We start from the raw sequence: 461,373 nt of genomic DNA, 5'->3' as shown, positions 1-461,373 counted from the left end.
CGAATACGCACGCGAGCAGCGTGCGCGCCGGCCGCGGATCCAGGAGCCGCCGATTCCCGAAGAGGTCACCGGTAAGGAGCTCGACAAAGAGCTGCTGGGGCAGTTGCGTTCCCTTGACAAAGAGAACGCAGCAGCAGTTGCCAAGCACCTCGTCTCCGCAGGAGGGTTCCTGGATGTCGATCCGGAACGCGCCTACGAACACGCGAAGGCGGCCATGGCCCGTGCGGGTCGCGTCGGCCTGGTCCGAGAAGCCCTCGGCATTGCCGCTTATCACGTGGAGAAGTACGACGAGGCAGTTCGCGAACTGCGCACGCACCGACGCATCTCCGGTTCGAACGACAATATTGCGCTCATCGCCGATGCAGAACGCGGTCGTGACAAGCCTAAGAAGGCCATCGAACTGTTTGAGTCCGCCGGTGAGCTCGAACTCGACAACGATGCTCGCACCGAACTCGTCATTGTTGCTGCCGGAGCGAAATCGGACCTCGGTGACCTCAAGGGCGCACGAGCTCTGATCGAAGCCGAAGACTTCACCCAGAAGCCAAGCGGTGCACTGGTGCGACTGATGGCCGCGTATTCCGACTTGCTGCGCCTGCACGGTGAAACCGAGATGGCCGACAAGTACGAAGAACTGTCACGTCGCACTGCCAAGGCCACGGGAACCCTCTTCGGAGACGAGGAACCGGACCCCAACCTCGGCGTGGAGATCGAGACTGTCGAAGAAGTCCCCGATGAGGAGCTCATTGAGCCAGGGGATGACGCTGCCGATGCCACCGACGAGACCGATGCTGCCGATGAAGATCAGGCGGTTGACGAGTCCGATGCTGAGGCAGCAGACGCCGAGGTTGACGACACCGGCACGGATAGTGTGGTTGCAGACGACTCCGTTGCGGACGATGTCGCAGACGATGCTGGAGACGATCAGATTCCGGCGAAGTCGAAGACACATGTCTCGGAGAAGGAACTGAAGAAGGTCAAGGTCTCCGATGAGGAGATCGAAGCCGAACTCGACGAACTGCTCGAGGACGCTGAGGAAGTCGAGGCCTCCGATGAGGAGACTTCCGAAGCCTCCGAAGAAGCTCACGCGGAACCCGAAGAATCGGACACGAGCCTCAAGGCTCCTGACAACGCGAAGCCAGAGGAGTCGAACGTCTCCTATCGGCTGAACGGTCATCAGTGACGCCAGTCGCGAACGCAGCATCCCCGGTCGATCGACGTGCGCCTGAGGAATCGGGCGCACCGATCGACTGTGTGCTGTTCGATCTCGACGGTGTCGTCTACCACGGTCCGGACCCGATCTCCGGAGCAGTGGAGGGCATCAATGTCCTCCACGAGCAGTCCATTCCCGTCAACTATGTGACGAACAACGCCACCCGCACCGCCGAGGTGGTCGCCGAGCACATCTCCACACTGGGAATCAGCACAACAGCCGCCGAGGTGACCACCTCGGCGCAGGTGCTGGCGGGACAGCTTGCCGCACAATTTCCAACCGGGGCACCCATCTACCTGGTGGGCACAACAGGTCTGGCCGCAGCGCTGGAATCCGAGGGCCTGAGCGTCACGCGCAGCTTAGACGACGACCCCGTCGCCATCGCCCAGGGCCTCGACCCGGACATCACCTACCAGAGCATCGTGCGCGCCTGTGAGGCGATCACATCAGGCATCGAATGGTGGGCGACGAACCCCGACTTTTCGATGGTCGGGCCCAGAAGCCGGGTCCCGGGCAATGGGGCTTTCATCGACATGCTCTCCCGACTCACAGGTGCCCAGCCGACCGTCGTCGGCAAACCCTCTCCACACATGATGGAGTTCGCGGCACACAGGATCGGAGCCAAACGACCCCTCATGGTCGGAGACCGCCTCGACACGGATATCGAAGGCGGCAACTCGGCGGGTTTCGAAACCGCTCTCGTCCTTACCGGCGTCCACGACATTCATGACGCCTTGCAAGCACGTCCTGGTCTGCGCCCCACCTACATCCTGCCCAGCCTGCGCGGCCTGCCGAGACTCATCGCCGACAGCGCCCAGTCGAGCCCCCGGCCTACTGCTCAGGGGACACACGGAGCCGGGGACTGGCGAATCGGCGATGGCGAACTGCGCCTGGACGAATCGGCCCACCTTGGGGCCTCCGTCGTCCAGGACGCACTCCGATTAGCATGGGAGGCGATGGACCGCGGCGACGACGTGGCTCCAGGGAATCTGCCACGGAGGATCCATGACTGAACCGATGCACGAACCACAGCAGACCGTCGGACCGAACCAGGCCGCTGCACCCACACCGGGCTCCGTCAATGGTGATGTGCCGGTCGAAACCTGGCGCCGCAAACTTGTGCAGATCAGTGAAGCCCCAGGCGCCGAACGACACGGACTCCTGTCTGTACTCCTCGACGACCTCGACTCGCAGGTGAGTTCATTGTGAGCCGACTCGATCGCGAACTGGTCGAACGGGAACTGATCGCCACACGCTCCCGTGCGGCACGGGAGATCGCTGCCGGACGGGTCAGCGTCAACGGCAGAGCAGCCGTGAAGCCCTCTCTGGACGTGACCGACGCCGACGAGCTCACGGTCACGGAACCCGACCCCTGGGTGGCGCGCAGCGCACACAAACTCCTCGGTGCCCTCGACTCCTTCTCCATCGCCGACTTCGCAGGCAGTACCGCGCTCGACGCCGGTGCCTCCACCGGCGGCTTCACCCAGGTCCTCCTGCACCGGGGAGCGAAAGAGGTGTGGGCCGTCGATGTCGGGCACGATCAATTCGACTCAGGACTCCGCCGGGACCCTCGAGTCCGTGTCCGGGAGGGCCTCAACCTACGCGAACTGGGCAGTTCCGACGTGCCACAGGTCGATGTGGTCGTCGCCGACGTGTCATTCATCTCCCTGCGCCTGCTGCTGGCTCCGCTGCTGGCACACACTCTGCCCAGCGGCGAACTCCTGCTCATGGTCAAACCCCAGTTCGAACTCGCCCGGGGCGCACTGGACAAGCACGGCGTCGTGTCGACCGTGGGCAGCCGCCGTCGGGCCCTTGACTCCGTCCTCGCCGGCATTGCCGAACATGAGGCTCGCGTGATCGACATCGCGGCCTCCGTGCTCCCCGGGCCCAGCGGAAACCGGGAGTACTTCCTGCGTGTTCAACCAGGGAAAACACGAACCGAGTCCGATAGGCTCAATGAGGCAGACATCGCAGCCCATCTGGACCAGATCATGAGAGGAGAGCCGTGAGCCGACACATCATGGTGCTGCTGCACCCTCAGCGCGAGGAATCAGCAGTGGCAGCAGTGAGCGTGTGGAAGGCGCTCCTCGATGACGGGATCATCCCGGTCGTCCTCGACGAAGAGGTCCTCGACTTCGCCGCGCGCAGTTCCCACGCCGACGTCCAGAGGGATCTCCTCAGCCGCTGTGAGGTCATCGGCCCAGCCGAGCTCGCGATCTGGAAGACCAGATGCGAACTCGTCATCGTCCTCGGCGGTGACGGCACTATCCTGCGGGCAGCCGAACGCTTCCATGGTTCCGGGGTCCCGCTGATGGGCGTCAATCTCGGACATGTGGGTTTCCTTGCCGAGAGCGAACGAGAAGACCTCGCCGAGGCGGTCCATCGCGCCTCCCAGCGTGACTACCTGGTCGAGGAGCGCCTCGCCCTGGACGTGACCGTCTGGCATGAAGGGGAGGCGATCTACAACGCCTGGGCCCTCAACGAGGCCACAATCGAGAAGACGTCCAAGGCACGCATGATCGACGTCGTCCTCGGCGTCGACGCTCGACCGGTGTCGTCGTTCGGCTGCGACGGGGTCATCCTGGCCACACCCACAGGTTCGACCGCGTATGCGTTCTCCGCCGGCGGCCCCATCGTCTGGCCCGAGGTCGAAGCACTGCTGCTCATCCCCATCTCAGCCCACGCACTGTTCACCGAACCGCTTGTCGTCAACCCCGACTCCCGCCTCGGCGTCGAAATCTCTCCTGGCAATCCTGATTTCGCCGCAGTCCTGTGGTGCGATGGCCGGAGGGCTTTGGAGCTGCCCGCCGGGGCACGGATCGAAGCCAAGCGTTCACGGTCGCCGATCAAGCTGGCCCGACTTCACAAGGGTCCCTTCACCGATCGATTGGTGGCGAAGTTCCGACTGCCCGTCTCCGGTTGGCGGGGACCGATCGAGGAGGCGTAGATGATTTCCGAACTGAGGATCTCCCACCTCGGCGTGATCGCCGAAGCAGAGGTCGAACTCTCCACGGGCTTCACCGTCGTGACCGGTGAGACCGGTGCCGGTAAGACGATGTTCGTCTCCGCGCTGAGCCTGCTCATGGGCCGCAAGGTCGGTGCCGGTGTGGTTCGCAAAGGTGCTGAGAAGGCCGAGGTCGAAGGCATCTTCTCCGCCGTCACCGACTCAGTGCGCTCGCGCATCGAAGAGGCCGGCGGCAGCGCCGAGGGCGAGGCGATCATCTCCCGGACCGTGGCACAGAAGGGCCGCGCCCGCGCCACCGCCGGTGGACGCACCGTCCCCATCTCGGTGCTGACCGAGATCTCCGATGAGCTCATCACCCTCCACGGACAATCCGAACAGCTGCGACTCAAGGGCCCCGCCCAGCAGCGGCAGCTGCTCGACGCAGCCGGAGGACCCGAACTCGCTGTAGTTGCCGACTCCTACCACGCAGCATTTGAGAACTGGCGTGAGACTCAGGCCCGAGTCGCGCGGATCAAGGACAGCACCGCGGCCAGACGGGAACGGATCCTGTGGCTGAACGGGTGTCTGGAAGCCATCGACAAGGTCCGCCCGATCCCAGGTGAAGACGAGGCCCTGACCGCACAGGCCGCGAAACTCGGTGCCGCGGCTGAGATCACGCAGGCCGTCGGCAGTGCCCACGACCTCCTCCTCGGCAGCGAACTCGACGATGCCGGCGCCGCAGTCGACCACGTCCACCAGGCGATCAGCGCCTTGTCCGACGTGGAATCTGCGGACCCGGAACTGGCTCGCATCAAAGCCGCCCTCAACGACGCGGTCCTGCGCCTCTCCGATTCAGCCGCGGAGCTCAGCTCCTACCTCACCGGATTCGACGAGCTGGGGGAGACCTCACTCGAAGACACCGAAGCTCGCAGAGCCGAACTTGGTTCACTGGCAGCCTACGGGCAGGACGTGGCCGAAGTCCTCGACTTCGAAACACGCTCGGCTCAGGAGCTGGCTGAGCTCGAAGCCGATGACCGCGACCTCGGGCGCCTCGACGCCGAACTGGACGAGGCACGCAACGCCATGGAAGCTGCCGGCAGCGCCCTGACCGAGATCAGAACCGCGACTGCCACATCCTTCTCCCGCGCCGTGAGCGCAGAGCTTGCGGCCCTGTCGATGCCGAAGGCCCAGGTGACCTTCGAACTCACCGAACGGGAACCCACGTCCCACGGCTGCGACGATGTGCGCCTCACCTTCGCCCCTCACGATTCTTCAGTCGGTGACGATATCGGCAAGGTCGCCAGCGGTGGTGAGCTCTCACGAGTGATGCTCGCCATCGAAGTCGTCCGCGCGGCGGGGGAGGCCATCCCCACCTACGTCTTCGACGAAGTCGACGCCGGTGTCGGGGGAAAGGCCGCCATCGAGATCGGTCGCCGCCTCGCGAAACTGGCTGAGAACGCGCAGGTCATCGTCGTCACCCATCTGCCTCAGGTCGCAGCCTGGGCCGACACCCACGTCACCATCGTCAAGGACGACGACGCCGAGACCGTGAAGTCCGGGGTCAGGAAACTCAGCGAAGACGAACGGGTCATCGAACTCTCGCGGATGCTCGCCGGAATGGAGGACTCCTCCTCGGCGAAGGCCCATGCAGCCGAACTCCTCGACTCAGCACGGCAGGTCAAGACCGGCTCGGTGGCGCTGACATGAGAGAATGGGCAAACCATGAAAGCGCGTAGAACCCGGGAGAAGCCCACAGTCCCGACCAGGTCAGGCCCGGCTCCAGCCAGGCTCGATCGCCGGACGAAAGACCTCACCAAGCGTTTGAGCGCAGGCGATATCGCGGTCATCAAACACGCCGACATCGACCGGATCTCCGCCGAAGCACTCGTTGGCTGCAAACCCGCCGCAGTCATCAACGCGGACAAGTCGATCTCCGGCCGGTACCCCAACCTGGGACCGGGAATCATCATCGACGCCGGAATCCCTCTCATCGACGCCACCGGTCCGGAGATCTTCGACTTAGTCGAGGAGAACTCCCAGATCAGCATTGCCGACGACACGGTCTTCCTCGACGAGACAGAGATCGCCACCGGCATCGTCCAGACCTCGGAGACGATCGCGGAGGACATGCACGAAGCCGAAGCCGGAATGAACTCCGTGCTCGTGGACTTCGTCGACAACACGATCGAATACATCCGCAAAGACTCAGACCTGCTCTCGGCCGAACTCGTCGTCCCCGAGGTAGCCACGAAGTTCGAGGACCGACACGTCCTCATCGTCGTCCGCGGCTACCACTACAAAGAGGACCTCGCGATCCTCGGCTCCTACATTCGAGAATATCGCCCGCTCCTCGTCGGCGTCGACGGTGGAGCCGACGCCATCATCGAAGCCGGATACAAACCCGACATGATCGTCGGGGACATGGACTCGGTCTCCGACACCGCGCTGACCTCCGGCGCGGAGATCGTCGTCCACGCCTACCGGGACGGAAACGCGCCCGGAACTGAGCGCGTCCATTCCCTGGGCGTCGACTGTGTGGCCTTCGCGGCCTCGGGCACCAGTGAGGACATCGCGATGCTCCTCGCCGACGATAAGGGTGCCAGCCTGATCGTGGCCGTGGGCACACACGACACCGTCATGGAGTTCCTCGACAAGGGCCGCAAGGGCATGGCCTCGACATTCATCACGCGATTGCGGGTGGGCTCGAAGCTCATCGACGCCAAAGGCGTCTCGCTGCTGTACCGACAGAGGATCTCCAGCCTGCAGCTGAGCGTCCTGATCATCGCAGGTCTCGTCGCACTCGGCGTGGCCCTGTTTGCGACCGCGGCCGGACAGACCCTCATCGGGCTCATCGGAGCCCAACTCGACGGAGTCTTCGGATGGTTCGGCTCCCTGTTCGGCGGCGACCCTGCTGCATCGTTAGAATCCGCCAGCATCTTTCAAGGACTGACCAGTGATTGATTTTCGTTACCATCTTGTCTCTCTCGTCTCGGTGTTTCTCGCCCTGGCCGTGGGAATCGTGCTGGGCGCTGGACCCCTGAAGGAGCCGATCGGAGAGTCGCTGCAGAGCCAGGTCGACTCACTGCGTGCAGACCGCGACGATCTGCGCGCGAAGATCGAGGCAGCCAACGGCAATATCGACAAGCAGAACGACTTCGTGACCTCCGCGGCCCCCGAGCTCATCGGCGACACGTTGAAGGGCAAGGACGTCAGCATCATCAGCGCCCCGAAGGCCGACTCCGAACAGGTTGAAGAGATCACCAACCGAATCAAGGAAGCCGGCGGGACGATCGGCGGCGACGTCTCCTTCGTGGACAACACTCTGTCACTGGCCGACTCCACAGCCTTCCTCACGACCCTGCGAGACCTTGTGCCGAGCCTGCCCAAAGACGATTCCACAGCGATGCGATCCGCGCTCGTCATCGCACTGACCGGCAACGCCTCGATGCTCGAAAAGGGCAAGGATCGCGTCGCGGCAGAGAAGAAATCCTCCGCACTCTTCGACGCCTTCGTCGATGCGGGTCGCCTGCGCACCGACACCGACCACAAGCCGACCCCGCTCTTCGTCGTCATCGACGACCAGAACTCGACGCTCGCCGACGACACAAAGCCCAGCCCTGAGGCCACCGACGACAAAGCCACACGCATCCTCATCACCGACTTCATCAATTCGCTGACATCGGAGTCGACGTCCGTGGTCGTGGCAGGAGACGCCGGCTCGGCCCAGAACGGGCTCGTCTCGGTCCTCCGGACCGAGAAATCGCGGGCCAGCACCGTCGACGGACTCGGACTGGGGGCAGGTGCGGTCATCACCGTCCGGGCGCTTGCCGCAGGCGAGGCCGGGACCCACGGCCACTACGGCTTCTCCGATGATGCCGAAGAGATCATGCCAGGGAAGGACTGAGATGATCCGCTCACTCGTCAGCTCCGCCGTCGCCGGCCTCCTCGGGTACACGGCGACCAGGGCAATCCTGACCTCGAAGCTGCGCACACACGAGAGGGTCGTGCGCACGAACCATGCCGGCCATGACGTCTCGCTCGTCGAAGGACCCGCGGTCACCGCGGGACTGGTCGCAGGCAGCCTCCTCATCGAAGCACCACGACAACGCGCTGCGACCCTGCTGGTGACCACCGTCGCCGGCGGTCTGGGCGCGGTTGATGACTTCCTCGAATCCGGGGGCTCGAAGGGTCTGCGCGGCCACCTCAGCGCCCTGGCCCATGGTCAGATCACGACCGGCGGGATCAAGGTCATCGGAATTCCCCTGGCCTCGATCGCCGCCGCGACGATTCTGCGGACCGGCAGAAGCAGCCACGGGCTGTTCTCGTCGAGGGCAACGACCGCGGGCCAGACCTGGTTGGGGTCCACGGTCGACGTCGTCGTCACCGGGGGAGTCATCGCCGGCACAGCGAACCTGTTCAATCTGCTCGACCTGCGCCCCGGACGCGCACTCAAAGCGGGCCTGCTGACGCTGGCCTTCATGCCACACAAGCACGGCCTGACCTGGGCGCCCAGCGCGGCCATCGCCGGGTCCAGTGCGGCGGCGTGGCCAGACGATCTCGACGGTGCGGCGATGCTCGGTGACACCGGTGCCAACGCCCTCGGAGCCGCATTGGGCACGATCGTCGCTGAGAATTCGACGGCCACGCAGCGTCGCCTGCTGCTGTCCGGCCTGGTCGGTCTCACCCTGCTGAGTGAGAAGGTCTCGTTCACCTCGATCATCGAATCCACCCCCGGACTGCGTGAGATCGACGCCTTCGGACGCGAGACCGTGTGAGTAAGCTGGTTCGAGTCTTCGCCTCTGCGGCGCTGCTCGTCTCGGTCGTCACTCTTGCCACCCGACTCGTCGGCTTCCTCCGGTGGCTGGTGTTCTCTCCCACGGTGGGAGCCGGCACCGTCGGCACCGCTTATCAATCGGCGAACCAGGTGCCGAACATCCTCTTCGAGGTTGTCGCCGGCGGTGCCCTGGCCGGTGCCATCATTCCGCTGTTGGCGATACCGCTGGCCAGGTCGGACAAGGAGACGGCCGGCAAGATCGCCTCGGCGCTTCTGACCTGGGCCGTGTCCGTGACTCTGCCGATCAGTATCGTTCTGGCCGTCTTCGCCGACCCGATCGCCCATCTGCTCATCAAAGACGGTGCGGAGGAACAGGCGGCGACAGCGATCTTCCTGCTGATGTTCGCGCCCCAACTCGTCCTCTACGGCATCGGCGCCGTCCTCACCGGTGTGCTCCAGGCACATCGGAAGTTCCTCTGGCCGGCCTTCGCGCCGTTGCTCTCCAGCCTCGTCGTCATCGGCTGCTACATCGCCTACGAGACGATCGGCGGCACCGATGAGACGTGGCGGTCCCATATCGGCTGGCTCGGTTGGGGCACCACCATCGGTGTTGCGGCCCTCGCACTGCCGCTGGCCCTGCCGATGCGTTCGACCGGTCTGAAGATCTCACCCACCTGGACCTTCCCACACGGAGTCGCACACCGGGCACTGCGCCTGGCCGGTGCGGGCATGGCGGCTCTGCTGGCCCAGCAGGGCGCCGTGCTGGTGACCCTGATGCTGTCGAACCAGTCCGGCGGCAAGGGCACCTTCGTCCTCTTCAGCTACGTCAACGCGGTCTATCTCCTGCCCTATGCGGTCCTTGCGGTGACTGTGGCAACGGTGATGTTCCCCGCGCTGTCCGGGTGGGTGGGGAGAACCACCGACCCCGAATCGAGTCCCGAGGATCGCGAAGCGGCACAGGTCCGACTCCACCAGCTGACCTCGACCACCTCGGCCGTGATCATCAGCATCGGGCTGCTGGGCACGGTGATCCTGATGAGCGCCGCAGCCTCACTGGAGACCTTCTTCACCGCCATCGATGCAGCCGGAGACCACACGGACGTGCCCTTTGCTTCGATGAGTCAGGCCATCATGGTCATAGCCCTCGCCGTTCCCGGCTGGTCCTTCGTCGCCTGGGGCACACGCGTCTTCTACGCCATGGAACGCTCCCGATACTCGGCAGCGGCGACAACGGCGGGGTGGCTCCTCGTCATCGTTGGAATGGTGCTTGCGATCCTGGTCACCGACGCCGCCGGAGATCCGGGGCGGACCCTGGTGGCGATCTGCATCGGCTATGTCCTCGGCATGAGCGTGGCGGGTCTGTCGCTGCTCATCTCGATGCGTCGAGTGCTGGGAGCCGCAGGTCTGCAGAGAATTCTGCGCCGTAGCCTGCTGTCTCTGCTGGCTGCGACGGTGGCCTCCACCGCAGGCATCGTCGTCACGCAGTGGTTGGCCGGCTTCTTCGGCACCGACGCATGGCCCTCGGTGGCCAACGGCGTGATCTCCGCGCTCGTCGGGTGTGCGATATTCATCGCCATCATCGCATTCGACCGCAGCTACCTCACCGAGGTTCGCAGTCTGCTGTCGAACCGCCGAGGTGGTCCCGATCAGAGACCCACAGCAGATCCGCCCGCCGGGCCGACCCCTGCGAGAAAGAATGAGGATGAGAGATGAGAATCGTCTACGTGCTCGGAACATCGACAGGGGGAGTCGGCACACATGTGCGGGCCCTGGCTCGGGACGTGGCCGCCGCCGGCCATGAAATCGGGGTCATCGGACCGGCCCAGACCGACGAGCACTTCGGCTTCTCCTCGCTGCCCGGCGTCCGGTTCGCCGCACTCGACATGGGAACCGGGATCGGTGCCCAGGATGCGGCCCTGATCATCCGCCTCCGACGTGCGATCCGCAGCTTCGGACCCGATATCGTCCACGCTCACGGCTTCCGCGCTGGCTTCATCGCTCTCCTCGCCTCGCGCACCCTGCGCCCCCGGCACCGCCCCAGCTCCATCATCAGCCTGCACAACCGGGCCAGTGGCCAAGGACTGCGCGGCACAGTCGAAACCGGCATCGAGACTCTGCTGGCCAAGGGAGCGGACCTGACACTGGGGGCCAGCACCGACCTCGTGATCCGGGCCCATGACCTCGGCGCCCGCGACGCCCGGTTCCTGCCCGCCGCAGCACCGGAGGTCCACGAGATCCCCGCCGAGGCGGCCGTTGCCACCCGTGCGGCACTGACCGAGGAGTTCGGGTTCGAAGAGGATGCCGTGATCGTGCTGTCCGTCGGTCGTATCGCACCGCAGAAGAACTATCCGATGCTCGTCCGGGCGTTGGGCCACCTCGGCGCGACCGCGTCATCTGAGCCTCAGGCACCCGAACTCGTCTTCCTCATTGCGGGAGCCGCAGACCAGAGCGTCCTCGACGAAGTCCGTTCTCAGTACGAGGACCTCGCCGCCACCTCGGCGGTGCCTGCTCTGCATTTCCTCGGTCCTCGAGACGATATCGCCGCGCTCAACTCGGCGGCCGATCTCTACGTCCTCACCAGCGTGTGGGAAGCCCGTGCACTGGTGCTGCAGGAGGCACTGATCTCCGGGCAGGCCATCATCGCCACCAACACCGGTGGGAGCGCCGAACTCGTCGGTGATGCGGGTATTCTCATCGACGACGATGACGATACGGCCCTTGCCGCAGCCATCGGTGAACTGGCCGCTGATCCCGCTCGCAGGGCCGATCTGGCCGCGCGCGCCCAGGCCCGCGGATCACAACTTCCCGATGAGAGGGACGTGGCCAAAGAACTGGTGAGCATATACACGGAACTCATGCCCTCCCAGGTAGGGTAGAAGCAGCGTCGATCTAATGAAAAGGATGAGGAAATGAGCGAATCCGGCGAGGTCCACCCACTCAGCGAAGACACGAGGATTCTGCATGTACTCGCCGAAACCACGGGTCCCGTCGTCGAGGTGGCGAAACTCGCGGTGCTCGGGCATCTGCGCGCCGGCTTCAAAGTTGCGGTCGCCGCCCACCGTTCGCTGCTGGGCACGTTCGGCGTTCCCGAGGAACTGGCGGACAATTTCCGCGAGATCGAGCTGGCAGCCCGACGACGCTTTTCCTTGGCAGATCCCAATACCGCGTTCACTCTGCACAAGCACTACCAGCACGTGGACATCGTCCACGCTCACGGCCTGCATGCTGCGACTCTCGCCGGGCTCGCCTTCACCGGCCTCCCGGCCAGACTGCATCCGAAGATCGTTGCGACGATCGAGTCCTTCGACGCGGCCGGCGTCATCGAGAAGACCGGTGCGGAGATCGTAGGCCGCACCGCGACCGCAATTCTGGGCACCACGGAACCGGTCGTCGACTACTTCGGTGAGAAGGTCCCCATCGTCGAACGCGCGGAGCTCGTCCACCCGGACATCGACGTCGACCTCACCATCAGGACACCGCGGGCACAGGTGCGCCGGGAACTCGGCGTGCAAGAGGGCACATGGATGGTCGCCAGCCCCATTGCCCTGCGTGACCACACAGCTTTGGCCACGGTCCTCGATGCTGCGGACCAGATCAACACGAAGCGGCCCGGCCGTCCCGTCGTCACGGTGCTCACAGGCACCGGCAAAGACCGGAGCACGATTGAGTCCGCGTTCTCTGATCGCGGAGTCATCGTCGCCCCGGCCGGAGACCTCGTCGACGTGGCAGCCGCCGCGGACGTCGTCATCGCCAGCGAGACCATGACCGGACTTAGCCATGAAGACCTCATGCAGCTGTCGAAGCCGGCGGTCTTCATCGGCAACCCGAGACGCGCAGGCATTTGGGGTGCCGCGGCAAGGACCGTCGCAGCCGACGACACGGACGCACTTCTGAGTGAGATCAATCATCTTCTCGACGACCCTGCCGGACGCGGAACACAGGCTGTAGCCGCGAAGAAGCGCGTCATCGACGTGAACAACGGGGCCGCGATCTCTGAGACGCTGCTTGATCTCTACGCCGAAGTCGCCGAATCGTCGGATTCCTGAGCCCGACTTTGATAGGATCAAATCCCGTGGTGAATCGAACTGGCCCAGGCGGCACAAATACGGCAAAACACATCTTCGTCACGGGAGGCGTTGCCTCTTCGTTGGGCAAGGGACTGACGGCTTCAAGCCTCGGTCATCTGCTCACTCAGCGCGGACTCTCGGTAGCAATGCAGAAGCTGGATCCCTACCTCAATGTGGATCCGGGAACAATGAATCCCTTCCAGCACGGTGAGGTCTTCGTCACCGAAGACGGTGCTGAGACCGACCTCGACATCGGCCATTACGAACGTTTCCTCGACGTCGATCTTGACGGCGCGGCCAATGTGACGACCGGGCAGGTCTACTCCTCGGTCATCGCCAAGGAACGTCGCGGGGCCTACCTCGGCGACACCGTTCAGGTCATCCCGCACATCACCGACGAGATCAAGTCGCGGATGCGGGCTCAGGCTGAACGTCCCGTCGACGAGCGTCCCGATGTGATCATCACCGAGATCGGCGGAACCGTCGGTGACATTGAGTCCCAGCCGTTCCTCGAGGCCGCGCGTCAGGTCCGGCACGACATCGGCCGAGACAACGTGTTCTTCATCCACGTGTCCCTCGTGCCCTACCTCGGGCCCTCCGGCGAGCTGAAGACGAAGCCGACCCAGCACTCGGTGGCGGCACTGCGGTCGATCGGCATCCAGCCCGACGCGATCGTGCTCCGCTCCGACCGTGCACTGCCCGATTCGATCCGCACGAAGATCGCCTCCTCATGCGACGTTGAGTCCGATGCCGTCGTGTCCTGCGTGGACGCACCCAGCATCTACAACATTCCGAAGGTCCTCTACGACGGGGGCCTCGACGTCTACGTGATCCGTCGCCTCAACCTTCCCTTCCGCGACGTCGACTGGACGAAGTGGGACTGGGTACTCGAACGCGTCCACCACCCCGAACACCATGTGCGCATCGGCATCGTCGGCAAGTACATCGACCTCCCCGATGCCTACCTGTCGGTCACCGAGGCGCTGCGTCACGGCGGTTTCGCCAACAACGCCAAGGTCAAGGTGGAGTGGATCCAGTCCGATGACTGCGACACCGAAGAAGGGGCACGGGAGCGTCTGTCCGGCCTCGACGCGATCTGCGTGCCCGGCGGCTTCGGCATCCGCGGCATCGACGGCAAACTCGGCGCCCTCGAATACGCCCGGACGAATGGCATTCCGACCCTCGGCCTGTGCCTGGGACTGCAGTGCATGGTCATCGAGTACGCCCGCAATGTGGCCGGAATCGACGAGGCCTCATCCTCCGAGTTCGACCCCGATACGAAGGTCCCCGTGATTGCGACGATGGCCGAACAGCTGTCCATCGTCGAAGGCGAAGGCGACCTGGGCGGGACCATGCGCTTGGGCACCTATGAAGCGAAACTGGACGAGGGCAGCGTCGTGGCAGGAGTCTACGGCTCGACCCTCATCACCGAACGCCACCGCCACCGCTACGAGGTCAACAACATCTACCGGGAAGAGCTGGCCAAGGCTGGTCTGCGCTTCTCGGGCACCTCACCCAGCGGAGAGCTCGTGGAATTCGTGGAGCTGCCGGAATCCGAGCACCCCTTCTACGTCGCAACCCAGGCTCACCCCGAGCTCAAGTCGCGCCCGACCAGGCCTCACCCGCTCTTCGCGGGACTCGTGGCAGCGGCGCTGAAGGCCCAGAAGTAGGCAAGGCACGCATGAGCGATCTGCATGACGAGGCCTATACGCCGACCATCACCGCATCCGAGGTCGTCTACCACGGAGCGGTCTGGAACATTCGGCGAGAGACCTTCGACCTGCCTGAGGCAACTGGGCTGGTTCGAGACATGATGGCTCACACGGGTGCTGTGGCCATAGCGTGCGTGGATGAGCAGGGCAGGATCCTGCTCATCCAGCAGTACCGTCATCCCGTTCGGGCCAGGCTCTGGGAAGTCCCAGCCGGTCTTCTCGATGTGCCCGGCGAAGATCCCTTCGCCGCCGCCCAGCGTGAACTGGCAGAGGAGGCTGATCTCCGGGCGGCACGCTGGGAAGTCCTCACCGACTCCTGCCTGACCCCCGGCGGCAGCAGCGAATCGATCCGGCTGTATCTGGCCAGGGACTTTGAGCTCATCGCCGACGAGGATCGACACGAACGCAGCGAAGAGGAAGCGGGCTTCACCTTCAGGTGGGCCAGCCTCGATGAGGCGCTCGACGCGGTGAGTGCGGGCGAGATCACAAACTCGATCGCGCAGCTGGCGATCCTGCAGGTGGACCGCATCCTGCGTGCTGAAGCCGCCGGGAATCCCACCCGGACCCGCAGCGTCGATGCGCCCCGTCGTCTCATCGACGGCCGTGGAGATGAAGCCGCCGGTGCAACCGCAGATCCAGCTGCCGCCGGCGCCTCAGACCGACCGCGAGCCTGAGGTCTGAGCCATGGCCCGGCATGGTGCCGAACTGCTCCCGGAGCTGCCGCAGTCTCTGGCCCGCGGCTTCGAAACGTACTTGAATTCGCTGCGATTCGAGCGCGGACTGTCGCGGAACTCCATCGATGCCTACTCCCGCGACCTGGCCAGGTACGGAACCTGGCTCAACGGGCAGGGGATCGACCGCCTCGGCGAGGTCGACCGGACGCATGTCGAAGCCTTCGCTCTGCATCTGCTCGATGAGAGCCTGGCCCCGCGGACCCGTGCGCGAGCACTCGTCGCGGTGCGCCGTTTCCACGGCTTCGCCCTCGGCGAGGGACTGGCGGGTACGGATCCGGCCTCCGAGGTCAGCCCGCCACAGGAGGGGCTGCGTCTGCCCAAGGCGCTGTCCCTAGACGATGTCGAAGCGATGTTGTCCACGAGCGCCGGCGAGGAGCCTGCGCAGATCCGTGCGGCCGCACTTCTGGAGCTGCTCTACGCAACAGGCGCACGGATCTCCGAGGCGGTAGGTGTCGACCTCGACGACCTCGATCTCGAGACCAGCCTTGTGCGCCTCTATGGCAAAGGCGGCAAGGAACGGATCGTGCCCTTCGGCTCCCACGCCTCCAGGGCACTCGGTGCCTGGGTGTCGCGGACTCGCCCGAGCATGGCGGCGAAGGCACGGACAGCAGCCCCGGCCGGTGCTCTGTTCCTCAATGCGCGGGGGACCCGTCTGTCACGCCAGAGCGCGTGGCAGATCGTCAAGGACGCGGGGGAGCACGCGGGGCTTGACGCCGAGGTGTCTCCGCACACGTTCCGACACTCGTTCGCGACACACCTGCTCGAAGGCGGCGCCGATATCCGAGTCGTCCAAGAACTGCTTGGACACGCGTCAGTCACGACCACACAGATCTATACCAAGGTGTCAGAGGAAACATTGCGGGAAGTGTACGCGACCTCGCACCCCCGGGCGCGGTAGGGTTATCTGCAGAGAGCAACGAAAGGTGGCCATCCGAGTGATGAATACGCAACAGGCGTTGGATATTCCCAAGTCGAAATCCACTGCCCCAGAGCAGCAGGACTTCGACGAACCAGCACCGCTGGACACTCATGGGCCCGCCCGCATCATCGCGATGGTCAACCAGAAGGGCGGCGTCGGCAAGACGACATCGTCGATCAACCTCGGCGCTTCTCTGGCCGCCTACGGACGCAAGATGCTGCTCGTCGACTTCGATCCACAGGGCGCACTGTCGGTCGGTCTGGGAGTGAACCCCTACGACCTGGACATCAGCGTCTACAACCTGTTGATGAATTCGCGTCTGGATCCTCATGAGGTCATCGTCGGCACCGACTTCGAGAACATCGACATCCTCCCGGCCAACATCGACCTCTCCGCAGCCGAAGTCCAGCTCGTGGGCGAAGTGGCCCGAGAGCAGATCCTGTCGCGGGTGCTGTCGAAGGTCGCCGACGAATACGATGTCATCCTCATCGACTGCCAGCCCTCCCTGGGCCTGCTCACCGTCAACGCACTGACCGCAGCCCACGGCGTGATCATTCCGCTCGAAACCGAGTTCTTCGCATTGCGCGGCGTCGCCCTGCTGGTGGAGACCATCGAGAAGATTCAGGACAGGCTCAATCCCTCCCTCGTCGTCGACGGGATCCTGGCCACGATGTTCGACTCGCGCACGCTCCACTCGAAAGAGGTCATGTCACGTGTGACAGAGGCCTTCGACGACAAGGTCTTCGACACGGTCATCAACCGCACCGTGAAATTCCCGGATGCCTCGGTCGCGGCCGAACCGATCACGAGCTTCGCCCCCAAGCATGCAGGCTCGGAAGCCTACCGTCGCCTGGCCAGGGAGCTCATCGCCCGCGGAGGCGCACCCTGAGCGAGACCGTCAGTGAAGGGTTCCAGGTTGAACTGGAGAACTTCTCCGGTCCCTTCGACCTGCTCCTCGGTCTGATCTCCAAACGTCGTCTCGACGTCACGGAGATCGCCCTCGCCGAGGTGACCGATGAGTTCATCGCCTACACGACCGGTCTGAGACAACGAGCCGGTGCCAAAGCCGGTTCCAGCCTTGCCGAGATCTCTCAGTTCCTGCTGGTGGCTGCCACTCTGCTTGACCTCAAGACGGCACGCCTGCTGCCCAATGAGGACGGGGAAGAGGAACTCGACCTCGAACTGCTCGAGGCCCGCGACCTTCTGTTCGCCCGCCTCCTGCAGTACCGGGCCTATAAGTCCGTGAGCCGATTCTTCGCCGACGCCATGGCCGCGGGATCGATCAGGGTACCGCGCAGCGTCGGACTCGAAGCCGAGTTCCAGGACGTCCTGCCCCCGCTTGAGATCCACATCGGCCCCGGCGAGCTGGCCGGACTCTATGCGACCGTGCTCCAACGCGACCACACACCCCCGAGCGTCGCGGTCGACCACATCCACCTGCCCCTCGTCAGCGTCTCCGAACAACGTGGCCACATCCTCAGCCTGCTGCGGTCCGGGGACCTCGACTTCCAGAGACTCCTCGACACCTCCGACAACACGTTGGTCGTCGTGGCCCGATTCCTGGCACTGCTGGAACTGTTCAAGGTCGGCCTCTGCGACTTCTCGCAGGAGGAGCCGCTCGGGCCACTGTTCATCTCCCGTACCGAGTCCACCGACGACGGTGTGGACCTGCGCACAGAGGGGGAGTGGGACGGTGATGCGACAGCCGACCAAGGCCACAATGACGAACGCTCAGAAGACGAAGGAGGATCGCCATGATCGACGATGAAATTCTGGCCGGGATCGAAGCGGTCCTCATGATCAGTGACTCCGCGGTGTCGGCGAATGAGCTGGCCACTGCCCTCGGGCTCGATGAGGACACCATCACTGATGCCATCGCCGAACTCAAAGCCGACTACGACGGTGAACACGGCGGCAGGCAGCGCGGGTTCGAGATCCGACTGGTCGCCGGAGGCTTCCGAATCTTCTCCCGCGGTGACTATCACGAGATCGTCAAGGACTTCCTCACCTCGGGTCAGAGCGCGAAACTGTCCCAGGCCGCACTCGAGACCCTCGCCGTCATCGCCTACCGGCAGCCGATCTCACGGCCGCGCATCGCCGCTGTCCGCGGGGTCAGCGTCGACGGTGTCATTCGCACCCTGCTTCTGCGTGGACTCATCGTCGAAGCGGGGAAGGAAGCGACCACCTCGGCGCTGCTCTACACCACCACGCACCAGTTCCTCGACGCGCTGGGAATGAACAGCATCGACGACCTGCCGGAGATCGCTCCGTACCTTCCCGAGGACGCCGACCTCGCCGAACTGGGTGCCGACAACTCCGAGGTTCTGGCCTCCGCGGAGTCAGAGTTGGGCGATCTTGACGAGGAGATGTCACGAGTTGACGATTGATTTGAGAGAATGGAGATTATGAGTCCATACCGTGATCCCCGAGCGCCAGGCGGGCGCAACAATCGTCCGACCCGAAAACAGCGATCCAACACCTCTGCAAAGGCCTCCCAGCGTTCGCCGTCAGGCACGGGCGAGAAGTCGGATGCCCATGTCAGCGGGGGTGTGAGACTCCAAAAGATCCTCGCCGAGGCGGGCCTGGGCTCACGTCGTGCATGTGAGCAGCTGATCCTCGACGGACGGGTTGAAGTGGATGGTTCCATGGTGACCGAGCTGGGCACCCGAATCGACCCTGAGACCCAGTCCGTGTACGTGGACACAGTGAGAATTTCGACACAGACTGCGAAGGTCTACCTGGTGCTGAATAAGCCTGCAGGTGTCGTGTCGACGATGAGTGACCCGGATGGTCGACCCTGCCTAGCGGACTACGTCAACAACCGCGTCGAACGACTCTTCCACGTCGGACGACTCGACACCGAGACCGAAGGCCTGATCCTCCTGACCAACGACGGGGAGCTGAGCAACCGACTGGCTCACCCACGCTACGAGATCCCGAAGACCTACCTTGCCCAGGTCAAAGGACAGCTGGCCAAGGACGTCAGCTCCCGCCTCAAGGCCGGCATCGACCTCGACGACGGCTTCGTCAAGGTTGACGCGTTCAAGCTCGTGGATTCGACGCCGGGTCGGTCCGTGGTCGAACTGACTCTGCATTCGGGTCGCAACCGGATCGTGCGCCGACTGCTCAAGGAGGTCGGCAACCCGGTCGAGCGTCTGGTGCGCACGAAATTCGGTCCGATCACATTGGACGAACAGAGGCAGGGCAAGATCCGCCCACTGCGGTCAGACGAAATCGGCGAGCTCTTCGAGGCCGTCGGCTTGTGAGAATCCACATCATCGGCACCGGTCTGCTGGGCGCAAGCCTCGGACTGGCGCTGAGCGCACAGAAGTATCAGGTCAGCCTCGAGGACACCTCACCGACGGCTCAGCAGTTGGCGGCCGATCTGGGTGCAGGAACGGTCCTGGCCGAAGGCAGCAATGTCGAGGATCCGCAGATCGTCGTCGTCGCCACCCCACCCGATGTTGCGGCCCAGACCATCGCAACGGCTCTGGCGAACTACCCGCATGCGACGGTCACGGACGTCGCAAGCGTCAAGACACGACTGCTCGAATCGGTGCGTGAACGTGTCGACGGCAGCGAACTTGACCGTTACATCGGGTGTCACCCGATGGCGGGTCGGGAGAAGTCGGGAGCGATCGCTGCCCGGTCGGACCTGTTCACGGCCCGACCATGGGTGATCTGCTCGGACGAGGACACACCACGCAACCGCCTCGGCGAGGTCGTGGCCATGGCAGAAGCCACCGGTGCCTCTGTCATCCACCTTGATCCACGCATCCACGATGCCGCGGTTGCGAAGGTCTCACACGTGCCGCAGGTCATCTCCTCGCTGGTCGCCTCTCAGCTGCGGCATGCGCCGCTGGAGGAGGTCGCACTGGCAGGTCAGGGACTGCGGGATGTGACTCGGATCGCCGCCTCCGATCCTCGTCTGTGGACGCAGATCCTGGCCGGCAACTCCGAGGAGGTCCGCTCCGTCCTGCAGGATCTGCGGACCGAGCTCGATGAGGTCATCACCGCTTTGGAACTGGGCCCGGGATCGACGGGTGCGCTGGCCAAGGCGATTGCGTTGGGCAACGAAGGTCACGATCGGATCCCGGGCAAGCACGGGCAGGCTCCGACCACATATGCTGTGGTCACGATCCTGATTCCCGACACTCCGGGAACCCTGGCCACATTGTTCAAGGACATCGGCGACCTGAACATCAACGTCGAGGACTTCCGGATGGACCACGCTCCGGGTCAGAAGCTGGGAATCGTCGATGTCTCGGTGGTGCCGGCCACCCAGCAGGAACTTGAAATCGGTTTGTTGTCGAAGGGATGGCAGATTCCCGAATCCGCCATCGAGAAAGAGGGAATTGCATGAGCGTCGTCGCCATTGACGGACCCAGCGGGGTCGGCAAGTCGAGCACCGCGAAGGAAACGGCCCGCCGATTGGGCTACCGCTACCTCGACACGGGGGCCATGTATCGTGCGATGGCTTGGCTGTGCCTGAACCGGGGCGTGAACGACCCGGTCGACGTCCTCGAACAGGTGCGCGGGGTCGATCTGGAGATCTCGACCGATCCGGACGAGTTCTTCGTCTCCGTCGACGGAATCGATGTCAGTCAGGAGATCCGTGAACCCGAGGTGTCGGAGAACGTGCAGACCGTGTCTGCCGTCGTCGATGCCCGCGAAGAGCTCATCGACATGCAGCGGACCATCATCGCCGCCGCACCTGAGGGCATTGTCGTCGAGGGTCGTGACATCACGACCGTCGTGGCCCCGGATGCCGAGGTCCGCATCCTGATGACCGCTCGTGACGAGGTGCGCGTGGCCCGACGGGCCAAGGAGCTCCACGGAAGCGCCGACGCCGAGGCTCTCGCCGCCACCCAATCCCAGGTCACCGGCCGTGACGCCAAGGACTCAGCGACAACAAGCTTCCTCGAAGCCTCCGCAGGCGTCTACACACTCGATACCAGTGACATCGATTTCGACCAGGTGGTCGAGACGGTGCTGAAACTGGTGAAGGAATCACAATGACTGAATCAGAATTCAACGAGAACCCCGATGACCATCTGGCCGAACGTCTCGAGAGCATCAGCGACGAGGAGGCCGAGAAGAGGGCGACAGCTCTCGAAGCCGGGCTCGAAGGCTATGACCTCGAAGACGAGGACCGGGCTCTGCTCGACGCCTACGGCTTCGAATACGAAACCGAGGAAACCCGCGGGGCCGATCCTGTCCTGGCTGTCGTCGGTCGACCCAATGTGGGCAAATCGACCCTGGTCAACAGGATTCTCGGCCGCCGCGAAGCCGTGGTCGAAGACGTTCCCGGAGTCACCCGTGACCGGGTGAGCTACCGGGCGGAATGGAACACGAAGGATTTCACCCTCGTCGACACCGGCGGATGGGACTCGGATTCCAAGGGCATGGCCTCTCGCATCGCGATCCAGTCCGAAGTCGCAGTCGACATGGCCGACGCTGTGGTCCTCGTCGTGGATGCGACGACCGGACCGACCGCGACCGATGAGCTGATCGTGAAGATGCTGCGAAAGAAGAAGAAGCCTGTCATCCTCGCAGCGAACAAGGTCGATGACGAACGCGGCGAGCTCATGGCCGCCGAACTCTGGGGCCTGGGCCTGGGACAGCCGTGGACGGTGTCCGGACTCCACGGACGCGGGGTCGCTGACCTCCTCGACGAGGTGCTGAACATCCTGCCCGAGGTCTCCGCCGTCGAAACCCGGATCGACGAGGGTGGGCCTCGGAGGATCGCACTGGTGGGCCGACCCAATGTCGGCAAATCATCGCTGCTCAACCAGCTCATCGGCTCCGACCGTGTGCTCGTCGACAATGTCGCCGGCACCACCCGCGACCCGGTCGACGAACTCATCGAACTCGGCGACAAGCAGTGGAGATTCGTCGACACCGCAGGCATCCGCCGTCGTGCACATCAGGCCAGCGGTGCCGACTTCTATGCGGCACTGCGCACGCAGACGGCATTGGAGCGCGCCGAGTTGGCCCTCGTCCTCCTCGAGGTCCAGGAACCGCTGAGTGAGCAGGACGTCCGCATCGTCACGACGGCCGCCGAGGCTGGCCGTGCCGTGGTGCTGGCGTTCAACAAATGGGATCTGCTTGACGACGAACGTCGCTACTACCTCGAACGTGAGATCGAACGGGACCTGGCGCACGTGTCTTGGGCCCCGCGGGTGAACATCTCCGCGAAGACCGGACGCCATGCCGAAAAGCTCGTCCCGGCCATGGAGACCGCCCTGGAGGGGTGGGATATGCGCATCCCGACCGGACGGCTCAACGCATTCCTCGGGGAACTCGTCGCCGCGAACCCCCACCCGGTGCGTGGAGGCAAGCAGCCGAGGATCCTGTTCGGGACCCAGGCACAGTCTCGGCCGCCGAAATTCGTGCTCTTCACCTCCGGCTTCCTCGATCCGGGGTATCGTCGTTTCATCATCAGGCGTCTGCGCGAGACGTTCGGGTTCAAGGGAACCCCCATCGAGGTGTCGATGCGGATCAGGGAGAAGCGGAAAGGGCGCTGAGTGAGCGATGACCCTCAGTTCCGGCAGCATCAGTCGGAGCTGACTCGCGAGCAGCGGCCCTGGCATGCGAGCCAGCCTGCCAGGGTGCTGGTAATCGCCCTGACGATTGCCGGTCTTGCCTATGCTCTGATGTTCTTCAAAGGACTTCAGGACATCGTCGCCCCAGTGTTTCTGGCACTCAACTTCTACATCGTCGTCTATCCGCTGCAGAGGTACCTGACCAGGCTGAAGGTCCCACGTGCAATCGGTGCCTGTGTCTCGGTGATCCTCGTGCTGGTGATGATCTTCGGCTTCTTCGGGCTGACGGCATGGTCAGTTGCCGAACTGGTGATCCTCATCCCCAGCTACGGCCAACAGCTCATCGCGACCTATCAGAATGCTCTGGTGTTCCTGTCCGACATCGGCGTCACCTCCACTGTGCTCGAACAGCAGTTCAATCAGTTCGACGTCAGATCTCTCATCGATGCCGTCTATCCGCTGTTGACCAATGTGTCGATGGTTGCAGGCCTGCTCACCACTGTCGTGATGGCGGTCTTCTTCGTGGCCATGGACTCCATGGGCATCGACAGACGCATGCTGATGCTCCTTGACGTCAAACCCTCGCTGTCGGCTTCACTGGGAAGCTTCGCCAGCGGTGTGCGACGCTATTGGATCGTGGCAACGATCTTCGGCCTCATCGTCGCTTTGCTCGACGTCATTGCCTTGGCGATCATCGATGTGCCGCTGATCTGGGTGTGGGGTGTGCTCGCGTTCCTGACGAACTACATTCCGAACATCGGTTTCGTCATCGGCCTCGTCCCTCCAGCACTGCTCGCGCTCGTCGACGGAGGGTGGCAGTCGGCACTGTGGGTCGTCATCGCCTACAGCGTGCTCAACTTCGTCATCCAATCGATCATCCAACCGAAGTTCACAGGAGAGTCGGTCGGAGTCACGCCGTTGGTGTCCTTCCTGTCGCTGCTGTTCTGGGTGTGGGTGCTGGGATGGCTCGGTGCACTCCTGGCACTGCCTGCGACCCTGCTGTTGAAGGCGCTGCTCGTTGACGCGGATCCGAAGGCGAAATGGGTGAACATCCTTCTCGCCTCGGATCCGAAGACCGCGAATACGTCGGCGGCAGGAGAAGACATTACCGTGTCAGTTGCGGGGGAGACGGCGGGGGAAGAACCTCCCGCGTCGGCGACGGGGGAGGAGACTCCCGCGTCGACTGGCGACAGTTCTCTGATGCCGAGGGCGGACGAGTCGCCGACGAACTGACCTGGTGGGTCGGCAGCAGAGGACTCAGACTGGTCAGGTCTCAGGTGCGTGGGCGAATAATTGTCGGATCGATTACGCAACGCCTCTCGCCTCGTGCGCTGTGAGTGGTTAGCATGAGGTATGGCGACACTACTGAATATGCATCCTGAGAACCCACAGAACCGAATGATCGAGAAGGCCGTGCAGACTCTGCGGAACGGCGGACTGATCGCCTACCCCACGGACTCGTGCTATGCGTTGGGCTGCGCCTTGGACAACAAGGCCGGGATCGAGCGGATCACCCGCATCAGACAGTTGGACTCGAAACATCACTTCACTCTGATGTGCCACGACTTCGCGCAGTTGGGACAGTTCGTCATCGTCGACAACTCTGACTTCAGGGTCATCAAGTCGATGACCCCGGGGCCCTACACGTTCATCATGAAGGCGACGAAGGAAGTCCCACGTCGCATGATGCACGCCAAAAAGCACTCGGTCGGTGCGCGGATCCCACAGAATGTGACAGCTCTGGCGCTCGTTGAAGCAATGGGCGAACCCATCCTGTCATCGACCCTGCTGCTGCCCGGCGCCGAGGACCCGCTGACCCAGGCTGATGATGTCGTCGAGCAGATCGGCAACGATGTGGATGTGGTCATCGAGTCCGGAGTGCCGGGAACCGTCCCCACCTCCGTCATCGACTTCACCGGTCGAGAGCCAGAGGTCGCACGCGTCGGGGCCGGAGACGTCTCACGCTTCGAATGAGCATCAGCGGTTCTTCGACCTGTGGTGCCTCGTCACCATAGCGAGGCACCACAGGCGGAGGAGCACACGGGCTATTCGCGCATTAGACGCTCACAGTCCCAGGTAGGCTGCCTGCACCTGGGGGTTGTCGAGCAGATTGTCGGCATCATCGGCGAGCACCACACGACCTTCTGCCAGCACATATCCGCGGTGAGCGATGGCCAGCGAAGCCTTCGCATTCTGCTCACTGAGCAGCACGCCGATTCCGTTCCGGTTGATCTGTGCAATCGACTCGAGCACCTGTTCGACAACCAGGGGAGCCAGTCCCATAGATGGTTCGTCCAAGATCAGCAGGCTGGGGTCTGACATCAGTGCACGGCCGATTGCCACCATCTGCTGCTGTCCGCCTGAGAGTGAGCCTGCTGGCTGCGCCGATTTCTCCTTCAGGATGGGAAACAGCTCGAGTACTTCGCTCAGGATCTCCTCGGTGCGGGTGCGGTCCCTGTGCGGGTACGTGCCCAGCCGGAGATTCTTCTCCACCGACATCTTCCCGAACAGATGCCGTCCCTCTGGGCAATGTGCGATGCCGCGCTTGACGATGGCATTTGGGCGCGTTCGTTGGATCGCCTGCCCGTTGTATTCGATCGTTCCCGTACGAGTTCGCAGAAGTCCGCTGATGGTTTTGAACAACGTGGTCTTTCCAGAGCCGTTCGCTCCGAGGATCACTGTCAGCTCACCGGGCTGGGCAGTGATGCTCACCCCGTGAAGCACGTCAGTCGCGTCATAGCCGACGCTTATGTTCTCCAGAGAAAGCATCAGCTCTCCTCATCCTTGGTCGATCCCAGGTAGGCACGAATCACGTCCGGGTTGCTTTGAATCTCCGCGGGGGAGCCGATCGCCAGCTTCTGACCGTGATCGAGGACGAGGATCGTGTCCGCCAGGTCCATGATCATCGACATCTTGTGTTCAACCAGCAGCACCGACACCCCGCGATTGGGCAGAGAACGAATGAGGTTGCCGAAGTCCGTTGTCTCTTCCTCGGGAATGCCTCCAGCCGGTTCATCGAGGAGTATCAGCTCTGGTTGGGTCGCCAACGCCATGGCGACAGCCGTGCGCTTCTGCACTTCTTGAGGCACATTGGACGCGAGATCGTGACGGAATTCGCCGACACCGCAGAATTCGAGCGCCTCAAGCGCCTTGTCGTGGTTGAGCGCGGATTCGCGTCGATGCCGTGGAGTGTGGAAGATCGCATCGAACACATTGGACTTGGAACGCACGATCCGGCCGGCCAACACGTTCTCCAACAGTGTGGAATCGTCGAAGAGATGAGTCGTCTGGAAAGTTCGCGCGATTCCTCCTTTGACCGAGTTGTGCGGAGACGACTGGGTGATATCACGACCGTTGAAGGACACGGTCCCAGCTGTGGGGCGATAGAACCCATGGATGAGGTTGAACAGCGTTGACTTGCCGGCACCGTTCGGGCCGATCACAGCGGTGACCTGTCCTTCCTGCACATCGAGATCGACGTTCTTCACAGCATCGAGCCCGCCGAAGCGCTTCCCGAGCCCTCGAATTTCGAGCAGCATCACTTATTCTCCTCGGTGGTGGTGATGTCGGCAGTACCTTCCCTGCGATCAGCGTTGTCAGCGCGAACAGAGTCGTCTGCCCAGGCAGAGTCGTCGGTCCGGGCAGGCCCATCCTTGCGGGCGGAGCCGATTCGTCGCTTTCGAGCTCGCTTGTCGATGAACTCTCCCAGATACCCCACGATTCCGCGGGGTGCGAAGATCACCAGAGCAATGATGATGGGGCCGAGCACGATGAACCGGTAAGCCTGGAAGTCCTGGAAGAACTCGAACAGGAAGGTCACAATCATGGTGCCCACCAGCGGCCCAGCGACAGTGCCCATCCCTCCGACCAGGATGAACATCAGGAACTCGAAGGTCTTGTCCACGGTTGCCGCATCGGGGCCGATGAAGCCGACCACTGAGGCATAGAGGCCACCGCCGATGCCGCCGAAGAATGCTGATGCGGCGAAGGCGAGTTGCTTGCTCAGCCCGACATTGACACCGATCGCATCGGCAAGGTCTTCGCTGGTTCGAATCGTCAGCAGAGTGCGCCCAACGCTTGAGCGACGAATCGCGTAGGTGATGTAGACGCAGATCAGCAGGATGACGAAGACGAGATAGAACATCGCCGTCGGATTGCTGAAGTCCACGATGTCTCCCGCCTCGGGGAACTTCACATTGTTCACCCCGGAATGGGCGTGCGTCACTGCCTCCCAACGGCTGATGGTCAGGTAGATGATGAAGCCGATGGCCATCGTGAAGATGGCGAAGTACTCGTCCTTCGTGCGCAGGGCGATCAGTCCGGACAGATAGCCGATGGCAGAAGTGCCGACCACACCGACGAGGAAAGCCTGCCAGAACGACCAGTCGAAATCGGTCGTCAGCAAGCCGACTGCGTATGCTCCGATGCCGAAGAAGCCGCCCTGGGCCAGAGACAGCTGCCCTGTGAAGCCGAGGATGATGTTCATCCCGTAGACCGCGATCGCCGAGCACAGACCGACGGTGATCACTCGCATGATGTAGTTCTCATCGCCGAATGCCACCGGTGTCAGGGCAATGACGAGAAGCACGGCCAAAGTTCCGAGGATCCGAGGATTCTTCAGTGCACTCATCGCTGCACCGCCTTTGCAAACAGGCCTGTGGGTCTGATCGCCAGCACCGCCACCAGAACGACGAAGGCCACGGCCTCGCCGACGGCCGAGGAGATGTACGTCGATGTCATCGTCTCTGCGATCGCAAGCGCGAAGCTGCCGACGATGGCACCTGGCAGTGAACCGAGTCCGCCGAGGATGATGATCGCGAACACCTTGAGGTTGAGCGAGTCGCCCATGGTGGGGGAGAGGAGGTTGATGGGAGACACGAGGCCGGCTGCGATTGTGACCAGAAGCGCCGACAGTCCCAAGGTGAGCATCGAGACCATAGCCGGGTTGATTCCGACCAGAGCCGATCCGGTCCGATCCTGCTCGATGGCTTCGATCGTCTGACCATGGATGGAGCGCTTGATGAACCATGTCAGCAGGACGAGCACAACGACTGCAGTCACGATGATCACGATGCGCTGCGCGGAGATCTGTGCGCCCAGAATATGTAGGCTTCCGGAGATCGGTGTCTCCATCCGCCTGAAGTCAGCACCCCAGATTGCCTGTGCGACGGCCTGGAAGAAGAACATGGCGCCGATGGCTGCAATCATGTGGTGAGTGTGGGGTGAGTTGCGCAGAGGGTGGAAGACCAAGCGTTCGAGTAGCACGCCGAGGACGAACAGGACGAGCGCTGCAAGGCCGATGGCAGCCACATAGGGCACGCCGACCGTGGTCAGAAAGAAGTAGGTGACATAGGCGCCGAGCATGTACAGCGCGCCGTGCGCGAGGTTGGGGATGCGCAGAACGCCGAAGACCAAGGTCAGACCGATGGCGGCAAGGCAGTACACACCGCCGAGTGCAACGCCGTTGAAGAGCTGTTGGATGAAAAGTGTCATGAAGTGATTCCTCACAGGACGTCAGACGGCGCGACAGCGGGGCATGAAGCTCATACCCCGCTGTGGGAAGCGCCGACGATGGTGACTATTTGGCGTCGGATACCTGTTCGATGGGTACCTTCGTGTACTTCTCGTCCTTGTCCAAGTAGGTGGCCTCCAAATCAGGATTCATCAGATGTCCCTGATCTGTGATTTCGGTCGGGAAGCCGTTGACCTTGTACTTGTCGTCGACCTTGCTCAGTGCGTCGGGCACGGCAGCACGGATCTTCTCGGGATCACTGGTAGTCCCCGCGACTTCCATTGCCTTGGCGATGATAGCGATACCCTGATAATTCAGCGCAGTCTCGCTGGTCGCCACCTTCTTATCGCCGGCAACTTCCGCGAAACTCTTCATGAAGTCCTTGTTGCCGGGGTCGTCGTATTCCTTGACAGGAAGAACGCCGACGGAGTTCGTCAGGTTCTTGATCTTGGTCACGGTTGCCATCTCGTCGAGTTTCGCCTGGTCCATCACGAGGAAGCTGCCCTCGAAGCCCTGCTTCTTCGCCTCTTCCATGATCAGCGCGGTCGGCTGGGAAGGGCCACCGACGAAGATGCTGTCGGGCTTCTCAGACAGGGCCTTCGAGACTGGCCCAGCGAAGTCCGACACAGTGGCGTAGTCAACGCTGTTGTCTGCGCCGATTTTGCCGTCAGCCTTCTTCCACTCGTCCGTGATCGCCTTCGTCCACTGCTGACCGTACTCACTCTGCGTGCCGAGCAGCGCGAGCTTCTTGCCCCCGTGCTTCATTCCCTGTTCGGTGAACGGCTTGGCATAGGACTCGAAGTTCGGCGGAATCATCATCGTCAGCGGGTTATCGGACTGTACGATCGCAGGATCCGAGGTGTACGCGGAGATCATGAATTTGGACCGACCGTCGTTGATCTGCTGGATCGCTTTGATCGCGCCGGCGTTGGGGGAGACGACAACGGGTGCTTTGTCCTGGTCAGCCAGTCGCTGGGCATTGCTGGCTGCGGTGGACGGCGCGTACTTGTCATCGAGGGACTTGAGCTCGATGGTGACCTTCTTCCCGTCGACCTCGAGTCCATCCTCGTTGAGATCATCGACTGCCATCTGGAGGCCCGTCTGGACATTCTCCCCGTAGGACGCGCCACCGCCGCTCAGGGGGCCGGTATAGCCGATGACGACCGAGCCGTCGCCGCCGGAGTCACCGCTTTCACCACCTCCACCGCAGGCGCCGAGAGCCAGTGCGAATGTGCTGATGACGGCGGTGGCAAGCACGGGACGGCTCGCCCTTCGGGGGATTGAGGTCATCTTTTCTCCTTTGAAAAGTGAAGCTGAGCAGCAGCGTTGCTCAAGGTTGTCGGGATGCCTGAGCAGAACCCCGAAGCCAATCTGAACGAATATTCGATTGAGGCTTAGAGAGGAACTTATCCATCATCAAATGTGATGTCAATCTCAGTGTCGATATCTCTGGCAATTCTCTTTCCCGTCGTCGATGTTTGGTCTGGACTTAGTCTCCGTTCGGTCTGGTGTACCCCGTGTGGCGGCATCTGGCGAAGTCGGCCGGGATTCAAGATCCCAATTTCTGAGCAAACAATCGTTCAGTTACTTTTGTGGTCTATGGTGGAAGCTGCGGGAGGTGAGATCCAGGTCACTCTCGTCGCAGCCCAATCACGAACCATCACCTCGGAGGAAAATCGTCATGACTCGGACAGCAATCGTCACTGGTGGCGGCCGCGGCATCGGAGCCGCCATCGCCCAGCGCCTGGCATCGGACGGAATGAACGTCGCGATCCTCGACATGGGCCCCACCGAAGACTCGGTCAGGGCTGTCGAATCTGCAGGTATGAAAGGGCTGGGGGTCGAGACTGATGTCTCTGACGAGGCTTCTGTCGAATCCGCCGTGAAGACTGTCGCAGAGACTCTCGGTGCTCCGACTGTCCTTGTCAACAACGCCGGCATTCTCCGGGACAATCTGCTGTTCAAGATGACCCATGAGGAATTCCAGAAGGTCCTCTCTGTTCACCTCGGCGGAGCATTCCTGATGACAAAGGCCGTTCAGTCATACATGGTCGAAGCGAAATTCGGCCGCATCGTGTCGATGTCGTCGACATCCGCACAGGGCAACCGTGGTCAGACGAACTACTCTGCGGCCAAGGCAGGGATCCAGGGAATGACGAAGACGTGGTCGATCGAGCTCGGCAAGTTCGGTGTCACGGCCAATGCGATTGCACCCGGTCTCATCGAAACCGACATGACCAAAGCCACCGCTGAGCGGATGGGTGTGAATTATGAGGACTTCATCGCAGCAGGAGTCGGACAGATTCCTGTGGCGCGTACGGGAAAACCCGAAGACATTGCACACACAGCCTCATTCCTCGCGTCCGAGGGGGCCGGCTTCGTCTCCGGGCAGGTCATCTACGTGGCCGGCGGACCGAAGGACTGACCAGCAGCGAATTCTGGTTCCATCATCATCGCGGCGAACTCAGGTCCGGCGCATCTCACTGAAGAAAGGCACGTCATGCGCGAAGCAGTCATCGTCTCCACCGCCAGAACTCCGATCGGAAAGGCGTACAAAGGGGCGTTCAACAACACTCAGGCCCAAGAGCTGGCGGGCCACGCCATTTCCCACGCGGTCTCACGGGCTGGTCTGGAAGGCGGCGAGGTCGACGACGTCGTCCTCGGTGCAGCTCTCCAGCAGGGCAGTCAGTCCACCAATATCGCCCGCCAGGCGGCACTCCGAGCGGGACTTCCCACAACCGTTCCCGGCATGACGATCGATCGTCAGTGTTCCTCAGGACTGATGGGAATCGCGACCGCAGCGAAGCAGATCCTCTTCGACGGTCAGGAGATTGCAGTCGGCGGCGGCGTCGAGTCGGTGTCGCTGGTGCAGAACGACAAGATGAACATGTACCGGGCGCAGGACCCGTGGCTGGTCGAACATGTTCCCGGAATCTACTACCCGATGCTCGCCACCGCCGAGGTGGTTGCCGAGCGGTATGGCATCAGTCGTGAAGCGCAGGACGAATACTCGCTGTCCTCGCAGCAGAGGACCGCAGCTGCTCAGGAGGCCGGCCGGTTCGACGATGAGATCGTGGCCTTGCCGACGACGAAGATCGTCGTCGACAAGGAGACGAAGGAATCGTCGACCCAGCAGGTGACTCTTGACCGCGACGAGGGGAACCGCCCATCGACGACTGTGGAGAGTTTGGCGGGTTTGAACCCTGTGCTCAAGCCCGGCGATGCATCGAAGGTTCCGAGCATCACCGCGGGCAACGCCTCACAACTGTCTGACGGTGCTTCTGCGTCGGTGCTGATGTCGGGTGATGAGGCGAGTCGGCGCGGTCTGGAACCGCTGGGCATCTATCGGGGAATGGCCGTGGCCGGCTGTGATCCTGACGAAATGGGGATCGGGCCCGTCTTTGCGATTCCGAAGCTGCTCAAGGCGCAGGGACTCTCGATCGATGACATCGGGCTGTGGGAGCTCAACGAAGCATTCGCTGTGCAGGCTCTCTACTGCCGTGAGCGTTTGGGGATTGATCCTGAGAAGTACAACGTCGACGGTGGAGGCATTTCGGTCGGTCACCCGTACGGAATGACCGGTGCTCGTCTGGTCGGCCATGCCCTCATCGAGGGGCGTCGCCGCGGAGTCAAGTATGTAGTCGTCACTATGTGTATTGGCGGCGGTCAGGGCGCCGCAGGACTCTTCGAGATCTGCTGAGCCAGTATCGCTGGCTGAAACTTCTGAGGCTGTTGTCACAACAGAGTCGGCTGCGCCATCAGAAGGGTGGCTGTTCACCCGAGTCCCAGAACCACAGTTTCGCGTTCTGCTCGGGTTGGCGAGAGAAGGGGTCGACGTATTCGACCCATCCGGGGCACTGATTGCCTCCGGCGGGATCAGTCGTCGACTGTGCAGTTTCTGACTGTACGGTCGACGGCTTTTCTTCTGCCTTCGCCTGTTTCCTCTGTCGTTCCTTCTTACTCGGGACCGCCTCCGTGCCAGAAGGGACAGCCTCCGTGCCAGAAGGGGCAGCTCCCGCCGGGGACGGTGCAGTCGGGGGCACAACCGTCGGTGGTGCAGTCGGCGGTTCAGTCGGTGGTGCAGTCGGCGGTTCAGTCGGTGGGGGAGCTGTCGGTGGGGGAGCAGTCGGTTGGGGCGGTGGTGTAGCGAAATACTTGAGGAAGAGTTTGGCGTGCTCGACGTTGATCGGGTTGTCGGGTGGCATGACCTCGGTGGTGATTCCGTGTTTGAAGGTGTATTCGAGTCGCCCAGGTTCGGTCATTCTGACTGAGAACTTCCGGTCTGTCTTCGCCTGGTGATGTTGCTTGCAGAGATGATGAAGGTTTCCGAATCGAGTGGCCCCGCCGCTTTCTGGGCTGTCGTGGTCGAAGGGAATGATGTGATCGACCTCGGTAGCCTCGGCACGACGGATGCATCCGGGCATGGTGCAGTTCATCCACTGGGCTGAGAGGGGCTGGCGAATGCTGTTGGGGATCGTGTAGCTGGTTGCCTTCGCATCGAGGGGAGTGCCGGTCGCTGGATCCGTGAGGATTCTTGTCCAGGTCGATGCATATCCGGCAAGCCTGCGCGCCATGTCGGCTGGAAGAGGGGAGCCGTCCGGAAGCATTCCGGCCAAATCGCACACATCTGCGTCGGCCCACTGCTTGTCAGCCGTGTTTGCTGATGATGCCGTTGTCCACGCCGCCGCCTCCGCCTTTCCGTTTGTCCCTGTTTCTTCTTCAGCCTCTGCCGTTGGGCCTTCTGAGTGCGTTTCTGTCTCGGGTGCCCGGACAGCTGCTGTGCTCGCATCGTCACCTGAGGTGCGGAGGAATTGGCTGAGCAGCGTGAACATAGGGACGGTGATCGTCGTCCGAGCCTGATGGGAGAGCCAATATTCATGGGTGGGCATGTCGAGGAGGACCTCGTAGCTGACTGCGCACGATGACCCGTCATCCGGGGGCGAAGAACCAGTGCCGAATGGTGCATGGGGGTCCGACCCCGGCGGTCGGGAGGCTGTACCGGGAGCTGGTCGGCTGTTCTTCAGCGCTTCGAAGAACCGTGGGTCGCGCAACCAGTAGTCGGGCGCAGCCTGCCCCTGCCCTTCTGCGTCGGCCGCTGCTGAAGCCTCGTCGCCCATTTGGCCGAAGGTTCGTTCGATGTAATCGAGCAGAGATTCCTCGGGAGACATGGGGACACCGTCAGGTCCCGCGAACAGACCATCGATTGAGAAGTCGGTGCTCGACGTGTCGCCCGTTGTGGTGTTGTTGCTGGTGATCCGAAGTTTCAGCTGTGGTCGGGTGCGAGTGAATATGTCGAGCATGAGCGCATCGATGCCGCGATCGTCGTCGAATGACTCCCCGGGCATGAGCTGGTCGCCGAATGCAGCAGTGTTTCCCTTGTAGACGGCTCGAGCGAATGCTTCGACCCTTCTATAGCAGGCGTGGAGTTCTGGGGCCGGACCGGTGAGGGTGAGGTAAGCGGTCCCGTCGTCACCCGTGCTGATGTCGACCCGGCGGCGGACTGCGACCTTCTCAAGCGTCTCCTCTGCTGGTTGGGTCGCTGCGATCTTCAGCGTCAGAGAGCGTTTGAACGTTTCGATTGTGATGTCTGCACGCCTGTCGGCCAAATAGTCATCAATGCTCGGTAGGTATCTGAACGCGACGTCCCTGCAGCGACGGGTCACGAATGCCACATGTTCAATGGTGAAGTCGCCGTCGCTGCACCGCTGGTGGAACTTCGGAAGCCCGTGTACCAGTGTCATCGCAGAGGTGATGTGCTTATAGGCTCCAGACGTGGTGGCACCGAGAAGCGCCGAGTACTCGCTGATGTCTTCAGCCCAAGCGTATTGATGTGTCCAACCGTTGAACGTCGACGTGGGGCTGAATGCAGGGAAGTCCGGCAGCTGCTCGGGGTGTTCTCGAGCCTCCCGCTGTTCACGGCGCATCCTTCGCCCCGCTCCGCGGTCCTTCTTGCGGCTCGAGGTGGGAGTGTGCCCGCCTATGGGCGCAGCAGTCTCGTGATCGGCGTTCTCACCGTAACCAGCGCTGTCGCTGGTACTCGTGGCCGAAGTGCCGTTGCGTCGTTTGCGGCCGCTGCGTCGGCGCACGGTCTCCGCAAGTGGTGCGAAGTCGTATGGAATCGTCAGGTCAGGTCCGGCAAGGCCGAGGTAATGCGCAACCTCTCGGACGAAGATGCCGCTGGTTGCGTCCAGAGCCGCAAACTGTGCCTGGTCGCTGCACGCGTAGACAGCTGACAGATCGTTGAATGGCGAATCTTCGTCGATATCGAGGCAACGGCCGCTGAAGGCTGACGAGCGCGAGCCGTCCGAGCGCACACGGTAGTGCGAACTGTCGTCGTTCATGTGCTTCATCGCGTTGCCTCCTCTCCACCGCTTCGTGGAGTCTGTTTGATGGCGCGAGCAACTATTCAAAGTATAACTAAGAATAGAACTGAAGGCTATAGATATTCGAATAACAGAGGGAAATCGATGATTTTATAATAGATCAGAGGAATATTTCGATCATCAGGACACAGGATGGAAGTCCATGTAGCCTCTAGCGTGATCAAATATCGTCTTTGTTGTCATATGATCTCATCCGCCACTGACATGAGGAGGAGAGCCAGCGATTCGTTAGACTCGATCCGTGGCAGCGATCGACAAAGACATTCTCCGTTTGGCACTTCCGGCCCTCGGAGCGCTGATTGCCGAACCCATATTCCTGCTCTCCGACACGGCCATGGTCGGCCATCTTGGTGCTGGTGCTCTGGGATCGTTGGCGATCGCGTCGACAATTCTGCAGACCGTCCTCGGACTGATGATCTTCCTCGCCTACGCCACCACGCCAAGGGTCGCCAGGCGCATGGGTGCGGGAGACCGCCCCGGCGCCATTAACGCGGGCTTCGACGGGATCTGGCTCGCTCTGTGCACCTCGGTCGTGCTGCTGGCCATCGGACTGCCTCTGCTCAAGCAGCTGATCGCCGCTTTCGGGCCCGGTGCCGACATCGCTGCGGGTGCGCACTCCTATCTCGCCATTTCCTGGTGGGGCCTGCCCTTCATGCTCGTCGTCATCGCCGCCACCGGGCTCCTGCGCGGGCTTCAGGACACGCGCACACCTCTCTTGGTGGCGGCAATCGGATGCATCGCCAACATCGGACTGAATGCGTTCTTCATCTACGGCCTCGATATGGGGGTCGCAGGCTCGGCTCTGGGAACAGTCATCGCCCAAGCGGGGATGTGCTCCGTCTACGTAGCGATCTCGATCAGGGCGGCACGACGATTCCACGCCACATTCCGGCCAGACTGGGCGGGGGTGCTCTCCTCGGCGAAGACCTCCGGGTGGCTGTTGGTGCGCAATGCCTCCCTGCGCGCGGCTCTGATCATCCTCGTCTTCCTCGCCACGGCTATGGGAACGGCCGAACTCGCCGCGATCCAAGTCGCACAGAGCATCTTCTTCTCCCTCGCGCTCGCCCTCGACTCACTGGCCATTGCCGGTCAGGCCTTGATCGGACTGCAGTTGGGCGCGCGCAAGGTCGAGGCAGTGGCCGCGATCAACCGCAGGCTGTGTCTGTGGGGCATCGTCTTCGGGATCGTCGTCGGTCTCATCCTCCTAGCTGGTGCCGGAATCATCCCCCGCGGCTTCTCTTCGGACCCGGAGGTCGTCGCACTGATGACGAGTCTGCTGCCCGTGCTCGCCCTGAGCATGCCCATCGCCGGCTATGTCTTCGTCCTCGACGGAGTCCTCATGGGCGCCGAGGACGCCAGGTATCTTGCTCTGGCACAATTGGCTGCTGTGAGCGGATATGCGATTCTGCTGATTCCGGTTGTCCTCTATTGGCCCGGTGCTCTGGGGCTATGGGCCGCGTTCTGCATCGGCTTCGTCGGTCTCCGGGCCCTGACATTGGGATGGCGCGTGCGCAACCGCAGATGGATCGCTCGTGCGGTCGAGAAAGGAACCTCATGAACGAACGTCAGAACCAGGATTCCGCCGAGGTGGGTCGACGGGCCGAACTCAGATCACGGATCCGCCCGCTGAGTGACGAGACCCCGGACGAGGTGTTCCTGCCCTTCCTCGAGCTGTGCTTCAACTGGTCGATGGACAAGCCTCGAGTCGAGCTCGACGAGCTCCTCAAGCGCGACGATGCCGCCTTCTACTTCAAGGACTGGGGCCGTAGCGGCGACATCGCAGTGGCAGCACATGCCGTGGAACCCGATGCCGAAGACAGCAGCGATGCGGCGACAGCTGCAAAAGACGCATTCGGCGACAGCTCACGCGTCGAGAAGGCCTCCTCCGCCGAAGATTCGGCCCCGGACATCGTCGGTCTCGCGTGGCTGCGTCTGGCTGCGGTCGATGCCGTGGTCACAAGCTCGAGTCACGACACTGCACCTGGTGACGTCGCTGCGGTAGGCGAGCCCACCACCGCAGGCGAGCCCACCACCGCAGGCGAGAAGCCCACAGCGGAGGGGTCCCAGTTCGCCGGGTATGGCTGGGTGGCGGCAGGCATTCCCGAGCTGTCGTTGGCTGTCCTGCCCGACCATCAGTCTCAGGGCATCGGCGGCATGCTCCTCGACGCAGTGTGCACATTGGCCAGGATGAGCGGGTTTCCCGCCGTCAGCCTCTCGGTCGAGGACGGAAACGGGGCAGCACGCCTCTACCAGGACCGAGGCTTCGCTGCTGTCGGACGCAGTGGGGACTCCGACATCCTCGTCAAGTCGCTCAAATAGCTGAGGGGGCTCGCGCAGCGCTTCTTCGTGCAGCTATCGGCCGATAGCCACGCTGAGATCACGGCGTTCATCAGCTCGGGCACTCGCGTGAAGTCCTCATCTCGGACCGTGAACGGCTTCACTGTCAGGCCAGTGCTTCACTATTCTGGATCAGAGCATGACGAGACGCAGATGACCGTGATAGAGCTGAACCACGGGCATGAAGCACGTCACCCGCACGATTTTCAATGATGAGGAGAACGCCAATGGTCACAGTCTTCAAGAATGCCAAGGTCTTCGACGGAACCAGGTTCCTGGCGGGGCTGCGAGATATCGTCGTCGACGGGGGAGTGATCTCCGCGGTCACCGAGGGCGGACAGGGCTCACACGATGCCGGCGACACCTACATCGACTGTGCGGACAAGACGATCATTCCCGGCGTCATCGACTGCCACGTGCATCTGATGAGCACGGGGGCCGGCAACACCTCGTCGTTCCATGATCCGTTCTCGCTGCAGTTCTACAACTCCGTCGACAATATGGCGAAGACACTCAAGGGCGGTGTGACCACCGTGCGCGATGCCGGTGGCACCGACCTCGGCGCGAAGGTTGCCATCGAGACGGGAATCGTCCGTGGGCCTCGTCTGTCGATTGCGGTGAACATCATGTCCCAGACGGGCGGGCATGGCGACTTCCACCTGGTTTCGGGTGCCGAATCACCGTTCCTCGCCCCGCATCCGGGCCGGCCCTCAGGTGTTGCCGACGGGCTCGAGGGCGTGCAGCGCAAGACCCGTGAACTGTTGCGAGCCGGAGCCGATCACATCAAGATCTGCTCGACAGGTGGAGTGCTCTCGCCGCGTGACGATCCCCGGCACTCTCAGTTCACCGAGGCGGAGATCGCCGTCATCGTCGCCGAGGCGGCCGCCCAAGGCGCGCACGTCATGTCCCATGCGCAGGGCGCACCTGGAATCAAGAACGCGGTACGTGCAGGAGTGCGTTCCATCGAACACGGCATCTACCTCGACGACGAAGCCATCGACCTGATGCTCGACAACGGCACCTTCCTCGTCCCGACCCTGCAGGCGCCGCAGGCAGTGATCAAGGCCGCCGAGGCAGGTTCGGCTCTGCCCCAGGCCGTGGTCGACAAGGCACACTCGGTGGTCGAGGCGCACTATGCGTCGATCGCGAAGGCCTATGAGGCGGGGGTGCGAATCGCGATGGGCACCGATGCTGGTGTCGGCCCCCACGGTGAGAACCTGGAAGAGATCAGCCTCCTCGCCGGGGTCGGCCTCTCCACCACCGAAGCACTGGCAGCCGGGACGTCCGTCGCGGCGGAACTGCTGGGCCACGATAACGTCGGCCGGATCGATGAGGGGGCGCTCGCCGACCTCGTGGTCATCGACGGTGACCTCAGCACCGAAGACGTCAGAGGGATCGAGTCCCGAGTAAGTTCAGTGCACCTGGGCGGCGAACTCGTCTGAAGAGACCGGCCGGACGCCTGTGGATGAGAGCGTGAGAGGACGCCAGGTGAGGGCAGACTAACCTCACCTGGCGTACAATCATGGCGTGAGCAATCGAAACCTTCCGTGCAGTGCCAGTGCCAACAGCAGAGGCATAGCCAGAGGCAGGGGCGATGATTCGCGATGAACCCCTTGAACTGGTCGTTTCCCATTGCCGTCACGTGGCTCATTCTGTTCGGCATCATTCTGGCCCGCGCGGGCGGAACCTTCCTCCTGGGGCGATTGGCGCGCAGGGGCATTCGAAGGATCGAACGCATCAACACGATCATGTCCGGCCCGAAGTACCGGAAGGCTGAGGCGATGATCGAGCGTTTCGGCGCACCAGTGATCGCCGTGAGCTTCCTCATGATCGGGGTGCAGACCGTGCTCAACCTGGCTGCTGGAACCAGCGGCATGAGCTACCGTCGCTATCTTCCGGCTCTATTTGTCGGCGGGTCGCTGTGGGCCCTGATCTATTCGACGGTCGGACTCATCGGTTTCAAGGCCCTGACAACCGCCTACCAAGTCGAGCCTGGACTGACGATCGGACTGGGCGCCTGTTTCGTCTTTGCCATCGCCGGGCTGTTCATCGGGTTGAAGAAGAAGGACGAGCGGACCGAGCCCGCAGCCCACGGCACGGCGTGACCTGTCCTGTTATGGACAACCTCGGCGTGATCGACTGCGCCCGGGACAGCCTCGGCGTGATCGACTGCGCCCGGGACAGCCTCAGCGGAGTCAGTCGCGTGGACGCGCGGTGAGATCTTCCGTCATGTCTTCCAGCTCGATTCCCTTCGTCTCGGGCACCTTCCACCAGACGAAGAAGAACGAGAGTATCGCGAAGAAGGCGTAGAAGCCGTAGGCGAAGGTCAGGCTGATATCGGAGAAGATCGGGAACGTCGTCGAGATGGCGAAGTTCGCGATCCACTGGGCCGCGGCAGCCACAGCCAGGGCACCGGCACGGATCCGGTTGGGGAACATCTCGCCCAGCAGCACCCACACCAGAGGGCCCCATGTGGTGCCGAACCCGACGACGAACACATTCGCTGAGATCAGCGCGATGATCGACCACGGCGCATCCAACTGGGCACTGGTGGTGCCATCGGAAGCGGTGGCGAGTTCCGCGAACGAGAATGACACCGCCATCATCGCCAGTGAGATTCCCATCAGGAATGAACCGGCCAGCAGCATCTTCCGACGCCCAACCTTGTCGACGAGAAGAATCGCCACGATCGTCACGACGATGTTCGTCACAGAAGTGATGACCGAGGTGAGAAGGGCACTTGATTCGTCGAATCCGACCGACTTCCACAACGTCGTCGAATAGTAGAAGATGACGTTGATGCCGACGAACTGCTGGAAGACAGACAGCAGGGCTCCGATCCACACGATCGGCTTAAGGCCGAACCGTTTGCCGATGAGGTCTCTGAATGACTCTTTGTCTTCCCGCCGGATCGAGTCGCGGATCCGTTCGATGAGGGAATCGGTGTCGGTGACCCCGGTGAAGTCACGCAGGACTCGCGTGGCTTCACCCTCTCTGCCGCGGGCCACCAGGAACCGTGGGGATTCCGGAAGCCCGAGCGCCATGAGTCCGTAGACCAGAGCGGGCAGCGTTTCGATCATGAACATCCAGCGCCAGGTCTCGATTCCGAACCACAGCACATCGGCGGCCCCACCGGACAGCGACGCCAAAAGCGCATTCGACAGCAGTGCTGCAAAGATTCCGGTCACGATCGCCAACTGCTGCAGTGACCCGAGGCGACCGCGCACCCGGGCGGGCGACACCTCGGCGATGTAGGCAGGAGCGATGACGGAAGCGGCACCTACGCCGAGTCCGCCGACCATGCGCCAGATGATGAGATCCGTGACGCCGAAGGCCAGGCCCGAACCGATGGCAGAGACGAAGAACAGAACCGCGGCGACGACCATGACGGGGAGTCTGCCGTAGCGATTGGCCAGAGTGCCGGCGAACCAGGCTCCGAGTGCGCACGCCAGCAGCGCCGAGGAGACTGCGAAGCCCTTCAGCCCAGCACTGAGGGCGAACTCCTCTGCCAGGGCGTCGACGGCGCCGTTGATGACAGCCGTGTCGAAGCCGAAGAGGAACCCGCCCAGCGCGGCGGCCAGTGAGATTCCGACGATACGGGAGTTCACCCGTTCTCGACCGTGCAGTCTGCCATCGGGGGATGGGTCGTTCTGAGGCACGTGGGTCTCCTCCTGAGGATGTCATTGGGCACACGGTGCGAATGTGATGTCGATGAACGCCACCCCAGGGTATTCCACTGACAAGCTGCTGCGCACGCGACTGTGCGAGAAATGGGCCGGGCCACCGCAGGAGGGATTGGACCGAATGTCAGTAGAGTAGGGCCACGCCGTCGTCGACGAGCTGGGTGGAACTCGTCGTCACCATCATGAGAAAGGGACCGCCGGATGGCTGTTGCCTGGTGGAGTATCCTCCCGTTCGTTCTGCTCTTGGCCTGCATAGCGGTCTTACCGCTCATTCCGGCCACTGAGAAGATCTGGGACCGCAACCTCGTCAAGCTCACCGTGGCCCTCGTGCTCGGTGTTCCCATCGCCGTGTGGTTCGTCCTCGGCGGAGCCGGTTCCGCTGTCTCCCATGCCTTGGTGGAATACTTCCAGTTCATCGTCCTGGTCGGCAGCCTGTTCGTCGCCTCGGGTGGAATCTTCCTCGTCGGCGATATCAAAGCAACGCCGAAGAACAACACGATCTTTTTAGCGATCGGTGCAGCGCTGGCATCGTTCATAGGCACTACCGGAGCGGCGATGCTCCTCATCCGGCCGATCCTCAACACCAACCAGGACCGCAGGCATCGGACCCACACCGTCATCTACACGATCTTCATTGTGGCCAACTGCGGTGGGCTCTTGACTCCGCTGGGCGATCCGCCGCTGTTCCTCGGAATGCTGCGCGGGGTCCCCTTCGAATGGACCTTCGGACTGTGGCCCTACTGGCTGTTCGTCAATACACTGCTCCTGATCAGCTTCTATGGACTGGATCGCAAGATGTACGCGAAGGAGCCCGCCGAGGCGCTGGCGACCGATGCGAAGCACGTCATAAAACTAGGGCTGCGCGGGGCGAGTGGACTCGCCTTCCTCGTCGTCATCATCATCGCCGTCGCGTTCATCCCCTCGATCGACATGCATGCAGTCGAATCCGGGCATGCGAGCCTGCCCCAGTACGTTCCCTGGCGTGAGGTCGTGATGCTCACCGCAGCACTCGCATCGTTCCTCTTCGGAGATCAGGGTGCCCGCTTCAACCTCAACAGATTCACGTGGACCCCGATTCTGGAAGTTGGAGCACTGTTCATCGGTATCTTCCTCACGATGATGCCCGCACTGGCCTACCTCGGTCAGATCGCGCATCGGATACCGCTCAATGAGATCTATCTGTTCGTATTCACCGGTGGCCTCTCCTCGGTGCTCGACAATGCTCCGACATATGTGACCTTCTTCGAAATGGCTGCTCAGGTGCCGGGGGAGCCACGGGTTGCCGGGGTGGCAGAGACTCTGTTGATCGCGCTGTCCCTGGGCGCGGTCATGGGTGGGGCGATCACCTACATCGGCAATGGGCCGAATTTCATGGTGAAGGCCGTTGCGGACTCGGCGGACGTGGAGATGCCCAGTTTCGGTGGCTACGTCGGCTGGTCGATGACTCACCTTCTCCCGGCCCTGGCTGCCATGGTGCTGCTGTTCATGGCGGATGGCGTCTGGTGGAAGCTGCTCGGCGTGCTGCTGACTCTCCTCGTGCTCGGCCGAGCCGGACTGAATATGCGTGCAGGCAGACTTGAGGCGGAGAAGAGGGCAGGCTCGATCGACCGCACGAACGAGCCTGGCGAATGAGTCATCGGCTTCTTCGATGCCGTTGTGGATGTGGCACAGAACGGCGTGGACATGAGGACCCAAATGGCCCTGATTGCGGTGGTGTCTTTCAGCGTGATCGTGTCAGCCCGCTGGCTGATCGGAGACGCGGCCCCGCGCAACAACTGCCTGGGAACGGGCACTGAAGATGACGCCGTGGATGGCGTCAGCGAGCCTTCAGTCGCGGCGCGAATCGGTGTAAAACGTCCGATCCTGTTTGCAACGCTGCCTTTGGTCGTCGCAATCTGCGGAACGGCAGTCGAGGACATCGCAAGCAAACTGGTCGGCGACCCTGGTTCCAGGGGCACTCGGAGCCGCTGCCCATATTCCGGCTGTGTGGAGGGCCGCAGGCGTGACACTGGTCGGAATCATCGCCAGCTTCGGCACTTTGCGCTGAGGGCCTGGCACCGCGGGCCACTGCAGGACGGTGAAAAACAGGGAATCAACGATGTCGACAGACATGAGAGGAACGATGACGCAAGACACCAACGTAAAAACCGGAACGATGTCGTGCGACAGTCTCGGGCCAGAAATGAGAAATGTGCCGCGACATCGAGTGAACGATGTCGCGACACATCACACGGTCGGGCTAGCGGGATTTGAACCCACGACCTCTTCACCCCCAGTGAAGCGCGCTACCAAGCTGCGCTATAGCCCGTTTCCGTGCTGCTTCGGAAAGCAACGAGACCCAGCCTATAACGATCCTTCGCGAAGTGCCAAAATTGCGTTTCGTGACCTTGAAAAAACGGGTATCATCCCAGGTAGTCACGTGAGAGGCGGGTGCGAGCCTGGGCCGGTCCCGAGGATCGGTAACATTTCTGTTTCGTGATTGTTATGAAACCACCTCAGGCGGCTATGCTTGGAGGACCAACAAGCTAAGAGGAGTCGACATGGCGAACCTGGATTATCCAGTGTCCTTGCGATACTCGCGCGACCATGAATGGGTCGAGACCACGGACAATAATGCAGTTGTCCGTGTGGGTATCACTGATTTTGCCCAGGAACAGCTGGGTGACGTCGTTTATGTCGATCTTCCTGATGTCGGCGATAAGACCACTGCTGGAGAATCCTGTGGCGAGGTTGAGAGCACGAAGAGCGTGTCCGATCTCATTGCGCCCGTGTCCGGTTCGATCACGGAAGTCAACGAGGGACTCGATGACGCTCCTGAGGCCGTGAATACCTCCCCGTTCCAGGACGGATGGATGTATCTCGTCGAACTCAGTGATCCAGAGCAAGTTGATGCGCTGTTGGACAGCGAACAGTACCAAGAGTTCATTCGGAGCGAGGAGGCGTAATGTCGCAGAATAACGATCCAGGTCGTCCGAATCCCTCGCAGTCCTGGTATGACAATGGTCAGGTGCCGCAGTCGAAGAAGTTTCCGTTCGGTGCCGGCAATGGTGACGAGGGCACGGGCCCGGAGACACGCCACAACCCGCAGGTTGACCCTGACGGTCAGACCGGCGGAGGCAGCCAAGGCAACGGCCAGCAGAGCTATGCGCCGCCGCAGCCACAGGGCGGACCAGTTCCGCAGGTGACACCTCCCCACGGCCAGCAGCCGGTGAACGACGGGCCGCAGGCGCCGCAGTACGGCAGTGCCCCGCAGCAGAACAGCGCTCAGCAGTCCGGAGAGGGCCAATACTCTGCCCCGCAGAACCAGGGGCAAGACGGCCAGTACGACAACGGTCAGCAGGACCAGTTGCCTCAGTATCAGCAGGATCAGGGCCAGTACCCGCCTCAGGGGAATCAGCCGCAGTACGGCAATCAGAGTCAGGATCCGCACAGTGGCAATAGTCAGGGACAGCAGTACCGCAACGACGGGCCGGTCTCCAGCGATTCCGGCAGCCAGCAGTTCCAAGGGATTCTGGATCCGCATACCGGCGAGATCCACCCAGTGCCTGATCTTGAAGGTCTGCAGGAGACGGATGCGCTTCTCGTTGTCGTTTCGGGCCCGGATTCTGGTTCGCAGATTCTGCTCGACACCGATGTGGTGACCGTGGGGCGCAGCCCGAACGCTGACATCTTCCTTGACGATGTCACAGTGTCGCGTAAGCACGCCGAATTCATTCGCACTCCGAGCGGATTCACGCTTCGCGACACAGGTTCGCTCAACGGAACCTATGTAGGCCGTCAGCTGATCGATTCCATTGAACTGCAGAACGGAGCCGATGTGCAGATCGGCAAGTTCCGGATGATTTTCCAGCAGCGTCCGCGCTCCTGACCGGGGGATAATGTCAAACGTCGAAGTTGAGGTTGTTGGTGTTCGCATCGAAATGCCGGCCAACCAGCCGATCCTTTTGCTCAAAGCAACTGAGCCTGCCTACTATCTGCCCATCTGGGTGGGCGCCATCGAGGCGAATGCGCTCTCGATTGCGCAACGGGGCCTGACCCCGCCGCGACCGATGGCTCACGCGCTGCTGCTCGACACCCTCGAAGCATATGAAGCGTCATTGGCCGATGTCACGATCACCGGCCGCGATGGGCAGGTATTCCTGGCCGAACTTCATACGAACGATGGAAAGTCGATCTCGGCGCGCCCCTCCGACGCGGTGACCCTTGCCCTCACGGCCCAGTGCCCCGTATACGTCGACTCCGAACTTCTCGAAGACGCCGGAATCGAAGCACCCGCGGCTGACGAAGAGGAAGTGGCCCAGTTCCGGGACTTCCTCGACAACGTCTCCGCCGAGGACTTCGAAACCGGCACCGAAACATCATGAAAGAACGATTGTGAGCTTCCATATCGATCCGGTATTCGCCAACAGGAACAGCGCCCCAGCTGGCACGAACGATCTCAGCGGTCTTGACGATTGGCGTGAGATGGATCCGCAGCAGCAGCCGACCTATCTTGACGGGCCGGCGCTCGATGATGCTCTGACCAGCCTGAGCAGCTCTCCGCCACTGATCTTCGCGGGCGAGGCCGACGTGCTCAAGCAGCGCATTGCGGCCGCCTCCCGCGGCGAGGCCTTCGTCCTTGCCGGTGGTGACTGCGCCGAGTCCTTCGCTGGGGCTCAGGCCGATAAGATCCGGGCCAGAGTTCAGACCGTGCTGCAGATGGCGGCGGTGCTCACCTACGGTGGTTCGATGCCGGTCGTCAAGATCGGTCGCATGGCGGGCCAGTTCGCCAAGCCCCGTTCCGCCGATATGGAGACGCGGGATGGTGTCACGCTTCCCTCGTACCGAGGCGACATCGTCAACGGCTATGAATTCACCGAGGAGTCACGCCGTCACGATCCTGCTCGACTGTTGCAGGGATACCATGTCTCCGCTTCCACACTCAACCTCATTCGTGCCTTCACTCAGGGCGGTTTCGCGGACCTGCGACTCGTCCACGAGTGGAATCGCGGGTTCCTGACGTCGAACCCCGGCTACCAGCGTTACGAACAGACTGCGCGCGAGATCGATCGGGCAATCCGTTTCATGGACGCGTGTGGAGCCGACTTCGATGCGTTGAAGACCACTGAGTTCTACGCCGCCCACGAGGCGCTGCTGCTCGAATACGAGCGCGCTCTGACCCGGATCGATTCGCGCACGGGCCAGGCATACGATGTGTCCGGACATTTCTTGTGGATCGGCGAACGCACTCGTGACATCGACGGAGCCCACGTAGACTTCCTGTCGAAGGTCCGCAATCCGATCGGCGTCAAACTCGGTCCGACGGCTACGGCCGATGACGCTCTGGCGCTGGCTGAGAAGCTAGACCCTGAGGCCGAGCCTGGCCGACTGACTTTCGTAACTCGCATGGGTGCGGGGAAGATCACCGAGGCGCTGCCGAAGCTGCTTGCCGGAATCGGCGACCGTCTGCCCCACGTCACCTGGGTCTGCGACCCGATGCACGGCAACACCATCACCTCGAATACCGGGTACAAGACCCGCCGGTTCGAAGACGTCATGGCCGAGGTGGAAGGCTTCTTCACCGCGCATCAGGATGCCGGGACCATTCCGGGCGGACTGCACATCGAGCTCACCGGTGACGACGTCACAGAGATCATGGGCGGAGCGACCGAGATCGACGACGAGGGCCTGCGCCGTCGCTATGAGACGCTCGTCGATCCACGCCTCAATCACGACCAGTCACTGGAGATGGCATTCCAGGTCGCGGAGTACCTCACTCGTCGCAACTGATGTGAGAGTCAGTCGGCAGACCTCGACTCGTCTTCTGTAGACAGCAATGACACCGGTGGCCGTGCGATCAGATCGCACGGCCACCGGTGTCATTCAGATTCAGGAAAAGACCCGCACCAGGGTCGGACTCTGACCGACCGGATCAGTCGCCCTTCTTCGTATCCTTGTCCTTTTTGCTGTCCTTGGACTCGTCCTTCTTCTTCTCGTCCTTCTTGTCGTCCTTGGACTCGTCTTTCTTCTCCTTGCCTTTGGAGATGCGGACGATGATGAGAGAGTCATAGGGCTTCGCTTCGGAGCTCTTTGGCCACTGTGAGACGACCTTTCCCTTGGGAACGTCGTCGGAGAAGACTTCGTCCTTGCCCACACGGAATCCGCGTTTGGCCAAGGTGGCATATGCGGCGTCGAATGTCAGGCCCTCAACATTGGGCACGGGGGTCGGTTTGACGCCCTTGGACACCACCAGGTCCACCTTGGTGTCCTTGGACAGCTCCTCGCCCGACTTCTTCGATGCTGAGATGACGTCGTCCTTGTCCACGGCGTCGCTGTATTCCTTGTCGACCTTGCCAAGTTTCAGGTCTGCCTTCTTCAGCGCGGCCTCAGCGTCATCGGCGCTGAGACCCTCGAGCTTGGGAACTGCGAACATCTCTTCGCCCTTGGACACGACCACAGTGACGGTCGAGTCGGGGGCAAGTTCGGCTCCACCGACCGGGTCGGTTCCGATGACGACACCAGCCGGGACGCTGTCGTCGAAGACTTCCTTCGGCTGCGCATCGAGACCTTTGTCCTCAATCTGCGAGGTCACCTTGTCAAGGTCTTTGCCTGCCAGCTGAGCAGGAACGATAGAGGTAGGCGCGGGCAGGTTCACGATGACCAGCCAGGCCACAAGGGCGAGAACGAGCAACGCGGCTCCGATGGTCGTAGCCAGCCGTCGTCTGCGTCGACGGTTCGGTGCCGCAGTCGCCGAGGCAGTCCCTGCAGCGGCCGCAGCTGCGGCCTTGTCATCGGAGTCGTCTTCGTCGTGGCCGGCTCCGTCTTCGACGCTGTGAGCGATGTTCTCCTGGGACGCACCATCGTTAGGATGCCCGGCATCGTCTGCCTGCACAACAGCAGCAGCGCCGCCCGCACCGACGCCTGCGGCCCCACCCGCAGCGATGGTCCCCACTGCGGCAGACTCCTGGTCGGGATCGGTATGGGAGCTGTTCGCCTCGGCGTCCTCGCTGTCCTCGTCTTCGTCGTTCTCCAGGTAGGGAATCTCATCGGTGCGCGATCGCTTCTCCTTCGGGGCTTCAGCTCCGAGATCGATGCTCGCTGTCAGCTCGGAGGAGTGCTCACCCGGTATGACATTGGGGTCGCCGAGGTCGAGTTCGCTTTCGCTCATCTCGGATCGAGCCTCGGCGAGGGCATGGCGGAATTCCGCGGCATCGTCGGGACGATCGTCGGGATCTTTGGACGTCGCCCACAGCACCAGTGCGTCGAGGCGGGGGCTGAGGCCGGTGATCTGGTGAGACGGGGGTGGTACGGAATCGTGTACGTGGCGGTAGGCGACCTGGATCGGGACTTCGTCCGTATATGGCTGCATCCCGGTGAGCATCTCGTAGAACATGATGCCGACCGTGTAGAGGTCGGTGCGGATATCCGCTCCCGCACGTGTGACGAGCTCGGGGGCCACATATCCGACGGTGCCGATCAGTGTCTTTGTCGTGGTCGCGGTGGTGACAGCGCGTGCCAGGCCGAAGTCCGCGAGCTTGACCTGTCCGTCGGTGCCGAGGAGAACATTGTCGGGTTTGAGATCGCGATGGATGATTCCCGTGGAATGGACTGCTTCGAGTGCGGCGAGGATCGCATCCAGGACGACGATCGCCTGACGAGGAGTGAAGGTGCCCCGGTGCTTGAGTTCACGGCGCAAGGTCACCGACGGCAGGTACTCCATGACGAGATAGACGGTGTCACCGTCGCGGGCCTGGTCATGTATGGCCACAAGATTCGGGTGGGTCAGTCGCCCGGCGTTGATGGCCTCGCGCCGGAATCGTTCGACGAAGGTCTCGTCGCTGATGAGGTGTTCATGCATGACCTTGATCGCGATCTCACGGTCGAGACGCAGATCCGTGCCGCGATAAACCATGGCCATTCCACCGCGTGCGATCTTCCCATCGATGCGATACCGATCATTGAGAACAGTGCCGATGAGCGGATCCGTGCGGGCACTCATAGCGCCTCCTGCATTCGCTGTCGCTGCATTTGAACGCTGCGGACGAATGCCTTCGTCTCAGGCAGCAGTCCCTCGGATCTCACGGAGCGCAGGTCCTGGTAGTAGCCTGCCAGCGCGTCGTTCTCTGACTCTGCAGTTTCGACCAGCCACCCCAAGATGACAGTTCCCGCAACGATGTTATCGGCGATGTCGAGCAGATCGAGGTTGCGTCCGACGATGTCGCTGGCCCATCTGCCCGAGCGAGGGGTGACCTGCATGATGCCGATGGCATTCCCAGCCGAGACCGTGGTGTGCTGGAAACCTGATTCCTGTGCGGCAACAGCCTGCATGAGTGCCGGGTCGGCACCGAGTTCCTCGGCGATTGACGCAACGATGATTCGGGCCTGGGCCGGTGCTGGGTGAGTTCGTTGCAGAAGAGTGAACTTGTTGAGACGGGCGGCTGCAAGCACATTGGGCCGAATGCCCTCGACCTGTGCGCTCGTCGCGACCCGCGGAATGTCGGTCGGAGGCACGGGCGGCGTGCGATGGCGTCGAGCCGTCGAATCTCTGAGCAGCAGCAGTTCACCCACCTGGAGGAAGGAATCCCCACCCATCGAATTTGCGCGACGCAGCGCTCCGAGAGACATCTGGTGTCTGGCGGCGATACCGGGCAGCGTTTCGCCCGGCGCGACGACATGTGAAGGGTCGGTATCGGGCAGGTCGTTCTTCTCGGGCAGGGACAGCACCTGACCCTGATGGAGATTCTGGCGCGGCGAAATGCGATTGAGCTCAGCCAGAGCAGGCACGGAAACGCCGTGTTTGCTGGCGACTCCGTATAGAGTGTCGCCTTCTTTGGTCTTGTAGGTTCGACCGCCGTGAGTCACCGGAATCGTTTCGCCGTTGGTTCCAGACGTCCATTGCGGTCCCGGTGCAGTCACCGTCGACGGTGGGCAGTCGGTGAGTGTGCTGGGGGAGTTCTCATGCTCGTCGGCAAGGGGGGACTCGTCGGCACGGGGAGAGGATGGTGCCTCGGCGAAGTCGATGTCAGCGTTGTCACGATCTGTGGGAATGGGGTCGGTGATGCCCGGAATGGGGCCGGTGGAATTCACCTTCGAAGCAGCCCGGATGTCAGGAGCGGCGGTAACGGGCACCTGAGGATTCCGTTGCATGCGTCTCATCTGTCACCTGCTGACTTCATATCGGATGGGGAAGTTTCACTCTCCAGACTATCGAGTGCCCGGCTCGCACCCGAGCATTCGACTCCGCATGGCGGGGTGTTTCTCTCAAATATTGCTAGGCTTGAGGATGTGAATACGGAAGAACTCGTCCAGGATTGGGCCACATTGCCAGATATCGCCGAGTCGACGGGCCTTGACATCATGCAGGTGCGCAGGCTCATGGAGGACGGTGCTATCTGCGGCTACAAGCACGGGAAGCCCAAAGTGATGAGGGTGCCGACAGCATTCCTCATCGACGGCTCGGTGCTCACCCCGCTGAAAGGCACCCTGAGCACTTTGCGGGATGCGGGCTTCGATGATCAAGAGGCCATCGACTGGCTCTTCACCCCAGATGACTCTCTGCCCGGTCGTCCCATCGATCTGCTGCGGGCCGGTAACCGCAAAGAGGTCAGGCGACGGGCACAGGCCCTGGCCTTCTAGCTCTTCAGCGGGGCACTCAGCTCGTCCGGTAGCTGAGAGCCTCTGCGAACCTCTCGAGCTGGTCGAGAGCCGTCGGGCCGATCTTCGTCCGGGTGGTGTCAGAGTGGGGGCCTGCAGTCGCCCATTGTCGGACCACAGACAGAGCTTCTTCATATTTGGTCCGGATGAAGGACTCGACTGCATCGAGTCCCCCGGACTCAGTGAGCATCGCCACGCATTCTCCCACCTCGGCATCAGAGAGGTTCGGGTCTCCGAGACGCTCGGCCATGATCTGAACCTGCTTCGGGTTGAGGTTCTTCAAGCTCTCCGCAATGAGAACTGTGCGCTTGCCCTCACGGATGTCATCGCCAGCAGGTTTACCCGTGGCTACAGGGTCGCCGAAGACGCCGAGAACATCGTCGCGGAGTTGGAACGCCTGGCCCAGCGGGAGCCCGAACCTGGAGATTTCCGCAAGCTGCTCCTCGTCGGCGCCTCCCAGCGCAGCGCCGAGCAGGAGGGGCTGTTCGACCGAGTACTTCGCGGACTTGTAGCTGAGAACTTCCCACGCCCGTTCGCCGATGCGTTCGTCCTCAAGCGGGACCACCTCGGCGAGGACATCCAGGTACTGCCCGACCATCACATCGCGTCGGAGCGTGGCCCGCAGATCTCGCGCCAAGGACGTGATGCCCAGGACTGTCTGGGACTTCTCGAAGAGCTCTTCGCTGAGTGCGAGGCAGATGTCTCCGATGACGATGGCGGCCGCGACACCGAAGGGTTCGGCTCCGCCTTGGTAGCGGCGTTCACAGTGGCGGGACTCGAATCGGCGATGCAGCGCCGGCTTGCCGCGACGTGTATCGGAATGATCGATGACGTCGTCATGGATGAGGGCGGCCGCGTGGAGAAGCTCGAGCGATCCCGCGGCTTCGGCGACACCGCCGGCGAGACGATCCCGGGACTGATCATCGCCGACTGCCAGCTGGAAACCCCACCACAGCAGGACCGGACGGATCATCTTCCCGCCCCGAGTGAAGTCGAGGAGAGCTCGCCCGATGTCGTGGGCATCAGGTGAGATCGCGAGGAACTCGGCCGCCTTCGATTCGAGGAAATCTTCGATCCCCGTCGATACCTCGGCCGCAATGGACTCCGGCGAATCAAGAGCGTCGATGGTGCTGTTCTGGTGAGAACTCTCTGCTGTCTCCGCAGCTCCCGCGCCAACCGTGGACGGGGCATCGGCACCCATCATGGCACGATGTTCCCGCCGACCGTCACGATCGAATTCGCCTTCTCCGACGGATCCTGTGCGATCGTGACGACGAGCAGACCGTCATTGTCTTTGTGTCGGAAGTTCACGACTTGGGCACTCTTCGTCTTGATCTCTTCGCCGTAGGATTCGAAACCGGCCTTCTTCAGTGCCTTGGAGTAGAACGCGAAGATGTCCTTCGGCTTGGCCTTGGCGCTCATGACCAGGCTGACCTGTTCGAGTTTCCCTGAATCGGCTCCGGTTTCGGCTTTCGCGCGGGCGCTCGACAACACGGTCGAGTCCGGGTAGGGCTTGAGATAACCCGGAAGGTCTTCGACGTCGGTGGAGGCAGGCTCCGAATTCTTGCTCGGCTGTTCGCTGCTCGCGGCCTCCGAACCCTCAGGCGGTGAGGCGACGGGCGAAGACTGTGTCTCTTCGGCAGTGGGCGATCCTTCTGCCGCCTCGTTGGCCGGGCCCGAGCATCCGGCGAGGACGAGAGCGGCGACGATGGGCAATGTCATGACAGTGGCGCGCGATACCATGGCTACAGACTACCCGGACTGAGGGACGGGAGCCGAAAGGAGCCAACGCAAACACATGGGTGCGCGATGAGCCGTAAGCAGCTGGCACGTTCCGGTGGCGACCTGAGTCGTCTCGGGACGGATGACACCGGTGCCACGATGCTCCACCTCGACATGGATTCTTTCTTCGTGTCGGTGGAGCTTCTGAGCCGTCCGGAGTTTCTCGGTCGTCCCGTCATCGTCGGGGGTCGCAGCGGGCGCGGTGTCGTGGTGTCGGCCAGCTATGAGGCTCGTGAGTTCGGTGTCCATGCCGCCATGCCCATGGGTCGGGCGATGAGTCTCTGCCCCTTCGCCGAGGTGATCCCTCCTTCTCACGGCCTGTACTCCTCGTATTCCCAGAAGGTCTTCGACTTGGTGGGCGAGGTGACTCCTGATTTTCAACAGGTCAGTGTCGACGAAGCCTATATCGACGTGTCCGCGGCGGTGCGCAGATTGGGGCCTCCGGTACTGATCACGTCCAAGCTGCGAACCGAGATCGAAGCACAGACGGGACTGAGTGCATCTGTGGGGATCGCCGGCAGCCGTGTCGTGGCGAAGCTCGCGTCCACCCGCGCCAAGCCACACGGACAGCTGCTCGTCCCGCTGTCTGCTACTCAGGAATTCCTCGATCCGATGCCGATTGAAGCGCTTCCGGGAGTGGGGGAGAAGACGAAGGAAGGGTTCTTCAGGTACGGAATACGCTTGATCGGGGATTTGGCGGCCGTCGACGAAGCTTGGGCGGGTCGGGTCTTCGGTGCCCATGGCCATCATCTGTGGCGCAGCGCCCACGGACTGGACTCACATGGGATGGACAGGCAGGTGAAAGACCGGTCGATCAGTGCTGAGCACACCTTCAATGACGATGTCTGGGATCTGAGCCAGCTGGAGCACGAGCTGCTGCGCTTGGCGGACAAAGTTGCGCACAGGGTTCGAGCCGATGGCAAGGTCGCCACCACTTTGGGACTGAAATATCGTCTTGCGGATTTCACGACACTGTCACGATCGATCACTCTCGATGCTCCGACCGACCTCGCCCGCGAGATCTATGAGGCCCTGCGACCGGCAATGAGGAACCTGCGGGAGCAGAAATCCAAGGGGGTGCGTCTGCTGGGTATCCGCGCAGCCGGTCTGATGGATTTCGCGGTCAGCGGCAGGCAGGCGCGATTGGACGAGGCAGAGCACTCGGGCAGGGAGGCAGAAGTTGCTCTCGACGATGTGCGGAAGAAATTTGGGACTGCCTCGATCTCCCAGGCGTCTCTGCTCAGAAAGCGTCATGACCACGAAAATACGGGTCCAGACCACGTTTAGGCGGTGAGGCGCACCATAGTCTGAGGACGCAGTGGGAATCCGGGGCATGCAACGGTCCCCAAGGTGTTTTTTCGGTGTTCAGAGACTATGATTGTGTCATCAGGCCAGAGTAAGGAAACGGGGGTTCGAGATGCCACTCTCCGATCACGAACAGCAGCTGCTCGATCAGTTGGAGAAGCAGTTGCGCAGTGAAGACCCACGTTTCGCACGCAATATTTCAGAAACCCAGGCCGCAGCCAACGGGCCGGGGTTCTCTGCAAAGCGATTCGTGCTGGGTATTCTGCTCACCCTGGTAGGGCTCGCTGCAGCGATTTTCGCCATTTCCATGGTGACGAACAGCGCATGGTGGATTATCCTCGGCGTTGTCGGATTCGGTCTTATGGTTGCCGGCATGTACTGGGCTTTCAGCCGCCCGCGTCAGATCGGCGACAAGACGAAGCGAGCTCAGCCTTCGAACGGTCCTCAGTCTGAGGCGAAGGGACCGACCGGTTTCATGAACCGGATCGAAGACCGGTGGGAGAAGCGCCAGCGCGGCGAGTGACTCTCGCGCTACTCAGATGTGCCGGTGAGAGTGATTCACAGCCGGATGATCTGAAGCCCGATCGTCATTGCGTGCGGATTGCCTCCGACGAACTCTTTGCACACAACTACGCACCAGCGAAGCGTCCTCTCCACAGAGGGCGCTTTTTCGTGCTCGCTATCGGGCCTACGGAGGCATCGGCGCCTGCCGATACCGCACACGCACTGGCCAAGCCCACGTCCGTTGAGGGGGCCCACTCCAGTTGAGGGAGCCTACACCCACTGAGGGGCTGCAGCGGTGGCGCTTGAATGGGTGCTGCCCCGGACACGAAGGGCATCGGGAGCAGCGACAGGCAATCGCAATCAGCGCGGTGGATTGAAGATGCTGGCCGGCCAGATTCTGGCGGTGATCCTGTTTCCGGGAGACGCGTTGTCCGCGAGGTCTGTCCGGACTTCATCGATGAGGGCACTGACCTCAGCTGACGAGATGCTCTTCTCACTCGCGCCGTATCGTTGGGCCTCAAGAGCGTCAACGAAGGCCGACAAGGCACTGTCATCGACGGCCCGGTGTGCCCCTGCAGGCGGGGCCGGGCTGCGCAACGCGGTGAATCCATCACCGGAATCGCCTCGTGACGCAGATGACGAAGAACCAGCTTCCGCGGTGGAATCGCCAGATTCGTCAGTCCCGCCGCCGTTTCTGCTGGCCAGTACGAGTTCGTTGAATCGCAGTGTTCGGCTGGGGTCGAGGCTCTGGCCGTAGTCGGTCGACAGTGCCCTTACCTCCGTCCAGACCTTTTCGAGCTGTCCGGGGTCCCGTGTGCGTCGATGGCGCAGGATGAGTCTCCACAGAGCGGGAATCGCTGCGAGCAGCAGGAGCACAAGCACGATGAGGCCCGCCCACAGGTACGTACCGAGATTCGCACCAGCTGGTTCTCCAGCCGCTGACGTCTCAGTACTGGGGCTCTCGGACTCCGCTGCTGCGGACTCCTTGGAGCCGTCTGTGGGCTCCTCTGACGGTGACGAGGTCTCTTCGGAATCCTTTTCGGAGTTCTCTGTGGTGCTGCCGCTGGCCACCGTCCATTTGGGCGGGTCGCCGGCGGGACCGCCTGGAGTGGGCTCGAAGCGGACCCATCCGGCTCCCTCGAAGTACAATTCCGGCCACGCATGCGAATCCTGCATGCTGACCTCGAAGCCCCCACCGGCCTTGGTGCCTTCGCCGAAGCCGACACCGATGCGTGCCGGAATTCCCATCGTTCGGGCCATGATGGTCATCGCCGATGAGAACTGAACGCAGTATCCCTTCTTGTCGACGAGGAAGTCGGAGATCGCATCTCCGCTGGCTCTTTCGGGAGCATCCAGCGAATATTCGAAGTCGCCTCCGCGGAAATAGGCCTGGAGCAGGACGGCGGCTTCCCATTGGTTGTCTGCGTCCGCTGTGATCTTCTCAGCGGTCTCCTTCACGGTGCCCGGCAGGCTGTCCGGGACTTCGAGTTCCGTCTCGAAATCGCTGGAGTTCACGGGTATTGCGCTCTGCAGATCGTTGACGTCAGGGTTGATGGAGAGATAATCCATCGAGTAGTCCTGCCCACCGGACTTCTCACCATTGCCGACGACTGTCAGCGATTTCTCGTCATAGATCCAGCGCCGGTCCAAACCGGTCGGCTGCTGTGGGGCGTACGGGGTGGGAAGATACTGCTGATCGAATTCGTCAGTGATTGTGACGTCGATGCGCTCTTCACTGTAGTTCTTCTCCCGTGGGAGTCCCTCTGGCCAGGGCAAGCCCTCGTTTGCGATGGCGAAGGGATCGAGGGGGAAGGGGGTCGGTGCCCAGGACTGGCCGTCAAAGGAGTTGATCGAGGTCAGCCTGATCGGCTGTCCTTTGGACTCTGTCGTGGTGTAGTCGAAGATGGTCGAATCGTCACGGTCACCGAGGTCCGCACGCAGGTCGAGGAACGGGTTCGTCACCGTGAGGTCGCCCTTGTCGCCTGACGCCCGATCAGGCAGGGTCGGAACTTCCGGCAGCAGCACGGGAACTCCGATGCCGATTGCGACGGCCACAGCTCCGGCCACGGTTGCGGTCAGACCGCCGCGCCACTTCGCTGCGGGGAAGTATGGGCTGAGCATGAGTAGGAGGAAGGCCGCCAAGATGGAGACGACGTGCCACCACTGGACTTGGGTGGGGGCGAAGAAGACCGGGATCATCCACAGCACCAGGAGCAGAACACCACTGACTTTGGGGGCTCTTATGTCGGAGACGAGTCCGTCGATGAGGATGGTGATCAGGGTGAACGCGATCGTCAGCATCGTGGTGAAGCCAGGAGTGCTGGCTGCTGGGGGAGTGGTGGCGTACAGATCGCTGACTCCCGAGGACAGCAGGTCGATCACGGTGGTGAATGAACTGCCGGTGGGCACGACACCGAGAGCAAGCGTGTTCGGTGCGCACAGTACGAGGACCGTGATCAGGCCCACGACGCATTGTGCGATGACAGCAGCGCCGGTGGCTCGAAGGACCGGGACGCTGCGGAAGATTGCGCCGACGACGACGATCAGGAGGATCGAGATGAGGACAGAGGGAAGCCATGCGAAGTCGGAGAACACGGCGGAGAGCCCGATTGCGGCCAAAATCATGGCCACGAACACGGCACAGGCCTCGAGCCAAGCCGAGGGATGCCTGTCGGGGCTCTCAGTTGTGTCGGGGCTCATCGCTTCACCCGCTTCGAATCGAATGCGGTCCATGATTCGGGCAGATCCTCGCTCAGTCCCACCATCGTCAGATCGTTGATGTCGTCGAGGCTGCGCACGGTGACCGGAACGCGCCGGGAGAATTGTGCTGCCAGCTCCTGTCCTCGACCGTTATCAACGGCGCAGATAACTATGTGGTTGGGGTTGTCATGGGAAGGCAGTTGCACTTTGCCGGCCTCGACGAGGGCGGTGAGCAATCGCAGTCTGTCGATATCGCGCTGTCCTTTGAACCTGATCTGATGGCCGGGGGCGACGACGAAGACCTCATAGTCTGCACGCAGAAAAGCCGTCCCGGCGGCAGCCGCTGCGGCCAGGAGGAATTCGATTTCGAGGGAATCCGGGTGGCCGTCCTCTCCCTTGAGATCGACGACGATGAGTGCGTAGAGCGTCTCCTCGTCAGCTTCGTGACGGACCATGAGCTCACCGGACTTCGCGGTGCTCGGCCAGTGGACGTGTCTGAGATCGTCTCCCGGCACGTACTCGCGCGTGTGGAAGTCCCGAGCAGTGTGGCCGGCGCGCACCTTGCCGTCATCCAGACGGGCCGGTCTGATCGCCGAGTCGGAGGGAATCCGTGCGGGAAGGATCGGCACTGAGACAGCCACAGGATATCCGGCGACGACCTTCTTCTTCCTCGTCACCAGGCCGAAGGGGCCCGAAACAGTGATCAGCACGGTTTCAACCCCGCTGAGACCACGACGATTGGGTGTAAAGGATGTCAAGACGGTCTGAGAGGCACCGTGAGTCAGGGGAGGAACTTGCCCGACCGTGGAATCGCCGAAGCCCTCAGCTGCCACGAAGCTGATGGTCGAGGACGGGAGGGCCAGACGCCCGGTGTTAGTCACCAGGGCCTCGACCTGGACCTCTTTTCCCTCGTGCGCCAGCGGGTAGCGGTCTCTGGACTGAGGCAGTGCCACCGTGGGCAGTCCTGTCCGCAGCGTGATCGAAACACGGCGGGTGCCCCAGGTGATCAGCAGCGCCGAGAGGAGGACCAGCGCCAGAAGCAGAATCCCAGCAGGCAGCAGCCCGGGGAGCGCGAACCGATACGCGGTGATGATCAGTGCGACTCCGGCGAGGATGAAGATGATTCCCGAGGTGCTCAGACGCATGTGGTCACTGAACCGTCGAAATGGGCACTCGGGCCAGGAGCCGGCCGATCAGCTCGGCTGCCAGCTCGGAATCGTCGCCATCGCGCGGGATGATCCGGTGAGCCAGGATGTAGGGGGCCAGCGCCTGAATGTCGTCCGGTGTCACAAAGGTCCGGCCCGAGAGAGCAGCGCGAGCCTTAGCCGCTCGGAGAAGGTGAACACCACCTCTGGGCGAGCATCCGAGAAGGATGGCCTCGTCATTGCGGCTGGCGTGGAGGATGGAGACGATGTATTCGCGCAGCTGCCTGGTTGCGCTGACATGTCGGATGATTCCCCGGGCCTGGTTGATCTGCTCGAGGCTGGTCACCGGAGTCGCGCTGGAGAGCGGATCGTGCTCGATCTGGTTGTCGAGGAGGTCGATCTCGTCAGCAGTGTTGGGGTAGCCCAGGGAGATGCGAGTCATGAAGCGGTCCCGCTGCGCTTCGGGAAGTGCGTAAGTGCCTTCCATGTCGATCGGGTTCTGAGTGGCGACGACGATGAAAGGCGAGGGCATCTGGTAGGTCTCGCCGTCAATGGTAGCCTGCCCTTCGGCCATGCACTCAAGCATTGCGGACTGAGTTTTGGGGGAGGCGCGGTTGATCTCGTCGGCGATGACGATATTGGCGAATACGGGGCCTTGCCGGAACTCGAAGTGTCGGGTCTCCTGATTGAACAGGTTCACACCGACAACGTCGGTCGGCAGCAGGTCGGGAGTGAACTGGATGCGCCTGACTGAACCATCGACGACCTTCCCCATGGCTCGTGCCAACAGAGTCTTCCCGACTCCGGGCACGTCCTCGAGGAGGACATGGCCTCCGCCCAGGAGTGCTACCAAGGACAGTCCGACAGCTTCGTCCTTGCCTTCGAGGACGGCGTTCATCGCCGTGCGTGCCCGTGAGGTCAGTTGCTGCACCCATTCGATGTGCTCGGCACCGATCACGGAATTGGTCTGAGTACCTTCTTGGCTGATCGACATGATCCCATTGTCCCCTATCCCGTCTCCTGCATCCACATGGACGCCGCTCGGCCTTTCGAACAGTCACCGTCCGATCTCTCTGGTGATGCTTTAGCCGGCGACTGAGCCTGGTGTTTCTGCCACGGTGCCGGTGGCTGCGGGGCTACGCAGCTGTCTCCCTGCCCGGCTGAATTGGGCGCCTCCACATCGTTCCCCACTTTCCTCCCCACTTTGCTCCACCCGAGGCCCCCACTTTCCTCCCCGAGCGGCCACAAGCATCGGTGTGACCCGGAAATTCAAGGATCTGGGCCTTTAGCTGGCTCCGCGTCGAGACGGCAGCGTCGGTCGGGAAGCGCTGGAAAAGGGGCTCAGTGCACCACCTGCGACTCGCCGATCACAAATTTTCCCCACTTTCCTCCACCTATCTGACCTGCGGTTTTATAGGTCGAATGGGTCTTAAGGTAGTGCGCGACTAGATTGGGTGGAGGGAAGTGGAGTACTGTGGTTGCTATCGGAGCCAATTGGGTTTCGAAAGGGGTGAGACGACATGTTCTTGGGCACTCATTTGCAGAAGCTCGACGACAAAGGTCGGCTCATCCTGCCCGCAAAGTTCCGGGAGGAGCTTTCGCCCGGTCTCGTATTGACCCGTGGACAGGAGAACTGCCTCACCCTGTTCCCCACCACGGAATTCGAAGCCGAGCACGAGCGAATCCAGAACGCGCCGAAGACGAATAAGGAAGCTCGCGATTACCAGCGTGTGTTCCTGTCGGCGGCCTTTGCAGATCAGCCGGACAAACAGGGACGCATCACGGTCCCGAACATATTGCGGCAGTACGCATCACTGACACGGGAAGTTGCAGTGATCGGCATGGGCAACCGTGTCGAGATCTGGGATTCACCGACATGGGATAACTACCTGGTCGGCGCTCAGCAGACATTCGCTGAACGTGAGAACGAGGTGATCCCTGGAGTGATCTGATTCTGCTCGGGTTTGATCCTTGCCCGCCGTGTTCGAGTTTCGGGGAACTTCCCCGTTTCCGAAGCTCGGCAGTCCTGACACACTTCCCCGGTGCCAGGGCGGCGGCGGACAAGGTTCTGGCTCCAGCAGTTCACCCCCACGACCACCATCCACGAAGGACTCACCTATGAACGATCAGCATGTACCGGTGCTCCTGGAGCGCGTGGTCGAGCTCATCGGGGTCGGGGTCCAAGCTGCCAGAGACAATGGTCACTCACCGATCGTCGTGGACGGAACCCTGGGGATGGGCGGGCACTCGGAAGCCATCCTCACAGCCTTCCCTGATGTCCACCTCATCGGAGTCGATCGCGATACCCAGGCCATCGACATCGCTGCGAAGCGACTCGCGCCCTTCTCTGACCGCATCGACATCGTCCATGCCGTCGACGACGAGATCCCAGAGATCCTTGATGACCTCGGCGTCGATGACATCAGTGCCGTTCTCCTCGACCTCGGGGTATCGTCCCTGCAGCTCGACGAGGACGAACGAGGATTCTCCTACTCCCGTGAGGCGCCCCTGGACATGAGGATGGACCGAACCCAGTCCCTGACCGCCGCCGAGGTGTTGGCCACCTATCCCGAAGCTGAGCTTCGCCGCATCCTCCGTGAGTATGGCGAAGAGAAGATGGCGGGCCGAATCGCGAAGATCATCGTCACCGACCGTGAGACTGCGCCCTGGGAGACTTCGCAGCAGCTCGCAGCGATGCTGGGACGGGTTCTCCCTCAGACGAAGAAGAAGTCTCATCCCGCGAAGCGAACGTTCCAAGCCCTGCGCATCGAAGTCAATGACGAACTCGGTGTGCTGCGGACTGCTCTCCCGGAGGCGTTGAAGGCACTGCATATCGGGGGAGTTGCGGTCATCGAGTCGTACCAGTCCCTCGAGGACACGATCGTGAAGAAGATCTTCCGCTCCGCGACCACCACCTCGGCGCCGCCGGACATGCCGGTCGTTCCCGAAGAGCTCCAACCATGGTTGTCGGAAATCATTCGGGGTGCGGAACTGGCCGACGGCGACGAAGCAGACAGGAACCCTCGCGCCAAGAGCGTGCGATTGCGTGCAGTACAGAAGATCAGGGAGGCAAAATCGTGAGGAACGCGCAAGCGGCCGTCCGCCAATCCCGCGTCACTGAACGGACGCGGCGCCTCGAAGAGCACGTCAACCGGCCAACACCGCCGCGGCTCACGCTCCTCAAATTCGAGCTGCCGAAAGCCAGGGTCCCGTTCTCGATGCTGTGCGTGGCGATCCTCGTCGCCACTTTAGTCGCAGTCCTGCTGCTCAACATCTTCATCTCCCACACCTCGTATCAGATCGACCAGCTGAATTCTGAGAAGGAACAGCTGGCCGAGCAGAAGGATCGACTGGTCGAAGACAATTCTTACCGCGAATCTCCGCAGAACATCTCGATAGCGGCCGAAGAGCTCGGACTGGTCCGCGACTCCTCGCCCGAATTCCTCGATGCGAAGACCGGGAAGATCATCGATGCGCCGCCGATCGACGTCAGCGGAGAAAAGAAGCCGACAGTTGTCCCCGGCCCGCGTGCCAATACCCGCGAAGACCTCCGCCCCAATCTACGATCGGATGAGAAGCTGCCTGTAGTCGGTGGCAGTCCCAGCAAGGACATCGCGTCACCGGCTCAGGACGCTCCGAAATAGGGCGAGTCCGACAGCCATTCGCCGACAAGCAAGGACCAAGGACAGTGCAATGGGCCCACGAGCCACTCGGGTGAAGAAAAAAAGCGGACGAGGCAAACCCAACCTTCGTCTGCGGATGGGACTGATTGCGGCTCTGTCCATCCTGGTTCTTCTCGTCACCTCCGGGCGCCTGGTCTCAATCCAGGGAATGGATTCGATGAAACTGGCCGAGAAGGCACTGTCCAACCGGCTCGTCACCAAGACCCTACCGGCCGCGCGAGGTCAGATCCTGGCCTCCGACGGCACGGTCCTCGCCGACAGCGTCTCCCGATACCAGGTCGTCGTGGACCAGCAGAACGTGGCCCAGTACAAGATCGACGGAGAACTTGTCGGGGCCTGGGGAGCTGCAGAAGCCCTGGCCGAACCTCTCGATACCGACCCCGGACTGCTGTATCCGAAACTTGTCGGCGACAAACGCTGGAACCCCGTTGCCAAGGGACTGACCTCCGAGACCTGGCGTGCGGTAAAGGAACTCAACATCCTCGGCGTCTCCGCTGAGGAATATGCAGTGCGCTCCTATCCCTCAGGTGCAGTGGCCGGGAACCTCGTGGGGTTCCTCAGCTCCGACGGCCAACCTCAGGCCGGCCTGGAACTGGCCTACAACGAGCAGCTGAGTGGGCGCGACGGTCAACAGCAGTACGAACGCGGTGCTCGCGGCGAGATCATCCCGCTCGGCGACAACAACACGAGAAATGCGGTCGATGGCAAAGGGCTGCAGACGACGATCGACCCGGCACTGCAGTACTACGCCCAGCAGGCGATCGAGGAACAGCGGAAGAAGCATGAGGCCGAATCAGCCTCCATCGTCATCAAAGACATCAAGACCGGTGAGATCCTCACCGCAGCAGATGTACCCAGCGTCGATCCCAACTCGCCAGGCAAGGTCGACGGACCTGACCGTGGATCGCGCATCTTCACCGACGTCTTCGAACCCGGCTCGACCGCCAAGATGGTCACGGCCGCAGCTCTGCTCGACCAGGGTCTCGTCACCCCTGAACAGGAGTTCACCGTCCCGGACAAGTGGAAGGCTCCCAATGAAGAGGAGTTCCGGGACTCGCACCCGCACCCTGATGAGAAACTCACCTTCGCTGGAATCCTTGCCGAATCGTCGAACACCGGAACCATCCTGGCCGGAAACGCGCTCAGCGAAGCACAGCGCTACGGCTACATGAAGAAGTTCGGCTTCGGATCGACAACGGGCATCGGATTCCCTGCCGAGACCGCTGGCATCCTCCACCCTTACAAGGAGTGGGACGGCCGGACCAAGTACACGGTGATGTTCGGTCAGGGAGTGGCCGCGAACGCCCTCCAGACCACCGATGTCATCGCAACCATCGCCAATGGCGGAGTGCATGTCCCCTCGAAACTCATCGATGGAACCGTCTCGCCGTCGGGGAAGACGATCCCGAACCCGGCAGGGGAGACCGAGCGGGTCATCAGCAAGAAGGCCGCCGACCAGACCCTGGCCATGCTCGAAGGCGTCGTCGCGGAGGGCACCGGCAAGTCGGCGCAAGTCTCCGGCTACAGGGTGGCTGGAAAGACGGGAACCGCGCAGGCGCCGGCGGCAGAAGGCGGCGGCTACGACGGCTACACCGCCTCATTCGTCGGTGTCCTTCCCGCCGAGGATCCACAGATCGCGATCTCTGTGACGTTGCAGCGGCCCCGAAACGGCTATTACGGTGGAAGCGCCGCCGCCCCGGTATTCTCCGATGTCGCCGGTTTCGCCATGCGCCACCTCAAGATCCCACCGTCGACCGCGGATCCCCAGCTACCTGCTCGAGAATGGAAATAATGCGTATCTCACAGCTGCTGCCGGCAGCCCCTGGAACCATTCATGGAGATCCCGACCGCGAGGTCGGGGGAGTCTCCCACGATTCACGCACGGTATCGCCGGGTCAGCTCTATGCCGCGCTACCGGGTGCAAACGTGCATGGAGCGAAGTTCGCGCCGGAACTCATCGGGCGCGGGGTCACCGCGATCCTCACCGACGCGACCGGTTGGGCCATGATCGCCGAGAGTGTCGACCCGCAGGCCCTCTCCGAGGTGACCGGGCTGATCGTAGAGCACCCGCGGTCCGTTCTGGGCTACGTCTCGGCCGCTGTGTACGGCACCTCGGGGTGCCCCCAGCTGATCGGTGTGACCGGAACCAACGGGAAGACGACGACTACCTATCTGGTCGACGGAATGCTTGAGGCCCTCGGGCATCGCACCGGTGTCATCGGGACAGTGGCGACGCTCATCGCCGGTGTGACCGAGCCGAGCGTGCGCACGACTCCAGAAGCTCCCGAGCTGCATGCCCTGTTCGCGAAGATGCGCGCCGCTGAGGTCGACACCTGCGCCATGGAAGTGTCCTCACATGCGCTGAGTCAGCACCGTGTCGACGGCGCCCACTTCGCTGTCTCAGGTTTCACGAACCTGTCTCAGGACCATCTCGACTTCCACAACTCCATGGAAGAGTACTTCGGAGTCAAAGCCGAGCTGTTCACCCGCGCCTTCTCGGATACTGCCGTCATCGTCGTTGAGGACATGTGGGGCGAGAAGATGGTCGAGGCCGCTCAGGTGCCTGTGCGCACGCTGGGACGTGACGATCGCAGCGACTGGCGGATCGAGCACACTCCAGGAGAGTCCGACTTCATCCTCCACCTCGACGAATCCGACGGTGAAGGCATCGCACTGCGATCTCCGCTGCCGGGCGATTTCAATGTCACAAACACTGCGCTGGCCGCAGCCATGCTGCTGGAAGCCGGAATCGCGGCCACAGACCTCAATGCAATCGGTCGAACCTTCACGGCCTCGGTGCCCGGGCGGATGGAGATCATCGACGTCAGCGGCCCGCGAGCCGAGAGCCAGTCGCATCCGGAACGCCTCCCTCGTGCGATCGTCGACTACTCACACACACCCGATGCGATCGAGAAGGCACTGGAGTCACTCCACGCTGACAGTGAGGAACTGGTCATCGTCTTCGGTGCCGGTGGCGACCGTGACAAGGGTAAGCGATTCGGCATGGGCCAGGCCGCCGCTCGGGGGGCAGACGTGGTCGTCCTCACCGACGACAATCCACGCACCGAGGACCCGGGGTCGATCCGGGCCGCCATCAAAGAGGGCATCGATGCTGAGGTCTCAACCGGAGGTGCACGTGTGAAGAAAGTCATTGAAGTGGCAGAACGAGGGGCCGCCATCGACGAGGCGATCGCTGCCGCCGGGGCCTTTGCAACCGTACTCATTGCTGGGAAGGGGCACGAAACCGGACAGTCCGCCGCCGGGGTGGTGACCGACTTCGACGACCGGTCGAGGACACGCTCAGCGCTGCGCACGCGACTTAGCGGCGCACAAACAGGTAAAGTTCACAGTTGATATGAAGCGACTGAGTGCAGCCGAAATAGCAACCGCCGTCTCCGGCGAGTTGTACGGCGTAGACCCCGAGACCAAATTGTCCGCTGGAGTTGTCACCGATTCGAGAGAAGTCGGCCCCGGCGATATCTACGTTGCCCGCCGAGGTGAGTCCTTTGACGGCATCGAATTCGCGGCAGCAGCCGTGGAGGCCGGTGCAGCGCTGATCATCGGTGAATCTGTTCCCACCCTCGACGATGAGACCCTGCCGACCCTCCTCGTCTCCGATGCCACTGAGGCACTGGGCCAGTTGGCCAAGTGCAACATCGAGGCACTGCGTGAGGTCGGTGGGATCACGGTCATCGCGATCACCGGCTCGGTCGGCAAAACCACCGTGAAGGATCTTGCAGCCGATCTGCTCGCCGGCGAGGCCGAGACAGTGTGGCCGCCCAACTCCTACAACAATGAGGTCGGAGTGCCGCTGACGGCTCTGCAGGCAGGGGAGACCACGCGTTTCCTGGTCCTTGAGATGGGTGCTCGTTCCATCGGCAACCTTGCCTACCTCACCAGCCTGGTCCGTCCTGACATTGCTGTCGAACTCGCTGTCGGCACCGCCCATTCAGGCGTGTTCGGTTCGATTGAGAACACCGCCCGTGCCAAGGCCGAACTCGTCGAGTCTCTCACCGCTGGGTCCGTTGCGATTCTCAACGCCGACGACCCTCGAGTGGCCGGGATGCGTGAGGTGCTCTCACCCGAGGTCGACACATTGTGGTTCTCGCAACGGGAATCGCTTCCCGATTGGGTCGCGGGCGAGGACTCCGTTGTCCGCGGCACTGGTGTCTCGACTGACGCCTCCGGGCACGCAGCCTTCTCACTGATCTTGCCGGGAGAAGAGCCTCAGGACGTCCGTCTGGCTCTGATCGGTGAACATCACGTCGGCAACGCCTTGGCCTCCGCGGCCATTGCCCATGCCTGTGGGGTGGGAGTGAAGTCCATCGTGACCACACTCGCAACGTCCTCTGCCGCGAGCCGTTGGCGGATGGAGCTCATCGACTCCCCGTCGGGCGTGACCGTGCTCAATGACGCCTACAACGCGAACCCGGAATCAATGCGCGCCTCCTTGAAGACGCTGGCATCGATGGGCCGCGGCGACGAGGACAGTCGGCCACGCCGGACCTTCGCTGTCCTCGGCGAAATGCTGGAGCTCGGCGACGAATCGATCTCAGCCCACTCCGATATCGGCGAGCTCGTCGTGCGACTGAACATCACCCGCACCATCGTCGTCGGTGACGGAGCAAAACCTATCTTCAACGCTGCGAACCTCGAAGGTTCCTGGGGCAACGAAGCGGCGTGGGTCGCAACCGCTGCCGAAGCGAAGGACCTGTTGAGTGCGGAATTGGCTCCCGGGGATATCGTCCTGTTCAAATCCTCCAGAGATGCCGGCCTGCGCTATCTCGGAGATGAAATCGCCGGTGTATCGGGGGCCCAATGATCGCCGTACTGCTCGCCGCCTGCCTGGCACTGATCCTGGCGATGGTCGGCACACCGCTGTTCATCCGCGTCCTCGTCAAACGAAGCTACGGCCAGTTCGTCCGTGATGACGGTCCGACCTCTCACGCCACGAAGCGCGGGACTCCGACCATGGGCGGCGTCGTCATCATCGGTGCCGCCATCCTGGCCTACCTGCTCGGTCACCTGTTCACAGGGTCCGTCCCCACCGCTTCAGGACTTCTCGTCCTATGGCTGGCCGCGGGACTCGGCGTGGTCGGCTTCCTCGACGATTTCATCAAGATCAAGAAGCAGCGCTCTCTTGGACTGCGACCATTGCCCAAGCTCCTTGGTCAGGCCTTCGTCGGGATCTCATTCGCGGTGATGGCACTGCAGTTCCCGAACTCATTCGGAGAGACCCCGGCGTCGACGAAGGTGTCGTTCATTCGCGACACCAATCTCGACCTGGCCTTCGGATCCGCAGTGCTCGGTCTCATCCTGTTCGTCATCTGGGCCAACCTCATCGTCACCGCAGTATCCAATGCGGTGAACTTGACTGACGGCCTCGACGGATTGGCCGCGGGCGCTTCGGTGGTCGTATTCGCCGCCTACGTCGTCATCGGCACATGGCAGTCGACGCAGAACTGCAATCTGATGACAGACGCCACGAGCGCCTGCTATTACATGCGCGATCCGCGTGACCTCGCAATGGTCGCGGGCGCCATGGCTGCAGCATGTTTCGGTTTCCTGTGGTTCAACACGTCGCCCGCGAAGATCTTCATGGGCGACACGGGGTCGCTGGCCATCGGCGGCGCAATCGCTGGCCTCGCGATCATGTCGCGGACCGAGCTTCTGCTCGTCGCTCTCGGCGGACTCTTCGTCATCATCACCCTGTCCGTGATCATCCAGGTCATCTCGTTCAAGACCACCGGAAAACGCGTCTTCCGAATGGCGCCGCTCCAACATCATTTCGAACTCAAGGGCTGGGCAGAAGTCACGATCGTGGTGCGCTTCTGGATCATCGCCGCACTCTTCGTCATCGCCGGAATCTGTCTCTTCTACGCCGAATGGGTGTCTCGCCTTGGCTGAGAATCCCCTGACTGATTATCCGAACGCCGAGGCGATCCCGGCCGCACTCGTGGGGCCCAGCTCGTCATTGGACGGGCTGCGGATCCTCGTCACCGGTCTCGGCGTGACTGGGTTTCCCGCAGCTGTCCACCTCGGCGAACGCGGTGCCGACGTGATCGTCGTCGACGGCGATGATCAGGCGGATGTCAGCGAGAAGGCACAGATCCTCGAGGTCTTCGACGTCGATATACGCCGCGGCGCCGATCATGTCTCGACACTGCCCGAGGAACCGCTCGATCTGGTCGTGACATCACCTGGTTGGCGTCCCGACCACCCGCTGCTCCTGGCCGCCGCCGAGGCGGGCGTTCCCGTCATCGGCGAGGTCGAGTTGGCATGGCGGATCCGTGGCACCAACGATGCCAAGTGGCTGGCCATCACCGGCACCAACGGCAAGACGACGACTACGACCATGCTCGAATCCATGCTCCTGGCCGACGGTCTGAAGGCCAAGGCCTGCGGCAACATCGGTGCACCGCTTCTGGAAGCGGTACTCGAACCCGGACTCGAGGTGCTGGCGATCGAACTCTCAAGTTTCCAGCTCCACTGGCAGTATTCGCTGAGTGCTGATGCTGCCACTGTGCTCAACATCGCCCCTGATCATCTGGATTGGCACGGCAGCGCAGATGCCTATGAGGCCGATAAGGCCAAAATCTATCACCAGGCCAAGACCGCGTGCATCTACAACGTCGGTGACGAGGTGACGCTGCGCATGGTCGAAGACGCCGACGTTGTCGAGGGTGCCAAAGCCATCGGCTTCACCACGGGCATCCCACGACCGGGAGAGTTGGGCGTCGTCGAGGACATGCTGGTTGACCGCGCCTTCATCCCACAGCGCTACTCTTCGGCCGCGGAGCTCGCTTCCATGAATGACGTGGCCATAGCGACAGGAGTTCCCGGCCGAGAGCCGGCAGACCACCAAGTCTCAAATGCTCTCGCCGCTGCCGCTCTGGCCCGCAGCATCGGAGTTCCCGGTCAGGCGATCTCCGAAGGCCTGAGGAATCACTCGCTCGGTGCGCACCGCATGGTCACTGTCGCTGAAGGCAACGGTGTCAGCTGGGTTGACGATTCGAAGGCGACGAACACCCACGCGGCCAACGCTTCGCTCAGCAGCTTCGACTCGATCGTCTGGATCGCCGGGGGACTGCCCAAGGGCGCGGATTTCACGTCACTGTTCACCGACCACGGCCATCGTCTTCGAGCACTCGTGCTCATCGGAGCCGATGATGCTGCCTTCCGCGAGGCTATCGCTGCGAGCATTCCAGACCTTAACGTGATCCGGATCGAACCCGCGCTCGGTGTGGACTCGGGAGTTCCCCGTCGCCGGGGTGAAGCCGTGGTCGCTGCCGCAGTGGAAGCTGCCGCAGGCATTGCCCACGCCGGCGATACCGTGCTGCTGGCTCCCGCGGCAGCCAGCATGGACCAATTCCTCAACTACAACACTCGGGGTGAACTCTTCACTCAGGCTGTCCACGCTCACCTGGGGAGCTGACATGGGACGGCAGACAACCGCGAAATCTCAGTCACGCCGTCTTCGATCGACCATGTCGGCCGAACCGGCCGTAGGCCGCGCTGGAGACACGAAGGCCGCAGCGAAGAAGGCCGCAGCGAAGCCGAGCGCGAAGTCGCCGACCACGAAGAAGGCTGCGAGCGCGAGGTCGTCGACCGCGAAGAGGCCGGCCACGCCGCACAAGGCCGGTGCGGAGAGTGCTGCTTCGACACAGGCCGGCGCGAAGACAACCGCTGCGAAGAAGACCGGCGCGAAGAAGACCGGCGCGAAGAAAACCGTTGCGAAGAAGACCAGGGCCACGAGCTCGGCTCGCAGCGGCAGACAGTCAGCGAGCGTCCACAGCGCCCAAACGACCCACGCTCAGAATCAGCCTCGGACAGGAGCTGCGCGGGCAGTGCTGGCCACTGTGCGGCGTGAATTCGCCCGAGTCTCTGCCTACCCGCTGACGACCTACTACCTGATTCTGGTTTCGGTCCTCGCCCTGACGTCACTCGGACTCGTCATGGTCCTCTCAGCGTCCTCGATCACCTCCTACGACGGAGGAGCGGGATCATCCTTCGCCTACTTCAACAAGCAGGCAGGCTTCGTCGCGATGGGCATCGCCCTCATGGTCGCGGCCACGTTCGTCCCGCTGAACTGGTGGCTCAAGCTGGCCTGGCCCGCGCTGCTGCTCGGCGTCTTCATGCAGGCGGCTGTCTTCCTCCCGGGTGTCGGCAAGTCAACGAAGGGCAACGCGAACTGGATCCAGTTCGGAGGGTTCCAACTCCAGCCCTCAGAGTTCCTCAAGGTTGCCCTGGCTGTGTGGTTGGGTGCCATCCTGGCCCGCAAATACGGAAAGATGACAACCTTCAGCCACGCCATGATCCCCGTCGTCCCGGGCATCATCCTCGCTGTCGGTCTCGTCGTCGGCGGCAATGACCTCGGCACGGGTCTGGTACTCATGGCCATGGCCCTCGTCTGTCTGTTCATCGGCTTCTTCCCGTGGAAGTACTTCCTGCTGCTCTTCGGCTCCCTGGGAGCCGTCGCCGCATTCTTCGTCTTCAGCTCGCAGAACCGGCTCCAACGCATCACCGCCGCGCTCACCGGCCACGCCGACCAGACAGCGTCCGACGTCACCGGTCAGGCCTGGCAGTCCAACCACGGTCTGTTCTCCTTGGCCTCCGGAGGCTGGTTGGGTGTGGGCCTCGGCGCCAGTCGAGAGAAATGGTCCTGGCTGCCCGAAGCCCACAATGACTTCATCTTCGCCATCATCGGAGAGGAGCTCGGCCTGCTCGGGTCGCTGGCGGTGATACTGATGTTCGTGGCGTTGGCCTGCGGCATGGTCCGGGTGATCCTGCGTTCGAAATCCAGGTTCGTCCAGGTCGCTACGGCCGGCCTCTTCGCTTGGCTGATCGGCCAGGCCGCAATCAACATCTGTGTTGTGACCGGACTCCTGCCGGTCATCGGGCTGCCCCTGCCCTTCGTGTCCTACGGCGGATCCTCGATAGTCGCGTCTCTGCTGGCGGTCGGGGTGATTCTGTCCTTTGCCCGAACAGAGGAAGGAGCTCCCGCCGCGATCAAATTGCACAAAGACCGCGTGAGATCGTCGTTCGCAGTATTGGCCAGAAAGAGAAAGAAGTGAGATGACGAGCATTCTCCTTGCCGGTGGAGGCACCACCGGCCATATATCGCCCATGTTGGCGATCGGCCGTGAGCTGCGCGAGATCCATCCCGATTGGGACGTCTTCGCACTCGGCACCGCAGATGGGCTCGAAGCAGATATCGTTCCGAAAGCCGGCTTCGAACTCCTCACCATCGACAAGGTGCCCATGCCACGTTCGATCAGCCCCGCCGCGTTGAAATTTCCGAAACGCTTCGCCGCCAACGTCTCGCGCGTCAAACAGATCATCGCCGAGCGAGATGTCAAAGCCGTCGTCGGCGTCGGCGGCTATGTCTGCCCACCCGCCTTCATCGCAGCCAAACAGGCGAACATCCCTCTGCTCGTCCACGAAGCCAACGCCAAGCCCGGAATGGCCAACCGCCTCGGCGCCGTCCTGACGAAACGGGGAATGGTCGGAGTCACCTTCCCCGATACGAAGCTGCGCAATTCGGAATTGGTCGGCATGCCGATGCCGACCGAGATCTCCGCACTCGACCGCAGCGACTTCGCCCAGCGACAGGAATGGCGAGAAGACCTCGGCCTGAGCGACGACAAACCCGTGCTCGTGGTGACCGGTGGGTCCTCTGGGGCGCAGCGCATCAACGACGCATTCCTCGCAGCGGCGCCGCTGTGCCAGGAGAACGGGGTACAGGTCCTGCACATCACCGGTGCCGGCAAGGATGAGGCCCTGCGGGAAGCTGCGGCAGAGTTGTCCGACTACCACGTCGTCGATTACGTGAACGGAATGCACAGGGCCTACGCGGTCGCTGATCTGCTCGTGGCACGTTCCGGTGCAGCGACCGTTTCCGAGGCCACCGTCGTCGGGGTTCCGGCGCTCTACGTACCATTGGCCATCGGCAACGGTGAACAGCGTCTCAACGCGGCCGGCAGCGTCAGAGCCGGAGCCTCGCTGCTCGTCGACAACGCGGACTTCACCCCGTCGACCGTGATCGATCAGATCCTGCCCCTGGTCAGGGACCAAGCCCGCTTGGATGCCATGAGCGAGGCGGCCCTCGAGCTGCACTATCCGACCAATGCCGCCGCCACCATGGCCACTATCGTCACTCGCGCTCTGAGAGGTTGAACATGAGCACAGCTGAAATCGTCCCAGCCACAGAACTGGGCGCCGTCCACTTCATCGGAATCGGCGGTTCGGGCATGTCCGGGATCGCACGGATCATGGTCATGAACGGTGTCACCGTCTCAGGCTCAGATGCGAAGGAATCAGCAGTCGTCGACGTCCTGCGGACACTGGGTGCCAGAGTTGAGATCGGGCACTCGGCGGACAACCTCGGCGAGACGGACTCACTGGTCATCTCCTCAGCCATTCGCAAGGACAATCCCGAACTCGTCGAAGCCGAACGCAAGGGCCTGCGGATTCTCCACCGGTCAGGTGCACTGGCCTCGCTGATGGCCGACAAGCGAGCCGTGGCGGTGGCCGGCACTCATGGCAAGACCACCACGACCTCCATGACGACAGTGGCGCTGCAAGCCTGTGGGCTCGACCCCTCATTCGTCATCGGGGGAGTCCTGTCCACCACGGGCACCAACGCCCATCTGGGCACCGGAGACGTCTTCGTCGCAGAAGCCGACGAATCCGACGGTTCGTTCCTGCTCTACGAACCCGCGATCGGCATCCTCACCAACGTCGAAGCGGATCACCTGGACTACTACGGGACACCGGAGAAGGTGAGGGAAGCCTTCGTCGAATTCTGTGCCGGCATCGGCGCCGACGGCGGTACCGTCATCGCCTGCGCTGATGATCCAGGTTCACTCGACGTCGCCGAGCAGGCCCGGGCGCAGGGAACCTCCGTCATCCTCTACGGAGCCTCCGAATCCGCCGATGTCCGCCTGCGCGAACTCCGTTCGGGTCTGGTCTCGGAGTTCGTTCTCGATGTACCGGGACGGACGGAGCCGCTGCCGGTGACACTGCGGCAACCGGGCACCCACAACGCACTCAACGCGACGGCGGCGATCGCCGTCGCCCACAGCCTCGGCGCCGATGTTGCCAAGGCGGCCAGTGGTCTCGGGAGCTACGGAGGCACTCGGCGTCGTTTCGAGGAACGGGGAATCGCCGCCGGTGTCCGTGTCATCGACGATTACGCTCACCACCCGACGGAGCTGCGAGCGGTTCTCAGCGCGGCTCGCGGTGTCGTCACCGAAGAGGGCCGGGTGTGGGCGATCTTCCAACCGCATCTGTATTCGCGGACGATGGAGTTCCGAGCCGAGTTCGGTGAGGCGCTGGGACTGGCCGACGAGGTCGTCGTCCTCGATGTGTTCCCAGCCAGGGAGGATCCGGTACCGGGTGTCACCGGTGCGCTGATCGCCGATCGTGTCCCACACAAAAATGTGGCCTTCGTCGAATCATTCAACGAAGCGGTGCCGTATGTTGCAGCGCGTGTGCGCCCCGGCGACCTTGTGCTCACCCTTGGCGCCGGGGATGTGACGATCCTCGGCCCTGAACTGCTCACCGCTCTGGAGGCCTGAACACAGTGGTGCCCCTTCCCGAACCGCGCACCGACGACAACTCGACTGCGGACCTCACCGGCGTCATCCGGGCACGCCGGAAACAGGTGTGGCGCCAGCGCCTCATGCTCATCGGTGCAATCGCGGCCGTCCTCGTCATCGCTGCCGTGCTCTGGTTCTCACCGCTGTTGGCTCTCGACAAGGTCAGCGTCAAAGGCAGCGAGCTGATCGACCATGAACAGGTTTCGGATTCGGTGCTCAGCGCCGACGGCGGCAAACCGCTGCCCCGGGTGCGCCCAGGGACGGTGGAGAAGAACGTACTCGAGGAGTTTCCCCGCGCGAAAGAAGCCTCGGTACACTATTCGGGACCGCGCAGCCTGAGCATCGTCATCACCGACAGGGACCCGGTTCTGGCGATCACAACGGCGGCTGGGTTCAAACTCTTCGACGATGAAGCCGTCAACTTGGGCACCGTTGAGAAAGCACCCAAGGGCGTGACCGTGCTCAAAGACTCCGGCGGTGCACCAGACCAGAAGACCGTGGCCGCAGTGATCCGCTTCATGGCGGAACTTCGACCAGGGCTGCGTTCCGATTTGGCCTCGATTCATGCCAAGGACGAAAACAACCTCGCAGGGGTCATCGACACGGGAAAGTCGCAGGCGAAAGTCGTCTTCGGTGACAGCACAAACGCAAGCCTGAAGATGCGCACCGCACTGCAGCTGGCGGCTGATGGCCGCACCGATATCGACGTCTCCGTCCCCTCGGTGCCCGTGACGAACTGAAAACCCGCGAAACCGGGTGAGTTGGCTGTCATTGCCGCCGACACACCGGGGCTGAAGTTTGGCCGATGTCCGACACTCCGGGGAGAATGGTTGCAGTGGTGTTGCCCCGGACAATAGCCTCAGGGCAAAGAAGACTTTTCGAATTTGCACGCAGATGATGCGTGGACGATGCGCCGAAAGAGGAACCGACTTGGCTGAATTCCCACAATCCGGAGCGGATATCAAAGTTGCCGGTACCGGCGGCGGCGGTGTCAACGCTGTTCAGAGGATGATCGACGTCGGACTGCGCGGCGTGGAGTTCATCGCGATCAACACCGATGCCCAGGCCCTCGTGCTTTCGGACGCAGATGTGAAGCTGGAGATCGGCCGCGACCAGACTCGCGGACTCGGCGCCGGTGCTGACCCGGAGATCGGCCGCAAGGCTGCAGACTCCAGCGAAGAAGCCATCCGCGACGCCCTCGAGGGTGCCGACATGGTCTTCGTCACCGCCGGTGAAGGCGGAGGAACGGGCACAGGTGCGGCCCCGGTCGTCGCCCGTGTCGCACGTTCCCTGGGAGCACTGACGATCGGCGTCGTCACACGCCCATTCACGTTCGAGGGGCGCCGCCGTTCCGCGCAGGCCGAGGCTGGCATCGCCGCGCTTCGCGAAGAGGTCGACACCCTCATCGTCATCCCGAACGACCGACTGCTCTCCATCTCAGACCGCAGCGTGTCCGTCGTCGACGCGTTCCGCTCGGCCGATGAGGTTCTGCGCTCCGGCGTCCAGGGCATCACCGACCTCATCTCCGTCCCGGGACTGATCAACCTCGACTTCGCCGACGTGAAGTCCGTGATGCAGGATGCCGGCACCGCCCTGATGGGCATCGGAGCGGCCACCGGTGATGACCGCGCCGTACAGGCAGCCGAGTCCGCCATCGCCTCACCGCTGCTCGAGGCCAGCATCGACGGTGCCCACGGCGTACTGTTCTGCATCCAGGGCGGTGCAGACCTCGGCCTGTTCGAAGTCAACGAAGCAGCCCGACTGGTGCAGGAAGCGGCACACCCCGAAGCCAACATCATCTTCGGTGCAGTCATCGACGACAACATCGGCGACGAATGCCGAGTCACCGTGATCGCAGCAGGGTTCGACAACACGGTCGCCGGCCAGGATTCAGCCCCAGCTGAAGCTGCCCCCGCCTCGATTCCGATGGCGACGAACCCGGCAGATGTCGAATCAGCGCCAGCGGAACAGGCAGAGACAGCAGGAGACGGCGAGCCCGAATCTCGCCGCGACGAGCATCAGATCCCGACCTCCCTGCCCAGCGAGCGCAGCAACTCGAGCCTCGACAACGATCTCGATATCCCGGATTTCCTGAAGTAAGATGCTGCACTCGAGATTCGTCGTTCCCGGAAGGCTGAACGCACATGTGGCGTTCACCGACCGGCACGGCGGCTACTCGAGGGGTGACCTGTCATCGTTCAACCTCGCCCGACACGTCGGGGATGACAATGAGCTCGTCGCCGCAAACCGCGCCGCTCTGGCCCAGGTTCTCGGGCTGAGCGGTGAGCGACTGAGCTTCGTTTCCCAGGTCCACGGAACCGATGTGGCCATCATCGATTCGCCAGAGCAGCTGCGGGACGATCCTGTGACGGCAGACGCGCAGGTCACGACACGCGCCGGTATCGGATTGGCGATCATGGTGGCAGACTGCACACCGATCATGCTCGCGGACCCGGAGGCTGGTGTCATCGGCGCGATTCACGCCGGACGCCCCGGCATGGCAGCAGGGGTCGTGCCGGAGACGATCGCTGAAATGCAACACCTGGGCGCGACTGACATTCATGCGATCATCGGGCCGTCAGTGTGCCCGCGCTGCTACGAAGTTCCCGCCGCGCTGCGGGAAGAAGTTGCCGCGATCGAGCCTGTGGCCGCCTCGGTGTCCGTGACCGGGACCCCAGCGATCGACGTCGCGGGGGCAGTGGCCGAACAGCTGCGACGCGCAGGTGCGTGCATCGACCATTTCTCCCGTACCTGCACACGGGAATCCGAGGATCTGTTCTCCTACCGGAGACAACGCAGCACCGGCCGATTCGCAGGCGTGGTCTGGCTGCAGGAAGAAAACCCCACGACACACCCATGAGACTCACCAGCCAAGCTGGTCAGTTGAGATAGTTTGGCGGCAGGCGAGGAAGTGCCGAAGGCCGAGGAGTGGAAAAATGTCAGCAATAAAGAAGACGCTGGAATACCTGGGTTTCGTCGAAGAAGAGGACGAGCCCATGGAACGTCGTGACCGTGAGATCATCGACACCTACGAAGAGCCCGTCGACGACCATGTCGAGGACGAGGAACGGCCCCCTGCCCAAGTGACGCCGATCCATCCGTCACCGATTCGCCCAGTTGACTCTCCCGCGCCAGGAATCTCCATGAACCGCATCAAGACAATCCACCCCCGCAGCTACAATGACGCAATGGTGATCGGTGCCGCGTTCCGCGAGGGAACACCGGTGATCATGAATCTCTCCGAGATGGACGAGAACAACTCGAAGCGACTCGTTGACTTCTCTGCCGGTCTGATCTTCGGCCTGCACGGTTCCATCGAGCGCGTGACCAACAAGGTGTTTCTCCTCACCCCCGAGAACATCGAGGTCAGCGGAGAGAACGAGTCGGATCCGGACACCCAGGCGAGCTTCTTCAACCAGAGCTGAGTGCTCCGACCTTCAATTGAGGTCGTTCTTATCTCATCCTCAGCTCGGACGTATACGCTGGGTATCGACAGCTAAGCACCAAAGAAAGGCACGAGGAAACACGTGGCCATCATCTTCTACATCCTCGGCACAGCACTCAGTCTTTACGTCTATGTTCTCCTGGCACGGGTGGTCCTCGACCTCGTGCAGGTTTTCTCGCGCGAATGGAAGCCCGCCGGCTTCTTCCTCGTGCTGGCCGAGATCGTGTACACACTGACCGATCCGCCACTGCGTCTGCTGCGCAAGGTGATTCCACCCTTGCGGTTGGGACAGATCTCACTGGATCTGGGCTTCATCGTGCTGCTGATCGGTATTCAGATTCTCGCATCGGTGCTGTTCAACTTCTCGAGGGTGACGGCCTGAATCTGGGCGTAGGAATCTGACAGCCTGAAACAGTGAGTCCGGATCACCTCCGGCCCCTGCTCTCACTCCGTTCTGGGCCTATTGCCGACATGGCAGTCACCTACTGGATCTGAGTCTCAGTTGGCCGAATGGTTCCAGGTGTTGTTAGGCTCGATGCGGGAAATTTTGTCAATGAATACGTGACACGGCATTTCTGCAGGACAAAACTGCAGGTGTTACGCTAATGTGACGTTGAAGCCGTCTTGATGGCGGCAGCGTAATGAATGTAGATCGACCAAAGGTGACCTCATGGCGCTCACGCCTGAAGACGTAGTAAACAAGCGGTTCCAGCATGTGAAGTTCCGCGACGGGTACGACCAGGATGAAGTCGACGATTTCCTCGATGAGGTTGTCGTAGAGATTCGCCGCCTTTACCAGGAGAACGACGAACTTCGTCAGAAGCTGTCCACCGCGGAACAGCGCGTCAAGGAACTCGACGCTGGCGGGGCATCTCCTGCCGCACCTGCTGAGGATACCGACGCCACCCAGGCAATGCCTGCAGCGGTGCCGGCTCCCTCTTCGCCGAAGGAGACCGAGGCGCCGGAGCAGGAGAAGGCTCCCGCAGCTCCTGCTGTGTCGGAAGCGACCGAGCAGCCATCAGCACCTGCAGTCAAGGAAGCAGCTCCCGCTGCGCAGGCGCCAGCTTCGAAGGAATCTGCTCCAGCCATGGACAGTGCTGCACCTGCAGCAACAGGCAGTGCCGCTGGACTCGGGCTCGGATCGACCTTGGGCAGTGGAGACGGCGACGCCCACGGGCTCATCGCTCTTGCTCAGCGCGTCCACGACGAGCACGTGGCAGAGGGCGAACGCCGTCGCGACGAGCTCATCAAGAGCGCTGAAACCGAAGCCAAGGACATCGTCGGCAAGGCCGAGACGAAGCGCGATGAGATCCTGTCGACTCTGGAAACGCAGAAGTCGACTCTCGAGCGTTCCATCGACCAGCTGTCGAACTTCGAGCGTCAGTACCGGACGCGTCTGAAGAGCTACCTCAACGATCAGCTGCGCGACCTCGAAAACTCAACGAGTCTGGCACCGGAGACCCTGGACGGGAGCACCTTCGGTTCGTCGTCGAATCACAAACTCTGATTCGTCACAGCAGACACGCAAGGTCCGGGAACTCTATGGAGATCCCGGGCCTTGTTCGTGCTCCCGTGCGTCGGAGCAGAGCTTCGCAGCCAGCGCCTTCGTGTCCTGAGACAGTAAGTTAGAATGAGCCAAATGAACGATGATGCCACTGACACGAGACCCCGGCGGCGCAGAATGCTCGGGGCGTTGTTCGGCATAGCCGTGATCGTCCTCGTGGTGGATCAGTTCACCAAGTTCCTCGCGGTCAGGTTCCTCGAAGGGCAGGAGCCGATCTCAGTCATCGGTGCTCTGGCGGGCTTCAACTTCTATCGGAATCCCGGAGCGGCGCTGGGCCTCGGGTCTGGTGTGACCTGGATCTTCCCCCTCATCGCGATCGCTGTGTTCGCAGCGATCATCATGCTGTCGAGGAAGTTGGGTTCTGTGGCGTGGGCCATCGGACTCGGACTGCTGTTGGGCGGACTGTTCGGCAATCTCGTGGATCGGCTGTTCCGGCAGCCTGGTTTCCTCCACGGCGCCGTCGTCGATTTCATCGACCTATCGTTTTTCATCTGCAATGTCGCCGACATTGCGATATCCGCAGCGGCGGTCACCCTCGTGGTGGCAAGCCTCAAAGGCATTGAACTGGACGGATCGGACTCGAAGCACGCGAGCACGGTCGGAGAGGACACACATGGCTGAACGCTCAATCCTGGTACCCGAGGGCCTCGACGGCCAGCGGGTGGACTCGGCGCTGTCGAAGCTGTTGGGACTCTCCCGTACAGCAGCTGCCGACATCTGCGCAGAAGGGGGCGTGCAGCTGTCCGGACACGTCGTGGCGAAATCAGACCGCGTCGAAGCCGGTGCACGCTTGGACATCATGATGCCTGAGCCTCCGCGCCCCTTGGAAGTCGTTGCCGATCCGGTGCCGGGGATGAAGATCGTCCATGACGAAGATTCCTTCGTCGTGGTCGACAAGCCCGTTGGCGTGGCCGCACATCCGGCACTGGGGTGGAAGGGAAGGACCGTCGTGGGTGGACTCGCCGCCGCCGGTTTCAGGATCGCCACTTCGGGTGCGCCTGAACGTCAGGGGATCGTACAGCGCCTGGATGTGGGCACCTCGGGCCTGATGGTTATCGCGAAGAGCGAGTACGCCTACAGCGTGCTCAAACGTGCGTTCAAGGAACGCACCGTTGAGAAGACCTATCACGCGGTGGTCCAAGGACTGCCGGATCCCGTCCTCGGTACAATTGACGCGCCCATCGCTCGCAACCCGCGACATGACGGCCTCTATGCGGTCCACAGCGGAGGGAAGAACGCGATCACCCACTATGAGGTGCTCGAAGCGCACCGCCGAGCCTCCCTGGTCGAAGTTCATCTCGAAACCGGGCGGACCCACCAGATTCGAGTTCATTTCTCCGCGCTCAAACGCCCCTGCGTCGGTGATCTTCCCTACGGGGCTGATCCGGTCCTGGCTAAGGATCTTGGTCTGGAACGTCAGTGGCTGCACGCTGTCAAACTCGGGTTCCATCATCCCAACTCGAACGAGTGGGTCGAATTCGAGAGCGGGTACCCCGACGATCTGCAGTACGCGATCGACCGCATCCGCACACCCTGAGCCCAGGCGCCAGTGAGCACCCAGAAGGCCGCATCATGACCTCGACGACTTCCCGTTTGTCGGCCGCCGAGGCTCCGCTGGGCGAGCCTTCGATGGTCTAAGCTGGGTGTCGCAACAACGGTCATATCTGAGGGAAGGCTGCCAGTGCCGAAAGACGATTTCGTCCATCTTCACGTCCACACCGAATACTCGATGTTGGACGGAGCAGCCCGACTCACGGACTTGATGGCCGCGACCAAAGCCTCCGGAATGTCGGCCATCGCGACCACAGATCACGGCTACCTGTTCGGAGCCTTCGACTTCTGGTCACAGGCGACTGCCGCCGGCATCAAGCCCATCATCGGTGTTGAAGCCTATGTCACCCCGGGCACGGATCGCCGTGACAAGACGAGGGTGAAATGGCGCACGGACGAGTCGCAGAAACGCGACGACCTGTCCGGCGGTGGTGCCTACACCCACATGACGCTGCTCTCTCGCAACAATACGGGCATGCGCAATCTGTTCAAGGCCTCGTCCTACGCCTCCCTCGATTCGGTGTTCAGCAAATGGCCGCGCATCGACCAAGACCTGCTTGAAACCTATTCTGACGGGCTGATCGCGACCACAGGCTGTCCATCGGGGGAGATCCAGGTGCGGTTGCGCTTGGGACAGTACGAAGAGGCCAAGGCTGCGGCCGGTAAGTACCGTGAGATATTCGGCAAAGACAACTACTACGTCGAACTCATGGATCATGGGCTCTCCATCGAGAAACGAGTGACCAAGGATCTGATCCGTCTGTCAAAGGAGATGGACATCCCGCTGGTTGCGACCAACGACCTGCACTACACACATGAGTCAGATGCGAAGGCGCACGAGGCGCTGCTGGCCATCCAATCCGGGTCGAAGCTGATCGAACCCACCTATGACCAAGGCGGCTCGCGCTTCGCCTTCTCCGGATCCGGCTACTATCTCAAATCACCCGCGGAGATGCGGGCGCTGTTCTCCGAGTTCCCGGAAGCCTGCGACAACACGCTCGAGATCGCTGAGAAGTGCGAAGTCTCCTTCGACACGTCTGCGAACTATATGCCGAAGTTCCCCTGCCCGCCCGGAGAGGACGAAACCTCTTGGCTGGTCAAAGAGGTCCAGACCGGGCTCGAGTATCGGTATCCGGGAGGAATTCCCGACGATGTGCGCAAGCAGGCCGACTACGAACTCGACGTCATCATCTCAATGGGCTTCCCCGGCTATTTCCTCGTCGTCGCCGACTTCATCAACTGGTCCAAGGACAACGGCATCCGTGTGGGTCCGGGGCGCGGTTCGGGTGCCGGTTCCATGGTCGCCTACGCGATGCGCATCACCGATCTCGATCCGCTCAAGCACGGACTGTTCTTTGAGCGCTTCCTCAACCCTGACCGTGTCTCCATGCCCGACTTCGACGTCGACTTCGATGATCGCCGCCGCGGCGAAGTCATCGACTATGTGACACGGAAATACGGCGACGAACGGGTTGCGATGATCGTCACCTATGGCACGATCAAGACGAAGATGGCGCTCAAGGACTCCGCACGAGTCCTCGGCAAACCGTTCTCCATGGGGGAGCGCCTGACGAAGGCGCTGCCACCAGCCGAGATGGCCAAGGACATTCCGCTGGCCGATATCGAGAACACCGAATCCAAGCGCCACAACGAGGCAGGGGAGTTCAGAGCATTCGTCGACTCGGACACGGATGCCCGTGAGACCTTCGAGACCGCAAAGGGCATCGAGGGTCTGAAACGGCAGTGGGGAGTCCACGCAGCCGGAGTCATCATGTCCTCGGATCCGATCATCGACGTGATCCCGATCATGCGCCGGTTCCAAGACGGCCAGGTCATCACCCAGTTCGACTACCCCACCTCCGAGGGCCTCGGACTGATCAAGATGGACTTCCTGGGGCTGCGAAACCTCACGATCATCTCCGACGCTGTGGAGAACATCAAGGCAAACCGCGATGACGATCTCGACTTGGAACACCTCGACCTCGACGATCGAGGCGCCTATGATCTGCTCTCTCGCGGTGACACCCTCGGTGTATTCCAGCTCGACGGTGGCGGACTGCGTGCCCTGCTGCGGCTGATGAAGCCGGACAACTTCGAAGACATCTCCGCGACGATTGCGCTCTACCGTCCGGGCCCGATGGGAGCCGACTCCCACACGAACTTCGCACTGCGCAAGAACGGACTGCAGGACGTCACGCCGATCCACCCGGAGCTCGAAGAGCCGCTCGAGGACATCCTCGGCACCACCTACGGACTCATCATCTACCAGGAGCAGGTGATGGCGATCGCGCAGAAGGTCGCCGGGTATTCGCTGGGTCAAGCAGACATTCTTCGTCGTGCGATGGGCAAGAAGAAGAAGTCCGAGCTGGACAAACAGCAGGTGGGCTTCTTCGGAGGAATGAAGGAACGCGGCTTCTCCGAGGCAGCGGCTCAGGCACTATGGGACATTCTGCTGCCCTTCTCTGACTATGCGTTCAACAAGGCCCACTCGGCCGCCTACGGTCTCGTGTCCTACTGGACCGCGTTCCTCAAGGCTCACTACACGGCGGAGTACATGGCAGCCTTGCTCACCTCGGTGGGCGACAACAAGGACAAACTTGCCATTTACCTCAACGAGTGCCGTCGGCTGGGCATCACAGTGCTGCCACCAGATGTCAACGATTCGGCTCTGCACTTCACACCAGTCGGTGAGGATATTCGCTTCGGCATGGGTGCTGTGCGCAACGTTGGTGCCAACGTCGTTGACGGCATTGTCGAAGCACGTGAAGAGAAGGGGGCATTCACCTCATTCACGGATTTCCTCGACAAGGTGCCCAGCCACGTATGCAACAAGCGCACGATCGAATCGCTCATCAAGGCCGGCGGCTTCGACTCATTGGGACAGACCCGGCGATCACTCGTCGAAGTGCACGAAGAAGCAGTGGATTCCGTCATCGGCGTCAAGCGTCAAGAAGCCAATGGACAGTTTGACCTGTTCGCCGGGCTCGGCGGCGACGATGACGAACCGAGCTTCTCCGTGGCGATTCCCGATCGACCCGAATGGGAGAAGAAGGAGAAGCTGGCATTCGAGCGCGACATGATCGGCCTCTATGTCTCCGACCACCCCCTCAACGGCCTTGAGGGCGTCCTCGCCGCCGAATCGGAGGCCTCCATCGCCGATGTGGTGGATCCGGAGACCCATCGCCACGACGGTTCTCAGGTGAAGATCTGCGGCATGATCACCCAGGTTGCGCGCAAGGTCTCGAAGAACTCGGGCAAACCGTATGCGATTGTGACTGTGGAGGACCTCGAAGCCGAGATAGAGGTCATGTTCTTCGGCGACACCTACGAACCAGTGGCGAGCCTGCTGGCCACCGATCTCGTCATCAGCCTGACCGGACGCATCCGCCTCTCCGATGATCGGCCGACCTCGATGATGGCGATGTCGATGACGATCCCTGACGTCACCGATCCGAAGGACCGGCCCCTCAACCTGATGCTGCCGATGGAGAAGGCGACGGAGGAGATGGCATCCAAGCTGCTCCGGGTCCTCGAATCACACAAGGGGCAGACCGATGTGCACCTGGTCCTCTCGCAGCCCGGCAGACACACGGTGATGCGACTCGACCGCGCTATCCGCGTCGACCCCAACCCGAGCCTCTACGGTGATCTCAAGGCACTGTTGGGGTCTCGCTGCCTGAGCGCCTGAGGCACTGCCTGGTCGCCCGAAACGGAAGCAGAGGCAATCGGTGAAGGGAAGGGGCCTAGAATGGTGCGAGTGAACATACTGGACTTCCGCGGTGAGAAACTGAGCAAGAGATTCCTCAAGCAGCGGCTGCCCCGTGCCGCCGACACGCATGCCGGTATCGAACGACGGGTGGCCGAGTTGCTGAGCCAGGTGCAGGCCGGGGGCAGTCGTGCCGTGAAGGAATTCACTGCGAGATTCGACTCGGTCGAACTCGAGTCTCTGCGTGTGTCCGTCTCCGAGCTGAAGCGCGCCGAAGATGAATTGGATCCTTCCGTCAAAGCGGCCCTGGTCGAATCGATCTCGCGGGCCAGGAAGGTCGCCGACGACCAGCGCCCCAATGACGTCCGCACAGAGCTGTCCTCCGGAGCGCACGTGACCACACGGCACCTGCCGATTGAACGAGTCGGCCTCTATGTGCCCGGCGGACTTGCCGTGTATCCATCGACCGTCGTGATGAACGTCGTGCCGGCACAGGCGGCAGGGTCTGCCTCACTGGCCATTGCCAGCCCGCCCCAGAGCAATGGACTGCCCCACCCCACGGTGCTCGCCACAGCCCATATCCTCGGCGTCGATGAAGTCTGGGCCATGGGCGGTGCCCAAGCAATCGGTGCTCTCGCCTACGGCCTTGACGATGAGGAGCAGCTGGAACCCGTTGACCTCATCACCGGCCCAGGCAATGCCTACGTCGCCGCCGCGAAATCTCTCATGCGAACACAGGTGGGCATCGACGCGGTAGCCGGACCCACCGAGATCATCGTGCTCGCCGATTCGACAGCAGATCCAGCGTTCGTTGCCGCCGATCTCATCAGTCAGGCCGAACACGACGAACTGGCTGCCTCCGTCCTCGTCACCGATTCGACTGAGTTGGTTGAGCGAGTACAGGCAGAACTCGCAGCCCAGGTCCCCGCCGCAGCCCATGAGGCGCGGATCGGCATCGCCCTGGCGGGGAAGCAGTCCGCCATCGTCCTCGTCGATGATCTGGACGCGGGCATCAACGTCGTCAACGGGTACGCCGGAGAACATGTCGAGGTCCACACCGCCGACGCTCCTTCTGTTGCCGCACGGATCACCAACGGGGGAGCGGTGTTCGTCGGAGACTGGGCGCCGGTGTCCCTGGGCGACTACTGCGCAGGATCGAATCATGTCCTGCCCACGATGGGAACGGCCGCCCACGGATCTGGGCTGGGTGTGCACTCATTCATCAAGGTCAGCCAGGTCATCGACTATGACCGTTCGGCCCTCGCCGAGGTTGCCGAACACATCGAGGTGCTGGCGGACAGCGAACAGCTCCCTGCCCACGGTCGGGCCGTCAGCATCAGGTTCGAGGAGTAGATATGCGGTGTCCCTTCTGTCGTGAATCAGATTCCAGAGTCGTCGATTCGCGGACCAGCGAAGATGGTGCCGCGATCCGTCGCAGGCGTCAGTGCCGTCATTGCGGGCGCCGCTTCACCACCATGGAAGCGACCAGCCTGTCGGTGATCAAACGCTCCGGCGTGACCGAAGAGTTCTCCCGTCAGAAGATCATGTCGGGTGTGCGCAAGGCCTGCCAGGGACGGCCCGTCAACGACGACGACCTGGCGAAGCTGGCACAGAAGGTCGAAGAGGACATCCGCTCCAAGGGAATTGCTGAGATCGACGCCGACGAGGTGGGTCTGAGTATCCTCGAGCCCCTGCGGGAGCTCGACCAGGTCGCCTACCTGCGATTCGCCAGCGTCTACCAGGGCTTTGATTCCCTCGAAGACTTTGAGACGGCGATCGACTCACTGCGTGCGGATGCGGCACTGAAGTCGGGTGACGCCAGGCAGGCGACCCCCGAAGATTTCCAACCCTAGGAAAATCACCTCAGAATTCTGTGAGCGGAGTAGTCCAGCGCACCGATTCTTGTGTAACATTGACAGTGCGCGCTTCTGGCGCGCGGCCGCTTGCGGTTCGGAGGGGAAGCCGAACCGTTAAGCGGCCCTTTACTTTTCCGCGAGGACCCAAAAGCCTGATCATCGGCCAGAAGTCTGCGCGGAGTGCAACAGAGGGCGCATCGGAGATGATTCCGATGCGCCCTCTGTCTGCCTCCGATCAGGTCCGGTGGACGTGAGGGAGACTGCGCTGACTCAGTCGGCGATGAGCTCGCTCAGTTCGGTCGATGCAGCGGCAAGGATCCGCAGCCGATCTGTGGTGCGCGTCAGCGACACATAGAGTGCGCCGACCCCATCCTCATGACCGGCGGGGGCGATCAGCCCCGGTTCGACGATGACGACGGAATCGAACTCCAGACCCTTCGCCTGCTGTGCAGTGATGACCGCGATCTGATGGTCGAGGCCGGTGACCGAACGGCCGATGTCGAAGCCGGTGAGCACCTCGGCGACGGAATCGATGAGATCGACAGGTGCGATCACAGCGATCTTGCCGCTTTCCACCGATTCGACCTCGTCTCTGACAGTAGGAACGAGAGCATTGACCACTTCCTGAGACGAAGCGAACGATTCCATCCGGGGGTCGGGGCCGCCCTGTCGGACGGACTCGACGAGTTCGAGCTGAGGGAAATGACGGTGCAGGTATCGGTTGGCCAGGTCCATCACCGACTGAGGTGTCCGATAGGACACGGTGAGCACCTGCAGAGCGTAGCGGTCCCCGACGAACTCGGACAGGATGGAATTCCATGTCCGGGTGTTGTCCACGTGTGAGGACTGTGCCAGGTCACCCACCACAGTCGCGGATTTTGACGGAACTCGCCGGAAGAGCACCCGCCACTGCATGGGTGAAAGCTCCTGAGCCTCGTCGACGACGAGGTGGCCGTAGGTCCATTCGCGATCGTCGAGCGCCCGCTCGGCCAGGGTGACCGTCGGGCCCTCTTCCTCCCACCTGGCGGCGAGCGTCTCGGCATCGATGAGGGCCGAGGTGTCCGTCATATCGAGGACCGCTTCGGCATACTCACGAGCGGACTCGTCACGAGCCGCGGTCTGCTGTGGACTGCTGCCCAGCAGCTCGGCGAGCTCATCAAGGAGGGGAACGTCTTCAACGGTGAGTTCGGCATTGGCCGGGCGGATCAGCGTCTTCTGATCCTCTGGCGAGAGCAGGTGTCTGGCAGCGGCCTGCAACTTGTGTGGTTTGGACAGCAGTGCACGCAGCGCCGCAGCGGGACTGATCGGGAACCAGGCGAGATTGAGTGCTCGGCGCACGTCCACGCTCGAACGCAGCTCGTCCATCAGCTCCGGCAGTCTCTCACCGGCACCGTCGAGCCCCATCTGCCGTGCCAAATCCTCTGCGAGGGTCTTGAGCAGACCGGAGACGAAGCCGTTCCGGGCGGCGTTGTGAGCATCCCCGCTCCGGCGGGCTCGATCGCGGGCACCGCGCACGTCGCGGCGGCGCAGCCAGATGGTGTGTGAGCCGACGCGCAGCTCTTCGTTCTGGTCGGGGATCCGCTCGTAGTTTGCGATGTGATTCTTCAGCACCGCAGCCATCTCGGACCGGCCCTTGATCACTGCCACATTCGTGTCGTCGGTCAGCTCGGTCTCGAGACCTGGGTACAGCTGGCCCGGTGTGAGCAGAAGCGCACCCGTCTCACCGAGGCTGGGCAGGACCTTCTCGATGTACTTGAGGAACACTGCGGAGGGTCCGACCAGGAGCACACCTGATTTGGCGATGCGCTCCCGATGCCGATAGAGGAGGAAGGCCGCGCGATGGAGTGCCACCGCCGTCTTTCCTGTACCGGGGCCGCCCTGTACCACGAGCACACCTTGGAGCGGTTGGCGGATGATGGCATCCTGTTCTGCCTGAATGGTCGCGACGATATCGCCCATTCGACCGGTCCGGTGATTAGTCAGTGCCGCGATCAGCGCGCCCTCGCCCTGCAGGTTCGATCGTTGCGCATCGTCGAGAGCCTCGATGTCGAGCACATCGTCCTCGAGATCTGTGACCGTGCGGTTCTTCGTCACCAGATGGCGTCGACGGACGACTCCCGCCGGGTTGGCGGCAGTCGACTGGTAGAAGCGCTCCGATGCCGGTGCACGCCAGTCGATGAGAATCTGCTGTCGGTTGGCATCGGTGAGCCCGATCCGTCCGATGTAGCTGGGCTCGGCGTCTGATTGCAGATCCAGACGACCGAAGCACAGGCCGTCCTCGGCGCTGTTGAGCCGGATCAGCTGGTCCTCATACAGGGTGGCGAACGCATCCCGTTCACTCCGGTGCTGATGATTGCCGCCGACTTCGGAGATCCTCACAGTACCCAGTCGGGCCGTTGCCTCATCCCGCAATTCGTCGAGTCGTGCATAGAGCTCGTCAAGCTTGATCTGCTCGACGCGTATTTCTGAAGTCTCGGTCATCTCACCTTCCCAATCGGCATTCCATTATGCCGAACTTTTCTCACCGGGAGTAGTTGGAAGCAAAGATTCACTGCTGGTGTGTTCCGTCACAGTCCCAGTCTCGACATCAGGCCTTGCCCCGTCAGGAATGTCGCCATTGTCGCCGCAGTGCGCAGACTTCTATCGAGGTCGGGCGCGAGCAGTGGGGAGTTCGAGGCGATGACGACCACGTTCCCGCGTCTGCGACCTTTGAGAATTCCGGGCTCGGCAGCCGCCGCGACATGTTCGAAAGCAGGTTTCAGCAGCTCAAGCTCGGCTCTGAGGACGCGGTGGTTGCCAGAATCGGGGACGTTGGCGATATAGATGCCTGAGTCTTTGAGGATCCGCGCGCAGGTGGTGAAGAACTCCGAGGTCTGGAGGGTTGGCGGCACGGAGTCATGGTCGAAGGCGTCACGGATGAGCACGTCAAGAGTGTCGGGACGGAACTTCTCCGCTTCGACAGCGCCGTCTCCGGCACGCAGAGCCAGCCCAGGGGCTCGCGGAAGATCGAACCAGGTGCGAGAGTAGTCGAGGAGAGCTGAGTCGATGTCGATCGCTGTCTGCTTCGAACCCGGTCGCTGGGCATGGAGGGCACGGGCGAGTGCGCATCCGGCAGCACCGATGTGGACTGCTCGCAGCGGGCCGGCCGCAAACTGGACATCGATGATCCGCGACATCCAATCCAGATATTCAAAGTCCAGACGAGTCGGCTCGCTCAGAGTGATCGACGAGGACGGCACGCCATTGACATGGAGGACATAGCTGTCGGCCTCCCCGTCGACCTTCTCCAGGCGCGCGGTGCCGGTCGAGATTTCGACGACTTGTGAGCCAGGTGCTGTGTATATCCGTCGTTTTGCCACCCCTCACTTGTATGCCAGTTGAGCCGTGGTGGCAATTCTGCGCGACATTGCGTGGGGATATCGGCCCACACTTGAGTGCGTTTGGGCTGTGGACACCTCAGGTGTTTCCACATGCGCTCAGCTCACTCTGGCCAATCCGGCAGTTCCGGAGCTGAAGTGATGCCATGGAGACCACAGCGAAGACAGCAGAAGACATCATCGGAATCGTGCCCCACACTCTTGGCTACATTCCACGGGAGAGCCTCGTGGCTGTCATCGTGGGACCCGACGAACGCGGCACCCAGACATGTGCGACGACGTTGCGCATCGACTTCGACTTGGAGACTGCCGCCCATCTCGTGGCCGAGGGCGGGCAGTGGTACAGCGATCTCATCACTGGAGCGTGCACTGCAACGGGGGTGTTCCTCGTTCTCTACGACTCGGACTACCAGTGCGGCACGCCAGAGGCGATTCGCGCGGGAGTCGGGGCACTCGGTGATGAGTACCCGCGCGTCCATCGAGATCTCATCCGGGCGGCCATCGATGAGATTGCGCTGTCGCTGGAAGAGCGAGGCATCGACACGCTGAGCGCATGGTGGGTCAGCGAGGAGCGATTTGGCCGCATCGACGGCGATGCGCAGATCAGCACACTGCTTGAAGCCGCCTCGACATCGGCCTGTGCAACCGAACTCGTCGCGGCGGGTTCCTCTCCTGCAGCATCACCGCAGGAACTCGTCGTCAGGCCCGTGTCGAGAGCAGAATTCACTGTGAGTCGCAACGGTCACTGCGACACCTGGCTGACCATCGCCGATGGCTTCGACGTCCTTTCCAACCTGTACCCGCGGCTGGCCCGCCTAAGGGAAGGGGAGGACACCATCGACCGGGCTGCCGTGGCAGAGTTGATGACGCTGCAGACGATCAAGTCAGTCGACGCGATCCTCAGCGAAAAATGGTCTCGGGACGCACTCGAAATGATCCTCAGCTTTGATCACCCGAATTTCGCGCCGGCTGACATTGAGACGTGCGGTCCGGGTCAGCTCCACCTTCGCGCGCAGAGATATGCGTTGTCTCCGCAGGCTGCACAGCACATGGTGGGGCTCTCTCCGCGTGCTCCTCTCCCTCGCGATGTTCAGCTGGGCATCGAGTTCCTCAGGGCCTACATACCCCTGGGTCATCCCGACGTCCGCGCCACCGCATATGCTGTGATCGCATGGTTCGAATGGTCGTTGGGAGGCTCGACGATGGCAGAGCAGTACGCCCAGGCAGGACTCGAACTCGACGCTGACCACGCGATGGCCACCCTGATCCTGGACGCGGTTGAACAGGGGTATCTCCCACGCTGGCTGATGTCAGCACGACGCGGCCCCGGATGAGCTCTACGATGCGGTGTCGGCTCTCAGGGAAGACCTCGGCGCGCGGGCCGGAGCCAGCGTCAAGGGCTCAATTCGCCAAGCCGGGAATATCGTGCGAAAATTGGGTGTTGACCCTGTCATAGCATCATGGGCGAACTCTGTGTTCCCCCCGGGCCCGATACCTGGACCTCTTGACATGGGTCTTAGTAATGTCCTGGTGCATTCGAGAAGTTTCAACGCTCGCGAAAGGTGAACACGTGCCGAGAGTCGACAAGGAATCCACGACGGTGACGGAAAAGTCGGAGGGAACGGCCGCCAAGACCTCCACCGCTGGATCCAAGACCACTGCGGCGTCGAAGGGAGCCACGAAGACGACGAAGACATCGGCTTCAGCGACCGCTGCGGAAACCGGGACCAAGCAGACCACCGCGGCCCGAAAGACGGCGACCGCCAAAACTGCCGCGACGAAACCGACCGCCGCAAAGGTGGCGAAGACCACCGGTGCCAAAAAGACGGCTGCGAAGCCCACTAAGGCCGCGGGGGCGAAGAAGAAGTCCGATGACGCGCTCGAAGCGGGCGAGGCAGTCGAGCCGGCAACCGACACTCTCGGGACTGAGCAGAGCCCAGCTGAGGCGACCGAGACGAAGAACTCCGAAGAGAAAGAGAAGAACGCCGCTGTTACAGAAGCTGGCGGCTTCATCGTCTCCGACGCCGACGAAGAAGATGCTCCTGCACAGCAGGTCGTCTCGGCGGGAGCCACCGCCGATCCGGTCAAGGACTACCTCAAGCAGATTGGCAAGGTCGCACTGCTCAATGCGGCCGAAGAGGTCGATCTGGCCAAGCGCATCGAAGCCGGAATGTACGCCGAGCATCTTCTCGATGCCGGTGGCATCACCGAACCGCGTGAGTCTATGGACTACAAGTGGATTATCCACGACGGTCGCATTGCGAAGAACCACCTCCTCGAGGCGAACCTGCGTCTCGTCGTCTCGTTGGCTAAGCGCTACACCGGTCGTGGAATGCTCTTCCTCGACCTGATTCAGGAGGGCAACCTGGGCCTCATCCGTGCAGTCGAGAAGTTCGACTACACGAAGGGCTTCAAGTTCTCGACATACGCCACGTGGTGGATCCGTCAGGCTATCACCCGTGCCATGGCCGATCAGGCTCGCACCATTCGCATTCCCGTGCACATGGTCGAGGTCATCAACAAGCTTGCTCGTGTCCAGCGTCAGATGCTGCAGGATCTCGGACGTGAGCCGAGCCCGGAGGAACTCGCCAAGGAACTCGACATGACACCTGAACGTGTCGTTGAGGTTCAGAAGTACGGCCGCGAGCCCATCTCGCTGCACACGCCGCTCGGTGAAGATGGTGACTCGGAGTTCGGTGACCTCATCGAGGACTCCGAAGCGGTCGTACCGTCAGACTCGGTCAGCTTCACCCTGCTGCAGGAACAGCTGCACTCGGTTCTCGACACCTTGTCGGAACGTGAAGCCGGTGTCGTGTCGATGCGCTTCGGCCTCAACGACGGCCAGCCGAAGACTCTGGATGAGATCGGGAAGGTCTACGGAGTCACGCGTGAGCGTATCCGCCAGATAGAGTCCAAGACCATGGCGAAGCTGCGACACCCTTCGCGCTCACAGGTTCTGCGGGACTACCTCGACTGAGACAACTGTCTCCTGCCATGGCTGCGGCCTCAGGGCATGAGCCCGGTGACCATGATCGCCTGCGGACGCGAACTGTCGCGACCGCAGGCGATTTGGCTATTGCATGACCTGTGCAGCCCGACGCGTTCAGGTTCGCTCGACGCAAACTCAGGACCACTCGAGGACCGTTCAGTACCAGTCGACGATGCCCTGCATCAGCGCTTCAGCGTACTTCTGCTGACCGGATTTCGATTCCATCGTCTTGGCTTCGTCGGGATTGCGCATCTCACCACATTCGACGATGACGGCAGGAACAGAGGCGTTGTTGAGTCCCGCCAAGTCGGGGCGCCGGCTGATTGCGTTCTTCCCATATGCGGTGTTGGGGGTGAACGGGTCAGCCATGGCCTTGCTCATGGCATCGGCGAGGCGGTTCGAGTCGTCTTCGACTGTTTCGGACCTGCCCGGCTGCGCGACGATGACATGGAAGCCCTTGGCCTTCGTCGATTCGCTTCCGTTGGCGTGGATGCTGATCATGAGGTCGGCGTCATCGGCGAATGTACCGCGTTCGTCGACGCAGGGGCCTACACTGTCGTTGTCATCGCGACTCATGACAACCTCGGCGCCGGCATCTTCTAGGTCGTGCTTCAGTTTCTGACCGACGCCCCAGGTGAAGTCGGATTCAGGGTAGTCGGAGTCGGTTGCCGTTCCCGTGGTGTTGCACGCCTTGGTCCCGCCTCGTCCATCGGGCACCGGGCGAGTGATCGTGTTCGGGTGCGAGGCGTTGCCGCCGTTGTGGCCGGGGTCGATGGCGACGGTGCGACCGCTGAGATCGGTTCCGGGCTGTGTCGTCGGGGCGTCCCGGGCTTCAGAGCCCTTGGGGTCAGACATCCCTTCGGGCGCCACCGGAGTGGATGAGTCGGGTGGAGGCGGGTTCGAACCGCACCCGGCCAGCCCCTGCAGTGCGAGAATGGCGCACAGGACGGGGATCAGAGCGCGGCGAGGTGGAGACATGGTGCCATTGTTCCAGCAAATATGCCGCCAACGGTGGCATTCGGCGCAATCGGAGCGAGACACGGCTCGCAATGGCATCGACAGATCGGGTTGAGCGATTAGAATTTAATCGAACGAGAGGAAGCGTGTGGAAGAGGAAAGTTACGGCGCCAGGCATCTGTCGGTGTTGTCGGGCCTCGAGGCAGTTCGCAAACGCCCGGGCATGTACATCGGGACCACGGATTCCCGAGGGCTGATGCACTGCCTGTGGGAGATCATCGACAATGCCGTCGATGAGGCTCTGGGCGGCTTCGGCAAGTCGATCCTCATCGAACTCGAACCTGATGGTTCGGTGGCGGTCACGGACAGCGGACGGGGCATCCCCGTGGACATCGAGCCCAAGACCGGGTTGACCGGCGTCGAGGTGGTCCTGACCAAACTCCATGCCGGAGGCAAGTTCGGTGGCAGTTCTTATGCCGCGTCCGGTGGTCTCCATGGCGTCGGTGCCTCCGTCGTCAACGCACTCTCCGCCCGGCTCGATGTCGAAGTCACACGCGGATCGAAGGTTCACAAGATGTCCTTCCATCGAGGTGTGCCGGGACGTTTCGACGATTCCTCCGGCCAGCCCGGCCCCGACAACCCGTTCGAAGAATTTCAGGAGCCGACCGGACTCGACGTCGTCCGGAAGGCGAAGAGGGGAGTCACGGGCACCCGCGTTCAGTATTGGGCTGACCCGCAGATCTTCCTGTCCAAAGCCCAGTTCGACTACCAGCACCTCGTCGAGCGTGCACGCCAGACGGCGTTCCTCGTACCTGGGCTCGAGCTGCGGATCGAAGACCGTCGTGGAGTCGCTCGTGACGAGACTGGCGAGGTTATCGCCGAACGCCTCGAGGTTTTCCGCTTCGACGGCGGCATCACCGAATTCGTCGACCATCTCTCGATTGACCCTCCGATTACTGACACTTGGCGTCTGCAGGACACTGGAAAGTTCAGCGAGACAGTACCGGTGCTCGACTCCTCGGGTCACCTGGTTTCGAAAGAGGTCGAGCGCGAAGTCGGCGTTGACATCGCCCTGCGGTGGGGGACGGGCTATGACACGAAGGTCAAGTCCTTCGTCAACGTCGTGTCCACTCCCCACGGCGGAACCCACTTGGCAGGCTTCGAACAGGCCAGCCTCAAGGCCATGCGCAAGGCCGTCGAGGCCAACGCCCGCAAACTCAAGCTGGGCAAGGACAAGCTCGAGAAAGACGACGTCCTGGCCGGTCTGACCGCTGTGATCACGGTGCAGTTGGCCGAGCCTCAGTTCGAAGGGCAGACCAAGGAAGTCCTGGGTACGGCTGCGGTCAAACAGATCGTGGCAAAAACGGTTGAGAAGCAGCTGGGCGAAATCCTGTCTTCGACCAAGCGCGCAGAGAAGCAACAGGCTGCCGTCCTCATGGAGAAGGTGGTTGCAGAGCTCAAGTCGCGCATCTCGGCCCGCACACACAAAGAGAACCAGCGTCGCAAAACTGCGCTTGAAGCGTCGTCTCTGCCAGCCAAACTCTACGACTGCCGTGACAACGGGGTGGAGAACACGGAGTTGTTCATCGTCGAGGGTGACTCCGCGATGGGAACCGCGAAAGCTGCTCGCAACTCCGACCATCAGGCACTGTTTCCGATCCGCGGCAAGATCCTCAACGTGCAGAAGGCGTCGTTGTCGGACATGTTGGCCAACGTCGAATGTGCTGCTCTGATCCAGGTCATCGGGGCCGGGTCCGGCCGCAGCTTCGACATTGATGTGGCCCGCTACGGACGTGTCATCATCATGACCGATGCTGACGTCGACGGCGCTCACATCCGCACCCTGCTGCTGACCCTGTTCTTCCGTTATATGAAGCCACTGGTCGAACAGGGACGAGTGTTCGCGGCTGTGCCGCCCCTGCACCGTGTGGAGGTGGTCACGAAGCGGGGCACGCGCAACGACGTCATCTACACGTACAGCGAGGCAGAACTCCATGCACTGCTGAAGAAGCTGGAGAAGTCGAAGAAGACGTACAAGGAACCCATCCAGCGCTACAAGGGACTTGGCGAGATGGATGCCGACCAGTTGGCGGAGACCACGATGGACCCGAGCATGCGCACACTGCGTCGGGTCACAATGGCCGACGCCGAGGCGGCAGAGAACACCTTCGAGCTTCTGATGGGCTCGTCTGTCGGCCCGCGAAAAGACTTCATCGTCTCGGGAGCCGCTGTTCTCGACGCCGAACGCATCGATAGCTGAGTCAAGCATGTGAGCCCTCCGGGAGTCGAACCGGTGGGCTCCGGAGGGTCCACCGGAGTGGCGCGGCGAGTCAGAATCCGGGAGCGATGGGGACGAAGAGCAACAGGCTGGGGGCGAGCAGCAAGCCCAATGCTACGAGGGTCGACGTCACGCGCACCGGCACCCGCGCAGGGTCCAGGGGCCGTGAGAGACGGTCGATCCGCTGGTCCGAGAGATCGCTGCGATGTTCGGGGCTGATGCGTGCCGCTTCACGCACTGCCAGCGACAGAATCGCCGGATCGACATCTTCGCGCGCTTGGTCATCGGCCATGAGTTCAATCAGGCCATTGACGGAGTTGAGGCCGATCGCGGTGGCCGAGAAGAACGGCAAAGCACGGTGCCACGCGGCGAAGGGAATCACGAGCACGTCGTGGCGGAAGTCCAGATGAGCTCTCTCATGGGCGATGACGGCCGTGCGCTCGTCCTCGCTGAGGACTTCGAGCAACCCGGTTGAGAGCACCGTAGTGCCTTTGCGCGGACCCTGGGGCAGGCAATAGGCGACAGCCTCATCGGTCGTGATGATCCGCGTATCCGAGTACGTCGCGGACGGTTCGCTGAGCAGATGCAGGATCTCATCATGGCGAATTCGAGTCTTGCGCGCGGAGTAGAACGTCAGGGCGAGGCATCCCAACAGTCGTCCGATGAGTGCCACCGCGATGATGAGGAAAATCCAGGCGAAGACAGTGAGATGAGCGTGCGACTGTCCTCTGGCAAGCTGCCAAAGCCCCTCAGGCAGGCTGCGCGAGGCGGGGGCAACAGCGAAAGCCAGCGCTGTTCCGATGAGTGAGAGGCCACCGGAAAGGCCGACGGCCTGCCACAAGATGACCTTCGAAATAGGGTCTCCCCGAAAACGGGAGAGCGCGGCCGGAACCGGCCACGCTAAGAGAAATGCAAGTACCGCGAGGACGGATCCCACGATGCTCATGCTCGAAAACGACCTGCTTCAGGAGTTGGTCGAGTGATTGCGTCCCAGCAAATTGCGCAGAGCCTTCGTATCGGCCTCCGACACGGTGCCGAGGAATCGGGCAAGAACGGCCTGGCGATCCGGAGCCTGTGACAGGACTTCGGTCATCAGCTCTGCGACATGGTCTTCGCGCGTCGAAACCGCGAGGTAGCGATGTGGGCGGATGCTGCGGTCGCGAGTGACGAAGCCCTTCTTCTCCAGCCGGGTGAGGACGGTGTGGACGGTGGTCAGTGCGAGGTCGCGTGCTGCCAGCACATCGCGGAGTTCGGCCGCGCTCAATCCATCATCATGTACCCAGATGGCGTCCATGACGCTGCGTTCGAGTTCGCCCAGTGTTCCCACGGTGTCCTTGTCCTTCGAAGAGATGGCTCTTCTTGCCAGTTCAGTCTATCTCTACTGGCTGTCGAATTCCATGTGAAACCGCCCGTGATCCGCTTCGTGGCCGCTGGTGTAGCACCTTTTGGTCACACCGGGGATGTGCACGCCACGTGGAAGTGGAGTGAACGCTAGCGGGCACTGACGCGGAATCTGGGACGGCAGATCTCAGCCGGCAGAATATTGCCGCAAATGTTTCTACGCGATGTAGAATTCTACGCGTTGTAGAAAATTGGTCTTCCACGAACGGAGTACCCATGGACCTGGATCCGGTTCTCATCGGGCGCTGGCAATTCGGCATCACCACCGTCTATCACTTCTGGATGGTCCCGCTCACCCTCGGTCTCGGCATGCTGGTCGCGATACTGCAGACCATGTACCACCGCACGGGCAACGAGATGTACCTGCGCAGCACCAAGTTCTTCGGGAAGCTCTTCCTCATCAACTTCATCATGGGCGTGGCGACGGGTCTGGTCCAAGAGTTTCAATTCGGTATGGCCTGGAGCGAATACTCTCGGTTCGTGGGGGACGTATTCGGTGCGCCGCTGGCGCTGGAGGCGCTGCTCGCGTTCTTCCTGGAGTCCACATTCCTCGGACTCTGGATCTTCGGCTGGGGCAGGCTCCCGCGTGCGGTTCACTTGGGCAGCCTCTGGTGCGCCGTGATCGGATCATGGATCTCCGCCTACTTCATCATCGTTGCGAACTCCTGGATGCAGCACCCGGTCGGGGTCGAATTGGTTGACGGCCAAGCAGTGATGACCGACGTCTGGGCGGTGATGACGAACAACACGGCGATTGCTGCCTACACTCACACGCTGTGCGGTGCACTCGCGGTCGGCGGCAGCTTCCTGCTCGGAATTTCCTGGTATCACCTGTATCGCCGACGCAAGGACGGCATTGACGCGATCGGGCCCGACGGGAAGGTCCTCGTCGGCTCCGCCCCCGATGTGCCCGGAAGAGATGCCATTGACCACCAGGTGTGGATCCGGTCCCTGCGCATCGGTGCGGTAGTCGGCATCGTCGCATTCCTCGGACTGGCGATCACCGGCGACATCCAGTCGAAGCTCATGTTCGAACAGCAGCCCATGAAGATGGCCTCAGCCGAGGCTGCTTGCCACGATGGGACAGAGTTCTCGGTGCTCACGATCGGAGATCCCTCCTCCAACGACTGCGATGGAGTTGAGAACGTGTTCGAGATCCCCGGCCTGCTGTCCTTCCTCGCCAAGGGCGACTTCAACACTCCGGTCCACGGAGTGACGACACTGCTTCCTGACTATCAGGATAAGTACGGTACCCACCTGCCCGAGGACGAACGCTACGGGCAGCACTCCGGCGAGAAGATCGACTACCAGCCAATCATGATCGTCACCTACTGGGGATTCAGGATGATGATCGGGTTCGGCATGATCGCCGCCGGAGTCAGCGCTCTGGGGCTGTGGCTGACCCGCAAGGGCACCGTTCCTGCCTCGCCCTGGCTGATGCGCGGTGCGCTCCTGTCCGTGACTGCACCATTCATCGCGAACTCCGCCGGCTGGATCTTCACCGAGATGGGGCGCCAGCCGTTCGTGGTCGCGCCGAATCCTGCTCAACTCGACGGTGTGTACATGTTCACCCAGGCAGCACTGTCGCCCCAACTCACGCCAGCAATGCTGCTGTTCTCGCTGATCAGCCTCAGCCTCGTCTACGGCATTCTCATGGTCGTCGAACTGCGGCTGCTCATCGTCTACATCAGGGGAGGAGTCGCCTCGGCGATGCCCGAGGTCACGAAGACCAACCACACCCCGCGGATCACGAACGACGAAGACGACGTCCTGTCGTTCGCGTACTGAGGAGAAGACACGATGGAAATTCTTGCCACGATCTGGTTCGTCCTCATCATCGTGCTGTGGATGGGGTACCTGTTCCTCGACGGCTTCGACCTCGGAGTCGGAATGCTGATGCCGGTGCTGAGCCGGACCGAACGGCAGAAGCGGGTGCTGCTCAACACGATCGGGCCGACCTGGGACGGCAACGAGGTATGGCTGATCACCGCGGCCGGGGCGACCTTCGCCGCCTTCCCACACTGGTATGCCTCCCTGTTCAGCGCCCTCTACATACCGCTGACACTGTGTCTGCTGGCATTGATCTTCCGCGCCGTCGCCATCGAATACCGCGGCAAGGGACACAGCCAGGCGTGGAAGTCCTTCTGGACCTGGGCGATGGCAGCCGGATCGGCTGGAATCGCGTTCTTCATCGGTGCCATGCTCGCCATCACCTCCAGCGGACTGCCGCTGAATAGCAACGGGGACATCGTGGGTGGGGCCTTCGCCTGGATGGGGTGGCCTGCAGTCTTCGGTGGTCTGGGAGGGGTCGGCTTCGCCCTCGTCCACGGCCTCATCTTCCTGGGTCTGAAGACGCAGGGTGACATACGAGAGAAGGCGCAGCGCTGGGCCCGGAGGCTGCTGTTGCCCGCCTCGATCGGCTTCCTCGTCTGGTTCGGCCTCTCCATCGCCCAGCGCCCGTGGCTTGTCGCCGTGGTCGTTGCAGCGGTGATCGCTCTGGGGGCGGCGTACTTTGCTGTGCGTTCCGGGGCGGAGAAGGCAGCCTTCGTGCTGCACGGGATCTACCTGGTGTCCGGGCTCTTCGCTGTGTTCGCCGGAGCCTATCCCAACGTGCTGCCGTCAACTCTGGACTCGGCGAACTCGCTGACCATCGCCTCGGCGTCCTCGTCGGATTACACCCTCACCGTGATGCTGGTGGTGACCGCGATCTGCCTGCCGATCATCATCGGCTACCAGATTTTCAGCTATCGCATGTTCCTGGGCAGGATTGCCGAGACGCACATCCCCGAGGCACACCGTGTGCCGGTGGCGATCAGATCATGAAGTCCCCGCTGCGGATTCTGCTCGAACTGCCGGGTGGCCAGCGCGGGTTTTGTCTCTCTCTGTTCAGCGCTCTGTCGCGCGCAGTCGGCATCGTACTCATCGCCGAGGCTCTGGTGCGATTGATCGTCGGCTCCAGCCCCGTCGCGGTCTGGGCGGTGCTGGGGCTTCTGGGAGCGGCACTGCGGGGGGCGAGCCTCTGGACGGACCACAGTCTGGGGACATCCCTGGCCGCCGCGCACAAACAGCGGCTGAGGTTTTCGATTCTGAGGTCGCTGCTCACCGGGCCCGGCCAGCCGCGAATGAACACCGCAGTCACCGTCACACGCGGCATCGACGACCTCGACGACTACTTCACGACCGTGGTGCCGGCGCTGAGTGCCGCAGCGGTGGTTCCCCTGACACTGCTGATACGAATCCTCTTCACCGATGTCCTCTCCGCGATCATCATCGCGCTGTGCCTGCCGATGGTGCCGGTCTTCATGATTCTCATCGGCCGATTCACCGAGGCTTCAACGGCCGCCAGCACCACAGCTCTCGAGCGTCTGTCCGATCACCTCGCCGAGCTGGCAGAAGGACTACCCGTGCTCATCGGGCTCGGGCGTTCCAAAGACCACGCACGTGCCCTGCGCACCTTGGGAGAGAAATACCACAGCGCCAACCTCGCCACGCTGCGCATCGCATTCCTCTCGAGCCTCGCCCTCGAACTCATCGCCACGATTTCCGTGGCCCTGGTCGCCGTCGTCATCGGGCTGCGACTCGTCTCCGGAACCATGGACTTGAGTTCCGGGCTCTTCGTCCTGCTTCTGGCTCCTGAGTGCTTCACTCCGCTGCGTGAACTCGGGGCTGGCTACCATGCCAGCGAGAACGGTCGTGAGGCACGCGATCGTGCCCATGCGCTGATCGCAGGCACAGACAGTGCGTCACGGAAAGGGTTCGACTGCGACGATGCGGCTCGTGACGATGCCGCAGGCGCCCAGCACCGCGTCATCTACCCGAACGGAACGACGATCGAGTGGAACGGTGACTTCCCGACCGCTCCCGGCATCACGGCAGTTCGGGGTGCCTCGGGCGCAGGAAAATCGACGATTCTGGCAGCGCTGACCGGGCAGCTGCCCGACCGGGCCACAACCACAACGACACCGCACCGGGTCGCATTCGTCCCTCAGAGTCCACGTATCTTCGGTGCGACGATCGGCGCTGAGCTCGACGCCTACGGTCTCCCGCACTCACAGCAGGGGACTGCTCTGCGCGGAGCCCGTCTGCCCGAGGACTCGATGCTGTCGACGTCTGCGCTGAGTCCCGGCCAGCTTCGTCGACTCGCATTCGTCCGGGTGGTGCACCTGGTTGAGGGCGAGGCCGAGGCACTCGTCCTCGACGAACCGACCGCTCACCTCGATGATGACAACGCTGCGATCATCATCGACATGATCGTCGAGGCGGCAGCACGTGTGCGTGTCGTCCTAGCCAGCCATGATGACCGGGTAGTCGCACTGGCTGAGGACGAGATCGTCCCCAGAAAGACCAGTGTGAGCACGCACGCAGCAGCGTCAGTGCAGGAGCGTGGCCAGGACGCAGCTTCGGACGCGGATCTGCGGAATCGTGCTGCGGCAGCGACGCTCGCCGACCCAGCGACACACGCCGACCCAGCGACACACGCCGACCCCGCTGTGGGCACCGTGCCGGCGGTACCCTCGGGCCTTGTCCCGACGGGCAGATCACAGAGCGCGGACATGGTGAGCGAGGACCACAGTTCGTCAATAAAGGTACAGATCGCGACGCTACGTCGCCGATGGTCGCTCCTGCGGTCGAGCATGCCACTTGTGACCCCGAACATGATGATTGCTCTGCTCGCGTCCTGCGCCTCCAGCCTGGCTGCGATCGCGCTGACCGCAGTCTCCGCGTGGCTCATCGTCGAAGCTTCCTACCAGCCTCCCATCATGATTCTCATGGTTGCCATCGTCGGTGTGCGGTTCTTCGGGCTGAGCCGATCAGTGCTGCTCTACCTCAGTCGCCTCAAACTGCACTCGGCGATCTTCGCATCGTTGGGCCGACTGCGCTCTCGTCTCTGGGAGCACTTCGCAGCGGTCGGTATGGGGGATCGGAAGCTGCTGACCTCGGATGCCGCACTGCGCACCATGGTCTCCGATGCTGATGACGTTCGGGATCTGATTCCGCGGACTCTGTTCGCTCCTGTCGCCTCATGCCTGGTTTTCCTTGCCGTGCTCATCGCCGCCTGGGCCCTCGATCCTACGACGCTGCCGGTGTTTCTGGGCCTCGGCGCTCTCAACCTGGTTCTGCTGCCAGCGGCAGTGATCAGGAGTGAAAGCGGCCTCGCCCGCCGCGTCCGAACTGTCCGCAACCGGATACTCTCTGTCCTGGCACGCGCGTTGAATGCCAAAACAGACCTGCGGGCGAATCGAGCAGACGGCACGGTGCTCACGGTGCTCAGTCGCGAAGAGCAGGAGCTGCAGCGTGCTCAACGTCGCTCCTCACACCACTTGGGCTTCGCGCAGCTCTGGCTGCAGCTGAGCACGGTGGGCGCTGCAATGCTCATTGCGATGACATCGTCGGCGCCGACCGAGATCCGGGCCGTCGTCGTTCTCATCGCACTGGGCTCTGCAGATGTCTTCTCACAGTCTCTGCTTGCATTTCGTGCGCTGCCGACCCTCGGTGCTGTCCTCGATCGCATCCCCGCTTTGTCACCCGCCCCGTCGGGTCCTCCGGCCGGCGATCACAGTGGCAAACATCCCGACGCGACGGCGCTTACTGGCCTCGAGCTCGAAGGCATCACTGTCGGGTGGGAGGCCAGTCCAGTCGTCGAGCATGTGGATCTGCGAGCTCAGAGAGGTCGATGGACCGTCCTGCATGGCGACAGCGGCACCGGAAAATCGACGATGCTGAGCGTGCTGCTGCGCTTCCTGGACCCGTGGTCAGGCTCCTACCGAGCCGAAGACGAGGCAGGCCACGAGACGGACGTGCTCGGTCTGACACCAGCGGACCTTGCCGGCAGAATCGCCTGGTGCCCGCAGGAGGCACATATCTTCCGGTCGACGGTGAGGGGCAATCTGGCGATCGCGCGCAGAGAGGCGCCCACCAGCGAGGAGATGTGCGCGGCGTTGACCAGCGCGGGCTTGGGCGAATGGGCTGATCAAGCCGGCCTCGACCTCTGGGTCGGCGATCACGGAGCAGAGGTCTCCGGAGGGCAGCGTCAGCGTCTGGCCGTGGCCAGGACGCTGCTGAGCGGAGCTGAAGTGCTCGTGCTCGATGAACCGACGGCGCACCTCGACGATGAGATGGCACACCGGTTGGTGAATGATCTGCGGAAGAGCCTGGGCTCACACGCCGTTGTGATGGTCACTCATGATCGCAGTCTGATCGCAGACGACGATCGACTGGTCGAGTTGGGTGGCGAACTCAGTCGCGCTTCGAGCCGAACATGATCTCGTCCCAGCTGGGGATCGATGCGCGACTGTTCTTCTTCGACTTCGCTTTCGACTCCGTGTCCTTGAACTGATTCGATTCTTCACTGACACCAGGTTCATTGAGCAGGGACAGCTGATTCTCATCGTCGAATCTGCCGACCTCTTGTGTCGGCTCCTGAGGTTCTTCCGGGTCGACAGATGCCGGGTCCTCGAATGCGAAGACCTCGTCATCGGTGGCCTCTTCGGGCCGTCCTGGCGCGGTGTGGGCGCCCTGAGGGTGAGTCTCCGGGTCCTCGGTGACAGCGCGGAGCCTGCCACGGGGCTCGTCGTCGTCTTCATGACGACGACGTTTGCGCAGATTCTCCAAGATCCGCCCGGTCTCTGCCTGGTGGTCCCGGGCAGCGGGAGACGTTTCGGTCTGAGTTGGAGGCGCGGTCGGGGCGTCGATCTCCTCGGTGTTCTTCTGGCGTTGCGCACCGGTTCCGTAGTTCGGGATGGGTCCGGTGTCGGTAGGTCCCGAATCGGCTAGCCATTTCGCCTCGTCGTCGATGGGAGTCAACGACCGGCGGTAGTAGTTCCATCCAGCCGTGCGAGTCCGATCCGCGGCGGTGAAGCTGAGCTGGATGTACCAGTTGCCGTCCTGCTGCTTCCACGCATCCCAGTCCATCGTTTCGATGTCGACGTCGCGCATCGCCAGACGAGTCTGGCACAGTTCCACCAGAGGAGTCGGGTCGCCATTGGGGTCATGGTCGGAATAGATCGGATGCTGACTGGCTGTGTACGCCGTGTGTGCGCGTTCGGCCAGAGCAGGTCGCTCATAGGTGCGGACCTGTTCGATATCGGCGCCCGTGGAGGAGATGACCTCCTCTGCACTCATCCCGCCACGGATCATCGCCTGGATGTCGCGAGGGCGTACGGGGGTCTCGGGCTTGACTGTGGTGCGGTCCTTGCGGACAGCGGCGTACAGAGCTTCGTCGAGAGCCAATCGATACTGCAGCCCGTTTTCGTCGTTCAGCAGCAGATGAGTGCCGTCGGCGTCGACTCCGTTCAAGATCAGTTCACGCATGCCTTAAGCTCCTTTATCGCGTCTCCCTGCATCGTGTCACGTCCGGCGCCGCGCGCAGGGCAGATTTGCGCGCGAGTCGTGAAATGACCGCTCTCATGGGTGCGTGGCCGGTCTGTTCGATGGATGGCCGCTCTCAACGGTGAGTGGAACTGGCTCAGTGTGCGGACAACGGGCGCAGACTCTCTGCAAGCTGTAAAATCAGGAACTGTGAATAAAACTGCACCCATTGACGCTCTCGTCCTCATGTCATTCGGGGGACCGGAGGCTCCAGAAGAAGTTGTCCCTTTCCTCAAGAACGTCACCGCCGGCCGCGGAATACCGGAGGAGCGACTCGAAGAAGTCGGTGAACATTACTACGGATTCGGCGGGAAGTCGCCCATCAACGATCAGAACAAGGCCCTCCTGCAGGCCTTGCGCGAAGAGCTCGACCATCGTGAGATCGAGACTCCGATCATCTGGGGCAATCGCAACTGGGAACCGTATCTGACCGACGAATTGCGTGCCGAGGCGCAGTCCGGGCGGACTCGTTTCCTGTCCATCGACACCTCGGCGTACTCGTCCTATTCATCCTGCCGCCAATATCGTGAGGACTTCGCCAAGACGATTGGCGCACTGTCAGCCGAGGGCATGACCGTCACGATCGACAAGATCCGGCAGTTCTACAACCACCCCGGCTATGCCGAGGCGTGTGCTCTCCTCCTGAGAGAGGGGGTCGCCGATTTCACGAAGCAGGTCGGTGCCCTTGATGCGGAGAAGCATCGGATCCTCTTCGTCACACATTCGATCCCCAACGTCATGCAGGACGCTTCCGCTGTGGAGACCAGCGGCTATCGCGCACAGCACGAAGAGCTCATGACCCACCTGTTGAATGGGTTGCCTGCGTCCGAGGCGCTTCCGGCAGAGCTGGTGTACTGCTCCCGTTCGGGGTCGCCAGAGGTTCCATGGCTCGAACCGGATGTCAACGATCGGATGACAGAACTTGCCGCAGATGGGGTCAGCGGTGTGATCCTCGTTCCGATCGGATTCATCTCCGATCACATGGAGGTCGCTTTCGACCTCGATACCGAGGCGAAGGAGACGGCTGCCGAACTCGGCTTCGCCTTCACCCGCGTTGCAACTGTCGGGACGCACCCACTGTTCGTATCGGGACTCGTTGACCTGGTCGAAGAGAGAATCGCACAGCTTCGCGGCGATGAGACGACTGCTCCGACTATTCCCGGCTCCACTGCGCTGGTTCCCGGCAGCGGTGCGTGCAGCATCGAGTGCTGTCGCGGACGCATCGAGCGGACTACCGAACCCAATTGGCCAGCCTGAACGAGGCGTCCCCGAACATTCCTCAGGAAGCAGGAATCCCTCCTCTGCCGGTTGCGTAGGGGAGGGATTCTCGGTATCGATCTTCCTGAGGAGTCAGGACTCTTCCGGGGCGGGAATGACCGGAATCGCTCCGGTCTCTGCTGTGATGACTGCAACGATCGGACCGGTGTCGACATCGTTGCGATCGGCAAGTTCCAAGAGATTCTGCAGTTCGTCGATCAGGGTCTCGACGAGGTAGTCGTCCCCATCGGACCGGGCTTCATGAATGCGATGACGGACATCGTCGATCCTGTTATCGAGTTGATTTGCGAATTCACTCATCGTGTATCCGTCCTTCCTCGGGTCGTGTCCCACGAAGGGGGCGATGCCCGTTTCATTCACCGACAAAATGCTATCGGCGCTATTCGACTCATGTATTCTCGCAGAGCTTTTCGAGAGTCGTATGTGCGAACCGTCACGCAGCGACACATGAGTGACGAGAATCACTGCGAACATGGACGATCTGATCTTGCCAACCGCAACCATACAGTGCACAATGCTGGGGACACGTTTGGCGAGAGGGGTTGAAAATCCTCTTCAGCACACCCGACAGAGAGCGATGAGCCATATGGCAACGGATTACGACGCACCTCGTAAGCAAGACGATGAAATCAAAAGCGATTCGATTGAACAGCTGAAGGCTTCACGCTCGCAGGCGCAGGCTAGCAAGATTGACGAAGATGAGACCGCGGTTGCGGAAGGGTTCGAACTGCCCGGTGCGGACTTGTCGAACGAAGAGCTCTCCGTTCGAGTGCTGCCCAAGCAGAATGACGAGTTCACCTGCATGGAATGCTTCCTGGTTCGCCATCGCTCGCAGTTGGCCAGTGAAGAGGGTGGAGTCCCCATCTGCACGGACTGTGCTGGCTGAAGCTGCTGTCGAACGATACAAGAACGCGCCCTTGTCGGGGCGCGTTTCTGTGTCTCGGCTGGTTCGGTTCCGGGCTCAGCTTCATGGAGGCAATTGCTCAGGGCGGCAGCCTCAGGTCCTGAGTGCCTCGGCGAGCTCCATTGGCCGCTTGCTCGAAACCAGCCAGTAGGGGGTTGGGTCAGACTCATCGTGGATGTCGATCCGCACCGCGCACTTGGCCCAGGGGCGCAGCATGAGAAAGGCCCGAGCGTCTAGACCCGGCCCGCGGGCGGCCCGTGCATCTTCGGCGTCGTAGCCGGTGGCATCGGTGACGTACCGGCGATCGATATGTGCGTCACCGACGTAGAGCTGTCGTTCGGTGACGATGATTGAGATCCCGAGCGAACGCAGCCACCAGGCCAGGAGCACGAAGCTGACCACCGGAAGGATGATGGCGCCTGCCGTCCACACCGGGAAGACCATGAGAGCGGTAGAAGCCGCGGCGATCACAATGAGGATCCACATGCCGATGGATGGGCCGAGTTTTTCCGTGTAGACCACGCGTGTTTCGGGTTGAGTCGTTGCCATAGGGCCATTCTCCCATAGCGGACTTTTTGGAAGCGCTCAGGCTTCGGCACTAGAGTGCTTCTTTGTGGTAGAAACCCTGAAGATTGATCTCAAACTGCTCGACGCAGGCATGACTCCTCCCTCGTACGCACACGCGACCGATGCGGGTGCCGACCTGTGCTCGGCGATCGACTTCGTCCTCGAGCCATTCGAGCGGAAGGTCGTGCCCACCGGCATCGCGATCGCCCTGCCGGTCGGCTCCGCCGGATTCGTCCATCCTCGATCGGGACTCTCGAGCAAACACGGAGTCACTGTCATCAATGCTCCGGGCACGATCGACGCCGGTTATCGAGGCGAGATCAAGGTGCCGCTTATCAACCTCGATGCGCACACCCCTCTGCGCGTCTCGCGTGGAGACCGCATCGCCCAGCTCGTCATCCAAAAAATCAAACAAGCAGACTTCACCCTGGTCGACTCGCTGGACGACAGCGATCGCGGTGCAGGGGGCTTCGGCTCCACCGGTGGAGTACAAGCAGGCCTGACCGAGAAAGAGGTGTGAACGACCATGGGACTGTTCTCCCGATTCTCCAAGAAATCTTCCGATGAGAAGATCGACGACACCGTCGATGAGGAGCGCGGCGTCGATGACGCTGTGACAAATGACACCGACGCCGAAGACTCGACCGAAGCTGACACGGACGAGACCGACTCGAGCGAGTCTGCGGACTCGGCTGACGACCAAGACGTCGACGAGCTCGACGAGGAGGCCGTGCTCGAGAAGTCCGCTCCCTACGACCGTTCTGAGAAGGGCCCGTTCGACGCTGGCGAAGATTTCCCCGAGCTCAACAGGCTCGACCTGGGCGCTCTCAAGGTGCCCGTCGTCGACGGCATGCAGGTGCGCCTGGACACGGACGACGACTCGCAGCGGGTGCTGGCGGTGACACTCATCCATGAAGGCGGCGGAATCCAGCTGCAGGCCTTCGCGACACCACGGTCAGAAGGACTGTGGAACACCGTTCGCAATCAGTTGGCGACCGGAGTCGCATCACAAGGCGGCGAAGCTGCAGAGCTGCATACCTCGCTGGGCAGAGAACTGGCTGTCGAGGTTCCAGCCAAGACCGAGGACGGCCGACCAGGGAAGCGTGCCATGCGCTTCGCAGGAGTCGATGGGCCACGCTGGTTCGTCCGTGCGGTGTTCTCCGGCAAGGCCGTCACCGACGAAGAGATCCGGTCCGAACTCAGCGCACTCTTTCGTGGCATCATCGTCGACAGAGGACAAGAGGCGATGGCTCCGCGTGAGCTCATCGTGCTCACTGCCCCTCAGGTCGACGCAGATTCTGAGACTGAGGATGGGGACAAGGACGAGCTCAACCCGTTCGAACGCGGTCCGGAAATCACCGAGGTCCGCTGAGTTCCATGCTGGATCTCATCACACGCCTCGTGCGTGACTTCGGGTCGAGGGACGCCGAGGCGCGGGCCGATCTGAGACTGCTGTCCCAGATCCCCGGCGTCGTCAGCGTGCAGGACCTCGCCCCACGACAGATGTCGAGGATCGCTGGTGTCGTCAGTGCGGTGACGCAGTCATGCAGCGGTGACAGCCCCCGTCTGCACATCACCGTTGCCGATGGGACCGGGGAGGTCCACGCACAGTTCCTGGGCCGCCGAGAGATCAGCGGAATCAGGCCGGGAGCACTGATCGTCCTCGAAGGGCGCTTCTGCGCTCACGACGGGGCGCTGAAGGCCCACAATCCGGTCTACGAGCTGATCCACACCCGGGACGACCAGGAGTGAGCAGAGCTGACCACACGTGAGCAGAGTCCCGAGAGCAGAGTCCCGAGAGCAGAGTTCGAGGACATTGGGTCAAGCGTGAACTCATTGAGTGGGAGACTGCAGCAGTTCGAGCAGGGCACCCTGCTGATCCGGTGAGGAGAGGAAGAACAGTTCGTCTCCGGCCTCGATCACGTCATCGGAACTGGGCGCGAATGCCCGCGAGTTGCGAATGACCGCGACGAGCACGGTGTCGAGCGGGAACGCGATGTCACCGATTCGGGAGGCGACGAGCCCAGACGACTCGTGGACTGTGAACTCCATCAGACCCGCCTGACCGCGTTCGAAGCTCATCAGATGCACAAGGCCGCCCACCTCGACGGCCTCCTCGACCAATGCGGTCATCAGACGTGGAGTCGACACTGCCACATCGACGCCCCAATTCTCGTCGAAGAGCCATTCGTTCTTCGGGTTGTTGACTCGTGAAACGGTGCGCGGAACACCGAATTCCGTCTTCGCCAGCAGAGACAGAACGAGATTGGTCTTGTCGTCACCAGTCGCGGCGACGACAACATCGGCCTCCTCGAGTTTGGCCTCACCCAATCCCGCCAGCTCGCACGCATCCGAGAGCAGCCATTCGGCTCCTGGTATCCGCTCATGGTCCAGCGCCTCCTTGCTCTGATCGATGAGCAGGACCTCGTGCTTCTTGTCGATGAGCTCCCGGGCCACTGAACGACCGACGGACCCGGCCCCTGCGATGACGACTCTCATTTCTCCTCCATTGCTCGCACCGGCTGGTCCAGTATCTTCTCGATCTCGCCGAGGCCGTCCACCGGACACATCAGATGGACCAGGTCCCCGTCTTGGAGGAGCAGATCCTCGTGAGCGAGGATGCCCTCGGACAGTCGGGTGACGTAGGCGACCCGCGCCTTGGTCCTGGTCTCGATCTCCCTGATCGGCCTGGCCACCCAGCCGGGATCCAGATGGACTTCGGCGAGCACGAGTCTGCCTGAGGGTTCGCGGAATTCGGTGATGGATCCCTGCGGAACGAGTTTGCGCATCACTTGGTCGGCCGTCCACCTCACTGTGGGAACTGTCGGAATGCCCAGACGTTCAAACACTTGAGCACGGTTAGGATCGTAGATTCTGGCCGCGACGTTGACCACACCGAAGGTCTCCCTGGCGACACGCGCGGCGAGGATATTGGAATTGTCGCCGCTGGACACGGCGGCGAAGGCGTAGGCATCCGAAGTCTTCGCCTGGGAGAGAGTCTCGCGGTCGAACCCGATGCCCGTGATTGTGGAGCCGCTGAATTCCCTGCCGAGCTTGAGGAACGCATCGGGGTTGCGGTCGACGACTGCCACCGAGTGCCCATTGGCATCGAGCGCTTTGGCCAAGGACGCTCCGACTCGGCCGCAGCCCATAATCACGAAGTGCATGGGTAATCCTCTCCATATTGATCTACCATTGGTGCCCGTGGCCAGCAGTTTTTCTGATGCCGTCAAAAGACTACTCGTTGGACGGCCCTTCCGCAGTGAGGACAAGCGTACGCCTGCGCTGAAGAAGCGCATCGCAATGCCTGTCTTCGCCTCCGACATGCTCTCGTCCGTGGCCTATGCCCCCGACGAGATCCTGCTGGCACTGTCTCTGACATCTCTCGTCGCTCTCACCGTGGCGCCCTGGATCGGCGTGGCCGTCGGCGCGGTGATCCTGGTGATCGTCGCCTGCTACCGCATCAACGTCAAGGCCTACCCGTCCGGAGGCGGTGACTATGAGGTCGCTTCGAAGAACCTCGGGCCCCGTGCCGGTCTGGTCGTCGCTGCGGCACTGTTGGTTGACTATGTGCTGACCCTGGCCGTGTCGATGACGGTCTTCGCGGCTTACATTACGACGGCCTTTCCGCTTCTGGCTCCATACCGCGTCCCGGTGGCGATTATCGGGATCCTGCTCATCACCCTGGCCGGACTGCGCGGTTCACGTGCCACGCCGGTGCTGCTTGCGGTCCCCGCCTATCTGTTCTTGGGTGCTGTCTTCCTCACTATGTGCGTGGGCCTGTTGCGGGTCGGCGCCGGAGACCTCCCGCAAGCTGAGACGGCCGACTACACCATTGTCCACGGCGGAATCAACGACGAAGCCACGCTCGGTCTGGCGACGGTCCTCATCGTCCTGCGCGCGTTCTCCTCGGGCTCAGTGGCATTGGCCGGTGTGCAGACGGTGGCCACGGCGGTGCCCGCGTTCAAGAAGCCACGCGGCAAGAACGCCGGCAACACCCTGCTGCTCTCGGGTCTGCTGGCGGCCCTGATGCTCACAGGTCTGACATATCTGGCCTCGGTGACCGGGGTCAAATACGTCGACGATCCGCACCTCTACCTGGTGCGACCCGATGGCAGCGCGGTCAGTGCCGAATACGAACAGGAGCCGGTGCTGGCGCAGCTGGCCCATGCCATCTTCGACAATGCACCGGCGATGTTCTATCTCGTGGTGCTCGTCGCGGCTCTTGTGCTCCTCGTGGCCGCGAACACCGCGGTCGAAGGATTCCCCGGCCTCGCCTCTCGGTTGGCGCGCGACGGCTTCCTGCCCAGGCAGCTGGCGACGAAGGGCGACCGGCTGACGTTTTCGAACGGCATCCTGCTCTTGGCCTTCGCTGCGATCCTGCTCGTCATCGCAACGCGAGCCTCGGCGACGACGCTGATTCAGCTCTACCTCGTCGGTGTCTTCGCCAGCTTCGTCGTCGGCCAAGCAGGCATGGTCCTGCACTGGAACAAGCGCCTGCGGCTGGTCATCGACTCGAAGGCGCGGGCGCGCATGCACCTCAACCGACTCGTCAACGGAGCCGGCTGCATCATCGCTTCGGGTGTGCTGCTCGTCGTCATCGTCTCCAAATTCCTCGCCGGTGCCTGGCTCGCGGTCGTGGCGATGGCCGGGCTGTTCCTGGTCATGGGTGCGATTCATCGTCATTACTCTCGCGTCGCCCGGGAACTGGCACCGGAGGCGGGCGGCGGCTCCCACACCATCCCGTCGAACACCCACGCAATCGTCGTCGTCAACGAGATCAACAAGCCGACACTGCGGGCCCTGTCCTATGCCCGGGTGACACGCTCCAGCCAGCTCGAGGCCATCACCGTGGCCGTAGACGAGGAATCTGCCTCCGCACTGCAGCGGCAGTGGAACGAGATGGCGCTGCCAGTGCCGCTGACGGTCCTCGACTCGCCCTATCGGGAGCTGGTCCGGCCGCTGCTGGCACATGTGCTCGCGATCCGCCGCAGATCCCCGCGTGACCTCGTCATCGTCTATATTCCCCAGTACATCGTGGGACGTTGGTGGGAACACCTCCTGCACAACCAAGTAGCCTTGAAGCTGCGCACTCGTCTGCTGCTGGTCCCCAACGTCGTCGTGGTCTCCGTGCCCTGGCGATTGCGGTCCTTCTCCCGGCAGTACGGCGGCGACGGACCCGACAACGACAATCCACTGTACAGACAGGCTTGAGCACAGATGAGCGCACCTTCTGCCGAAGAGATCCCGGCCATGGATCTGACCCTGCACGTTGAGAGCCCTGCCGCCGGCGGCAGCAGCATTGCTCGCTACGAGGGACAGGTCGTCTTCGTCACCGGGGCGATTCCGGGCGAGACCGTGCGTGCTCGCACCGAAGCGGGACCGGCTGCTAAGTTCCTGCGCGCTGACGTCACCGAGGTCCTCGAGGCCTCGGAATTCCGTGTTGGAGACCGACGCCGGCAGTTCCTCACCGAGGATGTCAGAGGCTCGCATCTCTTCGGTGGGATGGAGTTCGCCCATGTCGATCTCGCCCACAGTCGTGAGCTCAAGGCCGAAGTCCTGCGCGATCAGCTCTCCCGCATCGGCCATATCGACCGCGGCGTCGACGTCGCGGCCGCACCGGGGGAGACCACCGGACTGAACTGGCGGACCCGGGTCCAGCTGGCCGTCGATGGCAGCGGCCGCCTGGGCATGCTGGCACCGCGTTCACACGATGTCGTGCCTCTGGCCTCGGCTCCGCTGGCGACATCTGCCATCGCCGAGGTTGCCTTGTCCTCGCTGCGTCTGCCGGGTGCTGATCGACTCGAGTTCGCCTGGTCAGGGGAGCGGGGCGCAGCCATCGTGCGCGGTGCCTGTGATCCCGCGGCGCTCACCGACCTCGTCCAGGCTCTGCCTGCGCAGTGGTCGGTGCTCGCAGATACGCGAAACGGAACTGCTCGCAAGAGAGTCGGCACCAAAGGCGGACACAGCAAGCTGTCCGTGGTCAGGGGAGAGGACCACCTGATCGAAACGGTCTCCGGACGTGACTACCGGGTCGCGGCCGATGGTTTCTGGCAGGTCCACGAACAGGCTCCGCAGCTGCTGAGCGCGCAGGTCAACGATGCGCTGAGTGAAAAGACGCAGATGATCACGGATCTCTACTGCGGTGTGGGGCTGTTGGGAATCAGCGCTGGCAGAGCCATCGGTGCCCGACTCTACGGGGTCGAGGGCGCGAAGCCAGCGATCGAGAACGCGAAGGTGAACGCAAAGGGCCTCAAGGCAGAATTCGACGCGTCACGGGCAGATCGCGTGACGATTCCGAACTCGGATGTCATCATCCTCGATCCTCCGCGTTCCGGCGCTGGCAAGGCAGTCACCCGAGCGCTGCTCGAATCGAATGCGAAGACGATCGTCTATGTCTCCTGCGACGCGGCCACCCTGGCTCGGGACTTAGCGGTCCTGGTCGACGGGGGATTCGCCATCGAAAGCCTGCGCGGCTACGACCTGTTCCCACTGACTGCCCACTTGGAAACGGTCACCGTCCTCAGGCGATGACCGGATCGGGACTTCGGGCCGCCTCGGCGAGGGACAGAGCTGAACTCGTGTCCACCTCGGCGGTAGGCGGTGTCAGACTCGCCCCCTCTGGGGGAGGAGGACGAGGACGATGAGAGCGATGAATGTGGTGAGGAAGCCCCATAGGCCCCACCATCCTGAGGAGCGGCCCTTCTCATCGGCCAACGTTCGACAGAGGACGGCGAATATGATGCCGACGAGGAGTGCACCGAATCCGAATCCGGCTCCGAGGGTGAACGGGTCCATGAAAGCTCCTTGTTCGCAGCTGCTGATGTGACTCCAGATTAGGGTCTCGACACGCCGATCCGCGCTGGAGTTGTCCGGACCGTCATCTGGGGAAAACCCGATTCTCAGTTCGCCGACAGACCACTGTCCGAAGGTGGTCAAGGGCGAGCAAATAAGATAGAATTTATCTTGACGTCAAGATACTTTTGGAAACATTTGTGTCGCGTAAATCGGTGCGCGGCTCACGGGCTGGCCCGGTTTCTTGGATGAGTGTCGGATGAAACAGGAGAATCACGATGAGCAACGTCGATACGTTCAAATCGAAGAGCACCCTGACCGTAGGCGAAACGGATTATGAGATCTATCGCCTGGATCAGGTCCCAGGGTCCCAGAAGCTTCCATTCAGCCTCAAGGTGCTGATGGAGAATCTGCTGCGCACTGAAGACGGTGCGAATATCACTTCGGAGCATATCGAAGCCCTCGGCAACTGGGATCCCAGTGCCGAACCGGCTACGGAAATTCAGTTCACTCCCGCCCGTGTGGTCATGCAGGATTTCACCGGCGTGCCCTGCATCGTCGACCTCGCGACAATGCGCGAGAAGGTCGTCGAACTCGGTGGCTCACCGGACCAGGTCAATCCGCTGGCTCCGGCCGAGCTGGTCATCGACCACTCGGTTCAGATCGATCACTTCGGCACCGCCGACGCGATCGAACTCAACATGGACATGGAGTACAAGCGCAATGGTGAGCGCTACCAGTTCCTGCGCTGGGGCCAGACGGCCTTCGACGACTTCAAGGTCGTTCCTCCAGGCATGGGCATCGTCCACCAGGTCAATATCGAACACCTCGCACGCGTCGTCATGCCGCGTGAGGTCGACGGTGTGCTCCGCGCCTACCCGGACACCCTGGTCGGCACCGACTCCCACACCACCATGGTCAACGGCCTCGGTGTGCTCGGCTGGGGCGTCGGCGGCATCGAGGCCGAGGCAGCCATGCTCGGTCAGCCCGTCTCGATGCTCATCCCTCGCGTTGTCGGCTTCAAGCTGACCGGCGAAATCCCTTCCGGTGTGACCGCAACGGACGTCGTGCTCACGATCACCGATATGCTCCGTCAGCACGGCGCGGTCGGAAAGTTCGTCGAGTTCTACGGCCAGGGTGTCGCTTCGGTGCCGTTGGCCAACCGCGCCACGATCGGCAACATGAGCCCCGAATTCGGTTCGACCGCTGCGATCTTCCCGATCGACGAGGTCACCATCGACTACCTGAAGCTCACCGGCCGTTCGGCCGAGCAGATTCAGCTGGTTGAGGACTATGCCAAGGCTCAGGGCCTGTGGCACGACCCCGACAACGAGGTCGAGTACTCGGAATACATCGAGCTCGATCTGTCCACGGTCGTGCCTTCGATCTCGGGGCCGAAGCGTCCGCAGGACCGCATCGAACTCACCGATGCCAAGAACCAGTTCGCCAAGGACATCCACAACTACGCGAAGCCCGGCGAAGAGAACAAGTCGGCTCCGGTCACCACAGGCGACGGAGCCAACTTCGAACTGGCCAACGGTGCTGTGGCGATCGCTTCGATCACTTCGTGCACAAATACGTCGAATCCTTCGGTGATGATGGCCGCGGGCCTGCTTGCTCGCAACGCCCGCAAGCGTGGACTCAACTCCAAGCCCTGGGTCAAGACATCGATCGCTCCAGGGTCCAAGGTTGTCACCGAGTACTACGAGAAGGCGAACCTGATCGAGGACCTCGAAGCGCTCAACTTCTTCGTTGTCGGCTACGGCTGCACCACCTGCATCGGCAACTCCGGACCACTCGATTCCGACATCTCGGAAAGCATTCAGGACAACGACCTGGCAGTCACCGCGGTCCTCTCCGGTAACCGCAACTTCGAGGGCCGCATCAGCCCCGATGTGAAGATGAACTACCTCGCCTCGCCTCCGCTTGTCATCGCCTATGCTCTGGCGGGAACCATGGACTTCGATTTCGAGAACCAGCCCCTGGGCCAGGACTCGGATGGCGTGGACGTCTACCTCAAGGATCTGTGGCCATCGCCGGAAGAGGTCGAGTCGGTCATTGCCTCTTCGATTTCGACCGATATGTTCGACACCGAATACGGTCGGATCTTCGAAGGCGACGATCGTTGGAAGGCACTGCAGACACCGGAAGGTGCGATCTTCGAGTGGGACGATGAGTCGACCTACGTGCGCAAGCCCACCTTCTTCGACGGCATGGGTCTCGAGGCCGAACCTGTCGAAGACATCAAGGGTGCACGCGTGCTGGCGAAGCTCGGCGATTCGGTCACGACCGACCACATCTCACCTGCAGGCTCCTTCAAGGCCGACACCCCGGCCGGTAGGTACCTCATCGAGCATGGCGTCGAGCGCAAGGACTTCAACTCCTTCGGTTCGCGTCGTGGCAACCACGAGGTGATGATCCGCGGTACGTTCGCGAACATCCGCCTGCAGAACCAGCTCCTTGACGGAGTCCAGGGTGGCTTCACCCGCGACTTCACTCAAGAGGGCGGTCCGCAGACTTCGATCTACGACGCATCAGTGAACTACGCCAAGGACGAGACTCCTCTGGTCATCCTCGGCGGCAAGGAATACGGATCGGGATCCTCGCGTGACTGGGCGGCCAAGGGCACCAAGCTGCTCGGCGTCGAAGCCGTCATCACCGAGAGCTTCGAGCGCATCCACCGTTCGAACCTCATCGGCATGGGCGTCCTGCCTCTGCAGTTCCCCGTCGGCGAATCGGCTGATTCGCTGGGACTCGACGGCACCGAAACCTTCGCGGTCTCCGGTATCACCGAGCTCAACGAAGGACAGGTCCCGAAGACCGTCAAGGTCTCTGCGGCGAAGGAAGACGGCACCACCGTCGACTTCGATGCAGTGGTCCGCATCGACACCCCGGGTGAAGCCGATTACTACCGCAACGGCGGCATCTTGCAGTACGTACTACGCCAACTTGCCGGTAGTTGAGAAGGCCCCTGGTAGGGATTGGTTTCGAGGCCGGCACGACTAGATGCTGCGGAGTCGGAACAGTCTAGAGGATCGCCCCACTCAGCGTTGCTGGGTGGGGCGATCTGGTGTTCAAGGGGATGGCCGACGGGTGGAAGGTGAGGGGCGGTTGTAGTCAGTCCTTCGCCCGGTCGCCAACACTCGATTGTCAACCTCGCGGACTCACACTCAGACTGTCACCTGTTCGTGCTGCGGTCTCGTGCGTGTGTCGCCCGGCAAGGCAGCACTTCATCTGGGATCATTGGGGGATTATGTTGTTTCCGAATAGTTAGACGGTGAGCTTGGGCTCCTGTCGGTCAGGGACCTCGATGAAGATGTGCCGCTTGCAATTCCGACGACCTGTCCTGTTCGTGCGCGCCGACGCGTCACGGGTCCTTTCGTGATGCGGAGGATTCGCAAGGTCAGCGGTGCCCGAGGCGCAGGCATCCTGGACGGGTGGTCTATGTCTGAGTGGACCGACGACTTTGCTCGTGTCAACGTCATTTACGGGGGCAACGGAAGCGGTAAGAGCACGCTTGCGCGCGTGTTCGCCCAGATGTCTGGACGGGACCTCACTGACCTAGAGGTCCAGTTGGATGAGTCCGGACCGGACAGGACGACGCGTCGCGTCATAGATCGCGCGGACAGTTTCTGGTCGCGTGTGAGGGTGTTCAACAAGGATTTCGTGAGCCGGAATTTGTTGTTCGACGTCGAAGGCCGTAGTGACGTGCTTCCACTCCTGGTCTTGGGCGAGCCGAACGTGGAGCGGGACAAACGGTTGGCCGAGATCAACCCACGTCTGGAGGCGATCCCCGGTGAGTTATCCGGGGCCCAGAAGGCTTCGACGGAAGCGACGAGAGCCGCGAACAAGCTCGCCACGGACACGGCCAGAACCATTAGCCAGGAGCTGCAGCCAGCCGGCGGTCGATACGAATCGCGTAAGTACGACGCACGACGGCTAAAGGAAGCTCTTCTCTCGATCGATCCAGAGGCTGACAGCCGATCCGACTCCGAGATGGCTGCCGATTTACGCGTCGTCCAGGGCCAGCGCATGGAGCCCGTAGGATTGATTCAGCCGGTTAGGTTCGACCTGAGGGGTCTCGAAGAGCAGGTCTCTGAGGTTTTAGGGCAAACGATCACGAGCACCGCGCTCGACGAGCTTGTGGGAGACGCGAGCGCGGAACGTTGGGTCCAGCGAGGGCTGCAGCTCCACGAGCATCGCGATGAATGCCTTTTCTGCGCCAGCCCGGTCACTCCCGAACGTCGCCGTGCGCTCGAGAAGCACTTCGATGAGAGTTTCAAACGCCTTCAGGACCGAGTAAGTGCTCTCGACCGCAGCCTCGAGTCCGAACATGCCGCGGTCGCCGAGCCGCTTACCTCCGCGCCGGACCGCGGCCGCCTCTACTCAGACCTTCATGAGAACCACGACAAGGGGATGCGGCTCCAGGAAGAAGCTATCGTCGAGTACCAAAGGCGCGTCGTTTCCCTGAGATCCGCCCTCGCGGAAAAGCAAGCGTCGCCCTTCAGCGTCGTCCGTCTAAGTGCGCTTCCCGGCCGGGCGGAGCTATCCTTCGAGCAGGTTAATGAACTGCTAAGTCAGCACAACGCGCGTTCTGCTGACTACCAGAAAGTCGTCGCGGCTGCGGCCCGGCGGGTCGAATCTGGGCGACTCGCAGCCATCGCGGACACTTACCGAGAATCTCAGAAGCGAGCGCAGACCAACTCAGAGCTGGCAGAGATGCTTCAGGGTGAGCAGGAGCGTCTCGAGCAGGAACGCACGAGTCTGAACGTGACGGAGCTGGACGCATCGCCGCTTGCAGAAGAGCTGACCCGGGACGTCGCCGGTCTCCTCGGGCGCGACGAGCTCGTTTTCGCGAACCAGGATGGGAAATACTCGATCGAGCGCCATGGGGAGCCGGCGACTGCACTGAGCGAAGGCGAGCGGACAGCGATTTCGCTGCTGTACTTCCTCTGCAGCCTCCGAGATGAGCGAACCAAGGACCTCGATGCGACAGTAATCATCGACGATCCCGTGTCCAGCCTGGATCAGGAGATTCTGGTCGGGGCGTCGAGCCACCTGTGGGGCGCTCTCGTCGGCAACGGCGCGAAACACCAGGTGCTCCTCCTTACACACAGTTTCGAGCTGTTCCGCATGTGGAGCAACCAGCTGGATCGACTTCCGCCGCAATTGAAGAAATTGTGCCCGTACTCCATCTATGAGCTTCGAGCTCGCTATAAAGAGGTCCTCGACGGGAGCGCCCGCCGGTCACCGGTGCTCCTCTCGTGGACGGATAAGAAACTTCGCACGAAGCTGAGGTCGCAGTACCACTACCTCTTCTGGAGAATCGCTGACGTCCTTCGAGAAGAAGATTCGGACGGCGACCTCGCCAAAGAGATGGAGGCAACTGCTGTCATTCCGAACGCTGCCCGACAGATGCTCGAAGCGTTCCTCGCGTTCAAGTACCCAAGCAAACTCGGAGATTTCGAGGGATCAATGCGTCGAGCATTCCAGGATCAGAGCGTATCCGATCCGATTCGACAACGGATCACTCGCTTCGTGCACCGCCAGTCGCATAACGAAGAAGCTAACATCGACAGGCCAGTCGGCATAGGCGAATCGGTTACTGTCCTCAGATCAGTGTTCGAGCTCATCGAAGCCGTCGACGCAGACCACTTCAACGAGATGTGCGCAGCTCTCGAACTCTCACCTTCGGTCGTGCTCTCGCGAGCGCCGGTTCCCGCTGGCCAAAACTGACGACGGTCGGCCACTAGAACACGATCCGATTCTTCATTTCTCTTCAGTCTGGAATTCTGGAGGAAGGGCAGGCTCCATTCGTCTTCCTCGATGAGGTCGATGGAACTTGTTCTGGCTGCGATTCTCGTGCGCAGCGTCATGTTCGGGTGAAGAATCAGCTCCTCTGACGGTCTTATTGCGGAATCGCGATCTTCGCCGGATGGTTCCTGGCAGCGTTTACGCATCTGTCGGGCGTTCTATAGATTTTGGAAGCGCGGTACGCTCGGCAAGGACGGGCTAAGCGTCCTTCGCGTGACCTTGGCGACATTGTCGTGATCAGGCTGCTCGGAGCGGCCCTCGTGAGCGCGGTCATGGCCGCGATCCTCGTCGTCGATACGAGCGTGGCTTAGGTTGACCAGGACATAGGGGCGGGCGTATGTGCGGCCGCGACAGGGGCGGGGTTGGCCTATCCTGGTCACATGTCAAAAGAGAGTGTTCGAGCGTCGCGTCCAGTATGGGCGTTGAATGAAAACACCAAGGAGTTGCAGGTAGCGCCGGAACGAAACCCTCGCGTCAAGGTAATAGCGGGAGACACATTGGTGGCAGCGGCCAAGGAGCTAGCAACGCTCCCTGATGCGCCGAACCTGAAGGTCAAATCGGGGGAGCACCTGGCTGGGATTGTTTTGGGAGCGTACGGCAGTACGATAAATGTTCTGGATACCGACGGAGGCTTCGATTTCGAGCTGTCCGACGATGCAGACCGCCTTTTCGATGGGAAGAGATATGCAATTGTCGAGGTAAAGTCGGCAGGCGGTGATTGGCGCGAATTCCACAGCAAAGGTGGGCCCGAAGATGTGCATAGTGTTCAAATCGAGCGCTACCAGGATGCGCTGATAAAGCTGGAGGAAGCAGTACTGAAGGCGGAAACACAGCTCAATTCAAAACATGCGGTCGGGCATCGGTCCCGCGAAGTCTTCTTGACTATCCATCCGTTAGATCTCGCAACCGATATAGGGCTTTCAGCGAATCCGCGCGTTGCGCTGCATGCAGGGCTTCCGGCCGTCAATCAAACTCTCGAAATCGAGGGGCTGTGGCTAATGTTTTACCCCGGTTTGATCGCGCGTTGGTCACAACGGCACAGATGCTGGGTGCGGTACCTCGTCGCGGCAAGTTCGGAGCATTCGACGTCCGACTCTGGGTTTGCCGAGGCGGAATCAGCGTATCTTAAGGAGCTGGCTGAGAAGCACGGTAACGAACCGGGATTTGCCTGGTCCGATGGTCTAGTATATAGCCGAGACTGACGGCAAGAGCTCATGGCTAAGGAACACCTCATCGGAGTACAACGGCTGATTCGACGGTGTTCGGGAGGTCGACCGGGAGAACGGTTCCCAGTCCAAGTTCAAATCCGTGGCGATTTCGATAGTTGATCACCAACTAGGACACATTGATGTGGCCATGCCCTCCACGGGAGCGCCTCAGTAGCATCATCCGGCGGTGGCATTCGGCTTCTCCCCGCTGAGCCACTCACGGAGGCTTGGGCTGTGAGTGCGGTAGGGAAGAATGATCTTCACCCCAATGCCCTCAGCTTCTTCGCTGTGTCCGAGAGTCAAGTTGCCGTTTCTGTACTTGGTGCGGAGGGGCAACACCCAGAGCCCTACGTGCCAACTCAGCCATTCCTCGTGCGCTTTAAGGTTGGGTGTGAACACTTGACCGAGCATATGGAGAGAGCCGGACACGCAACGCCGACAGCCACGCTATGGCCCGCCAGGCGGGTGCATCTCGTCAGCCACTGGGCGATCCCTATCGGCGGTAAAAGGACCAGAAACTCGCTCAGTCCTACTTCGCGACTCCGAAGGCTCGATCGACTTCCTGGCAACAGAACTTGTAGCGTCGGGTGCTTCCGCATGGGCAGGGCTGATATGGTCGTTCGCGGTAGCCATCGACACCGTCGTCTACTGTGGCGAGAGGAAACGGTGGGAACCAACTGGCGTGAATCGTACCTCTGGTCACTAGGACGGAGTTCGTCGGTTCGCGCGGAATGCCCCACGGATGGTCATCGTCTGCCCGTGCAGGTGAATCGAATGTGCCTACGCATCTCTCTGCGGCTGGCATTTCCTCTTCTAGGGAAGCGGAATGGCTGACGAGTGCAGTCCACGAAGTGCGGTTGCGCCGATTTCGCGCCCCACTCGTGAAATGATCCGCTGCTGCGGCTAGACCTGTAATTACTGGTGGAACCATGCTACCCGTGGCCGCGCCGATTCCAAGTCCGGCGAGAATCTGAAACGAGTTCTGGCGAAGAGAGAGCCCCATCTTAGAGAGGAGACCGCGATCGGCTTCCTTTCTAGTGTCTTCCAGAATCGGCCGGAGCATAACCTGCTCCTGCTCGTGGAGGTATGCTTCGAACTCTTCTTTGGTCGCCTCTACGGGAGCTTCGGAATAGATTTCGAAGAGTTGCCGCCTGAACTCGCCGAAGCTGTCATCGTTGTGAACTCGGCTCAATTTCTCCGAGGTTAGTCCCGAGAACACCGGTAGCTCGGACCGTATGAGGCATTCTCGAACGAGATCGGATTTTGAGGTCCTGGCTCCCATTCCCTCGCGGCACACGAATCGTTCGTACTCGAACGGAGCGCAGTAGGTACTTCCATAGGCGTTTGCAGAGACGTACTCGCGAGAAAAATAAGTCAATGCGTCTAGGAACGTCTTACGAGTTTGCTTTTCCCATGCTCCGCCAGCGAAGACGAACATGCCTCGTTCCCCGTCGTGCTTGGCCAAGTCCTCGGGTTGGAACCTCCGGGCAAGGGCAACGGGTTCGGTCAAAAGCGAGTCAGCAAGCTCGTCTCGAAGTCTCTCGATCTCGTCCTGCTGCTGGTGGTATTGGATCTCCATGGGAGCGAGCACCATGATTCCGCCCTCGATAAGCGGTCGCGCCTCCCGGAGGGCAGGTACGACTCGCGCCAAGAATGCGCGCGTCTCGGCGATCTTGGGGCCCTCTCCGGGTAGGTACCACCCTGGAGCGGACGACAGGTACTGATCGTTCAGGCGAGCTTCGTTGCTGAACCAGTCGGCGATCTGATCCTTGACCAGGACCTGCTCTGTGAATAGGAGACTCGATCGCACTACGCCCGAACCGATTCTCAGTGAGTCTGCCGAGGGCCACCCTCCGAGGTACTGAACGTCTTCGCGCAAACGCTCAGTCGGATCGTTGCTCGATGTGAATTTACGGACCTCGTCGCCCAGTTCCAGGATGCGAGATGCGGGCATCGCCCGTATGTCGTCGTCTCGATAGAAGAAATTGTCAATGACATCCAGGACCGTCGTCATGCTTTCCCTTTCCATCGACCCTCGCATTTCAAACGTACCGCATCACGGGTTGGAACTAGCAGACGCTTGCTCGCTCAGAATCAATTTTCTTCATCGGCTCTGGGTGGATCGGGGACACCATTCATGCCATGGACGATGAAACTCAAGCTCTGTAACCGTGGTCTCAAGCAGACGCGGTACTCCGGTGCGCAAACTGCGACCTAGAATCAGTGAATGACTGACCAACGGCACTGTCGATTCGTCAATCCCCAGACGACAATCGGAATCCCCTCCTCGCCGGACCGATTCCCGCTCACACCGCATGGCTTTGAACCTTCCGTTTGGGAACGGCACCGCTCGCCTGCGGTCACCGCGGTACGTCTGATCACGATGTCCACCGAGGGGCAGATACCCACGATGCTTCGCGGCAGCTCGTTGCGACCGGAGGAACCGCTGTTGGTCGGTGAGGCCATCGCCGAGACGCCGATGGGCGAGCAGGTGATGACCACGCTGTTTCCCTCCGTCGGCGTCAGTCTGCCGGGCACCGATCATTGGCCTGTCCTCATGACGGTGATTGCGGAGATCGCTGACTAGGTGCGGACACAGGCCGTGCCACGTCTCCTCACCAGAACAGAACCATTGGAGCCTGTGCTACCCGCGCACTTCGAAATCGTGGTCGGGCACGCTGATGAACGTCGGGCGATCATCGACGGATCCATGTCCACTGCCGGGATGCGGTACAAGGACCGGCTCGGTGCCGCATCGGCACGGATGGACATCCCCGAATGGCTCAGCCAAGTGGAGGGAGCACCGGACGCACAGCAGATCGCCCAGTGGCTCGATCAGCTCGGCGATCAAGGGATTGCGGGACGAGGCCGCAGAGTTCGTTTCCGATGGACCGCCAGTTCGTCAGAACGGCACGGCGTAACATTCCGGCGATCCGGCCGTCGGTGCCGGACACGGCAGCTAGGTCGGCGCATTGCTGGTGATCGTGACTACTCGATCACGGGGCCGACGTCCACAAGTCGAGAGATGCCGGTTCGCCGTTAAGTACCGCAATGGAAGCATGTCGACTGACGTGCTTCATCAACTGAGCGGTAGCGATTATTGCGTAACCGCTAACCTTCTGACCAGGCGTTTTCTGAAATGTACATTGTGTTTTCGGCAGATTTGAACTTCGAAGCATGTCTCAGTACGTGCTGCGTCAGCTCGCAACAGCGTGATCCGGGCCCGTCGTCTCAGTGACGACGGCTCCGATCAGCTCCAGCGCTGAGGGACGAAGGCCGGTGGGTTCAACCCACCGGCCTTCGCCGTACCCAGGCGCCATGGGTGGGTCGATGAAAGTGGAACCAGACACAATCGGCCCTAGTCGAACCTGGGGGTGGACGAACTCTGCGTCGTGAGGCGTTAAGATGATTCGAGCAGAAAGTGCCGTTTCAGACCATCTACTTTGCATTCAGGAGCGAGGCCGAATGACATTCCTCGAGTCGATGAACTCGCCATCACAGCTGCGTGATCTCGACGCAGCCGAATGCGAAGTGCTGACGAAGGAGATCAGGGACTACCTGGTCACTACGGTTGCGGGCACAGGTGGGCACCTCGGCCCCAACCTCGGCGTGGTCGAACTCACTGTCGGTCTGCACCGCGTGTTCGAGTCTCCTCACGACACGATCCTCTTCGACGTCGGTCACCAGACCTACGTGCACAAACTCCTCACCGGACGCATGGGGGACTTCTCGAGTCTGCGCCAGCGCGACGGTCTCTCGGGCTATCCCAGTCGGGCCGAGAGCGAACATGACGTGATTGAGAACTCCCACGCTTCGGCCTCTTTGTCCTGGGCCGACGGAATCGCCAAGGCTCACCAGATCAAGGGCGAAAGCGATCGCCACGTTGTCGCCGTCATCGGCGATGGAGCACTGACCGGCGGGATGGCCTGGGAAGCACTGAACACGATCGCGGCAGACAAATCGACTCCGCCGCGCAAGCTCATCATCGTCGTCAATGACAACGGTCGCTCCTACGCGCCGACGGTCGGCGGATTCGCCGAACACCTCGACGAACTGCGCACCACCACCGGATACGAGAAGCTGCTGACCTGGGGCAAATCGACCCTCCGGCAGTCGGGCGCACCAGGACGGGCCGCCTACAGCGCCATCCACGGTGTCAAACGAGGCCTCAAGGACATGGTCAGCGCGGAGCAGGCCGGAATGTTCGACGAACTCGGGATCAAATACCTCGGACCAGTCGACGGGCACGACCTGCCGATGGTGGAGAAGGCGCTCCAGCGGGCCAAACAATACGACGGCGGACCCGTCATCGTCCATATGATCACCCAGAAGGGCCAGGGCTACGACCCGGCTCTCAACGATGACGCCGATCAGTTCCACTCCGTCGGCGTCATCGACCCGCTGACGGGTAAGTCGACACCGTCGAAGCAGACCTCATGGACATCCGTCTTCGGCCAAGAGGTGCTTGAGATCGCACAGACGCGCGATGACATCGTCGCCGTCACCGCGGCAATGCTTCTGCCCGTAGGCCTCGCGAAGTTCGCCGAGGCCTACCCGGAGCGGGTCTTCGACGTCGGCATCGCAGAACAGCACGCAGTGGCATCCGCAGCGGGGCTCTCCTACGGCGGACTGCATCCCATCGTGTGCATCTATGCGACGTTCCTCAACCGCGCCTTCGACCAGCTGCTCATGGACGTGGCCCTGCACGGCCAGGGGGTCACCTTCGTCCTCGACCGTGCCGGAATCACCGGACCCGATGGTGCCAGCCACCACGGAATCTGGGACATGGCGATGCTGCGCATCGTTCCCGGTCTCAAACTGGCAGCTCCTCGTGATGCCGCGCGCCTGACGGAGGCACTGGCCGAAGCCGTCGCCATCGAGGACGCACCTACCGTGATCCGGTTCCCACGTGGAAGCGTGGGAGCGGACATTCCAGCACTGCGTCGCCTCGATGATGGTGTCGACGTTCTGCGAGAGGTGCCTGCGGGCTCCGCCAAGGACGTGCTCATCGTCTCCGTCGGTCCATTCGCCGGACGCGCCCAGGAAGTCGCTGAAGAGTTGGCGGACCAGGGCATCGCGTCGACGATCCTCGACCCGCGCTGGGTACTGCCTGTGCCAGGCGGAGTCATCGACATGGCCGTTGAGCACAGTCTCGTCGCGGTGATCGAGGACGGCGTCAAGATCGGTGGAATCGGTTCGCAGATCCGCAGCGATCTGCGGGCCGCGGACTCACGTATCGGAGTCCTTGAGCTCGGAGCCCCCGATGAGTTCCTGCCGCAGGGCACCCGCGACGAGATCCTTGAGTATGCAGGACTCGACGTGGCCACAATGGTGTCCGAGATCGTTCATATTCTGCCCGCAGAGGTCAGGAACCGAGCCCAGCAGGAATCGCGCAGAGCCGTCTGACTCCCAGCGGCCTCCAGTCTGAGTCCGAAGGCCTCAGGCCGTGGGCAGGGTCTCGATGGTGCGTCTGAGCACCGGAGCGCTCAATTCCACCTGCCACTGCCTGGCCCCGCGTTCGACGAGGAACTCCTCGACGTCGACCCGCGACTGAGCACCGAGGGCCTTGACGATGGCGGGCTGCAACAGCACGTCGTGAGGAATTGCGTGCTCTTCGGCCAGCTCTGCCATTGCAGCCTTGAGTGCTGCGACTCTGTCCTTGATGTCTGTGTGGCTGAACGGCGTCCGCGACACCACTGCGTTCGCTTCCTTCCGTGCAGGCAGCTCGTCAACCGTGAGCCGAGTCGCTTTGCGGTAGGCCCGGAAGAGCCGGCCGGAGTCTGCGCGGGAGAGTTTGGGCCAAATCGCCATGATGTCGTCGCTTGAGTGCACCCGGGATTGAGCCAGGGCGACGAGATCCCGATCGCGCAGGACGCGGGAGGGGGCGATGTCAGCTTCGGAGGCCATTTCGTCACGGGCCGTCCACAGCTCCCGCACCTTGGCGATGTCCTTGCGTGACTTGAGCTTGGTCAATCCGTGGGTCCGGCGCCAGGGCTCGGCGAAGTGCTTGGGCTGGAAATCGAGCAGATGCTCGAACTCCTGCCGAGCGAACTCCCACTTATCGGCTTCGATGAGTGCTTCGTGGAGGATGTCGCGAATGGGCAGCAGGACCTCGACGTCGAGGGCGGCATAGTTGAGCCATTCCTTCGGCAGCGGTCGTTTCGACCAGTCGGCCGCCGAATGCTCCTTGGCCAGGCGAACACCGAGAGTTCTCTCGGCCACGGCGGCCAGACCGAACTTGTCCCACCCCAGGATCCGGGCAGCGAGCTCGGTGTCGAAGAGCAGCTCCGGTCGCATCCCGCGCTCCTGCAGACAGGGCAGATCCTGAGTCACTGAATGTATGACCCATTCGTCTCCGCCGAATGCGGTGTTGAGGGGGCTGAGGTCCTCAAGCACTTCCGAGTCGAGGAGGATGGTGCCTGCGCTCGAGCGTCGCAGCTGAACCAGGAAGGCACGCTGGCCATATCTGATGCCCGATGCACGCTCAGCATCGATGGCGATGGGACCGGATCCATGTGCGAGCTCGTGACAAGCCGCGGAGAATTCGGCCGAGGAGTCGACGAGAGGCGGAACGCCATGAGCGGGTGTGGCCAAGAGCGGTAGTTCGGTTGTCATCGACGTCGCCCGGGCAGGGCTGAAACTCCTTCAGGAAGCGGTGGCAGTCCGGCAACTGTGCACAGCAGATCGATCCAGGCTTCGAAGTGATCGCCGATCAGTTCCGGCTCCGCGATCACAGGGGTCCATGAAGCGCGCAGCTCCAAGTCTATCGTGGATGACCGATCGGCAAGAGTGCCGAAGCTCTCTGAGAGGACGCGGGTAGTCGTACCTCCAGCGGCGACGACCTCGCAGTCATTTGCTTCAAGCGCCTCTTCGAGCCAGGTCCAGGCGACCGGACCGAGCATCGTCTCATTGCCGAGTTCGTGCTCGAGCTCGGCGCGGATGTAGGACACGACTCGGAACTGGCCCTCCCACTCATCGGGGGAGCTGGGATCGTAGAGGACGACGATGCGGCCGGTGGCCAATTCGTCGATGGCTTCACCACTGGCGCGCAGGAAGGTCTCATCGGCGCTGACCTCGGCACCCAGAGCATAGGAATACGGCGCCAAGCGGGCCGGTGCCGGTATTTCGGAGATCGAGACGTTGTTCGTGTTCCGCGCTTCGCGCAGAACCGAGGTCACGGCGGAGAACTCCGACGGAATGCGATTGAGAGGTGAGGTGTTGACCACACTCGCCACGATAGATCAGGCCACGGTAGAGGTGAACCGTCCACGCCGTGGTGGGACCAAGAGTTTTCACCCGCGTCTGCGATCAAGACACAGCGTCTTGAAACCGGAAACCGGTGGGCATCGAATCGTGTGGGATGGGAGGATGGGGACATGACTTCAACCTTGTTGCCCGCCCTGCGGGGAGAGCAGATTGCGCACACGCCGGTCTGGTTCATGCGGCAGGCCGGACGATCACTTCCCGAATATCGGCAGCTGCGTGCAGGCACTGCGATGCTCGATGCCTGCCGCACCCCCGAACTCGTCTCAGAGATCACCCTGCAGCCGGTGCGGCGGCATGGCGTGGACGCCGCGATCTTCTTCTCCGACATCGTGGTCCCTCTGCAGGCCGCCGGTGTCGATGTGGAAATCGTCCCCGGCACAGGGCCCGTGATCGCGAACCCGATCCGCAGCCGCGCCGATGTGGAAGCACTGGCCGAACTCGAACCCGACCAGATCCCTGACATAGCGGAATCGATCGGTCGGATCCTCGAGGAGCTGGGCCAGGCGACTCCGCTCGTCGGCTTCGCTGGTGCTCCCTTCACCCTGGCCAGCTACCTCATCGAAGGCGGGCCCAGCAAGAACCATGAGAAGACCAAGTCCCTCATGGCTGCAGACCCGGAGATCTTCTCCTTGCTGCTGAGCAAGCTCGCTCGGATCTCATCGACATTCCTCGACGTACAGCTGAGCGCCGGAGCCTCCGCGTTCCAGCTCTTCGACTCATGGGCCGGATATCTGTCCCGGCGTGACTACGAAGCCCACGTCCTCGAGCACTCCAGCGCGGTCTTCGAATCGCTGCGCCATCACGAGGTGCCGAGCATCCACTTCGGTGTCCAGACAGGTGAGCTCCTGACCTCCATGTCACGAGCCGGTTCCACAGCGGTCGGCGTCGACTTCCGCGTCGACCTGGCCGATGCCTCGACACGGGTGCAGCCGGGCCAGCCTCTGCAGGGCAACCTCGATCCGGCACTGCTCTTCGCCCCCTGGGAGGCTCTGGCACCGCGCATCGAGGAGATCGTGAGGCAGGGCCTGGAACATGAGGCAGGCTTCGTCTTCAACCTCGGTCACGGTGTTCTCCCCGACACCGATCCCGAAGTGCCCGGGCGGATCGTGGCAGAAGTCCACCGCGTCTCCGCAGAGATCCTCTCCGCACGGTCCTGAGACGATGAGTCACATCACGATCGTCGGGGGAGGCATCTCCGGTCTCGTCACCGCCTATCGCCTTGCACCCGAGCATCAGGTCACTCTTTTCGAAGCCGAGACACGCCTCGGCGGGTGCCTGCACTCGACGACCTTGGGCGGGACTGTGCCCGTGGGTTTCGACACCGGTGCCGAAGCCAGCCTGTACCGGCGCAGGGAGACGAAAGAACTCGCCGCCGAACTGGGGTTGGACGTCGAATTCCCCTCGACGGCGCACAGCTCCCGCGTCCTGTCGAACGGGCGTCTCCACGCGATTCCCAAACGCACAGTCATGGGAGTGCCCGGCAACTCGACCGAGGTCAGGGACCTCCTCGGCGCAGCTGCCAGCGACCGGGTCGCGCATGAGGTCATCACGGGTCCGATCGACGGTCGGGATGTGTCCTTGGGGGATTTCCTGACGGACCGCCTCGGCGCTGATCTCGTTGACACGCTCATCGACCCGCTGCTTGGGGGAGTGTATGCGGGACGGTGCCGTGACCTGTCACTGGGCTCAACGGTGCCCGCGCTGCTGCCGGCTGCACTCGAGGGGACCTCGGTGCTCGAACTCGTTCAGAGCCTGCTCGCCGCACGTGACGCACAGTCTGCGGAGCTTGCGGATGCGCAGAGCCCGCAACCGGTGTTCATGAGTCTCGTCGGAGGGATCAACGGCCTGGTCCCGGCGCTCGAGGAACGAATCCGCGAGCACGGCGGCGCCATCCACACCGGCACACATGTGACTTCCGTGCAGGTCGACGGCGGCCGATGGACGGTGGCGACCGAGGACGCCAACCTGGTCTCCGATGCGGTCGTCCTGGCCACTCCAGCGCATGTGACGAAGGATCTCCTCGCCGAGGCGGCTCCTCAGTCCGCTTCGATGCTCGCATCCGTGCCCCACGCCTCGACCGCTCTGATCCCGGCACTCGTCGAGGTCGGTGATCGCGAACTCGAAGGATCCGGATTCCTCGTCCCTCCAACAGAGAAGTCATTCATCAAGGCCTCGACATTCGTGTCGAACAAGTGGCCGTGGATGCGTGAGCACATTCCTGAAGGCACCGCCCTGATCAGGATGAGCATCGGACGATACGGGGACGGGCCGGGAGGCTGGCGGGATTGCGAGGACGAAGAGCTCATCGCACGTGCCTACGAGGATTGGCAGTCCATCGCCGATCGCCGATCAGATCGGCTCATCGCGGCCGAGGCCCACCGATGGGAACGTGCTCTGCCACAGTATCTGCCGGGCCACAGCGAAATGGTGGCGAGAATCGATGAGGAGATCGCCGGCATTGCCGGCCTCGAACTGGCGGGTTCGGCATACTTCGGTCTAGGCATCCCCGCCTGCATCGACCGAGCCAAGACGGTGGCCCAGAGACTCACCTCCACGCAGACCTGAGCCCTCCAGGCGAACCTGAGCGGTTCACCGACAACTGACCACCGACACACCGTGCTCAAGCACTGACACACAGAAGCTCAAGCACTGACACACACAGAAGAAGGAGCAGGAATGAGCGAATACTCAAACCCCACCGGCGAACAGATCGAACAGGCGAACAATGAGACGCGCTATATCGCATACTCGGTCTTCGCCTCGGCAGGCGAACTCGGCGATGCCGACCGAGCCGAACTCGCCGGTGAGGTCCACGAAGCACTCGCCCCGTTGCAGGACCAAGGCCTCGTCGTCCGCGGAATCTACGATGTCTCGGCCCTGCGCGCAGATGCCGATGTGATGTTCTGGTGGCATGCGCCGAGCATCGAACTCGTCCAGGCCGCCTACTCAGCAGTGCGTCGCAGCATGCTGGGCGGAGTCCTTGAACCGGTCTGGTCGGTTGTGGGTCTGCACCGACCAGCTGAATTCAACAAGGCACACCTGCCGGCGCTGCTGACCGACGACGAACCGGGCAAGTACATCTGTGTGTACCCCTTCGTACGGTCCTACGACTGGTACCTCCTCGATCCCGCAGAGCGCTCCACAATGCTGCGCGATCATGGCATGGCTGCCGCAGGCTACAAGGACATCAAGGCCAACACGATCGCCTCCTTCGCCCTCGGCGACTACGAATGGCTGTTGGCCTTCGAAGCCCCGGAGCTTCACCGCATCGTTGATCTGATGCGCGAGCTTCGGAACACTGAGGCCCGTCTGCACGTGCGCGAAGAGGTCCCGTTCTACACCGGACCACTCCGGGAACTCGTGGACATCATCAGCGACTGGCGCTGAGTTTCACCGGCCGATTCGACGGACTGCTTCGAGGCCGCGGCAGGACACACTGCCTCGCCGTGGCCCTGAATCGTCTGGCAAGGAAGTCACGGAACGGCGGTCGGTCGAGAATCTGCGCGAGAGCCTGGAGAATGGAAGTTGGGGTAAAGCACATGGCGCTCTGCGGATCGCTTCGCACTTCGAAGGATCCCTGGTCCTGATCAGGGCAGAAACTTAATCAAGGCAGAAGCCTGATCAAGGCAGAAGCCTGATCACTCGGACTTCTTCTTCTCCACCACATACGAGTGGCCATTGGCATCCGTACGCATCTCCAAGCCCATCGCGTCGAGTCGTTCGTGGCGCAGGTGCTCGTTCTCGTAGTAGCCACCGGGTCGGGAATTATCGACTTGTGCAGGACCGACGATCTTGCGGAAGAAGCGATTGAGCCATGCAACTCGTCGCTGGGAATCGTGTGAGTCTGGCATGCGAGTCCATTCGGTGGTGGCGAGCTGGTGAGATAGGTGCTCGTCTGAGGCGATCACAATACATCCAGTGTACGTTAAACGTTAGTGCACTAACTAATAGTTCAGCTTGGTCGACGCATAGAGTCGACGCATAGACCAGTCTCGTCGGAAGGACACCGAAACGATGCCGACCTCGTACGATCCGCTGGCTCTGGAGAGCCAGATCTGCTTTGCTTTGGCCGTCGCTTCCCGCGGAGTGATCTCCGCCTATCGTTCGGTGCTCGAGCCCATCCACCTCACCCACCCGCAATATCTGGTCATGTTGGCTCTGTGGCAGCACGAAACGCTGCCGGTGAGGAAGATCGCCGAGCTGCTGCGCCTTGAGGCCGCAACAGTGTCGCCGCTGATCAAGCGCCTCGAGGCCCTGGGCTACGTGGAGAAGCGGCGCGGCAGCCATGACGAGAGAGTTGTGGAGGTCTCGCTGACCGTTGCCGGTGCCAAGCTGCGGGGGACCGCTGAGGCCATTCCGGGGCAGATGATGGCCAAACTCGATATGGGTGAGGCGGAACTGCGCGAGCTCCACTCCATGATGACGCGTCTCATCGAGGCTGTCGACGCCTCCCAGGCGGTCGAGGCCTCCCACACGTCTCACGCGGTCGAGGCCTCCAACGCCATCGATCCCTCGAAGACAGTCGACGTGGAGTCCTCAGGTGCTGACTCGACGTGACATCGGAGTGTGCTCGATCCCGTCTTCGATGAACCGGGGGCCATTCTGGCTGAATCCGAAGCTCGTGTAGAAACTCTCAAGATGAGACTGGGCGTTCAGCGTCAGCAGGCGATGCCCATGACCGGCCACGATCTCGCCGATGAGCCTACGACCCCAGCCTTGGCCGCGCACATGCGGGTTCGTCACGACGCGGCTGATGCTGCGGGCTCCCGGCTCGAAGGCCGGGCCGTCAGGGATATCGGGCGGCAGGATACGGGCATATGCCTTGGGAGCAAGACTGCGGCCCACCTCGGCGCCGTGGCTGTCCGATATGGTCCGCGCATCATCGGGGTAGAAGGCGTGCAGAGTCTGCGGGAATGTGTCGACACCGTCCTGATCGAGGAAGACGCAGTCCTGCTCGACGACGAAGACCTGCGACCGCAGCTGGACGATCCCGTAGAGTTCAGCAACGCTCAGCTCGTCGAATGTTTTGACGACGAGCGGCGATCCTTCGCTCACTCCTGACCGTCGACGAGGCGCAGCGAGATCGAGTTCAGGCAGTATCGCTGGTCGGTGGGGGTGTCGTAGCCTTCACCCTCGAAGAGGTGACCCATGTGTGAATCGCAGTTGGCGCACCGAACCTCGACGCGCTCCATGCCCATCGAAGAATCGCGGAGGTAACGAACTCGGTCCTCGGCCAGGGGAGCGTAGAACGAGGGCCAACCGCAGTGCGAGGAGAACTTGGTGTCCGAGGGGAACAGGTCTGCTCCACAGGCACGACACTGGTACATTCCCACGGTGGTTGTGTCGACGTATTCGCCGGTGAATGGACGCTCGGTCCCTCCCTGTCGCAGCACCGTGAACTCGTCAGGGGTGAGCACGTCCTGCCAGCGGATCTCCTCGGAATTGGCTTCTGTGTTGACGTTGGGCGACTGACTCATCGCGACCTCCGGTGCTTGTCGATTTCTGTTGCAGTCCATTGTCCCACTGCACTCGGGCTCAGAGGAGCCCTTTCACCTGCACAACAGCGTTTGGAGACTACTCATTCCTTGGGTGACAATGAAGTCAGGAGGTTTTCATGGTTCGCGACACTAAATTCCCGACTCGCCTGCTTCTGGCTTCGGTGGGTGTCGGTGCTGGGATCGGCACCGTGATCTCGGTGGCGTCCTCGGGGCTGGCCGCATATTTCGCACGCAGAATCGTCGTTCCCGAGAACGCGCCGGAAGAACTCGAGATTCTCCACACCGACGGGTTTCCGCCCAATATGCGCATTCATCTGCCTGCCGATGAAGAGACCACGGTGCGCGGGACCTATGGACTCTACTTTAACCAGGGTGCCGGCCATGCTGTGATCGGCGATATCGTCGAATACGATCCGCGCTCGAGAACCGTGTCCCGGGAGATCCTCTCGGTGACCCGCGGAGACATCAAACGCGCCTCTCACGGCCGGTGGACGGGCATCGTGTACCCGGAACCGTTGGCGGCAGGAGTGAACGCCGAGGACATCGAGATCGAATCCGATGCCGGACGACTGCCTGCCTGGCTGCTGCCCACCGATCATCCCGAACCTCAGGACACGTGGGCGATCCTCGTCCATGGTCGTGCCAGCACCCGAGCCGAGGGCCTGCGCGCCGCCCCGATCCTCAACACCTTGGGCGTGCCGGCCATCGCCATGTCCTACCGCAACGACGCCGAGGTCAGGGTCGAGACCACATCCCGCTACGGCCTCGGCGACACCGAGTGGATCGACGTGGACGCTGCAATCGACTTCGCGATCTCACGCGGGGCCCGCGACGTCGTCCTCTTCGGCTGGTCGATGGGCGGAGCCATCGCGTTGCAGGCCGCCTCCCGTGGCAGGAACCGCCGGTATGTGAAGGCCCTCGTCCTCGACGGGCCCGTCGTCGACTGGGTGAATGTCCTTGACGGCCAGGCTCGCCGCAATATGCTTCCGACGCCGATCGCCAAACTCACTCTGGAGATGATCACCCAACCGTGGGCGCGACCGATCACCGGACTGCAGACGCCTTTGGACCTGGGCCGGCTGGACTGGGTGACACGCGCGGCGGAGCTCGACGTTCCGGTGCTGCTCATCCACTCCGACGATGACGAATTCGTGCCGTCCGCGCCATCCCACGCGCTGGCATCCGTGCGTCGCGACCTCGTGACGATGCCCGTCTATGACAAGGCCCGCCACACCAAGGAATGGAACATCGACCCCGTCCGCTGGGAAGACGATGTGGCGAACTTCCTCGAAGCGAAGATCCTGCCCAAGAGCTGATCTCAGGGCCGCAGCACCAGAGTATCTTCGGTGTGCCGGTCCAATGCGTCGGGCGTGTACGGCCACGGTCGGGTCCTATTGGCGGCCCAATCATCGGTCTGGTCGGCATAATGCGGGTGGAAAGCATGTCCGGAGGCGCCGGTGAGGTTGATCCACTGCGAGTGGTTGAAGTCCTTGAGGTCCACGATCTGGCGCATCGAGGGCACCCAGTTCGTCTCGTAACCGGCCGCGGCGTCCCAGCCTGTGGCGTTGACTTCTCCCGATCCGCCAGCGACCTCATAGGGGCCCCGATTGAATAGCCGCTCAACGGGTTTGATCCCTGATTCGCCGAGGCTGGCATTGCGGATAGTCAGCCGGTGCAGAATGCCCCACCGCCAGGTCACGGGTTCGGACCCGAGCAGATCCTCGGTCGTCTTCCACGCCGAGTCCATGGCCCGGGCCAATGCTTCGTCCCGGCCCTCGACCTCGTCGTCGACCCACCATTCGGAATCGGGTTTCTGCAGCTGGTTCTTGATGATGAGGTACCACCGGGATCCGCCCGCAGGTGGCACCGCATCGGGCAGCTTCGGAGCGAAGACTTCGTCGAGGATCGTCTTCGAGAGCACATTGAAATAGGCTGCGGCGGCACTGTTGGCATCATCTCGGCCATCCCAGTCTGCGAGCAGTTTCTGCGCTTCGGCGATGTTGGTGTCCTTGCCCGCATCGATTTCTTCCAGCAGCGGGATCAGCGTCAACGCCAGGGGATTGAGGTCATCACCCTGGATCCGGGACATGTCGGCTGTCGTGACATCTCCCTGAGACATTGTGTCGCGCAGCAGCTTCGTGATCCGTCGAGCTCGGTCCCCATCGTCGAAGTCATTGCTCAGCTGGACGGATTCTCCCGGGGGAGTGACCGGGTTGTTAGCCGTCACAATCCATCCGCGCTCGGGGTTGTAAAGACTCGGCAGGTCTTTGAAGTCGATGTAACCCTGCCAGTCCTCGTCTGTTTTCCAGCCGTGGCGTGGCAACATGCCGTCACCCTTGCCGCGTTTGGGGATCTTTCCCGGGGCTTGGTAGCCGATGTTGCCGGCGGTGTCCGCGTAGACGAGGTTCTGGGAGGGCACATCGAAGAGTGAGGAAGCCCCTCGGAATTCCTTCCAGTTCCTCGCAGCGTTGAGTCCGAAGATCGCGGAGGCTGTGTTGCCGGGTTCAAGTGCCGTCCATTGCAACGCCAGTTGGTAGTGCTCGTCGGCTGGGCCTGATTTCGTGTCCGCGGTGTTCGCCCCGGTGGAGGCATCGAGCACGCCGCGATAGGGTCCCTCGAGGTCGGAGATGAGGGGACCGTTGCGTGTTGAACGGATCGTGATTTCGCGCGGTTTCTCTTTCGCGATCTTCACGGTCTCCTTGCGCGTGGTCACGGGTTCGTCCCCGGAATCACGGAGGACCTTGCCATCGCGGATCTTCTCGACCACGAGGTCGGCGACATCAGGTCCCAGGTTCGTCAGGCCCCAAGCGATGGACTGGTTGTGTCCGATGACGACACCGGGCAGTCCCGAGAACGAGAACCCGGATACGTCGAAGGGACATTCGGGTGTGATCTTGGTGCAGCGCAGACCGATCTGATGCCACACGGAGGGCATGGCTGGAGCCAGGTGCGGATCATTGGCCAGCAGCGGGCCACCGGTGGCAGTGCGCTCACCGGAGACCACCCACGAGTTCGACCCGATGTCGTGACTGTTGACTCCCAACAGCACAGGCAGTGATCGCAGATGTTGTTTGAGTTCGCCGAGGTTGGACGGAGTCTCGCTCCCTGCCCCGTGTCCCGGTGGCTGAGGCTGTGCCGCAGTCACCTCTCCGCCGGCATGTGCCTCACCATCGGAGGACTCGTCGCCGGCCTTGTCCTTACCGGTCTTGCTGCCTTTGCTGCCGGCAGCGCGCGATTTGGCACCGGCATTGCCGCCGATGATCGTGGGGCGGGTGTCATAGGGGTAGTCGGGGTAGATATCGGCCATCTGCTCGTCGTCGAGCGCGGTCTGGCTGATCGCTCGATCGATCTCGTCTTCGACGTTCGAACGCAGGTCCCAGGCCATGGCCTTGAGCCAGGAGACGCTGTCGACAGGAGTCCACTCCTCGATCTCAACCCCACCGGCTTGGAGGCCGACGACTCCGTACTCGAGAGACACCTCGGTGGGGGATTTGTCATGCAGATAGGCGTTGACACCCTCGGCATAGGCCTCGTAGTACGCTCGCGTCTTGTCATCAAGAGCCGCGACCTCCGCCTCGGCGACCTTTCGCCAGCCCAGCGTGCGAATGAACGAGTCGGTGCTGAACTGTGACTCTCCGAAGAGTTCCGAGAGTCGGCCCGAGGTGACGTGCCTGCGGAAGTCCATCTCCCAGAACCGATCCTGGGCATGGACGAAGCCCTGAGCCATGAAGAGGTCATGGGAATTGCTGGCCTCTACGGTCGGGACTCCTGACTCGTCCCGGGTGACACTGACCTCGGCATTGAGGCCAGGCAGCGACATGTCACCGTCGGTGGTGGGGAAGGACCGTCGAACGAGGAAGACGCCGAGCAGGGTGATGACGAGGAGTAGGACGAGGACCGCTGCGAGGACACGGATGAGAACCTTCGCGCTCACGAAGCGATGCGCACCCGACGGCGGACGCACCGCTGCCACCAGAGCACTGGAATCCTCTGAATCCGCGTCTGCCATGTGTCTCCTTCGGCCAAGTCTGAGTTTCAGCTCAGATTATCAGGTGACCTAGCCTCATCTGGAGGTTTAGGCGGGTAGATGAAGGTGACGAGGACGACGGAGATCATCATCAGCAGAAACCATGCCACGAGTTTGGTTACAGGAACCATCTCCCAGCCGCCGATCTGGGACGGGTAGAGCCACGCACCGGTGACGGTGCCGATGTTCTCAGCGATCCAGATGAAGAACGCCACCAGCACGAACGCGAGGAGGACCGGCATACGCAGAGTCACACGGTGCACATGGAAGTGCATGCGACACCGGAAGAAGGCCACCCCGACCGCAAGGACGAGGAACAGGCGCACATCGACCACATAGTGGTGGGTGAAGAAGTTGAGATAGATCGCTGCGGCGATGACCGCGGTGATCCACCTCGGCGGGTAGTGACTGAACCGCAGGTCGAAGAGACGATAGACGCGCACGATGTAGGAGCCGACCGCGGCGTACATGAACCCCGTGAACAATGGCACGGCCGCGATGTGGAGAACGCCACCGGCGGCATAGTTCCACGAACCCATCGAGGTCTTGAAGATCTCCATTCCCGTGCCGACGATGTGAAACAGCACGATGACCCAGAGCTCCCGCCCCGTCTCCAGACGCAGGAGGAGCATCGCCGTCTGGATCAGGACAGCCAGGATCACGAGGAGGTCGTTGCGGGCCAGGCTCGCCCCGTCCGGGTACCACCAGGCGGTGACGATGATCGCGAGCAGCATGAGGGCCCCGAACAGGCAGGCCCACGCTTGCTTGATCCCGAAGACGAGGAACTCGCGCACCCCGGCCGGCACCCGTGTCAGATGCCGATTGGCAAATCTGTCGAGGAGTTGTTCGAGACGTGTGAGCTCATGCTGATCGGCCATGAGATCCTTCGACTGAGGGGAAGCGGTCGTGACAGAACCCTATCGCGCCCGGTGCCGGACTCGCCGTCGAACACCGCATGGTCAAGGCAGCGGTGGACTCAGCAAATAGACTTCGGACATGCACATCCTCATCTTCGGAGCCTCCGGCTATGTCGGAACGGGCCTGGCCCAGCATCTGTCCGCCGACCATCGCATCACCGGCATAGTCCGCGCGCAGCCGGCCGACGACACTGCTTACGAACCGGTCCTTGCCCCCGATTGGGTGGATCGACCGCAGTCCGTCATCGACGAGCTCCGCAGAGTGGACGCACCGCCTGTCGACGCGGTCATCGCTGCGGTCGGCGGGTGGTACGTGGATATGTCGATGATCGATCGCGGGATCGACTCCTTCGATGAGGACTATTCCTCCTACCTGCGTGGTCATTTTGGGGCCTGTGCCGTGTCGGAGGCGCTCGCCGAGGAGGGGGGACGGGCCCCTGTCCGACACCTGGCCCTCAATGGTGTGGCCAGCGTCGAGGCCTGCGTCGGGTCCGGAGCGATCAGCGTCTTCGGTGCAGCACAGGAGATGCTCATCAGGGTGGCCGCTGCCGAGACGGAGGCCGTGCACTACCGGGAACTCAAAGTCATGGCGCCCATCGGCGGTGATGACCGCAATGATCTGCGCGGGGGAGTGGAGACGATCGGCCTTCCCGCAGTCGCCGATGCTGTCAGCGCGCTCCTGTCCCGACCGGACGAGTACGAGATCAGCACTGCGCTCAACGTCTAGGTCATGCCTTGGCGTAGCGGATGAAGATCTGGTCATCGACGGTTCGCACATCGATGAGTCGCAGGTTGAGGGTGGCTTCCAGTTGGGAGAAGTGGCTGCCGGTGTTCCGAGAGTAGAGCGGGCTGAGGCTCAGGTGCAGTTCGGCACCCGGGGCGGCATCGAGGAGACGGTAGGCCAGATTGGGTCCGGACTCGCACACCAGAGTCTCATTCGTGGACTCGAGGTCGTCGAGCACCTGCGCGGCAGTGTCGGGAGTGAAGTGCTGAGCTCGGTAGTCGAGGCCCGCCTTCGAGAGCTGTCTGCTCAGTTCGGCCGGGTCTGATTCGGTGAGGACATGCACGGGAGTGTGTTCGAGGGCTTTGCCTGGCGCGTTGATGACCGGCAGTGCGGGATTGAGTGCGGTCCTGCGATCGATGATGATGGCACCTGCCTGCTTGCGCAGGGACGTGAAGTAGGAGAAATCGGCCTTCGTGGACACGCCTGTCGACCAGCCGTCCTGGGCATACGATCCGTTGATCGTCTGCACGAGGGAGATGATGAGCTCTCGCATCTCGGTGCCTCTACTTCTGCAGCTGGGACTCAGGTCCCATGGCGATGCGCGGGTGGGCCTCGGGGTCGATGGTCTCAAGGATCCATTTGAGGTCCTTCTCCTTGAGAGTCACGCAGCCGTTCGTTCCCGAATCATGATCGAGATGCAGCCAGATCCCACCGCCCTTGTCCCACCCCAGCGGGCGGGTCGTGTCGGTGGGCGGTGTGCCCGGCACACGGTTGTAGTCGATTGCGATGGTGTAGTCGAAGACCCGTTCGTATTCGGGCCCGTAGGCCACTGTCGCCGACGACGGAAGTCGATCATCCTGGGTATAGGGAAGTGCGGTCCCCGGGTCCTGTTTGTACCCGCCCGCATCGCTGAGTGTGAATACACCGATCGGTGATGTCTTGTCCCCCTCTCTGCGGTCGGCCAGCCAGCCCTTCTTCCCATTGTGAATGTCGAAGGTCTTGGCCTTCTTCCACGCCCCGTCATCGAAGGTGTAGAAACTCAGCTGCCCGGAATCGGAACTCGCCTCCGCCCCGCTGGCGACGAGGACCTGAGAGGTCTCTGCGGGAATCTGTGCAGCGGTCTCCGGACCCAGCCCGGGGACCTGAACTGGGTGGGCTGGACCCGTTGCTTCGGTGGTCTCAGCCCCGGGCGGAGTCATCTGTGCGGGGGCAGCGAAATCACCGACGTCGTTGCGCTGTGCAGGTGCCGCGACCACCGCAGAATGAGCAGATGCACCGTCATCGTCTTCGCTGTCGGTCGGCGTCTGGCATGACGACAGCGTCAAGGCCAGAACAGCGACCGTCAGACCGGTCCCGGTCCGGGCTCCACCACTGAACATGAGGTCATCTTCTCACGAACCTTGAGAACACGGCGGAGGCGACTATGCGAAAATGAGCCCATGAGCATTCCACCTGTGCCGAACCAACCTCCGCGCCCTGGGCGTCGGAAGCCGGCCGAGGAGTCTCCGGATTCGATCACAACGCAGTTGTTCATCGGCCAGGACAGATCCCCTGCCGCGGATGGTTCGACTCAAGCCCTCAGCTCGGACGAGCTGGCCAGACTCCGGTCGATGGTGTCCTCCGACGGGGCCGAGGCCACCGAGGTGCTCAGTCTCGAAGAGCTGCGCCAGCTTGCCGCGGCGGAGAATCACGAATCCGCTGTCAGTCACCTGCCACCGCGAGCTGATAGTCACCTGCCACCGCGAAAGGTGAGGTCCGAGGACATCGCCGAGGCAGAAGCCGCCTCTGCACCGAAGCAGTGGAATCCGCAGGGCCCCTCGGCCGGGAACCTTCCGAATCCCGAACCATGGGGTGCCGATTTCGGTGCACCAGGGCCGCCTGCCACTCAACCACATCCCACTGATTACTCCGGAAGCGAGTCGCACGTGCCCAACGGCGCATCACCCTACGCCCCACATGCCGCAGCCGCCTACGCAGCAAGTGGCGGCCGCGGACCAGCAGGCGGAGCCCATGGGCCCGGTGGCGGCTCAGGCGGCCCCAGCAGCGGCGGATACGGCCCAGGGGGACCCGGAGGTGCCGGCCCCGGCCCCGGTGGATACGGCCCGGCCGGATACGGCACTGGTGGACCCGGCGGATACGGCCCAGGCGGCCCTGGTGGACCAGCAAGCCCCGGCGGCCCTGGTGGACCAGCAGGCCCCGGCGGCCCTGGTGGACCAGCAGGCCCCGGCGGACCCCACCGACGTGAGCCCGAGACGAAGAAGGTACCGGGATGGCTCTGGGTCCTGGCCGCGATCGCCCTGGTGGTCGCTCTCGGCATCGTCGGATACATCGCCTGGGACGCGACGCAGGGCAAGGATGACGCCGCGTCCGACACATCCTCGCAGGGGCCCTCCGACAGTGCAGGCTCAGAGACAGGCAGTCCGACGACCTCGGCGCCGCCGGCCGCTGCCGAATCGTTCAAATCCCCGTCTGGCAACATCTCCTGCACGATCGATTCGGATCGCAGCCGGTGCGTCATCTCATCCTTCGACTACACGGCCGGCGAGAAGCCCGATGACTGCCAGTTGGACAATTGGGGAGGTGTCGTCGTGGCCAATGAGAAGGGTGCCGGCTTCTCCTGTCGCGAGGCGCCGGGAAATTCGGGTCCCGCTCGGGTGCTCGGCTACGGCAAATCGATCACTGCAGAGGGGATGACCTGCACATCGACCCGCGAGGGCATGACGTGCAAGTCCGATGAGACCGGCGTCGGCTTCACCATACGACGTGCCTCGGTCGATTTCCTCGACTAGGGCCACCGGCCAGGGAGAGCCGCCGACGAGACAGGGTCACACGACCACTGGCCACCTCGGCGATATCGAGACCCTGATCTTAGAATTTGGACAGGTTTGGGGCGGACGGCGCAACCAGGGCTATGTTGATTGTGTGGCTCACAGGTTGCTCCTCCTTCCTTGCCGCGACGAGTCCTGAACTTCACAGCACACTCGTCGCGGAGTTTTCCTATGCTGATGAAGCTCACGATCGATGATTGAGGAACCATGAAACTGCAGAAGCCGACCCCCATGCCATTTGGCAAATACAAGTCCTTTCAGGACCGGATCGCTCTCGACATGCGCGACCGCACCTGGCCCGACCAGCTGATCCGGAAGGCCCCGCGTTGGCTGAGCACCGATCTGCGTGACGGCAACCAGGCTCTCATCGATCCGATGACGCCCGAGCGCAAGCGCAAGATGTTCGACCTCCTCGTCAAGCTCGGCTTCAAGGAGATCGAGGTCGGCTTCCCCGCAGCCAGCCAGGTCGACTTCGACTTCGTCCGCGAGATCATCGAGCAGGACGCCATTCCTGACGATGTGCGCATCTCCGTTCTCACCCAGGCCCGCGAGGACCTCATCGAACGCACGGTGGAGTCCCTCGTCGGTGCGCAGAAGCCGACCGTCCACCTCTACAACGCGACGGCACCGGTCTTCCGCAAGGTCGTGTTCGGCTTCGACGGTGAGGGCTTCGATCAGACTCGTGACATCGCCACCCGTGGCACCCAGGCGGTCATGAAGCACGCTGAGTCGCTGCTGGGCGACGTCGACTTCGGCTACCAGTACTCACCCGAGATCTTCGTCGACACCGAACCCGAGTTCGCCCTCGACATCGTCGGCAGCGTCCTCGACACGTGGCAGCCGGCCTCGGGCCGCGAGACTGTCGTCAACCTGCCCGCCACGGTTGAGCGCGGCACCCCGAACACCTACGCCGACCAGATCGAATGGTTCTGCCGGAACATGCCCTACCGCGACGATGTGGCCGTGTCCCTGCACCCCCACAACGATCGGGGAACCGGTGTGGCGGCCGCGGAGATGGGCATCATGGCCGGTGCCGACAGGGTCGAAGGCTGCCTCTTCGGCAACGGCGAACGAACCGGAAACCTCGACCTCGTCACCGTCGCACTCAACCTCTACACCCAGGGTGTCGATCCCGAACTGGACTTCTCCGACATCGACGAAGTCATCCACACCGTCACCGAATGCAACCAGATCGGCGTCCACGAACGTCATCCCTATGGCGGTGACCTCGTCTTCACCTCCTTCTCCGGCTCGCATCAGGACGCCATCAACAAGGCGTTCGCCGACCGTGAGAAGAATGCCAACGAACAGGGCGTACCGGTGGACCTGATGGAATGGGACATGCCCTACCTGCCGGTCGACCCCAAGGATCTGGGCCGCTCGTACGAGGCGATCATCCGCGTGAACTCGCAGTCCGGCAAGGGCGGAGTCACCTACCTGCTCAAGAGCGAGTACGGTCTGGATCTGCCTCGTCGCATGCAGGTCGAGTTCTCCCGTGCCGTCCAGGTCCACACCGAAGGCGGGGGAGAGGTCTCCGCCGAGGAGATCCGCCGCATCTTCAACCATGAGTACCTGCCCAGCGACGATCAGGACAAGGCCTGGGGCCGGTTCCAGATCGTGGGTCTGCGCACCGACTCCGGTACGGTCGACGACTCAGGCGCCTCGGAGCGCGTCGAGGTCGACCTCATCGTCGACGGTCAGGAACGCACCTACGAAGGCCGCGGCAAGGGGCCGATCGATGCGCTGGTGAAGGTGCTCATCGACAACTTCGACGTCGACGTTCGTCTCCAGGACTACACCGAGCACGCCATCGGCTCGGGTGCTGACACCATGGCAGCAGCGTACGTCGAACTCGCAGTCGAGGACCGTGTGGTCTGGGGTGCCGGACTGCACCCGAACATCACCAAGGCCTCGCTCAAGGCTGTCGTGTCGGCAGTCAACCGTGCCGCCCGTGACCGCGACGGTGAGCGCGAACGCTGATCCCGGCATGCGGCACGGCAGCGCTCGATCAACGCCGCGTTCGACTTTGTCGTCCCCGGCGACGCTGTATTCGACGTTGGCGTTGATCGAGCGTCGGCTAGCCCGCCGAAGCGGTGTGGAACGACCGCCGACGCGTTGATCGCAGCATCCGTCGAGGCACAATCGCACAACTTAAATCTCACAATTGATGCCTAAGTGCGGCGGGGATGTTTCCTCGTCGCACTCTGCGATAATGGGCGGGTGCACAATTATCGTGATGAAGGCATCGTGCTCCAGGGGCACAAGCTCGGCGAAGCCGACCGCATCGTCACTGTTCTCACCCGCAGCCACGGGCTGATCAGAGCAGTAGCGAAGGGCATTCGTCGCACCAAGTCACGTTTCGGTTCCCGTCTCGAACCCTTCATGCTCGTCGATCTGCAGTGCCACGTCGGCCGCAGCCTCGACATCGTCACCCAGGTCGAGCTGATCGAGCCCTTCGCACGTGGCATCGGCGCGGACTATGACGCGTATTCCGCCGCGAGCGTGATGGCTGAGACTGCCGCGCGCATCACGGAGGTCGAACCCCAGTCGCGCCCCCACTTCCTGCTTCTCGTCTCCGCAATCCGCTCCCTGTGCAATGGCGAGCACCCGCCGAGGTTGGCCCTCGACGCGTATCTGCTCCGGGCCATGTCCGTGGCCGGTTGGGCCCCGAGTCTGCTTGACTGCGCGCAATGCGGCAGGCCAGGTCCCCATCGCGCGTTCTCGGCTTCCCTGGGCGGAGCGGTCTGCACCACCTGCCGACCCAGCGGAGCGGCTCTGCCTGACACCGACGCACTGGAACACATGGCCGCGCTGCTCTCCGGTGACTGGCAGCGAGCGGAATCCTCGGACCTCCACGACCAGATCGACGGGTCCAAACTCGTCTCGGACTGGGTGTCATGGCACTTGGAACGCAATATCCGATCACTGAGAGTTCTGGAGAGCAGATGAGCTATCCCGCGCCACCCCCGCACCACAGTGGAGCCCGGCCTCCGCACATCGAGGCGAAGTTCGTCCCGAATCACGTCGCGGTGGTCATGGACGGCAATGGCCGTTGGGCCAACGAGCGCGGACTGCCGCGCACCGAAGGCCACAAAGCCGGAGAGGCTTCGCTCCTCGAGGTCATCCACGGCGCCATCGAGATGGGTGTCGAGTATCTCTCCGCCTATGCATTCTCCACCGAGAACTGGAAGCGGTCCCCGGACGAGGTTCGGTTCCTCATGGGCTTCAACCGTGATGTCATCCGGCGCCGCCGTGATGAGCTCAATGCGCTTGGCGTGCGCATCGTGTGGGCTGGGCGGCGTGGTCGCCTGTGGCGATCGGTCATCGACGAGCTCGAGTCTGCGGCCGAGATGACCAAACACAACACCGGCCTGGTCCTCCAGTTCTGCGTCAACTACGGCGGCAGGTCGGAGATCGTCGACGCGGTCAACCAGATCACCGCCGAGGTGGCCGCCGGGAAGCTCAAACCCGGAAAGGTCAGCGAGAAGACTGTTCGCTCGCGTCTCTACGCCGCGCAGGTGCCCGACGTCGACCTGTTCCTGCGCTCCTCTGGCGAGCAGCGCACCTCGAACTTCCTGCTGTGGCAGTCCGCCTACGCCGAGATGGTCTTCCAGGACGTCCTCTGGCCCGATGTCGATCGCCGTACCCTGTGGGCTGCGATAGAGGAGTATGCGCGTCGTGACCGTCGCTTCGGCGGTGCTGTCGATCGGGCGAGCTCCTAGATTTTCCGGGAGCTCCGAGGAATGTGACGTCACCCGAAGCAGCTTGATTGCCGGGCGCAGGTGGGCCTGCGCACGACGATCGCTGCGGCAGACGAGAAGAGGTCCCGCAACGAAAACGTTGCGGGACCTCTTCTCGTCTGTGAGCTCGGTGTCGAAGTCCGCTCTGCGGTTCAGCAGTGCCGGCGGCTCAGGAGCGGCAGTGACTGCGCACTGCCCAGCGCCTCAGTAGCGGTCGTGTGAGCGTTCGCCGCCGAAGCGGTCATTGCTGAACTTCTTGGCGCCTCCGCGGCGATCACCCCGGAAGCTGCGGTTATCGCCGGGCTGCTTGTCGAAGTTGCGCTTCTTGAACGGGCGAGCAGGACGGCCCGAATCGGGACGGATATCGATCGGGCGACCCTGGATCTCGGTGTTGGAGAGCTTGCGCATGACCGAGGAATCGAGGTCCTTGGGCAGATCGACCAAGGTGTGGTTCGACCGGATGTCGATGTGACCGATCTCTTTCGAGGTGAGTCCGCCTTCGTTGGCGATGGCGCCGACGACGGCACCTGGCTGCAGGCGTTCGTTGCGGCCGATGGCCAGACGGTAGGTGGTCATGTTCTCATCACGCGGACGGGACGAGCGCTCACGGCCGGGCTTGCCGTCGCGGCCCCCGGAGTCACGGTCACGGCCGGGTTTGCCACGGCCGGGTTCCGGCATGGGATCGGCCTTGAGGGAGTTCGACTCGAGGACCATGGATGCCAGAGCAGCTGCGATGTCCGTCGCTGGAACATTGCGGGAGAGCTCGTACTGTTCGATGACGGTTGCGAGTTCGGTCAGCTCGGTCGTGGCAAGCACATCGTCGATGCGCTTCGTGAACTTCTCCACACGGGTGTTCGTCAGCTGTTCGACGCTGGGCATCGTCAACGGCTCGACCTTCTGCTTCGTCGCACGCTCGATGGAGCCGAGGAGGCGCTGCTCACGCGGGGTGACGAAGAGAATCGCCTCACCCGAACGTCCGGCACGGCCGGTGCGTCCGATGCGGTGGACATAGGACTCGGTGTCGTGGGGGATATCGAAGTTGACGACCAGGGTGATGCGCTCAACATCGAGGCCACGGGCCGCGACGTCGGTGGCGACGAGGATGTCGACCTTTCCGGCGCGAAGCATGTCGATCGTGCGTTCACGAGCCTGCTGGGGAATGTCACCGTTGATCGCTGCGGCCTTGAAGCCACGTGCACGCAGCTTCTCTGCCAGTTCTTCCGTGGCCTGCTTGGTGCGCACGAACATGATGATGCCCTCGTACTCCTCGACCTCGAGGATTCGGGTCAGAGCGTCGAGCTTGTGGGAGTGCTGGACCATGAAGTAGCGCTGACGGATGTTCGATCCGGTCTGCGACTTCGCATCGACGCGCACTTCTTCGGGATTGTTGAGGTATTTGCCGGTCAGGCGGTGGATCGACGTCGGCATCGTGGCGGAGAACAGAGCCACCTGACGGGAGTCACCGGACTGGCTGAAGATCTCTTCGATGTCCTCGGCGAAGCCCATCTTGAGCATCTCGTCGGCCTCATCGAGAATGAGGTGCTGGAGGCTGCCGAGCTTGAGGGAGCCCTTTTTGAGATGGTCGATGACACGACCCGGTGTGCCCACGACGACCTGTGCGCCGCGCTTGAGGCCGGCCAGCTGTGGGCCGTAGGCCTGGCCGCCGTAGATCGGGAGGACTGAGAAGTCGTTGAGGTTGGTCGCATACGAGGTGAATGCCTCGGCGACCTGGATCGCAAGCTCGCGGGTGGGGGTGAGCACCAGAGCGAAGGGACCGTCATTGGCACGGCCCGCCTCGGCGAGGTGAGACAGGGCCGGAAGGGCGAAAGCAGCAGTCTTGCCGGTACCGGTCTGAGCCAGTCCGATGACGTCGCGACCATCGGTCAGCGCGGGAATGGTTGCGGCCTGGATCGGGGTCGGGGTTTCGTAGCCCTGGGCCTCGACTGCCTGGAGGACGAGCGGGTGGAGACCCAGCTCGGCGAACTTCGGTGTTGTATCGATGTCGGATGTTGACACATCTGTCATGAGTTTTTCTCTCTCACGTCGGCACACACTTGATCGCAGATGACTTTAGTGGCGATCTACCCTGCGGCCGCTTGTGCAATCATCGTGAGCAATCCGGGCCGAAACCGTATGAGATCCAAGGTTTGCTTGGACAGACGTGAAAACCGTCAGTACGGAGAAAGGTTTGGGTGTACCTCAATGCTACATGCCACACGCCCGCCGAGGTGTTTCTCAGGCCCGGAGAAAGTGTGAGTTCCGTCGCCCATGGGGGCATCCCCTCGGACTGGAGCTGAACAGATAGGCTGTATCTGCGAGCCACGGCAGCCGGCCGTCGGCGAACTACCTCAAGGAGAATTAACGTGGCACAGTCCAAGTTGGATGCCGTCATCGCCCTGGCCAAACGCAGAGGATTCGTCTTCCAAGCCGGAGAGATCTATGGCGGATCCCGTTCGGCCTGGGACTACGGGCCATTGGGCGTTGAGCTCAAGGACAACATCAAGTCCCAGTGGTGGCAGACCTTCGTCCGCGGTCGTGAAGACGTTGTCGGACTCGACTCCTCCATCATCCTGCCCAAGCGCGTATGGGAGGCCTCCGGACATGTGGAGACCTTCGTCGATCCGCTCGTCGAATGCCTCAACTGCCACAAGCGCCACCGCGAGGACCACCTCGTCGAGGCCTATGAGGCCAAGCACTCCAAGGCGCCCGAGAACGGGATGGCCGACGTCGTCTGCCCCGACTGCGGAACACGCGGACAGTGGACCGAGCCGCAGGAGTTCTCCGGCCTGGTCAAGACCTTCCTGGGCCCTGTCGACTCGGATGCAGGCCTTTACTACCTGCGCCCGGAGACCGCTCAGGGCATCTTCGTGAACTTCAACAACGTCATCACCGCGGCACGGAAGAAGCCGCCGTTCGGCATCGGCCAGATCGGCAAGGCATTCCGCAACGAGATCACTCCCGGAAACTTCATCTTCCGCACCCGCGAGTTCGAGCAGATGGAGATCGAGTACTTCGTCCGCCCCGAAGAGGCCGACGATTACTATCGCGAATGGATCGAAGCCTGCTGGAACTGGTTCCTCGATCTGGGAATCAGCGAAGACAACGTGCGTCGCCTCGACGTCCCTGAAGACGACCGGGCACACTATTCGTCCGGCACGATCGACGTCGAGTACCGCTTCGGCTTCCAGGGATCGGAATGGGGCGAGCTCATGGGTGTGGCCAACCGCACCGACTACGACCTGGGCACCCACACCGAGGCATCGGGCGCGAAGCTGCAGTACTTCGACCAGGCCAGCGGTGAACGCTTCACTCCTTATGTCATCGAACCTTCCTTCGGCCTGACCCGGTCGATGATGGCATTCCTCGTCGACGCCTACTTCGAGGACGAGGCCCCGAACACGAAGGGCGGCGTCGACAAGCGCATCGTGCTCAAGCTCGATCCGCGCCTGGCTCCGATCAAGGCCGCCGTGCTGCCTCTGAGTCGCAACGAGAAGCTGTCCCCGCAGGCTAAGGAGCTCGCTGCCCGGCTGCGCAAGCGTTGGAACATCGACTTCGACGATGCCGGTGCGATCGGTCGTCGCTACCGTCGTCAGGACGAGATCGGCACCCCGCTGTGCATCACGTTCGACTTCGACTCGCTCGACGACAACGCGGTCACGATCCGCAAGCGTGATGACATGAGCCAGGAGCGCGTCAGCCTCGATCAGGTCGAGAACTACCTGGCCGAGCACCTCGGCGTCTGATTCGGATTCGGCGTCTGATTCGGATTCGAGGTCTGGCACGGCCTCGGCTCGTGTCAGACGCATTCCAAGGCGACTGAGCTGGTTCCAACAGCAAGAAGCGGCCCCGACTCCTCGGATGAGGAGACGGGGCCGCTTCTGTGTGAGTGCTTGTTCAGCCTGTGGCCAGGTCGCAAGCTGCGAGCACGACTGCGATCAGAGCTTCGTCCAGGCTTCTGAGAGGACGCCGCGGATGATCTGCTCCATCTCATCGAACTCCTTCTGACCCACGGTCAGCGGAGGCGAGAGCTGGATGACTGGGTCTCCACGGTCATCGGCGCGGCAGTACAGGCCGTTTTCGTACATCTTCGCGGACACGAAGTTCTTGAGGATGCGCTCCGACTCCTCCTCGGTGAAGGACTCCTTGGTGTCACGATCCTTGACGAGTTCGATGCCGTAGAAGAAGCCCTCACCGCGAACGTCACCGACGATCGGCAGGTCCTTGAGCTTCTCGAGCGTGAACTTGAACGCGGCTGCGTTCTCATGGACGTGGTCGTTGAGCTTCTCCTTTTCGAACACGTCGAAGTTCGCCATCGCGGCGGCACAGGCGACGGGGTGACCGCCGAAGGTGTAGCCGTGGTAGAAGGTTTCTTCTCCACCGGGGCCGAACGGCTCGAACAGACGATCCGAGGCGATCATCGCACCCAGCGGAGCGTAGCCGGAGGTGATGCCCTTGGCGCTCGTGATGATGTCGGGGACATAGCCGAAATCGTTGCAGGCGAACATGTCGCCGATGCGGCCATAGGCACAGATGGTTTCGTCGGAGACCATGAGCACGTCGTACTCGTCGCAGATCTCGCGCACCCGATCGAAGTATCCGGGGGGCGGCGGGAAGCAACCTCCGGAGTTCTGCACAGGCTCGAGGAAGACGGCCGCGACCGAATCGGCGCCCTCAAACTCGATGGCCTCGGCGATGCGGTCGGCTGCCCAGCGGCCGAAGGCCTTCTCATCGTGGGCGTAGGGCTGCGGCGAACGGTAGAAGTTCGTGTTGGGCACCTTGATCGCACCAGGCACCAAGGGCGCGAACTGTTCGCGCAGATCCGGCAGTGAGGTCACGGACAGGGCACCGTGTGGGGTGCCGTGGTAAGCCGTGGCGCGCGAGATGATCTTGTGCTTGCCCGGCTTGCCTGTGATCTTGAAGTAGTTCTTCGCCAACTTCATCGCGGACTCGACCGAGTCACCGCCGCCGGAGGTGAGGAAGACGCGGTTGAGGTCGCCCGGGGCGAAGCTCGCAAGGCGCTCGGAGACCTCAATGGCCTGCGGGTGGGCGAAGGACCACAGCGGCATGAACGGCAGCTTCAGCGCCTGATCGTACATTGCCTTCGCGATCTCCTCGCGACCGTGGCCAACCTGGACTGTGAATAGTCCGGCCAGACCATCAAGGTACTTCTTGCCCTTGTCGTCGAAGATGTGGTGGCCTTCGCCACGAGTGATGATCGGTGCTTCACCACCATTGAACAGTGACTGGTGCGGTGACATATGCATCCACACGTTGTTGCGGATGGCATCCTGATAGCCGGTGCCAGCTCTGGTGACATTCTCTGTCATCGCGTCCCCCAATTGTATTTTTGCTTTTCGAGTGAGAGGTACATGAAGAGCTCCGTGTCCACGACTGCGTCGATTGAACGGAGCTCTTGGTTGACGAATTCGATCAGGTGGCGATCTGATTCGCAGACGATCTCGACCAAGAGGTCGAAGGACCCCGCGGTCACGACGAGATAGTCGATCTCATCGTATCCGTGAAGTCGGTCGGCGACCTTGGAGATGTCGCCCCGAACCTTGACTCCCACCATGGCCTGTCGGGCGAAGCCCAGACTCAGAGGATCGGTGACGGCGACGATTTCCATGACGCCGGATTCGATGAGCCTGGAGACCCGCTGACGGACGGCAGCTTCCGACAGCCCGACGGATTTGCCGATGGCGGAATAGGACTTGCGTCCATCGTGCTGCAACTCGACGATGATCGCTTTCGATTTCTCGTCGAGATTGCCCAGGCGGTGATTGCTTCCGCTCGGCATCAAGTGGGCCATTCTTCACCTCCGTGATTTGGGTCTCAGCATAATCTACCATTGTTTCAGCTGGAATACGCATCGTCGCATGCGAATTCAGTCGAATCTGAAAAACAATCATTCTGGATTCGTCATGAATTCGCATTTCCACCCTCGACAACACGCGTGTTGCAGTCATTGACACGGTGTGATGCGGCTCACCAGAATGTAGTTATGAATGAGGGTGAGCTGTTCTACGCCGGAGAAGACAACCGGCCGGATGTCCAGGGAATGCGGCCCGGCGCCGAGCAGGGGCGAGCGGGGCAGGAAGTCAGGGCTCGTCCCCAGCCTCGGCCGGGCGAGGTCGACACGATCGGGGCGAACGATCTGTTCTTCTCCGCGGACGAATATCTGGGGCGCATCGCCTCGGTGCGCGATCGGATGATCGACCAGGGGCTGTCTGCGCTCATTGTCACGGACCCCGCCAATATCTACTACCTGACCGGTTACAACGCGTGGTCGTTCTACACCCCGCAGCTCCTGTTCGTTCCGGCCGCGGGTCCACTCACCCTGTTCCTGCGAGACATGGATGCCAGGGGAGCCACACATACCTCGTGGCTGCCGCCCGAGGACATCGTCGGCTATCCCGAACGGTATGTGCAGAGGCCCCACATCCACCCGTTCGACTGGGTGTCCTTCGCGCTGCGGCAGCGCTGGGAGGTCGCCCGCGCGTCCTCCTCGCCGGTCGGAGTCGAGATGGACTCGCATTTCTTCTCTCCGCGCGCTTTCCGATCGCTGGTCAACGGCGTTCCTGAGTGGAGGCTGGTCGACTCCTTCGAACTGGTGAACTGGATCCGGGCGATCAAGTCCCCGGCAGAGGTTGCGCTGATGCGCACTGCCGCCGAGGTGACCACGGAGTCGATGAACGCAGCGCTGGGCACGATTGGGGTCGGCGTCGCGCAGAACGAGGTGGCCGCGGAGATCGCGGCCGCGCAGGCTCGCGGGCGCGGCAGCGCCTGGGGTGACTACCCGGCCATCGTTCCGCTGCTGCCGACGGGGGAGAGTGCGGACACTCCGCATCTGAGCTGGACGGACCGCAGATTCATCGACGACGAGTCGGTGAGCATTGAGCTGGCCGGCGTCCACCGCCGTTATCACGTGCCCCTGGCGCGGACCGCCGTGGTGGGAAAGCCGAAGCAGGAGCTCATCCGTCTCGAAGGCGTCGTCGCCGAGGCGCTGGCTGCGGTGCTCGACGTCGCCGCGCCCGAGGTCCCCACCGCTGAACTCGCCCGGACGTGGAATCGGGTGTTGGCGCTGGCTGGATTGGAGAAGCCGAGCCGTCTGGGGTACTCCATCGGGATCGGATATCCGCCCGATTGGGGCGAGCGCACGATCTCGATCAGGACCGAGGACGATCAGTTCCTCGAGGCGGGAATGACCTTCCACCTCATCTGCGGCATGTGGATGAACGGGTACGGGTACGAGCTGTCCGAGTCAATCCTCATCACCGACAGCGGCTGTGACACTTTCACTGCGTTCCCGCGCGAGCTCATCCGGGTCTGACCTGAGCCTCGGTGATCTCGGATCCATGGCCGTTCCCATGCCCGCAGCTGCTCTTCGGCTTGGCCTCAGGCCATGAACTGGATCCAGAGTCCGAGGCAGAGGGCGTTGGCTCCAGCCACGGCCAATGCTCGGCCCTGAACCCAGCCGATGTCACTCGCCGAGGCGGGCCCGGAGGGATCGGCCATCTGCACCGACATCGCCACACGTGGGGGAGCAGCCAGCGCAGCGAGTGAGCCGGCTGCGTTCCCTGCGGCAACCACGGGCAGGGACGAGATGTGGGATGCGGCGGCGACCGCGTCAATGGTGCCGGTGAACATTGAGTTGGCGCCGGTGTTCGAGCCGGTGACCACAGCTCCTGTGGCGGTCAGCCAGGGCGTGAGCAGGACGAGGCCGGCAGGTACCAGTGATCCGATCGCAGCACTCATCCCGGTTGTCGTCATGACCCATCCCATGAGCATGAAGGCCGCTGTCCCTGCCCCGATGGGTGCCCAGGAGCGCACGGCAGAACGCGTGACGGTGCGCCGAGAGTCCACCGTGAACGCCGCGATTATGCAGGCGGCAGCCAACCAGAACGGGGGAGAGGCGACGATCTGAGTCAGCAGCGAAGGGAAGGTGGACTGGAGTGCGCGAGCAAGGAGCAGTCCGAGAGTCAGTGTTGCGTAGGGCAGCACAGCGATTCCCAGCCGCCGGGTGAAGCCGGTGCTGCGACGCCGGATGATGAAGAGCCCGCCCATGACTGCAATGACGAGGAGTGAGCCGATGATGCCTGCCGGGGCCATGCCGATCGCAATGCTGGCCGTCAGGATGCCCGCCCACATGAGGGCGGCGGTCGCGGCGATCCCGAGGCAGGAGACGAGGCCAGGCCGCATGATGAGGATCACCGAGGCGGCAACGATGACCACAGGGATCGCATTGATCCACGCCGTCGCCACGCCAAGCTCGTCGACGTCCAGGCCGGCCAATGCCGCCGCGACCGTCGTGCCCGGCCCCAACGCGCCCCACGGCACGGCGATGAGGCCCAGGAGTCCGAGCATCGCCGATTGACGCAGCGAGCATCCGAGCAGTCGGAGGACGGGGACTCCGATCGTCACACCGATGCCGAAGCCGGTGACTGATTCGGCGAACGGGACGAGGCCGAAGACGACGAGGGCCACACCGAGCGGCCGACTGGGTGCCGCTGATTCGACCCAGGCGGAGATCTCGCCCATCGAACCTGCCGCTTCGAGGAGCCGTGCGAGCACCATGCCGAAGAGGAGGATGAGGGCGACTTCGAGGATGAGCGGAAAGTAGTCGGCACCGGATTCGAGCAGAACCGACATCGGCGTCGGAAAGAAGAGGACGACGGAGAGTCCGGCGGCGATGACCCCGGCTGTGGCGGAGATCCACGAGCTCTGCCTGAGGATGAGCAGGGCGATGGCGAGCATAATTGGAGCAAGCGCCAGCAGTGGTGTCATATGAGAAGGTCCATCATGTGAAGAAGGTTGCTTTGGTAGAATTCACTCTACTATTCAAGAATAATCTATGATGTCACAATGGCGAACACAGAAGACCTCGGGGCTCGAGTATTCGGCGCGCGCATCAGAGCCCGCCGCAAGTACAACGACTTCACGCTCAACGAACTCGCAGTCCGTGCCGGGATCTCACGGGCAGCCTTGTCGAAGATCGAACGTGGCGAACAGGACACGTCCGTCTCTAACGCCATGGGTCTCTCCCGCGCTCTCGGCGTCGATGTGGGAGAGCTCCTGGCCCCACCGGAGGTGGTCATCACCAGCAGCGACTCCATCCCCGCCCACAGCGCATACGGCAGGGGCACCCAGCGGCGGGATCTTCCCGCCCCGCAGGAGAACATGGAAGTCGTTCACTACAAACTTGATCCGCACTGTGAAACTGCGTCGTTCGCGGCGCACCGCAGCGGCTCACGTGAGACCTTCTTCGTCCTCGCCGGCGCTATCGAAATCGTCACGATCGATCGCCGGACCACCCTGCGAGTCGGCGACTGTGCGCAGGCACCAGGCGACGTCCCGCATCAGTTGTCCAACCCGGGTGACGAGCCGGCGGAACTCATGCTCATCATCGTCTGAGACCTCCTCACCGTTTGAGATCTGGGAAGCAGTGTCACAGACGGCAGAAAGCCCGGTGGTCTGAGAGCACCCTTGACGAAACGATCCATGCTCGGGCATTCTGGTTCTGATCCATTCCCGGCGAAAGACAGTCGCTTCGTGAAGTAGTTCCTCATTTCCGCACCACGCGGGTGCAACGGACCCGCATCGCACTTCTGTGCACGAAATGAGGTCACACATGACTGCTGCCATATCCATCTCCGCTCTCGGGTACCGCCTCGGCGACGACACCGAGATCTTCACATCTCTGACCGCCTCGATTCCTGCTGCAACCGTCGGCCTGGTCGGCAACAACGGGGTCGGCAAATCCACCCTCGCCAGGATCATCGCCGGTCTGCTCAGGCCCACTGCCGGAAGCATCACCGGTGCCGAGGGTGCTGTCTACATCGATCAGCTGCTGCCGCACACCGAGGACAGTGTCGCCTCGGCGCTGGGAATCATCGAGATCAGATCGGCACTGTCGACAGCCTTAGCCGGTGAGGCCCAAACCGAAGACTTCGACGTCATCGGGGATGACTGGGACATCGAAGAGAGGGCGCTGAGCGCTCTGGCCGACCTCGGCCTCACACTCGACGCGGCTGCCTTGGACCGGCGGCTGTCCACCTTCTCGGGAGGCCAGGCCATGCGCATCGGGCTGGCCAGGGCCGCGCTGGCAGGCGAGCGCTGGCTGATCCTCGACGAATCCAGCAACAACCTCGACGAGGTGGGGCGTCGCCGACTGGCTGCCCTGCTCCGTGACAGGGCCGGACCGACCCTGGTGATCTCTCACGATCGTGGACTCCTGACGACGGTCTCGACGATCGTCGAGATGACGGACCAGCTGCGGGTCTACGGAGGAGACTTCGACGACTACGAAACCATGGTCGCGGCCGAGGAAGAGGCGAAGCTCGCGGACCTCGTCGACGCCAAGAAGTCGCTGGCGATCGAGAAGCGCCAGCGCATCGAACTTGAAACGAAACTGGCCAGGGCCGACCGGAAGGCGGCCAAGGACAAGGAGAATAAACGGCGGCCCAAGATGGTCATGAATGGACTGAGCGACTTCGCCCAGAAGAGTGCCGCGAAGCGACGCGGAGACAAAGCCGCTGACGAGGAGGAGGCCCGTTCCTCGGTGCGGTCTGCCAAGGGCGCCCTGCGCAGGGACTCGAGCATTCGCTTGGATCTGCCGGAGACCGTGATCCATTCCGGCAAACGAGTCCTCGACATCACGGGGGGAGGCCTGGTCCAGCCGCGCACAGTGGTCGGCCCCGAGCGCATCAGGCTGACCGGTGCCAACGGCTCTGGGAAATCGACGATGTTGACAGCAATCGCCGGCCGCCACGACACGGGGGCGCCGATCGACGAGCTGTTCCCGAACATGTCGGTCACAGTTCCGGTTCCCATCGGCATCCTCGACCAGCAGTACAGGCTGCCGCCGAGGCTCACCGTCATGGAGGCGGTGAGGGAGAACAACCATAGCCTGGGACCGCACCGCGTCCATGAGGTGTTGGCGGCGATGGGGCTGAGGGCGGGCCGTACCGATCAGCTCTGCTCGACCCTGTCGGGAGGCGAGCGGTTTCGCGTGGCCTTGGCGAAGAGCCTGCTCCAGGATCCCGCACCGCAGCTCCTCGTGCTCGACGAGCCCGGCAACAACCTCGACCTGTCATCGCTGACTGCTCTTGTGACCGCGCTGGACGGATTCGGCGGCGCGATGATCGTCATCACCCACGATGAGCGTCTCGCCGAAGAGCTGCGACTCGACGTCAAATGGGACATTCGGGAATTTCTGGCCCCGGAACAGGTTGATGTGGACAGAGATGAGAACGAGACGGAGGGTTCACATGTGCGATCGTGAGAGGACAGCGTCTGCTTGTGCAGGTGCCCCATCATTTGACGGCTCGGGGATAATAGCATGGTGAGTGTTATCAGCCCTGCCCCAGAATCCGTATCCCCAGCCACCGTCGAGCCTCTGCGCATCGGCCCCATCGAGCTGTCCTCGCCAGTGGTGCTCGCACCGATGGCGGGAATCACCAACACCGCCTTCCGGCGCCTGTGCCGCGAGTACGGTGCCGGCCTCTATGTGACAGAGATGGTGACGTCCAGGGCACTGGTCGAACGCAGCCCCAAGAGCATGCGCATCATTCGACACGAACCCTTCGAGACCCCGCGCTCGGTTCAGCTCTACGGCGTCGACCCGGAGACGATCGGACAGGCCGTGCGGATGCTCGTCGAGGAGGATCGCGCCGACCATATCGACCTCAACTTCGGCTGCCCCGTGCCCAAGGTCACCCGGAAGGGCGGCGGCTCTGCCCTGCCGTGGAAGAAAGACCTGTTCGAAGCCATCGTCACCACGGCCGTGACTGAGGCAGACCGCGGCGGTATCCCGCTGACGGTGAAGATGCGCAAAGGCATCGACAAGGACCACCAGACCTTCCTCGACGCCGGCGAGACAGCCCGCAACGCAGGTGTCGCAGCGGTCGCTCTCCACGGTCGGTCCGCGGCGGACCTGTACTCCGGTCAGGCTGACTGGGACGCCATCGCCCGACTCAAGGACCACCTCGGCGACACCGTTCCGGTTCTGGGCAACGGTGACATCTTCGCGGCCGAAGATGCACTCGAGATGATGCGCCGAACAGGTTGCGATGGCGTGGTCATCGGCCGTGGATGCCAGGGTCGGCCCTGGCTGTTCGGTGACCTCGCCAATGCGCTCAATGGCAGCGATGAACGTTTCCGGCCCGGCCTCGCCGAGGTGGCACGCGCTGTCTACAAGCACGGCGAGTACCTGGCCGAATACTATGAGGACGAGTTCTACGGCGTGCGTGACCTGCGCAAGCACATTGCCTGGTATTTCAAGGGCTATCCGGTGGGGGGAGACCTGCGCCGTCAGCTGGCGATGGTCTCCTCGCTCGAGGAGCTCGAGGGCCTGCTGGCGCAGCTCGATCACGACGCACCGTATCCTGGAACGGATGCGGAAGGCTCCCGGGGGCGGACCACCCGCCCGAAGAAGCCGCATCTGCCCGAAGGATGGCTCGACTCCCGCATCTTTGATGTCAGCGGGAAATCTCTGCTCTCCGAGGCGGAACTCGACATCTCTGGAGGATGACAATGCCATTCGATTCTCACCCACGCACATCGGTGCGCTCGGGGACCGTGGCGGTCTACACGCCGTGGGACGAAGAACGATGGGTGAGCGAACCGGCCAAGAATCCGCGCAGATCCGCCTTTCAACGCGACCGGGCACGGGTTCTGCACTCCGCAGGCCTGCGTCGACTCGGCGCCAAGACTCAGGTCGTCTCACCGGGAACCGATGATTTCGTCCGCACTCGGCTCACCCACTCCCTCGAGGTCGCCCAAGTCGGACGCGAACTCGCCCGCTACCTGGGCTGCGATCCAGACATCGTCGACACCGCCTGCCTGAGCCATGACCTCGGCCACCCACCCTTCGGCCACCACGGCGAAACAATCCTCGACGCTCTGTGCATCGACGTCGGCGGTTTCGAGGGCAATGCGCAGACGCTGCGCCTGGTCACGCGTATCGAGCCGAAGGTGATTGCCGACGACTCTCGCCCGGCCGGACTCAATCTGACACGGGCAAGTCTTGACGCGCTGACCAAGTACCCATGGTCGCGAAGTGAGGCAACCGTTGGTCGGCGCGACTCCGGTGTCCGAAAGTTCGGCGTCTACGACGATGACAGAGGGGTCTTCGACTTCTACCGTGAGGGGATCGAAGACGGGAAGCGATGCATCGAAGCCCAGGTGATGGACCTCGCCGATGACATCTCCTACTCCGTCCACGACGTCGAAGACGCCATTGCCGGCGGTCACCTGCACCTGGGTGAGTTCGCTGCTGAGAACCGCCGCGGAGAGCTCTTCGACATCACCCGGAAGTGGTATCTGCCGACCACGAGCGATGAGGAGATGGACAAGGCGCTGTCAAGACTGCAGGCAGCGGCATATTGGCCCTCGGAGACCTACGACGGATCCAGGCGAGCCCAAGCAGCACTCAAGCACATGACGAGCCAGCTCATCGGACGGTTCGTCGGTGCCGCAGAAGCTGCCACTCGTGAGGAGTTCGGGTGGGAGCCCTTGGCCCGCTATGCAGCCTCCCTCGTCGTCCCCGACCCCACGGTTGTCGAGATCGCCGTCCTGAAGGGAATGGCGACGTTGACGGTGATGGTCGCCGAAGATCGTCTGCGTCTGCATGACATCCAGTCCGCCGTCATCACCGAGCTGGCCCAGTGGTATTCCGAGGCACCGATCAATCTCGACCCGATGTTCAGGGCTGACTACTTCGAAGCCGCCGACGATGCGGCCCGACTGCGCGTCGTCGTCGACCAGATCGCATCTCTGACCGACCACTCCGCCTGGGCGCTGTACCACCAGCTCAAAGCAGGAGCGGAGGATCGTCTCTAGACTATGGCCGGACTGATCAAACGCGAGGACATCGACGAGCTGCGCAGTCGAACCCGCATCGACGAGGTGGTCGGTGAGTTCGTCACGCTCAAGACCGCGGGAATCGGCTCTCTCAAGGGCTTGTGCCCCTTCCACGATGAGAAGACTCCCTCGTTCACAGTCCGACCCCAGGTTGGGATGTATCACTGCTTCGGCTGCGGGGAGTCAGGCGACGTCTTCGCTTTCCTGCAGAAGGTCGAACAGCTCAGCTTCGTCGAAACTGTCGAATCGTTGGCCGGCAAGATCGGGATGCATCTGCGCTACGAAGATGGCAAGGGTCCCGATCGTGAGCAGGCGAGCCGGCGACAACGGCTGCTGGAGATGCACGAGGTCGCGCAGAGATTCTTCACTCAGTCGCTCGCAGGCGAGGCGGGGCAGATCGGGCGGAAGTTCCTTGAGGGCCGTGGCTTCCCCAGCAGCTCGAGCCGGGAATTCGGTCTCGGCTTCGCCCCCAAATCCTGGGATTCGCTGACCAAGCAGCTCAAACGGGCAGGTTTCAGCGAGGAGGAGATTCTTGCCGGTGGCTTGGCCAGTGAAGGCGGCCGCGGCATCTACGACCGTTTCCGCGGCAGGGTCGTGTGGCCGATCAAGGACATGACCTCGCGGACCATCGGCTTCGGTGCCAGACGCCTGTTCGACGACGACCAGGGGCCGAAGTATCTGAACACTCCGGAGACCGCTCTCTATCACAAGAACCAGGTGCTCTACGGGCTGGACCTGGCCAAGAAGGACATCGCGAAGACCAAACGCGTGGTCATCGTCGAAGGCTACACCGATGTCATGGCAGCCCACCTGGCCGGAGTCACGCAAGCGGTGGCCACGTGTGGAACGGCCTTCGGGCCCGAGCACGTGAAGATCGTGAGGCGACTGCTCGGCGACGACCCGACGGGCCAGGTGATCTTCACCTTCGACGGGGACGCAGCCGGACAGAAAGCGGCACTGCGGGCCTTCGAATTCGAAAGCGAGTTCACTGCTCAGACCTTCGTCGCAGTCGAACCCGATGGGCTCGATCCCTGCGACCTGCGGATGCAGAAGGGAGACGGTGCGCTGCGCGAACTCATCGACGGTCGCAAGCCGCTCTTCGAATTCGTCATCACCACCGCGATCTCTCGCTACGACCTTGACTCGGTCGAGGGCAGGATCGCTGCAGTCAAGGCCAGTGCCGAGGTCCTGGCTGACATTCGTGATCGCAACAGCCTCAGCCACTACTATCGCTTCGTGGCCGGCCGCATCGGCGTCGACATCGACGAGGTGGAATCTGCGGTCAGAGATGCCCGAAAGCGACCGAAGAAGTCGCAGCCGAACCAGACTCGTCAGGCTCAGGGTGGATTGCAGCAGACTCCTCCCCAGCACCCTTCGGAGCCGCCTCAGCCTCCTCCTGATGCCCCGCAGGTTTCCGCCGGAGTGTCACACGCGCAGATGAACAGATCGCAGGAACAGCCTGCCGCGTGGAAACAGAACCGGTCGACTCCGGCGCAGGAGCGATCCGGACGCCAGATGCCCGGTCAGCAGACGTCCGGCCAGGGTCAGTATCCGGCGACGAACGGTCAACGCTCGACCACAGGGTTTGCGCCCGGCACCGCCGGGGGAGGCACTGGCAGAGACGACACCGCCATCGAATACGTCTACGACGAGCGCCCCGACGTCTCGAACCTGTCGGCACCGATCAGCCCCGCTCGCCTCAAAACAGAGAAGGGCGCCCTGATGGTGGCGCTGCAGCATCCAGAGTTCGTCAACGCCAAACTCTTCGACTCCCTGTCCGGGCGAGCCTTCGAGCACCCGGGCTATCGTCGGATCCAGTCTGCGCTCAAGGCCGCCGGGGGTGTGAAGGCAGCCGGAACAGTTGACGCCACGCGCTGGGTGGAAGCCGTCCTCGATGCCAGTGCCGAGGATCTCAGGCCCTATGTCACGCAGCTGCTCGTGACACCCCTGCCGGTGGCAGACGGCGTCAGTGCGGAGGGGTTCGCTAGGGGCATTGTGGCCCGTCTCTTCGACTACGATCTCGAGCGGATCGCCAAGGAGCTGCATTCTCGACTGCAGCGGCAGGACACCACGGACACCGATGCACAGACGACGCTTCTGGGGCAGCTGCAGGTCCTCGAACAGCACAGGGCACGGTTGAAGACGCTGATGTGATGTTTGCGATTCACGCCTGAAAACGTGAAATATTGCACAATTGCAATTTTGCAGTTGGTGAAAAGTTGCATGTGATGCAAAAATATCATCATGGCCGACAACGAATCCCTCCGCTCCAAGAAGGCGCGACTGACACGACATGCGCTGCACGAGGCAGCGATCACGAGGGTCCTCGACGACGGCCTCGAGTGCGCAACCGTAGCGAACATCGCAGCAGATGTGGGGGTGTCCACACGAACCTTCTTCAACTACTACGCGACGAAGGAAGACGCGATCGTCGGCCTCGACGAATCCAACATCGACGAGCACGTCGTCGACGCCTATGTCCACTCCGAATCAGGGATCGAGGACCTGGCTGAGGACACGTCCCGATTCGTTCGCGAGGCCTTGCTGATGGGTTCCGTCGACCCAGATATGCCCGCGCGGCGGAGAAAGCTGTTCGCCCGATACCCGGAGCTGGTCAGCAAGCGCTTCGACCGGGCAGAAGCCCTCGAAGAGCTCGTGGCAGAGCATGTTGTCGCCCGTCTGCGCTTCCTGGGGCAGGAGTTCTCCTCGGAGGAATCGGTCTGGCGCAGTGCCCGAATGCTGACCCAACTGTGCAGAGTTCCGCTCAACCACGCGGGCCAGACACTCAAGCGATCGCCTGGGGTCGTGGTCGAAAAGGGCGGCACCAAAGAAATCTATGAAGAATCGTTGGGCCTCTTTCTCAAGGTTCTGAACCGACTATGACAAAGGCTGTGATGAGAAGTAACCAAGGGCTGAGTTCCGGAGAAGTGACCCAAACCGTGCAAGACCACGACGATACCGAGCCGATGAAGACATCTGCGATCATCCTGCTCTTCGTGGGTCTCATGATCGCTATGTTCATGTTCTCGCTCAACCAGACTGTGCTGGCGACCGCTCTGCCCACGATCGTCGGTGAACTCGACGGCGTCGACCAGATGCTGTGGGTGTCCACAGCATTCATGCTCGCCTCCACGATCATGATGCCGATCTACGGCAAGGTGGGAGACCTGTTCGGTCGCAAACTGCTCTTCATGTTCGCGATCTGCTGCTTCCTGCTGGGCTCGGTCTTCGCGCTCATCGCAGGCGACATGTCGATGCTCATCTTCGGTCGTGTGTTCCAGGGCATCGGCGGCGGCGGCATGATGATCCTCTCTCAGTCCATCATCGCCTCCGTGGTCCCGGCCCGTGAACGCGGAAAGTACATGGGCATCATGGGCTCCGCCTTTGCCGTGTCCTCCGTGGCCGGACCGCTCATCGGCGGCTGGCTGACAGAAGGACCCGGTTGGCGCTGGGCCTTCGCGATCAACTTCCCCCTGGGGGTTATCGCTCTCTTCGCTGCTGCCATCTTCCTCAAGGTGCCCAAACACACCAGTGGAAAACGTCCGAAGATCGACGTCGTAGGCATGGCCCTGGTCTCGATCGTCACTTCCTGCATCGTCCTCGTCTCTGCCTGGGGTGGGCACGACTATGCATGGGGCTCGTGGCAGATCAACGGACTCATCATCGTCGGCGCCCTCGCGATCGCCGGATTCATCCTCGTCGAACACAAGGTCAGCGAGCCGATCATTCCGATGTACCTGTTCAAGAACCGGGACTTCCTGCTGTGCACCATCGCGGGCTTGTTCATCGGAGTCGCCATGTTCGGCGTTCTGTCCTACATGCCCACCTACCTGCAGATGGTCCATGGTATCGACGCCACCAAGGCTGGACTGATGATGGTCCCGATGATGGGCACGATGCTCGTCTCCTCGACTCTCATCGGCTTCGTCGTCTCCCGCACCGGCAAGTACAAGAAGTACCCTCTGATAGGCGTGCTGATCATAGCCGCCGCGTTGGTTCTGCTCTCGCAGCTCAAGGCCGAAAGCGCGGCATGGGAGACGATGGGCTGTCTGGCTCTGCTGGGACTCGGACTGGGCCTGAGCATGCAGACGCTCGTCCTCGTCGTCCAGAATGCATTCCCCGTCGCCATGGTGGGAACAGCGACTGCTTCGAACAACTACTTCCGACAGGTCGGCGCGACCCTGGGCATGGCCTTCATCGGGTCGGTATTCACACAGCGCCTCCTCGACAACATCAAGGACGGGATGAGCGGGCTGGCGAAGGCCAATCCCGCACAGCCGCTGCCCAAGGTCTCCTCAACAGGGTTGACACCCGAGATCGTGTCGAACATGCCTGAGCCACTGCATACCCTCATCATCACGTCGTACAATGATGCGTTGGTGCCGTTGTTCCTGTGGGTCGCGCCTCTGGCAGTCCTCGGTTTCATCTTCCTGTGCTTCCTGCCGAATACCCCGCTGGCGCAGACATTGAAGACTGAAACCGCGAAACGCGAACTCGTCAGCGTGGGCACCGGCCCATCCGATAATCTCACGGACGCTTCCGGTAGCCTCGCCGACTCATCGGATAGTCTGGCTGAAAAGGCTAGGCTGAAGGAGTCGACTCATGACGGTACTGACAATACTCAACGCCCCCGGGACAGAGATTCCCGACCAGCTCACTGACCTCGCTCGGAGGGAGGATGTCGAGCTTCGGATCGTCGAGGCCCACGAGCTGGGCTCCGCTCTGCCCGGCACCGATGTCCTCCTTCTCTGGGATTTCTTCTCAAAGGCGCTGCGCAGCGAATTCGGAACCGCCGACAGCCTGAAGTGGATCCACGCCGCCGCGGCAGGGGTTGACTCGCTGCTGTTCGACGAACTCTCGGCCTCTGACGTCGTGGTCACGAATGCCCGGGGAATATTCGACCGACCGATCGCAGAATTCGTGCTCAACTACATCCTCATCCATGCGAAGAACTCGCTGCGATCGCTTGAGGATCAGCGGGATTCGGTCTGGAATCGTCGATCGACCAAGAATCTGGCCGGCTCTCATGCCATGATCGTCGGCACAGGTTCGATCGGCCGGGAGATCGCCAGGGTCCTCAGCGCCCTCGACGTCAACGTCACCGGTGCCGGCAGCCACGCTCGGACCGGAGATGCTGACTTCGGGACCGTCATCGACTCCGCGCAGCTGAGTTCTCATCTGTCCGGGGTGGACTGGGTCATCAACATCGCGCCGCTGACGGACAAAACGAAGAATCTCATCGACGCCGAGGTGTTTGCCGCCATGGATCCCAGCGCCTACTTCGTCAATGTCGGCCGTGGTGAGGGGGTCGTCACCCCCGACCTCGTCAACGCGCTCGAGACTGGCCAGATCTCTGGCGCTGGACTCGACGTCTTCGACGAAGAGCCGCTGCCCGCCGATCATCCCTTGTGGCAGGCGGACAACGTCATCGTCACCCCGCACATGAGTGGGGACACCGATGGATGGCGCATGCGTCTGGCCAACCAGTTCGTCGACCTGTTCGAAAAGTACGTGGCGGGCGAGATGTTCCCGCACACGGTGGACAAGGCAGCCGGATACGTACGATGACCGAGAAGTCAGACCATGCTGCCCAGCGGGCGTTCCTCGCTCAGGTTGTCAGTGAACTCATAGCGGTGCGCCGCGCACGACTGCTGAGCATGCTCGTTTTGGCCCTCGCAATGCTCGTCGCCGGTCTCGGCGCGGCGATGCAGGCGCAGGGGACTCGGGTGGACACGGTTCTGCTGTTCTCCGCCTTCAGCCTCATCATGATCGGAATCGTGTGTGCGCTGGGTGCGATCGTCGCATGGACGAGGATCAATCGTGACGTACTTGACTCAGTCGCCTCCGCCAGACCGGCCCGTGCCCGTGCGCCCAGGAGCCGCAACGCGGGAATGGCTGTGGCGACTGGCTTTGCGGTGCTCGGTATTCTGTCCGGATGGACGCTGTTCTCGACGACACCGATCCTGGCAGTCGCGGTCGTGCTGGCATGTGCGATCCTCGCCTGTCTGGGACCGATATGGGCCAACGAACTCTCGAGCGCCGATGATCGATTCGCCGTGATTCTCGACAGTGACGACGCTCTGGCCAATCGGTTCCGCACCTATACCCCGATCTGGCTCCACGACGCGGTTGAGAATGAGAAGGCACGCCAGGGCAGAGCACGAGCCTGAGCAGCCTCCAGCCTCCAGCTTCGCCGGCCACCGGCCGCGCCTGGACACCCCAGCAGACGTAAACAGGAGAGCACTCGAGACTAGCCAGCATTCACAGACAGCGAAGCGCCCACAGCCATTCAGGCTGCGGGCGCTTCCGGATGGGAACAGGATCAGGTCAGGGGAACGCGGGAACGTCGACCCCGGCCATCTTCGCCACACAGCGAATGACCTGGCAGCTGTAGCCGAACTCGTTGTCGTACCAGACGTAGACGACGACACGATCTTCATCGACGATCGTGGCCAAACCATCGACGACACCTGCTCGCTTCGAACCGACGAGGTCGCTGGAGACCAGCTCGGGAGAGGAGACGTAGTCGATCTGATTGCGCAACGGCGAATTCATCGAGGTCTCACGAAGGAATTCGTTGAGCTCATCGACGCTCGTTGCTGTCTCAAGGTTGAGGTTGAGAATCGCCATCGACACGTTCGGTGTCGGAACGCGGATCGCGTTGCCTGAGAGCTTGCCCTTGAGCTCTGGCAGAGCCTTTGCCACGGCCTTGGCCGCTCCGGTCTCCGTGAGGACCATGTTGAGGCCAGCGGCGCGACCACGACGAGAGCCCTTGTGGAAGTTGTCGATGAGGTTCTGATCATTGGTGAATGAGTGCACCGTCTCGACATGGCCGTTGCGGACCCCGTACTTGTCATGGAGGGCCTTGAGCACCGGGGTGATCGCGTTCGTGGTGCACGATGCCGCTGACATCACCTTATCGTCATCGAGGATGGCAGCGTCGTTGACTCCGTAGACGATGTTTTTGACGTCGCCCTTGCCGGGAGCAGTGAGGATGACCTTTGACGCGCCGGGGCACTCGAGGTGGTTGGACAGGCCCTCTTCGTCGCGCCATTTTCCCGTGTTGTCGACGATGACGGCATCGTTGATGCCGTATTCGGTGTAATCGACCTGCGAGGGATCGTTGGAGTAGATGACCTGGATCAGTGTGCCGTTGGCCTGGATCGTGTTGGCGTCTTCATCGACGACGATGCTGCCGTCGAAATTGCCGTGCACGGAGTCACGCCGCAGCAGCGAGGCGCGCTTGACGATGTCATCATCGCTGCCCTTGCGGACGACGATCGCACGCAGACGCATACCTGTTCCACCGGCGCGATCGATGAGAATGCGGGCCAGCAGCCGGCCGATGCGGCCGAAGCCGTAGAGCACGATGTCGCGAACTGCACCGTCTTCAGCATTGGTGCCCGCCACCGAGTCGAGCTCGGTGGAGAGGAAGTCCTCGATGGAGTCGGACTGTTCCTGCTGTTTCTTAATGAGGCGGCCCAAGTCGATTCGGGTGGGCCCCAGGTCGAGCTCGGTCAGGGCCCGAACGATCTTGAGTGTCACCTCGATGTCGAGATCCTCGCCGAGGAAGTGGCGGGCGTAGCGGTGAGCCTTGATCATCCCGGTCACCGACTTGTTCAGCAGAGACCGACCGAACAGCGTCAGCAGCACGTCATGTTCGCGATACAGGCGTCCGGTCAGTGGGATGAGTTCTTCGGCGGCAGTCTGCTTGTTCGCCCATTCATTCAGGCGAGCCGTCGTTGCATCAGTCAAAGGTCGTATCTCCTCGGTCAGTTAGCGAATTCTCGCCCAGTCTAACGGGTTGCCTACTCGCGTTTCGTCTGGTGTTCGTCGTATCGCCGGAATCCGAGCAGCGTCAGTGCGACGATGCCGGCACCGGTCAGGAGTGCGCCGAGACTCTGGATCTGGACCTGGGGCTCGACGAGTCGGTATTCGGGTGAGGGATCTTCCTGCGGCCGCGGTGGGTTCGCGGTGCCGATCCAGGCCGCAACGAACAGGACTATCCGGGCGAAGATATTCATCGTCAGCATGATCGCGATGATCGAACCGAACACGCCTGCGGCTTTGTTGCCGGAGAAGATCTCGACGAGGACCGTGGCCAGGTTGAGGAGGATCGTGAAGGCCACAGCGCCGATGAGTGAGCCCCTGATCTTGGCTCTCTTGCCCACCGGATGGTCGGGCAGCATGGTGAAGAGGAACATGAAGATCAGCCACGCGGCGCCCAGAGTGATGATGATCGGAACGACGACCAGCAGGCCCGAGGCCCACCCTGGAAGATTGAGTTTCTCGCTGATGAGCGGCTGAAGACCGCTGCCGATGACGGTCAATGCCACAGTGAGCAGCAGGCCGATGATGAGTCCCAAGAGCGTTGCAACGTTGTTGAGGATCTTCTTGACGAACGTTTTGTCGGGCACGGCGTCATCGAAGTCTGCGTGCAGCTGCGCTCTCACAGCGGCACCGAGGTTGCCGATGAATCCCTGCCCCGTGTAGAGGGCGGCCAGGATGGCGATGATTCCGACCGACTGCCAGCTGGTGAGGAAGCTCTCCAACTGATCTGTCAGTGACGAATTTCCGCCCACCTGCGTCTCGATCTGCTCGACGACGACGGGGAGGAGCTCCGGCCTCAGCACATCGAGGACGAAGCCCAGACTTGCGAAGGTGAACATCGCGATCGGCATCACCGCGAGGACCAGGAAGTAGGTGATAGCGCCACCGAATTGATTGCCCAGCCGCTCGCCGAAGCGCTTGATCGCGCGCATCAGATGAGCGGGACCCGGCTGGGTGATGGCGTTGTGGCCGGCTTCGGCCACGGTGTTGCGTGAGGCCAGTACTTTGGCTGGTGCCACTTCGTGCTCCTTCGATCTTAACCCGCAGATGTCTGTTTAAAGACTAACTGCTGGGAACGCGCTGAGAGTGGTGGACCGTGCTTCTAATCCAGACTTTTGACCATACTGGTTCTGTCCTCGACAGTGCCCTCCGCCGGTTCCACACTGTCTGCGGGGTCTTCGCCAGCAGCGTCACAGCCAGGCTGCAGCGGTGTGTTCCTGGGGAACTTCTTCACCGGCGGGGACCGGCCCGGGGGCGGTGCCCTTGCCGAAGGGCGATCCGCCGAGCTTCTCGCGGCCGTGAGGCGAGAGCCAGCCGGCGAGATCCGGGCCCTTGGGAACGATCTGCGTCGGGTTCACATCGACGTGGACGATGTAGTAGTGCTGTTTGATCTGGGTGAAGTCCACGGTGTCACCGAAGCCCGGCGTCTGGTAGAGGTCGCGGGCATAGCCCCAGAGGTTTTCGAAGTCCCGCAGTCTTTGTCGGTTGCACTTGAAGTGTCCGAAGTAGACCGGGTCGAAGCGAACCAGAGTGGTGAACAGACGGACATCCGCCTCGGTGATGGAACCACCCATGAGGTACCGGGAATGGCTCAGTCGTTCCTCCACGGTGCGAAGAGCAGTGAACAGCCGGTCGAAGGCTGCGTCGTAGGCCTCCTGGGAGCCGGCGAAGCCGCACCGGTAGACGCCGTTGTTGATCTCGGTGTAGATCAGGCGCATGACCTTCTCCATCTCCTCCCGAGATTCTTCGGGCCAGAGATCCGGGGCACCCTCTCTGTGATGCTTCTTCCACTGAGTGGAGAAATCCTCGGTGATCTGCGGGAAATCGTTCGTTACGACAGCACCGCTGGCGATCTCGACCATCGCAGGGACGGTGATTCCGCGGGGGTAGTCCGGGAACCTTGTGAAGAACGCCTGCTGCAGGCGCTCGATGCCCAGCACCGGGTCCACTCCGCCGGGGTCGAGGTCGAACGTCCAGGACCTGGCATCGTGCGTGGGACCCGGCATTCCGATGGAGATGACGTCCTCGAGGCCCAGCAGCCGGCGGACGATGATCGTCCGGTTCGCCCACGGGCAAGCGCGAGCGGCAATGAGCCTGTAGCGACCGGGTTCGACCGGCCACCGGGAGTCGGGATCGGCGAGGATCCGATCTTCGATGTAGTTCGTATCCCGGTCGAATGCCTCATCCCTGGCCACGTAGCTGTTCATCTGGCTGGTGTCATCGGGCATGGTCTGCTCCTTCGCGAAGGTGCCTGAGTAGTTTCATGGACTCCCAGCCTACGTCTCACCGCCGGAATGTGGTCAGTCGGCGTATAGCACATCGATGTCAGCGGCGAAGTCCTTGCCGACGGCGTGACGCTTGACCGACTGCTTGGCCGACAGGTATCCGTTGTCTTCGGTGAGCTCAACTGGCAGGATTGCGAACTTCTTGATGCCCTCTGCCCGCGACACCGTTCTGTTGACGTTCTCGACTGCCTTCTCGATGGTGGCCCTCACCGTTTCGTCAGCGGAAGCCTGGCGCAGGTCCATCTCTGGCAGGTCCTGATTCTTCAACCATGTCGGCAGCACCTCCGAGTCGAGGAAGATGAGCGCGGAGATGAATTTCCGGTTATCTCCGACGACTACGGGCTGGCCGATGAGGGGGTGGCGTCGCAGGGCGTCTTCGAGTGGTGCCGGCGCGATGTTCTTTCCACTCGAGGTGACGATGATCTCCTTCTTGCGGCCGTTGATCGTGAGGTAGCCGTCCTCGTCGAGCGACCCAAGGTCGCCGGTGGCGAACCAGCCGTCGTGGAATTCCTTGGCGGTGGCCTTCGGGTTGTTCCAGTATTCGCGGAAGACCGGGGCGCCCTTGGCCAGGATCTCACCATCGGGGGCGATCGCCACGCTCACCCCGGGCAGTGGAACTCCGACAGTGCCTATTTTGGCCTTGTCCGGCACGTTCACAGTGATGGGAGCGGTCGTTTCCGTCAGGCCGTATCCCTCGAGGACGATGAGGCCGACTCCGCGGAAGAAGTGACCGAGGTGGGCGCCGAGCGGACCGCCGCCGGAGACCGCGTGGGTGACATTGTTGCCCATGACAGAGCGCAGCTTCGAGTACACGAGCTTGTCGAACAGTGCATGCTGCAGTTTGAGCGTGATCGGGATCTTGCCTGCGTCCATGGCCTTGGAGTAGGCCACGGCGACCTGTTCGGCACGGCGGAAGATCTTGTCCTGACCACCGGATTCGGCCTTGGCCAGTGCGGAGTTGTAGACCTTCTCGAAGACGCGAGGGACCCCGAGGATGAACGACGGGCGGAAGCTGCCCAGGGAGTCGGTGAGCTTCGTAAGGTCGGACTGATGTGCCAGGAGGGCACCGGAGCTGATCGAGAGAACTTCGATGAAACGGGCGAAGACGTGTGCCTGCGGCAGAAACAGGAGGCATCGCATGCCTGTCGCGAAGACATCAGGGATCTGCATCTGCGCGGCCTGCGCGGTCTGGACGAAGTTCCCGTGAGTCAGGACGCATCCCTTAGGCCTGCCGGTGGTGCCGGAGGTGTAGATGAGTGTGGCGACCGAATCGCCTGTGACCTGCTGGCGCTGGGCTTCGAGGGCATCGTCGCTGATCTGTCGGCCGGTGGCCTCGAGTTCGGAGAAGGCTCCCTGATCCCAGATCCACAGCTGCGGGGCAGGGACTCCGGCGGCGGCTGCGGCGGCTTCGACCCGGTCGGCATGTTCGCGACTGCTGACGAGGCCGCGGCCGACGCCTGCGTCCTGGATCATCCAGGCGAGCTGTGCTTCGGAGGAGGTGTCGTAGAACGGGACTGAGACAGCTCCGGCGAACCAGGCGGTGTAGTCGCTGAGAGTCCATTCGTAAGAGGTCGGTCCGAAGATCGCGATTCGGTCTCCGACCTCGACACCCGAGGCGATGAGTCCCTTGGCCGCGTTTCTGACCTGGGTGAGGAATTCACCCGCAGACACCTCTTCCCAGTCGTCCTCGACAGGCTTGGCCACGAGAGGACGGTTCGGGTTCTCGGTAACCGTCGCGAGGAAGACATCGGTCGTCGAAGAGGTCGTGTCGACCTCGAAGCCGACGACCGGGGTTGTTGACTGCTGCATTGTCGCTGGGCTCATGAGGTCTCCTTCTGGGCGTAAGTTACTGCCCGGTTATCCTACTGCGGGAGCGTTGTGAGGTGAAATCCCTCACGTTTGGAAGCTCAAACCCTCCTCACACGTCTATCTGGCAGTCTAGCCAAGTCGATGCAGGGAATGTTCAGAGTACGATGGTCGAAACCCGCTCACGCCCAGTCAGTGAAGGAAGGTAATGACGACGATTCCTGAGGAGACCAGTTTCCGCTATGACGCGGTGCTGGCCGAGAAGATCGAGAAGTCGTGGCAGCACACGTGGGAAGAGGCGGGAACATTCCATGCCCCGAACCCCACTGGTGATCTGAGCCAGGCTGTGGGAGAACTTGGTCGACAGGATCCGGAGTCCGCCTATGGTCCGCCACAGGCACTCGGCGAGCGTGAGTCCCTCTACATCATGGACATGTTCCCTTACCCCTCTGGGGCGGGCCTGCATGTTGGCCACCCGCTGGGCTATCTGGGCACGGATGTCTACGGCCGCTATCAGCGGATGCGCGGGCACAACGTCATGCACGCACTGTCCTATGACGCCTTCGGATTGCCAGCAGATCTGTATGCAGTCCAGACGGGCCAGCACCCGCGCATTACGACTGATGCGAATATCAAGAACATGACACGCCAGCTGCGTCGACTGGGGCTCGCCCACGACGCACGCCGCAGCTTCGCGACCACTGACGATGACTTCGTCCGGTGGACCCAGTGGATCTTCCTGCAGATCTTCAATTCCTGGTACGACCCAGAGGCAAGCACCGAGGGAGAGGACTCTGTCGGTGCGGCTCGGCCGATCTCCACACTGATCGAGGCGTTCGCCCAGGGAACCAGACAGACGCCTGACTCTCGTCCCTGGTCCGAGCTGAGCCCGGCCGAGCAGGAGAACATCCTGCAGGACTACCGTTTGGCCTATGTCTCGGAGTCCCCGGTCAACTGGTGCCCGGGGTTGGGCACCGTGCTCGCGAACGAGGAGGTCACTGCCGAAGGTTTGTCCGAGCGCGGCAACTTCCCGGTCTACACCCGCCGCCTGCGGCAGTGGAACATGCGCATCACCGCCTACGCCGATCGCCTCATCGACGATCTGGACGATTTGGATTGGCCTTCGGCAGTGCGCAGCATGCAGGTCAATTGGATCGGCCGCTCCAAGGGTGCCCTGCTGCGCCTGCCTGTGGCCGCATCAGATGCTCAGGTCGAGGTCTACACGACCCGTCCGGACACACTTTTCGGCGCCACCTATCTCGTGCTCAGCCCAGAGCATCCGCAGGTTGCCGAGCTCACAGCCGCTGAATGGGGCGATCAGACGCCCGATTCCTGGCGCGGTGATCAGCCCACCCCTGCCGAGGCGATCGCCGCCTACCAGCGCGATGCAGCTGCGAAGACCGATGCGGATCGTCAGCAGAGCAAGGACAAGACTGGGATCTTCACCGGATCCTATGCGATCAATCCTGCGACCGGTGAGCAGGTTCCGGTCTTCGTCGCCGACTATGTGCTGATGGGTTATGGAACCGGTGCGATCATGGCTGTTCCGGCCGAGGACGCCCGCGACTGGGACTTCGCGAAGTCCTTCGGCCTGCCTTATGTGCGTACCGTTGCGCCTCCGGCCGACCACGATGAGGATACGCCCTTCACCGGAACCGGCGTGATGATCAACTCCGCCAACGACGAGATCGATATCAACGGTCTCGAGGTCGAAGCGGCGAAGGCAAAGATCACCGAATGGCTGGCCGACAAAGGGCTGGCCACCGAGTCGACCCAGTACCGTCTGCGGGACTGGCTGTTCTCACGCCAGCGCTATTGGGGCGAACCCTTCCCGATCGTCTACAACGAGGCCGGAACGCCCATCGCCTTACCCGACTCCATGCTGCCGGTCGCGCTGCCCGAGGTCGATGACTTCGCTCCTCGGACGTTTGCCGCCGACGACGCCGACAGCCATCCGGAACCGGCCCTGGGGCGCAATCGCGACTGGGTCGAGGTCGAACTCGACCTGGGCGACGGTCCGCAGAAGTACTACCGCGAGACGAACACGATGCCCAACTGGGCAGGATCGTCCTGGTATCAGCTGCGCTACGCCGATCCGCACAACAGTGAACGTCTCGTGGACCCGGTCAACGAGAAGTACTGGATGGGCCCGCGCGAATCCAAACCTCGAGGCGGCGCCGATCTCTATGTCGGCGGTGCCGAGCACTCGGTTCTGCACCTGCTCTACGCCCGGTTCTGGCACAAGATCCTGTTCGATCTTGGCCACGTGTCATCGTCTGAGCCATTCCATCGTCTGGTCAATCAGGGCTACATCCAGGCCTACGCCTACACCGACTCGCGCGGGGTCTACGTTCCCGCCGCCGAGGTGGAGGAGAAGACCGATGACAACGGCGATTCGACCTTCTGGCACGACGGTGCGCAGGTCAACCGTGAGTACGGCAAGATCGGCAAGTCGCTGAAGAACTCCGTCATGCCCGATGAAATGTATGACGCCTACGGTGCTGACACGTTCCGTGTCTATGAGATGTCGATGGGACCGATCGAACAGGCTCGTCCCTGGGAGACGCGTGCTGTCGTCGGTGCGCAGCGGTTCCTGCAGCGCGTGTGGCGCCTCTTCGTGGACGAAACCACCGGTGAGTCCGTGATCAGGGACGGTGCGGCAGACCCTGAGACGCTCAAGGTTCTCCACCAGGTCATCGATGGTGTTCGTGACGACATGGACCACCTGCGATTCAACACCGCGATCTCGAAGCTGATCGTGCTCACGAACCACGCGACGAAGCACGGCGGAGCCACGGCCGATGTGCTTGAACCGCTGGCCATCATGCTCTCGCCCTTCGCACCGCACCTGGCCGAGGAGCTGTGGTCAAAGCTGGGCCACACATCGACGCTGACCTATGCGTCCTTCCCCGCTGTCGATCCGCAGCATCTGGTCGCCGACCAGGTCACCTGCGTCGTCCAGGTCAAGGGCAAGGTGCGAGCGCGTCTCGAAGTCGATCCAGACATCTCGGCAGAGGATCTGGAGAAGCTGGCACTGGAATCGCCGAATGCGCTCAAAGCGCTCGACGGGGCTGGAGTGCGCAAGGTCATCGTGCGGGCGCCCAAACTGGTCAATATCGTCCCCGACGCCTGAGACACGGCGTCTGCCCGGAAGGGTTGAGTACATATGTCAATCGAAGCCACACGGGATGAGATCCGGCTCACCTTGGGCGTGAGACCGACAATAGATCCGGGAACGGAAGTCGCTCGTCGCGTCGAGTTCCTTGCCGACTACATCCTGACCACCGGCGTCAAAGGCCTGGCCTTGGGGATCAGCGGTGGGCAGGATTCAACTCTGGCCGGACGACTGTGTCAGTTGGCGGTCGAAGAGCTGCGCAGGCGGGGCGCTGGCGCCGAATTCTGGGCGGTCCGCCTGCCGCATCACATTCAGACCGATGAGAGTGATGCTCAGGCTGCGATGGAATTCATCCGAGCCGACCACGAAATCGTCATCAACATCGGTTCGGTCACCGACGCGGCGGCGGCTGAATATGAGAACGCCACCGGAGACGCCATCACCGACTTCGGCAAGGGAAACGTCAAGGCACGGATGCGAATGGTCGCTCAATTCGAGCTGGCGGGGGAGAAGCGGCTCCTCGTCGCGGGTACCGATCATGCCGCTGAGGCCGTGACTGGTTTCTTCACCAAGTTCGGTGACGGTGCCGCCGATGTGGTGCCGTTGGCCGGACTGAACAAGCGGCAGGGTCGAGCACTGCTGGACCACCTCGGCGCCCCCGATCATCTGGTGCGAAAGGTTCCGACAGCGGATCTGCTCGATGATGATCCGGGCCAGACCGATGAGTCGTCACTGGGCCTCAGCTACGACCAGATCGACGACTTCCTCGAGGGCAAAGACATCGATGAGGCTGCCGCTGCAGTACTCGTCGAGAAGTACCGTGCCTCCGAACACAAACGTCGGACCCCGGTGACCCCGACCGATTCGTGGTGGATCCGGCACTGACTTCGTTCAGGCGACGAGTCCGAGTTCCAACGCTGTCTGGTTGAATTCCCACCGGGCGGAGACGAACCTGGCGCCCAGGCTCTCGCCGCGGCTGCGTGCCTCCGTGTACTCTCTCCAGCCGCCCTTGCGGGAGTCTCCGGGACGGATCTCTCGCTTCGTCTTATCGTCCGCGAGCTGCCGTGTCTCTTCGTTCACCCAGATCGACAGAGCCTCGGCCGCGCGGTAGAGATTCATGAACGCGGTGTGGGAACGTGGGTTGTCGAAGCTGGACTTCGAGAATTCCTTCCTGAAGGTGTGCAGCGGCTCGAGCTCGTCGACGTCGAGCGTCCCGTAGGTCGCATCAAGACGCAGCGACTGCACCAGGCCGGCAGAATCCGGGAGCAGGCCCAGGATCCGCCGTGCTCGCTCTTCGTCGGGCAACGCGGTGACCTCTTCGTCGACGGGGGTCAGCCCCAACGTGTCGAGACGCCCGCGCTCAGTGCTCAGCAACTGGCGCAGGGAATCGATCTGTATCTGCGCCCGCCGCCACTCACCATGGAACATGAGCAAGGCGACGATGACTCCCAGGCACAGAATCAGGCCGGTGATCCAGGCGAACGGATGCAGTCCGGGCACAGCGAAGATCACGATGCCCAGCACGCTGAGCACCGCGAATGTCACCGCCGCCGGTGAGTTGGTCAGGAAATCCAAGAAACGCTTCACATTTCCAAGGGTACTGTTTCAACCTGCAGATATCGTGGAACCTAGTGGCATATAGTGTGGCTGAAATGCCGGGACGAAGCAGGGAGAACACGGGTTGAAGATTTCAGTCATCGGTTGCGGTTACCTGGGCGCTGTTCACGCGGCGGCTATGGCATCACTGGGACACGAGGTCGTTGGTGTCGACGTCGATGCAGACAAGGTTGCTGCGCTGACCTCTGGTCGGCCGTCCTTCTTCGAGCCGGGGCTGAGTGGATTGCTGGTGAAGGGTCAGAATCTCGGCAGTCTCGAGTTCACCACCGATGTCTCGCGTGTCGCGGACGCGGCGATCCATTTTGTGTGTGTCGGGACTCCGCAGAAGCCGGGGGAGTTCGCAGCCGATGTCACGTACGTCGATGCTGCTGTGGATTCGCTGGTTCCCCATCTGACTTCGTCGTCGGTGGTTGTGGGTAAGTCCACTGTTCCAGTCGGTACTGCCGAACGTCTGGCTGCTGTTCTGGTTCCCACGGGGGCAAGTCTGATGTGGAATCCGGAGTTCCTGCGTGAGGGCCATGCCGTCGAGGACACACTGCACCCGAATCGTCTGGTCTACGGCGTTGCCGAAGGTGAGGCCGGTGAACAGGCCACGGCGGTCCTCGACGAAGTGTATGGGCCGATGCTGGCGGAGCAGACGCCGCGCATGGTCACGGACTTCGCGACGGCCGAGCTGGTCAAGACTGCCGCGAACTCGTTCTTGGCCACGAAGATCTCGTTCATCAATGCAATGGCTGAGCTGTGTGAGGCTTCTGGTGCGGACGTGACCCAGCTGGCGGATGCGATCGGGATGGATGATCGCATCGGACGGAAGTTCCTCAACGCGGGACTCGGCTTCGGCGGTGGGTGTCTGCCCAAGGACATCCGTGCGTTCATGGCTCGTGCTGGTGAGTTGGGTGCCGATCAGGCGGTGGCGTTCCTGCGGGAGATCGATTCGATCAATATGCGTCGGCGTGTGCGCATGGTCGACATTGCCCGGGACACCTTAGACGGATCGTTCATCGGGAAGAAGATCACGGTCCTCGGAGCTGCGTTCAAACCCAACAGTGATGATGTTCGGGATTCGCCTGCTCTGGCGGTGGCGCGGCTGATCGCGACACAGGGCGGTGTGGTGACGGTGACGGATCCGCAGGCGATCGACAATGCGGCGAAGGCCTTTCCCGAACTGGACTATGTGGCTGATGCATCGCAGGCTCTGTCGGGTGCAGATGCTGTGCTGCTGCTGACGGAGTGGCCCGAGTACCGGGATCTTGATCCGGTGGCCACGGCATCGCTGGTGGCTGGCAAGGTCCTCATCGATGGCAGGAATGTTCTGACACCGCAGGTGTGGCGTTCGGCTGGTTGGACATATCGGGCTCTGGGCCGTCCATGAGGATTGGCCTGGTCACCGATTCGACGGCACAGCTGTCGGATACCGAGAAGATGACGCTGCGTGAGATCACCGGTGACCTCTTCGCCGTCGTTCCCCTGACAATCCTCGTCGGAGGGGTCGCCTTCACCGACGGGGAGCTTGACCCGGGAGACCTGTGCCAGAAGATGGACGAGGGTGTTGAGGTGTCGACTTCTATGGCGACACCAGCCCAGTTCTCGAATGCCTATTCGACGCTTCTTGATCATGGTGCTGAGGCGATCATCGCTGTGACCATGTCGGGTGAGCTCTCCGGGACCCGGGACTCGGCCGTCGCTGCAGCTCAGAGCGAGGAGTCGCTGATCAACGTCGTCGACTCTCGGACCACCTCGGCCGGACTCGCAGGTGCTCTATCGATCGCGGCCGCCGGGATCGGCCACGGACACGACGTGGCATCGATCGCCGGAACTGTCGCCGACTGGTGCGCTGGCGAGACCCGAACCGCATTCGCACCGGAGACCTTGGAACATCTGCGCCGAGGCGGTCGCATCGGTGCCGCGTCCTCGTTGCTGGGCCGGGCCCTGCAGATCGTCCCGGTGCTCGGACTCAGCGCTGGTGTCGTGGCTCCCGTCGCCAGGGTCAGGACCCGAGCGAAGGCGCTTGAGCGCATGGTTGCGCTGGCTGGTGAGGCCGCGGCAGAGATCGCCGCCGATGAGCAGGATGTGTACGTGGAGATCCAGCACGCGGACGGTGAGCCCGACCATCCCGATGTGGTCTCGCTGCGCGAGAAGATCGAAGCCGCCGGTCTGCCGACGACGTTTCGAACCTTGTCGGCCATCATCACCGCCCACGTCGGATCCGGCACGATCGGAATCACGGTCCAGACCAGGCCCTGAGCTCCACCCTCGACCTCCGCCGCGTCGAACCTCGTTGATCTGAACTGCTCGCCGCTGACCCGCGTCGACCGTCGAATCCGTGCGTCCGGTATCACTTGTGGGCGTCGAACTGTGGACGAGCGGGCGACTCATGTGCGTTCGACCTGTGGACGCTCGCACGGTTTCCACAGGCGATATTTCGGCTCTGGTGTGGTCGGTGCAATCGGTCATAGCTTGTCGACATGGCTGTCTCTCCCGATGATCGCTTCGCAGGCCTCATCAATTCCAGCGCCGAACGCGGCGGATGGGTCCCGGGAGACGTCTTCGGAAGCGACAGCGAAGGCGAGGCAGAACCGGTTGAGCCGCGCCGAGTGCGCCTGCCCATCCTCGTGGCAATGGCGGTCGCAACCATTGCTGTGCTCGTCATCGCCTTCCTCCTCTTCCGGCCAGCCCCGCAGCACGCCGCCACCGAAGAACAGGTGGGTTCTGCCGAAGGAGGGGCAGGCACGACTGCGACGCGGACAGGAGCGGCGCCGGGACAGGGCCAAGATGCAGAGGCCGAGGCCACGTCTGCGACCCAGAGTGCCGAACCAGGCCGGGTCGTCGTCCATGTCACCGGAGCGGTGCACAGACCCTCCGTTGTGAGTCTGACCGCCGGTGCCCGGGTTCAGGACGCAGTGGAGGCAGCCGGCGGACTGAAGGAACACGCTGATGCGGAGGCGATCAACCTCGCCCGCGTCCTCCAAGACGGTGAGCAGATCCACATCCCCGCTCGCGGTGAGGAACCAGAACCCGGTCGGGCTGATTCCGACAACCCCGCATCGAACGCAGCAGGGGGAGCAGGGCCCGGCGGCGCGGGAGACAGCGCAGCGGGCGCATCCGGCGGTGAGGGGCCAGACCCGAACCCGAGCGCAAAGGTGGATCTCAACACCGCTGACCTCACGACCCTGGAGACACTGCCGGGAGTCGGACCGGTGACCGCGGAGGCGATCATCGCCCACCGGAATGAGCAGCCCTACACAAGCGTCGAGGATCTGCTGCTTGTCCAGGGCATCGGACCCAAGACATTCGAGAGCCTCAAAGACCGTGTCTGGGTCGGGTAGGGCCCAGCGAGGCAGAGCCTCTCGGTCGACGACTCAGTGCGTGAGAGATCGGTGGAGGGTCGGAGTCGGCTGGGTGGCCTCGGCTGCGAAGGTCTGGCCCGGATCTGTCCGCCTGTCCATATGTGCGCTGGGCCTGTGGATCACCGCGCTGCTGGCACCCGGATTATGGTCGCTGCTTGGCGCCCCAATGCTTGTCGGCCTCGGCTTCCTCTGCCTGCGCAGACACCATCACCTCGGGGTGTTCCTCATCGTGTTCGCTTGCCTGCTCACGGTGCAGACCACCATGCTCTGTGCCGTGAGTGGAACTGGGGAAGTCACCGAAGTGGAGGGCATCGTGGTCGGTCACAGCCAACCGGGGGCATCGGGGTGGTCTCGACTGACGGTGCTGACCTCAACCGGTGCCACCGAGGTGCTCAGTCCCTCCGCCCCACCCGAAGGTTCGCACGTGTCTATGCGTACGGACCATCTCGAGGACATCCGCATCAGCAGCAGCGATGCGAGGATCCTCCTCGAACCGAACACCCTGTGGCAGTGGCGCGGGGACCTGCGCATGCAGCTGCGGCATGATTCCCTGGCCTCAGGACACAGCGGCGGTGCACTGTTGCCAGGGCTCGTAGTCGGCGACACCGAGCCTCAGGATGCACGGATGGAAGACGACATGCGCGCGGTGTCCCTGACTCACATTTCTGCCGTTTCAGGCAGCAATGTCACGATCGTCAGCCTCGGCGCCGGACTGCTTGCAGGGCTGTGTCGGGCCGGTCCCAGAATCCGCGTCTCCGTCGGGGTGCTCACCTGCGTGGGGTATGTGTTCGTGGTCGGATTCGAACCCAGCGCCATCCGCGCGGCGGGAATGGCCATCGCGGTTGCCCTCGTCTTCCTGCGCGGGGGAGGGATCTCACCGGTGGCGGTGATGAGCTCGACCGTGTGCATCCTGCTCAGTGTGGTACCCGTACTGGCGACCTCGGTGGGATTCGTTCTCTCCGTCGTCTCAACTGCCGCAATCATGTTCATCGTTCCGATCATTCTGCGGCTTCTGAGCACGCGGCTGTCGCTGGTCCCCGCCATTGTCATCAGTGCCCTCCTCGTGCCCCTGGTCGCCCAGCTGGCGTGCACACCAGTGCTCGTGGCGATCGACCCCCGGATCGGGCTGTGGTCGGTGGCGGCCAATGCCCTGGCCGCACCCGCAGTTCTGCCGGCCACGGTTCTCGGGTTCCTGTCGCTGGTCTGCGGTGGCCTCGGGCTCGTCGGTGTCCCCGGACTGCTGTGGTGTGCTCAGCTCCCCGCATGGCTCGGTTCGCTGTGCGCATGGTGGATCGTCGCCGTGGCCAGGGTCTGTGCGGGACTACCCGGAGCCGCCCTCGACTGGCCGGAACCACCCTGGGGGACACTGGTCGCGCTCGGGCTCCTCGTCGTGCTGGCCGCAGGCACCTGGCTGATAGTCCGCAGACAGCTGTGGGGAGTTCCAGCAGTCGTCCTCTGCATCTGTCTGAGCGCACTGATCATCGTCGTCGGCCGGACGAAGCCACCGGCGCATGACTGGTTGGTGATGATCTGCGATGTGGGGCAGGGCTCGGCAACGCTGATCAACCTCGGCGAGGGTCGTGGGCTCGTCGTCGACACAGGGAAGGACCCGAAGCCCGTCGACGTGTGCCTTGACGACGGCGGGATTGAGGAATTCGACCTCGTCATCTCCCATTTCGACGCCGATCACAGCGCCGGGTATGCCGGAACCACATGGTCTCGGACCCTGCACCAACTGTGGGTGTCCGCCAACGTCAGTGGGGGAGACGAGGTGCGCGGCATTGTCGAGGACACCGGCGCCGAGGTGGTCCCCACAGCACGTGGACGCACATTCGACGCCGGTGGGGCCCGGATTGAGGTGCTCTGGCCGCCTGCGAAGGAGATGGAGGGGACCGAAGTCCGCAACGAGGACTCTCTGGTCCTCAGGGTTCAACAGAACGGACTGAGCTACCTGGTCCCCGGCGACATCGGTGCGGATGAGCAGTACATCGTGGCCCAGAATCTTGACCCCGTCGATGTGCTCATCGCTCCCCACCACGGCTCCTCCGACCTGTCGGAGGGCTTCTTCACAGCCGCAGGCGCTCGCCTCGGAGTGATCTCCGTGGGGGAGAACAGCTACGGTCATCCCACGCCCCGGGCCCAACGAGCCTTCGGTCCCGTCCCGGTCCTGAGCACCGACCTCTGCGGCACCATCGCCGTCTATGCGAACGCACAGTACAGCACAGGACGCAGCTGTGATGGTCATGTCGGTTGACTGCCGCGCATCGTGTCCGCGGCTGACGATAGGCTTGGGCCATGGCAGTGAAGAAGACCCTGATCCCGTGGAGTTCCGCGAAGCCCGCGCCCGTAGTGATGATATCCGGAAACGAGCCGGTGCTCATCCGCATGGCCAAGGATCGGATCGTCACTGCCGCACGGAAGTCCGATCCGGAGGAGATCGAGTTCGACGCCGCCGGGTACCAAGGCGGAGAGCTGCTCATGGCAGCCTCGCCGTCCCTGTTCTCCTCCTCGAAGCTCATCGTCGTCGACAGTGTTGAGAAGTGCTCGGAGGCATTCCTCGCAGATGCGCTCACCTACCTCGATGACCCCAATGACGATGCCGTCGTGGTGCTCCTTCACGGCGGAGGGAATCGGGGCGCGAAACTGGTCAAGAAGATCGAAGCCAACGGGTTCCCGCGGGTCGATGCGGCGGCGCTGAAGAACGAGCGCGACCGAGCCAAATTCGCCCAAGGCCGGTTCAAGGCAGCGAAGAGGCAGATCGACGAATCCGGGATGGCGGCACTGATGTCTGCGCTCGGGGCTGATCTGTCCGAACTCAACGCCGGTGTCGACCAGCTCGTCGAGGACACAGAGGGAACCATCACCGCTGCGATCGTCGACCAGTACTACGGCGGTCGGGTGGAGGCCACTGGCTTCAAGGTCGCCGATGCAGCAGTCGGGGGCGATGCGAAGAGCGCGCTGAGCCTCCTGCGTCACGCACTGTCGACCGGTTCCGACCCTGTGCCCCTGGTGGCGGCCGTTGCGATGAAATTGCGGGGGATGGCCAAGGTCCAGGGTTCCTCGGGATCGAGTGGTGAACTCGCGTCAGAACTGAAGATGGCCCCTTGGCAGGTCGACCGTGCCCGGCGCGAGGTGCGCCGGTGGAACGAAGTGGCCCTGGGGCAGTCATTGATCGCGGCGGCAGAAGCCGATGAGGCGGTCAAGGGCGGAGGCCGTGATCCGGTTTATGCGGTCGAATGGTTCGTCTCCGAAGTCTGCCGGCTGGCTCGGCAACGCTGAGTGGAGCATGCGATGGCCGGCACACCGAGCGATCAGCAGCATGATGAGCCGCTGAGCGGTGAATAGTTGAGGGGCCCGATCCAAACGGATCGGGCCCCTCGAAGCTATAGCCTCAGTGATCGACTCAGAGAGCGTTGATCTGCGTGGCCATTCTCGACTTGCGGTTCGCAGCGTTGTTCTTGTGCAGAACACCCTTCGAAACAGCCTTGTCGAGCTTACGGGCGGCAACAGCATATGCCTGCTGTGCTTCGTCCTTGTTGCCGGCAGCAATGTTCTCGCGGACGACGCGGACGTGTGACCGAACCTCGGACCGCACAGCCTTGTTGCGCTGGCGAGCCTTCTCGTTGGTTTCAATCCGCTTGATCTGTGACTTGATATTAGCCAATTTCAACACTCTTTCGTGTTAGTGGAACATGGTCGTGAGGGCACATCTGACCGACATATTCATCTCCGCGGGGAAACACATCGATGACATCGAATCTGATGGCATCTTCACCCGACCACGGCGAGACACACGCCTTTGATGAAGATACCTGATCAACGATACAGGCTGATCCCCTCAGGCAGAAATTGTCGGTGCCCTGGTCTCGGCTCGACCCGGGGTCAGCTTCGGCTCAGGCTCAGCGTCGGCTCAGGCTCAGCGTGGGTCGACGTTCTCTGCGACCTGTTCGAAGATGTCGCGGGGCATGATGGAACCTTCGCGGCGGATGGACTTCGGATCGAGGCGGATCACGCGGTCGAGGCGGATCTCAGAGGGCCTGCCCTGAGAATCCCAATCGCCACTGCCGATGTTCATCCACCGGGCATGGCGGTCTTCGCGGACCTCTCCGATTCCACCCGGGATGTGATCCTTGCTGGTGAGCATGAGTGCCAGAATCCAACGTCCGTCCTTGCCGATGACCAAGGAGGGACGGTCCTTGCCCTGGGAATGATCCTCTTCGAAGGGAACCCATCCCCAGACAACCTCACCCGGATCGGCATCGCCGTCGAGGTCGGGTGCATAGGAGACATTGACCGCTGCACGGTAGTCACCCGGATAGTCGCCGTCCTGCGCCGAGGTGGAGCCGGGGGATCGTGCACCACCCCGCTGTGGGCCGCTCGGGCGCGGGTCCGACCCCTGCGAACCCGCCTTCTTCTTCGCCTGTGATTCCCTGAGGAATTTGAAGCCTTCGTTGACGCCGATCTTGACGACGCGATTGACCAGTGATTTCCAACTCATGTGCGCCAACCTTAATCGACGTAGCTCAGAACCGCTTCGACCGGAAAATGGTCGGACGGGTACGAACCGTCAGCGGAGAAGGTGTTGATCCGTGTGGACACAGTCCGCAGGCCCGGTGACGTGAGGATCCAGTCGATGCGGCCACCCCCATCCGTTGGTCCCTTGTAGCGGTGGAAGGTGCCGATGTTCTCGCTCGGGACGATTGCCCCCGTGTCGGTGAGCCCCAGTTCTGTACAGAAATAGTCGTAGACGGGCGAGCCGGCGGCCACGTTGAAGTCTCCAGTGACCACAGATGGGCCGGTCACCTCGGCGAGATGACCGGCCATGATCTTCCCTGACTCCAGACGAGCCTCCTCAGACTTGTGATCGAGGTGAGTGTTGAGCAGGCGCAACGACTGCCCTGTGACACGATCTTGAAAGTCGACGACCGTCAGGGTCCGGGCGTGGGAGACACCCCAGGACTCGGAGGCGACCGTCTCCGGCTGTTCGGACAGCCAGCTGATGTCGACGGCGTCGACATCGAAGCGCGACGAGTCGTAGATGACGGCAGTGAACTCACCCGAATTCCCGCCCGAATGCCCTTCACCCAACCAGATGTACTCATCGGGAAGCAGGCTGATGAGCGTCTCGAGCTGATCGAGCTCACCCTCCTGCGTGCCGATGATATGAGGATGAGCCTCCGTGATGAGTTCGGCGGCGATGGGCAGACGCTTGGCCACGGGATGCCCGTCCATCGCGGGATATCTGAGGTTGAAGCTCATGATCGAGAAATCGCTCATGGCACAATCTTCGCCGATCAGCGCCCAGAGTGGCGGATCGGCACCCGGATTCTCAGTGAGTTCGAGTCGGTTCGCGGAAGCGCTGCCAGCATGCACCGAGGTGCGGAGGATTCCAGTCTGGTGCGTCACCCATGGAACAATGGAAGTTCTGGTCTGTCGAAGGAAGGGCGTTCATGTCACCTCAGGTGAAGCCGCAAGCACTCGAACGGATTTCGCCGTCCGCTACATCACCCGAGTTGATCCGCAATTTCTGCATCATCGCACATATCGACCATGGCAAATCGACCCTGGCCGACCGGATGCTTCAGGTTACCGGGGCGGTACAGCCGCGCGATATGCGAGCTCAGTACCTCGACCGGATGGACATCGAACGCGAACGCGGAATTACGATCAAATCCCAGGCAGTGCGCATGGCCTGGGAGAACGAGGGTGCTCCCTATGCACTCAACATGATCGACACTCCAGGCCACGTCGACTTCAGCTATGAGGTCTCCCGGTCGCTTGCCGCGTGCGAGGGCGCTCTGCTTCTCGTCGACGCCGCACAGGGCATCGAAGCCCAGACTCTGGCCAACCTCTACATGGCCATGGAGAACGACCTCGCGATCATTCCCGTGCTCAACAAGATCGACCTCCCCGCTGCACAGCCTGAGAAGTACGCGGAGGAGCTGGCCAACCTCATCGGCTGTGAACCAGAAGACTGCCTGCTGGTGTCGGGGAAGACCGGCGAGGGCGTCGACGCGGTCCTTGATCGCATCATCTCCGACATTCCTGCTCCAGTCGGCGACGCCGAGGCGCCGGCACGAGCCATGATCTTCGACTCCGTCTACGACACGTACAGGGGCGTCGTGACGTATGTCCGCCTCGTCGACGGTGCACTGCATCCTCGCGAGAAGCTGACGATGATGTCGACAGGCAGCACTCACGAACTCCTCGAGATCGGAGTCTCCTCACCGGAGCCGAACGCCACGAAGGGACTGGGCGTCGGCGAGGTCGGATACCTCATCACCGGCGTCAAAGACGTCCGCCTGTCCAAGGTCGGCGACACGGTCACTCTGAACTCTGCACCGGCCACGCAGGCACTCGAAGGCTACAAGGAACCCAAGCCCATGGTGTATTCCGGGCTCTTCCCGATCGATGGATCGGACTACCCGGTGCTGCGCGATGCGCTCGACAAGCTCAAGCTCAACGACGCATCGCTGGCCTACGAGCCGGAGACCTCGACGGCACTGGGCTTCGGCTTCCGCTGCGGCTTCCTGGGGCTCCTCCACCTGGAGGTCCTGCGGGACCGCCTCGAACGCGAATACGACCTTGACCTCATCTCCACCGCACCCAGCGTGATCTATGACGTCACGATGGAAGACGGGACGGAGATGGAGGTCACGAACCCGAGCGAGTATCCGACGGGCAAGATCAAAGAGGTCCGCGAACCGATGGTTCGCGCCACCATTCTCACCCCGAGTGATTACATCGGCGCGGTGATGGAACTGTGCCAGACACGTCGCGGCAACCTTCTGGGCATGGACTACCTGTCCTCGGACCGGGTAGAGATCCGCTACCGACTACCCCTGGCCGAGATCGTGTTCGACTTCTTCGACCAGCTGAAGTCCAAGACCAAGGGCTACGCCACACTCGACTACTCCGATGACGGTGAAGACGCAGCGGATCTGGTCAAGGTCGACATCCTGCTCCACGGTGACCAGGTCGACGCCTTCTCTGCGATCGTCCATCGCGACAACTCCTACTCCTACGGTGTGGCCATGGCTGGCAAACTGCGCAAGCTGATCCCGCGCCAGCAGTTCGAGGTGCCGATCCAGGCCGCCATCGGTTCGCGTATCATCGCTCGTGAGACCATCCGCGCCATTCGCAAGGATGTGCTGAGCAAGTGCTATGGCGGCGACATCAGCCGTAAGCGCAAGCTGCTGGAGAAACAGAAGGAAGGCAAGAAACGGATGAAGGTCGTCGGCAACGTCGAGGTCCCACAGGAGGCCTTCATCGCTGCGCTGTCCTCTGATGATCCGGAGCCCAAGAAGGAATCCAAGAAGTAAGTGCCCGCACAACCGACTGGTGAGACTCCACCGCGTGACGGTTCGCTGCCGGCCTCGGCCGGGATCGGCGCGGCCGCTCGCGGGCTGAGCCTGTACGTTCACGTCCCGTACTGTCGGGTCCGCTGCGGCTACTGCGACTTCAACACCTATACCGCAGAGGATCTGGGGCCCGGAGCCTCCCGCGACGACTACCGCAGCAATCTTGCCCGCGAGCTTGATCTGTCGACTCGTGTCCTCGCCGAGACGGGTGGCGCCGACCGCAGAGTGACGACGATCTTCTTCGGCGGGGGCACCCCGACGATGTTGGCCGCCGAGGTGCTGGCCGGGGTGATGGATGACATCCGTGCCCGCTTCCATTTGGCTCCGGACGTCGAAGTCACGACCGAAGCGAACCCCGACACATTGGATCCGACCTATATTGCGACCTTGGCAGGCGCCGGGTTCACCCGGATCTCTTTGGGTATGCAGTCAGCTGTGCCTCATGTGCTCGCGACCCTGGATCGCACACACGACCCGGAGAAGATTCCGGATGTGGCGAAGTGGATCAAAGAGGCCGGCCTGGAACTCAGCCTTGACCTCATCTATGGGACCCCGGGGGAGTCCATCGACGATTGGCGCAGGTCGCTGGATGTGGCGCTGAGCAACGACGTCGATCACATCTCCGCCTATTCGCTCATCGTTGAGCCCGGCACGAAGATGGGGGCAATGGTTCGCCGTGGCGAACTGCCGATGCCAGACGAAGACGACCTGGCCGACAAGTACGAGATCGCAGATGCCGCCATGGAGGCCGCCGGGCTGCACTGGTACGAGGTCAGCAACTGGTCAACCTCAGCAGAGACCCGTTGCGACCACAACATGGCCTACTGGCGCAATGCCGATTGGTGGGGCTTCGGCCCCGGAGCCCATTCGCACATCGGTGGAGTGCGGTTCTGGAACGCCAAACATCCCCGTGCCTGGTCCGACCGGCTGCTGGCAGGTGAGTCACCTGCCATCGGACGTGAGGTGCTGGAGGAATCAACCCAGGAGATCGAGAGGGTCATGCTCGCAGCTCGAATCGATTCGGAACTGCCTCTGGACTCACTGAGTCCAGGCAGCGACAGTGCGATCGAAGGATTCGTCAAGCAGGGACTTCTCGATGGTGACGCCGTGGACGAAGGCCGCTTCGCGCCCACGCTGCAGGGCCGGCTGATGGCTGACTACATGGTCCGCATCCTCACGGACTACGTGGACTGAACCGAGACAAGGTCAACTGAAACGAGTGCGGAGAAGCCGCTGTCATCTGATGTGATGACAGCGGCTTCTCCGCACCGGTAAGACGGTCAGGTCAGGTGACGGGTCTGATCACTTCACGAAGTTGAACACGAGCGGGAACTGATAACCCTCTCCCTTGCTCCCGGCCACAGCGGCGATGATGTAGAGCACCGTGTAGAGAAGTGGGACGAGGAACGCCAAGAAATAGACGAAGAAGCCGAGGCCAAAGGTGACTAGCGCGAGGATGAGGGCGATGACCATGAACACAATGACAGCCGCGAAGGTGGCGATGGCATTGGTGATCATGGCGTTGAGGCCCTGCCGCGAATGTTCGCGCACGTAAGGCGATTCGTCCTTCTTCACGAGGAACATGATGAGGGGAAGGAACCCGACGAATATTGAACCGATGTGAGTCCATAGCACCGTGGTCCTCTCGCTCTCACTGGCCTGCCAGAACATCTCGGAACCGGGACCGTAGGCGTTCTCGGGCAGCATCTGCGAGTTGAACATGGCCGGATTGCCGACTGGCTGCGCTGGACCGTAGCTATAGGGCTGCTGACCGTAGGGCTGCTGGGCATACTGCTGCTGGCCGCTGTAGGCCTGCTGCGAACCGTAATCAGCCTGTTGCTGTTGCGAGGCATAGCCCTGCTGCTGTGAACCGTAGTTCTGCTGAGCAGGGTTTGGCTGCTGTGAACCGTAGCTATGGTTCTGCTGGCTGTAAGGCTGTTGGGGTCCAGAGGCCTGAGAATAGTTGGGCGGCATGGGACGCGACTGGTCAGAGCCGTTGTTCGGCTGCTGGGGGTTGTATGACATGCGGGTCCTTTCAGAGCTTCTGGCCAATCACACTATCGGAAATGCCGCGGCCCCGAAGTGAGGAAAGCCCGAATCCTGTACCAGATCGATCACAATCGGCCGAGGTCACAATTGGTCGAGGTCACAATCAGCCGAGGTCTCAGCCGACGGTGACGAAGTCAATGAGCTCTTCGACTCGCCCCGAGAGCGTGGGTTCGACGTCGGCGATGGTGCTGACCTTGCCCAGAATGCGCACCCACCCTCGCGCCACGTCCCTGTGGTCGGCGTGCGGCCAACCGATGCGAGCCAGGATTCCAGTCTTCCAATCTTCGCCACGGGGGACGACCGGCCATTCCCTGATGCCTACGGCATGAGGCTTGACGGCCTGCCAGATGTCGACGTAGGGGTGACCGATGATGTGGACGACGTCTCGATAGCGCGGATCACCACGCACCGCCTCGGCGATCTTAGACTCTTTGGTGCCGGACACGAGGTGGTCGGCGAGGACACCGACGCGGTGGTCCTTGTCCGGACCGAACGCCGCGAGCTTGTCGGCGACATCGTCCAAGCCACCCAGCGGTTCGACGACGACGCCCTCAATGCGCAGATCGTCGCCCCAGATCTTCTCAACCAATTCGGCATCATGTTTGCCTTCAACCCAGATGCGGGATCCGCGGGCCACTCGGGCCCGGGCATTGCCGACTGCGCGTGAGCCCGAAGCTGTGCGACTGGGAGCCGATTTCTTCTTGGCCGGCAGCGTGATGTCGACGGGTTTGCCCTCAAGCAGGAAGCCAGGGCCCAGGGGGAATGCTCGGACTTTTCCGGCCCGGTCCTCAAGATTGACGACGACTCCGGCGGTTGTCTTTTCGGCGCCGACGACGGCGCCGACATACCCGCTCATCGCGTCCTCGAGAACCATTCCCAGCCCCAGCTCAACAGGTGTGGACTTCGTGGGCCGGTGCGAGGAGGGTGAGGAGCCTGCCAGTACATCGGGCCCGTAGCGATCAAAGGTATTCACGGTCAACTACCCTAATCAAGGACTCGGTCCGATGGGCGGTGACCCGCTGGGGCAGGGCCGAAAGTGAATTCGGAATCCAAGAAGCGTAGAATTGGCACTCACAGCAGATGAGTGCCAAATGAGGTGCCGAAGGCAGGGAGGAGACGAATGAACGACAGCAGGCGAGCACAGGTTCTGCGTGCGATCGTCGAAGACTTCGTCGCCACCAATGAACCGGTCGGGTCGAAGGCCATCGTTTCGCGCCACACCCTCGGCGTCTCTCCGGCCACGATTCGCAATGACATGGCCCACCTTGAGCAGGAGGGCTACATTGCGCAGCCCCATACCTCGGCCGGTCGTATTCCGACTGACCTCGGCTACCGGATGTTCGTTGATCGCATCGATGACTTCAAACCGCTCACACACGCTGAGCGGCGTGCGATCTTCCAGCTCATCGATGGCAACGGTGACCTCGATGACATGCTCGACCGCACGGTGCGTGTACTCTCTGGCCTGACCCACCAGGTGGCGCTGATCCAGTACCCGACCGTCTCGCGTGCCACGATCAAGCACATCGAGGTCGTGGGGCTGGGCCCCAACCGCATCCTCGTCGTCCTCATCACCGATGCAGGGCAGGTCGAACAGAAGATTGTAGTCACGCCGGGGATCGTCGATGACGAGGCGCTGCGCGGAATCCGCGATGAGACCAATGCCGAATTCTCCGGCCAGAAACTGTCGTCGGTGTTGAGTACAACCATGCCCAGTGCTCCGGCTCAGGGCGTGGACGGCACTCAGACAGAACCCGTCGTGGGGGCCAGCCCGGGCGGGACGGACGTCGCTGCAGCGCTGGCGCAGGTCCGCTCCGCCGTCACAGATCTCGTCGTGGCCACGCGTGAAGAGCGCATCATCATGGCCGGCACAGCAAACCTGGCTCGCTCCGGCAGGGAGTTCGGTGAGAAGATGGCATCGATCCTCGAAGCATTCGAAGAGCAGGTCGTACTGCTCAAGCTGCTGACGTCGATGGCTGAGGATCACGAGGAGATCAGCGTTCGGATCGGTCGTGAGAATACTCACGAGTCGTTCAGCTCGACATCCCTCGTAGCCGCCGAATATGGTCATGACGCGGGGTCCTCCGCGCGATTGGCTGTGCTCGGGCCGACCCGGATGGACTATCCGACGACGATCACAGCTGTGCGAGCCGTGGCGAAATACGTCTCCGCTGTCCTCGACCAGGGCTAGATGCACCGACACGAGCGCACAACGCACAGCGCAGACAAGCACCACAGTGCGAATAGGCACGACAACGCGAACAACGCACACCACCAGGGAGAGAGAAGTTTCTGTGGCCGATCACTATGAAGCACTCGGAGTGTCCAAGGACGCTTCAGCGGCTGAAATCAAATCGTCGTACCGAAAGCTGGCCCGGAAGTATCACCCCGATGTGAACCCCGGACACGAGGACGAATTCAAGGCCATTTCCCTTGCTTACGACGTCCTCTCCGATTCAGAAAAGCGCCGGAACTACGACATGGGCGGCGGCGAGAACGGACAGGGCGTCCCTGCCGGCGGCGGCTTCGGCGGCTTCGGTGACATCTTCGAGACCTTCTTCGGTGGGGGAGCCGGCTCGGCCGGTGGCCCGATGCCGCGCACACAGCGCGGCAAGGACGCACTCGTCGGGGTCAACATCGACCTCGAGACCGCAGCGTTCGGTGGCAACATCGACCTCGATGTCACCACTGCCGTCGTCTGTGACACCTGTTCCGGTGCCGGAACTCAGCAGGGTACATCGGTTGAGACATGTTCCCTGTGCCATGGTGCCGGCAGCGTCCAGCGCATGACCCGGACACTGCTGGGTCAGATGGTGACGAACCAGACGTGCAACTCCTGCCATGGCTTCGGCACCGTCATTCCCAGCCCCTGCCTCAACTGCCAGGGTGACGGTCGCGTCCGCAAACAGCGGACGATGAAGATCCGCATCCCCGCCGGAGTCTCTGACGGAACGCGCATCCAGCTCTCTTCGCAGGGCGAAGTGGGCCCCGGCGGCGGTCCTGCCGGCGACCTCTTCGTCGAGGTCATGGTTGGCCGCCACGAAGTCTTCCAACGCGACGGTGACAACCTGCGCGCCTCCGTCTCCGTGCCGATGACCGCAGCTGCCCTGGGTGCTTCGATACCCTTCGACACCTTCGATGGCTCGCAGGAACTTTCGATCGAAGCCGGCATCCAGTCGGGCACCGTCGTCAAGCTTCCCGGACTCGGTGCCACCCGCCTGCGTTCGGAGACCCGCGGCGACCTCCTCATCACGGTCGACGTGATGACCCCGGACAAACTAGACGATGAGCAGAAGGACCTGCTGTCCCAGTTGGCGACGCTGCGTGAGGAGGAGACCCCACGCGCTCAGATCACCACCCAGAACCGAGGCATGTTCTCCCGCATGCGTGAGAGATTCGCCGGTCGGTGAGTCTTCCCGTCTTCTTCTCGACCCAGGTCGCCGAGGCGGCCGCTGGTCACGTGCTCACTTTCGGTGAGGACGTGGCCGGGCATGCGGTCCGAGTCCGCAGGCTCGGACCCGGGGACGATCTCGAAGTTGTCGACGGTTGCGGCACCCGCGTGCGCGGAACGGTCTCGAGCGCCTCGGCGAACGAACTGGGACTTCACATCGCATCGGTGTCACACACCGACCAGTTCCAACCGCGGTTGGTCCTGGTGCAGGCACTGGCCAAAAGCGATCGCGATCTCCAGGCGATCGAAGCCGCCACAGAGATCGGAGTCGACGAGGTTGTCCCCTGGGCCGCTGAGCGCTCGATCGCCGATTGGCCCGCGAAGAAGCGCGAGAAGCTCGCAGCCAAGTGGGACAACGTCCTGCGCGCGGCATCCCTGCAGGCCAGGCGCTCCCGCTTCCCCCTGCGTCACGACCTGGTCCGCGGCACCGGCCTCACATCGGCTCTGGCTGAGACCGACACCGTCTACGTCCTCCATGAAGCCGCCGAGCTGAAACTGTCGCAAGCCCTGAGCACCGATAGTCCTGCGAACTCGTCGACCGCCGAAGAATCCTCGGCGGGTGAAGAATCCTCGACGCCTGCCTCTGGCCGCATCGTCTTGGTCGTTGGTCCCGAAGGCGGTGTCAGCGACGCAGAGCTGGACGCACTTGCGGCCGTCGGCGCGAAAGCTGTGCTCCTGGGACCCACGGTCCTGCGTTCGTCCTCCGCTGGAGCGGCCGGACTTGTCATGGCTCAGAATTCATTGGGCCGTTGGTGATGAAGCGGACTACGATGGAAGCACACAATTGCAGTACCCCCGCAAGCCCGAACAGTCACTAAGGATCATTCTGGACACCTCCACTCAGCCCACGAACTCTGTGAACTCCACACCTGCCGAAGCAGCATCAGCGGACACAGTGCGTCTCGTGATTCCTGACTCCATCGATCTGGTCGAGTTCTTCGGGCCTGGGGAGTCGAATCTGCGCAAGCTCGAGCGAGTCTTCCCTGACCTCGATCTGCATGTGCGCGCCAACCAGGTGCAGGCCAACGGGGAACCGACTCGAGTCGCAGCATTCGTCTCCGTCATCGGGGAGCTCAAAAAGCTGCATGCCTCCGGCCATCGCATCAACGAGGAGACGATCGATCGGGTGGCGTCATTCTCTTCGGAGGGGAAGGCCGCCTCGGCGGTGATGGGCACGAACATCCTGTCCACCCGCGGAAAGTCAATCCGCCCCAAGACGATGGGCCAGCACGATTACGTCAAGGCGATCCGCAACCACACGATCACCTTCGGCATCGGTCCTGCGGGTACGGGTAAAACCTACCTGGCGATGGCCATGGCCATCAACGCTCTGCAGCATAAAGAAGTCTCACGCATCATTCTCACCCGTCCCGCAGTCGAGGCGGGGGAGAGCCTGGGCTACCTGCCCGGAACTCTGGGCGAGAAGATCGACCCATATGTGAGGCCCCTCTACGATGCCCTGCACGACATGGTCGATCCCGAGTCGATCCCGCTGCTCATCGAAACGGGAACCATCGAGGTCGCACCGCTGGCGTATATGCGCGGCCGCACCCTCAACGACGCGTTCATCATTCTCGATGAAGCGCAGAATACGACCGGTGAGCAGATGAAGATGTTCCTCACCCGTCTGGGTTTCGGTGCGCGGATGGTCGTCACCGGTGATGTTTCCCAGATCGACCTGCCGGGCAAGACCCGCAGCGGTCTCAACGTCGTGCAGGACATCCTGACCGGAATCGAAGACCTGGAGTTCTGCCACCTGGGCAGTAAGGATGTCGTCCGCCACTCACTGGTGACGAAGATCGTCGACGCCTACGACCTGTGGGGAAGCAGCGAATGAATACCGAGATCTCAAACGAGACAGACGAGACGATCGACCTCGACGAGGTCGTGGCTCTGACCGAATACCTGGGTCAGGCTCTGCACATGCACACCGGCGCGGAGCTCGCAGTGACGATGGTCGATGCGAAGGCGATGGAGGAGCTCCACCTCACGTGGATGGATCTCGACGGTCCGACAGATGTGATGTCATTCCCGATGGATCAGCTCACACAGGGCCAGGTCGGAGTACCTACCGAGGGCCAGATGGGCGACATCATCATCTGCCCCGAGGTGGCCGCCGCCCAAGCCTCGTCCTCGGGACATTCAACCATGGATGAGGTGCTCCTGCTGACTGTCCACGGGTTCTTGCACCTGCTCGGCTACGATCACGGCGAGCCTGAAGAGAAGGAAGAGATGTTCGCCCTGCAGCGGCATCTGCTGCTGACCTTCTTCGCCGCCCGCTACGACGGTCGCACCGACATCCCTTCGCCCACCGAGGTCTGAGCCGTGCTCTGGCTGTTCCTCGGCGCCGCACTGTGTCTCGTGGTCTCGGCGACACTTGCCGCGGTCGATGCTGCTCTGCTCAGCGTGTCCCATCAGGCGATCCAGGATGCGAAGGACGAAGGCAAGAAGTCTGCATTCAGGGCTGAGAAGATTCTGATCGATCTGCCCACCAACATCAACGTCATCATCTTCGTCCGAAACTTCATGGAGGCACTGGCCACGGTCTTCATCGCTCTGGCCTATGACTCGATCTACTCCGTCGGGCCGCTTATGGTCGTGCTCACCGTGCTCACCGCCTCAATCGCGGTCTTCGTCGTCGCCGGTGTGTCCCCACGGACCATCGGCCGACGTCGTTCTCTGGCCGTGTGCCTCAATCTCAGCTGGGTCGTGGGCGTGGCGCTCGTCGTGCTCAAACCGCTGACGAAGATCCTCGTCCTCCTCGGCAACCTGCTGACGCCGGACCGCGTGTACAAGGACGGGCCCTTCGTCACCTCCGATCAGCTGCGCGACCTCGTAGAGAGAGCCAGCGAGTCCGATGTCATCGAAGACGGCGAACGCGAAATGATCCAATCCGTCTTCAACCTCTCTGACACTTCGGCCAATGAAGTCATGGTCCCGCGCACCGACCTCGTGACAGTCAACTCCGGTACACCACTGTCGAAGGTGATGAACCTCTTCCTCCGCTCGGGATTCTCTCGGATCCCCGTCAGTGGAGAGGACCTCGACGACATTCGCGGGGTTGCCTATCTCAAGGACGTCGCCAGACGACTCCATCTCCACCCGGAGGACGCGGAGCGACCGGTCGACATCCTGGCACGGGGAGTTCTCTTCGTCCCCGATACCAAACCCGTCGATGACCTGCTGGAGCAGATGCAGGTCGATGCGACGCATCTGGCGATTCTCGTCGACGAATACGGCGGCACCGCCGGACTCGTTACGATCGAGGACATCGTGGAAGAGATCGTCGGCGAGATCGAAGACGAGTACGACACCAGTGATGACGAAATCGTCGCGGTCGACGACGGCTCATTCGTCATCAGCACCCGCATGTCGATCTCCGACTTCGCCGACTACTTCGATGTGAAGATCGACGAGGACGACGTCAACAGCGTCGGCGGCCTTCTCACGAAACTCATCGGCCGCGTTCCCATTGATGGCTCGAACGCAGCGATCGAAGGGCTCAACATCGAAGCGATGGAGGGCCAGGGCCGTCGCCACCGCATCACCCACGTCAGGGTCACGAAGGAAGAGAACTGAAATGGAATTTCGCACGGACTACCCCGAGAACTACCGAGCGGGCTTCGCCTGCTTCGTGGGCCGACCGAACACCGGAAAATCAACGCTGACGAACGCTCTGGTGGGGGAGAAGGTGGCGATCACCTCGGCGAAGCCGCAGACCACCCGGCACACGATCCGTGGCATCATCCACCAGGAAGATCATCAGCTGATCCTCGTCGACACCCCGGGACTCCACAAGCCTCGGACCCTGCTGGGCAGTCGCCTCAACGATCTTGTGGCCTCGACGCTGAGCGAGGTCGATGTCATCGGCTTCTGCCTGCCCGCTGACGAACCCATCGGGCCCGGCGACCGGTACATCGCCTCCCAGCTCGAACTCCTCGACGGGCGCACCCCGATCGTGGCCCTGGTGACGAAGACCGACAAAGTCTCACAGGAGAAGGTCGCCGAGGCTCTGCTGGCCGTGGGTGCACTCGCCGACTTCGCCGACGTGGTCCCGGTCTCCGCCGTCGACGGGTTTCAGATCGACACAGTCGATTCCGTGCTGACCGGCCACCTGCCGGTCTCACCCCCTCTCTACCCTGAAGGCGAGCTGACGGATGAGCCAGAAGAGATGATGATCGCCGAGCTCGTGCGCGAGGCCGCGCTCGAAGGTGTCCGCGACGAGCTTCCGCACTCCCTGGCCGCCCAGGTCGAAGAGATGTACCCCCGTGAGGGACGCAGCGATAACAACCCGCTGTGGAACGTCCACGTCAATCTCTACGTGGAGCGGTCCAGCCAGAAGGCGATCATCATCGGCAAGGGCGGCAGCCGACTCAAAGCGATCGGAAGCGAATCGCGGCGCGGCATCGAAGCGCTGCTCGGGACCAAGGTGTACCTGGACCTGCATGTGAAGATCGCCAAGGACTGGCAGCGCGACCCGAAACAGCTGGGACGCCTGGGCTTCGATTTCAGCTGAGAGGACTCTCACGTCAGCGGCAGTTGATTGACGACGCGTGACCTGCAATAGACTAGGCCGAGTGAATGCCGAGCAGACTCTGGTCGCACTGAGCGACCGTTCCCCCCAAGTTGCACCCGAGGAACTCATTGCGGGCCTCGTCCCGCCGCCGCAGTTCCACGACGTGTCCTTTGCCAGCTACCGCACCGATGACTCGGAGCCCTCGCAGGCCCAGGCACGCAACAAGCTTGAGGAGTTCGTGGCGTCGTCCACGTCGAAGGGCTTCCTGGACAAACTGTTCTCGAAGGGAAAGGACGGCCCCAAGGGCGTCTACCTCGACGGTGGATATGGTGTGGGCAAGACCCACCTCCTGGCCGCGGCATGGCACGCCAATGACAAGCCTGCGACCTTCGGCACCTTCGTCGAATATACGAACCTCGTCGGCGCGCTCGGATTCATCCGTGCCCGTGACGATCTCTCACAGATGAAACTCGTCTGCGTCGACGAGTTCGAACTCGACGATCCCGGTGACACGGTGCTGATGTCGCGACTCATGCGCGAACTCACCGACGCCGGCGTGAAGATCATTGCCACCTCCAACACTCTGCCCGGGTCGTTGGGGGAGGGCCGCTTTGCCGCACAGGACTTCCTCCGTGAGATCCAGGCGCTTGCAGACCAATTCGACATCTACCGCATCGAGGGCAAGGACTACCGTCATCGTGGGCTGAGCGAGCCGGCTGAACCCGTTCCTGCCGAGAACCTCGATGCCGTGACCGCCGAACTGGCCGGTACAGTCGCCCGCGATGACTTCCCGACACTTCTGAGTCATCTCTCGACCGTCCATCCCTCTCGGTACGGTCGCATGGTCGACGGTCTGGACGCGGCAGTGTGGGAAGACGTGAAGACGATCGACAACGAGGGCGTGGCGCTGCGCTTCGTCGCCCTCGTCGACAGGCTCTACGATCGCAACGTCACGATCATCAACTCGGGTCAGGCGCTGAACCAGGTCTTCACCGAAGAGTCACTGGCCGGAGGCTACCGGAAGAAGTACATGCGCAGCCTCTCACGCCTGACGGCACTTTCCTCGCAGTAACAGGCTCTCCGAGCAGCCGCCTCGGCACTACTGCAGCTCGAGGTACTTGAGGACCTCGAGCTCGGGAACCCAGTCGGGGAGCCCGATGATTCTGAAAGCAGTCCAGACGACGAGGGCTACGAACGCTGCCGTGACTGCACCGACCGTCCAGCGCACCCACAGCGGCCGTGCCATGATCCAGTGCGTCCACCTCTCGACGTGGACTCGGACGAAGCGCAGAATCCTCTGCGCCCAGTGGAACTCGCTGGAGATGACGAACAGTCCGATGATGACGATGAGCCATCCCGGGCCGGGCAACGGCACGAGCAGCAACCCGATCAGTACGATGAGTGAGCCCACCGCACCGACGACGATCCGATAGAGCCGCGCCGCGTGCGGGTTGGCCATGACAGTTCCGCGCCAGCGCAGGAAGCTCAGACGCGTTTTGCGCCAGGGGCGCACACCTTGCTTGTGATGGCGCGACAGCCACCCTTTAGGGCGCTTGTCCTGGGGCTCGTCGTTCACACTTCCAATATAAGTCGAAGAGCCTGAAAGCTCGATTCGCGTGTGTGACCACGATCACTCGAATCTGATTTTGCATGGACCCCCACCTGCGTATAGAGTTGTATCTCGTTGCCAGGGAAACCGGGCAGCGAGAAATGCGGATGTGGCTCAGCTGGTAGAGCATCACCTTGCCAAGGTGAGGGTCGCGGGTTCGAATCCCGTCATCCGCTCGAAGGCGTCATGGCACTGCCTTGATGGTGGCGTGGCCGAGAGGCGAGGCAGCGGCCTGCAAAGCCGTATACACGGGTTCGAATCCCGTCGCCACCTCGGATTCGTCCAACAGTTCGCTGTTGGTGAGTCGGCGCGATTGGCGCAGCGGTAGCGCGCTTCCTTCACACGGAAGAGGTCACTGGTTCGATCCCAGTATCGCGCACAGGGACCTTGTGTTCCGGTGCCACAACTGAATAAGGCGCGATTGGCGCAGCGGTAGCGCGCTTCCCTGACACGGAAGAGGTCACTGGTTCGATCCCAGTATCGCGCACAGAAGAAGCCCCGAGTGACTCACTCGGGGCTTCGTGCATTCATCGCCAGTTTCTGCTCTTCCCGATGTGTCGGGCGTGTGTCAGGACTGCCACGTGGGCGCCATGGGGAAAGCGACACAATAGCTAGTACCCTAGTGAGGGTAATCATCGACGAAGACTTCGGAGCACTCATGTCTACTCCTCAGAACCCGTACGAACCGAATGACGGTTCTGGAAATCAGAACCCCAACGGCCCGGGCCCCGACAACCAGCCGCCGAGCGCTCCTGGCTCTTCGGGTGATCAGAACAGCGCGCCGCAGTACGGTTCGCAGAACAACGCGCAGCAGCCGCCGCAGTACGGCTCGCAGAACGATCCGAACCAGCAGCCGCAGTACGGCTCGCAGAACGATCCGAACCAGCAGCCCTACGGCTCGCAGCCTCAGTACCGCTCGCAGCCTCAGTATGGCCAGCCGAACGAGACAGGTGCTCCAGGCTATGACCAGAACCAGGGCTACGGCCAGGGTTATGATCCCAACGCCCAGGGCTACGACCAGGCGGCGTACGGCCAGAACCAGGGCGCCTACGGTCAGGGTTACGACCCCAACGTGCAGGGCTACGACGCGAACCAGTACGGCCAGCAGCCCGCATACGCCGGTGCTGACGGTTCTTCGGACCAGTTCATCCCCGCCAACCCCAATGCGAGCTATGGGTCGTATTCGGCTGGTTCGGGCAGCAACAAATCGAAGAACATCTGGGGAATCCTCGCTCTGATCGGCGGCATCGTCGGCATCGTTCTGTCCATCTTCTTCGGGATCGGATTCCTCTTCGGCGTCGCCGGTGTGATCTTCGCCTTCGTCGGTCTCTCCGCAATCAAGAAGGGGCTTGCCAACAACAAGGGCATGACGGTCACCGGCATGATCCTCAGCTTCATAGCGATCCTGTTCTCGATCATCTCGCTCGTCGTCACCTTCATCTTCGGTGGCTTGTTCCTCACAGCGATCGGCGAAGCCGCGGATGAGGCGTCCTCATCGGCGTCACCAGTCCAGAATCAGTCCGAGCCTGCACAGGACCCCAGCCAGGGCGCAGATCCCTCTGACGGCGGCGAAGAAGCCGCTCCTCGTCCTGTCGAAGAAGGGGGAGTCGAGATCGGCACCGATCTGACCGCGGCAGTCGCCGTGAAACCGGGTACCGCGTCCGACACTGCGGCTGGTGCGGAGGACTCCAACGGTCAGATCGCTGTTGTGACGGTGACTGTGGAGAACAATTCCAGCTCGGACGTCGATCTGAGCACCGCTCAGATGTCTGCAACCGATGGCGCAGGCAAGGAATACGACGACGTATTCCAAGGCACTGAGTACAAAGCCAGTCTCGTCTTCGACACAATGGTTCCAGCCGACAGCAAGAAGACTTTCCAGCTCGCCTACGGTGTTCCTTCGGCCGAGCTCGACAAAGTCCACCTCAAACTCTCCCTGGGACAAGACCTGGGTAAGGGCGAGGACTTCGAATTCACGAAGGACGCGTGACGCGGATCGAGATGGTGCTCCGATCTCGACTGGCATAGGCGCGGAACGACTGCCATAGGCGCAGAACGCGCAGACATCGAAAATTGCATATGATTCATCAGTTGGGTGGCGGTCTTACGACTGCCACCCAACTGATTTCGCACCGCCGATTTGGTATTAGACTCTAGTGGCGAGACACCCCAACACAGACGAACGGAGAAGATCAGTGGCAGACAGCATTGACTGCGCGGGAGAGACCATTCCTTGGAAACAGGGACTGACCGGCACGGAGATCTTCTCCACGGACCGCACGGTCGTTGCAATGTGGCTCGACGGGGAGCCTGTCGACCTCAGCCGCGAACTCGCTGCCGGCGACCAGATCGCTCCGATCACCATCGATTCTTCAGCAGGACTCGACATCCTGCGCCACTCGGCCGCTCACGTCACTGCCCAGGCTGTCCAGGATCTGTTCCCCGACGCGAAGCTCGGCATCGGTCCCTACATCACAGACGGCTACTACTTCGACTTCGATGTCGCGCAGCCCTTCACTCCTGAGGATCTCAAAGCGATCCAGAAGAAGGCCGCCCAGATCGTCAAATCTGGCCAGACCTTCAACCGTGTCGTCGTCACCGAGGACGAGGCGAAGACGCGGATGGCGAACGAGCCCTACAAACTCGAACTGATCACCGACAAGGGCGCAGGCTCCGACGACTCAGCCTCAGTCGAGGTCGGCTCCGGCGAGCTCACCGTCTACGAGAACCTCGACCGCAAGGGCGAGATCGTGTGGCAGGACCTCTGCCGTGGGCCGCACCTGCCCACCACCAAACTCATCGGCAACGGATTCGCCGTCACCCGCTCCTCGGCGGCTTATTGGCGCGGAGACCAGGCCAACGCGAGCCTGCAGCGCGTCTACGGCACGGCCTGGGCCTCGAAAGAGGATCTCAAGGCTCACCAGGACCGCCTCGCCGAGGCTGAACGCCGTGACCACCGCAAACTCGGTGCCGAACTCGACCTCTTCTCGTTCCCCGAGGAACTCGGCTCCGGCCTGCCCGTCTTCCATCCCAAGGGCGGAGTCATCAAGCGCGAGATGGAGGACTACGTCCGCGCCCGCCACATCGAAGAAGGCTTCGAGTACGTCGGGACCCCGCACATCTCGAAGGAGACCCTCTACTACACCTCTGGGCACCTGCCGTACTACGGCGAGAACATGTTCTCGCCGATCTCAGTTGACGAGTTCCGCGACGAATCCGGTGTGATCGTCAAGGAGGGCACCCCATACCGCCTCAAGGCGATGAACTGTCCGATGCACAACCTCATCTTCCGCTCCCGTGGTCGCTCGTATCGTGAACTTCCCCTGCGTCTCTTCGAATTCGGCACCGTCTACCGCGATGAGGCCTCTGGCGTTGTCCACGGCCTCACCCGTGTGCGCGCACTGACTCAGGACGATTCGCACTCCTATGTGGCTCAGGAGGACGCCGCGCAGGAGATCCGTCACCTGCTCGAATTCGTCCTCAGCCTGCTGCGGGACTTCGGGCTCGACGACTTCTACCTCGAACTCTCGACTCGCGACGAGGACGGGAAGAAGAAGGACAAGTTCATCGGCTCGGATGAGCAGTGGTCAGAAGCCACGCAGGTTCTCGAAGAGGTCGCGCTGGAGACCGGACTCGAGCTGGTGCCCGATCCCGGCGGAGCCGCGTTCTATGGGCCTAAGGTCTCCGTCCAGGCACGCGATGCGATCGGCCGGACCTGGCAGATGTCGACAGTGCAGCTCGACTTCAACCAGCCGGAGCGCTTCGGTCTGGAATATCAGGCCGCAGATGGAACCCGCAAGCAGCCGGTGATGATCCACTCGGCGAAGTTCGGGTCCATCGAACGGTTCATGGGTGTGCTCATCGAGCACTATGCGGGCGCATTCCCCGTCTGGCTGGCACCGGTCCAGGTCACCTGCATCCCCGTGGCCGAAGAATTCAACGACTACCTCGCCGAGGTGGCCGCACAGCTCAAGGCCGCCGGCGTGCGCGTCGAGATTGACGACAGCGACGATCGGTTTCCGAAGAAGATTCGCAACGCCTCGAAGTCGAAGGTGCCCTTCGTGCTCATCGCCGGTGGGGAGGACCGCGACGCGAATGCCGTGTCGTTCCGATTCCGCAACGGTGAGCAGGACAACGGCGTGTCCGTCGCCGAGGCGGTCACCCGGATCGTCGAATCCATCGAAACCAAGGCCCAGGTATGACAGAGGACTCACACAATCACCTCGGGGAGGGCAGCCCCGATCACGGTGAAGGCATGCCCGAACCCGAGGCGGCGGCGGGCTTTCCGGGTGAGGCTGATGGCTTCCAGCGACTGTGGACCCCCCATCGGATGGTCTACATCGGAGGACAGGACAAACCCAAGGACTCCGGAGTCTCCGAGTGCCCGTTCTGCACCGCGCCGACGAAGTCCGACGAGCAGGGTCTGATCGTGGCTCGCGGTGACGAAGTCTACGCGGTGCTCAACCTGTACCCATACAACCCGGGCCACCTGCTCATCTGCCCCTATCGTCATGTCGCGGACTACACGGACCTGAGCGAGTCGGAGACCGTGGAACTCGCCCGCTTCTCGCAGAAGGCGATGACTGTGATCCGCGCCGTGTCGTCCCCGGACGGCTTCAATCTGGGAATGAACCAAGGACCCGTGGCAGGTGCCGGAATCGCCGCGCACCTCCATCAGCACATCGTGCCCAGATGGGGCGGGGATTCGAACTTCCTGCCCGTCGTGGCACAGACCAAAGCTCTGCCGCAGGTGCACGCCGACGTGCAGACGGCGCTGTCAAAGGAATGGAACAGATGAATCCCGAAGATCTTGACTCTCTCGCCGAGTACTCATCCCCACTGCTGCGCGGGAGCGAATCCGTCATCACAATCACCCGCCCCGACCTGGAGTCGAACAGCTACCTCTCGCAGCTGTTCGCGCTGTCGGGGGAGTCCTCGAGACGGCTGACCCACAATTGGCGGGACTTCGCCCCCGAAGTCTGCAGCAATTGGTCCGGATATCTGAGTGCGGCCAAGAAGGAAGCCGGGCAGCTGTTCGTCGGCTCTAGCCTTGAAACGGCTCATCGGATCACTGACAACCATCTCGGCGTCTCCGAATTCGCACTCGATGATCAAGGCGCACGCGCGCTCTATGTCGCCCGGGTGGCTGAGCCTGGACGCTACGGCCAGGACGACGATATTCCCGCCGGTGAGGAGGCGCCACGGCGAATCACCTCGGCGTCTTACCTGAGCAATGGGCTCGGCTACACGAACGACCGTCCAGCACGGGCCTTCCTCGTTGACCTCGTCGAACCAGGGCTGGGAAAGTCCGGCATCGCCGGCGGTGCCGAAGTCCCGTTGTCTACGCTCCTGCAGACCCCGGAGACCGATGTCCACGACCCACAGTTCTCACTCAGTGGCACCAGAGTCAGCGTGGTTTCCTCATCGGCACCCGATGATGGCGAGCCTGACCTGCGCTCAACCGTGTGGCTGCTGAGCGGAGACAGTCCTGAAGCGCTGACGCTGCCGCGAATGAGCGTGAACCTGCACCGATGGATCGACGATGAGACTGTGCTGCTCGTCGGCAACGAGCTGACCCGAGACGAACTCGACTTCGTCGGGCAGATGCCCGGGCTCTTCGTCCACGATCTGACTACGGGCTCGACACGGCGCCTGACCGACCCGGAGACCGTCTCTGTCGCGTCGATCCGGCCCCAGATCGTCGGCCACGGCCACGGCACCGACGAAGACGCTTCTGTCATCGCTGTCGTGGATACGGACGGAGCCTCACGGATCATGTCGATCGATCTGGCGGCCGAGAATCGAACGCTGGGCGAACTGGACTTCCTCACGGATGACACAGCAGTGGTCAACGGCTTCGACGTTGACGGAGACAGCCTCGTCTGGACAGGGGAGACGCCCACGAACCCTGCTGTTCTCAACCGTGTGCGACTCGCAGACGTCGCGAGGACAGCCACGGACGACGGTGGCGCAGTCAGGGCACATCCTGCGCCCGCGAATTCCGTCCATCCCCAACTCCTTCGTGTTGACGGTGAAGGTGGTTCGATCACCGGGTGGCTGGCGAAGCCAAGCCGCCAAGGACCGTTTCCCGTCATTCTCAACATCCACGGTGGACCGTTCGCGCAGTACACCCATGGGTGGTTCGATGAAACCCAGGTGCTCACTTCGGCCGGCTATGCCGTGGTGTATGCGAACCCGCGCGGCTCCGGTGGACGCACCCGTGCGTGGGGGACAGCGGTGCAGGGGAACATGGCAGCCCCGGCGATGGCCGACGTCCTCGCCGTCCTCGACCACGCGCTGGCCAGCGATGCAGAACTCGACTCCAGCCGCCTCGGTGTCCAGGGCGGATCATACGGCGGCTATCTCACGGCGATGATCACCGCCGCCGACCATCGTTTCGAGGCAGCCATCGTCGAACGCGGTTACCTTGACCCCGACAGCTTCGTGGGCACCTCCGACATCGGACGGTTCTTCACTGAGGAGTACACCTCCCGTGACCAGCAGGCCATTGCCCGGCAGTCGCCGTTGGCGCACGCCTCGCAGGTGCGCACGCCCAGCCTGGTGATGCATTCAGAACTGGACTTCCGCTGTCCGCTCGAACAGGCACAGCAGTACTATGCCGCACTGCAGCGAGCCGGTGTGGACACCGAGCTGCTCATCTTCCCCGGGGAGAACCACGAACTGTCGCGCTCGGGTCAGCCCCGGCACCGTCGGCAGCGCTTCGAAGCGATGCTCGACTGGTGGGACCAGCATCTGGGCGGAGACGTCGATGGCAATGTCGACGACCAGACCACCTCGGCGATCCGCTGAACCGATGACCAGACCCACCGCCGCCGAGGCGATCACCCGGCCCCTGCCGCACCCGCCCAGAACACGTCCCAAGTCGGTGATTTCTCACATTGAACGCCACCAGCTTGGCCGACTGGGCACTTCCCGATATCGTTCTGTCGGTGACGATTGCGGTCTTGCTGGCTGCTTGCCGCTTCACTACTCTGACCAGACTGCGTCCGTCCACCGTCAACTCCTGGAGAACCATGAAACCTCGTAAAGCCTCACGGGTCGTATTACTCAATGAGCGCGACGAGGTTCTCCTGATTCGAGCTCAGGATCTGCTCACGCCTACCCATCAGTGGTGGATGACCTGCGGCGGCGGCTCCGAACTGGGAGAATCCGCCGCTCAGACCGCGGCCCGCGAACTCGCCGAGGAGACTGGGCTCGAATGCGAACCAGGCGAGCTCATCGGACCGTTGGCGACCCGCGACGAAGTCTTCAAATTCACGGAGAAGACACTGCATCAGCAAGAGACCTACTTCGCATTCCGCACAACCGAGGACATCGAACTCGAGGACGCTGTCTGGACAGACATCGAGAAACGTAGTCTGCTCGAATTCCGGTGGTGGTCCCGCGAAGAGCTGATGACCACGACGGAGACGATCTACCCGAAGAATCTTCTCAACCTCATGGATCTCGTCACGGCAGGCGCTGTGCCCGACGTTCCCCTCGTCATCGACTGAGGAATCGTGCCGCATGAGCGGGGAGCTGCGTGGTGAGGCGCACCGCACATAACGGCGTGCTGAGCGTATAGACTCTAGGGGCTGTATCTATAGGAAGGAACACCAGTGTCAGGTCATTCCAAATGGGCAACGACTAAACACAAAAAAGCTGCCATCGATTCTAAGCGGGCCAAGCTCTTTGCCAAGCTGATCAAGAACATCGAGGTTGCCGCTCGAAACGGTGGGCCTGATCTCGAAGGCAACCCGACGCTTTTCGACGCAGTTCAGAAGGCGAAGAAGAACTCGGTTCCTGCCGACAACATCACCCGTGCTGTCAAGCGCGGCGGCGGTCTCGACGGCTCTGCCGTGAACTATGAGAACATTCTGTACGAAGGCTATGCCGCTGGCGGCGTCGCCCTCCTCATCGAATGCCTGACCGACAACCGCAACCGTGCGGCCTCGGAAGTCCGCGTGGCAGTGACGCGCAACGGCGGCACCATGGCAGACCCCGGATCGGTCACATACAACTTCGACCGCAAGGGTGTCATCATCGTTCCGGCCGAGGGAACCGACGAGGACTCGATCGTCCTGGCCACCCTCGACGCGGGTGCTGAAGAGGTCAAGGCAGAAGGCGAGACCTTCGAGATCATCTGCGAGGCCACCGACCTCGTTGCCGTGCGCACAGCACTCGTCGATGCAGGCATTGACTACGACTCGGCCGAGGCATCCTTCGTGCCCGGGATCGAAGTCAGCTTGGACGCGGACACTGCGAGCAAGGTCTTCAACCTCATCGATGCGCTCGAAGACAGCGATGAGGTTCAGAATGTCTACTCCAATGCGGATGTCAGCGACGAGGTTCTTGCCGAACTTGATGCCTGATGAGAATCCTCGGTGTTGACCCTGGCCTGACTCGGTGCGGGCTGGGTGTCATCGACACACTGCCCGCCCGCAAGGTCGCAATGGTTTCAGTCGATGTGCTCCGCACGCCGTCCACAGATTCCGTGGACCTGCGTCTGGGCGCCCTCGCCGAGGCGTTCGACAGCTGGTTGGACGCTTACCGTCCCGATGTCGTAGCCATCGAGCGAGTGTTCGCCCGCAACGATGTCTCCACGATCATGGGCACCGCACAGGTCTCGGGCCTGACCATGGGACTTGCCGCGAGACGCGGACTGCCGGTGGCGATGCACACGCCTTCCGAGGTCAAAGCCGCCATCACCGGATCGGGACGAGCTGATAAGAAGCAGGTCACGAACATGGTGACTCGGATACTCGAGCTCGACGCCGCGCCGAAGCCCGCCGATGCCGCGGATGCTCTCGCGATTGCCATCTGCCACTCGTGGCGCGGGGCCCTCAGTGCGCAATCGACACCCGGAGCGAACAAGGACCTGAATGAGCGCAAGAGCGCTGGTCGCCAAGGCGCAGGTCTGACGAAGGCACAGGAGCAGTGGGCCAAGGCCCTTCGCAATTCCAAGTAGTGTCGTCGCGGTTGGGTGCCCCGCAGTCTCTCCGCTTCGCCGTCACTCCGGCACCCCACTCCGACACTTCACCGTCATTCCATTTCGCAGTGCGAAACAGGTGTGACGGTTCTTTTGTGCCTCAGGCCTTGTGTGCGAACGCGGCTGTCGGCGAGGTAGCCACTGAGCTGTCCTGATGGTTTTTCGTCATTCTGTGTTCGCAGTTCTAATCCTTTCTGGCAGACCATGGATGCTGCTGAAGAAGAATAGAACAACATAGAATACGATGAATATAGAATGTATCAAATCGAGTATCCCTCTATGCAGAGTGCGTTGGAGTGTATATCATAGAACTATAAACGCAACAACGTTGTTGACGAACGGATGCTCAGACGATGACTCTCACCCCCGACCGGACACCAGGAAAGAGCGGTAAGCGCTCACCTGGCACCGCCGCGGGCGAGTCTGCAAAAAACCCGCAGGTACCTGGCGCACCTGCGGGGGAGACCGCCGCTGGCCAAGGTGAATCGTTGTCGGTGTCGGAGCCGACAACGTTTCGTGAGCAGCTTGAGGCCGCCGGAATGGACCTGACGGGCAATCCTTTGGCCGGGAGACTCGATTCGATCGCAGCGGTTCCAGCGACGCCCGTCGACGACCACGACAATGACGATTCTGACGGGCACGGCACCGAGGGCGCCCAAGCCGATGAGCGAGTTCCTCCCGCCGATTCTGGAACGCATATTGATGGCGGTGGCACCGACCGGTACGCGACTGCCGACGAATGTGACTCGACTGCCGACGTGTTGCATCCACTTCTGTCGGATGCCGAATGGCGCGACCTCGACCGACTTGCCCCTGAGCTGACTCGCAGCATCGGTGATCTCAGTGTCCTCAAAGACGCACTGCTGAGACTCGAACGCCCCCTCGGGCCCGATCACGCGATGACGGTCGTCAACGGGATCGAAACCGCCACTCGCGTTCTCGAAGCGATGTCGGCCGTCGCTTTGTCGGTCTATGAACGGTGCGGGACACCCACCGACTACGGAGCGAAGACGACGAAGGCGCTGGTCCAAGCCCGGTTGAACCTGACCGGGTATGAGGCCAACCGACGTGCCGAGCTTGCGAAGAACCTTGGCAGCCGCGTATACATGACGGGCCAAGCCAGAGAACCCGTCAACCCGGTCGTTGCCAAAGCCCTGCACTCGGGAGTGCTCTCAGCTGGTCAGGCGACCACGATCAACGACTGTCTCTCCAAACTGCCGATCTGGATATCCTCCACCGTTCGCGACAAAGTCGAAGCGGACCTAGTGGAGAAAGCACCGCGTGTTCGAGTTTCAGACTTGAAAACGATCTTCGGTACGATTCTGGACCGGATTGACCCGGATGGAGAGGAACCGAAGCTTCCGCCCGATCGCTCGCGTTGTCGCGTCAACGTGCGAGCCCGGGATGACGGCTACTGGGATCTCAGTGGCATCTTAGACGCAGTCTCAGGAGGAATCCTCAACGGACTGCTGACCTCCCGCACTCTGCCGGGTGGCAATTCGGAAAACGTACAGTGCACGCCGGGTTCGACGGGTGGTCGGCAGACTCACGATGGCGCGCACAACAGGTGTTACGCGTACAACACGTGGCACGCGTACTGCTGCGAAGGACGAGGGGCCTGCCGAGCCTGAATTCGACATATTTCGCGCCGTTCTGGCAGGGGGAGTCTCGGACGCACCGTTGCCACATGATCTCCCCGAGGGCCACCCGGACTGGATTGTCGACACAGGTGGTTCCGATTCGGCCGTTTCTGGGTTTTCGAGCTTCGGCGTAAGCGAAGACGGAGCGATGGTCGACACGAGCAAGAGCCAAGGAACAGTCCGCACTCGAATCTACGAACGATTCGCAACAATGATCTCCCGGGTCGAGATGGACCGGATAGGGCGCGGTTCGCCATTCGCCTTGGTCGTCACCGCTAAAGCCGAAGACATTGCGACCGGAAAAGGGCGCTCGATCACAGGTTGCGAAGCCGAATTTCCGATATCAACGGCGGCCGGCGAAGGATTGAACGGATCAGTCTTCTTCCACCTCATGTCGGACCAAGCCAGAACGATGGAAGTCGCCACCGAAGGGCGATATGCCACGAACAGACAAGTGGCAATACTCGCAGCCAGAGATCAAGGCTGCACATTCCCCGGATGCGATGCACCGCCGGGATGGTGCGATGCTCACCACATTGTGCCCTGGGCTGATGATGGCAAGACCGATATCAACAACCTCACATTGGCGTGCGGACTGCATCACCACCTGATCGACAGATCAGACTGGTACGCCCGAATGCTCCATGACGGCCGACCCGCATGGATCCCGCCACCGAGCATTGATGTCGAACGGCGCCCGATCCTTCACTCCAGATTCGTCGCGCAGGAAATCATCGACGGACTGTCCGACGGGAAGGAGTCTCCACTGCAGTGATGTGCAGGTGATGTGGCCCGGGCTGTCCACTGCAGGGCGGAGCCTTGGTATCGTCGGTATGTCGAGTCAGGTCCTCGGGGGCTAGCTGATAGCCTGGATTCGTACATGTGTTCCCACTCGAAAGGCAGGCCGTGATCAGTTTCCTCAGCGGTACGGTCCATCGCATCGCAGCTGACCACCTCGTCATTCTCACCTACGGTGTCGGACGCAGAGTCAACGTCACGCCGGATACCCTTTCAGGCACTAGGCATGGTGCAGACATCGAATTGGTGACCACGCTGGTTGTGCGTGAAGACTCCATGACTCTCTTCGGGTTCGGGACCGAAGACGAAAACCATACGTTCGAAGTGCTGCTGTCGATCTCTGGAATCGGTCCGCGCCTGGCCATGGCGATTCTGTCGGTGATGGGGCCGGGCGAACTGGCAGCCGCAATCTCGAATCAGGACGCCAACGCGCTGACTCGCGTACCGGGTATCGGCAAAAAGGGTGCCTCCCGGATCATCCTCGAACTCGAGAACAAGCTGCCCAAGCTCGCGCCATCGGAGCAAGGGCCGCAGTTGTCCTTCGGCGGTGTGAATCAGCAGGTCGTCGATGCACTGGTCGGTCTTGGCTGGAAGGAAGCTCAAGCCGCTGACGTCGTGCAGGAAGTGGTCAACGATCTCGGCCAGAATGCCGGCACATCTGTGCTCCTGAAGGCCGCTCTCAAGGTTCTGGGTGCTAGGAAGTGACTAGCTCCTTTGACGGTGGAGGCACATCCTATGAAATGGAATTCGGCGACCAGGACCTGACAGGCGCCGAGCAAGAGCGTTTGGTCTCGGGTCGCGCAGAGACTGCCGAGCGTGATGCGGAAGCTGCGCTTCGTCCCAAGGGACTGCAGGATTTCATCGGCCAACCTCAGGTCCGCGAACAGCTTTCCCTCGTGCTCGATGCTGCGAAAGCGCGGAACAGGGCCCCTGACCATGTGCTGCTCTCGGGGCCTCCCGGACTGGGGAAGACGACGTTGGCGATGATCATTGCGCATGAGATGCAGTCGAGTCTGCGCGTCACTTCGGGGCCGGCAGTTCAGCATGCAGGAGACCTCGCAGCGATCCTCTCATCCCTGGAAGAAGGCGAAGTCCTCTTCATCGACGAGATCCATCGGATGGCTCGTGCCGCAGAAGAGATGCTCTATGTCGCGATGGAAGACTTCCGTGTCGACGTCATCGTCGGCAAGGGTCCGGGTGCCACAGCGATTCCGCTCGATCTGCCCCAATTCACCATGGTCGGAGCCACGACTCGCTCCGGTCTGCTTCCCGCACCTCTGCGTGACCGGTTCGGTTTCACCGGGCTCTTGGACTTCTACTCAAGCAACGATCTCTTGACTGTGCTGAAGCGGTCAGCGCACATGCTCGGAATCGAGGCAGATCTTGCGGGTCTGAAGGAAATCTCAACCCGGTCTCGCGGTACTCCTCGCGTTGCCAACCGGCTCCTGCGAAGAGTCAGAGACTGGGCGCAGGTGCGCGGAACCGGCATCATCGATGAAGCCGCGGCTCTCACCGCACTCAAGGTCTACGAAGTCGACGAACTCGGCCTGGATCGTCTTGATCGTTCAGTGTTGCAAGTCTTGTGTAAGCGTTTCGCCGGGGGACCGGTTGGCCTTGGAACCATCGCCGTCTCCGTCGGAGAAGAGGCCGATACCGTCGAAACCGTATCGGAACCCTACCTTGTGAGGGAAGGGCTGATCAGCCGCACTCCGCGCGGTCGCGTTGCGACGTCCGCAGCCTGGAAGCACCTGGGAATGCAGATCCCAGCAAACTATGAGTTCTGATCCCGGCAATTGAGTTCGCCTTGAGTACTGAGTACGAACTAAGGTAGTGGACTGGTTCGTTCTTATGAAAGGTAGATACCTGTGGATTTGTTGATCCCTCTCGCGCTTGCTGCGCTGCTTATTTTTTTCCTATTCAATTCTCGGCGTAAGCAGAAGGCGCGTGCAGAGCAGATCAAGACGGGACTCGTCCCCGGGGCTACCGTGATGACGACGTTCGGTGTCTTCGGCACGGTCCTGTCCATCGACGATGAAAACAACCAGGTCACTCTCGAATCGAGCCCTGGTACTGTCCTCCGCGTTCACCGTCAGGCAATCGGTCAGATCAACAACCCCGAAACCGAGACTGCCGCTGCCGACGGTGCTGTCGCAGGTGCGCCCGACGTTGCTGACGACGCTGAGAGCGGCGACGCCCCGGCGATCACCGATGCGGAGCTCGACGCTATGAATGAGCGTAAACGGGCCGAGGGCACCACCGGCGATGCAGAAGTTCCTGCGGACGATGTCGTCGATTCTGATGCCGAACTGACCACGGATAATGATCAGCTCAAGGCCGACGATGCAGATTCGATCAATCGCGATGATGTTCCTGGTTCTGAGCGTGCCGACGATGTCGTAGATGGCACCGGTGACCTTGATGCTGACGCATCCGGCACCGATTCTTCCGATCCTGAGAACCACAAGAAGAACTGACTTCGCTCACTGCACTCAATCGAAAGCTGAAACGTGTCCGATATTGAAGAAAAACCACGTCCTGGTTTGCGCTTCGTGTGGTTGTCGATCATTGCTGCACTGCTCCTCGGCATCATCGCTGGAGGTGTCGTGTGGTCCGATGCCACAACCACTCCGAAGCTCGCTCTCGACCTCGAGGGCGGAACCTCGATCATCCTGGAACCCCAGGTTTCGAAGGACACGGACATCAGCAAGGAACAGCTTGACCAGGCTGTGTCGATCATTCGACAGCGCGTGGACTCGACCGGTGTGTCTGAGGCCGAGATCACGACTCAGGGTGATCGCAACATTGTTGTGAACCTGCCGGGCAACCCGGACGAGGAAACACGCAACCTGGTCCGCTCTTCCGCTCAGCTCGTCTTCCGTCGAGTCGCCCTCGTCGGTGACCCCCGTTCCCAGGAGAAGATCCAGAAGGAACAGAAGGATCAGGAGAAGAGCGGCGGGGGAGAGCAGCAGGACCCCTCCGAAGGACTCACCGACGAGCAGAAGAAACGCCTCAAAGATCTCACTGGTGGCAGCGCCGGTGCCCAGGCGGATGCTGGTGCGCAAGGCGACGGCGGCGGGCAGAGTGGTGCGGGAGCACCTGGTCAAGACAGTGAAGATGCGCCGGCGGGCGGCGGCGATGTCGCCAACGCCGGCGGAAGCGTTCCCGGGCCCGCGGGCAAGGACGCTGCGAAATCAGGGGCTGAGAGCGGAAAGAGCGGTTCCAGTGACAGTGAAGACACGAAGGTCACCGATGAGACGCCGCGGCCATTGTTCGATCCTGAGAAGGACGTCGACAAATGGCAGACCGAGGCCATCATCAAGAAGTACTCCGAACTCGACTGCACCGACCCGAAGAACCGGACCGGTGGAGAGCAGCAGCCATCCGATGAACCGGTAGTCGCCTGTGGCAAGGACGGAGAGGCCAAGTACATTCTAGGTCCCGTAGAACTCTCCGGTGATCACCTCGCTGACGCCAACTTCGGATACGCCTCCGGCGCCAACGGAGTCCAGACCAACCAGCCTGCAGTGAACCTCAAATTCGATGCCACCGGACGTGAGATCTTCAAACAGATCACCTCGGACATCACCGGTAAGCAGCAGCCGTACAACCAGTTCGCAATCGCGCTCGATGGCCTTGTGCTCTCAGCGCCGTCCTCAAACGCAGTCATCACCGACGGAAACGCGGAGATCTCAGGTGCCTTCACTCTTGACGAGGCGCAGACACTGGCCGGTCAGCTCAAGAATGGCTCCCTGCCGTTGAGCTTCCAGGTCCAGAGCGAGGAACAGATTTCGCCGACCCTGGGTTCGAACTACCTCAACATCGGACTGCTCACCGGCCTCGTCGGTTTGATCCTCGTCGTCATCTATTCGCTCCTGCAGTACCGGGTGCTCGGACTCGTCACCGTCTCGAGTCTCGTCGTCGCCGGCGTACTGACGTATCTGCTGCTGCTTTTGGCTTCGTGGAGATACGGTTATCGACTGTCCCTGGCAGGTGTGGCCGGTATCATCATCGGCATCGGCATGGCAGCGGACTCGTTCATCGTCTACTTCGAACGCGTCAGAGACGAATTGCGCAGCGGCCGAAATCTGCTTTCCGCGGTCGAGGTCGGTTGGGATCGGGCCAAGCGCACCATCTGGGCCTCTAAGGCAGTGAACATGCTTGCCGCGGTCATCCTCTACGTGCTGGCAGTCGGTTCCGTGCGAGGATTCGCCTTCACCCTGGGGCTGACAGTGATCATCGACGTGCTCATCGTCTTCCTGTTCACTCACCCGATGTTGGAAGTGCTCTCGCGTACCAAGTTCTTCGGTCAGGGCCATCCGATGTCCGGTATGGATCCACGGCTGTTGGGGGTCAAGCCCGCTGCCTATCGTGGCGCGCTCAACCTCAGCATCGACGACGACGAGAAGTCGCCAGAGGCGCGCCGACGGGAGAAGGCTCGAGCCCGGAAGGCAGGAATGTCCTCAGACGCCGAGACAGAATCGGCCGAGCAATCGACTGCCGAATCGACTTCCTCCTCTGGGGACTCGTCTGCATCGTCGAAGTCGAAGGTCAGTTCCGCCACTGAACCTTCCGGTCAGCCACATGGCACGACCACTGAGATCGAATCGTCGAAGAAACCTCATTCCTCGGGTTCCGACGAGGTATCTGCCTCCAACAAGCCCGTCGACGAGCCAAGCGATGCGGATGATGCGGCAGAGCCGAAGGGCTTGAAAGCTGCTCAGCCCGAGAGCAAGTCGAAGAAGAAGACCAAGTCCCCGGCGATCTCGGGGCGGACCGGCAGCACGATCGCAGAGCGAAAGGCGGCTGCGAAGAAGGCTGCCGACGATTCTGCCGACAAGGGCAAGGAGGCAGACAAGTGAAACGGTTCTTTGCCTGGGGCAACCGGCTCCACAACGGTGAGTCATCGATCCCCTTCGTCGGGAAGGCCAAACTCTGGCTGCTGATCACCGGCGCCCTGGTCCTTCTGTCACTGCTCGTGCCGTTGATCGCAGGATTCAACTTCGGCATTGCCTTCAAGGGTGGATCACAGTTCCAGATCGACCACGTATCCGACACCGCAACAGCTAAGGGCGAAGACATCGTCGCTGGGGTCGTCGATGGTTCCGAACCACGTCTGACTCCGACGAGCGACACCGCGGTGCGGATTGAGACGAACCAGCTCAGTGATGATCAGATGCAGGAAGTCCGTGACGCTCTCGTGAGCGGATACGACGTCAAAGCAGAAGACGTCACATCCACGTTCGTCGGCCCCGAGTGGGGCCAGGACGTGACCGAGAAGATGATTCGAGCTCTGGTCATCTTCGTCGGCATCGCAATGATCGTGATGGCGTTGTACTTCCGGACCTGGAAGATGTCTCTGGCGGCGATCGTCGGACTGTTCGTCGTCATGATCGTGACGACGGGCATCTATTCCGCGACAGGATTCGAGATCACACCTGAGGCGGTGATCGGCTTCCTCACAGTCTTGAGCTTCTCGCTCTACGACACAGTGGTGGTCTTTGACAAGATCAGAGAGAACACAACTCGGTTCAAGGACAAACGCAACCTGAAGTTCTCCGAATTGGTCAACCTCGGGGTCAATCAGACGACAGTTCGCTCGATCAACACCTCGGTCGTCTCCGTGCTCCCGATCGCATCGATTCTGTTCATCGGCGTGTTCCTTCTCGGCGCCGGAACCTTGGTCGACATCTCTCTGTCGCTGTTCATCGGTACGATTGTGGCAGCGGTTTCGACGTTGTTCGTCGCTAGCCCTCTTTACGCCCTTCTACGGTCGAATGAACCCGCGGTCAAGGCGCAAGAAGAGGCCGTGCGTGAATTACGCTTGAAGAATGGAGCAGAGGATGTTCCACCGGTGATTCACTCCGAGGTCTGAGCAGAAAGGGGATGTCATGGCTTCTTCCGCCGATTCGCGCCGTCCGCGAGGCATCTCCCGCTTAGCGTGGTGGGCGGCCAGGGCGCAGAGCAACCCTGGCTACCCACGTGTCCTGGGTCCGATGATCAGGGCGCTGCAGTCCAACCATCCGAAGGCCGACATCGACCTGGTGGTTCGGGCCTATCAGATCGCAGAACAGGCTCACCGCGGGCAGACCCGCAAATCCGGTGATGACTACATCACGCACCCCGTGGCCGTGGCTACGATCTTGGCTGAGATCGGCATGCTGCCGGTCACTCTCGCCGCCGCGCTGCTCCATGACACGGTCGAAGACACGTCCTACTCGTTGACCGAACTCACTGAGGAGTTCGGCCCCGAGGTCGCCGCGATGGTCGACGGGGTGACCAAGCTCGACAAACTCACCTATGGCCAGGCTGCACAGTCGGAGACCGTGCGGAAGATGATCGTGGCGATGGCCAAGGACATCCGTGTTCTCGTCATCAAGCTCGCCGATCGTCTCCACAACGCCCGCACCTGGCGTTTCGTACCCGCTTCATCAAGTACGAAGAAGGCTCGGGAGACCCTCGAGATCTATGCCCCCTTGGCTCACCGTCTGGGCATGAACACGATCAAGTGGGAACTTGAAGACCTGTCCTTCCAGGTCCTCCATCCCAAGGTCTACGACGAAGTAGTGCGCCTCGTCGCCGACAGGGCACCCGAGCGCGAGAAGTACCTGGCCACGGTCTCCGATGAGCTCCAATCGGAGCTCGTGCAATCCAGTATCGAAGCCGAGATCACCGGGCGACCGAAGCACTACTACTCGATCTATCAGAAGATGGTTGTCCGCGGTCACGAATTCGCCGACATCTACGACCTCGTGGGCGTTCGAGTCCTCGTCGAAACCGTTCGCGAATGCTACGCCACGCTGGGCATAGTTCATGCCCGTTGGAGTCCCGTGCCAGGACGGTTCAAAGACTACATTGCGATGCCGAAGTACAACATGTACCAGAGCCTGCACACGACGGTGATCGGACCGAACGGGAAGCCCGTGGAGATCCAGATCCGAACCCATGAAATGGATCGGCGTGCGGAATTCGGTGTCGCAGCCCACTGGAAGTACAAGGACCGCCACAAAGCCTCGAAAGCCGTGACGTCGAATACCGCACGTTCGGTCAAGGTCTCAGATGACGGCGAAGTTGATGACGCCGCCTGGCTGCGGCAGCTGCTGGAATGGCAGCGCGAGGTCAGCGACCCCGATGAGTTCCTCGACAACCTCCGTTATGAGGTGAATTCGAGAGAGGTCTACGTCTTCACCCCCAAGGGGGACGTGATGAGTCTGCCGGCAGGGGCCACACCCGTCGACTTCTCATATGCGGTTCACACCGAGGTCGGGCACAAGACCATGGGCGCCAGGGTCAACGGTCGACTGGTCGCGCTCGACACCGAGCTGAAGAACGGCGACTCAGTCGAAGTCTTCACCTCGAAAGACGAGAACGCGGGACCCAGCCGTGACTGGTTGGGCTTCGTCAAGAGCCCACGCGCACGCAGTAAGATCCGCCAGTGGTTCTCCAAGGAACGCCGCGAAGAGGCGATCGAGAACGGTCGCGAACAGCTGGCGCGGGCAATGCGTCGCCACACGCTCTCGGCCTCGGCGCTGATGAGCCAGGAAGCACTGCAGGTTGTCGCCACAGAGTTGCGCCTTCCCGATGTCACTGCGCTCTACGCCGCGATCGGCAATGGAGTGAGCTCGGCCGCCCACGTCGTTGATCTGCTGGCTAAAGAGGTCCGAGACGACGACGATGAACCGGTTCTGCCGCCGCCGCGAAATCGCACTGGTCAATCCTCGGGACACCATTCCTCGTCCGGGGGAGTGACAGTCCGAGGCGTCGACGATGTCCTGGTCAAACTCGCCCGCTGCTGCACACCGGTGCCTGGTGACGATATCCTCGGGTTCGTCACCCGCGGTTCGGGCGTGTCTGTGCACCGTGTGGACTGTCCCAACATCTCGTCCCTTGAGCGGGAGCCTGAGCGAATGGTCGATGTCTCCTGGGGAGAGAAGACCAGCGGGATCTACCTGGTTCAGATCCAGGTGGAGGCCCTGGACCGCTCGGGTCTGCTCTCAGATATCACGAAGGTTCTCACCGAGACCCACGTCAATATCCTGTCTGCCACGGTCGCCACTTCCCGGGCCCGGGTGGCTCAGTCTAAGTTCGTCTTCGAGATGAGCGACGCCAGCCATCTCGACACGGTGCTCTCGGCCGTTCGCAAGGTTGAAGGCGTCTTCGACATCTACCGTATCGCCGGGGGCTGACAGCGTCCGCACGCGATTCTGCCAACGATTCCGTGCGCAGCGCCCGTCAACAGGACCCGTGCGCAGGAACTGTGCGCAGTTCCGTGTGTCGACGCCAATGTGACGACGCGCCCGGATACAGCGCGCGAGCACGGCGTCTGGGCCCAGAACGACCCAGGATCATCGTCTGTCGCGATCTGATGCGGCGCAGGTCCGCTCGAAGACGGTTCGCATGTGAGCAATATAGGGCCTGCGAGACATATCGGCCAGATACAGTCGGAAACGTTGTCGGACTCTTGTGGGAAGTTCGTCGATGAGATTCTTCACGGACCGGGCCGACCGTTCGTCGGGGCTGCGGATATGCGGGAGCAACAGATCGTAGAGCGTTCTGTCCTGCGTGGTGATGGGCAGATCGTTGATCAGTTCCCACTCGTCTGCCGTGATCGTGAGCTCATGAACGACGACGTCGCAGCCGTCGACATAGCGCCGCCTCGGATAGGTGATGAACGTCAGCGGACTCGGAGCCCGGCCCAGGCCGCTGTGAACCCACCAGGCGATGTCATGGGAGAGCACAAGGCGCGGTGGGATCTGGGCCTGCAACGCCGCCATGCGATCCTCTGAGCTGAGCACTGCACCCCTGCGGATCCAAGTGGACTCGGTCAGTCGAGTCAGCAGACCATCGAGTGTCAGCTCGGTGAGGTGCTCATAGCTGTAGTCGCGCAGATGAAACATCGCCTCCATACAGCCACTATCTCGCTGTATGGAGGCGTGTTCAAGACCGGGAACTCGATCTGTGGATAAACCGCGACTCATGGTCGCCAGGCTGTGGAAGCTGAGTCAGCCCAGTTCGGCAGCTGTCTGAGCCAACTGATCGCGCCATGCCCGACGTGCGTCTAGTGCCGACTGCGCGTCGGCGACGGTCTTCTCGTCGCCGCCGGACTTCGCCTTCTCGTACTTCTGCTCCAACTCGGCGATCGAATCGTCGAGCTGGCTCAGCGCACCGGACGTACGGGCCTTGGTCTCCGGGTTGCTGCGCTTCCATTCGGCATCTTCTGCATCGGAGAGTGCGCGTTCGACGTCACGCAGTCCGCTCTCCATGCGAGACACATCCGCACGAGGTACCTTGCCGGCGGCTTCCCATTCGTCCTGAATGACGCGCAGTTCCCTCTTCGCCACGCCGATATCGCCGATCGGCAGCAGACCCTGCGCTCTGGCCAGGATTTCCTCCTTGGCCTCCAGGTTGCCCTTGTACTCTTCGTCGACGGCAGCATTCTCTGCATCGCGAGCGGCGAAGAAGACGTCCTGAGCGGCACGGAAGCGGGCCCACAGAGCGTCATCGTCCTTGCGCGAGGCACGTGGAGCCTTCTTCCACTGGCTCATGAGGTCCTTGTACTTCTGAGACACATTGCGGAAGTCGGTCGAATCTGACAGCGACTCCGCCTCGACAACGAGTTTCTCCTTGATTCGCTTGCCCTCGGAGTTCTGCTTGTCGAGCTCTGCGAAGAATTCCTTGCGCTTGTGCTCGAACGTGTTCCGAGCCTGCGAGAAACGGCCCCACAGCTCCTGGTCCACGGCACGCGGCAACCTGGGACCGCTGCGTTGCATGTCCTTCCACTGGCCGAAGAGCTCACGCAGACGTGCCCCGGACTGCTTCCACTGGATCTTTGCGGGATCGCGTTTGGCCAGTGACTCAGCCTCCGCGACGATCTCTTCGCGTTCCTGCGCGGCCTCGAGCTTGGCCGCCTCTGCACGGGCAGCCTGCTTCGACTCGGTGGCCTGTGCATCCGAGATCAGGGTGTCCAAGGTGGCCGACAGGCCCTTGAGATCACCGACGACGTTGGCCTCGGGCAGAGTCTCCTGCAGAGTCGTCGCAGCCGAGACCACCTCGCGACCTGGTGCACCAGCGGACAGACGATTGCGGAGAAGAGCCGCGTTCTCCACGAGTTCGACGTACTTCTTCGCGAAGTACTCCAAGGCTTCGTCAGGACTGGCATCGGGATACTGCCCGACCGCACGTTCGCCATCGGCGGTGACGACGAAGACATTGCCCTCTTGGTCAGCGCGGCCATGCTCGATTGCGCGTCGGACTTCCGCATCATGATCAACGGTTGTCCCGGTCACTGTCCGGGCCGCCTGGGGACGGGGCAGAGAGGACGGGCGCGGGACCGGCTTCGGGGTCGGGGTCGACATGATTACTCACCTTGTTTCCATCGGTCGAACCTGCAGTAGTCTGTGCCTGCAGATCACTCGATTTCCTGATTGACGTTATCCCAGCATAACCAAGCCCCAGGCTCTGGATAGACTTTGATCATGGATGTATTTGTGACCCGTGCCGAATTTCTCGAAGTCAACTGCTACGCCGTGCGTGCCGAAGGCCATGACGACTGCATTTTCGTCGACTCAGGATTCGACTGTGCACCTGGCCTTGCCGAAATCGTAGACGAGGAGAATCTGGTGCCTCGCGCGATCTTCCTCACCCATGGTCACCCCGACCACATCCTCGGACTGACCAACGTTCTGGCCCGCTGGAATGTGCCCGTCTACCTGGGAGACACCGACCGCTACCGCCTCGACAAGCCCGCCGAAACTCTCAGCCCGCAGTTCGCCCAGATGCTTCAACCGCTCGTCAAGGACTGGTCGGCACCCGAGGTCAAGGCTCTCATCGACGCACAGACCGTGGAGGTCGCAGGGCTCACCGTCACCGCTGTGGCCGCACCCGGGCACACGGAAGGTTCGACTCTCCTGCGAGTGCAAGCCGACGGTGAGGAGATCATCTTCACCGGCGATGTGGTCTTCGCCGGAGCGATCGGCCGGGTCGACCTCCCGGGGGGAGATGCCTCGGCGATGGCAGAATCGCTGCAGGCGTTCGCGACGTTGCCCGACGTTCCCATCTATCCTGGACACGGTCCAGGCTCCCGTGTCGGCCACGAACTGGCGACGAACCCGTTCTTCTAGAGACGAGCCCGTTCCTTTCATTGAGACCAACCGACCACAGACAGCACCCGAACCCCATCAGAGACGAAGAGCACCAAGGAGAACAATGGCGAAGTCAGCCCGACTGTCCGGATTCCCGGAACGACTTCCAGCAGAACGCGTGATTGAGAAGTCGATCATCGACGTCCTCGAACACACCTTCGCGCTGCATGGATACTCGGCACTCAACCACCGTGCAGTCGAGCCGATCAGCCAGCTCGCGAAGGACGGAGAGATCGACAAAGAGATCTTCGCCGTGAGCCGACTGCACTCTGAGGGCACCGAGCGCAATCCACTGGGTCTGCACTTCGACCTCACTGTGCCGCTGGCGCGGTTCATCGCCGACAACGCCAACGAACTGTCCTTCCCGTTCAAGGCTGCCCGGGTCCAGCCGGTGTGGCGCGGTGAACGCCCCCAGCAGGGCCGGTACCGCGAGTTCATCCAGGCCGATATCGACGTCATCGCCGAGGCGGAGCTGCCCGGACACTTCGAAGTTGAGATTCCGCTTGCTGTGGCCGATGCCTTCAGCCGGCTGGCACCGCTGGGCGTGCCCGGGGTCAAGATCGTGGTCAATGATCGCAGGCTCCTCGAGGGGTTCGCTCGTGGCATCGGACTGACGAACATCCAGGCCGTCCTGCGCTGCCTGGACAAATACGACAAGATCGGTCCCGCCGAGGTGGGCAAGCTGTTGGCCGCCGAAGCCGACGCCGACGAGGAACAGCAGCGACTGTGCCTCGAACTGGCTGCGATCGAGTCGGATTCGCCGGACTTCGCAGACGACGTGCGGGCGCTCGGAGTCGAGCACCCATTGCTCGACGAAGGCCTTCAATCCCTGACCACGATGCTTCGCGCAGCCCATGGCAGGGCACCTGGCGTCGTTGTGGCACAGCTGAAGATCGCGCGTGGACTCGACTACTACACGGGAGCCGTCTACGAGACGCAGCTGATCGGGCATGAAGAACTCGGATCGGTCGCCTCGGGCGGTCGCTACGACTCGCTCGTGACTGTGGGGAAGAAGAGCTATCCGGGTGTCGGGATGTCGATCGGCGTCTCGCGGCTCATGGCCTTCATCCTCGATGCTGACAGCGGCATCAAGGCCACGCGCGGAACACCTTCGGTCGTCGTCGTTGCCGTGACCGATGAGGACAAGCGCAGCGAAGCCGATGAGGTTGCCACCGCTCTGCGTGCCCGCGACATCGCCTGCGAGGTCTCACCGAGCGCTGCGAAGTTCGGCAAGCAGATCCGCTACGCCGAGCGCCGCGAGATTCCCTTCGTGTGGTTCACCGATGGTGAGAGTGGTCACGAAATCAAGGACATCCGCTCCGGCGAGCAGACCTCGGCGGACCCTGCGACCTGGGTGCCTGTCGAGGCCGATCGCCTGCCACGGGTGTATCGGGACTGACGTAGGCGGAGTCTGCCCTGATTCAGGAGTCGCTCGGGGGCGGGTCGGGTGCCAACGATCCGTCCGGGGCGATGTGATCGAAGATCTCACGCACCATTGAGACCACGTGCGGGTCGTCGACGGTGTAGAAGATTCGACGCCCGTCCCGGCGAGACGAGATCAGGCCCGCCAATCTCATCTTCGCCAGATGCTGACTCACGGTGGGTACGGCCGCACCGATCGCCTCGGCGAGGGAAGAGACATCGAGTTCCTGGTTGACCAGCGTCCAGACCAGACGCAGACGCGTCCCGGACGCGAGCATGCGAAACGTCTCCGCCGCCACCTCGACCTGCGCCGAGGTGGGGTTAGTTTCCACGTCGGAGTCGAGATCCTCCGTGCCTGTACCACCAGTGCTCATGTCATCCTCTTCCTCTTGCCCCGCGGCAGATGACCTGCAGTGGGCCATGCCGGTAATCGAGTGGCGAGGCACTATCATTGTTCACGCGCTGCCACATAAACATCGTAAAGGAGCCCTAGGTGCTGCGAAGCCATGAAACCGGAAGCCTGCGAGCCTCACACGCAGGACAGACCGTCACCCTCTCCGGGTGGGTCGACCGCCGTCGCGATCACGGAGGTGTCGCCTTCATCGATCTGCGTGACGCATCGGGGATCGTCCAGGTCGTCGTCCGTGAGGACGATGCGCACGCACTGCGCAACGAATCCGTCGTCAAGGTCACCGGTACCGTGTCCCTGCGCCCCGAGGGCAACACCAACGCCAACCTGCCCACCGGTGACGTCGAGGTCATCGACACGAACGTCGAGATCCTCAGCCTCGCCGAGGCGCTGCCTTTCCAGGTCTCCGACCACGCCGAAGACGCCGGCACCGTCGGCGAAGAGACTCGCCTGCGCTACCGCTACCTCGACCTTCGCCGGTCCGGCCCCGCCGCCACGATGCGTCTGCGCTCGGCCGCGAACAAGGCCGCCCGTACGGTCCTCGACGAGCAGGAGTTCCTGGAGATCGAGACCCCGACCCTGACCCGGTCCACTCCTGAGGGCGCGCGCGACTTCCTGGTTCCCGCACGCCTGCAGCCCGGCTCCTGGTACGCCCTGCCGCAGTCACCGCAGCTGTTCAAGCAGCTCCTGCAGGTGGCGGGCATGGAACGCTACTACCAGCTGGCTCGCTGCTACCGTGACGAGGACTTCCGTGCCGATAGGCAGCCCGAATTCACCCAGCTCGACATCGAAGCCTCCTTCGTCGAGCAGGAGGACATCATCGCCCTGGCGGAGAAGATCCTCGTTGCTCTGTGGAAGCTCATCGGTCACGAGATCACAACCCCGATCCCGCACATCACCTACGCCGAGGCGATGGAGAAGTACGGCAGCGACAAGCCCGATCTGCGTTTCGAGCTCGAGCTGCACAACCTCACCGAATTCTTCGCGAACACCCCGTTCCGGGTCTTCCAGTCCGACTACGTCGGCTCCGTCGTCTACCCCGGCGGAGGCACCCTGCCCCGCCGTCAGCTCGACGGCTGGCAGGACTGGGCAAAGCAGCGCGGTGCGAAGGGCCTGGCCTACGTTCTCGTGGCCGAAGACGGAACCCTGACCGGTCCTGTGGCCAAGAACATCTCCGATGAGGAGAAGGCCGGCCTCGTCGAAGCCGCCGGAGCCAACCCTGGTGACGCGATCTTCTTCGCAGCCGGTGACCCTGCGAGCTCGCGTTCACTCCTCGGGGCGGCACGCAATGAGATCGCCGAACGCACCGGACTCATCAAGGAAGGTGACTGGGCCTTCGTGTGGGTCGTCGACGCACCGCTCTTCGAATCCGCAGCCGCGGCACAGGCAGCAGGCGACGTCGCCGTCGGCGAGGGATCGTGGACCGCAGTCCACCACGCCTTCACCGCGCCGAAACCCGAATTCCTCGACACTCTGGAATCCGATCCCGGCGCTGCCTTGGCCTACGCCTATGACATCGTCTGCAACGGCAACGAGATCGGTGGCGGTTCGATCCGCATCCACCGCAAGGACGTCCAGGAACGCGTGTTCAAGATTATGGGCATCTCCGAGGAGGACGCACAGGAGAAGTTCGGTTTCCTCCTCGAGGCCTTCAAATTCGGCGCACCCCCACACGGAGGCATCGCCTTCGGCTGGGACCGTATCGTGTCCCTGCTGGCCGGGGTCGACTCGATCCGCGAAGTCATCGCCTTCCCGAAGACCGGTGCCGGATATGATCCACTCACCCAGGCGCCCGCAGCGATCACCGACGCACAGCGTGCCGAGGCCGGCGTGGACTTCGAACCGGAAGACGAAAACGCCGAGGCCTGATGACCAACGGTCCTGACCTCTTCTCCTCCGATGGCCCGGACCAGGGATCTCCTGGTCCGGGCGTCGGGGGTTCTTCTGCCAGCTCGGGTCGAGCTCTCGACCCGCTGGCGGTGCGGATGCGTCCGCGCACCATCGCCGAGGTGGTCGGCCAAGACCACCTGACATTCCCCGGCTCACCCCTCGTCCAACTCGTCGAAGCCAGCGGGGGAGACCGGGCAGGAGCCTCCTCGGTGATCCTGTGGGGCCCACCCGGAGTCGGCAAGACAACCCTCGCTCACGTCATCTCCCACGCACCGGGCCGCACCTTCGTGGAGATGTCCGCCATCACCGCCGGCGTCAAGGACGTGCGGCAGGTGATCGAGAACGCCAGGCGCGAGCGTGACATGTATCAGCGCACAACCGTGCTGTTCCTCGACGAGATCCACCGGTTCTCGAAGGCGCAGCAGGACGCTCTGCTGCCGGCGGTGGAGAACCGCCTCGTCGTGCTCGTCGCCGCGACGACCGAGAACCCGTCGTTCTCCGTCATCTCCCCACTCCTGTCCCGCTCGCTGCTGCTCACGCTGCGTCCACTCGACGACGCCGCCATCGCCGATCTCCTCGACCGGGCGGTCACCAGCGAACGAGGCTTGGCAGGGGAATTCGAACTTGAGCCGGCTGCGAAGGACTTCATCGTCCGCATCGCCGGTGCCGACGCCAGACGCTCCCTGACGATCCTCGAAGCTGCCGCCGGCATCGCTGCCGCGCAGGCAGATTTCGTCGAGGCAGGTGCTGTCGACCCGTCTGATGCTGATGCCGATGCCGATGCTGAGGACGAGGTCGAAGCCGAGGACTCCGAGACTCGCGCGATCCTCATCACCGAGGCCGCCTGTGCCGAGGCCAGTTCAGAAACAGTGCTGCGCTACGACAAGAACGGCGACCAGCACTACGACGTCGTCTCCGCATTCATCAAGTCGATTCGCGGCTCGGACGTCGACGCCGCGCTGCACTACTTGGCCAGGATGATCGTCGCCGGCGAGGATCCCCGCTTCATCGCCCGGCGCGTTGTCATATCGGCTGCCGAGGACATCGGAATGGCCGATCCGCAGGCTCTGCCGATCGCGGTGGCGGCATCAACGGCGGTGCAGAACATCGGCATGCCGGAAGGTCGCATTCCCCTCGCCGAGGCGGTCACCTATCTGGCCATGGCACCGAAGTCGAACGCGAGCTACCGGGCTCTCGACGCCGCGATCGCCGACGTCAAGAACGGGTTCTCCGGACAGGTGCCCACGCACCTGCGCGACGCTCACTATCCCGGTGCCAAAGAGCTCGGTCACGGCGAGAGCTATAAATACTCGCACGACTATTCTCACGGGGTCGCCGCCCAGGAATACCTGCCCGAGACGCTGCGAGGGAAGCGCTACTACGTACCGACAGGCAACGGCATGGAGCGTTCCTTGGGGGAGCGACTCGAGATGCTGCAGAAACTTCTGCGACCCTGATCTCGACCGCCGCTCGCTGAATTCTGCGGCCGAAGCGCACCCTTTGAACTCTGGAACACGGTAGCTTTGTGCACAGGAAGAATGAGCGCCGCAGCCAGGGTCAGGAAGGCAGCGCCGGAAACGCTGAGGAGGTCCGACGTGCAGGACATCATCGTCACCATCGCGGTCGCACTCGTACTGGGCATGCTCGCCTATGAGCTGCGCATTCCTCCGCTCGTCGGCTTCCTCGGCGCCGGATTCCTGCTCCACGTCCTCGGCGCCCCTGCCTTTGAGGGCCTCGAGCAGGTCTCCGATCTGGGCGTGGTTCTTCTCCTCTTCACCATTGGGCTGAAATTCGACCTGCGATCTTTGCTCCAACCCGAGGCCTATGGCACTGCTGCCCTCCACATGCTCACGAGTGTCCTCGTCGGTGCAGGCACGATCGGGCTCTCGGCGGTCATCGGAATCGTCACTCTCGACGGTGGGTTGGGAACCATGGGACTGCTCGGCTTCGCGCTCTCATTCTCCTCCACAGTGCTTGTGGTCAAGGTGCTCGAAGAGCGCTCCGACGACGGTTCGTACTATGGTCAGATCGCCATCGCCATCCTCGTCTTCCAAGACCTCGCCGCGGTCGCGTTCATCACCGTCGCGGGGGAGGAGCCGCCGAGTCTCTGGGCGTTCGCGCTGGTCCTTCTGATTCCCGCGGCATGGGTGCTGCGGCGCATCCTCGATCGGGTCGGACGTGGCGAACTGCTCGTGCTCTTCGGCGTGGTCACAGCGCTGGGGCCCGGATACGTCGCTTTCGAATCCGTGGGCATCCACGGAGACCTCGGCGCCCTGGCGATGGGCCTGCTCTTCGCCACCCATCCCAGGTCCAATGAACTGTCCAAATCTCTGTTCAGCGTCAAGGAGCTCTTCCTCGTCGCATTCTTCGTCGTCATCGGCCTCCAGGCGGTGCCGACCTGGACCGACCTGGCTCTGGCTCTGATCCTGTGTGTGGTCCTCATCCCCTTCAATTTCCTCAGCTTCTACCTGTTGGGCCGCCTCTTCGGTCTGCGCAACCGCACGAGCATCCGCACCAGCCTGGCTTTGAGCAACTTCTCCGAATTCGCGCTCATCGTCGTCGCAGTCGGCGTGGGCAACGGTGTATTCGCGCACAACTGGTTGACTGTCACCGCTCTGGCCGTCGCCATCAGCATGATCATCTCCTCGTTGGCCAATGCCTACAGCCTTCAGGTCGTGGCCCGCCTCGACGAGATCCTGCCGGAGGAGAACGAAGCCCGACTGCGGCCCACAGACCGTCCGATCGACACTGGTGACGCCGAGGTGGTGGTGCTGGGCATGGGACGCATCGGTCGCGGAGCCTACGAGCGTCTGGTCAACCGAGGAGGCCTGAGCGTCATCGGCATCGACAACGACCATCTCTTGGTGGGGGAACTGAAGAGGGAGAAGTTCAACGTCCTCGAGGGCGACGCCACAGATCACGAATTCTGGCACCGCCTGGTGGTCGGCGGCACCGCGCGTACAGTCATCCTGGCCATGGCGATCCACGATTCGAACACCTTCGCCCTCGAACAGCTGCGGATCGCGGGGTTCGACGGCACCATCGCCGCAGTCGTGCAGCGCCAGGACCAGGCCAGCCATTTCACCGATGCGGGTGTTCATTCCGTCGTCAACATCTACGGCGGTTCGGGTGCCGCTGTCGCCGACGCGGCAATGCGTCCGCCGACGGGCAGGGGACCCGGCAGCGATGCTGATCACACGGGCGGCTGACCTGTGACCCGGCATTGGGAGTGGCCCTCTGCGTGCTGCCATGAGACGGCTGCCGAATTGCTCTGGGGCGATGATCTTCCCAGCACGAATCTGCTCGCCGAGCCCGCGGGGCTCGCGTTGCGCCCGGCCGCCGGCTTCCGCTAAGATAGGTTGCTGTTGTGCCTGCACGCTAAAGGCGGTCGGTGCGAGCGGATCTCGACGCTCAATCCCTCTTTCCCATCCAGGGAAACAACCGTGTCGACTAGGGCGAGAACCCATGGCCGGTCGAGACACACCATATTGATGAAAGGTAATACTGTGCCAGCACCAGCACGTAACCGCCGGATGACGCGCGTCTCGCGCGCCCTCGGCATGCCGCTGACTCCGAAGGCGGAGAAGTACTTCGAGCGTCGCCCGTATCCTCCAGGCGAGCACGGCCGTGCACGTCGTCGCAATGACAGCGACTACTCGGTCCGCCTCAAGGAGAAGCAGCGTCTTCGCGCCCAGTACGGCATCCGCGAAGCTCAGATGCTCAAGATCTACAAGGAGTCCAGCCGTCTCTCCGGTCTGACCGGTGAGACCATGGTCGAGCTCCTCGAAATGCGTCTCGACGCACTGGTGCTGCGTTCGGGCTTTGCCCGGACCATCGCCCAGGCGCGTCAGTTCGTCGTGCACCGTCACATCACCGTTGACGGCCAGCGCGTCGATCGTCCTTCATTCCGCGTGAAGGAAGGACAGACCATCCAGGTCCACACCAGGAGTGCGTCGATGGATCCGTTCCAGGTCGCCGCAGCCGGTGGACACAAGGATGTTCTCCCTGCAGTCCCGGGTTACCTCAACGTCAACCTCGAAGGTCTGCAGACCACCCTGCTTCGTCGCCCTAAGCGCGAAGAGGTTCCTGTGACCGTCGACGTTCAGCTGGTCGTCGAGCACTACTCGCGCTGATCACCCCAGCGGGATCGCACGGCATCAACTGCCCGGAACGTCGAGTTCCGGGCAGTTGTGCATTCACCCGCGGGTCGGCGGCGCGCAGCGTCGGCACCTCGCATAATGTGGATGAGCCACTAAACTAATCACTGATGAGTGCAAGAGTGCACACGCAACATGTGAAAGGCCTTGGATGAAGACGGCAGAGATCAAACAGCGCTGGTTGGACTACTTCGAAGCGAATGGGCACGCAGTCGTCCCCTCAGCGTCGGTGATCAGCTCCGATCCATCGATCCTGTTCAACATCGCGGGAATGGTGCAGTTCATCCCGTATCTCACCGGTCGGGAGCCTGCCCCGTTCAATCGCGCTACGAGCGTGCAGAAGTGTGTGCGCACCGGCGACATCGAAGAGGTCGGCAAGACCACCCGCCACGGCACCTTCTTCCAGATGAATGGCAACTTCTCCTTCGGCGACTACTTCAAGCGCGAAGCCATCCGCTTTGCCTGGGGTCTGCTGACGAACTCCGTGGACGACGGCGGGCTCGGCTTCGACAAGAACCTCCTGTGGGCAACGGTCCATGAGGACGACATCGAGACCATCGACCTGTGGCTGCAGGAGACCTCGATTCCACGTGAGCGCATTCAGCCGCGGGACAACGAAGACAACTTCTGGCACACCGGACAGCCTGGCCCCGGAGGCTACTGCTCCGAGATCTACTTCGACCGTGGCCCGGACTACGGCATCGAAGGCGGGCCCGTGGCCGATGAGGACCGCTACATCGAGATCTGGAACCTCGTGTTCATGGAATTCGAACTCAGCGAGGTCCGCTCCAAGGTCGACTTCGACATCGCCGGCGACCTCCCCGCGAAGAACATCGACACAGGCATGGGCCTCGAACGTGTCGCCTTCCTGCTCCAGGGTGTCGAGAACATGTACGAAATCGACGAAGTCTTCCCCGTCATCGAAGCCGCCAGCCGGCTCTCGGGTCACCGCTACGGTGCCGATCACGAGGCCGACGTGCAGATGCGCGTCGTGGCCGACCACGTGCGCTCCTCGCTCATCATCATCGGCGACGGTGTGCGTCCCGGCAACGAAGGCCGCGGCTACATCCTCCGTCGCCTCCTGCGCCGGGCTGTGCGTGCGATGCGCCTCCTCGGCGTGACCAGCGAGGTCCTGCCTGAACTGCTGCCGGTGTCGATGGAATCGATGAAACTCTCCTATCCGGAGCTGGAGACCGACTTCGATCGCATCTCTCGCATCGCCTATGCCGAGGAGAAGGCCTTCCTGCGGACCCTGGAGTCCGGCACGCAGCTGTTCCAGAACGCTGCCGCCTCGCTGCCCGAGTCTGACAAGACCATCAGCGGAGACGTTGCGTTCGCACTGCACGACACCCATGGATTCCCCATCGACCTGACGCTTGAGATGGCTTCCGAACAGGGCGTCCACGTCGACGAGGAGGGTTTCCGTGCCCTCATGAGTGAGCAGCGGACCCGTGCGAAGGCCGATGCGAAGGCGAAGAAGGGCGGCGGACATGCCGACCTCTCTGCCTACTCGGCTCTGCTTGAAGACGGTGCCTCCGAATTCGTCGGCTACGACAGGCTCGAAGCTGACTCCCGGGTGCGCGGAATCGTCGTCGACGGGCTCGCCCAGGAAGTCCTGACACCGGGTCAGACCGCCGACCTCATCCTCGATCTGACTCCGTTCTACGCCGAGGCGGGCGGACAGCGCGCCGATATCGGGCTGATCAAGGGACATGGATTCAGTGCTCGTGTCCTCGACGTGCAGAATCCCATCAAGGGACTCCCCGCACACAGGGTGGAAGTCATCGACGGTGAGATCCGCGTCGGGGCTGAGGTCCTGGCCGTCGTCGACCACGACCACCGGTTCCAGGGTTCGCAGGCGCACACCGCCACACACCTCGTCCACGCCGCTCTGCGTGAGATCCTCGGCACTCACGCTGTCCAGGCCGGCTCGATGAACCAGCCAGGCTACATGCGCTTCGACTATTCGTTCCCCGAAGCCCCGAGCCCGCAGATGCGGGCCGAGATCGAAGACGTCGCCAACCTCGCCGTTCGCTCGAACTATGAGGTCGGCACCGAGTTCCTGCCGTTCGAGGACGCCAGGAAGTCCGGTGCGATGGCGCTCTTCGGCGAGAAATACCCGAACATCGTGCGCGTCGTCGACATCGGCGGACCCTTCTCCCGAGAACTCTGCGGCGGCACCCACGTCGGTGCCTCGTCCGAGGTGGGGCCGATCTCCGTGCTCTCCGAAGCCTCCGTGGGCTCAGGCGTACGCCGCATCGAGGCTGCAGTCGGAATGGATGCCTTCCGTTCACTGGCCGCGGAACGCAGCATCGTCTCCTCGTTGTCAGACATGCTCAAGGTACCGGGAACCGATGTGCGCGAACGCGTCGGGGATCTGATGAGCAAGCTCAAGGACGCGGAGAAGGAGATCGCCCGTCTGAACTCCCAGCAGCTCTTAGCCTCGGCCGGAAAGTTCCTCGACAACGCCGAAACCGTGGGATCAACCCTGTTCGTCGTCGCCGAACTCGGCGAGGTCTCAAACCCAGGAGACATCCGTACAGTCGTCACCGACCTGCGCGGCCGAGTCTCCGAACGCTCCGCCGTGGTCCTGGGCATTGGGACCAGCAATGGAAAACCCGTCGTCGTGGTCGCCACGACTGCCTCGTCACGCGACGAGGGGCACCAGGCCGGCAAACTTGTCTCCCTGGCCTGCGGTGAACTCGGCGGTGGTGGAGGGGGCAAACCCGACCTCGCTCAGGGCGGCGGCAGCGATGTCTCTGCGATCCCCTCTGCCATCGCAGCGGTCAAGGCAGCTCTCCAGTGAGTTTTCGCCGAGGCCGACGTGTGGGCCTCGACATCGGCTCGGTGCGTATCGGGGTCGCCAGCAGCGACCCTGATGGCATCCTCGCCACGCCGCTGACCGTGGTCCGGCGGACCGACGAACCCGCTGCGCTGAGGGCACTGCGGGAGATCATCGACGAATACGAACCGATCGAACTGCTCATCGGCGACCCGAAATCCCTCGATGGAGCGGCCCGGGCAGCGGCGGCCACCGCGCTTGAGTTCGCCAGGCGGATCAGCGTCGCCACGTCGACACCCATCCGTCTCGTCGATGAGCGCTTCACCACGGTCGAAGCCCACCACGCTCTGGCAGCTGCAGGGAAGAACTCGCGTCAACGCCGTGAGATCGTCGATGCCCAGGCCGCCGTGATCATTTTGCAGAATGCCCTCGAATTCGAACACAACACCGGTGAGCCAGCCGGTCGAGGCATGCCCGACGAAGAGAGTGAGCAATGAGCCCGTTCCCAGGCGAGTTCTCGGAGGACGAAGGGCTGTCGCGGTCCGATCTCAAAGCAAAGAAGCACCGACGGATGCTGCGCAGGCGGCGGACGACGGCCATCGTCGTCATCTGCGTGCTCGTCTTCGGCATCGGCGGGTTCTTCGGCGTCAGAGCCGCAAGCGGAGTCTTTCAAGACCTGTTCGGTCCCAAAGGCGACTACGACGGCGCCGGCACCAGCGAGGTCTCGGTTGAGATCCCGCCGGGAGCCTCGGCCCGCTCCGTGGCCAACCAGCTCGTCGAAGCCGGGGTGATCATGAACTCCGAACCGTTCCTCGACGAGGTCGAACGTCGCGATGTCACGATTCAGGCCGGACCGATCATCCTGCGCGAGAAGATGAGCTCTAAGGCTGCGGTGGAAGCGATCGTCAATCCGATCAAACCTCCCACGATCACGATCGCCGAGGGCCGCAAGATCGATCAGATCAAATCCGCGATGGTCGAGTCGGGAATGAAGGCCGAAGCGGTCGACAAAGCCATCGATGACAAGACTCCCAAAGACTACGGCCTCGACGTTGATGCCCCCTGCCTCGAAGGGTATCTGTATCCGGCGACCTACGACCTTAACAAAGACAAGACCGCCGAGGACGTCGTGTCCAAGATGGTCGCCAAGACGAAGCTGGAGATTGAGAACGCTGGCATCGATCTCGAAGACGCAAATCGAATCATGACCCTGGCAAGCTTGGTCGAAATCGAATCACCCGGTGACGAAAAGGTTCGGAAGAAGGTGGCACGGGTCTTCCTCAACCGCATTTCAGAGGATTCGAGGACCGGCAAACTGCTCCAATCCGATGCGACAGTGGCCTATATCCACGGTGCCCGCAGCGACCTGACGACGACGAAGAAGGAACGCGAGTCCGACAGCCCGTACAACACGTACAAGAAGAAGGGGTTGCCCCCGGGGCCGATCAATTCGCCCAGTTCCGGAGCCGTCGACGCCGCGCTCAACCCGTCCAAGGGCGATTGGCAGTTCTTCGTGGCCACGAACCCGGACACTGGGGAAACCAAGTTCGCCAAAACCTACGACGAGCATCAGAAGAACGTCAAGATCTACCGGAAATGGCTCAAGGAGCACGAAGAGGACAGCGGCGACAAATGACGATCTCGGCTGCGGTGCTCGGTCGCCCGATCGCCCATTCCAAGTCGCCGCTGCTTCATCGTGCGGCGTTCCAGGCTCTGGGCCTCGACGGCAGCGACTACGCCAGCTTCGACCTCGGCGCCGAAGACCTCGAATCCTTTCTCGCAGCTCACAGAGGCCAGATCGGGTTCTCATTGACGATGCCGTTGAAGGAACGGCTCGTTCAGCTCGCGCTCACCCACGGGTGGGAGGTCGATGACACGGCCGGGCTGACCGGAGTGGCGAACACGCTGGTTCGCAACGATGGGGTGACGTCGGTGGCCAACACTGACGTGCAGGGAATCGTGCGCGCGTTGACCCCAGGACTCAACACCTGTCGAGAAGCAGCTGTCACCGCTGCGATACCGACCACGGTCGGTGGTCTCGGTGCGGCTGCAGGTGTGAGCAACGTCGACAGCAACGGTGCTGACAGGGCGACCATCCTCGGTGCCGGGGCGACCGCTGCCTCGGCGCTGCTGGCCTGCCGTGAACTGGGCATCACCACGGTCGAGTTCCTCGTGCGAAATCCTGATCGGGCCCACCGGGTCCTCGAACTCAGCCAGCAGCTCGGGGTCTCGGCGAACACCGCACCGCTGAGACTGATCGCACCCTCCGGCCTCGTCATCTCGACCCTCCCCGCCGAGGCTGTCCCCGAGCTGCAATGGTCCCCTGACTTCTGCAGCGGAGTGGCCCTCGACGTCGCCTATGCAGCCGAGTCCAGCTTCCTTCGTCAAGCCGAATCACATGGACTCATCCCAGTCGAAGGCACGGTGATGCTCGTCGAACAGGCCGTGGCACAGTCGGAGATGTTCATCGCCGCGGCCGAAGGACCAGATGCCGAGGCCAGCCCCACACAGCATGCAGATCGTCGTGCTGTGATCACGGCGGCCATGTACCGCGCGCTCGAGGACCAAGCGGGACCGGCAGGCGACTGACAAGAAGGACGGGAAAGGCGGGCGAGGGTGGACATCGGAGTTCTCCACGGGTGGCCGATCGCTGCCACGGCCGTCATCAGCGCTGGTGTCGGCATTCTCCTGGCCCGCTGCCCGACTTGGTGGTTAGCCGATGATGGGCACGCCGCCGTGCTTGCGAAAGCTCGCCTTTTCCGCCCCCTGCCCTTAGCGATCCTCGGCGTCGTCCTCGCAGTTGCGGCCGCCCTGCTCTTCCCCGACACCGGCGCCGCGCCCGGGTTCGGGTCCATGGACCGACTTCTCCTGGCACTGAGCCTGGGTGCGGCCGCTGCAGCGACACCGTTCCTCGTTGTCGTCGACATCGTCGTCCATCGGCTGCCGGATCGAATCGTGTATCCGCTCATCGGTCTCGAACTGCTCGCTCTCGTTCTCGGTCAACTGCTGGGGGAGTCCCCGATCTGGGGCCTCGGCCTCATCGCCGGTGGTACCGGAGTTCTGTTCTTCGGTGCCCTGTACCTGATCGGACTAGTGATGCACGCGCGCACAATGGGCCTCGGCGACGTCAAACTCGCCTTCATCGTGTTCTGCGTGCCCACTCTGTTCTCTGCCTGGGCACCGGCGCTCGTCTTCATCATCATGATGCTCATCGCCGGAACCGCAGCCCTCGCGACCGCCGCTGCGAAACGCAGTCTGAGCGCGACGACGATCGCATTCGGGCCCGCAATGTTATCCGGAATGTGGTTCGGGTCGGTACTTGCGCCAAACCTTTTGTAGAATCGGTTGAATGTTGAGATGGCTGACTGCAGGCGAATCCCACGGCGAAGCACTGACTGGGATCATTGAGGGGCTTCCCGCCCACGTTCCTATCGCCAGGGAAGACATCCGCGCGAGCTTGGCTCGACGCAGATTGGGCTACGGCCGTGGAGCACGGATGAAGTTCGAAGCCGACGAGGTTCGCCTCCTCGGTGGAGTCCGACACGGTCAGACACTGGGTTCACCGGTGGCGGTTGAAGTCGGGAACACGGAATGGCCCAAATGGGAGACCGTGATGAGTGCCGACCCGATCGACGAGGAGGAACTCGCCGGTCAGGCACGAAACGCTCCGCTGACCCGGCCGCGGCCGGGCCACGCCGATATCGTCGGCATGCAGAAGTACGCATTCGACGAGGCACGACCGATTCTCGAACGCGCCTCTGCGCGAGAAACGGCTATGCGTGTGGCCCTGGGCACCATCGCCGCGAACTTCCTTCGTGAGCTCGGCATCACCCTCGTCTCCCACACCGTGGCGATCGGGACCGCCGAAGATGTCGCCGACTCCGCGACGGGGCCCTCCCTGCCACTGGCATCCGACGTGGACGCACTCGACGCTGATGCCGTGCGCTGCTTCGACCCCGCCCTCTCGGCGCGCATGGTCGAGCAGATCGATGCGGCGAAGAAGGCCGGTGACACGCTCGGGGGAGTCGTCGAGGTCCTCGCCTACGATCTGCCGCCTGGGCTGGGTTCGCATGTCCACTGGGACCGCCGGCTCGACTCCCGACTCGCCGGAGCCCTGATGGGCATTCAGGCGATCAAGGGCGTCGAGGTCGGAGATGGCTTCCTCACCACGAAGCGCCCCGGATCGGCAGCTCACGACGAGCTCGCCGTGGGTGATGATGGGATCCGGCGCGTGAGCAATCGCGCCGGCGGCACCGAAGGCGGAATGTCGACGGGCGGTCCGCTGCGAGTTCGGGCAGGTATGAAGCCCATCGCCACTGTTCCCCGCGCTCTGGCGACCGTCGACGTCGCCACCGGTGATCCTGCCAAGGCCAACCACCAGCGCTCCGACGTGTGCGCGGTTCCGGCCTCCGGCGTCGTCGCCGAAGCGATGGTTGCTCTTGTCCTCGCCGAGGCAGTGGTGGAGAAGTTCGGCGGAGACTCCGTAGCCGAGACCAAACGGAACTTGGATGCCTACGTGGCCGCCATTCCGGAGAACCTCCGCATCGGCCAATGACACAGCGCCCGCACCCGAAACCGGTTCCACCGCTGGAACCGGTCCCGGCCTCGCAGTCACGCATCGTTCTGACCGGGCCGCCTGCCGCCGGCAAATCCACGATCGGCCGCCTTCTGGCTGATCGACTCGATCTGCCGCTCATCGACACGGATGCGAACATCGTCGACAAGTACGGCGTCATCGCAGAGATCTTCGTCGAACGCGGTGAGGACCATTTCCGTCGGATCGAACGGGAGGTCGTCCGGCGTGCCCTGCGGCGTCTGCTCGACCGCCCAGGCATCGTGTCCCTGGGCGGGGGCGCGATCCTCAATCCGGGCACACGTGCCCAGCTGGGTCATCCCGCGATCAAGGTCGTACACATCGACATCGACGTCGACACCGTCATGACGCGGCTGAACTCCCCGCACAGACCGTTGCTGCGCGGTGCAGGAACCCCGATGGAGAACTGGTTGGCGCTCGTGAACGAGCGCGAACCCCTCTATGATCAGGTCGCCACATTCCGAGTCCACGCCTCGAATTCGCATCCGTCGACCATCGTCAACCGCGTCGTCGACGTCCTCACCGGCCTGCAGCGAGCCGAGGAGTATGCCAAGTACTCGGGCCGCGATCCGGAGAGTTAGGCTTGAGGTCGCATCAGGTTCGTAAGTTCAGCCACCGCGGCCATGACATGCCCGGAGGCAGCAAAGGGGAAAGTGCACGAATGAGTCTCACACGCATCAACGTCGAAGCCGGCGGGAACTATCCGGTTCTCGTGGGGCAAGGTCTCCTGGGCGAACTTCCCGAGCTCCTCGGTCCCCGCGTCGAAAAGGTGCTCGTCATCCATCCTCGGGCTCTGCGGACGACGGGGGAGACGGTCCGCGATGACCTGCGCGCAACTGGTCTCGATGCGATTGTGGCTGAGATCCCCGATGCCGAGGAAGCCAAACATGTGCAGGTCGCCGCGTTCTGCTGGCAGGTCCTCGGTCAGAGTGACTTCACCCGCACCGACGCCATCATCACAGTCGGTGGAGGTGCCGTCTCCGATCTCGGCGGCTTCGTCGCCGCAACCTGGCTGCGCGGAATCTCCGTCATCCACATTCCCACCACGGTCCTCGGAATGGTCGATGCGGCCATCGGAGGCAAGACCGGCATCAACACCGCTGAGGGCAAGAACCTCGTCGGGTCCTTCCACGCGCCCTCGGGTGTCCTCGTCGACCTCGACACCCTGCAGACGCTGCCGGAGAACGAGCTCTTCACCGGCCTCGCCGAGGTGGTCAAGACCGGCTTCATCGCCGATCCCACGATCCTGGATCTGGTGAGCAGGCATTCGAAGGCTGAGATCGCCGAGGTGGACGGTCCCGTCCTGCGCGAGCTCATCGAACGCGCCATAACCGTCAAGGCCGAGGTCGTCGCCGATGACTTCAAGGAATCCGGACGCCGCGAGATCCTCAACTACGGCCACACACTGGCTCACGCCATCGAGCACAAAGAGCGCTACCAGTGGCGCCACGGCGCTGCGGTGTCCGTGGGAATGGTCTTCGCCGCCGAGGTGGCGGCGATGGTCAAGAGTCTCTCTCCGGAGATCGTCGACCTCCATCGTGAGTTGCTGTCCAAGCTGGGTCTGCCCATCGCCTACCGTGCCGATGTCTGGCCGCAGCTGCTGGAGACGATGAAGCGAGACAAGAAGACACGCGGCTCCATGCTGCGGATGGTGCTTCTCAGCGAGGTGGGCGCACCCGCGACTGTGGAGATCCCGGATGTCTCGATTCTCCACACGGCCTACCAGGAAATCGGTGAGGACTCACCCCGGGTCATGCTCGGTACAGGCCTGGGCTGAGCGGCGCGGCTGAGGAGCTTGGGCGCAGCGACGCGGGCCGAAGGTCTGGTCGCTTGGAAGGTGGGCGACAGGCCTGAGATGGCAGCCCCTGCAGGAGCTTGCTAGAATTGCTGTTTGGCGAAACTGCCAGATAATGCCAGACGCACAGAATCACCTCGCGGTGGCCAAGACTGACACGAAGAAGGACGGATTAGTGGCTTCAACCAACGACCTGAAGAACGGCCTTGTGCTCAATATCGACAAGCAGTTGTGGCAGGTGCTGGAATTCCAGCACGTCAAGCCTGGCAAGGGTCCGGCATTCGTCCGCACCAAGCTCAAGAACGTCATCTCCGGCAAGATCATCGACAAGACCTTCAATGCCGGCACCAAGGTCGAGACAGCCAATGTCGACCGTCGCGATATGCAGTACCTCTATCATGACGGCACCGACTACGTCTTCATGGACGCCGAGGACTACGACCAGGTCAGCGTCTCGCCCGACCTCGTCGGCGACGCCGCAAACTACATGCTCGAGAACCAGAACCTGCAGATCTCCTTCCACGAGGGCACCGCGCTCTCCGTGGAACTGCCACCTTCAGTCGAGCTGCTGATCACCCACACCGAACCAGGGCTGCAGGGCGACCGTTCGACCGGTGGATCCAAGTCTGCAACGCTGGAAACCGGCTATGACATCCAGGTGCCGCTGTTCCTCGAAGAGGGCACCAAGGTCAAGGTCGATACCCGCAATGGCGACTACCTGGGTCGCGTCAAGTAAGTGTCAGCACGAACGCGGGCCCGCCGTCGGGCCCTGGAACTGATGTTCGAGGCAGGACAGCGTCGCCTCGACACTGATCAGGTCGTGACCATGCGGTCCAACGACCCCGACTATCCGATGAAGGCCTACGCGGTGGAGATCGTCGAAGGAATCACCGGTCATCGTGTCGAGATCGACGAGATCATCGCCACCTACGCGGAGGGTTGGACCCTGGAGCGGATGCCGGCCGTCGACCTGGCGCTGCTCCAGATCGGAACCTGGGAGATCCTCTTCAACGATGAGGTGCCCGACAAGGCCGCAATCGACGAAGCAGTCTCCTTGGCTAAGCAGTTCTCAACGGATGACTCACCAGGCTTCATCTCAGGCCTGCTCTCACGCGTTCTGGACGTCAAGCCGACCTTGATCTGAGTCCGCGGGTCCGGAATCCGGACCCGCGAACCGACCTCACTCATCTGAGGTCTACAATCGAATCGAACCACTCCTTTAACCACCGTCCGGAGAGGCGGAGAAGGGGAAGCATGACACAGCGAACAGTGCTCGATGCCCCAGATATGAAACGGGCCATGACCCGTATCGCCCACGAGATCATCGAGTCCAACAGAGGCAGCGACGGCCTCGTCCTCTTGGGGATCCCGCGCCGCGGGGTTCCCCTGGCCACTCGCCTGGGCGAGCAGATCGCCTCGATCTCCGGACGACCTGAGATGGCCGACGAGCTCGTCGGAAGCCTCGATATCACGATGTATCGTGACGATCTGCGCAGCGGCGCCTACCGCGCCCCGGAACCCACCACGATCCCTGCCGACGGCATCGATGCCAAGACCGTCGTCCTCGTCGACGATGTGCTCTTCTCCGGACGCACGATCAGAGCAGCCCTCGACGCGCTCTCAGATCTGGGCCGCCCGGCCAAGGTGCGCCTGGCAGTCCTCGTTGACCGGGGCCATCGTGATCTGCCGATCCGTGCCGATCACGTCGGGAAGAACCTCCCCACCTCCAGCAGTGAGCGCGTCAACGTCTCCTTGGTCGAGATCGACGGTGAAGACGGCGTCACGATCTCGGGAGGCCGCGAATGAAACACCTGCTCGACACCATCTCTCTGAGCCGGGAAGAAGCCATCTCGATTCTCGACATCGCAGAAGAGATGACTCAGGTCTCCGATCGTGAGGTCAAGAAGCTGCCCGTCCTACGCGGACGCACCGTGGTCAATCTCTTCTTCGAGGACTCGACGCGGACCCGCCTGTCCTTCGAAGCCGCCGCCAAAAGACTGTCGGCCGACGTCCTGAACTTCTCCGCCAAGGGATCCTCAGTGTCCAAGGGCGAAAGCCTGCAGGACACCATCCAGACGATCTCCGCCATGGGAGCCGATGCGCTCGTCGTCCGCCACGCCGGATCCGGTACCCCGCATCGCCTGGCCCACACCGGCTGGATCGACGTTCCCGTCATCAATGCCGGCGACGGCACCCACGAACACCCCACACAGGCGCTGCTCGATGCCTTCACCCTGCGTCGCGCCCTCGGCGGGTTCTCCGCCTCGGGCGCTGTCAAGGACGGCCCGCGTGGGCGCGGGCTCGACGGGGCGAAAGTCGCCATCGTCGGTGATGTCCTCCACTCTCGAGTGGCCCGCTCGAATGTCCATCTGTTGGACCGCCTCGGCGCCGACGTCCACCTCGTCGCACCTCCGACGCTGCTGCCATGGGGTGTCGAAACCTGGCCGGTGACGCTGCACTATGACCTCGACGAGGCGCTGCACAGTGAGGAGTACGCGGCCGTGATGATGCTGCGTGTCCAGCACGAGCGCATGCACGAATCGTTCTTCCCCAACGAACGCGAATACGCACGACTGTGGGGACTTTCCGCAGGCCGGCTGGCCGGACTGCCGAAGGAGACATTCATCATGCACCCGGGGCCGATGAACCGCGGTTTCGAGATCTCAGCGGCAGCCGCCGACTCACCGCGCGCCCTCATCCTCGACCAGGTCGAGAACGGAGTGAGCGTGCGAATGGCGGTCCTGTACCGCCTCTTGACAGGTCAGGAGGAGACCAATGACTGATTATCTGATCCGCGGTGCGAATGTGCTGGGCCAGGGAATCTGCGATATTGCGATCAAGGATTCAACGATCGTCGACCCCGAACTGCTCGACCCCAACGGCAGCGATGTGGAGGTCGCGAACGCCGACGGGCTCATCGCTCTGCCCGGGCTCGTCGACATGCACACGCACCTGAGGGAGCCCGGAAAGGAGGACGCTGAGACGATCCTGAGCGGGTCTCGCTCGGCCGCCTCGGGCGGGTTCACCTGCGTTCATGCGATGGCGAACACTGCTCCGGTCGCGGACACCGCAGGCGTCGTAGAGCAGGTCCATCGTCTCGGCCGCACCGCCGGCTACACCGAAGTCGTACCCATCGGAGCTGTGACCCTCGGCCTGGAAGGGAAGAACCTCGCGGAAATCGGAGCCATGGCTCGCTCCGCCGCTCGAGTCCGGATCTTCTCCGACGATGGCATCTGCGTCTCAGACCCGCTGCTCATGCGCAGGGCCCTCGAATATGTCAAGACCTTCGACGGAGTCATCGCCCAGCACGCCCAGGAACCGCGCCTGACCGAAGGGGCGCAGATGAACGAGGGCGTCGTCTCTGCCGAACTGGGGCTGCCCGGCTGGCCCGCCGTCGCAGAGGAGTCGATCATCGCCCGTGACATGCTCCTGGCCGAACACGTGGGCTCGCGTCTGCACATCTGTCACGTATCCACCAAGGGCAGCGTCGACATCATCCGCTGGGCGAAGTCCCGCGGAGTCGACATCACCGCCGAGGTCACCCCGCATCACCTGATGCTCACCGACGAGCTCGTCCGCAGCTTCGATCCCGTCTACAAGGTCAATCCGCCGCTGCGCACCGAAGCCGACGTCAACGCACTGCGCGAGGCGCTGGCCGACGGCACGATCGACGTCATCGGCACCGACCACGCCCCGCACACCGCGGAACACAAATGCAGTGAGTGGACGGCTGCGGCCATGGGCATGGTCGGCATGGAGACGGCGCTGCCCATCGTCGTCGAGGCGATGCGCGACTACGATTTCGACTACGGTGACCTGGCGCGTGTCATGTCCCAGGCTCCGGCACGCATCACCGGAGCAACCGGACACGGCAGCCTCGAGGTCGGCGCGAGTGCGAACATCGTCCTCATCGACCCCGCCTCGACACACACGATCGTGCCCGCCGACCATGCCACGAAGGGGCGCAACAATCCCTTTGCCGGGCTCGAGGTCTCCACCTCGATCACCGACACCTTCTTCTACGGCCACCGGGTGCTGTCCGGCGGACGGCTCGGCACACCCCACCCGGCAGGAGCATCATGGACAGATCAGTGAGCGTCATCATCATCGCAGTCGTCTTCCTCCTTCTGATCCTTGCGATCACCTGGGGCTGGAGCCGACGAAAGAAGAGCCAGGCAGTGGTGCCGCAGCCAGCGAAACCGCATATGGGAATCACCCCCGTCGCGGATCCCGTCGAGGGATCATACGTGTCGACGACCTTGGCCGGACATCCGCTTGAGAGAGTCGCGGTCCATGGTCTCGGTATCCGCACCACGGGAGAGATCGTCGTCACCGACGGTGGCGTGATCATGGACCTGGCAGGGCGTGAGGACTTCCTGATTCCCCGACGCGATATCGTCTCCGTCGACACCACCGCCGGCATGATCGGCAAATTCGTCGAACGCGGCGGCATCGTGCGCATCACCTGGCGGCTGGGGGAGACCCTCGTCGACACCGGCTTCCGCGCGCGCTACGCCGCCAGCACCACACCCACCGTCGAGAGCATCCGCGAAATGATCGAAGAGGCACAATGAGACTGTCCACCACACCTGCCATCCTCGTCCTCGAAGACGGACGCACCTTCCGCGGTTCCGCCTACGGGGCTGTCGGTGAGACCCTGGGCGAAGCTGTCTTCGTCACCGCCATGTCGGGTTATCAGGAAACCCTGACCGACCCGTCCTACCACCGTCAGATCGTGATCCAGACCGCACCGCACATCGGCAACACGGGAACCACCGATGACGACGACGAATCGGGCAAGATCTGGGTCGCCGGTTACGTTGTTCGCGACGCCTCACGCATGTCCTCGAACTGGCGCTCCATCGGCGACCTGTCCACCCGCCTTGAAGACTCAGGCATCGTGGGCATCAGCGACGTCGACACCCGCGCTCTGACCCTGCACCTGCGCGAAGCAGGGGCCATGCGCATGGGCATCTTCTCCGGCGCGGCCGCCGGAAACAACGCCGATGAGCTGCTGGCCAAGGTCCAGGCCTCTCCACATATGGCCGGAGCGAACCTTGCCGAAGAGGTCTCGATCACCGAGCCCCAGCTCATCCCCGCAGTGGGCGAGAAGAAGTTCAGCGTCGCAGCCCTTGACCTGGGCATCAAGTCGATGACCCCCGAACGACTGAGCGAACGCGGCATCGACGTGCACCTCCTACCTGCGACGACGAGCTTCGCGCAGATCCAGGCACTCGGAGTCGACGGAGTCTTCTTCTCCAACGGACCCGGTGACCCGGCGACCGCCGATGCTCAGGTCGAGCTCCTCCGCCAGGTCCTCGGCGCGAAGATCCCGTTCTTCGGAATCTGCTTCGGCAACCAGCTGTTGGGCCGGGCCCTTGGCTTCGGCACATACAAACTGCCCTTCGGCCACCGCGGCATCAACGTTCCCGTCATGGACCGGACCACAGACAAAGTCGAGATCACCTCGCAGAACCACGGCTTCGCCGTCGACGCACCCCTAGACGGTGAGACACAGGCCCCGCATGATGCGAACTTCGGTCGCGTGAGCGTGTCCCACGTGTGCCTCAACGATGACGTGGTCGAAGGGCTCCGATGCCTCGACATTCCCGCGTTCTCCGTCCAATTCCATCCGGAGGCCGCAGCCGGTCCCCACGATTCGAGCTACCTGTTCGATCGCTTCATCGACCTCATGTCCGCTTCCCCGGTCGCACAGGCCTAAGGAGAATCCATGCCACTCAGACCAGATCTCTCATCCGTTCTCGTCATCGGTTCCGGCCCCATCGTGATCGGGCAGGCCTGCGAATTCGATTACTCGGGCACTCAGGCATGCCGTGTGCTGCGGGCTGAAGGCCTGCGCGTCATCCTCATCAACTCCAATCCCGCGACGATCATGACCGATCCCGACGTCGCCGATGCCACCTATGTCGAACCGATCGATCCCGACATCATCGAATCGATCATCGACAAGGAACGCCCCGATGCGATCCTGCCGACCCTGGGCGGGCAGACAGCGCTCAACGCAGCGATCGCTCTGCACGATGCCGGTACCCTCGAGAAGTACGGGGTCGAACTCATCGGCGCCGACGTCGACGCCATCCAGCGCGGCGAGGACCGGCAGAAGTTCAAGACAATCGTTGAGGAATGCGGCGCCGAGTCGGCCAAATCAGTCATCTGCCACACCATCGACGAGGCACTTGCCGGGGCCGAAGAGCTCAACTATCCCGTAGTTGTGCGGCCCTCGTTCACGATGGGCGGCCTGGGCTCTGGTATGGCCTATGACGAGACCGACCTGCGGCGCATCGCCGGCGCCGGCTTGGGGGACTCCATCACCCACGAGGTGCTCCTCGAAGAGTCGATCCTGGGCTGGAAGGAATACGAACTCGAACTCATGCGCGACCACAAGGACAACGTGGTCGTCATCTGTTCGATCGAGAATGTCGACCCCGTCGGCGTCCACACCGGCGACTCGATCACAGTGGCCCCATCGCTGACCCTGACCGACCGCGAATATCAGAAGATGCGCGACATCGGCATCGACGTCATTCGCGCCGTCGGAGTCGCCACCGGCGGCTGCAACATCCAGTACGCCGTTGATCCCAAGACCGGCCGCATCATCGTCATCGAAATGAACCCCAGAGTCTCCAGGTCCTCGGCACTGGCATCGAAGGCCACAGGCTTCCCGATCGCCAAAATGGCTGCCAAGCTGGCCGTGGGCTACTCACTCGACGAGATCCCCAACGACATCACAAAGGTCACACCGGCCAGCTTCGAGCCGACACTCGACTACGTGGTGGTCAAGATCCCACGGTTCACGTTCGAAAAGTTCCCCGCTGCTGACCCGACGCTGACCACGACCATGAAGTCCGTTGGCGAGGTCATGTCACTGGGCCGCAACTTCACCACCGCCCTGCAGAAGGCAATGCGGTCGATGGAGCAGCGAGATGCCTCCTTCTCATGGTCCGATCTTCCCGACATCAGTGACGAGGATGTCAGAGAATCCGTCCTCGAATCGATCTCGCACGCGACGGCCGACCGCATCCATTCCGTGCAGCGCGGACTGGCCGCCGGCCTGAGCAATGCCGAGGTCTTCGAGGCATGCGAGATCGATCCCTGGTTCCTCGACCAGATCGAACTCATCAATGAGGTCGCCGAGTTCATCTCCTCGGCGGACGAACTCGACGCCCAGGTGCTGCAGGTCGCGAAGAACCACGGGTTCTCCGACGAACAGATCGCGAGCCTGCGCTGCCTCGATACTGGTGTCGTCACCGGAGTCCGCCACGCTCTGCGTATTCGCCCCGTGTTCAAAACCGTCGACACCTGCGCTGGTGAGTTCGCGGCACACACCCCATACCACTACTCGAGCTATGACGAGGAGACCGAGGTCGAGCCCCGCGAGAAGCCTGCCGTGATCATCCTCGGCTCGGGGCCGAACCGGATCGGTCAGGGCATCGAGTTCGACTACTCATGCGTGCACGCGACGATGGCCATCTCCGAGGCCGGCTTCGAGACGATCATGGTCAACTGCAACCCGGAGACCGTGTCCACGGACTACGACACCGCTGATCGCCTCTACTTCGAGCCACTGACCTTCGAAGACGTGATGGAGGTCTACCACGCCGAGGTGGCCGCCGGCCCCGTACTCGGCGTCGTCTGCACCCTGGGTGGTCAGACCCCGTTGGGATTGGCCGATCGGCTCAAGGCCGCGGGGGTGCCTGTCCTCGGCACTCAGCCCGAGGCCATCGACCTGGCCGAGGATCGCGGCGAATTCGGTGCCGTCCTCGACCGTGCCGGTCTCACCGCACCGAAGCACGGCACTGCAGTGACCTATTCGGAGGCCGAGAAGATCGCCGAGGAGATCGGCTACCCGGTCCTCGTGCGGCCCTCCTACGTGCTCGGCGGCCGCGGAATGCAGATCGTCTATGATCGCACGCAGCTGGTGGACTACATGGCCACGGCCACGGAGATCTCCGTGGATCGTCCGGTCCTCGTTGACCGGTTCCTCGAGGACGCCATCGAAATCGATGTCGATGCCCTCTATGACGGTACCGACATCTTCATCGGCGGCATCATGGAACACATCGAGGAAGCCGGAATCCATTCCGGTGACTCGGCCTGTGTGCTGCCCTCGCTGACCCTGGGCGACGACGTACTCGACCGTGTGCGCAAGGCCACGCTGGCCATCGCCGAAGGCACCAACGTGCGGGGGCTGCTCAACATCCAGTTCGCGATCACCGCCGATGTCCTCCACGTCATCGAAGCCAACCCGCGCGCCTCGCGGACCGTGCCGTTCGTCTCGAAGGCCACATCCACGCAGCTGGCAAAGGCCGCCGCACTCATCGCGGTCGGTCGCACCATCGCCGATATGCGCGGTGACATGCTTCCGGAGACCGGCGACGGTTCGAGGCTCCCGTTGGACCACCCGATTGCGGTCAAGGAAGCGGTCCTGCCGTTCCGTCGGTTCAGGACCGTCGAAGGCAAGGTCGTCGATTCGATCCTCGGACCGGAGATGCGCTCCACCGGTGAGGTCATGGGCATCGACCACGACTTCCCCACAGCCTTTGCGAAGGGGCTCCTGGGCGCATCGATCAAGCTGCCGACATCCGGCACTGTGTTCGTGTCCGTTGCAGACCGGGACAAACGTGCCATGGTCCTGCCGGTCAAGGAACTCGTCGACCTGGGCTTCGACGTGGTCGCCACCACCGGGACCGCTGCGGTCCTCTCCCGCTACGGGATCAAGACCACCCAGGTGCACAAGCACTTCGAGGCCGACGCCGAGGATCGCACTATCCTCGACTACCTGGCCGCAGGGACGATCGACATGGTCATCAACGTCCCCTCCGGACGCCAGGAACGGGCAGACGGCTACGAGATCCGTGCCTGCGCGACCGCGAACTCTGTTCCGCTGATCACCACGCTCGCCGAGTTCGCCGCTGCAGTCACCTCACTCGAGGTCGTCCGTGACAAGACCTTCAAGGTCCGCAGCCTGCAGGACTGGAACGCGTGATGTTCGGCTCCCGCCTGCGGGCGGCCATGGACGAGCACGGACCGCTGTGTGTGGGCATCGACCCCCATGACCATCTCCTTGAGGCCTGGGGGCTGTCGCGCACAGTGGAAGGGCTGCGGAAATTCTCCCTGCGCACGGTGACCGAGCTCGCCGGGAACGTGGCCGCGGTCAAACCGCAGTCAGCCTTCTACGAGCAGCACGGTTCGGCCGGAGTCGCCGTTCTCGAGGAGACCTTGGCAGCCTGTCGGGAACACGATCTCATCAGCGTCCTCGACATCAAACGCGGGGACATCGGATCGACCATGGGAGCCTACGCACGCGCCTACCTCGATCCTTCCTCGGCGCTGGCCGCCGATTCCATCACCGTCTCTCCCTATCTCGGCTTCGGGGCGCTGGAACCGGCTTTCGGGCTCGCCGAGGCCCATGATCGGGGAGTCTTCGTCCTTGCTCTGACCTCGAACCCGGAAGGCGCGGAGGTCCAGCACGCCCAGTGCGGCGAGGCCGTCGATGGCTTCGGAGGTTCGGTGGCGGGGTCGATCGCCGGACAGGTCGCTGCGCGCAACTGGGCCCATTCCCCACAGGAACCCGGCCGTTTCGGACTGGTTGTGGGGGCGACGATCGGCTCCGCGGCACGTGAGCTCGGATTCGACCCAACCGACTGCAAAGGCCCTATCCTGGCACCGGGAGTCGGCGCTCAGGGAGCTGGGATTCGTGAACTCATCGACGTCTTCGGATCCGAAGCCATCGCAGACAACCAGATCCTGGCCACAACGTCGCGCGCTGTGCTCAGCGCGGGGCCAGACGGTGTGCGGGCAGCGGCGCGGTCGCTCAACGAGTCCCTGACCCAGGTGGGCTGAGTTCCGTGCAGGGTGTGTCGAATCTCACCGCTTGATCCACAGTGCAGGCTGCCCGTTCCGGCGGCCTGCGCGAGCCATGCATGCAACGGTTGGCACCGGTCTGCGAATGTCGTCTGAGCTGAGACGGTACGGGCCCGGAATGGCCAGTTCTGCCGGCACTTGAGTTTTCTTTGCCGCTTTATGCCTCTCACGAGGGTTTTTGTTTTAGACTGAAGCAACTTCCCTACCTGCCCGTTCATGGTGACAGAGGAGATAATGTGGCACTCGAACCTTTGACCCCGCAACAGCGGTCAGCCGCTCTTGACAAGGCGTTCAAAGCGCGTCAGGCGCGAGCCGAGGTCAAGACCGCGCTGAAGAATGGTCAAACCGATCTCGCCGCCGTGTTGAAGAAGGCGGACGCAGACGAGGCACTCGCGAAGATGCGAGTCGTCGATCTGCTGAGATCACTGCCCGGCGTCGGCGACCGACGCGCGGAAGCGGCCATGGATGACGTGGGCATTGCTTCGTCCCGTCGGATCAAGGGCCTGGGTGTTCACCAGAAGAATGCCCTGTTGGAGAAATACTCCTGAATGTGTGAACAATAGATCTGTGAATAATCGACTGACCGTCCTCGCGGGACCCACCGCGGTGGGAAAAGGCACCATCAGCGCGTACATCAGAGATCATCATCCCGAGGTCTGGTTCTCCGTCTCCGCCACCACGCGGCCGCGGCGACCCGGCGAAACCGATGGTGTTCATTATCACTTCATCAGCGACGACGAATTCGACTCGCTCATCGCTGCCGGTGAGCTGCTCGAGTACGCCGTCGTCCATGGACGCCACCGCTACGGCACGCCTTCGGCTCAGGTTCAGGAGAAGCTGAGCCAGGGGACTCCCTCCCTGTTGGAGATCGATCTGCAGGGAGCGCGCCAGGTCAAGGACAAGATGCCTGGGGCGCTGTTCGTGTTTCTGGCTCCGCCCAGCTGGGAGGAGCTCGTGTCGAGACTCACCGGGCGCGGAACGGAATCAGCGGTCGAACAGGAGCGTCGACTGACGACGGCCAAACAGGAATTGCAGGCCGAATCCGAGTTCGATGTCACCATCGTCAATGACCACGTTCGCACTGCGGCCGAAGAACTCATATCATTGATGGGTATATCCACTACCGATTAGATTGGACATTCATTGCCTGCACAACCTGAAGGCATCACCAATCCTCCGATTGATGATCTGCTGGCCGTGACCAGCTCGAAGTACGAACTGGTCTCGATTGCGGCTCAGAGAGCCCGCCAGATCAACTCCTATTACGCCCAGCTCCAAGAAGGACTGCTCGAGAACGTCGGTCCGCTGGTGACCCCGGGCACCCACGAAAAGCCTCTGTCGATCGCGCTGCGCGAGATCAACGAGGGCAAGATCGTGGCCCGCGAAGTCACCGAAGCCGATTTCGGTGCTCTCACCCAGGAGCCTGCGCAGCCTGCTGCCAGCAACGACGGTGCACTGGACTTCAGCGACCAGTGAGAACCGTACTCGGCGTCGCCGGTGGAATCGCCGCCTACAAGGCGGCTCACGTCATTCGGCGACTCCGGGAACTCGGGCACAGCGTGAAGGTCGTGCCCACCGCCAGCGCATTGAATTTCGTCGGTGCGGCCACCTTCGAGGCACTGTCCTCACAGACCGTGACCACCGATGTCTTCGACGATGTCGAATCGGTCAACCATGTCCGCATCGGGCAGGACGCCGAACTCGTCATCATTGCGCCCGCCACAGCCAATATCCTGGCGAAGTTGGCCGCAGGCATCGCCGATGACCTGCTGACCGCCACCGTCCTGACGACGACCGCCGAGGTGGTCGTTGCCCCAGCCATGCACACTGAGATGTGGCAGAACCCTGCCACCGTCGCGAACATCGCGACCCTGAGACAGCGTGGCATCCATGTCCTCGAACCCGCTGTGGGACGTCTCACCGGGCCGGACTCCGGCCCCGGCCGTCTGCCCGAACCCGAAACGATCGTCGACTTCGCGCTGGCCGCTGCCGGATCAGCGTCCCACGTGGTCGGGCGGCTGAACGACAAACACGTCGTCATCAGTGCCGGCGGGACCAGGGAGCCACTCGATCCCGTGAGGTTCCTCGGGAATCGCTCCTCAGGTAAGCAGGGCATTGCCCTCGCACGTGCCGCCGTCGCCGCTGGAGCCCGTGTCGACCTGGTCGCGGCCAACATCGATTCAGGTCTGCTGTCCGCCCTGCCCGACGGTGTCCGAATCATCACAGTCGAGTCAACGCTCGAACTCCAGACCCAGATGCATGCCGCTCAAACCGACGCGGATGCCATCATCATGGCGGCCGCCGTCGCTGACTACCGTCCAGAAGGGTGCACCGACTCGAAGATGAAGAAGTCGGGTGATGAGGGAATGACTCTGAATCTGGTTCAGAATCCAGATGTGCTCGTGGGACTCGTCGAATCACGTCGTGAGCCCCAGGTCATCGTCGGATTCGCCGCGGAGACCGGAGACTCTCAGCACACGGCGCTGGACTACGCGAGAGCGAAGTTCCGTCGCAAGGGCGTGGACCTGCTGGTCTTCAACAACGTCTCCGAGGACAGGGCCTTCGGCGACGACGACAATGCTGTCCAGATCCTGAGTCATAACGGTGACCAAGTCGTGACCAGCACGGAATTCCGCGGCAGCAAGGACGATGTTTCGGAAAAGGTCATCGAGGCTCTCGCCAATCGTATGGAATGCGTAGAATCGTCGCCGTGAGTCAATCAAATCTGCGTTTATTCTCGTCCGAATCCGTCACCGAGGGCCATCCCGACAAGATCTGCGACCAGATCAGTGATGCCGTCCTCGACGATCTGCTGAGTCAGGATCCGAACGCCAAAGTCGCCGTCGAGACGATGGTCACCACCGGTCTCGTCCACGTCGCCGGCGAGGTCAATACGGCCGCCTATGCCGACGTGGCCGGCATTGTCCGCCGACTCATCACCGGAATCGGCTATGACTCCTCCGATACCGGATTCGACGGCCATTCCTGCGGCGTCTCCGTGTCCATCGGCAGTCAGTCCACCGACATCCATTCCGGTGTGACGAACCCACTGGACTTCCGCGAAGCCGTGGAATCCGACCACGGTTCGAGCCTGGGTGCCGGCGACCAGGGACTCATGTTCGGCTATGCCGACAACGCCACCGACGTTCTCATGCCCGTGCCGATCCACCTCGCCTCACGCATGGCGGAGAAGCTCTCCGAGGTGCGCAAGACCGGTGCACTGGACTATCTGCGTCCTGACGGCAAGACCCAGCTGACACTCGGCTACGACGGAGACGAAGCCGTGTCGATCGAAAGCATCGTGGTCTCGACTCAGCACGCCGGACACGTCGATCAGGCGCAGCTTCACGCCGAGATCAAAGATTTCGTCATCGATCCGGTCATCGCAGGCTGCGGGCTCGATGACAATCATGCGAACATCCACATCAACCCGGCCGGGCCTTTCGTCACCGGTGGGCCGATGGGCGACGCGGGGCTGACGGGCCGCAAGATCATCGTCGACACCTATGGCGGATACTCTCGCCACGGCGGAGGCGCCTTCTCCGGGAAGGACCCGTCGAAGGTCGACCGTTCCGCTGCCTACGCCATGCGCTGGGTCGCGAAGAACGTTGTGGCCGCCGGACTCGCAGACCGCGCCGAGGTGCAGGTCTCCTATGCGATCGGGCGTGTCGACCCGATGGGCCTCTACGTGGAGACCTTCGGCACCGAGAAGGTCGACCCACACGCGATCTCGAGGGCGATTCGCGAGGTCTTCGACCTGCGCCCAGCCATGATCATTCGAGACCTCGATCTCCTGCGTCCGATCTACTCTCAGACATCGACCTACGGTCACTTCGGCCGTGAGCTGCCTAATTTCACGTGGGAGGTCACGGACCGCGCCGACGATCTGCTGCGTGCAGTCTCCTCGGCTTGATGGACGAACCACTTCCGATCGATACCGGCACCTCGGCCATCGGGCAGGTGCCGCTGGCAGCGGAAGACCCCGTGGCCCACGTGCTCATCGATCACCCGGTTCCGCACCTGGCCCGTGCCTTCGATTACGCAGTTCCGGAGAAGTTCGCCGACACGGCCCGGCCCGGTGTGCGAGTCAGAGTCAAATTCGCTGGCAAACTGCGCGACGGTTTCCTCCTCGAACGGGTCGAGAAGTCAGAACACATCGGACCGCTCGCTGCCATCGAGCGCATCACCAGCCCTGTCGTCGTGCTCACCCCCGAGTTGCTGCGCCTCGGCGCTGCCACCGCCCGTCGCTATGCGGGAACCCTCTCCGATGTTCTGCGTCTGGCGATCCCACCACGCCACGCCCGGGCCGAAAAAGCTGTGCTCAAGGCCGAGAAGACTGTGCAACACAACGTGAAGACAGAGCAACACGACGAGAACGGTTCCGATACACAGGCAAGTGCTGACAACGCGACTGCGACTGCCGAGAAAGCGACAGTTGAGAACTCGACTGCGACGAGAGCGGACACGATCGTGCGCCTCGGCGAATGGGTGGTGAGCGAGACTCAGCACGACAGAGACGACAACTTCCCAGCCGCCGAGCACCCGCGGATTGCTCTGACCTGCGTTCCCGGCCCTACTCCTGGGCTGAGCTGGATCACCGCCGGTCTGGAGGCCGCCCGTGCGACGTTGGCAGCGGGAGAATCGGTACTGTGGCTGGTGCCCGATCACCGTGAGCTCGCCGTCCTCTCGGCGGCCCTCGACGCAAGCGCGGACATCCCCTCCTACTCCGTACTCAGCGCAGATCAGTCACCGGAGCAGCGGTGGAAGGCCTGGCTGAAAGGTCTGCTCGGACACACACGTATGACGATCGGCACCAGGGCCGCTGCCTTCGCCCCGGTCGAGGGCCTGGGCCTCATCATCTGCTTCGACGACTCGAACTCGAACTACCTCGACCAGCACGCGCCGTACCCGCACGCCAGGGAAGTGTGCTTGCTGAGGTCGACCATCGAAGCCACCGGGCTGCTGTTCGTATCCACCGATCGCAGCGCAGAGATCCAGCGCCTGGTTCAGGTCGGATGGCTGCGTGACGCTACGCCCACAGGCCCGGAACGCCGTGAGGGTGCTCCCCGTGTCTTCGTTCCCGATGAGGAGCGGGACCCCTTCGCCTGGCAGCGCATCCCCTCACGCGCCTGGCAGCTGATGCGCGGTGCCCTGCGCCCCGGCACCAAGGACACGAACGCGGTCGGACCCGTCCTCGTCCAAGTCCCGCGGGCAGGGTACTACCCGGTGTTCGCCTGTGCGAGGTGCCAAGAGGTCGCTCGCTGCCCTCATTGCTCGGCCACTCTGACCACACAGTCGGAGGTGGGACCCTTCGCCTGCCGAGCCTGCGGCTTCCATTCCGATGCGTTCTCCTGCGGGCGCTGCCGCTCGAACCAGGTGCGCTCGATCGTGCGTGGCAGGGGCCGGACCGTCGAGGAACTGCGCAAGGCCATGCCGGGGATCGAGATCCTCGAATCCGGCGGCGATGACATTCCCATCGCCATCGACGACAGTCCGCGCCTCGTCGTCGCCACCACCGGGGCTGAGCCCTATGCCCTCGGCGGCTACGCATGCGCAATCCTGCTCGATTCGCTGTGGCCGGGGCCGTGGATGCGCTCGACCGATGAAGGGATCAGCAGGAGATTGCGAGCGGCAGTCCTCGTGAGATCACGCACAGCTGGGGGAGTCGTCTACCTCGGCGATACTGATGAGACGATCCGGAACACGGTGACCACCTTCGACCCCGTCACCACCATGTCCAGGGCCCTCGACGATCGTCTGGAACTCGGCTTCCCGCCCTATCGCCGCATCGTCGAACTCACCGGCGCCGGCAGCGACATCGACGCCATCGTCACGGCCGTACCCGAACTCACCGAACTCATCCGCGACTCCGACGGTGATGACCAGAAGGCTGTCGCAGCCTATCCAATCGCCGCAGGCGACGCTGTCGGCGAAGCACTGTCTCATCTGATCGCCTCCCGGTCTGCGAAGAAGCTTCCCCAGGTGCGTATCCGCATCGACGATCCACGGTCGCTGTGAGCGCGCTGGTGCCCGGGCTCTGCGTTCGCGAATCGAACAAGTAGAATTCCTCAAGTGGATATCGTCTTCGCCGGAACTCCGGATGCCGCAGTGCCAGCCCTCGAGGCCCTCGTCGAATCCCGGCACCGCATCCGTGCCGTCCTCACCCGACCTGATGCTCCGGTGGGACGCAAACGCGTCGTCACCCCCTCACCCGTCAAGGCCCGGGCCCTCGAGCTCGGTCTCGACGTCATCGAGGCCAGCCGACTGCGCGGCGAGGTCATCACCGAGCTGCGAACCCTCAAGGTCGACGCCGTGGCCGTCGTCGCCTATGGTGCCATCGCCGGCCCGGCAGCGCTGTCCACCGCTGAACTCGGGTGGTTCAACCTGCATTTCTCGCTCCTGCCTGCCCATCGCGGAGCCGCACCGGTCCAACGAGCCCTCATCTCAGGCCAGAGCCGCAGTGGAGTCAGCGTGTTCAAGATCGACGAGGGCATGGACTCCGGCCCCGTCCTGCGCCGCCTCGAACTGCCGCTGGATCATCCCGATGTCGCCACCGCCCTCGACGACTATGCTCGCTTGGGCGCGGCCGAACTGGTCGCCGCCTTCGACGACCTCGCGGACGGAACCGCAGTGATGACCCCGCAGTCAGGGGAAGCGAGCCATGCGGACAAGATCGACGTCGCAGACGCCCATCTCGACTTCTCCGACTCTGCACGGGCGATCATCGACCGTTCCCGGGGGGTCAGCCCCAGCCCCGGACCGTGGGCGAACGTCGACGGGAAGCGGACCAAACTGTTCGGACTCGCACCCGCTCCTGACGTCGCCACGCCCACCGAGGTCGGACTTCTGACATCGTGGCAGAAGGCAGCCGTCCTCGGCTGCAGAGACGGCTGGGTCCGCGTGGAGGAGATCCAGCCCTTCGGCAAAGCGCGGATGGCTGCAGTGGACTTCCTGCGCGGCCATGGCGACATCCGATTCGACCCGAGTGAAACCAGCGCCGAGCCGGCGGCAGACCCCGAGCAAGGAGCATGAGACCGATGCCAGCAGATGAACGTATGCCGCGGAAGAGATCAGCAGCGAACAAGCCCGCAGCAGGCAGGAAGCCGACAGGCGGCAAGCCCTCGGCGGGACGAGCGCCGAGCCAGGCGAAGAACCTGCCGCGACGCATTGCCTGGGAGGTCCTCGTCGACGTTGAGACGAAGGACTCCTACGCGAACCTGCTCCTGCCCGCCAAGCTCGCACGCACGCACATGGACACCCAGGATGCGGCGTTCACGACGGAACTGACTTACGGTGCTCTGCGCCAACAGGAGTTCTACGATGCGATCATCGCCAGGGCGGCGAACCGTTCCATCGACACCATCGACCCTGAACCGCTGGCAGGAATGCGCCTCGGCGCCCACCAGATCCTGTCCATGCGCGTACCAGACCATGCCGCACTGTCGGAGACTGTCGCCGTCATCAAGTCCTACGCACCGAAGACCGCGGGATTCGTCAACGCCGTCCTCCGTCGGATCTCCGAGATCGACCGGGCCGAATGGCTGCGCCGCGTCACCGCCGGGACGACCGCAGTGGGCGAACAGGCCATCGAATACTCCCACCCGGAATGGATCGTCCGGGCCATGACACAGGCTCTCAAAGGCCACGGACGCCAGGCTGACGAACTGCAAGCACTGCTCGAAGCCGACAATGCGGCCGCGAAGGTCAGCGTTTCCGCTCTGCCCGGGCTCGTCGACCGCAGCGAGCTGCCTGGGCAGCCGACCGAGTTCTCACCCATCGGCATCACCCTCGAGACCGCTGTGCCCAAGAACGTCGATGCCGTCGCCACCGGCCGGGCCCGAGTGCAGGACGAAGGCTCCGCGCTGGTGGCATTGGCACTGGCACACGCCCCGGCACCGCAGGGCACCTGGGCCGACCTGTGCGCTGGACCCGGTGGTAAGGCCGCAGTCCTCGCAGCGATCGCTCGGCAGTCGGGAACCACCCTTGACGCCTTCGACTCAAGCGACCACAGGGTCGAACTCGTCCGATCCTCAACTCAGGCACTCGACAACGTCACCACCCGCGTCCAAGACGCCCGCGATGCCAGCGGCCCCTATGCGAAGGTCCTCGTCGACGTCCCCTGCTCGGGCCTTGGTGCCCTGCGTCGACGCCCCGAAGCCCGGTACCGCCGTCGCCCTGAGGACATCAACGCGCTGGCCGGATTGCAGCGAGAACTGTTGCGGGCAGCCCTGAACGCATGCGCTCCGGGGGGAGTCGTTGCCTACTCGACCTGCTCTCCCCACTACGCGGAGACCGTGCTCGTCGTCGACGATGTCCTGCGCGGCAGTGACGTTGAAATCCTCGACGCCCCGTCCGTCCTCGCTGAGGTCACGGGTGCCGATGCCGAAGGGTTCGCCTCGGTGAGCCGGGGAGCGGGACGATACGCTCAGCTGTGGCCCCATGTCCACAACACCGATGGAATGTTCTTGGCTCTGATGCGGAAGGCGAACTGAAATGGCGATCGAGATCAACCCCAGCATCCTCAGCTCCGATTTTTCGGACCTGCGTGGTGAACTGGACAAAATCAGCACTGCCGACATGGCGCACATCGACGTGATGGACAACCATTTCGTCCCGAACCTCACCTTCGGCCCGCCCGTGGTCGAACGGATCCAGGCGATCAGCCCGATCCCGCTAGACGCCCACCTGATGATCGCCGAGGCGGACCGGCACGCCCCGGTCTACGCCGAACTCGGCTGCGCCTCGGTGACCTTTCACGCCGAGGCGGCCGCAGCGCCCGTACGCCTGGCCCGGGAGATCCGTAAGCTGGGGGCCAAAGCCAGCCTCGCACTCAAGCCGGCCACTCCTATCGAACCCTTCATCGACCTCCTCGGTGAGTTCGACCAGATCCTCATCATGACCGTCGAACCCGGTTTCGGCGGGCAGAAGTTCCTCGATGTGTGCCTGCCGAAGATCCGGCGAACCCGTGAGGCCATCTCGGCCACAGGGCTTGAGATCAAGCTGCAGGTCGATGGCGGAGTCTCGGCGTCGACGATCGAACGCGTCGTCGACGCGGGAGCCGATGTGCTCGTTGCAGGCTCCGCCGTCTACGGTGCCGACGACGCTGCCACCGCGATCTCAGGCCTGCGCGAACTCGCAGCATCCCACGTGCACTGAAGAAGGCCGAAATGGAACTGCTTGACTGGCTGAACACCCCAGCATTCGAACTACTGGGCAAACCCGTGCCGTACTCCGACCTGTTCGGCAACATCTGCGCCTTGGCCACCGTGGTCCTGGCGCTGCGGCGCAACATCCTGTCCTGGCCGGTCCAGATCCTGGGCTCTATCCTCCTCTTCGCAGCGAGCATCTCCGCGGGACTTGGCGGCAACGCCTCCCGCCAAGTCGTCATCATCGTCGCCGCAGTGTGGGGATGGACACAGTGGAAGAAGTCCCGGGAAGCCGCCGGCGAGGTCCTCGTCCGCTGGGCGACCTGGAAGGAGCGTCTGCTCCTGCTCGCCGGACTCCTCGTGGGCACAGGTGTCTTCGGCTATGTCCTGGCACTGGGCGGATGGTCCTGGAACCCCTATCCCGACGCCTACATCTTCGTCGGCTCACTCGTGGCGATGTACGCCCAGGGGCGCGCGATCGTCGAGTTCTGGTTCGTATGGCTGGCCGTCGACCTCGTCGGGATACCCCTGGCAGTAGCCGGGGGACTGGTGTTCTCCGGTGCCGTGTACCTCATCTTCCTCATCATGGTCGTCCTTGGCTTCATCGACTGGTCGAAGAGATCAAGCCAGACGATCTCCGCGCCGCACCGGGGTGCCACGGACATCAACCGCAGTACTGAGGGCTGAGGCTGTCCCGAGGATCGAGACCCCATGTGAGCGTGGCGTCGGCGATGTATTAGGCTGGTTTCGTGAAGACCTTTGACTCGCTCTACGCCGAACTCCTGCAGAAATCCCTCGATCGACCCGAAGGTTCGAAGACCGTGGCCGAGCTTGATGCCGGAGTCCATGCGATCGGGAAGAAGGTCGTCGAAGAAGCCGCAGAGGTCTGGATGGCGGCCGAATATGAGACCAAGGACGAGCTCGCCGAGGAGATCTCTCAGCTGCTCTACCACCTGCAGGTGCTCATGATTGCCAAGGATCTGCGCCTCGAGGACGTCAGCGCGCATCTGTAGCCGACCACGGTGATGCCCAGCCGAAGACCCGATCAGCCGTTGACGATGAAACACAAGACGATGAAATACAAAAGGACACCATGCTGCGTGTAGCCGTGCCGAACAAGGGCGCACTGTCCGAAGCTGCCTCCGAGATGCTCAGCGAGGCCGGATACTCCACCCGCCGTGGAAGTAAGACCCTCGTCCATCAAGACGAAGTCAACGACGTCGAATTCTTCTACCTGCGGCCGCGCGATATCGCCGTCTACGTCGGCTCGGGAATCCTCGACGCCGGCATCACCGGCCGCGACCTGCTGCTCGAGTCGAAGGCGGAAGCTCAGGAAATCGTCGGTCTCGGATTCGGTGCCTCTCGCTTCTTCTACGCCGGAGTCATAGGTTCCTACTCTTCGCCGACCCAGCTGGAAGGCGCCCGCATCGCCACCAGCTTCCCGAACCTCGTCGAAGCCGATCTGGCGGCCAGGGGCATCGACGCGAAGACTGTTCAGCTCGATGGCGCGATCGAAGTCTCCATCCAGCTCGGCGTCGCCGATGTGGTCGCCGACGTGGTCGAGACCGGCAGCACCCTGCGCGCTGCAGGGTTGGAGACGTTCGGCGAACCCCTGTTGGAATCCGAGGCCGTCCTCGTCCAACGCGAGGGTGCAGCCGACACGATCGAGGTGCTGCGCCGCCGTCTCGAATCCGTGATGGTGGCCCGGCAGTACGTTCTCGTCGACTACAACATCGAAGAGCGCCTCCTGCCTGAAGCACTGGGACTGACTCCCGGTCTCGAATCACCCACGATCTCCCCACTGCAGGAGACAGGCTGGGTGGCAGCCCGAGTCATGGTCGAATCCAAAGAGGTCAACAATGTCATGGACCGTCTCTACGCAGTCGGTGCCCGTGCGATTCTGGTGACGAACATTGGCGCCTGCCGAATCTGAATTCCGCGTCTTCAGACCCCGCCAGGTGCGCATCATCAGCACCGTCGGCGCAGTGGTGGTGTTCATCGGCTTCGCCGTGCTGTCACTCGCCCTGATCGTCGTGGACTGGGAACCCTGGACCCCGCTCGACGTGGTCTGGATGAACCTGCTCGGGATCATCTTCGCTGCAGCCCTGCTGCGCGTCGCCGATATCCAGGCCCGACCCAGCGAATCGGGTCTGGTCGTGAAGAACATGGTCAGGACGCGCACCTTCGCCTGGGGACAGATCCTCGGCGTCGCCTTCTCACCGGAGGGCGACGACCCGTGGCCCACCCTCGACCTGACCGACGGAACCACGTACACCGTGATGGCGATCCAGCACGCGGATGGACCCCGAGCCCACGAGGACTGTCAGCGATTGCGTATGCTCATCGCTAGATGGACCCACTTCAAGGAGGAATAGGAATGTCGAACGACACAATCGCAGGGGTCGAAGGCCCACTGACCGGATACACGGTCATCGACCTCTCCCGCGCATTGGCCGGCCCACATGCGGGAATGATGTTCGGCGACCTCGGTGCCCGAGTGATCAAGGTCGAGAACCCGGGCAAGGGGGATGACTCCCGGTCATGGGGCCCTCCGTTCGTCGGCCCCGAGGACGATCCGCAGGCCACGTACTTCTTCTCCTGCAACCGCAATAAGGAGTCCATCGCCCTCGACCTCAAGTCCGACACCGGCAAGGAGACACTGCGGGAACTGATCTCCCGCGCCGATGTGCTCATCGAGAACTTCCGCTCCGGCGTTCTCGAACGCCTCGGCTTCTCCACCACCGTGTGCATGGAGATCAACCCTCGCCTCGTGCTCCTCTCGATCACCGGCTTCGGCCACGACGGTCCCGAATCCTCCCGCGCAGGATACGACCAGATCGCCCAGGGCGAGGCCGGTCTCATGTCGCTGACCGGGTCCGGACCCGATGACATGCAGCGCGTCGGCGTACCCATTGCCGACCTCTTGGCCGGCATCTACGGCTCTTATGGTGTTCTCGCGGCACTGCTCGAACGTGAACGCACGGGCAAGGGCAAGGTCGTTCGCACCTCACTCATCGCCGGCATGGTCGGAGTTCACGCCTTTCAGGGCACACGCGCCACCGTGGCCGGGCAGAACCCTGAACCCGGCGGCAACCACCATCCTTCGCTCGCGCCCTATGGCTTGTTCAACTGCAAGGAAGGAGCCGTGCAGATCTCCGTGGGCAACGAGAACCTGTGGCAGAAGTTCTGCGCCGCATTCGACATCGACCCGGCCACTGAGGGCATGGGCGACAACGCCGCTCGTGTCGCGAACCGTCCGGCCGTCATCGAACTCATCGAAAGCAAGTTCGCCGCCTATGGAGGTGATGAGCTGCTCGCCAAGCTCGGAGACGCCGGAATCCCGTCGGGTACTGTCCGCACCCTCGAAGAGGTCTACTCGTGGGACCAGGCTCTGAGTCAGGGCCTCAAGGTCTCGGTCGACCATCCCGTCCTCGGCGACATCGACCTGCCCGGACCGCCCCTGCGGTTCTTCGACGCGGATGGCGAGTCCGAGGTCGAAACCACGAGGACCGCCCACGACGCGCCGCCTCTGCTGAACGAGGACGCCGATGCGATCGTGTCCTGGCTCGATTCGGACAGCTGAGGCCCCTGACCGCAGCGGCACCGCCCGATCCGCACAGGGTGGCCCGAATCCGCTTTACCGTTCGTCAGACACATCTGAAACAGGAGATAAGCACGTGGCACGGTTGAATGCACATGAACTTCTCGACATAGTCGTCGATGACGGATCCTTCGTGTCCTGGGACACAGCTCCGATCCTGCCCGCTGGGGGCGTCTCCGAAGATTACGCGGCCGAACTTGCCGCCGCCCGGGAGAAGTCGGGAGTCGATGAGTCCATCATCACCGGAGAGGGCATGATCGAGGGCCGTCGCGTCGCCATCGTCGCCGGGGAATTCCGATTCCTCGCCGGTTCGATCGGCGTTGCAGCGGCGCAGCGACTCGTTGATGCAATCGAACGTGCCACGCTCGAAGGACTGCCGCTGCTGGCCGGCCCGGCCTCGGGCGGAACCAGGATGCAGGAAGGCACGATCGCCTTCCTGTCGATGGTCAAGATCACCAATGCCGTCGTGGCCCATCGACGGGCGGGCCTGCCCTACCTCGTGTACCTGCGGCATCCCACCACCGGCGGCGTCTTCGCCTCCTGGGGGTCGATGGGCCACGTCACCGTTGCCGAGCCGGGATCACTCATCGGCTTCCTCGGTCCGCGTGTCTTCGAAGCCATCTACGCAGAGAAGTTCCCGGAGAACGTGCAGACAGGTGAGAACCTGCACAAGCACGGCATCATCGACGCAGTGATCGGTCCCGAGCGAATCCCGGCCACCGTTGCACGAGTCCTCGACGTCCTCATGGGAGCCAAAGAGGTCCCTCCCCGCGTGGCCGATCCCGACACTCGTCCGGAGATCGTCGACCCGAACTCTGGTGCATGGGAGGCGATCACGCGTTCCCGCAACCCTGATCGTCCCGGGGTTCGCGACCTGCTGCGTACCGCGGCCAACACCGTGCTTCCCCTCAACGGCACAGGGGAGGGTGAGAAGGACCCTGGGCTCCTGTTGGCATTGGCAAAATTCGGCTCCGCCCCGTGCATCGTGCTGGGTCAGGATCGTTTCCGCCAAGATTCCCGGGCACCGCTCGGGCCTGCGGCACTGCGAGAGGCCAGGCGCGGCATGCGGCTGGCGGCCGAACTCGATCTGCCACTCGTGACCGTCATCGACACCCCTGGTGCTGCGTTGTCGAAATCTGCGGAAGAGGGTGGAATCGCCGGAGAGATCGCCCGCAGCCTCGCCGACCTCGCCAACCTCGACGCGCCCTCGGTGTCCCTCATCCTGGGTGAGGGTTCCGGCGGGGGTGCCCTCGCGCTGATCCCGGCGGATCGAGTGCTCAGCGCCGAGAACGGGTGGCTATCGCCCCTGCCTCCGGAAGGTGCTTCGGCGATCGTGCATCGGACGACCGACCGCGCACCGGAGATGGCCCAGAGCCAAGGCGTGCATGCACCCATGCTCAAGGCGACGGGAGTCGTCGACCGCATCATCGCCGAACATCCGGATGCGAGTGAAGAGCCATTGGACTTCGTGTCCCGGGTTGGTGCGACACTGGAGTACGAACTCATCGAGCTCATGCGCGAGCCCTCTGCCCGGCGCCTGGCGCGCCGGATGGAACGGTATCGCACACTTGGAATCTGATCGCCGACTGGGAATCTAGGAGAGTCACATGGTTGCCATCAGAGTCATTCCGTGTCTGGACGTCGACGAAGGCCGTGTCGTCAAGGGCGTGAAGTTCGCTGATCTCAAGGACGCCGGCGATCCGGTCGAACTGGCCAGACGCTATGGGGAATCCGGGGCGGACGAACTGACGTTCCTCGATGTCACTGCCAGCAGCGGTGATCGGGAGACCGTTCACGACATCGTCCGCGCCTCTGCCGAAGAGGTCTTCATTCCTCTGACCGTCGGCGGCGGCATCCGCAGCGTCACCGACGTCGACCGGCTCCTGCGCGATGGGGCCGACAAAGTCGGCGTCAACACCTCCGCAGTCGCACGCCCCCAGCTGATCAGCGACATCGCCCATCACTTCGGCAATCAGGTCCTCGTCCTGTCCCTCGACGCCAGGCGTGCGCAGGGGACGCAGACGCGGTCTGGCTTCGAAGTCACCACACGCGGCGGTCGTGAGGGAACCGGTCGCTGCGCGATCGATTGGATCACCGAGGCGGCCGAGCGTGGCGTCGGCGAGATCCTGCTCAACTCCATCGACGCAGACGGCACTCGCGACGGGTTCGATCTCGAACTCATCGCCGCGGCTCGGGCAGCCGTCGACGTCCCTCTGATCGCATCCGGGGGAGCCGGACGGGTGGAACACTTCGCACCGGCCGTGGCTGCCGGAGCGGACGCGCTGCTGGCTGCGAGTGTCTTCCACTTCGGGACGCTGAGCATCGTCGAAGTCAAGGACGCACTGCGAAGGGAAGGGATCGAAGTCCGATGAGCACACACGATTCTGCTGCCGAAGTCGATGCGAATCCGAAGAACTGGCGCGAACTGATCACGGTCAACGCCGACGGGCTCATTCCCGTCATCGTCCAGGAGGTCACGACCCGTGAGGTCCTCATGATGGCCTGGATGGACACCGAAGCCATCGAGCGCACCCTGAGCAGCGGCGCCGCAGTCTACTGGTCGCGGTCCCGGCAGGAATACTGGGTCAAAGGCGAGACCTCGGGTCACACTCAGAAGGTGGCCTCCCTGAGCCTCGACTGCGATTGCGACGCTCTGCTCATGGAGGTTGAACAGACCGGGCCGGCCTGCCACACCCTGACCCCGACGTGCTTCACCGGAAGGACCATCAGTGCCAACTGACACACGGACGACTGACACCGGGCTGACGATCCGCCCCAGCCTCGATGAGTTCCGGGCCTCGGGCGCCGATCACCGTCTGGTGCCAGTCCACGCGGAAGTTCTGGCCGACACCGAGACTCCGTTGAGCCTGTACAGCAAACTCACAGACGGCGGCCCCGGCAGTTTTCTCTTCGAGTCGGCTGTGTCCGGAGCCTGGGCGCGCTACTCATTCATCGGCTCCGCCCCCGTGGCCACCCTGATCTCCGAGGACGAGAGTTTTCGGTGGGAAGGCACACCTCCGGTGGGAATCCCCACCGAAGGCAGCGTCCTCGATGCAGTCACCGCGACCCTTGAACTGCTTGCCGTCGATGCGACCGAGTCGGTTCTTCCCCCGATGGTCTCGAGCTTCGTGGGGTACTTCGGTTGGGACATCGTACGTCAGTTCGAAAGGCTTGGACCCGCCCGAGTCAACGAGCATCATCTGCCGACCGTACAGCTGATGATCCCCGGCGATATCGCGGTCTACGACCACTACTCAGGAACTCTCACGCTCGTCGCCAACGTCTTCAACGTCAATGGTGCCGACACCGGCATCGACGATGCATACCACGCGGGTGTGGAGCGGATCGAAGCGATGCTCGCGAGGATCAGCAGGCCCAGCGAAGCCGAGATCTCGAGCACGCACTTCGTCAAGCCCGAGGTGTCGACCCGCACCGACCCTCAGGTCTACCTCGACAACGTCGAACGGGCCAAGTCCGAGATCGTTGATGGGGAGATCTTCCAAGTCGTCCTCGGACAGCGCTTCGACACCGAATGCGAAGCCGATCCGCTGACCGTCTATCGGATGCTGCGCCATTCGAACCCCAGTCCATTCATGTATCTCCTCAACCTCCATGACGACCGGGGGCAGCCTGCCAGCATCATCGGCTCGTCCCCGGAAGCTCTCGTCACGGTCCGCTCCGGGGACGTCGTCACCCACCCGATCGCCGGCTCGCGACCTCGGGGCGCGACGACCGAAGAGGACTCGTCGCTGGCCAGAGACCTGATCAGCGACGAGAAGGAACGTGCCGAACACCTCATGCTCGTCGACCTTGCCCGCAACGACCTCGCAAAGGTCTGTCGGGCGGGCACAGTCGATGTCAGCGAGTTCATGGACATCGTGCGCTACAGCCACATCATGCACATCTCTTCGACCGTGCGCGGTGAGCTCGCTCCCGGCCACGGGGCCGTGGACGTACTGCGTGCCACGTTCCCGGCAGGCACTCTCTCCGGAGCACCGAAGCCTCGCGCTCTGCAGATCATCGACGAGCTCGAAACCATCGGCCGCGGAATCTACGGGGGAGTTGTCGGCTACATGTCGTTCACCGGCGACCTCGATCTGGCGATCGCCATCCGCACCGGAGTCCTTCGCGAATCGGTCATGAGCGTCTATGCCGGCGGGGGACTCGTTGCCGATTCGGTTCCTGAAACCGAATATCTGGAATCACAGAACAAAGCGGCCGCAGTCCTGGGGGCAGCGGCAGCAGCCAGCGCGGTGGTCAAACTCGGAGCCTCGACCAGGGAATGTGGCTGAGATGACGAAATCACGCGGTGTTCTCCTTGTCCTTATTCTGGCCGGTGCTCTGTGGGTGATCAGCCTCGCGTCCTGGCAGGGCAGCGTCGCCGGCGACACGCTTGGGCCCGCAGGCGTGGCCGATGTCACAGAGGATGCGAGTTCGCAGGCATCGCCGGTCGCCACCGCCTGCGTCGCAATCATCGCCGTCACCGGGCTGCTCTCAGCCATGCTGGGTAAGGTCGGGCGTTTCGTCGTTCTCGGCTTCGCCGCGCTGGCCGCCATCGGCTACGGCCTGACCGCACTGCAGTCCATTTCCTCTCCCGGGGCCACCGCCTGGCCGATCGTGGGCCTGTGCGCGGCAGCCAGCGCGCTCATCGTCATTGTCTACGTGGCCTTCGCTTCAGCCAGATGGGCCAATTCGAACCGGTACGCCAGGACGGCGGAAGCAGGCGGTGAAGAATTCGATTCGGCAGCGACCTGGGATGCACTCTCACGCGGAGATGATCCCGAGCCCGGCCCGAGGACCCCGGGGTCAGACATCGGCAACGACGTCGGACCGACATCCGATGACCCTGATTCCACTGCCGGTGGGGCGGATGACGGATCGAAATGACCTCGTGACCGGGCCGGTGTCTCGGCCCAACTCGAAGCGTGTCACAATGGATGCAACAAGTTTTCACACGTGCCACGCCTGCATCTCTAAGGAGCACCATGTCGCAATCCGTCGCTCGTAACGGCGCAACCGATCTCGACAAATCGACGATCGACTATGCAGCCATCGCCGACCCAGGACACGGAAACTCCGTGGCTGGTTGGACCGGTGTCATCATCATGCTGGTCGGCGTGACCATCGGCTGCGTCGGGTTCACGATCCACACCGCGACCATCACCTATGTCGGTGTCGGCGTCGTCGCGCTCGGCCTCATCGTCGGCCTGATCCTGCGTGCCGTCGGTCTGGGAAACAAGCCGAAGAATAAATGACGGTTCTCGACGACATAGTCGCCGGTGTGCGCGACGATCTCGCCGAACGTCGGAGGCAGACACCACTGGCAGACGTCATCGACCGAGCGCGTGAGGCCCAGCCTGCGCGTGCGTTCGATCTTGATGCCGACTTCGGCGTCATCGCCGAGGTGAAGCGACGTTCTCCCTCCCGCGGAGACCTCGCCCACATCCCTGATCCGGGGACCCTGGCTGGCCTCTATGCCGCCGGGGGAGCACGGGCGATCAGTGTCCTCACCGAAGGGCGGCGCTTCTCCGGCAGTCTGGAGGACCTCGACTCCGTCCGTGCAGCCGTTGACATTCCCGTCCTGCGCAAGGACTTCATGGTCGAGGAGTACCAGTTCCATGAAGCCCGCGCCCACGGTGCCGATCTCGTCCTTCTCATCGTTGCGGCACTCGAGGTCGAACAGCTCCAGGAGTTCCATGCTCTGGCCAATGAACTCGGGATGACGGCCCTCGTTGAGACCCACAACGCGCAAGAGCTGGCGATCGCGGCCGAACTCGATGCCCCTCTGATCGGCATCAACACGCGCAACCTCAAGGATCTCAGCGTCGACACGAATCGTTTCGCGCCGCTGGCAGACCTGGCACCGCCGGAATGCACACTCGTCGCAGAGTCCGGGGTCACGGGCCTTGAAGATGTCGAGACCTACGCCGGCGCCGGGGCTGATCTCGTGCTCGTAGGCGAAGCGCTCGTCACCGGCGGCGATGCTGAGTCCGCTGTGGCCGCGTTCACCTCGACCGGGTGCCGGCGCCGGGCTGCGACCAGCAGTCAGTCTTGATCCACCCGACCACCATTTCGAACCACGAAGGACTGCAATGACCGATGTGAGCCAGGAGAACGGACCCTACTTCGGTTCGTACGGAGGCAGGTTCTTCCCAGAAGCGCTGATCCCCGCACTCGAGGAGATCGAGGAGACATGGCGCAAATCCCAGGTTGATCCGGAGTTCACTCAGCAGCTGCTGGAGCTGCAGAAGAACTACATCGGCCGTCCCAGCCTGCTCACCGAGGCCACCCGGTTCGCCGCGCACTGCGGCGGAGCCAGGGTGTTCCTGAAGCGTGAGGACCTCAATCACACCGGCAGTCACAAGATCAACAACGCTCTGGGACAGGCTCTGTTGGCCAAGCGCATGGGAAAGACCCGTGTCATTGCTGAGACCGGAGCCGGGCAGCACGGCGTGGCCACAGCCACAGCAGCAGCTCTCCTCGATATGGAGTGCGAGGTCTACATGGGCGAAGAGGACACCCAGCGGCAGGCGCTCAATGTCGCTCGGATGCGTCTGCTCGGTGCGAAGGTCAACTCCGTGTCCAACGGCACCAAGACACTCAAAGACGCGATGAACGAAGCGATGCGCGACTGGGTCGCCAACGTGGATCGTACGCACTACATCATCGGCACCGTCGCCGGGCCGCACCCCTTCCCGGCCATGGTCCGCTCGTTCCAGGACGTCATCGGCATCGAATCCCGTGAACAGATCCTGAGCGCCGTCGGTCGTCTGCCCGACGCGGTGTGCGCCTGCGTCGGCGGCGGGTCGAACGCCATGGGCATCTTCGCTGCCTTCCTCTCAGACACCGATGTGAAGATCTTCGGCTTCGAAGCCGGAGGAGAAGGCGTCGACAGTGGCCGCCACGCAGCCCGGTTCTCCGGCGGACGCCCGGGAGTCCTCCATGGTTCCGCCACCTACATCCTGCAGGACGAGGATGGTCAGACCCGAGGATCCCACTCGATCTCGGCCGGGCTCGACTACCCGTCGGTGGGCCCTGAGCATTCCTACCTTCATGACACGCAACGCGTGACCTACGAACCGGTTGTCGATGAAGAGGCGATGGACGCCATGCAGCTGCTGTCACGGACCGAAGGCATCATCCCCGCGATCGAATCCGCTCATGCCCTGGCCGGCGCGATGCGCGTGGGACAGGAACTCGGCAGCGACGCGGTCCTGCTCGTCAACCTCTCCGGGCGTGGCGACAAGGACATGACGACCGCGGGCAAATGGTTCAATTACTTCGATGAAGGAGCTGTGCAGGTATGACGAGCTCAGGATTCCGAACCGGTACCACTCTCGACGCGGTCGCTCAGGCGGGCCGCAAGGCCGCATTGATCGGTTACCTGCCTGTCGGCTTCCCCACTGTCGAGGGTTCCATTGAGGCAATGGTCGAACTCGTGAAGTCCGGAGTCGACATCGTCGAGGTCGGCATGCCCTACTCGGACCCAGGAATGGATGGTCCCGTCATTCAACGTGCCGCCGAGCAGGGACTGGCTGCCGGGGTGCGGACCTCCGATATCTTCTCTGCCGTCTCAGCTGTCGCGCAGGCCGGTGGAACGGCCGTTGTGATGAGCTATTGGAACATCGTGCTGCAGTACGGTGTCTCGGCCTTCGCCCGCGACCTGGACTCGGCCGGTGGCGGAGGCATCATCACCCCGGATCTCATCCCCGATGAGGCATCCGAATGGGTGAGCGCATCGGACGCATACGACCTTGACCGGATCTTCCTCGCTGCCCCTTCCTCGACGCCCGAACGCCTGGCCGCCATCGTCGCCGCGAGCCGCGGATTCGTCTATGCCGCATCGACGATGGGTGTGACCGGAGTCCGCTCCGAGGTTGACAATCACGCTCGCGACCTGGTCACCCGTCTCAAGGACGCCGGAGCACCGCACGCCTGCGTCGGGCTCGGTGTCTCGACGCGCGAACAGGCCGCAGAGGTCGCCGACTACGCCGACGGCGTCATCGTCGGCTCGGCGCTCGTGCGCGCTCTTGACAGCGATGGAGTCAGCGGAATCGCCACCTTGGCCGCTGAGCTCGCCGAGGGCTGTGCATGAGCCGGGCTCACCTGCTTGCGGCCGATACCGGCCTTCAGCTGGGCTCCGCTACGATCCCGATCTGGACCCTGTGGGTGCTTGCGCTCCTCGTGGTCCTGCTCATCGTCGGTATCGTCGTCTTTCGTCTGGCTCGTCGCGCCCGGAAACTGGCACGAGCGAGCGATGATGCCTCGCAGGGTGCCGGCGATGACTTCGGCGGGCACAGTTTCGGATATTTCGGAGCGGTCACCTCGGCGATCTCGATCACCCCCGATGTGAAGCCGAGATCTCGGGGCGACAGCGGTTCGAAGTCCGACGACTGAGACGTTTTGGTTCGCTGAACGGTCCTTTTTCAGTGTCAACCTGAGCTGCCCAGGGGTGTAGATTGGGGATCCGACCGTGAGAACCACGTCACAATAGTGTCTGAGGACGATCTTCGAAGGGCACCACAGCAGCAGCTAGAGACAGCGCCGTCTTTAACGTAAGTTCCTACACCCCGTGAAGGCAGCGATGTACAGTGAAGATCCATCGACCCCGAAAACCCCGCGCCGCCCAGTGCGCGCCGGACTCTACGACCCCGCACTCGAACACGATGCCTGCGGACTCGCACTCATCGTTCGCTATCGCGGACCTGCCGACCACCAGGTCGTCGACCAGGCTCTGAGTGCACTGCGAAAGCTAGAGCATCGAGGCGGAGTCGGTTCCGACGAAGGCACCGGCGACGGTGCGGGGATCACCCTCCAGATACCCCATGACTATTTCGCGAAGGTGCTGCGTGAGGCGGGCATCGAGCTTCCGGAACCCGGCACCTATGCCGCGGGCATCGGCTTCTTCGCCCAGGACTACCGAACAGATCTCATTCCCGATGCGGCGTTTCTCACGGACTACGGAGATGCCCCGGGCGCTGACAGGATGGCTGAAACACCGGCGGATCAGGAAGACCTCGTCGAGCGCATCGCCGCCGAGGAAGGCCTGCGGGTTCTCGCCTTCCGCGACGTTGCCCACGATGCGAGCGTGCTCGGTGAGACCGCACGCACCACGATGCCGCGCATGCGCCAGCTCTTCCTCACCATTGACGAGAGATTCCCCTCTCGGGATGCACAGGATCTGAGCCGCCGGTCCTACATCGTGCGGAAGCGCCTCGATCACGCAGGCCTCTACTGTCCCTCGCTGAATCCAGGCACCATCACCTATAAGGGCATGCTCTCGACAGGACAGCTGTCCGCCTTCTATACGGAACTGCTCGACGAACGTGTGACCTCGCGCATCGCACTCGTGCACTCACGGTTCTCGACGAACACGTTCCCGTCCTGGCAGTTGGCACAGCCCTTCGGAACGATCGCCCACAATGGGGAGATCAACACGGTGCGCGGCAACCGCAACTGGATGCAGGCCAGGGAATCGACACTGGCCTCGGACCTCCTCGTCTCCCCGGTGCCCGGTACCTCGACGAGCCTGGACAGGCTGTGTCCGATCGTGCCGCCCGGAGCCTCCGACTCGGCCTCATTCAACTCGGTGCTCGAACTCATGGTCGCCTCGGGCAGATCGCTTCCGCAGGCAATGCTGATGATGATCCCAGAAGCCTGGGAGAACAACCCCGGCATGGGGGAGTCGCGCAAGGCGTTCTACGAATACCACTCTCTGCTGATGGAGCCGTGGGACGGACCCGCCTGTGTGGCATTCACCGACGGGACTCTGGCCGGGGCTGTCCTGGACCGCAATGGTCTCAGACCCGCTCGCTACGTCATGACGTCTGACACTGTGGTCCTCGCCAGTGAGATCGGTGTCGTCGACCTGCCCGAGTCGGACATAGTCGCCCGCGGTCGACTGACCCCGGGGCGCATGTTCCTCGTCGACACGGAATCCGAGCGGATCATCTCCGACACCGAGATCAAGAACCAACTGGCCACCGAGCACCCTTATGAGGATTGGGTCAAGGGCTGCTCCCGCCGACTGGCTGACCTGCCCACCCGAGTCCACGTCACCCACCCGCAGGCTTCCGTCCGGAGACGCCAGCGCACCTTCGGCTACACCGAAGAGGAGCTGCGGATCCTGATCTCGCCGATGGCAGAGACCGGAGCCGAGCCGCTCGGCGCCATGGGCACGGACACCGCGATCGCGGCACTGAGCACACGGCCCAGACTTCTCTTCGACTACTTCCATCAGAACTTCGCACAGGTGACGAACCCGCCATTGGACTCCATCCGGGAGGACATCGTCACCAGCATGTCCTCGGGCATCGGACGTGAAGGCAACCTCCTTCAGTTCGCGCGCCCAGACTCCGCGCACATCCTGCTCGACCGACCCGTCATCGACAACGACGAACTCACTGCGATTGCACACGTACAGGGCCACCACCTCGGCGTCGACGATGGTCGACCCAGCGTGACCCTGCCGGGGCTGTACTCGGTGAATGCGGGTCCCGAAGCGATGAGGATGCGTCTCGACGCACTGTGTCAGGAAGCGAGCGCCGCGGTCGAGGCCGGTGCCGTGTTCATCATCCTCAGCGACAGGGATTCGACGGCAGATCTCGCTCCGATCCCGTCCCTGCTGCTGACCTCAGCACTCCATCACCACCTCGTCCGGCAGCGTTCGCGCACTCGTGTGTCCATCATCGTCGAGGCAGGTGACGTGCGGGAGGTCCACCACGTTGCCACATTGGTGGCCTTCGGCGCCTCAGCGGTCAACCCTTATCTCGTCATGGAGTCGGCGGAGGCGCTCGTACGATCGGAGCGGATCGGGGGCGTCAGCGAATCCGCGGCCGTGGCGAATGTGCTTGCGGCACTGAACAAGGGGCTGCTGAAGATCATGTCGAAGATGGGGATCTCGACGGTGCAGTCCTATCACGGCGCGCAGACCTTTGAAGCTCTCGGACTCTGCGCTGACTTCATCGACGAGTACTTCACCTCCACCCCACATCAGCTGGGCGGGAAGGGGATCATCGAGATCACTGCGGAGTCGAGCGCCCGACACGCCGACGCCCACCGCGACGATCATCCCAAGCCTGCGCACCGGGACCTGCGGGTCGGCGGTGAATACCAATGGCGGCGAGAAGGACCTGGTCATCTGTTCAACCCGGAGACGATCTTCAAACTCCAGCACTCCACAGCCACCGGACGATTCGACATCTTCGGTGAGTACACCCGGGCAGTCAACGAGCAGTCGCGTGAGCTGATGACGCTGCGTGGCCTGTTCGAACTCGTGCCCGTCGACACCGGTCCCATCGATATCGCCGAGGTGGAACCCGCTGCGGAGATCATGAAGCGCTTCTCCACCGGAGCCATGAGCTACGGCTCCCTGTCGCAGGAGGCGCACGAAACGCTGGCCATCGCGATGAACCGCATCGGCGGCAAGTCCAACACGGGCGAGGGCGGGGAAGACACCGAACGTCTTATCGATCCCGAACGCCGCTCAGCGATCAAGCAGATCGCCAGCGGTCGCTTCGGTGTGACCAGCCACTACCTGACCGAGGCCGACGATCTGCAGATCAAGATGGCCCAGGGAGCGAAACCCGGTGAGGGCGGTCAGCTGCCGGGAGCCAAGGTCTACCCGTGGATCGCAAAGACCCGTCACTCCACTCCCGGAGTCGGACTCATCTCCCCACCACCGCATCATGACATCTATTCCATTGAGGACCTGGCACAGCTCATCCACGATCTCGGTCGGGCCAACGCCCGGGCCCGTGTGCACGTCAAACTCGTGTCCGGGATCGGGGTCGGCACGGTTGCCGCCGGGGTGGCCAAGGCCGGCGCGGACGTCGTGCTCATCTCCGGCCACGACGGAGGAACTGGAGCCAGCCCGCTGAACTCACTTAAGCACGCCGGCACCCCATGGGAACTCGGCCTCGCCGAGGCCCAGCAGACACTGGTGCTCAACGGTCTGCGGGAGAAGGTCAGCGTTCAGGTCGACGGGCAGCTGAAAACAGGTCGAGACGTCATCGTCGCCGCTCTGCTCGGAGGTGAGGAATTCGGGTTCGCGACCACAGCTCTCGTCGTCTCGGGCTGCATCATGATGCGCGTCTGCCACAAAGACACCTGCCCTGTCGGTGTTGCGACCCAGAATCCGAAGCTGCGTGAGCGCTTCCATGGTCAGGCCGACCACGTGGTGAACTTCTTCACCTTCATCGCCGAGGAGGTGCGCGGCTACCTTGCGGAACTGGGCCTGCGGACGCTCGATGAAGCCATCGGTGCAGTCGAGAGGCTGCGCATCGATGACGAACAAGAGCGCGCCTCTGGGCTGAACCTTGACCTGGCCTCGATTCTGAAGGTGCCCGAAGACATTCACGGCAGCACCGCCTCGGCCCGCAAATGCACTACAGGAGTCGACCGCGATTTCGCGGGCGAACTCGATCTGCGACTGTTGGCTGAGGCAGAGAAGTCGATCCAGTCCGGAACCGAGGTCACGATCACCACGGCGATTGAGAACACGGACCGCAGCGTCGGCACGCTGCTGGGCCATCACGTCACCCGCGCCCACGCGGACCGCGGACTGCCCGAGCACACGATCAGACTGAAGCTGCACGGCACCGCAGGGCAGTCGCTGGGGGCGTTCCTGCCTCGTGGAGTCAGCATCGACCTGCACGGGGATGCCAACGACTACGTCGGCAAGGGACTCTCCGGAGGAACGATCAGCGTGCATCCGCACGCTGAGAACCCGACTCGCCCCGAACACAATGTGATCGCGGGCAATGTCCTGGGCTACGGTGCGACTACCGGCAAGCTGTTCGTGTCCGGGCAGGTGGGTGAGCGGTTCATGGTGCGCAATTCCGGCGCCGAGGCGGTCGTCGAGGGAATCGGCGACCACGGCCTTGAGTACATGACAGGAGGAATCGCCGTGATCCTCGGCGCAATCGGACGCAACTTCGCCGCCGGAATGTCCGGTGGCACGGCATACGTCCTGGATTTCAATCCGGCCCGGCTCAACCCCAAGGAACGCGCCGCGGGTGTGTTCCGCTTCACCGGGGTCGGAGTCGTTGATATGGACGTCCTGCAGCGACTGCTGTCTGAACATGTTCAGTGGACGAATTCACCCCTGGCCGCGCAGCTGCTCGAGGGACTGAGCAGAGGAGAGGACGTCCTGTCCCGCTTCACGAAGATCATTCCCGTCGCGTATGCGATGGTCAAGGACGTTCAGGACGAACTCACCGCGGCTGGAGAGCCTGCGGATTCCGAAACCGCCTGGCACACAATTCTGGAGGTTGCCAATGGCTGATCCACACGGATTCCTGAGCGTCGATCACAGGGAGACGCCCCGGCGGCGTCCGGTCCCGATCCGTCTCATGGACTATCGGGAGGTCTACGAGGCGGGAGACCCCGAACAGCTGCGCAGACAGGCCTCACGCTGCATGGACTGCGGTGTACCCTTCTGCCATCAGGGGTGTCCCTTGGGCAATCTGATTCCCGAGTTCAACGATGCAATGTACCGGGGAGAGCTGCCACGGGCGGTCGAACTCCTCCATGCGACGAACAACTTCCCGGAATTCACCGGCAGGGCCTGCCCTGCACCATGTGAGAGCGCCTGTGTCCTCGGCATCAACCAGCCGGCGGTGACGATCAAACAGGTCGAGGTGACCATCGTCGACCAGGGATTCGCCGCTGGCCTCATCCAACCGGTGATCCCCGAACGGATCACCGGGCACACGGTGGCCGTCATCGGTTCGGGTCCCTCCGGCCTCGCTGCTGCCCAACAGCTGACCAGAGCCGGTCACACCGTCGTCGTCTACGAACGCGATGACCGCCTCGGCGGCCTGCTGCGCTACGGGATACCCGACTTCAAACTCGAGAAGCATCATATCGATCGCCGTCTCGATCAGATGCGGTCCGAAGGCACTCGTTTCAAGCCCTCGGCCGATATCGGCGCCGACATCAGACTCGAGGAGCTGCAGTCCAGCTTCGATGCGGTCGTTGTGTGCACGGGAGCCACGGTGCCCCGGGACATGGACATCGGTGGGCGGGACCTGGCCGGGGTCGAATTCGCGATGGACTACCTGGTGCCCTCGAACCGAGTGCAGGCGGGGGAGGCCTCGAGTCCCGGCGGGGCCGGAGAGTACATCGATGCCCGAGGCAAACACGTCATCATCATCGGTGGCGGCGATACGGGAGCCGACTGTCTGGGCACGGCGCTGCGGCAAGCCGCGGCCTCGGTGACTACCTTGGCGATCGGAGCGCAACCTCCTGCCGACCGCAGCGAATCCGACCCGTGGCCGACGGTTCCACGGATCTTCGAGGTTCAGTCCTCTCATGAGGAGGGTGGAACGCGGCGATACCTCGCATCGACAACAGGGTTCGTCGGCGATGATCAGGGCAGAGTGATCGGCATCGATGTCGCCGAGACCCAGTACGTCGACGGTCGGCGCATTCCAGCACCCGGCACCGAGCACCGTCTCGACGCCGATCTCGTCCTCCTGGCACTCGGGTTCTCAGGCCCCGAGCCCGAGGCGCTGGAACTCGACGTGGCTGCGGGCGGTTCCTTTGCCCGCGACGACTCCTATTCGGCGTCAGCACCAGGAGTCTTCATCGCCGGTGACGCCGGTCGGGGCCAGTCGCTCATCGTGTGGGCCATCGCCGAAGGTCGGTCGGTTGCGGCCGAGGTCGATCGGTTCCTCACCGGTTCTTCACGCCTACCCGAACCGGTCGGACCACACGATAAAAGTTTTAAATGTTAAGATGGATGGTGTCAATTAATGAGAAGTCCGCACGGAGATGTGCGTGATTCTCCTCCGACGAACAGACGTGGCGGGCGGTTCGAATCGCCCGCCACGGTACAGGTAGGGTGGTGTGCATGAGGCGTGCAAAGATAGTCGCAACATTAGGTCCGAACCAGAACTCCTATGAAGAGATCCGCGCTCTCGTCGACGAAGGCGTCGATGTGGCCAGATTCAATCTCAGCCACGGCAAGCGGGAAGAGCACGAAGAGAAATTCGCCTGGGTTCGCCAGGCCGCACTCGACACCGGCCGCGCCGTCGCGGTGCTGCTCGATCTGCAGGGTCCGAAGATCAGGGTCGGCAACTTTGCCAACGGCAAGGAGGAATTGGTCGAAGGCGCAACATTCACCATCACCAATCGCGACATCGCCGGCACTGCTGAGATCGTGAGCACGACGCTGTCGACTCTGCCAGGTGATGTTTCCGTCGGCGATCCGCTGCTCATCGACGATGGTCGACTGCGTCTGCGCGCCACCGAGGTCACCGACACCGATGTCGTCACCGAAGTGGAGATCGGCGGAACGATCTCGAACCACAAAGGCATCAACCTTCCCGGTGTTCCGGTCTCCGTGCCGGCACTGTCAGAGAAAGACATCGAGGACCTCAAATGGGGCCTTGAACTCGGCTTCGACTGGGTGGCACTGTCCTTCGTCCGCAGCCCCGAGGACATGGATGATGTCAGGGCGGTCATGGATGAGGTCGGCATCACCGCTCCTGTCATCGCCAAGCTGGAGAAGCCGCAGGCCGTCGAACAGCTCGATGCAGTCATCGACGCCTTCGACGGAATCATGGTCGCCCGCGGCGACCTCGGTGTGGAGCTTCCTCTCGAGCAGGTCCCGATCGTACAGAAACGCGCTGTCGAGATTGCTCGTCAGCAGGCGAAGCCCGTGATCGTGGCAACGCAGATGCTCGAGACCATGATCGATGCGGCCAGGCCCACACGCGCCGAGGCGAGCGACTGCGCCAACGCAGTCCTCGACGGCGCCGATTCCCTCATGCTCTCCGGCGAGACCTCCGTGGGCGATTACTGGGTCGAAGCGATCCGGACCATGAGCCGCATCATCGAGTCCACCGAGGAACACGGTATGGAGCGAATCCCGCAATTGGGCACAGTTCCTCACACCAAGGGAGGGGCCGTGACCGCGGCAGCGGTCCAAATTGCTCAGCAGCTCGACATCGATCTGCTGTGCACCTTCTCCCAGACAGGCGACTCAGTACGCCGGATGTCGCGTCTGCGTCCCGCTTGGCCCATCCTCGGCTTCACGCCCGATGCGCAGGTTCGCCACCAGCTGGCTCTGACGTGGGGAGTCCGCCCTTATCTGGTCAAGACCGTGCGGCACACGGACCAGATGGCCAGGCAGGTCGATGCCGTGCTGCTCGCTGACGGAACTGCTCACGAAGGTGATCAGAGCATCCTCGTGGCAGGGTCCCCTCCCGGCATCCCAGGGTCGACCAATGCCCTGCGCATCCACACGATGGGCGATGCAGCCAAGGGCGTCGCAGCGGCCTACGAAGACTCCTCGGACGATGATGAAGATCCCTTGGCAGGGTATGGCATCGTGTTCGAATCGCCTGGTACCCGTGAGGTGCCGATAGTCAAGGAGAACGGAACGCCGAGGCACTGAACGGGCCTGCTGTTTCGCGGAGAGGCATTGTGAGGCTCTGACCTTCCCGCGCTCCTGACGCCACTGGACGACAACGGCGGCTGATCCGATTTTCGGGTCATCCGCCGTTGTCATGGCCGGGACCTGGGCGGTACTGGCCGCGATGTGCGGGGCAGCAGCAGTGAGAGTCACTTCACTCGGACTTGCGGAATTTCCACGATTGCTCAACAGTTGTCCATTGAGTTGAGCATCGCTTGCAGTGAGCATCGCTCGGAAATCGACCGACGAAGAAGAGGAGTGGCATGAGATTGCCCAAGTGGAGCCGATCATTCGGGGTGCAGGTCACCATAGCGCTGATTGCTGGCGTGGTTCTCGGGCTTGCTGCCCGGTCCTGGGGTCCGGTCAGTGAGAGCCAGGACAACTGGCTCGGTCAGACCTTGGACACCATCGGATCGTCCTATGTGACCCTCCTCAAGGCGGCCGTCGTGCCACTCGTGATCACAGCGATCATTGCCAGCATCGGCAACCTGCGCAAGGTCACGAACGCAGCCAGGCTCGCGGTCTCCACACTCCTGTGGTTCGCCTTCACGGCACTTATCGCCGTCCTCATCGGGCTCATCCTCGGTGTTGTTCTGCAGCCGGGAATGCACGCTGACGCCACTTCGTTGAGCGGTTCTGCGCCCGCTCATGAAGGAAGCTGGATCGGATTCCTCACCGGACTCGTGCCAGTCAATTTCCTTGGGCTCGAGGTGGGCACCTCCGCCGACGATGCCGGCGGCTTGGTCTCAGACGTCAACTTCAACATCCTTCAGCTCATCATCGCCTCCGGCGCGATCGGCATCGCCGCAGTCAAGGTCGGCAAGGCAGCTGAACCCTTCCTCCAGTTCGTTGAGGCGGCCTTGGCCGTTGTGCAGAAGGTGGTCTGGTGGATCGTGCGCATCGCTCCGATCGGCACCCTTGGGCTCATCGGCAATGCCGTGAACTCCTACGGGTGGTCGACCATGGGTTCCCTGCTGTGGTTCGTCGTCGCCGTCTACATCGGCCTGGCGCTCGTGTTCTTCGTTGTGTACCCGACTCTGGCCAAACTCAACGGCCTCTCCGTTCGTCAGTACTTCTCCGGTGTGTGGCCGGCGGCCCAGATGGGCTTCGTATCCCGGTCATCGATCGGCACCATGCCAGTGACCCAGAAGGTCGCGACCGACAATTTCGGCGTTCCGCACAGTTACGCGGCATTCGCAGTTCCCTTCGGCGCGACAACGAAGATGGACGGCTGCGCCGCGATCTACCCGGCGATCGCCGCAGTCTTCGTGGCCCAGTTCTTCGGCATCGACCTCGGGCCCGTCCAGTACTTCCTCATCGTCTTCGTCTCTGTCATCGGTTCCGCGGCGACAGCGGGCACGACCGGGGCCACAGTGATGCTGACGCTGACTCTGTCCACTCTCGGTCTGCCCCTTGAAGGCGTGGGCCTGCTCCTGGCGATCGAGCCGATCGTCGACATGGGACGCACGGCACTCAACGTCTCCGGACAGGCTCTCGTCCCAGCCATTGTGGCCAAACGCCACGGAATCCTCGATCTCGACCGCTACGATTCCGACCGTGTCGACGGCTATGTGCCGGTCGACGAGGAAGCAGAGTCCTCAAGCGAGACTTATGCCTGACTCACCTGCGCATGTGGCCCAGCTCGCGGCGGGAGACCAGCGCTTCGACACGCATCGTTGCGTTCTCGATCGTCGCAGCTGACGGGTCCGTTTCCAGCAAAGAGGGCCTGGCGGGGCACAGTGAAGGGGCCGGCGAACGTAAGTCCGCCGGCCCCTTCACTGCTGCTTCGTGTCCATCGACTGTCTGGAGCACACGCTGAGTACCGGATGTGGGACTCGAACCCACACGTCTTTCGACAATGCATTTTGAGTGCACCGCGTCTACCGATTCCGCCAATCCGGCTAAGCCGCGGACCGAATCCGCGACAGGCTTGAGTTTACGACAGCTTTTGCGCGATTGCACAATCGGCAGAGGTGGTCGGCGTTCGCGCCATGGCGGCGACAGTGATCGAGAATTCGATTGCTCAGACGTCCTGCCCGGTGGTGACCATCACAGGGGTGGTTACCATCACAGAAGAAACTTGGGTGCCGACGTCGGTGCACGCGTGGGCCTGGTTTAGACTGGTGCCGTGCTTTCAACCAGCGAACAACCAACTTCAGATGAGTCCGTGCCGGTTCGCCGCGTCGTAGTGGCGGAAGACGAGGCCGTGATTCGTCTCGATATCGTCGAGATGCTGCGTGAGGTCGGATACGACGTCGTCGGCGAAGCCGCAGACGGCGAATCCGCGATCCGCCTGGCAGAAGAGCTGCGCCCTGATCTCGTCGTGATGGACATCAAGATGCCCATCCTCGACGGAATCTCGGCAGCCGAGAGGATCGCTCGGGCACGCATTGCCCCAGTGGTTCTGCTCACCGCCTTCTCGCAGAAGGAGCTCGTCGAACGAGCCCGTGACGCGGGAGCAATGGCCTACGTGGTCAAGCCCTTCACCGCTGCGGACCTCATCCCGGCCCTCGAGATCGCCCTGTCGCGTCATGCAGAGATCAGCTCGCTTGAGAGTGAGATCTCCGATCTGACCGAACGCTTCGAGACCCGCAAGGTCGTCGAGCGCGCCAAGAGCCTGCTCCAGACATCGATGGGACTGAGCGAGCCGGAGGCCTTCCGGTGGATCCAGAAGACCTCGATGGACCGCCGACTGACCATGCGCGAAGTTGCCGACACCGTTCTCAAGCAGATCGGCTCCGATAAGTAACCAGCGTCCACCCGAACACACACGGAGGCCGGCGAATCCGATGAGGATTCGCCGGCCTCCTGCATTGCACCTGCGGCCTTCTTGTCCTTGCGCCGCGGGCCACGTTCAATGCTCACCAGCGGTTTGGCGGCAGTGCCGGCACATCAGGTGTCACTGCCTGCAGATCATTTGGGTTCGGTCTTGAGGATCATGTTCGTGATCCGCACAATCGACAGGAGCCGACCGGCGTCATCAGTCATCTTCACCTCGTGGGACACAATCGTGCGTCCCTGGTGGAGCACCTCGGCGCGGCCGGTCACTGTGCCGTCCCGCGCGGCACGCAGATGCGTGGCGTTGAGGTCGACGCCGACGACGTTCTTACCGCCGGAGATGAGGAATGAGTGCATCGACGCCAGGGACTCGGCCAGCACGACATGACCGCCGCCGTGAAAGAGACCCATGGGCTGAGTGTTGCCCGCCACCGGTGCCGTACCAGTGGCATGATCGTGAGTCAGCTCTGTGAACTCGATCCCCATTTTCGCCGCCAGATCACCGACCGCATCGGCAGCGTTGAGCTGGCCGAGCAACTCCTCGCGCTGGTCCTTCGGGGTCTGCGCGGTCAGTGATACCTGTGGTCTGAACATTGCTCTCCTTCATGTGAGTTTTGAACGATAGGCTATGTCATGTGACTCAAGTAAACGAATCCCTCCTGCTCATCGACGGACACTCTCTGGCCTACCGGGCATTCCACGCCCTGCCGGTGGAGAACTTCGCCACCAGCACCGGCCAGCCGACGAACGCCATCTACGGCTTCATCTCGATGCTCATCAACGTCCTCAGGGACGAGTCACCGAGCCATGTGGCAGTGGCCTTCGATCTGGGGCGACAGACGTTCCGCTTCGAGGAGTACCCGGAGTACAAGGCTGGGCGCGCCAAGACTCCGCCGGAGTTCCATCCCCAGATCGATCTGATCAAGGACATCGTCGTTGCGATGGGGATCACCGTGGTGACCAAGGAAGGCTTCGAAGCCGACGATGCGCTGGCGACCATGGCCCGGATGGGCACCGAAGCAGGAGCCCACGTCGAAGTGATGAGCGGCGACAAGGACTCGTTCCAGCTCTCCAACGAGTCCGTGACCATCCTCTACCCCAAACGCGGAGTCAGCGACCTCAATCGCATGACCCCGGCCGCGATCGAAGAGAAGTACGCCGTCACTCCCGCGAACTATCGTGGACTCGCTGCCCTGGTGGGGGAGAAGGCGGACAATCTCCCCGGAGTGCCCGGGGTCGGTGACAAGACCGCTGCGAAGTGGCTGACATCCTACGGTGACCTGCCCGGCGTGCTCGAGAACGCGGAGTCGATCAAGGGCAAGGTTGGTGAGAAGCTTCGTGACCACATCCCCGAAGTCGAACGCAACTTCAGGCTCAACCGTCTCCTCGACGATGTCGACCTCAGCCTGACCTACGCCGACCTGAGATGGGGCGAGGGCGACCCCAGTGAACTCTCGAACCTGTTCGACCAACTCGAATTCCAGGCTCTCGGCAAACGACTGAGCGCGATCTTCGGTGAGGAAGCCGTACCGGAGGAATCCGCCGGGCCAGCGCGTGAAGTCTCCGTCGAGACCATCGACGTTCCGGGGCTGCTTCAGAAGATGGCGGATTCTGATGTGATCGCCCTCGACTCCGATGCCCGCTATGAGCTCGGGCACGGGGACGTTCGGATCCTCGCTGTCTCCGGAACGCCGGAGGAAGCCTGGGTCGTCGACCTCGCCGAGGCGGGGGAGGCAGCCGTTGCGAATCTGAGTTCAGCGCTGCGGACGAAGAGCCTCATCCTGCACAGCGCGAAGACACAGATCAAGGCCTGGCGCTCACTGGGTCTCGAAGTCGACGACATCGCCGGTGACACGGCTCTGGCCGCCTACCTCCTGGTGCCCGATCAGCGCAGCTACGAACTGCCGCAGATCGCGCTCGAACGCGCCGGGATCGAACTGAGCGAAGCCGGCAGGGACAGCGGTCAGCTCGCCCTCGACTTCGACTCGGACCAGACCGCTGCGACCCACGGCTGCAGGGCTGCCGCGCTGCTTGAGGTCCACGAGATTCTGGCACAGGCGATCGATGAAGCGAATATGAACCAGGTCTATCGCGACATCGAACTGCCTCTGGTTCCGGTGCTGGCCATGATGGAGCTCGCAGGGATCGCTGTCGATGAGGCAGGACTGTCCGGACTCATCGACGAATTCACGAAGCAGGCGCGCGCGAGCGCTGAACTCGCCTATGAGGCGATCGGTCATGAGGTCAACCTCGGGTCGCCGAAGCAGCTGCAGACTGTGCTCTTCGACGAACTCGATATGCCCAAGACGAAACGCACGAAGACCGGATACACCACCGACGCCGAGGCACTGGCGGAGCTGTTCATCAAGACGGAGCACCCTTTCCTGCAGCATCTCCTGGCCTACCGTGATTCGACGAAGCTCAAGCAGACCGTTGTCGGCCTGCTCAAGACCGTGGCCGAAGACGGTCGCATCCATACGACCTACCAGCAGACCGTTGCTGCCACTGGCCGCCTGTCCTCGCTCGACCCGAATCTGCAGAATATTCCGGTCCGCACTGAGTCAGGCCGCCGGATCCGTGAGATCTTCATCGCCGACCCCGAGGTCACAGACTCTCGACTCCTGACAGCTGACTACTCGCAGATCGAAATGCGCATCATGGCCCATCTGTCAGGCGATGCCGCACTGATCCAGGCGTTCAAGGATGGCGAGGACCTGCACTCCTACGTCGGGTCGAAGGTCTTCGGAGTCGGCATCGACGAAGTGGACTCCGCGATGCGATCGAAGGTCAAGGCCATGTCCTACGGGCTGGTCTACGGACTCTCCGCCTATGGACTCTCCCGACAGCTGGCGGTCGGTGTGGATGAGGCGAAGAACCTCATGGAGCAGTACTTCGAGCGCTTCGGTGCGGTCAAGGACTACCTCGACGAGATCGTCGAGCAGGCTCGGGCCAACGGCTATACGGAGACCATCATGGGTCGCAGGCGGTACCTGCCGGCTCTGCACAGCGATCGGCGGCAGCTGCGGGACATGGCCGAACGTGCCGCCCTCAACGCCCCGATCCAGGGATCGGCCGCCGACATCATGAAGATAGCGATGCTCAAGGTCAGCGACCGCCTCGGCGATCTGAAGTCGAGAGTCCTGCTGCAGGTCCATGACGAGATCATCGTGGATGTCCATCCGGACGAGATCGATTCGGTTACGGCCATCGTGACCGAGGAGATGGGATCGGCCTTCGAGCTGGATGTGCCCCTCGATGTCAACGTCGGCACCGGAATCTCGTGGCACGACGCCGCTCACTGAAGCGCAGCATAGCCTTGCGCTGACTGGATGCCCCCTGTCTTGGCGTCCCCGCGAGGACGCCGATACAGGAGACAGCCCGGGATCATTGTGGGCTCCGGCTCGACAGCCAGCCCACCGAAGTGGCTTGCTGTCGGGTCAGTCCTTGTTGAGCGTGGTGGAGAAGATGACGGTGCCGGGCATGAGCGAACCGCGGAGGGGAGACCAGCCGCCCCACGCAGTCGGGTTGGACTCCGGCCATTCCGGCTCGGTCACCGACTCGATGGTGAAGCCGGCCGTCACCAGCAGATTCACCCAATCACCCATTGTGCGGTGATGCTCGGCGTAGACCGGCTGCCCATCCGCGGAGATCTCCACATAGGGAGTGCGGTCGAAGTACGAATACTCGACGGTCAGACCGGATTCTCCGGGCACGTCGGGGAACATCCACCGCATCGGGTGCGTCGTCGAGAACGCCCACCGACCGCCCGGGCGGACCACACGCGCGACCTCGGCGAGAACCACCTCGGCGTCCTTGACGAAGGGCAGTGCACCATAGGAGGAGAACGCAACGTCGAAGCTGTTCGAGGCGAACGGCAGTGCACGCGCATCGGCGTGGAGGAACGTCGGGGGAGTGGCATCGTCGCTGAGCGGGTGCTCACGCTGCAGGCGAGAGGCCTGTTCGAGCATGCCCGCGGAGACATCGACGCCCGTGGCAATCGCGCCCTCCTCAGCCAGCCAGCGCGAGCACTGGCCTGCACCGCAGCCGACCTCGAGGATCTGACGTCGGTGCACGTCTCCAAGCAGATTCAGATCCGATTCGTGAATTCCCTCGGGGCACCACATGAACTCGGAGGCGCCGAGGAAGCTGCCGTGCTCGGAGAGGTATTCCTCGGCAGAATTGTCCCAATAGCCTCTGTTGGCGCGGACTGATGCCTCTTCATCGATGGGTAGGTAGCCACCGCTGATGACCTCGGCCCGATAACTTCCGTCGCTCATCATTCCTCCGTGGCGATTGCCATGTTCCGTTTCCGACTTCGGCGTGCATTCACGCCATGGATGATGCTAGTATTGACAACCGTATGCGCGTATGCATACATGTCCAAAATCGTAATCGAGACCGGATCCAATTCTCGGGCTGTTGCACAGCATCGCCTCAGAGTATCGGATCTGGACCATAATTCCATCGGAGTCCCAACCTATATGACCACCACCACGCCGGAATCGGTGCAGCCGAAGCAGGTCGCTGTCAACGACATCGGAACCGCTGAGGACTTTCTTGCCGCCGTCGATGAGACGATCAAGTACTTCAACGATGGCGACATCGTCGAAGGAACCGTCGTCAAGGTCGACCGTGACGAGGTCCTCGTCGACATCGGATACAAGACGGAAGGCGTCGTCCTTTCGCGAGAACTCTCCATCAAGCATGATGTCGATCCCGGCGAAGTCGTCGAGGTCGGGGACGATATCGAAGCCCTCGTTCTTCAGAAGGAAGACAAAGAAGGCCGACTCATGTTGTCCAAGAAGCGTGCGCAGTACGAGCGCGCCTGGGGCGACATCGAAAAGATCAAGGAAGACGACGGTGTTGTCACCGGTACCGTCATCGAGGTTGTCAAGGGCGGCCTGATCGTCGACATCGGTCTGCGCGGCTTCCTGCCCGCTTCCCTCGTTGAGATGCGTCGCGTCCGCGATCTTGCTCCTTACATCGGCCAGCAGGTCGAAGCCAAGATCATCGAACTGGACAAGAACCGCAACAACGTCGTTCTGTCCCGTCGTGCCTGGCTCGAGCAGACCCAGTCCGCGGTCCGCCACGACTTCCTGCAGACCCTGCAGAAGGGCCAGGTCCGTCCCGGCGTCGTCTCCTCGATCGTCAACTTCGGTGCATTCGTCGACCTCGGTGGTGTCGACGGACTCGTTCACGTCTCCGAGCTGTCCTGGAAGCACATCGATCACCCAGGTGAGGTCGTCACCGTCGGTGACGAGGTCACCGTTGAGGTCCTCGACGTCGACATGGATCGCGAACGTGTCTCCCTGTCGCTCAAGGCGACTCAGGAAGACCCATGGCAGCACTTCGCACGCACCCACGTCATCGGTCAGATCGTTCCCGGCAAGGTCACCAAGCTGGTTCCGTTCGGTGCGTTCGTGCGTGTCGAAGACGGCATCGAAGGCCTCGTCCACATCTCCGAACTTGCGGTTCGCCACGTGGACCTGCCAGAACAGGTCGTCTCCGTTGACGAGACCATCTACGTCAAGGTCATCGACATCGACCTCGAACGTCGCCGCATCTCGCTGTCTCTGAAGCAGGCGAACGAAGGCGTCGACCCCGAGGCCGAAGACTTCCTCGACCCTGCCCTCTACGGCATGCCGCAGGAATACGACGAGGACGGCAACTACAAGTACCCAGAAGGTTTCGATCCCGAGACCAACGAGTGGATGGAAGGCTTCGACTCAGCGCGCGAGGTCTGGGAACAGCAGTACGCTGCCGCTCAGGAACGCTGGGAAGAGCACAAGAAGCAGGTCGCCAAGGCCATCGCCGCGGATGCCGAAGCAGGCTCCGAAGAGGCCGGCAGCGCTCCTGCCGAAGCTGCACCAGCCACCGGATCGTTCTCCTCGGAAGAGGCAGACGACGAAGGAACACTGGCCAGCGACGAAGCTCTCGCAGCACTGCGTGAGAAGCTTGCAGGCAGCTGATAACAGCACTCACAAGGGCTCCCGGTCGATTGATCGGGAGCCCTTTGTGTATGCACCCACTCTGCGACAGCGAGCCCGGCCGTGGCTGTGGTACGCACTGCTGCTCACTCTCGCCAGCATCTGCGTGTTCGGACAGGTCGCTGCCGATCCCGGTGGCCGGGTTGTCGCCGGCAACGACGACTCATCACTCTTCATCTGGTGGCTGGGACACGCAGCGGACATCGTCGCGAACCAGATCGGCTTCGGCACCGGCGGCACTCCAGCGGGCACCGCGAACGGTCTCCTCTACACGGAGGCGATGAACACCCTCAACGGGGGTGTCAACGGAGCCTGGAACACGTCTCTGGCTGGACTGGCGCTGATCCTAGTCCCACTCACCTGGGTGGCAGGGCCCATCGTCAGCTATAACGTCCTCATCCTCTCCATCCCGGTGTTGGTCAGCCTCGCGACGGCGGCTCTCTTCACACGTTTCCTCACCCGAATCCCTGCCTTCGTCGCAGCTGGCGGTGTGGGTTTCTCCAGCTACGTGATCGCACAGTCCTCCGGCCATCCCAACCTCGCATTCGCCGTCGCACCACCCCTGGTGGCGCTCATCATCCTCAAATTCCTTCTTCGGGCACCCCGGACCAGATTCTTCAGCCGTGAATTCTGGACGCTGAGCCTTGGGCTGGGCGCAGTCCTGGGATTCCAGTTCTACGTCTCCACCGAGGTCCTCGCCGGCACTTTCATCGCTGCGCTGTGTCTGCTGTCAGCCATCGCGGTCTTCGGCCGGAAGGCCTGGACCCTCGCCGGCTGGCTGCGGCTGGTGCTCGGTGGTGTGCTCGGCTCCGCGCTGGCGCTGCTCATCGCGCTGCCCCTCCTGCTCCTGATGCGCGGGCCGAACGCTCCCGACGGTGCGATCAGGCCTCACGGAGTCTGGAACACAGATCTGCTCGATCCCATCGTGCCTGCGAGCCCGACTCTCCTGGGGCCCGGTTCGTCTCCGATTCCGCGTGTGATGGATATCGATGCTGCGGAGCTCGGCGCCTACGTCGGAGCGCCTGCCCTGATCGCCGCTGCCATCATCGTCATCTGCCTGGTCCGCAGCCCTAGGTATGCATTGATTCTGCGCCTCGCCTCGGCGACGGGGCTCCTGGTCTTCGTCCTGGCACTGGGATCACCGGTTCTCCTCGACGGAAAGGTCGTCCTCGGCACCGGTCCCTTCGCACTGATCGAAGCTGTGCCAGTGCTCAACAACATTCTTCCCATGCGCCTGGTTCTGCATTCTACGATTGCACTGTTCGCGGTCCTCGGCTGCGGACTGGAATGGGCACAAGACCATATTCGGATGCGCTCGGCCCAGGCCCTGCTGGGCCTGCTGGTGGTCGCCGGAGTCTGCGTGGTTCCCGGTGTGCAGGCCTCACGCGAGGTCTACGTGCCCGACTTCTACACCGGTTCCATCGCCGAGGTGGTTCCCGCCGGGTCCGTGGTCAAGACGGTGCCCCGCCCCCTGGCATGGGCCGAACCACATGCGGACGAAGCGATGGTGTGGCAGTCCGTGAGCGGTTTCGGCTACAGAGAGACGGGCGGTTACTTCATCGGCTCGAGCCCGGATGCAGCAATCACGTATGCGGCACCCGAGGATGCACTCGACGAACTGCTGCACGACTCAGTCTTCTCTGGCGCACCCTTCCCGGATCCTGACAGCAGTGAGGTTGAGACGGCTGTTGATGAGCTGCGCCACTCCGGCGTCGACTATGTGGTCCTTGCCCCGGAGTCACCGTTGCTGCCCGGCGAACCGGGAGAATACGAGCACTTCCTCGATGCCAGCCTCGGCAAACCGTCCTTCGCCGACGAAGGGGTTCTGGTCTACCCGCTGAATCGCTAGTCTCACGTCATATCGCACGGGTCACCTGATATGGCTAGGCTGAGCGCATGTTGAAAATAGGTCTCACCGGAGGAATCGGTGCCGGGAAGTCAACCGTCTCCGAGATCCTCGCCGGCCACGGTGCAGTGATCATCGATGCCGATAAGATCGCACGGGAAGTCGTCGCGGCGGGGGAGCCTCTGCTCGACGAACTTGCCGAGAGATTCGGTGAGGATGTCATCGCCGCCGACGGGGGACTCGACCGGGCGCAGCTGGCAGCCGCGGCTTTCGCCGATGAAGAGTCGACCTCGGCATTGAACGCACTCATGCATCCCGCGATCCGCGAGCGCACCGCCCAGCACTTCGCCAGGCATTCCGACGCCGAGGTGGTCGTCCACGATGTACCGCTGCTTGTCGAGAACGAGATGACCCCGGCGTATCACCTCAATCTCCTCGTCGACGTTCCGGCCGAACTGCGACTGCAACGGCTGATGAGTGCCAGAGGCATGGCCCGCGACGATGCCGAATCGCGCATCGCCAGGCAGGCCAGCGACGAACAGCGATACGCGGCCTGCGACGTGATCATCGACAACGCTGGGGCGGTCAGGGCGACGCAGGATCGAGTTGCTGACCTCGTTGAAGACCGAATTCTTCCGTTTGCGGCGAATCTGGCAGCTCAGCGTCGTGCGGAAAGAGGACCGGTCGAACTCCTCGACCCTGCTGGTCAGGACTGGCCGATGCAAGCACAGCGGATCATTGCCAAGCTGAATCACGGCATCGGCAGACAGTTCCGCCTCGACCACATCGGATCGACAGCAGTCCCGGGCCTGGCAGCGAAGAACGTCATCGACCTGCAGCTGCTCGTACCCGATCTCGACACCGCACGTGAGCTGTCTGTCCAACTGGCGGACCTGGGATATCCGGGCAGTGACGGTGTCGACAACCTCGGCGAGGGACAGCTGGAGTCCAAACGATTCCACGCGAACACGGATCCGGGCCGAGCCGTCAACCTCCACGTCCGGGCCGAGGATTCCGTCGGTGCCGTCTTCGCGCGGGACTTCGTTGAACTGCTGTGCACCGACGCCGCTGAACGTGCGAGGTACGCACAGTTGAAGCGAACTCTGGCGAATGAGCACGCCGGCGCTGCGCAGTCCGACATGTACGCGGAAGCGAAGGAATCGTACTTCCTCACGATGCGCCGACGACTCGTCCCAGCAAGCTTCGGCTGAGCAGTGCACGCCGGAGTATCATCCCGACTGTTCACTGTGTCATGGGCGAGGGCTAGTGTTGGACCATGAGCTCAGAACGTCCCCTGCCAGCCATCGGCCATAGGCCGGATGTCACGCGCACAGTCGCCCCGTTCGAAGTCGTCTCCGAATACTCTCCATCCGGTGATCAGCCCACCGCAATCACTGAGATTTCGGAACGCCTCGACCAGGGTGAGCGGGACATCGTCTTGCTGGGCGCCACCGGTACGGGTAAGTCGGCGACCACGGCCTGGCTGATTGAGCAGGTTCAGCGACCGACCCTGATCATGGCGCCGAATAAGACGTTGGCTGCGCAGTTGGCCAACGAGTTCCGGCAGCTGCTGCCCAACAATGCGGTCGAATACTTCGTCTCCTACTACGACTACTATCAGCCCGAAGCTTACGTTCCCCAGACTGACACCTTCATCGAGAAGGATTCATCGGTCAACGATGAGGTCGAGCGTCTGCGCCACTCCGCGACGAACTCCCTGCTGACCCGCCGTGATGTCGTCGTCGTCTCGACAGTGTCCTGCATCTACGGTCTGGGCACACCGGAAGAGTACGTCGACCGGATGGTGACCTTGAAGCGCGGCGAACAGTGCGACCGCGACGAACTCCTCAAACGCTTCGTGTCGATGCAGTACGCCCGCAACGATATGGCATTCACCCGCGGCACCTTCCGCGTCAGGGGCGATACTGTTGAGATCATCCCGCAGTATGAGGAATTGGCCCTGCGGATCGAGTTCTTCGGCGACGAGATCGAAGCTCTCCAGACACTGCATCCTCTGACAGGCGAGATCGTCCGGGAAGAGGAGACGATCCATGTCTTCCCGGCTTCGCACTATGTCGCCGGAGAGAACCGGATGGGGCGAGCTGTCAGCGAGATCGAGAACGAACTGCAGACGCGGTTGAGCGAATTCGAATCGCAGAACAAACTCCTCGAGGCCCAGCGTCTGAAGATGCGCACGACCTACGATCTCGAGATGATGGAGTCGATGGGCTTCACCTCCGGCATCGAGAACTATTCTCGACACATCGACGGACGTCCCGCGGGATCGGCACCGAACTGCCTGCTCGACTACTTCCCCGAGGACTTCCTCCTCGTGATCGACGAGTCCCACGTCACGGTCCCTCAGATCGGGGGAATGTACGAAGGCGACATGTCCCGCAAACGCACACTGGTCGAACACGGATTCCGCCTCCCCAGTGCGATGGACAACCGGCCCCTGAAGTTCGATGAGTTCCGTGAACGCGTCGGACAGGCCGTCTACCTGTCGGCAACTCCCGGCAACTTCGAGCTGGGAAACGCGAACGGCTACGTCCAGCAGATCATCCGACCCACCGGTCTCGTCGACCCAGAGATCGTCGTCAAACCGACCAAGGGACAGATCGACGACCTGCTCGAGGAGATCAGAACTCGCGTCGACGCCCAGGAAAGGGTCCTGGTCACCACACTGACCAAGAAGATGGCCGAGGACCTCACGGATTACCTCCTCGAACACGATGTGCGAGTGCAGTACCTCCACTCAGACGTCGACACCCTGCGCCGAGTCGAACTTCTGACAGAGCTGAGGGCCGGCGAGTTCGATGTTCTCGTCGGAATCAACCTACTCCGTGAGGGTCTCGACCTGCCCGAAGTCTCCCTTGTGGCCATCCTCGACGCCGACAAAGAGGGCTTCCTGCGCTCGGCCACCTCCCTGATCCAGACGATCGGTCGTGCGGCCCGCAACATCAACGGCCAGGTTCATATGTACGCCGACACCATCACGCGGTCCATGCGTGAGGCCATCGACGAGACCGACCGTCGACGTGAGATACAGGTCGCGCACAACAAGGAACATGGAATCGACCCCACACCGCTGGTCAAGAAGATCGCCGACATCACCGAGCGGCTGCAGCGAGAAGATGCGGACACGCGAGAGCTCCTTACCGAGTTCGACTACGGCAAGGGCAAAAGGGGATACAACTCCACGCTCACCGACGAACAGCGTCAGGCCGCAGGCAAGGCCGGTTCCCTGCGTCCACCGGCAGCCGACCTGACCGAGCTCATCGAATCCCTGACGTCTCAGATGCACACGGCCGCAGCGGAGCTGCAGTTCGAGCTCGCCGCCCGCCTGAGGGACGAACTCTCGGACCTCAAGAAGGAACTGCGGCAGATGAAGCAGGCCGGGCACGCCTGATTCGACCCGAGTGCGAGTGCGCCGGCATCCGCACGACTATACTGGTGAGGCTGGCGAAAGGGAGTATCCCGTCCATCCGTGCTCGTCACCACGATCCTTCAGAGGGTCCGGACACGGAGCGCACGCCGCCACTGTTTCAGTGGTCATAGCGTGGGAGAGACTTTCGGCACGGGTACATCACCGACTCCTTTGAAAGGCATCCATGGATATCCTGTCCTCCGCCCTCGCCGCAGGCGGTCAAAACGCAGCTGGGAGTGAGTCCGCCATCCCCGCGTGGTTCATGATCACATCAGGCATCGTCGTCGTTGCGATCCTCGTCTTCGATCTGCTCCTCGTCATCAAACGGCCACACACCCCGTCGATGAAGGAAGCGGGCATCTGGGTCGCCTTCTACGTCGGCCTCGCCATCGTCTTCGCCGGTGCGCTCTTCGCCATCGGAGACGCAACGCACGGCAGTGAGTTCCTCACCGGCTGGCTGCTCGAATACTCGCTGAGCATCGACAACCTGTTCGTGTTCATCATCATCATGGGCAGCTTCTCGGTTCCGCGGAAGTATCAGCAGGAAGTCCTCATGGTGGGCATCATCATCGCGATTGTCTTCCGCGGCATCTTCATCCTGGCCGGTTCGGCGATCATCACCGCATTCGTGGAAGTATTCTTCATCTTCGGCATCTTCCTCCTCATCGTCGCCTATCGACAGGCGTTCAGCGATGAGGATGAGGGCAATGGAGAGAACGGTCTCATCCGCCTCCTGCGCAAACGGATCAACGTCGTCGACGAATACCACGGCAACAGCCTGCGTGTCACGCTCGAGGGCAAGAAGTACTGGACGCCCATGTTCATCGTCTTCATCGCGATCGGGTCCACGGACGTCATGTTCGCGCTCGACTCGATTCCGGCGATATTCGGCGTCACGCAGAATACGTTCCTGGTCTTCACCGCGAACGTCTTCGCGCTGATGGGGCTGCGCCAGCTCTACTTCCTGCTCGGCGGCCTCGTCGACAAGCTCGTCTACCTTCACTACGGAATTGCGGCGATCCTCGCCTTCATCGGCGTGAAACTCTTCATCCACGCTCTTCACGAATCGGACTGGGACTTCCTGTCCTGGGGCGCCGCGATCCCCGAAGTGCCGACGTGGCTGTCGCTGAGCTTCATCGTTGTCGCCATGGCGGCAGCGACACTCGCCTCGTTGGCGAAGATGAAGAAGGACGGCATCCCCATTCGCAGCACCAGCACCGAGAAGTCAGATGACTCGCAGGACTGAGAGAATGTCCCGGTCGGTCCAGGTGTGACTGTGCGCGGGTGTCCTCCCGAATAGGGGACACCCGCGCACGTGGGCCACGCGGCCTCAGGCCATTGGGAATAGACTCAGGCGTGGGAGAACGGACCGAAGACTGGGGTCCACTCCCGAACGATCGTCTCGTCGATCACACCGATCGAAGCATAGGGATCGTTGGCCAAGTGAGCGTCGAGGTCCTTTCGGTCGGCGGCCTGCAGCAACAGCAGACCCCCGGGAACCGGCTCATTGTCCAGTGGGCCCGAAGCCAGAATGGTTCCGGCTTCGTACAGATCGGCCTGCCACGCACGGTGGGCAGGTCGTGATTCCATCCGGGTGTCAGTATCTGGCCCATAGACATAGTTGACAGCGAAAACCGGCATCTGAAACTCCTGAGGTTCGATCAATAGGATGGACATCAGTCTAAACGGAAAGGTCTGTGCATAGTTGTGGTGAGATTGCAGGAGATCCCAGCGGAATTCGCTGATGAAGACGCAGTGTACGAGTCCTTCGGACACTACTGCGAAGAGCTGGGTATCGAACCGTACCCCGCTCAGGACGAAGCCATTCTCAACATTCTGGCTGGCGACAACACGATCGTGGCCACTCCCACAGGTTCGGGCAAATCCCTGGTGGCACTGTTCGCCCTCTACCAATCATTCACCCGCGGGATCAGGGCCTACTACACGGCTCCGCTCAAGGCGCTGGTGAGCGAGAAGTTCTTCTCTCTCATTGACGCCTTCGGCCCGGAGAACGTCGGTATGATCACCGGTGATTCCACAGTCAACGGGGATGCACCGGTGATCTGTGCGACGGCTGAGATCCTGGCGAACCAGGCTCTGCGCGAAGGCGGCCTGGTCGACGCGGGCATGGTCGTCATGGACGAATTCCACTATGTCGCCGATCCCTCACGCGGATGGGCATGGCAGGTGCCCCTGCTCGAGATGCCACAGTCGCAGTTCGTGCTCATGTCGGCCACACTGGGTGACACGAGTGAAATCTGCCGCACCATGGAAGACACCACCGGCCGCGGCAGCTCCGTCGTCACCTCGGCGACCCGTCCGGTCCCGCTCGAATACGAGTACTCCACCGAGACTCTTTCAGATACATTGCGCTCTCTGGTGCGCAACGACAAGGCCCCTGTCTACGTCGTGTCCTACTCCCAGGCTGGCGCCATCGATCTGGCCACGGGCCTGCTGTCCGTCGACCTGGCGTCGAAGGAGCAGAAGGCCGCGGTCGCGGCAGCCATCAAGGGCTTCACCTTCGCGAAGGGATTCGGTCAGAGCCTGCGCAAGCTGCTCCTGCACGGCGTCGGCGTCCACCATGCCGGCATGCTGCCCAAATATCGCCGGCTGGTCGAACAGCTCGCACTCAAGGGGCTGCTGTTGGTCATCTCAGGCACCGATACACTCGGCGTCGGCATCAACGTTCCCATCCGCTCTGTGCTGCTGACAGGGCTGACGAAGTTCGACGGCCGAAAGATGCGCAAACTCAGCGTCCGCGAATTCCAGCAACTGGCCGGCCGTGCGGGGCGCGCAGGGTTCGATACCCGCGGCTACGTCATCGCACAGGCACCGGAACATGTTGTGGAGAATATGCGGGCAGAGGCCAAGGCGGCCAATGCGGATAAGAAAAAGAAGAAGGTCAAGAAGAAATCTGCCCCTGCCGGGTTCGTCGGCTGGTCGGAGGAGACCTTCACCAAACTCATCCAATCCCAGGCCGAATCTCTGCGCTCACGCATGAGAATCGACCATTCGACGATCCTCAATCTCGTCGCCCGCCCGGGATCGGGTGTCGCCACGATCAGCCATTTCATCGACAAAACACACGAGAGCCGGGAACGTCACCTCGACCTCAAGCTCACAGCTTTGAGCATCGGTCGCTCTCTCATCAATGCCGGCCTCATCGAAGCGAAGGGAGACGAACTGGTTCCGACCAGCGATCTGGGTCCCCAGTTCGCCCTCAACCAGCCCTTGGCTCCCTTCGTGCTCGCCGGACTCGAGTTGCTCGATCCGGATGCGGAGACCTATGCCCTCGACGTGGTCTCGCTCGTCGAATCCACTACACCGGTGCCGTTTCCCGTCCTCAAGGGCCAACTCGACCGGATCAAGAAAGATACCCTTGCCGAGCTCAAGGCAGACGGCCTCGAATACCCCGAACGGATGGCCATCCTTGACGAGATCGAAGGACCGAAGCCGTTGGCCGACGTCCTCGATCCCGCCTTCGAGCACTTCATCGAGGCCCACCCGTGGCTGCGAGCTGGGAACTTCGAACCGAAGTCGATCGTGCGCGATATGGTCGAACAGGCGATGGGCTTCACCCAGTTCGTCAGCTACTACAGTCTCACCCGGGTGGAGGGCAGCCTGCTGCGTTACCTCACCGATGTGTTCCGCGCGCTGACGCACAACGTGCCCGCCGACGACAGGACGGATGAGCTCTCGACCATCATCGAATGGTTGGGGGAGATGATCGCCCGGACAGACTCGTCCCTGCTCGACGAATGGCGGACCCTGCAGGGGCTGTCCCCGACGGACTTCGCTGACGAAGAGCTGCCAGACCTCGATCGCAAGTTCTCAGACAACGTGCGGGTCTTCACGGCCGAGGTGCGCAACGCCCTGTTCCACCGGGTGCTCCTGGCCGAGCGCGCCGACTACGCGGAGCTGGGCCGCCTCGACGCCGACAGCGGCTTCACCGCCGCAGCCTGGGAAGATGCGATCGAAGACTTCTACGAGGAGTACGGCGACCTCCTCACCGATGGGAAGGCCAGGGGCAAGGAATATATCTCGATCGAACCTGGTTCACAGATGTGGACAGTCCGTCAGACCTTGGCCGACCCCGATGACAACAGGGACTGGGCCATCGACGCCGAGGTGGACGTGCCCGCAAGTGACGAAGCCGGAGACATCGTACTCCGGATCCTCGCGGTCGGAGAGATCAGTGCCCGTCCCCATTCAACCAATGTCAGTGCCGAGTAATACAGTGGTCAGGTGATGAAAACTAACAGCGGTGAGCAGTCGGCAGGTGTGTCACATCTCGACACTCTGCGGGTCAAGGGCGCACGCGCCCATAACCTCAAGAACGTGGAGATCGCCCTGCCTCGCGACTCCATGATCGTCTTCACAGGTCTCTCGGGGTCGGGGAAGTCATCCTTGGCCTTCGACACCATCTTCGCCGAGGGGCAGCGCCGTTACGTCGAGTCCCTGTCCTCGTATGCCCGAATGTTCCTGGGTCAGATGGACAAACCCGATGTCGATTTCATCGAGGGTCTGTCACCGGCGGTGTCGATCGATCAGAAGTCGACCTCCCGCAACCCCCGCTCCACGGTCGGCACCATCACCGAGGTCTATGACTTCCTGCGCCTGCTGTGGGCTCGGATCGGCGTGCCGCACTGCCCTGTGTGCGGCGAGATCATCACGAAGCAGACCCCACAGCAGATCGTCGACCAGCTGCTCGAACTCGAGGAGAGGACGAAGTTCCTCGTGCTGGCTCCCATCGTCCGCTCTCGCAAGGGCGAATTCGTCGATCTCTTCACCGAACTGCAGGCCAAGGGCTTCGCTCGCGCCATTGTCGACGGGGAGCAGATCAGCCTCAGCGAACCTCCTACCCTGGAAAAACAGTACAAGCACACGATTTCCGTCGTCGTCGACCGCCTGGTGGCGAAGTCGGGCCTGCGCCCTCGACTGACCGACTCCGTCGAGACAGCCCTCGGCCTCGCCGACGGACGCATCGATGTCGAGATGGTCGACGAAGGTGTGACCCGGACTTTCTCGGAGCACATGTCGTGCCCGAACGAACACCCGTTGGCAATCGACGAGATCGAGCCCCGCACCTTCTCGTTCAACTCTCCCTTCGGTGCCTGCCCCACCTGTGACGGCATCGGCACTCGACTCCAGGTCGATGAGACCCTCGTCGTTCCGGATGAGGATCTCAGCCTCGGCGAGGGCGCGATCGCTCCCTGGGCGGGCGGAAAACAGGTGACGAAATACTTCAACCGTCTCCTCAAGGGCCTCGGGGACGAACTCGACTTCGACATGACGACTTCGTGGAAGGACCTGCGCAAGTCCGACAAGACAGCGATCCTGACCGGCAAGGACTACAAGGTCCACGTCAAATACAAGAACCGGTTCGGACGCGAACGCACCTACTCCACCGGATTCGAAGGCGTCTACCAGTACATCCAGCGCAAGCACGAGGAAACAGAGTCCGACTGGTCGCGAGAACGCTACGAGTCCTACATGCGCGAAATTCCCTGTGCCAGCTGCAACGGCGCTCGACTCAAGCCGGAGATCCTCGCCGTCAAGGTCGGCGGCAAATCGATCGCCGAGGTGTCCGAGCTGGCTCTCGACGAATCCGCCGAGTTCCTCTCACAGCTGGAGCTGGACTCTCGCGACGCGGCAGTCGCAGCTCAGGTGATGAAGGAGATCAACGCGCGTCTGGGCTTCCTTCTCGACGTCGGACTCGACTACCTCAGCCTCGACCGGCCCGCCGGTTCCCTATCCGGTGGTGAGGCCCAGCGTATCCGCCTGGCCACCCAGATCGGATCCGGCCTCGTCGGGGTCCTCTACGTCCTCGACGAACCCTCCATCGGTCTCCACCAGCGCGACAACAGGCGACTCATCGAGACTCTGAACAAACTCAAGGAACTCGGCAATACCCTCATCGTCGTCGAACACGACGAGGACACCATCGCATCGGCCGACTGGATCGTCGACATCGGTCCGGGCGCGGGCGAACACGGGGGAGAGGTCATCTACTCGGGTCCTGTTCCCGGGCTCAAAGACGCCGACCGATCCATCACTGGTGATTACCTTGCCGGACGCCGAGCTATCCAGGTCCCCACGACCCGCCGGCCAGTCGACGATGACCGCGTCGTCACGGTCGAGAAAGCCGTCGAGAACAACCTCCGCAACGTCTCGGTCTCGTTCCCCCTCGGAGTGCTCACCGCCGTCACCGGTGTCTCCGGCTCAGGCAAGTCGACCCTGGTCAACGAGATCCTCTACACCCAGATGGCCAACGTCCTCAACGGTGCCTCACGAGTACCCGGTCGGCACAAGCGTGTCACCGGGCTGGACAACCTCGACAAGGTCGTCCATGTCGACCAATCCCCGATCGGTCGCACCCCACGGTCGAACCCGGCGACCTACACCGGGGTCTTCGACCGGATCCGGCGCCTGTTCGCAGAGACAGAATCGGCGAAGGTCCGCGGTTACCAGCCGGGGCGATTCTCCTTCAACGTCAAGGGAGGACGCTGCGAGAACTGCAGCGGTGACGGCACGATCAAGATCGAGATGAACTTCCTGCCCGACGTCTACGTCACCTGCGAAGTCTGCGGGGGAACCCGCTACAACCGCGAGACGCTCGAAGTGACCTTCAAGGGCAAATCCATCGCCGAGGTGCTCGAGATGCCCATCGAAAAGGGTGCCGAGTTCTTCGCCGCGATCCCCGCCATCTCCCGTCACCTCAACACCCTTGTCGAAGTGGGCCTGGGCTATGTCCGCCTGGGTCAGCCTGCGACCACGCTCTCCGGTGGTGAAGCCCAACGAGTCAAGCTCGCGGCCGAGCTCCAGAAGCGCTCCCGCGGTCGCACCGCCTACGTTCTCGACGAACCGACCACCGGGCTGCACTTCGAGGACATCTCCAAGCTGCTGCATGTGCTGCAGGGGCTTGTCGAAAAGGGCAACACGGTCATCGTCATCGAACACAACCTCGATGTCATCGGCAACGCGGACCACGTCATCGATCTGGGTCCTGAAGGCGGACGAGGCGGTGGAAAGATCATCGCCCAGGGCACCCCAGAAGAGGTGGCGGCTAACAAGAAGAGCCACACCGGGCGGTTCCTCAAAGCGATGCTCGATGGCTGACCCAGCGTCCTACCGCCCAGCCACAGGCAGCATCCCGACCTCGGCTGGGGTTTATAAATTCCGCGACCCAGACCGGCGGGTGATCTATGTCGGGAAGGCGAAGAATCTCCGCAATCGGTTGAACTCGTACTTCTCGAACCCCGCGCAGCTGCACCCCCGAACCTCGACGATGGTCCACACCGCTGCCTCAGTGGAATGGACTGTCGTTGATACTGAGGTCGAGGCGCTGCAGCTCGAATGGACGTGGATCAACGAATTCAATCCACGCTTCAACGTCATGTTCCGCGACGACAAGTCATACCCCTACCTCGCGATCACGATGAACGACGAGGTGCCGCGGGCCTTCATCACTCGTGGCAAACGTCGTCATGGCGTGAAGTACTTCGGTCCCTTCGCCCAGGTGTGGGCGATCAAGGACACACTCGACCTGCTGCTGAGGGCCTTTCCGATGCGCACCTGCACTGCCGGAGTGTACAGACGAGCCGAACGCAGCGGCCGTCCCTGTCTGTTGGGATACATCGACAAATGCGCTGCCCCCTGTGTGGGACAGATCAGTGTGGACGACCACAAGGACCTGGCCCGCAGCATCTCTGATTTCATGTCCGGCAACACCGGACGCTTCATCAGCTACCGCCAGAAGGAGATGGCCTCGGCCGCCGAAGAACTTGACTATGAACGGGCGGCGCGCCTGCGGGACGAGATCACTGCGCTGCAGAAGGTACTCGACAAGTCGGCAGTCGTCCTCTCCGTCAACGCCGACTGCGACGTGTTCGCTCTCGTCACCGAGGAACTCGAAGCCTCAGTGCAGGTCTTCCACGTCCGCCAGGGACGCATCCGGGGACAGCGTGGCTGGATCATTGAACGCTCCGACGACCACAGCCCGGCAGAACTGACCACCGACTACCTCCGCCAGGCATACACGGGACTCGAGGCGGATGCTATTCCCCGTGAAATCCTCGTCGACACGGTCCCGGCCGACAGTGCCTCACTCGAGAGCTGGCTGAGTGAACAGCGCGGTTCCATAGTCACCGTCCGGGTTCCGGAACGCGGAGAGAAGAAGGCCGTTCTCGAGACCGTGGCGAAGAATGCGAAAGAGGCTCTGCTTCAGCACAAGCTCAAACGTTCCTCCGATCTGACCACCCGAAGCACGGCGCTCAAGGAGATACAGGAATACCTGTCGCTGCCCGAAGCACCTCTGCGCATCGAATGCATCGACATCTCGCACACCCAGGGGTCCAACGTCGTTGCTTCACTCGTGGTGTTCGAAGACGGCCTCGTGAAGAAGCGCGACTACCGTCACTTCGCCATTCACGGTGAAGCGGCAACCGATGACACAGCCTCAATGTACGACGTCGTCTCACGTCGATTCAGCCGTTACCTCGAGCAGATGAGCTCCGATGAACCGGATGAACGGTTCGGATACCGTCCCAGCCTCCTCGTCGTCGACGGGGCCGGCCCCCAGGTGGCGGCCGCCACCAGGGCACTGCACGATCTGGGCCTCGTCGACATTTCGGTGGTAGGTCTGGCCAAACGCCTCGAAGAGGTTTGGGTCCCAGACGATCCGTTCCCCGTCATCCTGCCCCGGAACTCAGAAGGACTCTTCCTCATGCAGCGTCTGCGCGATGAGGCTCACCGCTTTGCCATCAGCTATCACCGCTCGAAACGGGCAAAAGCGATGACCAGCTCCGTCCTCGACGACATCTCCGGACTGGGCGAGTCCAAACGGTCTGCGCTGCTGCGCCATTTCGGCTCGGTGAAGAAGGTCCGTGCAGCCAGCATCGAAGAACTGTGCGAGGTCCAGGGCATCGGCCAGGCCCTCGCAGAAAAGGTCGCGGCCGCACTTGCAGACTGACTTCACGGTCCCCGCAGACTCACGGTTCGGCAGGTACTGAGCCCACTGTCGGAGAACTGCTCTAGAGTAGTGCTCGAGAGCTGTCTTCAACCGCGGAACCCCAAGGAGGACGTGTGAGTACGCAGGCCGAATCGAACGGCGCCGACCATCCCATCGAGGTCGTCCTCGTGACGGGAATGTCCGGAGCAGGTCGGACCACCGTGGCCAATGTGCTCGAGGACATGGACTGGTACGTCGTCGACAATCTGCCTCCGCAGATGATGCGTCCCCTCGTCGAACTCATCGCCCGTGCCGATGGGGCACTGCCCAAGATCGCCATCGTCACCGACTCGAAGGGTCGGGCGAAGTACACGGAACTCGAAGACACGATCAGTGACTTCGTCGATCAGGGACTCTCCCTGCGCATCCTCTACCTCGATGCAGCCGACGAAGTTCTCGTCCGACGCTTCGAATCCACCCGCCGCCCTCACCCGCTCCAAGGCGAAGGGACGCTGTTGGAAGGGATCGAAGGCGAACGCTCGGCCCTCGAATCGCTCAAACGCCGTGCCGACATCATCATCGACACCTCCGAACTCAACGTCCATCAGCTTTCCAGCCAGGTGCGCAAACGCTTCAGCACCGGAGACACCCCACTGCTGCGTCTGACTATAATGAGCTTCGGCTTCAAATACGGACTGCCGAAGGACGCTGACCACATCGCCGATGTTCGCTTCCTGCCCAACCCGTACTGGATTCCGCACCTGCGCGGACACAACGGACTCGACTCCGACGTCGCGGACTTCGTCGTCGGCCAGAACGGGGCCGAGGAGTTCATCGAGCGCTACACTGCGACCTTGGACACGGTCTCACAGGGCTACCTCCACGAAGGTCGCGGCTACGCGATGATCGGTATCGGCTGCACCGGCGGGAAACATCGTTCGGTGGCGATCAGCGAACGCATCGCCAAGAGTCTCACCGCGCAGACCGGCATACCGGTCACCGTGCGCCACCGTGATCTGGGGAGAGAGTGAGATGGAGACCGAAGATCTCCCGCAGATCATCCCTGATGTCAAAGACAAGGGACCCAAGATCGTCTCCTTCGGGGGAGGGCACGGCCTCTACGCTGCCCTGCGCGCCTTCCGTCTGCTCACCGAGTCCCTGACGGCTGTGGTCACGGTTGCCGATGACGGAGGTTCCTCCGGCAGGCTCCGCAATGAGCTCGGCGGTCTCCCACCCGGGGACCTGAGAATGGCCTTGGCAGCACTCTGCGACGATGGGAATTGGGGCAAGACCTGGCGGGACGTGATCCAGCACCGATTCGACTCCGACGGTGAACTCAGCGGACATTCCGTGGGTAACCTGCTCATCTCCGCCCTGTGGCAGATCCATGGTGATCATGTCGCCGGCCTCGACTGGATGGCCAAACTGCTGCGCGCCCATGGTCGGGTCCTGCCCATGTCCTCGATTCCACTGACGATCGAAGCCGATGTGAAGTTCCCGGGGTCCTTCCAGGTCGTGCGGGGTCAGTCCGTGCTCGCCTCCACCCTGGGACATGTTGAGACCGTCCGGCTCGACCCGCCGGTCCCACCGGCCCGACACGAGACGATCGAAGCCGTCGCCGAGGCGGATGTGCTCAATCTCGGACCCGGCTCCTGGTACACCTCGGTGATGCCGCATCTCCTCGTTCCCTCCCTCGCGGAGGCGATCAGACGATCCTCCGCGGTGAAGTCCCTCACCTTGAACCTCAGCTCCAGTGACGGCGAAACAAGAGATCTCAGTCTCAGCGAACACCTCGTGTCACTGCACAGGCACGCCCCCTCACTCGAGCTGAACTATGTGTTCGTCGACGAGGCTGCAACACTGGTGGAGCCTGATCTGGAGCGGTGTGCACGGGAGATGTTCAACGCCAAACTGTGGGCTCGCCCGCTGCACTCACGGCGGGCAGGACAGCATGACAGCCTCAAGCTAGCCGCGTGTTACCGTGACATGTTGGTGGACGCCGGGATCGGCGTGGACGAGCAGTGGTAGCAAATTCAGTCGCAGGAGGACGAACAATGGCACTGACCGCTCAGGTCAAGGATGAGTTGGCACGGGTGAAGATCACCCGCACATCTGCTCGCAAAGCCGAAGTGTCTGCGATTTTCCGCTTCTCCTCCGCACTTCACCTCGTCAACGGTTCGATCGTGTTGGAAGCCGAATTGGACACCGCGCAGGCAGCCAAACGCCTCCGCAGCGAAATCAAGGACCTCTACGGCCAATACGCTGACATCGTCGTCATCAACGCCGCCGGAATCCGCCGCTCCAACCGCTACCTCCTGCGAGTCACCCGCGACGGGGGTGCGCTGGCCCGCCAGACCGGTCTCGTCGACAACCGCGGACGGCCCGTTCGCGGACTGCCCTCTGCCATCGTCAACGGCTCCGTGGCCGATGCCGAAGCCGCCTGGCGTGGAGCGTTCCTCGCCCACGGGTCATTGACAGAACCCGGTCGTTCCTCTGCCCTCGAAGTCACTTGTCCGGGACCAGAGGCGGCACTCGCCCTGGTCGGCGCGGCCCGACGACTGGGACTGAGCGCAAAGGCGCGGGAGGTTCGCGGAGTTGACCGCGTCGTCATCCGCGATGGCGACGACATCGCGGCCCTGCTCACCCGCATGGGTTCCCACAGTGCTGTCCTGGTGTGGGAGGAGCGTCGAATGCGACGCGAGGTCCGTGCCACAGCGAACCGTTTGGCCAACTTCGACGATGCGAACCTGCGCCGCTCCGCCAGAGCCGCAGTGGCCGCCGGGGCCCGAGTGGAGCGCGCTCTGGAGATCCTCGGCGAGGAGGTTCCCGAACACCTGCGCTACGCGGGCCAGCTGCGCGTGACACACAAACAGGCATCGCTGGAAGAACTGGGCCAACTGGCCGATCCGCCGATGACCAAGGACGCCGTCGCCGGTCGCATCCGTCGCCTGCTGTCCACGGCCGACAAATATGCCGAAGATCTGGGAATTCCAGGCACAGAGGCCAGTCTCACCCCGGAAATGCTCGAAGATCGCTAAGATCGAGGCATGAGACGAATCGCCATCAACGGCTTCGGCCGTATCGGTCGTGCCCTGTACCGCTTGTCCCTCGAACCCTCATGTGACTTCGAGGTCGTCGCCATCAACGATCTCACCGACACGCAGACGCTGGCCCACTTGCTGGCCTATGACTCCGTGTGGCCGCGATTCGACCACACGGTCGAAGCCGGCGAAGACTCACTCACCATCGATGGGACAACCATCTCGGTGCTCAGCCAGGCTGATCCGCACGATATCGACTGGTCTGCGCATGATGCCGAACTCGTCGTCGAATCCACCGGACGATTCACCCGACGAGACCAGGCCGAGGTCCACCTCGGCGGGACTGTGAAGACAGTCGTGCTGTCGGCACCGGGTAAGAACGTGGACGGAACGTTCGTCATGGGCGTCAACGAAGCTGACTTCGACCCGGCCCAGCACACCGTCGTCTCCAACGCCTCCTGCACAACGAACTGCATGGCCACCATCGTCAAGGCCGTCGACGACGCCATCGGCGTCGAATCCGGCCTGCTCAACACGGTCCACGCCTACACCGGTGATCAGATGCTCGTCGACGGGCCGCACCGCGATCTGCGTCGCGCCCGTGCAGCGGCCGTCAACATCGTCCCGACCACGACCGGCGCCGCACGCACCGTCGGCAAGGTGATGCCGCACCTGGCAGGCAAGCTCGACGGACTCGCGATCCGCGTTCCTGTCCCTGCCGGGTCGATCATCGACTTCACCTTCAGCCCGAAGCGGGGTGCCACGACCGAAGAGGTCAACGAGATTCTGGCGAAGGCTGCCCAGTCCTCGCCGTACCTCGAATACAGCACGGCGCCTCTGGTGTCGACCGATATCGTCGGCACCACCGCCTCGGCGATCGTGGATTCCCAGCTCACGATGACGCTTGGCAACCAGATCAAGGTCGTGGCCTGGTACGACAACGAATGGGGCTACACCAACCGCCTCAAAGACATGGTCAGCTACATCCTCGGTGAAAGGAACAAATGAGGACATACGACGACCCGCAGATCTTCTCCCACCGCACGGTCCTCGTTCGCAGTGACCTGAACGTGCCGATGGACGAGGGCGCGATCACTGACCGTGGTCGCATCTTGGCCTCGGCCACCACGATCAGAACACTTGCCGAGGCGGGGGCCCGGGTGATCGTCATGTCCCACCTGGGACGTCCCAAGGGCGCACCCGACCCGCAGTATTCGCTGCAGCCTCTGGTTCCCGAACTCGCCGAGGCGATCGGCCGCGACGTCGTGTTCGCAGCTGACACCGTCGGTGCTGAAGCGACGACCAAAGCGAAGGCTTTGGGCGATGGTCAGGTCCTCCTGCTCGAGAATCTGCGCTTCAACCCGGGGGAGACGTCGAAGGACGACGCCGAGCGGAAGGCCTTCGCGGCACAGCTGGCCGCACTGGCAGACGATTTCGTCTCCGACGGTTTCGGAGTCGTCCACCGCAAACAGGCCTCTGTCTATGACATCGCAGCTCTGCTGCCGCACTACGCCGGATCACTCGTGCGGGCCGAGGTCGAAGTCAGCGATCGTCTGCTGAACTCCCCACAGGCACCATTCACGGTCGTTCTCGGTGGATCAAAGGTCTCCGACAAGCTGGGCGTCATCGACAATCTCATCGATCGTGCGGACAATCTGCTCATCGGCGGCGGCATGGTCTTCACCTTCCTCGCCGCGCTCGGCCACGACATCGGGTCCAGCCTCGTGGAGAAGGACCGAGTAGACGACGTCAAGGGCTATCTCAAACGTGCCGAGGACGGGGGAGCGAACATTATCCTGCCCACGGACATCGTGATGGCCGCGTCCTTCGCCGCAGACGCCGAGAACTGGGTGCGTCCCGTCGCGGAACTCGAATCGACACCAGCGGGTGCGCAGGGTCTGGGCCTCGACATCGGGCCCGAATCGGCCGAGGCTTATGCTGAGGTGATCTCAGACTCGAAGACCGTGTTCTGGAACGGTCCCATGGGTGTCTTCGAATTCCCAGCCTTCGCTGCCGGAACCAAGGCCGTGGCTGCGGCACTGACCAACGAGCCCGGCACTGAGTCGACTCGTCTGACTGTCGTCGGTGGAGGTGACTCGGCAGCGGCCGTGCGCACACTCGGCTTCGCCGACGACGAGTTCGGCCACATCTCCACAGGTGGCGGTGCCAGTCTCGAATACCTCGAGGGTAAGACGCTGCCCGGACTCCAAGCACTCGCGTGAGAAAGAAGATGACAATGAGCGACCGCACCCTGCTTCTAGCCGGCAACTGGAAGATGAATCACGATCATCTTGAAGCCATCTCGAGTGTCCAGAAGCTTGCTTGGGCACTCGAAGACGCCAAACTCGACGAGACGAAATGCGATGTCGTCGTGATTCCTCCGTTCACCGACATCCGGTCCGTGCAGACTCTCATCCAAGGTGACAAGCTGTGGCTGACCTATGGTGCGCAGGATGTCTCGCAGCACGAACCTGGGGCCCATACCGGAGAGATCGCGGCATCGTTCCTGTCCCGCCTGGGCTGCACATATGTCGTCGTCGGTCACAGCGAACGGCGTGCGAACAACCACGAGACCAACGACGTCGTCGCGGCCAAGGTCAAGGCGGCACTGGCGCAGGAGATCACACCCATCCTGTGCATCGGAGAGTCGCTGGAGCAGCGTCAGGAGAAAACCCACGTGGACTTCACTCTCACGCAGCTCGAAGAGTCCTTGGCCGGCCTCGGCTCCGCTGCACTCGAGGGGCTCGTCATCGCGTACGAACCGGTCTGGGCGATCGGCACGGGAGAGACCGCGACGGCGGAGGACGCAGCTGAGATGGCTGCGGCTGTCCGTGCCCATCTCGAAGAGAAGCACGGCTCAGCACTGGCTTCGAGCACCCGGATCATCTATGGCGGTTCGGTCAAAACCGACAATGTCGCGCAGATCGTGGCCTCCGACGATGTCGACGGCGCACTCGTCGGAGGAGCAAGCCTCAACGGCCCCGACTTCGCCGCTTTGTGCAAGGCCGCAGTGGCAAAGTAGACTGACCAACACATCCTCTGACGAAATATAGGTAGTTCTCGACGTGGAAATCCTCAACATCATACTCATCGCGTTGCTCGTCATCACGAGCATCTTCCTGACTCTCCTCATCCTCATGCACAAGGGCAAGGGTGGCGGCATGTCAGACATGTTCGGTGGCGGCATGACCTCATCGCTGGGATCCTCGGGCGTTGCCGAACGCAACCTCAACCGGTTCACGACTCTGATGGCGATCGTCTGGGGCGCGTGCATCATCCTGCTGGGTCTCATCACCCGCTTCAACGCCTGAGTTCATTCAACTTCAGGCAGCGAAGTCGTTGCCTGAGTGTGAGGGCTGGGACACGGCCTGACCTCGCAGACATGCCCGCCGAGGGCTTGGCGTGAGGATGGGCTTTGGCACCATGAAGACCAGCCCGTGATCCGCAGACCATGACGAAGGACCCTGACCGATCGGTCAGGGTCCTTCGTCATGCCCAGAGGATCTTCGTTCAACCGGAGGTCAGGTCCGGCCGCAGATCAGTCAACACCATAGTGGTGCCGGGGCTCTACGTCTGCGATCGCGCGCCGCAGCTGGTCGAGGCCCTGTGCGCGGTCGAGCAGGTGAACTCTGAGCACGGGACGGCCCTTCTCTCGCAGCGCTGCGGCATCTCCGAGTGCCTGCGCACGCTGCAGTTCAGTGAAGCCATAGCCACGCCCGGGAACCAGCAGGTCCGTCCGGGGCTCGGCTGTGATCTGCAGGAACACCCCGTTGGGGTGCCCGCCCTTGTGATACTGACCTGTCGAATGCAGATAGCGCGGTCCGAATCCGAAGGTGGTCTGCACACCCGAATGCTGTGAGACCAATGCTCGGAGGTCTTGGGCCTCGGCATCGGCGATGCGGTCGAGGAACGCCTGCACACCGACGAATCCGTACTCGTCGACCTGTGCGAAGAGCTCTCCGATGGCGCCGATGAGATCAGTGGCCTCCTCGAACTCGCCGAAGACTTCGACCTGCTCCTCGCGAAACGCCGGCTGTGCCGGTGCCGCTGACGAGCCATGTGAGAGGGCCTGCCGGGCCTGATCCTTGGCAGACTCCACATCCGGTTGGTCGAAGGGGTCGACCCCGATGCTGTAGGCGGCGATCGCAGTGGCGAACTCCCAGAACACGAACAGTTCACCCAGGTCGCCGTCGAGTGCGGAGTCGAAGCCGGAAGGCGCCTCGACGTCGGTGACGGGTCCCAGAGTGCACAGCATTGCGTCGGCCCGGGCGTCGCAGAAGCCGACGTCGGTGGGACCGTTGACAACGACGGGCAGGATGCCCTGGCCGTCCTTGCCCAAGGACTCAGCGACGAGCTGTTCGACCCATTTGCTTAAGCCCGACAGTCCGGGTGTGGTCTCAGCGAGGACGAGCTTCTCTGTTGCCCTGGCATGACCGATGCCCAGCCAGGTCCCGAACTTCAGTGCGGGATTGTCAGGAGCATCGGTTCCCAGGCCTCCAACGGTCTCTGCTGCCGAGGCCGCGATCGCGCGGACGTCGACGCCGGCAAGACCGGCGGGGACGAGGCCGAAGGCTGACAGTGCACTGTAGCGCCCGCCGACGGTCTCATCGGTGTGGAAAGTGGCCAGGAATCCCTGCTCGGTGGCCAAGGCGTCAAGCTCGGTCCCCGGATCGGTGATGGCGATCAGTCGAGAGGCAGGATCGATGCCCACCGATTCGAAGGCTGCGGAGAATGCGCGGCGGATCGCATCGGTCTCGATCGTCGTTCCCGACTTGGACGCGACGATGAGAACGGTGTGAGACAGATCGGTCCCGATCGCCTCGGCGACCTGATTGGGGTCTGTGGAGTCCACGACCTCGAGACTGACGCCTGCCCCCTCGGCCATGACCTCCGGGGCCAAGGACGAACCGCCCATTCCCGTCAGGCTGATCGAGCGCAGCCCCTGTGCCTCCAGTCGGGAGTGCAGAGATTCGATCTCATCGACGAGCTGGGCGGCCCGCTGCGGCAGATCCACCCAGCCCATGCGCGGCGCAGGCTGCTCATCGTCGGTGAACAACGACGCATCCTTGGCCGCCAGGCGTGAGGGAACACGGGCCGCCAGCAGACGCCCCACCTCGGCCTCATAGTCAGCAGGGACCGGAACGCTGTGCTGCAGTCTCATGAGCGGTCCAAAGCAGTGCGAATCGTGTCCTGGAGCTCTGCCCAGCTGACGTCGAACTTCTCGAGTCCTTGAGTCTCGAGCACAGTCATCACCTCCGCGTAGTCGATTCCAAGCCGTGCCAGTCGGTCGAAGACCTCGTCGGCGGCCCGGTAGTTCTCCGGCGAGATCTCGGCAGTCACCTCACCATGGTCGGCGAAGGCCTGCATCGTGGGTTCGGGCATCGTGTTCACGGTGTTCTGGGCAACGAGTCCCGACACGTACATCGTGTCGGGATAGTCGGGGTTCTTGACTCCGGTCGATGCCCACAGCAGTCGCTGCGGTGTGGCGCCGGCGAGTTCGAGGACTCGGAAGCGCTCGGAAGTGAACAGCTGCGAGTGGATCTCATGGGCCAGCACACAGTTCGCGATTCCTGCCTGACCCTTGAGGTCTGCTCCGGCCGGGCCATCGAGGCCGTCCAGCCGTGCGTCGATCTCCGCATCCACGCGAGAGACGAAGATCGAAGCCACCGACTTGATCTGGCTGAGATCATGTCCGGCGGCACGAGCCTTCTCCAGACCTTGGAGGAAGGCTTCGACGACATGGCGGTAACGGGTGAGTGAGAACACCAAGGTGACGTTGACGCTGATGCCTGCTGCGATGGTCTCTGAGATCGCACGCAGTCCGGCTTCGGTCGCGGGGATCTTGATCATCGCATTGGGTTCGCCGACTCGCTCCCACAGTGCCTTCGCCGCCGCGACGGTGCCCTCTGCATCGTGTGCCAGCGGGGGAGCGACCTCGATCGACACACGCCCGTCATCGCCGTTGGTGGCGTCATAGACGGGGCGGAAGAGTCTGGCCGCCGCTGCGACGTCCGCGGTGGTCAGGGATTCGATCGCCTCATCGGCGGAGACCTCGTCCGCGCCGAGTTCGGCAACGGCGGAGTCATAGCTGTCCGACCCGGCGATGGCATTCGCGAAGATCGTCGGGTTCGTTGTCACTCCGGTGACGTTCGAGTCCTTGATGAGCCGCGCCAGATCGCCGGATTCGAGGCGGGTCCGTGACAGGTCGTCGAGCCAGATGGAGACTCCGTACTCGCTCAGCTGTGCCAGATTTCTGCTCATGCGTCCGCCTTCGCTGCTGCGATCGATTCCTCGGCAGCGGTGACGACTGCCGCCGAGGTGATTCCGAACTTCTCATACAATGTGGCGTAATCGGCCGAAGCACCGAAGTGCTCGATCGACACGGGGCGGCCGGCATCGCCGAGGTACTTGTGCCAGCTCATCGCCGATGCGGCTTCGATGCTCACACGGGCCTTGAGGCCACGAGGGAGGACTGCTCTGCGGTAGTCCTCGGGCTGAGCGTCGAACCATTCCTGGCACGGCATCGAGATGACACGTGCGGCAGTGCCTGCGGTCTGCAGCTCCTCGGCTGCGGCGATTGCGATGGCAACCTCAGAACCGCTGGCGAGGATGGCAACCTCGGGTTCATCCGCAGTGTCGAAGAGAACGTAGCCGCCCCGTGCCGCCTCGGAAGCCGGAGCATACTTCTCACGATCGAGGACCGGGACGGCCTGACGGGTGAGCACGAGCCCGCTGGGGCCGTCGGTGCGATCGAGGACCTTGCGCCACACGACTGAGGTCTCATTCGCGTCGGCCGGGCGGACCAGGTCGAGACCGGGAATCGCCCGCAGCGCAGAGAGGTGTTCGATCGGCTGGTGCGTGGGTCCATCTTCGCCGAGGCCGATCGAATCGTGCGTCCACACGAACACGTTCGGCAGCTGCTGCAGGGCGGCCAGCCGGATGGCCGGACGCTGGTAGTCGCTGAAGACGAGGAAGGTGCCGCTGTAGGGGCGAGTGCCACCGTGCAGCGCGATGCCGTTGCCGATGAGTCCGGCGGAGAATTCGCGGACGCCGAAGTGGATGTTGCGTCCGTATTCGTTGCCGGAGAACGCTCCGGTCGAACGATGCTCGGGCAGGAAGCTCGGGTCGCCCTTGATCAGTGTGTTGTTCGATCCAGCGAGGTCGGCGGATCCTCCCCACAGCTCGGGCATCGTTGCGGCGATGGCGTTGAGGACCTGTCCGGAAGCGGCGCGAGTCGCGATGCCCTTGTCGCTGGCTTCGAAGACGGGGAACTCGTTGTCGAGTCCGGCCGGAAGTTCGCGCTTGGCCAGACGGTCGAAGAGTTCGGCGTTGGCCGGGTTCGCCTCGCGCCAGGCGGTGTAGGACTCGTCCCACTCGATGTGGGCACTGCGGCCGCGGTCCAATGCCGAACGGGTGTGGTTGAGCACCTCGGGGGGAACTGCGAAGGTCTCTTCGGGATCGAAGCCGAGGATCTCCTTGGTTGCCTTGATCTCGTCGACGCCGAGTGCGGAACCATGAGATCCGCCGGTGTTCTGCGCGTTCGGAGCGGGCCAGGCGATGATCGTCGAGAGACGGATGAAGGAAGGACGGGAATCCTCCTTCGCCGCTTCCATGGCCGTGTGGAAGGCATCCACGTCTTCCTTGTACTCGTCACCGGCCCTGAAGTCCACGTGCTGCACGTGCCAGCCATAGGCGGCGTAGCGAGCGGCGGTGTCCTCGCTGAAGGCGATCGCGGTGTCGTCTTCGATGGAGATCCGGTTGTCGTCCCAGATCACGATCAGATTGGACAGCTCCTGGGTTCCGGCCAGGGATGAAGCCTCACCCGACACGCCCTCCTCGAGGTCGCCGTCGGATGCCAGGACCACGACGGAATGGTCGAAGGGAGAGTCACCGGGTGCAGCGTCAGGGTCGAACAGGCCGCGTTCGCGGCGAGAGGCCATGGCCATTCCCACCGCCGAGGCGAGGCCGGATCCCAGCGGACCCGTGGTGATCTCGACGCCTGCAGTGTGACCGACCTCCGGGTGTCCTGGAGTCAGCGAACCCCAGGTGCGCAGCGCCTTCAGATCGTCGAGCTCGAGACCGAAGCCCGAGAGGTAGAGCTGGACGTACTGGGTCAACGAGCTGTGTCCGCAGGAGAGAACGAAGCGATCGCGGCCTGCCCAGGTCGGATCGGCGGGATCATGCTTGAGCCCGTACTGGTAGAGATAGTGTGCAACGGGAGCAAGACTCATCGCGGTTCCGGGGTGACCGTGTCCAGCCTTCTGCACTGCATCTGCGGCAAGGAGGCGTGCGGTGTCGACTGCGCGGTTGTCGAGTTCTGTCCAGGACAGGGAGTTCATGTCTTCGAGCGATCCTTCGTTCGTCTTAGAGGCGTGCACTCAAACTCTACCGCGACGGGTCGTAAACGCGAGGGGTGAGATTGCCGATGCTGGGATCGAGAGGGGTGAGATCGCGTACGCCGAGATAGGGTGTGGTCTCCCGAGACCATTCCCAGTGACTGAGATCTGCTCCCGAATTCGCCTTCGAAACACAGCATCCACCGACTGGCAAAATATTCGACAGAGGGTAGAATCGACGACGTGAGTGAACTTCGTCAGAACCAGGACACGCAGAGTGAACGTCCTCTGCAGAGGGCAATCGACGAGGAACGACTCTCAAAACGTCCCCGCTCGATCATCAGTGCCTACATCGCACTGACCAAGCCTCGAGTGATCGAACTCCTGCTGGTGACCACCGCTCCTGTCATGTTCCTGGCTGCACAGGGCATGCCGAATATCTGGCTGGTCATCAACACACTCATCGGCGGCGCAGCAGCCGCAGCCTCTGCTTCGGTCTTCAACTGCTATGTTGATCGCGACATCGACGCGAAGATGGAGCGCACCAAGCACCGTCCGCTCGTCACCGGTGAGATCACACCACGAGCCGCACTCATCTTCGCCTTCGCCTTGGGCCTGGGTTCGATCTTCTGGCTCGGTGGCTTCACGAACTGGGTGACCGCCGGCCTCACCGCCTGCGCGATCCTGCTCTACGCGGTTTTCTACACCCTGATCCTCAAACGCCGCACCACGCAGAACATCGTCTGGGGCGGTGCCGCGGGTTGCATGCCTGTGCTGATCGGTTGGTCTGCCGTCACCGGCGGGCTGTCCTGGGAAGCACTCCTGCTCTTCCTCGTGGTCTTCTTCTGGACCCCGCCGCACTACTGGCCGCTGGCGATCAAATACAAGGCTGACTACGATGCCGCAGACGTTCCGATGCTGCCCTCGAAGGTGCCGCCGACGAACGTCGGTCGCCAAATGATCGCCTACACCTGGGCGATGGTGGCGTGCTCACTGGCACTCATTCCGCTTGCCCCGATGGGTCCCGTCTACACGGGTGTCGCGGTTCTCGCCGGTGCCTGGTTCCTGTTCTCCTGCTATGCTCTCGTCTCCCGTGCGAAGAAGGGCAAGAGCGGAACCTCTCTGCGTGCGATGAAAGTCTTCCACGGCTCGATCACCTACTTGTCACTGCTGTTCCTCGCAGTCGCGATCGACCCATTCGTTCTGCCCGGCTTCTGGTAGACCCAGTCCGGTCACCGGCGGACCTCAGCTCCACATAGCGTCATCTGCTGCAACAGCTCGTTCGCTGTGCACAGCCGCGGGGCATGAGCGCTTGTGCACGGTCTCGGGCAGGCGCATGAAGCTCTCGTCCCGCGATGACGATCTTCTTCATCCTCATCTGCGCCCTGGCCGGAACGTCTTCGGTCATCACCCCGCCGCATTCGATGGTCAGTGAGAGTGCTTCCTTGAGGGTGAAGGTGGGTGCGCGTCCATCTGGCTTTTCACGATCGCCCCCTCGTGCAACCTGCTGGACCCGGTTACCGGAACAGGGGCGCGAGATAACCGCACTGAGTGTCGAGGAGGCCCGTGAGCAGGCGGCACGGGCGCCAGTCCGCGACCATACTTCGGATCCATATGACGAGCGGCGATCTCCACCGCGGCTGCGCCTGCTTCCGATTCGACGTGCTGGCCTTCCTCGGCTACGCGGGCCTCACACACCAGTCGGCATAGGTCGATCTCGACCGGACCGAGCACGGCGAACTCGAAGTCCAGCAGGGCAATGACCTCGCCGTCCCATAGGGCGTTCATCAGGGCGAGATCGCCGTGGTTGACAGACTGCTCGACCAGGGGCGCAGCTCGGAAATAGCCCTCGATGACTTCGTGAAGCCGCGACTGCTGGGCACTGGACAGTCCCAGCGCTATGTTGGCGCGTCCAACTGCCGCGGTGGCATCGCCGAGCGTGGCCGCGAACCTCCGTGGTCACGATCCAGCCGTGTCCTGCGGCAGTGCCCTCCCCGAGGATGCTTGGATGCCCAGCCTCTCTTGGCAGACTATGCACGAGCGCTGCCTCGTGAGTTCGCCGCCGTATTGGGCTGCCACTTCGGCAGCCAAGTCTCGAACGAAGGCTGTATCGGACGGGTCGCGATACTGGTCGAGGGGATGGAGGTTCCTACGCGGTCGCCGTGATCATCGACCTGGCCGGAATCGCTGCAGGCACCGGACCCGCGCGGATGATCGCCGCCTCCCGAGGCCCCGACCGCAAGACGGGCCTACCGGGGGCGATCAACGAATGGCTCGAGCACCTCCTCCCCACTCGGGGTTCCGCAGCCTGAGCAACTCCATCGCCTCCTCGGCGTGGTCAGTGAACCGCGGGCACGGCGTGATCGGCGTTGGTCTGGGTGCTCCTCGGGTAGGCGCTGTCGAGGACGGCAACGCTTGCCGCGATCGTAGCCGAGAGGCCGATCATATGGAATGCCACGAGCACGATGGGCACCCCGGTGAAGTACTGGACGTAGCCGATGATTCCCTGCGCGACCTCGACGGCGAGGAGCACGATCAGCGGTCGAACCATGACGGTGTGCTTCTTGACGGCAAGGACGAGGGAGGTGATGGTCGCGATGACGAGCAGCCAGACCGGGAAGGCATGAGAACGAGTGATCCAGACGTTGTCGAGGCCGTTGCGCGTCGACATCGTCGAACCTGAGTGCGGGCCCGCACCCGTGGTGAGCACGCCGAAGAGTACGACGATCGCGGTCAGGCCGAGGATGATCCAGCCGAGTGCGGGCAGTGGCGACGGTGCCTTGTGGCCCGTGCGCACGCCCGTGTCGTAGGTGCGGCGAACGAAGTACGCGGCGACGCCGACGGCGATGGCCGAGGGGACGAAGTGACCGGCCACGACCCAGGGGTTGAGCTTGGTCCAGACGGTGATCCCACCGACGATGGCTTGGACCGGCACAATTGCAAGGAGACCGAGGTTGAGCCAGAACAGATCCGGCCGTTTCTTCCGGTTCTTCCACAGCATGAGGAAGATGATGACGCCGATGAGGGCCAGGCCCACTGCCAGCAGACGGTTTCCGAACTCGATGACACCGTGGATGCCCATCTCCGGGGTCGTGACAAGCGAATCGGGGGTGCACTTGGGCCAGTCGGTGCAGCCGAGGCCGGATCCTGTGAGGCGGACGATGCCGCCGCTGAAGATGATTCCGCCCTGCGCGATGAGCATGGCCCAGGCAGCGATGCGGATCTTGGTTGTGACCATTTCTCTCCTCATTCGAATCGGAACCACCTGCGTGCTGCAAGCGTTCCCACCAGCCCCCACACGAGGAGCACGATCAGTGCTTTGACATCGAAGCCCGCACCGCCGACGGCCGCGCGCATTGCGTCACCCAAGGCGCCGGAGGGCAGATAGCCCACGACGGTGCCCCATTCTCCCGGATGTGCGATGACGAGTCCGCCCACGCCGGCCATGAGCACCCAGATCAGATTCGCTCCCGCCAGAGTGGCTTCTGCGCGCACTGTACCCGCCATGAGCAAGCCTAGAGACAGCAGTGCCGCGGTGCCAAGCAGCGTGGTCAGGACCAGTGCGAGGGTGTTCACAGGCCCGTTGAAGCCCAGGCCCAGGGCGATGGCAAAAGCAAGCATGAATTGGATGATGACGACGACGATGACGGCGCCGAGCTTGCCCAGGATGAGTCCATTCGTGCCCAGCGGCGTCGTCGCCAGCTGACGCAGGACCCCATAGCGGCGGTCGAAGGCCGTGGCGATCGCCTGGCCGGTGAACGCCGTCGATGCCAGACACAGGCTCAGCGCACCGGGCAGTGCCACGGTGAGCGGATCGGAGCCTGGTGCAACGATCCCGAGACCGCTGAGCAGAGGAGCCTTTGCGAGGAAGATGAGCAATCCCAGCGGCAGGATGAGAGAGAGCAGCAGCTGTTCACCATTGCGGAGGACGGAGATCGTCTCGAACCTCACCTGCGCCATGACACGTCTGGTTCTCATTGCGGGAGCCGGATCTTTCGCGTGGGCTCGGCTCATCGCAGCGGCCTGCCCGTGAGTTCGAAGAACACATCCGCCAGCGACTGTGAGTGCATGTCGAGGTCCGTGATCGCCAGCCCCGCATCGGCGACTGCCGCGCACAGGCCTGCGATCTGCGCGCTGTCGAGGTCCCCGTCGACGACGAGGGCCGGCCCCGCGACCGAGGTGGGGGCGATCGTGTTCATGGTGGCCAGGAGTTCACGAGGAGCTGGCTGTAGCTGCCGGCCCACCGTGATGACGAGGCGGCGTCCGGTGGGAGAGGCGCTGCGCAGGTCCTCGGGCGCACCCTGGGCGATGATGCGACCGCGATCGATGACGACGACCTCATCGGCGAGTTCCTCCGCTTCGGCGAGGTCATGGGTTGTCAGGACAACGGCCACCGAGGCTGCTGCCAGTTCCCGGATGAAATCGTGGACTACGGCCCGGGCCTGAGGATCGAGCCCGGCGCAGGGCTCATCGAGGAAGACCAGCCGCGGTCGGCCGATGAGTGCGGCAGCCAGGGCCACACGCTGCTTCTGCCCTCCGGAGAGGCGCCGGATCGTGCGTGTGGAGAACTCGTGCAGACCCAAAGGGTCGGCGAGTTCATCGACGCTGAGCGGACTGGGATAGAGGGACGCGAGGTGTCGCAGGACCTGGAGCGGTTTCGCGCTCATGGGCAGCCCCCCGTCCTGCAGCATGACGCCGGCGAGCAGCGATGTCCGTGCATGGTTACGGAACGGATCATGGCCGAATATCTCCACGCGACCGGCATCGGGGGCTCTTGTGCCCACAGCGAGGGAGATCGTCGTCGACTTGCCTGCGCCATTGGGACCGAGTACACCGAGGATGGATCCGGTGGCGGCATCGAGGTCGATCCCGTCGACGACGTGGTGCGCGCCGTACGAGTACTGGAGACCACGAATGGTGAGGGCCGATGCTGACACCAGGCCATTCTACGACGCGTCGAATCGGTCCGTGGTTAGGCTCACCTAGTTTTACGAAACAAATTACGCAACAATAGTGTTGTGTTAGTCAAGGAGGTGGAGAATGGCTGCGAACGACACAGAGGATCGCCGTACCCGGGAGAAGGTATTTCGATCTGTGCTCGATGAAGGGCCGATCACTGCCTCGGCGTTGGCGAAGGGGCTTGACCTGACTCCTGCGGCGATTCGTCGTCACATGGATGCATTGGAGAGTGAGGGCCTCATCGAAGTCCGAGAGCTCGCCGGCAAGCAGGCAGGCCGCGGCAGACCGGCCAGACACTACGTGGTCACCTCGCGTGGTCATGGGTCGGTCACCCACTCCTACGACCAGCTGGCAGTCGATATCCTCCGGTTCATGAAGGACCGAGTCGGTCCTGAGGCCGTTGAGGACTTCACCGAGGACCTGGTCGCGAAACTCCGCGACCGCCTCGGCGGGGAACTGGATCGACGGGGAGGCACCACAGTGGCTTCCCGCTCCCGGGGCCTGGCTGCGGCTTTGACCAAGGAGGGATATGCCGCCTCGGCGACACCGGTGGCGGCCGGAACCCCTCTCGAAGCGATGCAGCTGTGTCAAGGGCATTGTCCCATCCAGGCAGTCGCCACCGAGTTCCCCGAGGTCTGCGAAGCAGAGCTTGCGATGTTCTCGGACTACCTGGGCGTCGATGTTCGCCGTCTGTCCTCATTGGCTCACGGCGACCATGTCTGCACCACCCACATTCCGACCTCGGAACTCACCAGACCACTCATCCACAGCAATGATCGACCTCAAGGAGGTTCACGATGACTGACACAGGCAATCGGATCATCGATGCTAACCCCGAGCTCAAAGACCTCGGGCAGTACGCATACGGTTGGCACGACGGAAATGACGCGGGAGAGTTCGCCACTCGCGGACTCTCGGAAGAAGTCGTCCGCAACATCTCGAAGTTGAAGGACGAGCCGGACTGGATGCTGCAGCGTCGACTCAAGGCGCTGAAGCTGTTCGAGAAGAAGCCGATGCCCAGCTGGGGTGCAGACCTCACGGGAATCCACTTCGACGACATCAAGTACTTCGTCCGCTCCACCGAGGGACAGGCCACCTCCTGGGAGGACCTGCCCGAGGACATCCGCAACACCTATGACAAGCTCGGCATCCCCGAGGCGGAGAAGCAGCGCCTCGTCGCCGGTGTCGCCGCTCAGTACGAGTCAGAGGTCGTCTACCACCAGATCAATGAAGAGCTCGAGAAGCAGGGCGTCATCTTCATGGACACCGACACCGGTCTGCGTGAGTACCCGGAGATCTTCGAAGAGTACTTCGGTTCGATCATTCCCTCCGGTGACAACAAGTTCTCAGCGCTGAACACCGCGGTCTGGTCCGGCGGCTCCTTCGTCTACGTCCCCAAGGGCGTCCACGTCGAGATCCCGCTGCAGGCCTACTTCCGCATCAACACCGAGAACATGGGCCAGTTCGAGCGCACCCTCATCATCGCCGACGAAGGCTCGTCGGTGCACTACGTCGAGGGCTGTACAGCACCGATCTACAAGACCGACTCGCTGCACTCGGCAGTCGTCGAGATCGTGGCCAAGAAGGATGCGAAGGTCCGTTACACGACCATCCAGAACTGGTCGAACAACGTCTACAACCTCGTCACCAAGCGTGCCATCGCCGAAGAGGGCGCTTCCATGGAATGGGTCGACGGCAACATCGGCTCCAAGGTCACCATGAAGTACCCGGCCATCTGGCTCACAGGGGAGCACGCCAGGGGAGAGACCCTGTCCGTGGCATTCGCCGGCGAGGGCCAGCACCAGGACACCGGTGCGAAGATGGTTCACGCCGCTCCGAACACCCACTCCTCGATCGTGTCGAAGTCCGTGGCCCGTGGCGGCGGACGTTCCGGCTACCGTGGACTCGTCCACGTGAACCCCGGAGCCAAGGGCTCGTCGAACAACGTCCTCTGTGACGCACTCCTGGTCGACAACATCTCCCGGTCGGACACGTACCCCTACATCGACATCCGCGAGGACGATGTGACTCTGGGTCACGAGGCCACCGTGTCCAAGGTCAGTGAGGATCAGCTCTTCTACCTCATGAGCCGCGGCATGGAAGAGACCGAGGCAATGGCGATGATCGTGCGCGGGTTCGTCGAACCGATCGCTCGCGAGCTGCCGATGGAATACGCCCTCGAGCTCAACCGCCTCATCGAAATCCAGATGGAAGGTGGCGTGGGCTGAGTCAGCCTGCCACCGTCTGCTAAAGGAGTTTTAAGTGACTGATACCACCAATCCGCTGGGCCTTGATGAGCACTCTCATGGCGCCGGCGTCCAGGTTCCCGATTCCAAGCGGGACGCACGTACACGCAGCTTCGATGTCGCCGACTTCCCCGTCCCACACGGACGCGAAGAGGAATGGCGCTTCTCCCCGGTGCGCAAGCTCAGTGATTTCTTCACCGATGCTGCCTCCGAGTCGAAGCTGACCACGAAGGGCGACCTGCCCGAGGGCATCTCCGTCGAGGAGATCTCGCTCGAGGCCGCTCAGGAACTGGGCATCCTCGAACCCGAGGACCGGGCCGCAGTCGTGGCCGCCAACCGCGCCTCGACCGTGACCCACTACTCGGTTCCGGCCAACACCGAACTGAGCGGTGCCGCAATCATCCACGCTGACGGCACCGGCGACGACATCTCCCACGGACATGTCGTCGTCTCGGTCGGCGCGAACGCGAAGGCGACCGTCGTCATCGAGCACGAAGGTCTGGCCCGGCATTCCGAGCTGGTCTCCCTCGTGGTCGGAGACGGCGCCGACGTGACCTTCGTGTCCCTGCAGCTCTGGGACGACGCGTCACAGCACCTGGGCCAGCACGACGCGATCGTGGGCAAGGATGCGAAGCTTAAGCACATCGCCATCAGCCTCGGTGGAGACATCGTGCGCCTGAACACGAACGTGCGCTACTCCGCAGCCGGGGGAGAGGCCGAACTGCTCGGACTCTACTTCGCCGATGCCGGACAGCACTTCGAGCACCGCACCTACATCGACCACAACACGCCGAAGGCCACGTCGAACGTCCACTACAAGGGCGCTCTTCAGGGCAAGGACGCACGCAGCGTCTGGATCGGCGACGTGCTCATCCGCCCCGAAGCTCTCGACATCGACACTTACGAGCTCAACCGCAACCTCATCCTCAGCGATGGTGCGCGTGCCGACTCGGTGCCGAACCTCGAGATCGAGACCGGCGACATCGCCGGTGCGGGACACGCCTCCTCGACCGGACGCTTCGATGAGGAGCACCTGTTCTACCTGATGAGCCGCGGCATCCCCGAGGAAGTCGCCCGTCAGCTCGTGGTCCGCGGATTCTTCAACGAAGTGATCCAGAAGATCCAGGTCCCCGAGATCGAAGAGGTCCTCAACGAGCGAATCGAGGAAGAACTCTCCCGGAGCGTTCTGTGACCATGATCGACGTTGCGGCCGCCGACGAGGTGGCCGCGGGAGCGACGATGCGCATCGAAGTCGACAACTTCGAGATCTGCATCGCCCGCGACTCCGATGGCACGATCCACGCCGTCGACGATCTCTGCACTCACGGCGAAGTATCGCTGGCCGAGGGCGAAGTGGAAGGATGCGCCATCGAATGCTGGCTGCACGGCTCCCAGTTCGATCTCACCTCCGGCAAGCCGCTGAGCCCACCGGCCTTCGAACCGATCGCAGTCTATGACTGCAAGGAGATCGCCGGCCGCATCCTGATTGACCCGAGCACAGTGCTCAATTGACCAGCACGCTCAACTGATCACCACGCTTACCTGAACTGAAAAGGATTGAGATGTCCACTCTGAAAATCACTGACCTGCACGTCAGCGTCAACACCGAAACCGGTCCCAAGCCGATCCTCAACGGCATCAACCTGGAGATCAACTCCAACGAGACCCACGCCATCATGGGCCCCAACGGCTCCGGCAAGTCCACCCTGGCCTACTCCCTGGCCGGTCACCCGAAGTACCAGGTGACCTCGGGCACCGTCACCCTCGACGGTGAAGACGTCCTCGCGATGTCCGTCGACGAGCGTGCCAAGGCAGGCGTGTTCCTGGCCATGCAGTACCCAGTCGAGGTTCCCGGCGTGACCGTGACGAACTTCCTGCGTTCGGCTAAGACCGCAATCGACGGCGAAGCTCCGAAGCTGCGTCACTGGACCAAGGACCTCAAGTCCGCGATGGAGAACCTCCGCGTGGATCCCGAGTTCGCCAGCCGCAACGTCAACGAAGGATTCTCCGGCGGTGAGAAAAAGCGCCACGAGATCCTCCAGATGGAGATGCTCAAGCCCAAGTTCTCGGTCCTCGACGAGACCGACTCCGGCCTCGACGTCGATGCCCTGCGCATCGTGTCCGAGGGCATCAACCGGGTCCGCGAGACGACCGATGTCGGCGTTCTCCTCATCACGCACTACACGCGTATCCTCAGCTACGTCAAGCCTGACCACGTGCACGTGATCATCAAGGGCAAGGTCGCTGAAGAAGGCGGACCGGAACTGGCCGAACGCCTCGAGAACGAAGGCTACGACCGCTTCCTGCAAGCACCGGCCTGATGTTCGCTCGACTTCGGAACGACTTCCCGATCCTGGACACCAGGGTCGGGGAGTCGCCTCTGAGCTATCTTGACTCGGGCGCGACTTCGCAGAAGCCGCAGTGTGTCATCGACACATTCACCGAGTACTACTCGCAGCGCAACGCCGCTGTCCATCGCGGGGCGCATTCGCTCGCGGTGATGGCCACCGACGCGTTCGAGGCCGGCCGGGAAGCTGTGGCCAACCTCGTCGGCGGAACACCGGAACAGGTGTGCTGGACGAAGAACGCCACCGAGGCCCTCAACGTGGTCGCGCTCGGCATCGACCGAGCCAGCCACGGCTTCGGCGGGGAATCCGCGCAGCGCTTCAACCTCGGGTCCGGCGATTCGATCGTCGTGACCGAGATGGAGCACCACGCGAACCTCGTGCCCTGGCAGCAGTTGGCGCACTCGACCGGCGCCACGCTCCGGTGGATTCCCGTCACTGATTCCGGTGAGCTCGACCTCAGTGATCTGGACACCATCGTCGATGAGACCACGAAGGTCTTCGCCTTCACCCATGTCTCCAACGTGCTCGGCACCATCAACCCGGTCGACACACTCGTCGCCCGAGCTCGAGAGGTCGGCGCCCTCGTCGTCCTCGACGCGTGCCAATCGGTCCCGCACATGCCCGTGAACTTCGTTGACCTCGATGTCGACTTCGCGGCCTTCTCCGCGCACAAGGCACTGGGGCCCACCGGCCTCGGCACCCTGTGGGGCAAGTCGGAGCTGCTCAATGCACTGCCCCCGGTCCTGACCGGCGGATCCATGATCACCACGGTGACCATGGAGGATTCAGAGTTCATGGACGCACCACAGCGCTTCGAGGCCGGAACCCAGCCCGTGGCCGAGGTTGCGGCGTTCACCACCGCGGTCAACTACCTCGCCGAGGTGGGCCTGGACAAAATCTTCGACCATGAGCGAGACCTCACCCGAGTTCTCCTCGACGGAATCGCAGAGATTCCCGGCATCACCGTGCTCGGCTCGGCCGAGGACCGGATCGGCACCGTGGCCTTCGACGTCGACGGCGTCCACGCCCACGATGTCGGCCAGTATCTTGATTCCCAGGGCGTCGCGGTCCGGGTCGGTCACCACTGTGCTCAGCCGCTGCACCGGCGTTTCGGCGTCACCGCCACAACCCGGGCGAGCACCTACCTGTACAACAACACCGAGGACTGTGAGCGGTTCCTGACCGCTCTGGCCGAGGTACGTCCCTTCTTCGGCGTTCAGTGAGGTCTCGGTCATGAGCACACAGATGCAGCAGCTCTACCAACAGGTCATCCTCGACCACTCGCGGGAACGGATCGGCAACGCTGATCTGCTCGGAGACATGGCCGCGGGGCCGCACGGCTCCTCGCACCAGATCAATCCCACGTGTGGGGACGAGATCGAACTCGAAACCGAGTTGGGCAGCGACGGCAGCATCGTCGTGCGCTGGACCGGCGACGGGTGCTCGATCTCGATGGCCTCGGCTTCGGTTCTGTCCGAGCTCGCCGAGGAGAACACGCTCGAGGGCATGCTCGATGTCGAAGCGAAGTTCCACGAACTCATGCACTCCCGTGGGACAATGGCAGGGGACGAGGAAATACTCGGCGACGCCGCGGCGTTCTCCGGAGTGTCGAAGTTCCCGGCCAGGATCAAGTGCGCACTCCTGTCCTGGGTGGCGTTCAAGGATGCACTCAACCAAGCCCAAACGTCTCTGAAGGAGTAAGAATGCCCGAAGTGATAGACGCACCGCAGAATGCAAGCATCGACGAGGTGCGCGAAGCGATGATGGATGTCGTCGACCCTGAGCTCGGCGTCAACATCGTCGATCTCGGACTCGTCTACGGCCTCTCAGTCGAAGACGACGGAACCGCCGTCGTCGAAATGACGCTGACCTCAGCGGCCTGCCCGCTGACCGACGTCATCGAGGACCAGACGGCTCAGTGCCTCGAAGGCATCGTGCCGGCCTACCGGATCAACTGGGTCTGGATGCCGCCATGGGGTCCGGAGAAGATCACAGACGACGGTCGCGAACAGATGCGCGCCCTCGGCTTCAACATCTGATCTTCGTCACCTGAGACGTCCCCGCGGGGACGTCGCACCCTCACCTCGCCGAGGTGGGAGCATCGATTCCGGTGCCCCCACCTCGGCGATGTTCGTGAGTACCTGTGTACCGGTCCCGAGCCGGCAGGGGTTGTGCAGATCACCCGCCCTGAACGCGGGGGCACGGGCTCGGCATGAAAGAATGAAGACCGACTTTCCTAGGAGAACCATTGACGATCATCGCGGCCGCAGACGGGTCAGCCCTCGGCAACCCCGGACCCGCCGGCTGGGCTTGGTATGTCGACGATGACTGCTGGCACGCCGGCGGATGGAAAGAATCGACGAACAACCGCGGTGAGCTCATGGCCGTCCTCGACCTGCTGAACTCCACAGCCGACGCCGGTGAGGACCTCAAGGTCTTCTGCGACTCCAAGTACGTCATCAACGCCCTGACGAAGTGGATGCCCGGCTGGAAGCGCAAGGGATGGAAGAAGGCTGACGGCAAGGACGTCCTCAACAAGGATCTCCTCGAACAGCTCGACTCTGCGCTGAAGGGCCGTGAGGTCGAATTCGAATGGGTCAAGGGCCACAGCAATCATGCGATGAACGAGGCCGCCGACGATCGCGCCCGGGCCGCCGCGACCGCCTATCAGGAGAACTCCACGGTTCCCTCCGGGCCCGGATACGTCCCCGCGGGGACGTCGGAGTCGGTCACCGCGCCCTCAGCCGAAGACGATCTGGTTGCAGAAGAGGCTCCGGTCGCAGGTACAGCACCCGTCGCAGACGAGGCCACGACCTTGGTCTCCTGTCGCGTCCCCACTCACATCGCAGACGAACTCGTCTCCCGGGCACAGGCTCAGGGAATCCACCCGCAAGAATTCTTGGCCGACATCATCGGTCGCAGTTTGGAGAATGAATGATTCAGGCATCCGACCTCGAAGTCAACGTCGGCGCCCGTACGCTGATGTCCGAGGTCTCCTTCCGTGTCGACAAGGGCGACCGTGTCGGCCTCGTCGGACGCAACGGTGCGGGCAAGACCACCCTGACGAAGGTGATCATGGGAGGGCACAGCGCCGCGAAGGGCAGTGTCTCCGTGTCGGGATCGGTGGGCTACCTGCCGCAGGATCCCCGCAGCGGCGACCCGCAGGCCACCGGTATGGAGCGCATCCTCTCCGCTCGCGAGCTCGACGTCCTCGTCAAGCGTCTGCGCAAGGCCGAGCACCAGATGGCCTCTCCCGATGAGAACGTTTCGATGAAGGCCATCGACCGCTACCCGCGCATCGAAGCCGAATTCATGGCAGCAGGAGGCTATTCGGCCGAGTCCGAGGCCTACGCCATCGCAGCCAACCTCGGCCTTGACGAAGATCTCATCAATCAGGAGATCGGCACCCTCTCCGGTGGTCAGCGGCGCCGCGTGGAACTGGCCCGAATCCTGTTCTCGGCACCTGACACCATGATCCTCGACGAGCCGACGAACCACCTCGACGCCGAGTCCGTGCTGTGGCTGCGCGACTACCTCAAGGGCTACTCCGGTGGGCTCATCATCATCAGTCACGACCTCGATCTCATCGATGAAGTCGTCAACAAGGTGTTCTTCCTCGACGCGACCCGCCAGACCATCGACATCTACTCGATGGGCTACCGCCTCTACCTCAAGCAGCGTGAAGACGATGAGCGTCGTCGCCGTCGTGAGCGCGCCAATGCTGAGAAGAAGGCCTCGGCACTGACCGCCCAGGCCAACAAGATGATGGCCAAGGCCACGAAGACTGTCGCCGCCCAGCAGATGGCCAAACGCGCCGAACGTCTGCTGTCGGGCCTCGACGCCGAACGCAGCTCCGAGAAGGTCGCGAACCTGCGATTCCCGGCCCCGGCAGACTGCGGACGCGTGCCGTTGACAGCAGAGGGACTCTCACGCAGCTTCGGCTCGACCGAGGTGTTCACCGGCGTCGACCTGGCCATCGACAAGGGCTCTCGCGTTGTCATCCTCGGCTACAACGGTGCCGGTAAGACCACCCTGCTGCGCCTGCTGGCCGGCCTCGACGAACCAGACTCGGGTGAGGTCGTGCCCGGCTTCGGGCTCAAGCTCGGCTACTACGCGCAGGAACACGAAACGCTCGATCTCGAACGCAGCGTGTTGGAGAACATGAAGCGCAACTCGCCGCACCTTGATGACACCGCGGTGCGCAATGTGCTCGGTTCGTTCCTGTTCTCCGGCGATGACGTCCACAAACCCTCGAAGGTGCTCTCCGGTGGCGAGAAGACTCGTCTGGCTCTGGCCACACTCGTGGTCTCCAGCGCCAACGTCCTCCTCCTCGACGAGCCGACGAACAACCTCGACCCGGCCTCGCGTGAGGAGATCCTCTCGGCCATTCGCCGCTATGAGGGTGCCATCATCCTCGTCACCCACGATGAGGGAGCCGTCTCCGCACTCGATCCTGATCGTGTGCTGCTGCTGCCCGACGGTGACGAAGACCTGTGGAACGACACCTACCTGGACCTCGTCACGCTGGCCTGAGGCTCGACCGCTGGCTCAGCTGTGCCGGAAGCGTGCTCAGCTGTGCCTGAAGCGGTCCTCGATGTACTCGTCTTCTTCGGCCTCGGCACGACCGTGCACGCTGGCTGATCTCAATCGGTTGCGGCCGTAGCGGTTGCCGGGCTGCGAGATCTTCGCACCCGCGCCCAGCGCCGCCTTGTCGATCACGACGTACTCGACGTCACCGGTGACCTTCTCGGCAGCCTCGTCGTCGGCTCGTCGCTCACGCCTGGCTGAGATCGACACGGCGATGATGATCATGATGCCGAAGGTGAACCACTGGAGCATGTAGGACAGATGGTTGCCCGGGTCGAGGTCGGGCGCAGGCAGGGGAGTCAGCCCGGACTCATCGGGCAGGCCGTTTCCGGTGTGGACGGCTTCGGCGTAGACATTGTCATAGGCCGAGTCCATGCCGGGGATGCGGGCAGGATCGATGGCCTTGATCAGCCCATCGGGATTCTTATCCTCGGATCCGTCCTGCGCCGGCTGGAGGCGGGCGTTGATGGTCTGCTCACCTGACGGGGCCGGCGGTACCTCGTCGGGTTCCGCGACCCAGCCTCTGACGATCGCGATCGTGTCACCCGAGGTGAGCTCAAACGGGACGACGACGTAGTAGCCGACCTTGTCATTGACCGTGCGGTTGCGGGCGAAGACGGTATCGGATGTCTGGTAGTGCCCGGTCAGCGAGACCTGGCGCCATTCGTCCTCTTCATCGAGCGTTGCCGAGGTGGACGGCAGGATGCTGTCGATGTCGACCGGAGTCGCGGAATAGTTCGCTTTAATCGTGTCGATCTCGTGTTCACGCTGCTCGCGACGATCCTTCTGCCACAGGGCGAGGAAGATGCAGGCAATGACGACGATGATCGTCATCGCGATGTATTTCAGCCACCGTGGGCTGAAGAGGAAGGAATAGCGTGCCATCAACCCGCGTCCTCCGGGATGTCGTCGATGGCGACGTCGCTTTGGTAGAAGCTGCGCAGGGTGAGGAACTCGCGCAGATAGTCGAGATGTTCATCACAGGCCAGCCAGGTCTTACGGCGTTTGGGCATGTGCAGTCTCGGGTTGTTCCACAGGATTGCCCGCGTGGCGTCTGCCCGGCATCCCTTCGCCGAGCACGGGAGCTTCTCGGTCATGCACGATCACCTCGAGTCGGGTCAGTGGGGTCGGCGCTGCCGTCAGCAGACGCAGTGCTGTCAGTGTCGTCGGTGACCGAGCCGTCTGCTTCCCCGGAAACGGTCTCTCCAGGAACGGTGTCACCGGAGATCGTGTCTCCAGAGATCGTGTCTCCGGTGGCCGGCGGCAGCTCGGGCATGGGCGCGTTGTCGATCAAGGCGTTGTCAGAATTGCTGGAGCGTTCCCGGCCGGCATTGGCGAAGATCACGGCGGGGTAGGGGAGGAGCACAGCACCGCCGACGCAGACCCACATCAGCACATGCAGATCCGCCCGGAACATGAAGTAGGCCGCCACGAAGCAGAACGTGCGAATCGCCATGGTGATCGAATATTTGATGATCCGCGACTTCATGTCGTCATCAAGGGCAGTGTCTGCCGTGGTGATCTGCTGCGGGTGCTTGGACATAACCTTCTTCGCTCGATTACTCGTACAAAATCATACTCTTCGTTTGTGTGAGTCGTATCGACGCCCGCCGGTTCACGATAGGTTAGTGACGGTAGGTTTGATCCCCATCGTGGATCAATCTGTATTGTCCACCAACAGGAGAGATTCGTGTCAGAACCACGCATAGTCCTCGTGACCGGAGGAAACCGCGGAATCGGTCGCACCATCGCCGAGGAATTCCTCGCCCAGGGCGACAAGGTAGCCGTGACTTCCCGCAACGGTGACGCACCCGAAGGCGCACTGGCCGTCTCCGCAGATGTCACCGACACCGATTCACTCGATCGTGCCTTCGCAGAGATCGAGGAGAAGCTGGGCCCCGTCGAAGTGGTTGTGGCCAACGCCGGCATCACCCGAGACAATCTGCTCATGCGGATGAGCGATGACGAGTTCGAAGCCGTCGTCGACACCAACCTCACAGGCACCTTCCGCACCGTCAAGCGCGCCATCACCGGCATGATCCGAGCGAAGAAGGGCCGCATCGTGCTCATCTCCTCGGTGTCCGGGCTCTACGGAGTCCCCGGTCAGGCGAACTATTCGGCCTCGAAGGCCGGACTCGTCGGCTTCGCCCGCTCGGTCACCCGTGAACTCGGCTCACGCGGCATCACCGCCAACGTCGTCGCTCCCGGCTTCATCCGCACCGACATGACGGATGAACTGCCCGAGAAGCAGCAGAAGGAATACCTCGCGACGATCCCCGCGAAGCGATTCGCCGAGGCGACCGAGGTCGCAAAGGTCGTCCGCTGGGTGTCCTCGGACGAGGCCGCCTACATCTCCGGTGCCGTCATTCCCGTCGACGGTGGGCTGGGGATGGGGCACTGAGCCCCGCCAACATCTAGACTTCACACCAAGGGCGTCGGCTCCATAGCCGTCGACGACAACGATTTCACCCACGTTTGAACAGTTTGAAAGGACCACAATGGGAATTCTTGACGGAAAGCGCATCCTCGTCACCGGCGTTCTGACCGAGGCCTCCATCGCCTTCGCAGCAGCCCGCATCGCTCAGGAGCAGGGTGCCGAAGTCATCCTCTCCAGCTTCGGCCGCCAGATGAAGATCACCCAGGTGATCGCCGAACGCCTGCCCGAGACCCCGAAGGTCATCGAACTCGATGCCACCAACGAAGACGACCTGGCCGCACTGCCTGAGCGCCTCGAAGGCAACATCGACGGCATCGTCCACGCCATCGCCTTCGCCCCCAAGGACGCACTCGGCGGCGTGTTCCTCGACACCCCCTGGGACTCCGTGTCCGCAGCGATCCACGTCTCGGCGTTCTCGCTCAAGGCCATCACCGTGGCCGCGAAGCCCGTGCTCAACAAGGGTGCCGGAGTCGTCGGCCTGACCTTCGACGCCACCATCTCCTGGCCGGTCTACGACTGGATGGGCGTGGCCAAGGCCGCCTTCGAGTCCACGGCTCGCTACCTCGCGAAGTACGTCGGCGAAGACGGAGTCCGCGTCAACCTCGTCTCGGCCGGACCGCTGAAGACCACCGCCGCCACCTCGATTCCCGGATTCGGGACCCTCGAAGACATGTGGGGCGACCGCGCACCGCTGGGATGGGACCAGAAGGACACCACCCCGGCAGGCAAGGCGATCGTCGCCCTGCTCTCGGACTGGTTCCCCGCCACCACCGGCGAGATGATCCACGTCGACGGCGGATTCCACTCCACCGGCGCCTGAACCGGACCACCCGACACCCACACTGATCCGGAGAACACGACGATGCCTGTGCTCATTCTCGCCCGCCATGCGAAGGCCGAGGCCGAAGGCCCAACGGACTTCGAACGCTCGTTGAACGCCAAGGGCCTGACTCAGGCTGTTGAGGCCGGAGCCGAAATCGCCGAGCGCTGGTCACCTGACGTGGCCATCGCCTCGGCGGCTCGGCGCACCGTCCAGACCGGGCAGGCCGTGGTCGAAGCCGTCAACCGGAACAACGGGGAACCCGAAACCGGTACCGGCCTCGAACTGCGCCAGGACGAGTCCCTCTACAACGGGGGAGTCGAGGACTGGATCGACGCGATCAACTCGATCCCGGCCGATTCCCAGTGCGCCTATATCGTGGGCCACCAGCCCACCGTCGCCGAGGTGGTCGGTCACCTCAGCAGCTCATCGGGGGTCCCGGACGAGTTCCGTCCCTCCTCGCTCGCAGTCTTCACACTTGAGAGCTGGGACATCGAACCCGGGAATTATCCGGAGCCCGAGCTGCGGGTCTTCCTCGGCGTCTGAACGCCATAGCCAAGAGAGAACTCAGGCGTCTGAACAAGGTTCAGGCGCCTGAGTTCTATTCACGCGTGGTGAGGTTCACGCGTGGTGAGGCTCACACCTGTGCGCGTGTTTCGATGAGGGTGAGCACCTCTCGCAGATCACGATTCGTCACCGCGGCGTCAGCGGCGGCGACAAGTGCCGGTTTGGCACAGAAGGCCACACCCAGACCAGCGGCCTGGATCATTCCGATGTCGTTGGCTCCATCGCCGACAGCCACGGTCCGGGCCGGATCACAGTCGTACTTGGGGATTAGTTGCGAGAAGATCTCGGCCTTCGCACTGGGATCGATGACACGACCGCTCGTGACACCGGTGAGCAGTCCATCGTGGGAGTCGAGACCATTGGCAAAGACCTCGGTGATGCCCATCGCCTCCGCGACAGGAGCGATGATCTGAGTGAAGCCACCGGAGACCAACGCCACGACGCCGCCACCGGACTGGACTGCGGCAACCAGCTCGCGGGCACCCTGCGTCAACGTGATCTGAGCACGCACCTCATCGAGGACGGAGACCGGCAATCCCTTGAGCAGCGCCACGCGCTCGGCCAGGGAAGCGGCGAAGTCCAACTGGCCGGCCATGGCCCGTTCGGTGATGTCGGCGACCTGAGCCCCCACCTCGGCGTGGACGGCGATGAGGTCGATGACCTCCTCGTTGATGAACGTCGAATCCACGTCCATGACGAGGAGCTGGATCGAATTGCCTGGCATCGGGGCTGCGGAGTCTGAGTCATTCACCCCTTCATCGTAGCCACAGCGATGATGTAGTCGGCGGCCGCGGGGTGCAGGCGCGAGAGCAGATCACCGAAGGCCGGCGGTGCGACCGTGGCCGGAGCCAACACGGTGCGCATCCGTTCATGAATGTCCAGGGCGGCATAGATGGCCCGGGCATCGGCGACGGAGGGGATGAGCCGTGAAATCGGGTGGCTGGTGCTCAGCTCCTCCTGCCAGTCCCGCCATGGACCCTCGCGCCAGTCGGCGGGAACCTCGATGGACTCGATGAGGTTGAGCCCCTCCATCACAAGGAGCCGGAGTCGGCGCAGCGCCTCGGCGGGGGTTCCCACCGTGACCGGGCGAAAGACCGTGTCCCGGCAGGCGATGACCTCGACGTTGGCCTCGGCGCCGAGGAGGACCACTCCGACCTGGTGCGACCCCGAGTGGAGGACGATCTGAGCCGTGTGCCGACCGACCCTGAGCCGGTCGGCCTTGTCCACCGGTGGGGTCGTATGCGGCAGGGACGGGTGGTGCAGAGCCAAGCGCGCGTGCGTGATACCGGCGGCCTTCGCCTCGGCGGTGAAGAGCAGCAGCCCCGTCGGCGGTGAGGTGCCGAAGACCTCGTCGGCGACGATGAGAGGGACATCACGATCGTCGTCGAGGAAGGCAGCACTGACCTCGTCAGGGGCGAGGCTGGAGTGCAGGCGATGGTTCATCGCCAGGGTCAGCAGCAGTGAGTCGGTAGTCAAGTCCATGTCGAACCAGAATAGACGCCGTGCCTGCGATAGAGTTGGATGATATGAGTGATGTCCTGACTTTGGATTCTGTTTCCGTGCGCCGAGGAGAGAATTTTCTCCTCCAAGATTTTTCCCTGACCGTCTCCGAAGGTGAGCATTGGGCCGTTCTCGGACCCAATGGCGCCGGGAAGACGACTCTGTTGGAAATGGCCGCAGGACGAATGCACCCGACGACGGGCTCAGTCGGAATCCTGGAGGAGCGCCTCGGGCGCGTCGACGTCTTCGAACTGCGCCCACGAATCGGCTACGCCTCGACAGCCCTGGCCAGCCGCATTCCACTGACTGAAGCCGTGCTCGACACCGTTCTCACTGCCGCCTACGGTGTCACTGGCCGCTGGGTCGAGGAGTATGAGACCGCCGACGTGGATCGCGCCAAGGATCTCCTTGGCGCGTTCAACATCACGCACCTGGCTGACCGCACCTTCGGCACGCTGTCAGAGGGCGAACGCAAGCGTGTGCAGATCGCACGTGCGCTGATGACGGATCCGGAGCTGCTGCTGCTCGACGAGCCCGCCTCCGGTCTCGACCTGGGCGGACGTGAAGAGCTGCTGGCCGCATTGACGGAGATCCTGTCCTCGAAGTGGGCTCCGGCGACGATCATGGTCACCCACCATGTCGAGGAGATCCCTGCGGGCATCACACACGTGCTGCTGCTGGCCGAGGGCACTGATCTTGCTGCTGGCCCCATCGATGAGACTCTGACGGCTGACAATCTTTCGGCGACCTTCGGCATCGACGTCAAGCTCACCCGCGACGGGCAGCGGTTCCACGCCCGGTCCCAACACTGAGCATGGACCCAGTTCTCGGAATGGAACTGTGGCAGATTGCGCTGATCGTCCTCGCCGGAATCGCTGCCGGAGGCATCAACGCCGTCGTCGGCTCCGGCACCCTCATCACCTTTCCGGCGCTCGTCGCCTTCGGCGTGCCCCCTGTCGTGTCGACGATGAGCAATGCGGTCGGCCTGATCCCGGGCAACATCGCATCCTCTTTCGGCTACCGGGAAGAGCTGCGGGGCCAATGGCGGCGCATCCTCGGCTTCGTGCCTGCCTCCGTCTTGGGTTCGCTGACCGGTGCCTATCTGCTGCTCCACCTTCCGGAAGACGCCTTCGAGACGATCGTCCCGGTCCTCCTGGTTCTCGCCCTCGTCATGGTCGTGGGCCAGCCGGGCCTGTCCCGCTACCTGAAGAACCGTTCGGTGCGCCGTGCCCAGAGGGCAGGGGAGGAGCATGTGGCGGCGTCGGTCGGCGACACGCTCTCCACCGGGCGCTACATACTCGTCCTCGTCGTCGTCTTCCTCACCGCGATCTACGGTGGCTACTTCGCCGCCGCCCAGGGCATCATCCTCATTGCGCTGCTCGGGCTGCTCCTGCCCGATGACCTGCAGCGTCTCAACGGGCTGAAGAACGTTCTGGTCCTCGTCGTCAACACAGTCTCGGCGAGCACATACATCATCGTCGGCCACGACAGGCTCAACTGGATCGCCGTCATCTGCATCGCTATCGGCTCACTCATCGGCGGCTACTTCGGAGCCCGCGTGGGACGGAAATTCTCGCCTGTGCTGCTGCGCACCTTCATCGTCATCCTCGGCCTTGTCGCAATCTGGCGCATCCTGACGCTGTGAACGATCGGATGGTGGCAGCATGAACACTCCGGCGAAGGCACCGCTGACCAGGCAACAGGTCATCGATCGCGCCGCCGAGCACGGCATCGATGCCAACCGTCTGCACTTCTTCGATGAGGAGACACTGGCCTCATCGACGGAGGACCTGCACGACTACACCCAGCTGACTGATGTGGCGCTGCGCAGCGTCCGTGAGCCGGCCGAAGGGCTGTTCATCGCGGAGTCCTCGAAGATCATTCGTCGTGCCCACGCCGCGGGCATGGTTCCGCGTTCGTATCTGACCAGCCCCAAATGGCTGTTCGACCTAGCCGATCTCATCGCCGACAATGATGCCCCGATCCACATCGGCACCGATGCCGCGGTCGAATCTCTCACCGGCTTCCACCTCCACCGTGGCGCTCTGGCAGCCATGCACCGGCCACAGGCGCCCGATGTCGGGCGGCTCGTCGCGGAGGCCAAGCGCATCGTCGTCATCGAAGACGTCGTCGATCACACGAATGTGGGTGCGATCTTTCGGTCCGCGGCCGCATTCGGAGTCGACGCTGTCCTGATCACGCCGAGGTGTGCCGATCCTCTCTACCGGCGTTCCATTCGAGTCTCGATGGGCACCGTGTTCCAAGTGCCGTGGACGCGCATCGAATCCTGGCCTGCCGGAGTCGACTCCCTGCGTGAGCTTGGCTTCCATGTCGCAGCATTGGCTCTCGATGAGGACTCTGTGGCGATCCGGGAGTTCGCCGCCGATGCGCCTGAACGCACCGCCATCGTCTTCGGCACCGAAGGCGACGGTCTGCGACGCTCGACGATCACCGCCTGTGATTCGACGGTCATGATCCCGATGTCCGGGGGAGTCGACTCCCTCAACGTCGCAGCCGCCTCGGCGGTGGCCTGCTTCGCCCTGCAGACCGACTGAGGTGGCGTCGGTGGCTCAGGCTACGTTGTGACTATGAACGACTCGATTGAGCTGTATACGACCAAAGGCGGCGATACCTCGCTCCGAGTCCGAACGGATGCCGAAACGGTTTGGTTGACGGGACACCAGCTGGCACTCCTATTCGGGCGCGATGTGAAAACAATCGGTAAACATATCTCCAATGCCTTGCGGGAAGAACTATAGGCAGAACCAACTGTCGGATAATTTGCGACAGTTCAATGTGAGGGGCAACGCACAGTCACTCGACAGGTCGAGCACTTCAACCTGGACCTCGCCATTTCCGTTGGACAACACGCAGGAACATCGGGAGGAGTGAGGTCTCGAAAGTGGCCGCCCAACGTTCTCCACTATTACCTCCCTGAAGAAATGAGTGCTGGGCCCGGACGCGGTTACTCAGGCAGCGTGCCGCGATTCGTGTGAAGATGGCGGGGTGAGCATGAACGAATCGCTCGGACCCTCCATCGATGATCTTGAGGACCTGCGGGTGCGTCTGACGGGTTACTGCTATCGAATGCTCGGCAATGCAGCGGATACCGATGATGCGGTGCAGGAGACGATCGTGCGTGCCTACCAAGCGCTCGACCGCTACGACCCGGCACTGGGAAAGCTGTCGACGTGGGTCCACAGGATCGCCACCAACATCTGTTTGGATCTGCTCCGCAGTGCGCGGCGTCGGTCGATGTCCACCGACTTCGGCCAGGCTCGGGTGCCAGCCGATTCGGGAGACCTGAGTTCGCCCCTGTCACCTGAGTTCTTCGTCGAACCGATGCCCGATTCCCGAATGATGTGCACCAGTGACCCAGCGGAGATCGTCGACCAACGCCAAACCGTTCGTCTCGCGTTCATCGCTGCTCTGCAGTGTCTGGCACCGAGACAGCGGGCGGTGCTCGTGCTGCGTGAAGTGCTGGCCTTCAGCGCCGATGAGACCGCAGAGATCATCGAGACGACGGTGCCCGCAGTCAACAGCGCCCTGCAGCGAGCACGAGCGCGACTATCGGAATCCCCACCGGCAACCGCCGACGTCTTTCAACCCGATGACACTGACCAACGCAAGCTGCTGGACAACTATGTTGCCGCCTTCGAGGCGCATGACATCGACGGCCTCAAGCACCTGCTCCGAGAAGACGCTCGTTCGTCGATGCCGCCTTTCGTATGGTGGCTCGAAGGACGCGAATCGATACTGACAGTGATGGCGGCCTCCGATACCTGTGTAGGCGACCGGCTGCTACCGGTGGCGATGAACGGCTCTCCGGGGTTCGGACAATACAGGGTCGACGATCACGGCGTCCCTCGTGCTTTCGCGTTGCTGCTCGTCGAGGTTCGCGGCAACAGGGTGGCCCACCTCGTCACCTTCTTGGGCACCGCGGAACGGTTCTCTGAGTTCGGGCTGCCGGAGGCACTTGACTAGCTGAAAGCTCAGACTCACCCAATCTCCTGGGCTGTCCATCGCGACGATTGTGAGGAAGTTCGACACTTCCCGATGAGTTCAGGGCTGCTCGTTCGTATAAGGACTATGAACACACACAGAGATGATCCCTCCAATGACCTGATCCGAACCGAGACGATTGCCGAACGTTCACGGCTGGCAGACTTGCTCACCGGGCTCGACCACGATCAATGGTCGACTCCATCGCTGTGCGAAGGCTGGCAGGTGAGAGAAGTCGTCGCACACCTGACAATGGCCTACCGATACAACGTTCCTCGGCTCCTCCTCGGCCTTGCCCGGAGCGGATTCAGATTCAATGCCTACGCCGACCGCGCCGCACAAGCGGACACGTCTGCGCTCAGCGACACTGAACTGCTCGAGTCATTGTCGAACAACATTGGCACCCCATGGACACCCCCTGGCGGCGGTGTGGTCGGAGCGTTGAGCCACGACATCATCCACGGTCTCGACATCACAGAGCCGCTCGGACTCCCGCCTTCACCTCCCGAACGGATCCGACTGGTGCTGAACAACGTCACTCGAAAGACCCTCGCCTACTTCGGCGTCGAGCTGACTGGGCGGCGGCTGGTTGCCGAGGACGTCGATCTGGAGCTGGGAACCGGGACACATGAGATGAGGATGAGTGCCCGTGAGATGCTTATGGCAATGACCGGTCGCGTGCCGCTTCCAGATCTGTAGAACGTCACAATCCGATGTGGAAAGCGGGCGCTGGACTCCACAGCGCTGACCAGGGGACGGGGCCCTCTATGGGACACTGTTAGCGAGCAGATCAGACCCGAATGAGGAGACCAGTGGACCGCACCACACTTGCGCATGCCTTGGAGACTGGACGTATCACGGGAGAGGTGGCCACTCCCAGAGAGAACAACCTCTCCCACATCCACCGTTTCCTGGCACAGGAGAAGCAATTCGACTTCGGCGTCGAACTCACTCAGGACTGGGACTACGATTCGGTATTTGCCGTCATGGTCGACCGGTGCGGGCTGCGTCCCGAGACGGACTTCGTTGAGGGCGTCGATACGATTTCGACCGAGCGCTGCATCGACTCCCTTGAAACACTGGCCACGGCCATCGGGGATGTCACCCGCGCCGGGGGAGAGATCCTCTTCGCCACAGGCCATCCTGCCGGGCTGCTTCCTGTGCACATGGCGATCGCCGCGGCCGCCGAAGCCCACGGTGCTCGGATCACGCACCAGGCCAACGCCGTTCCCGTCCCAGACCTTGGCGGTGACTGCCGGCAGATCAACCGGGTGTGGACCTGGCACCAGCACGGCGGAACCCCGCATACTCACCTCGCCGAGCCCATGCACGCCCTTCTTGACGACATCACCCGCCGAGGCGATCAGGCGCCTGATCTGATCGTGGCCGATCACGGGTGGGCCGGTGCGGCATCGAGTCGTGGACTGCGCACTCTCGGCTATGCCGACTGCAACGATCCGGCCCTCTTCGTCGCCGAGGCACAGGAGGCAATCGAGGTCACCGTTCCCCTCGATGACGATGTTGTGCCATACCTCTATGAACCGCTCATCACCTATGTTCTCGACAAGGCAGGACTGGGCTGACCGACGACCTCAGCTGATCTCGTTCGCGAGCCCGTCGACCACCTCGGCGGTGCGAAGTGACGCCAGTGCTGCGCCCGAGAGCACGAGCTTGGAACCACGGATGCCCGAACCGATGATGAGCTCGTCGGCCTCGGCCACACGTGTGTCGATGAGAATCCGGTAGTTGGCAGGCAAACCGATCGGGCCGATGCCGCCGTACTCCATCCCTGATTCATCGACCGCACGGTCCATGGGCAGGAATGAGGCCTTGCGCACGTCAAGGAGCTTCTTCACGCGCTTGTTCACATCGGCGCGCGTGTTGGCGAGCACCATGCAGGCAGCGATCCTTTCCTCACCGGCGCGCGAACCCGCGACGAGAACACAGTTGGCCGAGGTCTCCGGTCCGAGACCGGTGGCGTCGAGCAGGGCCGAAGTGTCGGCGATCTGCGGGTCGATGGCGAACGCGTCGACGTCGCCGGTGATCGACGACATCGCCTCAGCGGTGGGCTTGGCCATGAGCTCGGGAACGGATTTTGCGGGAGTGAGGTCGAATTGCGCGGAGATGCGTTCCTTGGTGTTCATGACCACAGTTTAGGAGACGATGTGGGAATCGCTTTGGGCCAGTCCATCAGATAGACTGGGCTGTCGCTTCGTGTCCGGTTCCTACGGTGCGGGGCGTGTCCAGCAGACGAATTCGGGCACTGGCGGATGGGTCGACCCATACCAGGCGCCTGAGCGGATTCAGCAAAGGTATGAATATGAAAAAGGACATCCACCCGGAATACGCACCGATCGTGTTCAACGATCTGTCATCGGGAACCAAGATCCTCACCCGTTCGACCGCAAAGAGCGATAAGACGATCGAGTGGGAAGATGGCAACACCTACCCAGTCATCGATGTTGAGATCTCGAGCTCATCGCACCCGTTCTACACCGGAAAGCAGCGCATCCTCGACTCCGCAGGCCGCGTCGAGAAGTTCAAGGATCGCTACAAGGGCTTCGGCAAGCGCTGATCCCCTGTCGGTTTCGACCGAGACGACGGTTGCGACCGTCACACTTGACTCATGCGAACTGCCCCGCACGCCCTTGACGGTGTGCGGGGCAGTTCTCTCTTTCTCTGTGCTCGAGCGAATCAGTTCGGTCAGTCCACGCTGACGCGGACATCGGGTGAGGGCTGAGTGCGTGCCGCGGGGTGGAACAGCGAGGCCACGCCTGTGGCGTTGCCGAGGCAGTTCGCGATGCCGTGGGCGACCTTCTCCTTCGCCGAGACAACTGCATCCTCAATGCTCAGTCCGGTGGCGATTCCAGCGGCGATGGATGAGGCGAACGAACAGCCTGCACCGTTGACGAGCTTCTCATTGACCTTGCGTGAACGCAGCGTCGTGACGGTCTGACCATCGAAGAGAATGTCGATCGCGTCGTCACCGGCCAGACGTGCGCCGCCCTTGACGACGACGTTCTTCGCACCTTGACCGTGGATGATCCTCGCGGCCTCGATCATTCCCTCAACCGAATCGATCGGATCGATGCCGGCCAGCGTTGCGGCTTCCTCGAGGTTCGGGGTGATGACGGTGGCCAAAGGCACGAGATTGTCGACGAAAAGATCCTTGAGATCGACCATCGTGCCCGCACCCTTGCAGACGAGGACGGGATCGAAGACATAGGGAAGCTCATTGGTCTTCAGCTTCTCGGCCAGGACAAGGGCATTCTCCACCGAACCGAGCATGCCCGACTTGAGGGCGTCGAATTTGTGTACGGCCAGCGTCGATTCAAGCTGGCGGGTCACGACCTCAGGGTCGATGAACTCGATGACGTGGCTGAAGCTGTCGGCAGGATCGAAGGTGACGATGCAGGTCACGGCGGCGGTACCGAATGCGCCGTACTCTTCGAACATCTTCAGGTCGGCTTCGAGCCCTGCTCCGCCTGAGACGTCGGAACCGGCGATTGTGAGCACTTTGGAGGTCATAGTGGTCCTTTCAGGATTGTGTATCGGGCAGAAGTCTACGCGGGTTCAAGCCCCGCTGTATCCCTGTTGGCGCCAAGCCTCGTAGATCGCGATCGACGCGGAATTGGCGAGGTTGAGCGAACGCCTGGATGGAAGCATCGGGATGCGCACGGACAGATCCACATGCTCGTCAGCGACGACGGAATCGGGCAGGCCCGTCGACTCCTGACCGAAGAGGAGGACATCACCGTCACGGTAGTCGACCTCGGCGAAGGAATCGTGTGTATGGGTGGTGAATGCGATGACTCGACGCTCGCCGAGGTGGTTCCACAGATCCGTCAGCGACGCATGGATGGTGACGTGGGCAAGATCGTGATAATCCAGTCCTGCACGACGCAGTTTCGCATCGGAGAGATCGAAGCCAAGCGGTTCGACGAGGTGGAGGTGGGCGCCCGTGACCGCGGCCAGGCGAATGGCGTTGCCGGTGTTGCCGGGGATCTCAGGCGTGTGGAAGACGATGTCGATGTTCATAGGTCACCCATTTTGTCACTGTTCGGGCGTTGCCCGATTCAAGGGAGTGGCCGCGGTGGGGTCGAGGCGGGCGAGCAGATAGCCCTGTCGCGTCGTCTCTGGGAACTGGCCTGCCTGGTCCGGCTCCCGCTCGAGCCGGGTCACGGGAGCAAAACCGTGTTCAGCGAGAACTGTGAGAACCTGATCGATCGAGCGGCGGTGGAAGTCGAGATCGACGTCGAACCCGGCTGCCTCGGACTGATGGTCGACTCGGTCGCCGAGCTGGAAGGCCAGTTGGAACAGGCCTCCCGGCCGCAGCACTCGTGCCGCCTCGGCGAAGACGGTGTGCAGGGACTCATCGGGAACGTGGATGATGGAATACCATGCCAGGAGCCCGGAGAAGCTGTCGTCGCCATACGGCAGTGCGGTCATGGTGCCGGTGGCGAAGTCGAAGGCGGGATAGTGGCGCGTTGCTAGGGCGATCATGGCGGGGGAAAGGTCGAGGCCCGTCGGAGTCAGACCCAAAGCGGCAAGGAATGCAGTGATCCGACCTGGGCCGCACCCGATTTCAAGCGTCTGGGAATCCCCTGTGGCGAGTACGAGCTCCGAAAAGGCACCGAGGACGGCTCGATCGTGTGGCTTGGCCGTGAGCTCGTCTGCAATCCAGCCCGTATAGGTCTCGGCGATCGCATCGTAGGAGGTCCGAGTGGCCGCCTCACGGGGTGAATCCTGCAGGCCGATAGGGGAGAGGCCTGCGTCGTCGTTCGTCTCTTCGCTCATGCAATCAGCCTACGGCGTGAGGCTCGCATTGATTGGCGCGTCCCCGCGGGGACGCGCCAACAATCAGGAGATTCAAATTATGTAGAACAGATATACATCGGGTCCGAATCAGATTAGGAAGAAATCTACCCATTCAACGGTGTGATGCAGTCTGGTCGGGATCTCATGTCAGTGGTGCCTCGTATGGTGAAAGTACGGTTCGAGGTCATGGGGACTCACGAACCGAATGGCCAGGGAGGCCGAAGGGGAAAGGTGGGGACCATGGTCGAGAACACGGCTGCAGATCCGTTCGCAGACGATCCGGATCCGTTCGCAGATTCAGAGATTCTCAACGTGTTGAGCGTCGATCCCAGTGACTACGGCAAAGACTCGAGACCGCAGGCGCGAGCCCCGCGCACCGAGCCGAGCGCTGGGGCCGGCGCTGAGGCTGAGACCGATGCCGGGACTGGGTTGTGCGATCTCACTCCCGAGGAGCTGGTTGCCGACATTCGACGCAACATCTCGTGCATCGCCTTCTGTCATGCCCGTGTCATTGCACTCATCGATGAGGTCGAACGTCGGGGTCTGTGGGCACAGTGGGTGGGCGTGACATCGTTGCCCCAGTGGGTCATGCACATCGCTGCTGTGAGCGCACACACCGCACGGGAATACGTTCGAGTGATGATGGCACTACGCGAAATGCCGAAGGTGAAGGAGAGCCTGGGGGAGGGAGATGTCAGCTTCTCCAAGGTGCGCGAGGTCACCAGGCTGGTGGGCCGGATCCCCGATGAGGAGGCCTTGCGCCTGGCCGACGTCTCCACCGGAAGCCAGATCGGTGTGATAGCTCGCAACTACCTCCAGCTGTCCGCCGCGAACGAGACCGGTGAGGTTCCCCGATTCCTTCCCAGCGACAGCGTGAGTATGCGAACCACAGAACCCGGACGGACCCGCATCACGATCGACCTGGGCGAGGATGAAGCCGCTGAATTCTCTTCGATGCTCGACGCTGCTCGGCATGTCCTCGAACAGCAGGCACTCACGGATGATGCCGACAGCGACGAGCAGGAGAAGCAGTTGTACGAGCCGATCTCGCAGGTCATGTGCCTGATGGAGATCGTGCATGCGTTTTCGCAGGCGAAGCCATCCGGCACCGTTGACGTCGACCGCGCCCGCATGCTCGTACATGCCTCCGCTGAGGTGGTGACCCGATTCGGTGCCTGTGCCGAAGCCACCGATACTGCAACCGCTGATACTACAACCGTTGATACTGCAACCGCTGAGCACGAGACCATCGATATTGCCCTCAACGGCGTCCCCGCGGGGACGCCTGCGGAGCGGAAGAAGGACCTGACCTGTCGGGTTGACGGCTTCGGAGGCATCACCTCGGCGACGGCAGAACGGCTGAGCTGCGAAGCCCTGATCAGCGGGGCGATCAAGGACGCCGATGGCGACGTGCTCATGCTCGGCCGTTCGAAGAGGCTGGTGAGCAGACGCCAACGCCTGGCGCTGAGCGCGCGGGACATGGGATGCCAGTTCCCCGGCTGTCGTGCCCGCAGGAGATGCGACGCTCACCATATCCGCCCCTGGTCACAGGGAGGAGCGACAGACCTGGACAATCTCATCCTGCTCTGCCGAACACACCACACGGCGGTGCACAAATATGAGTTGAATATCTCACGGACCTCAGCACCCTTCGCCGGAACTCTGGGCGGGCAGGCTGCATTCGCCTTCTTCCTGCCCGACGGTTCGCAGCTGCTTCCGCTCGAGGAAGGGAAGCGAGGGCGGCATGTCTTCGACACGGCACGGCTGGTGGATGTTGCCGAGAAGGCGGTAGCCGAAGCGGATCCGAGCACTCTGGGCGGCGGGTACGGCTTCAGCCTGGACTATTGCATTGCGTGGATGTTCGAAGCGGAATGGCGACACGCCCGGGCGAACAATGCCGCTGCGTAAATCTTGCCTATTTAGAACACTAGTTCGATAATGGGTGTCATGTCTGCAGTGCCACTCGTTGAACAGCTCAGCCGGGAGATGGGTATCTCCACGGCCACCGCTCTGTTCGACGGGCCTGCCCCCCGCACCGTGGATCCGGTGCTGGCGCCGATGTTCCGCCGCGGCGGTCTTCCCCGAGGCGAGATCGTGACCCTGACCGGGGGGCAGTCCTTGAGCTGCGCCCTCGCTGCCATCGCCGTCGCAACCCAGGAACAGAAATGGTGTGCCGGCATCGGACTCGGCGAACCGGCCGTGTCATCCATTGCCGATCTGGGTGTTGACCTCGACCATTTCGTCAACCTCGTGACCCCGGCCGAGGACTGGCTGCGGGTGGCCTCCATCCTCATCGAATCCTTCGACGTCCTCGTTATCGATCCGGGATTCCTGCCCAGTGCTGGGGAGCGCGCCCGGCTGCTGGCGAAGGTGCGCGAACGCAAGATCAGCATCATCAGTCTGACGTCGATGCCCGGAAGCACGGAGCAGATTGAGATCACCGACACGCAGTGGTCGGGCACGGAACACGGCCATGGACGTCTCCGCTCCTGCCTCGTGCAGGCCCGATCGCAGACCGGCGTCAACCGGTTCCTGTTGCCTGGACCGGAAGGGACTCCCGCCGAGGTGCCAGCACCCGCCCCGGCTGAGGGTGTATTCGAACGGCCGGTGATCCGCAGTGTCAGCTGACGCCGCTACTGAGCCCACAACTGTGCGCAGCGGCCCCGCAGGTGGGGACAGTGTCCCTGTCGAAGAGAGCATCGATGACCGTCGCACGCTGGTTCTGACCGTTCCCGATTGGTCCGCGGTGGCGGCCGCGACCGAGCATGATCTCAGCCCTCGCACTCCGGTGGCGGTTCTCAGCGGAGGCAAGGTGATCGCCGCCAATGCGCCTGCCCGTGCAGCCGGGATCGCTCTGGGCAACAACAAACGCGCGGTCGGGTACCGCTGTCCCGAAGCACACGTGATGGCCTGGGACGAGGACGCAGACAACAGACACTTCTCCGCAGGAGTCGGAGCGCTCGAGGAACTCGTGGCGCGGTTCACTCTGCTCGCCCCCGGTACGCTCGCCATTCCCCTCGACTCGCTCAAACACGGCTATGCCGACGAGCCCACCGCCGTTGAGGCTCTGATCTCCGCGCTCGTGTCGGTCACCGGGTGGGAGTTCTTCCCCGGCATCGCTGACACCGTGTTCGCGGCAGTTCTCGCCGCGGGACAGGCACGCCGGGTCGAACCAGGGCAGACCGAGGAGTTCTTGGCAGCTCAACCGATCAGCACCCTCGAATACGCAGGGGCAGGCGCGACCGAACTCATCGATACCTTCACCCAACTGGGTCTGCGAACCCTGGGGGATCTGGCCGAAATCGACGCGCGGAACGTGAACTCCCGATTCGGGGCACTGGGCAAGCGCGCGCACGATCTGGCCACAGGAACCGAGTGGACGCCTCTGAACGATCATGTCCGGGAGGAACGACTCAATGTCGAGCTCGGTCTGGACACGCCGACCACCCGCAGTGACACTTTGGGGTTTCTGACCCGCCAGCTGGCCGCCGAGCTGCTGACCACAGTGCGCCGCCGAGGGCTCGTATGCACACAGATCACGATCGAGCTCATCGCTGTCTCGGGGCAGTCTTCGAAGCGGACCTGGCGGATCGAGGACATGAACGAGAACACCATCGCCGATCGCCTGCGGTGGCAGGCAGAGGGATGGTTGGCAGGAGCCGCTCGAAAGGGACCGGGCTCATCATCCAAGTCCGGGCCAGCCCCTCAGTCCGGGCCGGCTCGCTCCCGGAAGCACACAGCCTCTGCCCGCAGGGATAGGGAGACACCGGTTCCCGACGATCCCGGCCCCGACCCGGAGGACTTCTCCGAGGAGGGCATCATCGCTGTGGGCCTCGTGGCCGCGGAGCTGACCACCCCCATCGGTGCGACGAAGAGCCTGTTCGATGAGAACACCGGGCAGGTCACCCACACGCTGGAGCGACTGCAGGGACTGTTCGGTCCCGATTCGGTCCTGGTTCCGGGTCTGCAGGGCGGGTGGGATCCGGCCGAGACGAACCTGTGGACACCGTGGCAGCAAGCGCCATCACCTGTGCGCAGCTCCGGCGCACCCTGGCCAGGGGCACTGCACGCACCCCGACCGACGACGGTCGAACATCTTCCCGTCGACGTGCTCGCCGCGGGAGGCCTGCCGGTGGAAGCTCGTCCCGCAGGCCTGGAATCAACACCGTGTGAGATTCGCTTTCCGACCGGAGCCACCGAGGCGATCGTTGACCATTCGGGCTCCTGGCCCGTCGAATCCGGCTGGTGGGATCCGGCGAAAGCCATCTACCGGACCCGCCTGCAGGTGGTCACCGTCTCGGGGCAGGCGCTGCTGCTGAGCAAAGAGAACGGCCAGTGGCACATCACCGGTCGGTACCGCTGATGGCACTGAACGACCGCTGACACTGAACGACCGCTGACACTGAACGACCGATGACACCACCGAGATGAGAGAGCTGAACCGCCGATGGGCTTTTCGAATCCGCGCACCCCCTGGTCCCAGCTGGCCCAGCGGCTGGAGGGCAAGCAGACCAGCGGCAAGCAGGTCACCGACAGGCAATCGGTCGACAAACATGCCGATGGATCCGACGCGCCTGCCTTCTCCCGTCCCGACCGTCATCAGATGTCGGTGGGACCCGGCGGTTCCGATGGCGCTGGCCGGTATTCGGGGCCGGGCCAGGGACCCATTCTGCGCACCTCCACCGTCGAATGGGCCGAGCTGCATGCACACTCCCAGTTCAGTTTCCTCGATGGGGCCTCCGACCCGGAGGAGCTCGTGGCCGCAGGCGCCGCCGCAGGGCTGACATCCTTAGCGCTGACCGATCACAATGGTCTCTATGGTGCGGTGCGATTCGCCCATGCCGCCGCCGAGGTGGGCCTGCCCACCGTCTTCGGCGCGGAGCTGTCCGTGGGGTTGGAGGAGAAGATCCCCGGCCAGACCGATCCCGATGCCACCCACCTTGTGGTCCTTGCCCGCGGAGTCGAGGGATACCACCGACTGTCGACGGCCATCACCGAGGCCAACCTGGCAGGAGAGAAGAACCGGCCGGCGTTCGGTCTCGAAGAGCTGGCCGCGATGAGCGGGGACTGGACGATCCTCACCGGCTGCCGCAAAGGCCCTCTGCGCCGAGCTCTGAATGATCCAGACGGTGGACTCGGAGCCCTGCGCGAACTCATCGCCCGCTTCGGGCGCGAGCGGATCGCGGTCGAACTCAGCCGGGACGGAACCCCAGACGACGACGAACGGCTGCGCCACCTCGGCGAGCTTGCACAGCGGGCTCATGTGCCGGTCGTGGCCAGCAACGGTGTGCACTTCGCTACCCGGGCGCAATGGAAGTCAGCGCAGGTGAGGGCATCGGTGAGGTCTCGGCTGTCCCTCGACGAGCTGGCCGGGTGGCTGCCGGCGACGGCGAATGCCCGGATCCATACGGGCGAGGAGATGGCCGCACGCTTCCCCCGGCAGGCGTTGGAGAACGCCGTGGCCATCGGGAAGGAATGCTCCTTCGTCCTGAACTCGGCCCGCCCGGACCTGCCGCGTGCCCCGATGCCCGATGCCCGTGGGGCCGAAGAGTATCTGCGTGAGCTGATTGAAGACCGCGGCGCCAGGCGCTACGGATCCAGGGCTGCAAACCCGAAGGCATGGGCACAGCTTGATCGGGAGATGAACATGATCGCGACGCTGGGGTTCTGTGGATACTTCCTCATCGTCTACGACATCACCGAGTTCTGCCATCGAGTGAGCATCTTCTGCCAGGGGAGAGGCTCGGCGGCGAACTCCGCAGTCTGCTATGTCCTCGACATCACCGCCGTCGACGCGGTCAAGCACGAACTCCTCTTCGACCGCTTCCTGTCACCGGATCGCAAGGGCTATCCGGATATCGACATCGACATCGAATCGGGCAGGCGGGAGGAAGTCATCCAATATGTCTATGATCATTTCGGCCGTGAACGCGCCGCTCAGGTCGCGAACGTCATCACCTACCGGGCGAAGTCAGCGATCCGGGACGCGGCCTTCAGTCTGGGCTACGAACCGGGCCAGCAGGATGCGTTCTCAAAGGCCAGCAACCGTTGGTCGACCCTGCCCGAGGCCTCCGATTCCCCGGTCCCGGCCCCGGTGCTCACGATCGCCGGCGACCTCCTCGGCTCACCCCGTCACCTGGGCATCCACTCGGGCGGCATGATCCTCGCTGATCGTCCCATCGGTGAGGTCGTTCCGATCGAGAAGGCCACGATGGGCCATCGCACCGTTGTCCAATGGGACAAAGACGACTGTGCCGCCATGGACCTGGTGAAGTTCGACCTGCTGGGACTGGGCATGCTCACCGCACTCCACGAGATGGTCGACCTGGTCCACAGGCACACGGGCGAGCTCATCGAACGCGCCCATATCGATGACGAGGACGAGGACGTCTACAAGATGCTGCAGAAGGCCGATGCGGTGGGTGTGTTCCAGGTCGAATCGCGGGCTCAGCTGGCGACCCTTCCCAGGCTGCGTCCGGAAACGTTCTACGACCTCGCCGTCCAGGTTGCACTGATCAGACCCGGCCCCATCCAGGGCGGTTCCGTCCACCCCTATATCCGCAGACGACAGGGCCTTGACGAGGTCGAATACCTCCACCCTCTGCTGCAGAAGTCCCTGGCCAAGACCTACGGGGTGCCGCTGTTCCAAGAGCAGCTCATGCAGATGGCCATCGACGTCGGCGGTTTCACCGGTGCCGATGCCGATCAGCTGCGCCAGGCCATGGGGTCGCGGCGATCAGAGAAGCGGATGAACGAACTGGCGCAGAAGTTCCAGGCCGGTGCCGCAGCCAAAGGAGTCGACGAGGAGACGGCGGAGTCCATCTTCTCCACGATTGCCGCGTTCGCCAACTACGGGTTCCCCGAATCTCATGCGATCAGCTTCGCGAACCTCGTCTACCAGTCGGCCTGGTTCAAATACCACCATCATGCGGCGTTCACTGTGGGCCTGCTGCGCAGTCAGCCGATGGGCTTCTACTCGCCGCAGTCACTCGTCGCCGACGCCCGCCGGCACGGTGTGAGAATCCTACCCGTGGACATCCGCCATTCGATGGCCGGCACCGACCTGGAACGCCTCGAAACCGATGGCATCGGAACCTCGGGCGAGTTCGGGATCCGATTGGGTCTCGACTCGGTGGCTCATGTCGGTTCTTTTGCCGAGGTGATCGTGACCGAACGCGCGAGGGCACCATTCGCCTCGGTGGCAGACCTGGCAGAGAGGACCGGCATCGGAAAGCAGGCACTCGAAGGGCTGGCAACCGCGGGAGCATTGAGCAGCTTCGACCTCGACCGCAGGCAGGCACTGTGGCTGGCCGGAGGAGTCGCGGGAGCACACCCGGGCGTGCTCCCGGGAACCGCCACGATCTCCTCGGCGCCGAGCCTGCCGACCATGGATGCCTTCGACACGACCCTGGCCGAACTCTTCTCCACCGGGATCACGGTCGACGGGTACCCGACCGAGATCCTGCGAGCGTCCCTGATCGAACGGGGCTATGCCTCGACAGCGGATGCCGCGGCGGCTGCGGACGGGACCCGGATGACGGTGGCCGCCATCGTCACACACCGACAGCGCCCGGGCACGGCCTCGGGGATCACATTCATCAACCTCGAGGACGAATTCGGGATGCTCAACGTCGTGGCCACGCCCGGGCTGATGAAGCGGTTCCGGCCGATCGCGACCTCGCGCAACGCCCTCGTGGTCACCGGGCTGATCCAACGCGGGGGAGAGGTTGTGAGCCTCTACGCCCACAAGCTCATCCCGCTCGAGGTGCAGCTGCCGACCAAGGCCCGCAACTTCCGGTGAGGACCCCGCAGCCGGGGTGATGGATCTGCGAACGGTGTGACGAAACATGACGCCAGGTGACACGAACATGACGAGATCGCATACTCGCAGCCTGAGAGTCGAAGACAGTAGTGACATCACCACAACCACTCGCGCGGACCACCACGGGCGAATCAGCCATACCCGGAGGAGACACCATGACCCAGTCATTCGAAACTCGTCAGATCCATGCTGGTCAGACACCGGACCCGACCACCGGCTCCCGTGCGCTGCCCATCCACCAGACCACCTCCTTCGTCTTCGACAGCAATGAGACGGCAGCGAACCGCTTCGCACTCACCGAGCTCGGTCCCATCTACACCCGCATCACCAACCCGACCACAGAGGTCGTGGAGAACCGCATCGCCGACCTCGAAGGCGGAGTCCACGCCGTGCTCACCGCATCTGGACAGTCAGCAGCCCTGCTGGCGATTACGAACGTCGCCGAAGCCGGTGACCACATCGTCGCCAGTTCCAGTCTCTACGGCGGAACCTACAACCTGCTTCACGTGACCCTGCGCAAACTCGGCATCGAGACCACGTTCGTCGACGTCGACGACCTCGATGCTTGGAAGAACGCGACACAGGAGAACACGAAGCTCTTCTTCGCCGAGGTCGTCTCCAACCCCCGCTCCGATGTCCTCGACATTGCAGCTGTGGCTGACATCGCTCACGAGGCCGGTGTTCCGCTCTTCACCGACAACACCCTGGCCACCCCCTACCTGGTGCGCCCGATCGAGCACGGTGCCGACGTCGTTCTCCACTCGGCCACGAAGTACCTCGGCGGACATGGCACCTCGATCGCCGGTGTCGTCGTCGACAGCGGAAACTTCGACTACGGCACGCGGCCGGAGAAGTTCCCCGGCTTCAACACCCCGGATGAGTCCTACAACGGTCTGGTCTACGCTCGCGACCTCGGCGCGGATTCGCCGTTCGGCGCGAACGTCTCCTTCGGTCTCAAGGCCCGCGTGCAGGGCCTGCGTGACCTCGGACCAGCCGCCAGCCCGTTCAATGCGTTCCTCATCGCCCAGGGACTGGAGACTCTGAGCCTGCGCATCGACCGCCATGTCGAGAATGCGAACAAGGTTGCCTCCTACCTTGAGAACCACGAACAGGTCAGCCGCGTCGCCTTCGCCGGACTCGAGTCCAGCCCCTGGCGCGACAAGGCCAAAAAATACCTGCCGAACGGTGTCGGCTCGGTCCTGTCCTTCGACATCGCCGGCGGCTTCGACGCCGCCGTGGCCTTCGTCGATGCACTCGAACTGCACTCACACGTGGCCAACATCGGCGATGTCCGCTCCTTGGTCATCCACCCGGCGTCGACGACTCATTCGCAGCTTGGCGAAGACGCGCAGGCTGCTGCCGGTGTGAACCCGGCACTCGTGCGCTTGTCCGTGGGGCTCGAAGGCAGCGCCGACATCATCGCCGACATCGACAAGGGCTTCGCCGCTGCCGCAGCGAATGCGTCGGCCGCAGCCTGACATGACTACCCAGAGCACTTCCGTCGAGCGAATTCTGGGCTTCGTCACAGAATCCGGACACACGTTCGGAACTGTCGAAGTCGCCTACGAAACCTTCGGCAGACTCAACTTCGACCGCAGCAATGCGGTCCTGATCGAACACGCCCTGACCGGCGACACCAGCGTCACCGAATGGTGGGCAGGAGTCGTCGGTCCGGGCGAGGCGATCGACACGGACGAATACTTCGTGGTGTGTGCGAATTCGCTCGGTGGGTGCTCGGGAACCACGGGACCACAGTCTGTCTATGACGACGGACTGCCCTACGGATCCAGATTCCCTGCGGTCACCATCCGCGATATGGCCCGCTTAGAACACAATCTCGGGCAGATACTCGGGATCGATTCGTGGCATGCCGTCATCGGCGGGTCAATGGGCGGAGCCAGAGCCCTCGAATTCGCCCTGCTCGACAACCGCAAGGTGAAGAAGTGCGCGATCATCGCCGCACCAGCTTTCTGTGAAGCCGATCAGATCGCCTGGGCGATGATGCAGGAACGTGCGATCGAACTCGACCCCGACTACTACTCCGGTGACTACACAGCGGTCGGCCGTTTCCCTGCCCAAGGTCTCGGCCTGGCCCGCCAGATCGCCCACCTGACCTACCGCAACGATGCGGAGCTCAACCATCGCTTCTCCAGGCGACGCAGATCGCCTGACTACTACGAGGTCACCTCATACCTCGACCACCAGGCGAAGAAGCTCACCGCCCGGTTCGACCCACACAGTTATGTCGTGCTCTCCCGCGCTCTGCGCGATCACGACGTGCGCATGGGCCGCTGCCACGACCTGGCGACTTCATTGGCCGATGCCTGCACCGACAACCTCGTCGTCTCGGTCTCCTCAGATCGGCTGTTCCCGCCCGCACAAGTGGAACTTCTCGCCCAGAATCTGCCTGGAGCGGTGACCCATCACGTCATCGAATCCGAGGTCGGTCACGACGGTTTCCTCACGGAGACTGCAACAGTCTCAGCGGCGCTGAAGGACTTCCTCAGCGCCTGATCGCCAGTGATTTCCCCTGACTGCCAGTGATTGCGCGCGGTCGCGCTCGAGCTGCCGGTGACCGGCAACTGTCGTCCGGCACACGAGACACTCCCGCATACGAGTCGTGGAGTCCAGCACAACGCGGGAGGGGCCGTGCGGCTGATTCGCCGCACGGCCCCTCACACTGCCTGTCAAGACTTCTACTCCGTCTTGCGGCCGTCCTTCTCAGCTGCCTTCCGGGCCGCCTTCTCGGCCTTGCGCAGCTGCTTCTCCGGGACCGCATAGTCCTCCTGCGCACGGGAGTGACGGTAGTAGTCTGCAGCTTCGTCCTGGCGCTTGGCCTCAACACCGGTCGCGATCGTGGCGCGGCGATGATCATCGCCGTAGCCGAATGCCTCCACCAGGTCCAAAGCATTGGCCGACAGCTTCGCGCACAGGCGGTTGAGGGTCTCGTTGAGCTGCCGGGCGCGCAGCATCGGCAAACGACCGTACATCAGGTGCCAGCCCACATGCTTTTCAATGAGGCTGAGACCGTAGGTATCGCGCAGACGTCGAAACACCTTGTTCTGGTCGGGGTCCTGCTGCTCTCGCATCGCCTCGTCGAGGGCCTTCCACTTCTCCAACTCGACGTAGGCACGAGCCATCTCGATGAACTCATGCTGATTGGAGTTGAACAGGTCCGCAGCATCTGCTGCTGACATCTTCATCGCTGGGCGCAGCGCCTGAGCGAGCCCGGAGACCATGACCTCGAGCCTGGTCTCGAGGAGCGAACGCTGCAGACGTCCGGAGCGGATCCGCTTCTCGCCGAGGTTGGGGGTGAAGACGTCGGAGATGGCGAGTCCCGCATTGGCCAGTCCAGAGCGGTAGAGCGTGCGCTCAGCCGCCTGGGTGCCGATGTAGCGGGCGGCCCCGCCGACATCGATATTTGCGAACTCCTTCGCATAGTCGCCGAGGAGGCGCTTGGCAGCCAGCTGCAGGAGCACGGTGTTATCGCCTTCGAACGTGGCATAGACGTCGAGGTCGGCGCGCAGCCCCACGAGACGGTTCTCGGCCATGTAGCCGGCCCCGCCGCATGCCTCCCGGCACTCCTGGATGACGTCGAGGGCCATCCACGTCGTATCGGCCTTGAACGCCGCGGCCCGAGTCTCGAGCAGCGCACGATTCTCCTCGCTTTCGTCGGCGCCGGAGAACACCTCGTCGAACGAGCTGAGGAGCTTCTCGTGAGCGAAGGCTGAAGCATAGACGGAGGCGATGGCCGGCATCAGGCGGCGTTGGTGCTGCTGATAGTCCAGCAGAGTGCTCTCATTGATGTCGTCGACAGAGGTGAACTGCTTGCGCTCGAGCCCGTAGCGCACGGCGATGTCGAGGGCCAGCTTCGAGGCCACGATGGCCGCACCATCGAGGGAGACACGACCCTGGACCAGGGTCCCGAGCATCGTGAAGAAGCGGCGGCCCGGTGAGTCGATGGGGGAGGTGTATTCGCCCGCGGCATTCACGGCTCCGTAGCGATCGAGAAGGTTGAACCGAGGAATGCGGATCTGATCGAAGGCGATGCGACCGTTGTCGACGCCCCTGAGGCCTCCCTTGAAGGCGTCGTCTTCGATGTTGATGCCCGGCAGGACCTCACCGTCCTCGTCTCGAATGGGCACGAAGAACGCGTGCACACCATGATTGATGCCACCGGTGATGAGTTGGGCGAAGACCACTGCTGCACGGGCGTCGCGGGCGGCATTGCCGATATACTCCTTCGTCGCAGCGCGGAAGGGGGTGTCAATGACGAATTCTTCGCTCTCGGCCTCATAGGTCGCAGTGGTGCCGACCGCTGCCACATCAGAGCCGTGACCGATCTCCGTCATCGCGAACGATCCCAACAGCTCACCCTTCTGGGCGGCCAGCAGCCAGGCTTCGTGCTGTTCGGAGTTGCCCAGGTGCAGAATTGCTCCGCCGAAGAGCCCGAACTGGACTCCAGCCTTGATCTGGAGGCTGGGGGAGGCTGTGACGGTCTCTTCGAAGCCTGCGACGTTGGTCGCGTGTTCGTTGAGGCCGCCCAGAGCCTTCGGCAGGCTCTTCATCGGCAGTCCCGAGTCGGCCATGAGACCCACTCCTGTCAGCGTCTTCGCCCGAGTCGTCTCGAGATCATCGGCGGGATCCTCGTGTGTGACCTCCTGGTGAGCCAGGGTCCGCCCCTGGCGTCGAGCCTCGGCCCAACGTCCGTCGAGAGCAGTGTTGATCGCCTGTGGATCAAGGGAAAGCTTCATTCGTGTACTCCTAATTTTGCGGGCAGTGAGGCCCAGAGCCATTGACTGATTGCGGTTGCGAATTCATCGGGGCGGCCAGGGTTGGCCAGCCAGTTCTCGGTCGCGGCACGCACGAATCCGATTGCACCCGCTGCCCACAGCTGTCCCTGAGCGCCCTCAAGGACCAGCCGATCGGCGAGGAGGCCGGCGATCGAGTTGAAGAACCCGCCGGTCTCCGTCGGTGCGAACCGATTCACTGCGGTATCGCAGAATCGGTAGATATTCGGCGATTCTGCGGCGAGCGCGACGAAAGCATGGATCATCTTGGTCAGTGCATCCTGCGCCGAGGCAGCTGTTGCGTCATCGAGTGACTTGGATATGACATCCATCGCCCATTCGCCCATTGCCGCCTGCAGTCCGGCGCGATCCGTGAAATACCGGTAGAGCACCGACTTCGTCGTGCCCGAATACTCCGAGATCTGCTCCATCGACAGTTCGTCACCGTACTCGTCGACGACATGCCTGACGGCTCGCAGCAAGTCCTGGCGCCTGTCGTCGCGATGCTGCTGCCACCGAGTGGAGCGACCGTCTGTGAGCGATTTCATGTGACAGACGGTATCAGGTACTGTCGGTAACAGTTAAATCCATATACCGGAGGTGCAAATGTCCACTCCCACTCAGCGTGCCGTCATTCTTGGCGGTAACCGCATTCCGTTCGCTCGCTCGAACAAGCAATACGCCAAAGCGAGCAATCTCGATATGCTCACGAGCGCCCTCGACGGACTCGTGGCTCGCTTCGGCCTGGCAGGTGAGAGCATCGGTGAAGTTGCCGGTGGTGCCGTCCTCAAGCACTCGAAGGACTTCAACCTCACTCGCGAGGCGGTCCTCGGTTCCGCCCTGTCGCCGACAACACCGGCGTTTGACGTCGGGCAGGCCTGTGCCACCGGTCTTGAGACCGTGGTCAGCCTCAACAACAAGATCAACGCCGGCCAACTCGAGTCGGGCATCGCTTCGGGCGTCGACTCCGCGTCGGATGCCCCCATCGTCGTCAATGATTCGATGCGTGAGATCCTGCTCGAACTCTCACGGGCAAAGACCCTCACCCAGCGGGCGAAGATCGCCGCGCAGATCCGACCGGCCTATCTGGCTCCCCAGGCGCCGTCGACGGCTGAGCCACGCACAGGCATGAGCATGGGCGAGCATCAGGCGATCACCACTGCCCAGTGGCAGATCACCCGTGAGGCTCAGGACGAACTGGCTCTGGCCTCCCACCACAACCTCGCCCGCGCCTGGGATGAGGGCTTCTTCGATGATCTATCGACGCCGTACCTCGGCGTCAGCCGCGACACCAACATGCGCGCGGACTCGTCCGCTGAATCTCTGGCTAAGCTCTCACCCGTGTTCGGCAAGAAGCTGAGCTCGCCGGCGACGATGACTGCCGGCAACTCGACACCGCTGACAGACGGAGCATCCTCTGTCCTCCTCGGCAGTGAGGACTGGGCCAACGAGCACGGCTTCACCCCTCTGGCCCGCCTCGTCGACGCCGAAGCCGGAGCGGTCGACTTCGTCGACGGAGCCGAGGGTCTGCTCATGGCCCCGGCCTACGCGGTCCCGCGCCTGCTGGCTCGCAACGGACTGACGTTTGAGGACTTCGACGTCTTCGAGATCCACGAGGCATTCGCCTCGACCGTGCTCAGCCACCTGGCGGCATGGGAGTCTGAGAAGTTCTGCCGTGACAAGGTCGGCCTCGACGGAGCACTGGGTTCCATTGATCGGACCAAGCTCAATCCGCTCGGATCAAGTCTCGCCGCCGGACACCCGTTCGCGGCGACCGGTGGGCGCATCATCGCCTCCACCGCTAAGTACCTCAAGCTCACCGGAAAGAAGAGATCGCTGGTCTCGATCTGCGCAGCAGGCGGCCAGGGACTCACCGCGATTGTGGAGGCAGCATGAAAGACACCTACCTGGGCTTGGTCAACGGCCCACTGAAGCAGGTCGCGAAGACACTGGGCCTGCCGCAGCCAGTCGAACTCCACCGCTTCGGTTCGACCCCGGCGGACTTTCGTCAGAAACCTGTCCTCGTTCTCGGCTCCGGACCTGAGGCGCAGAAGCTGGCCGACCTGCTGTTGGACAACGGTCTCGAGGTTCGACGCCATGCCAGCTCGGGGGAGTCGCTGCGGGCCATCATCGCCGTCTTCGACGCAGCCACCGCGCCCGGTGACCTGTCAGAGACGGTGCTCGAGATCGGAACAGCGCTGCGATCGCTTGTCCGCTGCGGACGCGTCATCACAGTTTCCGCAGCCCCGAACCCGACGCAGCAGAGCCCCGAACTCGCCGCCGCGACTCAGGGGATCACCGGTCTGACACGTTCCATGGCTCATGAGATGCGCAGTGGGGCGACCGCCAACGGGATCCTCCTCGACGGCGTCGACGTGCAGGCCCCCTCTGTGTCCACTGCGCTGTGGTTCCTGCTCTCAGGCAAATCTGCCTATGTCTCGGGTCAGTTCATCACCGTCTCGACTCAGGCCGGCACCCCGATCGGGTTGCAGGAGTTCCTGTCGACCGGCGAATCCGGCCCGTTGGCAGGACGAACCGCTGTCGTCACCGGTGCCGCTCGCGGGATCGGTGCCGCGATTGCGCGCAACCTGGCCCGTGATGGTGCCCACCTCATCGGCGTCGATATGCCGCAGGCCGGACAGGCTCTGGCAGAGGTGATGAATGAGGTCGGAGGCAGATCCCTCCAACTCGACATCACCACAGAGACCGCGGCGGAGAAGATCGCCGAGGCGGTCGGAGGTCCGGTCGACATCCTCATCCACAATGCCGGAATCACCCGAGACAAGATGCTGGCGAATATGGATGCCTCCCGCTGGGATTCCGTCATTGCCGTCAACATCGCCTCCCAGGCCCGAATCAACGCCCATCTGAAGGCCGAGGATCTATTCGCCGAGGGCGCACAGGTCGTGTCACTGGCCTCGACCTCGGGCATCGCGGGCAACCGCGGGCAGACGAACTACGCAACCTCGAAGGCCGGGGTCATCGGACTCACCGCCGCCTCGGCGCCGGACTTCGGCAAGCGCGGAGGATCGATCAATGCGGTGGCTCCCGGTTTCATCGAAACCGACATGACAGCCAAGATGCCGGCATTGACCAGGCAGGTTGCACGCAGACTCTCCAGCCTTCAGCAGGGAGGACAGCCAGTCGACGTGGCCGAAGCCATCGGTTTCCTCGCCTCGGCGGGGGCCCGTGGGATCAACGGATCGACGCTGCGAGTGTGCGGTCAGAACATGGTGGGTGCATGATGGCGAAGGAATCGATGCTGCCCCTCTATGCGAAGGCCGTGCTCAAGGCACTGCCGCTGGGCACACGCACGAGCCCGGACCTGCCTGATCGCGCCTTGGATCGCAGCATGCCGATCGAGGCCGATGCCTACGCCGGTTTCACCACTGTCATCGGGGCCGGGCTGGGAAATATCGTCCACCCGGGCTACCTCCACGTCCTCGCATTCCCACTGAGCATGCAGCTGCTCAGCGATCCCGAGGTGCCACTGCCGATGATGGGCATGGTCCACATCCACAACAGGATCGACAGCCTCCGTGCCGTGCATGTCGGTGACAGTGTCGACTTCCAGGTGGAGCTGGCCGGTCCCTACCAGCATTCAGCAGGAACCACGATCGAGGTCATCGTTGAGGCGAAGGTTGAGGGTGCTCTGTGTATGCGGGAGACCACGACTTATCTGGCCAAGGGCAAAAAGCTGCCCAATGCGGAATCGAAACCACAGGCGCCGCGGGAGGAGTTCACGGCTCCCACCCCGAGCGCACTGTGGCGACTCGACCCGATCATCGGCCAGCGCTATGCCCACGCCTCGGGTGACTACAACCCGATCCACCTCAACGGGTTGGCAGCGAAGGGCTTCGGCTTCCCGCGCCTCATCGCCCACGGAATGTACGGTGCCTCCCGCGCCCTGTCCGCGGTCGATACGAGGCTGGAGTCGTATCGGTGGGATGTGTCGTTCGCGAAACCTGTGCTGCTGCCCTCGACCGTTGGCTTCGCCATCACCGATGGGCATCGGCACGAGACCGCGAAGTTCGCCCTCTTCGATCTCAAGTCCGGCAAACCGCACATCCTCTCCACGGTCTCAGACCTCGCCGAATGAGCCTGTGCAGTGGGCGGCGAGGAGCTTCAGAGAAGCCGTTGAGTGCCGTGCATCACAATCGGCCAATCTGATTTTGCACGGCCGAATGTCGCGTGTAAAGTTATCTCTGTTGCCAGCGCGAGTGGCGGAATTGGTAGACGCGCTAGCTTGAGGTGCTAGTGCCCAACTTATCGGGCGTGGGGGTTCAAGTCCCCCTTCGCGCACAACAGAGGAAATGGCCTCCGGATCTGATCCGGAGGCCATTTCTCATTCACTTCTGCATTGTCGGCGGCCAGCACGATCGGTGGACACCATGGATCGCGCTGGCGCAGTTGATATAACGTGGATCACGTCAACTCTTCTCACCTTTCCGACGGGAGACTCCGTGTACGATTTCAGCGCCGCCGAGGCCGAGGTCACTTCACTGTGCCAGCAGCTCATTCGCATCGACACACAGAACTGGGGAGGCAACAAGGTCAACCCCGAACGGCCGGCTGCGGATCTCATTGCCGGCTGGTTCGATGAGGTGGGACTGACGTCCACGATCATCGAATCCGAACCCGGCCGTGCCTCCCTGGTCGCCCGGATCAAAGGAACTGATCCCGAGGCAGACGCGCTCGTCGTTCACGGCCACACCGATGTGGTTCCGGCGGCAGCCGAGGACTGGAGCGTCGACCCCTTCGCTGGTGTCATCAAGGACGAGATGCTCTGGGGCCGTGGAGCCGTCGATATGAAGGACATGGACGCGATGATCATCGCCGCCGTGCGCGACATGCTCCGCCAGGGTCTGCGCCCACGTCGAGACCTCATCATCGCCTTCTTCGCCGATGAGGAAGCCGGCGGCACCTACGGCGCCCGCTACGTGGTCCGCAACCACCCGGAGCTCTTCTCCGGAGCCACGGAGGCGATCTCCGAGGTCGGCGGGTATTCCGTCGACGTCCGCGGTCAGCGCGTGTACCTCGTCCAGACGGCAGAGAAGGGCCTTGCCTGGCTCAACCTCATCGCCCACGGCACGGCGGGACACGGCTCCCAGCGCAACGACGACAACCCTGTCACCCGGCTCGCCGCCGCCATCGCCCGCATCGGCGAATATCCATGGCCGCAGGAGATCCCGGTCGCGACCCGACAGCTCCTTGAAGGAGTTGCGGAGATCACCGGTATCGAATTCCGGGCCGATACGATCGGGGACCTCCTGGCCGAACTCGGCTCGGTTGAGAAGTTTGTAGCACCGACCCTGCAGAACACCTCGAACCCGTCATTCCTCAACGCCGGCTACAAGCACAACGTCATCCCGGGCACGGCCACGGCATTCGTCGACTGCCGTACCCTTCCAGGTCAGCACGAGGACGTGATGCTCAAAATCAAGGAACTCGCGGGTGAGGGCATCGACATCGAGGCCAACGACGAAGGAGACGCTTTGGAAGCGCCCTTCGACACGCCACTCGTCGCGCAGATGTGCACAAGTCTGCTCGATGACGATCCCACAGCGAAGGTGCTGCCGTACACGTTGTCGGGCGGCACAGACAACAAGTCCATGGCCGAGCTGGGCATCACCGGCTACGGATTCGCGCCGCTGCAGCTGACGGGGGACCTCGACTTCCCTGCGATGTTCCACGGCGTCGACGAACGAGTGCCGATCTCCGCGCTCAAGTTCGGGGCGAGGGTCCTGGGCGATTTCCTGATGAAGGCATAATCGTCATCGCGATTCCGAGGAGCACCATGGCGGCGCTGATGACCGTCGTGGTGCTCACCAGGGAACCGGGCGTGGGCAGCAGGAGATCGAGCAGGAGTGCACCGACGAGATTTCCGAACAGAGAGAACAGGCTGAGCAGCAGCACGCCGAGCTTCGCCACGGTCAGCGCGGTCAGACCGATGAAGGTCACCCCGAAGGCCCCGCCCAGCAGCATCCACCACTGAGTGGGTTCCGTCGGGAAGCCGGCCCAGGTCACTCCGGAGAACATGATGACCCCGGCAGCCACGAGCAGGGCGAGGAAACCGACGGCGAAGTTCACGGTGGTGGCGACGATGACCGAGCCTGTGGCGGCTTTGATCCGTCCGTTGAATGCCTGTTGGACCGAGGTCAGCGCACCCGAGACGAAGGGCAGCAGCAGGGCCCAGAGCGGGACTCCCATGGTGAGTCTCTCCGAGGCCCCGTAGATCAGGGCTGCAATGACGATGAGGACGCCGAAGGCCCGAAAGAATGTCAGACGTTGCTTCCCGCCCGGTGGCAGGCGTGTGGAGTCGACGACGAGACCACCGGTCACCTGGCCGGAGACGAACGCCATGGTGAACATCGCGACGCCCATGATCGGTACGGTCGAGGCCTGAGCGATGACGACGAGGCCACCGCTGAGACCACCGAGCATCATCCACCAGGGCATCGCGTGGGTGCGGACCAGCCGGATCAGATTCAGAGCACCGGTCCGAGAGCGGGGGGAGCACAGCAGTGTCGTGCCCGCGAGGGTGAGTCCGATTATGAACGAGACGAGCGCGGCGAAGACAGAGTGGCCCAGGATCGGACCGAGCAGGCCGTTGGCGCGTCCTTGGAGCGACATGGCACCGCCGGCCACGATGGTGACGAGGCCGGCGACGAGGACAGGGAGGAGTGGGGCGGGGGATTTCACTTAGTTCGAAGTCATCTGCTTGACGTCAGAGGCATGATCTTGCGGCGCAGCCACACGGTCTTGGTGCCTCCCACAGAGATCCGGGTCCGGGCCAGCTCCCATTTGCCGTACTCCGCCTCATCATTGAGTTCCTGCAGACTGACAGATCGTGGTGTTTCTCTGGAGAACGAGACCTTGCGGAACTCATAGGTCATGCTGGGACGCTGACGTTTCATAGGCTCACTGTAAACGATCTGGGCTAGTGTTGATTGCATGCCCGTCATCGTTCTCCTTCGGCACGGCGTCTCCAGCGCGAATACGGCAGGAATCCTCGCCGGACGCGCTCCCGGCGTGTCGCTGACCGATCAGGGTGTCAGTGCCCTTCGCAACACCCTTCGGATGCTCCCGCAGCAGCGTTTTTCCCGTCTGCTGCATTCGCCGCTCCTGCGATGCGAGCAGACGGCACTGATCGCAGCGTCAACGATTGCCGCTGATTCTGTTGCAGCCGTGGATGACCTGATCGAACTCGACTATGGCGAATGGACCGGGCGCAGCCTGAAGGAACTCGGCGGTGAAGAGCTGTGGAAAACCGTCCTCGAACGCGCGTCGCAAGCGCATTTCCCTGGTGGGGAATCCATCGCCGAGGCAGCCGACCGTGCCGTGTCGCGTGTGAGAACCGTTGTCGACGAGCTCCGCACAGAGGAACGGAACGAAGAAGAACAGCGAAACCGGAGCGGCGATGATCATGAGGGCAAGGCCAGTCGCTGGGCGATGCTCGTCTCACACGGAGATATCATCAAGGCGATCATTGCCGATGCGCTGGGCATGCCTCTTGATGATTTTCAGCGAATCAGCGTTGCTCCGGGCTCGTTCACTGTTATCGACTTCTCGGGGCCACAGCCAGTGCTGACAGCGATGTCGGTCACCGCAGCCGGTCTCTCAGAGGGAAGCACGCCCGGTGGTGGCGGGCTCCGCTGACGACCAAACGGGGCAGCCAGGCCCGAGTGCCAGCCGGCGCCGAGAACCCGCTGGGTCAGGCCGGACCGATCAGGTGGCTGCGAGGACTCCCGTCCCGAGCAGGATGTAGAGCACGATGCCCAACGCCACGCGGTACCAGACGAAGATCGCGAACGACTTGGTCTTCACGTAGCCGAGGAACCAGTGGATGACGAGGAGTCCGAGTCCGAAGGCAATGATGGTGGCCAGGATCGTAGGTCCCCAGCCGATGACCATGTCTGTGCTGCCGAGCGTCTGAAAAACACTGTAGAAGCCCGATCCCAAGACTGCTGGAATGGCGAGCAGGAACGAGTAGCGGGCAGCGGAAGGACGGTCGAAGCCCATGAACCGCCCGGCCATGATCGTGCCACCAGAGCGTGAGACACCGGGGATGAGTGCCAGTGCCTGGGCGAGGCCATAGATGATGCCCTGCGCCCAGCTCATATCGTCGAGGGTGCGTTCCTTTTTGCCCACCCAGTCTGCGAGGCCGATGATGAGGCCGAAGACGATGAGCATCGTTGCGGTGAGCCACAGACTGCGGAGGGCACCCTCAATGGCGTCCTGAAACAGCAGACCGAGGATGACGATCGGAATCGAACCGACGATGATCAGCCAGCCGAGCCGAACTTCAGGGTCTTTGCGGTCGTGTTTGCCGACCAGCGCCTTGCACCATTTGGAGATGATGGAGACGATGTCGCGCCAGAAGTACACGACGACAGCCGCCTCGGTGCCGATCTGGATGATCGCAGTGAAGAACGCGCCCGGATCCTGGCCCGGCAACATGAACTCACCGACGATGCGCACATGCGCCGAGGACGAGATCGGCAGAAACTCTGTCAGTGCCTGAACGATGCCAAGCACAGCTGCGACCAGCCAGTCGTACATGCGACTCCTTGAGAAAGTGGGGTGGGAACGAAACCACGGTAGTCGCCGAATCAGGTAACCTCAACTATCATGAAGCACCAACGCCTCGGCAACACCGGTCTTGAAGTCAGCGATGTGGGTCTCGGCACATTTGAGTGGGGGCACCGGGTCGACACCACAGTCGCACAGCGTCTCGTCGACGAGTACGTCGACGCTGGTGGGAACCTCATAGAGCTTCCCAGTTCGGGAGTGCACGCGGCTCAGGCGCTGTCTGCGCTGAGTCTTCCTGAGCAGATCGTGTTGGTTGGCCGAGTGGGCGTGTCCATGAGTGAGTCATCCCGCATCGAAGTGGGTCTGGGCCGGGCTCGGATTCTCGATCAGGTTGATGCTCTGCTGAGTGCCACCGGACGTTCCCATATTGACGTGCTCATCCTCGATGTCTTCGATGCTGACGTGGACAGGGCGGAGACTGCCTCGGCAATCGATACCCTGCTGACAGTGGGCAAGATCCGGTACGTCGGCGTCTCCCACCATGCTGGCTGGGAGCTCGCGGAGATGCGCGGAGCGGGTGTGCCGATCGCCTGCGCCATCGCCGAATACTCCCTGCTCAACAGGGAGGCAGAGCACGATCTGCTTCCCGCCGCGAACTACGCAGGCGTGGGACTCATCGCTGGTGCCGGCCTGGGCAGGGGAGTGCTGAGCGACAAATATCGGCGCGGAACCCCGCAGGACTCACGCTTCGCCGCAGGTGAACTCACCGACTATGTCGGTGCCTACCTCGACGAACGATCGACTCGGGTGCTGGCAGGGGTCCGCAAGGCCGCGGCAGCACTGGGCGTGACCACTACGGACATCGCGTTGGCATTCAACAGGCACCAGGGAATCGCGTCGTCATTGGTCTCTGCTCGCACCCCTGAACAGCTGATTCAGGTGGTCGGCAGCGAAGTCGAACTCGAACCCGAGATCGCCGAGGTGCTCGACCAGATCTCGTGAGGTCTCAGTCGGACTATCTGAGCCTCAGTCGTCCTCGTCGTCCTCGTCGACGGTGAAATCACCGTCGAGTTCATTATTGGCGTCGTCCTCTTTGGCGTCTTCGACATCGTCGAAGAGCTCGAACGGAGTGACCTCGTCATACGCGGTGTAGATCGCGTCTTCATAGATTTCGAAGGCATCGGCCAAGGCCATATAGGCGGCTTCGACACGAGGGTCTTCGTCTCCGTTGCGGTGTGCGGATGCAGCGAAGTGCTCGCCCACCGCTTCGAGGAATGCGTCCAGGGCCTCACGAGGATCAGTGCTCATGACTCAAATGTATCCCAGGGAAGTCGGACATGTAAGTCTTTGAACTAGGCTGAAGGCATGGCAGCTTTGTACGACCACCCCACCCCAGAGCGATTCGTCGTCGGCACGATCGGTCTGCCGGGTGAGCGAACGTTTCTCCTGCAAGCGAAATCTGGAACCACGCTGACCACAGTGGTGGTGGAGAAGGAACAGGTTGAGGTCCTCGCTGATCGCGTCACCGAGCTCCTCGACATGGTCATGGTCAAGGATCCCGTTGCGCGAGTGTCCCAGTCTGCGATCGACGAACGCATCGACAACGCCGGACTCAACGTTCCGATCGAGCCCGAATTCCGGGTCGGGACCATGAGCCTGGGCTGGGACACTGTCGCCCATGAACTCGTGGTCGAATGCTTCGAACTCACCGAGGAGGATGCTCAGACGGGCACGTCAGCAGAGCCTGATGACGATGAAGTCGACCGGGAGGTACTGCGCATCGTTCTCGACGCCGCCGGCTCCCGCGAGTTCGCCCGCCGGGCCGACCAGGTCGTCTCCGCTGGTCGTGGCAACTGCCCCTTCTGCTCGCTGCCGTTGGAGCCCGAAGGGCACCTGTGCCCCCGTGCCAACGGCATAGCGCGCACCTGAGCGCGTCATGTACGCAGCTTTCGCGCAGCAAGTCCTAGAGCAGGGCACCTGCACAACAATGGGAGCGATCCCGCGGGCCAGCAACGACACCCGTCTCGTGGTCGTCGACCACTCCGGCACACACCTCAAAGCCGTCTACAAACCGGCATCGGGGGAGCGACCGCTGGCGGACTTTCCGCCACACACCCTGTCGTTGCGCGAGGTGGCGTCCTACCGGCTGAGCGCTCACCTCGACCTCAACGTGGTACCGCCGACCGTCCTGCGCGGAGACCTGGGAGCGGGGCCAGGGTCGCTCCAGGCCTACGTCGAGGACTCCGGGCATGATGACGCCGTCGCCCTCACCGGGGTCGATGGCATCCCTGCCGATCACACTCCGATGTTCGCCCTGAGGACCGAGGACGGCACCGATCTGGTGCTGTCCCACGACACCCGGGAAGGTCTGCGGGCAATCGCCTTCTTCGACCTTCTCGCAAACAACGCCGACCGGAAGGCGGGCCACATCATCACCGGCAGTTACCTGCCGGGCAGCGGCCCGACCAGCATCGGCACCTACGGCATCGACAACGGTCTGACCTTCCACGCCGAAGAGAAGGTGCGTACCGTTCTGTGGGGTTTCTCTCGTCTGTCGTTCAGGGCCGAAGAGATTGACGCTCTCGACGAGGTAGCCCGAATGCCCGCGGAACTTTGCACCGCGCTGTCTGAGTGCTTGGAAGACGCCGAGATCGAGAGTCTGCGCGCCCGGGCCGAGCGCCTGGGAGAGGCGGGGACCTTCACCGAGCCGCCTCAGGATCGGACCGTGATTCCCTGGCCGCCGATCTAGACGGAGCACTGCCGGAGACAGGAGGTGCCGTTCTGCTATGACTCGGTTAGGCTGGTCTCCGTGAAGTCATGGTCCGAACCTCAGCTACCCCGCCTCACCAGCCCCGGAAAGGTGCCGACAGTATTCGACACCGGCACGCGGAGCCCACGCAGACTCAAAGGGCGTGACCAGGCGGCCGGTCTCTATGTATGTGGAATCACCCCCTACGACGCCACCCATCTCGGTCACGCGGCAACCTATGTCGCCTTCGACCTGCTGAACAGGGTGTGGCGCGACGCGGGGCTCGACGTCGTCTATGTGCAGAACACAACCGATATCGATGACCCTCTGCTCGAGAGGGCCAAGGCGACGGGAGTCGATTGGCGTGAGCTTGCCGAATCCCAGATCGAACTGTTCCGTGAGGACATGAACGCGTTGCGAGTGCTTCCGCCCCAGCACTACATCGGCGTCGTCGAGACGGTCGATCAGATCGTCGAAGCGGTAGAGGACCTTGTCGAATCGCGGGCTGCGTACACCCTCGACAACGGCGACGTGTACTACCGGGTCTCAACCCCGATCCGTCCGCCCTTCGGCAGCATCAGCCACGACGATCAGGCCACGATGGCCACGCTCTCAGCCGAACGCGGGGGCGACCCGGAAACACCGGGCAAAGACAATGAGATCGACCCTCTGCTGTGGAAAGCCGCCCGAGAGGGCGAGCCGTCCTGGGACGGCGGGAAGCTCGGGCCAGGTCGCCCAGGCTGGCATATCGAATGCACAGTCATCGCCAACAACTATGCAGGACTGCCCGTCGACGTTCAGGGCGGTGGCAGCGATCTGGTGTTCCCACACCACGAAATGAGCGCGGCTCACGCGGCAGCGTGGAAGCAGACACCGCTGGCCCAGACCTATATGCACACAGGCATGGTCGGCTACCAAGGCGAGAAGATGAGCAAGTCCAAGGGCAACCTCGTCCTCGTCTCGAAGCTGCGCGAACAGGGCGTTGACCCGATGGTCATTCGCACAGTGCTGCTGTCGAACCACTACCGCAGCGACTGGATCTTCACCGACGATCTGCTCGAATCCGCCTCGGCGCGACTGCAAGCCTGGAGACATGCGGCAATGTGCGAAGCCGAATGCCGGGAGGGACTGCGCGGACACATCATCGGTCTGCTGCGTGAATCTCTGGCCGATGACCTCGACAGCCCCCGTGCATTGGGCATCCTCGACGAATGGGCCGAACACTATGCGGATTCACCCGCTGCCGAGACTGCTCCGGCGTGCGGCAATCGGGTCGCCGACGCCGTCGATGCCCTGCTTGGCCTCGACCTGCACGCCTGAGCTCGAGCCTTCTACCTCTCACGGCCGCGCTTGCGCAGATAGCGCTCGAACTCGGCGGCGATCGCATCGCCGCTGGCTTCAGGCAACTCTGTGGAATCATTGAGCTGCTCGAGTCCCTTGAGCAGCTCCACGAGATGAGGATTGAGCGCGACCAATTCATCGGCACCGAGCTCCCAAGCCCGGCTCTCCTCCTCGAGGATGGGAATGTCGATCTCGAGTCCCGTGTACTTCTCCACTGCTGAGGCCAGGGCCAATTCGGCCTTGGGCGAGGGCGAGTCGGTGAGATAGTCGGGCACACCGACCCACAGGTTGATCGCACGCAGTCCTCGCCTGTCGCATTCGACGCCGAGGAGTCCGAGAATGCCGATCGGACCCGCATAACCATTGACGTCGATCTTCAGATCCGCGGCGAGCACTGCATCCTCTGTGTTCGCGACAACGGGCAGGGGCCGCGTGTGGGGGACCTCCGCGTGCAGGCCTCCGAGCAGAACCACACAGTCCTCGGCAGTGACCTCGGAGAGGATGAGTGAGAGGAACTCGCGCCACTTCAGCCCCGGCTCATGTCCCTGGATGACGGTGACCGGCGTACCCAGATGCTGTCCCCGGTGGACCTCGATTCCCGGCCACGCAATCGTGGCCCGACCCGTTTCGTCCCGAACGATCTCAGGCTCGGAGAATCTGAACTCGTAGAAGCCGTCGGTGTCCAAGATCTCACTGTCGCCCAGTCTCCATGACTCGATGAGATCCTTGACCAGTGAACTGGCGGCCTCAGAGGCATCCGCGTCCTGTCCCTCGAAGGCGATGAACACGAGTGCTCCGGACCCTGATGGAAGAAAAGTCATGCTTCAAGATTACGCTGGAATCATGATGAATCCTGCCGCAGTCCTCTGGGACATGGACGGAACGCTGGTTGATACGGAACCGTATTGGATCAGGGCCGAGACCGAACTGATGAACGCGCACGGCATTGACTGGAGCGAAGAGCAGGGCTTGGAGTTCGTGGGCAATGATCTTCTCACTTCTGCTGCGATGATGCAGGACGCGGGACTCGACCTTCCGGCCGCGGTCATCGTCGACACGCTCCTCGACAAGGTCGTCGCGAAGATCGAGGAAGCAGTGCCGTTTCGCCCCGGAGCTCTCGAGTTCCTCGATGCGATCGTCACTGCCGGCATTCCCTGCGTGATGGTCACGATGTCCTACCGGCGACTTGCCGAGGCGGTCATCTGCGCATGTCCGGACGGCAGCTTCGTCGATCTCATCTCCGGCGACGAGGTCACCGCCGGCAAACCCGATCCAGAGCCCTATCTCAAGGGAGCGGCGCTGCTTGGCCTCGACCCGGGAGCCTGCGTGGCACTCGAAGACTCGAAGCCAGGTCTCGCCAGCGCAGAAGCAGCAGGCACCATCGCAATCGGTATTCCCCATCTGGTTCAGCTCGAGGAGCGCCCCGGCCGGATCCTGTGGTCAAGCCTCGAGGGGCGCAGTGTTGCCGACCTCAGGGAGCTCACGTCCCGACAATCCGTGTGATCTCCGGCGTCGGCGGGGGAGTGTTGCCCCACGCGGGGCACAACGGTTTGAAGGTGCACCAATTGCACAGCGGAGACTTCTTCGGACGCCAGCGGTCTGCCTCGGCGGAAGCGATGATGTCCTTCCAGATCGACTCGATCTCGAACTGGGTGCGTTCGATGTCACTCATCGTGGGATGGGACTTGAGGATGCTCTGCGACCCCAAATACATGAGCTGGAGCGTGTGCACGAGCTCACCCGTCAGGCGATACTCGACGAGGGCGTAGAAGCCCATCTGGAAGTTCGCCTCTCGACCGTACTGGGGCTTGGGCTGTTTGCCCGTCTTGTAGTCGACCAGACGCTTCTCACCGCCGGGGGCGACATCCACCCGGTCGATGAAGCCACGCAACTCGAGGCCATTGTCGAGTTGCGTGCGGACGTACTTCTCCGTCTCATCCGGTTCGAGGTGCTCGGGGAATTCGAGTGTGAAGTAGGCGCGCAGCAGGTTGCCGGCTGTTGTGAAGAATGTCTCCTTCTCGCTCTCCTCGCCGAAGATCGCGAGCACATCGGGATCTTTGTCGACGAGTTCGTCCCAACTGGGACGCAGCAGTGACTCGGCGACATCCTGGGTCCGCTGCGCAGCCGGCAAGGCGAAGAGCTTCTCAAGCACAGAATGGACGAGCGTCCCTCTGAAAGCGGCCTGCGACGGCGGTTCCGGAAGCTTGTCGATGCTGCGGAAACGAAATTTCAAGGGACATTGTACGAAGTCGTTGGCCCGTGAGGGCGAAAGACTGATCAACTCGGCCATGTCACCACTGTAACGACTTGGCCTGACACGACGCGCCTGAACGCGACCGAGACCTTGTCGCTGTTAGGCTGAGCAGACCCGACCCCAAGCAAGAGGAACTCCTTCGATGGCCGCGAAAAATCACCAGACTGGTGCCTCTTCGGGCTTACACCTGGGGACCGTTCTCGGCGCCCCGGTGATCCTGGCCTGGTCATGGTTCCTCGCCGCCATCGTGATCACGATCCTGTTCGCTCCGTGGGTGAACAATGTCCGGCCCGACCTCGGTGTCTGGGCCTGGTTCGTCGCATTCGCGTATGCGGTTCTGCTGTTCGGTTCGGTCTTCCTCCACGAGCTTGCGCACGGTGTCGCCGGACAGTTCTATGGACTCAAGGTCGCCGCGATCGAACTCAATATCTGGGGCGGATTCACCAGGTTCGAACCGCAGGTCGAGAATCCGCGAGACAAGGCGGCGCTCACCAGTTTCGTCATCTCCATCGTCGGTCCGATCGTCAACATCGTTCTGGCACTGTTGGGCTGGTGGTGTCTGAGCGCGGTCTCGCCAACCTCGGTTCCGTGGCTTCTGCTCATTGCGGTGACTTTCGCGAACGTCGCACTCGGCGCCATCAACCTCCTCCCCGGCATTCCGCTGGACGGCGGGTGGGCGCTGCAGGCACTGATGTGGCGCCTGACCGGTTCGCAGTACCTGGGAACGATCGTCGCCAGCTGGGTTGGTCGAGTCATCGCCGTCGGTTTCATCGGCTGGTCGGTCATCACGCCGTTGTTGGCAGGTGAGCGCCCGGACCCGCTGACCGTGGCGTGGATGTCGTTGATCGCCATCATGCTGTGGTTCTCCGCAGGAGACGCTGCGACCCATGCGAAGCGGGCCCGGAAGATGGAGACCTACGACCTGTCGCAGGTCATCCAGCCCGCCATCGCAGCAACCTGGGACGCGGACCTTGCAGACACACTCGACTATGCCAACACGCTGGGCAACGCAAAAGAACGCACCCTCATCGTAGTCCTCGACCAGAAGGGCCTGCCCTACGGGCTCGTCGACAGGCATGCAGCGGCAGGTCGCCTGGCAGAGTCGCTTGACCAGGTCCCGGCAGGCGAGGTCGCCCGGCCTCTGGCCGGATGGATCGGAGTCCCGAGGGACATCACCGCCCCACACCTGCTCGAGTCACTGACCCACCGGCCCAAAGCGCAGTTCAGCCTGGTCATGGACGAGAACACCCTTGTCGGTGTGATCGACCTGCAGGAATTCTTCGACGAGCTTCTCGCAGCCTGAACCAGGTGTGCTGAGACTCTTCTCATCAGCGTAGAGTGGATGCATCATGACTGAGCCAAGCCATACCGGACCCGACCGGGCACTGAAAACCGGCGAGAAGATTCAGCTCACCGATCCCAAGGGCCGAATGCACACGATCGTGCTGGCTCCAGGGGAGCTGTTCCACACGCACAAGGGACTCATCGAACACGATGCCATCATCGGTCGCCCCGAGGGAATCATCGTGTCGAACACCGGGGGCATCGACTTCCAGGTCTTCCGTCCGCGCTATGAGGACTTCGTTCTGTCCATGCCCCGCGGGGCTGCGGTCGTCTATCCCAAGGACTCCGGACTCATCGTCACCCTCGGTGACATCTTCCCCGGTGCAACGGTCGTCGAAGCCGGCGTCGGCTCCGGGGCACTGTCCATGGCTCTGCTGCGGGCAGTCGGCCCCACCGGAACCCTGCACTCCTTCGAACTCCGCGAGGAGTTCGCCACCATCGCAGCCGGGAACATCGCCGACTTCTTCGATGGTCGGCCCGACAACTGGTCAATCACCGTGGGAGATCTCTCCGACGAACTGCCGCGCGCCTACGAGGCCGGCACTGTCGACCGCGTCGTCCTCGACATGCTCACACCGTGGAACACGCTGGAGGCAGTCAGCACAGCACTGGCGCCCGGAGGCGTCGTCATCGCCTACGTAGCCACCGTTCCGCAGCTCTCTCGCTTCGTCGAAGCACTGCGCGCCACGGAAAGCTTCAGTGAACCCCAGTCGATGGAGGCCATGGTCAGAGGCTGGCACGTCGAAGGACTCGCTGTTCGTCCCGACCACCGGATGATCGCCCACACCGGCTTCCTGGTCATCGCCCGACGCATGGCTCCCGGAGTGGCCCCGTTGGAGAAGAAGAAGCGCCCCCAGGGCTCTCCGGCATCGACCGAAGACGTGGATGCGTGGACGAAGCCGGAAGTCACCGACGAAGCCGTCGGGGCCAGAGTAGCTCAGGGAAAGAAACTGCGCCGCGTCATGCGCGAGGCAGGAAAACGCCTGGACCAAGAAGCGTCGACCTCGGAGTCGGACAAGGCGACCCCAGAGTCGAACACCCAAGCGTCGAACACCCCAGGGTCGAAGGAGGACCAATGACCGAAACCACGACCGAAGTCAAGCGACTGCGCGAGGACAGTGCGTCATTGCGCCAACAGCTCTTCAGCGCCGGAAAACGCAATGAGGCTCTGTCGAAGACCCTGCGCACGGCTCGCGACGAGCTGAACAGGATCAAGGAAGAGGCGCGTCGACTGACAGAGCCGCCCAACAACTGGGGCACGCTCGTGGCTCTCGGTGATTCCGGGCTGACCGCCGACGTCATCGTCGGCGGCCGCCGCATGCGCGTCGCCGTCGGCCCCGAGGTGGAGCCGGCGCAGCTGCGCGCCGGCACCGACGTGCTCCTCTCGGAAGGCCTCGTCATCATCGGGACCGGTTCCTTCGCCCCGGTCGGCTCTGTTGTCAATGTGCGCGAGTTCGTCGACGACACACGGATCCTCGTGGGCGCCCCCGGCGACGACGAGCAGGTCTTCATTCTCGGCGAGGAACTCGTCGATGCCGGCCTGCGCGTCGGTGATGCAGTCGTCGTCGATACCCGCACGCACTATGCTCTTCAAGTCGTTGAGAAGCCGGAGGTCTCTTCGCTGCTGCTCGAAGAGGTACCGGACATCACTTACTCCGACATCGGCGGGCTGGCCGATCAGATCGGCCAGATCAAGGACGCAGTGGAACTGCCCTTCGAACATCCGCAGCTCTACACCGAGCACGGGCTCAAACCACCGAAGGGCATCCTGCTCTACGGCCCTCCCGGTTGTGGCAAGACGCTGATCGCGAAGGCCGTGGCCAACTCCTTGGCCGACCGGACCGGTGCCGGTCAGTCCCGCAAAACCTACTTCCTCAACATCAAGGGACCCGAGCTGCTCGACAAGTACGTCGGCGAGACCGAGCGTCAGCTCCGACTCATCTTCGCCCGGGCCAGGGAGAAGGCTTCGGCCGGGTTCCCCGTTGTCGTCTTCTTCGACGAGATGGAGTCTCTGTTCCGCACTCGCGGTACGGGCAAGTCCTCGGATGTGGAGACGACCATCGTCCCGCAGCTGCTGACCGAGATCGACGGTGTCGAGCAGCTCGACAACGTGATCGTCATCGGCGCATCGAACCGCGAGGACCTCATCGACCCCGCAATCCTGCGCCCGGGTCGCCTCGATGTCAAGATCCGCATCGAACGTCCTGATGCTGATGCGGCTCGGGACATCTTCGAGAAGTACCTCACTGCCGAACTGCCGTTGCACCCGAGCGTGCTGACCGGTCATGAGACACCTGCTGAGGCGGTTGGCGCCTTGATCTCGTACTGTGTCGACCGTATGTATGCACTGTCACCGGAGAACGAATTCGTCGAGGTCACCTATGCCGATGGTGCGAAGGAAGTCCTCCACTTCGCGGACTTCGCCTCCGGAGCCATGATCCACAACATCGTGGACCGGGCCAAGAAGGGCGCGATCAAATCGCTGTTGGAAACCGGCGAACGCGGTCTGGCACCGAAGCACTTCGAAGAGGCCATCGCCGAGGAATTCAGCGAGCACGAGGATCTGCCCAATACGACGAACCCCGACGAGTGGGCGCGAATCTCCGGTCGCAAGGGAGAGCGGGTGACACATCTGCGGATGATGCACCTGGATACTACCCGAGGTGCTCCTGCGCTTCCGCTCGAGACGGATATCGCCGAGGTGTACCCGAACTCAGACCTGGTCTGAGTCGAATCAGCGGCGGCGCCGGCGAGGGCTGGTGCCGCCACCTGTCACGGCCGTGGCGATGATGCGCCAACCGACCAGAGTGATGAGGTTGAGGCTCGTGGCCACGATCATGAAGCTGACAGGCACCTGACCCGGATCGCCACCGGCCCCGGTCACGCCGCGGATGACGAGACCGATCAGGACGGTGATCGCCCACACCGATGTTCCCGTCGCCAACGGAGCGATCGGACGGTCCCAGACCGCCGAGAGCAGCCAGGCGATCCCGAGCCCGGCCAGGAATGGCCACGCTGTGGTCAGAAGCCCCTGGGGGTCGAAATTATGAGAATGTGTGTAATGACCGATGATGGTGAACAGGACAACCAGGACGAGGTCGACGATCAACGCGATCGGCAGATGAGATTTCTTTGCAGCCACGTCCCCGAGTCTAAACGTTAGAGGGAGTTCAGATGCTCAGTGTCCACCGTGTGATGGGATCCGAAACCGAGTTCGGACTGAGCCAGCCGGGCAATCCGGGCGCGAATCCGATGCGTGACTCGGCGCGTGTCGTCGACGCCTATGCGGGACCGCGCGGACTGAAGTCATCACAGAACTTCTGGGACTTCGCCACCGAATCGCCTCTCGCCGACGCACGCGGCTTCTTCATGAACGTCGCCGACGCAGACATCTCCCAGCTCACCCACATGCCCCAGGAGTCCGTCGAAGCACAGTACCTGGCCAATGTTGTGACAGAGAACGGTGCCCGCTACTACGTGGACCATGCCCACCCCGAATACTCGTCACCCGAGGTGCGGACTCCGCGTGATCTCGTCACCTACGATCGTGCGGGAGACCTGGTGGCGTTGGCCTCGGTGCGCAGCCTCGAAGCAACGGATGAACCTGTCAACCTCTACAAGAACAACTCCGATTCGAAGGGATCCTCTTACGGCACCCACGAGAACTACCTCGTCGACCGTGCAGTGGATTTCGACGCCCTCGTCGCCGGACTGATCCCATTCTTCGTCAGCAGGCAGATCCTCTGCGGATCCGGACGGGTGGGCATCGGACGCGAAGGTGAGACCGCGGGCTTCCAGATCTCCTCGCGTGCTGATTTCTTCGAAGCGGAGGTGGGTCTGGAGACCACCTTGCGCAGGCCGATCGTCAACACCCGTGACGAACCCCACGCCGATCCGGCCAAATATCGCCGGCTGCACGTGATCATCGGCGATGCCACGATGGCCGAACCTGCCACCCTGGTCAGATTCGGGTCGACTTCACTGGTGCTCGGTCTCATCGAGGCAGGACTCGTCCCCAAGCTTGAACTCGCCGACCCGATGCAGGCACTGTGGGACGTCAGCCACGATCTGAGCCTGAGCCAGAAGCTGCCCATGTCCGACGGCACCTCGATGACTGCTCTGGAGATCCAGAACACCTACTACTCAGCCTGCCTCGAACACGCCGGCGAAGACGCGGACACCACCGAGGTTCTCAGCGAATGGGACAGACTCCTCGACGGTCTGGCCACCGACCCCCGCAGCCTTTCCGACTCCATCGACTGGATCGCCAAATGGGTGCTGCTCGAAGGGTACCGGCAGAAGGAGAACCTTGCCTGGGACCACCCGAAGCTCGCGCTCATCGACGTCCAATATCACGACGTTCGACCGGAGAAGGGCCTGTTCTACAAACTTGAGAAGGCCGGACGTATCCGACGCCTGACGACCGACGGTGAGGTCGAGAAGGCCGTGGTCTCCGCGCCCGACGGGACCCGGGCCTATCTCAGATCCCTGGCCGTGACCCGGTTCTCGGACTCACTGGTCGCAGCAAGCTGGGACTCGCTCGTCCTCGACGCCGGGGAGTACGGAATCGTGCGCCTGCCGATGAGCGAACCGCTCAAGGGCAACCGCGAACTCCTCGAAGACAGACTGGCGCAAGTGCATGACACACAGGCACTGCTGCAGGCGCTGGGAGTGGATAGACTGAAAACGACGAACGATGAAAGAGGTGCGAAATGAGTTCGCAGGAACAGGTTCAGAAAGACCATGCGTCCGGCGGGGGAGAACCACCCGTCGAACCGCCGGAGGCCGTGCAGGGCCAGATCAACACCCAGAATGTGGATTCGATCCTCGATGAGATCGACGGGGTCCTCGAATCGAACGCAGAGGAATTCGTGCGCAACTTCGTCCAGAAGGGCGGCCAATGAGATGTCAGGATTCTCTCCTGCATTTCTGAGTTCGACGAGCAATTCGTTCGTCGAACTCGCCCGGGCTGTGGCACCAGAAGCGCTGCCCACCACAGCCGGGCATGACTTGGGGCACCAGGTCCCGGAGGGCACGACGATCATCTGCTTCCGCACCGCCGCGGGAATCCTCATGGCAGGAGACCGACGCGCGACGATCGGGAACATGATCGCCTCCCACTCCATGGAGAAGGTGCGACCAGCCGACGACTTCTCGGTCATCGGCATCGCCGGTACTGCAGGGCTGGCACTCGACCTCATCCGCCTGTACCAACTCGAACTCGAACACTACGAGAAGATCGAAGGCGCCCGGCTGTCCCTAGGCGGCAAGGCCAACCGTCTGGCATCGATGCTGCGCGGAAACCTGAGCCTGGCCATGCAGGGGCTATCTGTTGTTCCGCTCTTCGCCGGAGTCGACGAAGCGACTCCTGCCGGGCAGATCTTCAGCTTCGACGTCACCGGCGGCAAATACGAGGAGCATCGATTCCATTCGATCGGCTCCGGATCCGGCTTCGCCCGTGGGGCTCTGAAGAAGCTGTGGCAGCCCGGCCTCGACACCGATTCAGCGATCTCGGTGGCCGTTGAAGCCCTGTTCGATGCCTCCGATGATGATTCAGCCACCGGCGGCCCCGACTTCGTCAGGCAGATCGCCCCGACGATCTTCACCGTCGACCTGGACCACGGCGTCGTCGAGATCCCCTCGGCCGACGTGATGTCGGTTGCCACCGCGGTCGTTGACCGTCGGACCAGGAAGGCGCAGTCATGAATGAGGCAACCTCATGAGCCAGGTACCGTTCTACGTCTCACCCGAACAGCTGATGAAGGATCGCGCCGACTTCGCCCGTAAAGGCATTGCCCGGGGGCGGTCCGTCGTGGTTCTGCGCTACGACGAAGGCATCCTCCTCCTGGCGGAGAACCCTTCACCGACGTTGCACAAGATTGCTGAGATCTACGACCGCATCGGCTTTGCCGCCGTTGGCAAGTACAACGAATTCGAGACGATGCGCCAAGCCGGTGTGAGGTACGCGGACCTGCGCGGGTACTCCTACCATCGCAGTGATGTCACGGCGCGGGGTCTGACCAACGCGTACGCTCAGACGCTGGCCGGGGTCTTCACCACCGAGTCAAAGCCCTTCGAGGTCGAACTCGTCGTCGCTGAACTCGGACTCACCGCTGACACCGATCAGCTCTACCGGCTCAGCTACGACGGGTCAGTCATCGATGAGACCGAACACGTTGCGATTGGGGGACAGGCCGACGACATCACCGCAACGCTGAAGGGCCTGCACACCTCTGCGCTGCCCCTGCGAGAGGTCTTAGACCATGGTGTGCGTGCTCTTGCCACCGCAAGCTCCGGCACGCTGACGCCCCAGGACCTCGAAGCAGCTGTGCTCGACCGGAATGCGAGCGGTCACCGTACTTTCAAACGACTCAGCAACGCCATGATGGCGCAGCTGCGGGAGGACTGATGGCCAGAATCTACGGCCTCGAGACCGAATACGGCCTCGCCCATTCGGCAGGCGAAGGCGACCGACGTATCGGCCCGGAGGAGATCGCTCGCTATCTGTTCCGACCCATCGTCGAATGGGGACGCTCCTCCAACGTGTTCCTGCCCAACGGCTCCCGGCTCTACCTCGACGTCGGTTCCCACCCGGAATACGCCACCGCAGAATGCGATAACCTCAGCGATCTGCTCACACAGGATCGAGCGGGCGAGTCCCTGATGATCGATCTGCTGAATCGGGCACAGTCGAGCATCGAGGCCGATGGGCTCGGCGGTCGAATCCACATGGTCAAGAACAACACGGACGCGGCCGGGAACTCCTACGGCTCCCATGAGAACTTCCTCATCCGCCGCAATCTCGACTTCAACCGTCTGACCACAGTGCTGCTTCCCTTCCTCGTCTCCCGTCAGCTGCTGGTGGGTGCCGGCGCCATCATCCCCGCACAGTCCTCATTCCACCCCGACGTCGAGGCGAACCGGTCGGACATGATGTTCGGTCTCTCGGCTCGTTCGGATGTGATGTGGGAAGGATTGTCGTCGGCCACGACACGTTCACGCCCGATCATCAACGCTCGAGACGAACCGCACGCGGACGCAGAGAAGTACCGTCGTCTCCATGTCATCGTCGGCGATTCCTCGATGTCGACAGCCACCTCGGCGCTCAAGATCGGCTCGGCGGTGCTCATGCTCGACCTCATCGAACAGGGCGCACGGATCCCCGAACACGGTCTGCGCCACCCCGTGCGCGACATCCGTCTCGTCGCCAGAGACCTCACCGGTTCGGTGAAGCTCGAGCGCACGGACGGGACGACGATCACACCGCTGAACCTGCTCACGGACTACCGCGACCGTGCTCAAGTTCTCGTGAACAAGGGCGACCACAGCCTCGGCGACGATGGGATGGCCGAATATGTCATCGACCTGTGGACCCGAATGCTCGAAGCGATTGCAGCTCAAGACTTCTCCGCCGTCGACCGCGAGATCGACTGGGTGATGAAGAAGACGCTCATCGATCGGGCGATGGCCCGCGGCATCGACGCCGTCACGGATCCGCGGATCTCTCGCCTCGACATCGCCTATCACGACATCACGCCCGACACCGGGCTGTTTCCCAAGCTGGAACGGGCCGGGTTGGCGAAGAACCTGGTCTCTCCCGAAGCACGGGAAAAGGCGAAGGATGTGCCACCGGCGACCACTCGCGCAGCCATCCGCGGCGAATTCGTCCGTGCCGCTCATGCCGCGCGCCGCGACTACACCGTCGACTGGGTGCATCTGCGCCTCAACGACGAATCCGGCCGTGCCGTGGCGCTGAAGAACCCCTTCGAGCCCACACACCCACAGGCTGAAGCGCTCATCGCGGGCCTGTAAGATCTCAGTGATCTGGTCTTGAACGAAAGGAACCACGTGCGCACCAAAGTGCTCGCCGTCATCGCGGCCGCCACACTGCTGCTGTCCGCCTGCGGACAGGGCGAGGAGGCGGAAAACACGACAAGTGCCCCGCCATCCGTTTCGGCCGAGGACGCGAAGTCGACCAGTCTCGACGACATCACGGTCGAAGGCAAGATGGGCGAGAAGCCGAAGGTCAGCTTCGACGCGCCCCTGGTCGTGGACAAGACCGGAAAGTCCGTCATCAGCCAAGGCAAGGGCGATAAGGTCGCCGACGGTGAACAGGTCACCGCACAGATGACCCTGGTCTCAGGCACCACCGGCAAGCAGATCGAATCGAGCTACGATTCGAAGTCACCGGCCGGATTCCCGATGGACAAGAGCCAGATCTCGGAGGAGCTCTACAACGCGCTACTGGACACGAAGGTCGGATCGCGCGTGCTCATGTCGCTCAACGGCAGTGCGCAGCAGGGCCAGCCCGCACAGACTCTCGTCTACGTCATCGACATTGAGAAGACCACGAAGCCCCTGACCCGTGCCGAAGGCAAGAAGGTCGACCAGTCGAAGAACCCCGTGAAGGTGACGTTGGCCGACAACGGTGAGCCGTCGATTTCGAAGCCGAAGGGCAAGGCCCCGAAGGAACTCGAAACGTATACGACGATTGAGGGCGAGGGCCCGAAGGTCAAGGAAGGCCAGAGTGTGGCCGTGCATTACTCCGGTTGGCTCTGGGACGACAATTCGAAGTACTTCGACTCGAGCTGGCAGGATGGGCGCGGACCCTTCGCCGTCGATCCCGTCGGTCAGGCCCAGGTCATCGACGGATGGAACGAAGGCCTTGTCGGAGCGAAGGTCGGCAGCCAGATCGTCCTCGTGGTTCCCCCCGACAAGGGATACGGCGAACAGGGCAGAGACGGCATTCCTGCGAATTCCACTCTCGTGTTCGTCATCGACATTCTTTCGGCTGTCGGGTAGTCGTCTGAACCACAACGTATTTTAAGTCTCTTTGAAAGGACCAACCATGAGCAAGCAGAAACCAGTCGTCGACTTCCCCGGAACTGAAGCTCCGACCCAACTCGTCATCATCGATGACATCATCGGAGACGGCGCCGAGGCGGGCCCCGGCCATACCGTGAGTGTGAACTACGTGGGCATCGCCCATTCAACCGGTGAAGAGTTCGACGCCTCCTACAACCGCGGCACCCCGCTCGAATTCCGCCTCGGCTCCGGCATGGTCATCTCCGGCTGGGACCAGGGCATCCAGGGCATGAAGGTCGGCGGCAGGCGCACCCTGCAGATCCCACCGCACCTGGCCTACGGGGACCAGGGCGCCGGCGGCGTCATCCAGCCCGGCGAGTCCCTGATCTTCGTCTGCGATCTGGAGAACGTGCGCTGAGACGCCAGGAATGAAACGGTGCCGAGACTCAGAGCTCGGCAGCCAACCTGCCCGCCGCGGCTGCAGCAAGAAACGCTGCTGCATCGGCGGGCAGTTTTCGTCCCATCGTCGACAGGCCCACCGGCGAGGACTTGAGCCCTGCCCACAGACCTTCCACGCTGACAGTGACTTGATCATGCATGTGCAGCATCGGCAGCTGTGCGGCGACGACCTCGGACATGACGGCGGGGTCGATCTCCATCTCACGACGGTCCGCCTCGGCGAGGGTGGAGAAGTCCGGGACCGGAATCGTCATTCCGGGGCGGGCGACCTCGATCAGAGACGTCAGAGAATGGTGGGAGATGCCGAAATGCCTGCCGCGGGCATCGGCATTGGACATGCGCAGGACACCCACCGGGCTCCCACCCAGCAGAGCGGCCGCATTGAGATGCTCACCGGTGACGAGACCCGAAAATCCATACTTGGTTCCGGTCCCCAGATTTCCCGGACCCTGCGCGACGATGGCGATATCGGCACCGAGGACATGTTTGGCGGCGAGCAGGCCCGTGTGAATCGTCACAGCCTCAAGATCGGCGCCCCAGGATTGGCCGGTGCTGATGGTTCCGTGCAGCCACCCTGCGTCCTTCAGCCCGGCCGCAGCCTGGGAGAAGCTGGCTGGCAGTGCCGCACCGTCGCTGATGACATAGGCGATGCGAAGCTCGGGATCCACCGCACGGATGCCGGCGATGATGGCTGGCAGAGCCGAATGCAGATCTGCGGCGAGCACAGGCATCCCACTCAGGGATTCTTCCCTGGCGAGGGTCTCATGATGCTCCGATTCCTGATCGTCGACACCGAGGACCATCGTCTGCAGGGGGGAGTAACGGTCCTTGACCAAATGACCTGGGCCCTCGGGTGGATCGGCCGGCAGAGCATCGGGCAGTGCCACGATCAGACCGAAGCCACCTGTGCCCAGGCGTTTGGCCAGGGCCGAGACGTTGAGCAGGACACTATCCCCGACCTGCGGATGCCCGACGGCCTCTGTATAGGCGACCGCCTTGACGTGGGTGATCGTCGTGCCCGGCAGCACCTGGTCAATATCGGCCTCGACCTCTGTGTATCCTGGCCGGGTGGAGCGAATCGTGGTCACGGTTCCTCTGCGCCAATGAATCATGGTCCTAAGACTATCGCCCGCATTAGGTTACGGTGGAATTGTGAATACGCCCCGCCCCAGCAGACAGAGGCAGCAGACCGAACGTCTGATGAACCTGCTGATCGCTCTGAGAGCCGCCCGCGGATGGGTCTCGCGAAAGACTCTGATGAGCGCCATCGACGGATATGCGGGCCTCGACGACATCGCCTTCGACCGCAAGTTCTCCCGTGACAAGGAACTTCTGCGGCACATGGGAATCACGATCGCCACCCGGGCCGAACACGACGCGTACTCGGATACGGGGGAGACCGGGTATCGGATCTCTGCCGATGACTATGCCATGGACGACGTCGAGCTCACCCCCTCCGAGGCCGCCGCAGTGGCAGTGGCTGCGCAGTTCTGGTCTGACACCGAACTCGGCGAGTCCAGCTCCCAGGCGCTGACGAAGCTGCGTGCTCTGGGCATTGACCTCACCAAGGCAGGACCCGGGCACGTTGAGGCCAACCAGGGTCCCGCCGCACGGAAGTTGGGCAGTGCCAACTTCGCGACCGCCCTCCACCACATCAACGCCCGCGAGGCGATCAGCTTCAAATACCACAAGCCCGGCCAGAGCCCGCGCAGGGTCAAGCTCGAACCTTACGCACTGCTCAGCCGCGGCGACCGAGTCTACCTGCTGGGACATGACATCGACCGTGATGCCGAACGCACTTTCCGACTTTCCCGGGTCGAGGGCAAGCTGACGAAGCTCGGCGGACGGGACCCCGGAGACTATGATTTCCCCGCCGATTTCGCTCCGCATGTGGCTTTGAACTCGAGCACAGAGATGGCGGTCGTCGCCGAGGCGAAGCTTCGGATCCGTGCCCATCGGGCTGATCCGCTGCGCCGGCGGCAGATCCGCACCGAGGACGATGCCATCATCGTCGAGTACACGGATGCGGCCTCCCTGGCCGCAGAGATCGTGAGCTTCGGCAACGTTGTCGAAGTCCTCTCGCCATCGGAGCTGGTTCAGGCTGTCGAGGACCGACGCCAGACGGTCAGGGAGTCCCTCGAACGACTCGGAGGTCGCAATGTCCTCAGCGCGTGAACGACTCACCCGGCTGCTCAGCCTGGTTCCCTACCTCGACGCCCATCCGGGGGCAGATCTCGAGGAGACTGCGGCCTATTTCACCATCGACTCGGACACCCTCATCGATGACCTGCAGCTCCTCTTCGTGACCGGTCGACCCGGTCACATGCCCGATGACCTCATCGACGCCAGCTGGGAAGGTGGAAAGGTCTACATCTCCAATGCTGAGGAGGTCTCCGTCCCCGTGAGACTCAGCGCGGAGGAGGCCGGTGTTCTCGTCCTGGCCCTCGAACTCATCGACACCCTGCCAGGACTCGACACCGAGGCTGTGCGAACGGCGGCGCAGAAGCTGAGACTTGCCGCGGGAGAGAATCTCCGCACCCCGGTCGAGGTCAGCCCGATCCCCGCGAACGAGGAGCTCATGGCGTTCCTCAAGCACGCGATCGACTCGGAAGCCGCGGTCCAGATCGATTACTATGTCGGTTCCCGAGACGAACTGACACGCCGGATCATTGCTCCCAGCAAGCTGGTTCCCGGCGCGGACTGGTACCTGGATGCTTGGTGCTATGCCGCGCAGGCTCCACGCCGGTTCGCTCTGAGCAGCATTCGCTCCTGGACCCCGGCGGCACATCCGCCGCTGGCCGTGAGCAATACGCAGTCGAGTGCGCGAGAAGTCACCATGACGCTGTCGCCTGCCGGCGCATGGCTCGCGGATGAACTCGAGTTGAGGCAGCGTGAATACTTCGCCAATGGTGAACCAAGTGTTCGAATCAGATTCCTGGTGCACTCCGTGGACTGGTTGAGTAGATTCCTACTGTGTCATGCCGACGTCATCACTGATATCGACGACAGTGAAGCGGTGGAAGCCGCGCTGACGCGGCTGGACTGAGACCAGGCTTCGCGCTCCGGCTCTGCCGTGCGGCGAGGATGAAAGGCACAGCCACACAGCGTAGAATCTTTTCGAGCAGACAATAGTCAAGGAGTCCCCATGAAACCGAGTTTCGTGCAGATCGCGATCGTGATCCTCATCATCGTGATCATTTTCGGCGCACCCAAGCTGCCGGCGCTGGCCAGGAGCCTGGGTCAGTCAATGAAGATCTTCAAATCTGAGGTCAAGGATCTCCGTGATGACGATGAGCCCAAGAAGACCGAACCGGGTGAGTTGGGCCGCGAGACAGCCGAGAACGACACTTCGTCGACCGCCGAGGCTGCCCGAAAGCCTGAGCAGCCTGCGCAGGAAAAGCAGGATCCGCAGTCTCACGAGAAGTGAAAGAGCAGAACGACCGGCGATCGTCTTCGGCACGTAAGAAGAACCCCGAGCGGAAGATGCCCGTCGTCGGGCATCTCATCGAACTCCGAAACCGTTCCCTGGTCGCGGTGATCGCGATCGTCCTCGGTGCCGTCGCCGGCTGGTTCCTCTACGATCCTGTCCTCGACATCCTGCAGGAACCGATCCGCAGCATCCGGGCTTCGGGCGACCGAACGGCTGAGATCAACTTCGCCGGAGTCGCTTCACCGTTCGATCTGAAGATCAAACTGTCATTCTTCATCGGCATCTTCCTGTCCTGCCCGATCTGGCTCTATGAAGTCTGGGCATTCATCGTTCCGGGGCTGACGAAGAAGGAGAAGCTCTACTCGTTCGGTTTCCTCGGCGCAGCCATTCCGCTGTTCCTCGCGGGATCGACGATGGCCTTCTTCGCCCTTCCCAACGCTGTCAAGGCATTGACGTCATTCACCCCAGAAGGCGGCACGAACATCATCCCGGCACAGGACTATCTGAGCTTCGTGATGGTCATCATCGTTGTCTTCGGTCTGGCGTTCGTCCTTCCGGTGCTCATGGTCGGGCTCAACATGATGGGGATCCTCTCGGCCGTGAGGATCCAGAAATCTTGGCGGGTGATCGTGATGATCGTGTTCCTGTTCGCCGCTATTGCCACCCCCACTCCCGACGCGCTGTCTATGTTCTTCCTCGTGATTCCGATGATGACGCTGTTCTGTGCGGCGTGGGTGATCTGCGTGATCAGCGACCGGAGACGCAAGAAGCGACTCATCGCCCAGGGCCTGTGGGTCGACCCCGACGAACCGATTGACTGAGAGAAGCATGACTGAATCCATGAGCCCTATCGAACCCTCGGCAGACACCGAGGCACTGAGTCCCTCGGCGGCCTATGCCGACTATCGAGACAGGGCGGAGAAGGCACAGACTCCCTTGGGGCGGTTCGCCGCCAGGACCGGCTTCGAGCTCGACGACTTCCAACTCGAGGCCTGCACTCAGCTGCAGGAGGGCAAAGACGTCCTCGTCACGGCCCCCACCGGTGCCGGTAAGACTCTGATTGCGGAATTCGCTGTCGAGCTGGCCAGGGACGAAGGAAAACGGGTCTTCTACACCACGCCGATCAAGGCACTGAGCAACCAGAAGTTCAACGACCTCATGGATGTCCACGGTGTCGAAAACGTCGGTCTGCTCACTGGTGACACCTCGATCCGGCGCGATGCGCCGATCATCGTCATGACCACAGAAGTCCTGCGCAACATGCTGTACAACGATCTGTCGGGACTGGCCGACCTCGGGTTCGTCGTCCTCGACGAGGTTCACTACCTCGCTGATCGTTTCCGCGGTCCAGTGTGGGAAGAAGTCATCATCCACCTGCCGGACCGGGTGCAGATGGTGTCGCTGTCCGCGACCGTATCCAACGTCGAAGAGTTCGGCGCCTGGCTGCGTGAGGTGCGCGGACCCACAACCGTCGTGTCCACCTCTCATCGCCCCGTGCCGTTGGTCAACCATGTCCTCGTCGGCCATCGCATGTACGATCTGTTCACCCACCACGACTCCGACCGGATTGATCCTGCTCTCAACCATGCGACCCGGACCCATGGTGGGCCCCGCTCGAAGCGCGAACGAGCCACTCGTGCCCGATTCCGCAGGCCCAGCCGCACCCAGGTCGTGTCCTCTCTGGCCGAGACCGGGATGCTGCCGGCGATCATGTTCATCTTCTCCCGCAATGCCTGTGACGAGGCGGTGGAACAGTACCTCGCCTCTGGCTTCGACCTGAACTCCCGCGAAGAGAAAGTCATCGTCAATGCGGCACTCGAAAAGCTGCACGATGAGCTCGCCAGCGAGGATCTGGGCATTCTCGGATTCCACTCGTTCCGGGAAGGTCTCCTGCTTGGAGTCGCCGCCCACCACGCGGGGATGATCCCGCAGTTCAAACAGCTCGTCGAGGAGCTATTCTCTCAAGGCATCATCAAGGTCGTCTTCGCCACGGAGACCCTGGCGCTGGGCATCAACATGCCTGCACGCACGGTCGTCCTTGAAAAGCTCGTGAAGTTCAACGGTGAGGCTCACGTCTCGATCACGCCGGGGGAGTACACCCAGCTGACCGGACGCGCCGGGCGCCGTGGCATCGACCAGATCGGCCACGCCGTTGTCATCTGGCACCCCAGCTTCGAAGTCAACGAGATCGCAGGGCTCGCCTCCAACCGCTCCTACTCGCTCAACTCTGCGTTCGGACCCACCTACAATATGACGGCGAATCTGCTCTCGCGGATGAGCTCCGCGGAAGCTGCGAAGGTCCTTGAGACCTCGTTCGCACAGTTCCAGGCCGACAAGGCCGTCGTAGGACTGGCGAAGAAGGTGCGGAAGAACGAAGCGACGATCGGAGCCTACGAGAAGTCGATGCAGTGCGAACTCGGAGACTTCGCCGAGTATGCGCGTCTGCGACAGGCCATCAGTGATACCGAGAAGCAGGAGACTCGCACCAAGTCGAAGAACCGGCAACGTGAGATCCTTGAGTCGCTGAGTACGCTCAAGGTCGGCGATATCGTCACCCTGCCCGCGAAGCGAGTTGAGGGCACTGCTGTCATCATCGCGCCCATGAGCTCCCGCGACGGAAGTTCACGGCTGCCGACGGTGCTGACCGAGCAGGGCAAAGTCTGGCACCTGCGACCCCACGAGGTGACCGAACCGCTGGCAGCACAGGGCCGGGTCCGTGTGCCGAAGAAGTTCAACCACAGGCAGGCGGGGGATCGCCGGCAGCTGCTGGGTATCCTCAACGATGCCAAATACGAGGGCAAGGTCGATTCCCAGGCACAGTGGGAATCCTCATCCGGTGCCTCTGGCGTCAGCTCGAGCGTGGCGGAGATGACTGAGCAGCTGCGAGCCCATCCCTGCCACGAGTGCCCGGACCGTGAGATGCACGCCAGGTGGGCCAACCGAGCGGCCAAGCTGGTCAAGGAGAACGATTCGCTCATCGCCCGGATTGAGGGCCGAACGACGTCGATCGCGCTGGTCTTCGAACGCGTTCAAGACGTGCTGCGCACCCTTGGTTTCGATCCCGAGCGCTCCGATATGCTGCGACGGATCTACGGGGAGCGTGATCTGCTCGTGGCGCTGACCATCCGCGGGGGCCTGTGGGACAATCTCGTCGAACCCGAACTCGCGGCATTCGCCTCATGCTTCGTCTTCCAGTCCCGGCGCGGTGACACCCTCCATCCGGAACGCGCCCCGAGCCGCGATCTCAAGGTCAACGGTGATGAGGCAGTGACGATCTGGCGCAAGCTGTTCCAACTTGAGGAGCAGCACGCCCTGTCGACGACGCAGGAACCCGACCGGGGACTGTTCAAACCGATGTACCGCTGGACCGAAGGCAAGAACCTCGCCGACTCTCTGCGCGGCACAGATATCGCTGCCGGGGACTTCGTGCGTTGGGCCAAGCAGAGCCTTGACCTGCTCGGTCAGGTCGCCGAGGTGGCCGAACCGGACACTGCAGTGCGCATCCGTCGCACAATCGAAGCGATCCGCCGCGGAGTCGTCGCCGACTCCTGACCGCCAGGTTCCCGACCTCAACGGTGGGGCATGAACCTCAGCGATGGGCCCGCCTTCCCAGATGGAGGCGGACCCAGATGCGTCTCAGCGCTTGACCTTCTTGACGATGTTCTCGATGTCGGAGCCGAACGCGCTCTCCGTGGTCAGGTAGGTCCACGTTGACGACGGTCGTTTGAGCCCGTGCGATTCCAGGTCGATTCCGGTATCCGTGAACTCTGCCTCTTCGACCGTCGACGCCGAATCCTCGATGACGTCGGACCAGAACGAGGAGAAGATGCGGATCGACTCCGTGTTGAATGCCTCATGCGGTTTTTCACGTGCGAAGGTGCGCAGATGGATGCCCTCACGCAGATCGTTGAGGAAAGCGAGGTGGTCGACCCAACGTGCGTCGAGATGGAACAGCATCACTTCGCGCAGCGTCGCGTCGACGAGCTCCTGCGAATGCTCGTCCGCCAGATCCTTCGCCACATCGCCGAGGCGCTCCTTGAGTTCGTTGATGGCCTCATCATCGTCACACAGCTCCCGGCGTCGGGTGAGGACGAGGTCGCGCTGCTTGGCCATGAGCTCGTTGAACTTCCAGGTGTCGCGGTGCAGTGCCGTGTTCTGACCTTCAGCAACGCGCTGAGCGTGCTCGACGAGACCCAGCGCCCGCTTTGACTCGATCCAGCCGGTCTCGTCTCCCTCGGAGACGAACCGTTGGATCTCGGGCACACGTGTCAACAGCTCATCTTCGAGGCTGGTGAAGAACACTGACGTTCCCGGATCACCCTGGCGTCCGGCACGGCCACGCAACTGGTCATCAAGACGCGAGGACAGGTAGCGCCCGGCGCCGATGACCAGCAGGCCTCCGGCATCGGCGACGCTGTCATCGGCCAGGCGGATATCTGTACCGCGCCCGGCCATCTGGGTCGACACTGTGACAGCTCCAGGGGCGCCGGCAGCCGCGATGACATCAGCTTCGAGCGAATCGTCCTTGGCATTGAGAACCGTCACGTCGATGCCGCGTTCGATCAGTCGTGCCGCCAGCGATTCACTTTCAGCCACTGACGAAGTGCCGATGAGCACGGGACGATCCTTGGCATGGTTCTCGGCGACCTCGTCGACGATCGCGCGTTCCTTCGACTCCTGATACGTGTAGAGCCGGTCGGGTTCGTCGTTGCGGATGACAGGCAAATGCGTGTCGACAGGGACGATCTCAAGGTTGTAGAACTCGCGCAGGTCATCTCCGACCGCCAGCGCGGTTCCCGTCATTCCGCAGACGGTCTCGTAGCCGTGGATGAGCTCTTCGACGGTCATCTGGTCGAGGATCTCGCCGCTTTCAGTGGTTCCCACGCCCTCTTTGGCCTCAACTGCTGCCTGCAGTCCGTCAGGCCAGCGCTGCAGTTCGGCCACGCGCCCACGTGAGGCTGAGATGAGTTTGACCCGGCCGTCGACGACAAGATAATCGACATCACGTTTGACCAAGGACCTCGCATACAGGGCCAGGTTGACGGCGGCGAGATTGGACGCGTCTTCTCCGAAGAGCTCGACTTCGAGTTCGGCTTCGACGCGGTTGATGCCTCCGTCGGTGAGGGAGACGGCTTGGTGATCCGGACTGATTTCGTAATCGACGTCGGGGTGCAGCGTCTCGACGAGTGCCGCGATCTGAGCGTTGGCGTCTTCGACGCTGGCCGATCCGGCGAGGACGAGCGGGACACGTGCCTCGTCGATGAGCACCGAGTCGGCTTCGTCGACGATGACGACGTCACGACCTGGGACGCGAATCTGGTCGTCGTCGGTGACGAAACGGTCGCGCAGTACGTCGAAGCCGACCTCGGTCACGGAAGCGTAGAGAACCTCAGCACCATAGGCTTCGCGCCGCTCGGCCTCACTCTGAGTGCCGGAGATCGACGCTGACGTCACACCAAGGAGCTCGAAGAGAGGCTTCATCCAGGTGCGGTCGCGGACAGCGAGGTAGTCGTTGACGCTGACTACGTGGACTCGGCGACCCTGCAGAGCGTATCCGGCGGCGGCGAGAGCACCGACGAGGGTCTTCCCCTCACCGGTGGCCATCTGCACGATATTCGCCTGCAACAGTCCGACGAGGCCCTTGATCTGCGTATCATAGGCGCGCTCGTCGAGTGATCGCTCGGCTGCCTCGCGGGCCAGTGCACAGTAGCGAACGAGATTCTCCTGCACAGGGCCGGAGGTGAAGATGTCGGCTGCGGCCTCTGTCAGCCCTTTATCATCCAGCTCCGCGTACTCACGACTCGCGGCCGTCATATCGTCGGCGGCCCTGTCGAACCATCCCGTGGCTTTGTCGGCCTGTGCACCGGGTCGGTTGAGCAGTCGTGAAAAGAATCCCATTATCGTCCTTCGTCGAGTGATGGTCGCAGTTGATTCTATCGTTCAGGCCATGGGCCAGGAGCCATCGACGACGGCTTCGGCGTTGCCCTTTCTGCGCAACCAAGACTGCAGGTCAGCGGCCTGGGCACGTTTCCATTCGCCTTGGGCAGACATGATTTCGGCCCGAGTGAGATTCGCAATTTCTTCCGAGCTCTCGGCTAACGCTCGGGAAATGTCCAGGGCGGCAAGAGCATCCGCGGCGGCATCATGGGCGTCGAGCAGGGTGACCTTCCACCGTTTGGCTGTCTCGGTCAGGGTCCTCTTGCCCCGTCGGAACTGCTCGACTCGCTTGTCCAGGACAAAGGTATCGACGATCGTCGGCAGCAGCGCTGGGAGGTCGATGTGGGGCTGATGGCGTGTGACTTCGGCCGCCAAGACGCTGAGGTCGTAGACGATATTGTGGCCAACGACGACGGCGCCTTCCGATGTGAGATCGGCCAGGACCGTACAGAGCTCGACCACCACGTCTGCCACTGGGTCACCGTTGGCTTGGGCGAATTCGGTGGAGATTCCGTGAACGGCCCGGGCTGGTTCGGGTATGTCGACCCCGGGATCGGCCAGCCAGGTGCGTGAGCTCTCGGCGGACTCGACGAATGCTGCGGTCACGATCCTGGCAGTCGATGGGTCGACACCGGTCGTCTCGAGATCGAAACCGACCAGCCTCGACTGTGACCACAGTTCAGCAGAGGCTTGGCCCGGAATCGGCGCGGCTGGAGATTGCGCAGCAGACACCCGGGCATCAGGAGCAGCTGCGCTTGCGCCGGTGGGCATCACGGAGGGTTGTGGCGGTGTATTGGCACCGGAGTCTCTGTCGGCACTGCCGAGAGCAGAGATGAGGTTGTCGACCGAGCGGCGGATGTTCTGGCCATGGGCTGCCGCCTCCACCGCAGTGCGATCGATCTCACGTGGCACGGAGTCGAGGTCGAGTCCATGAGCCACATCGGTCAGGCACCGCATGACCTCGATGGTCTTGTGGAGCGTCTCCTCTTCTTCGATCAGGGTGGCCGATCGTTTGGGGCTGAGACCCCCGGTCTTCACACCGGCCTTCGCGGCCTTGAAGATCGATTCGAGGGAACCGAAGTTCGACAGCAGTGTCGCCGCGGTCTTCTCTCCGATCCCCGGTGCTCCTGGCAGTCCGTCCGAGGGGTCGCCGCGCATGGCGGCGAGCTCACGGTACCGGGTTCCATCGGGCACGCCATAGGCCTCGAGCAGATCGGTTTGGGTGATGGCCTCCCATTCTCCACCCTTGCGCGGTCGAAGCACACTGACATCTGTGGCGTTATCGATGAGTGCAAGCAGGTCACGGTCGGGGGAGACGATGACCACAGGGGTGCGTGATTGGGCGGCCATGGTCGCGATCACATCGTCGGCCTCGGTGCCGTCCACCTCGGCGATGGGGATTCCTGCGGCACGAAGGACGCGGGTCATGATCGGCAGCTGCACAGCCAGTTCGGGAGGGATCTCAGTGCCTGCCTCCGCGTCTTTGACCCGAGCGGCCTTGTATTCGGGCATGATCGCTGTGCGGAAGGCCGGTCGCCAATCGGCGTCCAAGGTCGCCACGACTCGCGGGGAGTCGAAGCGGCGGATCATCTGCGCAATCGCATCGAGGACGCCGCGCACGGCGTTGACCGGCTGGCCTTCGTCGTTGACGATCGAATCGGGGACCGAATAGAAGGCACGGTAGTAAAGGGAGGGCGTGTCGATCAGAACCAAGGGCTTCACACTCGATGACGATACCCGACACCGCTGACTCGAGTGCAAAGACGTGGACTCAGAGGTGTAGCCTGTCGGCTGTGACTATGTACTTTGGTGGAGATGTATACAGCAGTGTCGACCCTTTTGCGACTGCCTTGGGCACGAAGGACGGGACGGTCTCGTTCATCGGCTCGGATGAGGCCGCACTCGCATCGGAGCCGAACGCAATCAACCTCGACGGGGACTTTCTCACCCCAGGTTTCGTTCATGGGGGACTGGTTCTTCACGAGGGCGCTCCCGACGGTGACCGGCTCATCGAGTCCGGATTCACCCACGTGCACGTCCTCGGCACCGCCGAGGCTGTGCGGGACTTCCGGGCACGTGCACCGAAGGGGCTGAGGATCATCGCATATCCCCAGCTCAGCTCCGAGACCGCTCCAGCGACGGACCCGGCCACGGACAGAGCCAGCATCGCAGCAGCCGACTTCCTTGGCCTCGAGACGATGCCCGAGACTTCCCTATACATCGATGTCGAGTCGAACCAGCGCCTCGGCGAGGTCCTGGACCGCGTCCACGACCATGCTGCACTGGCCCAGCGCAACGGATATCGCCTGCTGCTGAACTTCAGTGTCAACGAGGAGTTCGTCACGCCGCTGGGGTCCTCTGGCATCGCGATGACTCTCGACCCCGCGCAGCCGCAACCTCTGGCGCAGCTGCTGTCGGCGGGTGCTCAAGTGTCGTGGACCGACTCACAGGACTCACCGTGGGCCACCGTGCGCTCGGCCGTTGTCGGTGACAGGGGAATCGGAGCACGAGCGGCATTCAACGCAGCCACCCGGTTCGCTCACCGGGCCGCCGGCAACCCGGACGGTGGGGTCCTCGCACCTGGAGCCGACGCGGACTTCGTCCGTTGGCAGGTCGAACGGCTCGTCGTTCAGGTTGCAGATGCACGCGTTGCCGCGTGGAGCACCGATCCGCGCTCGGGCACCCCTGGCCTGCCAGAACTCTCACCCGACGTGCCCCTGCCGACGCGCATCGCACTCAGCGAAGACGCGTAGAACCCGGCGCCCCGGCGAATTCGGCAACTGATCGAGAGAATCAAGACGACACGCCGAGGGCAAAGTATTTTAGTCATTCTGCCTTGCGTCTGACCTGGAGATTTGAACATAACTCCAGGTCAGAGGGATTTTGCAAAGAGTGTGAGAGCCACTAGATTCGTTGTTGGCATTCCACAGCAGCTGGGATGGAGCCGGCACTCTCGTCATTAGATAACTCGTTTCCCAACGTGGTCCGAAGGCGAGAGTGTCGGCTCATATTTTCCCCACGCCGCGGCGTATCGTAGTGGCCGTGGTTTCTAAGACTTTGGTGGTCATTCCCACCTATAACGAACGACTCGCTCTACCGGTGACACTGTCCGGGCTGTTCGAGGTTCAGCCCGAAGTCGACGTTCTCGTCGTCGACGACGGCTCGCCCGACGGCACCGGTGACTGGGTCGATGAGCAGGCACGCACCGATAAGCGTCTGCACGTTCTGCACCGCAGTGAGAAGTCCGGTCTGGGGATGGCTTACATCGCCGGATTCGAATGGGCGCTGGAGCGCGACTACGACATCATCTGCGAGTTCGACGCCGATGGATCTCACCGTCCACTGGACCTCGGGCAGCTTCTGGCCGTCGCCCAGGCTGGTCATGCCGACCTCGTCATCGGCTCGAGGTGGGTCCGCGGCGGGGCCATTGTGGACTGGCCTCGCTCACGATTCTTCCTCTCCCGCGCAGCCAACATCTACGTCAACGCAGCGATGGGTCTCGGGGTCAAGGATGCGACAGCAGGATTTCGTGCGTATTCGCGGGAGGTTCTGGAGAACCTCGACCTCTCGGGAGTGCAGTCGCAGGGGTACTGCTTCCAGATCGACATGACCTACCGCACTGTCGAAGCCGGATTTCGCGTGGCCGAGGTTCCCATCGTCTTTGTCGAACGCGAACTGGGCGAGTCTAAGATGAGCGGATCAATCATCTCCGAGGCGTTCACCAAGGTGGCCGGCTGGGGGCTGACCCGCCGCAGGCGACAGGCTCGAGGTGCATTCGAGCACCTCACTGCTCGCAGTCCGACTGCCTGAGGACCTCGGCTGCACGGGCGCTGCTCGACGGCAGAGAGCGCGAAGAGCGCTCAGGGGCAGACAGGAAGGCGGGGCGCAGGTCCGATGACCTGCGCCCCGCGTCTATGTTCAGGTTTGCTCGTGTAAGTCAGTGCAGAGGCGATCAGGCCTGTGCGGGAACCTCACCACGGCGAACAGCGAGTCGCTCATCGAGGAGAACCTGAAGTTCGTCGAAGGAGCGGCGCTCGAGCAACATGTCCCAGTGGGACCGCACGTGCTTGCCCGGCTCACCATCGGGTTCGTTCACGCCGACACGGTTGCCGACGCCGTGGATGCCCGAATCCCAGGTGGAGGGAACTTCGGCTTCGATCGAGAAGGGGACCTTGAACCTAGTCCCATCCTCGCATTCGAATTCGACCATCTGGCGAGGTGCCGGTTCGACGCCCTCTTCCGTTTCCAGGCTGCGTGAGCCCAACTGTGTTCCGCGGAGACTGCGTTCGCTCATATCTCATTCACCTTCCGACTCGACTGCAGACGTCTCATACGTTGGAACAGTCTACCGTGTGCGCCTATTCCCAGCACTCAGGTCCACGCCGTGAGCTCGTGCAGTCCCACTGAAACATCGTCCGTGACGATCCCATCAACGTCGAGGTCGAGGAGTATTCGCATGGAAGCGGCGTCGTTGATGGTCCACACATGCACCTGCAGACCCGAATGGTGAGCGCGAGACACGAAATCTTCGGTGACGACGGGTACGCCCTTGAACGACATCGGCACCTGCAGGGCATCGAGGTCGACAGGCAGGGGACAGGGTCCGGAATCCGCCACGCCGGGCAGGCCTCCCGCCGCAAACAGAGCTGACTCCAGCACCCCGGCCGATGACCGAACCCCGGGCAGAGCTTCTCGCAGTCTGCGCAGGGTCGACGAGGAGAACGAGGCGAGCCGGATTCGTTCTTCAGCGCCGAGGCTGCGGATGGCGCGGATCATCGGCGCGATGCTGTGGGCGGCCTTGACATCGATGTTCCACGCCGTGTCCGGGAGTGATTCGAAGAGAGCAGTCAGTCGAGGCAGTCGTCCTCCTGCGAGGAGTTCGATGGAGTCGAGCTCCCTGGCGTTGAGATCGCGGATGCGATGTGAGCGGTCGGCGATGCGGGTGAGATCGGCATCATGAGCTGCGAACAGGACCCCGTCGGCGGACGCATGGACGTCGGTTTCCATCCAGCGCACACCTGCCCGATGGGCGGTGGTGAAGGCTTCGAGGGTGTTCTCACTCATGCCGGGCCACTGCCCGCCTCTGTGGGCGATGATTTCTGCCTGAGAATTCATGGTTCAATCCTATGTTGCTGTTGACCTCGCGGTCGGGGTCGACAACTATGGAGGCATGAGCCGAACACAAGATCCGATCGAACCCGATTACGTCATCGATTCCACTAAGAGGACACCGACCGAAAAGGTGCGTTCGGCAGCCACCAGGGCCTACGATGCGGCCAGCAGCAGTGTTAAGAACGCTCGCGAGGCAACATCGGGTTCCCGCCTCATTGAGACGACTGAGGCCAACGTGAAGAAGGCTCTGGGCAACGTCTCCCACGCGATCGACGATGCCGTACGCAGCGGCAAGGTCGAACGTGCTTTCGACAAGGCCCAAGAATCGGTGACGACCGGCGCAGACGGCGTGCGCCGACTGGTGACGCGCAAGTCGAAGTGACCCGACACTCACCACTGCGGCACGTTCATCGAGCGTGCCGCATTGCTTTTGTAACAGTTCCTTAATTAGACTGCCCTCAGGTAACGATCCGATAACTTGGAGTCGGTGTTGAGGTGCGCTCGATCATTGAGACTCCTGGTTGCCGAGAACACCAGCCAATGATTACGAGGACTGACTGTGGGAAAACATTCTTCACCCCGTTCGGCAACGACGGGCTCGCTCTTCTCTGCGTTCAAAGCGCCGAAAAAGAAGTCCGCACGGCATTCGCCGCAACGAGACCAGAGCGTGACGAACACTGCAGGGGGAGTGCTGGCCTCGGCGCGCTCACGCCCGGTGCTTTCCGCATTCATCGTACCCACGGTAGCGACCGCCGCTGTCGTCGCCTCCAGCCTGGCGATGGTCCCCGACAGCGCAAGTGGCGACCAACAGGTCGTTGCTGAGACACCTGTCGTTGCCGCAGCCGAAGTGACGCAGTCCCCGGACGAGTTCCTGGCCAAAGCGAAGAAGCAGGCCAAAGAGAAGCCGGACAAGATCTCCCTGGAGTCCAAGACCGAAACACCGAGCCCAACGCCGTCCGAGTCCAAGGACTCAACGAGCAAGGACGCAACGAGCAAGGATTCAACCACGGGCGGCTCAGGCTCAAAGAAGTCGACGCCCGATGACAGCGACGGCCCGTCGAAGTCCGGAAACTCCGCAGGTCAGTCCGGTTCCTGCCCGATGTCCTACTACGGTGGAGGAGACGGGTTCGACGGCCAGCAGACTGCCAATGGAGAGATCTTCGACACCAACAAGCTGACCGCGGCGCATAAGACCCTGCCGTTCGGTTCGAAGGTCAAGATCACCAACACAGCCAACGGAAAGTCTGTGACGGTGCGCATCAATGACCGTGGCCCGTACCACGGAAGCCGCTGCATCGACCTGTCCAAGGCGGCCATGGAAGCGGTCGGCGGAGTCGGCGCCGGGCAGATCACCGGCAAGTACGAGGTTCAGTGAGCGACACGCTCGGACGTCAGAGGCCGTTGCACACTGCTGCCTGACGCGCTCGTTCGTGCAGTGCCACACGAATTTCGCGTGGTGATATCACCTCGACTCCCGGTACCGTGATCAACTGAGACACAGCGACTGCCGGTGGCTCCATCGGAAGGTCGATCACGTATCTTCCCTCCACCTTGGCGCCGGACTCGATCGCCTCGTCTGTGACTCGACCGGGAATCGCACGTCGCAGATCACCGAGGCTGTCGCTGGGAATCCGCAGCTTCACCGTCGCAGATCGGATCGATCGATCGAATTCGATCTGAGATCTCGTCCAATAATCGCCGAGGTGGAAGCCCTCCGGCCGTGAGATCGAGACGTAGCGCAGTCTGATCTCAGCGATGCGCGAGACCCGGTAGGTCCGTGGCCTGCCACCAGGGGGCTGCGCTGCCAAATACCATCGCCCTGCCTTGACGACGAGCCCCAACGGTATGACGGTGCGAACCAGCGACCCGGCACCGCTTGCGTAGTCGAATCGCAGTCCACGGTGCGAACGCAGAGCAGCTACGATGACCGAAAGCTCCTCCGGGCGCTCGTATGTCATAAACCAATCCGGCCCGTCGACGAGCACATCCGATGAGAAGACGGAATCCGTCTCGGACAGGATCTTCTCCCGTGCCGTCGCCAGCTCCGCGGAGAACCCGAGGTCAGCCGCCGCGAGACCTCCGATGATTACGGAATCAAGCTCATCACGAGTCATCCCCGACAGGGGAGTGGTCCAGGAGCCGAGCAAACTGATGCCGCCACCCGGGCCGGACTCCGTCACCACGGGGACACCCATACGAGACAGATCACCAAGGTCGCGATAGACAGTGCGCTGAGTGACCTCGAGACGGTTAGCCAGACTCTCAGCAGTGATCGGCACACTCCGCGCACCGAGGATGACGATCTCTGACACCAGCCGTGCTGCCTTCATGCCCACCAAGAATAGTTGCGGTCACTGACATAACGTGTCAGTGATTGCACGAGAAGGTATCACCATGACTTCTCACAACGGGTCGACGGCACCCGAGTTCGCTCCTTTCGTCTACCGTTCACTCGACGGCAGGGTCGCGCTTGTCGCCGGTGCGACGCGCGGTGCCGGACGCGCCATTGCCCGGGATCTGGCCAGAGCGGGCGCCTTCGTGTATTGCACAGGACGATCCACCTCGGCGCGGCCCTCCGACTACGGTCGGGACGAGACCATCGAGGGCACTGCGAAAAGCATTCGGGAAGAGAGCGGCCACGCTGAGGCGCTCGTCTGCGATCACCTGCACCCGGCGATGATCGGCGAGGTGGTCCGGAGAATCGATGAGCAGCACGGGCGACTCGATATTCTGGTCAACGACATCGGGGGAGAGGCCTATGTCTCCTGGGACGAGAAGTTCTGGGACACGGATTTCGAGTCGGGAATGAGGCTGGTGAACGCAGGACTGCTCACACATCTGAACACGGCGCACGCCGGCCTGCCCCTGTTGACTCGCAGATCAGGCGGCCTGCACATCGAGATCACCGACGGAACACCCGAGTTCAATGACGCCCGCTATCGGGACAGCATCTATCTCGACCTGACGAAGACCGCTGTGAGCAGACTGGCATTCGGTCTTGGCCACGAACTGGCCGACTCGGCCTGCACTGCGGTGGCGATCACTCCCGGCTGGCTGAGATCCGAGATGATGCTCGACCTCTTCGACACGAGTGAGCAGACCTGGATGAGGGATTCGCTGGATGTGGCTCGTGAGCTGCCGCCTGCAGATTTCGCGATCTCGGAATCTCCGCACTTTCTGGGCCGGACGGTCGTAGCACTGGCATCAGACCCTGAATACCACCGGTTCAACACAACAGCACTGAGTACCCGCGAACTGGGCAATATTTATGACATTGACGATATCGATGGTTCCCGACCCGATTCCTGGGCGTTCGTGGCAGCCAAAGAGGCCGACTCGGGCGTGAACGCACGTGACTACCGATGAAACCGATTTCGCACCGCCGCAGACAATCCCGACCGCGCCTTGGCAGACCGATGTTGCCTGGATACTGTGAGCACAACAGCGGAACTTTCAAAGGAGTGCAGAATGTCGGATCCACAATGCGATGTGGTCATCGTCGGAGCCGGACCGACGGGCCTGAGCGCGGCCCGGACGCTGCAGGCAGCAGGCAAAGACGTTGTCGTCCTCGAAGCCAGGGACCGGGTCGGTGGTCGGACATGGACCGACCATATCGACGGCCAGATGTACGAAATCGGTGGCCAGTGGATCTCACCGGACCAAACGGCACTCCTGCAACTCGTCGCTGAGCTGGGTAAAGAAACCTACCAGCGCTACCGGGAGGGCGACAGCGTCTATATCGCACCCGACGGCACACGCACCGTCTACAGCGGTGACATGTTCCCGGTGGGGGAGTCCACACAAGCAGAGATGGAACGCCTGATCGCCCAGCTGGACGAGCTCGCCGCCCGCATCGGACCCACCGCCCCATGGGACGCCGAAGACGCCGCAGAACTCGATTCGGTGTCCTTCCACCATTGGCTCCGCAGCCAATCGGACGATGAGATTGCATGCGCGAACATCGGCATGTTCATTGCCGGGGGAATGCTGACGAAGCCCGCCACCACCTTCTCCGCACTGCAGGCGATCCTCATGGCCGCCTCGGCGGGATCATTCACTCATCTCGTGGATGACCATTTCATTCTCGACCGTCGCGTCGTGGGAGGAATGCAGTCGGTCTCCGAGCAGATGGCAGCCGAACTCGGCGAGGACGTCGTTCACCTGAACAGCCCCGTTCGCACTATCGAGTGGACTGAGGATTCCGTAACCGTGGGCACCGATGCGATGAACGTGTCAGCGAATCGTGTCATTGTGGCCGTCCCACCGAACCTGTACTCACGCATCAGCTACACCCCGCACCTGCCGCGCCTGCAGCAGGTCTTCCATCAGCATCAGTCGATGGGCCTCGTGATCAAGGTCCACGCCACGTATCAGACACCGTTCTGGCGCGAAGACGGCCTGTGCGGAACCGGATTCGGTGCTGGGCAGATCGTGCAAGAGGTCTACGACAACACGAACCACGGTGAGGAACAGGGGACCCTCGTGGGGTTCATCTCCGACGTCAACGCCGATGCCATGTTCGCCCTCGACGAGGACACTCGCAAACAGCGCATTCTCGAATCACTCGCAGATTTCCTGGGCCCACGGGCTTTGGAGCCCGAGGTGTTCTACCTTTCTGACTTCGGAGCCGAGGAATGGACTCGAGGCGCCTATGCGACAAGCTACGACCTTGGGGGACTGCACCGGTGGGGGCGGTTCCAAAACGATCCTGTCGGTCCCATTCATTTCGCGAGTTCGGACATCGCAGCACAGGGGTACCAGCACGTCGACGGTGCGATCAGGATCGGGCAGGACACCGCAGCAAAGATCCTGAGCACCTGAAATTCACCTGAAATGCACCTGAAAGGTTGAGCTGATGACCTCGGCAACTTCACCTCCCGGCTCGGAAGGAAGTCCGTCTGCTGGCTCCGGCTCGGGCCTGAGCTCCAAGGGGCTGTCCGCGGGCAAGATCGGCGCCATAGGCGGTGCCATCATCGGCATCTCATGTATCGCTCCTGCCTACACGCTGACCTCGGGTCTGGGGCCAACGATCTCGCAGGTCGGAGTCCACACCCCGGCGATTCTGCTCATCGGCTTCGTTCCGATGCTGCTCGTTGTCTTCGGCTACCGCGAACTCAACACTGCCATGCCCGATTCCGGCACCACCTTCACCTGGGCGACCCGTGCCTTCGGACCCTGGCTCGGGTGGATGGGAGGTTGGGGGCTGATCTCAGCTACAGTCCTGGTGTTGTCGAACCTGGCCGCCGTGGCCGTGGATTTTCTGTTTCTGCTGCTGGCTCAGATCTTCGGCGACCCCGGGATCGCCGACCTGACGCGAGTGCTGTGGATCAACATTCCCGTCACCATCATTCTGACTGCGGCCGCCGCGTGGATCTCCTACCGCGGAGTCGAAGCCACCCAGAAGATCCAGGTCTGGCTTGTCGCGTTCCAGGTCCTTGCCCTCGGCTGGTTCGTCATTGCGGCATTCGTCCACGTGTCCAACGGCACCGCCTTCGATCCGACACCGGTCGAACTCGGTTGGTTCAACCCCGCCGCCGCCGGTGATTTCTCCACGGTCGCAGCGGCAGTGTCCCTGTCGATCTTCCTCTTCTGGGGCTGGGACACCGTCATCACCATGAACGAAGAGGCGAAGGGCCCGGAGAAAACTCCCGGCCGGGCCGCGATGCTCACGATCGTCGCCATCGTCATCATCTACCTCGCCTGCACCGTCGCCGTCATCTCCTTCGCCGGAGTCGGCACAGGCGGATTGGGCGCAGGGAACCCGGAGAACCAGGAATCCATCTTCGCAGCCCTCGCGGGACCTGTGATGGGACCCTTCGCCGTGCTCGTCTCGATCGCCGTCCTCTCGAGCTCAGTGGCGTCGCTGCAGTCGACGATGGTCTCACCCTCTCGCACGATCCTGGCCATGGGCCACTACGGAGCACTGCCGAAGAAGTACGGCAACATCTCACCCCGGTACAAGTCGCCATCGGTGGCCACAGTCACCTCGGCGGGGGCTGCGATCAGCTTCTACGTAGTCATGCGGCTGCTGTCGGAGAACGCACTGTGGGACACGATCACCGCACTGGGTCTCATGGTCTGCTTCTACTACGGCATAACCGGCCTGGCCTGCATCTGGTATTTCCGCCGGTCACTGTTCACGGGGGTGAAGAGCTTCTTCTTCAGGTTCCTGTTCCCGCTGGTCGGGGGAGTGACCCTGCTGGTGATCTTCGTGACCACCGCGATCGACTCCCTTGCTCCCGACTACGGTTCAGGATCCTCGGTCTTCGGCATCGGACTGGTCTTCGTGTTGGGCATCGGAGTCCTGCTCCTGGGCGTAATCATCATGATCATCCAATCCCGCATGAGTCCCGGGTACTTCCGTGGGGAGACCCTGACCCAGGGAGTCCACGAAGGGTGAACGCGTCCAGGAGCGACCAGGTGCCTGTCCAGCAGCTGGTTCTCCTGCGATGCGTGCGCGACCGGATCGACAGAGAATTCGATCGTCTGTTTAAGAGGTCCATGGCCCAGTTCCGTCGGCGTAACCTGCCGATCACGGATATCAGCTTCCCAGTCGGATTCTCATCTTTGGGCACTTTAAGCACCTGATTGCGCGAACTCGGGGGACTCTCGCCCTCTCGTTGTCGTGGCGGTGGCACCGAAGGAGATCACGACCTGTCCACGTTCATCAATCAGAATGAGCTTCGGCCCGTCAGGAATCGAGAAATTCCACCCTGTGTCCAGACGGCAAGCGAGAGGTCCTCGTCATCGTGCACTACCGGGCTGTCATGGCCCACGTCGATCGCTTCATCGACCGCGGGCCCGGCACAGGCCACGACGGTGAGCGAATCGTCGGCGAGGGGATCCCGTCGGCGGGGGAGTCAAACGCAGTCATGGAGCCGAACTCAGGAGCCGCGCGTTCAGTTCGCGTTGTGACTTCTGGGAGTCGATTCTGAGCGCTGAGGCGTGGTTTTCCGGTTCACTAGCGATGTCAGATCCACTACGGTATATAACGGCTCGGTAACGACCGAGTTGCAGAACCGAAATGCAGTCGTATTACGGAGATGACACAGTGAACCTCTACAGCACAAGCCTCCGCAAGGTCGCACTCGTCGCAGGAGCCGGCGCGGTCGCCGCCGCCGGACTGACGGGAGTGAGCGGCCCGGCCCAGGCCTCCACTGGGACTCAGTCCTCGGATGGCGTCTGGGACAAGGTCGCCGAGTGCGAGTCCGGCGGTGACTGGCACATCAACACCGGCAATGGCTACTACGGTGGTCTGCAGTTCTCGAAGCAGACCTGGAAGGCGTTCGGCGGTGAGGGTATGCCTCACAAGGCCAGCAAGGCTGAGCAGATCGACGTTGCACAGAAGACTCTCAAGGAGCAGGGGCCGGGCGCCTGGCCGGTCTGCGGTGAAGAAGCTGGTCTGACGAAGGCCAATGGCGCCGCAGACGACGGTGACGGGTCCAAGGACGACAGCGGATCCAAGGATGACGGCAAGGTCGGACTCGGCGGCAGCTGAGTCGACCGCTGGCGCAGACGCAGTTCGCTGACACTCGTTCAGCACTGACACGTTGCGCACAGTGACGGCCGCGGATGGCACACGAGCCACCCGCGGCCGTTGCCATAGGTGCTCCATGAATCTGATCTGCAGGATATGAGTTCGAGTAGTCGGACATGTGCGCTGTGTGCTCACTCTGCTGACTTATATGCGTAACGCCGATAATATACATTATGTTAAGTAATGGTATTTGCCACCCCTCCCGGCTCGGCATCGTCCCGACCTGATCTGATCTTCTTCGTATCTTCTTTGTAGACTTGCGCCTCTGGCTCACGCGCTGACCGCGCCTCGCGATCGGATTCCCGTGGCGGCTGGGTGAACAGCTCGTGAGCCGATTACCAATTTTAACGAACGTTCACTACGACGTATCTGATCGGCCCGGATGAAGCATCATGGCCTCGTCCAGGCTCAGCTCTTTCGAAGTCGGCCTCGGACACAGTCCGCTCCAGTCTGGATACATGCTGGACAGTCCCCCGACAGCCAGGTCATCGGCCACCCCTATGTGGCGGCAACACGGCGTTGACAGCGGCTCCACGCCCGGAGATGTTCAGCACTCGCTGAGCGCGTGAGGCGTGAGCACGTTCACCAGCACCGACGCCCGGCTGCGGAGGTGCATAGCCCCCAGCAGAACCCAGTTGCACAATCAGCTTACCCAGTCGCCTGTCAATGAACTCAGCGAGCTCATCATCGATCGGCCACTCATCGCCGGTGCCTACAGAGAGATCGGCAGCATGGAGGGCCAGTTCGAGGATGCGCATCTTCACAAGTTGGTGTCCGGATATCGGCCCGATCCGGTGGGGAACTTCGGCGTTGAGGTCACACTCCCCCGCCATCCTTCGGAACGCCTGTTCATGCGTCCAGAACGATTCAAGTCGATCCTCGCCGAGGTGGTTCTGCCCCCGTGTGGCCTCCACCTCAGCAGGTGGGGCCTGAGCAAGCAGTGCCTCATAACGCAATCCCCCGCCGATGAGATGGTTGATCAGCTGCTCATTGCTCCACTCCAGACATCCGCTCGACGAGTCAAGGTCCGCTTCGGAGACTCGTGACAGTGCGATTGCCCAGCAGATCTCTGCCCGGTCGAGATAGCTGTAGATGCGCGGGTGATCCATTGTTCGCCGTCGTCCTTCACGTTGATGATGTCCTCTTGACGATACTCATCGAATTCGATGATGGTCAGCATTGAGAAGTCTGTTCTCGCCAATCGGGAAGTCTCTTCAAAGAACGTCCATCAGGGCCCGTCTCGGGTTATGTTACGAAGACTAGTGAGTCGGACCCCAACGAGGTGGGTCGGTCGCTGTGAGCTACTCCGACAAGGAAGTGAGGAGCCTGGCTATGTTGATGGCAAGTGAATCGGCCGACTATCTCGGTCTTGCAAATGCCCCGGTGCTCTGGATTCTGGCGCTGGCGGTCATGTGCGTGGTCGTGGTGCAGTCGCTGATCTACATGAGCGCTGTGAAGAAGAATGCTGAATCAGCGGGCATGAGCCAGAAGGAGGTCAGGACGGCCTTCCGGGCCGGCGGTGTTGCCGCCATCGGGCCGTCACTGTCCGTGGTTCTCGTCGCAATTGCACTGCTCCCGCTCTTCGGCACTCCCCCGGTGATCGTGCGCGTCGGACTCATCGGCTCGGCAGCCACCGAGGTCGCGTCGGCTTCGATTGCGGCAGGCACCATGGGAGCGAACCTCGGGGATGAAACCTTCACCCGCGGGGTATTCATCGTGTCGCTGATGGCCATGAGCCTCTCGGGTGCGGGATGGATGATCTCCACACTGATCCTGACGCCGGTCTTCAAGCGCAGCACCAATAAGCTCGAGAAGGTCAATCCGGCTCTGATGTCGATCATTCCCGGCGCAGCCTTGCTTGCAGCGTTCGCAGCTCTGACCTTTCGGGAGATCCCCAAATCACCGACGCACGTCATCGCCGTTCTCGTCTCCGCAGTGGTGATGTCGATCTGTCTCTTCCTCGCACACATTTTGAAGATGCCATGGCTGAAGGAATGGGGCCTGGGCATCTCTCTGCTGGGGGGACTCATCGCGGCCTACTTCGCCCACTATGCCGGCCTCGGAATCCCGGAAGCCTGAGGAGAAAACCATGTCGAACATCATCACATCACCCTCGCATGAGGCCTTCGAGCGAACCACCACGAAGTGGGGATCGATCACGCTGTTCATCGCGTTCCTCATCGCCACCTCGGTGCCCTTCTATCTTCTCTTCGTCGCTCATGCCGACGTCGATTTCGGCGATATCCTCAAGGCCTTCCTCGCGGTCTTCGCCGTCTACGGTGTGTTCTACATCGTCGAGCCCCTGACCTACTTCCCGATCCTCGGTCCTGCCGGCATGTACCAGGCCTTTCTCATCGGCAACGTCGCAAACAAGCTCCTGCCCTCGGCGATCGTCGCCCAGGGCACGCTCGGAGTGAAACCTGGCACGCGGAAGGGAGAGTATGCGGCAACGATGGCCATCTGCGGAGCAGCGCTGATCCATGTGGCGTCCATGGTCCTCTTCGTCGGTATCCTCGGCACCTGGCTCGTGGCGATCATTCCCGAACCTGTGACGCTGGTCGCAAAGCTCTATATCCTGCCGGCGATCCTCGGAGGCGTCACGGTCCAGCTCATCGTTTCGCTCAAACAGGTCAAGTCGAGCATCATTGCCCTCGGCCTTGCTGCCGTGGTCATTCTCATCCTCATCCCACTGGTTCCCGTGCTTGCCCCAGGCGATGTGGCCATCGTGGTCCTACTGACAATCGTGATCACCTGGTTCACTCGCAACAAGGCCCTCACATACACGAAGGGAACGGGCGGCGCCGACAGCGTCGGAATCAACTGAGGATCGGCTCACTCACCAGGTTCGCGTACCTGGGATCATCGAAGACACTCATCATGAAAGGACATCATGTCGCTCAACACCACCCTCCGTGACGCCATCTCCGCCAACCTCGCTCAGACGGTTGCTGACTACAAGGACTTCCACCGCAGCCCCGAACTGTCCATGCAGGAGACCCAGACTGCCGCGACCATCGCCGCCAACCTCGAAGGGCTCGGCCTTGAAGCTCAAACCTTCGGCGGAACCGGAGTCGTCGGCGTCATAGAAAACGGTCAGGGGCCAGTTGTGGCCTACCGTGCCGACATCGACGGTCTGCCGATTTCCGAAGACACCGGTTACGACTACGCGTCGACCGCAGAGGGAACTCTCCCCGACGGAACGACATCGAAGGTGATGCACGGCTGCGGTCACGACACGCACATCACAGTGGGGCTCTACCTTGCCCGCTATCTGGTCGAGCACAAGGATCTGTGGTCTGGGACCGTGATCATGCTCTTCCAACCGGGCGAGGAAACCGGAGCAGGAGCGCGAGCGATGCTCGATGACGGACTCTGGGATTCGATCGTCAAGCCAGAGGTCATCTACGGCCAGCACGTGTGGCCCGGCAAGGCCGGACACATCTACGTGGCCAAGGGAACCGCGATGGCGATGTCCGACTGCCTCAAGGTCACGGTCAGGGGCAAACAGGCCCACGGTTCGCAGCCCGAGAGCTCAGTCGACCCGATCGTCCTCGGCGCCTATATGATCACTCGCCTCCAGAGCATCGTGTCGCGAGAGATCTCTGGTCGCGACATGGCCGTGGTCACAGTGGGGACATTCCACGGCGGGCTGAAGGAGAACATCATTCCAGACTCCGCCGAATTCAAACTCAATATCCGCACCTTCAACGAGGACGTCCGCGCCGTCGTCCTCGACCGCGTCGAACGGATCATCGTGGCAGAGGCTGCGGCATCCGGAGCCCCAGAGCCCATCATCGAAGAGATGTACCGCTTCCCGCGCTGTTACAACGATCCGGCAGCCACAGACCAGTTCCTCGACGTGCTCGGAGCCGAGCTCGGGGAGGACCAGGTTCACCTGGACCAAGCTGTGACGGGCAGCGAGGACTTCGGAGCATTCGGCGACGACATCGACGTGCCCTACGTCTACTGGTTCTTCGGAGGGTACTCCCCTGCCAAATTCGACGGTGAGGAACCACCTGCAGGAAATCACTCACCGTTCTTCGCCCCCGACGATGTCGAAACCACTCTGGAGACCGGCATTCGCGCGGCGCTGACCGCTGTTCTCGGCACAGTCGGGAAGTGAGACGATGAGCGAGGAATTGCGCTGGCTGTCCACCCGTGAACTGGCAGCCAAGATCGCAACGAAAGAGATCTCGGCCCGGGAGGCGCTCAGCGATCACCTGTCCCGCATCGATTCCGTCAATCCGGCAATCAACGCGGTCGTCACCCGCGATGACGAAGCCGCACTCGTGCGAGCAGGGGCTGCGGACGAGGCGGTGGCAAGGGGAGAGCAGATCGGACCGCTCCACGGAGTGCCGATGACCCATAAGGACACCCACGACACCGCGGGCCTGCGCACCACCTGGGGCTCGCCCATCATGGCCGATCGTGTTCCGGACACCGACTCGCTGATCATCTCCCGTCTCAAAGCGGCCGGAGTCAACACGACGGGCAAGACGAATGTTCCGGAATTCGCAGCAGGCTCGCACACCTTCAACCCGGTCTTCGGCACCACTGTCAATCCCTATGACACTTCCAAATCTGCTTCGGGTTCCTCCGGCGGGGTCGGCGCTGTCCTCGCCGCCGGTATCCAAGCCTCCGGAGATGGTTCGGACATGGGTGGGTCGTTGCGCTCCCCCGCGTCGTTCAACAATGTCGTGGGCTTCCGTCCGTCGAACGGGCGAATTCCGCATACTCTTCCCGGCAGCCCGTTCACCTGGCTGGCGCAGAGCGGCTTTATGGCGCGGACAGTATCCGACGTGGCGCTGACGATGAGCGCGACGGCTGGGCCAGAACGCGGTGGCCCTCGTTCGATAGGCGAATCTGGCAGCGTCTTCGATCTCCCCGAATTCGGTCTGGAAGCCGAGGCTGAGCCCGATCTGCACGGCGTGACGATCGGGTTCAGCCCAGACCTGGACGGACTGCTTCCCGTTGAGAGCGAAGTGCATGAGATCGTGGCAGGCACGGCGAACGTCTTCTCCTCGCTCGGGGCGGGTGTCGTTGACTCGATCCCCAACCTCGGCGATGCCGATGAGGTCTTCAATGTCCGGCGCGCTCTTGACTTCCTCTACTCCTGGGGGCCTCTGCTCGAGAAGCACCCGGATCAGATCAAAGACTCTGTGGTCTGGAACATCGAGATGGGGCTCAAGCTCACAGGCGCCGAGGTGGTCTCCGCCGACCGTGCACGTGCTCGTCTGCATGGAGAGATTGAGCGGTTCTTCGGGAAGCACGACCTCTTGGTGCTCACCACCTGCCAAGTGCTCCCGTTCGACGCGACGATCGAATATCCCACGGAGATCAACGGGGTCGGACTCGAGAACTATCTCGATTGGATGCGAGCCCTGTGCCTGATCTCAGCCACAGGGTGTCCTGCGATCTCTGTGCCAGCTGGCTTCTCGAAGTCAGGACTGCCGGTGGGAGTTCAGCTCGTGGCAAAGCCGGGCGCAGACGTGGATCTGTTGCGCATGGCCCATGCCTTCGAAGCAGCGACACAGGTCCATCGTCGCCATCCTCAGATCTCCGCGTCGATGCCCTGATCCCGTGCGATCTGGGAGATCTCATTGGCCAAATCGATGTCCTTGTCCGTGATCGACCCGGCATCATGGCTGGTCAGAGAGATGTCCACGTGCGGGAACCGCAGGTCTACATCCGGGTGGTGGCCTGCGGCTTCCGCGGCGTCGGCGATCGCGTTGATGAACCTCACCCCGCTGACGAAGGATCCCGTCAGGAATCGTGCGTGGAGCGCGTCGTCGGCCGATTGCCATTGCGTGAGTTCGTCGATTCGATCCTGCATGAAACCAGCTTCGCACTGTGGCTGCGAGGTGTCCATAGTCACAGCATCGACAAACACGCCCAATCCGCTGGATCAGGTATGCCATGCCTCAGCATTGTTTGCCGAGCCTTCCCACACTGGAACCATTCTAGAAAAGGTGTCAGGCTATTGGGCATGAGGACGGAACGAATCCGTCTCGTATCGCGAAGGAGAAACATATGCAGTTGAGCCCCGCTATGCAGAAGGTCCTCGGCGAGCAGGTCACCCTCGAGCTCGAAGCGTCGATGGTCTACCTGCAACTGTCCATCCAGCTCGACGATCTGGACCTTCCCGGAATGACACGCTGGATGCGTGCACAGTCCGAGGAGGAACAGGTCCACGCCGCGAAATTCATCCAGCACTGCCAGGATCGCGACTTCGCTCCTCAGATCGGTGACATCGCTGCCCCGAAGGTCTCCGGCTCGCAGCCCGTCGACTACTTCAAGGCAGCCCTGGCCCACGAGGAGAAGGTCTCCGAGTCGATCCGCAATCTCTACCGCACCGCGCAGTCGGAAGGCGACCTCGACGTCCTGCCGCTCCTGCACTGGTTCATCGACGAGCAGGTCGAAGAGGAATCAACCATCTCCGAGATCATCGGTCGTCTGGAGCACGTTGGAGACAGCGGATCAGGACTGCTCCGGATCGATTCCGAGCTCGGATCACGTCACCCTGAGATCAAGCCTGACAGCGAGTGATCGACAGATCATGATCTCCGACCAGTGACCACCGGTCACAGACGGACCCACAGCGAGCGGCCGAACCCCACATAGGGCTCGGCCGCTCGCTGCTCTCAGTACTCGACCGTCACCTCAGGCTCCGAGTGCAGCCTGGGAGACGAGCAAGACCACGGGAAGCGTCAGAAGCATGAGAATGGTCTGGACCGCGATGAGGGCCGCCATCAGTTCCGAATTTCCACCCAACTGGCGCGCCATGACATAGCCGGAGCTTGCCGTGGCGATCGACTGGAAGATCATAGCGACCAGGGCAGGTGTGGTGGGCACCTCGAGCAGGATGAGGGCGAGCAAGGTCAGCGCAGGCAGAACGATGAGCTTGGTGACGGTGGAATAGACCATTGCGGCGACATGGGCACGCAACGGAAACCGGCGCAGGCCCGCCCCGACGCACAGAAGTCCGATCGGCAGAGCCGCAGCGGCCAGCGGAGACAGCACCGAGTCGAGGACACCCGGGACCTGAGCCCCGGTGAGATTGAACAGTCCCCCGGCCGCGCAGCCGATGACCAGCGGATTCGTCACGACCACACGCAGGAGCGCGACAACGGAACTGGGTCCGGTACGCAGAAACTCGAATCCGAGACTGGATACGATATTCACAGTGGGCACGAGGACGGCCGCGACGATAGCGGCCAGGGCACTGCCCTCGGTCCCGAACAGGCTCGCCGATATCGACAGACCGATATACGTATTGAACCGGATTCCGCCCTGCAGCACCGAGGTGTAGGACGGAAGGTCGCGGGCGACGAACTGGCGCAGCACAATGATGAACGTCGACACGATCACCGTCGGGCCGATAAGGCCCACAGCCAGTCGCCCGAGCGGAACATGTGCCACGCTGACCTCGACGATCGAGGAGAACAACAGCACCGGCAACAAGATGTAGTAGGCCAGCTTCTCCGCCCCCGACCAGAATTCGGCAGACGTGAAACCTGGGAGTCGTTTGAGTCCGCTGCCGCCGATAATCAGAGCAGCGACGGGAACCAGGGCGAGGAGGACTGGAACAAGACTCACGAGACTGAGAATTTCATGAGATCGGAATCATTTCAAAGTTGAGTGTGTTTGACTCAATGTAACGACCTAGCGAAAGGAAGCTCATGGCTACACGTTTTGACCCCATCCGTGACCTCGATCGATTCTTCTCGGAAGTGACTCGCACCCCGAACTCCACTTCGCTTCCCATGGATCTCTATCGCGACGGAGAGGTCTTCGTCGCACGCATCGACATGCCGGGTGTGGATCCGTCCAGCATCGATGTCGATGTTGAGGATCGCACGTTGACCGTGCGCGCTCAGCGACAATCCGAGGTTGCGGACAAGGATGTGAAATGGCTGACCCGGGAACGTACGACCGGGACCTACGCACGCCAACTCACGCTGGGCAATAGGGTCGCACTCGACCGGATCCAGGCTGACTACCAGGACGGTGTGCTGTCGCTGACGATCCCCGTGGCAGAGGAAGCTCGGCCACGCAAGATCAACGTCTCACACTCCACCCCGACCAGAGTCACCGAGGTTGTCGAAACCTCCCCAGCACAGGGTGAGGATCCGGCTGGCGCCTGATCGACAGACTCAAGCCTTGGAAGTGGGCCGCACCGGAGGGTGCGGCCCACTTCTTTTGGCTGGACGCGGGTGCGCTCTAGCGATTCGCGCTCTCTCAGCCGTCGAACTTGAGACCATAGGCCAGGCACATGTACGGAAGCTCCAGCTCCCCGTCGACGGGATGTTCGAGAGAGAAGAATTCGCGCAGATTCGACTCGACCCGTGTCCTGGTCCTCTGGTTCGAGCGCAGCCAATAGGAACGGGTCCTGGCCAGATCAACGATGCCTGCAACGGTGAGCGGTGTGGTGAATTCGACCAGATCATGGTCGACGAGATCGAAGCCTGCCGGGCGCGGACAGTACGCGGGACGGTGCACGTCGCCAGCATGCATGATACGGCTCAGACGCAGCACCCAGTCGATGCGCACATCGAGCTGATTGATGAGGATGATCAGATGACCTCCCGGCCGGAGAATTCGGGCAATCTCAGCCGCAGCCGCGGCTTCGTCGAACCAGTGCCAGGCCTGTGCAACCGTCACGACATCGACACAGGACTCCGGCAGGCCCGTATCCTCGGCGCTGCCCACGAGACTTCGCGCAGGATTGTTCGCCAGCGACATGTCGTCGGGATCGATGGCGATGACGTTCGCACCGCGGTCGAGCAGCGCAGTGCTGAGGATGCCTGTCCCAGCGCCCAGGTCACAGACATCGAGATCATTCCAGCCTCTGCTCACCAGGTTGATGGCAGCATCGGGATAGCGTGGACGTACTTCGTCGTAGAGGCCAGCCATCCTGCCGAAGCTGCGCCCATGAGCTGCTTGCGCACGTGGTTTCACAGTTCGCCCACCCTGACTCCTGAAGTTGATCGATCGGGGTCAACTCTAACTCGTCGTCAGATTCCCTCTCGTCTGTGGTTCCCGCCCCCCACTGCGGCCCGGAAGTGACTAGGATGGTTGCACCGGTCAAACAACAGTGACAAGGAGCATCGATGTCCCACATGTCCGAGCTGCAGGCTGAGCTGGAGAACGCTTCTGGCGCCTATGAGGAATTCGCTTCCCGCGGGTTGAAACTTGATATCACCCGAGGCAAGCCGGCAAGCGCGCAACTCGACCTGTCGGCAGATCTTCTGAACGCAGTGACAGGTGGCGATGTCATGACTCCGGGCGGTGTCGATTCCCGCAACTATGGAGGGCTGGACGGAATCGTCGAGCTGCGCGAACTCTTCGCCCCGCTGCTCAAGGTCCCCTCGGACCAGTTGCTGGCCGGCGGAAACGCCTCGCTGACTCTCATGGCCCAGGCTCTGACCTTCGCTCTCCTGCACGGAACTGTCGCTGACCCACGACCCTGGGGCCAGAGTCCGCACAAACTCATCTGTCCGGTCCCCGGCTACGACCGACATTTCACCCTGGCCGAGTCTCTGGGTTTCGAACTCCTCAGCATCCCCATGGATTCCGAAGGTCCAGTCGTCGCCGAGGCACAGCGTCTGGCGCAGGACGAGACGGTCAAGGGAATGTGGCTGGTACCCATGTACTCCAACCCGACAGGCATCACGATCACGCAGAAACGAGCCCGTGAACTCGCTGCGATGCCAGCAGCGGCCCCTGACTTCACTCTGCTGTGGGACAACGCCTACGGGCTCCACCACCTCCGCGATGAGCATCCCGAAGCCCTCGACATCCTCAGCATCTGCGCCGAAGCAGGACACCCGGAACGCCCATGGATCTTCGCGTCAACGTCGAAGATCACCCATGCCGGAGCGGGAGTGTCCTTCTTGGGTGCAGGCCCGGAGACCAGCGACTGGATCCGGGCGAATCTGGCGAAGATTTCGATCGGTCCCGATAAGGTCAACCAGCTGCGTCACCTGCGCTTCTTCTCCGACCCGGCGGGCGTCGAGGACCACATGCGCCAGCATGCGAAGATCATCGCACCGAAATTCGATGCGGTGCTGAACACTTTGGAGCGGGAGTTGGGCGGCAAGGGCCTGGCTCAGTGGACTCAGCCCGACGGCGGATACTTCATCACCCTGACCACCTTGGAAGACACGGCGGAGCGGATCGTGAAATTGGCCGCCGAGGCTGGGGTCAAGTTGACGCCGGCCGGTGCCACCCATCCCTACGGTGTCGATCCCCACAACAACGTCATCCGCATCGCTCCGACCATGCCCACCGTCGAGGACGTCGAATTGGCGGCACAGGGTCTCGTCGCCTGTGTGAAGCTCGCCAGCTACGAGAAGCTCTTGGCTGGCTGAGGCGAGCTGCCGCCGCGTCGTCTGCGCGCTGTCGGCACGTCTGATCCAAAAGAACTCCTGGTCGGTTGTTGAAACCGACCAGGAGTTCTTTCGCTGCGCTGTCAGCGCTTGTGCTGTGCTGTCAGTGCTGAGCCTCAGTACTCGTAGAAGCCGCGACCTGACTTGACGCCCAGCAGACCGGCATCAACCATGCGTGAGAGGAGCACCGGTGGCTTGGCGGCAGGATCGCCGGTTTCGGAGTAGATGCTCTCTGCCGCGTACAGGCAGGTATCGAGACCGACCAGGTCGACCAGTTTGATCGGCCCCATAGGGTGCGCGCAACCGCCCACCATTCCCGCGTCGATGTCTTCCTTGGTCGCGAACCCGGACTCGAGCATACGGATCGCGCTGCACAGGTATGGGATGAGCAAAGCGTTGACGATGAATCCGGGACGATCCTCGGCTTGGATCGGATTCTTGCCCAGCACCTCGGCGACGAACTCCGTGACCGTGTCACGAACCGAATCGGATGTGAGGACGGAAGAGACGATCTCAACGAGTGGCTGGACCGGGGCCGGGTTGAAGAAATGAACCCCGAGAACCCGCTCGGGACGTGAGGTCGACTGTGCGAACCGGATGATCGGCATCGATGACGTATTCGAGGCGAGGATCGCATCGGGATCAGTCACGACTTCGTCGAGTTCGGCGAAGATCGACTTCTTGATGTCCTCGTTCTCGCTCGCGGCCTCGATGACCAGCTGACGATCGGCGAGGTCGCCGATGTCGGTGGTGAATCGCAGCCTGCCCAGGGCCGCATCACGAGCTTCGGAATCGAGTTTTCCCTTCTCGACCGCACGAGCCAGGGACTTCTCGATGCGCGCACGCCCCGCTGCTGAGGCCTCGTCGTTGATCTCACGAACGATGACGTTGAGACCCGACTTCGCAAGCACTTCGGCGATACCGGCTCCCATGAGTCCACTTCCGATGACTGCGGTGCGTTCAATGCTCATCTGCTGCTCCTTCTGTTGAGGTGTCTGTTCGTCATGTGTGTCACGGCTGTCTGGCAAGGAACCAGTCGGACCCGCGGATGGCCTTCATCGCCTCTCGCCGACGTTCCTTGGGCAGGGTCTGAACGTAGACCTGACCGTCGAGGTGAGCGACCTCGTGCTGGAGCATCTGGGCGAAGACCTCCGTGCCGGAGATCTCCACCGGTGAGTTCTCCGCGTCTACACCGCGCACACGAGCAAACTCGTAGCGCAGCGTGGGGAAGAACAGGCCCGGAACTGAGAGACAGCCTTCCTCGATGTCGCGCAGCTCTCCACCGACCTCGACGACCTCCGGGTTGATGACATACCCAGTGCGGCCGTCGAGGTCATAGCCGAATGCCCGCACGCCCACACCGATCTGCGGAGCTGCCACAGCGGCCCGCCCCTCCGGCAGAGACGTGTCCACGAGGTCTTGGGCCAAGGCCTTGAGCCCGTCGTCGAAGACGGTGACCGGTGCACATGGACTGCGCAGCACTGGATCACCCCACAGGCGAATGTCGCGCTCAGCCACCAATGACCACGACGAGGTCGCCGCCTTCGAGCTGCTGGACGTTGCCGATGGCGATCCGCGAGACAGTACCGGCCGTCTGAGTCGTGATAGAGGCTTCCATCTTCATGGCCTCGATCGTCGCGACTGTTGCGCCGGCCTCGACCCGCTGCCCCTCTTCGACCTGCAGTGTGACAACGCCTGCGAACGGGCTGGCCACGTGACCGGAGTTCGACGGGTCGGCCTTCTCCGCTGTCTTGACGTCGCTTTCGACCGCGCGATCACGAACCTGCAGCGGGCGCAGCTGACCGTTGAGGGTGAACATCACCGAGCGCATGCCGCGCTCGTCTGTGCCGCTGATGGCCTGCACCCCGATGAGGAGGTCCTTGCCCTTCGACAGTTCAACCGCATGCTCCTCCCCCGCAGTCAGACCGTAGAGGTATTCCGAGGTCTCGACGACGGACAGGTCACCGTAGTCGGCGCGCATCTGCTCGAATTCCTTGGTCGGTCCAGGGAACAGGAGCGAATTGAGCTTGGCCTGACGTGCGGTGCCCGGCGTCTCCAATGCCGTTGCATCCTCGGGTGCGAGATCCTCGGACACAGCCTTGTGTGTGCGCCCTGCCAGAGCCTTCGTGCGGAACGGCTCGGGCCATCCGCCTGGAGGATCTCCGAGGTCGCCGCTGAGGAAGCCGATCACCGAGTCCGGAATGTCGAACCTGTCCGGATTCTCTGCGAACTCCTTAGGGTCGACGCCGGCTCCCACGAGGTGAAGTGCGAGGTCACCGACCACCTTCGACGAGGGTGTGACCTTGACGAGGTGGCCGAGGATCGCATCAGCTGCAGCGTACATCCGTTCGATCTCTTCGAACCGCTCTCCCAGGCCCAGCGCCACGGCCTGCTGGCGCAGATTGGACAGCTGCCCGCCGGGGATCTCGTGCCGATAGACACGTCCGGTCGGTCCGGCCAGTCCGGATTCGAAGGGTGCATAGACCTTACGGACAGACTCCCAGTACGGTTCGAGATCGCTGACAGCGTTGAGACTGATCTGGGTGTCGCGTTCGGTGTTCTCGAACGCTGCCACCAGAGCGGACAGGCTCGGCTGGCTGGTGGTGCCGGCCATGGCGGCGGATGCCGCGTCGACTGCGTCGGCACCGGCTGCCGCAGCAGCGCAGAGAGTGGCCAACTGACCACCGGCAGTGTCGTGTGTGTGAACGTGGACGGGCAGGTCGAAGTTCTCCCGCAGCGCCGTGACGAGTTTCGTCGCAGCAGCAGGGCGCAGGAGCCCGGCCATGTCCTTGATCGCGAGCACATGGGCCCCGGCTCCGACGATCTGTTCGGCGAGCTTCAGATAGTAGTCGAGCGTGTAGAGCTCTTCTCGCGGATCGAGGATGTCGGAGGTGTAGCACAGGGCAACCTCGGCGACCGTGGTGTTCGTGGCACGAACTGCTTCGATGGCCGGGCGCATCTGTTCGACGTCGTTGAGTGCGTCGAAGATGCGGAAGATGTCGATGCCGGTCCGGGCCGCCTCATCGACGAAGGCATCGGTGACCTGGGTTGGGTACGGAGTGTAGCCGACGGTGTTGCGACCGCGCAGAAGCATCTGGAGGTTGATGTTGGGCACGGCGGAGCGCAGTGCGGCCAGTCGCTCCCAGGGGTCCTCACCGAGGAAGCGCAGCGCAACATCATATGTCGCACCGCCCCAGGCTTCGATGCTGAGCAGCTCAGGCGTCATCCGGGAGACGTGTCCGGCGACGGCCAGCAGGTCACGGGTGCGCACGCGGGTGGCGAGCAGAGATTGGTGAGCGTCACGGAACGTGGTGTCAGTGACAGCCAACGGAGTCTGGTTCCGCAGCGCCTGGGCAAAGTCGGCAGGACCGACCTCGAGGAGTCGATTGCGGCTTCCCGGCGTCGGATCTGTGCCGAGATCGATGTCGGGAAGCTTCTCTCCCGGGCGGATGCGCACGCTGGGCTCGCCATTGGGACGGTTGACGGTGACGTCGGCCAGATAGTCGAGGATCTTTGAACCGCGATCCGCGCTGACGCGAGCGTCGAGCAGATGTGGGCGTTCTTCGATGAATGAGGTTGCGAGGTCTCCAGCGATGAATGACTCATCTTCGAGCACAGCCCGCAGGAAGCCGATGTTCGACGATACGCCGCGGATTCGGAACTCGGCCAAGGCGCGTCGTGCGCGAGAGATCGCCTGCTCGAAGTCACGACCACGGCAGGTGAGTTTGACCAGCATCGAGTCGAAGTGCGCGCTGACTGCGGCACCAGCGTGGACGGTTCCTCCATCGAGTCGGACACCGGCGCCACCGGCAGAGCGGTACGCAGTGATGGTTCCCGTGTCGGGACGGAAAGCGTTCGCGGGGTCCTCGGTGGTGATGCGGCACTGGAGGGCAGCACCCTTGATCCGCATGTCGTCCTGAGTCAGGCCGATCTCCGCCAGAGTCTCTCCGGAAGCGACGCGCATCTGGGAGGCGACCAGATCGACGTCCGTGATCTCCTCTGTGACCGTGTGCTCAACCTGGATGCGCGGGTTCATCTCGATGAAGACGTGCTGACCCTTGCGTGGTCCATCGGTCTCGAGGAGGAACTCAACGGTTCCAGCGTTCTGGTAGCCCAAAGCCGCAGCGAATTTCAGGGCATCTGCGTGAAGTGCGGCGGCGATAGCCGGATCCAGATTTGGAGCAGGTGCGATTTCGACGACCTTCTGGTGACGACGCTGCACGGAGCAGTCGCGTTCGAAGAGGTGAATCGCGTTCGAGTCATTGTCGGCAAGGACCTGCACTTCGATGTGCCGCGGACGCTGCACAGCCTGTTCGATGAATACAGTGGGATCTCCGAAGGCTCCCTCAGCTTCGCGCATAGCGGCCTTGAGTGCGTCCTCCAACTCTGAGGATTGCGCAACCCGGCGCATACCGCGCCCGCCGCCGCCGGCCACAGCCTTGACGAAGAGGGGGTATTCCATGGATTCCGCATCGGCCAGCAACTGAGCGATGTCGGCAGAGGGACGGGTCGAGTCGAGTACGGGAATCCCGGCATTGCGTGCGGCCGTCAGGGCCTGCACCTTATTGCCGGCAAGTTCAAGCACATCGGCCTTGGGGCCGATGAAGATGATTCCTGCCTCATGGCAGGCTCGGGCCAGGTCGGGGTTCTCCGACAGGAAGCCGTAGCCGGGGTAGATGGCGTCGGCTCCGCATTCCTTGGCAACGCGCAACATCTCTTCGACGCTGAGGTAGGCACGAACAGGGTGCCCTTCTTCGCCGATCATATAGGCCTCGTCGGCCTTCATGCGGTGTTCGGAGTTCCGATCCTCATACGGGAAAACAGCGACAGTGGAGGCACCGAGCTCGTACGCTGCACGGAACGCGCGAACGGCGATCTCTCCACGATTTGCCACAAGAACTTTAGAGAACATCTGTGTCTCTCACTTCTGTATCGATCGCCTAGAGGCGATAGTCGACGGGCTGTCGAGGAACTACTCTACTCAGTGACGCAGAGCACTCGAATACAGGGGGTCTCATTTTGATCCCGCTGCCACGCCCGGCGTGGTCGTGACTGCTCAGACCGGCTGGATACGTTAACGTAGGAGGGTGCTTGTCCTAAGTATCAGCAGCCTCAAAGGCGGAGTCGGTAAGACGTCCGTGACACTCGGTCTTGCCTCGGCCGCATACAACCGGGGAATTCCGACCTTGGTCGTCGACATGGATCCGCAAGCGGACTCCTCGACCGGCCTCGATGTCCCGACGTCGACGCGTGTCGATATCGCCGATGTGCTTGCTGCTCCCAAGTCCCAGAAAATCCTGTCCGAGGCGATCATCCCCTCCGGGTGGGTGGGCGACGAGCTCGGACACCTCGACGTGATCTCCGGCTCTCCCCGAGCTGCGGAATTCGATCGCCCCTCGCTGTCAGAGAGGTATCTGCGGCGTCTTGAAGACGCACTGAGTCGCGTCGCCAAGGGGTATCGGCTGGTTCTCATCGACTGTCCACCGAGCCTCAACGGGCTCACACGGACCGCGTGGACGGCCAGCAGTCGGGTTGCAGTGGTGACGGAGCCCAGCCTATTCTCCGTGGCGGCTGCGGATCGCGCTCTCCGGGCAGCAGACGAACTGCGCCAACGAGGAACCTCAGACATCCAACCACTGGGTCTTGTGGTCAACCGCGTGCGCGCGGGTTCGCACGAACACGACTATCGCATCAGCGAGATGCGAGAGATGTTCGGACCCTTAGTGCTCAATCCGCCATTGGCTGAACGTGCCGTGATGCAGCAGGCCCAAGGTTCGGCCCGTCCCATCCACTCTTGGCCCGGAAAACCGGCAGAAAAAGTGGCAACATCATTCGATTCACTGCTGGAACGCGCTCTCCGCTCGGAGAACATCCGTCCGCGCAAGACCCCGGATCAGTAGGCATCCAGCGACACGCCCAGTGTCAGCGGACTGGGCTTCCACGCGACATGTCGCATCTTTCGTGACGCGCTGCAGTTGAGATGCGGCACTTCGCAGTTGAGTTCAAGTTCAGACCCATGCTGGCTCGGTTGCGTCCCTCCTGCGCCTCCTCTCGGTCGCCATAGGCCACTGGATCCACCCGTGTGCGGCTGTTGACTGTGTTGCGATACCGGCTTGCTTGGAGATACCGCGATGGCTCGCTGCAAGGCCTGGATGCTGTTGATGAATATGAGTGTGGCCCGTCCTCACGGACGGGCCACACTCATCAATCCCCCATGGTGTCCCGCTCAGGGACTGCCCGGCGTCCGGGCGATAAGCTGTTCAGCCGAGTCTCTGCGCTCTTCGCTGTGCGAGTTCATCCATTTCGACCACGGCAGAATCATCTTCGGGAAGACGTTCGCTCGGCAATTCGGAGAGGCTTCCTTCTACTTCGTTCCAGACACGACCGACGGCGATGCCGAAGACGCCCTGTCCGCCCTGCAGGAGATCGACGACCTCATCGGGAGAGGTGCATTCGAAGACGCTGGCTCCATCTGACATCAGGGTGATCTGTGAGAGATCCCGGACTCCGCGCGACCGCAGGTGGTCGACCGCAGTGCGGATCGACTGCAGTCCGACGCCGGTGTCGAGGAGCCGCTTGACGATCTTGAGAACAAGGATGTCACGGAAGCTGTAGAGCCGCTGACTGCCTGATCCCGTTGCGTTGCGAATCGACGGGGTCACCAGGTCGGTGCGTGCCCAATAGTCGAGCCGGCGATAGCTGATGCCGACGACCTTGCACACGGTCGGACCACGGTAGCCGGCCTCTTCATCGAGGACGGGCAGATCGTCGTCGAACAACAGTCCTTGGGCGGCTGGTGGTATTGGCGTCGGCTCGACGCTTTCATGACTTGAGCGGTTCACACCGACTCCTCCTTATAGTCCCTGGGGGAAGCGAGCTCGCTTTGAAGGGCAGAGAACATAACCATTCTAGCTCTCTTCTCAGCGAACCTACAGTGGGATTCAACATCTCCAAGCTATTCTTCCGGGCCCTTCAGGACAAACACCTCAAGGTAACGATTTACGCGTGTCGCCGTTATCGCAGTATTCGAACACTTGATCCGCGGTCAGACACAGGGATCGAAGCCCCGTTGGGTACCCGCTCAGTCGGTCTCAGACTGCGCTTGGTCGTCCTTGGCGCCTGTGGATCCCTGTGGCTTTTCATCCTCGGGCTTCCGGTCCTCCGCTTTCTTGGGTTTGGAGCTGGTGAGGAGCTTGGTTTTGACGGTTGACGCGTATTTGTCGACGTACTCCTGACCGGATAGCCGCAAGATCTCGTACATGATCTCATCGGTGACGGAGCGCAGAAGGAACCTGTCGGTTGGAAGCCCCTCGTACTTGGAGAAGTCCATGGCGGACCCGAACACTATCCCGACACGTCGAAATTTTGGGATCAGACGGCCAGGGGGCTGGATTTGGTCGGTGCCGATGATCGCGACGGGAATCACTGGGGCACCGGACTCGAGGACCAGGCGGGCGATTCCAGTGCGGCCGCGGTAGAGCTTGCCGTCCGGTGATCGTGTGCCCTCCGGATAGATGCCCAGAGAGTTCCCTTCCCGCAGCACCTTGAGGCCGGATTCCAGAGAGGCCTGCGAACCGGAACCCCCAGCTCTGTCCATCGGCAGCTGATTGTTGAGTTTGAAGAACCAGCGAGTGACGGCACCCTTGAGGCCGCGCCCGGTGAAATAGTCCTTCTTCGCCAGGTAGACGACGGGTCGGGGGGCGAGCAGGGGTACGAAGATCGAATCCATGAAGTGGTTGTGGTTTCCCGCGATGATCGCGGGGCCGTCGGACGGGAGATTGTCCAAACCGCGCACCCAGGGGCGGAAGAGAATCCGCAGAATGGGTCCGGCCACGACTCGTTTGAGAAACCAGTAGAACACGAGCACCCTTCCCTGTCACGACTCTTTGTCGTCCTCGGACATCATATATCGACACCATCACCGCACATTCATGCCATGCTGAAGCTATGGAGATCGACTACTCACCACAACCGGTGCCGACTGCACCTTACCGGCAGATTGCTCCGGACTCAGCGTCTGCTGTGCTGTTTCTCCATGGGATCACCGGTTCTCCGGCCGCGTGGTTCCCCATCGCTCGGGGATTGAGTCATCACGGAATCAGCGTCAGCGTGCCGCTGCTTCCCGGACACGGCACTCGATGGCAGGACCTCAATGCCACGACCTGGTCCGACTGGCTCGACGCCGCGAATACTGAACTTAAGACACTCTCTCGAACCCACTCCCGGGTAGTCGTGGCCGGCCTGTCAATGGGCGGTGCACTGGCATTGGCACTGGGTGCCAGCGATTCGCCTCCCGACGAGCTCGTCCTCGTCAATCCGGCCCTCTACATCGATTCCCCGCTGACACCGATTCTGCCCGTTCTCAAACACGTTGTCGCCTCTGTGCCGGCGATCGGCGGAGACATCGCGCATCCGGACCGCTGTGAATATGCTTACGACCGCACACCTGTGGCCGCCATCGCCTCGTTCGCTTCGGCACAGAGAACTCTTCGCGAAGACCTCTGGCGGATCGAATGCCCGGTCACACTCTTCGTCTCCGGTCGCGATGGCGTGGTCGGTCCGCGAACCCTCCGGACCTTGCGGTCACGTCTGCCCCAGCGGCCGACGATCCTGTCCCTGCGGCGGTCCAAGCATGTAGCCACCCTTGACGTTGACGCGGACATCATCGCCGAGGCGATCCTTGAGAAGGCGACATCCGCCGATCGCGTAACGCCGCGAACCCCCGACGCCGGGGAATAGAGACACTAAGAAGATTGCTGAGAGAGGACATGGACGACGAGGAGAACGAGGACTGGCGCGACGAAGTTCCCGAGTCCGAGCGGCTCGGTGACTCCTCGCGCATCAGTGACAGTCACTGGGAAGATCTCGTCAATCAGATTGCCGAGCCCAGCGCGATGATGGGAGATATGCCGGTCGATGAGGTCAGAGAGAGACTCGAAGAAGAAGAAGGGTGGGAACCCGGGCCAGCTGAGCCGATCGGCTGGCGCACTGCCTCGCCGACTCTGATGCTCTCTGTGATCGCGACGTTCGGCGCTGTCCTGCTGTTGGTTCTCGGCGCGATCTTCTTCCGACCGCTGCCCGGCTGGTTCCTGCTGGTCGGCATCGCTGTCGGCCTCGGTGGGGCGGTCGGACTGTTCTTTCATCTCCCGACGAACCATTCGTCTGACGGGGGCAACGGTGCCTCTGTCTGATCCCGGAGTCGAACCTCGGACCGGTTTCTGTGTCAGGGGAGAGTGAAAGACTGGGGCACATGCCCACCCCATTCGACCGAGCTCCGACAGCTAGCGCCTCTAAGCAGCTGTCGTTCGACAGCCTCGGCACTCCACTCCACGAGATCACATTCGTCATCGTCGACCTGGAGACAACCGGCACAACGGCCGGTAAGTCGGAGATCACGGAGATCGGCGCGGTCAAGACCCGCGGCGGTGAGATCCTCGGAGAATTCCAATCTCTGGTCAAACCTGAGGAATCGGTGATCAGCCCGTTCGTGGCACGTCTGACCGGCATCACTCATGCCATGGTCGATGATGCTCCCTCCATTCGCTCAGTGCTGCCAAGCTTCCTGGAGTTCTCCATCGGTGCAGTGTTGGTTGCGCACAACGCTCCCTTCGACATCGGATTCCTCCGCTCAGCCTGCGAAAAGCTCGACTACCACTGGCCCCAGCCGACTGTCCTCGACACCGTCACCCTGTCTCGACGAGTGGTGAGTCGCGATGAGGTCCGCAACCACAAGCTGTCGACGCTCGCTGCTCACTTCGGGACCGAGGTCTCTCCCGACCACAGGGCACTCTCCGATGCCAAAGCCACGGGAGAGGTACTGCATCGGGTGCTCGAGCGGTTCGGCGGCTATGGCATCACGACTCTCGAAGAACTGGCCACGGTTCGCCAGGCCGGGTGGGCGAAGCGCCAGGCTAAATCGCATCTGGCCAAGGGAGTTCCGTCCGCACCGGGCGTCTACATGTTCCTCGATGGAACTCGACGAGTCCTCTACATCGGCAAATCGGGCAACATGGCACGCCGAGTCCGCGGGTACTTCAACGCTTCGGAGAACCGCGGCCGGATGGCTGAGATGATCACAGCAGCCCAGGAAGTCAGCTGCCTGCCGTGCGCGCACGCGCTTGAGGCCGAGGTCAGAGAGATTCGTCTGATCGGAGAGCTCGCCCCGCCGTACAACCGTCGTTCGAAGAACCCTGAACGCAATTCCTGGATCGTGCTCAGCGATGAAGCATATCCCCGTCTGTCGGTCGTTCGGTCGAACACAGCATTGGAGAAGTCACCCGCAACGCCAATGGGCCCGTTCCGGTCACGTAAGACAGCCCAGGCGGTGAAGGAGCTTCTCGACACTCTCTACCCGGTCAAACGGTGCACGGCGAAGATCACGCCCGCCAACCTCAGTTCGCATCGTCCGTGTGTGAGTTCTCAGGTCGGTCAGTGCGGAGGACCCTGCGCGGGGGTGAGAGACAGACAGGCCTACCTGACCGACATCACCGGGCTGATCACGGTCATGGACGGGGACTTTTCATCGCTGCGCAGTCTGTCGACACAGCGAATGTCCCGATTGGCCACCGAAGCCAGGTACGAGACAGCCGGCGAGGTGCGCGATGCCATGCGTGCGAGCCTCTCAAACGCAGCACGGGCCGAGTCAGTTCGTGCACTGCGGGAAATACCTGAGATCCTCGCGTACACTCCAGGACCGGAGGGCGGACTCGATCTCGCGGTCATCCGACACGGGAAGTTGGCCGCCGCCACACACACCCGTGGCTCGGGGGACGTCGACGAGGCCTTCGCCGCCATCCGCGCGACTGCGGAATGGGTCCCTGCACCAGGGAAACTTCCGGTAACCTCCGACTCTCTGCCCGAAGAGACGCGTCTCCTGTCCCAATGGCTGCAGTCAGCGACCCTGACCTCGATGCAGGGAGCTTGGGCGCTCCCCCGTACCGGGGCCAACTTTCACGCGCAGGAATCAGGGACGGTTCGTCTCGGCGACCCTGTGTGAGACCTCAATCAGCTGACTAAGCTTCTGTGCACCGAGACCGGCATCGACTGTCTCCTCTGCAATGACCAGCTTCGCCGCCATCCGCTCCGTCAGGCTACCCACCCCCGACTCATCGGCCGCGACTAGCGCCGCTGCTGTATTGATGAGCACGATGTCGCGTACCGGTGACTTCTCTCCGTTGAGCACCGATCGGGTGATCTCAGCATTCTGTTCAGGGCCGCCACCGCGCAGATCGTTCTTTGTGACACGTTCAAGGCCCAGGTCCTGGGCATCGAAGGTCATGTGTTCGACCTCACCGTGACGAATCTCCCACACATCATTGACGTCGGTGTTGCTCAATTCATCCAGCCCATCCCGCGAACGGAACACGAGCGCCTGGTGACCACGCTTGGCCAAGGTTCCGACGACCAGGGGTGCCATCTGAGCATCAGCGACACCGATCGCGGTATGACGAGCGCGGGCCGGATTTGTCAGCGGTCCGAGGATATTGAATGCGGTCGGCACATTGATCTGACGTCGAACTGCCGCCACGAACTGCATCGACGGATGGAAGACGTTGGCAAAGCAGAACGCCAGGCCGACCTCCTTCGCGATGATCCCAGTCTGTTCCGGCGTAATGTCGAAGCGAACACCGAGAGCCTCGAGCACATCGGCGGAGCCAGAGGCAGAGGAAGTCGCACGGTTGCCATGCTTGACGACACGCTGCCCGCTCGCGGAGATGATCATCGCCGCGGTTGAGGAGATGTTGGCAGTCTTTGCCCGATCGCCACCGGTGCCGACGATGTCAACAGAATCCTCGAGACCCGGCAACTGCACGGCGTGGTCCATCATGGCGGAGACCAAACCGGCTATTTCGGCAACAGTCTCACCCTTCGTGTGATGTGCCACGAGAAATGCGGCCATTGTCACATCGGGGGTCTGTCCCGACATGATCTGGTCCATTGCCCACGCTGCGGCAGACTCGCCGAGATCCTGCTGGTGCATGAGTGTCATGAGCAGATCGGGCCAGCTGTAGGAGGCGCCCTCGGATGTGGTTCGGAGCCCGGAATCCTGTGTTTCCGGGCCTGTCGTACGCGGTGTCTCCGTCATCCGAATGAACTCTCCTTAGGAACTTCCACCACCTCTGACTACGAGATGGAACTTACCTGCGGAATCCTATCCTGTCTTCGACACGCGGGGGCAAGGTGATCCCGATACGAGATTCCGGCACCAAATCAAGGTTTTCGCTACACGGTGTAGAAAAATATTCACCGAAAGCTGGGTAAAAGATGAAAACTCACCCCGAGACGAGTAATAATGGGGTTGTGTCAACTGCCACTGCATCTCAAACAGCGCCAGCACATCCGGTTGTCAATCGTCCGAATGTGACCACGGTGGGCTTCATCGTGTTCCTCGCGAGCGACCTGATGTTCTTTGCCGCGCTCTTCGCCATGTACTTCACCATTCGATCCGTCGTACCGGAATTATGGGAGACCCAGACAGAGGTCCTCGACATTCCATACGCGCTCGGCAACACGCTCATTTTGGTGTCGTCTTCATTCACCTGCCAGCTGGGCGTCTTCGCAGCAGAAAGGTTCCGGCCGCGCCGCACAGGCTCTCTGTTCAACATCGCCAAATGGGGAATGGTCGAGTGGTTCTACCTCACCTTCCTCCTGGGTGCGATCTTCGTCTCCGGTCAGGTGATGGAATACGCCACTCTGGTCAGCGAGGGGATCGCCATCAACACAGATGGCTATGGCTCCGTCTTCTACCTGACCACCGGGTTCCACGGTATTCACGTGACCATCGGACTCATCTGCTTCCTGCTTGTGATCGGACGAGCATATGGAGCCAAGAAGTTCGGTCATCATGAGGCCACATTCGCGATTTGCGTGTCCTACTACTGGCACTTCGTCGACGTCGTCTGGGTGGGTCTCTTCGGAGTCATCTACCTCCTCCAGTAGTCGGCTCGAGATGCTCGGCCATTCGGACTCACAACATTCAAAGCAAAGGACGATCACGTGAAGCTTTTAGCAGATCGCCGCAGGCATCCAATGGCACTGGTTGTGCTGCTCTTGGTGGGCCTGCTGATGACTGGTGGAGCCTACGCACTCTTCACTCAGACCTCGAGTGCCAAGGCAGATACTGCCAGCGCATCGGATGTCGACGAAGGCAAGAAGCTCTTCGCCGCGAACTGTGCAACATGCCACGGTCTCAGCGGCGAGGGATCGAAGGCTGGGCCGGGTCTCATCGGTGTCGGAGCCGCGGCCGTCGACTTCCAGGTCGGAACCGGACGTATGCCGCTGCAGGCCAATGGCCCGCAGGCGCGGACCAAGGAACCTCAGTTCGATGAGGACCAGACTGCTCAGCTTGCCGCCTATGTCGCCTCGCTGGGCCCTGGGCCCGCGGTTCCTGCGGACGAAAACATCGACGCGTCCAAGGGCGATCCTGCAGCAGGTGGCGGACTCTTCCGCACCAACTGCGCCATGTGCCACAACGTGGTCGGCGCCGGCGGTGCTCTCACACGAGGCAAATACGCTCCAAACCTGTCGGATGTCTCCGAGAAGCATCTTTACGAAGCGATGCAGACCGGCCCGCAGAATATGCCAATCTTCAACGACGCGAACCTGACTCCTGAAGACAAGCGCGACGTGCTCGCCTATGTCAAAGAGGTCTCAGATACTCCCTCACCGGGTGGCTTCAAGCTGGGCTCCCTGGGGCCTGTGGCTGAAGGACTCTTCATCTGGTTCTTCGGACTCAGCGCGGTCATCGGACTGACAGTATGGCTGTCATCCAGGGCAAAGTGAGTCAGTCAATGTCGTTCAGTAACCACCACGAGAAAAGACGGGGAATTCAATGACCTCGAAAGACCACTTCGGCGGCGGCAGCCAGCTCGAGGAGTTGAATGGGTTCACGAACCCGGGGCTGCCGGAACACAAGCCCCGGATCGCTGACCGAGATCCGAAAGCCGCGAAGGTCGCCGAACGCCAGGTGGCGTTGTGGTTCGTCCTGTCCATGGTCGGAACCATCTGGTTCATCGTCGCCTATTTCCTGTTCACCCCTGGCGAGACGATGGCGAGCATTCGTCTCCACAACACCTCTATCGGCCTTGGTGCCGCGGTAGCGATGTTCTCCATCGGCTTCGGCGCTGTCCTCTGGGCGAAGAACCTCATGAGCGATCATGAGGGAATCGATGAGCGTCACGACATCGGAGGCAGTGAAGAGGACCAGGCTGTTGCCCTCGAGATCCTGCACCAGGCGAAGGAGGAGTCGGGAATCGCTCGACGTCCTCTTCTGCGCAATACACTCATCGCGGCACTGGCCATCGCTCCCCTGCCTGCAGTCCTTGTCTTCCGCGACCTGGGGCCGCTGCCTGGGGACAAGATGTTCCACACACTCTGGGATAAAGGCGTTCGACTGATCCAGGATCCGGGCGGCATTCCATCGATGGAATCCGAACGCCCGATCAAGGCAGACGACGTCACCATCGGTTCGGCCTATCACGTGCTGCCATCCGGCATCGGCGATGAAGAGAACGCTGAGCACCCGCTGAATGAGAAGGCCAAAGCTGCCGTTCTCCTCATGCGCATCAATCCCAACGAACTCAAAGAGGATCCGGATCGCAAAGGCTGGTCACACGACGGTATCGTCGCGTACTCCAAGATTTGCACCCATGTCGGTTGCCCCGTCGCACTGTATGAGCACCAGACACACCATCTGCTCTGCCCTTGCCACCAGTCGACCTTCGATGTGACCGAACACTGCAAGGTCATCTTCGGCCCGGCCAAACGTCCACTTCCGCAGCTGCCCATCTCGGTCGACAGCGACGGCTACCTGGTCGCACAGTCGGACTTCCCTGAGCCCGTCGGACCTACGTTCTGGGAGATCAATCACCCATGAGTACTACACAACCCACAACCACCATCGGGAAGGCCGCGAACTTCGCCGAAACGCGCGTCGGGGCTTCGGTCCTCGTTCGCGAGTTCGGACGGAAGATCTTTCCTTCCCACTGGTCGTTCATGCTCGGCGAGGTCGCTCTCTACAGCTTCGTCATCGTTATCCTCTCCGGAACGTTCCTGACCTTCTTCTTCACCCCGGCAATGGGTGAGATGCACTACCAAGGTCCCTGGGCGCCGCTGCGCGGAGTCGAGATCTCAGAGGCATACAATTCGACCTTGGCGATCTCATTCGAGATACGCGGTGGTCTGTTCATCCGCCAGATGCACCACTGGGGCGCATTGCTGTTCGTTGCCGCACTCAGCATCCACATGTTGCGAGTGTTCTTCACTGGTGCGTTCCGGCGCCCTCGCGAGCTCAACTGGATCGTCGGTGTGCTTCTGGTCATCATGGGTATGGCGGCAGGTTTCACCGGCTACTCACTGCCCGATGATCTGCTCTCGGGCAACGGTCTGAGGATCATTGACGGAATCGTCAAATCACTGCCCCTAGTCGGAACGTATCTCTCGTTCTTCATCTTCGGCGGCGAGTTCCCCGGCACCGATATCGTCGCTCGGCTCTACTCGCTTCACATTATGATCGTCCCTGCGCTGCTGATCGCTTTGATAGGCATCCACCTGGTGTTCGTCGTCGTGCACAAGCACACGCAGTACCCCGGTGCAGGCAACACCGAGAAGAACGTGGTGGGCGAGCCTGTTCTGCCGACCTTCGCGGCCAAGGGCGGAGGGTTCTTCTTCCTGATCTTCGGTCTGGTGTCGCTGATTTCAGCCTTGTTCACGATCAACCCGATCTGGAACTACGGACCCTACGACCCATCACCAGTGTCTGCAGGCACGCAGCCCGACTGGTACATCGGTTGGGCAGACGGCTTCCTGCGCATCGTTCCAGGCTGGCTCGAGTTCTACATCGCCGGTTGGCCGATCTCATTGAATATCAACAGCGCGGTCGTTGTCATGGGCGGCGTCTTCGGAGCCATGTTCATCTATCCGTTCTTCGAGTCGTGGCTGCTCAAGGACAAGCGTGAACACCACATCCTCGATCGCCCGCGCAACAATCCCACCCGTACTGCCATCGGTGTTGCAGGAATCATCTTCTACTGCAACATGTGGGCCGCAGCCTCGGGCGATATCGTTGCCGTGTTCTTCCAGATGTCACTCAACGACATGATCTATATATTCCGTATCCTCTTCTTCGTTGGGCCGATCATCGGCTACATCATTACGAAGCGGATGTGCATCGGTCTGCAGCGCAAGGATCGTGAGATCGCACTGCACGGACGGGAGACGGCCAACATCATCCGGCTCCCCCATGGCGAGTTCCTTGAGCGTCACGAAGCTCTGCCTCCCCACAAACTGTGGAAGCTGACAGCATTCGAGTCGCCTTCGCACACGCCGGCGGAACCGAATGCGGACGGGAAGATCACCGGACTCGAGAAGTTCCGTGCGAAGCTGTCCAAGTTCTTCTTCGAAGACCGTGTTTCGCCGGTGACGAAGCGGGAGCTCGATGCATCGCATCACGACCATGATTCGGTTGAGTCCAACACCCACAACCAGATCGGTTACTGATATAGCCGGAGTTCACGATTCGCCATCCTAGCGAATCGGACGGCACGAATGAGGGGCCCAGCATTACTGCTGGGCCCCTCATTCGTGCCGTCATCGATCTTGTCCGCACCCTTCACCTTTGATGATTGGGGGGGATTTGTCAACGGGTGAGTCAACGACTGAGGTGGTCGCTGCGCGAGAGGCCGAAGGGACGAGACTTCGGGCATGTCGCTAGCGCGCGGGTCCGACACCCCACTGCCGCAACTCTCCAGTTCCAGACTGACGCCCTCCCCTTTGGCGGCTCTGCGCAAACGAGAGTGTATGTCGTTGATCAGGTGGGCCGACTCTTGGATGATGGTTGGGTGAGCGCAAGATTTCGTGCACGCCGACAATTGGCCGATCGAGTCGTACGAAGTGCTGCTGACTGGGCTGCGGCCGGCCAGGACATTCACGGCACATCGTAAATGAGAGTGTAGAACCGGTCTGAAACCACCGGACTCAAGTAGGCACCTCGCGATGTAATGAGTCAGGTTACGAAACCCGAGTGCCGATCCTCGAAGGTGCTCGAGGCGACCATTGATCGATTCGGTGGGCCCATTCGACGTTCCGGGCCTCGTGAAGAACGCCAATACATCCGCTGCGCGTCGCTTCAGCGTCCTCCCCAACCGTCTCAACTCAATCAACCCGGCAAGCAGTCCTGCCGACAAGACATCGATGAAAGCCTGCAAGAGCCTCTTGCCTTCGCTACGGTCCTCGGCCCGGTAAGCAGCCACGATGTCTTGGTAGATGGCCCAGGTGACTTCGACTTCGGTGAGGTTCGCATCAGCGAAGAGACTGGCGATCCGTTCTTGTTGTCGTCTCGTGAGCAGGTCCGTGCCCGTGTGCAGCGTCCTCCTTGCCCGATACAACGGATCCGCAGCTCGTCCACGATGTCCAGTTGTCTCCTGTTTGACTGCGGCCGTATGGTTTTGTGAGACAGGTTTTAAGGAGTCCTCACAAACATGACTACCACCAGGAAGAAGTACACCCGGAAGTTCAAGGACGAAGCCGTCGAGCTCTTCCTCGCCGACCCGGGCAGCCCCTGGCAACGAGGAACGAATGAAAACACCAACGGGCTGACGCGACAATTCCTGCCGAAGAAGACCGACCTCGGGGCCTACGACCAATCAGCTCTCGACGTCATTGCCCATGAGCTCAACACCCGACCCCGAAAGTGTTTGAGCTTCCGAACACCGCTCGAGGCCCAGCACGACCTCACCACCCGAAAACCAGAGGTGTTGCCTTGACGATTTGAATCTAAGTCGGCTTTTTTCGCGGCGGAGCTCGACCGCCCATCCAAGTAGTCGTCGATTTCATCGACAACAACCGCGACGAGTTCGGAGTCGAGCCAATCGTGCGCGCCCTTTCAGGGACTGCTGCACGGATTGCTGTGAGCTCGTATTACGCGTACAAATTACGCCAGCCTTCAGCCCGTGCTGTCCGGGACCGGGAGCTCAAGACCGCCATCCGGGACGTCTACGAGGCGAACTATTCCTGTTACGGGGTGCGGAAGATGTGGAAGGCGATCAACCGCGAGTATGCGGACCGGTTCGGGAATATCGCTCGGTGCACGATCGAGCGGTTGATGCACCAGCTGGGCATTGACGGGGTTCGTCGTCGGCGGAAGCGTCCGAAGACAGCCTCGGCCAGGGCCGAGGAGTGCCCGGAGGATCTCGTCGAACGCGAGTTCACAGCTGAGGGTCCGAACTGTCTCTGGGTCGCCGACATCACCTATATTCCAACCCAGGCTGGGTGGGTATACACAACGTTCATTCTCGACGTCTTCCACCGCGAGATCGTGGGCTGGCAGGTGACGAATCATATGCGTGAGTCGCTGGCCAGGGACGCGTTGACGATGGCTCTGGCAGCGAAGTTCCGGGCCGGCGAAGACGTGTCCGGGCTTGTCCACCACTCGGATCGCGGAGTCCAATTCAGGTCGATTCGCTATGGCGAGACTCTGGCAGAATCCGAGATCGTGGCGTCGGTGGGGTCACGCGGGGACTCATACGATAATGCCATGGCTGAAGCACTGAATTCAGTCTACAAAGCGGAACTGATCGACCGTCGCGAATGGTCGGGGTTGATCGAGGTGATGGCAGCGACATCGAAATGGATCGGGTGGTACAACCGGCAACGACTGCATTCGGCGATCGGATATCGACCTCCGTTCGAGGTCCAAGCTGAGTGGACCAACCAGGGTGCGACCGCGAGCGTAGCTGCATAGAAAACCAGGAAAAACAGCCTCTATGAAACCCGGTGCTTGACAGTGTCCTGACGCCACACGTGGCCACATTCGAGGCACTTGTAGCGACGCAGGCGGATATGCAGTGTCGTTGGCCTGTGGCCGAAGGGTTCGTGGGCCAGGCGACGCAGGACGGTGTCGCGGACTTCGCCGTGGCCGCCACATCGCCGGCACCATTCATCGGTGGAGTTCGGTCGGCATTTCAGCACCGCTTTGTGGGCGGTGATGTGTTGGCCGGTGCAGGTCAGGTCAAGGGTGTCGAGGCGGGCGAATGTCGTGAGGTCAGGGGTTGAGAATATAGGGTTGTCCACGTCGAGGTCTTTCGGATGGAGTGTGTGAGAACTTCCATCATCGGGAGACCTCGACGTCTATCCGGGTAGCGACTCGCTCGGTTTGAAATTCATCGGCCTACACTCTCGTTTGCGAAGAGCCCCTTTGGCCTGACTCATCTTATCAACGCGAGTTGATGGTGTCACAGCCCTCAACGTGGCTCAACGTGGAGGCACTATCGTGGACCGTCTCACCCAAGTCTGCGATGAGGATAGCTGCCGCCTGGTGGACAGTAACTCCAGCCCAATTGTTGTGGACCAACGGCTCCAGCGACGTCGGCCCCGCTCATACGCCGATAGACCGAGAGACGAACATGCGATTCCTGATTCGATCCCTCGCAACCAAGCTCATGGTGGGGATGAAGGGCAAAAGCTATGGCCGCCGCTGAATCGGTTCCGTGAGTTTCACGAAGGAGAGTCTGGCGGACAGACACCACGTCAATCGCGAACGACCCACAAGTCCTCCGCCGGGTGAAGACAGGCCCCTCGGCGTAAAACGGGCTCAAAGAAGCTTTAAGGCGGCTATGAGGGCCCTCTGCCTTGTCCCTCAGGCCAATACAATGACCATTGATGTCGGGCGCGTATGCCAAGCCGCGGCGAGTAGGACTGTCAGCGATCCTGCGCGGGCATGTTCGCGGAAAGCGGGCGGCATCGTCAGCGGGTGCTGGCAGGCAGATATCTACCCGGCAACCAGGTTGGTGGTGTGCTGTCCTTACCCAAGTCGCGAGGAACCTCGGACGGCTGTGGACTGAGGGGTGAGGGAGGCCGCGGCCCGGGCACACAAGCGCCTTCGGGTGCCGCGCGGAGTTGCACCCCGCGTCGCTCGCCAGCGACCTGCCACGAACGTCGAATACGTGCATCGCTCCCAGACCTGAAGACACTGATGGCCCGGACTCATTTGAGTCCGGGCCATCGGCGCTATCTGTTAACAGTGTTCGCTCTGCAACGAATCAGTGGGCGTGGTCCCCACGATCGTGTTCGTACGAAAGTCCGACGAGAGAGACGAGTCCGAGTACGGCACCGAAGGGGAAGATCCACCAGCCCATGGCGATTCCGTAGAAGGCCACAGCGGCCGACCCGGCGCAGGCGATCGGCCACCAGCTCCATGGGCTGAAGAAACCGTAGTCTGCGTCGGCATCGGAGATCTCTGCCTGCTCGGAATCCTGTGGCTGACGTCCGACCCGACGGTCGGTCAGCCACAGGTAGACACCGATCATGCCGGACATGACTCCGGTGAGAAGCAGGGCAGGGAATCCGACCATCTCAGTGAAATCCGTGAAGAAGCCGTAGACAACAGCCACAATGACGAAGAACACTGCGTTGACCAGGAAAAGCGTGATCGACGACTTCACTTGACGTTACCTCCGGCGAGTTGCGGTTCAGTGGTGCCGTGCCCGGCGTATTCGAGCAGCTCCGGATGGTTCACATCAAAGGCCGGACGCTCTGAACGGATGCGAGGCAACGAAGTGAAGTTGTGGCGCGGGGGTGGGCAGGAAGTCGCCCACTCCAGCGAACCGCCATAACCCCACGGATCATCGACCGTGACCTTCGGCGCATTGCGGGCGGTGATCCACACGTTCCAGAAGAACGGAACCATCGACAGACCCAGCAGCATCGCACCGACAGTGGACACCTGGTTCATCCACGTGAAGCCATCCTGGGGAAGGTAGTCCGCGTAGCGACGTGGCATACCGTCGACTCCCAGCCAGTGCTGGACGAGGAACGTGCCGTGGAAGCCGATGAACAGCATCCAGAAGTGGATGTGTCCCAACTTCTCGTTGAGCATCTTCCCGGTCCACTTCGGCCACCAGAAGTAGAAGCCGGCGAACATCGCGAAGACAACCGTGCCGAAGATCACGTAGTGGAAGTGGGCGACGACGAAGTAGGTGTCCGAGACCTGCTGGTCAAGGGCAGGGCTGGCCAGGATGACACCGGTGAGACCACCGAAGAGGAATGTGACGAGGAACCCGATGGACCAGACCATCGGAGTCTCGAAGGTGATCGACCCACGCCACATCGTGCCCACCCAGTTGAAGAACTTCACACCCGTGGGAATCGCGATGAGCATCGTCATGAACGCAAAGAAGGGGAGGGCGACAACACCGGTGACGTACATGTGGTGGGCCCACACAGTCACCGACAGCGCTGCAATCGCAATCGTTGCGAAGACCAGTTCCTTGTAACCGAAGACAGGCTTACGGCTGAAGACAGGGAAGATCTCGGTCACGATGCCGAAGAACGGCAATGCGATGACATAAACCTCGGGGTGACCGAAGAACCAGAACAAGTGCTGCCACAGGACTGGTCCCCCGTTGCCGGGACTGAAGACATGGGATCCCAATATTCGGTCAGCGCCCAACACCAGAAGAGCTGCTGCCAGAGGCTGGAAGGCCATGAGGACCAGAATTCCGGTGATGAGTGTGTTCCAGGTGAAGATCGGCATGCGGAACATGGTCATACCAGGAGCACGCATCGTGATGACGGTGGTGATGAAGTTGACAGAGCCGAGAATCGTGCCGATTCCCTGCAACGCCAAGCCGAGAACCCAGAGGTTGCCGCCAGCGCCTGGAGTGAACGTGGTGTTGCTCAGCGGCGCGTACGCAGTCCATCCGAACGAGGCTGCACCCTGGGGGGTGAGGAAGCCGGAGATGGCGATCAGCGAACCGAAGAGGTACATCCAGAAGGCAAACGCGTTCAGACGTGGGAACGCCACGTCGGGAGCACCGATCTGCAGGGGCATGATGACGTTGGCGAAGCCCGAGAAGAGTGGTGTCGCGAACATCAGCAGCATCAAGGTGCCGTGCATCGTGAACAGCTGGTTGTACTGTTCCTTCGTCTCAATGATCTGCATACCGGGATCGAAGAGCTCGAGACGGATGATGAGCGCCATGACGCCGCCGACGCAGAAGAAGAAGAACGAGGCGATCAGGTACATGTACCCGATCGTCTTATGGTCAGTCGACGTGATCCAGTCGACGATGATCTTGCCCTTGCTCCGCGGAACAACAGGGGCGTCAAGGACCGACTGGTTCATCGTTGCGGTCATTTTTCAGCACCTTCTTTCGGGTACCAGTTGCGATCGTATTCAGGACCGAGCTGACCAGTGTTGCCGTCGTCGGCGAGAGACTTGGTGTAGTCGTCGAACTCGGCCTTGGACACGACCTTCACATTGAAGAGCATCTCCGAGTGGTACTCACCACACAGCTCGGCACACTTGCCCACGTACTCGCCTTCTTTCTCGGCGCGCAGATGCAGACTCTGGTCATGACCAGGAATCATGTCGCGCTTCTCGAGGAAGGCGGGGACCCAGAACGAGTGGATGACATCGCGTGAACGCAGTCTGATCTCGAGGTCGGTGTCGACCGGGAGGTAGAGGGTCGGTGCCTTCTCCCCCGGCTTCTCAGAGCCGTCGAGGTGGACCTGCGTTCCCGCGAAGTACACGTCTTGATTGACGTAGTTGAAGTCCCATGCCCATTGCTTTGCGGCGACTTCGATGACCTGTTCACCGGGAGTGGTGTCGTCGGTGGTCTTGTCCATTACCTGGACGCTCTGGAAGAAAAATCCGAGGACCAGGATGACTGGAGTGACCGTGAACAGGATTTCGATCGGCATACTGTAGCGCAGCTGCACAGGCAGTCCGCGATCGTTCTTGCGGCGGCGGTAGGCGATCATCGCCCACAGAATGAGGCCCCACACGATCAGCCCCACGATCAGCAGGGCGATCCATGCACCGTTCCACAGTGAGGTGTATGCCTCGGTGTGGTTGGTGGCGCCCTTCGATTCGGCGGGGAAGAATCCTGTGGAGATCTGCTCTTTCGTGCAGCCGGACAGCAACGCCAGTACAGCGACGGCGCCCAGAGTGCCGAGCCGCTTCGCCCAGGACCTTCCCGGTCCTGCCTGATTCGGAGAATCCACGTGCAGCCTTTCACAACCGTATTCGTCCTCCGGTTTTCGGAAGGGACGAATTCTTACTATGTCAGTTACCAGAGTACCGCTACAGGCGGTAGAAATTCACATGCAAATGATCATTTGTTGAGAATAACCTGACAACGATCCCCGCGGAGAGCGGAATCTAGCCGAGACAAGTAGTCGAGACCGCTGATCTCCGACACGCCGAGGCTTGCAAGGTGTGATGTCTGCCACTGTGTATCAATGAGCCATTCAGTCGTGTCGGCAACGGCGCCGACCGAGGTGGGAGGAGTTGGGGGCGTGGTTTCGTCGAACAGGGAGACCAGGTGGACGAGCGCGGCTTTGGAGGCATCGCGCTGGGTGTGAAACATCGATTCTCCGGCGAAGAACGAGCCTATGGCAACGCCGTAGAGTCCCCCGACGAGGACGCCCTCGGATCTGACCTCGACAGAATGCGCCCACCCATCCGCGTGGAGGCCGAGGTAAAGGCGAATGATGTCTTCGGTGATCCAGTTGCCGGGCCTGTTGGGATCCGCGCAGGCGCGGATGACCTGTTCGAAATCCCTGTCGACGCTGCATTCGAAGCGGTGCATCGATTTACGCAGGCTCTTGCTGACTTTGAGGTCTCGCGGGAGAAGTACACCGCGACGTCGCGGGGCCCACCACCCCATGCGTCCGGTTCCGCCGCTGCCGATGCCCATGGGGAAGAGTCCAGCCCGATACGAAGAGAGGACCTGGGACTGCGTTGCCGTGTATGACACGGCGCGCAGATCCTCCAGGTCCATCTCGGTGACTTTCAGGTGTGCTTCTAGCGGGCGGACATCAGTGGAACGAGTCGCCGCAGGCGCAGGAACCGCCAGCGTTCGGGTTGTCGATCGTGAAGCCCTGCTTCTCGATGGTGTCTGCGAAGTCGATGGTCGAGCCGCCGAGGTAGGGCACGCTCATCCGGTCGACGATGACTTCGACGCCGTCGAAGTCGCGTACGGCATCACCGTCAAGCTGACGCTCGTCGAAGTACAGCTGATAGATCAGACCAGAGCAGCCGCCGGGCTGAACGGCCACACGCAGACGCAGGTCATCGCGACCTTCCTGCTGCAACAGGCTGCGCACCTTATCAGCTGCCGTGCTCGACAGTTCAACCTCGTGCGTGGCCATTGCTTCGTTCGTCACAGTCATGGTTACTCCTCATTTCGATCCTGCCTGTCTCCAGGCTACACCGCGGACAACGTTCTAGGCGGTGGCCCTATTCCCAAGTCGTTCTCAGTTGAGTGCCAGTTTCTGCAGAAGGAGCGCCTCAGCGACGATAGCCGCCTTGAAATCGGGCAGATACAACGATTCGTTTGCGCTGTGTGCCCTGGCATCCGGGTCTTCGACTCCGGTAACCAGAATCGATGCCTGAGGGAACGCTTCGAGGAGATCGGCGATGAACGGGATCGAGCCGCCGATGCCCATGGTCACGGACTCCTGCCCCCATGCTTCGGTGAGGGCACGTTGCGCGATCTGCACTACAGGGTCGTTCATATCGGCCTGCCACGGGCTGCCGCCTTCCGTGTCCCCCATCGTCAGGGTGGCGCCGAAGGGAAGATTGTCGCGCAGATGATCTTCGACGGCCTTGACGGCGTTGTCGGGCGTGTCTCCGGGTGCCAAGCGGATCGACAGTTTTGCTCGCAGATTCGACTGGAGTGTGTTCGAAGAGACGTCGACATCGGGGATGTCGAGTCCGATGACCGTGATTGACGGCTGGGTCCACAGGCGTGAAGCCAGGGACCCTGAGCCGATAAGTGAACTCGAGTCAAGAATTCCGGAGTCGGCGCGAATTGTCGACTCTTCGTAGTCGATAGTGCTCTCAGTCTGCGACTTGAGACCACGGACGGCAACGGAGCCGTTCTCATCGTGGAGGCTGCCCAGCACCCGTGTCATCGCCAGCATCGCGTCGGGGACGACCCCGCCGTACATTCCCGAATGCACCGCGTGACCAAGCGTGGAGATGTCGAATTCGATGGCGCACATGCCGCGCAGGCTCGTGGTCAGAGCTGGTGTGCCGGCAGCCCAGTTGCCGGAATCGGCGACGACGATGACGTCGGCTGCAAGCTTGTCCTGGTAAGTCTCGAGGAAGTTGCGGAAGCTTGGGCTGCCGGCCTCTTCCTCCCCTTCGATGAAGAGAGTCACCCCCACGCCGAGGCGGTCTGCCAGGAGGCGCAGCGCGGTGAGGTGGACCATGATGCCGGCTTTGTCGTCGGCGGCCCCACGACCGTAGAGACGGTCCCCGGTTCGGGTCGCAACGAAGGGGTCGGTGTTCCAGGCTTCAGGCTTGCCCGGGGGCTGAACGTCGTGGTGTGCGTAGAGCAGCACGGTGCCAGCCCCTGCGGGAGCTGGCACCGAGGCGACGACGGCCGGGTAGCCTTCGGTTCCGTCCTCCTGGGCTGCGGTCAGGATGTCGGCATCGAGTCCCAGGCCGCGGGCGAGGTCCGCGACGGCTTCGGCGCTGGACCGAACGTTCGCGGGATCGAAGCTCGGCCAGGCGACCGAGGGGATCGCTACGAGATCGGTCAGCTGGTCGATGACCTCGTCGAAAATAGTGTCGAGTTCAGCATGCAATTGTGCACTGTCAAGTGCAGAAGTCGATTCGCTCATTCTCCAAAGGTAGTATTCATTAGGTGTTCGGAAGCAAAAAATCTCATGAGGATGCGCAATCCTCCGACAATCGACCGGTGAACGATGACGGTTCACGCCCCGACGCTGTCTCGCAGCGTGAGGCTGAACAGAAGAAAGGACGGCCGACGCCCAAACGCAGTCAGCAGGAATCGGTGCGCAAGCAGCCGCTGGTTTCGAAGGATCGCAAGGTGGCGAACCAGCGTGCCAAGGAACAGACGCGCAAGGACCGCGATCGTGCCCGGATGGGCATGATGAATGGCGAAGAGCAGTACCTCACGCGCCGCGACAAAGGCCCACAGCGCCGCTACGTTCGTGACTATATCGATGCCCGCTTCTCTATCGGAGAGCTGTTCATCCCCGCTGCGATTCTGATCCTGGTTGTGGCATTCACGCAGCCGGTCGCCATTCAGCAGTACTTCACCTACGCAGTCTGGGGTCTGCTGGCCCTGGTCATCCTCGACGGCGTCATCGTCAACTACATCCTCAAGGGACGGTTGAAAGCCAAGTTCGGTACCGTCGAACGAGGCCTGGCGCTCTACGCGATCATGCGCAGCGTCCAGATTCGTCCGCTGCGCATGCCGAAACCTCAGGTCAAGCGCCGCCAGTACCCCGAGTGAGCAGAGTCCGCGCACGCCGTGCACGAAGGATTCGTCCGGGCCAGAACGGTCCGGAGTAGATCATCTCCGAATAGGACTGAACCAGGTCAGCGCCCGCCGCAAGTCGGGCGCTGATGTCATTGGCGTCCGAGATTCCGCCGACAGAGATGATGCTCAGGTTCTCGCCGACGGTGGCCTTGACCAGCCGCAGCACTTCCAGCGACCGATGTGCCAAAGGTCGGCCCGAGATGCCTCCGGCCTGCCCGCCAGCGAAGTCAGCCTCACGACCACTCAGCACTGTTCGATCGATCGTGGTGTTGGTGGTGATGAGGCCATCAACACCCGAACGCACGGCGAGTTCACAGATCTCAACGACATCCTCGTCATTGAGGTCGGGTGCGATCTTGACCAGCAGCGGCACATGGCCGAGCGTGGAACGAGGAGCCGCAACCACCTCGGCGGCGGCAGAACGAACTGCGTCGATAATGGGTTCGAGGCTCGACACGGACTGCAGGTCACGCAGACCCGGAGTGTTCGGTGAGCTGACATTGATGACGAGGTAGTCAGCCAGAGGCGCACAGAACCGAGCTGAACTCGCGTAGTCCTCGACTGCATCGGCAGCGTCGACGACCTTGGTCTTGCCGATGTTGATCCCGATGATCGGTCGCTGCGCGGAGGGCAGAGAGGAAATGGATTTCCGCTGCCTGCCGATGTTGAAAGCAGCCTGCCGGGCACCCTGGTTGTTGAAGCCCATCCGATTGAGCAGCGCAAGATTGTCGCGGAGGCGAAACAGTCGCGGCTTGTCGTTGCCGGGCTGAGCATGAGCGGTGATCGTGCCGACCTCGATGTGGCCGAAGCCCATCGTCGAGAGAGCGCGAATCCCCTCCCCATTCTTATCGAAGCCGGCCGCGAGCCCGAGCCGGTTGGGGAACCGCAGGCCCAGCACATCCACCTCATTGCGGGTGCCGTGGGCCAAGACCAGACGGAGCAGACGGCTTAGACCTGGGATGGCATCGAGGATTCTCAGAGCGGTGAACGACACATGATGTGCTCGTTCGGCGTCCATGGGGGCGAAGCAGAGTTTAAAGATAAGTGAGTACACACCCTCCAGAATATGTCAGGAGACAGACTGGCCGAAGAACGGCGCGGTTCTCTGACATCAGGAATTCATTCAGATCCCTGCTCAGAATGGTCACCGTTTATCCATCCCTCGTGAAATGGCATTAGGATCGATTCAACGTTCAAAGACGATGAAAGGGAATCTATGCCCAGTGCATCCACACCCACCAGCTACTCTTCGACCGCACTCGTGAAAGCCACCGCTTCCGTTCTGGTGCTGGGAGTCGCTGACGACAAGGTCCTCGGCCTCGACACTGCGAAATACGCTCGCACCGCTGTGGAGGGTGTGGTCCGCGCCATCGAATTCACCGGCAAGGCCGGATCCACGGCACGTGTTGCCGCGCCGAAGGGGTTCTCCGCCTCGAGCATCCTCCTGGTCGGACTCGGCGCCTTCGACTCCGCAGCACGCGGCACTGACGCCGCAGCGAAGTCGCACGAGGTTCTCCGCCGCGCCGCAGGCAACGCTCTGCGTGCCCTCGACGGTGTGGACTCGATTGCTGTGGGCCTGCCGGCCGTTACCTCCGGGGATGTCGAAGCCGTCACCATCGGTGCAGGACTCGGCGCCTACCGGTTCATCGAATACCGGAGCCAGGACGCAGACAAGGTGCCCGGTGCAGTCACCGTCCTCGGACCCAAGAGCAAAGAGCACGCAGCCGCACACTCCAGCGGCGCGATCATCGCCGCAGCGACGAACCGAGCCCGCGACCTCGTCAACACTCCTCCGCTCGACCTCTACCCGGAGTCCTTCGCCCAACGCGTCAAGGATCAGGGCAAGGAGCGTAAACTCAAGGTCAGCGTGCTCGGGGAAAAAGAGCTTCAGGCTGGTGGATACGGTGGACTCGTGGGCGTCGGTCAGGGTTCGACCCGCGGACCGCGCCTGGTCAAGGTCGAATACTCCCCCAAAGGCGCCGAACGCCACGTGAGCTTCGTGGGCAAGGGCATCACCTTCGACTCCGGCGGCATCTCCCTCAAGCCCGCAGCGAGCATGGAGGATATGAAGTCCGATATGGCCGGTGCGGCAGCCGTGGTCCAGGCCCTGTTCGCTATCGCAGACCTCAAACTGCCCGTCCGTGCGACTGCCTGGCTGCCCTTGGCCGAGAACATGCCGGGATCATCGGCCCAGCGCCCCAGCGATGTGCTGCACATGCGCAGCGGCAAGACCGTCGAAGTCACCAATACCGATGCCGAAGGCCGATTGGTCCTCGCCGACGCACTGGCTGACGCTGATGCGGAGAATCCTGACCTGCTCATAGACGTGGCCACTCTGACGGGTGCGCAGGTCGTCGCCTTGGGCAATCGGACGTCCGGAGTCATGGGCGCTGAGATGGCACGCAATCTCATCACCGCCTCGGCGACGGACGCCGGCGAGGAGATGTGGGCCATGCCCATCCCCGAGGAGATGCTCTCCGGTTTCGACTCCAACGCCGCGGACCTGAAGAACTCCGGCCCCCGCGCCGGCGGTATGCTAGCAGCCGGCGCCTTCCTCCAGGAATTCGTCAGCGAGGACGCAAACTGGGCCCACATCGACATCGCCGGACCGAGCTTCAACACCGGTTCGGCATTCGGTTACACGCCGATCGCCGCCACCGGCGCGGCAGTTCGGACCCTCGTCCAGGCAGCGAAGCAGGTGAACTGACAAACGACTTTCTACACGCTGTCGATGTGGACGTGATCATCCACACCTGTGTCCAAACAGACAGTGTGTGCTTTCGCCCTTGGCGAGAAAAGTGGAAAGATAGAAGAAAAGCTGCGTACTGCAGGCTTATTCACAGCTACGAGGAGTAATCCGTGAGTGACTCATTGACCTACGACCTTGTCGTTCTGGGCGGCGGGACCGGCGGCTATGCTGCCGCACTGCGCGCTGCAGAGCTCGACATGAAGGTTGCTTTGATCGAACGCGACAAGGTTGGCGGCACATGCTTGCACCGCGGTTGTGTTCCGACGAAGGCGCTTCTGCATGCTGCAGAAGTTGCCGACACGGCGAAGGAATCGTCGAACTTCGGCATTGACGTCGAATTCAAGGGCATCGACATCGAGAAGGTTCTTGACTACAAGGACAACGTCATTTCCCGCAACTACAAGGGCCTGCAGGGGCTGGTCAAGGCACGTGGAATCGACACGTACTTCGGCACCGGCAAGCTCGTCGGCAAGGATACGGTCGAGGTTGACGGTGAAGACGGCAAGCACACCGTCACCGGCACCAACGTGCTCCTGTCGACCGGTTCGACGTCGAAGACCATCGGCCTCGACATCACCGACCGGGTCCTGACCAGCACCGAGGCTCTTCAGCTCGATAAGGTCCCGGGTTCGGCGATCGTCCTCGGCGGCGGCGTGATCGGCGTCGAGTTCGCCAGTGTGTGGTCCTCGTTCGGTGCCAAGGTCACCATCGTCGAAGGACTCAAGCACCTCGTGGCCAACGAGGACGAGACGATCTCGAAGAACCTCGAACGTGCCTTCAAGAAGCGCAAGATCGACTTCAAACTCGGCACCATGTTCAAGGGCGTCGAAGAGACCGCTGACGGAGTCAAGGTGACTCTCGAAGACGGTTCGGTCCTCGAAGCCGAGTACCTTCTCGTTGCTGTCGGCCGTGGCCCGGTCACTGAAGGGTTCGGCTTCGAAGAACAGGGCATCCCCATGGACCGTGGATTCGTCTTGGCCAACGAGCGCCTCCATACCGGCGTCGGCAACATCTACGCCTGCGGAGACATCGTTCCCGGACTGCAGCTGGCTCACCGTGCCTTCGGTCAGGGAATCTTCATCGCCGAGGAGATCGCTGGGCTCAAACCGGTTCCCGTCCTGGAATCCGGCATCCCCCGCGTGACCTACTGCGAACCTGAGATCTTCTCGGTCGGACTCTCGTCCAAGCAGGCCGAAGAGCAGTATGGAGCCGACAGCGTCGAATCCATCGAATACAACCTGGGCGGAAATGGTAAGTCCGTGATCCTGAACACCGCTGGTCTGATCAAGGTCATCCGCGAGAAGGATGGGCCCGTTGTCGGCGTTCACGGCATTGGCGCTCGACTGAGCGAACAGGCCGGCGAAGCCCAACTGATCGTCAACTGGGAGGCATTCCCAGAGGAAGTTGCGCAACTCATTCACGCTCACCCGACGCAGAATGAAGCACTCGGCGAGGCCCACTTGGCCCTTGCCGGCAAACCCCTGCACTTCCACTCTTAAGATCCGAGGAGACGAAAGACATGTCGAATTCCGTGCAGATGCCGGCTCTCGGTGAGTCGGTGACCGAAGGAACAGTCACCCGCTGGCTGAAGTCCGTCGGCGAAGAAATCGAAGTAGACGAGCCCTTGCTCGAGGTGTCGACCGACAAGGTCGACACGGAGATCCCCAGCCCGTATGCAGGTGTTCTGGAAAAGATCTTGGCCGACGAAGACGATGTCGTCGAAGTCGGTGGCGATCTTGCCTACATCGGTGACGGCAGCGGATCCGATTCCGCGGAGTCGGCGGACGCAGAGGACTCTTCCGACGAGGACTCATCTGAAGCAGCCGAGGAAGCCGAGCCCGCAGCAGAGGAAGCTGAGGAGTCCTCATCGGATTCCGCAGACGAATCAGCGGCTGAAGCACCGGCTTCGTCCGGCTCCGAGGGCGAAGGCACAGAGATCACAATGCCTGCGCTTGGTGAGTCCGTGACCGAAGGCACCGTCACCCGGTGGCTCAAGGAAGTCGGTGAAGAGGTCGAGGTCGACGAACCCCTCCTCGAGGTTTCCACAGACAAGGTCGACACCGAGGTGCCCTCCCCCGTGGCAGGCACCGTGCAGGCGCACCTGGCCGAAGAGGACGAGACCGTCGAAGTCGGCGCGCCATTGGCTCGCGTCGGATCCGGTGCCCCTGCGCCTTCCGACTCGGGATCGACCGATTCCGGATCGGCTGAGGCGGAGTCTTCCGACGATTCAGAGGAAGCCCCGGCTGAGGAGCCTGAGGAAGCCCCAGCTGAATCGCCTGCGGAAGAAGAGGCGTCCGCTGAGAACGAGAAGTCTGCGCCCGCCGAAGAAGAGGCACCGAAGCAGGAGACCCCTGCCCCGGCCGCTTCGAAGCCTGCCGCGGCGAAGTCCGAGGGCGCAGCATCAGCTCCCGCCGCTGCTGACACCGTCGGTGAGAATGCCGCATACGTGACTCCTCTCGTGCGCCGTCTGGCACGCGACGAGGGCGTCGATCTGAACTCGGTCACCGGCACCGGTGTGGGTGGACGCATCCGCAAGCAGGATGTCGTGGATGCAGCCGCCAACCGTGGTTCGGCAACATCGGGATCTGCTGCTCCGGCAGCGGGCGGTGCGAAGGCACCGTTCAAGCTCGAGATTTCCGAAGAGGCAGCAAAGCTTCGCGGCACCACGGAGAAGGCTTCACGCATTCGGCAGACGATTGCCAAGCGGATGAGCGAGTCCCTCGACGTATCGGCTCAGCTGACCCAGGTGGTCGAGGTCGATATGACTCGCGTCGTGAAACTGCGCAAGGCCAACAAGGAAGCCTTCCAGTCCAAGCACGGCTCGAAGCTGACCTACCTGCCGTTCTTCGGCAAGGCCGTCGTCGAGGCGCTCAAGCAGCACCCGAAGGTCAATGCGCAGTACGATCTCGAATCCCAGCAGATCACGTACTTCGATCACGAGCACCTCGCGATCGCTGTGGACACCCCCCGTGGGCTCCTCGTGCCCGTGATCAAGGACGCCGGCGATCTGAGCATCGCCGGGATGTCGAAATCCATCGACGATGTCGCGGACCGGACACGGAACAACAAGATCATGCCTGATGAGCTGTCGGGTGGAACGTTCACCATCACCAACATCGGTTCGGTGGGCGCTCTGTTCGACACTCCGATCATCAACCAGCCGCAGATGGGCATTCTGGGCACCGGTACGATCGTGCGACGCCCGATCGTTGTCAAGACTGAGGACGGCGAGGAGTCGATCGCCATCCGCGACATGGTCTACCTGCCGTTGACCTACAACCACCAGTTGGTTGACGGCGCGGATGCAGGACGATTCCTGCAGACGATCAAGGCTCGTCTGGAAGAAGGAAACTTCGAGGCGGACCTCGAGCTCTGATTCGTTTCATGAGCAGTCCGCTTGGGTGAGTCACCAGACTCTCCAGGGGCATGAGAAGGGCCGGTCACTCTGATGTGGCCGGCCCTTCTCACACGCTCGGGCTTCAAACCCGCGCTCGGGCTCCTCCCCCACTCAGCGGTCGATCTCCGTGACTGCGAGGACCTTCCAGGCATTCTCATGGGGCACCAATTCGAACTCGACGTGCGTGGGTGCGAAACCTGACTCCTCCCCTTCGGCCGTGACGCTCGTCGACATTCGGGCGTCGATGAGGATGTGGTGGTCAGTCGACTCTCTGATGACAGTATCGTCCAAGTCGATCGTGTAGTCATTGCCGATAAAGACGTTGAGGTCGATCAGCTCATCGGCGGCGGCAGCCGCTGAATCAGGAACTGTCAGCGCCGCTAAGGCTTGGTCGTCACCGGTACTCAACGCATCTGAACGCTTTTGGCAGAGGTCATCCAGCAGTGCGAGAATCTGGCTGTCTGACATCTCCCCGGCATCGCCGTTGGCCGCGCTCGTCCTCTGGGCAGGACTCTCCACCGACGTCGGACTCACATGCTCTGGCGAACTCACCGAGGCCGCGGTTCCCTCCGAACCCCACGACCGGATCATGACCGCACCTCCGAGGATCGTCATGAGCACAGCGAGGAGAACCCAGGTTCGTGGTCCACTCACCAAATTCCGTGGTCGCCGGTCAGCGATCGGCAGGCGCTCCAACAGGCTACGACCACCAGTCGCCAACAATGACCACATGCCAGACAGCAGGGAGGCACTTCCTCGGTTTCGGCGAAGTCCTTGGCCTCTGACGCCTTCGCGGCTGGCGGCCCGCAGCCGACCTGCAGCGCCCCTGGTCTCAGGGGACCGCGCAGTCACCGCGGTGGTGTCAGGGCCAGCAACAGCAGGTGCCTTGGCTGCTCGCAATCGTGCTGTCAGGGCCTGCCCGGGGTCAAGGTCGCGTTCGGCAGGCAGCAGCGGGAGGGCGCTCGGAGTCCCGGTTCGACGCAGTGCCGCGCTCACCTCGTCGAGGGTGTCATGGAGGCCGGAATCGGTGCTTGACGCATCCAACAGCTGTGCGACCAGTGTCTGCAGTGTCTGGGAACAGTCGGGCAGTGCGATGGACACGGGTAGGGGACTTTGCTCCCACGGGCGACCGTGGGCCGCATGGTAGATCATCTCTCCGATCGCGAACCGCGTCGAGGATGGCGAGGTTCGGCTGATTCCGGGAATGATCCGCGGACGGCCATCGGCATCAAGGCCGATGCTCTCGAGGCACAGCCGCGTTTGTGGATCGCTGCTGCCCCGAAGCTCGTCGACGATGCCGAGGAAGAGTGTGCTCAACTCGCCTTCCACCAGTCCCTGGTAGGAACGGACAGCGTCAAGGACGAGGCCGCCCGCGAGCGGCCTGACGAGGAGCAGGGAGGCGGGTCCGGTCGGCAGATCGACGTCGGCAACGCCGAGAGCTTCCGGGTGATCTGCGTCGAAGCCACGATGGACAACTCCCCAGAGCGTCTGGCCCTGACCGTTCACGAGTCGGTGAATGTCATCAGAGACTGGTCCTTGGAGTTCCCACGTCATTGTTCGTCATCTCCGTTGATGGATTCCACAGAATCAGAAGTATTTTAGAGCGTATTTGCGTGTGTTTAATACTGTTTGATGTCGAATGATATGTCAATAGCGCTGCGAGACTCAAAGGTGTCGAGGCTCATCGTCGATGAAATTGAACCCCCGCAACAAGGGACATAGTCTAGAGACATGCCTCTGGTCACAGAAACGCTGGGTTTCGCGCCCGTCTACTCGGACTATCTGCGAACCTGGAACTTGCAGAAGAAGTATCACGAAGAAGTGCTCGCTGGGGATCGCGAATCAACGATTCTCCTGCTCGAACACCCGCCCGTCTACACTGCCGGAAAACGCACGGAAGATCATGAGCGGCCTACCGACGGCACCGAAGTCGTCGATGTCGACCGTGGTGGGAAGATCACCTGGCATGGCCCTGGGCAGCTCGTGGCCTACCTCGTGTACAGACTCAATGACCCTAAAGAGGTCAGACTGTTCGTCTCCCAGCTCGAGGATGCGATGATCGAACTCCTCGCTGAGTACGACATCGAAGCCACCACCGTCGAGGGGCGTGCGGGGGTCTGGATCCTCGGCGACGGAACCCGGCGGGACCGGAAGATCGGCGCGATCGGCATCCGCATCCACGAGGGCGTGACCATGCACGGTCTGGCACTGAACTGCAGCAACGACCTCGGCGCATACGAATCGATCATCGCCTGCGGGATCGCGGACGCCGACACCACGACTATAAGCGCGGAACTCGGTCGAAGCGTGACACCTGAGGATGTCGCCCATCACCTTGACCAGATCCTGCACAACCACATTTCAGCCTAGGAGAACAGACGTGACAATAGCGCCAGAGGGCCGCCGCATGCTCCGTGTCGAAGCACGGAACTCAGAGACGCCGATCGAAGACAAGCCTGCCTGGATCAAGGCAAAGGCCCACATCGGTCCTGAATACACTTCTCTGAAGTCACTGGTTCGCAAGCAGGAGCTGCACACGGTCTGCGAGGAAGCAGGCTGTCCCAATATCTTCGAATGCTGGGAAGACCGCGAGGCGACGTTCCTCATCGGGGGCGAACAGTGCACGAGGCGCTGTGACTTCTGCCAGATCGACACGGGAAAGCCCGCTGACTTCGACTCCGATGAACCTCGCCGCGTGGCTGCCTCGGTCGGCGAGATGGGTCTGCGCTACTCGACGATCACCGGAGTGGCCCGCGATGACCTCGACGATGGCGGTGCGTGGCTGTATGCAGAGACCGTGCGTCAGATCCACAGCCTCGACAGCTCCGATGGGAGCGGCACCGGCGTCGAGCTCCTCATCCCCGATTTCAATGCTGAGCCCGATCAGCTGGCTGAAGTCTTTTCCTCGCGCCCGGAGGTGTTGGCCCACAATGTCGAGACGGTCCCCCGCATCTTCAAACGCATCCGTCCGGCCTTCCGCTACGAGCGTTCGCTGTCCGTGATCACCCAGGCGCGCGACGCCGGCCTCATCACGAAGTCGAACCTGATGCTGGGCATGGGTGAGACCAACGACGAGGTCATCGCGACCCTGCGCGACCTTCACGAAGCCGGGTGTGATCTCATCACTATCAACCAGTACCTGAGGCCCTCGCCTCGCCACCATCCCGTCACTCGGTGGGTCAGGCCAGCCGACTTCGTGATGCTCCGCGATGCCGCGGAGGACATTGGGTTCTCAGGCGTCATGTCCGGTCCGCTGGTGCGTTCCTCGTACCGTGCCGGCCGCCTGTGGGCGACGGCTATGCGCCACCGTGGAGAGCAGATCCCCGCCCATCTCTCCCACCTTGACAGGCACACTCCCGCCAAACAAGAGGCTCAGGCCGTTGTGGATACATTCGGCCCGGGTGAAGAGGTAGACTTGACTGCTGAGCAATGAGAGCGCTCGGGGCTCGGCCTCGACGCCGAAACGCCATTCAAGAGCAAGTGAGAGCATGAGCGAAGAACCGCGCCGCAAGGGACTTTTCCGCCGGAAGCCCAAGGACCCGAACAAGAAGCCAGGACGTCTGGCGCAGATGCGTCAGGTCTACGAACTGTCGGCCAAACACAATAAGGCCACCCCGTGGCTGCTGGCAGCAGCGATTCTCGGCTGTACACTCCTCGGCCTGCTGGCCGGACTTCTGTTCGGCGGAGCAGTCTTCACTACGATCCTCGGCTTCATGGTGGGTCTGCTGCTCGGCATGTTCATGCTCGGCCGGTTTGCCGAGACTGCTGCCTTTGCACAGATGGACGGACAGCCCGGAGCCTTCGGTGCCGTCCTCAACACCGCCCGTCGCGGATACCTGATGGACGAGAAGCCCATCGCCATCGACCCGAAGAGCCGCGACCTTGTGTTCCGCTCGACCGGTCGAGCGGGAGTCGTTCTCCTGAGTGAAGGACCGAAGGGGCGCAGCGCGAAACTGCTGGCCAAGGAGAAGAAGCGCCACGAGCGCATTCTGCCCACTGTCCCGGTTCACACGTTCCAGGGCGGCAATGAGGATGGCCAGCTGAAGATGAAGCAGGTCGTCCCGGCCGTGCAGAAACTTCCGCGCAAGCTCAATAAGAACGAGGTGCTGGCCGTGCGCAATCGCCTCGCCGCTCTCGGCACCCAGGGTACCCGTCCCCCGATCCCGAAGGGCATCGATCCGAATAAGGCTCGCCCGAACCATAAGGCGATGCGCGGACGCTGAGCTAGGCGGATCCACCGGAGCCTGCCGACAACCGCAAGGCAACCGGAACTGGACGACATCGGTTCAGGAGTTCATAGGCATACAGCAGTGGGCCCCGACTCGTTTGAGTCGGGGCCCACTGCTGTGCTATCTGCTGTGCTATCGATTCTGGGGGAACCGTTCTCAACCAGGGGGTGCCTCAGCGTTTGAGGATGAGAGTGCCGGCAGCCAGATCATGGAGACCGCGATTGTCGCGATTGAAGATCAGTGCGGGAATGACGAGGACGATCAGGGCAGTGCGGATCAGCGCCTTGACCAGCCCCGGCACGTGGCCATCCAGTCGACGGACCTCGATGCCGAAGATCCTGTGACCCACCGTGTAGCCAAGAGTCGACACGAGCAGGAAATGCTCCAATGCGAAGAGTCCCGGAGCCAGGAACGGATTGGACGAACCGATCAGGTTCGCGATGGCCAAGCACATGAACCAGTCGACCATCAGTCCCAGCAACCTGCGCCATGCGGGTGCCAGCGAGTGCGAGCCGGTCTCCGGCAATCCCAATCGCCTGCCCGGCCAATCGCCGTCTTCTCGCTCAATTTTGGGGCCCTCAAGCCAGGAACCGAGGTCATCACGATCAATCACGGATCCAGCTTACCCAAGTCGAACCTGGACGAATCCTCAGGAAACATGCCCGAAACATGGACGTCATCACCACTTCACCTGCTTGCAACTAAGATTGGGAATGGTCCAAACCAACGACCACCGTAAACTAACTAGGAGACTAAGTGTTCTCGTCTGCTGAAGAACTCGTCAACTACATCTCGGAGAACGACGTCAAATTCGTCGATGTTCGTTTCTGCGACCTCCCCGGTGTCGTCCAGCATTTCAACCTCCCTGCGGCCTCGTACGGCACGGAAGAGATCACCGAAGGTCTGCTCTTCGACGGTTCCTCAATCACGGGCTTCCAGGGCATCCATGAATCGGACATGAAGCTGCTTGCCGATGTCTCGTCGGCCTACATCGACCCCTTCCGTGAGGCCAAGACCTTGGTCATCACCCACTCGATCGTCGACCCATTCACCGATGAGCCCTACTCTCGAGATCCCCGCCAGGTTGCAGCCAAGGCCGAGGCCTACCTCGAAAGCACCGGAATCGCCGACACCGTATTCTTCGGTGCGGAGGCGGAATTCTACCTCTTCGACTCGATCCGCTACGAGAACACTCCGGGCAGCAGTTTCTACAAGATCGACTCCGAAGAAGCCGCCTGGAACACGGGCGAAGACGAGCCCGGCGGCAACCTCGGCTACAAGACCCCGGTCAAGGGCGGGTACTTCCCTGTCTCACCACAGGACAAGTTCGCCGACATCCGCGATCATATGTCCCTGACCCTGGAACAGATCGGGTTCGAGATGGAGCGCGCCCACCACGAGGTCGGGACTGCAGGCCAGCAGGAGATCAACTACAAGTTCAAAACGCTCCAGCACGCAGGCGATCAGCTTCTCGACTTCAAATACGTGATCAAGAACACGGCGTACGAGCTCGGCAAGTCGGCCACCTTCATGCCCAAGCCACTCTTCGATGACAACGGTTCGGGCATGCACTGCCATCAGTCCCTGTGGAAGAACGGCGAACCGCTGTTCTACGACGAGAACGGATATGGAGGACTCTCCGATCTGGCTCGCTGGTACATCGGCGGTCTCATCGAGCACGCAGGTGCCGTGTTGGCCTTCACCAACCCGACGATCAACTCCTACCGTCGCCTCGTGCCCGGATACGAAGCTCCCGTCAACCTTGTCTACTCGGCCCGCAACCGCTCCGCAGCAATCCGCATCCCGGTCACCGGCAGCTCACCCAAGGCCAAGCGTCTCGAATTCCGCGTGCCGGACCCGTCGACCAACCCCTACTTGGCCTTCTCAGCCCAGCTGATGGCCGGCCTCGACGGAATCCGCAACCGGATCGAGCCTCCGGAGCCCATCGACAAGGACCTCTACGAGCTGCCGCCAGAGGAAGCCAAGGACATCAAACTGGTTCCAGGCTCCCTCGACGAGGCACTCATGGAACTCGAGAAGGACCATGACTTCCTCACAGCAGGTGACGTCTTCACCTCCGACCTGATCGAGACGTGGATTCGGATCAAACGTGAGAACGAGATCGAGGTTGCTCGCCTGCGTCCGACGCCGACAGAGTTCGAGCTCTACTACGCACTCTGAGCCACAACCCTGAGGTTCGCGGACTGCTGATGCAGAGTACGCAGACCTCAGCTGCAGGGAATACAGTGGGGGCGCCACGGGTTGTTACCCGTGGCGCCCCCGAGGGCATCTGACCAGGGCCGCCTCAGATTGTGACCACAACTCAAACAGGGATGGACAATGACGCATTTCGATCTCCTACTGATCGGCACAGGCTCGGGGAACATGTTCCTCGACGACCGGTTCTCCGGCCTCAACGTTGCAATTGCTGAGGAATGGCATTTCGGCGGCACCTGCCTCAACGTGGGGTGCATTCCGACGAAGATGTTCGTCTATCCCGCCACGATCGCCGAACAGGCGGCCCACGCGAAGCACTACAACCTCTCGACCGACTTCCACGGCGTCGATTGGCCAGCGCTGCAGAAGCGCATCTTCGACCGTGTCGACGCCATTGAAGCCGGGGGCCGGGACTACCGCAGCGGGGACCGCCAACCCAATGTGACGGTCGTAGCCGAACACGTTCACTTCACGGGAGCGAAGACGGTGCGAACCGCCTCGGGTGAGAAGATCACCGCCGATCGCATCGTCATCGCAGCCGGGGCCTCTCCCTTCATCCCCGAGGCCGAGGGACTCGATCCGCAACTGGTGGACACCGACGGCTATCCAGTGTTCACGTCGAACTCGATCATGCGTGTTTCCCAGCAACCCGAACGGCTGGTCATCATCGGGTCCGGCATCATCGCGATGGAGTTCGCCCACGTCTTCGCCGGGCTCGGCACCGAGGTGACGGTGATCGCACGTGGTCCTCGCCTGCTCGGCAACATCGACGAGGAGGTATCGGAGGAGTTCACCGAACTCTTCGAACGCACCCATACGGTCCACCGCGGCGCCGAAGTGTCCTCATACTCTTTCGACGACAACCAGGTGACGGTGACGCTGACACCAGGCGGTCGCCTCGGCGATGTCGATCTTCCCTCACAGATAGACACGGACGCGGTCCTCATCGCCACCGGACGGACACCGAACACCACGGGCCTGAACGTCATCGAGGCCGGCTTCGACGTTCTCGACGACGCTCGTCTCAGCGTCGATTCACGGCAGCGCGTGCTTGCCCACGGCCAACCGGTCCCCGGCGTGTTCGCACTCGGCGACATCAGCTCCCCGCACCAGCTCAAACATGTCGCCAATCACGAGGCCGATGTCGTCGGCGACAATCTCGCCATCGACGTGGCGACCGGTGAGCCGGGAAGCGCCGCCGAGGCGGATCTGCGAGAGGTCGATCATCATGGCGTTCCCGGTGCTGTGTTCACCTCACCCCAGGTCGCCTACGTCGGCATCACCGAAGCTGAGGCTCGGCGCGCCGGTCACGACGTGAGTGTGAAGGTGCAGAAGTACTCCGACGTGGCGTACGGCTGGGCGATGGCCGATGACCCGGGGATCGTGAAGCTCATCGCGGACAAGGCGACGCGAAAGATCCTGGGCGCGCACATCGTCGGTCATGAAGCCTCGATGATAGTCCAGCCCCTGATCCAGGCGATGGCGTTCGGACAGCCTGCAGACGAGATGGCCACACGACAGTACTGGATCCATCCCGCACTGCCTGAGGTGGTTGAGAACGCACTCCTGGGCCTCGAATTCGAAGAGACCTGAGGACAGCTCTCAGAACCCGTAGAAGTGCTTTTCCATGATGTTCCTGGCATGGCGGGTGGTGCGCAGGTAGTCATCTTCGAGGTCGTGGCCGCCTCCCGCCGGATATCCGAGCAGTCGGGCCGTGGCCTCAAGCTCGAGGTGCTCCTCCGGCAGCGATTGAGCTGCGCGCCCCCGGTACAGCATGACGGCTGATCGGACATCGGTTGCCAGCTGCCACGCAGCCGCGAGTTCCTCGGCGTCCTCTGTTGGGATGAGCCCCTCCTCGGCTGCGACACTGAGAGCTGACAATGTCGAGGTAGTCCGCAGACCCGGAATCTTGTGAGCGTGTCGCAGCTGCAGGAGCTGAACGGTCCACTCGACGTCGGAGAGACTTCCTCGGCCCAGCTTGAGGTGTCGCCGTTTGTCCGCATTGCGGGGCAGGCGCTCATCTTCCATCCGCGCCTTGAGCGTACGGACCTGGGTCAGCGATTTCGTCGGCATCTCCGCCGGATACCGCAGCGGATCAATGAGTTCGGTGAAGTCCTCGATGAGGCCGGAATCACCGGCGACCGGACGTGCTCTCAACAGTGCCTGCGCCTCCCAGGGCTGAGACCACTTCGCGTAGTAGGCCCGGTAGGAGGACAGGGCTCGGACCAGGGGCCCGTTCTTACCCTCCGGCCGCAGATCCGCGTCGAGATCGACGCCCTGGGCCGCATCGCTGGCCTTCAGCCGGCTGCCGAGGCCGAGCGCGAGCTTGTTGACATGCTTGCTCAGCTTCGACTTGTCCTCGGCTCCCAGTTCCTCACCGACCGAGCGATAGACGAAAGTCACGTCGGCATCGGAGAAGTAGCCGATCTCGTTTCCGCCCCACCGGCCCATCGCGATGATCGCGAACTCGTAAGGAGGGGTCTCCGGCTGGTCGAGGTCCATGCGCACGGCCTGCAATGCGCCGCTGACAGTCAGATCCATCAGGGCGGAGAGGTCACCGGGGATCGTTGCCCGAACCCCGACATCGAGGACATCACGCAAAGCGATGCGCAGAAGCTCACGGCTGTAGGTCTCGCGCAGCGGTGTGATCGCAGATGCTGCGTGTCGTTTGAGGAGGCCTGCGACTTCGGCCTCGAGGGATTTCGGATCACGAGATGTGAGGTTGTCGAAGTTGTCCAACCAGGCCACAGCAGCGGGCTGGCGCAGCAGAAGTTCACTGGCATAGCCGGACAGTGAGAGGACCTCTGCCACCGATTTCGCGGCCAGACCGGAATCGCGGAGCATTTTGAGGAACCAGCCCGACGACGACAGCGAGTCCGTAAGCCGACGAAACGCCAGCAGAGCGACGTCGGGGCTGACTCCGTCCGAGAACCAGTCCAGCAGCGCCGGAAGAACCTGTTTGATGACGAGTGCCGTGCGTGACATGCCCGAGGTCAGCGCCTTGATGTGGGCCAAGGCGCCCTGTGGATCGCGGTAGCCGAAAGCTCGGAGCCGGTCGGCGGCAGCCTGCATGCTGCTGCCGCGGTTGTGGGCGTCAACGACGGCACCGTGCACACCGACTGCTGCGTCGAGGATGGGCCGGTAGAAGATCTGATCGTGCAGGCGAGTGACCTGCCTCGCGTAGTCCTTGCGGGTGTCCTCCAGCCGGGCCCCGGTCCGTGAGCCCGAGGTGAAGACCGATCGGGCCAGGATGCGCAGCTTCTCATCGTCGTCGGGAATGAGCGCGTTGCGCAGCATCCGCGGAATCTGGACCCGGTGTTCGACCACGCGCATGAAGCGGTAAGCGGCGGAGAAGACGAAGGCATCCTCTTTTCCGATATACCCGTGGTCACTCAGCTCTTCCAAGGCGACAAGCGTGTTCGGGGTGCGGATCTCCTCATCCGTGCGACCGTGGACGAGCTGGAGCAGCTGTGCGGAGAACTCCACATCGCGCAGCCCCCCACGTCCCAGTTTGATCTGTCGCGGCGCCTCGGCGGCAGGAATGAGGTCCACGACGCGACGGCGCATCGAGCGGATACCGTCGATGAACCCCTGCCGACTGGCGGCCTCCCACACGAGAGGCAGGAGTGCCTCCACGAACTCCTCGCCCACCCCGACGTCACCGGCCACCGGCCGTGCCTTGAGGAGGGCCTGGAACTCCCAGTTCTTCGCGATGTCCGCGTAGTAACGGGTGAACTCTGACATGGTCCGCACCAGCGCCCCGGCCTTGCCCTCAGGACGCAGCGCTGTGTCGACCTCCCACAGGGCAGGCTCCGCACCGGCATCGGAGAGGATGCCGCGCATCCGTTGGGCAATTTCCGTGGCCAGATCGCGCTGTTCATCGCTCGTCGACGAACCGAGCACGAAAACCACATCGACGTCGGAGACGTAGTTGAGCTCACGAGCCCCGGTCTTGCCCAGGGCGATCACAGAAATACGAACCGTGCGCTGAGGATCGAGCTCTGCTCTGGCAATGGCCAGGGCAGCGTCCATAGCAGCGGCGGCCAGGTCCGAGAGCACAGCCATCACATGATCGACGATCTCCTCGGGCGCCTCGGCGACGAGATCATCGGCGACCAGCCGCAGCTGTGCATCGCGATAGGTGCGGCGAAGGTTTCTGATCGCTTCTTCGCCGAGGTGGTCCGCGGTGGGTGCCGGATCATCGGGATCGGCTCCAACGCTGGCCAGCAGATCGTTGCGCAACGATACCGCCGAGGCTGCCGGTGTGGAGACCATGAGGAACGGTGACTTCTCCACCAGCTGCGGCAGAGACTCCGGATGCCGCACCAGGTGGTCGACCATCGCCTCGGATGTGCCCATGACTGCGAGCACACGTCGCAGCAGCGCTCGGTCGAGTTCGTCCTCGGCAAGATCACCCCCAGTCCCCGAACGGATGGCGTCGAGGAACTGTGGTGCGGACTCTCCGGCAGCTTCCAGGACCCGGAGCAGACCCAGCGCAGCCGCATGCGGATCCGGAGTCGCTTCCAGGAGTTCGATGAAACGCGAGTCGGTGGCCAATGGGTGGCCGAGGAGTTCATTGATCTCGTCGAGGAAGCGGGCAGCTGACTCGGAGACGATCGAGGTGCGCGAAGTGATCCGGGCCATGAGACTACATCGAGCTGAAGTGTTTGCTGAGCTCGTACGGGGTGACCTGAGCGCGATAGTCATTCCATTCCCGGCGCTTGTTGCGCAGGAAGAAGTCGAATACCTCTTCGCCCAGCGTCTCTGCGACCAGTTCGGAGTGCTCCATGATCTCGAGCGCGTGGGACAGACTCGTCGGCAGTGCTTGGATTCCCATCGCACGGCGCTCGGTGTCCGAGAGCTGCCACACGTTGTCCTCGGCCTCCTCAGGCAGCTCGTAGTCTTCCTCGATGCCTTTCAGCCCGGCCGCGAGCATGAGGGCATAGGACAGGTACGGGTTGGCAGAGGAATCAAGGGCCCGGTATTCGATGCGAGCCGACGAGGACTTTCCGGAGTTGTATTGCGGCACGCGGATCAGAGCCGAACGATTCCGGTGTCCCCAGGAGATGTATGACGGAGCTTCGTGGCCGGTCCACAGGCGCTTATACGAGTTCACATGCTGGTTCGTCACCGCTGTGATCTCTGCGGCATGGGTGAGGAGGCCGGCGATGAACTGCTTGCCGGTCTTCGACAGCTGATACATGGCTCCGGGTTCGAAGAAGGCATTGCTCTCTCCCTCGAAGAGTGAGACATGAGTATGCATTCCGTTGCCCGGATGATCATTGAGCGGCTTGGGCATGAAGGATGCGTACACACCCTGAGAGATCGCGACTTCCTTGATCACCGACCTGAAGGTCATGATGTTGTCGGCCATGGTCAGCGCATCAGCATAGCGCAGGTCGATCTCGTTCTGACCGGGGCCAGCTTCATGGTGAGAGAACTCGACGGACAGTCCCATGGCTTCAAGCATGGTGACAGCGGAGCGGCGGAAGTCGTTGGCGGTACCGCCGTTGACATGGTCGAAGTAGCCGGCGGTGTCAACGGGGATGGGTCTGGTCCCCTCGAGGATGCCGGTACCGGGATCGAGATTGTCCGTCTTGAACAGATAGAACTCGATCTCCGGGTGAACATAAAAAGAGAACCCCTTCTCCGCGGCCTTCGCCAACGTCCGTTTGAGAACGTTGCGCGGATCAGCCTGTGCAGGCTCTCCCCCGGGCACGTGGATGTCGCAGAACATCCTCCCTGTGGGTTCCTTCTCACCCCGCCACGGCAGCAGCGAGAAGGTTGATGGATCGGGCTTGAGCACCATATCGGCTTCATAGACTCGTGAGAGACCTTCGACGGCGGAACCGTCGAACCCAATCCCTTCGGAGAAGGCCCCTTCGAGCTCTGCCGGAACCACTGCGACCGATTTCAGCCCGCCGAGGACGTCCGTGAACCACAGACGGATGAAGCGGACTTCACGATCTTCAACGGTGCGAAGAACGAATTCCTCTTGACGCGACATTCCTCAGCCGTTCCACTTCTTATCGTCCTCTTCCCACTCCTCATTGCGGGCCTTGGCCCGCTCAAGGGCGGCTCGAGCCACTTCCTCTGTCTCATAGGGACCCATGCGATGGTCCGCATCGCTGACGAGCCCACGCTCAACCGAGTTGGTCTTCAGATTGAAGTAGTACTTCGAATCGGCATCGTCGATATCTTTGAACAGTCCCATGTCGAGCCCTCCAACGTGGATGTGGTGAATCCTGACAGATTTCAGCTTACCGGTTCTGCCAGGTGTCGCCAGGACCTCGCCACGCGACTTCGTCACGACTGGCCAGGAGATTCCAGAAAATGACCCGGTTCTGTGTCTGCGGACGACAAAATACGGTTGATTCGTATCTTTAGGAAGATTATTCCACCGAATCCGCAAACTGTTACACGAATCCTGGCGATAAAGGTTTGCCCTCCAGACCTTCAACGGAATACAGTGAGATGTATCCTCGGCCACAGCTCGCTCTGGCTGAAACTGCCCATGGGGCAACATGAGAGAAGGAAGACTATGCGCATTTCAGTGCCCACAGAGGTCAAGAACAACGAGTTCCGCGTCGCCATCACCGCCGCCGGTGTCCACGAGCTCGTTGCACACGGACATGAAGTCACCGTTCAGGCCGGCGCCGGAGTCGGGTCATTCATCACAGACGATGAATACACCGAAGCCGGTGCCACCATCGCCGAAGACGCGGAATCCACCTGGACCGCAGGAGACCTGGTCCTCAAGGTCAAAGAACCCATCGCCGAAGAATACGGGTTCCTGCGCAAGGATCTGATCCTCTTCACCTACCTGCACCTGGCCGCAGATGAGGCGCTGACCCAGGCGCTGATGAGCGCAGGCACCACAGCGATCGCCTACGAGACGGTTCAGCCCGACGGCGGAGGCCTTCCGCTGTTGGCGCCGATGAGCGAGATCGCCGGTCGACTGTCAACGCAGGTCGGCGCCCACAGTCTGCTCAAGGCCTCGGGCGGACGCGGCATACTGCTCTCCGGAGTCCCCGGTGTCGAACGCGCCAACGTCGTCGTCATCGGCGCAGGTGTCGCCGGCACCAATGCCGCCCGTATGGCGCTGGGTCTGGGTGCCAACGTCGAAGTCATCGACATCAACATTCCCCGCCTGCGTCAGATCGACGAAACCTTCGCCGGTGCGATCGCCACGAAGGTCTCGAACAAGTACGAGATCACGAAGTCCCTCGCCTCTGCCGACCTGGTCATCGGCTCGGTGCTCATTCCCGGCAAGAAGGCACCGAAGCTCGTCACCGACGAGATGGTTGCGGGAATGAAGCCGGGTTCGGTCCTCGTCGACATCGCCATCGACCAGGGCGGCTGCTTCGAGAACTCGCGTCCCACGACCCACGATGATCCTACGTTCGAGGTGCACAACTCGATCTATTACTGTGTGGCGAACATGCCCGGCGCGGTGCCCAACACAGCCACGGCCGCACTGACGAACGCGACTCTGCCGTTCGCAGTCAAGATCGCCAACCAGGGATGGCACGCAGCCCTGCTGAAGGATTCGGCACTGGCTCGTGGACTCAATATCCACAATGGGCATGTCACCAACGACAACGTCGCCGAGGCCTTCGGACTCGAGGCCGTCTCCGTTGAACATGCCCTGGCGAACTGACATCTGAGCCAGGCGCACACCCCGCACTGATTTGAGTGCAAAGAAGGCCGACATCATTGCGATGATGTCGGCCTTCTGCGATGTGTCGGCCATGCCCGGATGCCTAAGTGCGTGCCCGGAAGCTGATGCGTCAGCCGGCCCCAGGAGCGGGAGCGGCTCAGCTCTGCGGCGGCATCGTCGTCGATCGGAAGTGCTCCTCGCACAGGCTGCCAGCGGCATGCGCGTCTTGGGCGGCGATAGCTTCGACGATGGCCGAGTGATCGGCCACCGCATGGTCGAAGAGTTTGTGAGAGAAAGGGTCGTGGCGGAAGCCCGCGTTGATCCGGGTGTCGATGTCGATTGCCATGCGCACGAGCTCAGGATTATGCCCGGCCCGAGCGATGGCGAAGTGGAACTGTGCGTCAGCTGTTCTGGCCACGCCAGCCTCGGCACGTTCAGAATATCTCTGTGCCAGCTCCCGGAGCCCCGTGAGCTCCTCGTCGGTTCGCCGCAGAGCAGCAGTCGCGGCGAGACTGTTCTGGAAGATCGCACGGGCATCGAGGAGATTTATGCGTTCGGCATAGAACTCACCGATGCGATCGGCCATCGGGGCCAGAGTCGTCGGTTCCGCGTTGGACACGAATGTTCCACCGCCGCGCCCACGCCGCCGTTCGACGACACCGAGACGCTCCAGTCGCAACAGGGCCGCGCGCACACTCGAGCGTGAGACCTGAAGGTCGGCGGCAAGGGCTCGCTCACCGGGCAGCAACGTGCCTTCGGGCAGTGCACCTACAGCGATGCCGGAGAGGATGTGGTCAGCGATCTGCTGCGGCGCGCTAGTGAGACTCACCACATCGCTGAGACCAGAGAACTCAGGACCTGCCGCGGCAATCTGCTCGTTCATCGCTCCTCCGTCCGTTTCATCTCGTCCTTCGAGGTTCCTGGCCGTCGCACGCGCAGGCGACAGTCGCTGTCTTCACTCTAACGTCCGCTGCCACAGCCCGCTTGCACCGACAGGCAGCCCAATTGTGGAATATCTGACCTCAACGGCTCTAGACTCGAAGGCACCATGACTGATTTGCCTCGCCTGCTCGCGCCCGGAACCATCTCGCCTGAATTGGGAGTCCCCCAGAACATCACCAGACCCGAATATGTCGGCCGCGCAGATGCCGACGAGGGTCGGGGCAACAACTTCTATTCCGCCGAGGAGATAGAGAAGGTCCGCGCAGCGGGCCGTATCGCGGCCAATGCTCTGGCCGCTGTCGGCGACATGATCGAACCCGGGGTGACCACCGATGCGATCGACCGTGTCGCCCACGAATACATGTGCGACCACGGCGCCTACCCTTCGACACTGGGCTATCGCGGCTTCCCGAAGTCCGTGTGCACCTCACTCAATGAGGTGATCTGTCACGGCATCCCCGACTCGACAGTCATCGCCGACGGAGACATCGTCAACGTCGACATCACCGCCTACCTCGACGGCATGCACGGAGACACGAACTACACCTTCTATGCCGGCGACGTCGATGACGAGTCTCGTCTGCTCGTGGAACGGACGTGGGAAGCCACGATGCGCGCGATCAAAGCCGTCAAGCCGGGACGTGAGATCAACGTCATCGGACGAGTCATCGAGAAGTACGCGAAGCGCTTCGACTACGGTGTCGTCCGCGACTACAGCGGACACGGGGTCGGCCGTGAGTTCCATTCCGGACTCATCGTCCCCCACTACGATGCCGCACCTGCCCACGCCGAGGTGATGGAACCGGGAATGATCTTCACCATCGAACCGATGCTCAACCTCGGAACCGTCGACTGGGATGTCTGGGACGACGCCTGGACCGTGGTCACCAAGGACCGGAAGCGCTCCGCCCAGTTCGAACACACCCTCGTCGTCACCGAGACCGGTGCCGACATCCTCACCCTTCCCGATGCGCACACAGCGATCGTTGGGGGACCGAGAACTCAACAGGACTGAGATGACTGAGATGACTGACGATACGCAACGCCGCTTCGCCATCGGAGTCGACGTCGGCGGCACCGGAATCAAAGCGGGGCTCGTCGATACCGCCACGGGCTGTCTGGCCTTCAAGCGGGTCAGAATGCTCACACCGAAGCCCAGCACGCCCACGGCCGTGGCCGAGGCCATCGGTGATCTCCTGGATCTCCTCACCGACAAGGCCTTGGAGCTCGCGATCGTCGATGATCGCTCGACGCTCGACGCGCTGCCCATCGGATGCGGATTTCCCGGGGTCGTCCTCGACGACCTGGTGCACTACACCGCCAATCTCGACCAGACGTGGATCGGGTCGAACATCGTGGAGATCCTCTCCGAGCACACCCAGCATCGAGTGTTCATCATGAACGACGCCGATGCCGCGGGACTGGCCGAAATGGCCTTCGGTGCCGGGCACAAGCACCGCAAGAAGACCGTGCTGATGACGACTCTGGGCACGGGCATCGGAACCGCCCTGTTCACTCAGGGACGGTTGGTGCCCTACACCGAGCTGGGCCACATCGAGATGAACGGTCGCGACGCGGAGACGCAGGCAGCCGAATCGGTCAAGGTGGCCGAGAACCTCAGCTACGAGGAATGGGCTGCCAGGCTGCAGCAGTATTACTCGCAGATCGAACTGCTCGTCTCCCCTGACGTCATCATCGTCGGCGGCGGAGTATCGAAGTCGCACGAGAACTTCCTCCATTACATCTCGACTCACGCCGAGCTCAAACCGGCCAAGCTCTTCAACAATGCGGGCATCGTCGGGGCAGCGATTCTGGCCATCAACAACGGCAAGGCGAAAGTGAAGAAGGGCTATTCATAGCCGCGGCCCGCGCCCAAAGAAGACCCACGACAGGAGAGATGGATGAGACCGTTCGGACGCGGCAGTCAACTGGGCATCGTCGTCCTGTTGGCCATTCTGCTGTTCGGCCTCGCCGCAGCATTCGCAATCGTAATGCTCTGGCCGCAGGCACTCCTTGCCAGCATCGTCATCGCCTGCACCACCGTGGTGCTGGTCGCCGTCATCACTCCCCGGATCGTCGACCGCATCTGGGTGCTGTGGTTGGTCGTACCTGCGTTGGCACTCATCGCGCTCGGGACGATCATGCTGGCCGAGGATCTCTCGGTCAGCCGCGACGGTGAACTCACTGAGGTCGTGATCGTCGATCACACCCTCGATGTCGAGACGGTCCACGATTCGGGTGGACGATCACATGAGGCGTATACCCACGAATATGCCATGGAGCGGACGGACGGCACTCCGGTCGAGGAGCCGCTGATCTACCGCGGCCAGGACGGATACGACTTCGAGGAGGGCGAGACGATCACGGTCCTCGTCGATCCTGACGGTCACGCTCCGGCGACACCGGCCCAGAGCGTGGACTTCGGTGCCGATGCCGGCATTGTGATCGTGGGTCTGTTCGCGGTCATCGGTGCGTACGGGGTGTGCTCGCTGCTGCTTCTCAAGGATGCGATCAGGGGACGAGATCGGCGATCGTTCGGTCACTGACCGTGGGAGCTGCACGAACGTCTGCGCGCGATAGTGGCTGACCGAACGGGCGCATGGGCAGCTCTGCATGCCGCGGGAGATCCCACTGATCTGCTGAGGAGAGGACAGGCCACCGATACGCCGGGTTCTGTCATCGAGTCGGTTGCCCTTCTCGACGGACGGTCATCTATCTGGGACCGATGTTGCCACCGGCCTCGAGCAATCCACCCGACGACTCGGCGAGCAGCCTCGAACGTCGTCTGTCTGATCTTGCTCCGGATGGGGTTTACCCAGCGGCGCCGGTCACCCGGCACCCTGGTGGTCTCTTACACCACCGTTTCACCCTTACCCAGTCGGAACTGGGCGGTCTGCTTTCTGCTGCACTGGCCCGCGGGTTGCCCCGGGTGGGTGTTACCCACCATCCCTGCTCTGTGGAGCCCGGACGTTCCTCAGCCCTCGTGAGAGAGCCGCGACCGTCTGGTGACCTGTCCTCGAGTACAGAAGTCTACCCTCATTGCCGGGAATCATCGGCCAGTTTGTCCTACTCCCCCGGTGCAGTCAGTCCACACCCACCCCCTCCGCCTCGGCCCCCGCGCAGCAGGCTCGAGCCAAGCGTGATGAAACTAACGTGGACAGCGAATCGAGGCCCCGCTGTTGGCACCTACGATAGTCAGGTGAAGATCCTATTGCCGCCCTCAGAGGGTAAGACTCCCGCGAGCTCGGGCTCCCCACTTGATCTCCCAGAGCTCTCGGCCCCGGATCTCAACCCACAGCGAAAGAAGGTCCTGACAGCCCTGCAGAAGGTCTCCAAGCGCACCGATGCACTGGATCAGCTCGGTGTGGGAGCCTCCCTCTCAGCCGACGTTGAACGCAACGTCAGTCTCGACACCTTGCCCTGTGCCCCGGCCCTGCTGACTTACTCCGGTGTCCTCTACGAAGCGATGGGCGCGCCGGATCTCGTTGCCGATGCCATGGCCGACGATTCCCTGGCACAGCGTCTGCGGAATGTGCACGTGTTCTCGGCGCTCTTCGGGCAGGTGAACGGGCTCGATCCGATCCCCGCCTATCGGCTGGCGATGAAGACGAACTTGGGCACCCTGGGAAAGCTGTCGTCCTGGTGGAAACCCGTCTTGGCCAAATCGTTCACGATCGACCCCGCCGAGGTGATCCTCGACTGCCGCTCCAGCGAGTACCGGGCCGCATGGCCGGGCCCTCACGAACAGGTTGTCACCCTGGGTGCTGTGAAGGTCAACGGTGCCAAACGCAGCGTGGTCTCCCATTGGGCGAAGTACTATCGCGGCGAATTCGTCGGTCGACTGCTGTCAGACGACCGTGAGCTGCCCACGACCATTGCGGATCTGCTCTCGCGGGCAGAGGAGTCCTATGAGGTCGAGTTCACCCCGCATTCGAAGAGCACACCTGCGGCGCTGACCATCGTCCTGCGCGGCTGAAACACGGTCGCTTGCAGC

The 461,373-nt window shown here is 62.4% G+C and carries 401 protein-coding genes, 7 tRNA genes, 1 other RNA gene, 4 pseudogenes and 1 other annotated feature (1 of these 414 only partly in view); of the genes and pseudogenes, 297 read left to right on the top strand and 116 right to left on the bottom strand.

Annotated elements, in window-relative coordinates; all coding sequences use genetic code 11:
* Positions 1–148, bottom strand: the 5' portion of a protein-coding gene (locus AAFP32_RS10040) for a hypothetical protein (RefSeq protein ID WP_350269016.1). It extends 809 nt beyond the left edge of the window; the window shows 148 of its 957 coding nt (coding positions 1–148); its start codon is at positions 146–148; its stop codon lies beyond the left edge, outside the window.
* Between AAFP32_RS10040 and AAFP32_RS10035 the strand changes: the two genes are divergently transcribed.
* From AAFP32_RS10035 to AAFP32_RS09920, 24 genes are all read left to right on the top strand, one after another.
* Positions 104–1,180 carry a hypothetical protein gene (locus AAFP32_RS10035; protein ID WP_350269015.1) on the top strand — a complete coding sequence of 359 codons (1,077 nt, stop codon included), beginning with the start codon at positions 104–106 and terminating at the stop codon, positions 1,178–1,180. The genes AAFP32_RS10040 and AAFP32_RS10035 overlap by 45 nt on opposite strands.
* Complete coding sequence (locus AAFP32_RS10030; protein ID WP_350269014.1) at positions 1,177–2,223, top strand: HAD-IIA family hydrolase; 1,047 nt, start codon at positions 1,177–1,179, stop codon at positions 2,221–2,223. Before AAFP32_RS10035 ends, AAFP32_RS10030 begins: the two co-directional genes overlap by 4 nt.
* Entirely contained in the window at positions 2,216–2,419 is a 204-nt protein-coding gene (locus AAFP32_RS10025; RefSeq protein ID WP_350269013.1) for a hypothetical protein, read from the top strand. The genes AAFP32_RS10030 and AAFP32_RS10025 overlap by 8 nt, the downstream gene beginning before the upstream one ends.
* Positions 2,416–3,219 carry a TlyA family RNA methyltransferase gene (locus AAFP32_RS10020; protein WP_350269012.1) on the top strand — a complete coding sequence of 268 codons (804 nt, stop codon included), beginning with the start codon at positions 2,416–2,418 and terminating at the stop codon, positions 3,217–3,219. Before AAFP32_RS10025 ends, AAFP32_RS10020 begins: the two co-directional genes overlap by 4 nt.
* Positions 3,216–4,157, top strand: a complete 942-nt coding sequence (locus AAFP32_RS10015; RefSeq protein WP_350269011.1) for an NAD kinase — start codon at positions 3,216–3,218, stop codon at positions 4,155–4,157. The genes AAFP32_RS10020 and AAFP32_RS10015 overlap by 4 nt, the downstream gene beginning before the upstream one ends.
* Complete coding sequence (gene recN / locus AAFP32_RS10010) at positions 4,158–5,861, top strand: DNA repair protein RecN (protein WP_350269010.1); 1,704 nt, start codon at positions 4,158–4,160, stop codon at positions 5,859–5,861.
* Positions 5,862–5,876: 15 nt separating this feature from the next.
* Positions 5,877–7,115, top strand: coding sequence for a putative cytokinetic ring protein SteA (gene steA / locus AAFP32_RS10005; protein ID WP_350269009.1), 1,239 nt, complete (start codon positions 5,877–5,879; stop codon positions 7,113–7,115).
* Positions 7,108–8,058 (top strand): copper transporter, encoded by a 951-nt coding sequence (locus AAFP32_RS10000; protein WP_350269008.1) that lies wholly within the window; start codon positions 7,108–7,110, stop codon positions 8,056–8,058. The genes steA and AAFP32_RS10000 overlap by 8 nt, the downstream gene beginning before the upstream one ends.
* A gap of 1 nt (position 8,059) precedes the next feature.
* Positions 8,060–8,929, top strand: coding sequence for a hypothetical protein (locus AAFP32_RS09995; RefSeq protein ID WP_350269007.1), 870 nt, complete (start codon positions 8,060–8,062; stop codon positions 8,927–8,929).
* The gene (gene murJ / locus AAFP32_RS09990) at positions 8,926–10,641 is read left to right on the top strand and encodes a murein biosynthesis integral membrane protein MurJ (RefSeq protein ID WP_350269006.1); all 1,716 of its coding nucleotides are present in this window, start codon (positions 8,926–8,928) and stop codon (positions 10,639–10,641) included. The genes AAFP32_RS09995 and murJ overlap by 4 nt, the downstream gene beginning before the upstream one ends.
* Entirely contained in the window at positions 10,638–11,804 is a 1,167-nt protein-coding gene (locus AAFP32_RS09985; RefSeq protein ID WP_350269005.1) for a glycosyltransferase, read from the top strand. Before murJ ends, AAFP32_RS09985 begins: the two co-directional genes overlap by 4 nt.
* A 33-nt stretch (positions 11,805–11,837) precedes the next feature.
* Positions 11,838–12,974 (top strand): group 1 glycosyl transferase, encoded by a 1,137-nt coding sequence (locus AAFP32_RS09980; RefSeq protein WP_350269004.1) that lies wholly within the window; start codon positions 11,838–11,840, stop codon positions 12,972–12,974.
* 8 nt (positions 12,975–12,982) lie between these two features.
* Entirely contained in the window at positions 12,983–14,665 is a 1,683-nt protein-coding gene (locus AAFP32_RS09975; RefSeq protein ID WP_420883371.1) for a CTP synthase, read from the top strand.
* 11 nt (positions 14,666–14,676) lie between these two features.
* Positions 14,677–15,381: an NUDIX hydrolase gene (locus AAFP32_RS09970; RefSeq protein ID WP_350269002.1), complete on the top strand. Its 705-nt coding sequence runs from the start codon at positions 14,677–14,679 to the stop codon at positions 15,379–15,381.
* A 10-nt stretch (positions 15,382–15,391) separates the two neighbouring features.
* Complete coding sequence (gene xerD, locus AAFP32_RS09965; protein ID WP_350269001.1) at positions 15,392–16,339, top strand: site-specific tyrosine recombinase XerD; 948 nt, start codon at positions 15,392–15,394, stop codon at positions 16,337–16,339.
* A 40-nt stretch (positions 16,340–16,379) separates the two neighbouring features.
* A complete protein-coding gene (locus AAFP32_RS09960; RefSeq protein ID WP_101618421.1) occupies positions 16,380–17,249 on the top strand; it encodes a ParA family protein in 870 nt (289 codons plus the stop codon).
* A gap of 119 nt (positions 17,250–17,368) precedes the next feature.
* Positions 17,369–18,118: a ScpA family protein gene (locus tag AAFP32_RS09955; RefSeq protein WP_350269000.1), complete on the top strand. Its 750-nt coding sequence runs from the start codon at positions 17,369–17,371 to the stop codon at positions 18,116–18,118.
* Positions 18,115–18,747: an SMC-Scp complex subunit ScpB gene (gene scpB, locus AAFP32_RS09950; protein WP_101618423.1), complete on the top strand. Its 633-nt coding sequence runs from the start codon at positions 18,115–18,117 to the stop codon at positions 18,745–18,747. The genes AAFP32_RS09955 and scpB overlap by 4 nt, the downstream gene beginning before the upstream one ends.
* A gap of 18 nt (positions 18,748–18,765) precedes the next feature.
* The gene (locus AAFP32_RS09945; protein WP_350268999.1) at positions 18,766–19,626 is read left to right on the top strand and encodes a pseudouridine synthase; all 861 of its coding nucleotides are present in this window, start codon (positions 18,766–18,768) and stop codon (positions 19,624–19,626) included.
* Positions 19,623–20,723 carry a prephenate dehydrogenase gene (locus tag AAFP32_RS09940; protein WP_350268998.1) on the top strand — a complete coding sequence of 367 codons (1,101 nt, stop codon included), beginning with the start codon at positions 19,623–19,625 and terminating at the stop codon, positions 20,721–20,723. The genes AAFP32_RS09945 and AAFP32_RS09940 overlap by 4 nt, the downstream gene beginning before the upstream one ends.
* The gene (gene cmk, locus AAFP32_RS09935; protein ID WP_350268997.1) at positions 20,720–21,379 is read left to right on the top strand and encodes a (d)CMP kinase; all 660 of its coding nucleotides are present in this window, start codon (positions 20,720–20,722) and stop codon (positions 21,377–21,379) included. Before AAFP32_RS09940 ends, cmk begins: the two co-directional genes overlap by 4 nt.
* Complete coding sequence (gene der, locus AAFP32_RS09930; protein ID WP_350268996.1) at positions 21,376–22,887, top strand: ribosome biogenesis GTPase Der; 1,512 nt, start codon at positions 21,376–21,378, stop codon at positions 22,885–22,887. Before cmk ends, der begins: the two co-directional genes overlap by 4 nt.
* On the top strand, positions 22,888–24,138 hold the full coding sequence (locus tag AAFP32_RS09925; protein ID WP_350268995.1) for an AI-2E family transporter: 1,251 nt from the start codon (positions 22,888–22,890) through the stop codon (positions 24,136–24,138).
* 120 nt (positions 24,139–24,258) lie between these two features.
* Entirely contained in the window at positions 24,259–24,879 is a 621-nt protein-coding gene (locus AAFP32_RS09920; protein WP_350268994.1) for an L-threonylcarbamoyladenylate synthase, read from the top strand.
* A gap of 90 nt (positions 24,880–24,969) precedes the next feature.
* On the opposite strand, the gene AAFP32_RS09915 is transcribed toward AAFP32_RS09920, so the two are convergent.
* The 5 genes from AAFP32_RS09915 to AAFP32_RS09895 all read right to left on the bottom strand — a co-directional run bounded on the left by AAFP32_RS09915 (position 24,970) and on the right by AAFP32_RS09895 (position 29,707).
* Positions 24,970–25,674 carry an ABC transporter ATP-binding protein gene (locus AAFP32_RS09915; RefSeq protein ID WP_350268993.1) on the bottom strand — a complete coding sequence of 235 codons (705 nt, stop codon included), beginning with the start codon at positions 25,672–25,674 and terminating at the stop codon, positions 24,970–24,972.
* Positions 25,674–26,444 carry an ABC transporter ATP-binding protein gene (locus AAFP32_RS09910; RefSeq protein ID WP_350268992.1) on the bottom strand — a complete coding sequence of 257 codons (771 nt, stop codon included), beginning with the start codon at positions 26,442–26,444 and terminating at the stop codon, positions 25,674–25,676. The genes AAFP32_RS09915 and AAFP32_RS09910 overlap by 1 nt, the downstream gene beginning before the upstream one ends.
* Positions 26,444–27,535 carry a branched-chain amino acid ABC transporter permease gene (locus tag AAFP32_RS09905; protein ID WP_233429187.1) on the bottom strand — a complete coding sequence of 364 codons (1,092 nt, stop codon included), beginning with the start codon at positions 27,533–27,535 and terminating at the stop codon, positions 26,444–26,446. Before AAFP32_RS09905 ends, AAFP32_RS09910 begins: the two co-directional genes overlap by 1 nt.
* Entirely contained in the window at positions 27,532–28,398 is an 867-nt protein-coding gene (locus tag AAFP32_RS09900) for a branched-chain amino acid ABC transporter permease (RefSeq protein ID WP_101618431.1), read from the bottom strand. The genes AAFP32_RS09905 and AAFP32_RS09900 overlap by 4 nt, the downstream gene beginning before the upstream one ends.
* A gap of 85 nt (positions 28,399–28,483) precedes the next feature.
* Positions 28,484–29,707, bottom strand: a complete 1,224-nt coding sequence (locus tag AAFP32_RS09895) for an ABC transporter substrate-binding protein (protein WP_101618432.1) — start codon at positions 29,705–29,707, stop codon at positions 28,484–28,486.
* Positions 29,708–30,098: 391 nt separating this feature from the next.
* Between AAFP32_RS09895 and AAFP32_RS09890 the strand changes: the two genes are divergently transcribed.
* Positions 30,099–30,842 carry an SDR family oxidoreductase gene (locus tag AAFP32_RS09890; protein ID WP_101618433.1) on the top strand — a complete coding sequence of 248 codons (744 nt, stop codon included), beginning with the start codon at positions 30,099–30,101 and terminating at the stop codon, positions 30,840–30,842.
* Positions 30,843–30,917: 75 nt separating this feature from the next.
* Positions 30,918–32,117, top strand: coding sequence for an acetyl-CoA C-acyltransferase (locus tag AAFP32_RS09885; RefSeq protein ID WP_350268991.1), 1,200 nt, complete (start codon positions 30,918–30,920; stop codon positions 32,115–32,117).
* Positions 32,118–32,175: 58 nt separating this feature from the next.
* On the opposite strand, the gene AAFP32_RS09880 is transcribed toward AAFP32_RS09885, so the two are convergent.
* Complete coding sequence (locus tag AAFP32_RS09880) at positions 32,176–34,767, bottom strand: HNH endonuclease signature motif containing protein (RefSeq protein ID WP_350268990.1); 2,592 nt, start codon at positions 34,765–34,767, stop codon at positions 32,176–32,178.
* Positions 34,768–35,041: 274 nt separating this feature from the next.
* On the opposite strand from AAFP32_RS09880, the gene AAFP32_RS09875 reads away from it, so the two are divergent.
* From AAFP32_RS09875 to AAFP32_RS09860, 4 genes are all read left to right on the top strand, one after another.
* Entirely contained in the window at positions 35,042–36,358 is a 1,317-nt protein-coding gene (locus AAFP32_RS09875) for an MATE family efflux transporter (RefSeq protein WP_101618435.1), read from the top strand.
* Positions 36,355–37,119 (top strand): GNAT family N-acetyltransferase, encoded by a 765-nt coding sequence (locus AAFP32_RS09870; RefSeq protein WP_350268989.1) that lies wholly within the window; start codon positions 36,355–36,357, stop codon positions 37,117–37,119. Before AAFP32_RS09875 ends, AAFP32_RS09870 begins: the two co-directional genes overlap by 4 nt.
* 245 nt (positions 37,120–37,364) lie before the next feature.
* Positions 37,365–38,579, top strand: a complete 1,215-nt coding sequence (locus tag AAFP32_RS09865; protein WP_350268988.1) for an amidohydrolase family protein — start codon at positions 37,365–37,367, stop codon at positions 38,577–38,579.
* A 162-nt stretch (positions 38,580–38,741) separates the two neighbouring features.
* On the top strand, positions 38,742–39,242 hold the full coding sequence (locus tag AAFP32_RS09860) for a DedA family protein (protein WP_350268987.1): 501 nt from the start codon (positions 38,742–38,744) through the stop codon (positions 39,240–39,242).
* A 90-nt stretch (positions 39,243–39,332) separates the two neighbouring features.
* Here AAFP32_RS09860 and AAFP32_RS09855 read toward each other — a convergent pair whose 3' ends face one another.
* Positions 39,333–40,733: a sugar porter family MFS transporter gene (locus tag AAFP32_RS09855; RefSeq protein WP_350271486.1), complete on the bottom strand. Its 1,401-nt coding sequence runs from the start codon at positions 40,731–40,733 to the stop codon at positions 39,333–39,335.
* A gap of 288 nt (positions 40,734–41,021) precedes the next feature.
* Between AAFP32_RS09855 and AAFP32_RS09850 the strand changes: the two genes are divergently transcribed.
* On the top strand, positions 41,022–42,452 hold the full coding sequence (locus AAFP32_RS09850; protein ID WP_350268986.1) for a sodium:proton antiporter: 1,431 nt from the start codon (positions 41,022–41,024) through the stop codon (positions 42,450–42,452).
* 602 nt (positions 42,453–43,054) lie between these two features.
* On the opposite strand, the gene AAFP32_RS09845 is transcribed toward AAFP32_RS09850, so the two are convergent.
* Positions 43,055–43,128 (bottom strand) — tRNA-Pro (locus AAFP32_RS09845).
* A gap of 232 nt (positions 43,129–43,360) precedes the next feature.
* On the opposite strand from AAFP32_RS09845, the gene gcvH reads away from it, so the two are divergent.
* The 4 genes from gcvH to AAFP32_RS09825 are packed head-to-tail and all read left to right on the top strand — an operon-like array spanning position 43,361 to position 46,589.
* Positions 43,361–43,765, top strand: a complete 405-nt coding sequence (gcvH, locus tag AAFP32_RS09840; RefSeq protein WP_350268985.1) for a glycine cleavage system protein GcvH — start codon at positions 43,361–43,363, stop codon at positions 43,763–43,765.
* Positions 43,765–44,688 (top strand): FHA domain-containing protein, encoded by a 924-nt coding sequence (locus AAFP32_RS16690; protein ID WP_420883370.1) that lies wholly within the window; start codon positions 43,765–43,767, stop codon positions 44,686–44,688. The genes gcvH and AAFP32_RS16690 overlap by 1 nt, the downstream gene beginning before the upstream one ends.
* 10 nt (positions 44,689–44,698) lie before the next feature.
* The gene (locus AAFP32_RS09830) at positions 44,699–45,184 is read left to right on the top strand and encodes a bifunctional nuclease family protein (protein ID WP_350268984.1); all 486 of its coding nucleotides are present in this window, start codon (positions 44,699–44,701) and stop codon (positions 45,182–45,184) included.
* A gap of 10 nt (positions 45,185–45,194) precedes the next feature.
* Positions 45,195–46,589, top strand: a complete 1,395-nt coding sequence (locus tag AAFP32_RS09825) for a class II 3-deoxy-7-phosphoheptulonate synthase (protein ID WP_350268983.1) — start codon at positions 45,195–45,197, stop codon at positions 46,587–46,589.
* Between the two features lie 142 nt (positions 46,590–46,731).
* On the opposite strand, the gene AAFP32_RS09820 is transcribed toward AAFP32_RS09825, so the two are convergent.
* On the bottom strand, positions 46,732–48,798 hold the full coding sequence (locus AAFP32_RS09820; protein ID WP_350268982.1) for a protein kinase domain-containing protein: 2,067 nt from the start codon (positions 48,796–48,798) through the stop codon (positions 46,732–46,734).
* On the bottom strand, positions 48,795–49,946 hold the full coding sequence (locus AAFP32_RS09815; RefSeq protein ID WP_350268981.1) for a lytic transglycosylase: 1,152 nt from the start codon (positions 49,944–49,946) through the stop codon (positions 48,795–48,797). Before AAFP32_RS09815 ends, AAFP32_RS09820 begins: the two co-directional genes overlap by 4 nt.
* 138 nt (positions 49,947–50,084) lie before the next feature.
* Between AAFP32_RS09815 and AAFP32_RS09810 the strand changes: the two genes are divergently transcribed.
* Positions 50,085–50,435 (top strand): Rv2175c family DNA-binding protein, encoded by a 351-nt coding sequence (locus AAFP32_RS09810; protein WP_350268980.1) that lies wholly within the window; start codon positions 50,085–50,087, stop codon positions 50,433–50,435.
* 16 nt (positions 50,436–50,451) lie between these two features.
* Here AAFP32_RS09810 and AAFP32_RS09805 read toward each other — a convergent pair whose 3' ends face one another.
* Both AAFP32_RS09805 and AAFP32_RS09800 read right to left on the bottom strand, forming a co-directional pair.
* Positions 50,452–51,657: a polyprenyl synthetase family protein gene (locus tag AAFP32_RS09805; protein ID WP_350268979.1), complete on the bottom strand. Its 1,206-nt coding sequence runs from the start codon at positions 51,655–51,657 to the stop codon at positions 50,452–50,454.
* Positions 51,654–52,196: a hypothetical protein gene (locus tag AAFP32_RS09800; protein WP_350268978.1), complete on the bottom strand. Its 543-nt coding sequence runs from the start codon at positions 52,194–52,196 to the stop codon at positions 51,654–51,656. The genes AAFP32_RS09805 and AAFP32_RS09800 overlap by 4 nt, the downstream gene beginning before the upstream one ends.
* Positions 52,197–52,262: 66 nt before the next feature.
* On the opposite strand from AAFP32_RS09800, the gene dinB reads away from it, so the two are divergent.
* Together dinB and AAFP32_RS09790 are read left to right on the top strand one after the other, a co-directional pair.
* Complete coding sequence (dinB, locus tag AAFP32_RS09795; protein WP_350268977.1) at positions 52,263–53,522, top strand: DNA polymerase IV; 1,260 nt, start codon at positions 52,263–52,265, stop codon at positions 53,520–53,522.
* A 130-nt stretch (positions 53,523–53,652) separates the two neighbouring features.
* Positions 53,653–54,063, top strand: coding sequence for a DUF3040 domain-containing protein (locus AAFP32_RS09790; protein WP_350268976.1), 411 nt, complete (start codon positions 53,653–53,655; stop codon positions 54,061–54,063).
* Positions 54,064–54,404: 341 nt separating this feature from the next.
* Here the strand turns inward: AAFP32_RS09790 and AAFP32_RS09785 are convergent, their stop codons facing one another.
* Genes AAFP32_RS09785 through AAFP32_RS09775 form a run of 3 tightly spaced genes read right to left on the bottom strand, consistent with a single transcriptional unit; the run spans position 54,405 to position 58,883 of the window.
* Positions 54,405–56,777 (bottom strand): DUF3488 and transglutaminase-like domain-containing protein, encoded by a 2,373-nt coding sequence (locus AAFP32_RS09785; RefSeq protein ID WP_350268975.1) that lies wholly within the window; start codon positions 56,775–56,777, stop codon positions 54,405–54,407.
* Positions 56,741–57,889 (bottom strand): DUF58 domain-containing protein, encoded by a 1,149-nt coding sequence (locus AAFP32_RS09780; RefSeq protein WP_350268974.1) that lies wholly within the window; start codon positions 57,887–57,889, stop codon positions 56,741–56,743. The genes AAFP32_RS09785 and AAFP32_RS09780 overlap by 37 nt, the downstream gene beginning before the upstream one ends.
* A gap of 4 nt (positions 57,890–57,893) precedes the next feature.
* The gene (locus tag AAFP32_RS09775; protein WP_101618453.1) at positions 57,894–58,883 is read right to left on the bottom strand and encodes an AAA family ATPase; all 990 of its coding nucleotides are present in this window, start codon (positions 58,881–58,883) and stop codon (positions 57,894–57,896) included.
* A gap of 526 nt (positions 58,884–59,409) precedes the next feature.
* Between AAFP32_RS09775 and mraZ the strand changes: the two genes are divergently transcribed.
* The 22 genes from mraZ to nrdR all read left to right on the top strand — a co-directional run bounded on the left by mraZ (position 59,410) and on the right by nrdR (position 85,291).
* The gene (mraZ, locus tag AAFP32_RS09770) at positions 59,410–59,841 is read left to right on the top strand and encodes a division/cell wall cluster transcriptional repressor MraZ (protein ID WP_101618454.1); all 432 of its coding nucleotides are present in this window, start codon (positions 59,410–59,412) and stop codon (positions 59,839–59,841) included.
* Positions 59,842–60,007: 166 nt separating this feature from the next.
* Positions 60,008–60,970 (top strand): 16S rRNA (cytosine(1402)-N(4))-methyltransferase RsmH, encoded by a 963-nt coding sequence (gene rsmH, locus AAFP32_RS09765; RefSeq protein ID WP_350268973.1) that lies wholly within the window; start codon positions 60,008–60,010, stop codon positions 60,968–60,970.
* Complete coding sequence (locus AAFP32_RS09760) at positions 60,967–61,533, top strand: hypothetical protein (protein WP_350268972.1); 567 nt, start codon at positions 60,967–60,969, stop codon at positions 61,531–61,533. The genes rsmH and AAFP32_RS09760 overlap by 4 nt, the downstream gene beginning before the upstream one ends.
* Positions 61,534–61,582: 49 nt before the next feature.
* On the top strand, positions 61,583–63,364 hold the full coding sequence (locus AAFP32_RS09755; protein WP_350268971.1) for a penicillin-binding protein 2: 1,782 nt from the start codon (positions 61,583–61,585) through the stop codon (positions 63,362–63,364).
* Positions 63,364–64,926, top strand: coding sequence for a UDP-N-acetylmuramoyl-L-alanyl-D-glutamate--2,6-diaminopimelate ligase (locus AAFP32_RS09750; RefSeq protein ID WP_350268970.1), 1,563 nt, complete (start codon positions 63,364–63,366; stop codon positions 64,924–64,926). Before AAFP32_RS09755 ends, AAFP32_RS09750 begins: the two co-directional genes overlap by 1 nt.
* A gap of 1 nt (position 64,927) precedes the next feature.
* A complete protein-coding gene (locus tag AAFP32_RS09745) occupies positions 64,928–66,394 on the top strand; it encodes a UDP-N-acetylmuramoyl-tripeptide--D-alanyl-D-alanine ligase (RefSeq protein WP_350268969.1) in 1,467 nt (488 codons plus the stop codon).
* Positions 66,391–67,479 carry a phospho-N-acetylmuramoyl-pentapeptide-transferase gene (gene mraY / locus AAFP32_RS09740; protein ID WP_350268968.1) on the top strand — a complete coding sequence of 363 codons (1,089 nt, stop codon included), beginning with the start codon at positions 66,391–66,393 and terminating at the stop codon, positions 67,477–67,479. Before AAFP32_RS09745 ends, mraY begins: the two co-directional genes overlap by 4 nt.
* Complete coding sequence (gene murD / locus AAFP32_RS09735) at positions 67,472–69,007, top strand: UDP-N-acetylmuramoyl-L-alanine--D-glutamate ligase (protein ID WP_350268967.1); 1,536 nt, start codon at positions 67,472–67,474, stop codon at positions 69,005–69,007. Before mraY ends, murD begins: the two co-directional genes overlap by 8 nt.
* A gap of 1 nt (position 69,008) precedes the next feature.
* Complete coding sequence (gene ftsW, locus AAFP32_RS09730) at positions 69,009–70,646, top strand: putative lipid II flippase FtsW (RefSeq protein WP_350268966.1); 1,638 nt, start codon at positions 69,009–69,011, stop codon at positions 70,644–70,646.
* Between the two features lies 1 nt (position 70,647).
* Complete coding sequence (locus tag AAFP32_RS09725) at positions 70,648–71,748, top strand: UDP-N-acetylglucosamine--N-acetylmuramyl-(pentapeptide) pyrophosphoryl-undecaprenol N-acetylglucosamine transferase (protein ID WP_350268965.1); 1,101 nt, start codon at positions 70,648–70,650, stop codon at positions 71,746–71,748.
* A gap of 2 nt (positions 71,749–71,750) precedes the next feature.
* Complete coding sequence (gene murC, locus AAFP32_RS09720) at positions 71,751–73,151, top strand: UDP-N-acetylmuramate--L-alanine ligase (protein WP_350268964.1); 1,401 nt, start codon at positions 71,751–71,753, stop codon at positions 73,149–73,151.
* Between the two features lie 5 nt (positions 73,152–73,156).
* A complete protein-coding gene (locus AAFP32_RS09715; RefSeq protein WP_350268963.1) occupies positions 73,157–73,912 on the top strand; it encodes a cell division protein FtsQ/DivIB in 756 nt (251 codons plus the stop codon).
* A 190-nt stretch (positions 73,913–74,102) separates the two neighbouring features.
* On the top strand, positions 74,103–75,272 hold the full coding sequence (gene ftsZ / locus AAFP32_RS09710; protein WP_350268962.1) for a cell division protein FtsZ: 1,170 nt from the start codon (positions 74,103–74,105) through the stop codon (positions 75,270–75,272).
* A 1-nt stretch (position 75,273) separates the two neighbouring features.
* Positions 75,274–76,032: a peptidoglycan editing factor PgeF gene (gene pgeF / locus AAFP32_RS09705; RefSeq protein WP_350268961.1), complete on the top strand. Its 759-nt coding sequence runs from the start codon at positions 75,274–75,276 to the stop codon at positions 76,030–76,032.
* A gap of 76 nt (positions 76,033–76,108) precedes the next feature.
* Positions 76,109–76,597, top strand: coding sequence for a cell division protein SepF (locus AAFP32_RS09700; RefSeq protein ID WP_350268960.1), 489 nt, complete (start codon positions 76,109–76,111; stop codon positions 76,595–76,597).
* A gap of 102 nt (positions 76,598–76,699) precedes the next feature.
* Positions 76,700–76,999 (top strand): YggT family protein, encoded by a 300-nt coding sequence (locus tag AAFP32_RS09695; RefSeq protein ID WP_143923775.1) that lies wholly within the window; start codon positions 76,700–76,702, stop codon positions 76,997–76,999.
* 288 nt (positions 77,000–77,287) lie between these two features.
* Positions 77,288–78,124 (top strand): DivIVA domain-containing protein, encoded by an 837-nt coding sequence (locus tag AAFP32_RS09690; RefSeq protein ID WP_350268959.1) that lies wholly within the window; start codon positions 77,288–77,290, stop codon positions 78,122–78,124.
* 132 nt (positions 78,125–78,256) lie between these two features.
* Positions 78,257–78,802: a signal peptidase II gene (locus tag AAFP32_RS09685; RefSeq protein ID WP_350268958.1), complete on the top strand. Its 546-nt coding sequence runs from the start codon at positions 78,257–78,259 to the stop codon at positions 78,800–78,802.
* Positions 78,795–79,718 carry an RluA family pseudouridine synthase gene (locus tag AAFP32_RS09680; protein ID WP_350268957.1) on the top strand — a complete coding sequence of 308 codons (924 nt, stop codon included), beginning with the start codon at positions 78,795–78,797 and terminating at the stop codon, positions 79,716–79,718. Before AAFP32_RS09685 ends, AAFP32_RS09680 begins: the two co-directional genes overlap by 8 nt.
* A gap of 192 nt (positions 79,719–79,910) precedes the next feature.
* Positions 79,911–83,420, top strand: a complete 3,510-nt coding sequence (dnaE, locus tag AAFP32_RS09675) for a DNA polymerase III subunit alpha (RefSeq protein WP_350271485.1) — start codon at positions 79,911–79,913, stop codon at positions 83,418–83,420.
* Positions 83,421–83,480: 60 nt separating this feature from the next.
* Positions 83,481–84,791: a histidinol dehydrogenase gene (gene hisD, locus AAFP32_RS09670; RefSeq protein WP_350268956.1), complete on the top strand. Its 1,311-nt coding sequence runs from the start codon at positions 83,481–83,483 to the stop codon at positions 84,789–84,791.
* A 2-nt stretch (positions 84,792–84,793) separates the two neighbouring features.
* On the top strand, positions 84,794–85,291 hold the full coding sequence (gene nrdR, locus AAFP32_RS09665; RefSeq protein WP_101618475.1) for a transcriptional regulator NrdR: 498 nt from the start codon (positions 84,794–84,796) through the stop codon (positions 85,289–85,291).
* A gap of 273 nt (positions 85,292–85,564) precedes the next feature.
* Here the strand turns inward: nrdR and AAFP32_RS09660 are convergent, their stop codons facing one another.
* Positions 85,565–87,775, bottom strand: a complete 2,211-nt coding sequence (locus AAFP32_RS09660; RefSeq protein ID WP_350268955.1) for a HelD family protein — start codon at positions 87,773–87,775, stop codon at positions 85,565–85,567.
* An 86-nt stretch (positions 87,776–87,861) separates the two neighbouring features.
* Positions 87,862–88,653, bottom strand: a complete 792-nt coding sequence (locus AAFP32_RS09655; RefSeq protein WP_350268954.1) for a fused MFS/spermidine synthase — start codon at positions 88,651–88,653, stop codon at positions 87,862–87,864.
* Positions 88,654–88,817: 164 nt separating this feature from the next.
* On the opposite strand from AAFP32_RS09655, the gene AAFP32_RS09650 reads away from it, so the two are divergent.
* Positions 88,818–90,005 carry a DUF4192 family protein gene (locus AAFP32_RS09650; protein WP_350268953.1) on the top strand — a complete coding sequence of 396 codons (1,188 nt, stop codon included), beginning with the start codon at positions 88,818–88,820 and terminating at the stop codon, positions 90,003–90,005.
* A 188-nt stretch (positions 90,006–90,193) separates the two neighbouring features.
* On the top strand, positions 90,194–91,648 hold the full coding sequence (locus tag AAFP32_RS09645; protein WP_420883369.1) for an RNA polymerase sigma factor: 1,455 nt from the start codon (positions 90,194–90,196) through the stop codon (positions 91,646–91,648).
* A gap of 168 nt (positions 91,649–91,816) precedes the next feature.
* On the opposite strand, the gene AAFP32_RS09640 is transcribed toward AAFP32_RS09645, so the two are convergent.
* Entirely contained in the window at positions 91,817–92,638 is an 822-nt protein-coding gene (locus tag AAFP32_RS09640) for an N-acetylmuramoyl-L-alanine amidase (RefSeq protein WP_350268951.1), read from the bottom strand.
* Between the two features lie 127 nt (positions 92,639–92,765).
* Here AAFP32_RS09640 and AAFP32_RS09635 point away from each other — a divergent pair, with 127 nt between their 5' ends.
* Positions 92,766–94,877 (top strand): DNA topoisomerase IV subunit B, encoded by a 2,112-nt coding sequence (locus AAFP32_RS09635; protein ID WP_350268950.1) that lies wholly within the window; start codon positions 92,766–92,768, stop codon positions 94,875–94,877.
* Between the two features lie 70 nt (positions 94,878–94,947).
* Here AAFP32_RS09635 and AAFP32_RS09630 read toward each other — a convergent pair whose 3' ends face one another.
* Both AAFP32_RS09630 and AAFP32_RS09625 read right to left on the bottom strand, forming a co-directional pair.
* Positions 94,948–95,841 carry a M56 family metallopeptidase gene (locus AAFP32_RS09630; protein WP_350268949.1) on the bottom strand — a complete coding sequence of 298 codons (894 nt, stop codon included), beginning with the start codon at positions 95,839–95,841 and terminating at the stop codon, positions 94,948–94,950.
* An 18-nt stretch (positions 95,842–95,859) separates the two neighbouring features.
* Positions 95,860–96,222 carry a BlaI/MecI/CopY family transcriptional regulator gene (locus AAFP32_RS09625; protein WP_009884389.1) on the bottom strand — a complete coding sequence of 121 codons (363 nt, stop codon included), beginning with the start codon at positions 96,220–96,222 and terminating at the stop codon, positions 95,860–95,862.
* A gap of 290 nt (positions 96,223–96,512) precedes the next feature.
* Here AAFP32_RS09625 and AAFP32_RS09620 point away from each other — a divergent pair, with 290 nt between their 5' ends.
* The 3 genes from AAFP32_RS09620 to cydC are packed head-to-tail and all read left to right on the top strand — an operon-like array spanning position 96,513 to position 102,559.
* Complete coding sequence (locus AAFP32_RS09620) at positions 96,513–98,084, top strand: cytochrome ubiquinol oxidase subunit I (protein ID WP_350268948.1); 1,572 nt, start codon at positions 96,513–96,515, stop codon at positions 98,082–98,084.
* Positions 98,085–98,096: 12 nt separating this feature from the next.
* Complete coding sequence (gene cydB, locus AAFP32_RS09615) at positions 98,097–99,119, top strand: cytochrome d ubiquinol oxidase subunit II (protein WP_350268947.1); 1,023 nt, start codon at positions 98,097–98,099, stop codon at positions 99,117–99,119.
* On the top strand, positions 99,116–102,559 hold the full coding sequence (gene cydC, locus AAFP32_RS09610) for a thiol reductant ABC exporter subunit CydC (protein ID WP_350268946.1): 3,444 nt from the start codon (positions 99,116–99,118) through the stop codon (positions 102,557–102,559). Before cydB ends, cydC begins: the two co-directional genes overlap by 4 nt.
* Here the strand turns inward: cydC and sepH are convergent.
* Positions 102,534–103,607 (bottom strand): septation protein SepH, encoded by a 1,074-nt coding sequence (gene sepH / locus AAFP32_RS09605; protein WP_350268945.1) that lies wholly within the window; start codon positions 103,605–103,607, stop codon positions 102,534–102,536. The two genes, cydC and sepH, sit on opposite strands and share 26 nt — an antisense overlap.
* Positions 103,608–103,814: 207 nt before the next feature.
* Between sepH and AAFP32_RS09600 the strand changes: the two genes are divergently transcribed.
* Positions 103,815–104,921 carry a ferrochelatase gene (locus AAFP32_RS09600; protein ID WP_350268944.1) on the top strand — a complete coding sequence of 369 codons (1,107 nt, stop codon included), beginning with the start codon at positions 103,815–103,817 and terminating at the stop codon, positions 104,919–104,921.
* 93 nt (positions 104,922–105,014) lie between these two features.
* On the opposite strand, the gene AAFP32_RS09595 is transcribed toward AAFP32_RS09600, so the two are convergent.
* A complete protein-coding gene (locus AAFP32_RS09595) occupies positions 105,015–105,302 on the bottom strand; it encodes a hypothetical protein (RefSeq protein ID WP_350268943.1) in 288 nt (95 codons plus the stop codon).
* Between the two features lie 226 nt (positions 105,303–105,528).
* Between AAFP32_RS09595 and AAFP32_RS09590 the strand changes: the two genes are divergently transcribed.
* Positions 105,529–105,828 (top strand): DUF4193 domain-containing protein, encoded by a 300-nt coding sequence (locus AAFP32_RS09590; protein WP_092107696.1) that lies wholly within the window; start codon positions 105,529–105,531, stop codon positions 105,826–105,828.
* 111 nt (positions 105,829–105,939) lie between these two features.
* On the opposite strand, the gene AAFP32_RS09585 is transcribed toward AAFP32_RS09590, so the two are convergent.
* Positions 105,940–106,395 carry a DUF3093 domain-containing protein gene (locus AAFP32_RS09585; RefSeq protein WP_350268942.1) on the bottom strand — a complete coding sequence of 152 codons (456 nt, stop codon included), beginning with the start codon at positions 106,393–106,395 and terminating at the stop codon, positions 105,940–105,942.
* 64 nt (positions 106,396–106,459) lie between these two features.
* On the opposite strand from AAFP32_RS09585, the gene dut reads away from it, so the two are divergent.
* From dut to AAFP32_RS09570, 3 genes are read left to right on the top strand one after another with little or no spacing between them, the layout of a single operon-like run.
* Entirely contained in the window at positions 106,460–106,933 is a 474-nt protein-coding gene (gene dut, locus AAFP32_RS09580) for a dUTP diphosphatase (RefSeq protein ID WP_350268941.1), read from the top strand.
* Between the two features lie 6 nt (positions 106,934–106,939).
* On the top strand, positions 106,940–107,785 hold the full coding sequence (locus tag AAFP32_RS09575; protein ID WP_350268940.1) for a DUF3710 domain-containing protein: 846 nt from the start codon (positions 106,940–106,942) through the stop codon (positions 107,783–107,785).
* A gap of 5 nt (positions 107,786–107,790) precedes the next feature.
* Entirely contained in the window at positions 107,791–108,165 is a 375-nt protein-coding gene (locus AAFP32_RS09570; protein WP_350268939.1) for an OB-fold nucleic acid binding domain-containing protein, read from the top strand.
* Positions 108,166–108,246: 81 nt separating this feature from the next.
* Here the strand turns inward: AAFP32_RS09570 and AAFP32_RS09565 are convergent, their stop codons facing one another.
* Together AAFP32_RS09565 and AAFP32_RS09560 are read right to left on the bottom strand one after the other, a co-directional pair.
* Entirely contained in the window at positions 108,247–108,912 is a 666-nt protein-coding gene (locus AAFP32_RS09565; protein WP_350268938.1) for a TrkA family potassium uptake protein, read from the bottom strand.
* Positions 108,909–109,580, bottom strand: a complete 672-nt coding sequence (locus AAFP32_RS09560; RefSeq protein WP_350268937.1) for a TrkA family potassium uptake protein — start codon at positions 109,578–109,580, stop codon at positions 108,909–108,911. Before AAFP32_RS09560 ends, AAFP32_RS09565 begins: the two co-directional genes overlap by 4 nt.
* A gap of 136 nt (positions 109,581–109,716) precedes the next feature.
* Here AAFP32_RS09560 and AAFP32_RS09555 point away from each other — a divergent pair, with 136 nt between their 5' ends.
* Both AAFP32_RS09555 and AAFP32_RS09550 read left to right on the top strand, forming a co-directional pair.
* Positions 109,717–111,627, top strand: coding sequence for an APC family permease (locus tag AAFP32_RS09555; protein WP_350271484.1), 1,911 nt, complete (start codon positions 109,717–109,719; stop codon positions 111,625–111,627).
* A 6-nt stretch (positions 111,628–111,633) separates the two neighbouring features.
* Positions 111,634–112,947: a class I SAM-dependent RNA methyltransferase gene (locus tag AAFP32_RS09550; RefSeq protein ID WP_350268936.1), complete on the top strand. Its 1,314-nt coding sequence runs from the start codon at positions 111,634–111,636 to the stop codon at positions 112,945–112,947.
* Positions 112,948–113,019: 72 nt separating this feature from the next.
* Here the strand turns inward: AAFP32_RS09550 and AAFP32_RS09545 are convergent, their stop codons facing one another.
* Complete coding sequence (locus AAFP32_RS09545; protein ID WP_350268935.1) at positions 113,020–113,211, bottom strand: hypothetical protein; 192 nt, start codon at positions 113,209–113,211, stop codon at positions 113,020–113,022.
* Positions 113,212–113,486: 275 nt separating this feature from the next.
* On the opposite strand from AAFP32_RS09545, the gene acnA reads away from it, so the two are divergent.
* From acnA to AAFP32_RS09530, 3 genes are all read left to right on the top strand, one after another.
* A complete protein-coding gene (gene acnA / locus AAFP32_RS09540) occupies positions 113,487–116,171 on the top strand; it encodes an aconitate hydratase AcnA (protein ID WP_350268934.1) in 2,685 nt (894 codons plus the stop codon).
* Positions 116,172–116,652: 481 nt separating this feature from the next.
* Positions 116,653–118,944, top strand: coding sequence for an AAA family ATPase (locus AAFP32_RS09535; protein WP_350268933.1), 2,292 nt, complete (start codon positions 116,653–116,655; stop codon positions 118,942–118,944).
* Positions 118,945–119,402: 458 nt separating this feature from the next.
* Positions 119,403–120,224 (top strand): hypothetical protein, encoded by an 822-nt coding sequence (locus tag AAFP32_RS09530; RefSeq protein WP_350268932.1) that lies wholly within the window; start codon positions 119,403–119,405, stop codon positions 120,222–120,224.
* Positions 120,225–120,759: 535 nt separating this feature from the next.
* Here the strand turns inward: AAFP32_RS09530 and AAFP32_RS09525 are convergent.
* Positions 120,760–122,259 carry an SEC-C domain-containing protein gene (locus AAFP32_RS09525; protein ID WP_350268931.1) on the bottom strand — a complete coding sequence of 500 codons (1,500 nt, stop codon included), beginning with the start codon at positions 122,257–122,259 and terminating at the stop codon, positions 120,760–120,762.
* Between the two features lie 198 nt (positions 122,260–122,457).
* Between AAFP32_RS09525 and AAFP32_RS09520 the strand changes: the two genes are divergently transcribed.
* Entirely contained in the window at positions 122,458–122,817 is a 360-nt protein-coding gene (locus tag AAFP32_RS09520; protein ID WP_350268930.1) for a hypothetical protein, read from the top strand.
* A gap of 878 nt (positions 122,818–123,695) precedes the next feature.
* Complete coding sequence (dxs, locus tag AAFP32_RS09515; protein ID WP_350268929.1) at positions 123,696–125,636, top strand: 1-deoxy-D-xylulose-5-phosphate synthase; 1,941 nt, start codon at positions 123,696–123,698, stop codon at positions 125,634–125,636.
* Between the two features lie 33 nt (positions 125,637–125,669).
* Here dxs and AAFP32_RS09510 read toward each other — a convergent pair whose 3' ends face one another.
* Positions 125,670–126,845, bottom strand: coding sequence for an HRDC domain-containing protein (locus AAFP32_RS09510; protein WP_350268928.1), 1,176 nt, complete (start codon positions 126,843–126,845; stop codon positions 125,670–125,672).
* The gene (locus AAFP32_RS09505; RefSeq protein WP_350268927.1) at positions 126,842–127,456 is read right to left on the bottom strand and encodes a DUF3000 domain-containing protein; all 615 of its coding nucleotides are present in this window, start codon (positions 127,454–127,456) and stop codon (positions 126,842–126,844) included. The genes AAFP32_RS09510 and AAFP32_RS09505 overlap by 4 nt, the downstream gene beginning before the upstream one ends.
* A gap of 150 nt (positions 127,457–127,606) precedes the next feature.
* On the opposite strand from AAFP32_RS09505, the gene hemE reads away from it, so the two are divergent.
* The 3 genes from hemE (at position 127,607) to hemQ (ending at position 130,883) form a co-directional block, all read left to right on the top strand.
* Complete coding sequence (gene hemE / locus AAFP32_RS09500; protein WP_350268926.1) at positions 127,607–128,653, top strand: uroporphyrinogen decarboxylase; 1,047 nt, start codon at positions 127,607–127,609, stop codon at positions 128,651–128,653.
* A gap of 4 nt (positions 128,654–128,657) precedes the next feature.
* On the top strand, positions 128,658–130,061 hold the full coding sequence (gene hemG / locus AAFP32_RS09495) for a protoporphyrinogen oxidase (protein ID WP_350268925.1): 1,404 nt from the start codon (positions 128,658–128,660) through the stop codon (positions 130,059–130,061).
* Positions 130,062–130,172: 111 nt separating this feature from the next.
* On the top strand, positions 130,173–130,883 hold the full coding sequence (gene hemQ / locus AAFP32_RS09490; RefSeq protein WP_101618499.1) for a hydrogen peroxide-dependent heme synthase: 711 nt from the start codon (positions 130,173–130,175) through the stop codon (positions 130,881–130,883).
* 251 nt (positions 130,884–131,134) lie between these two features.
* Here the strand turns inward: hemQ and AAFP32_RS09485 are convergent, their stop codons facing one another.
* Positions 131,135–131,347, bottom strand: a complete 213-nt coding sequence (locus tag AAFP32_RS09485) for a hypothetical protein (RefSeq protein WP_101618819.1) — start codon at positions 131,345–131,347, stop codon at positions 131,135–131,137.
* A 163-nt stretch (positions 131,348–131,510) separates the two neighbouring features.
* Here AAFP32_RS09485 and AAFP32_RS09480 point away from each other — a divergent pair, with 163 nt between their 5' ends.
* Positions 131,511–132,053, top strand: coding sequence for a MarR family winged helix-turn-helix transcriptional regulator (locus AAFP32_RS09480; protein WP_324777877.1), 543 nt, complete (start codon positions 131,511–131,513; stop codon positions 132,051–132,053).
* On the opposite strand, the gene AAFP32_RS09475 is transcribed toward AAFP32_RS09480, so the two are convergent.
* Both AAFP32_RS09475 and msrB read right to left on the bottom strand, forming a co-directional pair.
* The gene (locus AAFP32_RS09475) at positions 132,033–132,551 is read right to left on the bottom strand and encodes a GNAT family N-acetyltransferase (RefSeq protein ID WP_101618500.1); all 519 of its coding nucleotides are present in this window, start codon (positions 132,549–132,551) and stop codon (positions 132,033–132,035) included. The genes AAFP32_RS09480 and AAFP32_RS09475 overlap by 21 nt on opposite strands.
* Complete coding sequence (gene msrB, locus AAFP32_RS09470; RefSeq protein ID WP_180957252.1) at positions 132,548–132,973, bottom strand: peptide-methionine (R)-S-oxide reductase MsrB; 426 nt, start codon at positions 132,971–132,973, stop codon at positions 132,548–132,550. The genes AAFP32_RS09475 and msrB overlap by 4 nt, the downstream gene beginning before the upstream one ends.
* 137 nt (positions 132,974–133,110) lie before the next feature.
* Here msrB and AAFP32_RS09465 point away from each other — a divergent pair, with 137 nt between their 5' ends.
* The gene (locus AAFP32_RS09465; protein WP_350268924.1) at positions 133,111–134,310 is read left to right on the top strand and encodes an alpha/beta hydrolase family protein; all 1,200 of its coding nucleotides are present in this window, start codon (positions 133,111–133,113) and stop codon (positions 134,308–134,310) included.
* 2 nt (positions 134,311–134,312) lie between these two features.
* Here AAFP32_RS09465 and AAFP32_RS09460 read toward each other — a convergent pair whose 3' ends face one another.
* Positions 134,313–137,003, bottom strand: coding sequence for a penicillin acylase family protein (locus AAFP32_RS09460; protein WP_350268923.1), 2,691 nt, complete (start codon positions 137,001–137,003; stop codon positions 134,313–134,315).
* A gap of 26 nt (positions 137,004–137,029) precedes the next feature.
* Positions 137,030–137,899 (bottom strand): DUF817 domain-containing protein, encoded by an 870-nt coding sequence (locus tag AAFP32_RS09455; protein ID WP_350268922.1) that lies wholly within the window; start codon positions 137,897–137,899, stop codon positions 137,030–137,032.
* A 118-nt stretch (positions 137,900–138,017) separates the two neighbouring features.
* On the opposite strand from AAFP32_RS09455, the gene AAFP32_RS09450 reads away from it, so the two are divergent.
* Positions 138,018–138,665: an NAD(P)-dependent oxidoreductase gene (locus AAFP32_RS09450; protein ID WP_350268921.1), complete on the top strand. Its 648-nt coding sequence runs from the start codon at positions 138,018–138,020 to the stop codon at positions 138,663–138,665.
* A 1-nt stretch (position 138,666) separates the two neighbouring features.
* Here the strand turns inward: AAFP32_RS09450 and AAFP32_RS09445 are convergent, their stop codons facing one another.
* Both AAFP32_RS09445 and AAFP32_RS09440 read right to left on the bottom strand, forming a co-directional pair.
* A complete protein-coding gene (locus AAFP32_RS09445) occupies positions 138,667–139,215 on the bottom strand; it encodes a hypothetical protein (RefSeq protein ID WP_101618506.1) in 549 nt (182 codons plus the stop codon).
* 10 nt (positions 139,216–139,225) lie between these two features.
* Positions 139,226–140,041 carry a L,D-transpeptidase family protein gene (locus AAFP32_RS09440; RefSeq protein WP_350268920.1) on the bottom strand — a complete coding sequence of 272 codons (816 nt, stop codon included), beginning with the start codon at positions 140,039–140,041 and terminating at the stop codon, positions 139,226–139,228.
* A gap of 60 nt (positions 140,042–140,101) precedes the next feature.
* Here AAFP32_RS09440 and AAFP32_RS09435 point away from each other — a divergent pair, with 60 nt between their 5' ends.
* From AAFP32_RS09435 to AAFP32_RS09420, 4 genes are all read left to right on the top strand, one after another.
* Positions 140,102–141,451 carry a DUF6636 domain-containing protein gene (locus tag AAFP32_RS09435; protein WP_350268919.1) on the top strand — a complete coding sequence of 450 codons (1,350 nt, stop codon included), beginning with the start codon at positions 140,102–140,104 and terminating at the stop codon, positions 141,449–141,451.
* A gap of 246 nt (positions 141,452–141,697) precedes the next feature.
* Positions 141,698–143,470, top strand: a complete 1,773-nt coding sequence (gene leuA, locus AAFP32_RS09430) for a 2-isopropylmalate synthase (RefSeq protein WP_350268918.1) — start codon at positions 141,698–141,700, stop codon at positions 143,468–143,470.
* A 240-nt stretch (positions 143,471–143,710) separates the two neighbouring features.
* Positions 143,711–144,439 carry a DNA repair protein RecO gene (gene recO / locus AAFP32_RS09425; RefSeq protein ID WP_350268917.1) on the top strand — a complete coding sequence of 243 codons (729 nt, stop codon included), beginning with the start codon at positions 143,711–143,713 and terminating at the stop codon, positions 144,437–144,439.
* Positions 144,436–145,212 (top strand): isoprenyl transferase, encoded by a 777-nt coding sequence (locus AAFP32_RS09420; RefSeq protein ID WP_350268916.1) that lies wholly within the window; start codon positions 144,436–144,438, stop codon positions 145,210–145,212. Before recO ends, AAFP32_RS09420 begins: the two co-directional genes overlap by 4 nt.
* A gap of 222 nt (positions 145,213–145,434) precedes the next feature.
* Here the strand turns inward: AAFP32_RS09420 and AAFP32_RS09415 are convergent, their stop codons facing one another.
* Positions 145,435–147,255 (bottom strand): DEAD/DEAH box helicase, encoded by a 1,821-nt coding sequence (locus AAFP32_RS09415; RefSeq protein ID WP_350268915.1) that lies wholly within the window; start codon positions 147,253–147,255, stop codon positions 145,435–145,437.
* Between the two features lie 338 nt (positions 147,256–147,593).
* Here AAFP32_RS09415 and AAFP32_RS09410 point away from each other — a divergent pair, with 338 nt between their 5' ends.
* Positions 147,594–148,973, top strand: a complete 1,380-nt coding sequence (locus tag AAFP32_RS09410) for a glycine--tRNA ligase (protein WP_350268914.1) — start codon at positions 147,594–147,596, stop codon at positions 148,971–148,973.
* A 192-nt stretch (positions 148,974–149,165) separates the two neighbouring features.
* On the opposite strand, the gene AAFP32_RS09405 is transcribed toward AAFP32_RS09410, so the two are convergent.
* Complete coding sequence (locus AAFP32_RS09405; RefSeq protein ID WP_350268913.1) at positions 149,166–150,557, bottom strand: aspartate aminotransferase family protein; 1,392 nt, start codon at positions 150,555–150,557, stop codon at positions 149,166–149,168.
* Positions 150,554–151,039: an Lrp/AsnC family transcriptional regulator gene (locus AAFP32_RS09400; RefSeq protein ID WP_101618516.1), complete on the bottom strand. Its 486-nt coding sequence runs from the start codon at positions 151,037–151,039 to the stop codon at positions 150,554–150,556. Before AAFP32_RS09400 ends, AAFP32_RS09405 begins: the two co-directional genes overlap by 4 nt.
* Positions 151,040–151,231: 192 nt before the next feature.
* Between AAFP32_RS09400 and AAFP32_RS09395 the strand changes: the two genes are divergently transcribed.
* A complete protein-coding gene (locus AAFP32_RS09395) occupies positions 151,232–152,560 on the top strand; it encodes a M24 family metallopeptidase (protein ID WP_350268912.1) in 1,329 nt (442 codons plus the stop codon).
* A gap of 65 nt (positions 152,561–152,625) precedes the next feature.
* Here the strand turns inward: AAFP32_RS09395 and AAFP32_RS09390 are convergent, their stop codons facing one another.
* On the bottom strand, positions 152,626–154,014 hold the full coding sequence (locus AAFP32_RS09390; RefSeq protein WP_350268911.1) for an L-lactate permease: 1,389 nt from the start codon (positions 154,012–154,014) through the stop codon (positions 152,626–152,628).
* 78 nt (positions 154,015–154,092) lie between these two features.
* Between AAFP32_RS09390 and AAFP32_RS09385 the strand changes: the two genes are divergently transcribed.
* The 9 genes from AAFP32_RS09385 to AAFP32_RS09345 all read left to right on the top strand — a co-directional run bounded on the left by AAFP32_RS09385 (position 154,093) and on the right by AAFP32_RS09345 (position 165,260).
* Positions 154,093–154,641 (top strand): XRE family transcriptional regulator, encoded by a 549-nt coding sequence (locus AAFP32_RS09385; protein ID WP_350268910.1) that lies wholly within the window; start codon positions 154,093–154,095, stop codon positions 154,639–154,641.
* Positions 154,642–154,858: 217 nt separating this feature from the next.
* Positions 154,859–156,511, top strand: coding sequence for an ATP-binding cassette domain-containing protein (locus AAFP32_RS09380; RefSeq protein WP_350268909.1), 1,653 nt, complete (start codon positions 154,859–154,861; stop codon positions 156,509–156,511).
* Positions 156,512–156,568: 57 nt separating this feature from the next.
* The gene (gene dusB, locus AAFP32_RS09375; RefSeq protein ID WP_350268908.1) at positions 156,569–157,759 is read left to right on the top strand and encodes a tRNA dihydrouridine synthase DusB; all 1,191 of its coding nucleotides are present in this window, start codon (positions 156,569–156,571) and stop codon (positions 157,757–157,759) included.
* Between the two features lie 2 nt (positions 157,760–157,761).
* The gene (locus tag AAFP32_RS09370) at positions 157,762–159,069 is read left to right on the top strand and encodes a deoxyguanosinetriphosphate triphosphohydrolase (protein ID WP_350268907.1); all 1,308 of its coding nucleotides are present in this window, start codon (positions 157,762–157,764) and stop codon (positions 159,067–159,069) included.
* A 3-nt stretch (positions 159,070–159,072) separates the two neighbouring features.
* A complete protein-coding gene (dnaG, locus tag AAFP32_RS09365) occupies positions 159,073–161,244 on the top strand; it encodes a DNA primase (RefSeq protein ID WP_350268906.1) in 2,172 nt (723 codons plus the stop codon).
* A 90-nt stretch (positions 161,245–161,334) separates the two neighbouring features.
* Positions 161,335–161,973 (top strand): TetR/AcrR family transcriptional regulator, encoded by a 639-nt coding sequence (locus AAFP32_RS09360; protein ID WP_350268905.1) that lies wholly within the window; start codon positions 161,335–161,337, stop codon positions 161,971–161,973.
* Between the two features lie 83 nt (positions 161,974–162,056).
* Positions 162,057–163,751 (top strand): DHA2 family efflux MFS transporter permease subunit, encoded by a 1,695-nt coding sequence (locus AAFP32_RS09355; RefSeq protein WP_420883392.1) that lies wholly within the window; start codon positions 162,057–162,059, stop codon positions 163,749–163,751.
* Positions 163,693–164,658, top strand: coding sequence for a D-2-hydroxyacid dehydrogenase (locus tag AAFP32_RS09350; protein ID WP_350268903.1), 966 nt, complete (start codon positions 163,693–163,695; stop codon positions 164,656–164,658). The genes AAFP32_RS09355 and AAFP32_RS09350 overlap by 59 nt, the downstream gene beginning before the upstream one ends.
* Positions 164,655–165,260 carry a hypothetical protein gene (locus tag AAFP32_RS09345; RefSeq protein WP_101618524.1) on the top strand — a complete coding sequence of 202 codons (606 nt, stop codon included), beginning with the start codon at positions 164,655–164,657 and terminating at the stop codon, positions 165,258–165,260. The genes AAFP32_RS09350 and AAFP32_RS09345 overlap by 4 nt, the downstream gene beginning before the upstream one ends.
* A gap of 157 nt (positions 165,261–165,417) precedes the next feature.
* Here the strand turns inward: AAFP32_RS09345 and AAFP32_RS09340 are convergent, their stop codons facing one another.
* From AAFP32_RS09340 to AAFP32_RS09325, 4 genes are all read right to left on the bottom strand, one after another.
* A complete protein-coding gene (locus tag AAFP32_RS09340) occupies positions 165,418–166,845 on the bottom strand; it encodes a glyceraldehyde-3-phosphate dehydrogenase (RefSeq protein ID WP_350268902.1) in 1,428 nt (475 codons plus the stop codon).
* A gap of 53 nt (positions 166,846–166,898) precedes the next feature.
* Entirely contained in the window at positions 166,899–167,939 is a 1,041-nt protein-coding gene (locus AAFP32_RS09335) for a YhjD/YihY/BrkB family envelope integrity protein (protein WP_350268901.1), read from the bottom strand.
* 171 nt (positions 167,940–168,110) lie between these two features.
* Positions 168,111–169,148, bottom strand: coding sequence for a glutathione S-transferase family protein (locus AAFP32_RS09330; RefSeq protein ID WP_350268900.1), 1,038 nt, complete (start codon positions 169,146–169,148; stop codon positions 168,111–168,113).
* 72 nt (positions 169,149–169,220) lie between these two features.
* Entirely contained in the window at positions 169,221–171,029 is a 1,809-nt protein-coding gene (locus AAFP32_RS09325) for an AMP-dependent synthetase/ligase (RefSeq protein WP_350268899.1), read from the bottom strand.
* 190 nt (positions 171,030–171,219) lie between these two features.
* Here AAFP32_RS09325 and leuS point away from each other — a divergent pair, with 190 nt between their 5' ends.
* Entirely contained in the window at positions 171,220–174,144 is a 2,925-nt protein-coding gene (gene leuS / locus AAFP32_RS09320; RefSeq protein WP_350268898.1) for a leucine--tRNA ligase, read from the top strand.
* Positions 174,145–174,177: 33 nt separating this feature from the next.
* Entirely contained in the window at positions 174,178–175,011 is an 834-nt protein-coding gene (gene nadE, locus AAFP32_RS09315; protein ID WP_350268897.1) for an ammonia-dependent NAD(+) synthetase, read from the top strand.
* Between the two features lie 6 nt (positions 175,012–175,017).
* On the opposite strand, the gene AAFP32_RS09310 is transcribed toward nadE, so the two are convergent.
* Positions 175,018–175,713 carry a hypothetical protein gene (locus tag AAFP32_RS09310; RefSeq protein WP_350268896.1) on the bottom strand — a complete coding sequence of 232 codons (696 nt, stop codon included), beginning with the start codon at positions 175,711–175,713 and terminating at the stop codon, positions 175,018–175,020.
* Positions 175,714–175,807: 94 nt separating this feature from the next.
* Between AAFP32_RS09310 and AAFP32_RS09305 the strand changes: the two genes are divergently transcribed.
* From AAFP32_RS09305 to holA, 5 genes are all read left to right on the top strand, one after another.
* Positions 175,808–177,115, top strand: coding sequence for a UDP-glucose/GDP-mannose dehydrogenase family protein (locus AAFP32_RS09305; RefSeq protein ID WP_350268895.1), 1,308 nt, complete (start codon positions 175,808–175,810; stop codon positions 177,113–177,115).
* The gene (locus AAFP32_RS09300) at positions 177,112–177,987 is read left to right on the top strand and encodes a DegV family protein (protein ID WP_350268894.1); all 876 of its coding nucleotides are present in this window, start codon (positions 177,112–177,114) and stop codon (positions 177,985–177,987) included. Before AAFP32_RS09305 ends, AAFP32_RS09300 begins: the two co-directional genes overlap by 4 nt.
* Before the next feature lie 221 nt (positions 177,988–178,208).
* Complete coding sequence (locus AAFP32_RS09295) at positions 178,209–179,069, top strand: ComEA family DNA-binding protein (protein WP_350268893.1); 861 nt, start codon at positions 178,209–178,211, stop codon at positions 179,067–179,069.
* A 40-nt stretch (positions 179,070–179,109) separates the two neighbouring features.
* Positions 179,110–181,344 carry a ComEC/Rec2 family competence protein gene (locus AAFP32_RS09290; protein ID WP_350268892.1) on the top strand — a complete coding sequence of 745 codons (2,235 nt, stop codon included), beginning with the start codon at positions 179,110–179,112 and terminating at the stop codon, positions 181,342–181,344.
* A gap of 41 nt (positions 181,345–181,385) precedes the next feature.
* Positions 181,386–182,369, top strand: coding sequence for a DNA polymerase III subunit delta (holA, locus tag AAFP32_RS09285; RefSeq protein WP_350268891.1), 984 nt, complete (start codon positions 181,386–181,388; stop codon positions 182,367–182,369).
* Positions 182,370–182,493: 124 nt separating this feature from the next.
* Here the strand turns inward: holA and rpsT are convergent, their stop codons facing one another.
* The 3 genes from rpsT to AAFP32_RS09270 all read right to left on the bottom strand — a co-directional run bounded on the left by rpsT (position 182,494) and on the right by AAFP32_RS09270 (position 184,367).
* On the bottom strand, positions 182,494–182,754 hold the full coding sequence (gene rpsT / locus AAFP32_RS09280; protein ID WP_101618535.1) for a 30S ribosomal protein S20: 261 nt from the start codon (positions 182,752–182,754) through the stop codon (positions 182,494–182,496).
* Between the two features lie 252 nt (positions 182,755–183,006).
* Positions 183,007–183,588 carry a type II toxin-antitoxin system PemK/MazF family toxin gene (locus AAFP32_RS09275; RefSeq protein ID WP_350268890.1) on the bottom strand — a complete coding sequence of 194 codons (582 nt, stop codon included), beginning with the start codon at positions 183,586–183,588 and terminating at the stop codon, positions 183,007–183,009.
* Between the two features lie 11 nt (positions 183,589–183,599).
* Entirely contained in the window at positions 183,600–184,367 is a 768-nt protein-coding gene (locus tag AAFP32_RS09270) for an endonuclease/exonuclease/phosphatase family protein (RefSeq protein ID WP_350268889.1), read from the bottom strand.
* Positions 184,368–184,540: 173 nt separating this feature from the next.
* Here AAFP32_RS09270 and lepA point away from each other — a divergent pair, with 173 nt between their 5' ends.
* Positions 184,541–186,412, top strand: a complete 1,872-nt coding sequence (gene lepA / locus AAFP32_RS09265) for a translation elongation factor 4 (RefSeq protein ID WP_350268888.1) — start codon at positions 184,541–184,543, stop codon at positions 186,410–186,412.
* A complete protein-coding gene (hemW, locus tag AAFP32_RS09260) occupies positions 186,413–187,645 on the top strand; it encodes a radical SAM family heme chaperone HemW (protein WP_350268887.1) in 1,233 nt (410 codons plus the stop codon). It begins immediately after the preceding gene.
* Between the two features lie 108 nt (positions 187,646–187,753).
* Here the strand turns inward: hemW and AAFP32_RS09255 are convergent, their stop codons facing one another.
* The gene (locus AAFP32_RS09255) at positions 187,754–188,476 is read right to left on the bottom strand and encodes a DUF4870 domain-containing protein (protein ID WP_350268886.1); all 723 of its coding nucleotides are present in this window, start codon (positions 188,474–188,476) and stop codon (positions 187,754–187,756) included.
* 139 nt (positions 188,477–188,615) lie between these two features.
* Positions 188,616–189,479: a DUF3097 domain-containing protein gene (locus tag AAFP32_RS09250; protein WP_350268885.1), complete on the bottom strand. Its 864-nt coding sequence runs from the start codon at positions 189,477–189,479 to the stop codon at positions 188,616–188,618.
* A 141-nt stretch (positions 189,480–189,620) separates the two neighbouring features.
* Here AAFP32_RS09250 and hrcA point away from each other — a divergent pair, with 141 nt between their 5' ends.
* The 8 genes from hrcA to zapE all read left to right on the top strand — a co-directional run bounded on the left by hrcA (position 189,621) and on the right by zapE (position 197,539).
* Entirely contained in the window at positions 189,621–190,691 is a 1,071-nt protein-coding gene (gene hrcA, locus AAFP32_RS09245) for a heat-inducible transcriptional repressor HrcA (protein ID WP_350268884.1), read from the top strand.
* 103 nt (positions 190,692–190,794) lie between these two features.
* Positions 190,795–191,910, top strand: coding sequence for a molecular chaperone DnaJ (gene dnaJ / locus AAFP32_RS09240; protein WP_350268883.1), 1,116 nt, complete (start codon positions 190,795–190,797; stop codon positions 191,908–191,910).
* The gene (locus AAFP32_RS09235) at positions 191,907–192,707 is read left to right on the top strand and encodes a 16S rRNA (uracil(1498)-N(3))-methyltransferase (RefSeq protein WP_350268882.1); all 801 of its coding nucleotides are present in this window, start codon (positions 191,907–191,909) and stop codon (positions 192,705–192,707) included. The genes dnaJ and AAFP32_RS09235 overlap by 4 nt, the downstream gene beginning before the upstream one ends.
* Before the next feature lie 28 nt (positions 192,708–192,735).
* A complete protein-coding gene (locus AAFP32_RS09230; protein ID WP_350268881.1) occupies positions 192,736–193,788 on the top strand; it encodes a PhoH family protein in 1,053 nt (350 codons plus the stop codon).
* Positions 193,785–194,273, top strand: coding sequence for an rRNA maturation RNase YbeY (ybeY, locus tag AAFP32_RS09225; RefSeq protein WP_350268880.1), 489 nt, complete (start codon positions 193,785–193,787; stop codon positions 194,271–194,273). Before AAFP32_RS09230 ends, ybeY begins: the two co-directional genes overlap by 4 nt.
* Before the next feature lie 3 nt (positions 194,274–194,276).
* Positions 194,277–195,530 (top strand): hemolysin family protein, encoded by a 1,254-nt coding sequence (locus AAFP32_RS09220; protein ID WP_350268879.1) that lies wholly within the window; start codon positions 194,277–194,279, stop codon positions 195,528–195,530.
* A 1-nt stretch (position 195,531) separates the two neighbouring features.
* Positions 195,532–196,467 carry a GTPase Era gene (gene era, locus AAFP32_RS09215; protein WP_350268878.1) on the top strand — a complete coding sequence of 312 codons (936 nt, stop codon included), beginning with the start codon at positions 195,532–195,534 and terminating at the stop codon, positions 196,465–196,467.
* Between the two features lie 61 nt (positions 196,468–196,528).
* Positions 196,529–197,539, top strand: a complete 1,011-nt coding sequence (gene zapE, locus AAFP32_RS09210) for a cell division protein ZapE (protein WP_350268877.1) — start codon at positions 196,529–196,531, stop codon at positions 197,537–197,539.
* Positions 197,540–197,566: 27 nt separating this feature from the next.
* Here zapE and AAFP32_RS09205 read toward each other — a convergent pair whose 3' ends face one another.
* Positions 197,567–198,043 (bottom strand): PGPGW domain-containing protein, encoded by a 477-nt coding sequence (locus AAFP32_RS09205; protein ID WP_350268876.1) that lies wholly within the window; start codon positions 198,041–198,043, stop codon positions 197,567–197,569.
* 136 nt (positions 198,044–198,179) lie between these two features.
* Here AAFP32_RS09205 and AAFP32_RS09200 point away from each other — a divergent pair.
* The 19 genes from AAFP32_RS09200 to AAFP32_RS09110 all read left to right on the top strand — a co-directional run bounded on the left by AAFP32_RS09200 (position 198,180) and on the right by AAFP32_RS09110 (position 217,686).
* Positions 198,180–198,252, top strand: a tRNA-Gly gene (locus AAFP32_RS09200).
* A gap of 26 nt (positions 198,253–198,278) precedes the next feature.
* Positions 198,279–198,349 (top strand) — tRNA-Cys (locus tag AAFP32_RS09195).
* A gap of 34 nt (positions 198,350–198,383) precedes the next feature.
* Positions 198,384–198,455 (top strand) — tRNA-Val (locus AAFP32_RS09190).
* 36 nt (positions 198,456–198,491) lie between these two features.
* Positions 198,492–198,563 (top strand) — tRNA-Val (locus AAFP32_RS09185).
* Between the two features lie 171 nt (positions 198,564–198,734).
* Complete coding sequence (locus AAFP32_RS09180) at positions 198,735–200,066, top strand: DUF4190 domain-containing protein (RefSeq protein ID WP_350268875.1); 1,332 nt, start codon at positions 198,735–198,737, stop codon at positions 200,064–200,066.
* Between the two features lie 205 nt (positions 200,067–200,271).
* Positions 200,272–202,278 (top strand): threonine--tRNA ligase, encoded by a 2,007-nt coding sequence (gene thrS, locus AAFP32_RS09175; protein ID WP_350268874.1) that lies wholly within the window; start codon positions 200,272–200,274, stop codon positions 202,276–202,278.
* The gene (locus tag AAFP32_RS09170) at positions 202,275–202,874 is read left to right on the top strand and encodes an HIT family protein (protein WP_420883368.1); all 600 of its coding nucleotides are present in this window, start codon (positions 202,275–202,277) and stop codon (positions 202,872–202,874) included. The genes thrS and AAFP32_RS09170 overlap by 4 nt, the downstream gene beginning before the upstream one ends.
* Positions 202,871–204,886: an alpha/beta hydrolase family protein gene (locus AAFP32_RS09165; protein WP_350268873.1), complete on the top strand. Its 2,016-nt coding sequence runs from the start codon at positions 202,871–202,873 to the stop codon at positions 204,884–204,886. The genes AAFP32_RS09170 and AAFP32_RS09165 overlap by 4 nt, the downstream gene beginning before the upstream one ends.
* Before the next feature lie 224 nt (positions 204,887–205,110).
* Entirely contained in the window at positions 205,111–205,590 is a 480-nt protein-coding gene (locus tag AAFP32_RS09160; protein ID WP_350268872.1) for an NUDIX hydrolase, read from the top strand.
* Between the two features lie 105 nt (positions 205,591–205,695).
* Positions 205,696–206,448 carry a YebC/PmpR family DNA-binding transcriptional regulator gene (locus AAFP32_RS09155; protein ID WP_101618554.1) on the top strand — a complete coding sequence of 251 codons (753 nt, stop codon included), beginning with the start codon at positions 205,696–205,698 and terminating at the stop codon, positions 206,446–206,448.
* Positions 206,448–207,044 (top strand): crossover junction endodeoxyribonuclease RuvC, encoded by a 597-nt coding sequence (ruvC, locus tag AAFP32_RS09150; RefSeq protein WP_350268871.1) that lies wholly within the window; start codon positions 206,448–206,450, stop codon positions 207,042–207,044. The genes AAFP32_RS09155 and ruvC overlap by 1 nt, the downstream gene beginning before the upstream one ends.
* 374 nt (positions 207,045–207,418) lie before the next feature.
* Positions 207,419–208,696 (top strand): DUF222 domain-containing protein, encoded by a 1,278-nt coding sequence (locus AAFP32_RS09145; protein ID WP_350268870.1) that lies wholly within the window; start codon positions 207,419–207,421, stop codon positions 208,694–208,696.
* Positions 208,697–208,853: 157 nt separating this feature from the next.
* Positions 208,854–209,480 carry an HNH endonuclease signature motif containing protein gene (locus AAFP32_RS09140; RefSeq protein ID WP_350268869.1) on the top strand — a complete coding sequence of 209 codons (627 nt, stop codon included), beginning with the start codon at positions 208,854–208,856 and terminating at the stop codon, positions 209,478–209,480.
* A gap of 107 nt (positions 209,481–209,587) precedes the next feature.
* Positions 209,588–210,208: a Holliday junction branch migration protein RuvA gene (gene ruvA, locus AAFP32_RS09135; RefSeq protein ID WP_350268868.1), complete on the top strand. Its 621-nt coding sequence runs from the start codon at positions 209,588–209,590 to the stop codon at positions 210,206–210,208.
* Between the two features lie 35 nt (positions 210,209–210,243).
* On the top strand, positions 210,244–211,287 hold the full coding sequence (gene ruvB, locus AAFP32_RS09130; protein WP_350271482.1) for a Holliday junction branch migration DNA helicase RuvB: 1,044 nt from the start codon (positions 210,244–210,246) through the stop codon (positions 211,285–211,287).
* Positions 211,288–211,368: 81 nt separating this feature from the next.
* Positions 211,369–211,977 carry a preprotein translocase subunit YajC gene (locus tag AAFP32_RS09125; protein ID WP_350268867.1) on the top strand — a complete coding sequence of 203 codons (609 nt, stop codon included), beginning with the start codon at positions 211,369–211,371 and terminating at the stop codon, positions 211,975–211,977.
* Between the two features lie 33 nt (positions 211,978–212,010).
* Positions 212,011–214,362, top strand: a complete 2,352-nt coding sequence (secD, locus tag AAFP32_RS09120; protein WP_350268866.1) for a protein translocase subunit SecD — start codon at positions 212,011–212,013, stop codon at positions 214,360–214,362.
* Positions 214,359–215,375, top strand: coding sequence for a protein translocase subunit SecF (gene secF, locus AAFP32_RS09115; protein WP_350268865.1), 1,017 nt, complete (start codon positions 214,359–214,361; stop codon positions 215,373–215,375). The genes secD and secF overlap by 4 nt, the downstream gene beginning before the upstream one ends.
* Positions 215,376–215,391: 16 nt before the next feature.
* Positions 215,392–217,686 carry a RelA/SpoT family protein gene (locus AAFP32_RS09110; RefSeq protein ID WP_101618561.1) on the top strand — a complete coding sequence of 765 codons (2,295 nt, stop codon included), beginning with the start codon at positions 215,392–215,394 and terminating at the stop codon, positions 217,684–217,686.
* A 159-nt stretch (positions 217,687–217,845) separates the two neighbouring features.
* Here the strand turns inward: AAFP32_RS09110 and AAFP32_RS09105 are convergent, their stop codons facing one another.
* Both AAFP32_RS09105 and AAFP32_RS09100 read right to left on the bottom strand, forming a co-directional pair.
* The gene (locus AAFP32_RS09105; protein WP_350268864.1) at positions 217,846–218,406 is read right to left on the bottom strand and encodes a hypothetical protein; all 561 of its coding nucleotides are present in this window, start codon (positions 218,404–218,406) and stop codon (positions 217,846–217,848) included.
* Between the two features lie 96 nt (positions 218,407–218,502).
* A complete protein-coding gene (locus AAFP32_RS09100) occupies positions 218,503–219,855 on the bottom strand; it encodes a DUF349 domain-containing protein (RefSeq protein WP_350268863.1) in 1,353 nt (450 codons plus the stop codon).
* 120 nt (positions 219,856–219,975) lie between these two features.
* Here AAFP32_RS09100 and AAFP32_RS09095 point away from each other — a divergent pair, with 120 nt between their 5' ends.
* Positions 219,976–220,620 carry an MBL fold metallo-hydrolase gene (locus AAFP32_RS09095; RefSeq protein ID WP_350268862.1) on the top strand — a complete coding sequence of 215 codons (645 nt, stop codon included), beginning with the start codon at positions 219,976–219,978 and terminating at the stop codon, positions 220,618–220,620.
* Between the two features lie 85 nt (positions 220,621–220,705).
* Positions 220,706–222,040 (top strand): histidine--tRNA ligase, encoded by a 1,335-nt coding sequence (gene hisS, locus AAFP32_RS09090; protein ID WP_350268861.1) that lies wholly within the window; start codon positions 220,706–220,708, stop codon positions 222,038–222,040.
* Between the two features lie 22 nt (positions 222,041–222,062).
* Here hisS and AAFP32_RS09085 read toward each other — a convergent pair whose 3' ends face one another.
* Positions 222,063–222,437: an ArsR/SmtB family transcription factor gene (locus tag AAFP32_RS09085; RefSeq protein WP_101641539.1), complete on the bottom strand. Its 375-nt coding sequence runs from the start codon at positions 222,435–222,437 to the stop codon at positions 222,063–222,065.
* Positions 222,438–222,556: 119 nt separating this feature from the next.
* Between AAFP32_RS09085 and aspS the strand changes: the two genes are divergently transcribed.
* The 49 genes from aspS to AAFP32_RS08840 all read left to right on the top strand — a co-directional run bounded on the left by aspS (position 222,557) and on the right by AAFP32_RS08840 (position 278,361).
* Positions 222,557–224,341: an aspartate--tRNA ligase gene (gene aspS, locus AAFP32_RS09080; RefSeq protein WP_350268860.1), complete on the top strand. Its 1,785-nt coding sequence runs from the start codon at positions 222,557–222,559 to the stop codon at positions 224,339–224,341.
* On the top strand, positions 224,341–225,819 hold the full coding sequence (locus tag AAFP32_RS09075; protein ID WP_350268859.1) for a replication-associated recombination protein A: 1,479 nt from the start codon (positions 224,341–224,343) through the stop codon (positions 225,817–225,819). Before aspS ends, AAFP32_RS09075 begins: the two co-directional genes overlap by 1 nt.
* An 81-nt stretch (positions 225,820–225,900) precedes the next feature.
* Entirely contained in the window at positions 225,901–227,571 is a 1,671-nt protein-coding gene (locus AAFP32_RS09070; protein ID WP_350268858.1) for a cation:proton antiporter family protein, read from the top strand.
* A 324-nt stretch (positions 227,572–227,895) separates the two neighbouring features.
* The gene (gene rpsD / locus AAFP32_RS09065; RefSeq protein ID WP_180957260.1) at positions 227,896–228,495 is read left to right on the top strand and encodes a 30S ribosomal protein S4; all 600 of its coding nucleotides are present in this window, start codon (positions 227,896–227,898) and stop codon (positions 228,493–228,495) included.
* Positions 228,496–228,670: 175 nt separating this feature from the next.
* Positions 228,671–231,325, top strand: coding sequence for an alanine--tRNA ligase (gene alaS, locus AAFP32_RS09060; RefSeq protein WP_350268857.1), 2,655 nt, complete (start codon positions 228,671–228,673; stop codon positions 231,323–231,325).
* Positions 231,322–231,798, top strand: a complete 477-nt coding sequence (gene ruvX, locus AAFP32_RS09055; protein WP_350268856.1) for a Holliday junction resolvase RuvX — start codon at positions 231,322–231,324, stop codon at positions 231,796–231,798. The genes alaS and ruvX overlap by 4 nt, the downstream gene beginning before the upstream one ends.
* Positions 231,795–232,937: an endolytic transglycosylase MltG gene (mltG, locus tag AAFP32_RS09050; RefSeq protein ID WP_350268855.1), complete on the top strand. Its 1,143-nt coding sequence runs from the start codon at positions 231,795–231,797 to the stop codon at positions 232,935–232,937. The genes ruvX and mltG overlap by 4 nt, the downstream gene beginning before the upstream one ends.
* A complete protein-coding gene (locus AAFP32_RS09045) occupies positions 232,934–233,890 on the top strand; it encodes a shikimate dehydrogenase (protein WP_350268854.1) in 957 nt (318 codons plus the stop codon). Before mltG ends, AAFP32_RS09045 begins: the two co-directional genes overlap by 4 nt.
* A gap of 27 nt (positions 233,891–233,917) precedes the next feature.
* Positions 233,918–234,640: a hypothetical protein gene (locus AAFP32_RS09040; protein WP_350268853.1), complete on the top strand. Its 723-nt coding sequence runs from the start codon at positions 233,918–233,920 to the stop codon at positions 234,638–234,640.
* Positions 234,641–234,650: 10 nt separating this feature from the next.
* Positions 234,651–235,856 carry a chorismate synthase gene (gene aroC, locus AAFP32_RS09035; protein WP_350268852.1) on the top strand — a complete coding sequence of 402 codons (1,206 nt, stop codon included), beginning with the start codon at positions 234,651–234,653 and terminating at the stop codon, positions 235,854–235,856.
* Positions 235,853–236,476: a shikimate kinase gene (locus tag AAFP32_RS09030; RefSeq protein ID WP_350268851.1), complete on the top strand. Its 624-nt coding sequence runs from the start codon at positions 235,853–235,855 to the stop codon at positions 236,474–236,476. The genes aroC and AAFP32_RS09030 overlap by 4 nt, the downstream gene beginning before the upstream one ends.
* Before the next feature lie 80 nt (positions 236,477–236,556).
* A complete protein-coding gene (aroB, locus tag AAFP32_RS09025; RefSeq protein WP_350268850.1) occupies positions 236,557–237,672 on the top strand; it encodes a 3-dehydroquinate synthase in 1,116 nt (371 codons plus the stop codon).
* Between the two features lie 193 nt (positions 237,673–237,865).
* Positions 237,866–238,426, top strand: a complete 561-nt coding sequence (gene efp / locus AAFP32_RS09020; RefSeq protein WP_350268849.1) for an elongation factor P — start codon at positions 237,866–237,868, stop codon at positions 238,424–238,426.
* Positions 238,427–238,834, top strand: a complete 408-nt coding sequence (gene nusB, locus AAFP32_RS09015; protein WP_101641547.1) for a transcription antitermination factor NusB — start codon at positions 238,427–238,429, stop codon at positions 238,832–238,834.
* A gap of 110 nt (positions 238,835–238,944) precedes the next feature.
* Entirely contained in the window at positions 238,945–239,496 is a 552-nt protein-coding gene (pyrR, locus tag AAFP32_RS09010) for a bifunctional pyr operon transcriptional regulator/uracil phosphoribosyltransferase PyrR (protein ID WP_350268848.1), read from the top strand.
* The gene (locus AAFP32_RS09005) at positions 239,493–240,473 is read left to right on the top strand and encodes an aspartate carbamoyltransferase catalytic subunit (protein ID WP_350268847.1); all 981 of its coding nucleotides are present in this window, start codon (positions 239,493–239,495) and stop codon (positions 240,471–240,473) included. Before pyrR ends, AAFP32_RS09005 begins: the two co-directional genes overlap by 4 nt.
* Entirely contained in the window at positions 240,466–241,785 is a 1,320-nt protein-coding gene (locus AAFP32_RS09000; protein WP_350268846.1) for a dihydroorotase, read from the top strand. Before AAFP32_RS09005 ends, AAFP32_RS09000 begins: the two co-directional genes overlap by 8 nt.
* On the top strand, positions 241,770–242,264 hold the full coding sequence (locus tag AAFP32_RS08995) for a hypothetical protein (protein WP_350268845.1): 495 nt from the start codon (positions 241,770–241,772) through the stop codon (positions 242,262–242,264). The genes AAFP32_RS09000 and AAFP32_RS08995 overlap by 16 nt, the downstream gene beginning before the upstream one ends.
* Entirely contained in the window at positions 242,261–243,412 is a 1,152-nt protein-coding gene (gene carA / locus AAFP32_RS08990; protein ID WP_350268844.1) for a glutamine-hydrolyzing carbamoyl-phosphate synthase small subunit, read from the top strand. Before AAFP32_RS08995 ends, carA begins: the two co-directional genes overlap by 4 nt.
* A gap of 9 nt (positions 243,413–243,421) precedes the next feature.
* The gene (gene carB / locus AAFP32_RS08985; protein WP_350268843.1) at positions 243,422–246,697 is read left to right on the top strand and encodes a carbamoyl-phosphate synthase large subunit; all 3,276 of its coding nucleotides are present in this window, start codon (positions 243,422–243,424) and stop codon (positions 246,695–246,697) included.
* Positions 246,697–247,554, top strand: coding sequence for an orotidine-5'-phosphate decarboxylase (gene pyrF, locus AAFP32_RS08980; RefSeq protein WP_350271481.1), 858 nt, complete (start codon positions 246,697–246,699; stop codon positions 247,552–247,554). Before carB ends, pyrF begins: the two co-directional genes overlap by 1 nt.
* A gap of 257 nt (positions 247,555–247,811) precedes the next feature.
* A complete protein-coding gene (gene mihF, locus AAFP32_RS08975; protein ID WP_101618585.1) occupies positions 247,812–248,123 on the top strand; it encodes an integration host factor, actinobacterial type in 312 nt (103 codons plus the stop codon).
* 19 nt (positions 248,124–248,142) lie between these two features.
* Positions 248,143–248,706: a guanylate kinase gene (gene gmk, locus AAFP32_RS08970; RefSeq protein WP_350268842.1), complete on the top strand. Its 564-nt coding sequence runs from the start codon at positions 248,143–248,145 to the stop codon at positions 248,704–248,706.
* A 12-nt stretch (positions 248,707–248,718) separates the two neighbouring features.
* Positions 248,719–249,051: a DNA-directed RNA polymerase subunit omega gene (gene rpoZ, locus AAFP32_RS08965; RefSeq protein ID WP_101618587.1), complete on the top strand. Its 333-nt coding sequence runs from the start codon at positions 248,719–248,721 to the stop codon at positions 249,049–249,051.
* Positions 249,048–250,289, top strand: coding sequence for a bifunctional phosphopantothenoylcysteine decarboxylase/phosphopantothenate--cysteine ligase CoaBC (gene coaBC / locus AAFP32_RS08960; RefSeq protein ID WP_350268841.1), 1,242 nt, complete (start codon positions 249,048–249,050; stop codon positions 250,287–250,289). Before rpoZ ends, coaBC begins: the two co-directional genes overlap by 4 nt.
* Positions 250,286–251,488 (top strand): methionine adenosyltransferase, encoded by a 1,203-nt coding sequence (gene metK, locus AAFP32_RS08955; RefSeq protein ID WP_350268840.1) that lies wholly within the window; start codon positions 250,286–250,288, stop codon positions 251,486–251,488. Before coaBC ends, metK begins: the two co-directional genes overlap by 4 nt.
* Positions 251,488–253,593: a primosomal protein N' gene (locus AAFP32_RS08950; protein ID WP_350268839.1), complete on the top strand. Its 2,106-nt coding sequence runs from the start codon at positions 251,488–251,490 to the stop codon at positions 253,591–253,593. Before metK ends, AAFP32_RS08950 begins: the two co-directional genes overlap by 1 nt.
* Before the next feature lie 54 nt (positions 253,594–253,647).
* Positions 253,648–254,607, top strand: a complete 960-nt coding sequence (locus tag AAFP32_RS08945; RefSeq protein WP_350268838.1) for a methionyl-tRNA formyltransferase — start codon at positions 253,648–253,650, stop codon at positions 254,605–254,607.
* A gap of 5 nt (positions 254,608–254,612) precedes the next feature.
* The gene (locus AAFP32_RS08940; protein WP_350268837.1) at positions 254,613–256,067 is read left to right on the top strand and encodes an RsmB/NOP family class I SAM-dependent RNA methyltransferase; all 1,455 of its coding nucleotides are present in this window, start codon (positions 254,613–254,615) and stop codon (positions 256,065–256,067) included.
* Position 256,068: 1 nt separating this feature from the next.
* Positions 256,069–256,731 (top strand): ribulose-phosphate 3-epimerase, encoded by a 663-nt coding sequence (gene rpe / locus AAFP32_RS08935; RefSeq protein WP_350268836.1) that lies wholly within the window; start codon positions 256,069–256,071, stop codon positions 256,729–256,731.
* 11 nt (positions 256,732–256,742) lie between these two features.
* Entirely contained in the window at positions 256,743–257,408 is a 666-nt protein-coding gene (locus AAFP32_RS08930) for a nicotinamide mononucleotide transporter family protein (RefSeq protein ID WP_350268835.1), read from the top strand.
* A 62-nt stretch (positions 257,409–257,470) separates the two neighbouring features.
* On the top strand, positions 257,471–257,734 hold the full coding sequence (locus tag AAFP32_RS08925) for a phosphoribosyl-ATP diphosphatase (protein WP_350268834.1): 264 nt from the start codon (positions 257,471–257,473) through the stop codon (positions 257,732–257,734).
* 80 nt (positions 257,735–257,814) lie between these two features.
* Positions 257,815–258,654 carry an ATP phosphoribosyltransferase gene (hisG, locus tag AAFP32_RS08920; protein ID WP_350268833.1) on the top strand — a complete coding sequence of 280 codons (840 nt, stop codon included), beginning with the start codon at positions 257,815–257,817 and terminating at the stop codon, positions 258,652–258,654.
* A 25-nt stretch (positions 258,655–258,679) separates the two neighbouring features.
* The gene (locus AAFP32_RS08915) at positions 258,680–259,096 is read left to right on the top strand and encodes a PH domain-containing protein (RefSeq protein ID WP_350268832.1); all 417 of its coding nucleotides are present in this window, start codon (positions 258,680–258,682) and stop codon (positions 259,094–259,096) included.
* Between the two features lie 2 nt (positions 259,097–259,098).
* Positions 259,099–260,304: a CaiB/BaiF CoA-transferase family protein gene (locus AAFP32_RS08910; RefSeq protein WP_350268831.1), complete on the top strand. Its 1,206-nt coding sequence runs from the start codon at positions 259,099–259,101 to the stop codon at positions 260,302–260,304.
* Between the two features lie 94 nt (positions 260,305–260,398).
* Positions 260,399–261,901 carry a carboxyl transferase domain-containing protein gene (locus AAFP32_RS08905; RefSeq protein ID WP_350268830.1) on the top strand — a complete coding sequence of 501 codons (1,503 nt, stop codon included), beginning with the start codon at positions 260,399–260,401 and terminating at the stop codon, positions 261,899–261,901.
* 28 nt (positions 261,902–261,929) lie between these two features.
* Positions 261,930–262,694, top strand: coding sequence for an imidazole glycerol phosphate synthase subunit HisF (gene hisF, locus AAFP32_RS08900; protein WP_350268829.1), 765 nt, complete (start codon positions 261,930–261,932; stop codon positions 262,692–262,694).
* A complete protein-coding gene (gene hisI, locus AAFP32_RS08895; protein WP_350268828.1) occupies positions 262,691–263,062 on the top strand; it encodes a phosphoribosyl-AMP cyclohydrolase in 372 nt (123 codons plus the stop codon). The genes hisF and hisI overlap by 4 nt, the downstream gene beginning before the upstream one ends.
* The gene (trpE, locus tag AAFP32_RS08890) at positions 263,052–264,614 is read left to right on the top strand and encodes an anthranilate synthase component I (RefSeq protein ID WP_350268827.1); all 1,563 of its coding nucleotides are present in this window, start codon (positions 263,052–263,054) and stop codon (positions 264,612–264,614) included. The genes hisI and trpE overlap by 11 nt, the downstream gene beginning before the upstream one ends.
* A 1-nt stretch (position 264,615) precedes the next feature.
* Complete coding sequence (locus AAFP32_RS08885) at positions 264,616–265,209, top strand: Trp biosynthesis-associated membrane protein (RefSeq protein WP_350268826.1); 594 nt, start codon at positions 264,616–264,618, stop codon at positions 265,207–265,209.
* 98 nt (positions 265,210–265,307) lie between these two features.
* Positions 265,308–265,577, top strand: a complete 270-nt coding sequence (locus AAFP32_RS08880) for an HGxxPAAW family protein (protein ID WP_350268825.1) — start codon at positions 265,308–265,310, stop codon at positions 265,575–265,577.
* Entirely contained in the window at positions 265,574–266,377 is an 804-nt protein-coding gene (trpC, locus tag AAFP32_RS08875) for an indole-3-glycerol phosphate synthase TrpC (protein WP_350268824.1), read from the top strand. Before AAFP32_RS08880 ends, trpC begins: the two co-directional genes overlap by 4 nt.
* 37 nt (positions 266,378–266,414) lie before the next feature.
* Positions 266,415–267,629 carry a tryptophan synthase subunit beta gene (gene trpB, locus AAFP32_RS08870; RefSeq protein ID WP_350268823.1) on the top strand — a complete coding sequence of 405 codons (1,215 nt, stop codon included), beginning with the start codon at positions 266,415–266,417 and terminating at the stop codon, positions 267,627–267,629.
* On the top strand, positions 267,626–268,417 hold the full coding sequence (gene trpA / locus AAFP32_RS08865) for a tryptophan synthase subunit alpha (protein WP_350268822.1): 792 nt from the start codon (positions 267,626–267,628) through the stop codon (positions 268,415–268,417). Before trpB ends, trpA begins: the two co-directional genes overlap by 4 nt.
* Positions 268,414–268,719 carry a hypothetical protein gene (locus AAFP32_RS08860; protein WP_350268821.1) on the top strand — a complete coding sequence of 102 codons (306 nt, stop codon included), beginning with the start codon at positions 268,414–268,416 and terminating at the stop codon, positions 268,717–268,719. Before trpA ends, AAFP32_RS08860 begins: the two co-directional genes overlap by 4 nt.
* Positions 268,720–268,906: 187 nt before the next feature.
* Positions 268,907–273,607, top strand: coding sequence for a glutamate synthase large subunit (gene gltB, locus AAFP32_RS08855; protein WP_350268820.1), 4,701 nt, complete (start codon positions 268,907–268,909; stop codon positions 273,605–273,607).
* Positions 273,600–275,060 carry a glutamate synthase subunit beta gene (locus AAFP32_RS08850; RefSeq protein ID WP_350268819.1) on the top strand — a complete coding sequence of 487 codons (1,461 nt, stop codon included), beginning with the start codon at positions 273,600–273,602 and terminating at the stop codon, positions 275,058–275,060. Before gltB ends, AAFP32_RS08850 begins: the two co-directional genes overlap by 8 nt.
* A 116-nt stretch (positions 275,061–275,176) precedes the next feature.
* The gene (pyk, locus tag AAFP32_RS08845; RefSeq protein WP_350268818.1) at positions 275,177–276,724 is read left to right on the top strand and encodes a pyruvate kinase; all 1,548 of its coding nucleotides are present in this window, start codon (positions 275,177–275,179) and stop codon (positions 276,722–276,724) included.
* Positions 276,725–277,005: 281 nt separating this feature from the next.
* Positions 277,006–278,361 carry a dicarboxylate/amino acid:cation symporter gene (locus AAFP32_RS08840; protein ID WP_350268817.1) on the top strand — a complete coding sequence of 452 codons (1,356 nt, stop codon included), beginning with the start codon at positions 277,006–277,008 and terminating at the stop codon, positions 278,359–278,361.
* Between the two features lie 201 nt (positions 278,362–278,562).
* Here AAFP32_RS08840 and AAFP32_RS08835 read toward each other — a convergent pair.
* A tRNA-Leu gene (locus tag AAFP32_RS08835) sits at positions 278,563–278,644 on the bottom strand.
* A 226-nt stretch (positions 278,645–278,870) separates the two neighbouring features.
* On the opposite strand from AAFP32_RS08835, the gene AAFP32_RS08830 reads away from it, so the two are divergent.
* A complete protein-coding gene (locus AAFP32_RS08830; RefSeq protein ID WP_420883367.1) occupies positions 278,871–279,491 on the top strand; it encodes an ANTAR domain-containing response regulator in 621 nt (206 codons plus the stop codon).
* Between the two features lie 164 nt (positions 279,492–279,655).
* Here the strand turns inward: AAFP32_RS08830 and AAFP32_RS08825 are convergent, their stop codons facing one another.
* Complete coding sequence (locus AAFP32_RS08825) at positions 279,656–280,114, bottom strand: hotdog fold thioesterase (RefSeq protein WP_350268816.1); 459 nt, start codon at positions 280,112–280,114, stop codon at positions 279,656–279,658.
* 41 nt (positions 280,115–280,155) lie between these two features.
* Between AAFP32_RS08825 and polA the strand changes: the two genes are divergently transcribed.
* A complete protein-coding gene (gene polA, locus AAFP32_RS08820; RefSeq protein WP_350268815.1) occupies positions 280,156–282,822 on the top strand; it encodes a DNA polymerase I in 2,667 nt (888 codons plus the stop codon).
* A gap of 135 nt (positions 282,823–282,957) precedes the next feature.
* Here the strand turns inward: polA and AAFP32_RS08815 are convergent, their stop codons facing one another.
* Positions 282,958–283,797 carry a class I SAM-dependent methyltransferase gene (locus tag AAFP32_RS08815; protein WP_350268814.1) on the bottom strand — a complete coding sequence of 280 codons (840 nt, stop codon included), beginning with the start codon at positions 283,795–283,797 and terminating at the stop codon, positions 282,958–282,960.
* A gap of 204 nt (positions 283,798–284,001) precedes the next feature.
* Here AAFP32_RS08815 and rpsA point away from each other — a divergent pair, with 204 nt between their 5' ends.
* The 5 genes from rpsA to AAFP32_RS08790 all read left to right on the top strand — a co-directional run bounded on the left by rpsA (position 284,002) and on the right by AAFP32_RS08790 (position 292,026).
* On the top strand, positions 284,002–285,489 hold the full coding sequence (rpsA, locus tag AAFP32_RS08810) for a 30S ribosomal protein S1 (RefSeq protein WP_350268813.1): 1,488 nt from the start codon (positions 284,002–284,004) through the stop codon (positions 285,487–285,489).
* 46 nt (positions 285,490–285,535) lie between these two features.
* Positions 285,536–287,356 (top strand): hypothetical protein, encoded by a 1,821-nt coding sequence (locus tag AAFP32_RS08805; RefSeq protein ID WP_350268812.1) that lies wholly within the window; start codon positions 285,536–285,538, stop codon positions 287,354–287,356.
* A gap of 47 nt (positions 287,357–287,403) precedes the next feature.
* Positions 287,404–288,564: a dephospho-CoA kinase gene (gene coaE / locus AAFP32_RS08800; RefSeq protein ID WP_350268811.1), complete on the top strand. Its 1,161-nt coding sequence runs from the start codon at positions 287,404–287,406 to the stop codon at positions 288,562–288,564.
* A gap of 65 nt (positions 288,565–288,629) precedes the next feature.
* Positions 288,630–290,762 carry an excinuclease ABC subunit UvrB gene (gene uvrB, locus AAFP32_RS08795; RefSeq protein ID WP_350268810.1) on the top strand — a complete coding sequence of 711 codons (2,133 nt, stop codon included), beginning with the start codon at positions 288,630–288,632 and terminating at the stop codon, positions 290,760–290,762.
* A gap of 202 nt (positions 290,763–290,964) precedes the next feature.
* Positions 290,965–292,026 carry a TerC family protein gene (locus tag AAFP32_RS08790; protein ID WP_350268809.1) on the top strand — a complete coding sequence of 354 codons (1,062 nt, stop codon included), beginning with the start codon at positions 290,965–290,967 and terminating at the stop codon, positions 292,024–292,026.
* A gap of 104 nt (positions 292,027–292,130) precedes the next feature.
* On the opposite strand, the gene AAFP32_RS08785 is transcribed toward AAFP32_RS08790, so the two are convergent.
* Entirely contained in the window at positions 292,131–292,421 is a 291-nt protein-coding gene (locus tag AAFP32_RS08785; protein WP_350268808.1) for a YciI family protein, read from the bottom strand.
* A gap of 66 nt (positions 292,422–292,487) precedes the next feature.
* Here AAFP32_RS08785 and AAFP32_RS08780 point away from each other — a divergent pair, with 66 nt between their 5' ends.
* The 10 genes from AAFP32_RS08780 to secG all read left to right on the top strand — a co-directional run bounded on the left by AAFP32_RS08780 (position 292,488) and on the right by secG (position 306,082).
* On the top strand, positions 292,488–295,013 hold the full coding sequence (locus AAFP32_RS08780) for a DEAD/DEAH box helicase (protein WP_350268807.1): 2,526 nt from the start codon (positions 292,488–292,490) through the stop codon (positions 295,011–295,013).
* A gap of 15 nt (positions 295,014–295,028) precedes the next feature.
* Entirely contained in the window at positions 295,029–297,899 is a 2,871-nt protein-coding gene (gene uvrA / locus AAFP32_RS08775; RefSeq protein WP_350271479.1) for an excinuclease ABC subunit UvrA, read from the top strand.
* A complete protein-coding gene (gene uvrC / locus AAFP32_RS08770) occupies positions 297,892–299,751 on the top strand; it encodes an excinuclease ABC subunit UvrC (RefSeq protein WP_350268806.1) in 1,860 nt (619 codons plus the stop codon). The genes uvrA and uvrC overlap by 8 nt, the downstream gene beginning before the upstream one ends.
* Positions 299,752–299,927: 176 nt before the next feature.
* Complete coding sequence (gene rapZ, locus AAFP32_RS08765; RefSeq protein ID WP_420883391.1) at positions 299,928–300,761, top strand: RNase adapter RapZ; 834 nt, start codon at positions 299,928–299,930, stop codon at positions 300,759–300,761.
* A gap of 1 nt (position 300,762) precedes the next feature.
* A complete protein-coding gene (locus AAFP32_RS08760) occupies positions 300,763–301,758 on the top strand; it encodes a uridine diphosphate-N-acetylglucosamine-binding protein YvcK (RefSeq protein ID WP_350268804.1) in 996 nt (331 codons plus the stop codon).
* A gap of 26 nt (positions 301,759–301,784) precedes the next feature.
* A complete protein-coding gene (whiA, locus tag AAFP32_RS08755; RefSeq protein ID WP_350268803.1) occupies positions 301,785–302,768 on the top strand; it encodes a DNA-binding protein WhiA in 984 nt (327 codons plus the stop codon).
* Between the two features lie 9 nt (positions 302,769–302,777).
* On the top strand, positions 302,778–303,779 hold the full coding sequence (gene gap, locus AAFP32_RS08750) for a type I glyceraldehyde-3-phosphate dehydrogenase (RefSeq protein ID WP_350268802.1): 1,002 nt from the start codon (positions 302,778–302,780) through the stop codon (positions 303,777–303,779).
* Entirely contained in the window at positions 303,776–304,993 is a 1,218-nt protein-coding gene (locus tag AAFP32_RS08745; RefSeq protein ID WP_350268801.1) for a phosphoglycerate kinase, read from the top strand. The genes gap and AAFP32_RS08745 overlap by 4 nt, the downstream gene beginning before the upstream one ends.
* A 14-nt stretch (positions 304,994–305,007) precedes the next feature.
* Positions 305,008–305,793, top strand: a complete 786-nt coding sequence (gene tpiA / locus AAFP32_RS08740; RefSeq protein ID WP_350268800.1) for a triose-phosphate isomerase — start codon at positions 305,008–305,010, stop codon at positions 305,791–305,793.
* A gap of 43 nt (positions 305,794–305,836) precedes the next feature.
* The gene (gene secG, locus AAFP32_RS08735; RefSeq protein ID WP_101618614.1) at positions 305,837–306,082 is read left to right on the top strand and encodes a preprotein translocase subunit SecG; all 246 of its coding nucleotides are present in this window, start codon (positions 305,837–305,839) and stop codon (positions 306,080–306,082) included.
* Between the two features lie 227 nt (positions 306,083–306,309).
* Here secG and AAFP32_RS08730 read toward each other — a convergent pair whose 3' ends face one another.
* The 3 genes from AAFP32_RS08730 to tkt are packed head-to-tail and all read right to left on the bottom strand — an operon-like array spanning position 306,310 to position 311,110.
* Entirely contained in the window at positions 306,310–307,932 is a 1,623-nt protein-coding gene (locus tag AAFP32_RS08730) for a glucose-6-phosphate isomerase (RefSeq protein WP_350268799.1), read from the bottom strand.
* Entirely contained in the window at positions 307,929–309,032 is a 1,104-nt protein-coding gene (gene tal, locus AAFP32_RS08725; RefSeq protein ID WP_101618616.1) for a transaldolase, read from the bottom strand. Before tal ends, AAFP32_RS08730 begins: the two co-directional genes overlap by 4 nt.
* Positions 309,029–311,110, bottom strand: coding sequence for a transketolase (tkt, locus tag AAFP32_RS08720; protein WP_350268798.1), 2,082 nt, complete (start codon positions 311,108–311,110; stop codon positions 309,029–309,031). The genes tal and tkt overlap by 4 nt, the downstream gene beginning before the upstream one ends.
* Positions 311,111–311,350: 240 nt before the next feature.
* On the opposite strand from tkt, the gene AAFP32_RS08715 reads away from it, so the two are divergent.
* Both AAFP32_RS08715 and AAFP32_RS08710 read left to right on the top strand, forming a co-directional pair.
* Positions 311,351–312,328, top strand: coding sequence for a heme o synthase (locus AAFP32_RS08715; protein ID WP_350268797.1), 978 nt, complete (start codon positions 311,351–311,353; stop codon positions 312,326–312,328).
* Positions 312,329–312,673: 345 nt separating this feature from the next.
* Positions 312,674–312,817 carry a hypothetical protein gene (locus AAFP32_RS08710; RefSeq protein WP_350268796.1) on the top strand — a complete coding sequence of 48 codons (144 nt, stop codon included), beginning with the start codon at positions 312,674–312,676 and terminating at the stop codon, positions 312,815–312,817.
* Positions 312,818–312,838: 21 nt separating this feature from the next.
* Here AAFP32_RS08710 and AAFP32_RS08705 read toward each other — a convergent pair.
* Positions 312,839–312,961: pseudogene (locus AAFP32_RS08705) on the bottom strand (hypothetical protein); the annotation flags it as partial.
* Positions 312,962–313,269: 308 nt separating this feature from the next.
* On the opposite strand from AAFP32_RS08705, the gene AAFP32_RS08700 reads away from it, so the two are divergent.
* Complete coding sequence (locus tag AAFP32_RS08700) at positions 313,270–313,419, top strand: hypothetical protein (RefSeq protein ID WP_350268795.1); 150 nt, start codon at positions 313,270–313,272, stop codon at positions 313,417–313,419.
* 26 nt (positions 313,420–313,445) lie between these two features.
* On the opposite strand, the gene AAFP32_RS08695 is transcribed toward AAFP32_RS08700, so the two are convergent.
* Genes AAFP32_RS08695 through AAFP32_RS08685 form a run of 3 tightly spaced genes read right to left on the bottom strand, consistent with a single transcriptional unit; the run spans position 313,446 to position 316,044 of the window.
* Entirely contained in the window at positions 313,446–314,345 is a 900-nt protein-coding gene (locus AAFP32_RS08695) for a COX15/CtaA family protein (RefSeq protein ID WP_350268794.1), read from the bottom strand.
* Positions 314,346–314,353: 8 nt separating this feature from the next.
* Complete coding sequence (locus AAFP32_RS08690) at positions 314,354–315,085, bottom strand: ABC transporter permease (protein WP_350268793.1); 732 nt, start codon at positions 315,083–315,085, stop codon at positions 314,354–314,356.
* Between the two features lie 32 nt (positions 315,086–315,117).
* Positions 315,118–316,044 (bottom strand): ABC transporter ATP-binding protein, encoded by a 927-nt coding sequence (locus tag AAFP32_RS08685; RefSeq protein WP_350268792.1) that lies wholly within the window; start codon positions 316,042–316,044, stop codon positions 315,118–315,120.
* Between the two features lie 103 nt (positions 316,045–316,147).
* Here AAFP32_RS08685 and AAFP32_RS08680 point away from each other — a divergent pair, with 103 nt between their 5' ends.
* From AAFP32_RS08680 to AAFP32_RS08635, 10 genes are all read left to right on the top strand, one after another.
* The gene (locus AAFP32_RS08680; RefSeq protein WP_101618621.1) at positions 316,148–316,867 is read left to right on the top strand and encodes a helix-turn-helix transcriptional regulator; all 720 of its coding nucleotides are present in this window, start codon (positions 316,148–316,150) and stop codon (positions 316,865–316,867) included.
* Positions 316,864–318,294: a Fe-S cluster assembly protein SufB gene (sufB, locus tag AAFP32_RS08675; RefSeq protein ID WP_350268791.1), complete on the top strand. Its 1,431-nt coding sequence runs from the start codon at positions 316,864–316,866 to the stop codon at positions 318,292–318,294. The genes AAFP32_RS08680 and sufB overlap by 4 nt, the downstream gene beginning before the upstream one ends.
* A 34-nt stretch (positions 318,295–318,328) precedes the next feature.
* Positions 318,329–319,504, top strand: a complete 1,176-nt coding sequence (gene sufD / locus AAFP32_RS08670; RefSeq protein ID WP_009881360.1) for a Fe-S cluster assembly protein SufD — start codon at positions 318,329–318,331, stop codon at positions 319,502–319,504.
* Entirely contained in the window at positions 319,501–319,824 is a 324-nt protein-coding gene (locus tag AAFP32_RS08665) for a non-heme iron oxygenase ferredoxin subunit (protein ID WP_009881359.1), read from the top strand. The genes sufD and AAFP32_RS08665 overlap by 4 nt, the downstream gene beginning before the upstream one ends.
* 50 nt (positions 319,825–319,874) lie before the next feature.
* Positions 319,875–320,633, top strand: coding sequence for a Fe-S cluster assembly ATPase SufC (gene sufC / locus AAFP32_RS08660; protein WP_009881358.1), 759 nt, complete (start codon positions 319,875–319,877; stop codon positions 320,631–320,633).
* Positions 320,633–321,883 (top strand): SufS family cysteine desulfurase, encoded by a 1,251-nt coding sequence (locus AAFP32_RS08655; RefSeq protein ID WP_009881357.1) that lies wholly within the window; start codon positions 320,633–320,635, stop codon positions 321,881–321,883. Before sufC ends, AAFP32_RS08655 begins: the two co-directional genes overlap by 1 nt.
* A 10-nt stretch (positions 321,884–321,893) precedes the next feature.
* Positions 321,894–322,361: a Fe-S cluster assembly sulfur transfer protein SufU gene (sufU, locus tag AAFP32_RS08650; protein WP_009881356.1), complete on the top strand. Its 468-nt coding sequence runs from the start codon at positions 321,894–321,896 to the stop codon at positions 322,359–322,361.
* Positions 322,362–322,363: 2 nt separating this feature from the next.
* Positions 322,364–322,699 (top strand): metal-sulfur cluster assembly factor, encoded by a 336-nt coding sequence (locus AAFP32_RS08645; RefSeq protein WP_009881355.1) that lies wholly within the window; start codon positions 322,364–322,366, stop codon positions 322,697–322,699.
* A 209-nt stretch (positions 322,700–322,908) separates the two neighbouring features.
* The gene (locus AAFP32_RS08640) at positions 322,909–323,598 is read left to right on the top strand and encodes a ribonuclease H family protein (protein WP_420883366.1); all 690 of its coding nucleotides are present in this window, start codon (positions 322,909–322,911) and stop codon (positions 323,596–323,598) included.
* Positions 323,595–325,193 carry an ABC-F family ATP-binding cassette domain-containing protein gene (locus AAFP32_RS08635; RefSeq protein WP_009881351.1) on the top strand — a complete coding sequence of 533 codons (1,599 nt, stop codon included), beginning with the start codon at positions 323,595–323,597 and terminating at the stop codon, positions 325,191–325,193. Before AAFP32_RS08640 ends, AAFP32_RS08635 begins: the two co-directional genes overlap by 4 nt.
* Positions 325,194–325,229: 36 nt before the next feature.
* Here the strand turns inward: AAFP32_RS08635 and AAFP32_RS08630 are convergent, their stop codons facing one another.
* The 3 genes from AAFP32_RS08630 to AAFP32_RS08620 are packed head-to-tail and all read right to left on the bottom strand — an operon-like array spanning position 325,230 to position 326,790.
* Entirely contained in the window at positions 325,230–326,132 is a 903-nt protein-coding gene (locus AAFP32_RS08630; protein ID WP_350268790.1) for an SURF1 family protein, read from the bottom strand.
* Positions 326,132–326,344, bottom strand: a complete 213-nt coding sequence (locus AAFP32_RS08625) for a hypothetical protein (RefSeq protein ID WP_009881349.1) — start codon at positions 326,342–326,344, stop codon at positions 326,132–326,134. Before AAFP32_RS08625 ends, AAFP32_RS08630 begins: the two co-directional genes overlap by 1 nt.
* Positions 326,341–326,790, bottom strand: coding sequence for a DUF3099 domain-containing protein (locus tag AAFP32_RS08620; RefSeq protein WP_009881348.1), 450 nt, complete (start codon positions 326,788–326,790; stop codon positions 326,341–326,343). Before AAFP32_RS08620 ends, AAFP32_RS08625 begins: the two co-directional genes overlap by 4 nt.
* A 147-nt stretch (positions 326,791–326,937) precedes the next feature.
* Between AAFP32_RS08620 and AAFP32_RS08615 the strand changes: the two genes are divergently transcribed.
* From AAFP32_RS08615 to AAFP32_RS08605, 3 genes are all read left to right on the top strand, one after another.
* Positions 326,938–327,648, top strand: a complete 711-nt coding sequence (locus AAFP32_RS08615; RefSeq protein WP_009881347.1) for a beta-ketoacyl-ACP reductase — start codon at positions 326,938–326,940, stop codon at positions 327,646–327,648.
* A gap of 97 nt (positions 327,649–327,745) precedes the next feature.
* Positions 327,746–328,504, top strand: coding sequence for an enoyl-ACP reductase FabI (gene fabI / locus AAFP32_RS08610; RefSeq protein ID WP_009881346.1), 759 nt, complete (start codon positions 327,746–327,748; stop codon positions 328,502–328,504).
* Positions 328,505–328,546: 42 nt separating this feature from the next.
* On the top strand, positions 328,547–329,050 hold the full coding sequence (locus AAFP32_RS08605; protein WP_009881345.1) for a SixA phosphatase family protein: 504 nt from the start codon (positions 328,547–328,549) through the stop codon (positions 329,048–329,050).
* A gap of 91 nt (positions 329,051–329,141) precedes the next feature.
* Here AAFP32_RS08605 and serB read toward each other — a convergent pair whose 3' ends face one another.
* Together serB and AAFP32_RS08595 are read right to left on the bottom strand one after the other, a co-directional pair.
* Positions 329,142–329,822 (bottom strand): phosphoserine phosphatase SerB, encoded by a 681-nt coding sequence (gene serB / locus AAFP32_RS08600; RefSeq protein ID WP_009881344.1) that lies wholly within the window; start codon positions 329,820–329,822, stop codon positions 329,142–329,144.
* Positions 329,819–330,553 carry a hypothetical protein gene (locus AAFP32_RS08595; RefSeq protein WP_350268789.1) on the bottom strand — a complete coding sequence of 245 codons (735 nt, stop codon included), beginning with the start codon at positions 330,551–330,553 and terminating at the stop codon, positions 329,819–329,821. Before AAFP32_RS08595 ends, serB begins: the two co-directional genes overlap by 4 nt.
* A gap of 44 nt (positions 330,554–330,597) precedes the next feature.
* Between AAFP32_RS08595 and AAFP32_RS08590 the strand changes: the two genes are divergently transcribed.
* The 6 genes from AAFP32_RS08590 (at position 330,598) to AAFP32_RS08560 (ending at position 336,156) form a co-directional block, all read left to right on the top strand.
* Positions 330,598–331,383, top strand: a complete 786-nt coding sequence (locus AAFP32_RS08590) for an ABC transporter ATP-binding protein (protein WP_101618638.1) — start codon at positions 330,598–330,600, stop codon at positions 331,381–331,383.
* A 20-nt stretch (positions 331,384–331,403) separates the two neighbouring features.
* Positions 331,404–332,216 (top strand): sulfite exporter TauE/SafE family protein, encoded by an 813-nt coding sequence (locus AAFP32_RS08585; protein WP_350271478.1) that lies wholly within the window; start codon positions 331,404–331,406, stop codon positions 332,214–332,216.
* Positions 332,217–332,235: 19 nt separating this feature from the next.
* Complete coding sequence (locus tag AAFP32_RS08580) at positions 332,236–333,126, top strand: RNA methyltransferase (protein ID WP_350268788.1); 891 nt, start codon at positions 332,236–332,238, stop codon at positions 333,124–333,126.
* A gap of 457 nt (positions 333,127–333,583) precedes the next feature.
* A complete protein-coding gene (locus tag AAFP32_RS08570; protein ID WP_350268787.1) occupies positions 333,584–334,555 on the top strand; it encodes an RNA polymerase subunit sigma-70 in 972 nt (323 codons plus the stop codon).
* A gap of 105 nt (positions 334,556–334,660) precedes the next feature.
* Positions 334,661–335,272: a maleylpyruvate isomerase family mycothiol-dependent enzyme gene (locus AAFP32_RS08565; protein WP_350268786.1), complete on the top strand. Its 612-nt coding sequence runs from the start codon at positions 334,661–334,663 to the stop codon at positions 335,270–335,272.
* A 113-nt stretch (positions 335,273–335,385) separates the two neighbouring features.
* Entirely contained in the window at positions 335,386–336,156 is a 771-nt protein-coding gene (locus AAFP32_RS08560) for a phosphatase (protein ID WP_350268785.1), read from the top strand.
* Positions 336,157–336,165: 9 nt separating this feature from the next.
* On the opposite strand, the gene AAFP32_RS08555 is transcribed toward AAFP32_RS08560, so the two are convergent.
* The gene (locus tag AAFP32_RS08555) at positions 336,166–336,717 is read right to left on the bottom strand and encodes a YbaK/EbsC family protein (RefSeq protein ID WP_350268784.1); all 552 of its coding nucleotides are present in this window, start codon (positions 336,715–336,717) and stop codon (positions 336,166–336,168) included.
* 176 nt (positions 336,718–336,893) lie between these two features.
* Between AAFP32_RS08555 and AAFP32_RS08550 the strand changes: the two genes are divergently transcribed.
* On the top strand, positions 336,894–337,148 hold the full coding sequence (locus AAFP32_RS08550) for a type B 50S ribosomal protein L31 (RefSeq protein WP_101641573.1): 255 nt from the start codon (positions 336,894–336,896) through the stop codon (positions 337,146–337,148).
* A 128-nt stretch (positions 337,149–337,276) separates the two neighbouring features.
* On the opposite strand, the gene AAFP32_RS08545 is transcribed toward AAFP32_RS08550, so the two are convergent.
* From AAFP32_RS08545 to AAFP32_RS08535, 3 genes are read right to left on the bottom strand one after another with little or no spacing between them, the layout of a single operon-like run.
* Positions 337,277–338,101 carry a PfkB family carbohydrate kinase gene (locus AAFP32_RS08545; protein ID WP_350268783.1) on the bottom strand — a complete coding sequence of 275 codons (825 nt, stop codon included), beginning with the start codon at positions 338,099–338,101 and terminating at the stop codon, positions 337,277–337,279.
* A gap of 45 nt (positions 338,102–338,146) precedes the next feature.
* On the bottom strand, positions 338,147–338,611 hold the full coding sequence (locus AAFP32_RS08540) for a tRNA (cytidine(34)-2'-O)-methyltransferase (protein ID WP_350268782.1): 465 nt from the start codon (positions 338,609–338,611) through the stop codon (positions 338,147–338,149).
* A gap of 15 nt (positions 338,612–338,626) precedes the next feature.
* Complete coding sequence (locus AAFP32_RS08535) at positions 338,627–339,370, bottom strand: class I SAM-dependent methyltransferase (protein WP_350268781.1); 744 nt, start codon at positions 339,368–339,370, stop codon at positions 338,627–338,629.
* A 261-nt stretch (positions 339,371–339,631) separates the two neighbouring features.
* Between AAFP32_RS08535 and AAFP32_RS08530 the strand changes: the two genes are divergently transcribed.
* The 6 genes from AAFP32_RS08530 (at position 339,632) to metX (ending at position 349,727) form a co-directional block, all read left to right on the top strand.
* On the top strand, positions 339,632–341,299 hold the full coding sequence (locus AAFP32_RS08530) for an HNH endonuclease signature motif containing protein (protein WP_350271433.1): 1,668 nt from the start codon (positions 339,632–339,634) through the stop codon (positions 341,297–341,299).
* Positions 341,300–341,338: 39 nt separating this feature from the next.
* On the top strand, positions 341,339–342,019 hold the full coding sequence (locus AAFP32_RS08525) for a porin (RefSeq protein ID WP_350271432.1): 681 nt from the start codon (positions 341,339–341,341) through the stop codon (positions 342,017–342,019).
* Entirely contained in the window at positions 342,009–343,754 is a 1,746-nt protein-coding gene (locus AAFP32_RS08520) for a DNA polymerase Y family protein (protein ID WP_350271431.1), read from the top strand. The genes AAFP32_RS08525 and AAFP32_RS08520 overlap by 11 nt, the downstream gene beginning before the upstream one ends.
* An 84-nt stretch (positions 343,755–343,838) precedes the next feature.
* Positions 343,839–347,192, top strand: coding sequence for an error-prone DNA polymerase (locus AAFP32_RS08515; RefSeq protein WP_350271430.1), 3,354 nt, complete (start codon positions 343,839–343,841; stop codon positions 347,190–347,192).
* 176 nt (positions 347,193–347,368) lie between these two features.
* Positions 347,369–348,691: an O-acetylhomoserine aminocarboxypropyltransferase/cysteine synthase family protein gene (locus AAFP32_RS08510; protein WP_350271429.1), complete on the top strand. Its 1,323-nt coding sequence runs from the start codon at positions 347,369–347,371 to the stop codon at positions 348,689–348,691.
* 1 nt (position 348,692) lies between these two features.
* A complete protein-coding gene (gene metX / locus AAFP32_RS08505) occupies positions 348,693–349,727 on the top strand; it encodes a homoserine O-acetyltransferase MetX (protein WP_350271428.1) in 1,035 nt (344 codons plus the stop codon).
* Between the two features lie 182 nt (positions 349,728–349,909).
* Here metX and AAFP32_RS08500 read toward each other — a convergent pair whose 3' ends face one another.
* Together AAFP32_RS08500 and AAFP32_RS08495 are read right to left on the bottom strand one after the other, a co-directional pair.
* Positions 349,910–351,967, bottom strand: coding sequence for an acyl-CoA dehydrogenase (locus AAFP32_RS08500; protein WP_350271427.1), 2,058 nt, complete (start codon positions 351,965–351,967; stop codon positions 349,910–349,912).
* A complete protein-coding gene (locus tag AAFP32_RS08495; RefSeq protein WP_101618651.1) occupies positions 351,964–352,551 on the bottom strand; it encodes a TetR/AcrR family transcriptional regulator in 588 nt (195 codons plus the stop codon). The genes AAFP32_RS08500 and AAFP32_RS08495 overlap by 4 nt, the downstream gene beginning before the upstream one ends.
* Positions 352,552–352,609: 58 nt before the next feature.
* Here AAFP32_RS08495 and AAFP32_RS08490 point away from each other — a divergent pair, with 58 nt between their 5' ends.
* The 5 genes from AAFP32_RS08490 (at position 352,610) to AAFP32_RS08470 (ending at position 357,774) form a co-directional block, all read left to right on the top strand.
* Entirely contained in the window at positions 352,610–353,899 is a 1,290-nt protein-coding gene (locus AAFP32_RS08490; RefSeq protein WP_101641581.1) for an acetyl-CoA C-acetyltransferase, read from the top strand.
* Entirely contained in the window at positions 353,896–355,248 is a 1,353-nt protein-coding gene (locus AAFP32_RS08485; protein WP_350271426.1) for a 3-oxoacyl-ACP reductase, read from the top strand. Before AAFP32_RS08490 ends, AAFP32_RS08485 begins: the two co-directional genes overlap by 4 nt.
* Positions 355,245–356,102 (top strand): MaoC family dehydratase, encoded by an 858-nt coding sequence (locus tag AAFP32_RS08480; RefSeq protein WP_350271425.1) that lies wholly within the window; start codon positions 355,245–355,247, stop codon positions 356,100–356,102. Before AAFP32_RS08485 ends, AAFP32_RS08480 begins: the two co-directional genes overlap by 4 nt.
* 115 nt (positions 356,103–356,217) lie before the next feature.
* Positions 356,218–356,305: transfer RNA gene (locus AAFP32_RS08475), tRNA-Leu, on the top strand.
* 161 nt (positions 356,306–356,466) lie between these two features.
* Positions 356,467–357,774, top strand: a complete 1,308-nt coding sequence (locus AAFP32_RS08470) for a M20/M25/M40 family metallo-hydrolase (protein WP_350271424.1) — start codon at positions 356,467–356,469, stop codon at positions 357,772–357,774.
* Here AAFP32_RS08470 and AAFP32_RS08465 read toward each other — a convergent pair.
* Both AAFP32_RS08465 and AAFP32_RS08460 read right to left on the bottom strand, forming a co-directional pair.
* The gene (locus AAFP32_RS08465; protein WP_350271423.1) at positions 357,728–358,705 is read right to left on the bottom strand and encodes a DMT family transporter; all 978 of its coding nucleotides are present in this window, start codon (positions 358,703–358,705) and stop codon (positions 357,728–357,730) included. The two genes, AAFP32_RS08470 and AAFP32_RS08465, sit on opposite strands and share 47 nt — an antisense overlap.
* Positions 358,706–358,716: 11 nt before the next feature.
* Positions 358,717–358,920 (bottom strand): DUF5703 family protein, encoded by a 204-nt coding sequence (locus AAFP32_RS08460; RefSeq protein WP_233430311.1) that lies wholly within the window; start codon positions 358,918–358,920, stop codon positions 358,717–358,719.
* A gap of 37 nt (positions 358,921–358,957) precedes the next feature.
* On the opposite strand from AAFP32_RS08460, the gene AAFP32_RS08455 reads away from it, so the two are divergent.
* Positions 358,958–359,662, top strand: coding sequence for a histidine phosphatase family protein (locus tag AAFP32_RS08455; RefSeq protein WP_350271422.1), 705 nt, complete (start codon positions 358,958–358,960; stop codon positions 359,660–359,662).
* Positions 359,663–359,731: 69 nt separating this feature from the next.
* Here AAFP32_RS08455 and AAFP32_RS08450 read toward each other — a convergent pair whose 3' ends face one another.
* Positions 359,732–360,565, bottom strand: coding sequence for an undecaprenyl-diphosphate phosphatase (locus AAFP32_RS08450; protein WP_101641591.1), 834 nt, complete (start codon positions 360,563–360,565; stop codon positions 359,732–359,734).
* A 69-nt stretch (positions 360,566–360,634) separates the two neighbouring features.
* Between AAFP32_RS08450 and AAFP32_RS08445 the strand changes: the two genes are divergently transcribed.
* Positions 360,635–361,537, top strand: a complete 903-nt coding sequence (locus AAFP32_RS08445; RefSeq protein ID WP_350271421.1) for an aldo/keto reductase — start codon at positions 360,635–360,637, stop codon at positions 361,535–361,537.
* A gap of 24 nt (positions 361,538–361,561) precedes the next feature.
* Here AAFP32_RS08445 and AAFP32_RS08440 read toward each other — a convergent pair whose 3' ends face one another.
* Entirely contained in the window at positions 361,562–361,843 is a 282-nt protein-coding gene (locus tag AAFP32_RS08440; protein ID WP_101641595.1) for a hypothetical protein, read from the bottom strand.
* Between the two features lie 57 nt (positions 361,844–361,900).
* On the opposite strand from AAFP32_RS08440, the gene AAFP32_RS08435 reads away from it, so the two are divergent.
* The 3 genes from AAFP32_RS08435 to mshC are packed head-to-tail and all read left to right on the top strand — an operon-like array spanning position 361,901 to position 364,604.
* Positions 361,901–362,464: a DUF3090 family protein gene (locus tag AAFP32_RS08435; RefSeq protein WP_350271420.1), complete on the top strand. Its 564-nt coding sequence runs from the start codon at positions 361,901–361,903 to the stop codon at positions 362,462–362,464.
* A 58-nt stretch (positions 362,465–362,522) separates the two neighbouring features.
* Entirely contained in the window at positions 362,523–363,284 is a 762-nt protein-coding gene (locus tag AAFP32_RS08430) for an SCO1664 family protein (RefSeq protein ID WP_350271419.1), read from the top strand.
* A gap of 60 nt (positions 363,285–363,344) precedes the next feature.
* On the top strand, positions 363,345–364,604 hold the full coding sequence (mshC, locus tag AAFP32_RS08425) for a cysteine--1-D-myo-inosityl 2-amino-2-deoxy-alpha-D-glucopyranoside ligase (protein WP_350271418.1): 1,260 nt from the start codon (positions 363,345–363,347) through the stop codon (positions 364,602–364,604).
* 11 nt (positions 364,605–364,615) lie between these two features.
* On the opposite strand, the gene AAFP32_RS08420 is transcribed toward mshC, so the two are convergent.
* Positions 364,616–365,446, bottom strand: coding sequence for a PAC2 family protein (locus tag AAFP32_RS08420; RefSeq protein WP_350271417.1), 831 nt, complete (start codon positions 365,444–365,446; stop codon positions 364,616–364,618).
* A gap of 22 nt (positions 365,447–365,468) precedes the next feature.
* On the opposite strand from AAFP32_RS08420, the gene AAFP32_RS08415 reads away from it, so the two are divergent.
* Positions 365,469–366,128, top strand: coding sequence for an HAD family phosphatase (locus AAFP32_RS08415; RefSeq protein ID WP_350271416.1), 660 nt, complete (start codon positions 365,469–365,471; stop codon positions 366,126–366,128).
* Here the strand turns inward: AAFP32_RS08415 and AAFP32_RS08410 are convergent.
* Entirely contained in the window at positions 366,106–366,915 is an 810-nt protein-coding gene (locus AAFP32_RS08410; protein WP_101641602.1) for a RecB family exonuclease, read from the bottom strand. The two genes, AAFP32_RS08415 and AAFP32_RS08410, sit on opposite strands and share 23 nt — an antisense overlap.
* Positions 366,916–367,021: 106 nt before the next feature.
* Here AAFP32_RS08410 and AAFP32_RS08405 point away from each other — a divergent pair, with 106 nt between their 5' ends.
* Genes AAFP32_RS08405 through arc form a run of 3 tightly spaced genes read left to right on the top strand, consistent with a single transcriptional unit; the run spans position 367,022 to position 370,951 of the window.
* Positions 367,022–368,182, top strand: coding sequence for a site-2 protease family protein (locus AAFP32_RS08405; RefSeq protein ID WP_350271414.1), 1,161 nt, complete (start codon positions 367,022–367,024; stop codon positions 368,180–368,182).
* Positions 368,183–368,228: 46 nt separating this feature from the next.
* Complete coding sequence (locus AAFP32_RS08400) at positions 368,229–369,302, top strand: tRNA (adenine-N1)-methyltransferase (protein ID WP_350271413.1); 1,074 nt, start codon at positions 368,229–368,231, stop codon at positions 369,300–369,302.
* Positions 369,299–370,951 (top strand): proteasome ATPase, encoded by a 1,653-nt coding sequence (gene arc, locus AAFP32_RS08395; protein WP_350271412.1) that lies wholly within the window; start codon positions 369,299–369,301, stop codon positions 370,949–370,951. The genes AAFP32_RS08400 and arc overlap by 4 nt, the downstream gene beginning before the upstream one ends.
* A 6-nt stretch (positions 370,952–370,957) precedes the next feature.
* Here the strand turns inward: arc and AAFP32_RS08390 are convergent, their stop codons facing one another.
* Positions 370,958–371,365 carry a DUF3054 domain-containing protein gene (locus AAFP32_RS08390; protein WP_101618668.1) on the bottom strand — a complete coding sequence of 136 codons (408 nt, stop codon included), beginning with the start codon at positions 371,363–371,365 and terminating at the stop codon, positions 370,958–370,960.
* 32 nt (positions 371,366–371,397) lie between these two features.
* Between AAFP32_RS08390 and dop the strand changes: the two genes are divergently transcribed.
* Genes dop through AAFP32_RS08355 form a run of 7 tightly spaced genes read left to right on the top strand, consistent with a single transcriptional unit; the run spans position 371,398 to position 377,446 of the window.
* Positions 371,398–372,939 (top strand): depupylase/deamidase Dop, encoded by a 1,542-nt coding sequence (dop, locus tag AAFP32_RS08385; protein WP_350271411.1) that lies wholly within the window; start codon positions 371,398–371,400, stop codon positions 372,937–372,939.
* A complete protein-coding gene (locus AAFP32_RS08380) occupies positions 372,936–373,127 on the top strand; it encodes a ubiquitin-like protein Pup (protein ID WP_101618670.1) in 192 nt (63 codons plus the stop codon). Before dop ends, AAFP32_RS08380 begins: the two co-directional genes overlap by 4 nt.
* 1 nt (position 373,128) lies before the next feature.
* On the top strand, positions 373,129–373,929 hold the full coding sequence (gene prcB / locus AAFP32_RS08375) for a proteasome subunit beta (protein ID WP_350271410.1): 801 nt from the start codon (positions 373,129–373,131) through the stop codon (positions 373,927–373,929).
* A 13-nt stretch (positions 373,930–373,942) separates the two neighbouring features.
* Entirely contained in the window at positions 373,943–374,632 is a 690-nt protein-coding gene (gene prcA, locus AAFP32_RS08370; RefSeq protein ID WP_350271409.1) for a proteasome subunit alpha, read from the top strand.
* Complete coding sequence (pafA, locus tag AAFP32_RS08365) at positions 374,632–376,035, top strand: Pup--protein ligase (RefSeq protein ID WP_350271408.1); 1,404 nt, start codon at positions 374,632–374,634, stop codon at positions 376,033–376,035. Before prcA ends, pafA begins: the two co-directional genes overlap by 1 nt.
* Before the next feature lie 36 nt (positions 376,036–376,071).
* The gene (locus tag AAFP32_RS08360) at positions 376,072–377,025 is read left to right on the top strand and encodes an FKBP-type peptidyl-prolyl cis-trans isomerase (protein ID WP_350271407.1); all 954 of its coding nucleotides are present in this window, start codon (positions 376,072–376,074) and stop codon (positions 377,023–377,025) included.
* A gap of 46 nt (positions 377,026–377,071) precedes the next feature.
* A complete protein-coding gene (locus AAFP32_RS08355; protein WP_350271406.1) occupies positions 377,072–377,446 on the top strand; it encodes an FKBP-type peptidyl-prolyl cis-trans isomerase in 375 nt (124 codons plus the stop codon).
* 28 nt (positions 377,447–377,474) lie between these two features.
* Here AAFP32_RS08355 and AAFP32_RS08350 read toward each other — a convergent pair whose 3' ends face one another.
* Positions 377,475–378,599 (bottom strand): DUF3866 family protein, encoded by a 1,125-nt coding sequence (locus tag AAFP32_RS08350; protein WP_350271405.1) that lies wholly within the window; start codon positions 378,597–378,599, stop codon positions 377,475–377,477.
* 40 nt (positions 378,600–378,639) lie between these two features.
* Here AAFP32_RS08350 and AAFP32_RS08345 point away from each other — a divergent pair, with 40 nt between their 5' ends.
* From AAFP32_RS08345 to AAFP32_RS08325, 5 genes are all read left to right on the top strand, one after another.
* Positions 378,640–379,662, top strand: a complete 1,023-nt coding sequence (locus tag AAFP32_RS08345; protein ID WP_350271404.1) for a helix-turn-helix transcriptional regulator — start codon at positions 378,640–378,642, stop codon at positions 379,660–379,662.
* Positions 379,646–380,533, top strand: a complete 888-nt coding sequence (locus AAFP32_RS08340; RefSeq protein WP_350271403.1) for a WYL domain-containing protein — start codon at positions 379,646–379,648, stop codon at positions 380,531–380,533. The genes AAFP32_RS08345 and AAFP32_RS08340 overlap by 17 nt, the downstream gene beginning before the upstream one ends.
* Positions 380,534–380,632: 99 nt before the next feature.
* Entirely contained in the window at positions 380,633–380,914 is a 282-nt protein-coding gene (gene tatA, locus AAFP32_RS08335; protein WP_101618678.1) for a Sec-independent protein translocase subunit TatA, read from the top strand.
* A gap of 56 nt (positions 380,915–380,970) precedes the next feature.
* Positions 380,971–381,738: a twin-arginine translocase subunit TatC gene (gene tatC, locus AAFP32_RS08330; protein WP_350271476.1), complete on the top strand. Its 768-nt coding sequence runs from the start codon at positions 380,971–380,973 to the stop codon at positions 381,736–381,738.
* Positions 381,739–381,745: 7 nt separating this feature from the next.
* On the top strand, positions 381,746–384,469 hold the full coding sequence (locus tag AAFP32_RS08325; RefSeq protein ID WP_350271402.1) for a DEAD/DEAH box helicase: 2,724 nt from the start codon (positions 381,746–381,748) through the stop codon (positions 384,467–384,469).
* An 84-nt stretch (positions 384,470–384,553) separates the two neighbouring features.
* On the opposite strand, the gene secA2 is transcribed toward AAFP32_RS08325, so the two are convergent.
* The gene (gene secA2, locus AAFP32_RS08320; protein ID WP_350271401.1) at positions 384,554–386,815 is read right to left on the bottom strand and encodes an accessory Sec system translocase SecA2; all 2,262 of its coding nucleotides are present in this window, start codon (positions 386,813–386,815) and stop codon (positions 384,554–384,556) included.
* A 42-nt stretch (positions 386,816–386,857) separates the two neighbouring features.
* On the bottom strand, positions 386,858–388,576 hold the full coding sequence (locus AAFP32_RS08315; protein WP_350271400.1) for a 5'-3' exonuclease H3TH domain-containing protein: 1,719 nt from the start codon (positions 388,574–388,576) through the stop codon (positions 386,858–386,860).
* Positions 388,577–388,653: 77 nt separating this feature from the next.
* Between AAFP32_RS08315 and AAFP32_RS08310 the strand changes: the two genes are divergently transcribed.
* Together AAFP32_RS08310 and AAFP32_RS08305 are read left to right on the top strand one after the other, a co-directional pair.
* Positions 388,654–389,607 carry a metal-dependent hydrolase gene (locus tag AAFP32_RS08310; RefSeq protein WP_350271475.1) on the top strand — a complete coding sequence of 318 codons (954 nt, stop codon included), beginning with the start codon at positions 388,654–388,656 and terminating at the stop codon, positions 389,605–389,607.
* 283 nt (positions 389,608–389,890) lie between these two features.
* Positions 389,891–390,664, top strand: a complete 774-nt coding sequence (locus tag AAFP32_RS08305) for a polyprenol monophosphomannose synthase (RefSeq protein ID WP_350271399.1) — start codon at positions 389,891–389,893, stop codon at positions 390,662–390,664.
* Positions 390,665–390,806: 142 nt separating this feature from the next.
* Here AAFP32_RS08305 and AAFP32_RS08300 read toward each other — a convergent pair whose 3' ends face one another.
* Together AAFP32_RS08300 and AAFP32_RS08295 are read right to left on the bottom strand one after the other, a co-directional pair.
* A complete protein-coding gene (locus AAFP32_RS08300; RefSeq protein WP_350271398.1) occupies positions 390,807–391,148 on the bottom strand; it encodes an RNA polymerase-binding protein RbpA in 342 nt (113 codons plus the stop codon).
* Between the two features lie 77 nt (positions 391,149–391,225).
* Positions 391,226–391,969, bottom strand: a complete 744-nt coding sequence (locus AAFP32_RS08295; RefSeq protein WP_350271397.1) for a glycerophosphodiester phosphodiesterase family protein — start codon at positions 391,967–391,969, stop codon at positions 391,226–391,228.
* A gap of 55 nt (positions 391,970–392,024) precedes the next feature.
* Between AAFP32_RS08295 and AAFP32_RS08290 the strand changes: the two genes are divergently transcribed.
* Positions 392,025–392,348 carry a hypothetical protein gene (locus AAFP32_RS08290; protein ID WP_233429217.1) on the top strand — a complete coding sequence of 108 codons (324 nt, stop codon included), beginning with the start codon at positions 392,025–392,027 and terminating at the stop codon, positions 392,346–392,348.
* Positions 392,349–392,633: 285 nt separating this feature from the next.
* Positions 392,634–393,341, top strand: coding sequence for a septal ring lytic transglycosylase RlpA family protein (locus AAFP32_RS08285; RefSeq protein ID WP_350271396.1), 708 nt, complete (start codon positions 392,634–392,636; stop codon positions 393,339–393,341).
* Between the two features lie 16 nt (positions 393,342–393,357).
* Here the strand turns inward: AAFP32_RS08285 and AAFP32_RS08280 are convergent, their stop codons facing one another.
* Positions 393,358–394,296 (bottom strand): helix-turn-helix transcriptional regulator, encoded by a 939-nt coding sequence (locus AAFP32_RS08280; RefSeq protein WP_350271395.1) that lies wholly within the window; start codon positions 394,294–394,296, stop codon positions 393,358–393,360.
* A 64-nt stretch (positions 394,297–394,360) separates the two neighbouring features.
* On the opposite strand from AAFP32_RS08280, the gene AAFP32_RS08275 reads away from it, so the two are divergent.
* From AAFP32_RS08275 to AAFP32_RS08260, 4 genes are all read left to right on the top strand, one after another.
* A complete protein-coding gene (locus AAFP32_RS08275) occupies positions 394,361–395,332 on the top strand; it encodes an SDR family oxidoreductase (RefSeq protein WP_350271394.1) in 972 nt (323 codons plus the stop codon).
* A gap of 102 nt (positions 395,333–395,434) precedes the next feature.
* The gene (locus AAFP32_RS08270) at positions 395,435–396,787 is read left to right on the top strand and encodes an NAD(P)/FAD-dependent oxidoreductase (RefSeq protein WP_350271393.1); all 1,353 of its coding nucleotides are present in this window, start codon (positions 395,435–395,437) and stop codon (positions 396,785–396,787) included.
* 34 nt (positions 396,788–396,821) lie between these two features.
* Positions 396,822–398,366, top strand: coding sequence for an APC family permease (locus AAFP32_RS08265; protein ID WP_350271392.1), 1,545 nt, complete (start codon positions 396,822–396,824; stop codon positions 398,364–398,366).
* A 651-nt stretch (positions 398,367–399,017) separates the two neighbouring features.
* Positions 399,018–399,464, top strand: coding sequence for a transglycosylase family protein (locus AAFP32_RS08260; RefSeq protein WP_350271391.1), 447 nt, complete (start codon positions 399,018–399,020; stop codon positions 399,462–399,464).
* Positions 399,465–399,988: 524 nt separating this feature from the next.
* Here AAFP32_RS08260 and AAFP32_RS08255 read toward each other — a convergent pair.
* Positions 399,989–400,612 carry a maleylpyruvate isomerase N-terminal domain-containing protein gene (locus AAFP32_RS08255; protein WP_350271390.1) on the bottom strand — a complete coding sequence of 208 codons (624 nt, stop codon included), beginning with the start codon at positions 400,610–400,612 and terminating at the stop codon, positions 399,989–399,991.
* Between the two features lie 223 nt (positions 400,613–400,835).
* On the opposite strand from AAFP32_RS08255, the gene AAFP32_RS08250 reads away from it, so the two are divergent.
* The 4 genes from AAFP32_RS08250 (at position 400,836) to AAFP32_RS08235 (ending at position 405,079) form a co-directional block, all read left to right on the top strand.
* Positions 400,836–401,582, top strand: coding sequence for a DUF5058 family protein (locus AAFP32_RS08250; RefSeq protein ID WP_350271389.1), 747 nt, complete (start codon positions 400,836–400,838; stop codon positions 401,580–401,582).
* A gap of 10 nt (positions 401,583–401,592) precedes the next feature.
* On the top strand, positions 401,593–402,327 hold the full coding sequence (locus tag AAFP32_RS08245) for a hypothetical protein (protein WP_350271388.1): 735 nt from the start codon (positions 401,593–401,595) through the stop codon (positions 402,325–402,327).
* Positions 402,328–402,393: 66 nt separating this feature from the next.
* Positions 402,394–403,626: an amidohydrolase gene (locus AAFP32_RS08240; protein WP_350271387.1), complete on the top strand. Its 1,233-nt coding sequence runs from the start codon at positions 402,394–402,396 to the stop codon at positions 403,624–403,626.
* Between the two features lie 4 nt (positions 403,627–403,630).
* Positions 403,631–405,079: an amidase gene (locus tag AAFP32_RS08235; RefSeq protein ID WP_350271386.1), complete on the top strand. Its 1,449-nt coding sequence runs from the start codon at positions 403,631–403,633 to the stop codon at positions 405,077–405,079.
* Here the strand turns inward: AAFP32_RS08235 and AAFP32_RS08230 are convergent.
* Positions 405,055–405,336 carry a 4a-hydroxytetrahydrobiopterin dehydratase gene (locus AAFP32_RS08230; protein ID WP_350271385.1) on the bottom strand — a complete coding sequence of 94 codons (282 nt, stop codon included), beginning with the start codon at positions 405,334–405,336 and terminating at the stop codon, positions 405,055–405,057. The genes AAFP32_RS08235 and AAFP32_RS08230 overlap by 25 nt on opposite strands.
* A 197-nt stretch (positions 405,337–405,533) precedes the next feature.
* On the opposite strand from AAFP32_RS08230, the gene AAFP32_RS08225 reads away from it, so the two are divergent.
* Entirely contained in the window at positions 405,534–406,049 is a 516-nt protein-coding gene (locus tag AAFP32_RS08225; protein ID WP_101618700.1) for a ferritin, read from the top strand.
* 114 nt (positions 406,050–406,163) lie between these two features.
* Here AAFP32_RS08225 and AAFP32_RS08220 read toward each other — a convergent pair whose 3' ends face one another.
* Positions 406,164–407,099 (bottom strand): AEC family transporter, encoded by a 936-nt coding sequence (locus tag AAFP32_RS08220; RefSeq protein ID WP_350271384.1) that lies wholly within the window; start codon positions 407,097–407,099, stop codon positions 406,164–406,166.
* Between the two features lie 83 nt (positions 407,100–407,182).
* On the opposite strand from AAFP32_RS08220, the gene AAFP32_RS08215 reads away from it, so the two are divergent.
* Entirely contained in the window at positions 407,183–407,647 is a 465-nt protein-coding gene (locus AAFP32_RS08215; protein ID WP_350271383.1) for an Hsp20/alpha crystallin family protein, read from the top strand.
* Between the two features lie 94 nt (positions 407,648–407,741).
* Here the strand turns inward: AAFP32_RS08215 and AAFP32_RS08210 are convergent, their stop codons facing one another.
* A complete protein-coding gene (locus tag AAFP32_RS08210; RefSeq protein WP_350271382.1) occupies positions 407,742–408,461 on the bottom strand; it encodes a class I SAM-dependent methyltransferase in 720 nt (239 codons plus the stop codon).
* Between the two features lie 152 nt (positions 408,462–408,613).
* Between AAFP32_RS08210 and AAFP32_RS08205 the strand changes: the two genes are divergently transcribed.
* Entirely contained in the window at positions 408,614–409,873 is a 1,260-nt protein-coding gene (locus tag AAFP32_RS08205; protein ID WP_350271381.1) for an aminotransferase class I/II-fold pyridoxal phosphate-dependent enzyme, read from the top strand.
* Positions 409,874–410,007: 134 nt separating this feature from the next.
* Here AAFP32_RS08205 and AAFP32_RS08200 read toward each other — a convergent pair whose 3' ends face one another.
* Genes AAFP32_RS08200 through AAFP32_RS08190 form a run of 3 tightly spaced genes read right to left on the bottom strand, consistent with a single transcriptional unit; the run spans position 410,008 to position 414,803 of the window.
* Complete coding sequence (locus tag AAFP32_RS08200; protein ID WP_350271380.1) at positions 410,008–410,862, bottom strand: 3-hydroxybutyryl-CoA dehydrogenase; 855 nt, start codon at positions 410,860–410,862, stop codon at positions 410,008–410,010.
* A 40-nt stretch (positions 410,863–410,902) separates the two neighbouring features.
* Entirely contained in the window at positions 410,903–411,409 is a 507-nt protein-coding gene (locus tag AAFP32_RS08195) for a peptide deformylase (RefSeq protein WP_101618706.1), read from the bottom strand.
* Positions 411,402–414,803 carry a pyruvate carboxylase gene (locus tag AAFP32_RS08190; RefSeq protein WP_350271379.1) on the bottom strand — a complete coding sequence of 1,134 codons (3,402 nt, stop codon included), beginning with the start codon at positions 414,801–414,803 and terminating at the stop codon, positions 411,402–411,404. The genes AAFP32_RS08195 and AAFP32_RS08190 overlap by 8 nt, the downstream gene beginning before the upstream one ends.
* A gap of 175 nt (positions 414,804–414,978) precedes the next feature.
* On the opposite strand from AAFP32_RS08190, the gene AAFP32_RS08185 reads away from it, so the two are divergent.
* A complete protein-coding gene (locus AAFP32_RS08185) occupies positions 414,979–415,791 on the top strand; it encodes a ParA family protein (RefSeq protein ID WP_350271378.1) in 813 nt (270 codons plus the stop codon).
* A gap of 360 nt (positions 415,792–416,151) precedes the next feature.
* Here the strand turns inward: AAFP32_RS08185 and AAFP32_RS08180 are convergent, their stop codons facing one another.
* On the bottom strand, positions 416,152–416,733 hold the full coding sequence (locus AAFP32_RS08180; protein ID WP_101618709.1) for a MerR family transcriptional regulator: 582 nt from the start codon (positions 416,731–416,733) through the stop codon (positions 416,152–416,154).
* Positions 416,734–416,972: 239 nt separating this feature from the next.
* Positions 416,973–417,752, bottom strand: coding sequence for a lysophospholipid acyltransferase family protein (locus AAFP32_RS08175; protein ID WP_101618837.1), 780 nt, complete (start codon positions 417,750–417,752; stop codon positions 416,973–416,975).
* Between the two features lie 86 nt (positions 417,753–417,838).
* On the opposite strand from AAFP32_RS08175, the gene AAFP32_RS08170 reads away from it, so the two are divergent.
* Genes AAFP32_RS08170 through AAFP32_RS08160 form a run of 3 tightly spaced genes read left to right on the top strand, consistent with a single transcriptional unit; the run spans position 417,839 to position 420,887 of the window.
* Positions 417,839–418,630, top strand: coding sequence for an alpha/beta hydrolase (locus AAFP32_RS08170; RefSeq protein ID WP_350271377.1), 792 nt, complete (start codon positions 417,839–417,841; stop codon positions 418,628–418,630).
* A gap of 29 nt (positions 418,631–418,659) precedes the next feature.
* A complete protein-coding gene (locus AAFP32_RS08165) occupies positions 418,660–419,082 on the top strand; it encodes a hypothetical protein (protein WP_350271376.1) in 423 nt (140 codons plus the stop codon).
* Between the two features lie 59 nt (positions 419,083–419,141).
* A complete protein-coding gene (locus AAFP32_RS08160) occupies positions 419,142–420,887 on the top strand; it encodes a DEDD exonuclease domain-containing protein (RefSeq protein ID WP_350271375.1) in 1,746 nt (581 codons plus the stop codon).
* Here AAFP32_RS08160 and trpD read toward each other — a convergent pair.
* Positions 420,855–421,976 (bottom strand): anthranilate phosphoribosyltransferase, encoded by a 1,122-nt coding sequence (trpD, locus tag AAFP32_RS08155; RefSeq protein ID WP_350271374.1) that lies wholly within the window; start codon positions 421,974–421,976, stop codon positions 420,855–420,857. The two genes, AAFP32_RS08160 and trpD, sit on opposite strands and share 33 nt — an antisense overlap.
* Positions 421,977–422,260: 284 nt before the next feature.
* Between trpD and AAFP32_RS08150 the strand changes: the two genes are divergently transcribed.
* The 4 genes from AAFP32_RS08150 to AAFP32_RS08135 are packed head-to-tail and all read left to right on the top strand — an operon-like array spanning position 422,261 to position 426,388.
* Positions 422,261–422,830 (top strand): cytochrome c oxidase subunit 3, encoded by a 570-nt coding sequence (locus AAFP32_RS08150; protein ID WP_101618714.1) that lies wholly within the window; start codon positions 422,261–422,263, stop codon positions 422,828–422,830.
* Positions 422,831–422,887: 57 nt separating this feature from the next.
* The gene (locus AAFP32_RS08145; RefSeq protein WP_350271373.1) at positions 422,888–423,673 is read left to right on the top strand and encodes a cytochrome c; all 786 of its coding nucleotides are present in this window, start codon (positions 422,888–422,890) and stop codon (positions 423,671–423,673) included.
* 49 nt (positions 423,674–423,722) lie between these two features.
* Entirely contained in the window at positions 423,723–424,766 is a 1,044-nt protein-coding gene (locus AAFP32_RS08140) for a ubiquinol-cytochrome c reductase iron-sulfur subunit (RefSeq protein WP_101618716.1), read from the top strand.
* On the top strand, positions 424,763–426,388 hold the full coding sequence (locus AAFP32_RS08135) for a ubiquinol-cytochrome c reductase cytochrome b subunit (protein ID WP_350271372.1): 1,626 nt from the start codon (positions 424,763–424,765) through the stop codon (positions 426,386–426,388). Before AAFP32_RS08140 ends, AAFP32_RS08135 begins: the two co-directional genes overlap by 4 nt.
* 440 nt (positions 426,389–426,828) lie before the next feature.
* Here AAFP32_RS08135 and AAFP32_RS08130 read toward each other — a convergent pair.
* Positions 426,829–427,320 (bottom strand): annotated as a pseudogene (locus tag AAFP32_RS08130) (transposase); the annotation flags it as partial.
* A gap of 96 nt (positions 427,321–427,416) precedes the next feature.
* On the opposite strand from AAFP32_RS08130, the pseudogene AAFP32_RS08125 reads away from it, so the two are divergent.
* Both AAFP32_RS08125 and AAFP32_RS08120 read left to right on the top strand, forming a co-directional pair.
* Positions 427,417–427,653: pseudogene (locus AAFP32_RS08125) on the top strand (transposase); the annotation flags it as partial.
* A gap of 17 nt (positions 427,654–427,670) precedes the next feature.
* Positions 427,671–427,799: a sequence feature (AL1L pseudoknot), on the top strand.
* Complete coding sequence (locus tag AAFP32_RS08120) at positions 427,761–428,630, top strand: IS3 family transposase (RefSeq protein WP_350271211.1); 870 nt, start codon at positions 427,761–427,763, stop codon at positions 428,628–428,630. (Overlaps the previous feature by 39 nt.)
* A gap of 41 nt (positions 428,631–428,671) precedes the next feature.
* Here AAFP32_RS08120 and AAFP32_RS08115 read toward each other — a convergent pair.
* The 7 genes and pseudogenes from AAFP32_RS08115 to AAFP32_RS08085 all read right to left on the bottom strand — a co-directional run.
* Positions 428,672–428,959 (bottom strand): annotated as a pseudogene (locus tag AAFP32_RS08115) (transposase family protein); the annotation flags it as partial.
* A 968-nt stretch (positions 428,960–429,927) separates the two neighbouring features.
* Entirely contained in the window at positions 429,928–430,329 is a 402-nt protein-coding gene (locus AAFP32_RS08110; RefSeq protein WP_350271371.1) for a cytochrome c oxidase subunit 4, read from the bottom strand.
* Positions 430,326–432,023 carry a cytochrome c oxidase subunit I gene (ctaD, locus tag AAFP32_RS08105; RefSeq protein WP_350271370.1) on the bottom strand — a complete coding sequence of 566 codons (1,698 nt, stop codon included), beginning with the start codon at positions 432,021–432,023 and terminating at the stop codon, positions 430,326–430,328. The genes AAFP32_RS08110 and ctaD overlap by 4 nt, the downstream gene beginning before the upstream one ends.
* Positions 432,020–432,892: a cytochrome c oxidase subunit II gene (gene coxB, locus AAFP32_RS08100; protein ID WP_101618720.1), complete on the bottom strand. Its 873-nt coding sequence runs from the start codon at positions 432,890–432,892 to the stop codon at positions 432,020–432,022. The genes ctaD and coxB overlap by 4 nt, the downstream gene beginning before the upstream one ends.
* Positions 432,893–433,002: 110 nt before the next feature.
* Positions 433,003–433,671 (bottom strand): leucyl/phenylalanyl-tRNA--protein transferase, encoded by a 669-nt coding sequence (locus AAFP32_RS08095; RefSeq protein ID WP_350271369.1) that lies wholly within the window; start codon positions 433,669–433,671, stop codon positions 433,003–433,005.
* Between the two features lie 37 nt (positions 433,672–433,708).
* Positions 433,709–434,062: a HesB/IscA family protein gene (locus AAFP32_RS08090; RefSeq protein ID WP_101618722.1), complete on the bottom strand. Its 354-nt coding sequence runs from the start codon at positions 434,060–434,062 to the stop codon at positions 433,709–433,711.
* Positions 434,063–434,146: 84 nt separating this feature from the next.
* On the bottom strand, positions 434,147–435,520 hold the full coding sequence (locus AAFP32_RS08085) for a dipeptidase (protein ID WP_350271368.1): 1,374 nt from the start codon (positions 435,518–435,520) through the stop codon (positions 434,147–434,149).
* A gap of 77 nt (positions 435,521–435,597) precedes the next feature.
* Between AAFP32_RS08085 and AAFP32_RS08080 the strand changes: the two genes are divergently transcribed.
* Positions 435,598–436,158: a DUF3043 domain-containing protein gene (locus AAFP32_RS08080; protein ID WP_233429220.1), complete on the top strand. Its 561-nt coding sequence runs from the start codon at positions 435,598–435,600 to the stop codon at positions 436,156–436,158.
* Here AAFP32_RS08080 and AAFP32_RS08075 read toward each other — a convergent pair.
* Positions 436,133–437,203 (bottom strand): quinone-dependent dihydroorotate dehydrogenase, encoded by a 1,071-nt coding sequence (locus AAFP32_RS08075; RefSeq protein WP_350271367.1) that lies wholly within the window; start codon positions 437,201–437,203, stop codon positions 436,133–436,135. The genes AAFP32_RS08080 and AAFP32_RS08075 overlap by 26 nt on opposite strands.
* 198 nt (positions 437,204–437,401) lie before the next feature.
* Here AAFP32_RS08075 and AAFP32_RS08070 point away from each other — a divergent pair, with 198 nt between their 5' ends.
* The 3 genes from AAFP32_RS08070 (at position 437,402) to sucB (ending at position 442,310) form a co-directional block, all read left to right on the top strand.
* A complete protein-coding gene (locus AAFP32_RS08070; RefSeq protein WP_350271366.1) occupies positions 437,402–438,892 on the top strand; it encodes a leucyl aminopeptidase in 1,491 nt (496 codons plus the stop codon).
* 152 nt (positions 438,893–439,044) lie between these two features.
* On the top strand, positions 439,045–440,433 hold the full coding sequence (lpdA, locus tag AAFP32_RS08065; RefSeq protein WP_350271365.1) for a dihydrolipoyl dehydrogenase: 1,389 nt from the start codon (positions 439,045–439,047) through the stop codon (positions 440,431–440,433).
* A gap of 20 nt (positions 440,434–440,453) precedes the next feature.
* A complete protein-coding gene (gene sucB, locus AAFP32_RS08060; RefSeq protein ID WP_350271364.1) occupies positions 440,454–442,310 on the top strand; it encodes a 2-oxoglutarate dehydrogenase, E2 component, dihydrolipoamide succinyltransferase in 1,857 nt (618 codons plus the stop codon).
* Positions 442,311–442,442: 132 nt separating this feature from the next.
* On the opposite strand, the gene AAFP32_RS08055 is transcribed toward sucB, so the two are convergent.
* A complete protein-coding gene (locus AAFP32_RS08055; RefSeq protein WP_350271363.1) occupies positions 442,443–443,885 on the bottom strand; it encodes a hypothetical protein in 1,443 nt (480 codons plus the stop codon).
* 177 nt (positions 443,886–444,062) lie between these two features.
* On the opposite strand from AAFP32_RS08055, the gene lipB reads away from it, so the two are divergent.
* Genes lipB through AAFP32_RS08040 form a run of 3 tightly spaced genes read left to right on the top strand, consistent with a single transcriptional unit; the run spans position 444,063 to position 446,554 of the window.
* Entirely contained in the window at positions 444,063–444,701 is a 639-nt protein-coding gene (gene lipB, locus AAFP32_RS08050; protein ID WP_350271362.1) for a lipoyl(octanoyl) transferase LipB, read from the top strand.
* A gap of 10 nt (positions 444,702–444,711) precedes the next feature.
* Positions 444,712–445,764, top strand: a complete 1,053-nt coding sequence (locus tag AAFP32_RS08045; protein WP_350271361.1) for a lipoyl synthase — start codon at positions 444,712–444,714, stop codon at positions 445,762–445,764.
* Positions 445,765–445,819: 55 nt separating this feature from the next.
* Positions 445,820–446,554 (top strand): DUF4191 domain-containing protein, encoded by a 735-nt coding sequence (locus tag AAFP32_RS08040; protein ID WP_350271360.1) that lies wholly within the window; start codon positions 445,820–445,822, stop codon positions 446,552–446,554.
* 178 nt (positions 446,555–446,732) lie between these two features.
* On the opposite strand, the gene AAFP32_RS08035 is transcribed toward AAFP32_RS08040, so the two are convergent.
* Positions 446,733–447,173, bottom strand: a complete 441-nt coding sequence (locus AAFP32_RS08035; protein ID WP_350271359.1) for an RDD family protein — start codon at positions 447,171–447,173, stop codon at positions 446,733–446,735.
* A 143-nt stretch (positions 447,174–447,316) separates the two neighbouring features.
* Here AAFP32_RS08035 and glnA (AAFP32_RS08030) point away from each other — a divergent pair, with 143 nt between their 5' ends.
* Positions 447,317–448,741: a type I glutamate--ammonia ligase gene (glnA, locus tag AAFP32_RS08030; protein ID WP_350271358.1), complete on the top strand. Its 1,425-nt coding sequence runs from the start codon at positions 447,317–447,319 to the stop codon at positions 448,739–448,741.
* A 159-nt stretch (positions 448,742–448,900) separates the two neighbouring features.
* Entirely contained in the window at positions 448,901–450,370 is a 1,470-nt protein-coding gene (locus tag AAFP32_RS08025) for a mycothione reductase (RefSeq protein WP_350271357.1), read from the top strand.
* Positions 450,371–450,379: 9 nt separating this feature from the next.
* On the opposite strand, the gene AAFP32_RS08020 is transcribed toward AAFP32_RS08025, so the two are convergent.
* From AAFP32_RS08020 to AAFP32_RS08010, 3 genes are read right to left on the bottom strand one after another with little or no spacing between them, the layout of a single operon-like run.
* The gene (locus AAFP32_RS08020; RefSeq protein WP_350271356.1) at positions 450,380–453,421 is read right to left on the bottom strand and encodes a bifunctional [glutamine synthetase] adenylyltransferase/[glutamine synthetase]-adenylyl-L-tyrosine phosphorylase; all 3,042 of its coding nucleotides are present in this window, start codon (positions 453,419–453,421) and stop codon (positions 450,380–450,382) included.
* A gap of 4 nt (positions 453,422–453,425) precedes the next feature.
* Complete coding sequence (gene glnA / locus AAFP32_RS08015; RefSeq protein WP_350271355.1) at positions 453,426–454,784, bottom strand: type I glutamate--ammonia ligase; 1,359 nt, start codon at positions 454,782–454,784, stop codon at positions 453,426–453,428.
* Between the two features lie 3 nt (positions 454,785–454,787).
* Entirely contained in the window at positions 454,788–454,991 is a 204-nt protein-coding gene (locus AAFP32_RS08010; RefSeq protein WP_235347023.1) for a hypothetical protein, read from the bottom strand.
* Between the two features lie 327 nt (positions 454,992–455,318).
* Between AAFP32_RS08010 and ald the strand changes: the two genes are divergently transcribed.
* Positions 455,319–456,437 (top strand): alanine dehydrogenase, encoded by a 1,119-nt coding sequence (ald, locus tag AAFP32_RS08005; RefSeq protein ID WP_350271354.1) that lies wholly within the window; start codon positions 455,319–455,321, stop codon positions 456,435–456,437.
* Between the two features lie 157 nt (positions 456,438–456,594).
* Here the strand turns inward: ald and AAFP32_RS08000 are convergent, their stop codons facing one another.
* Positions 456,595–457,320: a FadR/GntR family transcriptional regulator gene (locus AAFP32_RS08000; RefSeq protein ID WP_350271353.1), complete on the bottom strand. Its 726-nt coding sequence runs from the start codon at positions 457,318–457,320 to the stop codon at positions 456,595–456,597.
* A gap of 165 nt (positions 457,321–457,485) precedes the next feature.
* On the opposite strand from AAFP32_RS08000, the gene map reads away from it, so the two are divergent.
* From map to AAFP32_RS07985, 3 genes are read left to right on the top strand one after another with little or no spacing between them, the layout of a single operon-like run.
* On the top strand, positions 457,486–458,394 hold the full coding sequence (map, locus tag AAFP32_RS07995; protein WP_350271352.1) for a type I methionyl aminopeptidase: 909 nt from the start codon (positions 457,486–457,488) through the stop codon (positions 458,392–458,394).
* 1 nt (position 458,395) lies between these two features.
* A complete protein-coding gene (gene ppgK, locus AAFP32_RS07990; RefSeq protein ID WP_350271351.1) occupies positions 458,396–459,238 on the top strand; it encodes a polyphosphate--glucose phosphotransferase in 843 nt (280 codons plus the stop codon).
* A gap of 42 nt (positions 459,239–459,280) precedes the next feature.
* Positions 459,281–459,925, top strand: a complete 645-nt coding sequence (locus AAFP32_RS07985) for a hypothetical protein (protein ID WP_350271350.1) — start codon at positions 459,281–459,283, stop codon at positions 459,923–459,925.
* 100 nt (positions 459,926–460,025) lie between these two features.
* Here AAFP32_RS07985 and rnpB read toward each other — a convergent pair.
* Positions 460,026–460,393, bottom strand: an RNA gene (gene rnpB, locus AAFP32_RS07980) — RNase P RNA component class A.
* Between the two features lie 185 nt (positions 460,394–460,578).
* Here rnpB and AAFP32_RS07975 point away from each other — a divergent pair.
* Positions 460,579–461,355 carry a YaaA family protein gene (locus tag AAFP32_RS07975; RefSeq protein WP_350271349.1) on the top strand — a complete coding sequence of 259 codons (777 nt, stop codon included), beginning with the start codon at positions 460,579–460,581 and terminating at the stop codon, positions 461,353–461,355.
* Positions 461,356–461,373: the final 18 nt, after the last annotated feature.

The sequence above is a fragment of the Brevibacterium sp. CBA3109 genome (assembly GCF_040256645.1).
Lineage (GTDB): Bacteria > Actinomycetota > Actinomycetes > Actinomycetales > Brevibacteriaceae > Brevibacterium > Brevibacterium koreense.
The sequence above is the reverse complement of the archived record's forward strand: the minus strand, read 5'-3'. Positions and strand labels throughout refer to the sequence as shown.

Coding starts and splice junctions, on each gene's coding strand:
- rpe (WP_350268836.1), top strand. CDS start 256,069: ATGGCGATCGAGATCAACCCCAGCATCCTCAGCTCCGATTTTTCGGAC.
- trpB (WP_350268823.1), top strand. CDS start 266,415: ATGACCGATGTGAGCCAGGAGAACGGACCCTACTTCGGTTCGTACGGA.
- AAFP32_RS09805 (WP_350268979.1), bottom strand. CDS start 51,657: ATGATGGGTGCCGATGCCCCGTCCACGGTTGGCGCGGGAGCTGCGGAG.
- dinB (WP_350268977.1), top strand. CDS start 52,263: ATGAGCCGTAAGCAGCTGGCACGTTCCGGTGGCGACCTGAGTCGTCTC.
- AAFP32_RS16690 (WP_420883370.1), top strand. CDS start 43,765: ATGTCGCAGAATAACGATCCAGGTCGTCCGAATCCCTCGCAGTCCTGG.
- ctaD (WP_350271370.1), bottom strand. CDS start 432,023: ATGACCGCAACGATGAACCAGTCGGTCCTTGACGCCCCTGTTGTTCCG.
- AAFP32_RS09865 (WP_350268988.1), top strand. CDS start 37,365: ATGGTCACAGTCTTCAAGAATGCCAAGGTCTTCGACGGAACCAGGTTC.
- AAFP32_RS09895 (WP_101618432.1), bottom strand. CDS start 29,707: ATGACCTCAATCCCCCGAAGGGCGAGCCGTCCCGTGCTTGCCACCGCC.
- AAFP32_RS09660 (WP_350268955.1), bottom strand. CDS start 87,775: ATGACCGAGACTTCAGAAATACGCGTCGAGCAGATCAAGCTTGACGAG.
- AAFP32_RS08255 (WP_350271390.1), bottom strand. CDS start 400,612: ATGGATCACCCGCGCATCTACAGCTATCTCGACCGGGCAGAGATCTGC.
- AAFP32_RS08090 (WP_101618722.1), bottom strand. CDS start 434,062: ATGACTGTGACGAACGAAGCAATGGCCACGCACGAGGTTGAACTGTCG.
- AAFP32_RS09560 (WP_350268937.1), bottom strand. CDS start 109,580: ATGCACTTCGTGATTATGGGCTGCGGCCGAGTCGGAGCGTCCTTGGCC.
- mltG (WP_350268855.1), top strand. CDS start 231,795: ATGAGCCCGTTCCCAGGCGAGTTCTCGGAGGACGAAGGGCTGTCGCGG.
- AAFP32_RS08420 (WP_350271417.1), bottom strand. CDS start 365,446: ATGACTTTTCTTCCATCAGGGTCCGGAGCACTCGTGTTCATCGCCTTC.
- AAFP32_RS08635 (WP_009881351.1), top strand. CDS start 323,595: ATGATTCAGGCATCCGACCTCGAAGTCAACGTCGGCGCCCGTACGCTG.
- AAFP32_RS09785 (WP_350268975.1), bottom strand. CDS start 56,777: ATGGACCGCATTCGATTCGAAGCGGGTGAAGCGATGAGCCCCGACACA.
- AAFP32_RS08825 (WP_350268816.1), bottom strand. CDS start 280,114: ATGTTCAGACCACAGGTATCACTGACCGCGCAGACCCCGAAGGACCAG.
- hrcA (WP_350268884.1), top strand. CDS start 189,621: ATGAACGACAGCAGGCGAGCACAGGTTCTGCGTGCGATCGTCGAAGAC.
- AAFP32_RS08205 (WP_350271381.1), top strand. CDS start 408,614: ATGTCCCACATGTCCGAGCTGCAGGCTGAGCTGGAGAACGCTTCTGGC.
- tatC (WP_350271476.1), top strand. CDS start 380,971: ATGCCCGTCGTCGGGCATCTCATCGAACTCCGAAACCGTTCCCTGGTC.
- aroB (WP_350268850.1), top strand. CDS start 236,557: ATGAGTCTCACACGCATCAACGTCGAAGCCGGCGGGAACTATCCGGTT.
- AAFP32_RS08495 (WP_101618651.1), bottom strand. CDS start 352,551: ATGAAATCGCTCACAGACGGTCGCTCCACTCGGTGGCAGCAGCATCGC.
- AAFP32_RS08790 (WP_350268809.1), top strand. CDS start 290,965: ATGGATATCCTGTCCTCCGCCCTCGCCGCAGGCGGTCAAAACGCAGCT.
- AAFP32_RS09460 (WP_350268923.1), bottom strand. CDS start 137,003: ATGGCAGACGCGGATTCAGAGGATTCCAGTGCTCTGGTGGCAGCGGTG.
- AAFP32_RS09535 (WP_350268933.1), top strand. CDS start 116,653: ATGTCTGAGTGGACCGACGACTTTGCTCGTGTCAACGTCATTTACGGG.
- AAFP32_RS08380 (WP_101618670.1), top strand. CDS start 372,936: ATGAGTTCGCAGGAACAGGTTCAGAAAGACCATGCGTCCGGCGGGGGA.
- AAFP32_RS08000 (WP_350271353.1), bottom strand. CDS start 457,320: ATGAACGAGCAGATTGCCGCGGCAGGTCCTGAGTTCTCTGGTCTCAGC.
- AAFP32_RS09590 (WP_092107696.1), top strand. CDS start 105,529: ATGGCAACGGATTACGACGCACCTCGTAAGCAAGACGATGAAATCAAA.
- AAFP32_RS09385 (WP_350268910.1), top strand. CDS start 154,093: ATGGCGAACACAGAAGACCTCGGGGCTCGAGTATTCGGCGCGCGCATC.
- ruvB (WP_350271482.1), top strand. CDS start 210,244: ATGGAATTCGGCGACCAGGACCTGACAGGCGCCGAGCAAGAGCGTTTG.
- sucB (WP_350271364.1), top strand. CDS start 440,454: ATGTCGAATTCCGTGCAGATGCCGGCTCTCGGTGAGTCGGTGACCGAA.
- AAFP32_RS09985 (WP_350269005.1), top strand. CDS start 10,638: ATGAGAATCGTCTACGTGCTCGGAACATCGACAGGGGGAGTCGGCACA.
- AAFP32_RS09905 (WP_233429187.1), bottom strand. CDS start 27,535: ATGAGTGCACTGAAGAATCCTCGGATCCTCGGAACTTTGGCCGTGCTT.
- AAFP32_RS08055 (WP_350271363.1), bottom strand. CDS start 443,885: ATGACGTGGGAACTCCAAGGACCAGTCTCTGATGACATTCACCGACTC.
- AAFP32_RS08040 (WP_350271360.1), top strand. CDS start 445,820: ATGAGCGAAGAACCGCGCCGCAAGGGACTTTTCCGCCGGAAGCCCAAG.
- murC (WP_350268964.1), top strand. CDS start 71,751: ATGAGCACAGCTGAAATCGTCCCAGCCACAGAACTGGGCGCCGTCCAC.
- AAFP32_RS08595 (WP_350268789.1), bottom strand. CDS start 330,553: ATGGACTTGACTACCGACTCACTGCTGCTGACCCTGGCGATGAACCAT.
- AAFP32_RS09880 (WP_350268990.1), bottom strand. CDS start 34,767: ATGAAGCACATGAACGACGACAGTTCGCACTACCGTGTGCGCTCGGAC.
- nadE (WP_350268897.1), top strand. CDS start 174,178: ATGTCAATCGAAGCCACACGGGATGAGATCCGGCTCACCTTGGGCGTG.
- AAFP32_RS09815 (WP_350268981.1), bottom strand. CDS start 49,946: ATGCAACGGAATCCTCAGGTGCCCGTTACCGCCGCTCCTGACATCCGG.
- AAFP32_RS09005 (WP_350268847.1), top strand. CDS start 239,493: ATGAAACACCTGCTCGACACCATCTCTCTGAGCCGGGAAGAAGCCATC.
- AAFP32_RS09565 (WP_350268938.1), bottom strand. CDS start 108,912: ATGAGAGTCGTCATCGCAGGGGCCGGGTCCGTCGGTCGTTCAGTGGCC.
- gcvH (WP_350268985.1), top strand. CDS start 43,361: ATGGCGAACCTGGATTATCCAGTGTCCTTGCGATACTCGCGCGACCAT.
- AAFP32_RS09525 (WP_350268931.1), bottom strand. CDS start 122,259: ATGGAAAGGGAAAGCATGACGACGGTCCTGGATGTCATTGACAATTTC.
- AAFP32_RS08530 (WP_350271433.1), top strand. CDS start 339,632: ATGGTCGAGAACACGGCTGCAGATCCGTTCGCAGACGATCCGGATCCG.
- AAFP32_RS09620 (WP_350268948.1), top strand. CDS start 96,513: ATGGACCTGGATCCGGTTCTCATCGGGCGCTGGCAATTCGGCATCACC.
- prcA (WP_350271409.1), top strand. CDS start 373,943: ATGAGCCAGGTACCGTTCTACGTCTCACCCGAACAGCTGATGAAGGAT.
- der (WP_350268996.1), top strand. CDS start 21,376: ATGACTGAATCAGAATTCAACGAGAACCCCGATGACCATCTGGCCGAA.
- AAFP32_RS08430 (WP_350271419.1), top strand. CDS start 362,523: ATGGGAGCGATCCCGCGGGCCAGCAACGACACCCGTCTCGTGGTCGTC.
- trpC (WP_350268824.1), top strand. CDS start 265,574: ATGACGGTTCTCGACGACATAGTCGCCGGTGTGCGCGACGATCTCGCC.
- AAFP32_RS09360 (WP_350268905.1), top strand. CDS start 161,335: ATGGCCGACAACGAATCCCTCCGCTCCAAGAAGGCGCGACTGACACGA.
- AAFP32_RS08485 (WP_350271426.1), top strand. CDS start 353,896: ATGAAAGACACCTACCTGGGCTTGGTCAACGGCCCACTGAAGCAGGTC.
- AAFP32_RS08525 (WP_350271432.1), top strand. CDS start 341,339: ATGTCTGCAGTGCCACTCGTTGAACAGCTCAGCCGGGAGATGGGTATC.
- AAFP32_RS08815 (WP_350268814.1), bottom strand. CDS start 283,797: ATGAGCGACGGAAGTTATCGGGCCGAGGTCATCAGCGGTGGCTACCTA.
- AAFP32_RS09140 (WP_350268869.1), top strand. CDS start 208,854: ATGGTCGACACGAGCAAGAGCCAAGGAACAGTCCGCACTCGAATCTAC.
- AAFP32_RS08160 (WP_350271375.1), top strand. CDS start 419,142: ATGCCCACCCCATTCGACCGAGCTCCGACAGCTAGCGCCTCTAAGCAG.
- AAFP32_RS09545 (WP_350268935.1), bottom strand. CDS start 113,211: ATGGACCCGTTCACCCTCGGAGCCGGATTCGGATTCGGTGCACTCCTC.
- steA (WP_350269009.1), top strand. CDS start 5,877: ATGAAAGCGCGTAGAACCCGGGAGAAGCCCACAGTCCCGACCAGGTCA.
- AAFP32_RS09100 (WP_350268863.1), bottom strand. CDS start 219,855: ATGTCGACCCCGACCCCGAAGCCGGTCCCGCGCCCGTCCTCTCTGCCC.
- AAFP32_RS08095 (WP_350271369.1), bottom strand. CDS start 433,671: ATGGACCTGGAGGATCTGCGCGCCGTGTCATACACGGCAACGCAGTCC.
- AAFP32_RS09390 (WP_350268911.1), bottom strand. CDS start 154,014: ATGACACCACTGCTGGCGCTTGCTCCAATTATGCTCGCCATCGCCCTG.
- AAFP32_RS08235 (WP_350271386.1), top strand. CDS start 403,631: ATGAGCGAGGAATTGCGCTGGCTGTCCACCCGTGAACTGGCAGCCAAG.
- AAFP32_RS09370 (WP_350268907.1), top strand. CDS start 157,762: ATGCCATTCGATTCTCACCCACGCACATCGGTGCGCTCGGGGACCGTG.
- hisG (WP_350268833.1), top strand. CDS start 257,815: ATGCTGCGTGTAGCCGTGCCGAACAAGGGCGCACTGTCCGAAGCTGCC.
- AAFP32_RS09030 (WP_350268851.1), top strand. CDS start 235,853: ATGACACAGCGCCCGCACCCGAAACCGGTTCCACCGCTGGAACCGGTC.
- AAFP32_RS09485 (WP_101618819.1), bottom strand. CDS start 131,347: ATGCCAGACTCACACGATTCCCAGCGACGAGTTGCATGGCTCAATCGC.
- AAFP32_RS09380 (WP_350268909.1), top strand. CDS start 154,859: ATGACTGCTGCCATATCCATCTCCGCTCTCGGGTACCGCCTCGGCGAC.
- AAFP32_RS08215 (WP_350271383.1), top strand. CDS start 407,183: ATGGCTACACGTTTTGACCCCATCCGTGACCTCGATCGATTCTTCTCG.
- rpsD (WP_180957260.1), top strand. CDS start 227,896: ATGACGCGCGTCTCGCGCGCCCTCGGCATGCCGCTGACTCCGAAGGCG.
- AAFP32_RS09885 (WP_350268991.1), top strand. CDS start 30,918: ATGCGCGAAGCAGTCATCGTCTCCACCGCCAGAACTCCGATCGGAAAG.
- AAFP32_RS08885 (WP_350268826.1), top strand. CDS start 264,616: ATGACGAAATCACGCGGTGTTCTCCTTGTCCTTATTCTGGCCGGTGCT.
- AAFP32_RS08270 (WP_350271393.1), top strand. CDS start 395,435: ATGTCGGATCCACAATGCGATGTGGTCATCGTCGGAGCCGGACCGACG.
- AAFP32_RS09860 (WP_350268987.1), top strand. CDS start 38,742: ATGAACCCCTTGAACTGGTCGTTTCCCATTGCCGTCACGTGGCTCATT.
- metX (WP_350271428.1), top strand. CDS start 348,693: ATGACTACCCAGAGCACTTCCGTCGAGCGAATTCTGGGCTTCGTCACA.
- AAFP32_RS09480 (WP_324777877.1), top strand. CDS start 131,511: ATGCCGACCTCGTACGATCCGCTGGCTCTGGAGAGCCAGATCTGCTTT.
- dop (WP_350271411.1), top strand. CDS start 371,398: ATGCTCAGTGTCCACCGTGTGATGGGATCCGAAACCGAGTTCGGACTG.
- fabI (WP_009881346.1), top strand. CDS start 327,746: ATGGGAATTCTTGACGGAAAGCGCATCCTCGTCACCGGCGTTCTGACC.
- AAFP32_RS09920 (WP_350268994.1), top strand. CDS start 24,259: ATGGCGACACTACTGAATATGCATCCTGAGAACCCACAGAACCGAATG.
- AAFP32_RS08300 (WP_350271398.1), bottom strand. CDS start 391,148: ATGAGCGAACGCAGTCTCCGCGGAACACAGTTGGGCTCACGCAGCCTG.
- hemE (WP_350268926.1), top strand. CDS start 127,607: ATGACTTCAACCTTGTTGCCCGCCCTGCGGGGAGAGCAGATTGCGCAC.
- recN (WP_350269010.1), top strand. CDS start 4,158: ATGATTTCCGAACTGAGGATCTCCCACCTCGGCGTGATCGCCGAAGCA.
- AAFP32_RS09645 (WP_420883369.1), top strand. CDS start 90,194: ATGTCCTGGTGCATTCGAGAAGTTTCAACGCTCGCGAAAGGTGAACAC.
- AAFP32_RS07985 (WP_350271350.1), top strand. CDS start 459,281: ATGAGACCGTTCGGACGCGGCAGTCAACTGGGCATCGTCGTCCTGTTG.
- AAFP32_RS08620 (WP_009881348.1), bottom strand. CDS start 326,790: ATGTCCAAGCACCCGCAGCAGATCACCACGGCAGACACTGCCCTTGAT.
- AAFP32_RS09255 (WP_350268886.1), bottom strand. CDS start 188,476: ATGTCATACAACCCCCAGCAGCCGAACAACGGCTCTGACCAGTCGCGT.
- AAFP32_RS08355 (WP_350271406.1), top strand. CDS start 377,072: ATGAGCAAGCAGAAACCAGTCGTCGACTTCCCCGGAACTGAAGCTCCG.
- AAFP32_RS08565 (WP_350268786.1), top strand. CDS start 334,661: ATGAACACACACAGAGATGATCCCTCCAATGACCTGATCCGAACCGAG.
- uvrC (WP_350268806.1), top strand. CDS start 297,892: ATGGCTGACCCAGCGTCCTACCGCCCAGCCACAGGCAGCATCCCGACC.
- lepA (WP_350268888.1), top strand. CDS start 184,541: ATGTCACCTCAGGTGAAGCCGCAAGCACTCGAACGGATTTCGCCGTCC.
- AAFP32_RS09945 (WP_350268999.1), top strand. CDS start 18,766: ATGAGTCCATACCGTGATCCCCGAGCGCCAGGCGGGCGCAACAATCGT.
- AAFP32_RS08930 (WP_350268835.1), top strand. CDS start 256,743: ATGGAACTGCTTGACTGGCTGAACACCCCAGCATTCGAACTACTGGGC.
- AAFP32_RS09970 (WP_350269002.1), top strand. CDS start 14,677: ATGAGCGATCTGCATGACGAGGCCTATACGCCGACCATCACCGCATCC.
- hisF (WP_350268829.1), top strand. CDS start 261,930: ATGGTTGCCATCAGAGTCATTCCGTGTCTGGACGTCGACGAAGGCCGT.
- secA2 (WP_350271401.1), bottom strand. CDS start 386,815: ATGGGATTCTTTTCACGACTGCTCAACCGACCCGGTGCACAGGCCGAC.
- AAFP32_RS08025 (WP_350271357.1), top strand. CDS start 448,901: ATGACGCATTTCGATCTCCTACTGATCGGCACAGGCTCGGGGAACATG.
- AAFP32_RS09745 (WP_350268969.1), top strand. CDS start 64,928: ATGAAGCGACTGAGTGCAGCCGAAATAGCAACCGCCGTCTCCGGCGAG.
- AAFP32_RS09440 (WP_350268920.1), bottom strand. CDS start 140,041: ATGTTCAGTGGTGGAGCCCGGACCGGGACCGGTCTGACGGTCGCTGTT.
- AAFP32_RS08510 (WP_350271429.1), top strand. CDS start 347,369: ATGACCCAGTCATTCGAAACTCGTCAGATCCATGCTGGTCAGACACCG.
- rsmH (WP_350268973.1), top strand. CDS start 60,008: ATGAACGATCAGCATGTACCGGTGCTCCTGGAGCGCGTGGTCGAGCTC.
- AAFP32_RS09585 (WP_350268942.1), bottom strand. CDS start 106,395: ATGGCAACGACTCAACCCGAAACACGCGTGGTCTACACGGAAAAACTC.
- AAFP32_RS09345 (WP_101618524.1), top strand. CDS start 164,655: ATGACCGAGAAGTCAGACCATGCTGCCCAGCGGGCGTTCCTCGCTCAG.
- tpiA (WP_350268800.1), top strand. CDS start 305,008: ATGAGCGACCGCACCCTGCTTCTAGCCGGCAACTGGAAGATGAATCAC.
- AAFP32_RS08200 (WP_350271380.1), bottom strand. CDS start 410,862: ATGAGCATTGAACGCACCGCAGTCATCGGAAGTGGACTCATGGGAGCC.
- hemG (WP_350268925.1), top strand. CDS start 128,658: ATGAGTCACATCACGATCGTCGGGGGAGGCATCTCCGGTCTCGTCACC.
- AAFP32_RS09000 (WP_350268846.1), top strand. CDS start 240,466: ATGACTGATTATCTGATCCGCGGTGCGAATGTGCTGGGCCAGGGAATC.
- holA (WP_350268891.1), top strand. CDS start 181,386: ATGGCAGTGAAGAAGACCCTGATCCCGTGGAGTTCCGCGAAGCCCGCG.
- AAFP32_RS09095 (WP_350268862.1), top strand. CDS start 219,976: ATGGATGTATTTGTGACCCGTGCCGAATTTCTCGAAGTCAACTGCTAC.
- AAFP32_RS08590 (WP_101618638.1), top strand. CDS start 330,598: ATGAGTGATGTCCTGACTTTGGATTCTGTTTCCGTGCGCCGAGGAGAG.
- AAFP32_RS09820 (WP_350268982.1), bottom strand. CDS start 48,798: ATGAGTGCCCGCACGGATCCGCTCATCGGCACTGTTCTCAATGATCGG.
- AAFP32_RS09520 (WP_350268930.1), top strand. CDS start 122,458: ATGACTGACCAACGGCACTGTCGATTCGTCAATCCCCAGACGACAATC.
- AAFP32_RS08140 (WP_101618716.1), top strand. CDS start 423,723: ATGACCTCGAAAGACCACTTCGGCGGCGGCAGCCAGCTCGAGGAGTTG.
- AAFP32_RS09555 (WP_350271484.1), top strand. CDS start 109,717: ATGCCTGTCTTCGCCTCCGACATGCTCTCGTCCGTGGCCTATGCCCCC.
- lipB (WP_350271362.1), top strand. CDS start 444,063: ATGCCTCTGGTCACAGAAACGCTGGGTTTCGCGCCCGTCTACTCGGAC.
- AAFP32_RS09915 (WP_350268993.1), bottom strand. CDS start 25,674: ATGCTTTCTCTGGAGAACATAAGCGTCGGCTATGACGCGACTGACGTG.
- AAFP32_RS08245 (WP_350271388.1), top strand. CDS start 401,593: ATGTCGAACATCATCACATCACCCTCGCATGAGGCCTTCGAGCGAACC.
- AAFP32_RS09870 (WP_350268989.1), top strand. CDS start 36,355: ATGAACGAACGTCAGAACCAGGATTCCGCCGAGGTGGGTCGACGGGCC.
- AAFP32_RS08310 (WP_350271475.1), top strand. CDS start 388,654: ATGTACTTTGGTGGAGATGTATACAGCAGTGTCGACCCTTTTGCGACT.
- AAFP32_RS09295 (WP_350268893.1), top strand. CDS start 178,209: ATGGCTGTCTCTCCCGATGATCGCTTCGCAGGCCTCATCAATTCCAGC.
- AAFP32_RS09070 (WP_350268858.1), top strand. CDS start 225,901: ATGAGCGCCGCAGCCAGGGTCAGGAAGGCAGCGCCGGAAACGCTGAGG.
- AAFP32_RS09415 (WP_350268915.1), bottom strand. CDS start 147,255: ATGACAGATGTGTCAACATCCGACATCGATACAACACCGAAGTTCGCC.
- AAFP32_RS08085 (WP_350271368.1), bottom strand. CDS start 435,520: ATGAGCGAATCGACTTCTGCACTTGACAGTGCACAATTGCATGCTGAA.
- AAFP32_RS08295 (WP_350271397.1), bottom strand. CDS start 391,969: ATGAATTCTCAGGCAGAAATCATCGCCCACAGAGGCGGGCAGTGGCCC.
- AAFP32_RS09570 (WP_350268939.1), top strand. CDS start 107,791: ATGCTGGATCTCATCACACGCCTCGTGCGTGACTTCGGGTCGAGGGAC.
- AAFP32_RS09510 (WP_350268928.1), bottom strand. CDS start 126,845: ATGACAACCGAACTACCGCTCTTGGCCACACCCGCTCATGGCGTTCCG.
- rpsA (WP_350268813.1), top strand. CDS start 284,002: ATGACCACCACCACGCCGGAATCGGTGCAGCCGAAGCAGGTCGCTGTC.
- AAFP32_RS08265 (WP_350271392.1), top strand. CDS start 396,822: ATGACCTCGGCAACTTCACCTCCCGGCTCGGAAGGAAGTCCGTCTGCT.
- AAFP32_RS08630 (WP_350268790.1), bottom strand. CDS start 326,132: ATGGCACGCTATTCCTTCCTCTTCAGCCCACGGTGGCTGAAATACATC.
- pyrR (WP_350268848.1), top strand. CDS start 238,945: ATGACACAGCGAACAGTGCTCGATGCCCCAGATATGAAACGGGCCATG.
- xerD (WP_350269001.1), top strand. CDS start 15,392: ATGGCCCGGCATGGTGCCGAACTGCTCCCGGAGCTGCCGCAGTCTCTG.
- hemQ (WP_101618499.1), top strand. CDS start 130,173: ATGAGCGAATACTCAAACCCCACCGGCGAACAGATCGAACAGGCGAAC.
- AAFP32_RS08010 (WP_235347023.1), bottom strand. CDS start 454,991: ATGGGACTGTTCAAAGATATCGACGATGCCGATTCGAAGTACTACTTC.
- AAFP32_RS08340 (WP_350271403.1), top strand. CDS start 379,646: ATGTCCTCAGCGCGTGAACGACTCACCCGGCTGCTCAGCCTGGTTCCC.
- AAFP32_RS08555 (WP_350268784.1), bottom strand. CDS start 336,717: ATGAACACCAAGGAACGCATCTCCGCGCAATTCGACCTCACTCCCGCA.
- AAFP32_RS09165 (WP_350268873.1), top strand. CDS start 202,871: ATGAATCCCGAAGATCTTGACTCTCTCGCCGAGTACTCATCCCCACTG.
- dusB (WP_350268908.1), top strand. CDS start 156,569: ATGGTGAGTGTTATCAGCCCTGCCCCAGAATCCGTATCCCCAGCCACC.
- AAFP32_RS08680 (WP_101618621.1), top strand. CDS start 316,148: ATGGCTGCGAACGACACAGAGGATCGCCGTACCCGGGAGAAGGTATTT.
- ybeY (WP_350268880.1), top strand. CDS start 193,785: ATGAATACCGAGATCTCAAACGAGACAGACGAGACGATCGACCTCGAC.
- AAFP32_RS08860 (WP_350268821.1), top strand. CDS start 268,414: ATGAGCCGGGCTCACCTGCTTGCGGCCGATACCGGCCTTCAGCTGGGC.
- glnA (WP_350271355.1), bottom strand. CDS start 454,784: ATGTCGCGTCAAGAGGAATTCGTTCTTCGCACCGTTGAAGATCGTGAA.
- AAFP32_RS09680 (WP_350268957.1), top strand. CDS start 78,795: ATGGCTGAACGCTCAATCCTGGTACCCGAGGGCCTCGACGGCCAGCGG.
- trpA (WP_350268822.1), top strand. CDS start 267,626: ATGACGAGCTCAGGATTCCGAACCGGTACCACTCTCGACGCGGTCGCT.
- AAFP32_RS08225 (WP_101618700.1), top strand. CDS start 405,534: ATGCAGTTGAGCCCCGCTATGCAGAAGGTCCTCGGCGAGCAGGTCACC.
- cydC (WP_350268946.1), top strand. CDS start 99,116: ATGAAGTCCCCGCTGCGGATTCTGCTCGAACTGCCGGGTGGCCAGCGC.
- AAFP32_RS08230 (WP_350271385.1), bottom strand. CDS start 405,336: ATGCAGGATCGAATCGACGAACTCACGCAATGGCAATCGGCCGACGAC.
- AAFP32_RS09780 (WP_350268974.1), bottom strand. CDS start 57,889: ATGCGTCTGAGCACCTCGGGAATCATCTTCATCCTCGCCGGAGTCGCA.
- AAFP32_RS09355 (WP_420883392.1), top strand. CDS start 162,057: ATGAAGACATCTGCGATCATCCTGCTCTTCGTGGGTCTCATGATCGCT.
- AAFP32_RS08995 (WP_350268845.1), top strand. CDS start 241,770: ATGGACAGATCAGTGAGCGTCATCATCATCGCAGTCGTCTTCCTCCTT.
- tal (WP_101618616.1), bottom strand. CDS start 309,032: ATGAGCAGAAATCTGGCACAGCTGAGCGAGTACGGAGTCTCCATCTGG.
- AAFP32_RS09650 (WP_350268953.1), top strand. CDS start 88,818: ATGGAGACCACAGCGAAGACAGCAGAAGACATCATCGGAATCGTGCCC.
- AAFP32_RS08020 (WP_350271356.1), bottom strand. CDS start 453,421: ATGGCCCGGATCACTTCGCGCACCTCGATCGTCTCCGAGTCAGCTGCC.
- AAFP32_RS08455 (WP_350271422.1), top strand. CDS start 358,958: ATGCCCGTCATCGTTCTCCTTCGGCACGGCGTCTCCAGCGCGAATACG.
- cmk (WP_350268997.1), top strand. CDS start 20,720: ATGAGCGTCGTCGCCATTGACGGACCCAGCGGGGTCGGCAAGTCGAGC.
- AAFP32_RS08240 (WP_350271387.1), top strand. CDS start 402,394: ATGTCGCTCAACACCACCCTCCGTGACGCCATCTCCGCCAACCTCGCT.
- gltB (WP_350268820.1), top strand. CDS start 268,907: ATGTACAGTGAAGATCCATCGACCCCGAAAACCCCGCGCCGCCCAGTG.
- AAFP32_RS08695 (WP_350268794.1), bottom strand. CDS start 314,345: ATGGTCACAACCAAGATCCGCATCGCTGCCTGGGCCATGCTCATCGCG.
- msrB (WP_180957252.1), bottom strand. CDS start 132,973: ATGAGTCAGTCGCCCAACGTCAACACAGAAGCCAATTCCGAGGAGATC.
- AAFP32_RS08840 (WP_350268817.1), top strand. CDS start 277,006: ATGAGATTGCCCAAGTGGAGCCGATCATTCGGGGTGCAGGTCACCATA.
- AAFP32_RS09325 (WP_350268899.1), bottom strand. CDS start 171,029: ATGAGCCCAGCGACAATGCAGCAGTCAACAACCCCGGTCGTCGGCTTC.
- pgeF (WP_350268961.1), top strand. CDS start 75,274: ATGCTGCACTCGAGATTCGTCGTTCCCGGAAGGCTGAACGCACATGTG.
- AAFP32_RS09300 (WP_350268894.1), top strand. CDS start 177,112: ATGAGGATTGGCCTGGTCACCGATTCGACGGCACAGCTGTCGGATACC.
- hisD (WP_350268956.1), top strand. CDS start 83,481: ATGGTGCGAGTGAACATACTGGACTTCCGCGGTGAGAAACTGAGCAAG.
- AAFP32_RS09900 (WP_101618431.1), bottom strand. CDS start 28,398: ATGACACTTTTCATCCAACAGCTCTTCAACGGCGTTGCACTCGGCGGT.
- AAFP32_RS09850 (WP_350268986.1), top strand. CDS start 41,022: ATGGCTGTTGCCTGGTGGAGTATCCTCCCGTTCGTTCTGCTCTTGGCC.
- AAFP32_RS08410 (WP_101641602.1), bottom strand. CDS start 366,915: ATGGCCGAGTTGATCAGTCTTTCGCCCTCACGGGCCAACGACTTCGTA.
- AAFP32_RS09980 (WP_350269004.1), top strand. CDS start 11,838: ATGAGCGAATCCGGCGAGGTCCACCCACTCAGCGAAGACACGAGGATT.
- AAFP32_RS09750 (WP_350268970.1), top strand. CDS start 63,364: ATGCGTATCTCACAGCTGCTGCCGGCAGCCCCTGGAACCATTCATGGA.
- AAFP32_RS09350 (WP_350268903.1), top strand. CDS start 163,693: ATGACGGTACTGACAATACTCAACGCCCCCGGGACAGAGATTCCCGAC.
- AAFP32_RS08690 (WP_350268793.1), bottom strand. CDS start 315,085: ATGAGAACCAGACGTGTCATGGCGCAGGTGAGGTTCGAGACGATCTCC.
- AAFP32_RS08605 (WP_009881345.1), top strand. CDS start 328,547: ATGCCTGTGCTCATTCTCGCCCGCCATGCGAAGGCCGAGGCCGAAGGC.
- trpD (WP_350271374.1), bottom strand. CDS start 421,976: ATGACGGAGACACCGCGTACGACAGGCCCGGAAACACAGGATTCCGGG.
- sepH (WP_350268945.1), bottom strand. CDS start 103,607: ATGCGTGAACTGATCTTGAACGGAGTCGACGCCGACGGCACTCATCTG.
- AAFP32_RS09690 (WP_350268959.1), top strand. CDS start 77,288: ATGGCGCTCACGCCTGAAGACGTAGTAAACAAGCGGTTCCAGCATGTG.
- AAFP32_RS09910 (WP_350268992.1), bottom strand. CDS start 26,444: ATGCTGCTCGAAATTCGAGGGCTCGGGAAGCGCTTCGGCGGGCTCGAT.
- alaS (WP_350268857.1), top strand. CDS start 228,671: ATGAAGACGGCAGAGATCAAACAGCGCTGGTTGGACTACTTCGAAGCG.
- AAFP32_RS08570 (WP_350268787.1), top strand. CDS start 333,584: ATGAACGAATCGCTCGGACCCTCCATCGATGATCTTGAGGACCTGCGG.
- AAFP32_RS09455 (WP_350268922.1), bottom strand. CDS start 137,899: ATGGCCGATCAGCATGAGCTCACACGTCTCGAACAACTCCTCGACAGA.
- ald (WP_350271354.1), top strand. CDS start 455,319: ATGCGCATTTCAGTGCCCACAGAGGTCAAGAACAACGAGTTCCGCGTC.
- AAFP32_RS08190 (WP_350271379.1), bottom strand. CDS start 414,803: ATGTTCTCTAAAGTTCTTGTGGCAAATCGTGGAGAGATCGCCGTTCGC.
- AAFP32_RS08535 (WP_350268781.1), bottom strand. CDS start 339,370: ATGAGCGAAGAGACGAACGACGACGCAGGCCTCTCCCCTATCGGCCTG.
- era (WP_350268878.1), top strand. CDS start 195,532: ATGGAATTTCGCACGGACTACCCCGAGAACTACCGAGCGGGCTTCGCC.
- AAFP32_RS08580 (WP_350268788.1), top strand. CDS start 332,236: ATGAACACTCCGGCGAAGGCACCGCTGACCAGGCAACAGGTCATCGAT.
- dxs (WP_350268929.1), top strand. CDS start 123,696: ATGACATTCCTCGAGTCGATGAACTCGCCATCACAGCTGCGTGATCTC.
- pyrF (WP_350271481.1), top strand. CDS start 246,697: ATGTTCGGCTCCCGCCTGCGGGCGGCCATGGACGAGCACGGACCGCTG.
- AAFP32_RS08325 (WP_350271402.1), top strand. CDS start 381,746: ATGACTGAATCCATGAGCCCTATCGAACCCTCGGCAGACACCGAGGCA.
- ruvC (WP_350268871.1), top strand. CDS start 206,448: ATGAGAATCCTCGGTGTTGACCCTGGCCTGACTCGGTGCGGGCTGGGT.
- AAFP32_RS08405 (WP_350271414.1), top strand. CDS start 367,022: ATGGCCGCGAAAAATCACCAGACTGGTGCCTCTTCGGGCTTACACCTG.
- AAFP32_RS09700 (WP_350268960.1), top strand. CDS start 76,109: ATGTCAGCAATAAAGAAGACGCTGGAATACCTGGGTTTCGTCGAAGAA.
- AAFP32_RS09550 (WP_350268936.1), top strand. CDS start 111,634: ATGAGCGCACCTTCTGCCGAAGAGATCCCGGCCATGGATCTGACCCTG.
- AAFP32_RS08540 (WP_350268782.1), bottom strand. CDS start 338,611: ATGAACATCGACATCGTCTTCCACACGCCTGAGATCCCCGGCAACACC.
- scpB (WP_101618423.1), top strand. CDS start 18,115: ATGATCGACGATGAAATTCTGGCCGGGATCGAAGCGGTCCTCATGATC.
- AAFP32_RS09105 (WP_350268864.1), bottom strand. CDS start 218,406: ATGGAGGCGATGTTTCATCTGCGCGACTACAGCTATGAGCACCTCACC.
- hisS (WP_350268861.1), top strand. CDS start 220,706: ATGGCGAAGTCAGCCCGACTGTCCGGATTCCCGGAACGACTTCCAGCA.
- rapZ (WP_420883391.1), top strand. CDS start 299,928: ATGTCCGGAGCAGGTCGGACCACCGTGGCCAATGTGCTCGAGGACATG.
- nrdR (WP_101618475.1), top strand. CDS start 84,794: ATGCGGTGTCCCTTCTGTCGTGAATCAGATTCCAGAGTCGTCGATTCG.
- AAFP32_RS09630 (WP_350268949.1), bottom strand. CDS start 95,841: ATGAGCATCGTGGGATCCGTCCTCGCGGTACTTGCATTTCTCTTAGCG.
- AAFP32_RS08730 (WP_350268799.1), bottom strand. CDS start 307,932: ATGAGACTGCAGCACAGCGTTCCGGTCCCTGCTGACTATGAGGCCGAG.
- AAFP32_RS08450 (WP_101641591.1), bottom strand. CDS start 360,565: ATGTACGACTGGCTGGTCGCAGCTGTGCTTGGCATCGTTCAGGCACTG.
- AAFP32_RS08655 (WP_009881357.1), top strand. CDS start 320,633: ATGTTCGCTCGACTTCGGAACGACTTCCCGATCCTGGACACCAGGGTC.
- AAFP32_RS09790 (WP_350268976.1), top strand. CDS start 53,653: ATGCCACTCTCCGATCACGAACAGCAGCTGCTCGATCAGTTGGAGAAG.
- sufC (WP_009881358.1), top strand. CDS start 319,875: ATGTCCACTCTGAAAATCACTGACCTGCACGTCAGCGTCAACACCGAA.
- AAFP32_RS09270 (WP_350268889.1), bottom strand. CDS start 184,367: ATGAGCGATTTCTCGATCATGAGCTTCAACCTCAGATATCCCGCGATG.
- AAFP32_RS08745 (WP_350268801.1), top strand. CDS start 303,776: ATGAGGACATACGACGACCCGCAGATCTTCTCCCACCGCACGGTCCTC.
- AAFP32_RS09995 (WP_350269007.1), top strand. CDS start 8,060: ATGATCCGCTCACTCGTCAGCTCCGCCGTCGCCGGCCTCCTCGGGTAC.
- AAFP32_RS08440 (WP_101641595.1), bottom strand. CDS start 361,843: ATGAGCACTGATCCTCGTGAGGCCCTGGACGCATTCCTCGAAGCGGTG.
- aroC (WP_350268852.1), top strand. CDS start 234,651: ATGTTGAGATGGCTGACTGCAGGCGAATCCCACGGCGAAGCACTGACT.
- AAFP32_RS08550 (WP_101641573.1), top strand. CDS start 336,894: ATGAAAAAGGACATCCACCCGGAATACGCACCGATCGTGTTCAACGAT.
- gap (WP_350268802.1), top strand. CDS start 302,778: ATGAGACGAATCGCCATCAACGGCTTCGGCCGTATCGGTCGTGCCCTG.
- AAFP32_RS08165 (WP_350271376.1), top strand. CDS start 418,660: ATGGACGACGAGGAGAACGAGGACTGGCGCGACGAAGTTCCCGAGTCC.
- whiA (WP_350268803.1), top strand. CDS start 301,785: ATGGCACTGACCGCTCAGGTCAAGGATGAGTTGGCACGGGTGAAGATC.
- AAFP32_RS08785 (WP_350268808.1), bottom strand. CDS start 292,421: ATGCCGGTTTTCGCTGTCAACTATGTCTATGGGCCAGATACTGACACC.
- leuA (WP_350268918.1), top strand. CDS start 141,698: ATGAAACTGCAGAAGCCGACCCCCATGCCATTTGGCAAATACAAGTCC.
- AAFP32_RS08075 (WP_350271367.1), bottom strand. CDS start 437,203: ATGGACGCCGAACGAGCACATCATGTGTCGTTCACCGCTCTGAGAATC.
- tkt (WP_350268798.1), bottom strand. CDS start 311,110: ATGAACTCCCTGTCCTGGACAGAACTCGACAACCGCGCAGTCGACACC.
- AAFP32_RS08290 (WP_233429217.1), top strand. CDS start 392,025: ATGAGCCGAACACAAGATCCGATCGAACCCGATTACGTCATCGATTCC.
- coaE (WP_350268811.1), top strand. CDS start 287,404: ATGTTGAAAATAGGTCTCACCGGAGGAATCGGTGCCGGGAAGTCAACC.
- AAFP32_RS08415 (WP_350271416.1), top strand. CDS start 365,469: ATGATGAATCCTGCCGCAGTCCTCTGGGACATGGACGGAACGCTGGTT.
- AAFP32_RS08400 (WP_350271413.1), top strand. CDS start 368,229: ATGACTGAGCCAAGCCATACCGGACCCGACCGGGCACTGAAAACCGGC.
- AAFP32_RS09445 (WP_101618506.1), bottom strand. CDS start 139,215: ATGCGAGAGCTCATCATCTCCCTCGTGCAGACGATCAACGGATCGTAT.
- AAFP32_RS09575 (WP_350268940.1), top strand. CDS start 106,940: ATGGGACTGTTCTCCCGATTCTCCAAGAAATCTTCCGATGAGAAGATC.
- AAFP32_RS09640 (WP_350268951.1), bottom strand. CDS start 92,638: ATGTCTCCACCTCGCCGCGCTCTGATCCCCGTCCTGTGCGCCATTCTC.
- AAFP32_RS08275 (WP_350271394.1), top strand. CDS start 394,361: ATGACTTCTCACAACGGGTCGACGGCACCCGAGTTCGCTCCTTTCGTC.
- AAFP32_RS09435 (WP_350268919.1), top strand. CDS start 140,102: ATGAGCATTCCACCTGTGCCGAACCAACCTCCGCGCCCTGGGCGTCGG.
- AAFP32_RS08760 (WP_350268804.1), top strand. CDS start 300,763: ATGGAGACCGAAGATCTCCCGCAGATCATCCCTGATGTCAAAGACAAG.
- AAFP32_RS09725 (WP_350268965.1), top strand. CDS start 70,648: ATGACGAGCATTCTCCTTGCCGGTGGAGGCACCACCGGCCATATATCG.
- AAFP32_RS09800 (WP_350268978.1), bottom strand. CDS start 52,196: ATGGTATCGCGCGCCACTGTCATGACATTGCCCATCGTCGCCGCTCTC.
- dnaG (WP_350268906.1), top strand. CDS start 159,073: ATGGCCGGACTGATCAAACGCGAGGACATCGACGAGCTGCGCAGTCGA.
- acnA (WP_350268934.1), top strand. CDS start 113,487: ATGAGCAACGTCGATACGTTCAAATCGAAGAGCACCCTGACCGTAGGC.
- AAFP32_RS09465 (WP_350268924.1), top strand. CDS start 133,111: ATGGTTCGCGACACTAAATTCCCGACTCGCCTGCTTCTGGCTTCGGTG.
- AAFP32_RS09775 (WP_101618453.1), bottom strand. CDS start 58,883: ATGTCGATCAGCCAAGAAGGTACTCAGACCAATTCCGTGATCGGTGCC.
- AAFP32_RS08625 (WP_009881349.1), bottom strand. CDS start 326,344: ATGACCGAGAAGCTCCCGTGCTCGGCGAAGGGATGCCGGGCAGACGCC.
- AAFP32_RS09075 (WP_350268859.1), top strand. CDS start 224,341: ATGACCAACGGTCCTGACCTCTTCTCCTCCGATGGCCCGGACCAGGGA.
- AAFP32_RS08480 (WP_350271425.1), top strand. CDS start 355,245: ATGATGGCGAAGGAATCGATGCTGCCCCTCTATGCGAAGGCCGTGCTC.
- AAFP32_RS09450 (WP_350268921.1), top strand. CDS start 138,018: ATGCACATCCTCATCTTCGGAGCCTCCGGCTATGTCGGAACGGGCCTG.
- AAFP32_RS08850 (WP_350268819.1), top strand. CDS start 273,600: ATGGCTGATCCACACGGATTCCTGAGCGTCGATCACAGGGAGACGCCC.
- carA (WP_350268844.1), top strand. CDS start 242,261: ATGAGACTGTCCACCACACCTGCCATCCTCGTCCTCGAAGACGGACGC.
- AAFP32_RS09145 (WP_350268870.1), top strand. CDS start 207,419: ATGACTCTCACCCCCGACCGGACACCAGGAAAGAGCGGTAAGCGCTCA.
- AAFP32_RS09110 (WP_101618561.1), top strand. CDS start 215,392: ATGGCTTCTTCCGCCGATTCGCGCCGTCCGCGAGGCATCTCCCGCTTA.
- AAFP32_RS08280 (WP_350271395.1), bottom strand. CDS start 394,296: ATGAAGGCAGCACGGCTGGTGTCAGAGATCGTCATCCTCGGTGCGCGG.
- AAFP32_RS08435 (WP_350271420.1), top strand. CDS start 361,901: ATGGCAGCTTTGTACGACCACCCCACCCCAGAGCGATTCGTCGTCGGC.
- arc (WP_350271412.1), top strand. CDS start 369,299: ATGACCGAAACCACGACCGAAGTCAAGCGACTGCGCGAGGACAGTGCG.
- AAFP32_RS08880 (WP_350268825.1), top strand. CDS start 265,308: ATGTCGCAATCCGTCGCTCGTAACGGCGCAACCGATCTCGACAAATCG.
- mraY (WP_350268968.1), top strand. CDS start 66,391: ATGATCGCCGTACTGCTCGCCGCCTGCCTGGCACTGATCCTGGCGATG.
- AAFP32_RS09275 (WP_350268890.1), bottom strand. CDS start 183,588: ATGAGTTGGAAATCACTGGTCAATCGCGTCGTCAAGATCGGCGTCAAC.
- cydB (WP_350268947.1), top strand. CDS start 98,097: ATGGAAATTCTTGCCACGATCTGGTTCGTCCTCATCATCGTGCTGTGG.
- AAFP32_RS08250 (WP_350271389.1), top strand. CDS start 400,836: ATGTTGATGGCAAGTGAATCGGCCGACTATCTCGGTCTTGCAAATGCC.
- AAFP32_RS08490 (WP_101641581.1), top strand. CDS start 352,610: ATGTCCACTCCCACTCAGCGTGCCGTCATTCTTGGCGGTAACCGCATT.
- pyk (WP_350268818.1), top strand. CDS start 275,177: ATGAGGCGTGCAAAGATAGTCGCAACATTAGGTCCGAACCAGAACTCC.
- AAFP32_RS09045 (WP_350268854.1), top strand. CDS start 232,934: ATGACGATCTCGGCTGCGGTGCTCGGTCGCCCGATCGCCCATTCCAAG.
- AAFP32_RS09755 (WP_350268971.1), top strand. CDS start 61,583: ATGGGCCCACGAGCCACTCGGGTGAAGAAAAAAAGCGGACGAGGCAAA.
- AAFP32_RS08585 (WP_350271478.1), top strand. CDS start 331,404: ATGGAACTGTGGCAGATTGCGCTGATCGTCCTCGCCGGAATCGCTGCC.
- AAFP32_RS09685 (WP_350268958.1), top strand. CDS start 78,257: ATGAACGATGATGCCACTGACACGAGACCCCGGCGGCGCAGAATGCTC.
- AAFP32_RS08545 (WP_350268783.1), bottom strand. CDS start 338,101: ATGACCTCCAAAGTGCTCACAATCGCCGGTTCCGACGTCTCAGGCGGA.
- mraZ (WP_101618454.1), top strand. CDS start 59,410: ATGTTCTTGGGCACTCATTTGCAGAAGCTCGACGACAAAGGTCGGCTC.
- AAFP32_RS09960 (WP_101618421.1), top strand. CDS start 16,380: ATGAATACGCAACAGGCGTTGGATATTCCCAAGTCGAAATCCACTGCC.
- tatA (WP_101618678.1), top strand. CDS start 380,633: ATGAAACCGAGTTTCGTGCAGATCGCGATCGTGATCCTCATCATCGTG.
- AAFP32_RS08910 (WP_350268831.1), top strand. CDS start 259,099: ATGTCGAACGACACAATCGCAGGGGTCGAAGGCCCACTGACCGGATAC.
- AAFP32_RS08135 (WP_350271372.1), top strand. CDS start 424,763: ATGAGTACTACACAACCCACAACCACCATCGGGAAGGCCGCGAACTTC.
- AAFP32_RS09330 (WP_350268900.1), bottom strand. CDS start 169,148: ATGCCCGATGACACCAGCCAGATGAACAGCTACGTGGCCAGGGATGAG.
- AAFP32_RS09180 (WP_350268875.1), top strand. CDS start 198,735: ATGTCTACTCCTCAGAACCCGTACGAACCGAATGACGGTTCTGGAAAT.
- AAFP32_RS09400 (WP_101618516.1), bottom strand. CDS start 151,039: ATGGCCCACTTGATGCCGAGCGGAAGCAATCACCGCCTGGGCAATCTC.
- AAFP32_RS10025 (WP_350269013.1), top strand. CDS start 2,216: ATGACTGAACCGATGCACGAACCACAGCAGACCGTCGGACCGAACCAG.
- prcB (WP_350271410.1), top strand. CDS start 373,129: ATGTCAGGATTCTCTCCTGCATTTCTGAGTTCGACGAGCAATTCGTTC.
- AAFP32_RS08500 (WP_350271427.1), bottom strand. CDS start 351,967: ATGAAGCTTTCCCTTGATCCACAGGCGATCAACACTGCTCTCGACGGA.
- uvrB (WP_350268810.1), top strand. CDS start 288,630: ATGAGCTCAGAACGTCCCCTGCCAGCCATCGGCCATAGGCCGGATGTC.
- AAFP32_RS09405 (WP_350268913.1), bottom strand. CDS start 150,557: ATGACAGAGAATGTCACCAGAGCTGGCACCGGCTATCAGGATGCCATC.
- AAFP32_RS09530 (WP_350268932.1), top strand. CDS start 119,403: ATGTCAAAAGAGAGTGTTCGAGCGTCGCGTCCAGTATGGGCGTTGAAT.
- AAFP32_RS08170 (WP_350271377.1), top strand. CDS start 417,839: ATGGAGATCGACTACTCACCACAACCGGTGCCGACTGCACCTTACCGG.
- AAFP32_RS08460 (WP_233430311.1), bottom strand. CDS start 358,920: ATGAAACGTCAGCGTCCCAGCATGACCTATGAGTTCCGCAAGGTCTCG.
- pafA (WP_350271408.1), top strand. CDS start 374,632: ATGGCCAGAATCTACGGCCTCGAGACCGAATACGGCCTCGCCCATTCG.
- ppgK (WP_350271351.1), top strand. CDS start 458,396: ATGACTGAGATGACTGACGATACGCAACGCCGCTTCGCCATCGGAGTC.
- AAFP32_RS08070 (WP_350271366.1), top strand. CDS start 437,402: ATGCCCAGTGCATCCACACCCACCAGCTACTCTTCGACCGCACTCGTG.
- AAFP32_RS08350 (WP_350271405.1), bottom strand. CDS start 378,599: ATGATTCATTGGCGCAGAGGAACCGTGACCACGATTCGCTCCACCCGG.
- sufU (WP_009881356.1), top strand. CDS start 321,894: ATGAGCACACAGATGCAGCAGCTCTACCAACAGGTCATCCTCGACCAC.
- AAFP32_RS08515 (WP_350271430.1), top strand. CDS start 343,839: ATGGGCTTTTCGAATCCGCGCACCCCCTGGTCCCAGCTGGCCCAGCGG.
- AAFP32_RS09830 (WP_350268984.1), top strand. CDS start 44,699: ATGTCAAACGTCGAAGTTGAGGTTGTTGGTGTTCGCATCGAAATGCCG.
- map (WP_350271352.1), top strand. CDS start 457,486: ATGACTGATTTGCCTCGCCTGCTCGCGCCCGGAACCATCTCGCCTGAA.
- hisI (WP_350268828.1), top strand. CDS start 262,691: ATGAGCACACACGATTCTGCTGCCGAAGTCGATGCGAATCCGAAGAAC.
- AAFP32_RS08645 (WP_009881355.1), top strand. CDS start 322,364: ATGCCCGAAGTGATAGACGCACCGCAGAATGCAAGCATCGACGAGGTG.
- AAFP32_RS08445 (WP_350271421.1), top strand. CDS start 360,635: ATGAAGCACCAACGCCTCGGCAACACCGGTCTTGAAGTCAGCGATGTG.
- AAFP32_RS08950 (WP_350268839.1), top strand. CDS start 251,488: ATGGACGAACCACTTCCGATCGATACCGGCACCTCGGCCATCGGGCAG.
- AAFP32_RS09890 (WP_101618433.1), top strand. CDS start 30,099: ATGACTCGGACAGCAATCGTCACTGGTGGCGGCCGCGGCATCGGAGCC.
- AAFP32_RS09170 (WP_420883368.1), top strand. CDS start 202,275: ATGACAGAGGACTCACACAATCACCTCGGGGAGGGCAGCCCCGATCAC.
- AAFP32_RS09420 (WP_350268916.1), top strand. CDS start 144,436: ATGAGCTATCCCGCGCCACCCCCGCACCACAGTGGAGCCCGGCCTCCG.
- AAFP32_RS09395 (WP_350268912.1), top strand. CDS start 151,232: ATGAATGAGGGTGAGCTGTTCTACGCCGGAGAAGACAACCGGCCGGAT.
- AAFP32_RS08940 (WP_350268837.1), top strand. CDS start 254,613: ATGCCAGCAGATGAACGTATGCCGCGGAAGAGATCAGCAGCGAACAAG.
- uvrA (WP_350271479.1), top strand. CDS start 295,029: ATGAAAACTAACAGCGGTGAGCAGTCGGCAGGTGTGTCACATCTCGAC.
- leuS (WP_350268898.1), top strand. CDS start 171,220: ATGACGACGATTCCTGAGGAGACCAGTTTCCGCTATGACGCGGTGCTG.
- AAFP32_RS09085 (WP_101641539.1), bottom strand. CDS start 222,437: ATGAGCACTGGTGGTACAGGCACGGAGGATCTCGACTCCGACGTGGAA.
- ftsW (WP_350268966.1), top strand. CDS start 69,009: ATGGGACGGCAGACAACCGCGAAATCTCAGTCACGCCGTCTTCGATCG.
- carB (WP_350268843.1), top strand. CDS start 243,422: ATGCCACTCAGACCAGATCTCTCATCCGTTCTCGTCATCGGTTCCGGC.
- dnaE (WP_350271485.1), top strand. CDS start 79,911: ATGTTGGACGGAGCAGCCCGACTCACGGACTTGATGGCCGCGACCAAA.
- AAFP32_RS09160 (WP_350268872.1), top strand. CDS start 205,111: ATGAAACCTCGTAAAGCCTCACGGGTCGTATTACTCAATGAGCGCGAC.
- sufB (WP_350268791.1), top strand. CDS start 316,864: ATGACTGACACAGGCAATCGGATCATCGATGCTAACCCCGAGCTCAAA.